Source organism: Kordiimonas lacus (assembly GCF_001550055.1).
GTDB classification, from domain to species: domain Bacteria; phylum Pseudomonadota; class Alphaproteobacteria; order Sphingomonadales; family Kordiimonadaceae; genus Kordiimonas; species Kordiimonas lacus.
Genome location: NZ_LRUA01000007.1, coordinates 7,501 through 406,464, shown reverse-complemented (window position 1 = coordinate 406,464; position 398,964 = coordinate 7,501). Strand labels below are relative to the sequence as shown.

General features: G+C 57.8%; 361 protein-coding genes, 2 tRNA genes, 1 other RNA gene and 1 riboswitch (1 of these 365 only partly in view). Of the genes, 214 read left to right on the top strand and 150 right to left on the bottom strand.

Annotated elements, in window-relative coordinates; translation table 11 throughout:
* Positions 1–85 precede the first annotated feature (85 nt).
* Positions 86–1,254, bottom strand: a protein-coding gene (locus KORLAC_RS14825) for an IS3 family transposase (RefSeq protein ID WP_420913266.1) whose coding sequence is annotated in 2 segments (ribosomal slippage) — positions 86–984 and positions 984–1,254 — 1,170 coding nt in all. Because the reading frame shifts where the segments join, the coding sequence is not laid out codon by codon here.
* Between the two features lie 104 nt (positions 1,255–1,358).
* On the opposite strand from KORLAC_RS14825, the gene KORLAC_RS14815 reads away from it, so the two are divergent.
* The gene (locus tag KORLAC_RS14815) at positions 1,359–2,063 is read left to right on the top strand and encodes a hypothetical protein (protein ID WP_139167628.1); all 705 of its coding nucleotides are present in this window, start codon (positions 1,359–1,361) and stop codon (positions 2,061–2,063) included.
* Positions 2,064–2,265: 202 nt separating this feature from the next.
* On the opposite strand, the gene KORLAC_RS14810 is transcribed toward KORLAC_RS14815, so the two are convergent.
* Positions 2,266–4,320, bottom strand: coding sequence for a DEAD/DEAH box helicase (locus KORLAC_RS14810; RefSeq protein ID WP_074519428.1), 2,055 nt, complete (start codon positions 4,318–4,320; stop codon positions 2,266–2,268).
* Between the two features lie 296 nt (positions 4,321–4,616).
* Positions 4,617–5,090 carry a YybH family protein gene (locus tag KORLAC_RS14805; RefSeq protein ID WP_068307793.1) on the bottom strand — a complete coding sequence of 158 codons (474 nt, stop codon included), beginning with the start codon at positions 5,088–5,090 and terminating at the stop codon, positions 4,617–4,619.
* Positions 5,091–5,369: 279 nt separating this feature from the next.
* Between KORLAC_RS14805 and KORLAC_RS14800 the strand changes: the two genes are divergently transcribed.
* Entirely contained in the window at positions 5,370–6,482 is a 1,113-nt protein-coding gene (locus KORLAC_RS14800; protein WP_068307791.1) for a zinc-binding dehydrogenase, read from the top strand.
* 147 nt (positions 6,483–6,629) lie between these two features.
* On the opposite strand, the gene hrpB is transcribed toward KORLAC_RS14800, so the two are convergent.
* From hrpB to KORLAC_RS14775, 5 genes are all read right to left on the bottom strand, one after another.
* Positions 6,630–9,092: an ATP-dependent helicase HrpB gene (gene hrpB / locus KORLAC_RS14795; protein ID WP_068307789.1), complete on the bottom strand. Its 2,463-nt coding sequence runs from the start codon at positions 9,090–9,092 to the stop codon at positions 6,630–6,632.
* Positions 9,093–9,115: 23 nt separating this feature from the next.
* Entirely contained in the window at positions 9,116–10,078 is a 963-nt protein-coding gene (locus tag KORLAC_RS14790; RefSeq protein ID WP_068307786.1) for a calcium/sodium antiporter, read from the bottom strand.
* Between the two features lie 44 nt (positions 10,079–10,122).
* Positions 10,123–11,436 (bottom strand): M20/M25/M40 family metallo-hydrolase, encoded by a 1,314-nt coding sequence (locus KORLAC_RS14785; protein ID WP_068307784.1) that lies wholly within the window; start codon positions 11,434–11,436, stop codon positions 10,123–10,125.
* Between the two features lie 82 nt (positions 11,437–11,518).
* Complete coding sequence (locus tag KORLAC_RS14780) at positions 11,519–12,949, bottom strand: S41 family peptidase (protein WP_068307780.1); 1,431 nt, start codon at positions 12,947–12,949, stop codon at positions 11,519–11,521.
* A 144-nt stretch (positions 12,950–13,093) separates the two neighbouring features.
* Positions 13,094–13,561 carry an OsmC family protein gene (locus tag KORLAC_RS14775; protein ID WP_068307778.1) on the bottom strand — a complete coding sequence of 156 codons (468 nt, stop codon included), beginning with the start codon at positions 13,559–13,561 and terminating at the stop codon, positions 13,094–13,096.
* Between the two features lie 216 nt (positions 13,562–13,777).
* Between KORLAC_RS14775 and KORLAC_RS14770 the strand changes: the two genes are divergently transcribed.
* The 3 genes from KORLAC_RS14770 (at position 13,778) to KORLAC_RS14760 (ending at position 15,635) form a co-directional block, all read left to right on the top strand.
* Positions 13,778–14,182, top strand: a complete 405-nt coding sequence (locus KORLAC_RS14770; RefSeq protein ID WP_068307775.1) for a hypothetical protein — start codon at positions 13,778–13,780, stop codon at positions 14,180–14,182.
* Positions 14,183–14,400: 218 nt separating this feature from the next.
* Positions 14,401–14,477: transfer RNA gene (locus KORLAC_RS14765), tRNA-Met, on the top strand.
* 147 nt (positions 14,478–14,624) lie between these two features.
* Positions 14,625–15,635 carry a tyrosine-type recombinase/integrase gene (locus tag KORLAC_RS14760; protein ID WP_068307774.1) on the top strand — a complete coding sequence of 337 codons (1,011 nt, stop codon included), beginning with the start codon at positions 14,625–14,627 and terminating at the stop codon, positions 15,633–15,635.
* A 26-nt stretch (positions 15,636–15,661) separates the two neighbouring features.
* Here the strand turns inward: KORLAC_RS14760 and KORLAC_RS14755 are convergent, their stop codons facing one another.
* From KORLAC_RS14755 to KORLAC_RS14705, 9 genes are all read right to left on the bottom strand, one after another.
* A complete protein-coding gene (locus KORLAC_RS14755; protein ID WP_068307772.1) occupies positions 15,662–16,147 on the bottom strand; it encodes a hypothetical protein in 486 nt (161 codons plus the stop codon).
* Positions 16,147–19,218: a type III restriction-modification system endonuclease gene (locus KORLAC_RS14750; RefSeq protein WP_068307769.1), complete on the bottom strand. Its 3,072-nt coding sequence runs from the start codon at positions 19,216–19,218 to the stop codon at positions 16,147–16,149. Before KORLAC_RS14750 ends, KORLAC_RS14755 begins: the two co-directional genes overlap by 1 nt.
* 10 nt (positions 19,219–19,228) lie before the next feature.
* Positions 19,229–21,193, bottom strand: coding sequence for a site-specific DNA-methyltransferase (locus KORLAC_RS14745; protein WP_068307767.1), 1,965 nt, complete (start codon positions 21,191–21,193; stop codon positions 19,229–19,231).
* A gap of 1 nt (position 21,194) precedes the next feature.
* Positions 21,195–23,015 carry a DUF262 domain-containing protein gene (locus KORLAC_RS14740; protein WP_068307765.1) on the bottom strand — a complete coding sequence of 607 codons (1,821 nt, stop codon included), beginning with the start codon at positions 23,013–23,015 and terminating at the stop codon, positions 21,195–21,197.
* A 15-nt stretch (positions 23,016–23,030) separates the two neighbouring features.
* Positions 23,031–23,699, bottom strand: coding sequence for a DUF4391 domain-containing protein (locus tag KORLAC_RS14735; RefSeq protein ID WP_068307763.1), 669 nt, complete (start codon positions 23,697–23,699; stop codon positions 23,031–23,033).
* Entirely contained in the window at positions 23,699–26,965 is a 3,267-nt protein-coding gene (locus tag KORLAC_RS14730; RefSeq protein WP_068307761.1) for a helicase-related protein, read from the bottom strand. Before KORLAC_RS14730 ends, KORLAC_RS14735 begins: the two co-directional genes overlap by 1 nt.
* 254 nt (positions 26,966–27,219) lie before the next feature.
* Positions 27,220–28,359, bottom strand: a complete 1,140-nt coding sequence (mobF, locus tag KORLAC_RS14725; protein ID WP_068307760.1) for a MobF family relaxase — start codon at positions 28,357–28,359, stop codon at positions 27,220–27,222.
* Positions 28,359–30,095, bottom strand: coding sequence for a type IV secretion system DNA-binding domain-containing protein (locus tag KORLAC_RS14720; RefSeq protein WP_068307758.1), 1,737 nt, complete (start codon positions 30,093–30,095; stop codon positions 28,359–28,361). Before KORLAC_RS14720 ends, mobF begins: the two co-directional genes overlap by 1 nt.
* A 626-nt stretch (positions 30,096–30,721) precedes the next feature.
* Positions 30,722–31,120: a hypothetical protein gene (locus KORLAC_RS14705; protein WP_068307752.1), complete on the bottom strand. Its 399-nt coding sequence runs from the start codon at positions 31,118–31,120 to the stop codon at positions 30,722–30,724.
* Between the two features lie 691 nt (positions 31,121–31,811).
* Here KORLAC_RS14705 and KORLAC_RS14700 point away from each other — a divergent pair.
* Positions 31,812–32,543: a sterol desaturase family protein gene (locus tag KORLAC_RS14700; protein WP_068307749.1), complete on the top strand. Its 732-nt coding sequence runs from the start codon at positions 31,812–31,814 to the stop codon at positions 32,541–32,543.
* 53 nt (positions 32,544–32,596) lie between these two features.
* A complete protein-coding gene (locus tag KORLAC_RS14695; RefSeq protein ID WP_068307747.1) occupies positions 32,597–32,953 on the top strand; it encodes a YigZ family protein in 357 nt (118 codons plus the stop codon).
* Between the two features lie 6 nt (positions 32,954–32,959).
* On the opposite strand, the gene KORLAC_RS14690 is transcribed toward KORLAC_RS14695, so the two are convergent.
* Positions 32,960–33,562, bottom strand: coding sequence for a DUF2238 domain-containing protein (locus KORLAC_RS14690; protein WP_068307840.1), 603 nt, complete (start codon positions 33,560–33,562; stop codon positions 32,960–32,962).
* A 339-nt stretch (positions 33,563–33,901) separates the two neighbouring features.
* On the opposite strand from KORLAC_RS14690, the gene katG reads away from it, so the two are divergent.
* The gene (gene katG / locus KORLAC_RS14685; RefSeq protein WP_068307745.1) at positions 33,902–36,139 is read left to right on the top strand and encodes a catalase/peroxidase HPI; all 2,238 of its coding nucleotides are present in this window, start codon (positions 33,902–33,904) and stop codon (positions 36,137–36,139) included.
* An 84-nt stretch (positions 36,140–36,223) separates the two neighbouring features.
* On the opposite strand, the gene KORLAC_RS14680 is transcribed toward katG, so the two are convergent.
* From KORLAC_RS14680 to KORLAC_RS14670, 3 genes are all read right to left on the bottom strand, one after another.
* Complete coding sequence (locus KORLAC_RS14680; RefSeq protein ID WP_139167626.1) at positions 36,224–36,868, bottom strand: hypothetical protein; 645 nt, start codon at positions 36,866–36,868, stop codon at positions 36,224–36,226.
* Positions 36,869–37,036: 168 nt separating this feature from the next.
* A complete protein-coding gene (locus KORLAC_RS14675) occupies positions 37,037–38,431 on the bottom strand; it encodes a beta-1,3-glucanase family protein (protein WP_068307741.1) in 1,395 nt (464 codons plus the stop codon).
* A gap of 191 nt (positions 38,432–38,622) precedes the next feature.
* Positions 38,623–40,758 (bottom strand): molybdopterin-dependent oxidoreductase, encoded by a 2,136-nt coding sequence (locus KORLAC_RS14670; protein ID WP_068307739.1) that lies wholly within the window; start codon positions 40,756–40,758, stop codon positions 38,623–38,625.
* A 161-nt stretch (positions 40,759–40,919) separates the two neighbouring features.
* Between KORLAC_RS14670 and KORLAC_RS14665 the strand changes: the two genes are divergently transcribed.
* The 5 genes from KORLAC_RS14665 to KORLAC_RS14645 all read left to right on the top strand — a co-directional run bounded on the left by KORLAC_RS14665 (position 40,920) and on the right by KORLAC_RS14645 (position 48,258).
* Positions 40,920–42,215, top strand: a complete 1,296-nt coding sequence (locus KORLAC_RS14665) for an MFS transporter (RefSeq protein ID WP_068307736.1) — start codon at positions 40,920–40,922, stop codon at positions 42,213–42,215.
* 105 nt (positions 42,216–42,320) lie between these two features.
* Positions 42,321–43,541 (top strand): saccharopine dehydrogenase family protein, encoded by a 1,221-nt coding sequence (locus tag KORLAC_RS14660; protein WP_068307839.1) that lies wholly within the window; start codon positions 42,321–42,323, stop codon positions 43,539–43,541.
* Between the two features lie 83 nt (positions 43,542–43,624).
* The gene (locus tag KORLAC_RS14655) at positions 43,625–44,143 is read left to right on the top strand and encodes a DUF2867 domain-containing protein (protein WP_068307734.1); all 519 of its coding nucleotides are present in this window, start codon (positions 43,625–43,627) and stop codon (positions 44,141–44,143) included.
* A 69-nt stretch (positions 44,144–44,212) separates the two neighbouring features.
* Positions 44,213–44,959: a substrate-binding periplasmic protein gene (locus KORLAC_RS14650; RefSeq protein ID WP_068307732.1), complete on the top strand. Its 747-nt coding sequence runs from the start codon at positions 44,213–44,215 to the stop codon at positions 44,957–44,959.
* Between the two features lie 113 nt (positions 44,960–45,072).
* A complete protein-coding gene (locus tag KORLAC_RS14645) occupies positions 45,073–48,258 on the top strand; it encodes an amidohydrolase family protein (protein WP_068307730.1) in 3,186 nt (1,061 codons plus the stop codon).
* 68 nt (positions 48,259–48,326) lie between these two features.
* On the opposite strand, the gene KORLAC_RS14640 is transcribed toward KORLAC_RS14645, so the two are convergent.
* Positions 48,327–49,265, bottom strand: a complete 939-nt coding sequence (locus tag KORLAC_RS14640) for a LysR family transcriptional regulator (protein ID WP_068307728.1) — start codon at positions 49,263–49,265, stop codon at positions 48,327–48,329.
* 95 nt (positions 49,266–49,360) lie between these two features.
* On the opposite strand from KORLAC_RS14640, the gene KORLAC_RS14635 reads away from it, so the two are divergent.
* From KORLAC_RS14635 to KORLAC_RS14615, 5 genes are all read left to right on the top strand, one after another.
* Complete coding sequence (locus tag KORLAC_RS14635; protein WP_068307726.1) at positions 49,361–49,831, top strand: tetratricopeptide repeat protein; 471 nt, start codon at positions 49,361–49,363, stop codon at positions 49,829–49,831.
* Between the two features lie 142 nt (positions 49,832–49,973).
* Positions 49,974–51,143 carry an alpha-hydroxy acid oxidase gene (locus KORLAC_RS14630; RefSeq protein ID WP_241493431.1) on the top strand — a complete coding sequence of 390 codons (1,170 nt, stop codon included), beginning with the start codon at positions 49,974–49,976 and terminating at the stop codon, positions 51,141–51,143.
* Positions 51,144–51,188: 45 nt separating this feature from the next.
* Positions 51,189–51,935 carry a substrate-binding periplasmic protein gene (locus KORLAC_RS14625; protein WP_082714716.1) on the top strand — a complete coding sequence of 249 codons (747 nt, stop codon included), beginning with the start codon at positions 51,189–51,191 and terminating at the stop codon, positions 51,933–51,935.
* A gap of 88 nt (positions 51,936–52,023) precedes the next feature.
* On the top strand, positions 52,024–52,686 hold the full coding sequence (gene trhA / locus KORLAC_RS14620; RefSeq protein ID WP_068307720.1) for a PAQR family membrane homeostasis protein TrhA: 663 nt from the start codon (positions 52,024–52,026) through the stop codon (positions 52,684–52,686).
* A 115-nt stretch (positions 52,687–52,801) separates the two neighbouring features.
* Positions 52,802–54,478 (top strand): amidohydrolase, encoded by a 1,677-nt coding sequence (locus KORLAC_RS14615; protein ID WP_068307718.1) that lies wholly within the window; start codon positions 52,802–52,804, stop codon positions 54,476–54,478.
* 71 nt (positions 54,479–54,549) lie between these two features.
* Here the strand turns inward: KORLAC_RS14615 and KORLAC_RS14610 are convergent, their stop codons facing one another.
* Genes KORLAC_RS14610 through KORLAC_RS14600 form a run of 3 tightly spaced genes read right to left on the bottom strand, consistent with a single transcriptional unit; the run spans position 54,550 to position 56,177 of the window.
* Positions 54,550–55,473, bottom strand: a complete 924-nt coding sequence (locus KORLAC_RS14610) for a DNA/RNA non-specific endonuclease (RefSeq protein ID WP_068307717.1) — start codon at positions 55,471–55,473, stop codon at positions 54,550–54,552.
* On the bottom strand, positions 55,470–55,832 hold the full coding sequence (locus KORLAC_RS14605; RefSeq protein ID WP_068307716.1) for a hypothetical protein: 363 nt from the start codon (positions 55,830–55,832) through the stop codon (positions 55,470–55,472). Before KORLAC_RS14605 ends, KORLAC_RS14610 begins: the two co-directional genes overlap by 4 nt.
* Positions 55,833–55,847: 15 nt before the next feature.
* Positions 55,848–56,177 (bottom strand): hypothetical protein, encoded by a 330-nt coding sequence (locus KORLAC_RS14600; protein ID WP_068307714.1) that lies wholly within the window; start codon positions 56,175–56,177, stop codon positions 55,848–55,850.
* 224 nt (positions 56,178–56,401) lie between these two features.
* On the opposite strand from KORLAC_RS14600, the gene KORLAC_RS14595 reads away from it, so the two are divergent.
* Entirely contained in the window at positions 56,402–56,872 is a 471-nt protein-coding gene (locus KORLAC_RS14595; protein ID WP_068307709.1) for an aminoacyl-tRNA deacylase, read from the top strand.
* Between the two features lie 128 nt (positions 56,873–57,000).
* On the opposite strand, the gene KORLAC_RS14590 is transcribed toward KORLAC_RS14595, so the two are convergent.
* Complete coding sequence (locus KORLAC_RS14590) at positions 57,001–57,612, bottom strand: transglutaminase-like cysteine peptidase (RefSeq protein ID WP_068307707.1); 612 nt, start codon at positions 57,610–57,612, stop codon at positions 57,001–57,003.
* A 407-nt stretch (positions 57,613–58,019) separates the two neighbouring features.
* Between KORLAC_RS14590 and trmB the strand changes: the two genes are divergently transcribed.
* Positions 58,020–58,691: a tRNA (guanine(46)-N(7))-methyltransferase TrmB gene (gene trmB, locus KORLAC_RS14585; RefSeq protein WP_068307701.1), complete on the top strand. Its 672-nt coding sequence runs from the start codon at positions 58,020–58,022 to the stop codon at positions 58,689–58,691.
* Here trmB and KORLAC_RS14580 read toward each other — a convergent pair.
* From KORLAC_RS14580 to KORLAC_RS14565, 4 genes are all read right to left on the bottom strand, one after another.
* Entirely contained in the window at positions 58,681–60,072 is a 1,392-nt protein-coding gene (locus KORLAC_RS14580; protein WP_068307700.1) for an amidohydrolase family protein, read from the bottom strand. The genes trmB and KORLAC_RS14580 overlap by 11 nt on opposite strands.
* A gap of 236 nt (positions 60,073–60,308) precedes the next feature.
* Positions 60,309–61,337: an L-threonine 3-dehydrogenase gene (gene tdh / locus KORLAC_RS14575; RefSeq protein WP_068307697.1), complete on the bottom strand. Its 1,029-nt coding sequence runs from the start codon at positions 61,335–61,337 to the stop codon at positions 60,309–60,311.
* 42 nt (positions 61,338–61,379) lie between these two features.
* Positions 61,380–62,576 carry a glycine C-acetyltransferase gene (locus tag KORLAC_RS14570; protein WP_068307694.1) on the bottom strand — a complete coding sequence of 399 codons (1,197 nt, stop codon included), beginning with the start codon at positions 62,574–62,576 and terminating at the stop codon, positions 61,380–61,382.
* Between the two features lie 207 nt (positions 62,577–62,783).
* Positions 62,784–63,356 (bottom strand): helix-turn-helix domain-containing protein, encoded by a 573-nt coding sequence (locus KORLAC_RS14565; RefSeq protein WP_068307692.1) that lies wholly within the window; start codon positions 63,354–63,356, stop codon positions 62,784–62,786.
* Between the two features lie 153 nt (positions 63,357–63,509).
* On the opposite strand from KORLAC_RS14565, the gene KORLAC_RS14560 reads away from it, so the two are divergent.
* A complete protein-coding gene (locus tag KORLAC_RS14560) occupies positions 63,510–65,279 on the top strand; it encodes a pyridoxal phosphate-dependent decarboxylase family protein (protein WP_068307690.1) in 1,770 nt (589 codons plus the stop codon).
* 7 nt (positions 65,280–65,286) lie between these two features.
* Here KORLAC_RS14560 and KORLAC_RS14555 read toward each other — a convergent pair whose 3' ends face one another.
* The 3 genes from KORLAC_RS14555 to KORLAC_RS14545 form a co-directional block, all read right to left on the bottom strand.
* Positions 65,287–66,069, bottom strand: a complete 783-nt coding sequence (locus tag KORLAC_RS14555) for a hypothetical protein (RefSeq protein WP_068307688.1) — start codon at positions 66,067–66,069, stop codon at positions 65,287–65,289.
* 75 nt (positions 66,070–66,144) lie between these two features.
* On the bottom strand, positions 66,145–67,122 hold the full coding sequence (locus KORLAC_RS14550; protein ID WP_068307682.1) for an arginine N-succinyltransferase: 978 nt from the start codon (positions 67,120–67,122) through the stop codon (positions 66,145–66,147).
* 153 nt (positions 67,123–67,275) lie between these two features.
* A complete protein-coding gene (locus tag KORLAC_RS14545) occupies positions 67,276–67,770 on the bottom strand; it encodes an Lrp/AsnC family transcriptional regulator (RefSeq protein WP_068307680.1) in 495 nt (164 codons plus the stop codon).
* 171 nt (positions 67,771–67,941) lie between these two features.
* Here KORLAC_RS14545 and ctlX point away from each other — a divergent pair, with 171 nt between their 5' ends.
* The 4 genes from ctlX (at position 67,942) to KORLAC_RS14525 (ending at position 71,332) form a co-directional block, all read left to right on the top strand.
* The gene (ctlX, locus tag KORLAC_RS14540) at positions 67,942–68,865 is read left to right on the top strand and encodes a citrulline utilization hydrolase CtlX (protein ID WP_068307679.1); all 924 of its coding nucleotides are present in this window, start codon (positions 67,942–67,944) and stop codon (positions 68,863–68,865) included.
* Positions 68,866–68,945: 80 nt separating this feature from the next.
* Positions 68,946–70,001, top strand: a complete 1,056-nt coding sequence (locus KORLAC_RS14535) for an SMP-30/gluconolactonase/LRE family protein (RefSeq protein ID WP_068307675.1) — start codon at positions 68,946–68,948, stop codon at positions 69,999–70,001.
* Positions 70,002–70,009: 8 nt separating this feature from the next.
* Positions 70,010–70,525, top strand: a complete 516-nt coding sequence (locus KORLAC_RS14530) for a hypothetical protein (protein WP_068307674.1) — start codon at positions 70,010–70,012, stop codon at positions 70,523–70,525.
* Positions 70,526–70,666: 141 nt separating this feature from the next.
* Positions 70,667–71,332: an alternative oxidase gene (locus KORLAC_RS14525; RefSeq protein WP_068307670.1), complete on the top strand. Its 666-nt coding sequence runs from the start codon at positions 70,667–70,669 to the stop codon at positions 71,330–71,332.
* 97 nt (positions 71,333–71,429) lie between these two features.
* On the opposite strand, the gene KORLAC_RS14520 is transcribed toward KORLAC_RS14525, so the two are convergent.
* From KORLAC_RS14520 to KORLAC_RS14485, 8 genes are read right to left on the bottom strand one after another with little or no spacing between them, the layout of a single operon-like run.
* Positions 71,430–73,112: an AMP-dependent synthetase/ligase gene (locus KORLAC_RS14520; RefSeq protein WP_068307668.1), complete on the bottom strand. Its 1,683-nt coding sequence runs from the start codon at positions 73,110–73,112 to the stop codon at positions 71,430–71,432.
* A gap of 28 nt (positions 73,113–73,140) precedes the next feature.
* Positions 73,141–74,316, bottom strand: a complete 1,176-nt coding sequence (locus tag KORLAC_RS14515; protein WP_068307666.1) for an acyl-CoA dehydrogenase family protein — start codon at positions 74,314–74,316, stop codon at positions 73,141–73,143.
* Positions 74,313–75,188 (bottom strand): beta-keto acid cleavage family enzyme, encoded by an 876-nt coding sequence (locus KORLAC_RS14510; RefSeq protein ID WP_068307664.1) that lies wholly within the window; start codon positions 75,186–75,188, stop codon positions 74,313–74,315. Before KORLAC_RS14510 ends, KORLAC_RS14515 begins: the two co-directional genes overlap by 4 nt.
* Positions 75,185–77,137 (bottom strand): acetyl/propionyl/methylcrotonyl-CoA carboxylase subunit alpha, encoded by a 1,953-nt coding sequence (locus KORLAC_RS14505; protein WP_068307662.1) that lies wholly within the window; start codon positions 77,135–77,137, stop codon positions 75,185–75,187. The genes KORLAC_RS14510 and KORLAC_RS14505 overlap by 4 nt, the downstream gene beginning before the upstream one ends.
* Positions 77,134–77,919: an enoyl-CoA hydratase/isomerase family protein gene (locus KORLAC_RS14500; protein WP_068307660.1), complete on the bottom strand. Its 786-nt coding sequence runs from the start codon at positions 77,917–77,919 to the stop codon at positions 77,134–77,136. The genes KORLAC_RS14505 and KORLAC_RS14500 overlap by 4 nt, the downstream gene beginning before the upstream one ends.
* Complete coding sequence (locus KORLAC_RS14495) at positions 77,912–79,060, bottom strand: acyl-CoA dehydrogenase family protein (RefSeq protein ID WP_068307658.1); 1,149 nt, start codon at positions 79,058–79,060, stop codon at positions 77,912–77,914. The genes KORLAC_RS14500 and KORLAC_RS14495 overlap by 8 nt, the downstream gene beginning before the upstream one ends.
* Before the next feature lie 12 nt (positions 79,061–79,072).
* Positions 79,073–80,680 carry an acyl-CoA carboxylase subunit beta gene (locus tag KORLAC_RS14490; RefSeq protein ID WP_068307656.1) on the bottom strand — a complete coding sequence of 536 codons (1,608 nt, stop codon included), beginning with the start codon at positions 80,678–80,680 and terminating at the stop codon, positions 79,073–79,075.
* Complete coding sequence (locus KORLAC_RS14485; RefSeq protein ID WP_068307653.1) at positions 80,680–81,561, bottom strand: SDR family oxidoreductase; 882 nt, start codon at positions 81,559–81,561, stop codon at positions 80,680–80,682. The genes KORLAC_RS14490 and KORLAC_RS14485 overlap by 1 nt, the downstream gene beginning before the upstream one ends.
* 93 nt (positions 81,562–81,654) lie before the next feature.
* Here KORLAC_RS14485 and KORLAC_RS14480 point away from each other — a divergent pair, with 93 nt between their 5' ends.
* The gene (locus tag KORLAC_RS14480; protein WP_068307649.1) at positions 81,655–82,257 is read left to right on the top strand and encodes a TetR/AcrR family transcriptional regulator; all 603 of its coding nucleotides are present in this window, start codon (positions 81,655–81,657) and stop codon (positions 82,255–82,257) included.
* A gap of 159 nt (positions 82,258–82,416) precedes the next feature.
* A complete protein-coding gene (locus KORLAC_RS14475; RefSeq protein WP_068307647.1) occupies positions 82,417–84,534 on the top strand; it encodes a M3 family metallopeptidase in 2,118 nt (705 codons plus the stop codon).
* Between the two features lie 105 nt (positions 84,535–84,639).
* Here the strand turns inward: KORLAC_RS14475 and KORLAC_RS14470 are convergent, their stop codons facing one another.
* Positions 84,640–85,782 carry an FG-GAP repeat domain-containing protein gene (locus tag KORLAC_RS14470; protein ID WP_068307645.1) on the bottom strand — a complete coding sequence of 381 codons (1,143 nt, stop codon included), beginning with the start codon at positions 85,780–85,782 and terminating at the stop codon, positions 84,640–84,642.
* Between the two features lie 128 nt (positions 85,783–85,910).
* On the bottom strand, positions 85,911–87,413 hold the full coding sequence (locus tag KORLAC_RS14465) for a LytR/AlgR family response regulator transcription factor (protein WP_068307643.1): 1,503 nt from the start codon (positions 87,411–87,413) through the stop codon (positions 85,911–85,913).
* A gap of 136 nt (positions 87,414–87,549) precedes the next feature.
* Between KORLAC_RS14465 and KORLAC_RS14460 the strand changes: the two genes are divergently transcribed.
* Positions 87,550–88,995: an alpha/beta hydrolase gene (locus tag KORLAC_RS14460; RefSeq protein ID WP_082714713.1), complete on the top strand. Its 1,446-nt coding sequence runs from the start codon at positions 87,550–87,552 to the stop codon at positions 88,993–88,995.
* 46 nt (positions 88,996–89,041) lie between these two features.
* Here KORLAC_RS14460 and KORLAC_RS14455 read toward each other — a convergent pair whose 3' ends face one another.
* Together KORLAC_RS14455 and KORLAC_RS18905 are read right to left on the bottom strand one after the other, a co-directional pair.
* On the bottom strand, positions 89,042–89,884 hold the full coding sequence (locus KORLAC_RS14455) for a flagellin (RefSeq protein ID WP_068307837.1): 843 nt from the start codon (positions 89,882–89,884) through the stop codon (positions 89,042–89,044).
* Between the two features lie 171 nt (positions 89,885–90,055).
* Complete coding sequence (locus KORLAC_RS18905) at positions 90,056–90,226, bottom strand: hypothetical protein (protein ID WP_160328643.1); 171 nt, start codon at positions 90,224–90,226, stop codon at positions 90,056–90,058.
* 23 nt (positions 90,227–90,249) lie between these two features.
* On the opposite strand from KORLAC_RS18905, the gene KORLAC_RS14450 reads away from it, so the two are divergent.
* Entirely contained in the window at positions 90,250–91,326 is a 1,077-nt protein-coding gene (locus KORLAC_RS14450; RefSeq protein WP_068307641.1) for an EAL domain-containing protein, read from the top strand.
* Here the strand turns inward: KORLAC_RS14450 and KORLAC_RS14445 are convergent.
* From KORLAC_RS14445 to KORLAC_RS14435, 3 genes are read right to left on the bottom strand one after another with little or no spacing between them, the layout of a single operon-like run.
* Positions 91,323–92,075: a sulfite exporter TauE/SafE family protein gene (locus tag KORLAC_RS14445; protein WP_068307639.1), complete on the bottom strand. Its 753-nt coding sequence runs from the start codon at positions 92,073–92,075 to the stop codon at positions 91,323–91,325. The two genes, KORLAC_RS14450 and KORLAC_RS14445, sit on opposite strands and share 4 nt — an antisense overlap.
* A 5-nt stretch (positions 92,076–92,080) precedes the next feature.
* On the bottom strand, positions 92,081–93,850 hold the full coding sequence (locus tag KORLAC_RS14440) for an N-acyl-D-amino-acid deacylase family protein (RefSeq protein WP_068307638.1): 1,770 nt from the start codon (positions 93,848–93,850) through the stop codon (positions 92,081–92,083).
* On the bottom strand, positions 93,840–94,790 hold the full coding sequence (locus KORLAC_RS14435) for a bile acid:sodium symporter family protein (RefSeq protein ID WP_068307637.1): 951 nt from the start codon (positions 94,788–94,790) through the stop codon (positions 93,840–93,842). The genes KORLAC_RS14440 and KORLAC_RS14435 overlap by 11 nt, the downstream gene beginning before the upstream one ends.
* 132 nt (positions 94,791–94,922) lie before the next feature.
* Here KORLAC_RS14435 and KORLAC_RS14430 point away from each other — a divergent pair, with 132 nt between their 5' ends.
* From KORLAC_RS14430 to fdhD, 10 genes are all read left to right on the top strand, one after another.
* Positions 94,923–95,912: an AraC family transcriptional regulator gene (locus KORLAC_RS14430; protein ID WP_068307635.1), complete on the top strand. Its 990-nt coding sequence runs from the start codon at positions 94,923–94,925 to the stop codon at positions 95,910–95,912.
* 154 nt (positions 95,913–96,066) lie between these two features.
* Positions 96,067–97,419 carry an amidohydrolase family protein gene (locus tag KORLAC_RS14425; RefSeq protein ID WP_241493429.1) on the top strand — a complete coding sequence of 451 codons (1,353 nt, stop codon included), beginning with the start codon at positions 96,067–96,069 and terminating at the stop codon, positions 97,417–97,419.
* 108 nt (positions 97,420–97,527) lie between these two features.
* Positions 97,528–98,247: a hypothetical protein gene (locus KORLAC_RS14420; RefSeq protein WP_139167622.1), complete on the top strand. Its 720-nt coding sequence runs from the start codon at positions 97,528–97,530 to the stop codon at positions 98,245–98,247.
* Positions 98,244–98,615, top strand: a complete 372-nt coding sequence (locus KORLAC_RS14415) for a hypothetical protein (protein ID WP_068307631.1) — start codon at positions 98,244–98,246, stop codon at positions 98,613–98,615. The genes KORLAC_RS14420 and KORLAC_RS14415 overlap by 4 nt, the downstream gene beginning before the upstream one ends.
* Positions 98,608–98,877: a hypothetical protein gene (locus tag KORLAC_RS18815; RefSeq protein WP_139167620.1), complete on the top strand. Its 270-nt coding sequence runs from the start codon at positions 98,608–98,610 to the stop codon at positions 98,875–98,877. The genes KORLAC_RS14415 and KORLAC_RS18815 overlap by 8 nt, the downstream gene beginning before the upstream one ends.
* 126 nt (positions 98,878–99,003) lie before the next feature.
* Positions 99,004–100,548: an EAL domain-containing protein gene (locus KORLAC_RS14410; protein WP_068307629.1), complete on the top strand. Its 1,545-nt coding sequence runs from the start codon at positions 99,004–99,006 to the stop codon at positions 100,546–100,548.
* 147 nt (positions 100,549–100,695) lie between these two features.
* Complete coding sequence (locus KORLAC_RS14405; RefSeq protein ID WP_241493428.1) at positions 100,696–101,169, top strand: NAD(P)H-dependent oxidoreductase subunit E; 474 nt, start codon at positions 100,696–100,698, stop codon at positions 101,167–101,169.
* Entirely contained in the window at positions 101,166–102,692 is a 1,527-nt protein-coding gene (locus tag KORLAC_RS14400; protein WP_068307623.1) for a formate dehydrogenase beta subunit, read from the top strand. Before KORLAC_RS14405 ends, KORLAC_RS14400 begins: the two co-directional genes overlap by 4 nt.
* Entirely contained in the window at positions 102,689–105,529 is a 2,841-nt protein-coding gene (gene fdhF / locus KORLAC_RS14395) for a formate dehydrogenase subunit alpha (protein WP_068307621.1), read from the top strand. The genes KORLAC_RS14400 and fdhF overlap by 4 nt, the downstream gene beginning before the upstream one ends.
* A 24-nt stretch (positions 105,530–105,553) precedes the next feature.
* Complete coding sequence (fdhD, locus tag KORLAC_RS14390) at positions 105,554–106,327, top strand: formate dehydrogenase accessory sulfurtransferase FdhD (RefSeq protein ID WP_068307619.1); 774 nt, start codon at positions 105,554–105,556, stop codon at positions 106,325–106,327.
* Here fdhD and KORLAC_RS14385 read toward each other — a convergent pair.
* Together KORLAC_RS14385 and KORLAC_RS14380 are read right to left on the bottom strand one after the other, a co-directional pair.
* Entirely contained in the window at positions 106,324–107,055 is a 732-nt protein-coding gene (locus tag KORLAC_RS14385) for a nitroreductase (RefSeq protein ID WP_068307617.1), read from the bottom strand. The genes fdhD and KORLAC_RS14385 overlap by 4 nt on opposite strands.
* Before the next feature lie 94 nt (positions 107,056–107,149).
* Positions 107,150–108,130 carry a LysR family transcriptional regulator gene (locus tag KORLAC_RS14380; protein WP_068307615.1) on the bottom strand — a complete coding sequence of 327 codons (981 nt, stop codon included), beginning with the start codon at positions 108,128–108,130 and terminating at the stop codon, positions 107,150–107,152.
* A gap of 197 nt (positions 108,131–108,327) precedes the next feature.
* On the opposite strand from KORLAC_RS14380, the gene KORLAC_RS14375 reads away from it, so the two are divergent.
* The 3 genes from KORLAC_RS14375 to KORLAC_RS14365 are packed head-to-tail and all read left to right on the top strand — an operon-like array spanning position 108,328 to position 112,723.
* A complete protein-coding gene (locus tag KORLAC_RS14375; protein ID WP_068307614.1) occupies positions 108,328–110,706 on the top strand; it encodes an efflux RND transporter permease subunit in 2,379 nt (792 codons plus the stop codon).
* A complete protein-coding gene (locus KORLAC_RS14370; RefSeq protein ID WP_068307613.1) occupies positions 110,681–111,496 on the top strand; it encodes an outer membrane lipoprotein-sorting protein in 816 nt (271 codons plus the stop codon). Before KORLAC_RS14375 ends, KORLAC_RS14370 begins: the two co-directional genes overlap by 26 nt.
* A 9-nt stretch (positions 111,497–111,505) precedes the next feature.
* Complete coding sequence (locus tag KORLAC_RS14365; RefSeq protein ID WP_068307611.1) at positions 111,506–112,723, top strand: hypothetical protein; 1,218 nt, start codon at positions 111,506–111,508, stop codon at positions 112,721–112,723.
* Positions 112,724–112,800: 77 nt separating this feature from the next.
* On the opposite strand, the gene KORLAC_RS14360 is transcribed toward KORLAC_RS14365, so the two are convergent.
* The gene (locus tag KORLAC_RS14360; protein WP_068307609.1) at positions 112,801–114,396 is read right to left on the bottom strand and encodes a methyl-accepting chemotaxis protein; all 1,596 of its coding nucleotides are present in this window, start codon (positions 114,394–114,396) and stop codon (positions 112,801–112,803) included.
* Between the two features lie 203 nt (positions 114,397–114,599).
* On the opposite strand from KORLAC_RS14360, the gene KORLAC_RS14355 reads away from it, so the two are divergent.
* The 4 genes from KORLAC_RS14355 to KORLAC_RS14340 all read left to right on the top strand — a co-directional run bounded on the left by KORLAC_RS14355 (position 114,600) and on the right by KORLAC_RS14340 (position 122,296).
* Positions 114,600–115,193, top strand: a complete 594-nt coding sequence (locus KORLAC_RS14355) for an RNA polymerase sigma factor (RefSeq protein ID WP_068307608.1) — start codon at positions 114,600–114,602, stop codon at positions 115,191–115,193.
* Positions 115,194–115,210: 17 nt separating this feature from the next.
* A complete protein-coding gene (locus KORLAC_RS14350) occupies positions 115,211–116,353 on the top strand; it encodes a FecR family protein (RefSeq protein ID WP_068307607.1) in 1,143 nt (380 codons plus the stop codon).
* A 111-nt stretch (positions 116,354–116,464) separates the two neighbouring features.
* Positions 116,465–119,338 (top strand): TonB-dependent receptor plug domain-containing protein, encoded by a 2,874-nt coding sequence (locus tag KORLAC_RS14345; RefSeq protein WP_068307602.1) that lies wholly within the window; start codon positions 116,465–116,467, stop codon positions 119,336–119,338.
* Between the two features lie 105 nt (positions 119,339–119,443).
* The gene (locus tag KORLAC_RS14340) at positions 119,444–122,296 is read left to right on the top strand and encodes a TonB-dependent receptor (protein WP_068307600.1); all 2,853 of its coding nucleotides are present in this window, start codon (positions 119,444–119,446) and stop codon (positions 122,294–122,296) included.
* Here KORLAC_RS14340 and KORLAC_RS14335 read toward each other — a convergent pair whose 3' ends face one another.
* From KORLAC_RS14335 to KORLAC_RS14315, 4 genes are all read right to left on the bottom strand, one after another.
* Complete coding sequence (locus tag KORLAC_RS14335; RefSeq protein ID WP_068307599.1) at positions 122,297–124,204, bottom strand: MJ1477/TM1410 family putative glycoside hydrolase; 1,908 nt, start codon at positions 124,202–124,204, stop codon at positions 122,297–122,299.
* Positions 124,205–124,586: 382 nt separating this feature from the next.
* The gene (locus KORLAC_RS14325) at positions 124,587–125,036 is read right to left on the bottom strand and encodes a YiiD C-terminal domain-containing protein (protein WP_068307597.1); all 450 of its coding nucleotides are present in this window, start codon (positions 125,034–125,036) and stop codon (positions 124,587–124,589) included.
* Positions 125,014–126,264, bottom strand: coding sequence for an NHL repeat-containing protein (locus KORLAC_RS14320; RefSeq protein ID WP_068307596.1), 1,251 nt, complete (start codon positions 126,262–126,264; stop codon positions 125,014–125,016). Before KORLAC_RS14320 ends, KORLAC_RS14325 begins: the two co-directional genes overlap by 23 nt.
* Positions 126,255–127,103 carry an NAD-dependent epimerase/dehydratase family protein gene (locus KORLAC_RS14315; protein WP_175445652.1) on the bottom strand — a complete coding sequence of 283 codons (849 nt, stop codon included), beginning with the start codon at positions 127,101–127,103 and terminating at the stop codon, positions 126,255–126,257. The genes KORLAC_RS14320 and KORLAC_RS14315 overlap by 10 nt, the downstream gene beginning before the upstream one ends.
* Positions 127,104–127,195: 92 nt before the next feature.
* On the opposite strand from KORLAC_RS14315, the gene KORLAC_RS14310 reads away from it, so the two are divergent.
* Complete coding sequence (locus KORLAC_RS14310; protein WP_082714708.1) at positions 127,196–128,098, top strand: LysR family transcriptional regulator; 903 nt, start codon at positions 127,196–127,198, stop codon at positions 128,096–128,098.
* Here KORLAC_RS14310 and KORLAC_RS14305 read toward each other — a convergent pair.
* Positions 128,095–130,689 (bottom strand): ATP-binding protein, encoded by a 2,595-nt coding sequence (locus KORLAC_RS14305; RefSeq protein WP_068307590.1) that lies wholly within the window; start codon positions 130,687–130,689, stop codon positions 128,095–128,097. The two genes, KORLAC_RS14310 and KORLAC_RS14305, sit on opposite strands and share 4 nt — an antisense overlap.
* A gap of 118 nt (positions 130,690–130,807) precedes the next feature.
* Between KORLAC_RS14305 and KORLAC_RS14300 the strand changes: the two genes are divergently transcribed.
* Positions 130,808–131,083 (top strand): DUF4212 domain-containing protein, encoded by a 276-nt coding sequence (locus KORLAC_RS14300; RefSeq protein ID WP_068307589.1) that lies wholly within the window; start codon positions 130,808–130,810, stop codon positions 131,081–131,083.
* A 4-nt stretch (positions 131,084–131,087) separates the two neighbouring features.
* Positions 131,088–132,863 (top strand): sodium:solute symporter family protein, encoded by a 1,776-nt coding sequence (locus tag KORLAC_RS14295; RefSeq protein ID WP_068307588.1) that lies wholly within the window; start codon positions 131,088–131,090, stop codon positions 132,861–132,863.
* Between the two features lie 74 nt (positions 132,864–132,937).
* Here the strand turns inward: KORLAC_RS14295 and KORLAC_RS14290 are convergent, their stop codons facing one another.
* Positions 132,938–134,794 carry an alkaline phosphatase D family protein gene (locus tag KORLAC_RS14290; protein WP_068307583.1) on the bottom strand — a complete coding sequence of 619 codons (1,857 nt, stop codon included), beginning with the start codon at positions 134,792–134,794 and terminating at the stop codon, positions 132,938–132,940.
* Positions 134,795–135,089: 295 nt separating this feature from the next.
* Here KORLAC_RS14290 and KORLAC_RS14285 point away from each other — a divergent pair, with 295 nt between their 5' ends.
* Positions 135,090–136,667, top strand: a complete 1,578-nt coding sequence (locus tag KORLAC_RS14285) for an EAL domain-containing protein (RefSeq protein WP_068307581.1) — start codon at positions 135,090–135,092, stop codon at positions 136,665–136,667.
* Between the two features lie 3 nt (positions 136,668–136,670).
* Here KORLAC_RS14285 and KORLAC_RS14280 read toward each other — a convergent pair whose 3' ends face one another.
* Together KORLAC_RS14280 and KORLAC_RS14275 are read right to left on the bottom strand one after the other, a co-directional pair.
* Positions 136,671–137,297, bottom strand: a complete 627-nt coding sequence (locus KORLAC_RS14280) for a TetR/AcrR family transcriptional regulator (RefSeq protein ID WP_160328642.1) — start codon at positions 137,295–137,297, stop codon at positions 136,671–136,673.
* A 121-nt stretch (positions 137,298–137,418) separates the two neighbouring features.
* Complete coding sequence (locus tag KORLAC_RS14275) at positions 137,419–139,197, bottom strand: alkyl sulfatase dimerization domain-containing protein (protein ID WP_068307577.1); 1,779 nt, start codon at positions 139,195–139,197, stop codon at positions 137,419–137,421.
* 131 nt (positions 139,198–139,328) lie between these two features.
* On the opposite strand from KORLAC_RS14275, the gene KORLAC_RS14270 reads away from it, so the two are divergent.
* Positions 139,329–140,240: an alpha/beta hydrolase gene (locus KORLAC_RS14270; RefSeq protein ID WP_068307575.1), complete on the top strand. Its 912-nt coding sequence runs from the start codon at positions 139,329–139,331 to the stop codon at positions 140,238–140,240.
* Positions 140,241–140,242: 2 nt separating this feature from the next.
* Positions 140,243–141,073 (top strand): SDR family NAD(P)-dependent oxidoreductase, encoded by an 831-nt coding sequence (locus KORLAC_RS14265; protein WP_068307573.1) that lies wholly within the window; start codon positions 140,243–140,245, stop codon positions 141,071–141,073.
* A 76-nt stretch (positions 141,074–141,149) separates the two neighbouring features.
* Here the strand turns inward: KORLAC_RS14265 and KORLAC_RS14260 are convergent, their stop codons facing one another.
* Positions 141,150–141,893 (bottom strand): hypothetical protein, encoded by a 744-nt coding sequence (locus KORLAC_RS14260; protein WP_139167616.1) that lies wholly within the window; start codon positions 141,891–141,893, stop codon positions 141,150–141,152.
* Between the two features lie 166 nt (positions 141,894–142,059).
* Here KORLAC_RS14260 and KORLAC_RS14255 point away from each other — a divergent pair, with 166 nt between their 5' ends.
* The 5 genes from KORLAC_RS14255 (at position 142,060) to KORLAC_RS14235 (ending at position 148,315) form a co-directional block, all read left to right on the top strand.
* Positions 142,060–143,487 (top strand): aldehyde dehydrogenase family protein, encoded by a 1,428-nt coding sequence (locus tag KORLAC_RS14255; RefSeq protein ID WP_068307571.1) that lies wholly within the window; start codon positions 142,060–142,062, stop codon positions 143,485–143,487.
* The gene (locus KORLAC_RS14250; protein ID WP_160328641.1) at positions 143,435–144,445 is read left to right on the top strand and encodes a substrate-binding periplasmic protein; all 1,011 of its coding nucleotides are present in this window, start codon (positions 143,435–143,437) and stop codon (positions 144,443–144,445) included. The genes KORLAC_RS14255 and KORLAC_RS14250 overlap by 53 nt, the downstream gene beginning before the upstream one ends.
* 8 nt (positions 144,446–144,453) lie before the next feature.
* Positions 144,454–146,655: a TonB-dependent receptor gene (locus KORLAC_RS14245; protein WP_082714705.1), complete on the top strand. Its 2,202-nt coding sequence runs from the start codon at positions 144,454–144,456 to the stop codon at positions 146,653–146,655.
* A gap of 98 nt (positions 146,656–146,753) precedes the next feature.
* Positions 146,754–147,461 carry a substrate-binding periplasmic protein gene (locus KORLAC_RS14240; RefSeq protein ID WP_068307565.1) on the top strand — a complete coding sequence of 236 codons (708 nt, stop codon included), beginning with the start codon at positions 146,754–146,756 and terminating at the stop codon, positions 147,459–147,461.
* 38 nt (positions 147,462–147,499) lie between these two features.
* Positions 147,500–148,315, top strand: a complete 816-nt coding sequence (locus KORLAC_RS14235) for a substrate-binding periplasmic protein (protein WP_139167612.1) — start codon at positions 147,500–147,502, stop codon at positions 148,313–148,315.
* 78 nt (positions 148,316–148,393) lie between these two features.
* Here KORLAC_RS14235 and KORLAC_RS14230 read toward each other — a convergent pair whose 3' ends face one another.
* Complete coding sequence (locus KORLAC_RS14230; protein WP_082714703.1) at positions 148,394–151,279, bottom strand: TonB-dependent receptor domain-containing protein; 2,886 nt, start codon at positions 151,277–151,279, stop codon at positions 148,394–148,396.
* A gap of 385 nt (positions 151,280–151,664) precedes the next feature.
* The gene (locus KORLAC_RS14225; protein WP_068307556.1) at positions 151,665–152,252 is read right to left on the bottom strand and encodes a thymidine kinase; all 588 of its coding nucleotides are present in this window, start codon (positions 152,250–152,252) and stop codon (positions 151,665–151,667) included.
* A gap of 114 nt (positions 152,253–152,366) precedes the next feature.
* Between KORLAC_RS14225 and KORLAC_RS14220 the strand changes: the two genes are divergently transcribed.
* The 7 genes from KORLAC_RS14220 to KORLAC_RS14190 all read left to right on the top strand — a co-directional run bounded on the left by KORLAC_RS14220 (position 152,367) and on the right by KORLAC_RS14190 (position 161,565).
* Entirely contained in the window at positions 152,367–153,959 is a 1,593-nt protein-coding gene (locus KORLAC_RS14220) for an amidohydrolase family protein (RefSeq protein WP_068307554.1), read from the top strand.
* Between the two features lie 66 nt (positions 153,960–154,025).
* The gene (locus tag KORLAC_RS14215; protein ID WP_068307552.1) at positions 154,026–155,627 is read left to right on the top strand and encodes a SulP family inorganic anion transporter; all 1,602 of its coding nucleotides are present in this window, start codon (positions 154,026–154,028) and stop codon (positions 155,625–155,627) included.
* Positions 155,628–155,699: 72 nt separating this feature from the next.
* Entirely contained in the window at positions 155,700–156,656 is a 957-nt protein-coding gene (gene deoC / locus KORLAC_RS14210) for a deoxyribose-phosphate aldolase (RefSeq protein WP_068307549.1), read from the top strand.
* Positions 156,657–156,668: 12 nt separating this feature from the next.
* Complete coding sequence (locus tag KORLAC_RS14205) at positions 156,669–159,077, top strand: aldehyde dehydrogenase family protein (protein ID WP_068307547.1); 2,409 nt, start codon at positions 156,669–156,671, stop codon at positions 159,075–159,077.
* Between the two features lie 250 nt (positions 159,078–159,327).
* Positions 159,328–160,125 carry a helix-turn-helix transcriptional regulator gene (locus KORLAC_RS14200; RefSeq protein WP_082714701.1) on the top strand — a complete coding sequence of 266 codons (798 nt, stop codon included), beginning with the start codon at positions 159,328–159,330 and terminating at the stop codon, positions 160,123–160,125.
* 98 nt (positions 160,126–160,223) lie between these two features.
* Positions 160,224–161,108, top strand: coding sequence for an acyl-homoserine-lactone synthase (locus KORLAC_RS14195; RefSeq protein ID WP_068307541.1), 885 nt, complete (start codon positions 160,224–160,226; stop codon positions 161,106–161,108).
* 115 nt (positions 161,109–161,223) lie between these two features.
* Positions 161,224–161,565, top strand: coding sequence for a helix-turn-helix domain-containing protein (locus KORLAC_RS14190; protein WP_074519424.1), 342 nt, complete (start codon positions 161,224–161,226; stop codon positions 161,563–161,565).
* A gap of 75 nt (positions 161,566–161,640) precedes the next feature.
* Here KORLAC_RS14190 and KORLAC_RS14185 read toward each other — a convergent pair whose 3' ends face one another.
* The 3 genes from KORLAC_RS14185 to upp are packed head-to-tail and all read right to left on the bottom strand — an operon-like array spanning position 161,641 to position 163,681.
* Positions 161,641–162,459, bottom strand: a complete 819-nt coding sequence (locus KORLAC_RS14185) for a purine-nucleoside phosphorylase (RefSeq protein WP_068307539.1) — start codon at positions 162,457–162,459, stop codon at positions 161,641–161,643.
* Positions 162,460–162,482: 23 nt separating this feature from the next.
* Positions 162,483–163,037, bottom strand: coding sequence for a phosphoribosyltransferase (locus KORLAC_RS14180; protein WP_068307538.1), 555 nt, complete (start codon positions 163,035–163,037; stop codon positions 162,483–162,485).
* Between the two features lie 5 nt (positions 163,038–163,042).
* The gene (gene upp, locus KORLAC_RS14175) at positions 163,043–163,681 is read right to left on the bottom strand and encodes a uracil phosphoribosyltransferase (RefSeq protein ID WP_068307835.1); all 639 of its coding nucleotides are present in this window, start codon (positions 163,679–163,681) and stop codon (positions 163,043–163,045) included.
* Between the two features lie 187 nt (positions 163,682–163,868).
* Between upp and KORLAC_RS14170 the strand changes: the two genes are divergently transcribed.
* The 10 genes from KORLAC_RS14170 to KORLAC_RS14125 all read left to right on the top strand — a co-directional run bounded on the left by KORLAC_RS14170 (position 163,869) and on the right by KORLAC_RS14125 (position 176,642).
* A complete protein-coding gene (locus KORLAC_RS14170; protein WP_068307536.1) occupies positions 163,869–164,870 on the top strand; it encodes a BMP family lipoprotein in 1,002 nt (333 codons plus the stop codon).
* A 39-nt stretch (positions 164,871–164,909) separates the two neighbouring features.
* Positions 164,910–166,442: an ABC transporter ATP-binding protein gene (locus KORLAC_RS14165; RefSeq protein ID WP_068307534.1), complete on the top strand. Its 1,533-nt coding sequence runs from the start codon at positions 164,910–164,912 to the stop codon at positions 166,440–166,442.
* On the top strand, positions 166,439–167,548 hold the full coding sequence (locus tag KORLAC_RS14160) for an ABC transporter permease (protein ID WP_139167633.1): 1,110 nt from the start codon (positions 166,439–166,441) through the stop codon (positions 167,546–167,548). Before KORLAC_RS14165 ends, KORLAC_RS14160 begins: the two co-directional genes overlap by 4 nt.
* Positions 167,548–168,519 carry an ABC transporter permease gene (locus tag KORLAC_RS14155; protein WP_068307530.1) on the top strand — a complete coding sequence of 324 codons (972 nt, stop codon included), beginning with the start codon at positions 167,548–167,550 and terminating at the stop codon, positions 168,517–168,519. The genes KORLAC_RS14160 and KORLAC_RS14155 overlap by 1 nt, the downstream gene beginning before the upstream one ends.
* Position 168,520: 1 nt before the next feature.
* Complete coding sequence (locus KORLAC_RS14150; protein ID WP_068307528.1) at positions 168,521–168,940, top strand: cytidine deaminase; 420 nt, start codon at positions 168,521–168,523, stop codon at positions 168,938–168,940.
* A 6-nt stretch (positions 168,941–168,946) separates the two neighbouring features.
* Entirely contained in the window at positions 168,947–170,284 is a 1,338-nt protein-coding gene (gene deoA / locus KORLAC_RS14145; protein ID WP_068307526.1) for a thymidine phosphorylase, read from the top strand.
* Between the two features lie 4 nt (positions 170,285–170,288).
* Complete coding sequence (locus KORLAC_RS14140; RefSeq protein ID WP_068307524.1) at positions 170,289–171,506, top strand: phosphopentomutase; 1,218 nt, start codon at positions 170,289–170,291, stop codon at positions 171,504–171,506.
* Between the two features lie 26 nt (positions 171,507–171,532).
* Positions 171,533–172,321, top strand: a complete 789-nt coding sequence (locus KORLAC_RS14135) for a S1/P1 nuclease (protein WP_068307523.1) — start codon at positions 171,533–171,535, stop codon at positions 172,319–172,321.
* A 418-nt stretch (positions 172,322–172,739) separates the two neighbouring features.
* A complete protein-coding gene (locus KORLAC_RS14130) occupies positions 172,740–175,883 on the top strand; it encodes a TonB-dependent receptor (RefSeq protein ID WP_074519422.1) in 3,144 nt (1,047 codons plus the stop codon).
* Positions 175,884–176,012: 129 nt separating this feature from the next.
* Positions 176,013–176,642 carry a TetR/AcrR family transcriptional regulator gene (locus tag KORLAC_RS14125; RefSeq protein WP_068307521.1) on the top strand — a complete coding sequence of 210 codons (630 nt, stop codon included), beginning with the start codon at positions 176,013–176,015 and terminating at the stop codon, positions 176,640–176,642.
* 46 nt (positions 176,643–176,688) lie between these two features.
* Here the strand turns inward: KORLAC_RS14125 and KORLAC_RS14120 are convergent, their stop codons facing one another.
* Both KORLAC_RS14120 and KORLAC_RS14115 read right to left on the bottom strand, forming a co-directional pair.
* Entirely contained in the window at positions 176,689–178,248 is a 1,560-nt protein-coding gene (locus KORLAC_RS14120) for a sulfatase-like hydrolase/transferase (protein WP_160328640.1), read from the bottom strand.
* Between the two features lie 177 nt (positions 178,249–178,425).
* Positions 178,426–179,709, bottom strand: a complete 1,284-nt coding sequence (locus KORLAC_RS14115; protein ID WP_068307519.1) for a spinster family MFS transporter — start codon at positions 179,707–179,709, stop codon at positions 178,426–178,428.
* Between the two features lie 134 nt (positions 179,710–179,843).
* Between KORLAC_RS14115 and KORLAC_RS14110 the strand changes: the two genes are divergently transcribed.
* Positions 179,844–180,584 (top strand): hypothetical protein, encoded by a 741-nt coding sequence (locus KORLAC_RS14110; RefSeq protein ID WP_068307516.1) that lies wholly within the window; start codon positions 179,844–179,846, stop codon positions 180,582–180,584.
* 6 nt (positions 180,585–180,590) lie between these two features.
* On the opposite strand, the gene arsH is transcribed toward KORLAC_RS14110, so the two are convergent.
* The 5 genes from arsH to KORLAC_RS14085 all read right to left on the bottom strand — a co-directional run bounded on the left by arsH (position 180,591) and on the right by KORLAC_RS14085 (position 188,322).
* Positions 180,591–181,307 carry an arsenical resistance protein ArsH gene (arsH, locus tag KORLAC_RS14105; RefSeq protein ID WP_068307514.1) on the bottom strand — a complete coding sequence of 239 codons (717 nt, stop codon included), beginning with the start codon at positions 181,305–181,307 and terminating at the stop codon, positions 180,591–180,593.
* 100 nt (positions 181,308–181,407) lie between these two features.
* Entirely contained in the window at positions 181,408–184,719 is a 3,312-nt protein-coding gene (locus tag KORLAC_RS14100; protein WP_068307512.1) for a S41 family peptidase, read from the bottom strand.
* Between the two features lie 152 nt (positions 184,720–184,871).
* Positions 184,872–186,047, bottom strand: a complete 1,176-nt coding sequence (locus tag KORLAC_RS14095; RefSeq protein ID WP_068307511.1) for a dipeptidase — start codon at positions 186,045–186,047, stop codon at positions 184,872–184,874.
* Between the two features lie 137 nt (positions 186,048–186,184).
* Complete coding sequence (feoB, locus tag KORLAC_RS14090) at positions 186,185–188,026, bottom strand: ferrous iron transporter B (protein WP_068307509.1); 1,842 nt, start codon at positions 188,024–188,026, stop codon at positions 186,185–186,187.
* Positions 188,023–188,322, bottom strand: coding sequence for a FeoA family protein (locus KORLAC_RS14085; RefSeq protein WP_074519421.1), 300 nt, complete (start codon positions 188,320–188,322; stop codon positions 188,023–188,025). The genes feoB and KORLAC_RS14085 overlap by 4 nt, the downstream gene beginning before the upstream one ends.
* 148 nt (positions 188,323–188,470) lie before the next feature.
* Here KORLAC_RS14085 and KORLAC_RS14080 point away from each other — a divergent pair, with 148 nt between their 5' ends.
* Positions 188,471–189,763 carry an NAD(P)/FAD-dependent oxidoreductase gene (locus KORLAC_RS14080; protein WP_160328639.1) on the top strand — a complete coding sequence of 431 codons (1,293 nt, stop codon included), beginning with the start codon at positions 188,471–188,473 and terminating at the stop codon, positions 189,761–189,763.
* 3 nt (positions 189,764–189,766) lie between these two features.
* Here the strand turns inward: KORLAC_RS14080 and KORLAC_RS14075 are convergent, their stop codons facing one another.
* From KORLAC_RS14075 to KORLAC_RS14055, 5 genes are all read right to left on the bottom strand, one after another.
* Positions 189,767–190,225 carry a Dps family protein gene (locus KORLAC_RS14075; protein WP_068307505.1) on the bottom strand — a complete coding sequence of 153 codons (459 nt, stop codon included), beginning with the start codon at positions 190,223–190,225 and terminating at the stop codon, positions 189,767–189,769.
* A gap of 92 nt (positions 190,226–190,317) precedes the next feature.
* Positions 190,318–190,977 (bottom strand): SdpI family protein, encoded by a 660-nt coding sequence (locus KORLAC_RS14070; protein WP_068307500.1) that lies wholly within the window; start codon positions 190,975–190,977, stop codon positions 190,318–190,320.
* Entirely contained in the window at positions 190,974–191,252 is a 279-nt protein-coding gene (locus tag KORLAC_RS14065; RefSeq protein ID WP_068307498.1) for an autorepressor SdpR family transcription factor, read from the bottom strand. The genes KORLAC_RS14070 and KORLAC_RS14065 overlap by 4 nt, the downstream gene beginning before the upstream one ends.
* Before the next feature lie 72 nt (positions 191,253–191,324).
* Positions 191,325–192,131, bottom strand: a complete 807-nt coding sequence (locus tag KORLAC_RS14060) for an EamA family transporter (RefSeq protein ID WP_068307496.1) — start codon at positions 192,129–192,131, stop codon at positions 191,325–191,327.
* A gap of 76 nt (positions 192,132–192,207) precedes the next feature.
* Positions 192,208–193,410 carry a pyridoxal phosphate-dependent aminotransferase gene (locus KORLAC_RS14055; protein WP_068307494.1) on the bottom strand — a complete coding sequence of 401 codons (1,203 nt, stop codon included), beginning with the start codon at positions 193,408–193,410 and terminating at the stop codon, positions 192,208–192,210.
* Between the two features lie 209 nt (positions 193,411–193,619).
* Here KORLAC_RS14055 and KORLAC_RS14050 point away from each other — a divergent pair, with 209 nt between their 5' ends.
* Positions 193,620–194,231 (top strand): LysE family translocator, encoded by a 612-nt coding sequence (locus tag KORLAC_RS14050; RefSeq protein WP_068307492.1) that lies wholly within the window; start codon positions 193,620–193,622, stop codon positions 194,229–194,231.
* 89 nt (positions 194,232–194,320) lie between these two features.
* Positions 194,321–195,238: a hypothetical protein gene (locus KORLAC_RS14045; protein WP_139167610.1), complete on the top strand. Its 918-nt coding sequence runs from the start codon at positions 194,321–194,323 to the stop codon at positions 195,236–195,238.
* A gap of 231 nt (positions 195,239–195,469) precedes the next feature.
* On the opposite strand, the gene KORLAC_RS14040 is transcribed toward KORLAC_RS14045, so the two are convergent.
* Complete coding sequence (locus tag KORLAC_RS14040) at positions 195,470–196,180, bottom strand: TorF family putative porin (protein ID WP_068307488.1); 711 nt, start codon at positions 196,178–196,180, stop codon at positions 195,470–195,472.
* A gap of 274 nt (positions 196,181–196,454) precedes the next feature.
* On the opposite strand from KORLAC_RS14040, the gene uvrB reads away from it, so the two are divergent.
* On the top strand, positions 196,455–198,599 hold the full coding sequence (gene uvrB / locus KORLAC_RS14035; protein WP_068307485.1) for an excinuclease ABC subunit UvrB: 2,145 nt from the start codon (positions 196,455–196,457) through the stop codon (positions 198,597–198,599).
* Between the two features lie 10 nt (positions 198,600–198,609).
* A complete protein-coding gene (locus tag KORLAC_RS14030; RefSeq protein ID WP_068307483.1) occupies positions 198,610–198,972 on the top strand; it encodes an MmcQ/YjbR family DNA-binding protein in 363 nt (120 codons plus the stop codon).
* Between the two features lie 16 nt (positions 198,973–198,988).
* Here the strand turns inward: KORLAC_RS14030 and KORLAC_RS14025 are convergent, their stop codons facing one another.
* The 3 genes from KORLAC_RS14025 to KORLAC_RS18900 form a co-directional block, all read right to left on the bottom strand.
* Positions 198,989–199,903 carry a hypothetical protein gene (locus tag KORLAC_RS14025; protein WP_139167608.1) on the bottom strand — a complete coding sequence of 305 codons (915 nt, stop codon included), beginning with the start codon at positions 199,901–199,903 and terminating at the stop codon, positions 198,989–198,991.
* Between the two features lie 82 nt (positions 199,904–199,985).
* Positions 199,986–200,480 carry a GNAT family N-acetyltransferase gene (locus tag KORLAC_RS14020; RefSeq protein ID WP_068307479.1) on the bottom strand — a complete coding sequence of 165 codons (495 nt, stop codon included), beginning with the start codon at positions 200,478–200,480 and terminating at the stop codon, positions 199,986–199,988.
* Between the two features lie 87 nt (positions 200,481–200,567).
* Entirely contained in the window at positions 200,568–200,882 is a 315-nt protein-coding gene (locus tag KORLAC_RS18900) for a hypothetical protein (protein ID WP_160328638.1), read from the bottom strand.
* Between the two features lie 142 nt (positions 200,883–201,024).
* Here KORLAC_RS18900 and KORLAC_RS18895 point away from each other — a divergent pair, with 142 nt between their 5' ends.
* The 3 genes from KORLAC_RS18895 to KORLAC_RS14000 are packed head-to-tail and all read left to right on the top strand — an operon-like array spanning position 201,025 to position 202,515.
* A complete protein-coding gene (locus KORLAC_RS18895) occupies positions 201,025–201,450 on the top strand; it encodes an MAPEG family protein (RefSeq protein WP_160328637.1) in 426 nt (141 codons plus the stop codon).
* Positions 201,450–201,992, top strand: coding sequence for a pyridoxamine 5'-phosphate oxidase family protein (locus KORLAC_RS14005; protein ID WP_068307474.1), 543 nt, complete (start codon positions 201,450–201,452; stop codon positions 201,990–201,992). The genes KORLAC_RS18895 and KORLAC_RS14005 overlap by 1 nt, the downstream gene beginning before the upstream one ends.
* A 4-nt stretch (positions 201,993–201,996) precedes the next feature.
* Positions 201,997–202,515: a hypothetical protein gene (locus KORLAC_RS14000; protein ID WP_068307473.1), complete on the top strand. Its 519-nt coding sequence runs from the start codon at positions 201,997–201,999 to the stop codon at positions 202,513–202,515.
* 3 nt (positions 202,516–202,518) lie between these two features.
* Here KORLAC_RS14000 and KORLAC_RS13995 read toward each other — a convergent pair whose 3' ends face one another.
* From KORLAC_RS13995 to KORLAC_RS13975, 5 genes are all read right to left on the bottom strand, one after another.
* On the bottom strand, positions 202,519–204,714 hold the full coding sequence (locus tag KORLAC_RS13995) for a xanthine dehydrogenase family protein molybdopterin-binding subunit (RefSeq protein WP_068307471.1): 2,196 nt from the start codon (positions 204,712–204,714) through the stop codon (positions 202,519–202,521).
* A gap of 11 nt (positions 204,715–204,725) precedes the next feature.
* A complete protein-coding gene (locus KORLAC_RS13990) occupies positions 204,726–205,193 on the bottom strand; it encodes a (2Fe-2S)-binding protein (RefSeq protein ID WP_068307470.1) in 468 nt (155 codons plus the stop codon).
* 109 nt (positions 205,194–205,302) lie between these two features.
* On the bottom strand, positions 205,303–206,661 hold the full coding sequence (locus KORLAC_RS13985; protein WP_068307468.1) for a glutamate--cysteine ligase: 1,359 nt from the start codon (positions 206,659–206,661) through the stop codon (positions 205,303–205,305).
* Between the two features lie 188 nt (positions 206,662–206,849).
* Positions 206,850–207,407: a cysteine dioxygenase gene (locus tag KORLAC_RS13980; protein WP_068307466.1), complete on the bottom strand. Its 558-nt coding sequence runs from the start codon at positions 207,405–207,407 to the stop codon at positions 206,850–206,852.
* A 134-nt stretch (positions 207,408–207,541) separates the two neighbouring features.
* Positions 207,542–208,285 (bottom strand): 16S rRNA (uracil(1498)-N(3))-methyltransferase, encoded by a 744-nt coding sequence (locus tag KORLAC_RS13975; RefSeq protein WP_068307464.1) that lies wholly within the window; start codon positions 208,283–208,285, stop codon positions 207,542–207,544.
* Between the two features lie 120 nt (positions 208,286–208,405).
* Between KORLAC_RS13975 and KORLAC_RS19285 the strand changes: the two genes are divergently transcribed.
* The 3 genes from KORLAC_RS19285 to KORLAC_RS13960 all read left to right on the top strand — a co-directional run bounded on the left by KORLAC_RS19285 (position 208,406) and on the right by KORLAC_RS13960 (position 209,966).
* Positions 208,406–208,726 carry an ArsR/SmtB family transcription factor gene (locus tag KORLAC_RS19285; protein WP_206594977.1) on the top strand — a complete coding sequence of 107 codons (321 nt, stop codon included), beginning with the start codon at positions 208,406–208,408 and terminating at the stop codon, positions 208,724–208,726.
* Positions 208,727–208,735: 9 nt separating this feature from the next.
* Positions 208,736–209,122, top strand: a complete 387-nt coding sequence (locus KORLAC_RS13965; RefSeq protein ID WP_068307462.1) for a VOC family protein — start codon at positions 208,736–208,738, stop codon at positions 209,120–209,122.
* A gap of 316 nt (positions 209,123–209,438) precedes the next feature.
* Complete coding sequence (locus KORLAC_RS13960) at positions 209,439–209,966, top strand: hypothetical protein (protein WP_068307461.1); 528 nt, start codon at positions 209,439–209,441, stop codon at positions 209,964–209,966.
* Here the strand turns inward: KORLAC_RS13960 and KORLAC_RS13955 are convergent.
* Positions 209,963–210,442 carry a GNAT family N-acetyltransferase gene (locus KORLAC_RS13955; RefSeq protein WP_068307460.1) on the bottom strand — a complete coding sequence of 160 codons (480 nt, stop codon included), beginning with the start codon at positions 210,440–210,442 and terminating at the stop codon, positions 209,963–209,965. The two genes, KORLAC_RS13960 and KORLAC_RS13955, sit on opposite strands and share 4 nt — an antisense overlap.
* A gap of 163 nt (positions 210,443–210,605) precedes the next feature.
* Between KORLAC_RS13955 and KORLAC_RS13950 the strand changes: the two genes are divergently transcribed.
* Positions 210,606–211,502, top strand: a complete 897-nt coding sequence (locus KORLAC_RS13950; RefSeq protein WP_068307458.1) for a hypothetical protein — start codon at positions 210,606–210,608, stop codon at positions 211,500–211,502.
* Positions 211,503–211,590: 88 nt separating this feature from the next.
* On the opposite strand, the gene KORLAC_RS13945 is transcribed toward KORLAC_RS13950, so the two are convergent.
* The gene (locus tag KORLAC_RS13945) at positions 211,591–213,258 is read right to left on the bottom strand and encodes an isovaleryl-CoA dehydrogenase (protein WP_206594975.1); all 1,668 of its coding nucleotides are present in this window, start codon (positions 213,256–213,258) and stop codon (positions 211,591–211,593) included.
* A gap of 118 nt (positions 213,259–213,376) precedes the next feature.
* Here KORLAC_RS13945 and KORLAC_RS13940 point away from each other — a divergent pair, with 118 nt between their 5' ends.
* On the top strand, positions 213,377–214,180 hold the full coding sequence (locus KORLAC_RS13940; RefSeq protein WP_068307455.1) for a hypothetical protein: 804 nt from the start codon (positions 213,377–213,379) through the stop codon (positions 214,178–214,180).
* 10 nt (positions 214,181–214,190) lie between these two features.
* On the opposite strand, the gene KORLAC_RS13935 is transcribed toward KORLAC_RS13940, so the two are convergent.
* Positions 214,191–215,195, bottom strand: coding sequence for an AraC family transcriptional regulator (locus KORLAC_RS13935; RefSeq protein WP_068307454.1), 1,005 nt, complete (start codon positions 215,193–215,195; stop codon positions 214,191–214,193).
* Positions 215,196–215,348: 153 nt separating this feature from the next.
* Between KORLAC_RS13935 and KORLAC_RS13930 the strand changes: the two genes are divergently transcribed.
* From KORLAC_RS13930 to ppa, 4 genes are all read left to right on the top strand, one after another.
* Entirely contained in the window at positions 215,349–216,185 is an 837-nt protein-coding gene (locus KORLAC_RS13930) for a DUF2306 domain-containing protein (protein WP_068307449.1), read from the top strand.
* Between the two features lie 165 nt (positions 216,186–216,350).
* Positions 216,351–216,962 carry a DUF6151 family protein gene (locus KORLAC_RS13925; RefSeq protein WP_068307447.1) on the top strand — a complete coding sequence of 204 codons (612 nt, stop codon included), beginning with the start codon at positions 216,351–216,353 and terminating at the stop codon, positions 216,960–216,962.
* A 42-nt stretch (positions 216,963–217,004) separates the two neighbouring features.
* Complete coding sequence (ubiA, locus tag KORLAC_RS13920) at positions 217,005–217,943, top strand: 4-hydroxybenzoate octaprenyltransferase (protein ID WP_068307446.1); 939 nt, start codon at positions 217,005–217,007, stop codon at positions 217,941–217,943.
* An 86-nt stretch (positions 217,944–218,029) separates the two neighbouring features.
* Positions 218,030–218,563, top strand: a complete 534-nt coding sequence (ppa, locus tag KORLAC_RS13915) for an inorganic diphosphatase (RefSeq protein ID WP_068307444.1) — start codon at positions 218,030–218,032, stop codon at positions 218,561–218,563.
* Between the two features lie 65 nt (positions 218,564–218,628).
* Here ppa and KORLAC_RS13910 read toward each other — a convergent pair whose 3' ends face one another.
* From KORLAC_RS13910 to KORLAC_RS13885, 6 genes are all read right to left on the bottom strand, one after another.
* Positions 218,629–219,849 carry a DUF418 domain-containing protein gene (locus KORLAC_RS13910; RefSeq protein WP_068307442.1) on the bottom strand — a complete coding sequence of 407 codons (1,221 nt, stop codon included), beginning with the start codon at positions 219,847–219,849 and terminating at the stop codon, positions 218,629–218,631.
* Between the two features lie 154 nt (positions 219,850–220,003).
* Positions 220,004–220,738, bottom strand: a complete 735-nt coding sequence (locus KORLAC_RS13905; protein ID WP_068307440.1) for a DUF5666 domain-containing protein — start codon at positions 220,736–220,738, stop codon at positions 220,004–220,006.
* A 297-nt stretch (positions 220,739–221,035) separates the two neighbouring features.
* Positions 221,036–221,401 carry a VOC family protein gene (locus tag KORLAC_RS13900; RefSeq protein WP_068307438.1) on the bottom strand — a complete coding sequence of 122 codons (366 nt, stop codon included), beginning with the start codon at positions 221,399–221,401 and terminating at the stop codon, positions 221,036–221,038.
* Between the two features lie 32 nt (positions 221,402–221,433).
* Complete coding sequence (locus KORLAC_RS13895; protein WP_068307437.1) at positions 221,434–222,039, bottom strand: DNA-3-methyladenine glycosylase I; 606 nt, start codon at positions 222,037–222,039, stop codon at positions 221,434–221,436.
* Positions 222,040–222,049: 10 nt separating this feature from the next.
* On the bottom strand, positions 222,050–222,346 hold the full coding sequence (locus KORLAC_RS13890; RefSeq protein WP_068307436.1) for a YciI family protein: 297 nt from the start codon (positions 222,344–222,346) through the stop codon (positions 222,050–222,052).
* 56 nt (positions 222,347–222,402) lie between these two features.
* On the bottom strand, positions 222,403–223,131 hold the full coding sequence (locus KORLAC_RS13885; RefSeq protein WP_068307434.1) for a glutathione S-transferase family protein: 729 nt from the start codon (positions 223,129–223,131) through the stop codon (positions 222,403–222,405).
* Positions 223,132–223,419: 288 nt separating this feature from the next.
* Here KORLAC_RS13885 and KORLAC_RS13880 point away from each other — a divergent pair, with 288 nt between their 5' ends.
* Positions 223,420–224,313: a CPBP family intramembrane glutamic endopeptidase gene (locus KORLAC_RS13880; protein WP_068307432.1), complete on the top strand. Its 894-nt coding sequence runs from the start codon at positions 223,420–223,422 to the stop codon at positions 224,311–224,313.
* Positions 224,314–224,378: 65 nt separating this feature from the next.
* On the opposite strand, the gene KORLAC_RS13875 is transcribed toward KORLAC_RS13880, so the two are convergent.
* Positions 224,379–224,651, bottom strand: a complete 273-nt coding sequence (locus KORLAC_RS13875; protein ID WP_068307430.1) for a hypothetical protein — start codon at positions 224,649–224,651, stop codon at positions 224,379–224,381.
* 276 nt (positions 224,652–224,927) lie between these two features.
* Here KORLAC_RS13875 and KORLAC_RS13870 point away from each other — a divergent pair, with 276 nt between their 5' ends.
* Together KORLAC_RS13870 and KORLAC_RS13865 are read left to right on the top strand one after the other, a co-directional pair.
* The gene (locus KORLAC_RS13870; RefSeq protein ID WP_068307428.1) at positions 224,928–225,632 is read left to right on the top strand and encodes a CoA transferase subunit A; all 705 of its coding nucleotides are present in this window, start codon (positions 224,928–224,930) and stop codon (positions 225,630–225,632) included.
* Complete coding sequence (locus tag KORLAC_RS13865; RefSeq protein ID WP_068307426.1) at positions 225,632–226,261, top strand: CoA transferase subunit B; 630 nt, start codon at positions 225,632–225,634, stop codon at positions 226,259–226,261. The genes KORLAC_RS13870 and KORLAC_RS13865 overlap by 1 nt, the downstream gene beginning before the upstream one ends.
* Positions 226,262–226,317: 56 nt before the next feature.
* On the opposite strand, the gene KORLAC_RS13860 is transcribed toward KORLAC_RS13865, so the two are convergent.
* Positions 226,318–227,076 carry a transporter substrate-binding domain-containing protein gene (locus KORLAC_RS13860; RefSeq protein ID WP_068307424.1) on the bottom strand — a complete coding sequence of 253 codons (759 nt, stop codon included), beginning with the start codon at positions 227,074–227,076 and terminating at the stop codon, positions 226,318–226,320.
* Between the two features lie 163 nt (positions 227,077–227,239).
* Here KORLAC_RS13860 and KORLAC_RS13855 point away from each other — a divergent pair, with 163 nt between their 5' ends.
* On the top strand, positions 227,240–227,809 hold the full coding sequence (locus tag KORLAC_RS13855; protein ID WP_068307422.1) for a PAS domain-containing protein: 570 nt from the start codon (positions 227,240–227,242) through the stop codon (positions 227,807–227,809).
* A gap of 95 nt (positions 227,810–227,904) precedes the next feature.
* A complete protein-coding gene (locus KORLAC_RS13850) occupies positions 227,905–228,882 on the top strand; it encodes a hypothetical protein (protein WP_068307420.1) in 978 nt (325 codons plus the stop codon).
* Here the strand turns inward: KORLAC_RS13850 and tldD are convergent.
* On the bottom strand, positions 228,879–230,309 hold the full coding sequence (gene tldD / locus KORLAC_RS13845; protein WP_068307419.1) for a metalloprotease TldD: 1,431 nt from the start codon (positions 230,307–230,309) through the stop codon (positions 228,879–228,881). The two genes, KORLAC_RS13850 and tldD, sit on opposite strands and share 4 nt — an antisense overlap.
* A gap of 367 nt (positions 230,310–230,676) precedes the next feature.
* Between tldD and coxB the strand changes: the two genes are divergently transcribed.
* The 12 genes from coxB (at position 230,677) to KORLAC_RS13790 (ending at position 241,402) form a co-directional block, all read left to right on the top strand.
* Positions 230,677–231,582, top strand: a complete 906-nt coding sequence (coxB, locus tag KORLAC_RS13840) for a cytochrome c oxidase subunit II (protein ID WP_068307417.1) — start codon at positions 230,677–230,679, stop codon at positions 231,580–231,582.
* Positions 231,583–231,605: 23 nt separating this feature from the next.
* Complete coding sequence (gene ctaD, locus KORLAC_RS13835) at positions 231,606–233,210, top strand: cytochrome c oxidase subunit I (protein ID WP_068307415.1); 1,605 nt, start codon at positions 231,606–231,608, stop codon at positions 233,208–233,210.
* A gap of 39 nt (positions 233,211–233,249) precedes the next feature.
* Positions 233,250–234,170 (top strand): heme o synthase, encoded by a 921-nt coding sequence (locus tag KORLAC_RS13830; RefSeq protein WP_068307413.1) that lies wholly within the window; start codon positions 233,250–233,252, stop codon positions 234,168–234,170.
* Positions 234,167–234,298: a hypothetical protein gene (locus KORLAC_RS19195; protein WP_277620382.1), complete on the top strand. Its 132-nt coding sequence runs from the start codon at positions 234,167–234,169 to the stop codon at positions 234,296–234,298. The genes KORLAC_RS13830 and KORLAC_RS19195 overlap by 4 nt, the downstream gene beginning before the upstream one ends.
* The gene (locus tag KORLAC_RS13825; RefSeq protein ID WP_241493425.1) at positions 234,295–234,864 is read left to right on the top strand and encodes a cytochrome c oxidase assembly protein; all 570 of its coding nucleotides are present in this window, start codon (positions 234,295–234,297) and stop codon (positions 234,862–234,864) included. The genes KORLAC_RS19195 and KORLAC_RS13825 overlap by 4 nt, the downstream gene beginning before the upstream one ends.
* A gap of 59 nt (positions 234,865–234,923) precedes the next feature.
* Entirely contained in the window at positions 234,924–235,772 is an 849-nt protein-coding gene (locus tag KORLAC_RS13820) for a cytochrome c oxidase subunit 3 (RefSeq protein WP_068307411.1), read from the top strand.
* 3 nt (positions 235,773–235,775) lie between these two features.
* Positions 235,776–236,204, top strand: coding sequence for a DUF983 domain-containing protein (locus KORLAC_RS13815; RefSeq protein ID WP_068307410.1), 429 nt, complete (start codon positions 235,776–235,778; stop codon positions 236,202–236,204).
* Complete coding sequence (locus KORLAC_RS13810) at positions 236,197–236,901, top strand: SURF1 family protein (RefSeq protein WP_068307409.1); 705 nt, start codon at positions 236,197–236,199, stop codon at positions 236,899–236,901. Before KORLAC_RS13815 ends, KORLAC_RS13810 begins: the two co-directional genes overlap by 8 nt.
* 19 nt (positions 236,902–236,920) lie before the next feature.
* Positions 236,921–237,769 (top strand): formylglycine-generating enzyme family protein, encoded by an 849-nt coding sequence (locus tag KORLAC_RS13805; RefSeq protein ID WP_068307408.1) that lies wholly within the window; start codon positions 236,921–236,923, stop codon positions 237,767–237,769.
* 182 nt (positions 237,770–237,951) lie between these two features.
* Entirely contained in the window at positions 237,952–239,343 is a 1,392-nt protein-coding gene (gene thrC / locus KORLAC_RS13800) for a threonine synthase (protein WP_068307827.1), read from the top strand.
* A 1-nt stretch (position 239,344) separates the two neighbouring features.
* Positions 239,345–240,586, top strand: coding sequence for a M16 family metallopeptidase (locus KORLAC_RS13795; RefSeq protein ID WP_068307407.1), 1,242 nt, complete (start codon positions 239,345–239,347; stop codon positions 240,584–240,586).
* A 120-nt stretch (positions 240,587–240,706) separates the two neighbouring features.
* A complete protein-coding gene (locus KORLAC_RS13790; RefSeq protein ID WP_074519420.1) occupies positions 240,707–241,402 on the top strand; it encodes a PAS domain-containing protein in 696 nt (231 codons plus the stop codon).
* Between the two features lie 15 nt (positions 241,403–241,417).
* Here the strand turns inward: KORLAC_RS13790 and KORLAC_RS13785 are convergent, their stop codons facing one another.
* On the bottom strand, positions 241,418–241,981 hold the full coding sequence (locus tag KORLAC_RS13785; RefSeq protein WP_068307403.1) for a YqgE/AlgH family protein: 564 nt from the start codon (positions 241,979–241,981) through the stop codon (positions 241,418–241,420).
* 179 nt (positions 241,982–242,160) lie between these two features.
* Between KORLAC_RS13785 and KORLAC_RS13780 the strand changes: the two genes are divergently transcribed.
* From KORLAC_RS13780 to KORLAC_RS13765, 4 genes are all read left to right on the top strand, one after another.
* A complete protein-coding gene (locus tag KORLAC_RS13780; RefSeq protein ID WP_068307401.1) occupies positions 242,161–242,988 on the top strand; it encodes a protein-disulfide reductase DsbD domain-containing protein in 828 nt (275 codons plus the stop codon).
* Between the two features lie 78 nt (positions 242,989–243,066).
* Entirely contained in the window at positions 243,067–243,546 is a 480-nt protein-coding gene (locus tag KORLAC_RS13775) for a peroxiredoxin (protein WP_068307397.1), read from the top strand.
* 145 nt (positions 243,547–243,691) lie between these two features.
* On the top strand, positions 243,692–244,975 hold the full coding sequence (locus KORLAC_RS13770) for a DsbA family protein (protein WP_068307395.1): 1,284 nt from the start codon (positions 243,692–243,694) through the stop codon (positions 244,973–244,975).
* A gap of 148 nt (positions 244,976–245,123) precedes the next feature.
* A complete protein-coding gene (locus tag KORLAC_RS13765; RefSeq protein ID WP_074519438.1) occupies positions 245,124–246,806 on the top strand; it encodes a M20/M25/M40 family metallo-hydrolase in 1,683 nt (560 codons plus the stop codon).
* A gap of 56 nt (positions 246,807–246,862) precedes the next feature.
* On the opposite strand, the gene rnhA is transcribed toward KORLAC_RS13765, so the two are convergent.
* The 3 genes from rnhA to ispH are packed head-to-tail and all read right to left on the bottom strand — an operon-like array spanning position 246,863 to position 249,211.
* Positions 246,863–247,312: a ribonuclease HI gene (gene rnhA, locus KORLAC_RS13760; RefSeq protein ID WP_068307391.1), complete on the bottom strand. Its 450-nt coding sequence runs from the start codon at positions 247,310–247,312 to the stop codon at positions 246,863–246,865.
* The gene (gene thrB / locus KORLAC_RS13755; protein WP_068307390.1) at positions 247,302–248,261 is read right to left on the bottom strand and encodes a homoserine kinase; all 960 of its coding nucleotides are present in this window, start codon (positions 248,259–248,261) and stop codon (positions 247,302–247,304) included. Before thrB ends, rnhA begins: the two co-directional genes overlap by 11 nt.
* The gene (gene ispH / locus KORLAC_RS13750) at positions 248,261–249,211 is read right to left on the bottom strand and encodes a 4-hydroxy-3-methylbut-2-enyl diphosphate reductase (protein ID WP_068307389.1); all 951 of its coding nucleotides are present in this window, start codon (positions 249,209–249,211) and stop codon (positions 248,261–248,263) included. The genes thrB and ispH overlap by 1 nt, the downstream gene beginning before the upstream one ends.
* A 285-nt stretch (positions 249,212–249,496) precedes the next feature.
* On the opposite strand from ispH, the gene KORLAC_RS13745 reads away from it, so the two are divergent.
* The gene (locus KORLAC_RS13745) at positions 249,497–250,006 is read left to right on the top strand and encodes a hypothetical protein (RefSeq protein WP_068307388.1); all 510 of its coding nucleotides are present in this window, start codon (positions 249,497–249,499) and stop codon (positions 250,004–250,006) included.
* Between the two features lie 78 nt (positions 250,007–250,084).
* On the opposite strand, the gene KORLAC_RS13740 is transcribed toward KORLAC_RS13745, so the two are convergent.
* Both KORLAC_RS13740 and KORLAC_RS13735 read right to left on the bottom strand, forming a co-directional pair.
* Positions 250,085–252,259 carry a TonB-dependent receptor gene (locus KORLAC_RS13740; RefSeq protein ID WP_160328636.1) on the bottom strand — a complete coding sequence of 725 codons (2,175 nt, stop codon included), beginning with the start codon at positions 252,257–252,259 and terminating at the stop codon, positions 250,085–250,087.
* Between the two features lie 95 nt (positions 252,260–252,354).
* Entirely contained in the window at positions 252,355–252,639 is a 285-nt protein-coding gene (locus KORLAC_RS13735) for a hypothetical protein (protein WP_068307384.1), read from the bottom strand.
* Positions 252,640–252,920: 281 nt separating this feature from the next.
* A riboswitch (glycine riboswitch) is annotated at positions 252,921–253,024 on the top strand.
* A 154-nt stretch (positions 253,025–253,178) separates the two neighbouring features.
* Here KORLAC_RS13735 and gcvT point away from each other — a divergent pair.
* The 5 genes from gcvT to KORLAC_RS13710 all read left to right on the top strand — a co-directional run bounded on the left by gcvT (position 253,179) and on the right by KORLAC_RS13710 (position 258,971).
* Positions 253,179–254,312: a glycine cleavage system aminomethyltransferase GcvT gene (gcvT, locus tag KORLAC_RS13730; RefSeq protein WP_068307382.1), complete on the top strand. Its 1,134-nt coding sequence runs from the start codon at positions 253,179–253,181 to the stop codon at positions 254,310–254,312.
* Positions 254,313–254,335: 23 nt separating this feature from the next.
* Positions 254,336–254,707 carry a glycine cleavage system protein GcvH gene (gene gcvH / locus KORLAC_RS13725; protein ID WP_068307380.1) on the top strand — a complete coding sequence of 124 codons (372 nt, stop codon included), beginning with the start codon at positions 254,336–254,338 and terminating at the stop codon, positions 254,705–254,707.
* A gap of 60 nt (positions 254,708–254,767) precedes the next feature.
* Complete coding sequence (gene gcvPA, locus KORLAC_RS13720; RefSeq protein WP_068307378.1) at positions 254,768–256,117, top strand: aminomethyl-transferring glycine dehydrogenase subunit GcvPA; 1,350 nt, start codon at positions 254,768–254,770, stop codon at positions 256,115–256,117.
* Complete coding sequence (gcvPB, locus tag KORLAC_RS13715) at positions 256,117–257,652, top strand: aminomethyl-transferring glycine dehydrogenase subunit GcvPB (RefSeq protein ID WP_068307376.1); 1,536 nt, start codon at positions 256,117–256,119, stop codon at positions 257,650–257,652. The genes gcvPA and gcvPB overlap by 1 nt, the downstream gene beginning before the upstream one ends.
* 122 nt (positions 257,653–257,774) lie before the next feature.
* Positions 257,775–258,971 carry an EAL domain-containing response regulator gene (locus KORLAC_RS13710; RefSeq protein WP_068307373.1) on the top strand — a complete coding sequence of 399 codons (1,197 nt, stop codon included), beginning with the start codon at positions 257,775–257,777 and terminating at the stop codon, positions 258,969–258,971.
* Positions 258,972–258,996: 25 nt separating this feature from the next.
* Here KORLAC_RS13710 and KORLAC_RS13705 read toward each other — a convergent pair whose 3' ends face one another.
* A complete protein-coding gene (locus KORLAC_RS13705; RefSeq protein ID WP_068307825.1) occupies positions 258,997–259,533 on the bottom strand; it encodes an NADPH-dependent FMN reductase in 537 nt (178 codons plus the stop codon).
* 123 nt (positions 259,534–259,656) lie between these two features.
* Between KORLAC_RS13705 and KORLAC_RS13700 the strand changes: the two genes are divergently transcribed.
* The gene (locus tag KORLAC_RS13700) at positions 259,657–260,562 is read left to right on the top strand and encodes a LysR family transcriptional regulator (RefSeq protein WP_068307371.1); all 906 of its coding nucleotides are present in this window, start codon (positions 259,657–259,659) and stop codon (positions 260,560–260,562) included.
* Between the two features lie 50 nt (positions 260,563–260,612).
* Positions 260,613–261,290, top strand: coding sequence for a nitroreductase family protein (locus KORLAC_RS13695; RefSeq protein ID WP_068307370.1), 678 nt, complete (start codon positions 260,613–260,615; stop codon positions 261,288–261,290).
* Between the two features lie 79 nt (positions 261,291–261,369).
* On the opposite strand, the gene KORLAC_RS13690 is transcribed toward KORLAC_RS13695, so the two are convergent.
* Entirely contained in the window at positions 261,370–261,963 is a 594-nt protein-coding gene (locus tag KORLAC_RS13690; protein ID WP_068307369.1) for a MarR family winged helix-turn-helix transcriptional regulator, read from the bottom strand.
* Positions 261,964–262,110: 147 nt separating this feature from the next.
* Between KORLAC_RS13690 and KORLAC_RS13685 the strand changes: the two genes are divergently transcribed.
* Positions 262,111–263,220: a PA0069 family radical SAM protein gene (locus tag KORLAC_RS13685; protein ID WP_074519419.1), complete on the top strand. Its 1,110-nt coding sequence runs from the start codon at positions 262,111–262,113 to the stop codon at positions 263,218–263,220.
* Positions 263,221–263,306: 86 nt separating this feature from the next.
* Here the strand turns inward: KORLAC_RS13685 and putA are convergent, their stop codons facing one another.
* Positions 263,307–266,474 (bottom strand): bifunctional proline dehydrogenase/L-glutamate gamma-semialdehyde dehydrogenase PutA, encoded by a 3,168-nt coding sequence (gene putA, locus KORLAC_RS13680; RefSeq protein ID WP_068307368.1) that lies wholly within the window; start codon positions 266,472–266,474, stop codon positions 263,307–263,309.
* A gap of 296 nt (positions 266,475–266,770) precedes the next feature.
* On the opposite strand from putA, the gene KORLAC_RS13675 reads away from it, so the two are divergent.
* The 3 genes from KORLAC_RS13675 to KORLAC_RS13665 all read left to right on the top strand — a co-directional run bounded on the left by KORLAC_RS13675 (position 266,771) and on the right by KORLAC_RS13665 (position 271,163).
* Positions 266,771–267,949, top strand: a complete 1,179-nt coding sequence (locus KORLAC_RS13675; RefSeq protein WP_068307366.1) for a DUF547 domain-containing protein — start codon at positions 266,771–266,773, stop codon at positions 267,947–267,949.
* 486 nt (positions 267,950–268,435) lie between these two features.
* Positions 268,436–269,662 (top strand): DUF547 domain-containing protein, encoded by a 1,227-nt coding sequence (locus KORLAC_RS13670; RefSeq protein WP_068307364.1) that lies wholly within the window; start codon positions 268,436–268,438, stop codon positions 269,660–269,662.
* 238 nt (positions 269,663–269,900) lie between these two features.
* Positions 269,901–271,163 carry a DUF547 domain-containing protein gene (locus KORLAC_RS13665; protein ID WP_068307362.1) on the top strand — a complete coding sequence of 421 codons (1,263 nt, stop codon included), beginning with the start codon at positions 269,901–269,903 and terminating at the stop codon, positions 271,161–271,163.
* Positions 271,164–271,229: 66 nt separating this feature from the next.
* Here KORLAC_RS13665 and KORLAC_RS13660 read toward each other — a convergent pair whose 3' ends face one another.
* Positions 271,230–272,339, bottom strand: coding sequence for an NADH:flavin oxidoreductase (locus KORLAC_RS13660; RefSeq protein WP_068307360.1), 1,110 nt, complete (start codon positions 272,337–272,339; stop codon positions 271,230–271,232).
* A 195-nt stretch (positions 272,340–272,534) separates the two neighbouring features.
* Between KORLAC_RS13660 and KORLAC_RS13655 the strand changes: the two genes are divergently transcribed.
* Positions 272,535–273,089, top strand: a complete 555-nt coding sequence (locus tag KORLAC_RS13655) for a glutathione peroxidase (RefSeq protein WP_068307359.1) — start codon at positions 272,535–272,537, stop codon at positions 273,087–273,089.
* Positions 273,090–273,128: 39 nt separating this feature from the next.
* Here the strand turns inward: KORLAC_RS13655 and KORLAC_RS13650 are convergent, their stop codons facing one another.
* Positions 273,129–274,352 carry an NAD(P)/FAD-dependent oxidoreductase gene (locus KORLAC_RS13650; protein ID WP_068307358.1) on the bottom strand — a complete coding sequence of 408 codons (1,224 nt, stop codon included), beginning with the start codon at positions 274,350–274,352 and terminating at the stop codon, positions 273,129–273,131.
* Positions 274,349–275,230, bottom strand: a complete 882-nt coding sequence (locus KORLAC_RS13645) for a phytanoyl-CoA dioxygenase family protein (RefSeq protein WP_175445651.1) — start codon at positions 275,228–275,230, stop codon at positions 274,349–274,351. Before KORLAC_RS13645 ends, KORLAC_RS13650 begins: the two co-directional genes overlap by 4 nt.
* Before the next feature lie 199 nt (positions 275,231–275,429).
* On the opposite strand from KORLAC_RS13645, the gene KORLAC_RS13640 reads away from it, so the two are divergent.
* From KORLAC_RS13640 to KORLAC_RS13600, 8 genes are all read left to right on the top strand, one after another.
* Positions 275,430–276,665: a DNA recombination protein RmuC gene (locus KORLAC_RS13640; protein ID WP_068307357.1), complete on the top strand. Its 1,236-nt coding sequence runs from the start codon at positions 275,430–275,432 to the stop codon at positions 276,663–276,665.
* A gap of 83 nt (positions 276,666–276,748) precedes the next feature.
* On the top strand, positions 276,749–276,985 hold the full coding sequence (locus KORLAC_RS13635; protein ID WP_068307355.1) for an HP1242/YdcH family protein: 237 nt from the start codon (positions 276,749–276,751) through the stop codon (positions 276,983–276,985).
* Between the two features lie 98 nt (positions 276,986–277,083).
* Entirely contained in the window at positions 277,084–277,323 is a 240-nt protein-coding gene (locus KORLAC_RS13630) for an HP1242/YdcH family protein (RefSeq protein ID WP_068307353.1), read from the top strand.
* A gap of 107 nt (positions 277,324–277,430) precedes the next feature.
* Positions 277,431–277,667, top strand: a complete 237-nt coding sequence (locus KORLAC_RS13625) for an HP1242/YdcH family protein (protein WP_068307349.1) — start codon at positions 277,431–277,433, stop codon at positions 277,665–277,667.
* 737 nt (positions 277,668–278,404) lie between these two features.
* Positions 278,405–279,058, top strand: coding sequence for a ribonuclease HII (rnhB, locus tag KORLAC_RS13620; protein WP_206594972.1), 654 nt, complete (start codon positions 278,405–278,407; stop codon positions 279,056–279,058).
* A gap of 153 nt (positions 279,059–279,211) precedes the next feature.
* Complete coding sequence (locus KORLAC_RS13615) at positions 279,212–280,327, top strand: site-specific DNA-methyltransferase (protein ID WP_068307348.1); 1,116 nt, start codon at positions 279,212–279,214, stop codon at positions 280,325–280,327.
* A gap of 515 nt (positions 280,328–280,842) precedes the next feature.
* A complete protein-coding gene (locus KORLAC_RS13605) occupies positions 280,843–281,391 on the top strand; it encodes a protein tyrosine phosphatase family protein (RefSeq protein ID WP_082714691.1) in 549 nt (182 codons plus the stop codon).
* A gap of 43 nt (positions 281,392–281,434) precedes the next feature.
* Positions 281,435–281,998 carry a HutD/Ves family protein gene (locus KORLAC_RS13600; protein WP_068307343.1) on the top strand — a complete coding sequence of 188 codons (564 nt, stop codon included), beginning with the start codon at positions 281,435–281,437 and terminating at the stop codon, positions 281,996–281,998.
* Here KORLAC_RS13600 and mutY read toward each other — a convergent pair.
* Positions 281,987–283,027, bottom strand: coding sequence for an A/G-specific adenine glycosylase (gene mutY, locus KORLAC_RS13595; protein ID WP_068307817.1), 1,041 nt, complete (start codon positions 283,025–283,027; stop codon positions 281,987–281,989). The genes KORLAC_RS13600 and mutY overlap by 12 nt on opposite strands.
* A 113-nt stretch (positions 283,028–283,140) precedes the next feature.
* Here mutY and KORLAC_RS13590 point away from each other — a divergent pair, with 113 nt between their 5' ends.
* The 11 genes from KORLAC_RS13590 to KORLAC_RS13540 all read left to right on the top strand — a co-directional run bounded on the left by KORLAC_RS13590 (position 283,141) and on the right by KORLAC_RS13540 (position 292,808).
* On the top strand, positions 283,141–283,677 hold the full coding sequence (locus tag KORLAC_RS13590; RefSeq protein ID WP_068307342.1) for a DUF721 domain-containing protein: 537 nt from the start codon (positions 283,141–283,143) through the stop codon (positions 283,675–283,677).
* Positions 283,678–283,699: 22 nt separating this feature from the next.
* A complete protein-coding gene (locus tag KORLAC_RS13585) occupies positions 283,700–284,299 on the top strand; it encodes a DsbA family protein (protein WP_068307341.1) in 600 nt (199 codons plus the stop codon).
* A gap of 90 nt (positions 284,300–284,389) precedes the next feature.
* Positions 284,390–285,079: a thioredoxin domain-containing protein gene (locus tag KORLAC_RS13580; protein WP_068307339.1), complete on the top strand. Its 690-nt coding sequence runs from the start codon at positions 284,390–284,392 to the stop codon at positions 285,077–285,079.
* Positions 285,080–285,159: 80 nt separating this feature from the next.
* Positions 285,160–288,618: a chromosome segregation protein SMC gene (gene smc, locus KORLAC_RS13575; protein WP_068307337.1), complete on the top strand. Its 3,459-nt coding sequence runs from the start codon at positions 285,160–285,162 to the stop codon at positions 288,616–288,618.
* 80 nt (positions 288,619–288,698) lie between these two features.
* Positions 288,699–289,124 (top strand): AtpZ/AtpI family protein, encoded by a 426-nt coding sequence (locus KORLAC_RS13570; RefSeq protein ID WP_068307335.1) that lies wholly within the window; start codon positions 288,699–288,701, stop codon positions 289,122–289,124.
* Between the two features lie 37 nt (positions 289,125–289,161).
* Positions 289,162–289,917: a F0F1 ATP synthase subunit A gene (locus KORLAC_RS13565; RefSeq protein ID WP_175445650.1), complete on the top strand. Its 756-nt coding sequence runs from the start codon at positions 289,162–289,164 to the stop codon at positions 289,915–289,917.
* A 62-nt stretch (positions 289,918–289,979) separates the two neighbouring features.
* Entirely contained in the window at positions 289,980–290,204 is a 225-nt protein-coding gene (locus tag KORLAC_RS13560) for a F0F1 ATP synthase subunit C (RefSeq protein WP_068307330.1), read from the top strand.
* A gap of 148 nt (positions 290,205–290,352) precedes the next feature.
* A complete protein-coding gene (locus tag KORLAC_RS13555) occupies positions 290,353–290,892 on the top strand; it encodes a F0F1 ATP synthase subunit B family protein (RefSeq protein WP_068307328.1) in 540 nt (179 codons plus the stop codon).
* A 2-nt stretch (positions 290,893–290,894) separates the two neighbouring features.
* Positions 290,895–291,401, top strand: a complete 507-nt coding sequence (locus KORLAC_RS13550) for a F0F1 ATP synthase subunit B family protein (RefSeq protein ID WP_074519418.1) — start codon at positions 290,895–290,897, stop codon at positions 291,399–291,401.
* A gap of 130 nt (positions 291,402–291,531) precedes the next feature.
* The gene (locus tag KORLAC_RS13545; RefSeq protein WP_206594970.1) at positions 291,532–292,449 is read left to right on the top strand and encodes a cation diffusion facilitator family transporter; all 918 of its coding nucleotides are present in this window, start codon (positions 291,532–291,534) and stop codon (positions 292,447–292,449) included.
* Positions 292,450–292,451: 2 nt separating this feature from the next.
* A complete protein-coding gene (locus tag KORLAC_RS13540) occupies positions 292,452–292,808 on the top strand; it encodes an ArsC family reductase (RefSeq protein ID WP_068307326.1) in 357 nt (118 codons plus the stop codon).
* A gap of 30 nt (positions 292,809–292,838) precedes the next feature.
* On the opposite strand, the gene KORLAC_RS13535 is transcribed toward KORLAC_RS13540, so the two are convergent.
* Positions 292,839–293,792 carry a hypothetical protein gene (locus tag KORLAC_RS13535; RefSeq protein ID WP_068307324.1) on the bottom strand — a complete coding sequence of 318 codons (954 nt, stop codon included), beginning with the start codon at positions 293,790–293,792 and terminating at the stop codon, positions 292,839–292,841.
* A gap of 106 nt (positions 293,793–293,898) precedes the next feature.
* On the opposite strand from KORLAC_RS13535, the gene KORLAC_RS13530 reads away from it, so the two are divergent.
* The 11 genes from KORLAC_RS13530 to KORLAC_RS13480 all read left to right on the top strand — a co-directional run bounded on the left by KORLAC_RS13530 (position 293,899) and on the right by KORLAC_RS13480 (position 303,429).
* Positions 293,899–294,708, top strand: a complete 810-nt coding sequence (locus KORLAC_RS13530) for a PhzF family phenazine biosynthesis protein (protein ID WP_068307322.1) — start codon at positions 293,899–293,901, stop codon at positions 294,706–294,708.
* A 64-nt stretch (positions 294,709–294,772) separates the two neighbouring features.
* Entirely contained in the window at positions 294,773–295,303 is a 531-nt protein-coding gene (locus KORLAC_RS13525; RefSeq protein ID WP_068307320.1) for an RNA polymerase sigma factor, read from the top strand.
* Complete coding sequence (locus KORLAC_RS13520; protein ID WP_068307318.1) at positions 295,300–295,671, top strand: DUF6768 family protein; 372 nt, start codon at positions 295,300–295,302, stop codon at positions 295,669–295,671. Before KORLAC_RS13525 ends, KORLAC_RS13520 begins: the two co-directional genes overlap by 4 nt.
* A 71-nt stretch (positions 295,672–295,742) precedes the next feature.
* Positions 295,743–296,294 carry an RNA polymerase sigma factor gene (locus KORLAC_RS13515; protein ID WP_068307316.1) on the top strand — a complete coding sequence of 184 codons (552 nt, stop codon included), beginning with the start codon at positions 295,743–295,745 and terminating at the stop codon, positions 296,292–296,294.
* Positions 296,291–296,662, top strand: coding sequence for a DUF6768 family protein (locus tag KORLAC_RS13510; protein WP_068307314.1), 372 nt, complete (start codon positions 296,291–296,293; stop codon positions 296,660–296,662). The genes KORLAC_RS13515 and KORLAC_RS13510 overlap by 4 nt, the downstream gene beginning before the upstream one ends.
* A 68-nt stretch (positions 296,663–296,730) precedes the next feature.
* Positions 296,731–297,210 carry a glutathione peroxidase gene (locus KORLAC_RS13505; RefSeq protein WP_068307313.1) on the top strand — a complete coding sequence of 160 codons (480 nt, stop codon included), beginning with the start codon at positions 296,731–296,733 and terminating at the stop codon, positions 297,208–297,210.
* Between the two features lie 127 nt (positions 297,211–297,337).
* The gene (locus KORLAC_RS13500; RefSeq protein WP_068307311.1) at positions 297,338–299,245 is read left to right on the top strand and encodes an NAD(P)-binding protein; all 1,908 of its coding nucleotides are present in this window, start codon (positions 297,338–297,340) and stop codon (positions 299,243–299,245) included.
* A gap of 743 nt (positions 299,246–299,988) precedes the next feature.
* A complete protein-coding gene (locus tag KORLAC_RS13495) occupies positions 299,989–300,231 on the top strand; it encodes a hypothetical protein (protein WP_068307309.1) in 243 nt (80 codons plus the stop codon).
* Positions 300,232–300,283: 52 nt separating this feature from the next.
* Positions 300,284–300,814 (top strand): hypothetical protein, encoded by a 531-nt coding sequence (locus tag KORLAC_RS13490; RefSeq protein ID WP_068307307.1) that lies wholly within the window; start codon positions 300,284–300,286, stop codon positions 300,812–300,814.
* Between the two features lie 181 nt (positions 300,815–300,995).
* A complete protein-coding gene (locus KORLAC_RS13485) occupies positions 300,996–302,378 on the top strand; it encodes a sodium-dependent transporter (RefSeq protein ID WP_068307305.1) in 1,383 nt (460 codons plus the stop codon).
* Positions 302,379–302,436: 58 nt separating this feature from the next.
* A complete protein-coding gene (locus KORLAC_RS13480; protein WP_068307302.1) occupies positions 302,437–303,429 on the top strand; it encodes an alpha/beta fold hydrolase in 993 nt (330 codons plus the stop codon).
* A 28-nt stretch (positions 303,430–303,457) separates the two neighbouring features.
* Here the strand turns inward: KORLAC_RS13480 and KORLAC_RS13475 are convergent, their stop codons facing one another.
* The 3 genes from KORLAC_RS13475 to KORLAC_RS13465 all read right to left on the bottom strand — a co-directional run bounded on the left by KORLAC_RS13475 (position 303,458) and on the right by KORLAC_RS13465 (position 306,670).
* The gene (locus tag KORLAC_RS13475) at positions 303,458–304,297 is read right to left on the bottom strand and encodes a hypothetical protein (RefSeq protein ID WP_068307299.1); all 840 of its coding nucleotides are present in this window, start codon (positions 304,295–304,297) and stop codon (positions 303,458–303,460) included.
* A 28-nt stretch (positions 304,298–304,325) separates the two neighbouring features.
* Positions 304,326–305,876: a DEAD/DEAH box helicase gene (locus tag KORLAC_RS13470; RefSeq protein ID WP_068307297.1), complete on the bottom strand. Its 1,551-nt coding sequence runs from the start codon at positions 305,874–305,876 to the stop codon at positions 304,326–304,328.
* A gap of 308 nt (positions 305,877–306,184) precedes the next feature.
* Complete coding sequence (locus KORLAC_RS13465) at positions 306,185–306,670, bottom strand: MarR family winged helix-turn-helix transcriptional regulator (protein WP_068307296.1); 486 nt, start codon at positions 306,668–306,670, stop codon at positions 306,185–306,187.
* Positions 306,671–306,764: 94 nt separating this feature from the next.
* Here KORLAC_RS13465 and KORLAC_RS13460 point away from each other — a divergent pair, with 94 nt between their 5' ends.
* From KORLAC_RS13460 to KORLAC_RS13425, 8 genes are all read left to right on the top strand, one after another.
* Positions 306,765–307,649 (top strand): DMT family transporter, encoded by an 885-nt coding sequence (locus KORLAC_RS13460; protein ID WP_068307293.1) that lies wholly within the window; start codon positions 306,765–306,767, stop codon positions 307,647–307,649.
* Between the two features lie 3 nt (positions 307,650–307,652).
* A complete protein-coding gene (locus KORLAC_RS13455) occupies positions 307,653–308,291 on the top strand; it encodes an NAD(P)-dependent oxidoreductase (RefSeq protein WP_068307291.1) in 639 nt (212 codons plus the stop codon).
* Positions 308,292–308,318: 27 nt separating this feature from the next.
* Positions 308,319–308,963, top strand: a complete 645-nt coding sequence (locus KORLAC_RS13450; protein WP_068307290.1) for a LysE/ArgO family amino acid transporter — start codon at positions 308,319–308,321, stop codon at positions 308,961–308,963.
* A 77-nt stretch (positions 308,964–309,040) separates the two neighbouring features.
* Positions 309,041–309,700, top strand: a complete 660-nt coding sequence (locus KORLAC_RS13445; protein ID WP_068307289.1) for a glutathione S-transferase family protein — start codon at positions 309,041–309,043, stop codon at positions 309,698–309,700.
* Positions 309,697–310,113 carry a GFA family protein gene (locus tag KORLAC_RS13440; protein ID WP_068307286.1) on the top strand — a complete coding sequence of 139 codons (417 nt, stop codon included), beginning with the start codon at positions 309,697–309,699 and terminating at the stop codon, positions 310,111–310,113. Before KORLAC_RS13445 ends, KORLAC_RS13440 begins: the two co-directional genes overlap by 4 nt.
* Positions 310,110–310,451, top strand: coding sequence for a hypothetical protein (locus KORLAC_RS13435; RefSeq protein WP_074519415.1), 342 nt, complete (start codon positions 310,110–310,112; stop codon positions 310,449–310,451). The genes KORLAC_RS13440 and KORLAC_RS13435 overlap by 4 nt, the downstream gene beginning before the upstream one ends.
* A 95-nt stretch (positions 310,452–310,546) precedes the next feature.
* Positions 310,547–312,217, top strand: coding sequence for an energy-dependent translational throttle protein EttA (ettA, locus tag KORLAC_RS13430; protein ID WP_068307285.1), 1,671 nt, complete (start codon positions 310,547–310,549; stop codon positions 312,215–312,217).
* Between the two features lie 108 nt (positions 312,218–312,325).
* Complete coding sequence (locus tag KORLAC_RS13425; protein ID WP_068307283.1) at positions 312,326–313,132, top strand: substrate-binding periplasmic protein; 807 nt, start codon at positions 312,326–312,328, stop codon at positions 313,130–313,132.
* A 52-nt stretch (positions 313,133–313,184) separates the two neighbouring features.
* Here the strand turns inward: KORLAC_RS13425 and KORLAC_RS13420 are convergent, their stop codons facing one another.
* The 3 genes from KORLAC_RS13420 to KORLAC_RS13410 all read right to left on the bottom strand — a co-directional run bounded on the left by KORLAC_RS13420 (position 313,185) and on the right by KORLAC_RS13410 (position 316,631).
* Positions 313,185–314,417: a DUF547 domain-containing protein gene (locus KORLAC_RS13420; protein WP_068307281.1), complete on the bottom strand. Its 1,233-nt coding sequence runs from the start codon at positions 314,415–314,417 to the stop codon at positions 313,185–313,187.
* 15 nt (positions 314,418–314,432) lie between these two features.
* On the bottom strand, positions 314,433–315,671 hold the full coding sequence (locus KORLAC_RS13415) for a DUF547 domain-containing protein (RefSeq protein ID WP_068307280.1): 1,239 nt from the start codon (positions 315,669–315,671) through the stop codon (positions 314,433–314,435).
* 186 nt (positions 315,672–315,857) lie between these two features.
* Positions 315,858–316,631: an MlaA family lipoprotein gene (locus KORLAC_RS13410; protein WP_068307278.1), complete on the bottom strand. Its 774-nt coding sequence runs from the start codon at positions 316,629–316,631 to the stop codon at positions 315,858–315,860.
* Positions 316,632–316,908: 277 nt separating this feature from the next.
* Between KORLAC_RS13410 and KORLAC_RS13405 the strand changes: the two genes are divergently transcribed.
* From KORLAC_RS13405 to KORLAC_RS13385, 5 genes are all read left to right on the top strand, one after another.
* On the top strand, positions 316,909–317,835 hold the full coding sequence (locus tag KORLAC_RS13405; protein ID WP_068307276.1) for an ArsR/SmtB family transcription factor: 927 nt from the start codon (positions 316,909–316,911) through the stop codon (positions 317,833–317,835).
* Positions 317,836–317,979: 144 nt separating this feature from the next.
* The gene (gene metF, locus KORLAC_RS13400) at positions 317,980–318,888 is read left to right on the top strand and encodes a methylenetetrahydrofolate reductase (RefSeq protein WP_068307275.1); all 909 of its coding nucleotides are present in this window, start codon (positions 317,980–317,982) and stop codon (positions 318,886–318,888) included.
* A gap of 4 nt (positions 318,889–318,892) precedes the next feature.
* A complete protein-coding gene (locus KORLAC_RS13395; protein ID WP_068307274.1) occupies positions 318,893–319,960 on the top strand; it encodes a homocysteine S-methyltransferase family protein in 1,068 nt (355 codons plus the stop codon).
* A gap of 5 nt (positions 319,961–319,965) precedes the next feature.
* A complete protein-coding gene (metH, locus tag KORLAC_RS13390; protein WP_074519414.1) occupies positions 319,966–322,596 on the top strand; it encodes a methionine synthase in 2,631 nt (876 codons plus the stop codon).
* A gap of 50 nt (positions 322,597–322,646) precedes the next feature.
* Entirely contained in the window at positions 322,647–322,931 is a 285-nt protein-coding gene (locus KORLAC_RS13385) for a YdeI/OmpD-associated family protein (RefSeq protein WP_068307808.1), read from the top strand.
* An 8-nt stretch (positions 322,932–322,939) separates the two neighbouring features.
* Here the strand turns inward: KORLAC_RS13385 and KORLAC_RS13380 are convergent, their stop codons facing one another.
* Positions 322,940–323,395, bottom strand: a complete 456-nt coding sequence (locus tag KORLAC_RS13380; RefSeq protein WP_068307268.1) for a hypothetical protein — start codon at positions 323,393–323,395, stop codon at positions 322,940–322,942.
* A gap of 99 nt (positions 323,396–323,494) precedes the next feature.
* Between KORLAC_RS13380 and KORLAC_RS13375 the strand changes: the two genes are divergently transcribed.
* Both KORLAC_RS13375 and KORLAC_RS13370 read left to right on the top strand, forming a co-directional pair.
* Complete coding sequence (locus KORLAC_RS13375; protein ID WP_068307266.1) at positions 323,495–323,959, top strand: MarR family winged helix-turn-helix transcriptional regulator; 465 nt, start codon at positions 323,495–323,497, stop codon at positions 323,957–323,959.
* A gap of 152 nt (positions 323,960–324,111) precedes the next feature.
* Entirely contained in the window at positions 324,112–325,170 is a 1,059-nt protein-coding gene (locus tag KORLAC_RS13370; RefSeq protein ID WP_068307264.1) for a glycosyltransferase family protein, read from the top strand.
* Between the two features lie 5 nt (positions 325,171–325,175).
* Here the strand turns inward: KORLAC_RS13370 and KORLAC_RS13365 are convergent, their stop codons facing one another.
* From KORLAC_RS13365 to KORLAC_RS13330, 8 genes are all read right to left on the bottom strand, one after another.
* Positions 325,176–325,946, bottom strand: a complete 771-nt coding sequence (locus tag KORLAC_RS13365; protein WP_068307262.1) for a sulfotransferase — start codon at positions 325,944–325,946, stop codon at positions 325,176–325,178.
* 16 nt (positions 325,947–325,962) lie between these two features.
* Positions 325,963–326,871 (bottom strand): MBL fold metallo-hydrolase, encoded by a 909-nt coding sequence (locus KORLAC_RS13360; protein WP_206594969.1) that lies wholly within the window; start codon positions 326,869–326,871, stop codon positions 325,963–325,965.
* An 82-nt stretch (positions 326,872–326,953) separates the two neighbouring features.
* Positions 326,954–327,502: a PAS domain-containing protein gene (locus KORLAC_RS13355; protein WP_068307260.1), complete on the bottom strand. Its 549-nt coding sequence runs from the start codon at positions 327,500–327,502 to the stop codon at positions 326,954–326,956.
* Between the two features lie 522 nt (positions 327,503–328,024).
* Positions 328,025–328,924 carry a hypothetical protein gene (locus KORLAC_RS13345; RefSeq protein WP_068307255.1) on the bottom strand — a complete coding sequence of 300 codons (900 nt, stop codon included), beginning with the start codon at positions 328,922–328,924 and terminating at the stop codon, positions 328,025–328,027.
* Positions 328,925–328,986: 62 nt separating this feature from the next.
* On the bottom strand, positions 328,987–329,415 hold the full coding sequence (locus KORLAC_RS18965; RefSeq protein WP_068307253.1) for a hypothetical protein: 429 nt from the start codon (positions 329,413–329,415) through the stop codon (positions 328,987–328,989).
* Between the two features lie 62 nt (positions 329,416–329,477).
* Entirely contained in the window at positions 329,478–329,603 is a 126-nt protein-coding gene (locus KORLAC_RS19190; protein WP_277620381.1) for a hypothetical protein, read from the bottom strand.
* Positions 329,604–329,884: 281 nt separating this feature from the next.
* A complete protein-coding gene (locus KORLAC_RS13335) occupies positions 329,885–330,127 on the bottom strand; it encodes a hypothetical protein (protein ID WP_139167606.1) in 243 nt (80 codons plus the stop codon).
* Positions 330,128–330,333: 206 nt separating this feature from the next.
* Positions 330,334–330,409: transfer RNA gene (locus KORLAC_RS13330), tRNA-Thr, on the bottom strand.
* A 201-nt stretch (positions 330,410–330,610) separates the two neighbouring features.
* Here KORLAC_RS13330 and KORLAC_RS13325 point away from each other — a divergent pair.
* A complete protein-coding gene (locus KORLAC_RS13325) occupies positions 330,611–331,330 on the top strand; it encodes a hypothetical protein (RefSeq protein ID WP_068307249.1) in 720 nt (239 codons plus the stop codon).
* Here the strand turns inward: KORLAC_RS13325 and KORLAC_RS13320 are convergent.
* On the bottom strand, positions 331,327–333,261 hold the full coding sequence (locus KORLAC_RS13320) for a hybrid sensor histidine kinase/response regulator (RefSeq protein ID WP_068307248.1): 1,935 nt from the start codon (positions 333,259–333,261) through the stop codon (positions 331,327–331,329). The two genes, KORLAC_RS13325 and KORLAC_RS13320, sit on opposite strands and share 4 nt — an antisense overlap.
* 166 nt (positions 333,262–333,427) lie before the next feature.
* Between KORLAC_RS13320 and KORLAC_RS13315 the strand changes: the two genes are divergently transcribed.
* The 3 genes from KORLAC_RS13315 to KORLAC_RS13305 are packed head-to-tail and all read left to right on the top strand — an operon-like array spanning position 333,428 to position 336,162.
* The gene (locus tag KORLAC_RS13315; RefSeq protein ID WP_068307246.1) at positions 333,428–334,210 is read left to right on the top strand and encodes a periplasmic binding family protein; all 783 of its coding nucleotides are present in this window, start codon (positions 333,428–333,430) and stop codon (positions 334,208–334,210) included.
* A 21-nt stretch (positions 334,211–334,231) separates the two neighbouring features.
* Positions 334,232–335,203, top strand: coding sequence for a mechanosensitive ion channel family protein (locus tag KORLAC_RS13310; protein WP_068307245.1), 972 nt, complete (start codon positions 334,232–334,234; stop codon positions 335,201–335,203).
* Entirely contained in the window at positions 335,200–336,162 is a 963-nt protein-coding gene (locus tag KORLAC_RS13305) for a zinc transporter ZntB (protein ID WP_068307243.1), read from the top strand. The genes KORLAC_RS13310 and KORLAC_RS13305 overlap by 4 nt, the downstream gene beginning before the upstream one ends.
* Positions 336,163–336,225: 63 nt before the next feature.
* Here KORLAC_RS13305 and asnB read toward each other — a convergent pair whose 3' ends face one another.
* The 4 genes from asnB to KORLAC_RS13285 all read right to left on the bottom strand — a co-directional run bounded on the left by asnB (position 336,226) and on the right by KORLAC_RS13285 (position 341,401).
* On the bottom strand, positions 336,226–338,262 hold the full coding sequence (gene asnB, locus KORLAC_RS13300; protein ID WP_068307241.1) for an asparagine synthase (glutamine-hydrolyzing): 2,037 nt from the start codon (positions 338,260–338,262) through the stop codon (positions 336,226–336,228).
* A 57-nt stretch (positions 338,263–338,319) separates the two neighbouring features.
* The gene (locus tag KORLAC_RS13295; protein WP_068307239.1) at positions 338,320–339,411 is read right to left on the bottom strand and encodes an aspartate/ornithine carbamoyltransferase family protein; all 1,092 of its coding nucleotides are present in this window, start codon (positions 339,409–339,411) and stop codon (positions 338,320–338,322) included.
* A gap of 109 nt (positions 339,412–339,520) precedes the next feature.
* Positions 339,521–340,969, bottom strand: coding sequence for a sodium:solute symporter family protein (locus KORLAC_RS13290; protein ID WP_068307238.1), 1,449 nt, complete (start codon positions 340,967–340,969; stop codon positions 339,521–339,523).
* Between the two features lie 15 nt (positions 340,970–340,984).
* Positions 340,985–341,401, bottom strand: coding sequence for a hypothetical protein (locus KORLAC_RS13285; protein ID WP_068307237.1), 417 nt, complete (start codon positions 341,399–341,401; stop codon positions 340,985–340,987).
* A gap of 174 nt (positions 341,402–341,575) precedes the next feature.
* Here KORLAC_RS13285 and KORLAC_RS13280 point away from each other — a divergent pair, with 174 nt between their 5' ends.
* Positions 341,576–342,808 (top strand): Zn-dependent hydrolase, encoded by a 1,233-nt coding sequence (locus KORLAC_RS13280; RefSeq protein ID WP_068307236.1) that lies wholly within the window; start codon positions 341,576–341,578, stop codon positions 342,806–342,808.
* A 76-nt stretch (positions 342,809–342,884) separates the two neighbouring features.
* Positions 342,885–343,385, top strand: coding sequence for a MarR family winged helix-turn-helix transcriptional regulator (locus KORLAC_RS13275; protein ID WP_068307805.1), 501 nt, complete (start codon positions 342,885–342,887; stop codon positions 343,383–343,385).
* Positions 343,386–343,404: 19 nt separating this feature from the next.
* On the opposite strand, the gene KORLAC_RS13270 is transcribed toward KORLAC_RS13275, so the two are convergent.
* A complete protein-coding gene (locus tag KORLAC_RS13270) occupies positions 343,405–344,379 on the bottom strand; it encodes an amidoligase family protein (RefSeq protein ID WP_068307234.1) in 975 nt (324 codons plus the stop codon).
* An 83-nt stretch (positions 344,380–344,462) separates the two neighbouring features.
* On the opposite strand from KORLAC_RS13270, the gene KORLAC_RS13265 reads away from it, so the two are divergent.
* The 3 genes from KORLAC_RS13265 to KORLAC_RS13255 all read left to right on the top strand — a co-directional run bounded on the left by KORLAC_RS13265 (position 344,463) and on the right by KORLAC_RS13255 (position 346,906).
* Complete coding sequence (locus KORLAC_RS13265; protein ID WP_068307231.1) at positions 344,463–345,149, top strand: gamma-glutamyl-gamma-aminobutyrate hydrolase family protein; 687 nt, start codon at positions 344,463–344,465, stop codon at positions 345,147–345,149.
* Between the two features lie 73 nt (positions 345,150–345,222).
* A complete protein-coding gene (locus KORLAC_RS13260; protein WP_068307229.1) occupies positions 345,223–345,537 on the top strand; it encodes an ArsR/SmtB family transcription factor in 315 nt (104 codons plus the stop codon).
* A gap of 1 nt (position 345,538) precedes the next feature.
* Positions 345,539–346,906 carry a pyridoxal phosphate-dependent decarboxylase family protein gene (locus KORLAC_RS13255; protein ID WP_068307227.1) on the top strand — a complete coding sequence of 456 codons (1,368 nt, stop codon included), beginning with the start codon at positions 345,539–345,541 and terminating at the stop codon, positions 346,904–346,906.
* On the opposite strand, the gene KORLAC_RS13250 is transcribed toward KORLAC_RS13255, so the two are convergent.
* Genes KORLAC_RS13250 through KORLAC_RS13240 form a run of 3 tightly spaced genes read right to left on the bottom strand, consistent with a single transcriptional unit; the run spans position 346,903 to position 349,612 of the window.
* Entirely contained in the window at positions 346,903–347,367 is a 465-nt protein-coding gene (locus tag KORLAC_RS13250) for a GNAT family N-acetyltransferase (protein ID WP_068307225.1), read from the bottom strand. The genes KORLAC_RS13255 and KORLAC_RS13250 overlap by 4 nt on opposite strands.
* A 54-nt stretch (positions 347,368–347,421) precedes the next feature.
* Positions 347,422–349,032, bottom strand: a complete 1,611-nt coding sequence (locus KORLAC_RS13245; protein WP_068307223.1) for a fumarate hydratase — start codon at positions 349,030–349,032, stop codon at positions 347,422–347,424.
* 55 nt (positions 349,033–349,087) lie between these two features.
* Positions 349,088–349,612, bottom strand: a complete 525-nt coding sequence (locus KORLAC_RS13240) for an SspB family protein (protein WP_175445649.1) — start codon at positions 349,610–349,612, stop codon at positions 349,088–349,090.
* Between the two features lie 147 nt (positions 349,613–349,759).
* Between KORLAC_RS13240 and KORLAC_RS13235 the strand changes: the two genes are divergently transcribed.
* From KORLAC_RS13235 to KORLAC_RS13215, 5 genes are all read left to right on the top strand, one after another.
* Complete coding sequence (locus KORLAC_RS13235; RefSeq protein WP_068307218.1) at positions 349,760–350,860, top strand: NAD(P)/FAD-dependent oxidoreductase; 1,101 nt, start codon at positions 349,760–349,762, stop codon at positions 350,858–350,860.
* Positions 350,861–351,069: 209 nt separating this feature from the next.
* Positions 351,070–351,804 (top strand): helix-turn-helix transcriptional regulator, encoded by a 735-nt coding sequence (locus tag KORLAC_RS19185; protein WP_068307217.1) that lies wholly within the window; start codon positions 351,070–351,072, stop codon positions 351,802–351,804.
* A gap of 112 nt (positions 351,805–351,916) precedes the next feature.
* The gene (locus KORLAC_RS13225; protein WP_068307212.1) at positions 351,917–352,552 is read left to right on the top strand and encodes an acyl-homoserine-lactone synthase; all 636 of its coding nucleotides are present in this window, start codon (positions 351,917–351,919) and stop codon (positions 352,550–352,552) included.
* Positions 352,549–352,890 carry a hypothetical protein gene (locus tag KORLAC_RS13220; protein ID WP_068307210.1) on the top strand — a complete coding sequence of 114 codons (342 nt, stop codon included), beginning with the start codon at positions 352,549–352,551 and terminating at the stop codon, positions 352,888–352,890. The genes KORLAC_RS13225 and KORLAC_RS13220 overlap by 4 nt, the downstream gene beginning before the upstream one ends.
* A 268-nt stretch (positions 352,891–353,158) precedes the next feature.
* A complete protein-coding gene (locus KORLAC_RS13215) occupies positions 353,159–354,604 on the top strand; it encodes an MBL fold metallo-hydrolase (RefSeq protein ID WP_160328635.1) in 1,446 nt (481 codons plus the stop codon).
* Between the two features lie 106 nt (positions 354,605–354,710).
* On the opposite strand, the gene KORLAC_RS13210 is transcribed toward KORLAC_RS13215, so the two are convergent.
* Both KORLAC_RS13210 and ssrA read right to left on the bottom strand, forming a co-directional pair.
* Positions 354,711–357,731: an endonuclease/exonuclease/phosphatase family protein gene (locus KORLAC_RS13210; protein ID WP_068307206.1), complete on the bottom strand. Its 3,021-nt coding sequence runs from the start codon at positions 357,729–357,731 to the stop codon at positions 354,711–354,713.
* Between the two features lie 229 nt (positions 357,732–357,960).
* Positions 357,961–358,345, bottom strand: a transfer-messenger RNA (tmRNA) gene (ssrA, locus tag KORLAC_RS13205).
* Positions 358,346–358,446: 101 nt separating this feature from the next.
* On the opposite strand from ssrA, the gene KORLAC_RS13200 reads away from it, so the two are divergent.
* The 4 genes from KORLAC_RS13200 (at position 358,447) to KORLAC_RS13185 (ending at position 362,411) form a co-directional block, all read left to right on the top strand.
* Entirely contained in the window at positions 358,447–359,037 is a 591-nt protein-coding gene (locus tag KORLAC_RS13200) for a hypothetical protein (protein ID WP_068307205.1), read from the top strand.
* 149 nt (positions 359,038–359,186) lie between these two features.
* Positions 359,187–359,981, top strand: a complete 795-nt coding sequence (locus KORLAC_RS13195; protein ID WP_068307203.1) for a thymidylate synthase — start codon at positions 359,187–359,189, stop codon at positions 359,979–359,981.
* 27 nt (positions 359,982–360,008) lie between these two features.
* Positions 360,009–361,904 (top strand): ATP-binding protein, encoded by a 1,896-nt coding sequence (locus tag KORLAC_RS13190; RefSeq protein WP_139167604.1) that lies wholly within the window; start codon positions 360,009–360,011, stop codon positions 361,902–361,904.
* A gap of 21 nt (positions 361,905–361,925) precedes the next feature.
* The gene (locus tag KORLAC_RS13185; RefSeq protein WP_068307199.1) at positions 361,926–362,411 is read left to right on the top strand and encodes a dihydrofolate reductase; all 486 of its coding nucleotides are present in this window, start codon (positions 361,926–361,928) and stop codon (positions 362,409–362,411) included.
* Here the strand turns inward: KORLAC_RS13185 and KORLAC_RS13180 are convergent.
* Positions 362,408–363,481 (bottom strand): Mrp/NBP35 family ATP-binding protein, encoded by a 1,074-nt coding sequence (locus KORLAC_RS13180; protein WP_068307196.1) that lies wholly within the window; start codon positions 363,479–363,481, stop codon positions 362,408–362,410. The genes KORLAC_RS13185 and KORLAC_RS13180 overlap by 4 nt on opposite strands.
* 157 nt (positions 363,482–363,638) lie before the next feature.
* Here KORLAC_RS13180 and hflK point away from each other — a divergent pair, with 157 nt between their 5' ends.
* The 4 genes from hflK (at position 363,639) to KORLAC_RS13160 (ending at position 367,386) form a co-directional block, all read left to right on the top strand.
* Positions 363,639–364,721 carry an FtsH protease activity modulator HflK gene (gene hflK, locus KORLAC_RS13175; protein WP_068307195.1) on the top strand — a complete coding sequence of 361 codons (1,083 nt, stop codon included), beginning with the start codon at positions 363,639–363,641 and terminating at the stop codon, positions 364,719–364,721.
* Complete coding sequence (hflC, locus tag KORLAC_RS13170; RefSeq protein ID WP_068307192.1) at positions 364,718–365,578, top strand: protease modulator HflC; 861 nt, start codon at positions 364,718–364,720, stop codon at positions 365,576–365,578. Before hflK ends, hflC begins: the two co-directional genes overlap by 4 nt.
* A 20-nt stretch (positions 365,579–365,598) precedes the next feature.
* Positions 365,599–365,802, top strand: coding sequence for a DUF2065 domain-containing protein (locus tag KORLAC_RS13165; RefSeq protein ID WP_068307191.1), 204 nt, complete (start codon positions 365,599–365,601; stop codon positions 365,800–365,802).
* Between the two features lie 111 nt (positions 365,803–365,913).
* Positions 365,914–367,386 carry a Do family serine endopeptidase gene (locus KORLAC_RS13160; protein WP_068307188.1) on the top strand — a complete coding sequence of 491 codons (1,473 nt, stop codon included), beginning with the start codon at positions 365,914–365,916 and terminating at the stop codon, positions 367,384–367,386.
* Positions 367,387–367,460: 74 nt separating this feature from the next.
* Here KORLAC_RS13160 and KORLAC_RS13155 read toward each other — a convergent pair whose 3' ends face one another.
* On the bottom strand, positions 367,461–367,754 hold the full coding sequence (locus tag KORLAC_RS13155; RefSeq protein ID WP_068307186.1) for a YciI family protein: 294 nt from the start codon (positions 367,752–367,754) through the stop codon (positions 367,461–367,463).
* A 9-nt stretch (positions 367,755–367,763) separates the two neighbouring features.
* Complete coding sequence (serB, locus tag KORLAC_RS13150) at positions 367,764–368,651, bottom strand: phosphoserine phosphatase SerB (RefSeq protein WP_068307184.1); 888 nt, start codon at positions 368,649–368,651, stop codon at positions 367,764–367,766.
* 37 nt (positions 368,652–368,688) lie between these two features.
* On the opposite strand from serB, the gene miaA reads away from it, so the two are divergent.
* From miaA to KORLAC_RS13065, 17 genes are all read left to right on the top strand, one after another.
* Positions 368,689–369,633, top strand: coding sequence for a tRNA (adenosine(37)-N6)-dimethylallyltransferase MiaA (miaA, locus tag KORLAC_RS13145; protein ID WP_241493423.1), 945 nt, complete (start codon positions 368,689–368,691; stop codon positions 369,631–369,633).
* 251 nt (positions 369,634–369,884) lie between these two features.
* Positions 369,885–371,699: a biosynthetic-type acetolactate synthase large subunit gene (gene ilvB, locus KORLAC_RS13140; RefSeq protein WP_068307180.1), complete on the top strand. Its 1,815-nt coding sequence runs from the start codon at positions 369,885–369,887 to the stop codon at positions 371,697–371,699.
* A 54-nt stretch (positions 371,700–371,753) separates the two neighbouring features.
* The gene (gene ilvN, locus KORLAC_RS13135) at positions 371,754–372,266 is read left to right on the top strand and encodes an acetolactate synthase small subunit (protein WP_068307803.1); all 513 of its coding nucleotides are present in this window, start codon (positions 371,754–371,756) and stop codon (positions 372,264–372,266) included.
* Positions 372,267–372,357: 91 nt separating this feature from the next.
* The gene (ilvC, locus tag KORLAC_RS13130) at positions 372,358–373,377 is read left to right on the top strand and encodes a ketol-acid reductoisomerase (protein WP_068307178.1); all 1,020 of its coding nucleotides are present in this window, start codon (positions 372,358–372,360) and stop codon (positions 373,375–373,377) included.
* A 471-nt stretch (positions 373,378–373,848) separates the two neighbouring features.
* Complete coding sequence (locus KORLAC_RS13125) at positions 373,849–374,370, top strand: outer membrane beta-barrel protein (RefSeq protein ID WP_068307176.1); 522 nt, start codon at positions 373,849–373,851, stop codon at positions 374,368–374,370.
* Between the two features lie 17 nt (positions 374,371–374,387).
* Positions 374,388–375,851, top strand: a complete 1,464-nt coding sequence (locus KORLAC_RS13120; protein ID WP_139167602.1) for a hypothetical protein — start codon at positions 374,388–374,390, stop codon at positions 375,849–375,851.
* A 3-nt stretch (positions 375,852–375,854) separates the two neighbouring features.
* Positions 375,855–376,427, top strand: a complete 573-nt coding sequence (locus KORLAC_RS13115; RefSeq protein ID WP_068307173.1) for a GNAT family N-acetyltransferase — start codon at positions 375,855–375,857, stop codon at positions 376,425–376,427.
* A gap of 390 nt (positions 376,428–376,817) precedes the next feature.
* Complete coding sequence (locus KORLAC_RS13110; RefSeq protein ID WP_068307170.1) at positions 376,818–378,383, top strand: 2-isopropylmalate synthase; 1,566 nt, start codon at positions 376,818–376,820, stop codon at positions 378,381–378,383.
* A 148-nt stretch (positions 378,384–378,531) separates the two neighbouring features.
* The gene (locus tag KORLAC_RS13105) at positions 378,532–379,353 is read left to right on the top strand and encodes a CPBP family intramembrane glutamic endopeptidase (RefSeq protein WP_068307168.1); all 822 of its coding nucleotides are present in this window, start codon (positions 378,532–378,534) and stop codon (positions 379,351–379,353) included.
* Positions 379,354–379,592: 239 nt separating this feature from the next.
* Positions 379,593–380,627: a rod shape-determining protein gene (locus KORLAC_RS13100; protein ID WP_068153403.1), complete on the top strand. Its 1,035-nt coding sequence runs from the start codon at positions 379,593–379,595 to the stop codon at positions 380,625–380,627.
* Positions 380,628–380,754: 127 nt separating this feature from the next.
* Entirely contained in the window at positions 380,755–381,552 is a 798-nt protein-coding gene (gene mreC, locus KORLAC_RS13095; protein ID WP_068307167.1) for a rod shape-determining protein MreC, read from the top strand.
* Positions 381,549–382,058, top strand: coding sequence for a hypothetical protein (locus KORLAC_RS13090; RefSeq protein WP_068307166.1), 510 nt, complete (start codon positions 381,549–381,551; stop codon positions 382,056–382,058). Before mreC ends, KORLAC_RS13090 begins: the two co-directional genes overlap by 4 nt.
* A 2-nt stretch (positions 382,059–382,060) precedes the next feature.
* A complete protein-coding gene (gene mrdA, locus KORLAC_RS13085) occupies positions 382,061–383,914 on the top strand; it encodes a penicillin-binding protein 2 (protein ID WP_068307165.1) in 1,854 nt (617 codons plus the stop codon).
* Positions 383,914–385,068, top strand: coding sequence for a rod shape-determining protein RodA (rodA, locus tag KORLAC_RS13080; RefSeq protein ID WP_082714684.1), 1,155 nt, complete (start codon positions 383,914–383,916; stop codon positions 385,066–385,068). The genes mrdA and rodA overlap by 1 nt, the downstream gene beginning before the upstream one ends.
* A 65-nt stretch (positions 385,069–385,133) precedes the next feature.
* Positions 385,134–386,444, top strand: a complete 1,311-nt coding sequence (locus tag KORLAC_RS13075; protein ID WP_068307164.1) for an amidohydrolase — start codon at positions 385,134–385,136, stop codon at positions 386,442–386,444.
* A 95-nt stretch (positions 386,445–386,539) separates the two neighbouring features.
* Entirely contained in the window at positions 386,540–387,013 is a 474-nt protein-coding gene (locus tag KORLAC_RS13070; RefSeq protein ID WP_241493422.1) for a transcriptional repressor, read from the top strand.
* An 82-nt stretch (positions 387,014–387,095) separates the two neighbouring features.
* Entirely contained in the window at positions 387,096–389,279 is a 2,184-nt protein-coding gene (locus KORLAC_RS13065) for a tetratricopeptide repeat protein (RefSeq protein WP_068307163.1), read from the top strand.
* 12 nt (positions 389,280–389,291) lie between these two features.
* On the opposite strand, the gene msrA is transcribed toward KORLAC_RS13065, so the two are convergent.
* Complete coding sequence (gene msrA, locus KORLAC_RS13060; protein ID WP_068307162.1) at positions 389,292–389,762, bottom strand: peptide-methionine (S)-S-oxide reductase MsrA; 471 nt, start codon at positions 389,760–389,762, stop codon at positions 389,292–389,294.
* Positions 389,763–389,888: 126 nt separating this feature from the next.
* On the opposite strand from msrA, the gene KORLAC_RS13055 reads away from it, so the two are divergent.
* Positions 389,889–390,248, top strand: coding sequence for a hypothetical protein (locus tag KORLAC_RS13055; protein ID WP_068307161.1), 360 nt, complete (start codon positions 389,889–389,891; stop codon positions 390,246–390,248).
* A gap of 15 nt (positions 390,249–390,263) precedes the next feature.
* Here KORLAC_RS13055 and KORLAC_RS13050 read toward each other — a convergent pair whose 3' ends face one another.
* The 4 genes from KORLAC_RS13050 to KORLAC_RS13035 are packed head-to-tail and all read right to left on the bottom strand — an operon-like array spanning position 390,264 to position 392,959.
* Positions 390,264–390,656 (bottom strand): acyl-CoA thioesterase, encoded by a 393-nt coding sequence (locus KORLAC_RS13050; RefSeq protein WP_068307160.1) that lies wholly within the window; start codon positions 390,654–390,656, stop codon positions 390,264–390,266.
* Entirely contained in the window at positions 390,653–391,831 is a 1,179-nt protein-coding gene (locus tag KORLAC_RS13045) for a mechanosensitive ion channel family protein (RefSeq protein WP_068307159.1), read from the bottom strand. The genes KORLAC_RS13050 and KORLAC_RS13045 overlap by 4 nt, the downstream gene beginning before the upstream one ends.
* 17 nt (positions 391,832–391,848) lie before the next feature.
* Positions 391,849–392,115, bottom strand: a complete 267-nt coding sequence (locus tag KORLAC_RS13040) for a hypothetical protein (protein WP_068307158.1) — start codon at positions 392,113–392,115, stop codon at positions 391,849–391,851.
* Between the two features lie 43 nt (positions 392,116–392,158).
* Positions 392,159–392,959 (bottom strand): DUF1499 domain-containing protein, encoded by an 801-nt coding sequence (locus KORLAC_RS13035; protein WP_068307157.1) that lies wholly within the window; start codon positions 392,957–392,959, stop codon positions 392,159–392,161.
* Positions 392,960–393,229: 270 nt separating this feature from the next.
* Between KORLAC_RS13035 and KORLAC_RS13030 the strand changes: the two genes are divergently transcribed.
* Together KORLAC_RS13030 and KORLAC_RS13025 are read left to right on the top strand one after the other, a co-directional pair.
* On the top strand, positions 393,230–393,658 hold the full coding sequence (locus KORLAC_RS13030) for a CBS domain-containing protein (RefSeq protein WP_068307156.1): 429 nt from the start codon (positions 393,230–393,232) through the stop codon (positions 393,656–393,658).
* Positions 393,659–393,664: 6 nt separating this feature from the next.
* Positions 393,665–394,171, top strand: a complete 507-nt coding sequence (locus KORLAC_RS13025; protein WP_068307155.1) for a hypothetical protein — start codon at positions 393,665–393,667, stop codon at positions 394,169–394,171.
* A 4-nt stretch (positions 394,172–394,175) separates the two neighbouring features.
* Here the strand turns inward: KORLAC_RS13025 and KORLAC_RS13020 are convergent, their stop codons facing one another.
* Together KORLAC_RS13020 and KORLAC_RS13015 are read right to left on the bottom strand one after the other, a co-directional pair.
* Entirely contained in the window at positions 394,176–395,780 is a 1,605-nt protein-coding gene (locus KORLAC_RS13020) for a glycoside hydrolase family 13 protein (RefSeq protein WP_082714682.1), read from the bottom strand.
* 3 nt (positions 395,781–395,783) lie between these two features.
* Positions 395,784–396,995 (bottom strand): TIGR04063 family PEP-CTERM/XrtA system glycosyltransferase, encoded by a 1,212-nt coding sequence (locus KORLAC_RS13015; protein ID WP_068307796.1) that lies wholly within the window; start codon positions 396,993–396,995, stop codon positions 395,784–395,786.
* 174 nt (positions 396,996–397,169) lie between these two features.
* Here KORLAC_RS13015 and KORLAC_RS13010 point away from each other — a divergent pair, with 174 nt between their 5' ends.
* Positions 397,170–398,198, top strand: coding sequence for a lipid A deacylase LpxR family protein (locus KORLAC_RS13010; RefSeq protein WP_160328634.1), 1,029 nt, complete (start codon positions 397,170–397,172; stop codon positions 398,196–398,198).
* A gap of 19 nt (positions 398,199–398,217) precedes the next feature.
* On the opposite strand, the gene KORLAC_RS13005 is transcribed toward KORLAC_RS13010, so the two are convergent.
* Entirely contained in the window at positions 398,218–398,424 is a 207-nt protein-coding gene (locus KORLAC_RS13005) for a helix-turn-helix domain-containing protein (RefSeq protein WP_068307153.1), read from the bottom strand.
* Between the two features lie 11 nt (positions 398,425–398,435).
* Positions 398,436–398,964 carry the 3' portion of a DUF2975 domain-containing protein gene (locus KORLAC_RS13000; protein ID WP_068307152.1) on the bottom strand. 5 nt of this gene lie beyond the right edge of the window, so only the last 529 of its 534 coding nucleotides appear in the window; its start codon lies beyond the right edge, outside the window; the stop codon is at positions 398,436–398,438.

Here is a 398,964-nt window from a genome sequence, read left to right as displayed (position 1 = left end):
CTGAGCTGGTCCCCAAAGCTTGGACAGTTTCAGGGCTAAATTAAGCTACAGTTTCGGTCTCTGATCATTGTTTTCCATTGTTGGTTCAGGCTGCCTTGTCTGCCGCTTGGAGGACCGGGCCGAGGCCCGGGCCGGAGAGCGGCAGACAGCCGTGATAGATTTCCTTCGGCGTACAGCCCGAATGGGCGCTATGAGGCCTGAGGCGGTTATAGAAGTCAACCCAGGCCCGGATGCCTGCCCGGACCTCCCGGCCACCCTCGAAGGCGTGCAGATAGACGCACTCATACTTGAGGCTGCGCCACAGCCGCTCGATGAAGATATTGTCCATGCACCGGCCCTTGCCATCCATCGAGATGCGAACCCCGGCCCCGCGAAGCCGCTGTGTCCAGGCCCATGAGGTGAACTGGCTGCCCTGGTCGGTGTTGAAGATCTCGGGGCTGCCATACCGATCGAGCGCTTCATCGAGGGCATCGAGGCAGAACTGGACATCCATGGTATTCGACAGCCGCCAGGCCAGCACCTTGCGGCTATGCCAATCCATGACCGCCACCAGATACAGGAAGCCCCGCGCCACAGGAATGTACGTGATATCGGCACACCAGACCTGATTGGGTCGGTCGATCCGCAAGCCCTTCAATAGATAAGGATAGCGCTTGTGCCGGGGATGCGGTGCGCTGGTGTTGGGCTTCTGATAGATCGGCATCAGGCCCATGAGCCGCATCAGCCGACGCACCCGCTTGACATTGATCTGATGGCCCTTGCGTCTCAGATGCCAGGTCATCTGGCGGACACCGTAAAAGGGCGTATCCAGGAACTGCTGGTCGATCTCGCGCATCAGGTCCAGGTTCTCGGGGCTCTCGCCCTTTGGCTGATGATAGAAGCTCGATCGGCTCAGCGACAGCAGTTGACACTGGCGGGTGACGGACAGCTTGGGTCGGCGCTCAATCATGGTCCGCCTCACTTCTCGGTCCATGGCTTGAGCGCGTTCACTAAAAAATCATTCTCGATCGTCAACTGCCCGATCTTGGCGTGAAGGTCTTTGATCTTGCCCGGATCGACCTCCGCTTCCTTCTTGGCGGCCCCACGCTCGAAGATGCCGGCGGCATTCTCCAACAAGGCCTTCTTCCACTGGTGGATCATCGTCGGGTGAACCCCGAACCGGCTCGACAGTTCCGCAACCGTCTGTTCGCCTTTCAGCGCCTCAAGCGCCACCCTGGCCTTGAAGTCGGGCTTATACTGTTTCCTCTTGGACATATTTGGTCTCCGTAACTGAGACCAGAAAACACGTTTCCATAGCTTACGTCACTGTCCGATTTCCGGGGACCAGCTCACACAGGTGTGTAGCTCTGGCTGCTTTCTTGGCGGAACTCGTAACTTCTAAAGAGTACTCTGGAATTGTTTTTGATGACCCGATGTCTTCGCTCGACCACCTTCACCGTAAAACTGTCGCTCGGCGTCTGGTGGAAGAATCCGCACACCGTCAAGTCATAATCTTCACACATGACTTAACATTCTTGTTCGAGCTGAAGCGAGAGGCTGAAGCCCAAAATATTATCCCTCACTACCAGCACGTTCATCGTCGTTCGAACAAACCAGGATATGTTTCTGGTTCAATGCCACTCAAAGCACAACCAGGTCTGGAGCTTGCCAATACATTACGAAGTGAACTGAAAGCTATCAAACATGAGTTTGATGACTATTCCCAAGCAAAACGCGAAATTATTGTTAAAGGCTTTTTGGAAAAGTTTCGAGAAGCATGGGATCAAGGCGTTGCCGACTTCATCATGCCCGTTCTTGGGCGTTTCGATAATACAATTCGTGGCAATAGTTTGTATAAACTTGCAGTTTTGTGCGAGGAAGATGTGAAAACTGTAACGTCTGCTAGAAGTCGTTTGTCCGAAGAGATGCATGTCAATTCAGAGGCACTTAATCCGGCGGAAGTATCGCACGCAGATATGGTAGCTGAAGTAGCAGCTTTGGAGAATTGGCTTCAGGATATTAAGGAACGCCAAAAAAATCCGGGCAAGCGGAAAGCAGTTATACCTCGAATACGAAGCCTTTAGGTCTTCCGATCGAAGGTTAACCTTGAGCAACTTGTAAACGCGGCCCAATCCTAAACAAAGTGGGATGACGTTCGTCCCCTTTCTGGCCCAAAACGGCTCAAGGGAGGCAATGGCTCCCTGTTACCAAAGCGCACAACCGCATTGCCCCGAAATCAGGGGTGCTTTTATGAGAGGCGGCCCAAAGCCGCCCCTTATCTCCGACTTATTTGCGCTTTAACGGCGTGTTTCCACCAGTTTTTTGAGCCTTTTTGGCTTCATCCCGGGCTCGTTTCTGTGCCGCCGTCCATTTTGGCTTTTTCTTGGCCCCTTTGGCTTTCTTGGCCTTCGGCTTGCTATCCGCTTTTTTCACCGCGCCTGTTTTTTCAGCAGCGTCCGGTGCAGCCGCCCGGTTTTTGGCCTCCTCAACAGGGGGCTTGTCCTCTGCTTGAGGAGGCTTGTCCTCGCTGTGGGGGCGTTTGGAACGAACCTTTTCATCTTCAATCGGCTTGCTGCGCTGCGCCTTCCGGTCATCCCGCCTGCCGTCAGGCGCCCCTGCGGGGCCGCGCTTTTCATACGCTCGTTTTTCCCGAACAGGCATTTTGCTGCGGCTGCTTTCGGCTTCAGGTACAGGACCGCGGAGCTTGTCGACCGTGATGGTTTTCTCCAGTTTGCGGCTGGGGCCAAGGGCCGCAAAAAACTGGTCAACGATATCGGGCGCGAGCTCAACATGCGTTTCATTTTCATGAATGCGGATCGAGCCAATTTCTTTTTTGGTGATATGGCCTGCCCGACAAAGGGTTGGCAAAATCCAGCGTGGTTCGGCGTTATGTTTGCGCCCAACCGACAAAGACACCCACGTCCCGTCACTGAAGTCCTGACGGTTCTTTTGGGGGCGCTCTGCCCTGTCTCTGCCTTTAGACCTGTCCCGGCTATTGTCCCTATCCCGACCATAATCCCGTGTCGGGCCGGTGTCCGACAGCTCTTCCGGCACGGGCTGACCTGTCTGCTGCAAACGAACCAGGGCTGCGGCAATCTGTTCGACACTATGATGGTCAAGAAGTTCCTGGACATGAGGGCGTTCCTCATCAGTCACAGCTTCCGTCAGCACGGGATCATTCAGGAAACGCTCGCGGTCGCGGGCGGCGATTTCCTCCATCGTTGGCGGCTTGGCCCAGGTCGCATCAATCTGGGCGTTGCTGAGCAGCCGTTCCGTGCGCCTGCGTGCCGGATAGGGCACCATCAGGACACAGACACCTTTTCGCCCGGCCCGGCCCGTGCGCCCGCTTCGGTGCAGCAGTATTTCCTTGTTCTTCGGAATATCCGCATGGATCACCAGCTCAAGCCCGGGCAGGTCAATCCCGCGGGCAGCAACATCGGTGGCAACACAGACGCGCGCGCGCCCATCCCGCATCGCCTGCAGGGCATGGCTGCGTTCGTTCTGGCTCAGTTCACCCGACAAGGCCACAACCGAAAATCCACGGTTATTGAAGCGGCTGGTCATATGATTCACTTCAGCCCGGGTGCTGCAAAAGATGATGGTGTTCGGCGCTTCAAAATAACGGATCACATTGATGATGCCGTTTTCTTTGTCGTTGGGGGCAAGCATCAGGGCCCGATATTCGATGTCCTGGTGCTGCTTGGTGTCACTTTTGGTTTCAATGCGGATGGCATCGCGCTGATAGCGTTTGGCAAGCCCCATGATGGATTTCGGCACGGTCGCCGAGAACAGGAGCGTCCGGCGGTGATCCGGCGCTGTATCCAGCATATATTCCAGATCATCCCGAAAACCGAGATCAAGCATTTCGTCGGCTTCATCAAGAACAACAGCACGCAGCGCTGTCATATCAAGCGAGCCCCGTTCAATATGGTCGCGCAGCCGGCCAGGTGTGCCAACCACGATGTGCGCGCCCCGGTCCAGATTGCGGCGCTCAGTGCGCATGTCCATCCCGCCGACACAGGTGGCGATATCCGCCCCTGCCAGTTCATAGAGCCATTCCAGCTCGCGCTTCACCTGAAGGGCAAGCTCACGCGTGGGCGCGATCACCAGCGCCAGTGGCGCGTGCGCCTGGGTGAGCCTCTCGGCCCCCTCGAGAATATCGGGCGCAAGCGCAAGGCCAAAAGCAACTGTCTTGCCGGACCCCGTTTGAGCAGAAACGAGAGCGTCAGCGCCAATAAGGCCCGGGGCCAGCATTTCTTTCTGCACGGGCGTGAGAGAAGTATAGCCGCGCTTTGTTAACGCCTGGCCGAGCGCCGGAACGACACCATCAAAATCTGTCATCATATTCTTTCGGAAACGGGGTTTAACCGCAAAACTGCCGGCTAATCGCATTAAGAAGCCTGCACGGATACTGCCAAGTGTGCGTTGAGGCAAGCTCAATCTAGCCTGCCTATTGTAGACAGAGTTCAGGCAGTGTCAAAATAATCCCAGATCCTGGGCCGGGTGGAGCCCCTGAAAAGGGGCGCGCTGTCACCAAGATGTGTCATTTATCATCCTTTTGAGAAAATGACTTTCCTGGTCACCAGAATCCATCTGAGGCGGCGATGATATACTATGCAACAGGGCCCTGTGGCGGCTTAGTGGTCGTGCTTCTTGGGCTTATAGTCGCGGCTTGAAGAATGGGTGTGCACCACTTTCCATGCGTCCCCGACCAGGCGGAACAGGAATGTCTGGCGCCCGGCCTTGTCGAACTCGCGCCCATTTTTCCGTACCTTGCCTTTGACGCGCGTATCGGCGACGGCCCAGGCAAAACCACCCTCGAAATGGATTTCGATGTCTGAAAAGTCCAGATGCAGATATTCAAGGGCGTCTTTTTCTGGTTCCACATGGTTGGTCACCAAATCATCCAGCCCTTCGTTCTGGCCGCCGGATTCCACATAGCGCGCGCCCTCAAAATCGAGGAAATGCTTCCGGAAAGGGGCGCCGTCGCCATTTTCCCAACCATATTCGATGGCAGCGATAATCTCCCTGATCGCTTTTTCATCGTCAGCGGACGCAAACAGGGGCGTTGACCCGATGGCGACAAGCACCGCACACAGCAGATATTTCATTCTATCCCTCCCAGAAAATGATGATCTGACGATAGGCGATATTTGCGGGTCGGCACAAGCCATTCAGTTGCCCGCTAAAGCGCTTGTCGCTGAAGCGGGATGTATGCAGGCCGGGCGACCCGTCGGGATGTCAGTTTGACGTAGCCGGAGTTCGGATAGGCCTCGACGTGCTTGCCTTTATCGCAGCCGACCTAAATGATCATACAGGGACACCGCGCGCGCCGGGCCCATATCCGGCAGCCGCGCCACAAATCGCAACCGCGAAAGGGAGACTTTGGTATGAGCACGACGGGTAAGCAACTTTTCACCACGCTTGAAAGCAACGGTACACTGACCGTCGCGATCGAGGACGTGACTTTCCCTGATCCCACGGGCAATCAGGTGCTGGTTAAAATGGAAGCCGCGCCGATCAATCCGTCGGACCTGGCCATCCTGACCAGTGCTGCCGACCTTGAGAATGCGGACTATTCGCCCGGCAAATATGTTGCCACCATGCCCGAGCCCTTCAACAGCGGCTCGAAGGCACGGCACGGGCTGAAGCTTCCTGCGGGCAACGAAGGCGCGGGTACCGTGGTCGCAGCCGGTGACAGCGATATGGCCAAGGCCCTTGTGGGCCAGCGCGTCGCGTGTGTGCCGGGCAATGCCTACAGCCAATATTGTATCGCTGATGCGGGCATGTGCCTGCCGCTTGGTGATCATTCGGCCGAAGACGGCGCAAGCGCCTTCGTCAATCCGATGACCGCCCTTGGCTTTGCGGAAAACGCGAAAATGGACGGGCAGGAAGCCATCCTGCACACCGTCGGCGCGTCCAACCTGGGTCAGATGCTGACCCGCATCTGTAAGGAAGACGGCCTGGGCCTTGTCAATATCGTGCGCAAGGACAGCCAGGTCGAGCTTCTGGAAAAGCTGGGGTCAACGCATGTGGTCAATTCCGCGGCAGACGGTTTCATGGGTAGCCTTCGGTCCGCAATCGATGACACGGGTGCCTTCTATGGCTTTGACCCGATTGGCGGTGGGCAAGCAGTTGACACCGCCTTCAAGGCGATGGAACAGGTCGCGGTCGGCAGGATGACCGAATATTCGCGTTATGGCTCCAACCAGCCGAAGCGCATGTTCATCTACGGGCGGCTGGATGTTGGGCCGACGATCCTGTCGCCGAGCTATGGTTTTGGCTGGACGCTGTCTGGCTGGCTGTTGTTCCCGTTCCTCCAGTCGGTTGGCATGGAAACGGTTGGCCGGATGCGCAAACGCGTGCTTGAAAACCTGACCACCACCTTTGCCAGCAGCTACAAGAAGCACGTCAATCTGGAAGAAATGCTGACCAAGGAAGCGGTGACGGATTACCGGGCGATGAGAACCGGCGAGAAATATCTGGTGACACCCTGGTCGTGACCCAGGCAGGTGTCCGCAGTCGCCAAGGCGCTGCAAACTTGAATGCATAGTGACAGAGCGACTCTCCGGGGTCGCTCTTCTTTTTTCATAGGGGGCTGGTGCCCTTCAAACGCCTGATTGCTGCCGATCGTGGCTTACTTGCCCGGCCTAAGTGCCGCGTGGTTTGGCGCGGGATGTGGCCTGTGCGCTTGCCGGGTCGTCTGGCCAGAAATGGCGCGGGTACCGGCCCTTCATGTCTTTGGCGACAGCGGCCCACGAGCCGTGCCAGAAGCCCGGCAAATCCCGGGTCATCTGTATCGGGCGATGGGCAGGCGACAGCAGAATGACCAGAAGCGGCACCTTACCGCCCATGATGGATGGGTGCCCCGTCAGCCCAAAAAGCTCCTGTACGCGCACCTCAATCGCGGGGGCTGTCTCATGAGCGTAGTTGATGGGAATGCGCGACCCAGTCGGGGCTTTGAAATGGGACGGCAGCAGGGTGTCGATCTGCGAGCGCAAATCCCACGGCAACAGGGCCGACAGCGCCCCCTCCAGCATATCAGGGGTGATCTTCGAGATAGCCGTTACACCAGACAGATAAGGCAGCAACCAGTCCGGGACGCCCTTCCCAAGGGCCTGGTCGCTCAGGTCCGGCCAGGGCGCGCCAACAGCTTCATGCAGATAGGTCGCCCGCGCGCGCAGCGCCTGCTGCCCTTTGGACCACGGCAGAACATCCAGCCCCAGATCATGGATGGCCGAACACAACAATTCTGCGGCAGCGTCTGTGTCCTCAATCTTGGCGGAAGCGTCTGCGAGGATAACCTGGTCGATCGCCCGCACCCGGCGCGCGCGCACGCTACGGGAGCCGCGGTCAAACTCAAGACGGGTTTCCTCGGCGATATGGGCTGAGAAGGTTTCTTCAATCTCCTCCATATCAATCGGTGCTGCCGCGCGGATGCGGCCGTTTGCGGCCTGGCCGGTGATGTCTGTCACCACCAGGAACTTGTGCCGCGCCAGCGCGTCCGTTTCTGGCAAGCTAGCGGCACGCCCGCCCACAAGGCGGAAACGGCCAGGCTTTCCTGCCGCTTGGGCGAGGCGGTCCGGGTAGGCATAGGCGAGCATCTGGCCGATACTGATCGCCTGTTGCTTTTGCGCTGCGCTGCCCGCCAGTTTTGCCCATCGCCGGGCAAGGGCTTTAGCGTCCTTCGCGCGGGGGCTGCTGTCGGCACGGAACCGGCGCAGTCTTTCGTCAAGATCGATCGCATCGCCACCAAGCCCATGCTCCGACACCAGGGCAGCAACCTCCGCCGCCTCCCCAGCATTGCCACTGATGCCCGCGCGGTGGATCATATGCGCCAGTCGCGGGTGGAGGGGGAAGGCCGCCAGGGCTCGGCCCTCATCGGTGATCTGGCCAGAACCGTCGATGGCATCCAGTTTCCCAAGAAGCGCCGTGGCCTCCGCCCAGGCGGGCGCGGGCGGCTGGTCCACAAACTGCATCTGTGCGGGGTCCGTCACGCCCCATGCCGCGAGGGTGAGCGCAAGCGGGGTCAGGTCAGCCGACAGGATCTCCGGCGTATCGAAGGCCTGGAGGGCTGCATGCTGGCCCTTGTTCCAGAGCCGGTAGCAGACGCCGTCTTCTGTGCGGCCAGCGCGGCCCTGCCGCTGGGTGGCTGCGGCCTTTGAGATGCGTCGGGTCTCGAGCCGCGTGAGTGCCGTTGCAGGCTCATAAACCGGCACGCGCGCCAACCCGCTGTCGACCACCACGCGGATGCCTTCAATCGTCAGGGACGTTTGCGCAATCGTGGTGGCCAGCACAACCTTGCGCCGTCCGGTGGCTGCCGGGGCGATGGCCCGGTCCTGTTCTTTGGGGGTGAGGCGCCCGTAAAGCGGCGCGATGTCTGTGGTGTCTGTAACCTGCCCGCTCAGGCGTTCTGCCACGCGGCGGATTTCCGCCTCGCCGGGCAGGAACACCAGGATGGAGCCGTGCTCTTCCCCAAGTGCCATCATCACCGTGGAGACGACATGGTCCTCAATCCGGATCTCCGGTTTTGGTGGCACAAAGCGGGTTTCCACGGGAAAGGCGCGCCCCTCGCTTTCAATCAGCGGCGCATCCGAGAGCAGGCTGGACATGCGTGTGCTGTCCAGCGTCGCGGACATGATAAGAATGCGCAGGTCTGGCCTCAGGATGGCACTGTCGAGCGCCAGGGCCAGACCGAGGTCGCCATCCAGGCTGCGTTCGTGAAACTCATCGAAAATGACCGCTGCCACGCCCGAAAGTTCGGGGTCGTCCAGGATCATGCGGGTGAAGACACCCTCGGTCACCACTTCAATCTGCGTCCTGGCGCTCACCCGCGTGTCAAGACGCACCCGGTAGCCAACCGTTTCACCGACCTCTTCGCCAAGCGTTCGGGCCATGAAGTGTGCGGCTGCCCGGGCGGCAATGCGCCGGGGTTCCAGCATGATGATGCGTCCCTTGGCCCGCCAGTCCGCCGCCAGGAGCTTGAGCGGCACGCGTGTGGTCTTCCCCGCGCCAGGTGCTGCCACCAGAACGGCAAACGCACTGTCACGCAGCGTGGCGTCAAGCTGCGGCAGCACGGCGTCAATCGGAAGGGGAGAGCCAGCCTTAGTCATGGGTCCTGCCTATTTGAAGCGCTTCACCCACCGTTGGTGATCAGCGTCGAATAGATATAGCCTGCATAGAGCGTGAGGAACAGGATGCCCTCGCGGCGCGAGAGGCGCTTGCCGCTTCGGATCGCGGGCAGCAAAATCGCCGCCACGCCGATACCAACCCAGACGTCAAAATGGGCGATCTTGCCGTCAAGCGGCACGGTGGCCGCCATGGCGGTGGCCCCCAGAACCCCGAGCATGTTGAAAAGGTTGCTGCCCAGCACGTTCCCAAGCACCACGCCCGCATGCCCGCGGTAAGCGGAGACAAGCGCCGTCGCCAGTTCCGGGAGCGACGTGCCGACCGCCACGATGGTCAGGCCGATCACGGCTTCCGACACCCCGAAGGCGAGGGCGATTTCAGTCGCGCCCTGCACCAGCAGATGCGCGCCACCTGCCAGCGCCACAAGCCCCGCGAGCCCCACCAAGAGGGCGCCCGTGAAGCCGAGGCCCGCGGCGGGGATATCTTCCTCCACATCATGCGCGACCTTCTTCGAGGCCCTGAGTTGGGCGCGCCGCTCTGATTTATAGACGAACGTCAGATAGCCGATCAGCGACAGGAGGAGCATGAGGCCGAAGATAAAGGAAATCTGGCCCAGGAAGGTCAACAGCCCCAGAAGCAGGCTGGCGACAAACACGGCGACCGCATCGCGCATGATCTGGCGGTCATCGCAGGCCACGGGGGCGATGGCGGCCGACAGGCCCAGGATCAGCAGGATGTTGGCGATGTTGGAACCCACCACGTTCCCGAGTGCCAGGCTGGGCGCGCCCTGAAGCGCCGCCAGGATGGACACCAGGAATTCTGGCGCTGAGGTTCCGAAGCCCACCACGACCATGGACACCAAGAGGGTTGAAAGGCCGAATCTTTTCGACAGGGCAACACTGCCGCGCAACAGGGCCTCACCGCCCAGGAACAAAAGCACCAATCCGCCAATCAGCTGCAGGTACGCCATAATCTAAACTCTTCTTTCGTTACATCTATGGTGGTCGGGGGTTATCAGTCGCCGGTGCTTTCAAGCGCACCGTTCGCCAGCGCGTGGATCAGAAGCGCGGCTTTCTGGATGTTCTTTTTGAAGCTGGTCATGTCGGCCATTTCGTCCTTGGTGTGGCCGCCCGTGCCCATCAGCCCCATGCCGTCCAGCGCCATATCTACATGGTCTGCCGCGAAGGAGATATCCGCAGCGCCCGCCTTCCGGGGGTTAACGGCTTCGATCTTGCCGTAGCCGAGGCTTTCGCTGATCTCGCTATAGAGCGCCAGCAGCTTGGCGTTGCCTTCCGTCGGCGCCATGGGCGGGTAGCCGGGCGCGAAGGTCAGCGAGGCGCTGGTGTGCAAGAGGCTGTCGGCCACGATGGCCTGCATTTTGGCCTTGGCGTCCGCCAGTTGCTTTGGCGACTGGGCGCGGATGCCGCCTGATACCTTCAGTGCCTGCGCCACCACATTGTTCTTGCCGAAGCCGGAGGTGGTGGCCGTCGCGGCATCTTCCGTCACCCGCGTGCCGCCAACAATGCGCCCGGGGTTGAAGGTCAGGTTTTCCATGCCTTCAAGCTCAAGCCGGAAGCTGTTCAGGATGCGCGCGGCCTCAAGGATCGCGCCGTAGCCAACGTCCGGCGTGAAAATCTGGGAGCTGTGCGCCGGGCGGCCTGTGACTTCGAGCGTCCAGTCTGTGCTGCCGCGCCGGGCAGTTACTGCCGTCTGGATGTTGCCGTCACCGTCCTCGAACCCGAGCGCGATATCGGCCCATACGGCTGCGTCAATGATGGCTTTCTTCGAGAGGCTCAGCGGTTTGCCGCTGGCTTCCTCATCGCCGGTCATGACAATGCGGATGCTGACGTCATCAAGGACGCCCGCGGCCTTCAGCGCGCGCACCACTTCAATGATGATCACGTCGCCGCCCTTCATGTCGGTGATGCCGGGGCCGGCAATCTTATCGTCGTCCTGCGGGGTGAAGGCCTGGAACGTATCGTCCTTGGCGAACACCGTATCCAGGTGGCCGATCATCAGAATTTTGGGGCCCTTGTTCCCAAAGGACGCCACCAGGTGGCCCGCGCGGCCGAACGCTGTGCCGTCCACCCACTCGGTGTCAAACCCGATGGCCTTGAGTTCCGCACCGAACAGCGCGCCCACCTTTTTGACGCCGTCAAAATTCAGCGTGCCGCTGTTGATGGTCACGGCCTGCTCCAGCAAACGCTCCGCCGCCGGCAGTTGGCCTTCAATCGCCTCCAGGATGGCGCGTTCAGTTGCGTCATCGGCCTCCAGGGCAGGGGCAGCGGTGAAAAGGCTGGCAATCAGGGCTAGGCAAAGCGCACGCATGGATGATCCTTCTGGCTGGTTGGGGCGCCCGAATTCGGGTCGCCCCGACCCTGCCAAAAGATGCCATGAAGGGCAATGGCTTTCACTTCTGCTTCGTGCCGATTAGCTTGAGGACAGGGTCTGTCCCGGCTGCATAGTCCGCGAAGGTCAGTGGCACCCGGATGTCGGGATCAAGGGAGGCGATGGGGTTTTCCACGCCTTCATTGCCGTCATAGCACAGCGGGTGGCGGTCCATGCAGCCATTGACCCAGTCGTGGTAGCCGGTTGCGAAGGACACCCGGTAATCGGAATGCGGCAGGTCAAACGGGAAGCCGCCCTCGGCCCAGAACTGGTCGCGGTCCCCCACCCGGGTGCCGATGATATGGGCCTTGTCGCCGCCATGGAATTTGGCGACGGAGGTATTGACAATCGCGGCAGAGAATGTGGCACCATTGGTGGCGATATAGAAGGTGCCGCCATCAGTCAGATGGTCCGGCAGGCGGGCGACCGAGGCTACAGATGTGTTGAAATCGCCGCCCGGATTGTTGCGCAGGTCAAGAATGATGGTGTCATAGCGGCGCCCGGCAATGTGGCTTTCCAGGTTCTGCCAGAAGGTGCCAATGCTGAGGCCGCCCGCGTCCAGCATGAAGGACACATTCACATAAAGCGTGGCGCCGTTCTGCCTTTCTTCAAAGAAATAAGGCGTGTCGGGGTTGGCCAGATAGGTTGGCGGCTCGGTCCACCGGGCGGCCAGGGTGGACCAGGTGCCGTCATCCCCCGGCAGCGGCCTGGCTGTCAGCACCATCCAGGGGAAGAGGCCGCGGAAGGAGACTTCCGGCATCGCGGGCAGGGCGTCAAAGCTTTCTGTCAGGCTTGTGCCGCCTTCAAGGCGGAGGGTCAGGCTTGTGCTGTCAGCGGCGCCGGTGATCCCGGCGGCATGCAGGAGCGCGGGGGATTCGAGGATGGCGGTGGACATATAGCTGCGCCAATTGTCCTGCCCGCCGAAATAGCTGTTTGCGGTGCGGTGGGCCGCGCCGACCGGCGTGTCGCCAAAGGCCAGGACCTCGGCGCCCAGAAGGGCTTCATGGCCCGGGGCGGCGCGCACCACATGCAGGTGGCCGTCGAACCAATAGAAGCGGAAGGGCAGGCGGTTGTTCTTGGTGATCAGGTCGCGTTGGCCGATGTTGGTGTGGCCATTGTCGGCTTGCGCCACGGCGCGGGCGACACCCAGCGCGAACTCGGCGTCCGTCAGGCTGGCGGCGCGGGCTTCAAGGGCGCTGACGTCCCGTTCAAACAGGGCCAGGGTCTCGGGCGTGAAGCTGCGGTCGATGGTGGGCAGCTTGCGGAGGAAATCCAGATCATCCAGCCGCGCCTCAGCGACCGTTTCCGCCTCGCCATAGAATTTGGCGCTCAGCGGCGTGAAAACCGGGTTCCATTTATAGATGTGATAAATATTCGGGCTGAAATAAAGGAGCGCGAGGATGAACAAAATCCCCACGCCCTGAAAAAAGCGCTTGATGATAAGCTTAAGCATATTACGAGTTGCTGAGCGACCCTGTGTCATCTGCCGATGCCCCTTATGTTTCAGGTTTCTTGCAACTCCTCCCGGGGCGCTCACCTTCCGGTATGGGGCCTGTAGCGTCAAGCGGATTTTTGCCCGCGCTCGCGGATAAGCGCGTTACTCCGCCTCGATGGTGGGCTCGTGCTCAACCGGGCAGTTCAGGCTGTTGGCGACAAAGCATTCCTTGTTGGCGACTTCGTGCAGGCTCATCGCTTTTTCCATGTCGCCGCCCGCCTTGATGGTGATGCGCGGCCGGAGGATGATCCGCTCGAACTTCGAAGTTACGCCCTTGCCCTCCACCATCACGCCTTCGGCGTCGTCTTCGTAAGCCGTCACCACGATGTTGTTGACCGCGCACAGATGCAGGTACCACAGCATGTGGCAGGCGCTGGTGGATGCCACCAGCATGTCTTCCGGGTTGTGGCGCGTGGGGTCGCCCCGGAACGCCGGGTCGCTGGACCCCAGGATGTCGGGCTTGCCGTCCACCGCCACCCTATAGTCCCGGGTGTAGCTTTTGTAGGTCTTGGTGCCATCTTCCCCCGCGCCGGTCCAGATGGTGCGGGTGTGATAGTGATGCTCTGCCATGGCGGCCTCCTTTTTCGCTGTCGTCTTTGTTGTTGACGTGTGGCTGAAGGTACGCCCGGCGGGCGGCGGGCGCCAGTGCCAATTCGGCGCACCTATAGGGGGCCAAACAGCTCAATGCTTACCGGGCAGGCAGTTGGCAGCAAGAATTTGATATCCCGGCCCATTCCATTCCCCTAGATCGGAATCACTGAACCTTGGAATTGATGTAGAGAGTAGATGATGAAGAAAGTTAGCATTAAAGCAATTGTGGTGGGGCTGTTGGCCTTGTTGGTGCTGGATAGCGTCGGTGAGCTGCTGTTGGTTTTCACCATGAGCGGTGGCCTTGACGGTGATGCCATTATTGCGGTGAAACAGACGAGTGCATTTCTGGTCTGGCGTTCCCTTGTGACCATAATAACACTGGCTGTTGCGGGCTATTGTACGGCCGCCTTGTCGCGGGGGAATTCCTATGCGAATGCGGGAATAGTTGGCGGCATAGCCATTCTGTTAACGGTTTTGGCGATTGCGAGCGTGGACATGCCGCTGTGGTACAGTGTCATTGCGTTGGTTTCCCAGTTGCCGTTCACTTTGCTGGGCGCGTACCTTTTCCAACAGAAGCAAAACAAGGCCGCTCCTCAGTAGGGAGGTTTCAGTTTACCTGTTTGCCTGTCTTTTTAACTCATGACAGCAAGGTGTTTGCTGGCGCCTCTGTTGCGAGGAAAAAAAGTTCACTGGAATGTGACAAATTCGGCTTGACCTTCGCCCGCGCGCATTTTATACCGGCGCAGCTTTCGGCGGCAGTGTAGCCGTTCCGAGTTGTTCTGAGTAGGATACAGACGCGCCGGGAGCTTGTATATTTTGGCCGAGTAGCTCAGCTGGTTAGAGCAGCGGAATCATAATCCGCGTGTCGGGGGTTCAAGTCCCTCCTCGGCTACCAATTTTAAACCCAGTTAAGTCAATGGCTTAGCTGGGTTTTGCTTTTCTGGCTGCATTCTTTTGTGGACCCCGATTCCGATATTTGGCACGCTGAGGGCACAGTACCTTTGATGATCTTTGGTGATTTAAAGTGAATTGGAGTGAGCCTATGGCGTCGATACGCAAGCGCGTGAATGGTGACGGTTCTCATAGCTGGCATGTCCAGGTACGGAAAAAAGGCTTTCCAAGCCAGACCGCGAGCTTCGACCGAAAGATTGATGCAGATCGCTGGGCTACACAAGTAGAAGCCGACATGGATGCACGCCGTTGGCGCGACACCTCCGGTGCTGAAGCAACTTCGCTCAAGGATGCTTTGACCCGGTATGAGGCCGAATACACCACTAAGAAAAAAGGGGCTCCTGCTGAGGCAAGGAGGATAGCCCGCTGGAAGCAGGAAAAGATAGCAGGCTATAGCCTTTCAAAGCTTAAGGGCTCCGACTTTGCCCGGTATCGCGATGGCCGGTTGTCAGAAGGTAGGAGCCCATCCACGGTCCGTCTAGAACTCGCTATTATTAGCCACCTATTCAACATGGCGCGACGAGAGTGGGGCTATGAGGGGCTTAACAACCCAATCCAAGATATCAAGATGCCGGGCCACTCAAAGGCCCGGGATCGTCGTTTGGGGAAGGGAGAAGAGGCCGTCCTTCTTGAATATTGCCAGAAGCGCGAGAACGCTTGGATATACCCTATTACTGTTTTTGCAATTGAAACCGCTGCTAGGCGAGGGGAAATTCTCGGGCTTCAATGGAGCGATGTGAATTTGGCCGCCAAAACCGCATTGTTGCGCGATACCAAAAATGGTGACGACAGAGAGATTCCGTTGTCCGAGCGGGCAGTGTTATTACTCAAAGGCCTAGAGGCTCAGGGGCGCGGTTCAGTGTTCTGCACCACGGAGAATAGTTTCCGCTTGAGTTGGGCGCGGATGATGCGCCAAATCATCAAGAAGAATCCGGAGTTTAATGGGTTTCGTTTTCATGATTTGCGACATGAAGCGACCAGCAGGTTCTTTGAGAAGGGCTTTGGGATAATGGAGGTTGCAGCAATAACTGGCCACAAAGACCTTAAGATGCTTCAACGATACACACATTTGAAGGCATCAGATTTAGCCCAGAGGCTATAAGGTGACTCTGTTTTGTGTCGTAGTAATCAGCGCTTCTTTCCTAGCCCTGGAGAGCCCCCGCTTACAAAATTTGGCGGCTTATAAAAGCCTGACAAACGATGGATTTTTTCAGTTTCTTCTTGCTTTGCTGCAAGCTGCTTACTTTTTTGTCGGGCAATGATTTTGTCGCGATTGCTAATGGCTTCAATTTGATGTTGCACATCAGATAACTCGCTTGAAATTGCTTCCAATATTTGAGCCTTAGCCTTTCCTGCCTTTTCAGACAATGGGGTGAATTCTTTAAATTTTTGATACCATTTTTTTAGCTTTTTAGCTCTCGCGTTGCACTTGGAAACTGATGTTAAATCCCCCCGCGTCCTTGAGCAGAACATAGCTTCCATTAACTCAAACTCGGTGTCGTTAATCTGTCTTTGTAGTTCGACTAATTCGCAGGTTTGAGCTCCGCTCATCGAGAGCTTTTCTAACTGTTTGCGATATGAACGAAGCCTCTTATGAACCTGGGATTTTGCCATTACCTCACGCCCACAACATCCATTAGCTTCGCGTAATCGGTGACTACGTCATATTTTACATTGTCATCGGCAATACGCTTGTTGATCTCATCAAAATACTTACGAGCGCATTTTATTTTGCTTTTCTCCACCTCGCGGAGCTGCATGGACGACATAGAACCTTTGGTTTCCGCAACGAAGTAAATATGTTTTACGCTACCTTCTTTGAAAGATATTGCCCAGTCAGGGTTATAATCCCCTACAGGGGTCGGTATCAGGAAGCCTTTAGGTAGCTTAGCGTAGACGACGACTTCGTCGCTGGTATCCAACTCCATGACAAACTTGCGCTCTTGCCGAGAATCCGTGATGGCGTAGTCATAAATGTGGCGCTTTAGCTTATCGCCTGCCTTGCTGAAGTCCTGTTTTGACTGGCTTGCCATAAAGATATCAACATCGTAGCTGTCAGCTGTTTCATCATATTGAAGCTGCTCGATCACCATTGAGGCTTTCTGCTCGTTAATCAGGCGTGAGGCTTCGGCAATGAAGTGTTCAGGGTTCTGCTTGAACTGACCAAAGACAGCAGGCTGAATACCTGTCAGGATTTCTGCGATGGTTTGGCGCTTCAGGTGTACCTGTTCAGACAGCTTGCCAAGAAGGTCATATTTCACCTGCGAATGAACAGAAGCGCCTTGTTCAGTCTTGGTATTGGTAACCTTGAAGCTATCACCCGCGCGCAGCTGTTCGTCGGTAATGGAGCCCTTTTGCTCACCCGTGTGAATAGTGTATTGCAGCGGTGTTACCCTCAGCTCGCTTTCGAGCGCACTGATGCACTTGCCAACCAGCTCCTTGGAATCGAAGTCCACACGGTAGACCGCCTTGCGATTAATGCGGTTCCATAGCTCCTGGAATTCCTTCTTCTCAAAATTGCTATTGAGCGGATTGGTCTTTGGCTTGCGGCCATCGTCAATCTTCGGCAGAGCGGCCTCACTATAGACGCTATCGATCAGGTCAATAATTTCTGCTGCAAAGGGCGCGAGATCATCGGGAAGAGCTTCCAGGGTGTCATTCGCTTTGGCGTCTATATAGATTGCGCTAATCTGATCATCATCGTCGATATAATCGTTCTTGAGTAGATAGCGGTAAATTTGACGTGCCAGCCGTTCGTCAATTTTGACCTTGCCAGCCTCAGTATCCATGAACTTGCCAAGGAAGAATTGCTCGTCAGCCTTTTTAGGTCTTGAGGCAACGGCATCACTGATTTCACTTTGCAGGTTCTTCACAAAATCCTGATAGCTTTCGCTGGCCACAACCGTCAGCTCGTTAATCTCATGAACTGTTGCCGGGTGATCCATGCGGTCACCGTTGCAGTCTACAGAAATGCGCAGGCCACGGCCAACTTCCTGACGGCGAGAAATGGTATTGTCGCTGTGTTTGAGCATGCACATGACAAAGACATTTGGGTTGTCCCAGCCTTCACGCAGTGCAGAGTGGGAGAAGATAAAGCGGGTAGGCTCCGCAAAGGAAAGCAGCCGCTCCTTATCCTTCAGGATCAAGTCATAGGCATCAACGTCATCAGAATCCACAGACCGTGCCCCAGTTTTGGGGTTGGTCATGCGGTTGGTTTTCTTGTCGATTGCGAAGTAACCATTGTGAGTCTTGCCTGTGTCTATACCAGCAAGATGTTTCCGGTAGTCTTCATTATCGATTGCCAACTCAGACAGATATTCATCCCGAAGGGCTTCATATTCCTGCTCAAAGACACGGGCATACTCGCCCTTGTCATCCGGTTGGTCATAGTCCCGGTATTTGGCAACTTCATCAATAAAGAAGAGGGACAGAACCTTAATGCCCTGGGCAAAGAGCTGCTTTTCCTTTTCCAGGTGGGCCTTGATGGTTTCACGGATTTGAATGCGGCGAATATGGTCTTCGTTCACATCGCCCGTCGCTTCACCAGCAGTAAGGGTGACGCCATTGGTAAACTCAACAGCATCCTTGTTGTAATCGATCTGGGAAATTGTAAAGCCCCGGTACTGATCCAGTCCGTTTGATTCATCATAGAGGTTGGTGTCTACCGTGAATGATCTCACCTGGCGTTTGATCTCACCGCTTGCCAGCCTCACCTCCATTTCCAGTCGGGCCTTTGGCGCCTGCTTGGATATTTCAATGGATTCCAGATAGAGATATGCATTCGTCCCTGCCAAGCCGCGTATCTGAATGCCGCGCACGGCAATTTTTTTCACCAACTTCTGATTATAGGCATCAAGCGCATCAAGGCGATGAATGCGGTTATGAACCACTTTGTGAGTGGCGGAATAGCGCAGGATGAAAAGCGGGTTAAATTCTGGCAGCGCTTTTTGCGTTGCATTACCCTGCATTTTCTGCGGCTCATCCAAAATCAGAATTGGACGATTGGCTCTGATGACATCAATAGGACGGCGGCTTTGGAAATCATCAAGCTTGTCATAAATACGGCGATTATCAGCACCGCTCGCATTGAAGGCTTGAATATTGATTACCATCACGTTGATACTTGCGTCACTAGAGAAGCTCTCTAGTTCATGCAAACGTTTGGAGTTGTAGATAAAGAAGCGTGCCTTTTTGCCGTAGCCTTCGGTAAAATGCTCGGCAGTCATTTGCAGCGATTTATAGACGCCCTCGCGGATGGCTATACTTGGCACCATGATAATGAACTTTGACCAGCCATAGCGTTTGTTCATCTCAAAAATGGTTTTGATATAGCAGTAGGTTTTACCTGTGCCGGTCTCCATCTCCACGTCAAGATTGACATCGCAGCCTGCAATATAGCCTTTTGGCGTTGCCTTGTTTTTTTCTGCGTCCCAGTAAGTATTTAGCCCTTCAGAGAGGGGTATGTTCTGACGGCGCTGAACCTCGCGAATGTTATCCAGAAGTTGCGCATGCGTCAGTTGCAGGTCAGTGTTTTTAAACCCTTCCTCTAGTGCGAGTTTGCCTTTTTCACTCCCAGGGTCGATCATATAGCTGATATTGTCGTTGAAAAGTTGGCCCGAAAAACAGTCCACAACACTTTCAACAGCGTCTGTCTGGTATGGCTGAACCTTGAACTTAATTTTCATGGCTCATCCCCTAAATGGATTTCACTTCGGTTGACGGGGAAAGCTGGCGGAAAACCTGATCCACGTTTATCTTCACTGCATCTGACACAAACCCATTGTCCTTAAACACAACGCGCAGTGGGGAATGGCTGGCTATTTCTTTGACAAGTTCTTCGGTCACGCCGATTTCAAAACAAGCGACCAGTGCATTCTGGTCAACGAAGTAAACATCCTTACCCTGGATGCTTTTTCGTTCAATGGGCAGGGTCAAATCAACACCCCAGTCCAGCAGTACCTGGAAAAGCAGATCTTCAGCGTTGTCACGTCCTTCCTTGATGTTGCTTACTGAAGCGAGCAGGTCACCTTGTTTGATCTCATCAGGACGATAAAAGACATCCGCCATATTGGACGTATCAACTTTTAATACGCGGAAACCAGTATCGACATGTGATGCTTTAATGGTCTTCCCTGATCTACGTAATCTTTCCTTGGTTATCGAGGAAATATTTGTAGGAAACCCCATTTTTTTGCAAAAGGAATACCCAGCTTTTTGGCTTTTGTTATCAAAATCAAGCTCTTCAGGTAATTGGACGACAATATAACGAGCGCTTTGATTATTGTTTTCGTTAAATTTCATTACTGCATGACCAGTTGTTCCTGATCCTGCAAAAAAGTCCATTACCAAATCATCATTCTTGACCCGACAAATTTCACAAAGGAACTCGATGAGAGAGGAAGGCTTTGCAAAAGAGAATGGAATTTCCAATGAATTTAATTCATGGGAACTTTTTTGGTTAATGTGGTCTTCAACCAAGCTGTTAGGTTTTGCTGAGGATTTGGCGATAACATCATTTAGATATGTTTTCGTGTAAACATTCCACTTTACTGGCTGGCCATTTTCATCCACTAGGTTTGATGAGCGCACCTCTTTAACTACGATTTCATCCCTTTTTGAAACATAAGAGTCTTTGCTCCATCGCCATACCTTGTCATCGTTTGACTCAGGTACAACATGAGCGCCATCTGCTTTGTTTGCGGGAAAAACGTTTCCTGGCGGGATTAGCAATGTGCCATCAGGAGCTTCGATAAAGTATCGCTGATTTGGTCTGGAGTCTAAGCTAGACATATACAGTCGAACCAACTGATACTTTTCTCCCGCCCGTGGACCATCAACGTCTGACTGGTCATACGCCGCCGTGTTAATGCCCCCTAAAAATACCTCGCAATCAGCTTTAGACTTTGCGTATGTTAAAATGTAGTCAAAGTTAGGTGACCAAAAGTCTCCTTTATTATTTGCCTTTTTTGATACACGACATGCACAGCCTAAGAAGTTTCCGGGCCCAAAAATATCGTCACATAATTTTTTGAGGTTTGCTTGTTCGTCGTCACTGATGGAGATGAATATAACCCCATCTTCCCTAAGTAGATTTCTAGCCAACTTTAGCCTGGAATACATCATCGATAGCCAGTCAGAGTGGAAACGCCCATTATTCTCTGTGTTTGCAAGGAGCCTATTGCCATCCTCATCAATTTGATTGGAATCCAACATGTAACCATCAAAATCATCAACGAAATCATCATCATAGATGAAGTCGTTCCCGGTATTATAGGGTGGATCAATATAGATCATTTTGACTTTGCCAAGATAAGTCTCTTGAAGCAGTTTTAGTGCTTCAAGATTGTCTCCTTCGATAAAGAGATTTTTGGTCACATCAAAATTTACACTCTCTTTTTCAATGGGGCGGAGGGTCTTTGCGATAGGGGCATTTGCAGCCATTAAAGCTTGTTTCTTTCCCGGCCAATTAAAAGTAAAGCGCTCTTGTGGTCCTTCAACGATATGGTCTGAAAGCTCTTGCCTCAGTTGGTCAAAATCCACTGCTAACTTGAGATTGCCGTCTTCATCTCTCGCTTCTGTTACCACTGACGGAAACAATTCCTTTATTTTCAGAATATTCTCGTCAGTCAGGTTGGGCGTGTGCATTTTCATCTTTTCCATATTACTCTGCCTGTCCATCAATGCGTTTGCCGTTGATGCGCCATGTCTCAAACGCGAGATCCATCATTATAGCCTGCCGCTTTTCAATGGCGGCCAGCCCCCATGCCTTGAAGCAGTATTCAAACTTTTCCTTAAACGCATTGAATTGGGTGTTTTTACCGATGGAATAGCTATCATTCAACAAAGCTGTAGCCATGACATCTGACTTGCAATACTCAGACTGCTTCTTCTGGAACCAGTCGTTTGAGAGGTCATTGAAATGGTTCACGGCTTGATTGATTGGCCCCTCAAGCAAGGTAACGTTCCCCAGCTTGTAAAGCGCGTTCTCATACTCATCCATATCGGCAAATTCGTCAGGAATAATTCCATTTTTTGGGGTTTGCGGGAGAACATGTTCAATTTGGAGGGTATCGAAAAAACTCAGCCCTTTTTGCGGGAAGCCGGCTATTCGTCTCATTGTATTTTCAATCTGACCCAAGATATATCTTTGCCTGTACTGTGGGTTATAATGCCAATGCGAGATATTGAGGAAAACCTGTTTAAAGGCTCGAACTTTTTCACCAAGATACTGACCAATCGTAGTATCCACGGTATCGGTTAAAGCATCCTGATCGCTGACTTTGCGGAACTTAGACGCCCAACTGGTAAACTCACGCTCATTATTTTTTGCCTGTATTCCAAGCGTGTTATTAAAAAAGAAAAAGCTTTCCAATTGCTCAGCCAGATAGTCAATTTGCGCGGCAGTAGCTGTCAGCGGAAGCGCCAGCAATAAAATAAGGTGCTGTCTGGACATGAGCTTGTTCATCAGGCCAATTCTTGTCACAGCAGGGTAATCTCCACCGTCGGCCTTCAAGGTAGTAGCTTTAACAAGGTCTGAATACCGTTTGGAGATTTTTTCAAACTCAGCCGCTAATTGGAGAGGTTTTTCCTCATAGTTCAAAACCTTCTTGCCCGCAGCAGAGATAACCCACTTATATATCTCATCCTCACGCAAAATACCGTTATGGTAGCGGGCCATCATGAAGTAACGCAGAAAACGCAAAGGACTTTCACCTTCACCACAAGCCTGCAGATTGGATGTGATCGTTTTCCATTTTGTTTTTATTTTCTCAAAATCACTTTCATTGGCCTGGCAGAACAACAGGTTTTTCACCAAGTCCATAGCATTCAAGCCTGCGCCGCGCTGATTGATTGTCTCAAAAATCTTTAGTGCACTGCTGAGATTTTCAGACTTTATGACCACGAGTTCAATCTTAGTCAGAAAGTAGCGAACAAAGGCAGTGAGATTATCCAGGCCGGTTAAAAGGTGGCCCTCAATATGCCGCCTAATTCTCTCAAACGCTTGGCGCATTTTTATGATGGAGGTGGTTTCCTCATCCTCGTAAGTTTTGTCTAAAATCAAGCTCTCCAGAAAGCCTTTGCTATCCTCATATTGCAGCTCCAACCTGAACTGGGCGCTGTCCGTTTCCATATCAAATGCATACAGCCATTCCTGTATGGTCTTGAAATAGTCCTCTTGTTTAGGACCTCGTTCAATTGATCGGAACACATCGCGGAATGCGCATAGGGCAATTACGATGGTTGTCAGCCTTTGTTGACCATCAATGACATCAAATTTCCCGTTATTTTCAACAAGGATGACGGACCCAATGAAATAACTTTGCTGATTGGAGCTGGTTTCATCAAATTCATTGTCAATATCGGTCAGGAATTGCTCTACTTGATCTTCGACTTTCCAGACGTACTCGCGTTGATAGTCTGGAACCAGAAACGAAAATTCCTTCAGTTTCCCAATGCTTCTAACATCTGCCTTGATATCCATTTTATCCCCCAGCCCTCAATTCTCAGATACAATATCAGCTAATTTTTGTTTTGCCTCGCGAAGCTCTCTGTTGATAACGACCTTCTTCTTAAATTGCTTCTCTTTCTGCAATTTGGCCTCAATTCTTTCAACTTCACGGCGTTGTGCCTTAATCTCTTCCAGCCTGTCGATGCGTGCCTGCATTGGAGCTTCAGTAGCGATTTCCATTGGTAGCAATGGCGCCAGCAATTTTTCATACAGCGCTTTCAGGTCAAGGGCGGTTGGCAGGCTTGCGCGTTCGGCAGGAGCTGATTGCCATGGAACCTCCAAGTGATCACTGATTACCCATTTTGTCTTGTCGGCTTCATTCGGGCGCTTGTATGTAGCAACCACCTTCCGCTTGTCACCGTAAACCAGTTCAAAAATCAGAGGGAAGGGTATGGCCTTATCAATTGCCCTCAGGATATCTTGGTGCAGTGTTTGGGACTTGAGCCTGATTTCAAAAATCTGAATTTCCGGAACGGACTTTGTGGCTCTGACATTGATAGTCTCGGGGGCCAGCTTATATGCCCAGGTTATCTTGTCCACTTGCTCAATAAAGAGGTCTTTCAATCGGGTTGAGGCTTTGGAATATTCATAAATCTTGGATTTGGGGACAACACGGCCATACTTGGTGCTGTTAGGGTAGCAAAAAAACGGGGACATTATTCATCCCCCTGTACAACGATAAAGGCAATCAGCTCAAAATCATCAAGGCCAGCAATGGTGTTGATTAGTGCAGTTGTTTTGCCGCCGCTAAACAGGCTGTCAATGTCCCTTTCGTCTTTGACGTCAATCATCGATTGGATGGATTGGGTCAATAGGTCGGAATATTTCTGCATATCGCGCCCATCATCGGTGCGGTCATTGAATACTTTGCAGATTTGTTTGATGGGTTCTGATTTGCCCTTGCAGCTGGTGCGGATCAGGTCAAGCAGCCGTTTAACCTCAGTATGATCAGCAATTACCTGACCTTCCTTGCTGATATAGATCAGATAGTATGGGTGCAGCCTGTTTTGTTGGTTGACGTTAACCTCATGATTAATGTTACGCAGGGCGAAAATCGCGCCTTCTGACAACCCCTTGTCTTCGTTCACAGGAACCACGGCATGCATGCCCTTGGGCATGTCACAGAGGTCGCCATTCTCTTTGACATAATTCAAAAGGTCCATGCGGAAATCATTCAGGCCTAGGTCTGTTATTGATACGCCTGTTTTTACATCTTCGAGCTCGATTACCTCATCCTGGAGACGGCGCAACTGATCCTTTCGGTAGGCAATCTCACTGCTTTTCGCGGTCAATACGTTGTCGTCACCTGTCGCGGTCACATCAGCAATCACCATACGGTTTTCAACCCGTTCCTTCAGGTTGATATAGTCATCCAGGGTAATGTCAGGCCAGTAGTTGACCAGTTGGATCTTATCGTTGGGGGACCCGATACGGTCAATGCGGCCAAATCGCTGAATGATGCGTACGGGGTTCCAGTGAATATCGTAGTTGATCAGATAGTCGCAGTCCTGGAGGTTCTGGCCCTCTGAGATACAGTCGGTGCCGATCAGGATATCCAGCTCATTCCGGTCGCTTGGGAAAAGGATGTGCTTTTCTTTGGACTTGGGAGAGAAAAGTGTCAGCAAAGAAGTAAAATCATAGAACTTGCCAAGGTTCGATGTAGAGCGATTGCCGGTCAAAATAGCCGAGTTGAGGCTATGTTCCGCCAACAGAGTTGGAGCAAGGTTCTTATAGAGATATTCGGCTGTATCAGCGAAGGCTGTAAAAACTATAACCTTCTTGTTGCCTGCATTGATCGGATTACTGATCTTGTCATTAATCAATGCGTGGAGATGCTGCAGCTTTGCGTCGTCCTCAGGTGCAATTTTTTGCATGCTCTGTAGGAGGTCGTCGATGAGCGTCAGGTCTGCGCTTAGATCATGCTCCCATGATTTCACGTCCATGTCTGCAAGGCTGATTTGTACTTTCTTTCCTACTGTGAATTCGCCCAAGCCTGCCAGGTCGTCATCATCTGCTTCAAGGCCGCCAAGGCCAGTAGTATAATCGTCAATATCAATGGTGCTGCCACCCGCATTGAATCTCTCGATCGCTTCGAGGGTGTTCGTGTGATTTTCCTTCAATGCGGTCAGTGTAAGTCTGAAGGCTTCTACCGAGCTTTCCAGGCGTTTAAGTAGGTTGGTGGTCATTAACGCTTGTAGGCTTTTCTCCCGGTCAGCTTGGCGTAGCTTGCCTTTGCCACCTTCGACTTCGGTGTCATAGAGCTCTTCATATTTGGCGAGACGACTGGGTAAGATGTAGCTGATGGGTGCATAGACGCAGAGCTTCAATAGTGACAACTGCCCGACAATATCGTTAAGGCCCATCACATCAGTCCGTGTAGTCAACGGACAGCGATGTGATTTGGGCTTCAAGCGCTCTGGGAATTTCCCGATGTCTTTGGTGTCATAAAAGGTCTCGATGTGCTTGCGAGAGCGGGCAATAGTAACGCTGTCCAATAGTTCGAAGAAGTCAAAGTCTAATGCCTTCAGAATGGTTTCAGCCGTGCGACGCTCAGGGGGTAGATTTGACCATTCATTGAAAGCCGCCTGGGCCCGTTTGAATATATTCTCAATACTGGTTGAGGTTTTTAATTTTTGACTGAGGTCGTCCGGTTGGCCTTCATAGGCTAGGGCTAGCTGATTTCGGAGATCATTGAACCTGTTATTCACGGGTGTCGCTGAGAGCATCAAGACCTTTGTTTTAACGCCAGCCTTGATCACTTGATTCATCAGTTTTTGGTACCGGGTTTCCTTGTCCTTGTAGACATCATTGTTTCTGAAGTTATGGCTCTCATCGATAACTACGAGATCATAATTACCCCAGTTAACAAGGGCTAGATTGGTGCCGAAGGAATCGCCGCTATTGCGTGACAAGTCAGTATGGCAGAGTACGTCATAGTTAAAGCGGTCACCTGAGAATATGTTATTCCTCTGATTGCGGTTATAAGTCAGCCAGTTGTCAGCCAGTTTTTTGGGGCAAAGCAATAGGACAGACTTGTTGCGCAACTCATAATATTTCATGACAGCGAGCGCGGTGAAGGTTTTGCCAAGGCCCACGCTATCCGCGAGGATGCAGCCGTTATAGGTCTCTAGTTTGTTGATAAGGCCTGTGGCTGCATCACGCTGGTAATTGAACAGTTTCTTCCAAATCAGGCTATCCTGGTAACCTGTCAGGTCATTGGGCAGAACGTCCTCGCTAATATCATCAAGGAACTCATTGAAGATATTGTATAGTATTTGGAAGTATATCCGTTCAGGCGAGTTTTCCTGATAGACGCTTTCAATGTGCTCGCAGATGACCTCCGTAACGTCCTCAAGTTTTTCGGGGTCATTCCAGATCTGTTCAAAGGTTTGAAGGTAGGTCGCCGCCTGGGTGGGCTCTTCAATCTTATGAACATAGTTGAATACTGCATTACCCTGTTCATAACCTAGATCTACGGCGGTGAAACCATTGAGTGGCATATATGCAGATTTCTCTGCTTGATCTTCAATGCATGCAAACTGCGGCATGGAGGCCTTGCTGTTGTTAGATTTGAAGGTGGCCTTCCGCTTGATCCATTCTGCGCATTCGCGGGCTATGGCCCGCTGGGTCAGTTTATTTCTGAGTTTGATCTCAAATTCAGAACCATAAAGGCTATTTTCGCGGTCAAACTTTGGGATGAAAAACTCACGTTTCTCCTTACGCATTTTATCTGCGGCTTGGTTGGGGGTGAAGGTGGGTGCTGTGAAGATAAACTCCAGCCTATCAATTTTCTCAAGTTCGGATTTAAGGGCTTCATAGGCGTAAATGGAGAAGCATGAAGCGGCAATTCTAAGTTTTCCGCCATTCTTCAGCGACTGCCTCAGTTCATCGCCTAGTTTATTATTGATATTGTCAATAATCATATGTTGGGGTTTCTCCACTGGACTAGAGGGTATACTAGCCACTTTGCCCATAGCCCTCAAAACGGATAACGCGGTGATGATGTTTCAATTGTGTATAGACAACTATTAGATTTATTTGGCGAGGATTGCAAACTGTGGTCGAGCTGCAGAAGCTATTTCACACCCTATGCACCTTTGGTGCGGACAAAAGTCCGGTGTTTTCTTCTTTCTTCTTTAAATTCAGACGGTTGGATGTGTGCAGCGCTGTATTCGTGCTAGTTTGATCTCAAGCGCCGATTTTTGGCGGCTCGGTCCGTAGGCAGGGTCATTCGGAGAGATCGGCCCTTGATCATTTGAACGAGTGATCTCGCAGCATTGTTGACGAGTTTCTTTGGTTCTGCCCATAGAGCTGATCTGTTCAAAATTCTCTTCGAAACTTTAACCAGGGCGCGAATGGCGGCCTTGTTGAAGGTTAGCGAAGGGCGAGCCTGTTTTTGCTCTTGGCGTTTCAACTGTTCAAAGTGCGACTTGAGTAAATTCCGGCCCAGTCCAATTTTTCCCGCTCTATCAGACCAGGCTCTTAACAAAATTGGCAGGGGAATAGATTGCTTCTTTTGCCTGGACCTCAATGCAGCCTTCTCGAAGCCAGTCGCCGTTCTGGCATAATCATACTGCGTCATGGCATCTAAAATTTGCTGACGTCGAACGGAGAAGGCCACCTCGGCATCGCGTGATATGCCATCGATGTATAGAGTTTCTGAGCTTGAGCGAACGGGTAAGCCCAATGTTGCCAGTTCACGCTGGAGGTGGTTCCTATATGCTGCGCCTATCTCTTTCTGGGCTTGATACAGGGGCTTCGATAGGATCGCACCCCAGCTCGCATCTTTGCGGGGCGCCATGTTGAACGTAAACACATGGCTGTGCAGTTGGGGACATAGACTGCGACTTGTTTTGTGGTCAAAAACGGCAAACAGTAATCCGGCGACACTTTCTCGTTTGCGTCCGCCTTTTCCCCGTCGACAAAGACCATGTTTTGCCTCGATCTCGGCACAGGTGGTTTGTACAGCTTTTCGGTGGGCTTCGTGAATCAATCGCCTTGCATTGTCATCCGGGGCGAGTGCCCATGCCAATGAAACGGCTTTGGGTGCGGATAAACAAATGTCCCAGCCCGGCTGGTGAGTTTTGGAGTTCTTCCCAGAAGGAACCAAGAGTTCGCCATCCAGAGGCCTCCGCCCATTCAGGGCATCTCTAAAGGCCTCACGAGTGACTGCGCCCGTTAAGTCTAAGAACTTTGCAGCCTGACCATGCCAGTATCCGCTCTCATCCGTCGCAGTGTAGTAGTCATCTTGCTTCAGATGCGCATAATATTTTGCGGCGGCGGAAATACTTTTGCGGGCCGATATCGTCGCAACCATCAACAGCGTCCGTCTAGGATCTTTTTGAAGGGATTAGAGGCAGGTGTCTTCTGCCGTTGCGTGCCGTGGTTCTTGGCTCTGTATGGATCTGAAGGTTCTTTGGCAAGGAAGGGCGCTCTGAATGGCTCTAGCGTAGGATAAGGAACATCCAATAGATATGCGTCCATTCCTATTGGCGAATAAATGACGGAGATGCCAGATTTGTTCGGCCCGATTTTTGATCCGAATTCATGTGGCATGACAAGGGGGGAGGTTTTCTCGACCCACGATATGTTCGACGAGCCCCCACCTTTCGATTTTGAAGTAGATACCTGACGCTCCCGAATTACTCGGTCTCCAAGGAATTCAGATGCGTCCTTCGCGTCTTGGCCAGGGGCAAGTTGAGCGAAAACAATGTTGCCCATGATGCTCTTGAAACTCTCGGCTCTCGGGCCATAAATTCCGCGTAGCTGGGAGAATGATTGGGCTCCCAACAGTACGCTCACACCCTTCGATCTGCCAACATCAATGGCCTGCAAGATGCCGTCCATTTTAGGTAGTTGTGCAAATTCATCTAAAATCAGATTGATGCCGGGAGATGTTGCAAATTTGGGGCTAGATACTTTCAGTCCAATCAGATCGACTAACGCCCCAGCCCATGCAGCACACATCTCTGCAGCGCTGGCATCCCATCCAAGGATGATGTTTGGATGCCGGTCCTGAAAGCTAAGCCATTTATTGATGGAAAATTTGTCGGTGCTAGTGAGGCCGTCCCAATATGCGGCAAGGTCCGAAATTGCAGCGAAATCAGTGGCGAAGTTAATTAGGACGCTCGTCGCGGTTTCGTTGTCCTTGCTTTCCAGGATTTTCACGGCAGGTGAATAATATTGGTTCGCCCAATTAAGCAACTGATCAGGTGGTGCGTTGATGCGATCAGAAAGCTCGGCCCAACTCCAATTCCTGCCGCATTCAATCTGTAACGAACGAATTACGGCCAACATCACGTTGCCTGTTGCTTTTGCCCAGAAAGCCTCAGATTGAGATTTAGATAGAAATTTTTTGGTGAACTCTCGTGCCTCTGGCACGCCGGTTAAGTCTGCCCCTATCCACCATTCTAAACTGCGCTTGTCGCACGGATTTAGTAATGCGGGAGCGGTGAGGGTTCCGTCTAAATTAGGAAGCTTTAGGGCCTCAATGAAGTCGCCCTTTACATCCAGTACCAGTGAACGAGCCGTTTTTCCTGAGACTTTTAATGCGTTCAGGTAAGACCAAATAAAGACAGTTTTGCCGGACCCAACCGCACCAAAGAGCAGCCAGTGCCGAAGATGAACACGAGTGGGAATATTGACACCGAAAAGCCGTATGCTTGAGCTCCCACTGATTTTTTTAAATCGATGTTTCAGCTGCCGCCAAGCCTTCCTGCCTTTGAACAGTCTTCTGCCACGAACTTGGTATTCGCTTTGTTGAGATGAATTCCAGAGAAGTAGCGACGCAAGAAAGAGAAGGGCCAAGCTGATGTAGAAAGCCACGGAGCTGAACCAAACCGCACTCGACCAGCCATTTTGAAGTGCAACCTCTCTGCACGCATTGGCATATTCGGTTTGGAAGGGAAGGTGGATGATACATTCCAGCCAATCTCGCCGAAGGGGTGGGAAGACATTCTGTCTGCCAAAAAGACTGTTGCTCAACCAAACTAAAGGCATAGCGGTAATGGTCAGCAGTCCCAGTAGCATTAAGTGCGCCAGCATCCGCCTCATGTCTAATTCTCCTCAGCGAACGACGCGAGACCCTCAATTAAGCTTTTGAGAAGTTCTCTGGTTTCGTGACTGGTGACGGCTATTTGGGCAATTTTCCGACTTAGATCGGAGAATTGGCTTTCTTGTCGGGGAGGGTTGTCTAAGCCTCTATCGATAGCTGATCTTGCTGCGTCGCTTAGGCTTGTTTTCTGTTCGCAGGCCAGTTGGCGCAGCTTGCGATTGGTGGCGGATGATATGCGTACTGAAAGGCAATGCATGGCGTTCCCCAATGTTCAATAGGTCCTTGTTCAGACAATGTGACTTGTCCGGCGAAAAGATTTGTTATGGGAGAAGCTAGCCGCTAGTTTGATGTTGCGTGTATCTGCTGGCGGCTAGCTAGTGGATTAGGGAGGCGGGCAGTTAATTGATTGTCCGCCTCGTCTTTTTCTGCCTTTCGAGCGTCTTTTCTTGCTGCTCGTCGAGGAATGCGTCGACGTTATCACGGTTCCAGAAGAGTCTGCGTCTGCCAATAAGGATCGCAGGGGGGAGTAGCTCGGGTGTTCGGTATCTCAGATTGTAAATACTTTTGGGCTGTAGTCCGAGGTACTGCGCAAGCTCGACCACGTCGAGTAGTTTATTGTTGGGGCTCATGAATAAAACTCCTTTTCGCGATATATCTTCAGGTGCGCGAGCACGCGTGGGAACGCGCGGTAGAGGTTGTAGAGTGCAGTTGCATCGGCAAGAAACTCGAGGTGACCCTCACAGTTCGAATAATAGAATTCGGAGAAACTATTGGCGTTGGCTGCATCGAAGTCCTTTCCTGTTGCCCGAAAAATGCGCATCTTTGCTCGATCGCATGCTGGAATTTGTTCAGCTATATGGTCTACGACTTCGAGCTGTCCAGCCAGAGGCAGATCGATCCAAGGGCGGCGTCCCTCGAGGGGTTCTACAAGTAGGATGTGTACGGCGCCATCTAGCCGTGAATGTGAGTATCCAATTTCACAAGTTCGCCCCGCCGACTCTACTTTGATTACAATGTGGTGCATTTCGATATCCTTTTTAGTGTATCATTGATTGCAATTTTGAGGTTGCGAGGGATAGGAGAGGGGGAGACTTTTCCGTTGTCAAGTTGTTCTATAAATCTATGTAAGTGCATGAAAAGAAAGTGATAAATGTTTTTTGCGAATTCACTCTATAACTCGCAAAAAAAAGCATACCCGCGATTGTGGATGTTCATAAAATACAACTATAAGATTTTTTATGTGATTGGTGATTTTTTGTTGAACTGCCACTGGGGATTGGCCCAATTGAATGAGCGGCAAGTGTAATTTTTTCGAATCAGTACTGCTTCGTCTCGTGGCACAATTGTGGCACACCAAGGTTGATGATAAGTTGGGTTCCCATGAGAAATAATGTGTGCTGAAGAGATATTAAATATCTGTAATTAAATAATTATTTTTCAATTTTTCTTGGTTTCTTGCGGGGTATCTATTGGAATCATAATCCGCGTGTCGGGGGTTCAAGTCCCTCCTCGGCTACCAAATTTCAAGGCTCTGTCCCCAACGGGACAGGGCCTTAAATTTTTTAGCGCAGGATTAGGCTTCGCCCTGGCTGGATCTGCCCCTGCGACAAGTGCTCAACCCCATACCTAACATTTTAATAGGTTCAAGCAGGCCGGTGTAACTCTCATATCTACGAGACCGACCAAGGTGGTTGAAAATATGGGAGGCACCCTGCGTGACGATAACACTGGCAACTATCTTAACAATTATCTCAACCGGGTTTTTCCTGATCTGGGAAAGAGTGCGGCCTGGACGGCGGCTACCACACTCGAAGGGGTGGTATCTGCGATCACTGTCCCTCAACTTCGCGCAACTAGGGATCACGCTTGCAACTGGAAAACTATGGATCGATGTTTTCGGCGGTGGTTCGCTGTTGGACTTGTCGGCGGTGGGTTCTCCGGTCCTGCAGGGTTTTATCGGCTGGTTTGTTGGTACGTTTGTTTTCTACTGGTGGCACCGGTTGCGCCATAAAGGTGGCTGGTGGATCATTTTTCACCAAATTCACCATTCTGCATCGCGTATCGAGATTTTGACCTCTTTCTACAAGCATCCGCTTGAAATCCTTGTCGGGTCTTTCATTACCGCCTTCATCCTGTTTCCGGTTTTGGGGTGTTCGCTCCTTGGCACGTTCTGGTATAATTTTTTCGCTGCGACGGGAGAATATTTCTATCATGCCAACGTGAAAACGCCGAAATGGCTGCGCTATTTCGTGCAAACGCCAGAGCTGCATTCAATCCATCATCAACTTGACCATCACACCCATAATTTCGGCGACATTCCAATCTGGGACCGACTGTTCGGGACCTACAAGGACGCGACAGAGTTTGCAGATAGATGTGGATTCCCGAGGGAGAACGAGCGAAGAATTTGGAAAATGCTGGCCTTTAAAGATGTCTATGATGACTAGGGCTTTGCCTGTCCTGTTTGACCTCTCCGCCACCACACCCTATACCCACGCTCATGCAAATCTTTGACGGCATCATATCGGACCGGGGGTCCAAATATGCGGTGTCGGGCGGGCCGTGTGCCAGCCCGGACGAGGCCAAGGCCTTTATCAAGCAGCTATGCCGCAAGAAGAAATTCGCCAAGGCCACGCACAACACCTGGGCCTTCATGACGCCCGAAGGCCCGATCAAGAATGACGACGGCGAGACGGGCGCGGGCATGCTTATGGCGCAGATGCTGGAGCGCGAAGGCCTGATGTATCATATCGTGGTGGTCACCCGCTGGTATGGTGGCAAGCATCTGGGCGGCGACCGCTTTCGCCACGTGCAGGACAGCGTGCGCTATTATCTGGATCACGCCGACCTGGGCTGACGAGGGCTAGCGCTTGAGCCTTTCCACCAGCAGAGTATCAAGTTGCCGGTCATGCAGTCTTGAAAGAGCAAGGAGGCAACTGATGGCGCCAATCAGGGCCAGAAGCATGTCTGACTGGGTATCCCAGGCATACCCCTGCGTGCCAAGGAAAGCATCTGCGCCTTCGCCGGTTGCTTCGGCAACGCCCCATTCGATCAACTCATAAAAGGCACTGAAGGCCAGGCAGACTGAAAGGATGAAAAGCGTACGCCAGGCTTTACCGTTCACAACATCCTTGCGAATGAATATTTCGCGGGCCAGAAGGGCAGGGACAAACCCTTGAAAGAAATGCCCAACCTTGTCGTAATTGTTGCGCTCGGCACCAAATAGGCCGTCAAAGAAAGGCACCTCGGCATAGGTATAATGGCCACCCACCATCAGTACGATGGCATGTACCAGAATTAGCCAATACAGAAGGGGTGTAAGGCGGAACGACTTGTAAGTCGCCGCAATAAGCAAGAGGCCGATAATCGCAGGGGCTACCTCCAGTAGCCAGGTAAACTGGTCTTTCGGGCCAATGCCCGACCACACCAGCGTGCCGATGAACAGCAGCAGCCACAGCGATTTCATCATATACCCGGCCTTGATCTGTTTGTCTCACCGGCAGCCTAGACTGCGGAGAGCGCCAATGCAAAAGATGCCACGCTATAATTTTATCATTCGATTTCTAGATTTATTAATAATCGATTTTAGCGATTGCTGGAATCTGGACTTCCAATTTCCTTTTGGTCTCAAAATGGGCGTATTCTCCGATCTACCATAAAGGGAGCGCAGGCCTGCGCGAGGAACGTCACCGTCGCCACAATGCAAAGAAGCGAGCGGACGCCACAGGTCCACACTCTCCAACAAGTATTTGTCAGTTTAAGGGGCATCACTTCTCGCCCGGCACCAACTTGAAGGAGGTAGGATATGCTGAAGAGAAAACTACCAATGATTGTTATCCTGGCGATGGGAACCGCCCTCGCCACAGCGCCGCAAGCCGCGGCAGAACACCATGAGCCCATGGAGACACACATGCAAAGCGCCCCAACGAATGACTATTGGTGGCCAAACCGCCTGAACCTGGAGCCGCTTCGGCTGAACCTGCCGGACGCCAACCCATTGGGGGCGGATTTCAATTACGCGGAAGCCTTCAAGGATGTGGACCTGGATGAGCTGCGCGCAGACATGGAAAAGCTGATGACCACGTCGCAGGACTGGTGGCCGGCTGACTATGGCCATTATGGCCCCTTCTTCATCCGCCTGTCCTGGCACTCGGCCGGTACTTACCGGATGATCGACGGTCGCGGCGGTGCCGACGGCGGCATGCACCGCTTTGCGCCGCTCAACAGCTGGCCGGACAACACGAACCTCGACAAGGCCCAGCGCCTTCTGTGGCCGATCAAACAGAAATACGGCAACAAGATCAGCTGGTCTGACCTGATCGTGCTGGCGGGCACTATCGGCATGGAGCATATGGGCTTCAAGACCGCGGGCTTTGCTTTTGGCCGGGAAGACGCCTGGATGCCCGAAGAGGTCAACTGGGGCCCTGAAGGCGAATGGCTGGGCCGCGCCGAAAGCCGCCACAAGGACGGCAAGCTGACGGGCTCTTTGTCCGCCGCGCGCATGGGCCTGATCTATGTGAACCCGGAAGGCCCGAACGGCGTGCCGGACCCGCTTCTGGCGGCGCAGGAAATCCGCGACACCTTCGGCCGGATGGCCATGAATGACGAGGAAACCGTGGCGCTGATCGCCGGTGGTCACACCTTCGGTAAGGCGCACGGTGCCTCGAAGGGCTCGAACCTGGGCGCGGAACCTGAGGGTGCGAGCCTTGAAGAACAGGGCCTCGGCTGGAAGAACAAATACGGCAGCGGCAAGGGCGCCGACACCATCACCAGCGGCCTTGAAGGCGCCTGGACGGTGAGCCCGGCTGAATGGACGCACAATTACCTGCAGAATCTGTTCATGTTCGACTGGGTGCAGACCAAAAGCCCGGCAGGTGCGATCCAGTGGGAGCCGTCAGACGACAGCACAAGCGAGATGGTGCCGGACGCCCACGACCCGGACAAGCGCCACAAGCCGATCATGTTCACAACCGACCTGGCGCTGAAGGAAGACCCGGCCTACCGCAAGGTGTCCGAACGCTTCCTTGAGAACCCGGAAGAGTTCGAGCAAGCCTTCGCCCGCGCCTGGTTCAAACTGACCCACCGGGACATGGGCCCAACCAGCCGCTATCTGGGGGACTGGGCGCCGGATGAGACTTACATCTGGCAGGACCCGGTGCCCGCGGTGGACCACAAGCTGGTGAGCAAAAGCGACGCAGACAAGCTGAAGAAGGTGATCCTGGAGAGCGGCCTGAGCCACGCTGATCTGGTGCGCACGGCCTGGGCGTCGGCCTCCAGCTTCCGCGGCACGGACATGCGCGGTGGTGCCAACGGTGCCCGCGTGCGCCTGGCGCCGCAGAAAGACTGGGCCGCCAACGACCCGGCTGAGCTTGACCGGGTGCTGGGTGTGCTCGCGGGCATCCAGGCAGATTTCAACAAGAAGGCCAGTGGTGGCAAGAAAATCTCGCTCGCTGACCTGATCGTGCTGGGCGGCGCCGCCGCGATTGAAGACGCAGCCGCGAAGGCCGGCCACAAGGTCTCTGTGCCGTTTAAGCCTGGCCGCACGGACGCGACGGCTGAGATGACCGATGCGGACTCCTTCAGCGTGCTTGAGCCAACAGCAGACGGTTTCCGCAACTATTTTGCCGACGGCAATGACCGGTCACCTGCTGAAATGCTGGTGGAAAAAGCCGCGCTTCTGAAGCTTTCCGTGCCTGAAATGACGGTGCTGGTGGGCGGCCTGCGCGCGCTGGATGCCAACACAGGCGGTGCGAAGCACGGTGTGTTCACCAATACCCCTGGGGTGCTGACGAATGATTTCTTCACCGGCCTCCTCGACATGGGAACCGAGTGGAAGAAGGCGGATACCGCCGGCATCTATGAAGGCTTCGACCGCGTGTCAGGCGAGAAGAAATGGTCGGCAACGCCGGTTGACCTGATCTTCGGCTCCAACAGCGAGCTGCGGGCGGTCGCGGAAGTGTACGCAACCGACGGGTCCGAAGCGAAGTTCGTGGAAGACTTTATTGGCGCCTGGACCAAGGTGATGAACCTGGACCGCTTCTAGGCTTCAGGCACCCGTGTAAATCAAAGGAACGGCGGCGCCCAGCGTCGCCGTTTCGCGTTTGGGGGCGGGGACTGTCAGCTTCTGTCAGGCCTTTTCAGGCTGCACGGTGGGCGCTTGGGGGCGCGGCTTGAAGGCCACCAGAAAATAGGAAACACCTCGATGCAGATACAGCAGGAAGGGCCAGACCACCAGATACAGCTCGCCGCCCAGCATGAGGTTGCCTGCCATCACCGCCACCAGAACAATGAGCGGAGACAGGATCAGGATCTCCGCGGTCCTGCTATAGCGGTTGGCGGTTGGGGCCCTGTCGCCCGCCAGCCAGCGCAGGAACAGGGGCAGGGCATAATCGATGGCCACCCACACGATAAACAGGGTGTTGCCAAACAGGATCATGGCCTCGCGCGGGGGCGGCACGGTCAGCCAATCGTTGAAGGCCGCCGTCATGATCACGAAAATAGGCGCGGAAACGCCCACAAGGGCTGCGAGGAAGCGCCAGGCGGCGCGGCCCTTGCGCCAGCCCTCAAGGGCGCCGATCCGTTCGGTGTGAAACGGAAACATCAGGCAGATGCAGAAGGCCTGCAGATACAGGGAAAAGTCCCAGAACCAGCGGGTGCCCAGGAGGTCACGCGGCCCTGCGGTGGGCAGAAAATAGATGCCCATGATGATGGAAAGATGCAGGCCCACAAGAACCACCGCTGTTCCGGCCGCAACCGCCCGCTTGTTTTCCACACTGCGCATGGCACCAGTAAAGCGAAACCGGCCCCGGTGCGCAATCGATTTCGCTCGCCGCGCACCGGCCGCAGATAAAATAAAGCCCCGGGGCGGTGGGCCAGAAGGCACCGCCTCGGGGCAGAACACATGGGGCGCCGCCATCGCCCCATATGCGCTTGAGGATGCTTAGCTGTAGGTCAGCTTGGTTGGCTCCAGCGTCAGCTCAAGCTTGGCCACATTGGCCGGATTGAGGCTTACCAGCACGTGGGCGAACCGGTCGGAATAGGCGAAATTATAGGCGTCCGACAGGGGTGCCAGCGTGGCCGCCCACTGGTTGAAGTAAGGCTTTTTCGTCTGCATGCCTGCGAAGAACAGGCTGCCCGGCAGTTGGAACCATTTCTGGCTTGGCATTGCGCCGACCATCTCGCCGGCCGTGACTGTTTCACTGCCCACGGCGCCGATACTGATGCCCGAGAACACGTCACCGCTGATCCAGCCGTAGACATTGTTGGCGGGGGCCATTGGCGTACTGGCGCCATCGAAATAGTAGGGTGCGTTGCCGCCATAGATGCCGCTGGGGTTCAAGAGGTCATCGCGCTTGAACAGCATGGTGTGGCCGCCTTTGACCGGCTCATATCTGACGGTAGCGCCGCTGACGATCTCCTCTGCCTGGCTCAGCAGGATGTTGAGGCCATCGTCGATGGTGGCCAGATACTGGTAGCTCTGGCGGGACTGGGGGCCGGAGGCCGGCACATTCGGGCCGACGCCCGCGAACTCGCCTTTGATGATGGCGATCACGCCGTCCCCCAGGTTTGGCACCACTGTGCCCGCCTTGGTTTTCGGGCCGAACGTATCCCTGAGATAGACCAGATAGTCTTCCATTAGGTTATAGGGCATCACCGGAATGCCGGTGGTCGGGTAGACGGAAGGGTAGGATGACGGGCCAATGACACGGGCGAAGTTCGTTCCCGGCTTGGGGCCGCTGCCATACTGCTTGAAATCGCCGGGCACCAAAGCGGAGAGCGGTGAACCGTCATCCCCGCCGGGGCCCGACAGGCCTGAGGCTGGCGGTGTCGTCAGGGCCTTGAGCTCCTTGTAGACCTGATCTGATGTCGCGCCGTCCTTGAGGCCGCTGTCCTGCTGCACGACCTTGCCGCCCGACCCATAGCTGGTCAGCGACATGGGGATGGCCCAATAGTCGATTGTGGTCAGGTTCGCGGCGTCGGCTGGGTCCCCATTGAAGGTGATTTCCATCTTGTCGTAGCGCAGGAAGAAGTTGGGGTCTGTCACCGCCTGGCCGGGCTCGTAGCCCTGATATTGCGGGGTCCAGGCCGTGCCGTAGCAGACATAGATGCGGCCGCTGAAATGGCTGATGCTGATGCCGTCCGACAGGTCCTTGAGCGTGTACCAGTTCCCGGCCCAGGATTTGCCCCCTATGCCGGCATAGACGGATGCGACCGCGTCCCCCGTATTGGTGTTGGTGATGTCAAGCGGCGCACCTGCGCCCGGCACGAAGCCGATGTGCACGTCGCTTGCGGGCAGACTGCTGTTGTTGGTGAAAGTGAAAGTCAGAGCGGCCATTGTGTCCTCCTACTAATGATTGCCTGAAAACAATCATTGCGCGAAAAATGCGAGGCGGGGAAGCGCCCTGCGTTTTTATGCTGCTGCAGTTGGTTGTATTGGCCCGACAGGCGCGCCAGCACGATGTCTCAATCGCACTGACGACGCCGTAAGTTTCAATATATGAAGGCTTTTTTCGCTCTATGTGGGGCTTACGCGCACTGGCGTACCGTGACCGGCACGCCGTTCAGGGCGGCGTTGCCGCTGACGGGGTCAAAAAGCTTGTCATCGGTCAGGATGTTGCAGTTAACGCCTTCCTGCTCTGACGCCACGGCAAGCTTCACGCCCTTGGTCTGGTGGCCCCAGCCGTGGGGCAGGCTGACAACGCCGGGCATGACATCCTCGCTGGCGACCACAAGCGTTTCCACTTCACCGACGCGGGACGCGATACCCACCCGCGCGCCATCTTTGATGTCGCGGGCCGCCATGTCGGACGGGTGCATCATCAGGTGCCAGCGTGCCGGGCCTTTGATCAGGCGGGTGCTGTTGTGCATCCAGCTGTTGTTGGACCGCACATGCCGCCGCCCGATCAGCAAAAGCTCGCCGTCCTTCAAGGCCTGGCGGCTGTCCATCAGGCGCTTGAGGTCATCAAGCATCAAATCCAGGTCCAGCTTGGCCGGACCTGATAGGCGCTCCGGCATGCTGGGCTGAAGGGGGCCAAGGTCTATGCCGTGCGGGTGATCCTTGAGCTTTTCAAGCGTCAGTTCCATCGCGGCCCCTGTGGCCTTGCCGTATGGGCCATATTGGATGCCCTGATCCAGAAGCACATGCGGTGCCGGCTGCGGTTTATAGTCCTGCCCCTTGCGTTTCGCGATGGCGGCGGCGAGGCCGATCATGATCTCCCAGTCGTGTTTTGTGCCCGCGGGCGGGTCGAACACCGGCGCGTTGTAGCGCGTGATATTCCGGACAGCCAGCCGGTTGAAGCTGATGTCATAATGGTCATGCTCCAGCGGCGATGTGGGCGGCAGGATCACGTCAGCAAACCGGGTAGTTTCATTGAGGTACAGGTCGATCGACACCATGAAGTCAAGGCCTTCGAACGCCTTGTTCAGCTCGCCTCCATTGGGGGCGGAAAGCGCCGGGTTGGCCGCAATGGTGAACAGCCCCTTGATCTGGCCTTCGCCGGGTGTGTTGATTTCCTCCGCCAGCGCGACGGCCGGGAACTCCCCCGAAAAGATGGGCAGGCCGCTGACTCGGCTTTGCTTGGTGGCGAAATATCCAGCGCCCCGGGTGCCGGGGGTAACGTTCCCGAACGCAGGCGTCGGCACCATGATGCCGCCGGGCACATCCATATTGCCGGTGATGATGTTCAGGACCTGGATCGCCCACTGGCACAGGGTGCCGAAAACCTGGGTGGAAACACCCATGCGGCCATAGGCGGCAGCGCCCTCTGTGGTGGCCATGGTGCGGGCCAGGTCGCGGATCACATCGGCTGAAATGCCGGTCTGCTCGGCGGCCAGTTCGGGCGTGAAGCCCTCAGCGGCGGCGCGCACGGCCTCAAGCCCGTCAATGTGGCCAGCCATCGGGCCAAGGTTCACAAGATCTTCCGCGAACACCGTCTGGATCATGGCCATCAGAAGGAAAGCGTCACTGCCCGGGCGGATGAAATGGTGCTCGTCGGCGATGGCCGCCGTTTCCGTGCGGCGCGGGTCGATCACCACGAATTTGCCGCCGCGGTCCTGGATGCCCTTCAGCCGGTTCTTCACGTCCGGCACGGTCATCATGCTGCCGTTCGATGCCAGCGGATTGCCGCCAATGATCAGCATGAAATTCGTGTGGTCGATATCCGCCACCGGGACAAGATACTGGTGGCCATACATCAGGTGCCCCACCAGCATGTGCGGCAGCTGATCCAGCGACGTGGCGGAAAAATGATTGTCTGTGCCGATGGCGCGGCGAAGCTCGCTGCCGTGGGTCATGGTGCCATAGTTGTGCACACCGGGGTTGCCTGCGAAAAAGCCGATGCTGTTTGGCCCATTTACGTCCTGAATGGCGACCATCTTTTCGGCGACAAGCTCGAAGGCCTCGTCCCAACTGATCTCCTGCCATTCATCGCCGACACGGCGGATGGGCTTGGTCAGCCGGTCCGGGTCTGTATAGAGGTCCTGAATTGCCGTGGCTTTGGGGCAGATGTGGCCGCGGCTGAAGGGGTCGTCCTTGTCGCCCTTGATGGAGACGATCCGGTCGCCTTCAGTCTCAATCGCTATGCCACAGATGGCCTCGCACAGGTGGCAGGACCGATAATGGGTTTTCCTCAATTCGCTCACGATTGTCTCCCCGGATGACATGGTCTTGTCTTAATCTTCATATTTAAGCGTGAGCTATGGTGATTGGCCGGGGTTTCAAGGCCGGGCCACAAGGAGGGCCGCACAGCCATTGCACCCAAGGCGCTTGCCTGTTAGGCCTGTTGGCCACAAAATGAACTCTGGCACGTATTTCAGGAGGACCTGTGACCTTACGCGCGACACTTCTCGGCATTGCCGCCCTGTTGTTGGGGGCGGGCAGTTTGAACCTGGGTATGGGGCTGCAGGCCTCGCTTCTGGGGGTGCGCGCCGGTATCGAGAATTTCCCGACGCTGCTGATCGGTCTTGTCATGTCGGCCTATTATGCGGGCTTCGTTCTGGGCAGCCTTTATGCGCCGGGCGTTGTGGCGCGGGTCGGGCATATCCGCACCTTCTCGGCCTTCGCCTCGCTGGCGTCGGCGGCGGCCATCTGCCACGCGGTGTTTGTGGACCCGCTGAGCTGGATACTTTTTCGTGCGCTCACGGGTTTTTGTTTCGCAGCCCTCTGCCTGGTGGCGGAAAGCTGGCTGAATGCGCGCGCCAGCAACCTGAACCGCGGCACTGTGGTATCAATCTATTTCGTTGTGATGCTGGGTATGACTGCCGCCGGCCAGGCCTTCCTGATGATGGCGCCGCCGGAAGGCTATGACCTGTTCGTGTTCGTCTCTGTTATCATTTCACTGGCGCTGGTGCCCATTGCGCTGACCAGCACACCCAGCCCGGAAATTTCCGCACCTGACCGCATGAGTTTCCGCAGGCTCTATAGCGTGTCGCCTGTCGGTACCGTGGGCACGTTTTCGGCCGGGTTGATCACCGGGGCTTACTGGGGCCTGGGGGCCGTGTTCGCGCAGGCCAAGGGGCTGGTGTCCGATGATATCGCTGTGTTCATGACATTGCTGGTGCTGGGTGGGGTGGTAACCCAGTGGCCGTTCGGGCGCCTGTCGGACCGTATGGACCGCCGGATCGTGATTGGCTTTGTCGCCATTGCCATCGCGGTGGTTGGCATATTGGTGTCCACCGATATCCTGCCGGATGACCCGTGGCTATACGTTATGGGCGCGGTGATGGGTGGCCTTGTGCTGCCGCTTTATGGCCTTGTGCTGGCCCACACAAACGATCACCTGGAAGCCGAAGATTTCGTGCCCGCAGGCGCCGCACTTCTGATGCTCTACGGCATGGGCGCCGTGCTGGGGCCGCTTCTGGGCACCTTGGCGATGCGGCTTGTCGGGGCCGGTGGCCTGTTCCTGTATCTGGCTATCTCCGCTATCGTGCTGGCCACCTTCACCGCCTACCGCATGACCCAGCGTGCGGCTGTGGATGTGGAGGATACCGAAAGCTTCGTGCCTGTCACCAGCACCACGGCCATGGCCTATGAGCTGGACCCACGCAGCGAAGATGAGGGTGACCAGAGCCCGCAGGAGGACCCGGAAGCCCAGGCCATTCAGATCGCAGACCGGCCCTGACGCAAGGCATTCGCCCGCCCGGCGTGCATTACATTTTGACCGGGTAAATCTTTACGCTACATTAAGGATAAGCATGGGGGCATGCTTTTGGGGCTGGGAGCCAATATGACAGAAGAATCGTTCGACATTGTCGTCTTCGGGGCGACAAGCTTCGTTGGCAAAATCCTGTGCAGCTATATGGCGGAACAGTACGGTCTGGGCGGCAGTGTTCGCTGGGCTGTGGCTGGCCGCTCGCGGGTCAAGCTTGAGGCACTTCGTGCCAGTCTCGGCAAGGCCGCCGACAGCCTCGAGCTGATTGTCGCGGACGCCTCGGACGAGGTGGCGCTCAAGGCCATGGTAGCCCGCGCCAAGGTGATCATCTCCACAGTCGGGCCCTATGCGCTTTATGGCGAGCCGCTGGTCAAGGTGTGCGCTGAAACCGGCACCGATTATGTCGACCTCACGGGGGAGACCCAGTGGATCCGCCGCATGGTCCGGCGCTATGAGGATGTGGCGCAGGCCAGTGGCGCGCGCATTGTTCATTGCTGCGGGTTTGACAGCATCCCAAGTGATCTGGGCGTACATTTCCTGGAGCGCGAGGCCAATGCCAAATTTGGTGCCCCCGCGACCCGCGTGAAGATGGGTGTGAAGGCCATCAAGGGCGGTATGTCGGGCGGCACGGTTGCCAGCCTGATGAATGTCATGAAGGAAGTGGCCAAGGAGCCGGAGCTCAAGAAAGAGCTGGCAGACCCCTACAGCATCTGCCCGCGCGAGCACGGCTTCAGCGCCCGCCAGCGTAACATCACGGGGGTGAAATTCGACAAGGACCTGGGCCGCTGGCTGGCGCCTTTCATCATGGCTGCCATCAATACCCGTGTGGTTCACCGGACCAACGCGCTGAACGGAAAGGCCTATGGTGCGCATTTCCGCTATGACGAAGCCATGATGATGAAAAGCCGGATGCAGGCCACGGTCGCGACACTCGGGATGGGCATTTTCATGGTACTGGCCGCCATGGCGCCCACGCGCTATTTGCTTGAACGCTTCGTGGTGCCCAAGCCGGGCGAGGGGCCATCGCCTGACGAACAGCTGAACGGCTTTTATGACCTGCGCTTCTTTGGCAAGACAGAGGCGGGCGATGTGATCCGTGCCCGCGTCACGGGTGACCGTGACCCCGGCTATGGCTCGACGGCGAAGATGCTGGCGCAGGCCGGCATCTGCCTGGCGCAGGACATAGCGAAACCAGACCTCAAGGGCGGTTTCTGGACCCCGGCAACGGCCTTGGGCGACAAGCTGATCGACCGGCTTGAAAAGCATGCGGGCCTTGTGTTTGCGCTGGACGACTGATGACCGCCGCCTGTGCGACATTTCGCCGGTTGGGTGCGCGGGCGCGGGCCTTCACAATGGGCTTCCAAACTTGGGAGAGAACCATGAGTGTATCCGCTGCTGACCTGCCGAAATCAAGCGCCCTGTGGGCCCATTTCAAACAGGGCGATTTTATCGATTGTTACCGCGCCACCGCTGTGCCTGTGGATATGGAGATGGAAGAGGCCGTGCGCACGGCCATCGCCTATATGCCGCCGTGGGTGCAGGCGCTTATGGACCTTCGGAACAGGATTGTCGGCCCTTTGGGGCTGAAGGCCGGGAAGCACAGCCGGAATGAGGCCGAGGCGGAAGCGGGCGCCCTTGAATTGGACGCCGGTGGTGAACGCATCGTCTTTACCGTGCGGGAGCGCCTGAAGGACGAGATTATCCTTGGCGAGGACGATCGCCACCTGGATTTTCGGGTGACAGTCTACCGCACGCCGGTGGCCTGGTACGTTGCCACATGGGTCCATCCCCATGCCTGGTATGGCTGGCTGTATCTTTATACGATTTTGCCGTTTCACAAGGCCATCATGCGACTGTCCGCGAAACGGCTGGAGAAGGCCGCGCATCCTCCGGCCTAGGCTGTTTGCAGCCTGTTAACGTTTGTGCCCATAGAATACCTGGGCGCATGGGGGTGGTTTGGAGTCGAAATGCGTTTGGTTTGGTTGACCCTGCTGTTTCTTCTAGCAACTGTTCCCGCCGGGGCACAGACATTCAAGCTTGTGACTGAAGAACAGCCCCCGATGAATTTCACGGATCCGGAATCCGGCAGGGTTGTGGGCATTACCACCGAGCTTGTGGAAGCCATCATGGCCAAGGCGGGGTACGAGTATGACCTGTCGGTGCTGCCCTGGAACCGCGCCTATCGCTATGCCCTGAGGGACGCCAATACCTGTATCTTCACCACGGTCCGCACGCCGGGGCGCGAGGACAAATTCAAGTGGGTCGGCCCCCTTTATACCAGCGGCTGGGCCTTTTACCGCCGGGCCGGTGCGGATGTGGCCATCGACAGCGTGGCGGATATCAGCGGCCGCATGGTGACGGCGACAACGGGTACCATCAATATTTCTGGCATCAGTGACATTCCAGGCATTCGGCTTCTTGAGGTGCCGACAGACCAACGTGCGTTGGTGCTGCTGAACGAAGGCCGGGCGGACCTGTGGGTGTCAGGCGTGTTTACCGCCTTCATTGGCGGGGACCAGGCGGGTGTGGTGCCGGAACTGGCGTTCCTGTGGCGCCCCATCGAGCTTTCCCTGGCCTGCAACAAGGCCACAGATGATGAGGCAATCGCCCGGCTGAATGCCGCCAATATGTCGCTGGAGCCCCTGCGCCAGGAGTTGAAGGCGCGGCATTATTATTACACTCGCGAACGCACACCAGCCGCCCCGTCGGAATAAGCCTGCCTCCCCTTATGTCTTTCGTTTACGGCTTGCCGCATCACGCATTTGTGGGCTTGCGCCCCCCTTCCCATGACCCTACGGTTGGTCAAAATATTTTGAGGGGATACAATATGCAATTCAGGGACATGGGAAAGGCGGCTGCCGTCGGTGCCGTTCTTGCCTTCAGTGCGTCGGCGACCGCGAGCGAGACACCAGAAAAATGGGATGTGAACAACCCGCCGGTCACCGGCGCGGCCAAGGAAGTCATGGTTGATACGGTTGAGGGCACGTGGATGAGCCTGGATGTCAGCCCGGACGGCAAGATGATTGCCTTTGACCTGTTGGGCGACATTTATGTGATGCCGGCGTCTGGCGGCAAGGCCAAGGTGATCGCGTCCGGTGTGGCGTGGGATATGCAGCCGCGCTTCTCGCCCGACGGCCAGGAAATCGCCTTCACCAGCGACCGCGCGGGCGGCGACAATATCTGGGTGATGAAGGCCGACGGCTCAGAGCCGCGCCAGATCACCAAGGAAAGCTTCCGCCTGATGAACAACCCGACCTGGAGCCCGGACGGCAGCTATATCGCGGCCCGGAAGCATTTCACCACGCGGCGCTCGCTCGGCACTGGGGAAATCTGGCTCTATCACGCGTCGGGCAAGGCGTCCGGCGGCTTGCAGGTGGTGAAGCGCCCGAATGAGGCGTTCCAGAAGGAACTGGGCGAACCCATGTTCAGCCCGGACGGCGAGAGCCTCTATTACACCATGAATGTCACGCCCGGGAATACCTTCCTCTATGCACAGGACAGCAACACGGAAGTGTTCCAGATCAAGAAGATATCGCTTGAAGACGGCACAGTTGAAACGGCAGTGGGCGGCCCCGGTGGGGCCGTGCGGCCCGCGCCGTCGCCCGACGGGTCGAAGCTCGCTTTCGTCAAGCGGGTGCGCGCGAAATCCCGCCTGTTCGTCAAGGATTTGGGCACCGGCGAGCTAACCATGCTGGATGATGACCTGGATCATGACATGCAGGAAGGCTGGGCTGTGCATGGGCTTTACCCAAACATGGACTGGACGCCGGACAGCCGCGAGATCGTCTATTGGTCGCGCGGTAAAATCTGGCGCATGGATGTGGCGTCAGGCGAGAAAGCCGAAATCCCGTTCCATGTGCAGGATACCCGCACGGTTTACGCGCCCCCGCGCTTCAAGGTGGATGTGGCGCCCGATGTGTTCCGCACCCGGATGGTGCGTTTCGCCACCCCGTCGCCCGACGGCAAGTCGGTGGTGTTTGAAAGCCTGGGCAGCCTCTATGTGAAATCCGGTGAGGGTGAACCGCGGAAACTGACCCGCGGTGGCGACTATGGCTTTGAGCTGTCGCCCATCTGGTCGCCGGACGGCAAGACCATCTATTTCATCACCTGGGACGACGAAAAGCTGGGCAGCATCCAGCGCGTCAGCGCGCGCGGCGGCAAGCCGAAGGCAGTGCTGAGTGAGCCTGGCCACTATGCCGATCTGGCCATCAATGACGCGGGCGATACGCTGCTGTACCGAAAGCGCGGGGGTGGGTATCTTCTGGACGACACCCATGATGAAGGGCAGGGCGTCTACCACATGGCCACGAAGGGTGGTATGCCCACGCTGGTCACCAAGGAAGGCGACGCGCCGGCGTTCGGCCCGGACGGCCGCATTCTGGTACAGCGGGGCACTGCGCTCGTCAGCCTGACAGCAGACGGCTATGACGCCCGCACGATCGCCAGCGCCAAATATGCGTCTGACCTGAAGCTGAACAAATCCGGGAGCCACATTATCTGGCGCGAAAACTATCACGTCTATATGGCCCCAGTGCCCGCGACCGGGCAGGAGATTTCCCTGACCCCTTCGGGTGGCAGTGTGCCAGTGGCAAAGCTGACCCGCGACGGCGGCACCTATATTGGCTGGGCGGACGATGATACAGCCTACTGGTCCATCGGGCCGGTGATGAAGCGGGTGGATGTGGCCGATGCCTTCGGGGCGGACTTCAAGGCGCCTGAGGGCGGGCTTGACCTGTCCCAGGAAGTCACGGCGGCGAAACCTGAGGGCCTGACCGCCATTGTGGGCGCCCGCATCGTTACCATGGAAGGGGACGAGGTCGTTGAAGGCGGCACCATCCTGATTGAGGGCAACCGCATCCAGGCCCTGGGCGCTGACGTTGCAGTGCCTGAAGGTGCAACCGTGATCGATGCTTCTGGCAAGACCATCCTGCCGGGCTTCATTGATATCCACGCCCACGGGCCTTATGGCAGCGGTGAGATCGTGCCGCAGCAGAACTGGTCGCAGATGGGGCATCTGGCCTTTGGTGTCACCACCACGCATGACCCGTCAAGCCGTGCAACGCTTGTGTTTGCCGCCAGTGAATATCAGCAGGCGGGCAAGATTGTCGCGCCGCGCACTTTCTCCACGGCAGAGATCGTTTACGGTGCCAAGTCCAGCTACTGGGCGCCGGTGGATGAGATCAACGACGCGCTTGCCCACGCCCGCCGCCTGAAGGCGCAGGGGGCCATCAGCATCAAGAACTATAACCAGCCCCGCCGCGACCAGCGCCAGCAGGTGGTGGAAGCCGGGCGTCAGCTGGGCCTCAATGTGGTGGCCGAAGGTGGATCGCTTTATCACCAGGACATGAACCTGATTGTGGACGGTAACACGGGCGTTGAGCACACGCTGCCGAACCAGCATATCTATGGTGACGTGCTGCAGTTCTGGCCGCAGACCGAGGTGGGCTTCACGCCGACGCTGGTGGTGGCCTTTGGCGGCATCGGCGGCGAAAATTACTGGTACAAGCACCTGGACGTGTGGAAGCATCCGCGCCTCAGCCACTTCGTGCCGCCCACCGTGTTGCAGCCGCGGTCCGTGAGGCGTGAGGTCGCGCCGGAGGAAGACTATGGCGACGGCCTAAATGCAGCCTTCGCCAAGCAGCTGATGGAACGTGGTGTCAGTGTGCACACCGGCGCACACGGGCAGCGTGAGGGCTTCGGCACCCATTGGGAGCTCTGGAGCTTCGTGCGTGGCGGCATGACGCCGATGCAGGCGCTCAAGACCGCGACCATCAACCCGGCGCGCTATATGGGTATGGACGCTGACATCGGCAGCCTGAAGGCCGGCAAGCTGGCGGACCTCTTGATCATCGACGGCGATCCGCTCACCGACATCAAGGACAGCGACAAGCTGACCCATGTGATGCTCAATGGGCGGCTATACCGCGCTGACACGCTGGCAGAGGAAGCGACGGGCGATTTCGCGCCCAAGCCTTTCTACTGGGCGGATAGGCCAGAGAGCGATATCCGTTGAGCGATATCCGCCAAGGGCTTTGGGCTAATTGGGAACAGGGAGGCTTCGGCCTCCCTTTTTCATGGGGGTTACCCCTGCAGGCTGGGGAAGAAGCGGTCCATCACCGCGTGGGTTTTGTCCACCTCGCCTTGAATCCAGCTGGCGAATTCCTTGTATTTGTCCGTCTCGGCGAATTCGTAGGAGCACACAAGCCAGTCTGACGGCTTGACCGCATAGGGCCGCCCGAGCGGTACCAGGAAGCCGTTTTCCACGTCTTGCTCGTAAAGGAGCGCGCGCCCCAGCGCCACGCCAAGCCCGCTCATGGCCGCCTGCAGCGCCAGGTCTGTGCGGTCGAAACGGCTGACGGGGTCAACCGTCTGGGTGAAATCTTTCTCGAACTCGACAAACTCGCGCCAGCCGAACGGGATGGGGTCCACTTCTGTGGCGTGGTCCATCAAGATGTCATGCTCCACCGTCCAGGGATTGGCGGGGTCGATGCCCTTTTCCTTGACATAAGACGGGCTGGCAACCGCCTGCATGATGGACGTGCCCAGCTTGACGCACCTCAGGCCGGGGTAGGGGCCGATGCCATAACGAATGGCCACGTCGGCCTCGCCGCGGGTGAAATCCACCAGCCGCGTCTGCGCCTGCACCGAAAGGCTGAGCCCGGCAGCACGGGCCTGCATCAGGCGTGGCACCATCCATTTCATCGCCAGCGACGGCGGCACCGATACGCGGATGGCGTTGGTGTGGCGCGCCTGCAGGATCCGGTCCAGCGCGTCTTCAAGGTCATGCACGCTCGAGAATGCAGCCCGGCACAGGATTTCCCCGGCATGAGTGAACTTCAGCGACCGGGTCGTGCGTTCAAACAGCTGCATGCCCAGCATGTCCTCAATCGCTCGCACCCGGTGGCTCACCGCGGTCTGGTGCACGCCCAGTAGTTCGGCGGCTTTGGTGAAGTTCAGTTCCTGGTGCAGCGCCGCCAGGAAGGGGCTGGCCTGCACCAATTTTATCAAACGGCTATTCATGAATAAATCTCATAATTTCAAGAGAAAAATATATCTTAAAAAATGGTCGAAAGCCACAGATATAATAATCCGTACGAGGATAAGGAGAAAATACAATGTCTACAAGCCATGAGTATAAGTCGAGGATCCAGGCCTTTGGGTTGTTGGCCTTTCTGGCGGTGCTGTTCCTCCTGAGCGAACCGTCAAACGCCCAGACGCAGGTCTTTTATGTGCATGCGGACCGCAACATTGAAAAGGGCCAGGAAGCCATGAATGAGGGCGACTATGACCGCGCCGTTCGCTACCTGAGGAAAGCTGCCCAGAGGGACCTCGCGAGCGAGCATATGGCGATTGTTCAGAACAGCCTGTGTGCGTCGCTGTTCCTGAAGGGTTCTTATGAAGAAGCCACGTCTGCCTGCTCAAGCGCGATTGCCGAAGATGCCCGTTACTGGAAAGCCTATGTCAACCGCGGGCATGCCCGGAAGGCGCTGGGTGACGCCAGCGGTGCCCTTACTGACTATTGCCAGGCCCATGCCCTGAGCCCGAGCCACGTCACCGGACCATTCCGATCCCAGTGTGAAGGGTAACGATACCTATACCCCTCACGTCTTGCGGGCTGACCGACGAACCCCCGGTCAGCCCGCTTTTTTTATGCCCTGTCAGGCTTGCCGCCCGCAGCCTTCCCTGCGTAGAATGCGACCCAGGATGGCCACGGGGGACAAGCGCTTGGTGCGGCTCGATAAACTTCTGAACACGGATGATTTCCGCAAGGCGGCAAAGCGCAAGCTGCCGGCACCCATGTTCCATTATCTGGACGGCGGGGCAGACGATGAATGGACGCTCGCTGATAACACCGATGCCTTCACCCGCTACCCGCTGTTGCCGGAGTATCTCAAGGACCTGAGTGTGGTGGATACCACCACCCGCTTGCTGGGGGCTGAGCTGAAGGCCCCGCTGATCCTGTCGCCCACCGGCATGAACCGCCTGTTCCATCACGAGCGCGAACCGGCGGTGGCGCGGGCGGCGGCGCGTCACGGGCTGATGTACAGCCTGTCGACCCTTGGGACCACCAGCATGGAAGATGTGGCGGCAGCATCGGGTGGGCCGAAGATGTTCCAGATTTACATCCACAAGGACCGCGGCCTGACCATGGAGTTTGTCGCGCGCGCCAAGGCCGCGGGCTATGACGCCCTGTGCCTGACGGTGGACATGGTGGCGGGCGGCAACCGGGAGCGCGACCTGCGCACCGGCTTCCTGATGCCGCCGAAGCTGACGTTATCCAGCCTTTCAAGCTTTATCACCCACCCGGGCTGGACCTTCAATCTGCTGCGCAACAGTGATTTCCGGCTGGCCAATGTGGCCCACAGGCAGGATGCGCTGGCATCCGGCGCCATGGGGGTGATCAGCTATGTGAACAGCCAATTCGACCATAGCGTGACATGGGATGATGCAGCAAAGGTGATCGAAGCCTGGGGCGGGCCGTTTGCCATCAAGGGTATCCTGTCCCCCGCCGATGCCGTGCGCGCCCGGGACGTTGGCGCAAGTGCGGTGATGATATCAAACCATGGCGGCCGGCAGCTGGATGGGGCCGCCGCTCCCATTGACTGTGTGGCGCCGATGCGTGACGCGGTGGGCGCTGACATGGAGCTGATCGTGGACGGCGGCGTCCGGCGCGGCAATCATGTGGTGAAGGCGCTGGCGCTGGGGGCCAATGCTGTATCGTTTGGGCGGCCCTACCTTTACGCGCTGGCGGCGGCGGGCGAAGCGGGCGTGGACCGCATGCTGGGCCTGATGGTGGATGAAATCCGCCGGTCCCTGGCACTGTCGGGTTGCGCCACTGTTGCCGCCGCCGGCAGGCACCTTTTGGCGCCCGAAAGGCCAGCAGTTTACCAAAAGTGAACTTTACCCGTGCATACTTGAGCGCACGACCGAGCTGAGGTGCAAATGCGATCAAGTCGACTGTGGTGCATTCTGGGATTGACGACGCTGGTGTCAGCCAGCGTGATGGCCGCCGACCTGCGGCTGATCACCGAAGAAAATGCCCCGGTCAATTACCGCGACCCGGAAAGCGGGGAAATTGCAGGCGCGGCGCATCTGCTGGTGGAGGAGATGCTCAGGCGGGCGGATGTCAGCGCCACGTTCGAGCTGCTACCGTGGCAGCGCGGCTTCCGTGACGCCTCAACCACCCCCAATGTCTGCCTGTACGGCATGAACCGCACACCGGAACGGGAAACGATGTTCGAATGGGTCGGCCCGCTGTTTCACAGTGGCTGGGGCTTTTTTGGATATGACCAGACCATTGCCCTTTCAAACCTGGATGACCTGGGCGGGCATACAGTTGTTTCCAAAGTGGGCGACGCCGTGACCATAGCGCTTATGCGCGACAGGCCGGAAACCCGCAATATCACTGTTGAAGATGACGTGGCGGCCATACGCCTGATGCGCCATGGCCGGGGTGACCTGTGGCTGACCGGTATTGTCAACGCCCGCAGTAACGCCGAGCTGGCGGGTCTGCCCATGCCGGACATGAAGCTGATGTGGAAGCGGTCTGTTATCTATTTGGGGTGCGGCAGGGGAACAAAGCCAGAGGTGCTGGCACGGATGCGAGCCATCCTTCCGGGCCTGACGGACTATAGAGACCGCCTGGCCGCAGAACATTGGGGGGACTGGACCCTTGAAGGCAAACCCTGACCGCCTACCTTTGATATGACGCGTTTACTGTACTCCGGTGGGCGTTACCTGTAAGCTAGCCGCAACGCAAACCAGAAAGCCAAGCCGCATGACATCAGTTGCAATGAGCCGGGATTATTCACTGGGTGAGGAAGTTACCCACGCTATCAGCCACGGGGTGGCGGCGGTGGCGGCCATTGTCGGCCTGGTTTTCCTGGTCATGAAGGCGGCTGCAGTGGGTGGTGCGCTGGAGATCACAGCGGTGGCCCTCTATGCGGGCTGCATGATCTTCATGTTCACGGCCTCGACGCTCTATCACAGCCTGTTCCAAACCAAAGCGCGCGACTTTTTCAAGATGCTGGATCATTCGGCCATCTATTTCAAGATCGCCGGCACCTACACGCCTTTCGCCCTGGTGACGCTGCCGATCTCGCTCGGCGCCTGGGTGGCCGCGGGCGCCTGGAGCGCGGCGCTTCTGGGCACGGTGCTGAAGGCGCGGGCCTATGTGAAGAAATCCGCCAAGAAATTCAGCCCGGTCTCATTGGGGCTTTACCTGGCCATGGGCTGGGCGGCTGTGTTGATGATGGGCGAACTGTCTGACCGGCTGCCGGGAGCCGCCATCTGGTGGATCATCGCGGGCGGGCTGGCTTACACGCTGGGCGCCATTTTCTATGCGCTCAAGAAGGTGCCCTATACCCACGCGGTGTGGCACTTGTTTGTGGTGGCGGGCGCGGCCTGCCACTTCATCGCCATTTACCTGTATGTGATTTAAGCGGCGTCGGCCCGCCGGATAAAATCCGGTTCCTGTCCTGAGTTTCCGGGCCAAATTCGGTCGCCTGTCTGGCACGCTGGATGCTATGCCTGAATATCGGCAAGGGGAGGATATCATGAATCCATTGAAATCAATTTTTACAGCTGGCGCGCTTCTTTTGGTTGCTGCCTGCGGGCAAGGGCCGGACGCGACGGAAAGCGCAGACCGCGTGTTCACCCACGGCCAGGTCTGGACAGGCGGGGACGCCGCTGGCGTGGACGCAGAAGCCTTCGCGGTTAAGGACGGCAGAATTTTGGCCGTGGGTGCTTCCACCGATATGGCCGCTTACATCGGTGACGGCACAGAGGTGGTTGACCTTCAGGGCGCCTTCGTGGTGCCCGGCCTGATCGACAATCACGTTCACTTCTTTGAAGGCTCTTTCACGCTCACACAAGTACAGCTCAGGGACGCCGCGACGCCCGAAGAATTCACCCGCCGGATCGCAGAGGCCGCCGCCAAGGCGCCTGCGGGCACCTGGGTGCTGGGCGGCAACTGGGACCATGAGCTGTGGGGCGGGGAGCTGCCCGACCGCGCCTGGATCGACGAAGTGACAGGCGACGTGCCGGTATCGGTGAACCGCCTGGACGGCCATATGGTGCTGGCGAACTCAAAAGCACTGGAGCTTGCGGGTATTGACGCCACTACGCCGGACCCGGAAGGCGGGGTGATTGTGCGCGACGCGGACGGCCGACCCACAGGCGTGCTGAAGGATGCTGCCATGTTCATGATGGACAAGGCGGTGCCCAAGCCGTCTGACGCGCGCATGGAGGAAGTCTTTAAAATGGGCATGGCCTATGCCGCCAAAATGGGCGTCACGCAGGTTCATGACATGGCCTACAACTACCGCTCGCTTGAGACCTACCGCCGCCTGAAGGACAGGGATGAGCTGGCGCTGAGGATCTATGCCTTTACGCCGCTTGAGGAGTGGCAGCGCATGCAGGGCTATGTGGCTGAACACGGCCGGGGCGATGACATGCTGCGTTGGGGCGGCTTGAAGGGCTTTGTGGATGGCGCGCTGGGCTCTACCACGGCCTGGATGTATGAACCCTATGCCGACGCGCCCGAGACCAGCGGCTTTCCGCTTCTGTCGATGAACGAGCTGCAGAACCGGGTGTTCGGCGGCGCGCAGGCGGGCCTCCACGTCACGGTGCACGGCATCGGCTTTCAGGCCAACGACAAATTGTTGGATATTTTCGAGAATGTCGCCGCGCGGGTGGACCGCACGGACCTGCGGTTCCGCATTGAGCATGCCCAGCACCTGAGTGAAAGCGCCATCAAGCGGTTCAGTGAGCTGGATGTGACAGCTTCCATGCACCCGTATCACCTGATTGACGATGGCCGTTGGGCTGTAAAGCGCCTGGGCGAGGACCGGCTGAAAGGTACTTATGCGATTGGCTCGTTGATGCGCGCGGGTGGCCGGGTGACCTTCGGGTCTGACTGGCCGGTGGCGCCCCTGGACCCCATCATGGGCATTTATGCTGCCGTGACCCGCCAAACGCTTGACGGCGCCAACCCGGACGGCTGGATCCCCGATGAGAAGATCAGCGTGCTTGAGGCGCTGCGGGCCTATACGGTCAATAATGCTTATGCTGGCTATCAGGAAGACAAGCTGGGGCTCATTAAGCCCGGCTATCTGGCGGATTTTGTGGTGCTGAGCGACAATCTGTTCGCCATCGACCCGGTGGCCATCAAGGATGTCAGCGTGCTCCGGACCGCCATTGGCGGGGTGGACCGCTACCGGGCGGAAGACTAGCCCCGGAACGAGAAAGAGGCACCCTCAATGGGGTGCCTCTCCCGCCTGAGATCGCTACCGGGTGCTGGCTGTCAGCGCCACAGGTTGGCGACGTTGGTCTCCTGAAGGGTGGCTTCGCGCGCAGACCAGTGCGGGAAGAAATTATAGCCCGTCTGGTCCTGGATCGCCTGAATCGTGGTGAGAGACTCTTTGTAGGCGTTGAAATCCAGCTTCTTGTTCTCAAGCACAAAGGCGATGGAGCGCCGTCTGGTGGTGTCGAACACGATCTTGTAGAAGGCGTCTGGAATCTGCACCTTGGTCTCACCCGATGAGCTGTCCATGAAGCGTTTCTCCGCACCGTCTTTATAGATTGGCCCGGTAATCACGATCAGGCTGGTGCCTGGGCGGGTTGCGGCCCAGTTGCGCACGACGCTCTCCAGCTTGCGCCAGGCTCCGCGGTTGAAGCCGATGCCCACCTGCGGTGCCATGTTGGTCAGGTAAAAGCTTTCCATCATGACCTCGTCGCTGCGCTTCATGTCGCCTGCCGGGGCCTGGTGCCCGCGGTCAAAGCCGCTGCCCTTATAGTCCGGCAGCGTGGCCCGGGTTTCGACATTCATACGCACAAGGTCGGGGTCTGCCTGGAATTTGGCGTCGTCCCGGTCGGCTGTGCCCTTGAGGTTTTCAGGGTTCAGGACTTCCACCACCCAGTCCGGGTTGCGGGTTTGTGGGTTGAAGCGGGCCACATAGGCCTCGCGGCACAGGGTGATCATGCCCGTCAGGTCCCCCATGTCTTCCGGCGCCCAGGCCAAGATGGGGGAGGCGTCGCAGTCCACATGCGAGACAGTGGCTTCGGCGTCTGGCACCGCTGCGGCTGGGGTTTCGACTGGGGTTTCGGTTGGCACCTCGGTCGCCGGTGTGGCTGCGGGCGTCTCTGTGTCCTGTGCCCAGGCGGCACCCCCCATCAGGGCGGCCAGCAGGAGGGAAGCGCCGCCCTTTACGAGCCGCGCCGTTCTCACTTGCCGTCTCCGTCAGGTGCTGGTGGCGGGTTTTGGCCAGACGGCTTGGACATGGACTTGCCCATGGCATAGCCCGCGCCGGAGATGCCAAGAAGCACCAGCACATTGCCTGGAATGTCAACGAACGTACCGGCTTCGATGCTCAGCGCCAGGAAAAGCCCGGCGATAACGAAGGTGAAAATCAGGAACTGGAACCGGGACAGGCTGGCTTTGGTTTTACCCACCAGAAGCTGCGTGATGTCGATCTTGCCGACCCAGATTTTATATAGAACGGTGCCGGCGAAGCCGAGCAGGATGAGGCTGAGAACCCCGAAGGTGACAAGGCTGATAAGTTCCGGCCCTTTGAGTGCGCTATCCATGAAAAGTCTCCCCTATTAGACTAGGCGCCTGTTGGCATAAGTGTGTTTTCCGAAAAGATAGATGCCATTACTGCCGGCAAGTAAGGTGACCACCGTGTCGTCCACGTCAGGCAGGCTGGTGGCGCCTGTCCCCAGCAGCGAAAAGCCCTGGAAGGCGTAGTAGGCAACGGCGGCGATGGAGGCGAGGAACAACTGGGCCCGTTCGGGCGCATAATCGCCCTGATGCTCATGCGACATGGCGTCTGTCAGGGCAATATCACCCTGCAGCATTTTCACGACGATAGTCGCGAGCATAAGCGCAAGCCAGATCTGGAGGCCCCAGTTCAGCCAATCATGAAGTGCCATGATCTTCTCCCCTTGCGCGCAATAGTATCGCAAAAAGTTTATTCGCAAAACTATAAAGAGATTAGGTGGCTGGCGTTTGGTTGCATCGCCGCATCGACCGGGTTTGGCTGTGGCTGGCTTTGGAAACCTTCTGTGCGTGGGCACGATTGTGCTATACTCATCCGCTCCCCCATACCTCCATGCCCATATGGGGACTGATTTGACCCGCATTATGGAGGACCATCATGTCTATCGCCCCCCGTCTCCAGCGCTTTATGGAGAAGAATGGCATTGATTATGAAATCATGCCCCACGACAGGGAAGTCGTTGCATCAAAGATTGCCCAGGCTGCTCATATCTCAGGGAACGCCATGGCGAAAGGTGTGCTGCTCAAATCCGACCACGGCTATATGATGGCGGTGGTGCCCGCGTCTCACCATGTAGACCTGCAGACACTGAGCCACCGGGCGCATGAACGGCTCGGGCTTGCCACCGAAGCCGAAGCCTGCAGCATTTTCGATGACTGCGATGCAGGAGCCGTACCGGCTTGCGGCAGCGCATACGGTATGCCCATGATCATCGACACGAGCCTCGACGACCAGGACGAGCTGTATCTGGAAGCTGGTGACCACCGTAATCTGTTGCATATCGACAGGCAGGCGTTTGCCAAGCTGACGGCGGATTCCGAGCACGCCCGGATTTCCCGCCCGCACTAGCTGAAGGGACAAACCGGGGACCCAGAAGAATATAACGGGTGGTACTTTGCCGCGCACCACCCGTTTGCCTGAGGGTATTCTGTCTGCCGTCCGGTTTCTTACCGGCCAAATCCTTACCGGCCAAATCCTTACCGGCCAGAAGCAGCGGTTGCCGTTTGCGGCAGGTTGCGCACCGGGCCCAGTTCCTGCCAGAAGTCGGCGCCCGCCACTTCCCGCAAGCGCCACTGGTAAGGGAGCGCATCCCACGGCGCGCATTCAGGGAAGCGGATGTCGCACACGATGGTGCCAACTGAGGTCTCGATCGTCAGCACCGCATGATACTGGTTTTCTTCCGTATAGGCGGTGGCGATCAGGAACGACCCGCTATATTCAGGGTAACGGCCACGCAGGATACGGCGCATGGTCAGCGCAAAATCTTCACAGTCGCCAGGGCCAACATCGGTCCGGCTTTGCCAGACATCAGTGCCGTTTTCTTCTTCAGGGATCACCAGCGCTTTGGTTTCGGCCTGCGCTGTGGCGATTTCCGCCAGCATGTCTTCTGTCGCCGGCAGTTTGCATTCCTGTGGGTTGCGCACGCAAAACTCGGCAAAAGCAATCGGGGTAGCGGTTTTCTCGCCAGTGGGCATGGCGGTGTTTGGTGCCAGAGCATTCGTTGAAGCAATTGGGCCAAAGCCTTCGCCGGCGCCCATGCAGGCAGCCAGGGGAAGTGCAAAACAAAGAATAAGCAGCTTTTTGAACACGATACTTCATCCTATCAAACAACAGTTTGTCCATCGCCGGTAAGCCGGCTTAAGTTCTTTTGCCTGATGGAAGTCCGGGGGCACGAATGTGTCCCGGTCTGCGATTTCCTAATGCCTTGGTGGGCAGTGCCTGAAAGAATCGCAAATAATTCGATACAGAAACTCTGCCAAATGCGTGTTCGTCGCAATATTTTGTCCGATTTTAGCGAAAAATAGCGTAAAAAATGGATGATTTTTCAGGGCTTTCATAGTCTTTTCTGCAAATAAACAGAAAATATCGGTAAATTTTTCTGCGCCGTGAAATCCTGAGTGTTTAATGCGGCTTATGCAGCATTTGCTTGTTGGAAACTGCGACTTGTTTTTGCTACTTTGCGCCGGTTCTGAGTGAAAGGCGCATTGGGCAAAGCATGAAATCGGCCTCAAAAAAAATTATCAGCAACCAGTCGGATGTTCATGAAAACCTGGTTTCCGTGGTGAAAAAGCACCTCGAATCAGAATTCAGGAAGCCGGTGGCCGATCATACACGCCGGGCCTTTGATGCGGTCTGCGCCCGGCTGGATGATGCGCCGAAGCGCCCGCTTATCCTGGATGCCTGTTGCGGTGCGGGTGACAGCAGCCGGGCTCTGGCGGCACAGTTTGAAGACCACTGGGTGGTTGGCATCGACAAGTCTGAAAGCAGGATCATGCGTGAACGCCCCACCTTGTTTCGGGACAACCTGGTGCTGATGCGGGCCGATCTGACGGATTTCTACCGCCTGGCGGTGGCGGCTGGCTGGCGCCTGGCGCGGCATTATGTGCTTTACCCGAACCCATACCCGAAATCAGTGCACCTGAAGCGTCGTTGGCACGCCTCGCCCGTGTTCCCCGATATGCTCAAGCTGGGCGGCGTGTTCGAGATGCGCTCGAACTGGCGGCTGTATCTGGAGGAATTTGCCGTGGCGCTCGAGGTGGCGGGCCACACGGGCGAGGTAGCGGCATTTGACGTGCCTGAGCCGCTGACCGCGTTCGAACGCAAATACCGTGACAGCGGCCAGCCCCTTTACCGGCTGACCGCTGATCTCTCGAAGGTCAGTCTTTAAGCGCCATGGGCCCCATGGCAGCCTCATTTACCTGCCCGTCATATTTATAGACAGTGCCGTCTTTCATAACGAAATCAACGCGGGACAGCAGGTTGATGTGCCTGAGCACGTCGCCTTTCACCCCGATGATATCGGCATATTTGCCTGCTGATACAGTGCCCTGTTTATCAGACACCCCCATCATCACGGCGGGCCAATAGGTGGCCGCGCGGATGGTGTCCATGGGCGCAATGTCCATCACATTCACCCACACGTCCATTTCGTTCCAGGTACTCTGGCAGTGGAATTTCATCGGGATGCCGCTGTCGGTGCCCACAAGGAACACGAGGCCCGTTTCCCTGAGTTGGGCAATCTTGCGCTTGAGTGTCGGGCGGCGGAGCGGCGTCAGCTGGGTGTAGCCAAGCTGGCCGGGATTCTGGATGGACCCTTTAATGTCTGCGATGGTGTCGGCTTTCAGGCCGCGATGCCAGCAGTTGCTGTCCAGTTTTTCCGGGTTGTCGACCGTATGCTGGAAGTTCCACAGGCCTTCTACAGTGGGTGTCCAGTATAAGGGCCCACCCGCCACACGCCCGGTTGCGGTGCGCTCTTTCAGCTTTTCCACCACATCCGCCGGATATTCGGGGGCAGTCGTGAGGCCGGTATGTTCGAAATTGTCGACGCCGATCTCAAGCCCGCGGCGGATCTCGTTCGGGCGGTGGGAGTGGGCCACCACCTTCATGCCGTACCGGTGCGCTTCATCGACAATCGTCTGGGCGACGGCGAGCGGCATTTTGTCCTGGTCGATCAGCTTGACGATTTCCATGCCGGCGTCGGCCAGCGTTTTCACCTTCTTCTTTGCCTCAGCATCGGTTTTCACGCCCCAGCGGAAGGCTTCGGTGCCGGGGTAGGGCTCGTCCTGCAGGAACGGGCCGGATGTGAACAGCCGCGGACCGGGCGTCTCGCCAGCATTGATCCGGGCCTTGACGGAAACGGAAGCGTCGAGCGGCGCGCCGAGGTCCCGCGCGGATGTCACACCAGCCAGCAACAGCTGCGCGGCACTCGCGGGCATGATCTCGTCGGCCAGCCGGTTGATATATGCCTTGTCCCAATGCTCATAATCGGCGTGGCCGTTCAGCATCAGGTGGGCGTGGCTTTCCCACAGGCCGGGCAGCAGGTCCATGCCGTCCGTAGACACGACGGTATAGCCGTCCGGCACCGGCAGTGTATCCACGGTGCCCACCCGTTCCACCACGCCGTCGTTGATCAGGATAACGCTGTTGGCGATAGGCCGGTGGCCGAAGCCATCAATCAGGCGTCCGCCCACAAGGGCTGTTTGCTCCGCCTGGGCACCGGCGGCCAGAAGCGCGCCTGCAAGCGCGGCTTTGATGAAATGCTTGAGCATAAGTGTCCCTCCCCTGTTTTTCTAAATTTAAGATGGCACAGATGCCAGCCAAGTCCATGGCCTGACACAGATGTGATGGGGGGCCGCGTCGGGGTGTTCGTGCCGCAACCGGTCGGGCGGCTCACCCCATAGGGCGGCGTTGACATCCAATCAATGCCGCCACGATGGTTTTCTTTCCCTTGCCGGTGGTGCGGTTCGCCGGAAATGAAGCTAAGGGTATGCGGAAGAGGCAGCCCTTAAGCTGCCCAATCCAGGATCACTTTGCCGGACTGGCCCGAACACATCACGTCGAAGCCCTTCTGGAAATCGTCCACGCCAAAGCGGTGGGTCAGGATCGGGCTCATATCGAGGCCGCTTTCCAGCATGGCGATCATCTTGTACCAGGTCTCGAACATCCGACGCCCGTAGATGCCGTGGATTTCAAGGCCCTTGAAGATCACATGGTTCCAGTTGATGCCGGAGCCTTCAGGCAGGATGCCCAGAAGCGCAACCTTGCCGCCGTGGTTGATGGTCTCCAGCATGTTGCCGAACGCCTGCGGCACGCCTGACATTTCAAGCCCCACGTCGAAGCCTTCGGTCATGTGAAGTGCGGCCATGGTGTCTTTGAGGCTGTCCTTGGTGACATTCACGGCCTTGGTGGCGCCCATCTCGCGTGCCAGATCCAGCCGGAAGTCATTGACGTCCGTGATCACGATATTGCGCGCGCCCACCTTGCGGGCAATGGCAACGGCCATGATGCCGATGGGGCCTGCGCCGGTGATCAGCACGTCTTCGCCCACCAGGTCGAACGAAAGCGCGGTGTGGGTTGCGTTGCCAAGCGGATCGAGGATCGCGCCCAGCTCATCCGACACGCCTTCAGGCAGTGGGCAGATGTTCACGGCGGGGACCGAGATATATTCCGCGAACGCACCCGGGCGGTTGACGCCGATGCCTTCGGTGTTGCGGCACAGGTGGCGCTGGCCAGCGCGGCAGTTGCGGCAGTGACCGCACGTGATGTGGCCTTCGGCCGACACGCGCTGGCCGATCTGGAGGCCCTTGACCTCGGACCCCAGCTCAACAATCTCGCCTGCGAATTCGTGGCCCACATGCATGCCTACCGGAATGGTCTGGGATGCCCACTGGTCCCATTTATAGATATGCACGTCGGTGCCGCAGATGGCGGTTTTCTTTACCTTCACCAGAACGTCATTGTGGCCGACTTCCGGCATCGGCACGTCTTCCATCCAGATGCCGGTTTCGGCTTTTGCTTTGACGAGCGCTTTCATGATTTTGTCCCTCACATGTGCCCGAATATTCGGTCTGTTGTCTTAGCTGATAATGCCCAGTTCGCGGCCGATCTTGCCAAAGGCTTCAACGGCGCGGTCGATCTGCTCTGGCGTGTGGCCGGCAGACATCTGGGTGCGGATGCGGGCCTGTCCCTTCGGGACTACCGGGAAGGAGAAGCCGATCACGAAGATGCCTTCACCCAGAAGCTTGTCGGCCATCTCGGCGGCCAGCTTGGCGTCGCCCAGCATCACTGGGATGATCGGGTGGTCGGCGCCCGCGAGCGTGAAGCCCAGTTTTTCCATGCCGTCACGGAAACGCTTGGAGTTTGCGTGCACCCGGTCGCGCAGCTGAGACCCTTCCTCTAGGATTTCAAGAACCTTGATCGAGGTTGCTGCAATCACCGGCGCCAGCGTGTTGGAGAAAAGGTAAGGGCGCGAGCGTTGGCGCAGCCAGTCGACGATCTCAGCGGATGCCGCCGTATAGCCGCCCGACGCCCCGCCGAGCGCCTTGCCCAGCGTACCAGTGATGATATGCACCCGGTCCTGCACGCCGAAATGCTCGGGCGTGCCCGCGCCGGTTTCGCCGATGAAACCAACAGCGTGGCTGTCGTCCACCATCACCATGGCGTCGTATTTTTCGGCCAGGTCACAGATGGCGGGCAGGTTCGCCAGAATGCCGTCCATCGAGAAGACACCGTCAGTGGCGATCAGACGGAAGCGCGCGTCCTGCGCGTCCTTCAGGCACTGCTCCAGCTCGGCCATATCGTTGTTGGCATAGCGGAAGCGCTTGGCCTTGCAAAGCCGCACACCGTCAATGATGGATGCGTGGTTGAGCGCATCGGAAATGATCGCGTCCTCAGGGCCCAGAAGCGTCTCGAAAAGACCTGCGTTGGCGTCGAAACAGCTTGGGTAGAGGATCACATCTTCCATCTTCAGGAATTTGGCGAGCTTGTCCTCAAGCGCCTTGTGCACATCCTGGGTGCCGCAGATAAAGCGCACGCTGGACATGCCGTAGCCGTGCTCGTCCAGCGCCTTCTTGGCGGTATCGACCAGGATATGATCGTTCGACAGCCCGAGGTAATTGTTGGCGCAGAAGTTGATGAAGTCTGTGTCGCCACTGCCTTCAACATGCACGCTAGCCTGCTGCGGCGTGGTGATGACGCGCTCTTTCTTATAAAGGCCCGCTTCTTTCACGTCTGCCAACTGTTCCTGAAGATACGCTGTGTAGCGATCAGTCATGCCCAATTCCCTTCTGAAGTACACTCGTCATGCTGAACTTGTTTCAGCATCCATGTCTCAACTTAATGTCGTCTCTAACGGACTAGCCAATGGACCCTGAAACGAGTTCAGGGTGACGGCTCTTATGTCGCTCGTCAAAATTCGATATACTAGATACACTGTTCAATATATTGGTCAATAGCCAATATATTCCGTGATACTGCGCTTTCAGGGCGCCAATACCAGCATCAGGGCGCGCGCGGGTGTTTGCCCTTTATTTTCAATAAAGTGCGGCACGTCGGCCTGGTAGCGCGCCGTGTCGCCCGCTTCAAAATGCTGCACGCTGGCGCCGATGCGGACGCTCAGCGCACCTTCAAGCACCGTCAGATGCTCTGTGGTGCCGCTGGCGTGCCCTTCTGATTCGAGGCAGCCTTCGGCCTCCAGCCGCATATCATACCATTCTGTCTTGCTGACCAGGTCAATGGGCCCCAGGATGCGCAGTGTACATTTGCCGTCAGCGCTTTGTATCTCTGGCGTCTGGTAGGCTTTTACCACTTCGATTTCGGGGGCGCTGGTTTCTTCTTCCTGCGGCGTATCCAGGAGACTCGCAAGGTCAATTCCCAGCGATTGGGTCAGGCTCCACAGCGTCCCGAGCGTCGGGTTCGTCAGGCCGCGTTCGATCTGCGACAGCATGGATTTGGACACGCCCGAGCGTTTGGCAAGGCCGTCGAGTGTCAGCTTCTCGCGGCTTCTCAGCGCCTTGATTTTCTGGCCCACATCGGGCGGGGAGTTGCGTGTCATGATCTTGTCCTTATCGACCTTTTGTTCACTATATTGAATTTTTTCGCTTGATCCAGCGGGAAATGTGCCGGCGCTTGATCTCTGTCAAACGGCGGTGGTGCATTTGCCGCTAAGGAATGAGAGCGTTCCGAAAACCGATCAGGAAGAATTAGGATGACAGCGGATCACTCGACCGAGGCCTATAAGGCCTATTTCCTTGGCCCCAAGGCTGAGAACGAAACCTGGGTGCGTTCCGAGTTCCAGTCGATACTGGAGCATTGGTTCCAGTGGCGGAAGGACCTGTTCCCCACTGACGTCCCGGTTTCCGAAAAAGCTGAGCGCCGTACGCCAGCTTACCTTGAAGCGCGGGAGCGGATCATCGCGGGGCTTGAGGATCTGACCGACCTTCTGGACGGTGAGGTGCCCAAATTCACGCCGCGCTATATTGGCCATATGGTGTCGGAGCTGACGCTGCCTGCGCTGATGGGCCATTTCGCCATGATCCTGCACAACCCCAACAACACCAGCCGCGACTCGTCGAAGATCGGCTCCAGGATCGAGGTGGAAGTGATTGCCATGCTCGCAGAAATGCTGGGGTTCGACCCCGAGCGCGCCACGGGCCATATCACCGGTGGCGGCACGGTCGCGAATTTCGAGGCCGTCTGGCGCGCGCGTTTCCGGCAGGATCACTGGCTCAGCCTGCTGCTGTATCTGGCGGAAGAACGCGGGGTGACGCTTGACCTGTTCGCGGGTGCCCACATGGGCTGGAAACGCTTTGCCGAGCTTTTGGATGCACATGACGTGGTGCTGGATGACCTGCGCGGCTACAGTGGCGTGGCGACAAATCCGTACGCGTTTGGCGAGCGCATGACGCAAGCATTCGGGCAGCCCTATCGCGGGCCTGTTATGCTGGTGCCCGAGAACAAGCATTTCTCCTGGACCAAGGCGACCAATATTTTCGGCTATGGCGAAGATGCCTTCTGGCCCGTGCCGCTGGACGCGCTGGGCAAAATGGATGTGGCGGCACTTGAGGCGCTGATTGACCGGGCCCACAAGGAAGCCCGCCCGATCAGCATGGTGGTTTCCGTGGCGGGCACCACGGAAACGGGCGAGATTGACCCGGTAGATCAGGTGCAGGGCATCCTGAACGGGGCCAATCGCCGGCATGGCTGGGATATCTGGCACCATGTGGACGCGGCCTATGGTGGCTTCCTCTGTAGTCTCTTGCGCGGCAAGCCTTCAACGGTGCTGAGCGTCTCCAACAGTGCCGCGCTGTCGGCGATCGGAGAGGCGCATTCCGTGACCATCGACCCGCACAAGCTGGGCTATGTGCCCTACAGCTGCGGCGCCATCATCACCCGTGACGAGCAGGCCTATGCGGTTTCGAGCTTCAAGGCGCCGTATCTGGAGCGCCAGCTGGAGGTGCCGGACAAATGGTCGACCACCCTCGAAGGCTCGCGCTCGGCCGCGGGTGCGGCGGCCACCTGGCTGACGGGCAAGACCATGGGCTTCGACACCTCGGGCCTTGGCGGTGTGATCGCTGAGACGATCCTGGCCTGCCGCGCGTTCCGGAAACGCATAGTGGCCGAACTGCCGTTCGTGCGCCCCTTGAGCCCCAGCGAGACCAACATCCTGTGTTATTCGCTGGCGGAAGAGGGCATGAGCCTGAAGGCCGCCAATGCCGCGACCGAAGCCGTATTCGACCGCTTCGTGGCCTGCGCCGATTTTTCAGTCTCGAAAACCACGCTGTCAGGGAAGGCGCACAGCAAGGTGATTGAACGCCACGTGAAAACTTTTGGCGGCAAGATGGATGATGACCGGCTGGTGCTGATCCGCTGTGTGTTCATGAACCCCTTCTGGCGGGAAGAGGCGGTCGCCGACAGGCTGACGACAGATATCATCGCGCATCTCAAGGACTGGTTCCACCCGGCAAGGGCAGCGTGAGCTGACCTCAGGGGCGGTCGCCCGGTATTTGGGGGAAATGCCGGGCCAGTGCGCCGCTTTTGCGGGTGTTGGAAATCCGCTTTTGCACATGGGTGACCAGTGCCTCGGTCTCGGGGCTTTTCCAGCAGGCCAGGTTTTCCTCGAACTCCAGGATGGGGGCTGATGGGTCATAGCGCACGTCTGCTGCAATCTTGAGTTTGTCAAGCGCCAGTGCCGCATCAATACCGTATGCCAGCACCATCTGCACGCGGCCTTGCTCGAGCAGGCGGAAGGCTTCCAGGGTCGACGGTACCTTGGCGTATTTCAGTCGTCTCAGCGCCGGGGCATAAAGCGAGGTGTCGGTGTGGGCGATGGTGTCCACGGCCACCAGTTGGGCGCCGATGGTGCGGGCGTCCGTGGGCGGGATTTCATGAAGTGCAAACATATGTACCGCAATGCGGTTGAAGGGGCCGGCGAGTATCAGGTTGCTGAATTCTTCCTCAGACAGAACGGAATGGGGAATGCGCTTGCCGCCCGGCAGGGTGATGTTGCCGAACAGGCACTGGCTTTCCTGCCGCACCCATTGCATCACGCCACGCTGACCGGGGTAGATGGTGATGGTCAGGTCCGCCGGGGCGCCGTCCAATAACAGTTCCATTAGCTTGTTGTACGGCAGGTCAGCCCCGGCTTTCAGCAGGTCTGGCATTTCCTGTGCCGCAATGGTGATCACAGGCCTTGGCGTGTCGGCAAAGGTCGTCACTGTACACAGCGCACAGGCAATCAGGCTGAGAAACTTCAATAGGATACGCAAAACACTTTCCTTCAGACCACCCGGGTCCCAAGGATAAAGCGCGCGCCTTAACAACCGGTTATTGTGGCATCACCTCTAGAGCGGGCTGAACAGCAGGGGCGTGTCTGTGCTGAGGTCCAGCACTTCGGTGAGCGCGTCGCGACCAACGGGGGCCTGGGTGACGCGGAAATCACCATCCGTGCGGGCGATCAGCGCGCGGGTGCCCAGCTCTGCGTCCGTCAGGTCGCCTACCGTGCAGGCCCGTGCGCCACGGATGAGCGGGATGTTTTCAAGGTCTGCTTCCATGCACGGCCCGGCGTCGAATACATCCACCTGGTTGCGGAAGCGGAAGCCCTGCTTTTCCAGAAGCGCGCGGGCAGGGCGGGTCTTGTCGTGGGTCAGGCCAATCACCTTCTGCGCTTCATCGGGCAGCAATTCGGTATAGATGGGCACCTTGGGCATCAGGTCCGCGATAAAGCGGTTGGAGACGCCCGAGCGCGCGTCGGCTTCGGCGAAATCCAGCTTGAAGAACTTGCGCCCCACGGCTTCCCAGAAAGGCGAGCGGCCTTCCGCGTCTGTCCAGCCGCGCATTTCCGCCATCACCTGCGGACCGAAGCGTTCGCGCTGGGCCGCCATCAGCATAAAGCGGCTGTAGGAGAGGAGCGTGCCGCGCCCGCCGCCCCGGATGGCCGGGTCCAGGAACAGGGTGCCGATTTCGGCATAACCATGAAAATCATTCACCAGCGACAGCACACTGGCCTCACAGCGCACGCCGATCTCAGGCGCGCGTGCCGCATGCTTCGACAGCCGGTAGCTATAGAAAGGCTGGCCGTGCCCCAGATTGGTATAGATGGCGCTGACGCCAGAGAGTGTGCCGTCCGCTTCTTCCATCACCAGAAGGTAGGTTTCCGCCGTCAGGTCATCCAGAGGCCGCGCGAAGGAGGTGAGCGATGCATCGATACGCTCGTGCCAGGCGGCTTCGTCCTTGGGCAGCGTGGTCATGCCCTGGCCAGCCTTGGCGGCGAGCGTCATCAGCTTGTCTATGTCTGTTTTTCGGGCGGGGCGAATAATCATGTGTTTCATGTCCTGATGGCTGTGTTGCGCTATTCATTCACTATGGCCTGTTCACTATGGTCTGGGCGCGGCCGAATTTGGTGGCGAAGATGCCGGTTCGGCTTTCGAATTCTCCTGAATCCTTGAGCTTGGCCGAATTTTGTTCGGTGGCCGTCAGGCGCCGTCCAGAAGTTCTTCCAGCGGATAGCCGCCAAAGGGTTTCGGGTTCTCGATAATCGGCACGGTGGTGAACTTGGCGATGCCGATCCCGGCACCCAGAAGCCGGTCCGTAAGGCGGCTCAGCGCCGCCATGTCCCTGACCGCGATACGGATCAGATAATCATACCGCCCGCTAACCTTATGGCACTGGACAATGGCCTTCTCCGCCTTCACCGCTGCGTGGAACTGCTTGAAGTCCTCAGGTCGGTGGTTCGACAGCGTCACCTCGGCATAGCTCTCCAGAAGCGGTGCGATTTTCGTGACGGCAATTTCGCCCAGATAGCGGGTGATGAAGCCCTGCTGTTCCAGCTTCTTGACGCGCTCAAGGCAGGCACTGGGGGACAGATGCACCGCGTCCGCCAGCGCGATATTGGAAATGCGCGCGTCCAGCTGCAGCACCTCAAGGATGCGGCGGTTGATCTTGTCTATCTTGAAGGCTTCTGTTGTCATCCCACGTCCCTTCCCCATGCTTTATATGTAGCACGCGCGGGCCCAATTTTTTGTCGGAACTTGCCCCCTTTCGCCGCACAAGATGCGGTCACCGAATAATATTCCGCCATTCTTTCGGCGTTTTTTATGCTCAAATAGGCTCACGAACATAAGCCCGAGGGACAAGGGATCATGAAGCAGACAAGCAGGCAGGCACCCCACGCAGTGGTGATGGTGCAGCCCCACCACTTTTACCCCAATGAGGAAACCGCGGCGGACAATGCCTTCCAGGAAGAAGGTGGCAACCGCGAACGCACCGAGAAACGCGCGTTCGACGAGGTGCAGGCCGCGGTGGAGGCCCTGAGGGGCGCGGGGGTGACCGTTCACCTGTTTGAGGACGAGGGGACCGAGACCCCCGACAGCGTGTTCCCCAACAACTGGTTTTCCACCCACCCGGACGGGCGCGTGGTGCTCTACCCCATGTATGCGCCGTCTCGCCGGGCGGAGCGCCGCGATGACATCATCGATTTCCTGCGCGAGACTTATGACGTTTCGGGCGTGATTGACTATTCGTCGTTCGAATATGCCGAAAAATATCTTGAGGGCACGGGCGCCATGGTGCTCGACCACGCGAACATGACGGCCTATGTATCCCTTTCGCACCGGGCGGACGAGACGCTGGTGACGCGCTTCTGCGGCGATTTCGGCTATGACCCGGTGATGTTTGAAACCCGCGGACCGGACGGTAACGCCATCTACCACACCAATGTGATGATGAATGTCGGCACCAGGCTGGCGCTGGTGGGCCTGTCGACCATCGTGGGGGCGGACAAGCGGCAGGAAATCGAAGACCGCTTGAAGGCGTCGGGCCGCACGTTGATTGACCTGAGCGCAGACCAGATCGCGCAGTTTGCCGGCAACGCGCTTGAGGTGCGCACGGACAAGGGCCTCCTGCTCGTGCTGTCTGACACTGCGCACGCCAGCCTGACGGCGGAGCAGATCGCCCTCATTGAGGCCGAGATGCCGCTTCTGCCGCTCCATGTGCCGACGATCGAGAAGGCTGGCGGCAGCGCGCGCTGCATGCTAGCTGGCATTCACCTGAAGCCGAAGGGCTAAGCGGGGCGGAATTTCCCTTTGCAATCAGCGCTGAAATCGGTTGTGCTACCCACCGGAACGGATGGGGAGAATGACTGGTGATGAAGAAAACCCTGATTGGTAGCGGATTGGTTGCGGCCGCAGTGGTCGGCTTTGTGATGGACACGCTGATGGACGCGGGCACCTTCCGCGAGATCAAGCCGCACTATCACGGAACCTGCGATGCGGTCCCCGGCGTTGTGGGCGTCGAGGACATCACCATCGATCCGGATTCCGGCTTTGCCTACCTCTCCTCCCACGACCGGCGGGCCTGGGCCGCAACCGGCGCGGCGGACGGCGAGATTTATCTTTACCGCCCCGGCAGCCTCGCGACCCCGCTGCCGATGCCGCACGATTTCGAAGGCCAGTTCCACCCGCACGGTATCGCCCTGTGGCTGGACGCGACGGGCCCCGACCGGCTGATGGTGATCAACCACCCCAACAGCCCGGACGCGGGCGGTATGCCCTTGAGCCAGGTCGAGATTTTCGAAATCGGCCCCGCGCGCCTCAATCATATCCGTACAGTCAAAACAGATGGCCCCTACAGCCTCAATGACGTGGTGGCCACGGGGCCTGATACCTTCTATGCCTCCATCGACAAGGGCAGCGAAACAAAGCTGGGGCGCAGCCTGGAAAGCTACCTTCGACTGTCGCGCGGCGGTATTGCATACGGTGACGCAAACGGCATGCGCAGGGTCGAGGGCGGCCTGGTGTATCCGAACGGCATCCAGTGGGACGGCGTGCACCTGTATGTGGCGGAAACCACGGGCAGGCGCCTCCTCAAATTCAAACCGGGCACGACGCCGATGGACCTTGACCAGATGGCGGAAGACAATCTGGGCACCGCGCTTGATAACCTGGAGTGGGACACGGACGGCAACCTGTGGGTTGGCGCGCACCCCCAGACGCTCAAGTTCGTCTCCCACGCCAAGGACGCCAGTAACCGCTCGCCCAGCCAGGTTTTGCGTGTAACGCTCGCGGACGGCGGCTTTGATGTTCAGGAAGTGTACCTGAGTGACGGTAACCCTCTGTCCGGCTCCTCTGTCGCCGCCCCCTATGAACGCCGCATGCTGATCGGCAGCGTGTTCGAACCCTTCATCCTCGATTGCAGCCTTTAGGAGGGGCAATGGATAGGAACCTGATTGTGGCCTATGACCTTGTGGAAACCGGGGTGCAGGGCTGGGAGTATGCATTTGTGGGGGTGGCTGTTTTCATCCTCGGCTATGTGGTTAGGCGGTATCCTCAGGTTTGGCGTTTCACTACGTGGGGCGCGCCGGATCGGGCCGGTTTACGGGGTTTCCTTTCGATGTGTTGGATGATTGGTGGGCTTTTGGGCTCAGGTGTCGCGTTGATGGTGGCTTTCGGTCAATACAGCAAGCTCGAGGCTTGGTATCTGTCTAAAGACTATACTGTAACCGAAGGCCAGATTGTGGAAATGCACACGACAATGGTTAAGGGCCGACCAAAGGACGTGTTTTCCATCGGCACCCTCTCTTTTATCTATCCCGTAGATTCATCATTTTATGGAATCCGTCAAAGACACGAAGAGGGTGGACCAATCCGTGAAGGAGCCCACGCGAGGATTTATCACCACGGAAACGATATCCTGAGATTGGAAATTGAACCTCGCGCGACAGAATAATGGCCGCTTGGTCCTGCCAAACTGTCGCAGGGGCGGCTTGTCGCAGGGTAATGCGGTCTGATCTCTCTTATATTTCATCTCACGGGCACGACGCTTGGAACACGCCGCCGCCCGGTGACCGTAGAGTATGGGAGAGATGAGATGCAAACCACGACGAAGCCATATCATGGCTATCAGAACCCCCACCATGTGCCCAAGGGCGCGTCGGACCGTATCGCGTTCGGCTTTGTGAAGCTGTTGCGCTTCTTTGCCGATACCTTCTTTGCCAAACGCTATGGCCACCGGGCGGTGGTGCTTGAGACCGTCGCGGCCGTGCCCGGTATGGTCGGTGGGCTGTTGCAGCACCTGAAGGCGCTCCGGCAGATCCGTGACGACGCGGGCTGGGTGAAGGAACTGCTGGAAGAAGCAGACAATGAGCGCATGCACCTGATGACCTTCATCCATGTGGCGCAGCCCACCTTCTTCGAACGCGCGGTGATCATGATCACGCAGGCGATTTTCTATAACCTCTATTTCTTCCTTTACCTGTTGGCGCCCAAGACCGCGCACCGGGTTGTGGGTTATTTCGAGGAAGAAGCGGTGACCAGCTACACAGCTTACCTGAATGAGATTGATGCCGGGCGGCACGAGAATGTGCCCGCGCCGCAGATCGCCATCGATTATTGGGGCCTGGGTGCCGGTGCCACGCTCCGCGACTTGGTGATTGCCGTGCGCAATGACGAGGCCGGTCACCGGGACCGGAACCATTTGTTCGCCGACCAGTTGGCAGCGGGCGAGACGCCCAAGGGTTCCAGCCTGAAGGCTTGATGGCGGTGTTCATGGACCCTGAACCAAGTTCAGGGTGACGGTTGGAGTTTGGTTATATCGTCATGCTGAACTTGTTTCAGCATCCAGAAATTCCCTACTACAGAAATTCGACTGTCAGGACCGCGCCGTTCCCCATGGACTGTGCGGCTTTGTCGATCTCCGGCCCGAAGCGTTCCAGCACGCGGTCACGCCGCACTTTCATGGTGTGGGTCAGGATGCCGTTCTCGATGGTCCAGGGTTCTGGCGCCATCAGCACGGCGCCCACCTGCGCGTGGCGCTCAAGGGTCGCGTTGATCTCTGCCACCCGCTCACGCACATGGGCTTCAATCTCCGGCGCGGGCACATGTGTGGCCGTTTCCGCCACCACCAGCAGGATCACCGTTTGCGGCAGGCCGTGGCCCACCAGGCAGGCCTGGTCCAGATAGTCGCTCTCAAGGAACTTGGCCTCGATGGGCATGGGCGCGACATATTTACCCTTGGCCGTCTTGAAGGTTTCCTTCACCCGGCCTTTGAGGATCACGAAGCCGTCTTCATCCAGCTCCGCCCGGTCGCCGGTATGGACCCAGCCGTCGCGGAAGGTCTCCGCCGTCTTTTCCGGCATTTTATAGTAGCCCAGGCTGCAGCCGGGGCCGCGGGCGATCAGCTCGCCTTCTTCCGTGATGCGCACCTCAACGCCTGGCGCGGGCTTGCCCACGGTGTGGGGCTTGTTGCTGCCCGCCGGCGTGGTGGCCAGCGGCAGGATTTCCGTTTGGCCGTAGCCGTCCATCAGCGGCAGGCCAAACAGGTCAAACCATTCCTTGATGTGTGGCGGCACGGGGGCGGTGGTGGATACCAGCTTCTCCACGCTCGCGAGTCCCAGCTTGTCGCGCACTGCAGCGGCGGCCATGCTGGCGTGCGGGCCGGTGAGCGCGGCCTTGAGGGCGTCCGCACCGCCATCGGTGCCTGCGATCACGGCGGATGAGAGCTTGTCCCAGATGCGCGGCACGCCGAAGAAATAGTTGGGCCTGGCGATGCGCAGGTCCAGCCCGAATGTCTCAAGGCTTTCGTTGAAAAAGATCGTGCCGCCAACACTTAGGGCATGCAGCTCAATGATCAGCCGTTCGGCCAGATGCGCCAGCGGCAGGTAGGAAATGAAGTGCCAGCCGGGGCCGGATTCCGTCTGTTCCACCAGTGTTTTGGTGGCGCGGCCAATGCTGCCCAGCGAATGCATTACGCCCTTGGGCTTGCCGGTGGTGCCACTGGTGAAAATCAGCGTCGCGATATCCTCAACGGCGTGGCCCGTGGGCGCCGGCTGACCGTCGCCCTGCTTGAGGAAATCGTCCCAGGTGATATCGCCTTCTGTGGCATCAATGCCGGGCAGGGTGACGATGGTGATGCCTTCCGGCACATGGGCTTTCACCTCGGCCCAGTTGGCACTTTCGCCCAGGAACAACAGCTCCACATCGGCGAAATCCAGCACATAGTGGAAGGTCTCTGGCCGCATGGTGGTGAACACCGGCACGGCTACGCTGCCGGACTTCAGGATCGCCAGATCCGCCAATATCCAGTGCGCGCGGTTCTTTGACAGGATCGCCGCCTTATGATCGCGCTCGCCGAAATGGGCGTGGATGGCACGCGCGGCGCGGTCAACTGTTTGTGCGGTTTCGCGCCATGTGAACGGTGTCTCACGGCCGTCTTTCAGGTCCACCAGGAAAGGCGTGTCCGGCTTTTTACCGGCCCAGAAGGCCAGGTCTTCCATGACCGTTTTACGCTTCGTCTCCACACTGTTGCCTTCCCACATGGCTGTATCCCCCGATTGCCTGTTGTTGTTACTTCAGCAGTTCCTGCGCGATGATGGTCTGCCGGATCTGGTTGGTGCCCGCGCCGATCTCGATCACCTTGCCTGACCGGTAGAGCCGGTTCACTTCCGTCTCGCGCATGAAGCCCATGCCGCCGTGGATCTGCACCGCATTATCGAGCACCCGCATCATGGCGCGTCCCGTATGCAGCGCCGCCATGGCTGTGCGCATATGCACCGGCCCGCGTCCGCCGCCGCCGCGTTCAAGGTCGTTGACTTCCTTCAGCAGCTGATAGCTTGTCGCCCGCATTGTCTCCACATCGGTATACATGTCGGCCAATATGCCCTGCACCAGTTGGAACTGGGCGATGGGGCGTCCAAACTGGGCGCGTTCTTTGGCGTAATCGACGGCCAGATCAAGCGCCCGCTGCGCCACGCCGATGGAGGACGCGCACAGGAAGGCGCGTTCGATATTCAGGCCGCTCATCACCACGGCGACGCCCTGGTTTTCCCCGCCCACCAGATTTTCGGCGGGCACGCGGCAGTCGTTGAACACTAGTTCGCCTGTGGGGCTGCCGCGCCAGCCCATTTTATCGAGCTTCTGGGCAACCTCAAACCCCGGGAACTCCTTCTCGACAATGAAGGCCGAGATGCCGTGCGGGCCTGCCTCCGGATTGGTCTTGGCGTATACCAGCAGGATATCTGCCACCGGCCCGTTGGTGATGAACATCTTGCGACCATTCAGCACATAATGGTCGCCGTCCTTGCGCGCCGTCGTGGCCATGGACCCAAGCGCGTCAGACCCCGCGCCGGGCTCTGTCAGGCCCAGCGCGCCGATGGCGCCTTTGGTAAAGCGCGGTAGATATTTGGCCTTCTGGGCGTCGTTCGCGTTCCGGACGATATTGTTGATGCACAGGTTTTCGCTCGCGCCCCAACTGGCCGAAAGGCAATGGTTCCAATAGCTGAAAGCTTCCGCCAGCAACGCCTGGCTGATGAAATCCAGCTCCGCGCCGCCATAGCTTTCCGGCACCGTGGTGCCCAGGAAGCCGGTGTCCGCCATGGCCTTGTAGGCGTCGGCCGGGAACCAGTCCTCGTCGTCCATTTTCGGCAAGAGCGGCCACAGTTCCTTTTCGCCATACTTGTAGGCGGTGTCAAAAAGCGCCTGTTGGTCAGCGCTGAAACCAAAGCTTTGCAGGTTCGGGATCATGCTTGCCTCCAGCCTTGCGTGGCAAGGTGCGCGCGGGTTTCCTCCGGGCTTGTGATCTCACGTCCGGCGTTTCTCGCGCAGGCGGCTAGTGCCTCGATCATCTCACCGTTCGAGCGCGCCTTGTCGCCATTTGGCAGATAGAAACAGTCCTCAAGCCCGGTGCGCAAATTGCCGCCCAGGTCCGCCACGCGCTGGTGAACGGGCCAGACGTTGGCGCGGCCGATGAGTGTCGCTTGCCAAGGGCTGCCCTCGGGCCGGTATTTCACGAGTAAGGGCAGCAGGTCGGCGTCGCACGGCATGCCGGACGCCACGCCCATGACGAAATTCACGTCCGCATGGTCGACCATGCCGTTTTCGATATAGAGGCCGACGGAGCGTAGGATGCCGATGTCGAAACACTCGAATTCGGGCACAATGTCGTGGGTGCGCATGCAATCGAGCATCTCGGCTACCTTGTCCACCGGGTTCTGGAAGGTCATTGGGGGCCAGGCCCAGCTACCGTCCCGGCGCGTCTTGAGGTAATTCAGCGTGCCCGCGTTCATCGCGGCCATCTCTGGCTTGCAAGTAGCCAGATACTCAAGCACCTCCGTCTGGTCGCGGCCGACAACGCCGGTGGTCATGTTGATCACCACGCCAGGGCAGGCGGCGCGGATGGCGTCATTGATCTCAAGCGCCAGCGCACCGTCCCAGCTTGGGAGGTGGCCTTTGCCTTCCTCCTGCTGGCGGTAGTGGCAGTGCATGATGGTGGCGCCTTGGTCATAGGCGGCTTTGGCCTCCGCCGCCATCTGTTCGGGCGTCACGGGCACATTATGCTGTGTCGGGTCTGTCAGCACGCCCGTCAGCGCGCAGGTCAGGATGGCTTTGTCGGTCATGCGGTTTCCCCCGATGTGATGGTGGCAAGAGGCGCGCGGCTTTTCACCTGGGCGCCGATGCTTGCGGAAAGGTCTTCGATTGTGCCGTCCATGTCGGCCCTAATGTGGTGTTCCATTTTCATGGCTTCGATCACGCAGATCAGGTCGCCGGCTTTTACGAGCGCGCCTTTTTCAACGGGCACCGCAACGATCTGGCCATCCATGGGCGCGGTCAGGCGCCCGGTGCCGCCCGCCATGCTTTTCTCGGCTGGTGCGTGGGTCACATCACGGGCCTTGAAATGCCAGCGGCCAAGATCTGCTGCGTGCTCATCGCCCATCTGTGTGTGGGAGACGCGCAGTTTTTCGCCCTGATAGCGGAAGCTTTCGCCGTCAAAATGCGTGGTGCGGCTCTTGTGGCCCACCGTGGCCGTGATGTCCCAACCCGTTGGTGTGGGTGTCTCGGATACTTCGACTGGCACGCGCGTGCCGTCCACGTCGAATATCCGCCTCGTATAGCCGCCCGTGTGTGTCCGCCAGCCGGCAAGCGCGGGCATGGGTGCGTTCTTGAGCGCGCCCGCCTGAAGCACCAGCGCGAGCGCCAGCGCCTGATTTTCGGCAGACAGTGGGATGAAGGGCGTGGCGTGATCCAGCGTATGGGTGCGCATGGTCGTCAACCGGAAGGGCTCGTCCTTGAGGAGATACGCCAGCCACGCCTTGTTGGTGGCCATGCCCGCTATGCGGCTGCCGTCCAGCATGGTGGCAAGCCGGGCGCGTGCTTCTTCCCGGGTTTTGCCGTAAGCGATCAGCTTGGCCAGCATGGGGTCATAGTAGGGGCTGACCATGTCGCCCGCCACCACGCCGCTATCCAGCCTGCAACCTTCCCCAACGGGGATGTCAAACACGCCGAGCGTACCGGTTTGCGGCATGAAGCTCTGGGCCGGGTCTTCGGCATAGAGCCGCGCCTCAATGGCGTGGCCGGTGAGGGTGATATCGTCCTGCGCCACACTGAGCGGCGCGCCTGATGCCACGCGTAGTTGCTCGGCCACCAGATCAATGCCGGTCACCAGCTCGGTCACAGGGTGCTCCACCTGCAAGCGGGTATTCATTTCAAGGAAATAGAAAGCGCCGTCCGCGTCCACCAAAAACTCGACGGTGCCTGCACCCGTGTAGCTCACGGCTTTGGCGAGACCTACCGCCGCGTCCGTGAGACCCGCGCGGGTCGCGTCTGAGATCGTGGCGCAAGGGGCTTCCTCAAGCACCTTCTGGTGGCGGCGCTGGGATGAGCAGTCGCGCTCAAACAGGTGCACGACATTGCCATGCGTGTCGCCCAGTAGCTGCACTTCCACGTGCCGGGCGTCCGTGATCATGCGTTCCAAGAGGATGCCGCTGTCGCCGAAGGCTGAGCCCGCTTCGCGTCGGGCACTTTCGAGCGCTTCGGTGAAGCCTTTGAGGTCATCCACGCGCCTGAGACCACGCCCGCCGCCGCCGGCGGTGGCCTTGATCATCAGCGGGGTGCCGATGCGTTTGGCCTCTGCTGCAAGCGCGGCTGTGTCTGTATCATCACCGTCATAGCCTGGCACCACAGGTACACCGGCCTTTTCCGCGATGCCGCGTGCGGTGCGCTTGTCGCCCATCTGGGCGATCACGTCCGCGGATGGCCCCACAAAGATGATGCCGGCGTCTGTGACCGCTTTGGCGAACTCTGCGTTTTCAGACAGGAACCCATAACCGGGGTGGATGGCGTCCGCCTCGGCCTCTTTGGCAGCGGCGACGATGACGCCCACGTTCAGGTAACTATCCTTGGCGGGTGCCGGGCCGATAGGGACGGCACGGTCCGCCAGCTTCACATGCTGGGCCTGCGCGTCGGCGTCTGAATAGACGGCGACGGTCTCAACGCCCATGGCTTTGGCCGCGCGGATGATCCGGCAGGCGATCTCACCCCGGTTGGCAATCAGAAGGCGCTTGATCATGCGTCACCCTCCACCCAGGAAGGTGGACGCTTTTCAACGAACGCGCGGGTGCCTTCAGCCCCTTCATGCCGGAGTGAAATGGCAAACTGTTTGGCGGCGTCATCCAGCGTGTCTGGCGTAACGGTTTCGCCCATGTCCATCAGCAATTTCTTGGTGGCCGCCACCGCGCCCGGCGCGGCCTTGCGGGCCTGTTCCAGCAGCTTCAGAAGCCGGTGGTCCATGGCCTCAACCGTTGGCTCGCTATGGTGCACAAGCCCAAGCTTCTTCGCTTTCTTGCCAGTGATGATCTCGCCAGTAAGCGCCAGCTTGCGGGTCTCAGTCAGGCCAATGCGGGCACGCACAAAGGGCGCGATCTGGGCCGGGATCAGCCCCAGCGTCACTTCAGGCATGCCGAAGCGGCAGCTGTCTTCCGCAATCGCGATGTCAGACACGCACACCAGCCCGAAGCCGCCACCCATGGCCGCGCCGCGCACGAAAGTGACAAGCAGTTTCGGGAAGCGCTGGGCACGTTCCATGAGCGTGCCGAACCGGCGGTTGCCGATGGCGATGTCGTCTGCGTTCTTGCCGCCCGCGCTGAAATCCTTCAGGTCGCCGCCCGCGCAGAAAACGCCGTTCGCGCCGCGCATGACCATCACGCGCACACTGTCGTCCGTCTCTGCCGCCTCAAACGCTGCCATCAGCGCGTCGACCATGGCAAAGTTCATGGCATTCTTGACCTCGGGCCGGTTCAGCGTGACATACATCACGCCGCCCGCCTGTGTGATCAGGACCGGATCAACCATTACTCATGCCCATCAGTTTGGTGAGGATGCGCAGCATGGTTTCGTCCGACCCGCCGCCAATGGACGAGAGGCGGCTGTCGCGGTAGCTGCGGGACACCGGATTGTCCCACATGAAGCCCATGCCGCCCCAATATTGGAGGCAGGCGTCCGACACTTCGCGGGCCAGTCGCCCGGCCTTCAGTTTTGCCATGCTGGCCAGCATGGTCACGTCCGTGCCGTTGATATACTGTTCGGTTGCGTGCCACACCAAGGCGCGCAGGGCCTCGACTTCCGTCTGCAGTTCCGCCAGCCGGTACTGCACCACCTGGTTATCCAGCACGCTACCGCCAAAAATCTGGCGTTCGCGGGTATAGTCAATCGTGCGGCGGATGGTGTCGGACATGCCTTTGGGCCCGAGCATGGCGGCGCACAGGCGCTCTTCCTGGAACTGCATCATCTGCATCCGGAAACCGTCGCCTTCGCGGCCGATCAGGTTTCGCTGTGGCACCCGCACATCATCAAGGAAAATCTGCGCAGTGTCGGATGACCGCATCCCCAGCTTATTGAGCTTTTCCGAAAAGCTGATGCCGGGGGTATTGGTGGGCACCACAATCAGCGACTTGTTCTTGTGCGACGGCGCGTCACCGGTGTTCGCGAGCAGACACAGGAAATCTGCCTGGGTCGAATTGGTGATCCACATTTTGGTGCCGTTGATGACATAGTCATCGCCGTCCTTCACCGCGTTGGTCTTGATCGCCGCCACGTCAGACCCCGCGTGGGGTTCGGAGACCGCGATCGAACAGACCATGTCACCTGCGATGGCCGGGGCGAGGAACTCTTCGCGCAGCTCATCAGACCCGAAGCGGGCGAGGGCAGGGGTGGCCATGTTGGTCTGCACGCTGATGCCCATGGGCACGCCGCCGCAGTCAATGCCGCCCAGCTCTTCGGCGAGAACCATCTCGTAGCTGTAATCGAGGCCAAGCCCGCCATATTCTTCGGGTTTGGAGATGCCCAGAAGGCCAAGATCGCCCATTTTCTTGAACAGCTCATGGGCCGGGAAAATGCCTGCCGCTTCCCATTCGTCGACATGGGGGTTGATTTCCTCCGCCACGAAGCGGGCGACGGTGCGGCGCAGTTCATTATGTTGATCGGTAAAAAGCATGTCTTGTTTCCCCTAAAAGCGTGCAACGCCGAATGTGTTCTGTCGCGTTTCGCGGCTGTCCGCGTCCCGGCAGATATCCAGCAGGTAAATAAGCAGGTTGCGCGTATCGCGCGGGTCTATGATGCCGTCGTCCCACAGCCGTGCGGTGCCGTATAGCGCAGTGGAACAGGCATCCATCTGGTCGGCGGTGGCCTTTTCCATGGCGGCCAGCATATCTTCATCCGGTGTTTCGCCCATGCGCTTGGCTTTCTCTGTGCCCACGATCCTCAGCACCATGCCTGCCTGCGCGCCGCCCATCACAGCGGTTCGGGCATTGGGCCAGGAAAAGACAAAGCGGGGGTCGACGCCGCGGCCGCACATGGCATAGTTACCAGCGCCGTAGCTGCCGCCGATATGGACCGAGATGCGCGGCACGCGGGCGTTGGTGACCGCCTGAATAAGCTTGGAGCCATGTTTGACCACGCCGCCCGCTTCTGCGTCCTTGCCCACCATGAAGCCAGTGGTGTTATGGAGAAACAGGATCGGGATACCCGCCTGATCACACAGCTGGACGAACTGGGCCGCCTTGGTGGCGCCGATGGGCGTGATGGGGCCGTTGTTGCCGATGATGCCGATGGTCTGGCCCGCGACAGACGCGTGGCCGCAGACCGTCTGGCTGTCATACTCATTCTTGAAATCAAGAAAGTCCGAGCCGTCGGCGAGGCGCGCAATCACCTCGCGCACGTCATAGGGCGTCTTGGCGTCCGCGGGCACCACACCGATCAGGTCATCCGCTGGATAGAGCGGCGCTGGATAGTCATCCTGCCGCGTGTCCGGTTCTTTCCAGGGCAGGCGCTGCATTATTTCGCGGGCGTAACGAATACCGTCGGCGTCATCTTCCGCCAGATATTCTGCCGTGCCCATGACCTGCGCGTGCAGTTCCGCGCCGCCCAGTTCTTCGTCTACCGCGATCTCACCAGTGGCAGCCTTTAGGAGCGGCGGCCCGGCGAGGAACACCTTCGAGCGTCCGCGCACCATCACGACATAGTCGGACAAGCCAGGCTGGTAGGCGCCGCCCGCCGTGCTGCTGCCGTGGACCACGGTGATCTGCGGGATACCGGCCGCGGACAAGCGCGCTTGGTTCGCGAAGCTGCGGGCGCCTTCAACAAACATGTCGGATACGTGTTGGAGGTTCGCGCCGCCGCCTTCCATCAAGCCCACAATTGGCAGCTTGTTTTCCATGGCGATATTCTGAAGGCGCAGGGATTTGTTTAGCCCGGCGGGCGTGACCGTACCGCCCTTGACCGCGCTGTTCGAGACAATCACCATGCAGCGCTTGCCTGAGACATAGCCGATCCCGGCGATGGACCCGCCCGCGCCGGAGCCGTCCCGGTCGTCATACATCTTGTAGCCCGCGAGCGCAGAGAGTTCGAGGAACGGGGCGCCTGGGTCAAGGAGCAGCGCAAGCCGTTCCTTTGGCAACAGCTTGCCGCGCTTCTCGAACAGCGCGCGCGCCTTTTCCTGCGCGGCGGCTTTCAGGCCTTCAATTGCTGTAATCTCATCCAGCGCCGACTGCATGGCGCTTGCGTTCGCCTTGAAGCTATCGGATGCCGGGTCGATCTGGCTTGTCAGAGCGGGCATCAGTCGTCCCCCCGCAGCGCTGATGGCGGCACATAGCGGTGGAAGCCCTGGTAGCTTTCGCTGTATTTGGCCCCCTGTGGCGGGAACAGCGGGCTGAAGAGACTGGCGGCGCCGTCCACCCGGAGCGTGGCGCCGGAGATGAAGGCCGCGCCGTCCGACAGGAGGAACACGATTGCCGAGGCGATCTCGGCTTCTGTAGCGATGCGCCCCAAGGGCACGAGATTTTTGAGTTGAGGCAGCATGGCCTTGACGCCTGGATCGTCATAACTGTCGAACCCGGAGGACGCCACCCAGCCTGGGGCCACGGAGTTGACCCGCACCCCGAACCGGCCCCATTCGACCGCTGCGGTTTTGGTGAAATTGTCGCACGCCGCGCGTGCCGCGCCCGAGTGCCCCATGGTGGGCATGCCGTTATGGAAGTCGGCGGTGATGTTCACAACTGCGCCGCCGGTTTTGTTCATGGACTGCGTCACCAGTTCGCGCGTCATGTTGAAGGCGCCGACCACGTTGGTGCGTAATACGGTTTCAAATCCTTTGGTGGAGATGGCCTCGAGGGGGGAGGGATATTGCCCGCCCGCATTATTGACCAGACCATGCACCGGGCCGTCCTTCAGGATGCCTGCGATGGCGGCCTTGACCGCCTCTTCCTCGCGGATATCGAAGGCGCTTGTGGTGCATGTGCCGCCGTCCTCGGTGATTTCAGCCTGCACGCCATCAAGCCGCGCCTGCGTCCGGCCGGTGATGATCACCTCGGCGCCCAACGCCGCCAGCTCATGCGCGGTGCAGCGCCCGATGCCGCTGCCGCCACCGGTGACGATGATGCGCCTGCCTTTAAACAGTCCGTCCTTGAAAACGGAATTGTAACCTGCCTCCCCAGTCATGGACGCCCTTCCACTTGATTTAATTTCTTTCATTAATTAAAAACAAGCAAGCGCTTGGTTGTCAAGTGAAGTTGGATGGAGTAGCGTCAGATCATGACGAACACGGTGAAAATGGATGCGCCTGATGTGCTTGAGATCAGCCCTGCGAAGGAGCGAATCTTGAAGGAAGCCATTGATCTGTTTTATGAAAAAGGCTTCGAGCGCACAACCGTCAGGGACATTGCGGCGCGCGCGGGCATCCTGTCTGGCAGCCTGTTCCACCATTTCAAATCGAAGCAGGAAATCCTTTATACCGCCATGGCGCTGACGACTCGCACCATGGGTGAAAGTGCGGAAAAGGCGGTTGAAGGCATTACCGACCCTGCCCGACAGCTGCGCGCCCTGATCCTGAATGAGCTCAACAGCATTCACCGGGAAACCGGCCACGCGGCTTACGTGCTGGTGGACGAATGGCGCAGCCTGGATGATACCTACAAGGAAGCTGTGCTGGCGATCCGCGACAACAGCTATGAAGCCTGCTGGGACGCCGCCCTTGAGGGTTGCGCGGCCAAGGGCCTTCTGAAGGGCGACCTGCGGGTGACGCGGCAGTTGATCCGAGGGTCGCTGGCCTGGACAAGGAACTGGTACCAGACCGACGGCAAGATGACACTGAAGGCGCTGGCCGACGAAGTGCTGGCCACTTTCCTGTCCCGGTAAACCTTTCTTCTAATCCACCCGTCGCAATCCCACCGCAATTCGCCGCATTCCTTGTGCGTTTGCGAATTCGCCGTCTATAACTGTGCGCCTAGAAAAAGAAGATGGCCCGACAAGGGGAGGGCCGGACAATAAACCACAGAGAAGACCTAAGGGGTTACCATGAAAAAATTCAAGAAAGCCGCGCTTGCAGCGGCGCTGATGGGGATGGCTTTGCCGCTTGGCACGCTGTCCGCGACGGCTGAGGAAGCCACCAACCCATTCTTCAAGGAATGGACCACGCCGCACGGCCTGGCACCCTTCAGCGAAATCGAGAACGCGCACTATATGCCTGCGTTCGAACGTGCCTTCGCTGAAAGCCGCGCCGACATTGACGCGATCGCGAACAACCCGGACGCGCCAACGTTCGAGAATACCATCGCCGCGCTCGACAAGGCGGGCAAGCTTTTGAACAAAGTTGCTGGCGTGTTCTATAACCTGACCGGGTCGCACACCAATCCGGAGATGCAGGAAATCCAGGCCACGGTTTCCGGCATGTTCAGCCGCCACACAAACGAGACGCTTTTCAACAAGAAGCTGTTTGAGCGTGTGGACGCGCTCTACCAGAAGCGCGACAGCCTGGGCCTGAACGCGGAGCAGGCGCGCATGCTGTGGCGCACGCACCTGGATTTCACCGGCGCAGGCGCAAACCTGGATGAAGCTGCGAAAGCCGAACTGGCCAAGCTGAATGAGGAAATCTCGGGCCTGACCACCAAGTTCGGCCGCAACGTTCTGGGTGCCACCAACGCCTTCGAGATGGTCGTTGAAGACGAAGCCGACCTCGCCGGCCTGCCTGACTTCGTGATCGCGGCTGCTGCGTCCACAGCGGAAGACCGCGGCCAGCCAGGCAAGTGGATGTTCACCGCCACGCGCTCAAGCTTCACGCCTTTCATGACGTTTTCCACCCGCCGGGACCTCCGGGAGAAGCTGCATAAGGGCTATATGGCGCGCGGCGAAAAGGGTAGCGAATTCGACAATACTGAGATTGTGAAACAGATCCTGCAGGCGCGCGAAAAGCGGGCCAAACTGCTGGGTTACAAGAACCACGCCGAATATCAGATGGCGGACCGCATGATGGGCCATCCTGATCGGGCGTTCGAGCTTTTGAACCGCATCTGGGAACCGGCGCTTGAACGCGCCAAGGAAGAGCGCGCGGCGCTGCAGGAAATGGTTGACGCGGAAGGCGGCGATTTCGAACTGGCGGCGTGGGACTGGTGGCACTATGCAGAGAAGGTCCGCAAAGCCCGCTATGATCTGGATGAGCAGACACTGAAGCCCTATTTCGTGCTGGATAATGTGCTCCAGGGCGCCTTCCACACGGCAAACAAGCTGTGGGGGCTGACCTTCAAGGAACGCACCGACATCGACACCTATCACCCGGACGTGCGCACGTTCGAAGTGTATGAGAAAGACGGCACCTATCTGGGCCTCTACCTGACCGACCATCACGCCCGCGCGTCCAAGCGCGGCGGCGCCTGGAACAACAGCTTCCGCTCGCAGAAGAAGGTGGACGGTGTGGAAACCCCAATCGTCGTCAATGTGATGAGCTTCCCGAAAGGCTCTGGCGATGTGCCGGCGCTCCTGAGTGCAGATAATGTGGGCACGCTGTTCCACGAGTTCGGCCACGCCATGCACACGCTGATGTCTGATGTGACCTACGACCGCATGAACAGCATGGCCTGGGACTTTGTCGAGTTCCCTTCCCAGATTTTCGAAGGCTGGGCGTGGGAGCCGGATGTGCTGCGGATTTACGCCAAACACTATAAAACCGGTGAGGTGATTCCGGAGAGCATGATCAAGCGCCTGCAGGCGGCATCCAAGTTCAACCAGGGCTTTGCGACGGTTGAGTATGTATCGGCCGCACTCATGGACATGGCGTGGCACACCCGTAGCATCGGTGACGATGTGGATGTGGCCGCGTTCGAGAAAGAGCTTCTGGACGAAATCGGCCTCTTGGACGAGATCGTGGTGCGCTACCGCACGACCTATTTCAACCATGCCTTTGGCGGCGCGGCATACGCGGCGGGTTATTATACCTATCTGTGGTCCGAAGTGCTGTCCGCGGATGCCTATGCCACCTTCGCGGAAGAAGGCATCTTCAACCAGGAAGTGGCAGCACGGCTGCGCCATTCGATCCTGGAGCCACGGGGCGCGCGCGACCCGATGGAGATGTTCGAGGAGTTCAAGGGCCGCCCCTATGAGCTGGACGCCATCCTTGAGGCGCGTGGCCTGACCGACTAGGCTTCAAGTGCAATCAGAAATACGAAAGCCCCGGTATCCGCCGGGGCTTTTCTTTTGAGAGATATTTACGAACTGTTGGCGTGCTTGAGGGTTGGTGGGCTTTGATTAGTCTCGCGGCAAATCGACCGAATAGATATGCACGCGGCCGCTGGACGCATCGCCAACAATCACCTCGTCGCGGCCATCACCGTTGAAATCCGCCATGGCGGCACCCCAGGGGTTCATGATGCCGCCGGTTGGCAATTGGACCGGATAGGGCTGAGCCGCGTGACCCATCAAAAGGGTGATGCTTGCGTTCCAGCCGGTGATGACGGCATCCCCCAGGCCATCGTTATTGACGTCGCCCGTCGCAATTATTCTTGCGCCTGCTGCCATGGGCACAGATGTCATGCGCCTGAAATTGCCGGTTCCGTCGCCTTCAAAGACAACAATGCCAGGTGTCTCGCGCAGGCTTGCAGCCACAAGGTCAATATTATTGTCGCCGTTCATGTCTGCCGCATGTACCGCGAATGGCGATGGCATCGGGATCGTGCCCGTTTGCGCGAAGGCAATGTCCGCGCCCGAGCGGTTCAGCAGGAGGCCAAGGTCATTCTGGTTTGGGGTAATGATGTCCGGCTTGCCGTCATTATTGATGTCTCCAACCACAAAGCCGTGATAGGGGCCGCCGCCTGCGTCAACCGCTATTCCCGGTGTCTCAAAGCCACCCTGTGCGTTGCCCCGTAATACATAGACCCCAGCCTGGTCTCTGCTGTCGAGGATAAGGTCAGGCAGGCCGTCAGCGTTCAAATCTGCAGCCGCGATCATATGGGAGTGGGGGCTGGTTTCTATAGGAAGCTGTATAGGCCCGCCGCGGTCAAAAAACGTGTCGCTGTCGCCCCGCAGCAAGCTCACTATTGTTGCTTCATGGTTTGCGATTGCCAAGTCGGTAGCGCCGTCGCTGTCGAAGTCGAGCGGGGCTAGCCATGAGGGGTGCTTGCCCGCCTGATACTCTGCCGTGCGCGTTAATGCCCCCGTGCCGTCGTTTGTGTAGAGAATGACGCGGCCATGTTGTTCCTCCGCGATGATGAGATCGATATTGCCGTCATTGTTGAAGTCACCCGGCAGGAAGGCTTTGTCTCCGTCGCCTGCGTCTATCTCCTGGATGGAAACCTGCGAAGGCGCGGGATATGCAGGTTCTTCCGCGCTTCCGGCTGTGCCGAAGGATGGTGCCGCCAAAAGTGCGACCAGAATAATGTGACGTTTTCTCACGGGTTCAGATCCATCATTGTTGAAGTCAGGGTTGCATGGAGTACAGCCTATTGCTGTGGTCGGCATATTGAAAGCATGAACCTGAGGGCATGCCTATAATTGAGGCCCCGTCCGTTCCCGAAAGCGGGCTACCCCAGCGCTTTCCTGACAGTAGGCATGATGCGGCGGCTGACAGGAACATGGTCTCCGGTTGTCAGGTGCAGCATGCCGGTGCCGGATGGCTCTCGTTCCAGCCGGTCAATATAGGCCGTGTTGACGATATAGGACCGGTGCACCCGCAGGAAGGTGGCGGGCAGTTCGCCTTCAAGGTCCGTGAGGCTGGCACTATGCAGCTTCTGGCCCAGGCCGTCTGTGATCAGCTCTACATAGTCCCGCGCGCCCTTGCAGTAAACCAGCTTGTCGTGCGGAATTTTTTCCACAACGCCTGCGCTGGTGACAGAAAGGCTGCCGGGCGCCTGTTTTTGCTGTGCTTCTTCAAGTGCCAGCGCCAGGCGGTCGGCCCGGGCCTGTTCCTGTTGTTGCCTTTTCCTGGCTTCAGTTAGCGCCTGGATTTCGCCGACAAACAGGAACAGCAGAAGCGCCGCTACCACATAGTAAAGATAGGTATCCATCACCCAGAAAGGCGCAACATAGAGCACAAGGCAGAAAAGCCACAGTGCGATAGCGTAGCCCAGAGCATTGGGTTCTTTCCTGAAGGCCGCGGGCACGGCCAGGATGAAGCCGATAATGGCGGGTGTGAGGATGGCCGCCGCCGACATGCCATCAAACCCCGGGATGGACGATGCGATCAGCCCGGTCAGTAGGAATGAACCGATTGCCACCGTGATGCGGCGCTCGCCGACAAAACGGTCGATCACATGCAAGAGCAGGCAGGCACCACTGGCGGCAGCGAAACCCAGCACCAGCATCAGGCGGATGTCCTGAAATGGGTAGCTATAAGCAAACACCCCGCGGGATACCTCCGCCATCAGTTGTCCGGCGGCGAACAGGGCGACAAGTGGCACCAGATAACTTTGCCAACGGGCTTTCTGGCGGATTGCGGCTAGCCCGAAATAGACCGCGCCGACAAGCAGTATACCCAGCGGCAGCAGGGCAGGCAGATAGCGGTCCATGAATCGGTCGCGCGGGTCGGCGTAGGGGCCGACGGCAATCATGTGCATCGGGTGCACCAGGTCAATAATCGCATGATGGCCGGACATTTTGAAAATCAGGGAATTGGGCCCCTTGAGCACCATCTGGTCGGGCAGGTGCATCACCGCATCCATCCGGCCCGGTGTTTCTGTGCTTTTGCTGTCGCCCGGTATACCGTTCCGGCCCAGAAGCAGTCCGTTGAAATAGACCTCGCTGGCGGCCTTGCCGGAAATATAGAGCCCAAGCGGCGCGCCGGACAGCAGCAGCTCATCCGGTACCGTGACAGTTGCTTTCACCCACAAAAGGCGTCCCTGCGGGTCTATTGCGCCAGCGGAAATCGGGCGGCAGTCTGCAAGCCCGGCCTCAACGCCGGGCCCCGGCGGCACGGCTTCGCATGCTTCGAAGCTGGTGAAGTCTGCCGTTACCATGGGCTGGGCCCCCGCGCTTTCAGGCAGGGTGACGGCGATCAGCCACAACAGTATTTGCAAGGCACGTTTCATGACAGCACTTTATCACCCCGTCCCGAATGCGCCACCGTTTGCAGATGCGAAGCGACCGCTCGCAGATAAGAGACTGAAATATAGGCATAAAAGCCATAGATAAATATCAGTATCAACGAACTGCGAGGAATAAAAAATGAAGTCGAGATTGTTTGCCAGTGTCATGCTGGCTGGGCTGTTCTCATCGGCAGCCATGGCCCAGATCAAAGGCGAGAAGGCCATTCAGTTCGAAGCGCGGGGTGCGGACCCTGTGGCGGCGTTTGAAGGCGAACTGATGGTGCCTGAGAACCGGTCGAATGCGGACAGCCGTATGATCCCCATCCGCTATGTGCGTTTCCCGGCCACGGGTGAAAAGAAGGGCCCGCCGATCATTTATCTGGCGGGTGGCCCGGGTGGGTCCGGCATCGCCACGGCCAAATACCGCCGCTTTGCCATGTTCATGGCGCTCAGGGCTTACGGCGATGTGATTGCGCTCGATCAGCGCGGCACGGGTGCGTCCAACATTCTGCCTGGCTGTAATTCGGACCAGCATGTACCAACGGATCATGCGGTCAGTGACGCGGCCTATGTGGCAATGCACCGCGCGGCGCTTGAGGAATGCGTGGCCTTCTGGAAAGCCGAAGGGGTGGACATTAAGGGCTATAACACGCTTGAGAACGTCCACGATGTGGATGCCCTGCGCGCCCATCTGGGCGCCGATAAAATGGTGCTGTGGGGCACGTCCTACGGCAGCCATATGGCGCTGGCGGCGCTGAAGGAATTTGAAGGCCGCATCGACCGGGTTGTGCTTTCAAGCGCGGAGGGGCTCAATCAGACCATCAAGCTGCCCGCGCGCACAGACGCCTATTTTGACCGCCTGCAGGCCGCCGTGGACAGCCAGCCCACGGCCAAGGCGGCATATGGTGACATCAAGGCGCTGATCCGCCGGGTGCATGACAAGCTGGAGAATGCACCGGTGCCGCTGAAGGTCAAGATGCGCGACGGGGCCGTGGCGGACATGATGTTCACGCGGCGCGATATGCAGATGGTGGCGTCAGGCATGGTGTCTGACCCGTCCTGGGGTGCCAGTCGCTTGCTGATGCTGTATCTGGCGCTGGACAACGGGATAACAGCCCCCCTTGAAGAAGGACTTGGCCGCTTTATCGACCCGCGCGAGCCCATCAGCATGTCCCCCATGAGCGTGCTGATGGACATTGCGTCCGGCATGACGGGTGGGAAGAAAGCGCTGGTGGCCGAACAGGCGAAAACGGCGTTTCTGAAGGACTATCTGAACTTCAGCTACCATTATGACGGGATGTTTCCCGAACTGGACCTGGGCGATGATTTCCGCGCCAAACCGGTGAGCGACGTGCCCGTGCTTTTGTTCAGCGGCACGCTGGATGGCCGCACCTATCTGGAAGGGCAGGCCGAAGCCGTGGCGGGGCTGTCGAACCTGACGCACATCACGGTGGTGAATGCCGGGCATAACCTCTATATGTCCACGCCCGATGTGCAGGCCGCGATCAACCGCTTCATGGAGGGCGAGCCGCCCGCGAGCGACACGATCACCACCGACCTGCCGGACTTCACGCCGAAGATGTAACATGGGAAGCCCCGGTGTTTGCCGGGGCATCTCTATGGGTAGCTGTCTAACGGAACAGCGAAAGTGTTGCGCTAGGTGCCTGATTTGCAATCGATAGAGCCTGCAGCCCAAGCTGCTGTTTCACTTGCAATGATTGCAGTTCCGCACTGGTTTTGGCCATGTCGGCATCCACCAAATTACCAATGCCCACTTCAATGCTATCGGCCAATTTCGTCGTGAATTGCTTCTGCAGTTCCAGCCGTTTAACACCGGCACCGAATTCCGAGAGTACGGTGTTCAAATTCGTGATGGAATTGTCAATTTCCGTTACCGCTGTGGTGGCGTTCCCGACGATGGAGATGGTCGCATCTGAAGACAGTTCAATGTTTGGGCCGGCCCCTGGCGGTACTCCGAAAGCCAAGCTCTGAGCCGTTATGGTGATGGTGCTGTCTCCGGTCGAGTCTGTGATGGCGACGATGTCATCACCGCCATCTTTAACGGCGTTTGTGCCGTTAAATTCTGCGTTTTCGACAATGGATTTTGCTTGTTCGCGTAACTGAACAAAATCGTCGTTGAGCACAGTCCTGTCTGCATCGGAAACCCCGGGGTCCTTAGCTGCAACAGCCTTTTCCTTCATCTCAATGAGAAGGTCTGAAACCGCTTCCGCCGCAGCGATCGATACATCCAGAGTAGAGATCGCCCGGTCGATTGACGACTGGACGGCGCTGAAGCCAGCCAGGTCTCCGCGTAACTTCTGGGCAATAGCGTATACAGCCGCATTGTCTTTGGCAGATGAAACCTTCAGGCCTGTATTGATCTGGCCTTGCACGGAATCCAAGCGCGAACTGGTTTTATTCAGGTTTTGCAGTGCCACAAACGCCCCAGCGTTTGTGTTGACTGAAAAAGACATACTTCCTCCTTCTGAGAAATGATCGTCTTTGTTGATGACAAGGATGATTTTTTCATCCGCTTGCTGCCGAACAAGCAATATCCAGGCCATTTTTAATAAAATTTTAATCATAGGGAATCTGTGGATATGTTGATTATTTGGCCTGTCATTGATGTAGGGCAGGCAGGGCAATTATTGCCGACTGGGCAATAATGTCTGGCCGAATGGGCAATTATTGCCGATCAGCATAGCCGGGTAACAGACAGCGAACAGCGTCAGTTCCTTGAGCCCGATGATGCCCTCCACCGTATAGCTGGTGGCGTCGCAGCTGATCCAAGCGCTGCATGCGTCCGTAAGCCTCATGACCCGAAAATCAGGAGGCTGTTTTGGACTGTAAAGAATGCGAAACCATCAAAGGTCATATTTTTCCGGAGACTTTTTTCTGGATTTACCTGCCGACCACAGAGGCCACGGCCAGATTGAAAAAGATGGTCGAATGCCTTGGTTATACCGGCGAACCACTTGATCAGACTATGGTCCGGGTCGTGGTGCCGGCAACTGGTGTCGGCGCTTTCCTGACGGTCCTCTTTGGGGAATTCAATGGTCAGGAGCTGGCCAATACCAAAATTGTCACCACCCGGGATGATCATTTGGGACCAGCGGACATGGGGCGCGTGTTTCAGGCGGATGTTTTCATCAACCGGTTCCAGAGCCAGTGGATCATCGAAGCGCTTGAGGCCAAGCGGTTTGAAACCTGGTTCCAGCCGATCTTCCATGCGGCAAGGCCGGACAAGGCCTTCGCCCAGGAAGGGCTGTTCAGGCTTCGGGACGCCAGCGGCACGATCATTCCGCCTACGCATGTCTTTGATGTTGCAGGCAAATCTGACCTGCTGTTCACCGCCGACCTGCTGGCTCGCAAGTGCGCGGTTGAGACGGCCGCTGCCGCCGGGCTGAAGGGCAAGATTTTCATCAACTTCAACCCGTCCAGCATTTATGACCCGGCCTATTGCCTGCGGGCGACCGCCGCGGCGATTGAATCTGTAGGGCTGAAGCCTGAGGATATCGTGTTCGAGCTGACAGAAACCCATGAGGCGCGGGACAAGGCCCACCTGAAGGGCATTTTGGCCTTCTACCGGGGCGCGGGCTTCGGCGTGGCGCTGGACGATATCGGTTCTGGCTGGTCGGGCCTTAACATGCTGCATGAGATGCGGCCGGATTATGTCAAACTGGACATGGATCTGGTGCGGGATGTCCACAAGGACAGCTTCAAGCAGACCATCGTCAAGCGCCTGCTGCAGATCGCATCTGACAACCGGATCAGGACGATTGCCGAAGGCATTGAATGCGCAGAAGAGGCCCGTTATCTGACAGACATGGGCGCGGATTACCTGCAGGGCTATTATTTCGCCAAACCCGCCCCTGTGTTGCCAGCGGAAGAAAGCCCGCTGGCAAAAGCTGGCTAAAAGATCGCCGCCGCCGCGACGCTGAGGCCGATGCCGAACAGGGCCCAGATGGCGATGGGGCGGTGGGATGCGTCGCCATGTTTCTCGAACAGCCAGTCGCCCGTGCGGTTGCCGATCAGCATGGCCGGATAGCAGACGGCGAAGAGCGTCAGTTCCTTGAGGCCGATGATGCCCTCCACGGTATAGCTGGTGGCGGCGAAAGCGGCGGAAAACAGGAAGAAGCCCATCAGGAAGGCGCGCGCCACCCGTGCCCGGTCATAGACTGCCATGGAATAGATGATCACCGGCGGCCCGGGGATCGCCAGAGCGCCATTGAGAAGCCCTGATACCAGCCCCGACCCAAGCCCGAACATGCCGCCCGCCCGGTGCGGTGCGGGCTTGTATTTTGCCAGAAGGAAGCAGGCCAGCATCACGGTGCCGCCGATCAAAAGCCGGAACATATCCGGGCTGAAAATGAGCAGGAGATAGGTGCCAAACAGGGTGCCGATGGCGGAGGTGACAATCATCCCCGCCATATCCTTTATGGGGACGTCCTTCCAGTAGCTGCGGATGGTCTGCAGCGACACCGTCAGCGTCAGCAGCACGATCACACTAGCGGCTGTGGTGGGCGCCAGCACAAGGCTGAGGATCGGCAGTGCGGCGAGCGCAAAACCGAAGCCCGTGAAGGCCCGCAAAATGGCGGCCAGCAAAATCGTCGCGGCCAGCCCCACCATGGTGAGCAGGCCGATTTCCGAAAGGATGTCTGCCACCTGGGTTACGCCGCCTTCTGGCCAAGCCGCACCAGGCGGCCGGGCCTGAGGCCTGTAAGCTTGTCATTCTCAACCACCACCTTGCCGTCAACAACGGTGGCAATATAGCCGGTGGCTTCCTGCAGCAGACGCTGGCCGCCCGCCGGCAGGTCCTTGACCATATGGGGTGCGTGTAGGCGGAGATTCTTGTGGTCGATCACATTGATATTGGCTTTCTTGCCAACCTCTAACCGCCCGCGGTCAGTGAAGCCGACATAATCGGCGATCTCGGACGTCAGCATCTGTACGGCGCGCGCAAGCGGGATTTGCGGGCCCTGCTTGCGGTCCCGTGCCCAGTGGCACAGAAGGTAAGTTGGGAAGCTGGCGTCACACACGGTGCCCACATGGGCCCCGCCGTCCGACAGGCCCATGATGGCTTGCGGGTGGGTCATCATCTCATGCACCGCGCTATAATTCAGGTCGGTATAATTATAGATTGGGAAATAGAGGAACTCCTGCCCGTCTTTTTCAAGCAGTATGTCATAGATTTTCGAAAGCGGCGTCAAGCCGTCCGCCTGCGCCATCTTGTATACGCTGGCCTCCACGCTTTGCTCATAATCGGGGTTTTCGCCCAGCTTGAACATCTTGCAGCTGATGAAATCAATCTGCTGCAACAGGATATCCGCCAGCGGCGGGATGGCCGTGCCGTCGCCCGCCACCTTTTCTGATTTCTCGCTCAGCAGCTGTTCCTTGAAGTCCGGATCACGCATGGCGTCCACGCGCTCCTCCAGCGGCAGGTGGCTGATGCGCTTGTAGCTTGGGAAGCCGATGAAGGGATGGAAAGTGCACTGCAGCCCCAGGATCACCCCAATGCCGCGCGGCGCGGTTTGCAGCCGCATGTTGATGCCTTTGTCCTTCGCAGCTTCCGCGCGGGCCAGAATGTTGCGCCACTGTTTGGGGGCAAAGTCCCGCTGCATCAGCGACAGCGAAAATGGCCGTCCGTCCGCCGCGCCTGCGAAGGCCTCCAGAAGGTCAAACTCGCGGTCGAAAGCTGTCGGGTCGCCGCGCTCCAGGTCGAAATCATTCACCGCCTGCAGCACGCCGTGGTCTAATCCCTTGAAGGCTTCTGCGATGCCGACCAGTTCTTCCCTGGTGGCTTCGGATGCCGGGGTCCAGTCACCGTCCGCCGTGCGGTGCACGTCAGACCGGCCGGTGGAAAAGCCAACTGCCCCGGCCTCAAGCGCCGCCCGTGTCAGCTCCCGCATTTTGGCGATGTCCTCAACTGTGGCGGGCTCGTCAGAGACCGCGCGGTCGCCCATCACATAGACGCGCAGCGGGTCATGCACGATCTGGGCGGCATAATCGATGGTGTGGGGGAAATCGATGGCGTCCATATAGTCCGCGAAACTTTCCCAGTTCCAGGTCAGGCCTTCCGCCAGCGCGGTGCCGGGGATGTCCTCCACCCCTTCCATCAGGCGCACAAGCCGGTCATGGTCCTTCGGTAGCACAGGGGCGAAGCCTACGCCGCAGCTGCCCATCACCGCCGTGGTTACGCCGTGGTTGACACTGGGCTGCAGGTCAGCGTCCCAGGACACCTGACCGTCATAATGGGTGTGCAGGTCCAGGAAACCGGGGGTGACGATGGCGCCTGCGGCGTCAATCACGCGGTCGGCCTCGCCAAGGTTGGTGCCGATGGCAGCGATCTTGCCGTCCATCACGGCTACATCGCCAGTGATGGGCTCAGTGCCATTGCCGTCATAAATGGTGCCGCCCTTGATGATCAAATCATAAGCCATGGGTGTCCTCCTGAAGTGTCGGGGGTGAATAAGACGTCAGCCGGTCCACCAGCCGGAACGCGCCGGTCACAGCGAAGCCGCCAATGAAATGCCAGATGCCCCAGGTGGCGAGAACCATCGCCCCGGAGCCAAGCCCGCCAAACTGACTGAGCATGATAAGAAGGCCGAGGCCTGAATTCTGGATGCCGATTTCGAACACAAGCGCGCGCCGGGCGGCGCCTGTTCTGAGGCCCAGCATGCCCACAAGGCCGCCAAGGATGAAGGCTGCCGTGTTGTGAAGCGCCACATAGGGCAGGATCTGGTCACCGAAATGTTTGAGCAGATCCATGTTGGTCGCGAGCCCCACGGCCACGATCACCACAATCACGCCCACGGCAATCGGCAGGCATACGCGCTGCAGTTTGTGGGCAAAAGTTGGGCGAACGTGCGACAGGACAATGCCTATCAGCAGCGGCACCAGCAGGGTGAAACTGGTGTTCAGCACAAACGACAGGCGGTCCAGATGGATGGCCTCAACAAGGTCCCGCGTGGGGGCGTAAAGGCTGGTCCAGAACAGGATCGCCAGCGGCAGGAAGGCCGCGGAAAACAGGCTGGAGCAGGTGGTGAGCGAGACCGAATAGGCCACATCACCCCGGCTGAGGCGCGTGAACAGGTTGGATACATTGCCGCCGGGGCAACAGGCCACGATGATCATGCCGAGCGCGATGCCGGCCATGGGCTGGAACAGGGTCAGCAACGCAAGGGTGATCAGCGGCAGTCCGATGATCTGCGCCATCAGGCCATAGAGCACGCTGCGCTTGTGGGTTCTAAGGAACGAGAAATCATCTGTCTTGAGCCCCAGCGCCACGGAAAACATGGTGAAGGCGAGCGAGATGGCGAGCGCGAGCTGCGTGCCCGGCTCCAGCGTGATCACGGCGTCATTGATGGCGCTTGCGTCCATGCTTCCCATCCCTCCCAATGTGTCCCCTTCCCAAAGGACAGGCCAAATCTACTTGACGCATGGGCGCTTGTGAATGACAGTCGGCGTCTAAAAATTGATATTTTACGCCAAAGGCCATTCCCAAGTAACACCATGACAGAAACCGTCCTGACCCGCTACCTGACCACGCTTGTAGACGCGATGGAAGCCGATTACGGCGTTGCGTCGAGCGCGCTTTACCGTGCGGCCGGGATCGCGCCGCTCGCGGACGGGCGGATCGAGGAAGCCGACGCGGAGGCACTGTGGGTGGCGGCGGAGAAGCTGTCTGGTGACGGGCTTCTGGGCCTGCGCGTAGGTGGGCGCGTGCGCTACAGCAGCTATTCGACGCTTGGCCACCTGCTGGTGACCGCCAAAACGGTGGGCGACTCGCTCCGTGCGGCGTGCGAGCTTGCCTTCTATGTGGGGGCCGCCGGCCAGCTTGAGATGGAAGACCGGGCGGGGGAGTGCGCTATCGTCTATAAGCCGCTCAGGCCCAATTGGCGCGCGCCCCATGTACGCTCGGAAGCGGTGCTTCTACCGATGGTGCGCTTTGCGCGCTGGGCGTCGCCTGGCGTGGTGCCCAAACAGGTGTGCCTGACCCGGCCCATTCCGCGCAACCCGCAAGCTTATGCGGATGCGTTTGGGGCACCGGTCACCTTCGGGGCGGCCTGCCATGAGGTGATCTGGGACGCGGAGGCGCTCAATCAGCCGATGAACGACGCCAACCCGGCCCTGAACGAGATGCTGCGGGCGCATGTGGAAGCGGAAATGCCCAAAAGGGACAGCCTGCATGCAGATGTTCGGGCGCACTTGTTGGCGGCATTGGCGGGCGGCGGAGACACCAGCATCACAGCCATTGCACGCCTTATGGGCATGTCGGAACGCAGCCTGCAGCGAGCACTGTCGGCGGAAGGTGCGGCGTTCCGCGACATGCTCAGCGACGTACGGCGGGAGGAGGCCGGCAGGCTGCTGCGTGAAACCAAACTGCCGGTGGCCGATGTTGCAGCCCGGCTGGGATATTCCGAGCCCGCCGCCTTTGTGCGGGCCTTCCGGCGCTGGTTTGACGCGTCGCCCAACCAGTGGCGGAAAAAGCCAAACGGCTGATTGGCGGCCGCCCAAACTTGGGCTAGGGTTAACAAATATGACACAGGTATCAGGGTAGAATAGAGCGCAGATGATGTTGAAAAAAATAGCAAAAGCGGCCGGGCTGACGATCAGTTTTGTGGCCGCGTTAATGACAGTTGAGGGAAGTGTTTCTATGAGTACAGCCGAGGATAAAACCCCCGTCGATATGATCGTGCATGGCCGCTATGTGGTAACCATGGATGACGCCAAGGGTGTGATCGAAGGTGGGGCCGTTGCGGTCAAGGACGGCGCTATCGTGGCCGTGGGCACGAATGCTGAGATCGCGAGCGCCTACAGCACTGACAATGAAATCGCGGGTGACGACCGGGTGCTGATGCCGGGCCTTGTGAACGGCCACACCCACACGGCCATGACCCTGTTTCGCGGCATGGCCGATGACCTGGAACTGATGACCTGGCTGACCACCTATATCTTCCCCATGGAAGGCCGTTATGTGGACCCGGAGTTTATCCGCATCGGGTCTGAGTTGGCCTGTTGGGAAATGATCCAGAGCGGCACGACCAGCTTCGTCGATATGTATTTCTACCCCGAAGAAATTGCGGGCGTGGTGGACAAGTGCGGCCTCCGCGCCGTGATCACCGCGCCGATGATCGACTACCCCAGCCCGGGCTTCAAGGGTTGGGATGACAGTTTTGCGGCTGGCGTGAAATTTGTTCAGGACTGGCAGGGCAAGAATGCCCGCATCACGCCGGGCCTTGCGCCGCACGCGCCCTACACGGTGTCGAAAGAGCATCTCGCGGATGTGGCCAAAGTGGCCAGGGAGCTGGGCGCCCCCATCTCCATCCATGTTGCCGAAGATAAATCCGAGCTCGACACCATTGAAGGCAAATACCAGCAAACTTCCATTGAAGAACTCGCTGACGTCGGCATGCTGGACGCGCAGGTGATTGCCGCCCATGTGGTGTGGCCGTCAGACAGCGACATGGAACTGGTCGCGGGCAAAAGCTTTGCCGCCATCCATAACCCTACGTCGAACATGAAAACCGGTGCTGGCTTTTCGCCCGTGCCCAAGCTGCTGGAAGCGGGCGTGACTGTGGGGCTGGCGACAGACGGTGCGGCATCGAACAACAACCTGAATATGTGGGATGAAATCCACCTTGCGGCGCTCATTCACAAGGGTGTGGCGACAGACCCGACGGTCCTGCCAGCCGCGACCGCGCTTGACCTGGCGACCCGCATGGGTGCCAAGGCTGCGGGGCTTGAAGGCGTGACGGGCGCTTTGAAGCCGGGGCTCCGGGCGGACATGATCCAGGTGTCTGTGGACAGCCTTCGCATGCAGCCCCTCTATGACGTGGTGTCGCAGCTTGTGTATGTCGCGGATCAGCAGGATGTGGTGACCACCATTGTCGACGGCAAACTCTTGATGGCGGACGGCAAGGTGCTGACCATTGATGAAGCGGACCTGCGCGCCCGTGTGCTGGAGATATCAGCGCGAATTCGAGCGGATGTGGACTTGTTGAAATGATAGCCTCTTGAAACCAAGAGAGGATTATGACAACTATTAAGTGTCATCTGCGCTTTGGCTAAGCAACTAAACCAATTTTATTTTGGCTATCTTTTGCGAAGGTTGAATATGAAATCTAAGCTCTTTTCCAAAAAGTCGTGGCTTGAAATGGATTCATTCAAGGACGACATCGTGAAGTTGCTTGAGCTAAGTCAAGATGTCTTAGTTCAGTACCCACAAGTGGTTGTGAAAATTCACCTAACTAGGACTTCAGATGAAGCAGATGTTCTTTATGCAAATGCTTCAGACTTGCTAAAGGTTGAAGAGGCTAAGCTAAGAAGTTGTTTTAAAGTTTGTGGGTCATTTATCTTGGTTCTAGCCCCTGATGGCGACGGTGCTAGCGATAACATTGATGATGTTGTTGACGATATTTCTTCAGCATTAGCGCTTTCTGATGACGATAGACAAAAACTCTCAGCTTTCTTGGCTGTTGTTCGCAAGGTTTCTCAGGAGGACTTTCACGAGGCCCAACGTCGGAAAGAATACGAAGTAACCGGCTTGCCTACGTTACGAGGAGTTAGCGGAAATGTAAATCTTCGAGCGATTTTTGACACACATTACAAAAGTAGTATTTCGATCGATAATTACTCGCCCAAATGCGAAGGTTTAACTGCGGTTGCTGTTCTGAAGATGAGGCTAGATGAGGAAAGCCCCCTTGAGCATGTGTTTATGCAGATGACACAGAAAGACATCCGCTTTTTGATTGATCATCTTGAAGCTATGGAAAAGCAAATGGATGCTCTGATTTCATATGTTGACCTCGAAAAAAGAGCCGAGCGTCAAAAATGAAAAATGTCCGATATATAGAAGACTATATTCAGGGGCCGCAAAACAAGGATGCTTTTGAAGATACCAAGGAAGATGTATCTTTACCGAGTGATAAACTGCAAGACTTCCAATTCGACCTTGAGACGGTGAATGACAAGCTAGATATTCTAGTTTCAAAGAGAAAGCGAAAGGTCGATATGAAAAGATCCGTGGCCCTTCTGCTATCGTCTCTATTCTGCGGTTCGAGTATCTCGTTTTTAGTGATGTCGCTGTTCGGAGAAATTTTTATTCCGTGGGAATTTTTTGGAGCGATGTCATTTGCTTCCGGTGGATTGGCTATCGCGTCTTTTCAAATACTCGTGGGAGTTGATGGTAAGCGATATGAGTGAAGAAACCCCAGATAAGAGCGATAAAGAAGGCTTGAGTGGCGGTCCATTGTCTGTGATCGCTCGACATTTGGATTATCGAAAGTTAACGTCCGCTCAGATATCAAATCATATATCTGACATAATAGCTGCAGTGCTTACTGCATCATTTTTTCTCAATAGTGAAAATGAAATCCTCGAATTTATTCTGGTAATCGTAGTTCTGGGGTGGAGTGTTGCTTGCTACTTTGTGTCAAAGCCCTCGTCGGATGGACTCGATGAATGACAGGCCTTTGTCTGAGCTCACTTGTATCAAATTTGAGGCATTATTTTACAGGACCTTAAAAACCGTGTGTTATGACAGAAAGACAGTACATCAGGCACATCCAGTATTCATGTAGGCGAGGGCGTTGTGAGCGAGCCAGAATTCAGCTTATTCCTTGTCAAAAAGAGCTTCATCGACAAAGCGGATGATCGGTTCAAGACGATCATGCGGTGGAAGGATGTCGACCTTTTCAGACAACCGCTGAGTTTCCTGTTCCCCGCTGACGCTCACGACAGGGTCGAACGCCTGCTGGACCGCGATGACGTGTCCATTTTCCAGAATGTTGTGTTCCCGCGCGTGCCGCTCCGCCTCAAGACCGGTGGCTATATCAACTTCGATATGAAGCTGGTGACCAAGGGCCCGGACGAGCGCCAGCTGGACTTCTACAAGCCCGGTCGCGCGGACGAAGCAAACACCGCGCAATCGACCGAAGCCGCCGCACCTGCCGCCGACATGTACAGCTTCTTCAATTTCGTTGAGGATCTGCTGGCGTCCCCGTTCGAGGATGACCTGGACCTGACCATGGTCAGCATGGATGCGCTGAGGGACGGCAGCGATGCTGGCCTGACGGACGAAGAGAAAGACAGCGCCCGGACAGAATTTGAAGCCAACCTGCAAAAACATGCGGTTGGCGGCAAGGTTGGCAAGCTGGATGAGGCCTCCTACGGCCTTCTGACCGGCACCGGCTTTGACGAGGAAGCCTTTGATCTTGAGATGCAGAATGTGGCAGCGCGGCTGAATATCGCGCCCGAAAAGCTCGCGCTCAAGAAAGCCAATATGGCCATCGATGATCGCGATGTTGCACCCGAGAAACTGCACCAGGCGCTCCACCAGGCGCGCGGCGTGTTCGTGGGCGAAATTGAAGACGAGCATGGCATCGAGAAGCTCACCGGCGTCCTTGACGGCATTGAGCACAACAGGAAGCTCATTCAGGACGCGATCAAGAAATACAAATACCGCACCAGCCCGCGGTCGGTCTCGGATAATGTGGCGTCGGTTTCCATCGCCCTGTTGCAGCAGGGCAAGGTGAACCTTGAAGGCCAGATCAGGCGTCCCGATGAGATCATCGTGCTGGCCGACCATCCGGATATCTCGATCGAACATGACCTGGCGCAGCTCGAGGACCTTATTCGCATGCGGGTCAGGAAGCCTGCGGACGAACGCGAAAAGCCCGATTATTACGAACTGTGCCGTTCCACCATGATCCAGGAACGCTTCATTGAGGAACTGGAGGCCATGCTGACCCGCCACGGCGAAGAGGCGTCGCGCGTGGGCTTCCGCATCAAGGGCATGCCGCCCGTGCGCCGCGGTGGTTTGCATTGGGACGCACTCAACCGCCTGGCGGCCAAGGGCCACCCCATCTGGATCGACCGCTTCGGTGATGCGGTGGTGGCACCCGAAGCGCTCAAATGCCTGATGGGGGGGATGATCGAAATGCCGCCGCCACTGATGAAAAAGCTGGCCGGGCACTTTGACGGCAAGGAAATGATGAGCCAACTGGTTGCCACCTGGCAGGCCATGAATGTCCGCGTTGTGTCCGCAGACCTGCCGGACTATGACATGAAGACGCTGGCGCAGGAGCTGGGCATCACCATCGCGGTTGAGGATGCGCCCGAAGCATTGGCCAGCTAATCTGCCGCAGGACTTCCCGAACAATTGATAATGGCTTCACCTCTGTATGGCATCTGGGTGATTTTTTGATTGATTTGCCGTTCGTCAAATCGCACCTTCAAAAAAAGATATGCTAGTATGCATCAAGAAGAATAAGAGGGGGCAATTGTGGCGGAAAACACCAGTCAGCCACGTCGCATGAACGACGACCTGATCACAGCCCATGTGGGCGAAACCGGCGGCCTGATGCGCGCACTGAATGCGCTGCAGCAGCATGACGGCTATATTGATGCCGCCCTGGTTCCAAAGCTTGCCAAGGCCTTCAATATCACCAAGGCCGAAGTGAAGGGCGTGATCAGCTTCTATGATGATTTTACGAAGGCGCCCAAAGGCAAGCATGTCATCCGCATCTGTCAGGCGGAGGCCTGCCAGGCGGTGGGTAGCCGCGGGCTGACAGCAGCAGCGATTGAAAAACTGGGTATTGGCCTTGGGGAAACGACACCCGATGGCCGCGTGACGGTCGAGGCCGTCTATTGCCTGGGCCTGTGTGCGTCCGGCCCCGCCGCCATGGTGGACGGTCAGCTGAAGGGCCGGGTGAGTGCCCACCTCTTTGATGCTTATGCCGAGGAGGGTGAGGCATGACCAAAATCTATGTCCCGCTTGATAGTTCAGCCGTGGCCATGGGCGCCGATGAGGTGGCAGCCAAAATCGAGGCCATCACCGGCATCGCGCCTGTCCGGAACGGCAGCCGCGGCATGGCGTGGCTGGAGCCGCTGGTGGAAGTGGAAACCCCAAAAGGCCGCGTGGCCTATGGCCCCGTAACGCTGGATGACGTTGCAGGCCTGATCAGGGACGGTATGATGGAAGGGCGGGCGCACGCGCTGTGCCACGGCCTGACGGAAGAACTGCCGTTCCTTGCGAGGCAGGAACGCCTGACCTTCGCGCGCTGCGGCATCACCAACCCGCTGTCGATGGATGAGTACGCCAGCCACGGCGGGCTTGACGGCATCCAGAAAGCCATCGGGATGAGCGCCGAGGCGATCTGTGACGAGGTCATGACCTCCGGCCTCAGGGGCCGGGGCGGCGCGGCCTTCCCTGCGGGCATCAAATGGAACACCGTGCGCGGTGCTGACGCGGACCAGAAATATATCGTCTGCAACGCGGACGAGGGCGACAGTGGCACTTTCGCCGACCGGATGATCATGGAGGGCGATCCGCTCCTCCTGATCGAGGGCATGGCGATCGCGGGTCTGGGGACCGGCGCGACCAAAGGGTACATTTATCTGCGCTCGGAATACCCGGTTGCGAAGCGGGTCCTGACGGCCGCGATCGACCGTGCCTATTGGAAAGGCTTGCTCGGTAACGATGTGCTTGGCTCGGGCAAGGCTTTCCACCTGGAAGTTTTCATGGGGGCGGGTGCCTATATCTGCGGCGAGGAAACCTCGCTTCTGGAAAGCCTGGAGGGCAAGCGTGGTCAGGTGCGTGCCAAGCCGCCGCTGCCGGCGCTTGAAGGCCTCATGGCCAAGCCGACGCTGGTGCATAATGTGATCAGCCTGTGTGCTGTGCCGACCATTCTGGCCAAGGGTGGAGAGTTCTACCGTGACCATGGGATGGGGCGCTCCACCGGCACCATGCCGTTCCAGATTGCCGGCAATGTGGCGTGTGGGGGGCTCGTGGAAAAAGCCTTCGGTGTGACGCTTGGTGAACTGGTGAACGGTTTCGGCGGCGGCACGCGTTCTGGCCGCCCCATTAAGGCCGCGCAGGTGGGTGGTCCGCTGGGCGCCTATATCCCTTTGGACAAGTTCGACATGCCGATGGACTATGAAACCTTCGCCAAAATTGGCGCAGGGGTGGGCCATGGTGGTATAGTGGTGTTTGACGACACGGCGGACATGGCCGAGCAGGCGAAATATGCCTTCGATTTCTGTGCCCACGAAAGCTGCGGCAAATGCACCCCGTGCCGGATTGGCGCGGTGCGTGGCTCGGAAGAGATGGCGAAGCTGATTGCAGGCGGTGACGCCACAACACACCTGACGCTTGTTGAAGACCTGTGCGAGGTAATGGAAGACGGATCGCTGTGCGCGATGGGCGGTATGACACCGGTGCCGGTGAAAAGCGCCCTTGACTATTTTCCGGAAGATTTCCTGAAGGGAGACAAAGGATGACCCTTCTTAAAGAAAAAGATTTTGGTACCCCGGCTGTAAAGTCGGAGGAGACCGTGACACTGGAAGTGGACGGCCAGGCCGTCAGCGTGCCCAAGGGCACCAGCGTGATGCGCGCGGCGGCAGAAGCCGGGATTTCCATTCCCAAACTGTGTGCGACCGATATGGTCAAGCAGTTCGGCAGTTGCCGTCTGTGCCTTGTGGAAATTGATGGCCGCAAGGGCACGCCGTCATCGTGCACGACACATGCCGAAGACGGCATGGTGGTGAAAACCCAGACCGACCGGCTGGCGCGTCTGCGCCGTGGGGTGATGGAGCTTTATATTTCCGACCACCCGCTGGACTGCCTGACGTGCCCGACGAACGGCGACTGTGAGCTGCAGGACATGGCTGGTGCCGTGGGGCTTCGGAATGTGCGCTACGGCTATGAGGGCGAGAACCATCTGGATCTCGAAAAGGATGAAAGTACACCATACTTCACCTATGACCCGTCCAAATGCATTGTCTGCTCGCGCTGCGTTCGGGCGTGCGACGAGGTGCAGGGCACGCTTGCGCTGACCATTGAGGGCCGCGGGTTCGAGAGCCGCGTCGCAACGGGCGCGGAAGACTTCTTCAGTTCGGAATGCGTTTCCTGCGGCGCCTGCGTGCAGGCCTGCCCAACCGCGACGCTGGCGGAAAATGACCTGATCGAACACGGCGTGCCCGACCGCACAGTGATCACCACCTGCGCTTACTGCGGCGTCGGTTGCAGCTTCAAGGCGGAGATCAAGGGCGACCGCGTGGTGCGTATGATCCCTGAAAAAGCAGGCAAGGCCAACCATGGCCATTCTTGTGTCAAAGGCCGCTTCGCCTGGGGCTACGCCACCCACAAGGACCGCATCACCACCCCGATGATCCGGGAAGCCATCACTGACGAATGGCAGGAAGTGTCGTGGGACGAGGCCATCGCCTTCGCCGCCAAGCGCCTCAAGGGCGTGCAGGAAAAATATGGCCGTAAGGCTATCGGCGGTATTACCTCAAGCCGCTGCACCAACGAGGAAGTCTGGCTGGTGCAGAAGATCATCCGGGCGGCCTTTGGCAACAATAATGTGGATACCTGTGCGCGCGTGTGCCATTCGCCCACTGGCTACGGCCTGAAGCAAACCTTCGGCACCAGTGCGGGTACACAGAATTTCGATTCTGTCGAAAAGGCCGACGTGATCATGGTGATTGGCTCCAACCCGACAGACGCCCACCCTGTGTTCGGCAGCCAGATGAAGCGCCGCCTCAGGGAAGGCGCCAAGCTAATTGTGCTGGACCCACGCAAGATTGACCTGGTGGAAACCCCGCATGTGAAGGCGGACTATCACCTGCCGCTGCAGCCGGGCACCAATGTGGCGGTGATCAACGCACTGGCGCATGTGATCGTCGCGGAAGGCCTGCATGACGAAGCCTTCGTGCGCGAGCGCTGTGAAATGGATGCGTTCGAGGAATGGAAAGCCTTCATCCTCGACCCCGTCAACTCGCCAGAGGAAGTGGCCAAGGTAGCGGGCGTGAGCGCTGATGATATCCGCGCCGCGGCGCGCCTCTATGCCACCGGCGGCAACGGGGCCATCTATTACGGCCTTGGGGTCACGGAACACAGCCAAGGGTCCACGATGGTGATGGGCATGGCCAACCTGGCGATGGCCACCGGCAACATCGGCCGTGAAGGCGTGGGCGTGAACCCGATGCGCGGGCAGAACAACGTGCAAGGCTCGTGCGATATGGGTTCCTTCCCGCATGAGCTGGCGGGCTACCGGCCTGTGAGCGACGATGCGGTCCGGAAAACGTTTGAGGACCATTGGGGCGTCAGCCTGGATGGCGAGCCGGGTCTTCGTATCCCCGGCATGTTCGATGAAGCCTGCGCCGGGAATTATAAGGGCATGTATATCCAAGGCGAGGATGTCGCCCAATCTGACCCCAACATCCTCCATGTCGAAGCGGCACTCCGGAATATGGAATGCGTGGTGGTGCAGGACCTGTTCCTGAATGAAACCGCCCGCTTTGCCCATGTGTTCCTGCCCGGCACCAGCTTCCTGGAGAAAGACGGCACCTTCATCAACGCCGAGCGCCGCATCGGCCGTGTGCGCAAGGTGATGAAGCCGCAGACCGGCATTGAGGAATGGAAAGTCACGGCCATGCTGTCGGAAGCCATGGGCTATCCGATGCCGTACGATAGCGCGGCTGAAATCATGGATGAGATAGCGGCGCTGACACCGACGTTTGCGGGCGTGTCGTTTGACAGGCTTGACCGCGACGGCAGCCTGCAGTGGCCTGTGAATGATGATGCCCCTGACGGTACGCCGATCATGCATGTGGACGGCTTCGTGCGCGGCAAGGGCCTGTTTGTGGTGACGGAATATGTGCCGACGGAAGAAAAGACCAACCGCAAATTCCCGTTGATCCTGACAACCGGCCGTATCCTCAGCCAGTATAATGTGGGCGCGCAAACCCGCCGCACGGACAATAACAAATGGATGCAGGAAGACGTGCTGGAGATCCATGCGTCCGACGCCGAAATGCGCGGCATCCAGACCGGCGACTGGGTGTCTGTGAAGTCAAGGAAGGGCGAGACGACACTGCGGGCTGAAATTTCCGACCGCATGGCGCCGGGCGTGGTTTATACCACCTTCCACCACCCGGAAAGCGGCACCAATGTGGTGACCACTGAGCTTTCCGACTGGGCCACCAATTGCCCCGAATATAAGGTGACAGCAGTGGATGTTGGGCTGGCGAACCACAAGTCCAGCTGGCAGGAACAATATGCGGCGGAGACGCCTACCATGCGGCGGGTCAAGGCCCCCGCGGCGGCGGAGTAAACTGTGGCGCCGAAGGATGTCAGAATGCCCAAGTGGGACGCAGATGTAACTGTGACCGGCAAGCGCGCAGGCGCGTCGGTCAGTTGGCACGTGCCCGAGGAAGCGCCGGTGGCGCTTGTCTATAACGGGCTTAATCATGCTGTGATGCTGGCGTCCCCGGCTGACCTTGGGGATTTTGCGCTGGGGTTCAGTGTGACCGAGGGCATTGTGAAGCGCCCGGATGACATCCGGACTATTGAGGTGTTTGAGAAGGACCAGGGCATTGACCTGATGATCACGCTTGCTGACGCACCTTTCGAGCGTTTCAAACTGAAGCATAGCCGGCGGGCGATGACGGGGCGCACGGGGTGCGGCCTGTGCGGGATCGACAGCATGGAAGAACTGTTCCAGACCGTGCGGCCCGTTGCAGAGATGCCGGCGGCGCTTGATGAAGCCGTTGTACGCAAGGCCGTTTGTGCCTTCGATGGCTTGCAACCGCTCAAAAAGCTGAACAGGTCCGTGCATGGTGCTGCATGGGTGACGTTGGCTGGGGATATCACGCTCGTGCGCGAGGATGTCGGTCGGCATAATGCGCTCGACAAGCTTTTAGGCGCCCTGATGCGGGACGGCACAGACATGACAGCCGGCTTTGTCCTGGTGTCCAGCCGCGCGTCCTATGAGATGGCGCAGAAATGCGTGGCGGTGGGCGCGCCGGCGCTTGTGTGCCTGTCGGCGCCCACGGCCTTTGCGATCCGGCTGGCGCAAGAGGCCAGGCTCACGCTCGCCAACTGGTCCACTGATGGCCTTGTCAGCTTCTAGCCTTTCGGTTTCAGCAGCAGCTCGTCAAGCGGGCGCCGCTTGGGCGCGAAACTGTTGACCTTATGGTCCGCCTTGTAGCCAACCGAGACGCCGCAGATCAGCTTGTAGTTTTCCGGGATATCGAAGCGGGCTTTCACAGGCCCGGCCCAGGTGGCGAGCGCCGCCTGCATGCAGGTGCCAAGGCCACGTTCTTCGGCCGCCAGCGCCAGCGACTGCAGAAATATACCTGTATCCAGGGCCGAGTAGGCCCCAAGGCTGCTTTCACAGAAAACAAACAGAGCCGTGGGCGCGTCGAAAAAGCTGAAGTTGCGGGCCATCTGGGCGTGGCGCGCTGCCTTGTCGCCGCGTTCGATCCCCAGTGTGCCATACAGGCCGTGGCCCGTATCGCGGTAGCGCGCGCCCAGCTCGGGCGGGTATTTCATGATGGTGTTAAAGTCGCCGTCCGGTTTGACGCCGCCTTTCATCAAGGCGCCGAATTTGGCGAACAGGCCGGCGCGCTGGACCTTGGCGGCGGTGTTGAAACGGGCGGTCAGTTCAGCCCCGATTTCTTTCGCCACTTCGCCAGAGGCCACGGCAACCCGGTAAGGCTGCACATTGCCCCAGGAAGGGGCGAGAAGGGCGGTTTCAAGAACATCGGTCAGGAGGTCTTCCGGTACCGGGTCCGGCTTGAATGCGCGAATGCTGCGCCTGTTCGCTAGTGCCTCTGTGACGGCCCCGGTTTGAGTCATTGCTGCGTCCTCCCATTATTTCTGCGCGCATATCACCATATTGGCTGTGCGTAACACACGACAAGGATTGTGGCCCTACGAATATGAATTTCTGCTATTCGGCGGACTTCAACCCCGGCATACCGTGGATTTTGATCTCTGGCGTTTTCATGCCGTAGAGGTCAAGGTCCCGGCCCGCGCGCATCATTTGGTCGCGGAACCAGCTGTGGGCCGGGTGGTTCGTCAGCCGTTTGTGCCACACCAAAACACCACCGATCATGTGGCCCGGGGGCGCGATAGGGCTTGGCACAACATGCAGATCAAAAAACTGGTTACATTTGGTGGCGATCCGGCTGGGGACGGTGACGATCATGTCGGTTGTAGCCACCAGCATGGGGGCAGGGCCGAAATTGTTGATCATCATGACGATCCGGCGCTTGAGGCCCATTTCTTCAAGCTGGTCGTCGACAAAGCCGTGCGCGTCCCCGCGCGGGGACACCAGCACGTGGCGGGCAGCCGCATATTCTTCAACCGGGATGGCGTCTTTGTAGCGCGCCAGCGGGTGGTTCTTGCTCATCATGCAGACAAAATGGTCGCTGGATACATTCAGGCGTGCGAACCGGTCGGGCACATCGCCAAGGGGCATCAGGCCATAGTCCGCGTCCTGATGGTCAAGCCGTTCGAACAGGCGGCCCTCAATCGGGATGGTGTGGACATTGATACCCGGTGCTTCGTTGGTGATGTATTCGGCGACATAGGGCAGCAGCATCATGGCCACATAATCTGTTGTGGCGATGGTGAAGGTGCGCTCCGCCTTCGCCGGGTCAAACGCCACCGGGTTCAGGGCTTCTTCAATTTCACCAAGCGCCCGCCTGACCGGCAGTTCCAGTTCCAGCGCGCGCGCTGTCGGGCGCATGCCGTCTGTGCCGCGTACGAACAGGTCATCCCGCATCACATGCCGAAGCCGGTTGAGCGCGTTCGACACTGCTGGCTGCGACATGCCGATCTTCTGCCCCGCCTTGGTTGCGTTTCGTGTGCTCATCACCGCGTCAAACACGAGGAGCAGATTCAGGTCGATTCCAGCCAAATTCACCATATGAATATCCAAATTTCGAAATATCAATTTCCATAATATATGGGACCTTCCCATATAGGCGCAAGGGTCGAACGTGGAGGGCAACATCCCGGGCATCGATTGCTGACAGAATTTGTCAGGGATGCGCGGGTAAGTTGCCCCCGAACCAAACGGGGGTCCCAACCGTTTGATCCATAAGGAAGGCGAGGAGACGCAAAATGCCTAAGACCATGACAGCAATGGACGAGTTTGCCGTCCGGCTGGCCAAATTTGTGATTGGCCACCGGTGGCTCGTTATTTTTGCGACACTTTTGACAACTGCGGCCGTGACCTACGGTGCGCAGTTCTTACAAATGTCGAACAACTATCGTGACTTTTTCTCTGAATCGAACCCTGAGTTGCAGGCGTTTGAGGAGTTCCAGGGAACCTACACCAAAAACGATAATTTCTTTTTCACCATCGTTCCCGAAGAAGGGGATGTGTTTACAGCTGAAACACTGGCGCTGGTGGAGGAGCTGACCACCGAGGCCTGGCAGATCCCCTTCAGCCTGCGTGTCGACAGTGTGACCAACTTCCAGCACACCTGGGCCGATGAAGACGACCTGATCGTTGAAGACCTGGTGAAGGGCGCGGAAAGCCTGACGGCTGAAGAACTGGCGGAAAAGAGCCAGGTGGCCATCACTGAACCGCTTCTGAGGGACCAGCTTGTGGCCCGCGATGGCCGTGCGATCGCTGTCAATGTGGTGCTGCAGTATCCACAGGTTGACCCGTTCGAGGTGCCGCAGGCGGTTGAATATGCCCGCACCCTCCGCGCGGACCTGCTGCAGAAATACCCAGGCCATAAAATCTACATGACTGGTGTTTCCATGCTGAATATGGCGTTCCAGGAAGCCGGCATGAAAGATGTCATGACCATGATTCCGCTGATGTATGGGCTGCTGCTTCTGCTGATGGCGGTCACGGTTCGGTCGATCGCGGGCACGCTTGTGACACTTCTGATGATCGCTTTTGCCTCCATGATTGGTATGGGCGCGGCCGGTTTCTACGGCGTGGCCCTGACGCCCATTGCGCTGTCGGCGCCGACGATCATTCTGACGCTGGCGATTGCCGATGCGGTCCATATCCTGATTACCATGCGCAACAGCATGAAGGCGGGCATGACCAAGCGGGACGCGCTGATTGAAGCGGTTCGGGTGAATTTCCTGGCGGTGATGATCACGTCGCTGACGACAGCCATCGGCTTCCTGGCGCTGAACTTCGGTGACGCCCCGCCGTTCTGGCACCTGGGCAATATCTCGGCCGTCGGTATTGTGGCAGCATGGGCCATGTCCGTAACCTTCCTGCCGGCCATGATGAGCCTCCTGCCGGTGCGGGCACCGAAGCTGGCGGCGGCAAATGAAAACAACTTCTTTGCCCGCCTGGCGGATTTCGTGGTGGCCCACAACAAGAAGCTGTTCTACGGCATTGGCGCGTTTGCCATTGTGCTGATTTCGGCGGTGCCGCAGATTGAATTCAACGACCAGTGGACCGAATATTTCGACGAGAGCATCGAATTCCGCCGCGACAGCGATGCGTCAACCGAATATTTCGGCTTCTACCCGATCGAGTTTTCGGTTCTGGCAAAGGGTGAGGGCGGCGTATCCGAGCCGGAGTTCCTGCAGAAACTGGACGAGTTCACCCAGTTCCTGCGCCAGCAGCCGAACGTGACCCACGTTTATTCGTTGACGGACATCATGAAGCGGCTGAACCGCAACATGCACGCCGATGAGGCCAGCTGGTACAAGCTGCCCGATGACCGTGAGCTGTCGGCCCAGTATCTGCTTCTGTATGAACTGTCGCTGCCTTACGGCCTTGACCTGAATGACCGGGTGAATATCGACAAGTCCGCAACCCGGGTAACGGCAACGCTGACCAACACCTCAACCCTTGAAACCAAGGTGTTCCTGGATGCGGCCCGTGGCTGGATCACGGAGAATGCGCCGGAATACATGCAGGCCACAGTACCGACCAGCGCGCAGGTGATGTTCACCTATGTGGCGGAACGCAATGTGGAAAGCATGATTGCGGGCAACATCATTGCCATCGTTGCCATCGGCATCGTGATGATGTTCGCGCTGAAATCCGCCCGCCTTGGGGCGCTTTCCATGGTGCCGAACGGCCTGCCGATTGTGGTGGCATTCGGGGCCTGGGCGCTGATGGTTGGAACCGTGGGCTTCTCGGTTGCGGCGGTGGCGAGCGTGTCGCTCGGCATCGTGGTGGACGACACGGTCCACTTCCTGGCCAAATATGTCCGGGGTATCCGCGAGAAGGGCTATGACCGCGCGGGTGCCATCAAATATGCCTTCGAGACCGTGGGCATGGCGCTGGTGGTCAATACTGTGATCCTGGTGATCGGGTTCGCGTACCTTGCCACCTCCCACTTCAAAATGAATGCAGACATGGGCCTGTTGACGGCGCTGGCGATCACATTCGCCTTGCTGTTCGACTTCCTGTTCCTGCCAGCACTGATGCTGCGCGGGTCAGGCAAGCTCATTTCTGGACAAAAAGATGATAGCGAAGGAGTACAACAAAATGTTCAAACGCAACCTGCAGAATAAACTGGCCGCCGCGCTGGCGGTGGTCACGCTGGGCTTTTCCCTCATCGCACCCGTGAAGGCGGACGAGGCGGCCGACAAGGGCTATGAGATCGCGGCCCGGTCTGACCGGTCTGACCTGGGCTTCACCAGTTCAGAAGTGACCGCGGTGATGACACTGACCAACTCGGCCGGCAATACATCAACCCGCGAGATGTATTTCAAGACGCTGGAGAAGGAAAATGAAGAGGTGGGCGACAAGTCGCTCACCGTTTTCGAGACCCCGCGTGACGTGCAGGGTACGGCGCTCCTCAGCCACGCCAAGATCCTGGAAGCGGATGACCAGTGGCTCTATCTGCCGGCGCTGAAGCGCGTGAAGCGCATCAGCTCAACGAACAAGTCTGGCCCGTTCGTGGGGTCCGAGTTTGCGTTCGAGGATTTCACCTCAACCGAGCTCAACAAATATGACTATAAATTCATCGGCGAAGATGAGTTCGACGGCATGAAAGTGGATGTGGTTGAGCGCTTCCCGCGCTATGAGAACTCCGGCTATGTGCGCCAGATCGCCTTGGTTGACCAGGAGGTGTTCCAGGTGCGCAAGATCGATTTCTATGACCGCAAGAACAGCCTGCTCAAGACCCTGACACTGAAGGACTACCGCGAGTATGAAGGCGGTGTGTGGCGCGCGCATGAGCTTGAAATGGTCAATCACCAGACCGGCAAATCCACCACGCTGAGCTACGGCGACTACAGCTTCAAAACCGGCCTTCAAGACAATGACTTTGTCAAAGGCGTGCTGAAGCGCATTCGCTAGGGGCCGGTGATGACGAATTCTGTCCTGAGTAAAACCCCGATTGTGGCGGCGCTTCTGGCCCTAAGCTCCCCAGCTGCCACAGCCGGGGAATGGGATGTGTCCGGCTCCGTTGGCACTGAGTTACGTACATTTTTCGAAAAGGGTACGCAGCCGGGCCAGTTGGACACCTTCCAGCCTTCCCTCCTGCTCGAGGGAGACGTGCGCTGGCAGTCTGATAACCGCCAGTGGGATGTGGTTCTGGTGCCATATGCCCGACTGGACGGGAAAGACGGCCAGCGCACGCATGCAGATATGCGCGAAGCCTACGTACGTTGGACCGGTGATGAATGGACCGTGCGCGCGGGCCTCGCCAAGATTTTCTGGGGCGTCACGGAAAGCCGCCATCTGGTGGATATCATCAACCAGTCTGACAGCGTTGAGGACATCGACGACGAAGACAAGCTGGGCCAGCCGATGGTGGAAGTATCCACCATTCGCGATTGGGGGCAGCTCACAGCCTATGTGATGCCGCGTTTCCGCAAGCGCACGTTCGCGGGCGCGGACGGCAGGCTGCGGGCCCCTTTCCTCGTCGAGAATGACCTGACCCGGTTTGACGAAGGCCGGGACGATGACGAGGATGTGGATTTCGCCCTTCGCTACAGCCACTATTTCGGTGACTGGGATGTGGGCCTCTCCTTCTTCCGTGGGGCTGACCGCGAACCACGGCTGGTGTTCGACGGCACGCGCGGCCTTCTCGCGCCCTACTATGACGACATCACCCAGGTGGGCGTGGACCTGCAGTACACCAAGGAAGCGTGGCTCTGGAAGTTTGAAGGCATCGTGCGCGACACGCCGTTCCAGACCTTCGCGGCGGCTGTGGGCGGGGTGGAATATACCTTCTACGGCGTCACTGACGCGGGCGCAGACCTCGGCGTGCTGGTGGAATTCCAGTATGATGGCCGGTCATCAGACCCGCTTCTGGCGCCCCAGACCATCGCAGACAATGATATCTTCATTGGCACGCGCCTCGCGCTCAATGACGCGGAGGACACTGATTTCCTTGGCGGTATTGTTGTGGATGTGGAAGACGGCTCCATGTCGGGGCTGGTGGAAAGTTCCCGCCGGTTTGGCGCCAACTGGGTTGGCGAAATTGAGGGCCGCTTTTTCATGAACACAGACGCCGACAACCTGCTGTACGGCTTCCGGCGTGACAGCCATGTGATGCTCAGGCTCACACGGTATTTTTAGGGAACTATCAGGGTAATTTCTCGCTTACCCAGTGACTGGAGCGGACGGGGCAGCAGCCCCGCCGCTTCTTTTTTTGTCTATTTGAGCAGGTTCGAGACTTCATGTTGGAGCCCGTTGGCCACTTCGGTCAGCCTGTCAGCGGATTGCTGGACGGCGTGGGCCACGTCGGCGGCCTTCTGGGAAGCCTGCTGCACCTCATCCATGCTGTCAGACACTTCCTTGGTGCGCTGGGCGGCCTGATCGACACTGCGGGAAATTTCCTGTGTTGCAGCACCCTGCTGGTTGGTCGAACCGTCGATTTCCGTCGCAATGGCTGTCACTTCGCGGATGATTTCAGAAATCTCGGTGATGGATTCCACCATGCGACGGGACTGTTCCTGGATGGATTCAACCTGATGCGAGATATCCTCGGTTGCTTTGGCCGTCTGGGTTGCAAGGCTTTTAACCTCGCTGGCCACAACGGCAAAGCCTTTGCCCGCTTCGCCGGCCCGCGCGGCCTCAATGGTGGCATTGAGCGCCAGAAGGTTGGTCTGGTCGGCAATGTCGTTGATCAGCTTTACCACGTCTGAAATTTTGCCGGATGCTTCTGAAAGCTCCTGACCCACGGTATTCGCCTGATCGGCCTTCTCGCTGGCATTGCCGGAAATGCGGCTGGCGTGGGCAACCTGGTCGGCGATCTGGGAAATTGAATTTGCCAGTTCCTCGGTTGCGGCGGCCACGGCCTGCACATTATCTGTCGCCTGGCCAGACGCGTCCGCCACCTTGGATGAAATGCCTATATTCTGTTCGGCAATAGAGGCCATCATGCTGGCCTGATCGGCAAGCGATGCTGTCTCAGCTGCAACTTCACCTGATGACTGGCTCACCATCGCTTCAACTTGCGCCTGGGCCGTGACGATAGCCCATGTGGCCATAGGGCCGATGTAGCCGCCGTGGTCGTCGGTGATAGCATGAATGCTGAGCCCGATTGTTTCCGGGCCAAGTTCGAATTTCGTCTTGAAGGGCAGCTTCTTCGGGTCAACCAAAAGGCCTGGTTGTTGCTGCAGTTCCTGGCAGAAAACGCTTAAATTCTGCCCGACCATGGCGTCTGCCGACACTGAAAGATGTTGTGCGAGGCCGGCCAGTGCTGCCTTGCTGCTGTCATTCATATAGACAATAGCGCCGGTTTGAGGGTCGCACATCATGGCGTTGATCGGCATCTTGTCGACCATCTGGGTCAGCCTGCCGGCTTCCGCCTTGAAGGTTTCGCGCTCTGTTACCCGGGTCCAGGACAGGATCGTGCGCTCATGGCTGCCGTTCTTGTCGCGCAGGATGTTGAAGCGCAGTTCAAGAAACTCGCTGCCAAGTGGCAGTACCCGGTTGAAGGGCAGGGCGGCCGGATCGCCCACCATGGCCTCAAAGTCTTCGCCCCCATCGGAGAAGATATTGATCGATGCCCCCTCAAGTGCGTCCGGGGTGACGGGAAAACTTTCTCCCATCAGCTCCACCGTGTGGCGGCTTGTTGCGTTGGCATAGGTGATCTGGCCGGTCGACGGCTTGCAAAGAATGATATTGTTCGGCAGCGATTCAAGGACATCCGCTTCCGTGAGCGTGGTCGCATTCTCAGCTGCGGCGGATGCGGTCTCCGTCCTTGTTGGCTGTTTTTCCTGTTCCTTCTGGAAAAAACTTAACATGAAAATCCCTCATTTCCCCAATGGTCCCGGCGTGTCGCCGCAACCCGTATCCCATTCTGGTACAGCAGTGCCTCTACTTTGCGCAGGATACCTTAAAGCTTGGTTAAGTGTAATGCCAAGCACAGCTGAACCGGCCTTAGAAAAGAGTCAAAAAAAATTCCCAACTTCTGTAAGCTAAGCGTCCTTCATGTAAGGAGACATGTATGGCGTCGCCAGAGAAGCGGAAGAACGAACAGCTGAAGGCTGAAGGGCAGGCCCCTTCGGACGATGCTCGTGCGCTCTCGCAGGACGACATCAAAGCGCTTTTCAAAAACCATAATGAAGAGCTGGTACGCTACCTGACAAGCCGGCTGAAGTCGCACGAAGAAGCGGTGGAAGTGGCACAGGAGGCATATGTTCGCCTGCTTCGGTTGGACGATACCAGCACCATTGGTTTCCTGCGGGCTTTCCTGTTCCGTACGGCAACCAATATCGCGATTGACCGGATCCGCCGCAAGGGGCTGGCCCAGTCGTATGTGGATCAGGAAGCGCCGCAACAGGTGAACGAGATGTTCGGGTTCACGCCGGAACGCTCCATCGCCGCCAAACAGGCCCTGAGCCGGGTTCTGGAATGTGTGTCCACGCTGCCGCCCAAATGTCGGCACGCGTTTGTGGAGTATAAGTTCAAGAACCGCAGCTACGATGACATTGCCCAGGAAATGGGCCTGACGTCGAGCATGATTAGAAAATATGTGTTACGCGCCCTCGTGCATTGCTCAGACAAAATGAGCGACGAGCTGGATGCGTGGAGTCTTTGAGTTGAGGATGTTGGTAGATGCCTAAGAGCCGCCAAATTGAAAAGAAGGTACTGGACCGGGCCGCAGAATATTATCTGGACCTGCAGGACGGCACCATGGACGCCGACGAGCTGAAAGCCTGGCAGGGCTGGATGGCGGCAAGCGGCGACCACCGGCGCGCCTTTGCCCGGATGGAAACCCTGTGGGGCGTCCTGGGCGAAGCCGAGGCGGATGAGTGGCAGGCTTTTGCCGATCAAACCCATGCTGACATGGCCAAGGCGGACGCAGAGCCGACTGTGGCGGTGCATCCATCAGCTGGCGGGTCGATCCTGTCGATGGTGGCGCCTGCGAATGAGCAACCGACAGTCCGCAAGAAGCCGTCCTACGCCTGGGTTGGGGCCATCGCCGCTTCTTTTGCAGCTGTGCTGGTAACCACCTTCCTGCTGATGGGCACGCCGGACGGCAGCCAGGCTGTTCGCACCGTGCAGTACCAAACCGCTGCCGGGCAGCAGCGTGTGGTGAACCTGGCGGACGGGTCTATCGTTGAACTGGGCGCAGGCAGCGCTGTTTCCGTAACCTATTCGGAAGAGAACCGGTCGCTGGTACTGGACCAGGGCGAAGCCATCTTTACCGTTGCCAAGAATCCGAAGCGGCCGTTTATCGTGCGCGCGGGCCAGGGCAGCGTGACGGCCATTGGTACTGTGTTCAATGTGCGCAAGTCTGCTGCCAATGTGGAAGTGCGGGTGCTGGAGGGCACAGTTGCCGTGCGTCCGATTGACGACACGGAAGAGCGTACGCGTGGCCGGGGCCGTGATAGTGCCACAGCTGTGGCCCAGCCCGTTGCGCTGGTAACAGCTGGCCGACGCACGGCTTATTCGCCTGCAGGCCTGTTGGCACCCATCGTGGAAGCTGACGTTCAGGAAGGCCTGTCCTGGCGTGTGGGCGTGCTGACCATGGTTGACTGGCCAATTGCAGATGTGATCCAGGAACTGAACCGGTATCTGACCGACGAGATCACCATCGGTGACGAAGCCGTGGGCACCATGCGCTTCACCGGCACGGTTTATCCGGACCAGGTTGATGCCTGGCTTGAAGGCCTGCAACAGGGCTACCCGATCGAAGTGGTGCGCTTGGGCGGAAGCACCATTTTGATGTTCGACGAAGAACAAAGCGGGACTTAAGCTTGCTGCAATAATCCTGTAGGCAGCTGGCAACTTTCAGGATAACAAGGGGGGACGTCCGAAGATACGGGCGAGGTTGCTTTGGCACTGCCAAGGTAGCGGGAGGATCGCATGAAGTTGAGGGGGCGCACCGCCTGGCCGGATACGGCGTGGCAGCGTAAAGTCCTGACCACCAGTGCTGCTGCGGCGATAGGCGTGGCGGCTTTTGGTGTTTTCTCGCCTGCCCATGCGCTTCGCCATCATGACAGCCACGCCCAGGCCTTCCGGATTGTTGACTTCAATATCCGCAGCCAGCGTCTTCAGGATGCGCTTCTGGCCTATTCCGAACAGGCCGGGGTGCAGATCATCCTGCCTGGCGATATGGCCAAAGACAGCCAGCGTCGCAGCCTGAGGGGTGCGCACGATGTGGTCGAAGCACTGGTCACGCTGGTGAGCGGTACGGGCTACAGCTTCAGTTTTACCGGGGAAAATACCGTGGTGGTTCGCCGTCAGGTGCAGATGGGCCAGGGTGTTGCTCCTGTCCCTGCGCGGGCGGAAGTCACGGCAACGCGCGAAGAAGTGCGGTCGTTGTCCCAGCGGCGCGAGGCCGAAGAGCCCTACCTTGAAGAACTGGTCACGGTCGGCACCCGGAACCGGACGCGCACGGTTACCGAAACCGCTGTGCCGGTGGATGTGATTGGCTCCAGCGCGCTCCATAGAAATGGCTATACCCAGACAGGGCGTCTGTTGCAGGCGCTGGCGCCCAGCTTCAATTTCACCGAAACCACCATATCCGACGGCACGGACATAGTGCGCCCCGCAACCTTGCGTGGCCTGGGCCCCGATCAGGTGCTGGTGCTGGTAAACGGCAAGCGCCGCCACAGCCAGTCTTGGGTGAATGTGCAAAATACGGTGGGCAAGGGTGCCGTGGGCACCGATATGAACACCATCCCCGTGGGCGCCATCAAGCGGGTGGAAATCCTGCGCGACGGCGCGGCTGCCCAATATGGCTCTGACGCCATCGCGGGCGTCGTCAATATCGTGCTGAAGGATTATGACGAGGGGTTTTCCGGTGCTGCCAGCTGGGGGCAGACTTATGAAGGCGACGGCGACACCTTCTTCGCGTCCTCTACTCTCGGGCTACCCCTGGGGGATGGCGGGTTTTTCAATGTTACCGCAGAATATCAGAACCGGCAGGCCACCAACCGGGCCGACCCGTCCTCGATTACCGGCGATGTGGTGATGCGGATTGGTGAAACCGACGTGGAAGCCATGGCGGTGATGTGGAATATGGCGCTGCCCGGCAAGGGTGGGGGTGAGCTGTATGCCTTTGGAGGCTATATGAACCGGCAGGGGCTTTCGGGCGGCTTTTACCGCCACGCACATCAGGCTGCCCGGTCTGTGCCGCAACTGTACCCCGAGGGCTTCCTGCCGCTTCAAACTACCGACGTCAGTGACTTCAGCCAGGCTGTCGGCTTCAGGCTGGATGCCGATGACGGCTGGCAATATGACCTAAGCGCCACTTATGGCCGCACGCGGTTCGCCTTTGGTGCTGAAAACACGGTGAATGTGTCTGTGGCCTCCGCCGCTTTCTATAACGGCCTTGACCCGCTGGACTATAGCTTCACGGAAGGCTTCTCGGGCGCGCTTGAATTTGAACAGCTGACAGCCAATTTCGATGCTGTCGGCAGTAGTCAGGTCGGCTCCGTGCCGTTCAACCTGGCCTACGGCTTTGAATATCGAAACGAACTGTATGGAATAGAGCAGGGCGACGAGGCCTCCTATAGCTGCGGCATGGTGGATGGTGATTTCGCGCCCTCGATTTTGGATGCGGACGTGTCAGCCGTGTGCGGCTTCCAGGGCTTCCCGGGCTACAGCCCCGATGTTGCCGGTGAACTGGGCCGCTCGAGCTATGCCTTCTATGTGGATACGGAGTTCGAGCCGGCTGAAAACTGGTTCTTCACTGCCGCTGCGCGGTACGAGAATTTCGGTCGCACGGGCAGCAAGATTACCGGCAAACTCTCGGCCCGTTATCAGGCTTCCGAAACCTTGGCAATTCGGGGGGCGGTGTCAACGGGGTTCCGGGCCCCGGCGCTGGCGCAAAGGGCGTTCACGTCCGTCATCACCAACACAAGTGCCGAAGGCCTGACCCAGACCCTTGTGGCGCCTGAGGGCCATATCATTCCGCGCACCTACGGCGTGGACAAGCTGGAACATGAAACCAATACCAACGTTTCTGTCGGGCTGGTCTGGAAGCCAAATGAGAAGCTGAATGTCACGCTGGATGCCTACCGTATCGATATTCGTGACCGCATTGTGCTGGGGCCGACGCTGCCGATCCCCGAGGGACTGAGCCTTGGGCCAATCGAGGCGGGGTCTTTCTTCTCGAACGGTATTGATACAAGCACGCTGGGCGCTGACCTGGTCGCCTGCTACGAGATGGCCCTGAAAGGCGGCGCGTCGCTTGACCTTATTGGATCTGTCAGCTGGAACCAGACCACCATTGAGGATATCAACGCGCCCGCAGGCGTGTCCGACGATGAATTTTTCCCGTTCGCGGAACAGGTGAATGTGGAGCGCGGTCAACCCCGCTTCCGCCTGGCGGGCACCGTAGATTACCGCAAGAACCGGTTTGGGGCGCTTCTGCGGGTCAACTATTATGGCAACACGGAATCCGCCTTCTATACGGCTCAGGGCAACAATATACCGCGGGATATAGCAGTGAATGTGCTGGGGCTGGATTACAGCGCCACCACCAAGGCAGGCACCGCCGCGATTGTGGACCTGGAGCTGTCCTATGACATTGGTGAAAACCTGACCTTTGCCATCGGGGCCAATAATCTGTTCAATACATATCCGGACAAGCTGGCCAACAACGATATGTCGCGCTGGATTTCCGAAGGCCGACAGATCGGGGCATTCGGCAACTTCCGCTATCCGTGGGTGACCATGCCTTGGGGCATAAGGGGCGGCTATTATTATGCCCGGATGGCGTTTGAATTCTGACGGGCAAAGGGGGCTGGGCGCGTGAAAACATTCTCAAATCCCGTAATCTGTTCGTCTCGTCTGATGGTAGATACATACAACTATTTGAAGAATAGGAGGGCATGTATGATACGAAAACCAGCTGCGGCTGGCGGCCTTGTGCGGCTGCTGCGGCTGATGGTAACGCTGATACTTGGGCTAAGTATCTCAGTGGCTGCCGCGGCGGACGATCCGCCGGAAATCCGTTTCGATATTGCGCCGCAGCCGCTCAGGCAGGCGCTCCTCGAGTTTTCCGAACAGGCACGCATTCAGCTGATCCTGGCGGTGGATACCGAGGATATCCCAATCAGCCAGGGCGTGGTTGGGGTGATGACGGCGGAAGACGCGCTTATGCGGCTGATGGAAGGCACCGGGCTCGAATATCATTTCTCAAGCGGGAACACCGTTACCGTCAGAAAAAATAAATCAAACCCGAAGCCTCCCATGAGGCCAGAAAACACACCGGGGCAACTGGATGTCGATCAGATATCCGTTGCCCCGGCGTCGTTTGAGGAGATCATCAGCATCGGCACACGTGTGAAGGGGCGCACGGTTGCGGCCACGTCCGTGCCGGTTGATGTCCTCTCAAGCACAGCCCTCGCCTTCACCGGCCAGACGGAGACCGGCCGCATGCTGCAGATGCTGGTGCCCAGCTTCAATTTTTCCAGTTCCAGCGTGTCGGACGGCACAGATGCCCTGAGGCCTGCGACACTTCGGGGCATGAGCCCCGATCAGACGCTGGTGCTGCTGAACGGCAGGCGGCGGCACGCCAGTGCGCTGGTTCATGTGAACACCAGTGTGGGGCGGGGGTCCGCGGGTACTGACATGAACGCTGTGCCCGCTATCGCGCTTGGGCGGATCGAGGTGCTCAGGGACGGCGCGGCGGCCCAATATGGCTCAGACGCCATCGCGGGCGTGATCAACCTGGCGCTCAGGCGCGACCGCGAAGGCGGCATGGTCCAGGTCAGCCGCGGCGGCACCTATGCAGGCGACGGTGACACAACAACCGCCAGCGGGTTCATGGCCTATCCCATAAGCAGCCGGGGCTTTGTGAACCTGAGCCTTGAGTACCGTGACCGGGCGCCTACCAACCGCGCGGGCTTGAGTGCGAACCAGCAGTATTTTGGCGTGAACGGTGAAAGAGACTGTGCTGCCACGGCCGAACCTGCGGGCTGTTATGACCCCCGTGAATACACGTTCGACCGGCGGAATTTCCGCATTGGCGACGCGGCAAGCGAACAGTTTGCCGCCGTCCTCAACGCAGAAATCCCGTTTGCTGACGTGGGCCATTGGTACGGCTTTACCACCTATTCCGACCGCGATAACCTGTCCGCGGGATTTTACCGCCGGGTGACCCAAGCAGAACGCACGGTGGTGGACCTGTATCCAGACGGCTTCCTGCCCTACATCAATACTGAAATCACCGATATTTCAGCGGCAAGCGGTTTGGTATTGAATGATCTGGCCGGCTGGCGCGCGGACATTGGGTTTTCCTATGGCCGCAACGAATTCGCCTACCGCATCAAAAACAGTTTGAATGCGTCGCTGGGGGCAGACAGCCCGCGTGAAGCAGATGCCGGCAGCCTGTTTTTCTCCCAGTCGGTTCTGTCGTTTGACGCAGTGCGCGAAGGCACGGTGGGCACGCACGCCGTAACGTTCGCGATGGGGGCCGAGCACCGGCGGGACCGCTATGAAATCCGCGCGGGCGAGCCTGTGTCCTACAGCGATGGCGGTGCCCTGAATACTGACTGCCCGGGCTGCGACACCAGCCCTGTGCGCTACCAGCAGGGCTTCCAGGTGTTCAGGGGGTTCTCAAGGGACAATGTGGTGGACCGGCACCGGGACAGTTTCGCGCTCTATAGCGATCTGGATGTTGAGCTGACAGACGACTGGCGCATCGCCGGGGCCGCGCGGTTCGAACATTATGACGATTTCGGCAGTCGGTTGACCGGCAAACTTACCAGCCGGGTGCGGCTGACGGGCGCACTGGCGCTTCGGGGTGCCATCTCCACCGGGTTTCGGGCGCCGTCCGTGCAGCAGAAATTTTTCAACAGTGTCTCTACCCAGTTTGTTGATGCGGGCGGCATGACGGTTGCGCAGGAGCGCGGCACCTTCCGGAACGACAGCGCCTTGGCCCTGGCCATTGGCGTGCCGGAGCTGAAGGAAGAAACCGCCACCAACCTGAGCGCTGGTCTGGTACTGACACTGCCAAACTTCACGCTGACAGCGGATTATTATCATATCAGTATCGACGACCGCATTGCCATTTCCGGCAGTGTGGATATCGCCCGTCTGTTCCCGGATGTCAGTGACCGCATGGGCATCACGAACGGTCAGTTCTTCTTCAATGCCGCCGACACAGTCACCAAGGGGGCCGATATTGTCGCGGTGTATGATTGGCCGCTTTCGTCTGACGACAGCCTTGAATTCTCTCTCGCTGCCAATTGGAACAGCACGCGTGTGCGCGACGGCAGCATCCGCACCACCATCGGCGATACGCTCGCGGTGCCTTTGTTCACGCCGCAGGATATTTCCATCCTGCAGGATTGGCAGCCGGACAGCCGGGTGATGCTGGCCGCGACCTACCAAACCGGGCCGCTGAGCTTTCTGGTGCGCGCCAACCGCTTTGGTGGGTACCGGATATGTGAAGGATCGTGCGACCAGGTCTCAGGCGAAGGGCTGAATGTGCAGGATTTCGGCGCCGAATGGGTGCTGGACGCGCAACTGAGCTATGAGCTGGAGGCGCTTGGCCTGACGGCCACCATCGGCGCCAACAATATTCTTGGCCAGTATCCGGACCGTAACCTGATCGGGCAGGCGGGCGCGGGCACGCTGCCGGGTATCCTGTCGTCGGACGGGGTCTTTACCTATAGTCGCCGGGCCGCACCCTTCGGCTTCAATGGCGGCTATTGGTATGCCCGCCTGAGTGCCCGTTTTTGATCAGAGAAGCACTGTGATGGTATCAAGGTCATCAAGCACAAGCCCGATCAGGAACACGCTGCCGCTGGCGCCCAGGTCAATCAGCAAGCCTTCCTGACCGCTTTGGATCACTTCTGAAGCCGCTGCCTCCAGGGCTGTGATGTCGGCGAAAGGGCTGGTGATGGCCGTGAGGTCCAGCGTGTCGTCGCTCAGGTCAAAGTCTGTGACTGTGTCGGCACCGCTTGTGGCGGCAAAGGCAAAAACGTCGGCGCCCAGGCCGCCCGTGAGCAGGTCATCGCCCGCGCCGGCCCACAGTATGTCGGTGCCATCGTCGCCGTTGACCGTGTCGTCGCCAGCGCCGCCGAACAGCTCATCGCCGCCAAGGCCGCCCTGCAGCAGGTCGCCGCCCGCGCCGCCGAACAAGGTGTCGTCGCCGGCCTCACCCCAAAGGGTATCGGCATAGTCGCCAGCGCCGCCAAACAGCATGTCTGCGCCTGCGCCGCCGAACAGTTGGTCCACGCCCAGCGCGCTATAGATCATGTCGGCGCCGTCATGCCCATGGATCGTGTCATCACCCGTGCCGCCACCCAGCTCATCCGCGCCCGCTGCGCCAATCAGCAGGTCGTTGCCGGGGCCGGCCCAAATCTGGTTCGCGGCAAGGCCTGTGATGATGGCCTCGCCTTCATCATAGACGCCATTGTCTGCGATCAGGCCGTCGTCCCAGCCGCCGCCCAGAAGAATGTCATTGCCCTTGCCGCCGAACAGGATGTCGGCGCCGTCATCAAGCGCATTGCCGTTTTCGGGCAGCCAGTCCAGCACATTGCCATCGTCTGCGCCGCCACCGACCAGGAAGTCATCCCCCGTGCCGCCGCCGATCATGTCTGCGCCCGCACCGCCAATAAAGAGGTCATCTCCCGCGTCCCCTGGGCCTGCCCATATCTGGTCATTCCCCCCATGCGCATCAATCACGTCCCTGCCGAAGCCACCGCGCAATATGTCGCCGGCCGCCGTGCCCTGCAGGCTTTCGATAATCTGGGTGATATCCGGCTGCGGGAACACATCATCCAGCGCGCGGTTTTCCGCCACATACAGCGGGATGCCCAGATCGTCCATCTGCTCTGACAGCGCTTCCAGCACGGTCGAGAAGACATCCTGGCGGGTGCCGCTTAGGTATTCGACCAGAAAGACTTCCTTGCCCGCGTTTTCCGCCAGTGTCAGCAGCGCCAGACTGTAGGCCACGCTGTCGGCGTCCTGCACGCTGAAGTCGCTCTGGTTTGTGTTCTCATAATAGAACTGCAGGTCTTCCTTGCCGACGCCGTCGATGGCATTCAGGTAGGTGCTGTTCTCCAGCAGCTCTTCGCCGTTCTGGCCGATAACCACAAAGGTGCGGTCTGGGTCCACGTCTGCCAGATAGGCCTCGGCGTGGGCGCGGATGGCGGCGACGAAATCGGCCATTTCCTGGCGGTAGTCGACATCTGCGTTAGGCTCCTGCTCTTCCCAATATTCATAGCCGTCGATGATATCCAGATAGACGCCTTCAAAGCCGCCATCGATGATGCGTTCGACATAGTCGAAAATCACCTGCTGCCATTCGTCCATCCAGTAGCGGACCTTGAAATTGCCCACCCATTCGGGGTTTTCATTGTCAATGATGCTGTCGCGAATGGCGATAAAGTCGGCGTCGTCCCAATAGAAGCGGTAATCTTCCGCCTCACCGATGCTGAGGTAAGAGACGATCAGCTTGGCGTCGTCGCCGCGCATGACCTCAAGGTCTGCTTCGGTATAGGGCGTTTCCTCATCGGCATAGTTGGCAAATTCGATCACCACCATGTCAGCGCAGCTGTCGCCGATCTCAACAAGCCGGGCGGCGTCTGTATCACCCAGGTGATAGAGCCAGCTATCAACGTCGGAAAGTGGGTTGTCGCCCATGAAACCAGTCCCCCAGATCTGTTGTCAGTCAACAGTTGTAGGCCGCACAGCTAGCCTCGTCGAGAGCATGGCGCGAAAAAATGACAAAAATGCGAAAATGGTTATTGACCAAATGGTCAGGAATGCATATCGTGCTGGCGTTGCGTTGAGAATGCTGGCCTCAATTGAGGGCAGTGTGCTCAGAGCCATGAAAGTGAAGGGCTCGTTTGGTCGCCATTCAGTGGTGGGCGCCTCCTTTGGCGATAGAGCGAGCAGGACATGTCTTTCGGCCCGGGGCTTACGGCCGACCTTCCAACCCATCTTTCATGTGCTTATGAATGGCGGCAGCCGGTCTAACCCGGCTGCCGCCTTCACTCTTTTCGGGGCCTGTGTAAGAAGCTGATCAACCAGTCTTCAGTGCCGCGAACGTGCCTGTGTAATCAATCGCTACATAATCATCCTGCATCACATGGGCTGTCAGCTGGATACGGGCACGCCCGTGCCTGTCAAAGGTTTTGAGAAATTGCTGCCAGCGTGCGCTATCGGGCAAAGTGGCTGTGGCTGTGAAATCCGCAGTGACGGGTCGGATATAGTCGATATTGCTGTTTGTGATGACAATCTCAGACGGGTCAGCGTCTTCGCGCAGGTTAACGTGCAAGAGCGTCCAGCAGGCCAGCGTGGCAACGGCCTGCAGGCTGCCGCCAAAAGCCGTGCGCTTGTGGTTGATGTTGGCCTGAAGCGGCGCGGTCAGCGAAATGCTGTCGGTGCTGGCGCGGGCAACGCGCACGCCCATGGCTTCTGAAATGGGGATGTTCCGGTAAAGATAGTCTTCAAGGGCTTCTGGGCTTTTCATATCCTGTGGCTCTCTGTTTGTTATCGAGCCGCAGTTTCAGGATAACGACGGGTGATAGCAAGCTTTCAGTTTCCTCAGGGGCGTCATGAAAGCGGTCAATCATGTCCATCTGGCTGTTGGCGATCACATGGGCCGTGCCGTTCATAAGGGCGACAGTGGTGGGAATGTCGTACGCGGGATTGCCGCTGTCGAGCAGCGTGACAGAGGCCGGGGATACACTGACATCAATGGCAATCAGGCGCGGCAGGCCAATGCCGTTCTGGACCGCGATGATACTGTCGCCATCCAGCGCAAGCCCGTCCAGGCCACCGAGTGTTTGGCCCTCAGGGGCTTCCAGGCGGACACTCGCGCCCGCTTCCGCATCAATCCGCATCAGGCCCAGCGCATCGGCAACATAAAGGCTGTCGCCCCGGTGGCAGACAATACCGTTGGGGTAATAGAGCCGCCGGTTGATCTGCAGAGGTGTGAGGGACCCGCGATTGCGGTCAAGTACCAGAACGCGCTTGCCGCGGCTGTCGGTGACATAGGCATGCGTGGTTGTCAGGCATAAGTCGTTCAGCTCTGTGGGTGTCCCGGCGGGCATGGGCCAGGACCTGACCAGCGCGCCGGTTTGCCCGTCCAGCAACAGGATTTCGGCGGCTGGGGCATCATCCTGCACGTCGTTGACGTCCGTGCGGTTACGCAACACCCACAGTTGGTTTGCGTCAGCGTCATATTTGATGCCGTAGATCGCCCGCAGCTTGTCGTGCGCGGGCAGCGGCCAGAAGGTGGCTGGCCCGGTTTCGGGAATGACGGCGACGCGGTTCTCGGTGAGGCTGCCAAGAAACAGGCGGCCTGAGGCGCCATCAGCGGCGATGCCTTCTGGGAAGAAGGATGGCGCTTGAAGCCTACGGCCCGGGGTTGCCCGAGGGGCAGGGACGACACGCGCATTCAGGCGCTTTGTAACAGCCAGTGCCTCTGTGCCCTCTGGTACTTCCGCGTCCAGGCCCAGTTGCCAGCCGCGCGCTTCAAGGGCCCGAAGCCAAGGTAAGGCGGCGTCTGGCTGCTCCCGTCGCAGCAGAAAACCGGCGGTGTGATAGATGGCGCTGCTCTCACACCCATCTGCCAGCAGGTCCTGCAGGGGAGGTGGCAGCGTATCTGTGTCTGCCCCCGGAACGCAGGCGTGTGAGACTGACGTCGCCAGCAGGGCGGTGAAGACCGTTATGGTCAGGCTTGTTTTCAGGCGCATTCCTTTTCCCTGTGCTGTCGGTAGGCGGTAAAGGCTTCCTCTGCAGATGCCAGGAAGTCGGGGTGGCCCGGTTGCCAGTCCAGTGACCGTGCAGCCGTGTTGGTGGCCACAATATCCTTTTCCAGATGATCGGCAAAGCCCCCAAGGCGTGCGCGGGCTGCCTCCAAGCTGACGCGTGTTAACGTGCCGCCCTGCAGCAGGCAAATCGCATTCAGAAGCCTTTCATGGGTAACGGGTGTGTCATCAACCGCATGGAAGATACCTGTGGCGCGTTCTTCTATGGCTCTGAGGAAAAGGCTGGCGACATCGTCCACATGCACCATAGGCCAGCGGCCATTCGGTTCCCCACACCACAGGACTGTCCCGGACGCGTCCGGCGCGAAGCCAGGCCATAGATAGCCGCCACTGCCGCCATAGACAAACCCCAGCCGAATGACCGCTGCCTGTCCGGCTTCCAGCAGCATGTTTTCATGATCGTTCCACCAGTGGTGACCGTCAGGAATAGGCTGTTCCGCAAGCGCTTCGCCTGGCCGGTGGCTGGTATAAAGGTTGCCCGTGTAGGCCACATATTTGCCGGACCGAATGAAGGCTTCAACCGCGACACGGTCGATCATGCCCTGGTCTGCGCCGTCCTGATATTCCATTGCCTGGTGAACGATGGCGTCCACGCCCGAAAGGGCTTCTTCATAGCTTGCGGGGTGTTCAAGGCTGCCCTGATGCCACACAAGATGTGGGTGGCTGAAGGCCTGTGGCCTGCGGGTCAGGGCGGTCACCTGGTGGCCTGCTGCCAGAAAAGCCTGAAGGCAGTGGTTTCCAACATAGCCCGATGCGCCCGTCATGAAAATCTTCATTCTATCCTCGCTTCTGTGTTGCTGTGAGGAAGATAGGGCCTGCGCTTTCATTTTTAAAATTAATATATTATGTTTCAATCATGCATAATTTTAATACAATGGACCTGAACCTGCTAAGGCACTTTGCCTGTCTGTATGAAAGGCGCAGTGTGACGGCGGCAGCGCACCAGGTGGGGCTGACACAGTCCGCCATGAGCCATGTACTCAAGCGGCTTCGGGATGCCTTCGGAGACCCGCTTTTTGTGCGCGACGGCAAGGCACTGGTGCCAACAAAGCGCGCGGATCAGCTCTATGCCCCCGTGATGGAAGCTTTGGACGGCCTGATGGAGGCCGTTCAGGATGCTGCCGGTTTTGACCCGCAAAGCACAGACCGGCAATTCACGCTGGCGATGGCCGATTATGTCGAGCTCTTGTGTCTGCCGCAGCTGATGCAGCGGCTGCCTGTGGATGCCCCCAAGGCGGCCTTGCGCGCGTTTGATCCCGGTAACCAGGATTTGCCCACCACACTTCAGAGGGCCGATCTTGCCATCGCCCGGCATACCAACGCCCCGCCCAACTATCACCGCCAAACCCTGTGGCAGGAAGAGTTTGTCACTGTCTGCAGCCGGTCTCACCCGCGGTTGCAGCGGGCAGACCTGACACTTGAAGCCTTTCTGGCGGAAGGCCATGTGATGGTCTCGACCGACGGGCAGGGGCTTGGCATGGTGGACCAGCATTTGGCGGCAATCGGGCATCGCCGCACCATGGTGCTCAAGACCGGCTTCTTCTATTCACCGCTTCGGGTTGCGGCGGCAGGTGACCTGTTGGCCACTGTGCCGAAAAGGCTGGCCGAAGCATTGCAGCATGAACTTGACCTGAGGCTGTTTGAGCCGCCCCTAGATCTGCCGGGATTTGACGTTTCCATGGTGTGGGCGCCTCACCAGCATCGTGACCCCGGCCATGCCTGGTTCCGGCGCTGGCTGAAAAAGGCCGTGGCTTTCTAAAGCACGCTTTCGCTGAGGCAGCGGCGGATTTCCGCGAGGAATGCCTGCCTGTCGATAGGCTTGCCTACATAGCCCTGCATGCCGCCTGCTTTCAGGTCGTCCACCACCCCAACAACAGCGTGGGCCGTGAAGGCAATGGCTGGGATACCCTTGGCCCACCCGCCTAGGGCGCGGATGTCGCGCAGGGTTTCCATGCCGTCCTTGCCGGGCATGTTGATGTCCATCAGGAAAACATCGGGGGGCGAGTCCCCTTCCTTCTGCAGCGCAGCGATATGGGCGATCATGTCTTCGCCGCTTGGCAGGACGGTAGCGTCAAAGCCTTCGCTTTCGCATAGTTTTTTCAACACAGCGCGATTGACCGGATTGTCATCCACCGCCACAAGCTTCACCCCTTTCAGGTCGCGGTCCGGGCCAGTCTGCTTGTCTGCGGTTGCCCCTTTCGGCACGTCGGCGGCATGCAGCCTGAGGGTGACGATGAAGGTCGCGCCCTGACCAGGGGTGCTTTCAACGGCAATCCAGCCATTCATCAGCTGTACCAGTTCGCGGGTGATGGCGAGCCCGAGGCCCGTGGATTTGCCTGTTGTGCGGTTTTCCTTCACGGTTTCGAACCGATCGAACAGGCGGGCCTGGGCCTCGCGCGGGATGCCCTTGCCGGTATCGCGGATATGAAGCGTGACAGAATGCTGCCCGCCCTCCACCGGTCGACTACTGGCAGTCACGGTGACCGAGCCATCATCTGTAAACTTGATCGCGTTGCCAATGAGGTTGATCAGGATTTGCCTGAGCGCCTTCTGGTCAATCTGAACCCACAGATCCTCCGGCGTATTGTCTTCAAGCGTCAGATCCAGGTCTTTCTGGGCCGCCAGCGGCGCGAGGCTGAGGATAGTGCGGTTGAGAAGGGAGCCGAGGCTTGTGGGCTCAGGTTTCAGCACGGTCTTGCCGGCTTCGATGCGCGACAGATCAAGGATATCGTTCACCAGCTCCAGCATCATGTCGGCGGATTGGCGCGCCATGGTGACATAGGGCTTCGAGGAATCGGGCAGGTCTTCGCCGGACAGGATGTCCAGCATGCCGACAATCCCGGTCAGTGGGGTACGGATTTCGTGGCTCATGTTGGCCAGGAAATCAGACTTGGCGGCATTGGCCTTCTCGGCCTGCGTTTTGGCGGCTTCCAGATCGTGGGTGCGCTCTTCAACGCGTTGTTCCAGCGTTGTAAAGGCTTCCGACAGGCGCCGCGCCATGCTGGCCGAAGACCGCGCCAGTTGGTCCAGTTCATTCAGTCCGGCTTTGTTTTTCCCGATTTCGGGCGGCATGGACGTAAACTTGCCACGTGCCAGACTCTGGTTGTGGCGTACCAGCGCCCGAAGTGGTTTGACGATGTCGGACCGGATGGCGAACAGAAGGCTTGCGAGGGCAAGCAAGAGCCCGGCGAACCCCACATACAGCAGGACCCCAGCGCTGTCGCGGGCATCGGCCAGGATCAGGTCCTGCGGGTGGACAGTAACAAAATACCAGTCAGGCCCTTTGATGCGGCCGACCGCGACATAACAGTCTGTTGGCTTGATAGTGGTAACGAATACGTCGGCCTCTGCATGGCCCTGAATGGCGTCATAGATTTCCTTGAGGTCGGGATTATCCGATGTGGTGATATCAAGCAGCCTGTCGTTTGTCTGGCCCTGTTTGGTCAGCGTCGGGTGTGCGATCAGCTTACCGTCTGCTGTGATGATCATGTTGGTGGCGCCTTCGGGCACATCCGCGATGGCATTCTCCAGCAGGTTATCCAGCAGGATGCTGCTGCCCCAGGCGCCAATATGCTTGCCGTTCGCATAGACAGGGGTGTGGCACCCTGTGGTCCAGGTGGCGCCTGTCTGGTCATAGATGATGGGCCGCAGGCTGGTGCAGCGCATCTCGCCGTCCGGATTGTTCGCGGGCAAGGTGATCTGCACCAGCTCCTGACTCGAGAAATCAAAAGAGGCTGGGGCTTCCTTGCGGTAGAACATTAGCCTGTCGGGGCGTGTGGGCGCGTGGATCAGCAGGCTGTTGTCGGGGGTGAAGAAATAAAGGCTCGGCAGGTCCTGGAACTGGGCCTGCCCCACCCGGTAGGCGGTCAGGAACGCAGACAGGAGCATGCGCTTATCTTTAGCGGTTAGGGCCTCGCCAGCTTTGATAAAGGCGCCCATGCCGCTGATCCGCCCGGCAACACCAAGCGGTGCACCGTCAAAAAGGGCGTCAACTGATCGCCGGGTGCCATCGTCTTGCAGTGGGAAATAGCGGTCGAACGCGGTGCTGACTGCGGCGTCATCCTGGCCATCGGCTGGGTCTGCGTTGAGCGCTTGCAGCAAAGCTGTTGTCGCCTGGGTATGGGCCTTGCTGATGGTCTCGAAAATCTGGCTTTCCCGCGCGGCACGTTCCTTGATGAACACCTCAAGTTCATTCAGCTTGTTGCGCTCAAGCGCCTTGTTGATGATCAGGAAACCGCTGATGGTGACAAAGCCGATGATCACAGCGATGCGCCAGCCCAGCCCCAGAAGGGCCGAATATGCGAGTGATCTTTTAAACCGTTTGAATCTGTTCACGGCACCGAACTGCATTGTCGCCCCCCTCAGCGCCCCCTGAGTTTGCAGCTTATGGGTTAACAAACCAACAAAAAATTGACCTCACGCGCGTGATCTTTCAAGCTGCGGGCCTATTGCAGGGGAGGGATTGCATATGGCTGAAAACACGCCCATTGGCGAAAGGGAGAACCGGCAGGCCTACTGGCGCGCCAATTTAAGGCTGCTGGCGGTTCTGCTGACCATCTGGTTCGTTGTGTCCTTCGGGTTCGGCATTTTGCTGGAAGATTGGCTCAACCAGCTTCACCTGTTCGGCTTCAAGCTAGGCTTCTGGTTTGCCCAGCAGGGATCCATTTTCACCTTTGTTGTCCTGATTTTCGTCTATGCCTTCCGCATGCGGACGCTGGACCGCCAGTTCGGCGTGGGGGACTAGGGCCATGGACGCACAAAACCTGACTTACCTGTTCGTTGGCGTCTCATTCGCGCTTTATATCGGCATCGCCATCTGGTCGCGGGTAGCCAACACCAGCGAATTTTATGTCGCCGGCACGGGTGTGCACCCTGTGCTGAACGGCATGGCCACAGCCGCCGACTGGATGAGCGCAGCCTCGTTCATTTCCATGGCCGGGCTGATTGCCTTCCTCGGCTATGACGGCAGCGTCTACCTGATGGGCTGGACCGGCGGCTATGTGCTGCTGGCGCTTCTGCTGGCGCCGTACCTTCGGAAATACGGCAAGTTCACCGTGCCCGAATTTATCGGTGACCGCTATTATTCCGACGCCGCGCGGCTGGTGGCGGTGCTGTGCCTGATTTTCATCAGCTTCACCTATGTGGCGGGCCAGATGCGCGGCGTGGGCATTGTGTTCTCGCGCTTCCTCGAGGTGGAAGTTGACCTGGGCGTGATCATCGGCATGGCCATCGTGTTCATGTATGCGGTGCTGGGCGGCATGAAAGGCATCACCTATACGCAGGTGGCGCAATATTGCGTGATGATTTTTGCCTACACGGTACCGGCTATCTTCATTTCCCTGCTGATCACCGGCAACCCGGTGCCGCAGTTGGGGCTGGGGGCAGAGGTGGCTGACGGCTCTGGCCTGACGGTCCTCGAGAAGCTGGATAGCGCGCTCATCGAGCTTGGCTTTACCGCCTATACCGACGGCACCAAATCCACCATTGATGTGTTCGCCATCACGGCGGCGCTGATGGTGGGTACAGCGGGCCTGCCGCACGTGCTGGTGCGCTTCTTCACCGTGCCGAAGGCATCTGACGCCCGCATTTCCGCCGGGTGGGCGCTGGTATTTATCGCCATTCTCTATACCACGGCGCCAGCGGTGGGCGCATTTGCGCGGCTGAACTTCATTTCAGAAGTCAACGAGACGGAATACACAGAGACGCCGCAGTGGTTCAAAAACTGGGAAGACCTGGGGCTGATTGCCTGGCAGGACAAGAACGGTGACGGTGCAGTGCAGTACCGCCCCGGGGCCCCGTTTGACGGCAAACCCGCGTTCGATGGTGACAAGCGTGGCGAGCACGGCGAACGCCTGCTGGTGAACCCTACCACCGACACCGCCAATGAGGTGTATGTGGACCGGGATATCATGGTCTTGGCCAACCCTGAAATTGCCAAGCTGCCGGGCTGGGTGATCGCGCTGGTGGCCGCGGGTGGCCTTGCGGCCGCGCTTTCGACCGCAGCCGGGCTCTTGCTCGTCATCTCCACAGCCGTCAGTCATGACCTTCTGAAGAAAACCCTGATGAAGCATATTTCCGACCAGCAGGAACTTCGGGCGGCACGCATTGCTGCGGCGGTGGCCATCGGTGTCGCTGGGCTCTTGGGAATTTACCCCGTGGCCTTTGTGGCGCAAGTAGTGGCCTTTGCCTTTGGCCTTGCCGCGGCCAGCCTGTTCCCGGCCATCCTGATGGGAATTTTCTCCAAGAAAATGAACAAGGAAGGCGCGATGGCAGGGATGCTGACAGGCCTTGTCTTTACCTTCGGCTATATCGTCTATTTCAAGTTCATTTCGCCAGAGTTGAACACGGCAGAGCATTGGCTGTTTGGTATATCGCCAGAGGGCATTGGCATGGTGGGCATGATGCTCAATTTCGCCGTCGCCTTTACGGTGGACCGGTTCACACCGGCACCGCCTGAAGATATCCAGCATCTGGTGGAAGATATCCGCGTGCCCATAGGGGCTGCGGGCGCCCAGGACCATTAGCAGGTCGTGCAGAAACGAGAAAAGGCGGGGATGTCCCCGCCTTTTTTTGTGCTTTCCTGCAGGTGTCTTGTCCCTCAGGCCGCCATGGTTACCGTGTGGCTGCCGGCCCGGGTAACCAGCGTCGGGCCCTTGGTCACGCTATAGTCGTGGCTCAATACCGTTGACACATAATGCCAGGTTGAAGACATACTCTCGGGTGTGATGTCCAGCTCGAGCCAGCCGCGGTCCTTGCTGTTGAAGTAGGTCAGCTCGGGGCTGGCCTTCATGGTTTCCTCGCGCACGCGCTCTGGGTCTGCCGGGATATAGGCTTCCATGCCAGGGGAACTGACGCTTGGCGTCGCGAACTCGACCGCGATATTGTCGCCGTCTTTATCCGTTAACTCGAAGCACCAGGCATTGTGGGTGTCGCCAGAGAGAAACACAGCATTGTTGGCATTGTCCCTGATGGATGCATAAACCCGGTCGCGGCAGGCGGGATAACCGTCCCAGAAATCCAGATTGAGCGGCATGCCCATGGACCCTAACATGCGGATGGCATCAAAGCGTTCGCGGCTGATGAATTTCGAATTCTCGAAATCAATATCCTCATCCGTCAGCATCGGGATACCGACACGGCCGATCAACAGTTGCTGGCCCAAAATCTGCCACGGCACGCCTGCGGCGCTGGAACGCTGGAATTCTTCCACCAGCCAGGTTTCCTGCTCCGTGCCCAGGATGGTGCGGTCTTCCGCACCCAGAATATCATGGCGGAATTTTTCCACGTCAGGCAGGTAACTGAACCCCTTGGGCAGGTTTTTCGGGTCTACTGCTTTTACTTCAGCATAGTCGGTCATGGGCACCGGCTTCTCGCCGCGCATGTCGAACGGCACCGGGATGTGTTTAACTGCAGCTTCCGGCAGCGCCTTCAGGGCTTGTGCGTCCAATACTGCCTTGGGGTTGTCCTCATCAGAAAAATCGAATGGGATGGTAGTCATCGGCAGGTCCGTGGCATAATCCAGCTGCTTGTCGCGACCGCACAGGCGGGTATCCAACATGATCAGGCTCGCGAGCCCGCCAATGTCGAACGTGCGGTTGATCTTGTCCAGCCCATGGCCGTTTTCGCGGATCGGCAGCCATTCATGATACGCCTGCACGGCGGCTGCCTTGCGGTCCTCGAACGAGCCTTCGCCTTCATTATGGTTTTCCGCGCCGCCTTTCCAGGTGTTGTTGGCGATCTCATGGTCGTCCCACACGCAGATGAAAGGATGGGCGGCGTGGGCCGTCTGCAGGTCGGGGTCAGCGCGGTAGAGCGCATACCGTGTGCGGTAATCGTCAATGGCGACAAGCTCGTGCTTGGGCCTTACCGTCCGCCCGTGTGCAACCGCCGCGTCGTTGGAATAAACGCCATCGGCATATTCATAGATATAGTCGCCCAGGTGCAGGATCATATCCACGTCGCGCCCGGCCAGCTCCTTGTAGACATTGAAGAAACCCTGCGGGTAATTAGAGCAGGAGATCACGGCCATGCGGGCGTGCTGCGCGCCGTGGCCGGGCAGGGTGCGCGTGCGGCCAGTGGGGCTGGTGTTTCCTTCTGCCAGGAAGCGGTAAAAATAGCGCGTATCGGCTTTCAGGCCCTGGGCATCAACCTTGACCGTGAAGTCTTTCTTCGGGCCGGTGCGGGTCTGTCCCTGGCTGACGATATTGGTGAAGCCGGCGTCTGTAGCGACCTGATAATCCACAGCAATATTGCTGGCGATGCCCGCCTTGGGTACTACCCGCGTCCACAGGATTACCCGGTCTTCAAGCGGGTCGCCGCTGGCAACGCCATGCGTGAAACCCATTTCGGCTTGCGCGCTGGCCACGGTTCCCCGTGCTGCCGCCAGGCCGATCCCTGCGCCAATGCCGCCCAGAATATGGCGTCTGTTGACCGCTGCTTTTTTAAGAAATGTCATAAATAATCTCCCCTCCCCACTGAAATTGGGGCTTTCATCCTGAGAAATACAACCGCCTCCCGCGGTATCAAGTTCCCGGATCGTTGTTTTAGCAATACATTTGTGGTGCTATTTTGACAATATTGTTAATGACGCCCAAATGCCTGAAATAAGAGAAAAATACTCATGCTTCATGAGGGTTTTTAATTGTCGCATTCCAGCTGATTTTATTTTACGGTTTCCTAACGTATCTGTGCGATATAGGGGGCGGATAAGGAATTCCATGGCTTAGGTCACGGAAATTAAAGACTTTTTTATGAGCAAAGTACCGGGAAGATTTCTGGGATATGCCTTTTGTGTGGGCGATGTGTTGCTTGAGCTGGATCTTGAGTTCAACATCCAAAACGCCGATGGGGCCATCAAGAACACGCTGGGCGCTGCGGTGGGCGGCGGCAAGACCAATTTCCTCAACCTGCTGACAGACAAGGGCCGCGGCATTATCGAAAGTGCGGCCAAGATGCTGACGGGTGCCAACCGGTTAGGGCCCTTCACAGTTTCCATCGGCAAGGAAGACGGCAAGAAGGAAGACTTCGCCGTTTTCATCGCCAAGCTACCAACTGCAAATGACAGAATTTATGCTGTTCTTTCAAAGCCCTATAGGGTTGGTGTCAGCAAAAGCAAGCAAGCGCCGGTTAAGGTAGAAGACAAGAAGCAGCAGTTTTTTGAGCGCCTCGAAGGGCTGTTTGAAGGCAACCCGGACGCTGCGGAAAACATGCTGGTGACAGTACTGGAAGCCAGCAGCGGGCAGGGCATCGACCCGGACAAACAGAAAGTGATCGAGGAGTACCTGAAGTCATTCTCTGTTGGCGGATCACACGCCACCATGCTGGCGGATGATAAGTTCGCTGTCGTCCACGACAAAACCAACGAGAAAGCCCAGAAGGTTGATTTCGCGGCGCAGCTGAAGAAGGTCACCGGGGTTGAGCTGACATCGGCCACCATTGATGCTGCAGAATCGAACCTGAGCGAGGAAGACAACCTGAAAGCACTTGTGTTCAGCCTGCAAAGTTTCGCGCGCGACACCAGCGGCGGCGCGGTGGCAGACATCAAAAAGAATTGCTCGACGCTGATCGGGGAGACCACTGAGCGGGTGAAGGCCTTCCGCAAGGTGCTTGAAGACGGGGCTTTCTCGCTGGTGTTCCAGCCGATCGTGCATTTGAAGAAAAACACGGTCCATCATTTCGAGGCACTGACACGCTTTGAGTTGCCGCCGATGATCAAGAGCCAGTGGGAGATGATCCGTTTCGCTGAAGACGTCGGGCTGATTGACGAATTTGATTATGCTGTGGTGACGCGCGCCATCCGCAAAATCAGGGAGCTTCTGAAAAAAGGCGGCGCACCCGGCATTGCCGTGAACCTGTCTGGCCGGTCGCTTTCCAGTTCCGAATTCATGCTGGAGCTGGTTTCGCTTCTGCGTGGCAACAAGGACCTGAAGCAATATCTGTCGCTCGAGATTACCGAGTCCGCCAAAATCCACGACCTGGACGCGCTTGGTGCTTGCGTTCGGGAAATGCGGGATATTGGTTTCAAGGTCTATCTGGACGATTTTGGGGCGGGTGCGGCCGGCTTCCAGTATCTGAAGAAGCTCAGGGTTGATGCGCTGAAGATCGACGGAGACTATATCCGCGATGCCATCCATAACAAGGAAGACCGGGCCTATCTGCGGTCCATGGTCATGCTGTGTCGCGACCTGGGGATTGTAACGGTGGGCGAATGGGTGGAAACAGAGGAACACGCCAAGCTGTTGCGAGAGATGGGCGTGGATTATGGCCAGGGCTATTTCTTCGGAAAACCCAGCCCCAACTTTCTGACCGAACCCATGAAGGCGGGCTAGCCCTTACCGTTTGGGAGGCTCCAGGATCGCTTTGTTCGCGTGGATCACCAGCTTGGTGATTTGCCTTGGGGTCAGTTCCATTTCCCGGATGCACCAGCGCTTGAGGGTCAGGATCGCCACATCATAGGCAATTTCCTGCCTGACAACACGCGCTTCTTCCGGCAGGTCTGCCAGCAGTTCATCATAGTATTCGTAAGCCCGGCCGAGGCCGATCAGCTCGAAATCCTTGATCGCCTGCCTCAGGTCCCAATCAGGCTGGGTAATGGCCTGGCACAGGAACAGGATATAGTGTTTGCCGCCGATTTCCTCTTCTGCCAGTTCCGCCAAAGGCAGGATCAGAACTTCCAGTACCTCATCAAGCGTCGGGTTGCCGGTCCAGTCCTTCATCAGGTTCAGACGCTTTTCGTCGATCTGGCGCGTGCGCTCGCTGATGGTGGCGCGCATCAGGCCTTCCTTGGAGCCAAAATGATACTGAAGCGCAGACTGGTTGCGTTGTCCGGCTTCTTGCAGTATCTCTCTTGTCGAAACGGACGCGAGGCCCTTTTCGGCGATCAGCCGCTCAGCCGCGCTGATGAGCGCAGCCCTCGTGGCATCGGCACGTTTTGCTTTACCGTCTTGTTGCCGGTTCACCCTGGTCTCCCGCAATTGCTTGTTCCCCATCATTTTGATTAATGAAAACCATTAATGCGTGCAAGCGAATTATTTGAACGCTTGTTGGAAAAATATGCCACTTGATTGGTGCGCACGATCCTCAGCGGACCACCAGCGGGATGGCTTTCGTGTCCAGGTCGAAAGACCCGAAGAAGGCCAGAACATCAAGCTTGCTGCCGTCCAACTGGATATCGCCGTCCATCAGGCCGCCCGCGAAGCCCACTTCGCCCCGGATCATCCGGTCATAGGTGGTGCGGTCCAGCGTCAGCGTGGCGTTGGGTTCGCCCTTCAGGCCTTCATGCACGACCAGAATCTGGCTTCTCAGCTCCAGCGTGAAGGCTTCATCCCGGTCCGGGAACACAAAGCTGACGGTCAGCGCCTTGCCTGCGGCTTCTTCGGGCACCAACTTGTAGCGCATCAGGCTCAGCAGCCGATCGCTTGGGATGGCGGAGGCATTGAAGCGTTTCCTGAGGTTCTCCTGGATCGCCACACTATCGATGTCACCATCCAATTCCTTCGCGCCGGTCAGATAGAAGCCGCGCCAATTGGTGTTCAGGGTTTTGTAGCCGATCTGTCGGAAGGCACGGGCCTTCAGCGCCCTTGCCGCCGTGTCGTCGTGATCAATGCGCACCAGATGGGTCAGCAACTCAGACGCCCACTGCGGGTCGCCCTCCGCCATAGCTTTTTCGGCTTCCGCATAGACCCGGTCGCGCCCGCCCATCAGGGCCACGGTGCGGCGCGCGCGCTCTGTTCGCGGCGTCGGGTCAAGGGTTGCGGCGTCACCATCAAACCAGCTGATATAGCCGGTGAAATAGTTCCTGACACTGTGTTTGACGGTGCCGTAGACCTCCCGTGTCCAGGGGGTGATGGTCAGATGCTCGGGCAGGCGGGGCAGGGCTTCGGCCAGTTCCTCCTGGGTATAGCCCTGGTTGATCAGCCGAACAGCCTGGTCGTGGGTCCACTGGATGGCGTCCCGGTAGGTGCGGAAGATATGCTCAACCTCGTCGCGGCCCTCAACAATCGGACCGTGGCTTGGCACCATCACCTTGGGATTGTAGGCACGCATATGGTCGATGGCATCGATCCAGGCGTTGGCATCGCGTGGTTTGGTGCCGCGAAGGCTGTGCAGGTTCGGGAAGGTCGGGCCCTGGATTTCGTCGCCAGATAGGATCATCTCATAGTCCGGCAGATAGATGCCGATGTGGCTGGCGGCTTCACCGCCCGTCTGGAACAGTTCCATGCGGATGCCGTCGATGGTCATCTCCTGCGTGCCGTCCACAAAAGTGTTGGGTTCCACATAGCCCATCGTGCCGGGCTTGATGCGCCCTCCCAGGCCGACGTGATAGTTCCGGCCGTCGGTATCGTCATCCAGAAGCGTGCCGTACATATAAAGCGCGCGCATGCCCATGATCTGGATGGTGACGGCATTTTCGTCCTGCATTTCACGCACGAAGTTCGCCGCCGCAATCACCGGCACCGTGCCCGCGCGTGCATCCGCCGGATCAACGAAGGCGGCGGCCCCGCCCACATGGTCATTATGGTGGTGGGTGTAGATCACGGCCTTGACCGGCTTCCTGGTGCGCTCGCGGATCATCTCAAGCGTCTTTTGGCCGTCTTCAAGCTTCAGTGTGGTGTCGACGATGATCAGCCCGGTATCACCCTCGATCACCACGGTGTTGGGGATGCCGCCGTTCACGTTTGTATAAAGCCACACAGGCGCATCTGATGCCTTCTGGACGCCTTCCTGGAACATCTTGCCAAACTCGATCAGATAGTCGGGCGCGCTATAGTCGTCAGTATAGACGGGTTTGGTGTCTGTCTCGTCGCAGCCTGTCAGCATGGCGGCAGACAGGATCAGTCCAGTCAGCTGTTTTTTCATTTCAAGCGCCCCTCCCAAAGCAAGACTCGAAGTGTTTGACTATATAATGAAGATCATTAATATTCTTGGCAAGCGGCTTGTTCTAAATGCTGTAGGGAGCAGCAGGCAACGCCAGTAAAGGGGAGCAATTTATGTCAATCAGGGCCTGGCTTGTACGCCGGAAAATCAGGGCTGTATTCCGGCCGAAAGAGTTGGAGGCCGCGCCGCAGCAAGCGCGTCTCAAGCATTTTGAAGTGGCGCTGAAGGCCATGGAAAGCAAAATGCCGGATGCGCCATCGGATGCGACAGTGGAAGCCGTGGATACAGGCACTGTGCGCGGCGAGTGGATCAGCGTGCCGGGTGCACGGGGCGACCGTATCCTGATGTTCAGCCACGGTGGCGGCTATGTCTGGGGTGGGCCAAAGCACTATCGTGACCTGGGCGCACGGCTGTCCAGGGCCATGAAGGCACGGGTGTTCCTGCTGGATTATCGCCTGGCGCCGGCGCATCGCTGCCCGTCAGCTATTGAGGATGCGCTTGCAGCCTATGACTATATCCAGGCCGAAAACCCGGGTGTGCCCATTACCATGGCGGGCGACAGCGCTGGTGGCGGACTGACGCTGGCGACCGCACATGCCATCCGGGATAGCGAACGCACCATGCCTGTGGCGCTGGCGCTGATTTCCCCCTGGCTGGATGTGACCGGATCTGGCGAGAGTGTGCGCACCAACCGGGACAAGGAAGTCATGCTGGACGCGGACGGCATTCAGATCGCGGGTCAGGTCTATAGCGGGGAACTTTCGCCCGATGACCCGCGGCCGTCGCCGCTGTTTGGGGACCAGGCTGGTTTGCCGCCCACGCTGGTGCAGGTGGGCTCAGAGGAAATCCTGCTCTCTGACAGCACAAGGTTTCATAAGAAGGCCCAGGATGCTGGCTGTAGTGTGCATCTGGACGTCTGGCCTAAGATGCATCATGTTTGGCACATGCAGGCAGGGCTGGTGCCGGAGGGCAAGCGCGCCATCGCCGAGATGGCGGCCTTCTTCGAGCATCATTGGGGGAACTGATCATGGCAAAACTTGAAACCGTCTTCATCACCGGCGCTGCGTCTGGTATCGGGCTTGCCCTTGCTCAGGCACTTGCTGCGCGCGGGGCCACGCTTTATCTGACGGATGTGAATGGGCCGGGGCTTGAGGATGCGGTGGCTGAGCTGACAGCCAGGCAAGTAAATGTCCATTCATGTGTGCTTGACGTGTCCGACCGGGCCGCGTTTGAAGCGGCTGTTGCCGACGCCGAGGCCAAGATGGGTGGTATCGACATCCTCTTCAATAATGCAGGCGTGTCGCTTTCCGACACGGTCGATAAAATGACCTACACAGACCTTGAGTGGGTGATGAACATCAATTTCTACGGTGTGGTTTATGGCACCAAGGCGGCTCTTAAAGGCATGCTGGCGCGCGGGCACGGCCATATCGTCAATATTTCCAGCCTGTTTGGAATTATTGGCATACCCAGCCAGTCGGCCTATTGTGCCGCAAAGCACGCCGTGAAGGGCTTCAATGAAAGCCTGTTCTATGAGCTGCAGGGCACCGGTGTGCAAATTCATTCCGTGCATCCGGGCGGGGTGGATACCAACATTGTTCGGTCCGGAAAGCACCTCCACAATATTCAAGGCGATGTGGACCCGGAAGAAGTGCAGAAGAATTTTCAAGATATGGCCGTGACAACCCCAGAAGCGGCGGCACAAACCATTCTGGCGGGTGTAGACAAAGGCACCTACCGGATTTTGGTGGGCCCGGACGCCAAGTCCGCGGACCGGTTGCAGCGTTGGATGCCGAACATCTGGCGCAAACTGTTCCAGAAGAAGCTGGAAGCCTGGAACCGAGACGGGATATTCTGATTTGATGGTTGGCGGCGCAGCGGATGCGGGCAAAGTGTTTGCAGCAGCGTGTACCGCGTTCGAAACCTTCCGGCTTCTAGAACGCCAAAAGCTGAATGATGGCCCGTCCCGTGGGCAGCCATAGCTCCGAACCCGCGACGAAAACCCTGGCATAAAGCAGCAGCATAAGCACGATGCCTGCACCATAAACCATGTGGTGCTTGCTGCTTTTGATGGTGTCCAGAAGCATCATCAACAGGATTGGTGACAGCCAGAATGCCAGAAAGAGGCCGGGTATTTGAAAGGGTGACATCAACCTGACGCTGGCCGCAAACGTGAGGGCAGTGGCGGCCATCAGCATGAACCGCTTGTGCAGTGCCGGGCGGTTCCGCGTTTTGGCCGCGGCGAAAAACAACAATCCGAACAAGACCATGTCGCCGACCGTGAACAGCAGGAATTCCGCTGCTTGATCGAGGGTCCTGTCCCCGGCCTGGTACCGCATCACAGGAACCGAGAAGGCGACAACAAGCCCAAGCGCAAGCATGGCGAAACCATACCGGATGCCCAGTGCGCCCAAGCGCAGATGGCCCCTATAGTCCCGCACGTACATTCGCCTGGCCTGCTCGAACAGCAAAAGCAGCCAGCCGACAAAACAAGCCGCGTGGATATGGATAAGCCAATGCGCTTCCGGGGCCTTGAAGGACGCAAGAGAGAGGAAATAGGGGCTGAAGCCTGCGACCACGATACCGGACAGATAAAGGATGACGATCAGGAAGCGGGTGCGGTGGAGCGCTTGCATTCCTTTCAGGCTACCTAATCCAGTGACAACCGTTTGTGCCATCCCGTGGCCTTCCTGCCCCCGTGCAGGCCATAACTCTAGTCGAAACCACAGATTTATGTAAGCCAGTGTTTTTTTCACTGCCTTCCATGGCGCGGGGTTGTTTGACTTCGCCGCGTGCCCATCTATCCTTCAGATCAAATCAAAGCATTGATGAGGGAGATGCAACATGCGGCAGCTTTACAAACATTATATTGGTGGTGAGTGGGTCGACCCCGCTGAATTTGCGACACGGGACCTCATCAATCCGGCAACAGCCAAGAAGTCAGGCGAAATGGTGTTGGGCACCGCAGCCGACGTAGACAAGGCCGTGGCTGCGGCGCGTGAGGCGTTTGAGAGTTTCGCATTCACCAGCCGGGAGGAACGGCTGGAACTTCTGAACGCCATCATTGCGGAATACAAGAAACGCATGGCCGAAATGGCTGAGGTGATCACGCTGGAGATGGGCGCGCCCAAGACGCTGGCGGAACGCGCGCACGCGCCCTCAGGCCTTGGGCATCTGATGACCGCCGCCAAGGTGCTGGAAAATTACGAATTTCATGAAGACCGGGGCCCAACCCGCATCGCCAAGGAGCCGATTGGGGTTGTGGGCATGATCACGCCGTGGAACTGGCCGATCAACCAGATTACCTGCAAGGTGGCGCCAGCCATCGCAACGGGCTGCACCATGGTGCTGAAACCCAGCGAAGTGGCCCCCTATAGCGCCCAGCTGTTCACGGAAATCATGGAAGCCGCAGGCGTGCCCAAGGGTGTCTATAACCTTGTGTACGGCGAAGGCCCAAGCGTGGGTGAGGCCATGTCTGCCCATCCGGGCATCGACATGATGTCCGTGACCGGCTCTACCCGTATGGGGTCAGCCGTGCAGGCAGCCTCAGCACCCACCATCAAGCGCGTGACGCAGGAGCTGGGCGGCAAATCGGCCAACATCATTCTGGACGATGCCAACCTGGAAGAGGTGGTGGCCCGCGAAACGCTGGCGGCCATGCGCAACACGGGCCAGACCTGTACGCTCCTGAGCCGCATGCTGGTGCCGGCGGACCGTATGGACGAAGCGGCGTCGATTGCCCATCAGGCGGCCTCAAGCGTGGTCACCGGTGATCCGACCAAGGAGGAGACCACCATGGGCCCCATCGCCCACGGCCAGCAGTTCGAAAAAGTCGGCGCCATGATGCAGGAAGCCGTTGACGAAGGCGCACGCCTTGTCGTGGGTGGCCCGGGCCGTCCGGACGGTTGCCCCGAAGGCTTCTTCGTCAAGCCAACCGTGTTTGCGGATGTCAAACCGGAGATGACCATCGCGCGCGAGGAAGTGTTCGGCCCTGTACTGGCGATCATGGGCTATGAAACAGAAGATGACGCGGTGCGCATTGCCAACGACAGCATCTACGGCCTGTCGGGCGCGGTGCAGTCCGCCGACCCGGAACGCGCCCGCCGCGTGGCTGCGAAAATGCGCACGGGCATGGTCTATATCAACGGTGCGCCGGGGGATATCTCTGCCCCCTTTGGTGGCTACAAGCAGTCAGGCAATGGCCGCGAGTGGGGTGATCATGCCTTCGCCGATTTCCTGGAGACCAAATCCATCCTGGGCTACAACGCGTAATAGAAACCAGCAGCCAGAGGGTGATGAAGGGGTGCATCTGTGCCCCTTTTTGGTGTCTAACGGTTGCCATGGCGCGATAATCAGGCCAAGTTTAGGGGTAGACGGTCATGCGGCAAGGGAAGCGCGTGGCGGTATGTGGCGGGGGCCTGCTACAACAAAGGCGGTCATGAGACATTTTGTCAGTCATTTTCTGTTCCGGCATTTATTGTTCCGGGGCCTGCTACTCACCTTTATGGTGGCAGTTGCAGCGCGCGGTGACGGGGACCAGCAGAAAGCGCCCATCATGCTGATTGGCGCCCATCTTGAAGGGCGGTTGGATGTTGACCCTCAAAGTGGCTACAACCGGTTGATCAGGCGGATCATGCCGATCGACCAATCCCTGGCGGTTTACCAGCGTTATCCGTTGGTGCGGGCGCTCAGGAAGTTCGAACAGACGCAGCGGTCCTGTCTTTTTCCAGCGTCGATCAGCGCCTCGGTCGCGCTGACGTCCCTAAAACCAGATGAGCTGTTTGAAAGCGCAATGGTGGATTTCGTCAGTTCTCATATTCTGACGAGAAAAGGACAGCCCATGATCAACAGCAAAGAGGATGTTTTCGGGCGGACGATCGCTGTCCAGCGTGGTGTGGGGTATACGGCACTGATGGCAGACAGCGACCGCTTCAATATCATCCGGACCCCGGATGACAAAACTGCCCTGCGCATGCTGGAAGCCGGGCGGGTGGACGGCATGTATGGTTGGTTTCCGGATACGTTCATCATTGCTGAGAATAATGGAATCCAGTTACCGGATTTTAACCCTGATTATATATTGTTCGAGACGACAACCCATGTGGTGTGCAAAACCGGGACCGGCGCCGAACCTTTTGTCGACCACGTCAACATGCGTATCCGGGCGCTGCGCGAGAGCGGGGAACTGCAAAGGATTTTGGGGCCGTTTGCCCGTCTAGAAAACAAATAGGGGTAATCATGAAACGAATAAACAGCCTGGCCTTGGGGGTCGCTGTTTCGAGTTCTGCTCTAGTTTCTCTATCCAATCCGGTGGCTGCCGAGACAGCCGTGAATGCGCCAGAAGAAATCACCATCACCGCCCGAAAGCGCAGCGAAAGCCTGAGCGACGTCCCCGCTGCTGTGACCGCGCTGGACCGCCAAGCGCTTGACGAACTTGGTGTGGCAGACCTTTCCGACATTAGTGCTTTTGCGCCCAACCTGACCATCGTGGCCGGCAGTGCCCAGTCCAATGCGGCGTCCATCTTCATCCGGGGAATTGGCCAACGTGACAGCCTGCAGACTTTCGAGCAGGGCGTGGGCATGTATGTCGACGGCGTCTATCTTTCCCGCATGCAGGGGTCGATGATGCGCCTGTTTGACGTGGAGCGTATCGAGGTGCTGCGCGGGCCGCAAGGGGCGCTTTACGGCAAGAATACCATCGGTGGTGCGATCAATATTATCACCCGCGATCCTTTTGACGGCGGCGGCAATGCCGAAATTGAATATGGCGCTTATGACCAGAAGACAGCGGCGCTTTATGCTGCTTTTCCAATCGCAGGCGACACGGCGGCGCTGAGCCTGGCTGCACGCTATTCGAACCGGGACGGCTTTTATAAAGATGCCTTCACCGGCACGGACTATTATGACGATAATGTCTTCTCAGGCAGGCTGAAACTGGCGCTAAAGCCCAGCGACGACGTGCGTCTGACCCTGGCGGCGGACCTCATGGACATTGATGTGGGTCAGTATCTGGGCCGCGCCGAAGACCACCTGTATGTGATTGATCTGGCGCTTGGCCCGACGGTGGTGCGCGAGGCGCCCGGACCGTTTGACGGCGAAACACTGGCGAGCTCCATTGATGCAGAAAATGGCCAGACCAACACGCACTGGGGCCTGTCGCTGACCGCCGAATGGAATCTGTCTGACGCCTATAGCCTGAAGTCCATCACATCCTATCGGCATATGAACCCGGTTCAGTGGCTGGATGCCGACGGCAGCGAGTTTGAGATTGGCGATGTGTGGGCAACCTGGGTGCATGAGCAGGTGAGCCAGGAAGTGCAGCTGAGCATTACCCGGGAAAAATGGGACGCCATATTGGGCGCTTTTTACATGACGGAGAAAAGTGTGGCCGTACAGGAGACATTCCTGAACGGATATATTCTTGTCGGTGGCGCCCAGATCGGCTTTTCCCAGCCGGGCCATGACACACAGCATGTCGACAACATGGCCCTGTTCGGGCATGCAAATATTGAACTGAGTGACGCTTGGACGGTTTCCCTGGGCGCGCGTTGGTCGCGCGACGAAAAGGATTTTGAGCGGGTCAGCGAAACCATGACGGGCGGCGTGATCACGGGCGTCTTCGAATTTGAAGGTAGTGGCGCCTGGGACGCCTTCACCCCAAGCGTGACAGTGGATTATCGGTTGACAGAAGATAGCCACCTGTACGCGCGTATTGCCCGCGGTTTCCGGTCCGGTGGCTTTAACGGGCGGATGTTTTCTGCGGCAGACTCTGAGCCCTTCAAGCCCGAATATGTATGGTCCTATGAAGTGGGCTTTAAGGGGCGCACCATGGACGGGGTGCTGTCCTATGGGCTGACTGGCTTCTATAATGACTACACGGATTATCAGGCGCGGGTGGCGGTCGCGATTGACAGCAGCGATCAGAGCGCCGGGTTCAATTTCCCGACCATCAATGCCGCCAAGCTGGAGATGTATGGCGCGGAGGCGGAACTGCGGGCCAATCTGGACGCCTGGACCTTGTGGGGCAATATCGGGCTATTAGGCGCCAGCTATAAGGAATTTCGCGACGACCAGCGCGACCGAACCGGCCAGGAGCCGATCCGCACGCCCGATGTGACCTTGAGCGCGGGGGCTGTGTACCATCTGACGCTTGGAACCCGGGGTAGCGTGGATATCGGCGCTGACGTCAGATATGTCTCAGACTATTACACCAGTGTGGACAATTCGGATCTTCTCTATGAGGACGGCTATTGGCTTGTGGGGGCCAATGCCCGCTGGGTTGATGCGGCGGATAAATGGTCGGTGCGGGCTGGCGTGAAAAACCTGTTCGATACCATCTATCAGGTGGATGCGTTTGAATTCAGAACCCTTGGCAATGTCCAGACAGGCTTCTATGGTGAACCGAGAACCTGGTATGTCGCCCTTGGGCGTGCTTTTTGAATGGAGCTGAATTGAACCGGTTGTCATGTGTTTCTGGGTTTTTGGCCTGCTGTATTCTTGCCGTCTGTATGGCCTTGCCGGCGCGCGGGGACCAGATAATGATCGCCGGTTTCCCGAAAGAGGGGCGGCTGGAGCAGGACGGTACCGGCCACTATGCCGACGTTGTGCACGCTGTTCTGGCTGAAACCGACACAGAGGCAAAGTTCGTGATCATGCCGGTTCTAAGGGCTGTCCGCACTTTTGCCGATGGTGGCTCTATCTGTTTGTTGCCCGCCGCTTTTGAACGTTGGAAGCACAAGTTTCCCTACCTCACGCGGGAAGACATTATCGAAAGTGAACCCATTGACTATGTCACCGCTCATATTGTGACGCGACCGGGCGATCCTGCCATCGTGAAATTGGACGAGCTTGAGGGCAAGCGGATTTCCGTTTGGGTGGGCTTGACGATTGATGCTTTTCTGTCTGATATCGATGTCGAAATCATTAGGGCGGAATCTGAAGAAAGCAGTATCAAGCTGTTGATGTCGGGCCGGGTGGACGCCATCTGGAACTGGGTGCCGGATGCTTATATTCTCTATGAACGCTTGGGATATGGAACACCGAACCTTGTTGAGAGCGAGCCGATTTTTGGTGCAGCAGCCCACTTTTTGTGCCGCCGAACACCTGCGACGGAAGCTTTGATGAGCGACATCGATCCGGCGATCAGGATGATGCGGAAAGATGGTCGATTGAAAGATATTATGGGCCAACATACCCGTGTGGTGGGCGTGGATGTACCGCTGAATATGGCAGAGACCAACCGTTAGGCGCAATCGATGACAGATGCAGATGTAAGGCAGTCCTGTTGAATAGAAAACCCCAGCAGACATGGCGTTCCTGGGCAGCTGCGGGTTTGTTGGCTGTGGGGATGGGGGGTGGCCCGGCTTCTGCTGATGACCAGGTGTCCGAAACGCCTGCCCTTGTTGTCGCGGGCTTTCTGAAGGAAGGGCGGTTTGAAAAGGACGGTACAGGGCACTATGTCGACCTGGTGCGGGCGTTGCTCGCGGAAACGCAGGTGTCGACACAGCTGGTCACGATGCCGGTGAAGCGTATGTTGAAGCAGTATGAAGATGGCGAGGTGCACTGTATGGTGCCGGTCTCGTTCGCTGCGGTGAAAATGAATTTCCCCAGCACGGAACGCGCGGCTATCGTGGAAAGTGTGCCCGTCGATTATATCACAGCCCATATCGTGACAAAGCCAGGCACGCCGCCGGTAACCGATGTTGCGGCTCTGAAGGGCAAGAGGCTGGCCGCCTGGGTCGGTGTACCGCTTGAGCTGTTCCTGCCAAACCTTGATGCCAAAGTTTTGCGGGTGGAATCAGAAGAAAGCGGTATTCGCCTTCTGATGTCCGGCCGGGTGGATGCCATCTGGAGCTGGGTGCCCGATGCTTTCATCCTGTTCGACAGAATGGGATACGGCACCCCAAGCCTTGCAATCGACAAACCGCTTTTCAGTTCGACCGCCCATGTGTTGTGCCACAGGTCAGCCCAATCTGAGGCCCTGATTAAGGACATAGATGCAGGCATTCTCGCTATGCGTGCTGACGGACGCCTGAAGGAAATCTTTGGGCCGTATGTGCGCATTGTCGGGGTGGATGTGCCGGTGGATATCGGCCAATAACCGAGGTTTCAGTGGCTAGAAAAAGAAAGGCGCCACCCCGAAGGGTGACGCCTTTTTGTTTGGCTTGTTTCCAGTGACTTAGAACTGGAACGCTACGCGGCCGTAGAAGAAGCGGCCTGGCAGTGCGTGCACTGTACCGTCGAAGTTGTTCAGGTCACATGTCGTACACAGTGGTGGATCCTGATCCAGTAGGTTCTGAACACCCAGAGTGATTGATGTCTGTGCATCGAACCATTCTGGACGGTAAGTAACCTGCAGGTCTGTGTAGAAGGTGCTGCCCAGCGTGTTGCCGTCGGCGCCGTTCGTGCAGTACTGCGTGAAGCCGAAGCCACCAACAACACCGCCACAGCCTTCATCTACGCTGCCGAGGTAACGGAAGGTCGTACCAACGGTCCACTGGTCTTTCGTCCAGTCGATGAACAGTGAAGACTTGAACTTGATGTAAGCACGTTCAGGCGAACCAAGCTCGGTACCCGCGCGGTCAACAACGTCGATGCCGCCGGAGGCATTTGGCACAGATTCTTCAAATTTGAACAGGTGGCTGTTCATCAACTTGAAGCGAAGCTGGCCCCAATCGGCTGGCTCGGTTTCAGCAGTGATCGACCAGTCGAAACCGTCAGTGTCGATTGCTGCAATGTTGGTCAGGATACCGTCGATCCGTGTCACGATACCGGTGGATGTGCGCTGAACATTGTCACAGAACACGTCAGCCAGCGTTTCAACACAGCCTTGAAGAACGTCAGATGCGTTTGGCGCCTGAATCACATTCTCCATGGAGATGTTGTAGTAGTTGGCTTCGAATGTGATGCCAGCAAGACCCATGCTGTCAGCAAGGGCAGTTGGGCTGTATGTGATGCCCGCAGTCCATGTTTCAGCTGTTTCTGGCGTCAGGTTCGGGTTGCCGCCTGTAGTTACACTGATTTGCGCGTTAGGCTGCTGGTGATCCGCTGGAACGCCAAGGGCCGAACAGTTCGGGTGCTGCGTGCCACCGTTTGCAACAACGTCACAAGGGTCGGTGATCGAGCTGTCGAAGCGCGAGCCAGTGTTGAACAGTTCACCAATGTTTGGTGCACGGAAGCCTTCAGACCAGTTGGCGCGAACCGTCAAGTCATCATTCACCTGCCAGGCAGTACCCACCTTGAATACGGTGTTGCTGCCAGACGTGCTGTAATCGCTTGTGCGGAATGCAGCGCTGAGGCTCAGGTGCTTGGCCATCGCCACGTCAGAAAGCAACGGCACGTTTACCTCGCCGTAGAATTCTTTCACGTGGATTTGGCCGTCGGTTGGGCTGGCCGGTACACCTGCGGTTTCACCGCTGGAAACCACGCTGTCAGGAATGAACCGGCCTTCTTCTTCACGGTATTCCCAACCAAATGCCATACCCAGCGGGCCTGCAGGCAGGTCGATAACGTCACCACCAATGTTGGCGGAGTAGTTGATCAGCTTTTGGCGGCTCTCGTCCTTCTGGATGAAGGTCACATAATCAAGCATGGCTTGCGTGATTGTGCCGCTACCGTCGCCCTGGCCGCCAAAGATGTTGAATGGCACGCAGCCTGGAATAGCCGCACAGGCGTCTGGATCACCGAGAGCGTCCTGCAGTTTACGAGCGTTGAATGCGCCAGTTTTCTGCTGGTTTGCCTGGCTTTGCGACCAGGTTGCGTTGATGTCCCAGAACCAAACCCGATCACCTACATTCAGGTCACCGTCGAGGGTAGAGGAGACATACCAAGTATCAACGTTCTGACGGAAGATACGTGGGCCAGCCTCAATCGGACGGCGGCCACCGAAGACGAAGTTAGTTTCGTCAATGTCTACGCCGAATGGGTTGTATGGGTTGTCGGCAGAGATGACCATATTGTCCATCCAGAAACCGGCACCAGCGCCCGGACCAAAGAACAGTGGCTCGGGTGCTGCCTGGCTAATTGACTGACGGTTATTGTATGCCGCAGTCGTGCGCAGGGTGATGGTGTCTGTGATGTCATATTCTGCCTTGGCAAAGATGTTTACGCGCTCGTTCGGCGTGGAAACTTTGTTGTAAGGCGAATAGTTGAAACGGTCTTGCAGGGTGAAAGCGTGATAGTCAGACCCTGCACCTGTTGGATCGTCTGGATTGAAGTTTGGAACGCCGGTTACGCCGTCGTTCAGCGTGATGTCGCCCCACTCGTTAGAAAATACCAAGCGGGCTTGCGGTGTACCAGAAGACGCGCCAAGATTTTCAAACGGAATTGCATACGCTGTGAGCTCACGGTCTGCTGCTTCAACGCCACCTTGCTTGGTGTAGCTTACGTCGACCAATACGCGGCCGCGGTCGTTTTCTGCACCCCAGGAAACATCATATTCCTGCGTTTTGCCGTCGCCTTCGTCATAAAGGCCATAATAGGCTGAGCCTTTGATGCCTTCATAATCGTCGCGTGTTTTGATGTTCACAACGCCTGCGATGGCATCGGAACCATAAATGGTAGACGCGCCGTCCTGCAGGACTTCGATCGACTTGATGATGCCGGCTGGGATGGTGTTCAGGTCAACTGCACCGGATACGCCCGACGCGGATGAGCCACGGACCCAGCGCTTGCCGTCAACAAGCACAAGAACGCGCTTGGAGGTCAGATAGCGCAGGTCAATCTGACTGGCGCCGGCGCCGATACCCGAACCGTCTGGCGGGAAGCCAAGGTTACCGGACGAGTTGTTGGTGCGGTTGATGGCCGAACCCGCGATTGGCAGGCGCTGCAGGAAGTCTGCAACAGAAACCTGGCCGGATGCGTCCATGTCTTCAGCCGACAGAATCTGTACTGGGTTTTGGGCCTCCAGTGGGTTCTGGCGGATGCGCGAACCGGTGACGACCACTTCTTCGAATTCCTCCAGTGCCGTGTCCTGGGCGAGCGTTGGTGTACCAAATGTTACGGCGACAGCAGCACAGCCGGCAAGCAGCTGGAGCTTTCGCATAGTGGCAAGTGAGTGTGTCATTGCCTCATCTCCCTTATTTGTTCCTCTCTTAGAACCGGGGACGGCAACGTAAGCAGGCCTGACGCAGGCCTGACGATCTATGTTTCCTCCCCGGGCATGAGGCCGATATTTTTATGTGATTTCGACCTCATGAAATCAGTAAAACCGATGGTGGTGCCGGGAGGGTAATGAAAAGTCAAAAATATAGGTATCTGGTGAAACTATATTACCATTGTGTGACTAAAAAGACGCAGCAATCCTGACCTATTAGGCAGCAATTGCAACATCTTGGCTCACATGTAGGCTGGCGGGACTTTTATTTTGGTTTTGGTGGAACCAAAGTTTAACTGCATTTGCAATTGTTTGAGGTAGCAATGCTGCCTTGGTGCTGCAACTATGGGTTAGGCTAAAGCTGCGGACCGCGCAGTTTCTCATGGAAATGCTTGCGGCACAGGGCGATGTAACGGTCGTTACCGCCGATCTCGATGGAGGCACCTTCCCGTACGGCATCGCCTTTTTCATCCACCCGCATATTCATCGTGGCTTTGGCGCCACATTTGCAGATGGTCTTCAGCTCGTGAAGCTCGTCCGCGATGGCCAGAAGCCACTGGCTGCCTTCAAACAGGTTGGCCTGGAAATCGGTGCGCAGGCCATAGCACAGCACCGGGATGCCCAGCCTGTCGGCCACGCTTGCCAGCTGGAAGACCTGCCCTTTGCTCAGAAACTGGGCTTCGTCCACAAGCACGCAGTGCAGAGGCGTTTCATTCAGTTGGTTAGTAATCTTGACAAATAGGTCAAGATTCGTGTCGAATATGTGCGCGTCTTCTTTCAGGCCGAGCCGCGAGGCGATGACGCTTTCGCCGAAACGGTCGTCAATGGCCGCGGTGAACAGCATGGTGTTCATGCCGCGTTCCCGGTAGTTGAAGCTGCTTTGCAGAAGGGTTGTGGATTTGCCCGCGTTCATCGCGGAATAATAAAAATACAGCTTGGCCATGGCCTGACTACCTTAACGCTGGGGTGCCCTATGTTCTTTGGTCCCGGATTGGGATAAAGTTTTGGCGAGCCTATTAAGTAGTTCATGTTTGGGCAAGCTTTTGGGGAGGAAAAAATGCGGGACGGTAAAATATCGCTGATTAGGCAAGCGGTTCGCGCCATGTTGGGCGGCCTTGTGGCATCCTTGCTGGTGGTTGCGGCGACGCCCGCAGGCGCACAGGACGATGACCAGCGCGCGGTCAAGGCGCGTATGGCCGGGTCAGCCCTTTCCTGGGCGGCGGAAAACGGGCGCCTCAGACAATTCATGGAAGCTTTCCCCAAGGGCGGCGATATTCACAGCCACCTGCGCGGCGCCATCTATGCCGAAAGCTGGCTTGAGTGGGCAGCGGCAGACGGCCTGTGCGCGGACATGAGCGTGCCGGCGCTTCGGTTCAAGGTGAAAGACAGTTGTGCGGCCTCCGGCTGGTTGACGGCGGGAGAAGCGCAAGCGAATGAGGATCACCGCCGGGAGCTTATCAATTCGCTGTCGAACCGGTCCTATGTGCCGACGCTCAACTGGTCTGGTCACAATGACTTTTTCGCCACCTTTGCCCGAATCAGTGCGTCTCCCAAACGGCTGGGGGACCAACTGGCGAACGTAGCAGCGCGGGCAGGGCGGCAAAATATCCTGTATCTGGAGCTGATGGAGACCATCATCCTGCCGGAACTGTTCCCGCTGCTATCGGGTGTCCAGCTTTCAAGCGATCTGGCGGCGGATTACCAGACGCTGATGTCCGGCCCGTTCGGCCAGGCCATGCCTACACTGGTGGCGTCCGCCCGCACCCAGATCGCGGCGGCGCGGGCGCGCAAGGATCAGTTGCTTCGATGTGGCACCGCGAATGCGGATGCTGGCTGCGGCGTGAAAATCCGGTTCCTGCATCAGGTGATCCGCGAGTTTGAGCCCGCCATGGTTTACGGCCAGATGATTCTGGGCTGGGCCCTGATGAAGGACGAACCCATGATGCTGGGCATGAACCTGGTGGCGCCCGAAGATGGCCGTGTGGCGCTCAGGGACTATAAGCTGCACATGCGCATGATTGACCATCTTTATACCAACCTGGGGCCCAGGAATGTGGCGCTGCATGCGGGTGAATTGACGATGGGCCTGGTGCGCCCCAAGCAGTTGACCTTCCACATCCGCGACGCGATTGAAGTTGGCCACGCCAAGCGCATTGGCCACGGCATCGCCGTGGGGTACGAGCGGGATTCCGAGGGCCTTCTGAAGAAAATGGCCCAGGAGGGCATCATGGTTGAGATCAACCTGACCTCGAACGACACGATTTTGGGCGTCAAGGGCAAGGACCATCCGCTGGTGCTGTACCGTGACATGCTGGTGCCCTATGCGCTGTCGACTGACGACGAAGGCGTTTCACGCATTGATCTGACGCATGAATATATGCGGCTTTATACTGAGCACCGCGTGCCCTATTTCGAGCTTCGGCACAGCGCTCGAAACTCGCTGACCTACAGTTTCCTGCCGGGCGATAGCCTTTGGGAATCCGAGGCCTGCAAAAAAGATGTGGAAACGGGTGCACAAGCCGGGGCAGAATGCGCGGCGTTTTTGGAGACAAGTGAAAAAGCGAAGCTGCAGTGGGAACTGGAGGAACGGCTTCGCGTTTTCGAAGATGAGCGGCGCATCCCTGAGCGGAAGCGGACCTCATTCAAATAAGCCCCCATGAAGGGGAAAGGCCCATCCGGGCAGTAATGTGTATTTTAGAAGGGAAGTGTGGGGGCTATGGCTGAAACCAACAAGATGCTGGCGGGTGTTGCGGCACCGGCGTCGCAGCTGGCGGCTGATACGAACGCCGGTGTAGCGTTTTTCCTTGATGTTGTCGTGAATATGTTCGTGCTGGCGAGCGTGCTGATGGGCGCGTTTGGCTATCCGGCGGAATATATGTTCGGCAAGATCATCCCGGGTGCCATCACCGGTATTATGCTGGGCAACCTGGCCTTTTTCTGGCTGACGAAAAAGACCCGCGAAGCCACGGGCAATGACGCGCTCACCAGCATTCCGCTTGGGCTCGATTTGCCGTCCGTGTTCGGCATGTGTTTCTTCATCATCGGCCCGACATACGCGGCCAATGTGGACACGCTTGGGGTGGACGGCGCGGCTGACAAGGCCTGGGTGCTGGGCATGGCCTGTACCTTCTGGATGGCTGTGATCAAATTCTGCCTGTCTTTCTTTGGCCGCACAGTGCAGGAACAGCTGCCGCAGATGGCCCTTGTGGGGGCCATGGCTGGTATCGCCACCGTCTGGCTGGGCGCCGAAGCCCTGTTCGGCGTGTTTGCGCTGCCGGAAGTGGGCATCGTGTCGCTGGTGATCATGGGCTTTGCGTTGATCGCAGGCCACCGCCTGCCATTCAATATGCCCGGTGCGATCATTGCCATCGTGGCAGGCACCATACTCTATTATATCCTCGCGTTCGGCGGTGCCGGTGACGGCTATATTGTTCGGGAAATGCCTGAACTTGTGCCGGCCCTTCCTGTGCCCACGTTTGGCGGCGCGCTTGCGATGTTCGGTGATGTCACCAACTATCTGGGCATCATCTTCCCGTTCGCGCTGCTGATCGCCGCAAGTGCTGTGAATGTGACAGCGGGCGCCCGCATCGCGGGCGACGAGTTCGACGCGGGCAAGGTGGTGCGCCTTGATGCCGCTGCCACGGCCGTCAGTGCGCTTTTCGGCGGCGTGGTGCAAACCACACCATATTTTGGCCATGCCACATACAAGCGCATGGGCGCACGCACGGGCTACGCTTTGGGGGCCGCGGGTGTGATCACCGTTGGCGGCTTCCTGGGCGTGATTGCCCTGGCGTCGCAGATGATCCCTGAGGCGGTGTTGAAGCCGATCCTTGTGGTGGTGGCGTGTGATATCCTGCGTCTGGCATTCTCTGGCGGCGACGTGCGGCATGCGCCTGCGCTTCTGTTTGCGACTGTGCCGGCGATCCTGAATTATGCCCACACAAAGGTATCGGACCTGTATGGCAGGGTGGCGACGACGGCGGGTGATGCCATCAGCGCAGACTGGATGCAGGGCTATCTGCTGCTGGGTGCCATGTCGCGCGGCTATATCCTCACGAGCCTCTTGTGGGGCGCGCTGATTGTCTGGATCATTGACCGCAAGATGCTGCGGGCTGCAGGGGCGGCGCTGGCGGCCGCCATCTTCACGGAATTTGGCGTGATCCATTCGGTGATGCCGACATCAGAAATGTATCTGCCGTGGGCGATCCCTGAAATGGGCGGCCTGGAAGTGTTGCCGCACCGGTTGGCTGTCGGTTACGTGATCGCCGCAATCATGCTATATCTGGCGGGCTTCATTAAAAATAAGCCGACCTCATGAAAAAGAAATCTTGACCCTAGGGTCAAGATTCGGCTTAAAGAGCACAGAATATTTTAAAATTCGGAATGAGCAATGACACCTGAGCCTCTTGTTAATCAGGGCACGAGCTTCCACGCCGACTGGCTGGACGGTATTCGTGTCAACAAAAGTGCGGTGGAGCGCCGTACCGCCTCTCTGGGCGGACGCCGGGCTGTAAAAAAAGACAGCCAAATCGCTTTCATGCTTAAAGCCGTAAGCTGCATCGACCTGACGACGCTGGCGGGCGACGACACGCCTGGACGTGTGCGTCGTCTGTGCCTGAAGGCACGGAACCCGGTGCGGCGTGACATATTGGCCAAATTCGGCATGGAGGACATGGGCCTGACCACTGGCGCCGTGTGCGTGTACCACTCCATGGTGCCCGAAGCCAATGAGACCCTGAAGGGCAGCGTGCCCATCGCGGCGGTTTCAACCGGCTTCCCGGCGGGCCTCGCGCCCATGGAAACCCGGCTGGAGGAAATCCGCCGGTCTGTGGAAGCGGGCGCAAACGAGATCGACATCGTCGTCACCCGCGCCCATGTGCTGACGGGCAACTGGCAGGCGCTTTATGACGAAGTGAAAGCCTTCAAGGCCGCGTGTGGTCCGGCGCTGATGAAAACCATCCTGGCCACCGGCGAACACGGCAACCTCACGCAGGTTGGCAAGGCCTCCATGACCGCCATGATGGCGGGGTCAGATTTCATCAAAACCTCCACCGGCATGGAAGGCGTGAACGCAACCCTTCCGGTCAGCCTGGTGATGATCCGCCAGATCCGCGATTTTTTCCAAAAGACCGGCATCAAGGTTGGCTACAAGCCAGCGGGCGGCATCAAGACCGCCAAGGATGCCGTGGCCTACCTGACGCTGATCAAGGAAGAGCTGGGCACCGATTGGCTGTCGCCCGACCTGTTCCGCTTCGGGGCATCAAGCCTTCTTGGTGATCTTGAGCGTCAGCTCGAGTATCATGCAACGGGCGGCTATTCGGCGTCTTACCGCCACGCGATGGGCTAAGGGGAGTGTGACATGACTGTAAAAGAAAAGTTTGAAAGCATGGATTATAGCCCAGCACTCGAAAGCCGCGCCAACGCCGATAAGTGGCTGGATGCGAATGGCCGGTCCTTTGGCCTGTTCATCGATGGTGAGTGGGTGAAGCCAAAGGGCGCGAAACAGTTTGCGACCTATGCGCCGTCCACTGGCGAGAAGCTGGCGGATATCACGGCAGCAGGCCAGGATGATGTGGATGCCGCTGTCGCTGCCGCCCGCAAGGCGCAAGGCCGCTGGGCGCTGATCGGCGGCCATGGCCGGGCCAAATATATGTATGCGCTGGCGCGTCTGGTGCAAAAGCACAGCCGGGTCCTGGCGGTACTTGAAAGCCTGGATAACGGCAAGCCGATCCGCGAAAGCCGGGACATCGACATCCCGCTGGTGGCGCGGCATTTCTATCACCATGCCGGCTGGGCCGAGCTGATGGACGAGGAATTCCCCGACCATGAAGCGCTGGGGGTTGCGGGGCAGGTGATCCCGTGGAACTTCCCGCTGCTGATGCTGGCCTGGAAAGTGGCACCTGCCCTTGCGGCCGGTAACACTGTGGTGCTGAAGCCGGCGGAATTCACGTCGCTCACCGCGCTCAAGTTCGCGGAACTGTGTGTGGAAGCCGGCCTGCCGAAGGGCGTCGTGAATATTGTCACCGGCGAAGGCGACACCGGCGCGATGGTGGTGAATTCAGATGTCGACAAGGTGGCCTTCACGGGCTCGACCGAAGTTGGCAAGATCATCCGCCGGGCGATTGCTGGCTCAGGCAAGAAACTGACGCTGGAGCTAGGCGGCAAGTCCCCATACATCGTGTTCGAGGACGCAGACATCGACGGCGCCATCGAAGGCCTTGTGGACGCCATCTGGTTCAATCAGGGTCAGGTCTGCTGTGCGGGCTCGCGTCTCCTGGTGCAGGAAGGCATAGCTGACCGCTTCCTTGAAAAGCTGAAGGCGCGCATGTCCACCCTGCGGGTGGGCACCAGTCTTGATAAATGCATCGACATCGGTGCCGTGGTCGACAAGACACAGAAAGACACCATCGAACGCCTGCTGGCGGACGGCGAAAGCCAGGGGGCTGTTGTCTGGAAAGCACCGTGCGAGATGCCGGAAGAGGGCGTCTTTTTCCCGCCAACGCTGGTGACCGGTGTGGGCACGGACAACACGCTTTACCGCGAGGAAATCTTTGGCCCTGTACTGACGGCCATCACTTTCCGCACGCAATCCGAAGCCGTGGCGCTCGCGAACAACACACGCTACGGCCTTGCGGCCACAGTATGGTCTGAAAGCCTGAGCCGTGCGCTTGAAGTGGCGCCGGCATTGGTCGCCGGCGTCGTGTGGATTAACGGCACCAACATGTTTGATGCCGCCGCCGGGTTTGGTGGCCGCCGCGAAAGCGGCTTTGGCCGCGAAGGTGGCCGTGAAGGCATGCTGGCCTACATGCGGCCGCGCTATGAGACTGCGCTGAAGGACTGGGCACCTGTCCCGGCCCCAGAAAGCGTGGCCATGCCGAAGGCAGGCAGTGGGCTCGACCATATCGACCGCACCGCCAAAATGTATATTGGCGGCAAGCAGGCGCGGCCTGATGGCGGTGACAGCGTAGCCATTGCTGATAAAAAAGGCGCGTTCGCGGGTCTGGTGGGCGACGGCAATTACAAGGATATCCGGAACGCGGTTGAGGCGGCCACGAAGGCCGCAGGCTGGGGCAAATCCACGCCGCACCTCAGGGCCCAGATCCTGTATTATGTGGCCGAAAACCTCAGTGCCCGCGCGGATGAGTTCACAGACCGGCTGAAAACCCTGACCGGGGCAACCCAGAAGGCGGCGGAAGCCGAGGTTGAGCTCTCCGTGAAGCGCCTCTTCAGTGCTGCAGCCATGGCCGACAAGCATGACGGCAGCGTGCACACGCCGCCAATCCGCGGTGTGGCATTGGCGATGAATGAGCCCGTGGGCGTTCTGGGGATCGTGTGCCCTGACGAACATCCGCTTCTAGCCTTTGTGACGCTGATGGCCTATGCGGTCGCGGCCGGCAATACGGCAGTGATGATCCCATCCGAGCGTTATCCGCTATTGGCGACGGATTTCTATCAGGTGCTGGAAACCAGTGACATGCCGGCGGGTGTGGTGAATATCGTGACAGGCCGCCGCGATGCGATGGCGGTACCGATGGCCAAGCACTATGGCGTTGACGGCATCTGGTATTTTGGCAGCCGCGAAGGCAGTGCCGAGATCGAGAAGGCAGCGGCCGACAACATGAAACGCACCTGGCTGAATTACGGCAAGGCCTATGACTTCACCAGCCGCGAGCAGATGAGCGCACGCGGCCTGATGGAGCGGGCGTCGGAAGTCAAAAACATCTGGGTGCCCTACGGCGACGCCAACGAAGGCGGCAAGTCCTACTGACGGCGGGGCTATATCGCCGCAACTGTTCAAAAGAATTGGGACCCGTACCATCTGGTGCGGGTCCTTTTTTTTGTCCCAGGGGTGAAAGGCGGCATTTACAACCTGTTTTACCATTTAGATTTGATGGGCTGGCTATTCGCTAAAGGCTTGTGATCTATATTGTTATTTAAAGGGCAATTGTAGATAAAGGGTTGTAGAGTGCTACTGCAGAGCTATCTTTGGGCAGTCAGCAGTGTGATTGGGGTCAGCTATGTCGTTTTCGCCAGAAGCTTATAGAGCTATTGCGGCTTTTATGGGCGAGGTAGATAAGATTACAACTATCGATGTTCTCAGCGACAGTTTGAAAAAGCCGCTGAGCCTGCTGGGCGTCAAACATCTACTGTGTATTTCTGCCTATGGTATGCCGGCTCTGCAAGACCGCAAGTTGATGTTCGGTTTCCTGCACAATGACTGGATCACGCATTATGCGAAAAATCACTATTATGTCGATGACGCCCTGCCCAACCATGCCTTGAAGCTAAAGGACTGGGGAGAACCCTTCTGGTGGTCCGAGTTCCTAGCGACGCAAGATCTGACCAAGACCCAACGCAAGATATTTGAGGAGGCATTTCGTTATGGCCTCAAGGAAGGCGTGGTGATCCCGTTGCCGGTGCGGGTCAACGACGAGACAGATGAAGTGCTGGAATATGCCTATGTCAGCGCAGGGGGAGAATTGCGCCGATCGGATGAGTTGGAAAACGTAATCCGGTTGCTGTCTGTTGCCGCGCACAGGACTGCGCGACGTATTTATCTCAAGGATGCGAAAGGTGGGTTTGCACCAGATATTGTCGACGTCGGCCCGAACATGGATTTCTCCACATTGACAGCAAGAGAAAGAGAAATTCTTGCGTGGATTGTGGAAGGAAAGCAGCCCAGCGAGGTTGCCGATATTCTTGATATCAAACGCACGACCGTGGTTACCCACTTAAGAAACATCAAGCGGCGCTATAATTTCAGCAGCACCACTGAAATGATTACAGCATTGCACCGCCATAAGGTGTTTATATAAACCCATGATTGCACTACTCATTCTTTGAGAGGAAAGACCGTTCCTCTCTTTCAGGGATATTCTTCTTGCACGGACAATGTGAACAAGAGGAGCTCCCCATGATCCACATCATCAACAAATATAATCGACAGTACTACAGCGATGTATTGCGTAATATGTTTCAACTGCGGCACAAAATCTTCGTGGAGCAGAAAGGCTGGAACCTGCTAGCTCAGGAAGATGGCCTGGAAATAGACCAGTTTGACACAGACGAGACCATCTATTTCCTGAAGCTGGATGAAAACAGTAACATCCTGGGCGGTATGCGACTTGTTCCCACAGTTGTTGACACTCAACTCGGTACCATCTTCAAGGACTGGTGTGATTTCAAACCAGCGCCTGTGGGCAAAAACACCTACGAGTGGTCACGCTATTTCATTGCGGACAAGAAATATCGCAGTCCCGCCGGATATCCTGTCCATTATGAACTGTTCTTCTCCATTCTGGAATTTGCAGTCTACCGTGGAATCCGGAATCTGACCGGCTTTCTTGAAGCGGTTACTTTGCCACGCCTGAATGCGTTGCCGTGGGATATTGAATATCTGGGCAATATGGTGACATACGGTGGTGTAGGCGACGAGCCCAAAGGAAGGGGCGCCGCTGTAATGGTTGGTGTCAACGAGAGAATGCTGCGGATTACCAAACGAATGAAAGGGATCAAGAAGCCCTATTTAGCGTTGCCAATTGGCGATATGGGGCCTGCGCGGCAGATTGCCTGTACACCTGAAGTCTGTTTCCGGTATCTCACTTTCCTTGAGGAACACCCAGAACATGCAAATATGCTGGCTGCCATGTCGAGCATGATAATCGACTCGCCAAAAGATAGGCGGGCCGCAATTATCGAGGTGTTCGATGGTATTGCACAGGACGAGGCGATGGCTGGATTCGATGCTAGTTTTGCCAAGGTGGTGGCGCCGACGAGCTATTCCCTTAGCGTGCAGTAACGGGCATCTTTCTCCCACTTACAACCTTGATGACGTCGCGTCAGCAAGTGAGTAATTGCGATATCGCAACTTTTACGCTATCTCTGTTCAAGTGATAGTTTGTGGGGAGGAGACTATGCCTCATCCGATTGACGTGAATGTCGGGGCAAGTGTCAGAACTTACCGCCGCCAACGCGGGATGACTCAGACTGAACTTGGTGAAGCGCTTGGACTGACGTTTCAGCAGATCCAGAAGTATGAACGCGGTACAAACCGAATTTCGGCCAGCAAACTTGTGATGCTGGCGGATGCACTGCGGGTCCCGGTTGGAGCTTTCTTCGAAGGCTGCGACGGTGCGACCGAAAACGAAGGACCTGATGAAATTAAGGCGTTGGTGAAGCATTTCGACGATATGCCAGAAGATATCCGTGTGGATTTCCTACGGATGATCCGGTCGATTGCCACTGCCAGCTACTAGCGCAAACCAAACCGTAAAATAAAAAAGGCACCGTAATTTACGGTGCCTTTTTTGCTTAAGGGGCTTGGTCTGTGCCTAGGACGCCTTGGCCAGGAACGCCCGCAACAGTTTTTCAAGGTTTACCGCTGCGATGGCGCCATATTCCATGGTTTCATGGTGCGTCAGCTCGCCCTGCATGCCTGCCGCCAGATTGGTGATGGAGCTTACGCCCACAACCTTTATGCCGCAGTGGCGGGCCACCAGGCACTCAGGCACAGTGGACATGCCAACGGCGTCTGCGCCCCAGGTGCGGAACGCCCGGATTTCCGCCGGCGTCTCGAAGTTGGGGCCTTTGGCCATCAGATAGACACCGCTGTGCAGGGTGATGCCCAGCTCTTCGGCGCATGCCTGCAGTTTCTTCGTCAGCTTGCGGTCCCAGGCTTCGGACACATCCGGGAAGCGCGGGCCGAAACGATCGTCGTTGATGCCAACGAGCGGGTTGATGCCCGAGAAGTTGATGTGATCCGTGATGGCCATCAGGGAGCCCGGGCCGGCTTCTTCGCGCAGGCTGCCCGCCGCGTTGGTGAGCACCAATACTTCAACGCCCAGCGCCCACAGAACGCGCGTGGAGAAAGCCAGCGTTTCAGCCGGGTGGCCTTCATAAGCGTGCGCGCGGCCCTGCATGCAGATCACCGGCTTGCCGCCCAGCGCGCCAATCAGCATCCGGCCGGCATGGCCTTCAACGGTTGGCTTCGGGAAGCCCTCAAGGTCGGCATAGGAAAGCACAGTTGCGTCTTCCATTGCGTCGGCCAGGCTGTTGAGGCCGCTGCCAAGAACCATGGCGACTTTCGGCATTTCACCGGCATGTTGACTGCGGATGAACTCCGCGCATTTCTGGACTTCTTCAAAGCTCATGACAGCCTCTTCTCATTACTCGGTTAAACGTCGATCTCGGGCAGGGTCAGGCCCTTGAATTCCTTGATCTCTTCCTTGGTCATGTCCGACAGCTCGTGCGGGAAGACCAGCCAGTCATCGGTTTCATGGCAGTAGAAATCAGGCGTCAGCTTGGTGACATTGCGCTCAGGCTTGTAGAAGACCGTTGCGATCTTGATCACTTCTGGCGTGTTGCGGCGGCATTTTTCCTTGATGGTGTCGATGATGGCATCAATCGAACGGCCGCTGTCGAATACGTCGTCAACAATCAGCAGGCTGTCTTCGGCGTTGATGTTGGCCACGATATATTCAAGGCCGTGCACCTTCACTTCTTTCTGCTGCTGCATGCCGATGTAGGAAGAGGTGCGGATTGCGATGTGGTCGGTGTGGACACCGTAATAATCCATGATTTCCTGAACTGCGATGCCGGTCGGGGTGCCGCCCCGCCACACGCCTACGATGAATTTCGGGCGGAAATCGCTTTTGAGAATTTTAAGCCCCAGGTCGAACGAATCGTCGAGAAGTTCCTGGGCAGTTACATATTTCTTGGTAACACTCATCGTGTTCAGGCCCCTTTGGTTCCAAATAATCTGTCGCCGGCATCGCCAAGCCCAGGAACGATATAGGCTTTTTCGTTAAGCCGCTCATCGATCGAGGCTGTCACAACCGGCACGTCCGGGTGGGCATCCGTGAAGGTTTTGATGCCTTCAGGTGCCGCCAGCAGGCAAACAAACCTGAGGTCTTTCGCGCCAATGTCCTTGATTTCCTGCACGGCGCGGACGGCTGAATGCCCCGTCGCCAGCATCGGGTCAAGAACCACGTTCAACCGGTCTGCCGTATCGACAGGTACTTTAAAGAAATATTTTGTCGGTTGAAGCGTTTCTTCGTCGCGCGCCAGACCAATCTGGCCAACCCGGGCAGACGGCACCAGGTCAAGCATAGGCCCAAGAAGGCCATCGCCCGCGCGCAGCACGGAAATGAAGGTCAGTTTCTTGCCTGCCAGAACCGGTGCCTCCATGGGGCACACCGGCGTTTCGATGTCGATCTTGCCAAGGGGCAGGTCGCGCAGAGCCTCATAGCCCAGGAACAAACCGATCTCCCTGAGGAGCTTCCTGAATTCGGCCGTGCTGGCCTCACGCCGCCGCATCAGGGTCAGCTTGTGCTGCACCAGCGGATGGTCGACAACGGTTACATTTTGGGCCATCTTTGACTCCATAAATCTGCTGAAACTGACCATTTCATAGGCAACCTGAAGGCAAATGTCGAACGAATCTTGACCAAAACGTCAAAAATGGTTGACCACGCCCTTCTGCTCTGGTTCCCTTGCGCCGTTCAGCATAAACAAGGCATATAAGAATTGAACATTTATGTTGCCGGGGAGCAAAACGGGCATGACTGGATTTCTGAGGAAAATTGGCGCGACGATCGCGCTGGGTGTTGCATTCACAACGGGCGCCATGGCGGCTGACTTCACACCTGTGCTTCTTTACGATATCGGCGGCAAGTTCGATAAGTCCTTCAACGAAGCGGCCCACACGGGCGGTGAACGCTTCAAGGAAGAGACCGGCCTTGATTACAAGGACTTCGAACCCAACAGCGAAACTCAGTATGAGCAGGCACTTAAGCGCTTTGCGCGCCGCAAGGCTGACCTGATCATTGCGGTGGGTGTGGGCTATTCGGTGGCCGTGCGTAATGTGGCGTCCAAATACCCGGACGTGAAGTTCACGGTTATCGACGCCATCATCGACCTACCGAACGTGCAGTCGATCACCTTCAAGGAAAATGAAGGTTCGTTCCTGGTGGGCATGATTGCGGCGATGAAGACCGAATCAAACACCATCGGCTTCCTGGGCGGCATGGACATCCCGCTGATTCGCCGGTTCGAGCGCGGCTACCGCCAGGGTGCCGAATATGTGAAGGGTGACCTGACCTTCATTGAAAATTACGTGGGCACCACGCCTTCCGCGTGGAATGACCCGATCAAGGCGGCTGAAATGGCGCGTTCGCAGTATGCGCGCGGCGCCGACATCATCTTTTCTGCTGCCGGCCCCTCCGGGCTTGGTTCTATCCAGGCGGCGAAGGATACGGGCAATCTGGCCATCGGCGTGGACAGTAACCAGAACCACGTTGCGCCAGGCTATGTGCTTACCAGCATGCTGAAGCGCGTGGACCTCGCGGTTTACCACGCCATGAAAGCGGCGGAAGCGGGTGAGTGGAAGCCGGGCCATACGGTGTTGGGCCTTGCCGAAGGTGGCGTTGATTTCGCACTGGATGAATATAACGCCGACCTGATCACCGCTGAGATGAAAGCCAAGCTTGATGAAGCGCGCGCCAAGATCGTCAGTGGTGAGATCGTCGTAAGCGACGTTGAAGGCAGCAACAGCGGCCATTAGGCCAGTCAACCAGTAGGGACGCCCTCTGGGGCGAGGCATATGACCAACGCATTTGCGATCGAGGCCAGGGGGCTGTCGAAAAGTTTTGGCGATGTCAAAGCCAACGATCAGATTGCGCTGAAGGTGCCGGGCGGCACGGTGCATGGCATCGTGGGCGAAAACGGTGCCGGCAAATCCACGCTGCTGAAGATGCTGTTCGGCCTGTACCGCGCCGACAGCGGCGACATTCTTGTATGCGGCCAGACCCAGCATTTCACTGATCCGTCCGACGCCATGGCGGCAGGGATTGGCATGGTGCACCAGCACTTCATGCTGGTGGAGCCTTTCACGGTTCTTGAGAACATCATCCTGGGGGCTGAAGGCAGCGCCAATCTGGATGCCGCCAAGGAGGCCGCGCGGGCGAAACTGTTGATGCTGGAAGACCAGTTCGGCTTCAACCTGCCGCTGGATACCCCGGTTGAGAAGCTTTCTGTCGGTGTGCGCCAGCGGGCGGAAATCCTGAAGGCGCTCTACCGCGGTGCGGAAATCCTGATATTGGACGAGCCCACAGCGGTGCTGACGCCGCAGGAGTGTGAGCAATTGTTCGCGCTGGTGCGCCAGCTGAAGGACCAGGGCAAGACCATCCTGTTCGTGACCCACAAGCTGCACGAGATTATGGCCGTCACCGACGATGTTACCGTGATCCGTGCCGGCAAGACGGTGGCGGAGTGCAAAACAGCGGACACCAACCCCGAGGAGCTCGCGGAACTGATGGTGGGTGCGAAGGTGGTGCGTAAAACTGCCCGCAAGCAGCATGAGACGGAAATCGCGCGTCTGCGGCTGACTGACGTGCATGCTGACGGTGACCACGGGCTGGAGCTCAAGGATATCAACCTTGAAGTCTTTGACGGCGAAGTGCTTGGCATCGCGGGCGTGGCCGGCAATGGCCAGACAGAACTGCTGGAGATCATCACCGGCCTTAGGGCCGTGCGCGAGGGTGTGATCCATATGGGCGGCGAGATTATTGCCAATGACCGGCTGGTGACCAACCCCATCGCCCTTCGCCGCATGGGCATGGCGCACGTGGCCGAGGACCGGCTCAAGACCGGCGTGGTGGAAAGCATGTCGGCGCGCGATAACGCCATCCTTGGCTACCAGCGTGAAAAGGAATTTTCCTCCGGCGGCATCCTGAAGCTGAAGGCGATTGCCCAGAAGGCGGCAGCCTATTTCGAAACGCAGGATGTAAGGCCCCGAAATCCTGACCTGCCGATTGCGTCCTTCTCCGGCGGTAACCAGCAGAAACTGGTGATCGCGCGCGAGATCGCCCGCGATCCGCAATTGATGGTGATCGGCCAGCCCACACGCGGTGTGGACATTGGCGCTGTCACCAAAATTCATGACCAGATCACCGAACTCAGGAACGCCGGCAAGGCAATCCTGGTTGTATCGGCAGACCTTGATGAACTGCTGTCGATCTCTGACCGCATCGCCGTGATGTGCGAAGGGGAAATCGTCGGCACCATGAATGTCGAGGACGCGACAGAGACCAAACTGGGCCTGATGATGGCCGGCGACAAGCGGGAGGCAAGCTGATGGCTGCGCAAAAGAAGCTGCCGTTCTGGGCAGATGCCATCCTGTTGCCGACGCTGAACCTGTTGGCGGCCTTCCTGGTGTCCGGCCTTGTGATCTGGGGCCTGGGCGAAGACCCGCTTGAGGCCCTCAGCCTGATGGTTGATGGTGCTTTCGGGTTCCAGGAAGGGGTTGGTTACACCTTCTATTATGCCACCAACTTTGTGTTTACGGGGCTTGCGGTCTCAGTTGCCTATCACGCCGGGCTTTTCAATATCGGCGGCGAAGGGCAGGCCATGCTGGGCGGGCTTGGCCTGACGCTGGCGGTGTTCCTGGTGGGCGACGTGTCGCCTGTGCTGGCTGTTTTGCTGGCGATTGTTGGTGCCGCCGCCTTCGGTGGTGCCTGGGCCTTCATCCCGGCCTACCTGCAGGCCAAGCGCGGCAGCCATGTGGTGATCACCACCATCATGTTCAACTTTATCGCGTCAGCACTGCTCGCCTACCTTCTTGTGGGGCCACTGCAGCGTCCCGGTGGCCAGATGCCGGAAAGCGCGGATTTCCCTGACGGCGTGTCGCTGATGCATCTGCAGGACCTGTTCGCCATGATGGGGTTCACCTATGAAAGCGGGCCGCTGAACCTGTCTGCACTTATCGCCGTCCTGTGTGCGGTTGGGGTGTGGTTCATGCTGTGGCGCACGCGCTTTGGCTATGAACTCAGGGTTGTGGGCCAGAACCAGAATGCCGCGCGCTATGCCGGTATTTCCGTCACCCGTATGACTGTAATCGCCATGATGATCTCTGGTGGCCTTGCGGGCATGATGGGCCTGAATGAACTGCTGGGCGAACAACTCAGGCTTCTTGGCAATTTCACGCTCGGCTACGGTTTCGTGGGTATTGCGGTGGCCTTCATGGGCCGCAATCACCCAGTGGGCATCGTGCTGGCCGCCATGCTGTTTGGTGCCCTCTATCAGGGCGGGGCTGAACTGGCGTTCGAAATGCCCAACATTCAGCGGGATTATATTGTCCTGATCCAGGGTCTGGTGATCCTGTTCGCGGGCGCAATGGAGCATCTGTTCCGTGATCCGGTTGAACGCGTCTTCCGACACTTCAGTGAAAGGAGGGCCGCCTGATGGAATTCTTCACTGACATGATCCTGCTCATGGACAGCACGCTCAGGACCGCGACACCGCTGGTGCTCGCTGCCCTTGCGGGGCTGGTGGCAGAACGCTCGGGCATTGTGGATATCGGCCTTGAAGGCAAGATGCTGGCGGCGGCCTTCGCGGCTGCTGCTGCCGCCGCCGTGACAGGTTCGCCCTGGATGGGCATGCTGGCGGGCGTTGGCGCGTCTGTCTTCCTGGCGCTTCTTCACGGCTGGGTGTCGATCGCGCAGCGCGGCAACCAGATTGTTTCCGGCATGGCCATCAATATCGCGGTGGCGGGGCTTGCGCCCACACTGGCGAACTTCTGGTTCCAGAAGGGCGGACAGACTCCGCTGTTGGGCGACGAAGCCCGCTTCAGCACCATCACGCTGCCGTTTGCTGATGCGCTTGCGGACGTGCCGGTGATTGGCGCGCTCTATTCAGAGCTGATCTCCGGCCATAACCTGATCACATACCTTGCGGCAGCGCTGATCCCTTTGGTGGCCTGGATGCTTTATAAAACCCGCTTTGGCCTTCGCCTGCGGGCAGTGGGCGAAAACCCGGAAGCGGTGGATACCGCCGGTATTTCTGTCACACTGCTGAGGTATCAGGCGATGGTGATTGCGGGCGTGCTGTGCGGCCTGTCAGGCAGCGTGCTGTCGACCGGGCTTGGTGGCGGCTTCATTCGCGACATGTCGGCGGGCAAGGGCTATTTGGCGCTGGCGGCGATGATATTCGGCCGCTGGAAGCCGGTGCCAACGCTGCTGGCGTGCCTGCTGTTCGGTTTTGTCGATGCGCTGCAAGGCCGCCTGCAGGGTGTTGCCTTGCCGCTTATCGGCGAAATTCCGGTGCAGTTTACCATGATGCTGCCTTACGTGCTGACGGTGGTGATCCTGGCGGGCTTTGCGGGCCGCATGGATGCACCCAAGGCCAGCGGCACCCCTTATGAGAAGGATCACTAGAATGGCGACAGACATGAAAGCGCTGATTGACGCAGCGATCAAGGCACGCGATGCGGCCTATGCGCCATATTCCAACCACCCCGTTGGCGCGGCGGTGCTGACCACAGATGGCAGCGTGTTTGCCGGCGCCAATGTCGAGAACGCAGCCTACCCCTTGGGGACCTGCGCCGAGGCAGGTGCCATTTCAGCCATGGTGCTGGCGGGTGAGCGCGAGATTGCCCATGTGGTGGTCGTTGGCCCAGGCGAGGCTACCTGCACGCCCTGCGGCGGCTGCCGCCAGAAGATACGAGAATTCGCCGGACCAGCCGGCAAGCCCATCACGATTTGCGACAAGGACGGCAACATCCTTCTTGAGACCACAAGCGCCGAGCTATTGCCCCACGCGTTCGGACCCGAAAATATTGACGAGGCCAAAGGGTAAATAGTCATGAGCGTATTCATTCCCCAGGAAGTCATCCGCATCAAGCGCGATGGCGGCACCATTGCAAGCACGGACATTGAAAAGTTCGTCGCCGGCATCACCGACGGCAGCGTGACCGACGCGCAGGTTTCCGCACTGGCCATGGCCATCTTCTTTAACGGCATGAGCCCGGAAGAGGGCGCGGCGCTGACGCTGGCGATGCGCGACAGCGGCGATGTGATGGACTGGCAGGGTTTCGGCTTTGATGCCGATGCGCCGATTGTGGACAAGCATTCCACCGGCGGCGTGGGCGACAAGGTCAGCCTGATGCTGGCGCCGATTGTGGCGGCCTGTGGCGGCTTTGTGCCGATGATCTCGGGCCGGGGGCTTGGGCACACCGGCGGTACGCTCGATAAGCTTGAGAGCATCCCGGGCTATGACCCTTACCCTGACAATGAGATGTTCGCGGGCATCGTGCGCGATGTCGGCTGCTCGATCATTGGCCAGACCGGCAACCTGGCGCCAGCTGACAAGCGCTTCTACGGCATCCGCGACGTGACCGCGACGGTGGAAAGCGTGCCGTTGATCACGGCCTCCATCCTGTCAAAGAAACTCTCGGCGGGCCTGGGCGCACTGGTGATGGACGTCAAGTGCGGCAACGGTGCCTTTATGGACTCGATGGAAAAGGCCGAAGAACTGGCCGGCAGCATTGTGCGCGTGGCCACGGCAGCGGGCACGCCGACAACTGCGCTTCTGACCGACATGAACCAGGTGCTGGGTACCACAGCAGGTAACGCCGTCGAGATTTTTGAGACAATCGAGTTTCTTACGAATCCCGGGCAGGCAGATGCACGCCTCAAGGAAATTACGCTGGCGCTGGCGGCCCATATGCTGGCGCTGTCGAAAGCCCAACCAGACCTGAAGACCGCACGCAAGAAGGCCGAAGAAGCCCTCAATAGTGGCCAGGCAGCAGATATTTTCGCCCAGATGGTGGTTGCCCAGGGCGGGCCAAAGGACCTGTATGAGCGTGCTACCAAGCATATGCCGCTCGCACCCGTTGTGAAGCCTGTGACGCTCGGTGAAGCCGGCTATATTTCCGGTATGGACACCCGTGCCATCGGCATGGCTGTTGTGGCGCTTGGGGGTGGGCGCACCAACCCCGCGCATGACGTGGACCACAGCGTGGGCCTCACGGGGATTTGTCAGCTGGGTGACCGGCTGGAGGCAGACCAACCGGCTGCAATGGTGTATGCTAAGACGGAAGACGCGGCTGACGCCGCGATCCAGGCGGTGCGGGCGTCCGTATCACTGAGCGATACGTCCCCTGACGTGTCGCCGATTGTAGCGAAGATTATCGGAGGGTAAGACCATGGCTCGAGCCTTCATTTTGGTTCTGGACAGTTTTGGAATTGGTGCGGCACCAGACGCTGACCGTTGGGGCGAGGCTGACGCCGACACGCTCGGCCATATCGCGGACTGGTGCGCGGCCGGGAACGTGGCGGAAGACCGCCCGACCGCGGGGCCGATCAACTTGCCAACCATGACCAAGCTGGGCCTCGGCAAGGCTGCCGAACTGGCCACTGGCCGCGAACCCAAAGGCATGGAATATGCGGGTGAGATTACCGGCATGTACGCCGCCTGCGCCGAAGAAAGCTTCGGCAAGGACACACCTTCGGGCCACTGGGAAATGGCGGGCGTGCCGGTCAAGTTCGACTGGGGGTATTTCCAGCAGGAATTCCCGAGCTTCCCGGATGAGCTGATTGCCAAGCTGGTCGAGCGCTGTGGTTTGCCCGGCGTGCTGGGCAACAAGGCGGCCTCGGGCACGGTGATACTGGATGAACTGGGCGATGAGCATTTGGCGACCGGCAAGCCGATTGTTTACACCTCGGCGGACAGCGTGTTCCAGATTGCGGCGCATGAGGAAACCTTCGGGCTGGAGCGCCTCTATGAAGTGTGCGCGGTGGCCCGCGAGCTGGTGGATGACTATAATATCGGCCGGGTGATCGCCCGCCCGTTTGTGGGCAAGGACGGCAAGTTCGAGCGCACGGGAAACCGGAAGGACCTGGCCACGCCGCCACCCAAGCCAACGCTTCTTGAAAAGCTTGAGGAAGCCGGACGCGAAGTGATCTCAGTTGGCAAGATTGCCGACATTTTCGCCCACAAGGGCCTGACGCAGAAGGTCAAGGCCAATGGTCTTGAAGCGCTGTTCAACACAACGCTTGAGAAGCTTGAAAACGCGCCGGAGGGCTCGCTCACCTTCGTGAATTTTGTCGATTTCGACCAGAGTTTCGGACACCGCCGCAATGTGGCGGGATATGCCGATGCGCTGGAATATTTCGATACTCGCTTGCCAGAGTTCCTGTCCGGTATGCGGGCGGACGATATTGTGATCCTGACTGCCGACCATGGCTGTGATCCGACCTGGCCGGGCAGCGATCACACGCGCGAGCATGTGCCTTTTGTGGCCTATGGCCCGAACCTCAAACCCGGCAGCGCCGGCGTTCGTAAAAGTTTCGCAGACATCGGCCAGACTGTGGCCACGCATTTGGATATCGCGCCCCTTGACGAGGGCACCAGCGCGATCTGACAACAATGATCTCAAGGGGGAGTATCATGGTACGAATTTTGGGGGCGCTTGTTGCGCTTGTTATGATGGCGGCAGGGTCGGCAGCCCACGCTTATGGCCCGACCGGTCACCGTGTAGTGGCCGAGCTGGCATCCAGGCACCTGAGCCCGGAAGCCGCCGCTGCGGTCAAGGAACTGCTGGGTGACGAGTTTATGGCTGAAGCCGCCAACTGGCCGGATGAGATGCGCTCGAACCCGGATGAGTTCTGGCGCCGTACCGCATCACCTTACCACTATATCAACCTGCCTGACGGCCAGACATACGAAGAGAGCATGAAGAACCCGGCGGGGGATGCCATCACGGCGCTCGCGGCCTTCACGGCTACAGTCAAGGACAAGACGGCCTCCCTAGAGGAGCGCCGCAAGGCCCTGTGCTTCATTATTCATATCGTAGGGGACCTGCACCAGCCGCTGCATGCGGGCCGCGCCGAAGACTGGGGTGGGAACCGCATCGATGTGGTGTGGTTTGAGGAAATGAGCAACCTGCACAAGGTGTGGGATGAGGACCTGATCAATTACAAGCTTCTGTCGTTCACAGAATGGGTGCGTTTCCTGGAGCCCAAGATCAAGCCTGATGACATCACTGAGTGGCAGGACAGTGAACCGCTGGACTGGGTGCGCGAGCTGATCGCCCTCAGGGGCGACATCTATGATGTCGGCAGCGGTATCCTGAGCTACGACTATGTTTACAAATATACTCCGCTGGTGAAATCGCAGCTTTCGAAGGGTGGCATCCGCCTTGCGGGCTATCTGAACAAGGTGTTCGCTGCCGAATAAAGGTCGCGGAAATGACTAAACGAATCGGATAGATGGACCGATAGGAAAGGAGGCAGAAATGCCTCCTTTTTTTCGTTTGGCGTTTGGCGCTGCATTTAATGCGAATGCCTTAAATGGCGGTTTTTCGTCATACCTGTGCCTTTTGGACCACGGTCTGTCAGATAAAAAAGTTAATGACTAATTAAGGTTTCGGCGAATCTTGACACTTTCGTCAAAAAACTGAAATGAACGACATATAGAAGGTCCCGTGACGCACGGTTTGCGCGCCTTTGGGACTGGTCTTGACCTTTTGGTCAGGATTCGGTTTACTGGCGCGCAGTTATGTGTGGGAACTTTTAAACAGCGAAATAGTTGTTCAAGCATTCGCCTCAAAGGGGCCTCTCGGCAGGGAGTGCGGATGCCTAATGGAGCTTAGGGAATGAAACGCCAAATGAGAGCTGCTCTCTGCAGCAGCGTTGCACTTGCCGCGATGGCAGCAAGTGTACCTGTAATTGCACAGGAAATTACATCGTCGATCCGTGGTTCGGTGGTTGATGCATCCGGTAACGCCCAGGTGGGTGTGCAGGTTGTTGTCGTGCACGTACCATCCGGTTCGCGCAGCACTTTCACTTCAAACAACTCCGGTGCGTTCGTTGCACGCGGCCTGCGTCCAGGCGGCCCGTACACCGTGACAACCGTAGTCGACGGCAACGAGACTGTTCAGTATGAAGGTCTGGTGCTGAACGTGAGCGAGCCACTGCCGCTGACGCTTTATGTTGCAGCAGCTGGTTCCAGCTTCGAGGAAATCGAAGTAACAGCTGCCCGCATCCAGGCGATCCGTGCCGGTGGCGCGTCGTCTTATGGTTCTGGCCGCATTTCCGAGCTGCCATCCATTGGCCGCGACATCAAAGACACTATCCGCCAGAACCCGTTTGTTGATGTTGGTACCGGTTCCGGTGCAGCGATCTCCATCGGCGGCGGCAACAACCGTTTCAACAGCCTGACTGTTGACGGTGTGCGCCAGGATGATGACTTCGGCCTGAACGGCAACGGTTACCCAACCCAGCGTTCGCCGATCTCCCTCGATACCGTTGAGCAGGTTGGTGTTTCACCAGCACCGTTCAGCGTAGAATTCGGTAAATTCACCGGTGGCCAGATCAACGTTGTGACCAAATCCGGTACCAACGAGTTCCACGGCACTGCCTTCTACCAGTACCGCAACGACAGCACGGCTGGCGACAAGTCTGTAACCCTTGACGGTGAAGACTTTGATGTGGATCTGGGTGATTTCTCCAACAAGTTCTACGGTGCGACCCTTGGCGGCCCGATCATCAAGGACAAGCTGTTCTTCTTCGCAGCTTACGAGAAATTCGAAGGCTCCACGCCGAACACGATCGGTGCTGAAGGTTCTGGCTTTGCCTCTGAAGTTCAGGGTGTAACCCAGGCTGACGTTGAGCGTATCGACCAGATCGCCAGCAGCGTTTACGGCATCGACAACCAGTTCAGCGATACTGGCGGTATTCCGGAAACCGACGAGAAGATCTTCCTCAAGCTCGACTGGAACATCAATGATCGTCACCGTGCATTCGCTTCCTACCAGAAGACTGACGGCAATAGCCTGAGCCAGACCGACCACGGCGGCAACCGCTTCTCCTACAAGTCTCACTGGTATAACCGCTCCGAGAAGCTTGAAGCCTATAACTTCCAGCTGTTCTCCGACTGGTCCGATAACTTCACGACCGAAGTCAAGGTCAGCCGCAAGAAGAACGAAACCGGCCAGGTTGGCCTTGCACTTGATCAAGGCATCGGTGAGATCCAGATCAACACCGATGGCGGTGGCCGTGTGTACCTGGGTATCGATGACAGCCGTCATTCGAACGCCCTCAATAACACCACTTGGCAGGCTAAGTTCAAAGCTGAACTCCTCGCCGGTGACCATACCATGACCTTCGGTTACGAGCTGGACAGCGTTGACGTGTTCAACCTGTTTATTCAGGAAACGCGCGGTGAGTGGCGCTTTGGTTCGATCGACGAGTTCGAGGCCGGCACGCCTGACTTCCTGATCTACCAGAACGCAATCACTAACAACCCGGATGACGGTGCGGCAGAATTCAACCTGACGACGCACACGCTGTATCTGCAGGACCGTTGGGACGTAAATGACAAGCTGACGCTGACCTATGGCCTGCGTGCAGACATCTACTCCCAGCAGAAAGCACCGAACGAGAACCCGAACTTCATCGCACGTCACGGTTTCTCCAACTCGACCTCGCTGAACCACAAGTCCATTATCCAGCCTCGCCTGAGCTTCACGTATGACATCGACGACAAGACGCTTGTTCGCGGTGGCGTAGGCAAGTTCGGTGGTGGTGACCCACTTGTTTGGGTTTCCAACTCCTACTCGCTGGACGGTGTTACGATCGACTCTGAGTTCACGACCGATCCTGCCATCATCAATGGTCTGGACTTCCGTTCCATTCCACAGGTCATCCAGGACGCTCTTGAGCCAGGCAACGGCAATACGTCCGTTATTGATCCTGACTACAAGGTCCCATCGATCTGGAAGATGAACCTGGCGGTTGAGCGCTACTTTGACCTCGGTTCTCTGGGCGAAGACTGGCACTTCACGGCTGAGGCCATCTGGTCCCGCAACAAGAACCCTGTAGACTGGAAAGAACTGCGTCGTTCCGTAATTGGTACTGCCATTGACGGTTCGCCAATCTACGACCAGCCAGGTGGGTTCGACCTGATGCTGACCAACAACACCGGTGGTGGTTCGAACGTGTATGCCTTCTCCTTCGATAAGTCCTGGGATAACGGTTTCAGCGTATTTGGCTCCTATACTTACACTGACGCGTTCATCGCGAACGAGGGCACGAGCTCCACGGCTCAGTCCAACTTCAACTTCGCGGCGCACCTTGACCGGAACAACCGTGCTGTTGGTACGTCGGTATTTGAACGTCCTCACCAGATCAAGCTTGGCGCAACCATGCGTAAAGACTTCTGGGAAGACAACTTCACAACCGTAAGCCTGTTCTACACTGGTCGCTCGGGTCGTCCGTACAGCATCACACTGGATGAATTCATGCAGTTTGGTGGTGACCGTTCCATCGATAGCGGCGACGGCCACCTGCTTTACGTTCCTCTGGAAGGCGAAGCAGCAATCGCTGGTTCGGCCGGTGCTGACAGCGCGAAGGTTGTCTTCGCTGACGCTGATGTTCAGGCAGACTTCAACGCACTCGTTCAGAACTTCGGTCTGAAGCGTGGCCAGTCTGTTGATCTTCAGGGTGAGCGTGCGCCATGGACCAACGACCTTGACCTGCGTGTTTCCCAGGAAGTTCCTGTCGGCAAGTACGGCAAGATCGAACTGTGGCTCGACATGCAGAACGTGCTGAACTTCGTGAACAGCGGTTGGGGTGAAGTATACGAGTCCAACTTTGCCCAGCAGGCAATGGTTGATGCGAACGTTGACGCTGCAAGCGGCCAGTTCACATACACCAACGTTGAAGCTGCACCGTTCCTGACCTTCCGCGATGTGGACAGCGTCTGGACCGTTCAGTTCGGTGTGAAGTACAAGTTCTAAGGGCCATTTGCCCCCAGTTTTACGCCCGGGGGGCCTCTCCCCGGGCGTTTGTTTTTTAAACCTTTTTATCCATAGACCTTTTTTCATCGCTGTGGTTTAAACGAGTGCGTCGGGAGGGACCCTGTTGAGATGACGAAAAAAGAAGAAAGCGGCCACAAATCCGGTATCCGCCGCGAGAATGTTGCCAAAATTCTGGCAGCTGCAGAGACGGTGTTTGCGGAGAAGGGCTTCAAGGGCGCGAGCGTTGGGCTGATCGCGGAACGTGCGGGCGTGCCCAAGCCTAACGTCTATTATTATTTTGGTGCCAAGGAAGACCTCTACAAGCGGGTGATCGAAGGCGTCTGTTCGATCTGGCTGCATGCGGCCGATACATTCGATGAGACGGAAGACCCCGCAGAGGCTATCCGTACCTACGTATCCTCCAAGATGGACCTGGCCCGCAACCGGCCGCACGGTTCACGTCTGTGGGCGATTGAAATGGCCTCTGGCGCGCCTTTCCTGCAGGAATATCTGACAGGTACAGTGAAGCCGTGGCTTGAAAGCCGGGAAGCGGTGCTCGAACGCTGGATGTCAGAAGGCAAGCTGTCGCCGGTCAAGGCCCGGTATCTTTTCTATATGATCTGGGCGACAACGCAGAATTACGCTGACTTTGAAGCGCAGATCAATGTGATGAACGACGGCAAGCCGCTGGACGATGAACAGTTCGAGGAAGCCAAGGAAACAGTGATTGCCCTGATCCTGACAAGCGTCGGTCTATAACCGTCCCATCTCCAGAAAGCATCAGAAAGGCGGCCCTTTGGTCGCCTTATTCTTTTTGGTTGAGCAGTTGGATCAATTTGAAGCTGGCGCGCCTGACCTGTGCTTCTGTTGGGGTTGTGCCGTTTGGTGACGGTGCAAGGGCCAATAGACCGTCCTGAAGGCGAAAGTCCACACGACCATCGGTCTCTGTGATGGCAAAGCTCTGCGGGAATTCATAGTCACAGCCTGTTTGTACTTCGGTCGCGCGCGGCAAGGCGCGCAGGGGGCCAGCGCCCATTTCAGCCCGAACCAATGGCAGGATGTCCCGGTGGCTCCTGATCCAGTCGGTGGGCACTGAGGCCCCCAGAATAACCAGCGGCACCTTGGTTTGGGCGTCATTGAGGGTGTTGCCATGGCCCAGGGTTCCATTATCGAGAATGTCTTCGCCGTGGTCTGATGTGATGATTACAAGCGTGTTCGTCAGAAGGCCTGATGCCGCCAGTTCGCGCAGCATCTGGCCGATCCGGCGGTCCGTTGCCTGAATGGCGTCCCTGTATGTGTTGACGTTGGCATTTTCCTGGTCGTCATAAGGGAAATGGGGGCCGTTGAAGTAGGCCAGGTGGGCCCAGGGCTCATTGCCTATTTGTTTCAGCCTGCGTACCGTCTGGACCGCCACATAGTCATCCTTGGCACTGCTGCTGCCTGCGGGAGCGAGGTCCCGCACCGCGCCGGGCAGGTAGGTGGTTGCCAGGTCGTACCAGTCCAGCGACTGTGCCTCAGTGGTGCTAACCATATGGCCCGCCTCTGCAAGGGCTGCGAACAGGCCGTGTGCCCGTTTGCTGTGGCGGGCCGGACCGAAGGTGGTGGCCAGTTCGCCAGACAACAGCGTATGCATGCCAAAATGGGTGCAGTTGGCTACGCTACTGTGGTTAAGCGACAGGAAGCCACGCTTGCCCAGCCCCAGAAGGTTGGGGGCCAGCGACGGGTCATCCTTGATGTCCCCGGAACGGGTGCTGTCGGCAACAACCAGAAGCAGGTTGCGCTTTCGTGTGACCGTCCATGTGTCACCACCGGTGCGCGGGCTGGCGGTGCCGTTATAGGATTGTGCGTATGGGTTGGATGGCCGCGACCCGAATAAAGGGGTGAACAGCCTTTCGGCATGATAGTGGTGCAGGCCGGTGAAAAAGACCAGGTCACGCTGGCTGTTCAAAAGCCCAGTATCCCGCTGATACAAGAGGAAACCATACAGCGCCTGTGCAGCCACAAGGCTGAGAACAGTCGCTATTATCAGCCTGCGTAGGGGCAGGTGGAACCGCCAGCGGATAAAGCGGGCCGCAAGATACGCCAGTCCGGCAATCAGCGCGAGCAGATACAGAAGCGTGCTCGACAGCCCGATCTGGTCCTGCGCCTGGGGCTGGAACGCAAGTGACAGGACAAAACGGTTCAGGTGCAGGCTGGTATAGTGGTGAATGGCGATTTCAATCGCCAGTATCGAGACACAAAGCGCGAAGAAGATGTGCGCCGCAACGGGACGGACCATCGCCAGTCCATGCCGGACCAGCACGAAGGCGCAAAATAGAAAAAGGCCATGCAGCAGCGGTACCAACACCGCAAACTTAGGCGTCATTGATGGCCACAGCGCTACTGCCAGCAAAAATAGAATCGTAAATGCTTCAAAGCGATTTGCCGAAGCCTGTACTTGTTTCAACTCGTTCCCCACCCAACGACTGATATATGCAAATATCTCCATTCGATCCTTAGATGGTGTACAGCCTTCACTAAGGTGTGGCAAGCACCTTTTGGTCTAGTCCCTGGCAAGATCCTCCGGCAGTTTGCGACCACCGGTCCAGAACAGGTATCCTTTCACGATGGCGATGCATGTGCCAATCGTCAAGGCGGTTCTGAGGCCGTCTGCACCTGTGCGCGCGGCTTCGAAGTCACTGATGGCGCCAACAAGGACAGGTCCAAGGCCCATGCCGATCAGGTTCAGCACCAGGAACAGCACCGCGGAGGAAAGCGCCCGCATGCTTGGCGGCACCAATCGGTGGGTCACGGCGATTGAAGGCGCGAGATATAGCGTGGACAGGATCACCACGAGGAAATAAGTGCCAAGCATCACCTCTTTGCTGCTGGTGTGGTAGGTAACCAGCGCAAGAGGGATGGCTGTAACAGCCGTCAGGCCCGGCAGCCAGAGATACCAGCGCGCATCTTTTGCGCCGAACCTGTCGGTCAGCGCACCGCCGAGGAACGTGCCGATCATACCGCCAATACCAGTCACCAGGCCCAGTGTCAGGCCAATCTCGCTTGGGGAAATGCCGTGATAGCGGATCATGAAGCTGGGCATGAAATTGCTGGTGCCATAGCTGACAAACGCCGACATGGCACAGCCGAAGGCGATAAAGGGGAAAGATTTCAGCTTGAACAGTATCTGGAAAGTTTCAACCAGGGAATAGCGCTTGTCACTGCCGGGCTTGTCATAAAGTCCGCGGGGCGGTTCCTGAACCGTCATGCGCAGGATAATGGCCAGCAGGACACCCGGGATGCCCACAATCATGAAGGTGGTACGCCAGTCGTAGGCTTCCTGCAAATAGCCGCCCGATGTGTAGCCAAGAAAAATGCCCAGATAGAGCCCTGCTGAATAGACGGCAAGCGCCGTTGACCGCTTGCCGGCCGTGAACATGTCGGAGATCATGGAGTGTGCCGGGGGGCTGCCGCCCGCTTCACCCACGCCTACGCCCATGCGGGCCAGCAACAACTGTGTGAAATTCTGCGCCATGCCGGACAGGGCGGTCATGCCGCTCCAGATCGCCAGCGCAATGGAGATAATATTGCGGCGGTTCATGCGGTCTGCCAGCCGGGCAATCGGCAGGCCAAGGACGGTATAGAAAATGGCGAATGAGAAACCCGACAACAGCCCTAGCTGCGTGTCGGACAGGCCAAGGTCATTCTTGATCGCTTCCTGCAGGATGACCAGGATCTGCCGGTCGATAAAGTTGAACGCATAAACAATTGTCAGAACCACAAGCGCATACGTGCGGGCTCGGTTCGACAGGCTGCCGACCGGCGGCGTCTCCACAGTGTCTTTCATATAACTCCCCTCGCTGCCTTGTTAACAGTCTGACAGCTTGCGCCTTCCCAAACGCGTACAGAACAAGCTAGGCTGCTTTTGCCGTCCGGCAAGGGCGAAACGTTACGGAAACCTTGGGGGAGGCTGCGTGCCTTATGAAAACTGTCATCCTTCAGTCGCATACAGAAAATGCCCTGACGCCTTGGTTGCGTGGGTGCCTGTCATCGGTTGAGGCCTGGGCCGCGCGGGTGGGCGCCGATTACTGTTTTCTGGGGGACGAATTATTCAGCCATATCCCCCGGTGGGTGCAGGAGAAAGTCTCGCCGCAAACGGTGATCGCCACAGACCTGGCGCGCCTGCGCCTGATGCAGCATGCCTTACGCGACGGCTATGACCGGGTAGTATGGCTGGACGCCGATATGCTGATATTCGCGCCTGAACGGTTTCAGCTGCCAGATGGCACTCACGCCGTGGGGCGCGAGGCGTGGGTGCAGCAAACACATGGCAGCCTGAAGGCCTACAAGAAGGTGCATAACGCCTTTCTGATGACGACAACGGACGATACCTTCCTGCCGTTTTATGCGGACGCGGCTGAACGCATGCTGACGCGCGCCCAACCCCCATTGGTGCCCCAGTTTATTGGCCCGAAGCTTCTGACGGCGCTTCATAACATGACGGAACTTTGTGTGGAGGAACGGGCGGGCATGCTCAGCCCTCTGGCGCTTCGGGCCGTGCTGAACGGTGGCGGGAAGGCCTATGAGATGACGCTTGAGGGCCACAAGGTGCCGCCCGCGGCCTTCAACCTGTCTGCCAGTTATTGCGGCCGGGCAAGCGACGGTGTGTGCAATACAGATGCAGACTATGCAGCTGTTATCGAAAAGCTGATGGCGTCCTAGGGGCGGTTACTCCGCGCGCTGGTCTATGCGTTTGCGGAATTCGTCTGCGCTTTCTTTCCGTTCGGAGTAGCGGTCGACCATATAGTCCTTATTGCCGCGGGTCAGCAGCGTGAATTTCACCAGCTCCTCCATCACATCCACAATGCGGTTATAGAAGGAAGAGGGCTTCATGCGGTCTTCATCGTCAAACTCGAGCCAGGCTTTCGGGACAGACGACTGGTTGGGAATGGTGATCATGCGCATCCAGCGGCCAATGACCCGCATCTGATTGACAGCATTGAAAGACTGGGACCCGCCACATACCTGCATCAGGGCCAATGTCTTGCCCTGGGTGGGCCGCACCCCCTGAAGCGCGAGAGGGATCCAGTCTATCTGAGCCTTCATGATACCAGTCATGGAGCCATGGCGTTCCGGGCTGCACCACACCATGCCTTCAGCCCAGGTCGCCAACTCGCGCAGTTCCAGCACCTTCGGGTGTGTGTCCTCCGCCGCATCCGGCAAGGGCAGGCCTGATGGGTCGAATATTTTTGTTTCACATCCGAAATGGTTAAGAATTCTGGCAGCTTCCATCACCGCGAGCCGACTGAAAGATCGTGACCGCAAAGATCCGTACAGCAGGAGGATGCGGGGTTTCTTGTTCTTATCTTCGAAGTGGAACAGCTGTTCGTCGTCAATCGGCTGCCAGCAATCCTGGTCGATATTCGGGGTGGTGTTGCCTGTCATGGGGGTACTTCCTTACTCGGCGGGTCTGTTTGGCCTTGCGGACAAGGAAAATGGCGCCAGCGGAGCGCCATTTTCAAACTCTATCATTGGCGAGGGCAGCCTAGTCTTCCTTGGCCTCAAGCATCACCTCAACAGCTTTTTCCAGCTGTTTGTCGACGCCTTTGGCAACGTCCTCAGGCAGGTTTTTCACTTTATGGTCAGGCTCGAGCTGCTGGTTCTCCAGATAATTGCCTTCCATGTCACGCTGGCCCACCTGTGGGATGCCGAACACGATATCGCCAGAATGCAGCACTTCCCACCAGACGGCGGTCATGGTGCCAGGCACCGGCATGCCGACAGTGTCGCCGATCTCCAGTGCCTTGTAGGTGTAAGGGAAGGCGTGGGCATCTGAATAGTTGCCTTCGCCCATCACCACGATGGATGGCTTGTACCACTGGTCAAGCGGGTCGCCTTCAAACTCTCGGCCCCGCACTTCCATCTTCAGGTACTGTTCGCCCGATAGCAGCTTGGCCAGGTCGTTATGCAGCCAGCCGCCACCGTTCCAGCGGGTGTCCACCACCACGCTATCCTTGTCGAAGTTGCGGCCCATCAGGTCTGAATAAACCTCGCGGTAGCTGGCGTCATTCATGCCGCGCACATGCACATAGCCAACCTTGCCATCCGACAGGCTTTCTACAAGCGCCCGGCTCTTTTTCACCCAGCGCTCATACATCAGCTGACTTTCCGCGCCGCCGCTGATCGGCTTGATTACTTCGTCAAAGCGGGTGCCGTCTGCCTTCTCGAAGGTTACACGCGTGCGGTCGCCGGCCTTGTGGTTGAGTAGGGCATAGAGGTTTACACCGTCCCCAAGTTCCGTGCCGTCAACGGCCACCAGCTTCATGCCGGCTTCCACGTCGCTTTTCGCCTTGTCGAACGGGCCTTTTTCAAGCACCTCTTCAACCAGAAGCGGGCCTTCTGGGGCTGAAAGGTCAAACAGCAGACCCAGGGACGCGGTATCATCGCCGCCATTACCGCCGATATAGTAGGCGCCGGTGTGGGACGCGTTCAGCTCACCCAGCATTTCTTCCATCATCCGGGCGAAATCGCGGTTGTTGCCAATGTTTTCAAGCTTGGCGCTATATTCCAGCTTCATGTCGGCCCAGTCCACACCGTGCAGGTCTGCGGTATAGAATTTGTCCTTCACCTGGCGCCAGATATGCTCGAAGAAATAGTCGCGCTCGGCTTTGCCGTCCAGCTCCATGCTGGCGGAAAGGCTGACGCCTTTCTTGGCCGCACCACCGCCGTTCAGCTCGAACTTCATGATCTGGCCGCCTGCCAGGACGAACAGGGTTTTCTCGTCCTTGGACAGTTCGATGGTCGCATTGTCGGCGTTCAGCTTGGACAGAAGCTTGGTCTCATGCTCGCGCAGGTCCTGCATCCACAGATCATAGCCGCCTTCGAACTGGGACAGGTAATAAAGCTTGTCCGCGTCCTTGGTCAGCACCGCGTCAGCAAGGTTGGAGGAATGCACGGTCAGGCGCACAGTGCGGTCCTGCATGCCGCCCCATTCAATTTCAACCGGCTTGGTGTCGTCCTTCTTTTCTTCTTTTTTGTCGGCGTCTTTATCGCTGGCCTTTTCACCTTCAGCCTTGTCACCTTCGGCCGCTTCGGCCTCTTTGGCCTTTTTCTCTTCTTCCTCTTTCTTCTTCTTGGCGTCTTCCTCCAGCTCTTTCATCAACTGGTATTCTTCCTTCGACAGGCGGAAGCGGTCATAGGCGTCCTGGTTGAGGAAGCTTGCCATCACGTCAAACTCGCGGCCCCAGCTGCCGTGGTCGCGCTGGCCGTAGCGGCTTGAGAACCACAGAACCGCTTCGCCGCCGGCGTGCCATTTGGGCCCGCCGTCCTGATAGCCCGACAGGCTGATATCCACAGGGGCTTTAGTGCCGTCCGCCGGCACGATCGCCACATTGGTGATGAAGATGCGCTTGCGGGCGATAAAGTCGATCGTCAGCCACTTGCTGTCCGGCGACCAGTCAAAGGTGATATCACCGTCGGCGTAGGAATAGTTATGCTCCGGCCCGAGAACCTGAACAGCTTCACCAGATTCGATATCCAGTACCTTCAGGATATCGCGGCCAGACAGGAAGGCCACTCTCTTGCCGTCCGGCGAATATTTCGGCTGGAAGGCTTCATTATCGGCATCGAACAGGACTTTTTCGTCGATCAGGGTGCTGGCGAAGAAATATTTCTCGTCTTCATTGCGGATTTTGGCTTCCACCAGTTTCCATTTGCCGTCGCGTTCAGCAGCATACACCAGGCGGTCACCATCCGGGTGGAAATCGACGCTGCGTTCCTGGGTTGGGGTGCTGGTGATGCGTTTGGTTGTCTTGAATTCGGTGGAGGTGACGAATACCTCGCCGCGCGCGACGAAGGCAATCTCCTTGCCGTTCGGCGAAACAGTGAATTCACTGCCAGCGCGGGAGACGGACATGGTCTCTGTGTCTACGCCGTGGCCGTCCACATTGATGTTGATGTCCAGCGCCTTGGGCTTGCCCCTTTCGCCGCTGGTATACACCGTGCCGTGGTGCAGGAAGGCCAGTGTGCCATCCTTGGCGCGGGTCAGCTCCCGCACCGGGTGTTTGGTGAATTTGGTAATCTGGTTCTGCTCGCCGCTCTTGAGGTCGCGCTTCCACACGTTGAAGGTGCTGTCGGCTTCTTCACTTGTGTAAAAGATCGCGTCGCCCTTGCCCCATAGAGGGTTATGGTCGCCGCCCACAAAGCTGGTCAGCTGTGTGTGCGTGCCTGCCTCACTGTCATACATCCAGATATCGCGGGCGAAGGCGCTGACGTCATGCTTTCTCAGGTCGCTTTCAAGCGCCTTCTCCTCACGGTACAGCAGCTTGCTGCCGTCCTTGTTCCACTGGGCTTCAAAGGCGGGTGTTGTCAGCTCCATCTTTGGTGTGCCGCCAGAGGTGGGCACGCTATAGAGTTCCGACAGGGCGCGGCGCGGGAAGCCGCTGCTGGCTGCACTGTCAGTGCGGGTGGAGCTGAAGGTTACGGCCTTGCCGTCTGGCGTGAAATCATGCGGGATGTCGTTGGCGCTGTGGAAGGTCAGGCGTTTGGCTTCGCCGCCTTCTGCCGGCATGACATAAATATCAAGGTTGCCGTTCCGGTCGCTGGCGAAGGCGATCTGCTTGCCGTCGCGGGACCATACTGGGTGGCCGTCCCAGGCTGCGTTAACGGTCAATGGTACAGCCGTGCCGCCCTTCGAGGACACGCTGTAGATATCGCCCTTATAGGCCACCAGAACCGTGTCTCCATCTGGTGAGATGGCGGCATCCGTGAACCAGTCGCTGTTGGGTGCCGCGGTGGCGGAAAGGCTGGTGCCGGCAAGAAGGCCCAGCACAAGTGCTGTCGTGTGTTTTTTGAACATGTGTTTCCCCCTTATGAAACGCGTTTGTTTTTATGGGGAGAAACTGTAGCGAAAAATGCCTGCGCGTCTAGTCTCAGCTGAAACTATTGGCCTAGAAAAGGCATAAAAAAGCCGCCCAAAGTTGAGCGGCTTTTCAGTATTATATCTTTGGTTTAATTGGCCGCAGCGTAGGCTTCCACCTGGGACCACACACGCATCAGGTTGCCGCCCAGGATCTTCTGGATGTCAGCTTCGGAATAGCCGCGCTTCAGAAGTCCTTCAATCAGGTTCGGGTAGGAGGCAACGTCCTTGAGGCCGGTCGGCAGGCTATCGCCCACGCCGTCATAATCCGATCCGATGCCCACAGCGTCCACACCCGCCAGCTTGACCACGTGATCGATATGATTCAGCACATCTTCAAGGCTTGCGTAGGGGTAGGCGTTTTCGGCCCGGTACTGTTCGGTGAACTGGTCCTTGAGGTCCGTCGAATCTTCAAGTTCTTCGTCGGCCAGATATTCTAGATAGGCCTCGTCGCGCCCGGCGTTATAGACGTTGGCTTCTGCCGTCAGGAAGGCGGAGCCATAGTTGATCATGATCACGCCGCCTTTGGCTGCAAGCGCCTTGATCATCTCGTCCGACATGTTGCGTTCAAACCCAGGCGTGAAATGCCGTGCCGAGCTGTGGCTGGCAATAGGCGGGACGGCTGCGATTTCCATCACGTCACGGAAGGCGTCATCCGACACGTGGCTGATGTCCACCATGATGCCCAGCTCATTCATGCGCTTTACAGCCTGCTTGCCGAAGTCCGACAGGCCGTTCCATTTGCGCTCTGTGTCGTAGGACGAATCCGAGATATGGTTGGCCTTGGAATGCGCCAGCGTGATGTAGCGGATGCCGCGCTCGTAGAAATAATCCAGGTTGGCCAGGTCGCCCGAGATAGGTGAGCCGTTTTCCATACCCAGCGGCAGCGCGATGACGCCGTCTTTCATGGCCTGCTCCACGTCCGCAACCGTCTTGGCGATACGGAATTTGGTTGGGGCGGTTGCCACCATGCGCTCAACAAGGCCGATCATCTCCTCGGCATGTTCCTTGGCGCGTGGGGTGCCGTCATAGCTGGCCGGCGTGTAGATGGACATGAAGGGTGCGTTGAGGCCCCCTTTGACCGCGCGGAGATAATCGAAATCACCGCCCTCAGTGGCCTTGGAGACATCTTCCCAGCCAGCGTCAAGGCGGTAGGGCACATCAATATGCGTATCGACAATCAGGGATTGCTGGGCGATGCGGTTGGCATCTGCGCTATAATCTTTCTGGTCTTCGACATTTTCGGAACAGGCGGCAATGGCCAGCATGGATGCGGCTGCGAATAAGGCTCTCACGTGTTAGCTCCCGACTTTTTATCTTTTTGTAAAATGAATTGCTTACGTGGCTAGCGCAGATTCATGGCGGCGGCAAGGCCGCCATGCGAAAATGATGTGGTATCGGGGTTTTAGCCGATGATCGCGCTTGCCACCTGATAGGTGATGAAGGACGCGATATAAGCCAGGGCAAACAAGTACCCAAGCATGAAGAGCGGCCATTTCCAGCCTGCGGTTTCGCGGCGCGTGACGGCAATGGTGGACAGGCACTGTGGTGCAAAGATGAACCAGGCCATGAAGGAAAAGGCTGTTGGCAGACTCCAGTTGGCGGCAATCGCCGCGCGGACGCCCGCTTCGACCATTTCTTCGCTGCCGCCGATGGAATAAACGGTGCCAAGCGCTGAAATCGCAACCTCGCGCGCGGCCATGCCGGGCACGAGCGCGGCTGAGATTTCCCAGTTGAAGCCGATGGGCGCAAAAATTACCTCAAGCCAGCCGCCAATGATGCCGACAAGGCTGTAGCTGACGGGTGAGGCCGCACCTTCTGGTGCCGCAGGAAAGCTCGCCAGGAACCACAGCAAAATGGTGACGCTGAGGATGATCGTACCAGCCCGGCGCAGGAAGAGACGCGCACGCTCATAAAGGCCGGTCAGGACGTAAGCAAGGCGAGGTGTCTGGTATTTGGGCAGCTCCAGCATGAAGGTGTGGGCTTTGCCCTTGGCGACAGTCCGTTTCAGCACCGCTGCAACAATCAGGGCCGCAATGATGCCAGCCAGGTAGAGTGTGAACATGACCACGCCCTGCAGGCCAACCCAATTACCGAACAATGTTGTATTCGGGATAACGGCGCCGATCAGCACAGTATATACCGGAATACGCGCCGAACATGTCATCAGGGGCGCGATCAGGATGGTGGTCAGCCGGTCTTTTGGGTCGGCAATGGTGCGCGCCGCCATGATGCCTGGAATGGCACAGGCGAAGGATGACAAGAGCGGGATGAAGGCCCGGCCGTTCAGGCCCACCGCCGCCATCAGCCGGTCCATCAGGAAGGCGGCACGCGCCATATAGCCCGTGCTTTCCAGCACCAGGATAAAGGCGAATAGAATCAGGATCTGCGGCAGGAACACGATAACCGCCCCCACACCTGCAAGGATGCCGTCCGACAGGAAACTGAGCAGCCAGCCTTCCGGCAGAAGGTCATTCACGCCCGTCTGCAGGTAGGCGATGCCATCTTCAATCCAGGTCATCGGCGCTTCGGCCCATGAGAAAACGGCCTGGAACATCAGGAATAATATGGCCAGCAGAATGACGGGGCCTGCAACAGGGTGCAGCAGCACATTGTCCAGCACCCGGGTGGTCTTGTGGCCGATGCCTTCGCTCAGGGTCACATCCTTGGCAATCTTCCGGGCTGCACGCTGATAGTCGCGTACACTGGCGCCGAAATAAAGCGTGCTGGGCGCACCCATCTGAAGCGCTTCGATGGTTTTTTCCTTGAGGTCCTGCAGGCCTTTCTTGCGTACGGCCACAGTTTCAACCACAGGCACACCCAGCTTGTGGGCCAGGGCGCTTGCGTCAATGTTGATCCGTTCCCGCGCGGCAAGGTCTGTCATATTGAGTGCGATCACCATCGGCACGCCAAGCGCCCGAAGTTCGATCACGAACCGAAGGTGCTGCGCCAGATTGGTGGCGTCGACCACGCACAGGATGGCGTCCGGGCGGCGCTCGGCCTTGAAAGTGCCCTTCAGAACATCAGTGGTAACAGCTTCATCCGGGCTGCGGGGCGTCATGGAATAGGTGCCGGGCAGGTCGACAAGTTCGATATGATCGTTGCCAAGCAAGGGTCCCGTGCGGCGTTCGACAGTCGCGCCGGGATAGTTGGCCACTTTCTGCCTCAGTCCCGTTAGGGCATTGAACAGGGCAGATTTGCCGCAATTGGGGTTGCCGACAACTGCGACAAGCGATGGGCTACTCATACAAGCTGGACCTTGACAATATTGGCTTCACGGCGGCGCAGGGCCACGGTCATGCGACCGATCCGGACAGCAATGGGGTCACGGCCGATCAGGCTTTGATGCAGGACCTCCACCTCGAGATCTTCCGCAAAACCCATCTCGCGCAGGCGGTCTGCTGTGTCGGGGTCAATGTCAGGAATATCGGTGGTGTCGAAGGCGATGACATGGCCGAACATGCCGGGCTTCATTGTCCCAAGCGCCACGAGCGCGTCTGCCGCACCGGTCGCTTCGCCTTCAATTTTCTGTTCCTGATTCATGGGCCACGCGCACCTTGAAATTGTTAAAAATGAGAATGGTTCTTAATATTGGTTGGCTCTTAGCATGGAAGTCAAGCACGAACAAGCAGGAACGAAACTCTTGGGGCTGGCAATTTGCCGCAGTATGATGAGCGGAAAGGGAGATTTTATGCAGGCAGGCTATCCTTCAAGCTGGTACGCCCAATCCGTGGGCGCCCACGACGACTATTCAGCGCTTTCCGGCAGCCAACAGGCGGACGTGTGTATCATTGGCGGTGGCTTCACCGGCCTGTCGGCGGCCTGTACCCTCATGGAGGCCGGCAAGAGTGTGATCCTTCTTGAGGCGCATCAGGTGGGCTGGGGCGCTTCAGGGCGCAATGGCGGGCAGATGATCCGCGGGTTTGTAGGCCAGGAAAAGCTGGCCAGGCGGTTTGGCGAAGAAGGCGCCAAGGCCGTGGATGCCATGATGTGGGCGGGGCATGACCTGATCCGTCGCCGCATCGATGATTATGGCATCAACTGTGATCTGACACCGGGCTGGCTTGAGGTGGCGTCCACGCCCCGGCAGTTGGCCTCGCTCTATCATCACTATAATGAGATGGAGACCAAATTCCCGGACCGGGGCTGGCATTTCATGGGGGTTGATGAACTCAGGGCTACCATGGGGGGTGACCAGTTCCTGGGTGGGCTCTTGAGTATGTCGGACGGGCATTTGCACCCTCTGAAGCTGTGTGTCGGGCTGGCGCGCGGCGCGGCCTCAAAAGGCGCCAGCATTCATGAACACAGCCCGGTTACGGGGATTGAGCCGGGGCCCCGTGTGCGCGTCATGACAGCAGACGGTGACGTAACGGCCGATCACCTGCTGTTGGCCGCCAATGTGCATCACCAGTTGCCGATCCGGGAGCTGACGGGCACCTCGAGCGCTGCCGCAAGCTATATGATGGCCACTGAACCGCTGGATAGCGCCCTTCTGGATGAGCTGAACCCCAAGCGCTATGCCATCTGCGACACCAAGAAGGTTTGCGACTATTTCCGTATGTCGTCAGATGGGCGTGTGCTTTTTGGCGGGCGGGTGAATTATTCGGGGCGCAAGCCGAAATCCGTGCAGGCCAAATTGCTGCCGCGTCTCCTTAAAATCTGGCCACAGCTTGAGGGCGTTAAGATCACCCACGAATGGGGCGGAAGATTGGGCGTGCCTTACGGGCAGGTGCCGCTGATTGGCCGGGTGGGCGACAATATCTGGTTTGGGGCAGGCTATACTGGCCACGGCGTGAATATGGGGAATCTGGCGGGGGATATGCTGGGGCAGGCGATCGCGGGAACCAGCACCCAGCATTTTGATCTGTTCGCGAAAATGCCCAAACGGCGGGTGCCGTTCGGGCATTTGTCCTGTGCCCGCTGGCTGGGCCAGCAGGCGGTCTCGTTGGCCGTCTTCTATTATTGGCTGAAAGACAGGCTCTAGGTATCAGCCCAGCATGGCGCGGAGCATCCAGCCCGCTTTCTCATGGACCGTCAGGCGGTCTGTCAGCAGGCCTGCAGTTACTTCATCACCCGCGTCGGCGGCTTTGCCGATAAGGGGACGGATGCGGTCAGCCACAATCTGGTTGGCGTCAACAAGGGCGCGCACCATATCTTCGGCCTGTGCATTTTCATCGCCTTCGCTGATGGTGCCAAGTTCCATATAGGCAGACATGCGGCCGGGTGCTTTCTCGCCCAGTGTCCGGATGCGTTCTGCGATCTCGTCAATCGCGGCGGCCAGTTCCGTATACTGGGTTTCGGTCAGCGTATGCACCGCCTGGAACAGAGGGCCGGTCACGTTCCAGTGGACGTTCTGTGTCAGCACATAAAGTTGCACCGTTTCAGCCAAAACCGGCTTCAGGGCTACGGCCATCTTCTGTTGGTCAGTCTGTGCAAAGCTAGTCATAAAATCCTCCGTTGCTTTGATGGATTATATATAGCGCAGCAGTGCTACAGTGTGAAATTGATTAAATGTGACATTTTAATCGATTTTATCGATTATTTTGGTCCTGCTTTTTCATGTTGCCACAGGCGCCAGCTGTAGAAGATGACATAAAAGGTTATGGGTAGGATTGTGCCCAGTAACAGGGCTGCCAGATAAGGCCCGGGGACAAAGAAGGATCCCAGGAAAATCAAGCCTCCTGCCACTATGAAAAGTTTGGCTGCGCGCCGGTGCGTTTTCCGCCATACTGTGTCGCTTGATAGCGTCCAAGGATTGCGTACGCCAATGAAGAAATTCGACTTCAGCTTGCTCATATAGTTTCCCATGACTGCGATCAGTACACCGACGGCCGCAATAACGCTATTGGGGCCAATGGGGTCGTACCCGAAAGCACCTGCAACGATGGCCGACTGGGCGACTGTCATCACGCCCACGGTGCCTAATATTATGGCATGGATGGCTTTCCGGGACTTGGTGATATTGTCCTTCCGTGGCTCCAGCAGGGGCAAGGCAGCGAAAATCAGCATGATAAGAACCTGGATGCCAGGCAACAGGAAGAAGGCAAAGGCGGGCTCTGCCCAATTGTCGACTTCGCCGTATATGTTCCAGTGCACGGGCACCTGGGTTTCGGGCTCTGTTAAAAGAAAGGCGATCACGCCGGAGGACAGGGTCAAGGCAACCAGCGCCCATGCGAATTTGAATTTCACCAACGTCATTTGATGCTCCCTTTTTTGTCTTTTCCGAAAACCTCGGCCACCAGCGCCAGCATCTCCTCCACCACACTCGTATTCAGGCTGTATGTGATGGTGGTTCCGCTACGCTCGGTCGTTACGAGATCCGCCGCCTTGAGAACATTGAAATGCCCCGAAAGTGTCGACTTTCCGACCTCAAGCTGGTCAGAAATCTCGCCCGCTGTCATGTCTCGGGCTTTCAGCATTGTCAGGATTTGTCGCCTGACTGGCGACGACAATGCGTGAAATACATCTGCCATGCTAGGTCCTTATTTCTGTATTTCGCTAAATACCGAAATAAGGACTGACAAAGAAAAAGTCAAGTGTCTGCCTTAGACCAATTTCAGTAGGATCGCGCCAAAGGCAATCAGCGGCACAGCAAGCCAGCGGCGTCGGCTGATAGGCTCCTTCAGCCACCAGGCACCGATCAACAGTGCGAACAGGATGCTGGTTTCGCGGATTGCTGCGACTTCACCAAGTGAGCCAATACTGTAGGCATAAAGTGCAATCGCGTAACCGCCCTGCGCGATGATGCCGGCAGTCATACTGGTGCGCCAGCCCTTTCCGGCTGCCTTCAAAATCTGAGGCCCATGGTGGAGGACAGAATATGTCAGGAATATGGGTGCGAAGGCGAGTGATGACCAGATGATGTAAGTCAGCGGCTCGGGTGCGACACGCACGGCCAGGCCGTCTACAATAGTGTAGCTGGCGATCATCGCGCCAGTCAGTAGGGCGAAAAAGAAGCCGTTTTCACGGGCAGTGCCGCCTGTGGTCGCCTTGCCCGTTGAGGTGCTGATGAAAATGCCAATGGCAAGGATTATCACCGCGCCCACCTCAATGAGTGACATTTCCCCTTCCAGGAACAGATAGCTGAAGATGGCCACCAGCGTTGGTCCCATGCCGCGGGCAATGGGGTAAATGAAGGTCAACGCGCCCATCTCCAGCGCCTTTGTGAGCGCCAGTTGGTATATCAGGTGAATGCTGAAGGAAGCCAAAAGCCAGGGCCACAGGTCAGGTGGCGGCAACGGCGCCAGTGGTACAAGGGGCAGGAACAGAAGCCCAGTGAACCCAGAGATGCCCACCATCGCAGCCTTCTTGTCTTCAGCGCGCTTCAGGACTGCGTTCCAGACCGCATGCATACAGGCCGATACCAGGATAAGGATCGTGGCCAGTGTGTTGTCTGTGAGTGTGCTGTCCGGAAGAGTAATAGTGCGATTACCTCAGTTTGCTACAGGCATCCTGGATGCGGCTGCAGGCTTCCTTGAGGGCTTCGTTTGACGTGGCGTAGGATACGCGAAAATGGGGGCTGAGGCCGAAGGCCGCACCGTGCACCGCTGCGATGCCGTAGTCCTCAAGGATATAGGTGACGAAGTCTTCGTCTGTCTCCAGTCGTTTGCCGGATGGTGTGGTCTTGCCTATGCAGCCCGCGACACTTGGGTAGACATAAAAGGCGCCTTCGGGCGTCGGGCAACTGATGCCTTCTGCCGCGTTCAGCATGCTCACCACAAAGTCGCGCCGTTCCTGGAACTTGGCGGCACGGATTGGCAGCAGGCCCTGATCGCCCGTGAGTGCTGCCACAGTGGCCGCCTGGCTGATGGAACAGGGGTTTGATGTGCTCTGGCTTTGTACCTTGGCCATGGCCTTGATCAGCTTCGCGTCGCCGCCTGCAAAACCGATGCGCCAGCCGGTCATGGCATAGGCCTTGGCCACGCCGTTCATGGTCAGCGTGCGGTGGGCGATCGCGGGCACTGCCTGCGCCATGGTTTTGAAGTTGAAACCGTCATAGACGATGTGCTCATAGATATCGTCCGCGAACACCCAGACATGCTCATGGCGTTCGAGGACTGCCCCGAGCGCCTTAATCTCAGCTTCCGTATAGGCTGCACCGGATGGGTTCGATGGCGAATTGAAAATCAGCCATTTCGTTTTTGGTGTGATGGCGGCCTCAAGTATTTCGGGCGTCATCTTGAAATTGGTGTCGATCGAGGTGTGTGCAAACACGGGCGTGCCGCCCGCAAGCTGCACGATATCAGGATAGCTGACCCAATAAGGCGTGGGTATGACCACCTCATCGCCCGGATTCAGCGTTGCCATCATGGCGTTATAGACCGTGTGCTTGCCGCCTGCGTTCACCGTGATCTGGTCCGGCGTGAACTGAAGGCCGTTCTCGCGCTTGAATTTCTCGATCACCGCAGCCTTGCATTCAGGCGTGCCGTCGACCGCCGTATATTTGGTCTGGCCGTCCCAGATGGCCTTGATCGCCGCTTCCTTGATATGGTCCGGCGTGTCGAAATCCGGCTCACCTGCACCCAGGCCAATCACGTCCTTGCCGGCGGCCTTCAACTCGCGAGCCTTGGTGGACACGGCGATGGTGGGGCTTGGGTTGATGCGGTCGAGCGTCTTGGACAGGAAGGTCATGGATATTCTCTGTGTGGCGGCTGCGTGACAGCAGCGGGAACGGTTCCTGCACACATTATGGTGAAGGGGTAGGGCCCGCAACGGTTAGTTGGTCTGGCAAACGAATTGTCGTCCGGTGCTCAAGAAATTGTTGGCGCAAGAGGGCTGGACGATACGTTTGAAAAGGCGCACCGTTCGTTGTCATCAAGTTATCCGCAGGAGCTGGTTCCGTGTCCATCTATGCCTACCTTTCCTTCGCAGGTGCGATGTTCTTCCTGGCGCTGTCGCCGGGCCCGGGGTTGGCCGCGATTGTGTCGCGTACGCTCAGCGCAGGGCAGGCGGCCGGTTTCCGTATGGTTGTTGGCGTGGTGCTGGTGGACTTCCTGTTTCTTGCGCTAGCAATGGCTGGCCTGTCAGCGGTTGCGACCTTGATGGGGCCTTTCTTCATGTTGGTGAAATATGCTGCGGCTGGATATCTGGTGTGGCTTGGCATCAAAGCCTGGCGTACCGCGGGCGCACTTGTCATGGCGGTGAAAGACGAGGCGGCATCGGGCCACAGGGATGTAATGCTGGGCGCGTTGGTCACCCTGGGTAACCCGAAGGCGATCATTTTCTATAGCGCGCTGTTGCCTACCTTCTTTGATGTCGCGCATATGGACCTGACGGCCTTTGTGATTTGCTGCCTGATCATTGCGCCTGTGATGTTTGCCGTATGCGGCGGCTATATTCTGGCGGCCAATCGGTCGCGCCTCTTGTTCCAGGACAGGGCGCGAAAGCGTCTGCTGGATCGTGGCATCGGGTCCGTGTTGATGGGCTCCGGCATTCTGGTGGCAACCCGCTAGAGGATTCTAGGCTGGTTAAAGCTTCCCTAAAGGTTTTGACAGATAATCCCTTTAGGGATATCACGCGGGCCAAGTCGGGATTAATGGTTATGCGAAAGAAGACATTGCGCCCTGTCAGGTCGGCGATCTTGGGGCTTGTATGCTGCCTTCTTATGGGCCTTGCGTCATCCAACATGGCTGGCGCGCAGCCAGACCGCGATGGGCTCGTTGTCGTCCGGCCGCTGATCGTGCCGGGCGATTCCAGATTTTCTTATTATGAGGACCTATTGCGTGCGGCAATGGACGCAACCGTGCCGAGCTATGGCGCATATGGTTGGGAGCCTTGGGCAGATGACGAATTCACCAAGCGCCTGGCAGAGATGTTAGAGCGCGCTACTTATGTGAATGTTGTCTATTCTGCCTGGGATCCCGTCCTTGGCAAGGTGGCCGAACCGGTTGTCCCCCATATTCGCAAGGGCGTGAACGGTTATCGGCTGCTCCTGATCCGCAAGGCTGACCGTGAGCGGTTCGCTGGTTTGCAGACGCGTGAGGATCTGGCAAAATTCATGGCCGGGCAGGGGCGGGGCTGGCCTGATGTAGAAATATACCGCGCAAGTGATATGCCTGTCCTTGCGATTGGCAAATTCAGCCAGCTTCTGCCGATGCTGCAGTCGGGCCGATTTGACTATTATCCCTTGGGGGTTACAGAGGCACCGAAGTTTCTGCGCGAATGCGGTGTGGCCTGTGATGACCTGATGATCGAGCCGACGCTTCTGATCCGCTATCCGTTCCCGATCCATTTCCATGTCTCTAAAGCTGAACCGCGGCTTCATGCGCGGCTCACGGCGGGAGTTGGGCTGCTTCTTAAGTCGGGAGAATTCGATGTGATCTGGAACAGGCATCACAAGCCTGAGCTTGAAGGCGTGACGCTGGCGGGACGGAAAGTGATTGCGCTTGAAAATCCAAATCTGCCGCCTGACACGCTTCTTGGCCGGTCGGAATTGTGGATTGACCTGGAAACCAACTGACTCTTGGTGAGTGGAGAGGCGGATAGCGCACCAGGCCTGGGATAAGGCCGGCCCAAGGCTGGCGCGCTATTGTCCTCAGAACGGGCAAACCATAGCGACATGATCTGGCCCAGCCGACCCGGACAAGGGTTTGGGGAGAGGAGATCGTCCGGGGCGAAGGTGGAAGGCGGCCAGGTGGTTTGGTAGGTCCCAGCCGCCCTCCGAGGGACAAGGTATGATCCTTGAAATTCCTTAGAAGCTTGCGCTGATGCCAGCAACAACACCCGCGCTGCCGATGCCGGATACGTTGGTGTCAACGTAGGACACGCTCAGCTCAAACTGCTCAAATGCATAAGATACGCCTAGGTTCCAGTCCCACTTGTCGTTGCCGAAGGCGCCGTCTTCATAAGCGACATGGCCGGCGAGGGAGAAGGGCGTTTCCCCAAGCGGCATGCTGCCGTCGAGGTAAAGATAGATGTTGTCGGTGCCGCCTACATTGTCCTGGTCCCAGACATAGGCTGCGCCCGCTGTCCAGCTGACAGTTTCCTGGATGGTGCCGCCAACGGAGCCATAAAGCTCGACATAATAGGTGTCGGATGAACCTGGGTAGGTATAGGCAAGCACACCAATGTCTGTGGAAAGGTCACCGATCTGGCTGGCGTAACCTGCGTAGATATCAAGCTCAAGCTCGGAGCCGGCATAACTCTCGATCGAGCTGCCCCAGGTGCCGATGTAGAAGCCGCTTTCGTGGCTCACGTCGAAGCCGCCCTGGAATGCCATATCTTTGTCAGACAACGACAGGCCACGGAAACGGTAGTCGGTCACGAGCGCCGCATTGGCGGAAAGCGAGAAGGCGGACGCGCTGTCTTGTGCGGAAGCGGCTGGGGCTACAGCCGCGCCAGCGAGCAGGGTGGCGCCAAGAAAAAGTGATTTTTTCACAGTCAAAAATGATTTAGTGGGCATGGTTTCCTCCGATAATAAATCTGTGTTTTTTGATCCATTCGAAGGCCTAAACAGCAAACTGTGTGCCAATTTGTAATATTCTTATAAAACAGCGGGAATCTGGGATATTTTCTGTTTCACCTGTAACGGAATGCGACATCAAATGATGAAAATATGTCCAATGATTAAAAAATAGACAGTTTGTGGTCACGAAATTGTGCAGCTCCGGGCTTGAAAACAAACCGTGAACAAGGCAGTCTGCCTCAAGTCGAGTCTTTGATATGCGGAGCCCACCATGATTCCTGACGGCGCCAATGTGCCTTTCGTTCCCCACAGGCCGGAACGCCCGGAGAAATCCGAGGCGGGCATTGCCTTCGAACTGGTGAGCGAATTTACGCCGTCAGGCGACCAGCCCACGGCTATCAAGGAGCTGGTTAGCGGTATCGCCGACAAGGAGCGCGACCAGGTGCTTCTGGGGGTTACGGGCTCTGGCAAGACCTACACCATGGCTAAAATCATTGAACAGACCCAGCGCCCGGCGCTGATTTTGGCGCCCAACAAGACGCTGGCGGCCCAGCTCTATGGCGAGTTCAAAAGCTTCTTCCCCAATAACGCGGTGGAATATTTCGTTTCCTACTATGATTATTACCAGCCGGAAGCCTATGTGCCGCGCACCGACACGTTCGTGGAGAAGGAAGCCACGATCAACGAACAGATCGACCGCATGCGCCACTCGGCCACGCGTGCTATTTTGGAGCGCGATGATGTGATCATCGTGGCGTCCGTCAGCTGCATATACGGTATTGGGTCTGTTGAGACCTACACGGCCATGACCTTCGCGCTGAAGGCGGGCACGGAAGTGGATCAGCGCGAATTGCTGCGCCGCCTTGTGGCCATGCAATATACCCGCAATGACGCCGCCTTCCAGCGCGGCACCTTCCGGGTACGCGGCGACGTGATCGACATCTTCCCAAGCCACTATGAAGACCGGGCCTGGCGCTTGATGATGTTCGGCGACGAGATCGAGGAAATCGTGGAGTTCGATCCGCTGACGGGTGAGAAGGTGCGCACGCTCGACATGGTGAAGGTCTATGCCAACAGCCACTATGTGACGCCGCGGCCAACGCTTGATCAGGCGATCAAGCATATCAAGGCGGAGTTGACGGAGCGGCTCAAGTGGTATGAAGACCGGGGCCGGATTCTTGAGAGCCAGCGGCTGGAGCAGCGCACCCGTTTTGACCTTGAGATGATGGAAGCCACCGGCGCCTGCGCGGGCATTGAAAACTATAGCCGGTATCTGACGGGCCGCCGCCCGGGCGATCCGCCTCCAACCCTGTTTGAATATATCCCCGAAAACGCGCTGTTGTTCGTGGACGAAAGCCACGTCAGCGTCAGCCAGATTGGCGGCATGAGCCGGGGCGACGCCAAGCGTAAATCCACGCTGGCGGACTATGGCTTCCGGCTGCCGTCCTGCATGGACAACCGCCCGCTGAAGTTCGAGGAATGGGACGCCATGCGCCCGCAGACGGTTTATGTGTCCGCCACCCCGGGCGACTGGGAGATGGAGCGCACGGGCGGCGTGTTCACCGAACAGGTCATTCGCCCCACGGGCCTGATCGACCCCGAGATTGACATCCGCCCGGTTGAAACCCAGGTGGATGACCTGATGCACGAGGCGCGCAGGCAGGCCGAAAAGGGTATGCGCGTGCTGGTCACCACGCTGACGAAGCGCATGGCCGAGGACCTGACGGAATATCTGCACGAGAATGGCGTGAAGGTGCGCTACATGCATTCGGACATCGACACACTGGAGCGGATCGAGATCATCCGCGATCTCAGGCTTGGCGCCTTTGACGTGCTGGTGGGAATTAACCTGCTGCGCGAGGGCCTGGATATCCCCGAATGTGGGCTTGTGGCCATATTGGATGCGGACAAGGAAGGTTTCCTCCGGTCAGAGCGATCGCTGGTGCAGACCATTGGGCGGGCGGCACGGAACGTGGAGGGCCGCGTGATCCTGTACGCTGACAAGATCACCCGTTCGATGAAGGCTGCGATTGACGAGACCGACCGCAGGCGCGCCAAACAGCTGGCCTATAACGAGGCACATGGCATCACCCCGCAGACGGTGAAGAAGAACATCGGTGATTCGATGGCTGACGTGTCGGCGGGCGATTATGTCACTGTGGATATCGGCGGCGACGCCCAGCATCTGGTGGGCTCGAACCTCAAGAAGCATCTGGAGGACCTCACAGCCAAAATGCGCACGGCTGCAGAGAATCTGGAGTTCGAGGAAGCTGCCAGATTGCGCGACGAAATCCGCAAGCTGGAGGCGGGCGAGCTGGGGATTTCAGATCCGCGCGTCAAGCCCAGGGGGCGCGCCACCGGCGGCCGCCCCGGCACGCGCACCAAAAAGGCCAAGTCCACACCGAAGCTTTACTAGGGGGCGCACGATGACACGCGATGAATTCGATGCTTACTGTAAGTCTCTAACAGCTACCACGAACGTGGTGCAGTGGGGTGGTTCAAGCGTCTGGAAGGTGGGAGGGAAAATCTTCACCATCTGCTCGCACTGGGGACCGGTGGACCGGGACTGCATCAGCTTCAAATGCACCGACCACAGCTATCAGGTACTGTGTGAACTGCCGGGCGTGGTGCCGGCGCCGTACCTCGCGCGCGCCAAATGGGTGCAGGTGCAATCGAATGAGACGCTCACAGACGATGATATCAAAAGCTATATTGAGGAAGCACACGCCATTATCGCCGCCAAGCTGACCAAAAAGCAGCAGCGGGATCTGGGGCTGCTGCCCGCCTGATTGGCAAATTTTGCTATTAGCGGCCCGGTGGATTTGTGTCGAGTGTGGCCTTGAGTGCAGTCACGCGGGGCCCTGCCCAGTCCTTCAAATACGCCAGACGCATATCCGCTTCAGACAGGCGCATCAGATACCCCAGCAGATAGTCATAAGGCACGGCCACAGTGAAGGCGCCTGCCCCGCGGGATGCCGAGCGCACATCCACCCGGAGGGTCGAGCCGGCTTTGACAGCTGCCGTGATATCTTCGAACGCCAGCCGGATGACATATTCCTCGAAGAAGGAGGGATAGTAGGGTGCATTGTTGCTGTAGCGGTCCACCAACGTCAAATTTCGGCCCGCGCCACCAAGGGTGGCCCAGCGGTAGTTTTTCCACCAGCCGCGGCGATTGGCGTAGGCTTCTGCCGTAGCGTTCCGCGCATCCAGTTGGTCCTGGTCCACCGTGTCGGAAAATTTCACGGTCAGGTATATCTGCGGGCTGAGCGTGCCGGACGCGGGGTCATAATAGGTGCGGATGAAATAGCCTACATGGCCGCCATTGCTGCTGAGCGCCAGGATGGCCTCTGACGTGCTGATGCTGGCATCCGCGCCGCGAATACGAAGCCGGCTGTTGCCCGGATCGCGGAAGATGCCGGTCTTTTTATAGACAGCCTGAATGTAGGACAGCTGCTTCGATGCTTCCTTCCGCGCCTTCTTCAGGCGCTTGGCCTCGGCCTTGGCGCGCTTCTTTTCTTCACGCAGGCGGGCCTTTTCGGCCTTCTTTTTCGCCTTCAGGACAGACTTGAAGTGCTTTTTCTCATCGCGGGAAAGCGGCTTGGTGTCGACAGCCTGCAGTTCCGTAATCGTCATTTCCTCATAGGGTTTGGCGGGTGTGTCGGCCAACGCCGGGCCGGACAAAAACGCAAAGACAAGTGCAAGTGCAAACAGCTGTTTCATGATCATCCCCCATCTTGTGTGGTGGGAGGATAGCAAGAACAAAAAGAGAACACAAATAAATTGTGTTTCTGCAAGTTTGAGTTTAATCGATCCCGTTCACGGTGCTGCGGCGCTCAAGCTGCATATTGTCTTTCCAGACGCCGTGCAGCTTGCCGATGCGCTCCCTCACGCCGAACACGCGGAAGCCACAGGCCTCATGAATCGCCCGCGATGCTGCGTTCTCGGGGAAAATACCAGCCTGCAGCGTCCAGAGGCCAAGCTCTTCTGCGCGAGCAACCAAGGCCTTGAGAAGCAATTTGCCCACACCCTTACCGCGCGCGTCCTCCCCCACATAAACGCTGACTTCCGCCACACCGCCATAAACGCAGCGGTCGGACACCGGCCACAGGATAGCCCAGCCCAGGATCTCGTCGCCTTCCACGGCCACAAGGGCGCTATTTTTCACGCTTTTTCCTTCAAAATCGGCTTGTGCCTTGGGCGTGGTCTCGAAAGTCGCGAGGCCGGTTCTGATGCCCTCCTGGTAGATGCGGTCCACATCGGGCCAGTCAGCAGGGCAATAGTCGCGGGTTGATATCATTTCTGGGAACTCCTTGATCCCCAAAAATCTAGCGCTGAAACCATGAGCCGGGCAAGGCGTAAGTTTCCATAAATCGATGATGTATGTTCATGAGTTCGGGTCGCCATTGCGGGCGTCAGTGCGCTGTAAGGCCCGACGGATAAAACCGGGCAGGCGCGGGGTGATGCGCCTGATTTTCCCGTTGGTTACGGGGAAGCGGGCGCGTGTGCGCCTGATCCAGCGCTTTAGTCTGGGGTTGAAGGCGGCCACAGCCAATCCAAGGGCGATCAGGACGATGCCGGTTGGAATGGGGAGCGGCAGCGTGATGGCGCCAAGGGTTGCCAGAAGAATAGCCAGGGGCAGAGCGGCCCATTTCAAAAGACGCAGGCGAGCGCGGGTCCATCTCAGGGAAGGTGGTTTCATATTTGTTGCCGGGTCCATACGCAGATTGGCACTGTTCATGCCTGGGAAATGTCTCATAATTATGACTGCAGGCCGGGGGTTGTGGCATTTTCCCGCAACTTGTGGCCTAAAGGGTACAGAGATCAAAGAATTAGGGGAGAACATGATGGAAAATGCACTTTTGGGCCCAGTTCTGGGGCAGGTAGCGGTGACAATTTTGGCTTTCATTATGCTGTTTGTTCGGCGGATACCTGCATTGACTTCGATGAAGGCAACGAACGCGCAACTGCAGGACAAAGCCAATCTGGCGCTGCTGCCGGACAAGGCCAAATTTGCGGGCGAGAACTATAACCACCAGTTCGAGATGCCGGTGCTTTTCTACGTTTTATGTTTAGGGGCCATGGCTACCGGGCTGGGTGACGCGCTGACGGTCCAGCTGGCATGGGCATATGTGGGCCTTAGGCTGGTTCACCATGTAATTCACGTGACTTACAATAAAGTGATGCACCGCTTCGCGGTATTTATGCTCAGCGGGCTTGTGATTGTTGCAATGTTCGGTCAGATTGCCTTCAAATACTGGAGCATCTGATGGCGGATTTTTTCGATCATATCACGGATAAGCACAAAGCTTTCGTTGAAGACCAACCCATGTTTTTCACGGCTACGGCGTGCGCAGAGGGGCGCATCAACCTGAGCCCCAAGGGCATGGACTGTTTCCGGGTGCTGGGACCCAAGCTGTGCGGCTATCTGGATATGACCGGAAGCGGGAATGAAACATCCGCCCACATCAGGAACGACGGGCGCATTACGCTGATGTTCAACAGCTTCACGCGGAATGCGCTGATTTACCGGGTTTACGGTCGGGGCAGGGTGGTGCGGCCGCACCATCCTGAATTTGCTGAGCTGAAGCCGCACTTCCCGGACCTGCCGGGCGCCCGCCAGATTATCCTGGTGGACGTGGAAAGCACGCAAACCAGTTGCGGCTATGCCGTGCCTGAGATGGAGCTGGTGGCTGAGCGCCAGACCCTGAAGAAATTCGCTGAGGGCCGGGGGGAAGACGGTATCCGCGACTACCAGCAACAGAAAAACCTCGTTTCAATCGATGGGTTCGAAACGGGCCTGAACGACTGATGCCATGACCGAAGTATTCGAGGACCATAATCGCCTGATCCCCGTTCGCACGGGACTGTCCGCGTCTGACGCTCAGTTGCTGAAGTCGGTGCTGAACGCCAATGGTGTGGATGTGTTTTTGACCAACGAGAATATGGGCTCCATGAACATCGGCCTGCGAACAGATGTTATGGTGCGGGCGATCGACAAGGTGCGGGTGGATGCCGTTCTCAACAAGGTGGCGACCATGCCGCGCTGCCAGCTGCCAACGCGGCTGGACGAAGACGGTGAAGAAATTGCCTGCCGCCACTGCGGGTCCGAGCGGGTGCATCCGTTTGAGGGGGCGGTGCCAACCATCATCCCAGGCATCAAGCTGAAGGCCACAAAGGGAGAGCGCTGGTACCACTGTTTGCAGTGCGACAGTTATTTCAAGAACGGCGTGTCACGTACAGCCAGCTTCCCGCTCGCCCTGATGTGGGGCGCCACCTTGGCGGCGCTCACCCTTGGCATCATCTGGCTGATCGAGTTCCTGCGCTGGCTATAGGCTCTAAAGGTTCTCCGAAATAGGCAGGGTGCGTACACGCTTGCCACTTGCCGCAAAGATCGCATTCGTCAGGGCCGGAATAAGCGGCGGTAACGCCACTTCGCCGGTGCCGCGAGGGTCTTCGTCGCCAAAGTCCATGATCCGGACATTGATTTCCGGGGGAGCCTCGCCGATCCTCATCATCTGATAGCTGTCGAAGTTGTTGGTGACGGGCACGCCGTCCTCGAAGCGGAAATTACCGTATTTGGCAGCCGAAAGCCCATCGTTTATGCCGCCCTCCACTTGCGCCCGCACGCCTAGGGGGTTAACTGCCAGGCCACAATCGATGGCGCTGGTTACCTTGTGGACCCGATAGTCGGTGTCACCGATCATCTCAATTTCAACGACATGGGCGCAGGTGCCTGAGAATGTGTGATAGATGGCAATACCCTGGCCCCAGCCGTCCGGCATGCGGCGGCCGTATCTGGCATCTTTTGCAACGGCCTTAAGAATTTTGCGGAAGCGCTCGTATTCCAACAAAGGAAAGGGCCATGTATCCAGTTTCTGAAAATCCTTGCGGCTGTATAGGTCCAGCAGGAAGTCCAGCGGGTCCTTGCCTGCCGCTATGGCCACTTCATTCAGGAATCCCTGAATAACCCAGGCCGCAGTATTATGCTGGGGCCCGCGCCAGGGCCCGCGCCGGACGTTATTTTCAATGTAACCCCATTCGCCTCTATAGTTGTCCACGAGGCCCATCGGCGGTTCCATGGCCGCGTTCCTGATCCAGCCGTCAGCTGCCGTTCTGACGTGCCAACCGGTCAAGCGGCCTTTTGCGTCGACTGCAGCGCGCATCCGGTACATGGCTGATGGGTTTACGTGGTCCTGCTCCATCTCATCTTCGCGGGTCCAGGTGACTTTCACCGGCGCACCGATCGCTTTCGAGAGAATGCAGGCTTCCATGACAAAGTCTGGCGCATACTTGCGGCCAAGGCCGGTGCCGCACCGCATCACATTGCTGGTGATCTTGCTTATGGGCAGGTCCGTTGCCGCGGCCGCCGCATTGATGGATTCGGTAATCGACTGGTGGCTGGTCCAGATTTCAGCGCTGTCTGCCTTGACGTCTGCAATGCAGTTGTGGGGCTCCATACAGGCATGCGCCCAGTGGGGGTGATAATAGGTTGCTTCGATGACTTTATCGGCTTCAGCCATCGCTTTGGCCAGATCGCCGCCTTCTTTGCTGTCAGCCACCTCGCCGGTTTCCAGATGCTCGGCCATTCTGGCTTTCAAAGCAGCGCTGCTTTCGCCGGCAGCCCTGCTGCCGTCCCACTCGATTTCTGCCATGTCGGCTGCTTTTTTGGCCTGCCAGAAGCTGTCGGCGATAATGGCAAGGCCAGCTGGCAGGATACGGGGCCTGGAAAGGTCATCCGGCCTGCGGGCAATCTCAATCACATGCTTGACCCCAGGCAAGGCAAGAAGCGCGTCGCGGTCATAAGAAACCAATGATCCGTTCAGGTGTGGGCACCGCCGGATAACAGCGTGTTTCATATCCGGAATGTCGGAATCTATGCCGAATATGGGCTGGCCGGTGGCAATGGCTAAGGCGTGGACATTGCGCTGATCCCTGCCAATCAGTGTCCGGTCCTTGGCGGCTTTTGGGGTCGTATTCCCCCTTAGAACGGTGTAATCCGCCCGCCGAGTGTCCGAGACAAGATACTTATAGGGAAGGCTTACCTTTGTGTTCTTGTTGTAAACGGCGCCGTTCCTTGTTTCTAGGTGGTTAAGGGGAACGCTCCAGCGGATTGCGGCCGCATGCAGGAACAGGTCACGGGCGTATGCGGCTGTGTGCCTTAGTGGTCCCCAGACCATCATGGTGGATAGGCTGCCGCCCGCACCTTGTGGCATCGGGCCTTCACTGGCGCGGCCCTCTGCATCGGCATGACCCTGAAAGGCCATCATTTCAATGCTGGTCTGATTGGGGTCGAGATCCAACTCTTCCGCGATGATCTGTGCCGCTGTTGTGATCATGCCCTGACCCATATCCGGGATTGGGACACAAACAAAAATCTGGCCGTCCTCGGTGAAGCGCAGGCAGGGCGTCACGTTGCCACTATTGTCGGTGTCGGTTGCTAGGACGGATGGAGTAGACGAAATGCTGAGTACCAGGGCTGTTGTGCCAGCGGCGGATTTCAGGAAGGATCGGCGGGATACATGGTTTGTCATCGTGCGTCTCCTTATGCGCCAGCAAGGTTCTGTGCGGCCAGTTTGATGGCCTTGCGGATGCGGTAATAGCTGCCACACCGGCACAGGTTATCGATGCCGCTGTCTATGTCGTCGTCTGTGGGATTGGGATTATCCTTCAGGAAGGCGGCCGCTGCCATGATCTGTCCGGCCTGGCAGTAACCGCATTGGGCCACATCTTCCTTGATCCAGGCCTCTTGGACCGCGTGCAGGCGCTCGCCGTCGGCAAGGCCTTCAATGGTGGTGATGGACGTGCCGTCAAGGGCCGCCATGGGGACAGAGCAGCTACGGGCCGCTTCGCCGTTAATATGCACGGTACAGGCACCGCATTGGCCGATGCCGCAGCCGAATTTTGTGCCCTTCAGGCCCGCGTCTTCGCGCAAGTGCCACAGAAGTGGCATGTCGCCGTCGCCGCTGAAGCTTGCGGCCTTACCATTAATCTTGAAGGTGACAGTTGTCATGATGCTCTCCCCGCTGATGAACACTCACCGGGGAGGAGTTTACGTTACGAGGTAACGATTGTCGCGGCGCTTGGTCGCATTGCCGCGTCGGCTTGCCGCAAACCTTATATCAATAGCTTAGCTGATCGAAGATCGGGTCTACGCCGCCCCATGTGCCGTGATACTTGTGCAGGATCTGGTCTGCTGGCGTCATACCGGTCTCGATGCTTTCCCAAAGCGAATTGAGGAAGCCTTGTTCGGTATCACCACTTGAAGACAAGCGTGCGCGCTTCCTGAGGCCCAAGTCTGCAATCTTGAGTACTTCTTCCCCGAGGTCGCGGAAGCAGCCGCCTTTCGGGTCCTGGGTCTCCAGGCCGCGGCGGGGGACATCATCGCGCATCTTGGCGACGTCGTCCGCGCTCCAGCGCTTCACCAGGTCGGCGGCGGCGTCCTGTGCTTCGGTGTCATACAGCAGGCCAACCCATAGGGCGGGCAGGGCACACAGGCGGTTCCACGGGCCGCCATCGGCGCCACGCATCTCAAGGAAGGTCTTGAGGCGCACTTCAGGGAACAGGGTGGTCATATGGTCTTCCCAGTCCGCCATCGTGGGCAGTTCGCCCGGCAGGGCCGGCAGTTCGCCCTTCATGAAGGCGCGGAAGCTTTGGCCGGATGCGTCGATATATTTGCCGTCCCGGCGCACGAAATACATGGGCACGTCCAGCACATGGTCTACCCAGCGCTCAAAGCCCATACCACTTTCAAACACAAAAGGGAGGGTGCCGCAGCGGTCGGGGTCAGTGTCTGTCCAGATATGGCTGCGGTAGCTTTTGAACCCGTTGGGTCTGCCTTCCGTCAGCGGTGAATTGGCGAACAGTGCGGTCGCCAGTGGCTGCAGGGCCAGGCTGATGCGGAATTTTTCCACCATGTCGGCCTCATCCGCGAAATCCAGGTTTACCTGCACGGTGCAGGTGCGCAGCATCATGTCCAACCCCAGGCTGCCCTTCTTGGGCATATAGCTGCGCATGATGTCATAGCGCGCTTTGGGCATCACTGGCACATCTTCGCGCTTCAATGTCGGGTGGAAACCAAGTCCCAGAAAGCCGATATTCAGGCGTTCGCCAATCTCGCGGGTACAGCGAAGGTGGCTGGAAGTTTCGTCACAGGTTTGGTGGATATTCTCAAGCGGTGCGCCGGACAGTTCAAATTGCCCGCCGGGCTCCAGCGTCACGGACGCGCCATTCTTTTTGGCTGCGATCAGCTTTCCGCCTTCTTCTACAGCTTCCCAACCATTGTCGACAAAAGCCTGCAATACATCCTTGATGCCGGGCAGGCCGTTTTGACCTTCCCACTCAAGGGGTGCCTTGGTGTCGCGGTGGAAAACGAATTTCTCGTGTTCGGACCCGATGCGCCAGCTGGACCGGTCGGGCTTCGAGCCCTGTTCCATATAGGTCACCAGCTGTGCTTTGGACTCGATGATGGCGCTTGACATAAACAGGGGTCCCCTCGACCGAACAATCGTGCTTAGAAAAAGTAGGGTCTAGATAAGCAGCAATCAAGAAAAGTAAACCCCGGTCACGCGTTAGTGAGGGTCCGGCGAGCCGCAGGTGAGCGCCAACCTGATCAAAAAGTCAGGGTTTATCTGGCTTTTGGCTGGGCAGGAAATTCAGGTGAAAAAATCTAATTTCTGTGTGCAGAAGACCCGTAAGTCACATTGACGGCACAAGGGTTGGCTGACAGGTCCATGCCGTAAATGTGCAACGTGGTGGCTACTTTGTCGGTTGGATTGAACAGGCGGTGGATGCCCTCTGGGTTCGGGTTTACCGTTGCGACAGCACCAGCGCCGGCCGTGATTTTGCCGTTCGAGCGCACGCCGCCTTCAGACGCATCGCAGCGGTCATAGGTTTCGCAGCCGATCTCGCCAGAGATCACGCCCACACAGCCCCAGGCATTATGGCCATGGACCGGTGTTTCAGCGCCCGGCTGCCATTCAAGCTGCAGCACGGAGAAGAAACCCGAAGGGTGGGCATACAGCACCTTGCGCCGGTAGCCGCGCGTGTTCACCGGCGTATCCGCGAAGTCTTCCAGCTGGATGCGGGGCAGTACGTGTTCCATCAGGTGGGCAATCTCATCCTTGTGGCAATCGGGTGCCGCACAGGCAACAGCCGTGCAGGCCTCCTGCACAAGGCTGGCGATATTGATGGTAGACTGGAAGGATGGAATTCCTTCTTTTGGCATGGCAATGTTCCCGCTAACCTAAAAATATTACGTAACGGGGTACAATATACCAATATTCTGTCAGTAATTGTTTGCTATTTTCTGGCTTAAACAGCAAGTCCGTGAAAAATTTTTCCCTAAACAGCGTTTAAGTGTCACCAATCACCCAAAGCGGATTGCCACAGGCTGATGGCGGACATGGCGGCTGTATCTGCGCGCAAGACACGCGGCCCCAGGGCTACGACCACCGTATTGGGGTGAGACCGAATGAGCGCACGCTCATGGTCGTCAAAGCCACCTTCCGGGCCGATCAGGATGCCCCAGGGGCGGGGATTTGATTTATTGTCTGCTGCTTGAAGCGCCACGTGGGCCGGTGTGCCTGTCAGGTCCTCGTCACAGAACATGATCTTTCGGTCCATCGGCCAATCGGCGATCAGTTTTTCCAACTTCACGGGTTCGCCGATTGTCGGCACATTGAGGCGCTCGCACTGTTCTGCGGCCTCAACGGCATTCGCAAACAGGCGGTCGGTCTTCACCCGGTCCACGATGGTGCGGCGTGTCAGCATGGGCACCATATGGCTGACGCCCAGCTCGGTGGCTTTTTGTGCCATGAAGTCCAGCCGGGCTTTTTTGATGGGTGCAAAGGCAAGCCACAGGTCGGGCTCTGTGCGCTGCTCCCTGATCCTGGACTCCAGCCGGAGCGTCACAGCTTTTTTCTGGACTGCTGCGATCTCGGATGCCCACTCGCCGTCCCGGCCATTGAAAAGCGCCACCTGATCGCCCGTGCGGGCGCGCATCACGTTGGCCAGATAATGTGACTGGTCCGGCCCCAGCGTCAGGCTGCCGTCACCGGGCAGGGCTGCGTCCACATACAGGCGGTGCTGGATTTTCTTGCTCATGCGTCTTGGTCCGGCTCTGGGAATGTCTTTTCTCCCTGATGCCGCGAAGAGGGCGTCATCGCAAGGGAAATCTGGAACAGCTCCATGTGGTTGGAGAAAACTAATTGACATGCAACAAAAATGTTGCATGTTCGTGTTATGGGAATTTCAATTGATCCGGGATTGAGTGCCGTATTCAAGGCACTTTCGGACGACACGAGATTGTTGGTACTTGAGGAGCTTCGAAAGCGGGACAACCAGTCCCTTTTCGAGATATGTGTCCGTGTTATTGAGCAGCATGACCTGTCTTTGAGCCGACAGGCACTTTCCCGCCATTTGAACGTTCTCGAAGCTGCGGGCCTGATTACGACCGAATGGTCGGGGCGTACAAAGGTTCATACTCTCAACCGAACGCCTATCGGGGACCATATTCAACCTTGGATGAAGCCGTTCCTTGAGTAGGAGACAGTCATGAAAATGTTTATCAAAAGCGTTTTTGTTCCGGATCAGGCCAAAGCGCTGAAATTCTACACAAATGTTCTGGGGTTCGAGGTAAAGCAAGATATCCCTTTGGGTGAATATCGTTGGTTGACGGTCGTCTCACCGGAAGAACCAGATGGCGTCCAACTATTGCTGGAGCCCAACCAACATCAAGCGGCTAAAGCCTATCAGGAAGCGCTGTTTGCAGATGGTATTCCGTGTACTTCATTCAGCGTCGAGGATGTTGACGCTGAATATGAGCGACTTGTAAAGGCGGGCGTGGGTTTCACTGTAGCACCCATGGTGGCAGGAAACGCCAAGATGGCTGTATTTGACGACACATGTGGCAACCTGATTCAGATTGTCGAGCTATTGTAAAATCCTTTTGGGTTTATAGCACGAAACCTTCAATCCAGTGCTTGGCCATATAACGCACCAGTTTGCCGCTCTTTAGGACACCGGCGCCGACTTCAACAAACTCCATCCAGGTGTGGAAGGCGTCCGATCCCGGGTTGGGCTGTGTCCACTACAGGCGGTGCTGGATTGTCTTGCTCATGCGCGGCGGTCCTGCTGCTGTTTACATGCTGTTGCCCGCGAGGCCTTGATGCGGCGCTACCGCAAGGAAATTTTCTTGCCGCGCGTGTGTGCTACGCTACCTCATGGAGGGGCGAACGGCCAACAGAAGGGAAACATCATGATCAGGAAACTCGGTGCACTTGCGCTCGTGGGCCTTATGGCAGGCACAGCCGTATCTGCGGAGCCGGTTGAAATCACCAACGACAGTTTCAAATGTCTCGCCGACATGCAGAAGGTGCGGCATTTCTTTGTCGATAATCTGTTGGGTGACCTTGAGGCCACGCTGGCGGTTGCCAACAACAAGAAGGGCGGCGTGTATCCACCCGGTTCCGTTGTGCAACTGGTGCCGACAGAGGTGATGGTGAAGCGCGAAGAGGGCTGGAGCCCGCGCACAAAAGACTGGGAGTTCTTTGAGCTTGATGTGTCTGCCGAAGGCAGTGAGATCAAGGTGCGCGGGACAGACCAGGCGGTGAACAAGTTTGGCGGCAATTGCCTTGAGTGTCACGAGCGTGCCCGTCCGCAGTGGGATATGATTTGTGAGCAAGGCCACGGCTGTCTGCCGATCCCGATCACCAGAAAGCAGATCGCCCAGATCCAGGCAGCTGACCCGCGCTGCGAACCTGCGGACGCAAAAACTGAGGACTAGTCCAGCGTCTTGACCATATAGCGCACCAGCTTGCCATTTTTCAGCACACCGGTGCCCACCTCCGCGAAGCCCATGCGGGCATGGAAAGCGTCTGAGCCCGGATTGGGCGGGTCGATATTCACCTCGCACGCAACGGCGGGTTTGCCAGCAGTGCGTGCGCGGGCGAACAGGTCTTCATAAAGCGCGCGCGCAAGCCCCTGGCCGCGCGCGCTTTCAGCGGTGATGACCCGGTCGATATAGGCGAAGCTCGGGTATCGGGTTTGAAACCACAGGAAGTTGGGGCTGGTGTAATCGGCCGTTTCATCGAACGCGATCAGGAAGGCGTGCGCCGGCGCAACCCCACAGGCATAAAAAGCACCCGCGACCATGGCCCGATAATCCTCAGGCTCGAGGTGCGAGGTTTCGCGCACATGGGCTTCATTCAGCGCCAGGATGCCGGCTTCTGCCAAGTTGCTAAGGGGTTGAATATCAACCATAAACACTCCTCTGATCACCTTGTCAGGATAGCCTGCTACTGAGCCTTGGTGCTAGCAATAATTCAAATTTTATGCGTTCCGTGACAGCGTATGCGGGTTGCCGTACACTCAAACCGAGCACTGAGGGCTCCCAAAAGGGGAGCGACATTTGGTTGGAAGAGCTATGATACAGAATGTAGCGGGCGCAAATGCGCTTCAGCCGCGGTTGGCGGCAGCAAATGGATTGGACCCGGACCGCGACGCGCTGCGCTTCAACGGCGCCCAGGAACGCGGCTTTGCTTTTGGCAAGCGCAAGCCGGTTGTCGACCAGGTCCAGACATCCGAAACACAATCCCAGACACAATCCCAGACACAGTCCCAGACAGTGGAAACCTATTCGATGGGCATACAGCCCCCTGCCACTGGTGTTGACGGCGCGGATACAAATGCCGTGGCGGTCACCAGGGGCGGCAGCTTCAATATCGATGTGACCATCTCAGGCGAAGACGGTGCAGGCGGTAAAGGGGTGGTCCATTTTCACGAAGGCGGCAGCTACAGCTTCAGCCTTTCGGATCACCCCGGCGCCAAATACCGCCTGGTGGGCCTTGAAGGCGGGAACGGGGTTACGAATCCGAATAACATCAAGGGCACGATTTTTCTGAACGGGGCCGAGATCAAGCTGGGGGACCTCAAGGACAAGGCTAGCGAGTTTCTGAAGAAGCGCGATGAGATCGCCGCCAAGGCAGAGGAGGCACCGGGCCAGGAGAAGAAGCGTGCGGGCGATATCACGCTGGATGACCTGAAGGCCGTGGGTCTTCTGTCCACGCCGGACGTGGGCGTACTGAACATCCATGATGACCGGTTTGACCGCTCGAAGTTCACTGACAAGCAGGTGCTTTCCCTGAAGGTGGCGGCAAAGCTGGCGACGCAGGAAACGCTCAATCCGATCCGTGAAGACGAAGACGAGCGCATAGGCCGTGGCCTGAAGCTCGGGCACGCCAAAGAAGGCATCGGGTCCTATGGACGTGGGCTCAAGCTGGGGCACGAAAAGGCCCCGGGTATTCTGGCCTTTTACGCCTGACCACAAGCGTCATTCGCCGACGTGATCGGCGAATCCACTGTGCCCTTAGACTCGCCGGTCGTGCCGGCGAGTGACGAATTTTCCATAGCTAAAAAGCCACGACCGCTTCAATGATCGCGCGGGCGTCAAGGCCGTCGGGCAGGCTGCCGTAGGCCCCATGGCGCCCGAAGGGGTCAAGCCGGGTGCTGATGTATCCCTCTGCCACCGTGCCGGGCGCGCGTTCCATCAACAGCTTGGCGGATGCCAGCGTGGCCAGCCGTTCCGTCAGCCAACGGCCGCGGGCTTCATTCAGGCCGCCTGCGATGTTGTCTGTCAGGTCCGCCAGCGCGTCATCATACTGGCTGGACGCGCCCTTGACTTCACTGAGCCAGCCGATGCCGGCTTCAAGGCTTTCACGCTCGCGCATTGCCACCCGCATCAGGTCCAGGCACATGACGCTGCCTGAGCCCTCCCAGATCGAATTCACTGGCAGTTCGCGGTAAATGCGCGCCAGAACGCCGTCTTCCACATAGCCGTTGCCGCCCAGGCATTCCATGGCTTCATACCCCAGCGAGGGCCCGCGTTTGGTGACCCAATATTTGGTCACCGGCGTCATCAGGCGGGCGTAGGCGGCGTTCATGGGGTCATCCATGCGCTCATAGGCGCCGGCGAGGCGGATGCTCAGGTGCGTGGCTGCGGCCACCTCAAGCGACATGTCTGCGAGGAGCGCCGTCATCATCGGCTGGTCGATCAGCTTTTTCTGGAACACCGTACGGTAGCGCGCGTGATGCACGGCGCGGGAAAGCGCCTGCCGCATCAGCCCGGCGGACCCCAGCGCGCAATCAAGCCGGGTGTAGTTGGCCATGGTCATGATGTTGGCGATGCCGCGGCCCTCGCTGCCGATCAGCACGCCTTCAGCTTTGTGGAATTCCACTTCACTGGACGCGTTCGATTTGTTGCCCAGCTTGTTCTTCAGCCGCTGGAAGCGGAGGCCGTTAACGCTGCCGTCAGCCCGGAAGCGCGGCACGAAAAAGACCGAAAGCGCGTTGCCGGTTTGGGCCAGAACCAGGAAGGCGTCGCACATGGGGGCGGACATGAACCATTTATGCCCGGTGATCAGGTAAGGCTGGCCCGCCCCGCCGTTCTCGACCGGCTCAGCGACGGTGGTGTTGGCGCGCACGTCCGTGCCGCCCTGCTTTTCGGTCATGCCCATGCCGATGGTGATGCCGGATTTATCCGAAATCGGGCGGAAGGTTGGGTCATAGGTGTGGCTGATCAGCTTTGGCAGCAGGCGTGCGAATAGGTCCGGCTGGTTCTGCAGCGCCGGGATGGCCGCGTGGGTCATGGTGATGGGGCAGATATGGCCAGCCTCAACCTGGCTCATCATATAATGCTTGGCTGCGCGCGCCGCGCCCACGCCCAGGCCCTTTTCGCGCCCGTCGGTGGCGAGGCCGTCGAACGCGCCGCAGTGGATGCCCGCGCGCTTCGACATGTCCATGAAATGGTGGTAGGCGGGGTGGAATTCGACTGTATCCTGGCGGTGGCCCTGTGTGTCGAACGTGTTCAGTTCCGGCAGGCGAGTGTTGGCCAGATGCGCCTGGTGGAAGGCCTCAGCGGTCCCGAGCTGCGCGCCGAAACGGTTCAGGTCCATCGCAGCCCAGCCCGCGCCCTCCGCCGCCAGCGCGGCCTTTAAGGGTGCGTCCGTTTCATAGAGGTTCACATGGTCATAGACCGGCGGCTGGTTGAACACTTCATGCGTGTCGAACTGGTTTTCCATCACAAGTCCCCCTTACTTTTCACCTTACACCCAATTTAGGGCCAAGGGGAGAGGAGGGAAGAGCTTTAAATGTCGTCAAAATGCGTTACTGTCGCTTGGGATACTGAGCGAGGTTCATATGACACTACTTGATCGGATGAAGAGTATCTCTCCTACCTGTATTTTGTGTGGTGGACAAAATCCAACTGAAACGACAGATCATATTCCACCAAAATCCATCTTCTTCTTAAAGCAAAGGCCTAGAGGGCTGGAGTTCCCTGCATGCAGGGCGTGCAATCAGGGAAGCAAGCTGGACGATCAAGTTGTCGGTTGGTTCTCCAGAATTTATCCTGACCCCGAGGCTGATGCTGAGACAAAAGAGCTAAATAAACTTACAAAGTCGGTGCAAAGGAATGTTCCTGGATTGCTTGCTGAGCTTCAGGCCACAGATAGTCAGTTGGTGACCTTCCGAAAGGGCGTGCCTGCGCAGTATGCTGACAAGCATGTGCTTAGCGCTGACGGTCCTATCTTAAATGAGATTGTAGGATGCTTTGGGGCGAAAATGGGTATTGCGTTGCATTTTGAGAAAACGGGACGAGTTGTTCCTGTCGAAGGCCGTGCAGCGGTAAAATGGTACACTAATTACCAAGCGATAACTGGTGATATTCCGACCGATGCTTTGTCACTACTGGGTGCGCCAGAGACGCTGCAGATGGGCAAGTGGGAGGTTTCCGATCAGTTTCAATACAGTAGTGCGTGGCTTGAAGATGGTCGATTGAGCTTGCATTATGCGACTTTCAGAAGATCGTTTGCGATTTTGGTGGCAGTGTTTGCGAGCAACGCTGATCTTATTGAGGGGCTTGTGGAAAATTCTGCGGGGGTCTTTCAACCAGGATGGCTTATTGACCGTCAGCCGAAATTTAAACGGCTTAAAATGTGGTAACGAATTGCCTCTAACCCCGCCACTCACTCGGGGCTTTGCCGGTCCAGCGTTTGAAGGCGCGGGAGAAACTGGAAGCTTCGGAAAAGCCCACCAGATAGGCCACTTCATTCACGCTGGCCTTGCCGCCCTCGAGATAGCTGATCGCCATGGTGCGGCGCAGGTCATCCAGCAGGGTCTCGAAATTCAGGCCCTCGGCCTTAAGGCGCCTGTAAAGCGTCGGGCGGCTGATGCCCATCATTTCCGCCACCTTCTCCATCGAAACCTCGCCTTTGTGCAGCATCGGCAGCACGGCTTTTTCCACCTGTCCGCGCAGGGTTTCTGAGGCCTCCAGCTCGCGCATCAGGGCGTCCGCGTGGTCAGACAGCACGCCGAAGGCATAGCGGTTCTTGGGGCCGGTTGTCAGCTCAAGCCAGCTTTTGTGCGCCTTCAGCGCGTTCCATTTTGCGCCGAAGGTCACGGGCACGCCGAACATGTCTTCATAGGTTTTCCAGTGCACGGGCTTGTCGTGCGTCACGTGGAAGGCGCGGTAGGGCAGCTCATCGCCGAAGAAGCGGCTGAAATCCCCCACAAAGCGGGCAAATACGGTTTCGGTCAGCTCCGGCGTCATGTTGGGGTTGGGGCGCTGGTCGATCACCCAGACGCAGTCGCCGTCTTCCTCCAGCCGGAAGCGCTGCTTGCCTTCGCCCACGCCGGTGTCCAGCACCAGCTTGGCGTAGCGGTTCATCTGCTGGAAGCCTTCGCCCACGCTGTTGGAGGCAAAAGAAATCAACCCGACGATGGAAAAGTCATCAAACCGGCTGGCCTTGCCGTATTGGAGCGCCAGGTCCGGCCGGTTCAGCTGTTTGACCGCTGCGCGAATGAGGCCCACAAAGGCGGTGGCGGGCAGGCGGGCGTCCTGGTCATCGAGCGGCGTGTTCTCAAGCCCCACGGCCTTCAGAAGGGCCTCGCGGTCCCCGCCTTCCCCGACGGCAAAATTCAAAAGGTCCCGGATCAGCCCGGCGGCAACTGTTGGCATGATGTATCCCCTCGCGTGCCCTGCTGCCACCTTGCGTGATCTTCTGGGCTAAGTGTTTGATCGCTGCGGTCATTGTGATGCTGCCGCCAGCTTCTTATCTATAGGACATAAATAAGAAAGTCGGCAACGACCGGCAAGACGCGAGGAAATATAATGTCTGATATCATGATGGACGCCGGCACCCCGGCGCGCCCAAAGCGGGCCCGTAACTGGCTCGATCTTTCCGCAAAAACCTGGTTTGTCGTCACGGCCATCGGCCAGTGGCTGTTTGTGGCCTATATCGCCGGTTACTATGGCAAGCGCTTTGCCGCTGGCGGCGTGGGCGGCTTCGCGGACACCCATCTGGCCAACGGCTTCATGGCGGGCGACAGCATGGGCAATGTGGCGCTGGCGATCCATATTCTGGTGGCGGGGCTGATCATTGCCGCCGGGCAGATCCAGCTGGTGCCCGGGATACGCAACAAGATACCCCGCCTGCACCGCTACAGCGGCTGGTTCTATATGACCGCGTCGGTGGTTGTCTCGATCGCCGGGACGTATCTTGTTTGGACACGCCCCCGGGTGATTGGCTCGCTTATTCAGGATATTGGCGTGACCGGCAGCGGCGTGCTGGTGATGGCCTTTGTGCCGCTGGCGCTCTACTGTGCCATCAAGCGGGATTTCGCGGCCCACCGGCGTTGGGCGCTGAGGCTTTTCATGGTGGTGAGTGCGGTGTGGTTCCTGCGGTTAATGACTTTCGGCTGGTTCCTGACAACCGGCGGCATCGGTATTGACGGCAAGACCTTCTCAGGCCCGTTCCTCTATGTGGTCAGCTTTGCGCAGTATCTGCTGCCGCTTGCGGTGCTCGAGCTGTATTTCTGGGCCCAGAAGGGCAAGAACAAGGCGCATCGCGGCAAGGTTGCCGGTGTGGTGTTCCTGATGACAGCCTTCATGGCTGTGGGCGTTGTGGGCATCAGCAGTTTCTCCTGGATTCCCAAGATATTTGGCTGATCGGGGCCTGTAATCAAGGATACTGGCTGCGTTGGCGTGGGCGCGCAGCAGCCAGTACGCGGCATGGAGCTTTGGTTCCGTGCCGCTAAGCCATTCTTGGCCTTGCCAAATTTCCCCGATATGCAAGGATGCCTGCAAGCATGGTTAATGATTGGGGAGCCACAGATGGCACAGGACGTGAAGGTAAGCTGCACATGCGGCAAGGTGAAGGGCGTCATCAGGGGGCTGGCGCGCGCGAACAGCAACCATGTGCAGTGCCCCTGCAAGGGCTGCCAGAGTTACGCCCACTATCTTGACCGTGCGGGCGACATGATGGACGGGGTCGGCTATTCGAATATCTTCCAGATTGACCCGGCAAGCTATGAAATACATGAAGGGCATGACCATCTGGCCTGTGTGCGCATGACGCCCAAGGGGCCACTCCGCTGGTTCACAGACTGCTGCAAAACGCCGCTGGGCAACACTTTGCCGAAAGGCGGTATTCCTTTCATTGGCGTGCTGCCCATCTGCACAGGCCACAAGGGGACAGACCCGGCGGTGGTTGATATGGTTGGCCCAGTGCGGGCGGTGGCCAATGAAAAACGCCCCCAGAGTTTTGGCGAGAAGTTCAAGACCTGGGGTATGCTGGCGCACCTGATGCGTCTGACGATCTGGTGGCGCATCCGCGGCGGCAAAAGCTGGAAGCCTTTCTTTGACAAGGACACCCTGCGGCCGATCCGGAAACCGATCACGATTTCAGACGCTGAGCGCGAGGCACTTGAAGCCAAGGTGATCTGATCTGGCTTGACTTATCGCGTGCCCGCGCGTACGCCGCTAGGCATGTTTGGGCGCACACAAAAAGACGTGGTGAAAACGGCGGATGCCGTTGAGGGCAGTTTTGTCTATCGGCATGCGCCGAAGGCCGTGCGGCCCTACCTGAAGCTCGCGCGGATGGACCGGCCCGTTGGCACGTGGCTCTTGCTGTGGCCCTGCCTGTGGTCGACAGCGCTGGCGGCAGACGGCGCGCTGACGCTGCATCATGCTTACCTTATGCTTCTGTTCGCCATCGGCGCGCTGGTGATGCGCGGCGCAGGCTGTACCTATAACGACATTATCGACCGGGACTTCGACGGTGCGGTCGAGCGCACCAAAAGCCGCCCCATTCCGGCTGGTGAGGTAAGCCTGAAGGGCGCCTGGGCCTTCCTGGTGCTGCAGTGCCTCATCGGCTTCCTTGTGCTGATCCAGCTGAATGTGTTCGCCATCATGGTGGGGCTGGGCTCGCTTGTGCTAGTTGCAGCATATCCCTTTATGAAGCGCATCACCTACTGGCCGCAGGCGTGGCTGGGGCTGACGTTCAACTGGGGAGCGCTTGTGGGCTGGGCCGCCGTGCGCGGCAGTCTGGACTGGCCGGCGATCATTTTGTACGCAGGTGGCCTGTTCTGGACGCTGGGTTATGACACGGTTTATGCCCATCAGGACAAGGAAGATGATGCGCTTATCGGCGTCAAGTCGACGGCCCTTGCGCTGGGGGCGAAAACCCGGCCTGCGATCAGCTTATTCTACGGCTTATTTATTTTTGCCCTTTTGGGCGCAGGAATCCTTGCAAATCTGGGCATAATCTATTATCCCGTGCTCGCGTTTGCGGGGCTTCACCTCGCCGCACAGATCAGGCGCGTCAATATCGATGATGCTGCCGTCTGTTTGGAAGTTTTCCGCTCGAACATCGCGTTTGGCTGGATCGTGTTTGCGGCCCTCATTCTGGGGCAAGCCGTCCAGTAGCCTCCCCGGCGTCCACTCTGGTGTTTGTGCGATTTTTTGAGTAGCCCCATGCTAGGTTTTCGGGGCAAATTAAAGGACGCATATCCATGGATATCAAGAAGATCTCCGTTGGCGAAAACGCCCCTTGGGACGTGAACGTTATCATCGAAGTGCCAGCTGGCACCGAACCCGTGAAATACGAGCTGGACAAAGAATCAGGCGCATTGTTCGTGGACCGCATCATGCACACCAGCATGCGCTACCCATGTAACTATGGTTTCATCCCGCACACACTGGCGGATGACGGCGACCCGGTAGACGTGCTGCTGGCGAACCGCACCCCGATCATGCCGGGTGCTGTTGTGCGCTGCCGTCCGCTTGGTGTTCTGATCATGGAAGATGAAGCCGGCATGGACGAGAAGCTCTTGATGGTGCCTGTCGACAAGCTGCACCCCTTCTATAAGGACGTTCAGAGCTACGACGAGCTGCCGAAGATTTTCCTCGACCAGATCGCGCATTTCTTCCAGCACTATAAAGACCTCGAGAGCGGCAAATGGGTGAAAATCAAGGGCTGGGAAGGCCCTGAAAAAGCTGCCCAACTGATCGAAGAAGGCATCAAGGCCGAAGCAGCTGCCAAATAAGCGCTGTTCTTTGCAAAGATATAAGAAAGCCCGGCACAGAGCATTCTGGCCGGGCTTTTTGTTTGCTACCTTGTTTGGGCTGAGCAGTCGGGAAGCCAGCGGCTGTAGGTTAGCCGATGCCACAGGGCTTCCACGGGGCCCTTTTCGAACCGTTTGAACCACAGGTGGCTCAGCACAAGCTGTGTGGCCCAGACGCCCAGCACGACAAAGGCAGTCTGCCAGCGCGGCAATTCACCAAACAGGCTGAGCCCAAATCCATAGAAGATAGTGGTGCAGGCCAGAGTCTGGAACAGATAGTTCGACAACGCGGCCTTGCCCACCTTGCTGACGGCATTGAAACCCAATCGGAAACGCGTGCCGTTGAGCAGGAAGCCCACAAGGGCGATATAGCCGGTGCCCACCATCACTGAGCCCGCGTAATTCCAGAGACTGCCAGCGAACATGGAAAAGGGGAACGACCAGGCCGCGGCTTCGTTTGCCATCAGGCCGTTCCAGGCCAGCGCAAAACCAATGGGCAAGAGGGTGAGGGCTATCAGGCCATAGGTGCGCGCCTTCAGTTTGCCGCCCAGGAAGCCGCACCGGTAGAGGGCAAGGCCAATCAGCATCAAACCACTGATACGCCAGGCCCCCCAGTGTATGTAGATCTCTGTCTCGAATTCCAGTGCTTGTGCCGCGCGAACCGGGAAATGGTCTGCCCAACTGCCCTGGTAGGCGGCAATTTCAGCAGCGAGGACTTCTGCCGGTGGGAGCCACATTTCCCGGCTGGTTTCAGCGATAACATGGTCGGGCAGAGGGGAGATGGCCCAGTATCCCATAAAACTCCAGGCCATGCCGAAGGCGAGCAGGCTGACGCCGACGGCCAGCGTGATCCTCCAGCGTACATTCCGGAACAGGAAAGGGACCAGGCTGGTCATCGCGTAGGGGACAAGGATATCGCCGCTCCACAGCAGGTAGGCGTGCATGAGGCCGATCAGGAACAGGCCGAATATTCGTTTGGTATAGGTGATCAGAACCGGATCACCCCGGCGCACCAAACCATCACAGATAATGGCAGTGCTGGCCCCAAAGAGCATAGAAAAGATGGCCATGAACTTCTGGTCTGCCATCACATACTGGAACTGCCACCAAAGTCGGTCCAGCCCGGTGTGGTCGTTGCCGACAAGGGGATTGAAATAGGCGGCATGCGGCTCCGAGAACAAGCGGATGTTCATCAGCAAAATGCCAAGGACGGCAATCCCGCGCACAATGTCCAGAAGTGCGATCCGGTTAACCGATACAGTTGTCATGATTTCCCCCAATGGCCGTGTCTGGCTATGGGATATATTGCGTCCTTCGAACGAAGTGTTGCAAGCGCAACTTTAGTTGCTGGGGCCTGGCCCGTAGAGGGGCATAAAAAAGCCCGGCAAGTGCCGGGCTTTTCTTGTTCTGGGTGAGTTGGTATTAGCCCTGAGGCAGCAGGGTTACGCGGGCGGCGACAATCTGCTTGTCCTTACCGTCCATCACGCCAGTTACCTTGACCTTTTGGCCAGGCTGGAGCGTGTCGAGTTTGCCCATGGACTGTACCTTGATCGTTTCACCGTCCTTGTCTTCCACTTCCAGCGTCTTGGTGGTCGCGTCAATATTGACGGCCTTGCCCACGATGGTTGCTTCACCTACGACCGGCAGGTCTTTCACGCTTTCAACCGGTGCGGGGGCTCTACTGGTAAGCGTTACCTCTTCGGCAGCGCCCGTGTCCTGGGCAGGGCTAGTATCCTGGAAGCTCATGCGCATGATCTTGGGTTGGGGTTGGTCATCTTCTTGCGCGTCTTCCTTGGATTGTGGCGCGTCCGCTGTGACGTCCTTCATGGCTGGTGCCAGAACAGTCACACTGCTTGCATCGATTTCCTTGCCTAGGCCCAGCACCTTGCTGTCGATCATGCCGATCACCTGTACCCGATCACCTTTCTGGACATCAAGCGGTGCCGCAGCCGAGATGTCGATGGTGTTGCCGTCGGCATCACGCAGGGTGAATTCCGTTTTACCGTCCAGTTCTGCAACAAAGCCGGTCAGGGCTACCTGGCCCTCAGTGGGAAGGTCGGCAATTGCGATGGCCTTTTTTTCGGTTGCGTGCGCCAGTGACGCTGCCCCCAACATCAAGCCCGCAGTAATCAGTGCTGTCGTCGATTTATAGAGCATGATTAGTCTCCTTTTCGGTCTGACTGCTGTGGAAGCCCACAAAGCAGGGTTGGTACATGCTGTGACACCAGTGAAGCCGGTTTGATGTTAAGCCGCGATATGCAGAGTTCGCTTGGGACATAAAGAGTTGATAAAATTGGACCGGACTTGGGCGCCGCCGGGGCAATTGTGGCAAGATATTGATTTCAATGTGGAAACTATGAAGCTGCGGTAAGGCGGAAGACAAAAAAATGGCCTGGGAAGACCAGGCCATCAGGTGGAGAGTGGGGCGCTGGGGCGCCCCTGGGGTAATGCGGTTTAATAGTGGAAGAAATTCAGCTTGTTGCCGTCTGGGTCACGGAAATAGCCGGCGTAAAATCCCTGGTCGCCCCGTGGGCCCGGCGCACCTTCGTCTGATGCGCCCAGTTCAAGCGCTTTGGCGTGCATGCGGTCCACCATTTCCGGGCTGTCAGCCTGAAGCGCAACCATGACGCCGTTGCCGACGGTGGCAGCTTCCTTGTTGAAGGGCAGGGTGACGCTGAATTCTGTGCCTTTGCCAATGGACCAGACTTTGAAAACGTCAAAATCCATGGTGCGCTTGGCGCCCATTTCCCCCAGCAGGGCATCATAAAAGGCCGATGCTTTGCCTATGTCGTTGGTGCCGACGGTAATATATCCGATCATTGGTTATCTCCTCTACTGATCGTGTCGTGATGTTATGGTTTGGTGAATTGTGCGCGGGCGCGCTTCACTTCAAGGCGGCTTTTGCACCCTTCGGCGTGATCATTTACCAGCCCCATGGCCTGCATGAAGGCATAGACGGTGGTGGGGCCGACAAATTTCCAGCCCCTTTTTTTGAGTTCCTTCGACAGCGCAATGGATTGCGCGGTGGTTGAGGCAAGCTCATGTTTGATTTCCTGGGCGTCCGGTGCCTCATAGCGCCAGAAAAAGGCAGCCAGAGATCCTTCCGCCTCAACCATTTCCCGGGCGCGGGAAGCGTTGTTGATAACGGCTTCAATTTTACCCCTATGGCGCACAATGCCTGCGTCGCCAAGGAGGCGCTCCACGTCGGCCTCATCAAAACCAGCGACCTTGTGGAAGTCGAATCCTTCGAAGGCGGCGCGAAAATTCTCCCGCTTGTTCAGGATGGTCAGCCAGCTTAGGCCAGACTGGAACCCTTCGAGGCAGATCTTCTCAAACAGCCGGGTGTCGTTATCCACGGGGAAGCCCCACTCATGGTCGTGATAATGGATATAGTTTGGCGTGGCGGCACACCAGTTGCAGCGGGGCTGACCGTCTGGGCCATCAAATGTCTTGCGCATTGCTCTTGCCTTACCTTTCAGTGGGTACAAGGAAATCCAGCCGGGTGTCCGTGCGGCCCGGTGTGACCCCAACGACCTCGGGCGTCACGATACCCTCCGCAACGAAAGGGTCCTCGGCGATGAAAGATTCAAGGTCGGCGTGCGTGATATTGTGGGCCAGGATGGCGCCCCCGGCACCTGATTGCAGGCTGCCAACCATCAGGAAGTAGCCATTGGCGAACCCATCCCTGATCCAGGCATTATGGCCCGCCATGAAGTCGGGGGCGCGGCTCTTGTCGCCTGTGAACTTCAAAAAAACGATAAACATGGTCTTTCCCCTTGAGCCGCCCCGGTTGGTCAGGGCGGCGAATTCTTGTGTTGCTGTTATTCGGCAGCCTGGCCCTTGAGCATCTGCGAGCCTTCAGGATACCAGCGCTGCATGCCGCGTTCAAAATAGGCCACCAGGTTGGGCTGGGCCGCGACCAACGGTATGGACCATGTCTTGATCGGAGAGGCATAGAAGTTGGCGACAAAGCTGAACACCGTCGCATCCAGATAGGTCGGCTGATTCGCAAGGAACCATTCCTGGTCGCCGAGCAGGGTGGCCAGGCAATCAATGTCCGATTTGATCAGTTGGCGCTGTTCGTCTGTAGAATGCCGAGCAAATCCTGAGAATGTATAGCCTTCACGCATTTCACGGCGCATGGGGTCCCCGATCCCGTCTGGATCGCCCTGAAGGAAAATCTCCTTTGCTTGTACCCAGCCTTCATCTTCCACCCAGCGGGACCAGGCCAAACCATGGACCGTGCGGTCATCCAGCATGCGGCAAACAGCATGACCCACGGCCTTGGCATCGTCCGACAAGCCTCCATCAAGCGTGGCGCCATATTTTTCAATTAGGTAAAGGCGGATGAATTCGCTGTCCTCAATGATCTCATCGCCATCCTTGAGTACAGGCAGTTTGCCCTTTGAGAAACCTCTGGGGTCCTCGGGCATGACGGTTTCAAAGTCGAGTCCGGCAAGCTTCAACAGGATCTCGACCTTGTTACAGAAAGGGCTGGGGTTAAAAAAGCCGGGCGCTGTGGGGAACGCGTACAGGGTTAGTGATGTCATCTTATTGCTCCTCGCTATCGTGACTTGGGTCGTTGAAGAGCTTATACGCCGCCCTAGTGACAGTTTTTGTCAGGAGTGTTTGGCGAGTTATCATTCGTGGAAAAAACCGGGAATGGGGCCTGGTTAGAATTTGATGCCACGCATTAAAAATATTTATGGATTTTCATGCTCTTTCAGGCTTTTATGCCGATGTCGCTGCGGGACAGTGGTGACCTTGGGCCGAGGGCTTGCTCCGTTGGGCCGGATATACAACAAGCAGCAAAAGCTGCGACGATAGCGAGAGAAAAAATGTTCAAATCAACTGTACTCTTTGGTTCCGAAGAACCGAAGGGCTGGGCGCCATGGGCGCTCCTTGTCCCTGTCATTGCCATTCTTTTTACCGTTATTTCGCTGGTTGGCGGTACGGTGATCCTGCGTTCTACGGGGCTGATTCCCGCGCGCGGTGCGCCGGTTTTGCCTGCTGAGCTGGCGGCCTCTCTGATTGTGCCCTTCGGCCTTATGCTGGGGCTTCTGTTCCTGTGGCTTCGGTTTGTCGAAAAGCGTTCTCTGGCTTCCATTGGCCTGCAGGGCGAGGGCACAGGTAAGCGCTTCTCGTGGGGGTTTGCCATCGGTGCGATCATGATAGGTGTCACCGTCATGGGAATCTGGGGTACGGGCGGTTACAGGGTCGGTGGGTTTGCCCCCGCCTTTGCAACGCCGTCGTCGTTGGCCGCGATGCTGCTGCTGGCTGTGGGGTTTACCGTACAGGCAGGTGTTGAAGAGATGGTCATGCGGGGATGGCTTCTGTCTGCGATGTCGCGCAAAGTTGGCGTGATCGTAGCCTCTTGTACGAGTGCGCTTCTGTTCACGCTTCTGCATTTTGACCCAGACAACCCCAACTTGCTGGTTGATGCAGTAACTTCCATTCTGTTCAGCCTGTTCGCCTGCTACTGGGCTATCAAGTCGGGTAGTATTTGGGGGATCATTGGTTGGCATGCCGGCTGGAACTGGTTCCAGGGGGTTGGTTTTACCATTCCGGTAACCGGCCAGCAGGCTACTGTGCCTGCTTTGATCGCCGAGATGGCGGCTGTGGGGCCGATTTGGCTGACAGGCGGGGAAGTCGGGCCGGAGGCAAGCGTTGTGTGTGCCGGGGTGCTGGTCGTGGCAGGGGCAATGATGATGGTCCGCTTAAAACGGGCTTAGAGGCCTGGTCCACAAGAAAGTATGATGGAAGCCCGGTTGGCAGTAATGCCTGCCGGGCTTTTGATTTACGACCAGTCGAAATTGCCGATCTCGGTACGCCGCAGCACACGGCGGTATGGCGCAGGTGCCCGACGGGTCACCGCATCCATTGCGCGGTCAAAAGTAGCAAACTTCTCACGCGTGCGCCGCACAAGGCGGGTCACCCACGGCGTGGTGGGAATCAGGAACAGCAGGCCGATCATGAAGAAGATCAGGCCAAAGGGAATGGGCGTCAGCATACCAAAGATGCCGAATATACAGAAAACACTACCGATCAATTGGCACAGAATGCGTACCACAGGTTTTCTCCGTTCGCTGTCATTTGGGCGGACAGTTGCCGCGCCATAAGTTTTATCTATTTATAGGATCAATATAATGTGGCTTAACAATGGCTTCAAGGTGACCCATACAAGGAATTGTGATCTTTGGTGCAAGGAAAACTGCGGATTGGTGCCGCAAGAATTTGTTGCAAATGAAACTAATCGGCGGTATCTGGTGGCCACTGGTCGATCTGGCCCATCTGGTCTTTGATCCCGGTGTTCTGTTGTCCCATTCTTTTCAAGCGGGAGTCAGCGATGAAAAAAGTTTATGCGAGTTCCGAGGCGGCGCTTGATGGCTTGCTGTTTGACGGCATGACCATGATGGCCGGCGGCTTTGGGCTGTGCGGTATTCCGGAAAATCTGATTGCGGCGGTCCATAAGGCCGGTGTGAGGGATTTGACGGTCATTTCCAACAACTGCGGTGTGGACGGCTTCGGCCTTGGCATCCTTCTGGACGCCAAGCAGATCAGGAAGATGATCTCGTCCTACGTGGGCGAGAACAAGGAGTTCGAGCGCCAGTACCTGGACGGCGAGCTTGAGCTGGAGTTCAACCCGCAGGGAACACTGGCGGAACGCATCCGCGCCGGTGGCGCCGGTATCCCGGGCTTTTATACCAAGACAGGTGTGGGCACGCTGATCGCCGAAGGCAAGGAACACAAGGACTTCGACGGCCAGACATACATCATGGAAACCGGCCTTGTGGCTGATGTCTCCATCGTCAAGGCCTGGAAGGCGGACACCGAAGGCAACCTGGTGTTCCGCAAGACCGCCCGCAATTTCAACCCGATGATGGCCACTGCAGGCAAAGTAACCGTGGTGGAAGTCGAGGAACTGGTCGAGCCGGGCGAGCTTGACCCGGATCACATCCACACGCCGGGCATCTTTGTGCAGCGTATCGTCAAGGGCACGTTCGAGAAACGCATCGAACAACGCACAGTTCGTCAAAGGGAGGCTGGCTAATGGCTTGGGATAGAAACCAGATGGCGGCCCGCGCGGCGCGCGAACTTGAAGACGGCTTTTATGTGAACCTCGGGATCGGCATTCCAACGCTCGTGGCCAACTATATCCCCGAAGGCATGCATGTAACGCTGCAGAGCGAGAACGGCATGCTGGGCATGGGCCCGTTCCCCTATGAGGACGAGGTGGACGCGGACCTCATCAACGCTGGCAAGCAGACGATCACGGAGCTGCCGACCTCGAGCTATTTCTCCTCCGCTGACAGCTTCGGCATGATCAGGGGCGGTCATATCAACCTCTCCATCCTTGGGGCCATGGAAGTGGCCGAGAACGGCGATCTCGCGAACTGGATGATCCCGGGCAAGATGGTCAAGGGCATGGGCGGCGCGATGGATCTTGTGGCCGGCGTGCAGCGCGTGGTGGTGATCATGGATCACACCAACAAGGCGGGCGACCCAAAACTGCTTAAAAGCTGCACCCTGCCGCTCACGGGCACGCAGGTTGTTGACCGCATCGTCACCGGCCTTGGCGTGTTTGACGTTGTGGACGGCGGCCTCAAGGTCGTCGAGCTGGCGCCAGACGTGACCATGGACGAGGTGAAGGCCAAAACAGAGGCCACGCTTGTTGAATAGCAGGTGACGGTGATTGCCAAAACAAAAGGCGCCCCTGTGGCGCCTTTTTTATTGGGCTAATGGTCTGCTAGCGTGCCGGGAGGGAAGCCATGCTGGGCCATGGCGTCGGCTAGGGCTCTCAGCGTTTCTTTGGGTACGCCCTTGCTGCAAGCGATATAGATCGGATAGTCCGGGTGGGCACCATAGTTCTCCAGGGCAACGAGCGTACTTGTGCCCGGTATTACGCGCTTGGCTTCTTCCCACTGGTCTTTTGGAACAATCGTATAGTGCGCACGGCCAGCAAGCACCATGCTCATCAACTGAAAATCCGTCTTGCCGGTCCGCAAGATCCAGCTCGGGTTCGAGCGGATAATGGTGTCGACTTTCTCGCCATAAATACCACTTTCAAGCAGTGTCCCAATCATGGTGCTGTCTTTGGCCAAAGACACGATGTTGCCGTGTGCCCGCAACCTGTCCAGGTAGCGCGGCAAGGTCAGAACAATATCGCCCGGGACCACATCGAACAGGTAGGGCAGGAAAGCCCATTTTTCAGCCCGCTCGGGCGTAGGCATGCGGCCTGTTGAGCAGATGGCCCGGCGGCCTTCATTCAGCATGTCGGCTTCTTCATCAATCGTGGAGGCCATCCAGCGCACATCATAGCCTGCGGTATCAGCAACCGCGTTCAGCTGGTCGATATATCGACCGGTAGGCTTGCCGTCTACAACCCTGATGTCAGGCGGATAATGATAAAAGGTGAAAGTAATGGTCGGCCGTGTGCTGGCCGCCACCGTAGTGGCGAAAAAAGCAATAAGACTATATAGAATAAGCGGTTTCAAAATTCTGTGCGAACCTCCGTCATGGCGTTCAGTATAGGTTTTCCCCCTTAACAAATCGTTCAGAAGAGGCGATCTGTGGCTGCAGCGTGATAATGCTGTGGTTTGGGGTCAATGACAGGCTATGATAGATAATGATGATATTTTCGCGCGATCGGGGACCGTCATGACCATTCCAACTTTCAGTCCCGAGTTGCCAGATTTTGCGGAAAACCCGGGCGTGAGAGGTTTCCTGGCGGCTTGGGACCGCTGGCGCGGCGATTCCCTGCTGCCGAAACGCGATGACATCCGGCTGATGGATGTGCCGGAACTCATGCGCGGGGCCATGCTCCTTGATGCCGTCTCAATGGGCGAATTTGTCTTCCGCTATGCCGGGACGCTGTATGAGGATATGTATGGTTTTGATTTTACTGGCAAAAATTATCTGGACCTGACAGACGAGGGCTTGAAGCCGATCCGCTCGAAACGCCTTTGGGGCATTGTATCCCAGCCAGCAGCGGCGGTCTGGACCACACCGAGCGTGGAAAGTGTTGATTTCACTGGTGTCAGTGTGCCGATCCTGCCCAACGACCCATCCCATCCGCGCAAAATCATGCAGATCGTGATGCTGACGCGTGAGATTTCGGAAGTCAGTTACAAAGTACGGGCACAGCGCCGGGAGAAAATCTATTTCTCCGACCATTTCCGCTATATCGATATCGGCGCAGGGTTGCCGGACACCAGCGTGGAAAGCTGATCCTTTCCGCTCTACCAAATCTTGAGTATGTTATTGTTGCTTTAACACGGTAGGGGGCGCTACAGCTTTGTGGTGGCTTTTTTGGGGGAGGCTTTATGACAATCACCAAGGACAGGCTGTTTGTCGCTTTTGCGATTTATTCGGGGGCATGGCTCTGTGTGTCGCTGGCACAATGGGGACTGTTGTCCTTGCAGGCGATCGTCCGGTCTTCCATCGCGGGGACGCCGCCGTTTGACCTCTACAGCTACGGGGTGGCTTGTGGCCTGATCGTAGCGATGCTGTGTGCGCCTGTTGTGTCGCGAGCGCCTCTTCTCTTGGCGCTTCTTTTCTCTGCTTTCGGCTTGCTCTTCCGGTTTGCCAATTATGTGTTTGAAGTCATCTATCGGCTCACGACCGAACCTGCCTATCAGGACCAATATTATGTATCGGTTGAATTGCCGTGGCGGGATATCGGCAGTGAAGCGCTTGGTTATGTCTTGGGCGCAGCTTTGCTTGCAGTCGCATCCCTTGCGCAACGCAAGTTGGCGCCTGAAGCAGGGTCTCCGTATCAGGCCTTTCTCAATTGGCTTCAGATTGACAGCGGGGTGATACGTGATCGTTTACCTGGGTTCAATAAGCTTGGCTCACATCTGGGTAAGATCACTGTTGCCTTGTGTTGCCTTGCTGCGGCCCAGTCGTTGGCAGACGTGACCAGCCTCCTTTTAACGGCCCCCTTCATGCAACAGATGATGAGCAGTGGATATGCGCCAGTTGAGCCGCTGAGGCAGTTTGTCATTGGCTATGCGCCGACGATTGTCTTGCTGACTGGTTTTGGCCATGTTGCAGGGCGTCTGGCGCGGCAAATGCAGCTTGAGATGTCGGTCATGGCCATTTGTGTTGCCACAATTCTATGCTTTGCACACGACATTGAAACCATCGTGTCGCTGACGTCGTCGCTTTTTGTGAGTAGCGACAACGTCGGGGAGTATGGGGCCTGGATTGCCGGCCTTCTGGCGACAATCCTTGCGGGCGCCAGCAGCCTATACCGCGGGTATAGCCGTCAGAAACCGTTGATTTTGGCGGCCGATTTTTAAGCCGTACCGCCGACCGTCAGGCCGTCGACCCGCAGCGTTGGCTGGCCCACGCCCGCGGGCACGCTCTGGCCGCCCTTGCCGCAGGTGCCGACGCCATTATCCAGCTTCAGGTCGTTGCCGATCATCGACACGCGGGTCAGTACGTCAGGGCCGTTGCCGATGAGCGTCGCGCCCTTGACGGGTTCCATGATCTTGCCGCCGCGCACGCGGTAGGCTTCGGTGCAGCTGAACACAAACTTGCCGGAGGTGATATCCACCTGGCCGCCGCCGAAGTTGACGGCATAGAGGCCGTCGTCGACGCTCGCCAGAATTTCAGCGGGGTCCTTGTCGCCCGCCAGCATGAAGGTGTTGGTCATGCGCGGCATCGGGGAATGGGCGAAGCTCTGGCGCCGTCCGTTGCCAGTGGCCTGCATGCCCATGAGGCGGGCATTCAGTCGGTCCTGCATGTAGCCTTTCAGGATGCCGTCCTCGATCAGCACGGTGCGTTCAGTTGGGGTGCCTTCGTCATCCACGGTCAGGCTGCCGCGCAGGTCGCTCATTGTACCGTCATCTACCACCGTAACACCCGGTGCGGCCACACGCTCGCCGAGGAGGCCGGCGAAAGCAGAGGTTTTCTTGCGGTTGAAATCGCCTTCAAGGCCGTGGCCGATGGCTTCATGCAAAAGCACGCCGGGCCAGCCGGGGCCAAGCACCACGGTCATTTCGCCAGCAGGAGCGTCCACGCTTTCCATATTCACGGCTGCCTGACGAATCGCTTCGTCGGCCTGTGCCTGCCAGTGGGCTTCATCGAACAGGAAGTCATAGGCCTGGCGCCCGCCTGACCCCTCATAACCCAGCTCTTGGCGGTCGCCGTCGCGCATCACCACCTGCACATTCAGGCGTACAAGCGGGCGGATGTCACGCACACGGTGGCCGTCGGCGCGGATGATCTCCACAGCCTGCCAACTGCCCAGCAGGCTGGCGCTAACCTGCGCCACGCGAGGATCCCTTGCCCGGGTATAAGCGTCAATTTCCTCGAGCAGCTTGATTTTGCGACCGAATTCAATGCCGCCAAGCGGGTTGTCGCTGGTATACAGCTGCTTGTTGGTGCGCACAGGGGCAGGGGCCATGATGCCTGCGTTGCCGGTTTTTACGGCACGTACCGTTTCACCTGCGCGCCGGATGGCGTCCTCCGACAGCTCATTTGAGTGTGCGAATCCTGTGCTTTCGCCCATCACAGCCCTGAGGCCAAAGCCCTGGCTGCTGTCATAGCTCGCGCCCTTCAGGCGGCCATCATCAAAGTTGAAAGACTCGGAACTTGTGGCTTCCAGATACAGTTCGCCGTCTTCCATATCCGAAAGCGTGTCTGATACCAGCGCTTCCGTACGTTTTTCGTCAAGGTCCGACTCTTGGAAGAAAAAATTCAGCGACGCAGCTGCATCGGTCATGGAAAGTCCCTTTCTGTCGCAAAGTGCGAGTGATTCTATGATTTATGGGCCCGAAGGACAGATTACACCAAAAGTGCGGCACAATGTCGCATTTTTGAGGCAATCGCTGGCGCTACCATGGTATGGAGATGTGGGAATGACAAGCCATCTTCGATAAAATCTGGTGGCTTTGGGCAAAAAATGGCAAAAAAACAGCTTGAAGGGCTCACTCGGACTTGAGCCTTTAGGATCGTCTGGTATAAACGGCCCCGCATTCATATCGGCTGCGAGGTTCAGATGGTATATCCTCGAGGCTGATTGCTGGACGCCACGGACAAGAATGGCGCCGGTCCCCCGCAAGGGGTAGGAACAAAAGGAAAGCAGAACTATGAACGTCAAAAGGCTTACCGCCGGAGTTATGGCTGCATGGACAGCCCTGTTCGGTTTCACGGTTAGCGCGCTGGCTGAAGGGGTTATTGGTACCCCGGATGAGAAGGGCGTATGGCTTCAGGAACCAGTCAACGAGCAGGCTGCCCGGGTTGTTGACTTTAACGAACTTCTTCTCTGGATTATCACTGTCATCACGATATTCGTTTTCGCCCTCATGTTTTACGTGATGGTTCGCTATCGTGCCAAGGCTAACCCAGAGCCATCCAAGACCAGCCATAATACGCTGATCGAAATCATCTGGACGGTCGTGCCAATCGGCGTGCTTGTTGTGATTGGTTTCTGGTCTATCCCGCTTCTTTATTTCCAAGATGTCGTGCCGAAGACCGAGTTCGCGATCCGCGTGACAGGCAACCAGTGGAACTGGACCTACAGCTATCCTGACCATGGCGATATCGAGTTTACCTCGACCCTGGTTCCAAACGAAGCGTACAAGTCCTCGCCTTCATTTGATCCAGCCGTTAAGGCGGAGTATGAAGCTGGTCTGACGCAGTTCCTGGGGAAGCCAGCCCAATTGAACGCGCGCCTCCTGGACACCAACAACCGTCTGGTCGTGCCGGTAGACACCAAAATCAAGGTGATGCTGACAGCTACCGACGTTATCCATGCCTGGACCATCCAGAAAGTGGGTATCAAGCTTGATGCCGTTCCCGGCCGCCTCAATGAGACTTGGTTCGAGATCAACAAGGAAGGCACTTACTACGGTCAGTGTTCTGAATTGTGCGGTAAGGACCACGCTTTCATGCCGATCACGGTTGAAGCGGTGTCCAAGGAAGAATTTGCCAAGTGGGTGGAACGTGCGAAAGCTGCTTATGCTGACGCCGGTACCACGGCCCTTGGTCGCTAAGACAAGTTAGGGAGAGAAGAGCAATGGCTCACGATAACCCAACTGGTTGGAGACGCTGGGTCTATTCCACCAACCACAAAGACATCGGTGTGATGTATCTTTGGTTCGCGTTCTTTGCTGGCCTTATCGGTTTTGCAATGTCCGGCCTGATGCGGATGGAGCTGGAACATCCTGGTGTTCAGTTCCTGCCAGAATTCCTCGGTATCACCGAAGATCACGCCCGTCATATGTTTAACGTACTGACCACCGGCCACGGCCTGATCATGGTATTCTTCATGGTTATGCCTGCGCTGATCGGTGGCTTCGGTAACTATTTCGTGCCGCTCATGATCGGTGCGCCAGACATGGCGTTCCCACGCATGAACAACGTCAGCTTCTGGCTGATGCCTCCGGCCTTCATCCTGCTCTTGCTCTCCACTGTTGTGGAAGGTGCGCCTGGCATGAACGGTTTCGGTGGCGGCTGGACGGCCTATGCACCTCTTTCCACCAGCGGTCACCCTGGTCCTTCGATGGACCTGGCGATCTTCTCGCTGCACGTGGCTGGTGCATCGTCCATCATGGGTGCGATCAACTATATCACGACCATCTTCAACATGCGTGCACCGGGCATGACGCTCCATAAAATGCCGCTGTTCTCTTGGTCTATCCTGATCACAGCCTTCCTGCTTGTGCTGTCGCTGCCAGTTCTGGCCGGCGCCATCACCATGCTGCTGACGGACCGTAACTTCGGCACGACCTTCTTCGATCCAGCCGGTGGCGGGGACCCAATCCTGTTCCAGCACCTGTTCTGGTTCTTTGGCCACCCTGAAGTTTACATCATGATCCTGCCGGCTTTCGGTATTGTCAGCCACATTGTGTCGACCTTCTCACGCAAGCCGGTCTTCGGCTATCTGGGGATGGCATACGCAATGGCAGCGATCGGCTTCATCGGCTTCGTTGTGTGGGCGCACCACATGTACACTGTTGGCCTGGATGTGGACACGAAGGCCTACTTCGTAGCCGCCACCATGGTGATCGCTGTACCGACGGGTGTGAAGATCTTCTCCTGGATTGCCACCATGTGGGGTGGTTCCATCCGCTTTGAAGTGCCAATGATGTATGCGATTGCCTTCATCCTGCTGTTCACCGTTGGTGGTGTGACAGGTGTGGTTCTGTCGAACGCTGGTGCTGATATCGTGCTGCACGACACCTACTATGTGGTTGCACACTTCCACTATGTACTCTCGCTGGGTGCGGTGTTCGCGATCTTTGCAGGTCTCTATTACTGGGTTGGCAAGATGTCGGGTAAGCAATATCCGAACCTTCTGGCGCACATTCAGTTCTGGATCACCTTCATTGGCGTGAACCTGATCTTCTTCCCGCAGCACTTCCTGGGTCTGCAGGGCATGCCGCGCCGGTATGTTGACTATACTGACGCGCACGCCTACTGGAACTGGGTATCCACACTTGGGTACAAGGTGACAGCTGTTGGTGTACTTCTCTTCATCGTTGTGATGGCTATGACGCTCTTCAAGAAGAAGAAAGACTGTGCCGACAACCCATGGGGTGAAGGTGCTACAACGCTTGAGTGGACGCTCTCGTCTCCTCCTCCGTTCCACCAGTTCAACGAACTGCCAAAGATCAAGTAAGCCTTCGGGCTTACCCCTTTGGGAAAAAGGACAGACGTTTTGGCCGATAGCCTGACATCATATGAACAAACCCTTCAGCCTTCCGTATCGCGGGAGGCTGAAGCGCGTGACTTCGTGGCCCTGTTGAAGCCACGGGTTATGTCGCTTGTTATCTTCACGGGCTTTGTGGGCCTGGTGGCTGCACCGGGCACGATGAACCCAGTGCTGGCTTTCGCCGCAATCCTTCTGATTGCCGTGGGGGCAGGGGCGTCTGGCGCCCTGAATATGTGGTATGACGCCGATATTGACGCGATCATGGAACGGACGGCCAAGCGACCGATCCCCGCAGGCAAGGTAACCCCAGGTGACGCGCTCGGCTTTGGCCTGACGCTGTCTATTGCCTCGGTGGTGCTTCTTGGCCTGATCGTCAATGTAACGGCAGCGGCGCTTCTGGCGCTGACGATTTTCTTCTATGTTGTCATTTACTCCATGTGGCTCAAGCGCCGCACGCCCCATAACATTGTTATTGGTGGCGCAGCGGGCGCTTTCCCGCCGATGATCGGCTGGGCCGCGGTAACTGATAGCGTAACGATTGAGAGCATGGTGCTGTTCGGCATCATCTTCCTGTGGACTCCGCCCCATTTCTGGGCGCTCAGCCTTTTCATCTCGAAGGACTATGAAAAAGTGGGCGTGCCCATGCTGCCTGTGGTGGCTGGCGAGCGTGAGACCCGGAAGCAGATCCTCTTGTACAGCCTTCTGGTGGTGCCATGCGGCGTTGCCCCTTATTTCCTGGATTTCGCAGGCCCGGTATATGGGGTGGTTTCAAGCCTCTTCGGTGCCTGGTTCCTTGGCCTTGCCGCCATGGTTTGGCAGGGTCGGGAGAAGGCTGAGCGCAAGCTGTTCGCCTTTTCGATCCTGTATCTTTTTGTGCTTTTTGCAACGCTCGCGTTCGAGCGCCTGATCACGGAGTGGCTGGTATGAGTGAAGACCTGAGCGAAATGCACAAACGCATGAAGAAGCGCAACCGGGTGCTCGGCCTGTCGCTGGCGGCCTTTGTTATCCTTGTTGCTGTATTCAGCTATTTCAAGATTAAGGGGCTGACCCCTTGACAGCAGCGGCTGCAAATAAGAACACGCGCGTCGCGATGATGGTATGCCTGCTGGTTGTGGGCATGGTTGGCCTGTCGTACGCCGCTGTGCCGCTTTATAACCTGTTCTGCAAGGTAACGGGTTATGGCGGCACCACGCAGGTTGCGGAAGTGGCTTCGGGCGCTGTGATTGACCGCGAGATGGACGTGCGCTTCAACGCCAGCGTTCACCGCGACATGCCGTGGGACTTCAAGCCGGTGCAGGTGCACCAGACGCTGAAGATCGGCGAGCAAGGTATTGCCCACTATGAAGCCTACAACCCCACGGGCCAAACCATCGTGGGCACGGCCACCTATAATGTGACGCCGCACAAGGCGGGCGAATATTTTGCAAAAATTGACTGCTTCTGCTTTACCGAGCAGGAGCTGAAACCAGGCGAACGGGTAGATATGCCTGTCGTCTATTTCATTGATCCTCTGATTGCTGAGGATCCAAATCTGGATGACGTTAGCGAAGTGACGCTTTCATACACCTTCTTCGTCATGGAAGACGAGACGGCACGTGTGCGAGCGGAGCAGGGTCGCTAAAGCTAGGGTAACAAAAGGGAACGTCGGCAACTGTGCCGGTGCTTGTTAGGAGAGATTTTATGGCAGGCGATGTGAAACACGATTATCACCTGGTGAATCCAAGCCCTTGGCCGGCTGTGGGTTCGTTCGCAGTTCTGCTGATGATGGTGGGCGCGGTTTTCGCAATGAAGCCGGACGCGACGCTGTTCGGCATGAGCGGCTTTGGTAACTGGCTTTTCGGTGCGGGCCTCCTTGGCCTGCTGTACACCATGTACGCTTGGTGGTCAGACGTAATCCACGAAGCTGAAACTGGCGATCACAAGCCTGTTGTTCGCATTGGCCTCAAATACGGCATGATCCTGTTCATCGCCTCTGAGGTTATGTTCTTCGTGGCTTGGTTCTGGGCTTTCTTCAATGCGGCGCTTTACCCGAAGATTCCACTGCCTGAAATCGGCGCATTCTGGGAAACGCTGAACAATGAAGCCATGTGGCCGCCTGAAGGTATCGAGACATTCGACCCTTGGCACCTGCCATTCATGAACACGCTGATCCTGCTGCTGTCGGGCACCACGGTAACCTGGGCGCACCATGCAGTTCTGGAAGGCGACCGCGACAGCCTCAAGAAAGGCCTGTGGCTGACAGTAATCCTGGGTGCGATCTTCACCTGCGTTCAGGTTTACGAGTATCAGCACGCGGCGTTTGAATTCTCCGGCAGCATCTATGGCGCCACCTTCTTCATGGCAACCGGCTTCCACGGTTTCCACGTTCTGGTGGGTACCATCTTCCTGGCGGTTTGCTTGGGCCGGGCCTACAAGGGCCATTTCACGCCAGACCATCACTTCGGTTTCGAAGCGGCAGCTTGGTACTGGCACTTCGTGGACGTTGTGTGGATCTTCCTGTTCTTCTGCGTCTACATCTGGGGCGGCTAAGGCATGCCTGCAGACATGCAGAACAAAGAAACCGAAGCCGGCCGGGAGCAATCCCGGTCGGTTTCGCCTTATAAGGCCGGCTTTTTGGGCCGGTGCCCGTCCTGCGGCGAGGGCGCCTTCTTCAAGCCCATGAGCCTCGATATCCGCGACACCTGCGAGACGTGCGGGTTTGATCTTTCGAAGGCTGACCCGGGTGACGGCGCTCAGGTTTTCGTGATCCTGATCATGGGGGCTATCGCGGCCCTTGTCGGCTTTATCCTGATTGGCGGCATGCACATGCCCCCGTGGGCGGCCATGACCATCATCTTCGCGCTGATCCTGTTCGGCAGCATCTGGATGCTGCGGGTGTTCAAGGCAACGCTTGTGGCGCTGCAGTTCCACCATGACGCTTCAGAAGGCAAGCTGACGGACGAGGGGGGCGATGATGCCTAAAGGCTTCAGGCCCGGACTGCCGCTGACCATCTGTGCCCAATTGGGCATGATTGTTCTTGTTGGACTGGGTACCTGGCAGGCCCGCAAGGTCGGCCCCAAAACAGACTTGCTCGCCAGCATTGAAGCTGGGCTTGCGGCTGCCCCAATCCAGCTGCCTGTCCACCTGGATGATCCAACCACGCTGAACTATCACCGCGTAGCCTTCGCGGGCACTGTGCTGGACCGTGCGCCGGTTAAAGTATTCGCCACAAGCCTTTCCGGCAAATCGGGCTATCATATCTATGCGCCGGTGCGGAAACACCACGGTATGGTGGTGGCGGTGAACTTTGGCTGGGTGCCGTTTCACCAGAAGGAAATGCCGGCCCTGCCGTCAGGCGATATCACCGTCACAGGCGTGCTGCGCACCAGCGCCACGCCGGGCTCCATGACGCCCCCCAACGACGCGGCGGGCGGCAACTGGTTCACGGCTGACGTTCATGAGATGGCGGCACACTGGGGCCTCAGAACCAAGGAATATTATCATTTCCGCGTGTTCAGCGACCATGTCGGCGCAGCGGACGCGCTGCCGCAGGGCGGGCAGGTGCGCGTAGACATCCCCAATGATCACCTTCAGTATGCCATCACCTGGTATGGCCTCGCGCTCACGCTTCTCGGCGTCTATATCGCCTTCGGCTTCAAGCGTGGCCGGGAAGGCTGATCCAAGAATGGGATGTACTATGCATACACTTAGGCCACTTTTCCTGCTTTTGGTTCTCTGCGCGTTTGGCATGCACGATGGCAAAACTGAAAAACTGAAGCCAGGTGACATATTCAGAGATTGTGAAGTATGTCCGGAAATGGCGGTGATACCTGCAGGAAGATTTGAAATGGGCGCGCGTGACTATGACAGTCGCGCAGTGAAGAAGCGCGAACTTCCTAGGGTTTCTATTCAGATAGACGCCTTTGCGATTGGGCGGTTTGAAGTGACGCGGGAGCAGTATCAAGCTTGCGTTGACGATGGCGGTTGCGAGTATTCGCCAGGGGCGATGTTTTGGGAGAAGTTGCCCCGTACGCATGGCGAATACCCGATAGTTCATATTGCGTGGGAAGATGCTCAACAATATGTCGCTTGGTTGAGTGAACATACCGGCTTCAAGTATAGCCTACCATCTGAAGCTGAATGGGAATATGCGGCCCGGGGCGGTACATCTACTATCTATTGGTGGGGAGATGATTTGGGAGTTAACAATGCCCACTGCGTTGAATGCGGTGGAGGGCATCCATTTTTGGGCGACCATAAGAGCCCACTGCCGGTTGGAAGTCTTTCGCCAAATCCATTTGGCCTTTATGATGTGATCGGCAACGTCCGCGAGCATGTCCAAGATTGCTTCGGTCCGTTAAAAAAACTCCCTCCCGATGGTACCGCTTACGAGAAAAGCGATTGCACCATCCATTCATTGAGAGGATCTGCCTTTGACGAGGTCGCATCGTCACGCGCAGCACGGCTTAGTTCGCGAAGCGGGGCTCAGCTTGTCGCCAGAGAGCGAAGCTATGGCTTTCGCGTAAAACGCCGGCTTGATCAGTAGGGCACAGCATATATCTACAAACTGATCTTTTAGAAACCCGTACTGTTGGGATATCTGCACAAGCCGTGCTTCACAGAAGCTAAAGCAATTATGCCGCAATCCGGCGCGCTTCTCCTTGCATCATGCCCCATCAACCCGTAGAACTGGGCTTCGCAAGATTCGTAAAGTTGAGTGCACTGATCGTGAAATATATATCTACGCGCGGCGAAGCCGAAAAACTGGATTTCGAAGGGGTAACCCTGACGGGGCTGGCCCGGGATGGTGGCCTGTATGTGCCCGAGGAACTGCCGCAGTTCAGCGCTTCAACCATCCGCAGCTTCCGCGGCAAGCCCTATGCCGATGTGGCGTTCGAGGTGATCCAGCCATTTGTGGCCGGGAGCCTCAGTGATGCTGACCTCAAAGCCATGTTGGATGCCACCTACGGCAAGGCCTTCCGCCACCCGGCTGTGGCGCCGCTGGTGCAGCTGGGCGCGAACGATTGGCTGCTGGAGCTGTTCCACGGCCCGACGCTGGCGTTCAAGGATTTTGCGCTTCAGCTCCTGGGCCGTTTCTTCGACCATTTCACCGCCAAGCGCGGCCAGAAGCTGACGATCCTTGGGGCGACGTCGGGCGATACCGGCTCTGCCGCCATCGAAGGCTGCCGCGGGCGCGATAATGTCACCATCTATATGCTGCACCCGAAGGACCGCGTGTCGGAGGTTCAGCGCCGCCAGATGACGACGGTGCTTGAAGACAATGTGGTCAACATCGCGGTTGAGGGCAATTTCGATGATTGCCAGGCGCTGGTGAAGGCTTGTTTCAATGACCTTGATTTCCGCGACCGCGTGGGCCTGACGGCTGTTAACAGCATCAACTGGGCGCGGGTGATGGCGCAGATCGTTTATTATTTCACGTCTGCTGCGGCGCTCGGCGCGCCCGACCGCGAAATTTCCTACACGGTGCCCACGGGCAATTTCGGGGATATTTTCGCGGGCTATATCGCTAAGGGCATGGGCCTGCCTATCCGCCAGTTGGTGATCGCCACCAACAAGAATGACATTCTGGCCCGCACGCTGCAGTCAGGGTCCTACCGCGCTGACGGCGTGGAAGCGACGCTTTCGCCCAGCATGGATATCCAGGTGTCCAGCAACTTCGAACGCCTGATGTTTGATCTGGCGGGCCGTGACGCCGCTGAAATTCGGGCCTATATGGATACACTGACGGCTGAGAAGGGCTTTGACCTGAAGCAGGGACACCTTGAAGCTCTGCGTGCATCCTTCGCCGCAAGCCAGGCTGACGACGCCCTGACCGCGAAGGTGATGGCGGACCTTTATAAGGCCAGCGGCTATGTGGCCGACCCACATACAGCCGTGGGGCTGGCGTCCGCCGCTGTGTGCAACACTGATCCAAGCGTGCCCATGGTGACTTTGTCGACCGCCCATCCGGCCAAGTTCGGCGCGGCGGTTACGGACGCTACCGGTGTTAACCCGACGTTACCTGCCCATATGGCAGACTTGCTTTCGCGCGAAGAAAGGCTTATCACGCTCGCCAACGACGTGACGGCGCTTCAAGCGCGAATTATGCAAGGAATGTAGATTGAGTGTAGAGGTTACCCGCCTGCCATCAGGCCTCCGTATTGTCAGTGAAAGCCGGCCCCAGCTTCAGACTGTGGCCGTGGGCATGTGGGTGGACATCGGCGCGCGCCACGAACCTCTGAAGCTCAATGGCATCACGCACTGCCTGGAACATATGCTGTTCAAGGGCACGAAGCGCAGGAGCGCGCGTGACATCGCATCCGAGATCGAGTCTGTCGGCGGCCAGATGAATGCCTACACCAGCCGCGACAACACCACTTACTATGCCCGGGTGATGAAGGATGACCTGCCGCTGGCGTTTGACGTGCTGGCAGACATCATCCTCAATAGCCAGTGTGATGACAGCGAGCTGGTACGCGAGAAGGAAGTGATTCTGCAGGAAATCGGCCAGGCACTGGATACGCCCGACGATATCGTGTTCGACCACCTTCAGGATGCGGCCTTCCGCGATCAGGCCATTGGCCGGTCGATTCTGGGGACTGCGGAAAGCGTGCGCAGCTTCTCAAGTGCTGACCTCAGAAGCTATCTGACCACCAATTATACCGCATCCAACATCGTCGTGTCTGCTGTGGGCAACCTGGAACACAAAGACCTTGTTGCCCTGGCGGAAGAAAAACTGGCGGGTCTCAAGAACGGGGAACCCAGCAAGGCCTCAGGCGCACGTTTCACTGGCGGTGACATCCGCGAGAAGCGCGAGCTCGAGCAAGTGCACGTGACGGCCGCTTGGCCCGGCGTTTCCTTCCAGGACGACAATTATTACGCCATGCAGGTCTATTCCACCATTCTGGGCGGCGGCATGTCATCGCGCCTGTTCCAGGAAGTGCGCGAAAACCGCGGCCTGGCTTATTCCGTCTACAGCTTCACGAGCAGCCATCAGGATGTTGGCATGCTGGGCATCTATGCCGGCACAGGCCCCGAGATGGCAGAGGGCATGATGCCGGTGATCATGGGCGAAATGGAAGCCTTGACCAAGGGGCCAACCGAAGAAGAATTCAAAATCGCCGTGGCACAACTTAAGTCCGGCCTTGTGATGGCGCTTGAAGCCACGACTTCTCGCATGGAACAGATGGGCCGCCAGATGTTGGTGTTTGACCGCCTGATCCCGATCGAAGAGATGATCAGCAACGTCGAGGCGGTAACGCCTGATGACGTCGCCCGTACGGCCAGTCAAGTATTGGCTGAATCCGATATTGCAATGGCAATAGTCGGTGGTGGTGATCTGGACCGTATTACTTTTTCCTGACCAGGGAATTAGTTCAAATTATAACTAAATTTTAGGCTTAATTCATACACTCCTAAGTATTGCTGGTCGGCCACGTTGGTGGTACCATGTCGGCCATAATATAATCAGGGGGGACTCTTGTTGAGCCCGGAGTTGTGTCAATTGCTGGCCTACTGGAATGAGCTGGGTGGTGCCAACGCGCTGCCTGAGCGGTCACAACTTGATCTCCGGCAGCTTACCCCAATCCTGCCCTGGATGTTCATTCTGGAAATGAGCCCAGATGGCTCGCTTCGGTACCGGCTGGCAGGTTCAAGCCTTGAAGAAGGTGTTGGCTGTGGCATGGCCGGAAAAACCTACGCCGATATCTTCCATGACCATGAGCAGGCTTCCGTGATGGAAGAACTGTATGCCACGTCTCTGGTGCAGGGTAGTGGCCTTGTGCGCACGGGTGCCTTTTCTCTGGATCAGACCGAGACCTTTGAACTTGAGGTACTGGCGCTGCCGTTTGCCGACACCCGTGCCATGGCTGGCACCGTGCTCGTCGGCGTCGTGCGGCCCTTTGACGTGCTCAACCAGGGCTTTCTGGACCGCTGGGGGCGTTTTCAGCATGACCTGACAACCCTGATGGTGGTGCCGTCACCACGGATTGTGACATCCGGGCAACTGTCCGACCGGGTGAATGCAACGCTTGAACTTATTGGTGTGGAACTCAGGGCGCTGGATGTGCCCAAAGTGCTTGACCTCTACCGTCAGGGCGTGGGCAAGCTTCCTGGGCAAGAAATCCCATCGTTCGAACTGGAGGCCCTGTCGGGCAGCCAGGAAAATTCCCTGAATTAGTTCGGTGTGCCGCCTCTAGGCGTGGCCGGCGTCAGATGACAGCATCGAGATATTGATGCCAAGCTTGGCCATGGCCCTAGGCCACTTTTGTTCCAGCTCAGTATTGAAGATGATCTCGTCATCAGCCTCTGCTGTCAGCCATGAATTGGCCTGGATTTCATGCTCAAGCTGCCCAGCGCCCCAGCCCGCATATCCCAGCGCCAGCAGGTGATGGATTGGCCCGCGTCCGCGCGCAAGCGCGGTCAGGATATCGACTGTGGCTGTAAGCGCCAATGTCTCGCTGACCACCAATGTTGATTCCTGCACGAAATCGGCCGAATGCAGCACGAAACCGCGCCCGGGTTCGACCGGGCCGCCCGTGTGAATCGGCAAGGGGGGAACCGGGCCATCGGTTTCGATGTCCAACTGCTCCAGCAGATCTTCGAATGTCAGGCTGGGGAACGGTTGGTTGATCACCAATCCCATGGCCCCGGACTCATCGTGCGAACAAACATAGACAACGCTCCGGTCAAACCGGGGATCAGTCATGTTGGGCATGGCCAGCAGGAGCTTGCTGTCCAGATAAACGGATGATGTCATAGGGCCTCTCTTTTTTGGCACCTCAAGCTTAGCGCGTATCAAAGGATTGTGCAATCGGCCAGCAGTTGTAAGGCATTGGGCATAGGGTCGCAGGCTGGACTGACAGCAATGTGATCATTCGCGACTGGCAATTCCGGCACGTGGTTGCTACTCATGACCAAATTCAGCTGGAGACCGGCATGCGTTCGATTTTGATAGTTTTGAGTGGCCTACTGGGCTTTGCAGCACCTGCACAGGCAGGTGAGACACCATGGCAAGCGCATCTTGATATGCTGCAGACTCGTGTTGTCACAACGTCTGCCGACATGACAGATGCTGATGGTATGCCGCTTCTGGCGTGGGAGGCCAAGCTGGCACCGGGCTGGAAGACCTACTGGCGGTCCCCAGGTGAAGCAGGGTTGCCTGTGCGCCTCAGCCAGAACGGTACGGACATCGATATTCTGTTTCCGGTACCTGAACGGTTTGAGCTTTTCGGCCTTGAAACATACGGGTACAGCCATGCTGTGCTGCTGCCTTTCAGACCGCTGAGTGTCAGCGACGGTGGTGTCAGCGTGAGTGCGAGCTTCATGGTGTGCAAGGACATCTGCGTTCCGTTTGATGCGACATATGATGTGCCGGCTTCTGCGCTTGGCGCCGATTTTTCCCCGCATGACATCCGGGTTGCCACCTGGATGGAAAAGGTGCCAGCGCGGGCAGGCGACGGCGGTGCGGGCCTTGCGATCGATTCTGTGCGTGTCACCGGGCCGGTTGGTCGCCAGCACGTGGTGGTTGACGCCCATGCTGATGCCATGCTGACGGCGCCCGACATGCTGGCCGAGGTGAACGATATGGTTCATTTTGGTGCGCCTAAGGTCAAGATCACCGGAGATGGCCGCTCAGCACGTTTTGTACTTGCCGCCATGACGGGCAAGAAGCCATTGGATTTGCGCGGCGAACAGATCAGACTGACCTTCATCGACGGGCAGGGCCATGCCATCGAGCGCATTCTGGACCTGCCGGAAAAATAGCCGCTTGAAGCCCATACCATAACGGGTAAAGTACCCCCGAAATCAATCGCCCATTCGGGCAGACCATAGGAGCATACAATGACCATTCAGGTTGGTGACAAAATTCCCGCCGCGACGCTGACAACCATGACAGCAGATGGCCCGGGCCCCGTGTCCACAGACGAGTTTTTCAAAGGCCGCAAGGTTGTGCTCTTCTCCGTACCAGGCGCATTCACGCCGACCTGTTCGGCCAAGCACCTGCCAGGCTTTGTTGACCATGCTGATGAGATTTTGGCGAAAGCCGATGCGATCGCCTGCATGTCCGTAAACGACGTGTTCGTCATGAACGCTTGGGGCAAAAGCGCCGGCGTTGAAGACAAGGTTGTGATGCTGGCTGATGGCAATGCCGAATTTGCCAAGGCCCTGGGCCTTGAAATGGATGCATCCGGCTTTGGCATGGGCCTGCGTTCCAAGCGTTTTTCCATGATTGTGGAAGACGGCACTGTAACGCAGCTGAATATTGAAGAACCTGGCGCATTCCAGGTGTCGTCAGCAGAGCACGCGCTGACCCAGCTTTAAGCTGGCACGACTTAAAACCGGGAAAGGGCGGCTGTTTGGCGGCCCTTTTTTTATACCCCGAAGGGGCACGCAAAGGTAAGGGCTGTTGAAGCCAGATCAATAGTGCTAGAAGCGATCTAGAGTGTAACAAAAAGACTGTTGCTGGATGAGTTTTGAAACAGGTTTGAAGTCGGGTATCGCGGCCTGGCTGACAAGCGAGACCAGATTAAATCTGGCTCGCGCGGGGGAGGAAGTGTCGCGGCGTGTGGGACGTCGGGGGCGCGAGCTTTTGTATTTCCACCGCACGGACGATCCTTATTGCCAATTGATGGTCCAGGCTTTGCCTGACCTTGCCAGCCGCTTTGATGTCAAGATCAAGCCGCTGGTGATCGAACGCCTGCCAGCCAACATGTACCCGGACCCACAGCGCTTTGAGGCCTACAGCATCCTGGATGCCACGCGCCTCGCGCGGCTTTATGGGCTTGGTTTCCCGTCAAACGCAATGGTCCCGGACCGGTTGAATGTTGGCATGGCGAACCGGTATCTCGTTAGCCTGCAGGACGACCCGAGCTTCTTTACGGCGGCCGAAGAAGTAGGCGAAGCGCTTTGGCGCAACGACCACAAGCTGGTGCGCAGCCAGTGTGTGGCCGCCGATATTGACGAACATGCGCTCGACAAGAACGAAAAGCTGCTGAAGGAGCTTGGCCATTATGCCAGCGCCACGGTCTATTATGGGGGTGAGTTCTATCTGGGGCTTGACCGGCTGGATCATCTGGAGCACCGGCTGAACCGGGCAGGTGTGGGCGACGGTGAAGTCCATTTCGAGCTGACGCGCCTGTGGCGGTACGGCTTGCAGAATATGGAAAAGTCTGTCTCAGGCCGCAGTGTGAAAGTCTACTTCTCTGTACGCAGCCCTTATAGTTACCTGGGCCTGCATCTGGCGGCGGAACTGGCCGAAAAATCAGGTGTGCGGCTGAAGCTGAAACCCGTGCTGCCCATGATGATGCGCGGCATGAAGGTACCCAAGGCCAAGGGGCGCTATATCCTGATGGATACAGCGCGGGAGGCGCGGGCCGAAAACATTCCGTTTGGGCGTATTGTTGACCCGCTGGGGTTGGCGACCAAGCGTGCCATGGGGCTTGGCTTTGCCTTGGCGGAAAGCGATCAGGACCTGGCCTTCTTCAAAGCCTTTACCAAAGGCGTGTGGGCCGAGGGCATCGACGGCACGACCGATGCGGGCCTCAGGAAAATTCTGGACCGTGCGGGGATCGGCGGTGCGAAACTGTCTTCTGCCTTGCCGGAAGACGTTTGGGGCCCAATTGCGGAACGGAACCGCCAAGCCCTTCTTATGGCGGGCGCCTGGGGCGTGCCGACCTTCCGCGTAGGCAATGAAACCCTGTGGGGGCAGGACCGTCTCTGGGCCGTTGTCGACGCTTTAAAGCAGCAGTGAAACGCTTCATCGCAGCAATCTTTCGCTTAGATTGACTGGCGGTAAAAGCTGCTTATTGTTTTTGATTGGCCGCCAGTGGGCAAGGGCGGCGTGTTTTCGGGTGTGGGGCCCGGTGTGAGGTTAACCAAGGGGACGAGTTACAGTGAAGATGAATGATAAGATACGCGTTGGCTTTTCCGCGCTGTCGCTTTTGGCAGTGGCGGCCTGTGCAGACACGGGAAATGTGGAAAAGTCGGCGGCTGACCGCGCGGAACGCTTCAGTGCCAACCGCATTGAAGCAGATGTGCGGTTTCTGGCGGATGATACGCTCAAGGGCCGGGACACCGGCAGTGAAGGGTACCGGATTGCAGCAAACTATGTGGCAGCCGAATATGCCCAGCTTGGGTTGACGCCTGCGGGCGAGAACGGCAGCTATTTCCAGGAAGTGCCTTTCAAGACAGCCAAGCTGGATTTGGATACGGCAGCCGTGACCGTCACTGTGAACGGTGAAGAAAAAGCGCTGGCAGCTGGCGATGATTTCTACATGAGCGGGGACGTGAATGTGCCCTCCGGCGACGTTTCCGGCGATATCGTTTTTGTGGGCTACGGCATCCACGCGCCTGACCTGGGTCATGACGACCTTGAGGGTGTCGACCTTGACGGCAAGATCGCACTGGTGATCGGCGGCGCACCGACCAGTTTCAACAGCGAAATTCGGGCGCACCACGGTTCAAGCACTACAAAGAAGAAAGAGCTGGCCAGCCGCGGCGTTGTTGGCACGCTGATCGTCAGCACCCTGTCTGGCGAAAAGCGTCGTCCGTTTGAACGGCTGAAGAAATATCTTGGTACCGAAAACTTTGATTGGGTAGCGCCGGAAGGCTCCGGCGATAACGCCCCACGCATTACCGCGTCGGCGGCCATCAGCCACGATGTGGCGCGCACGCTGTTTGAAGGCGCTGGCGTATCGTTCGATGATGTGATGGCGCAGGCGGAAGAGGGCGCGCCAGAAGCTGTCGCTCTCAAGACATCGGCGTCCATCAAGCGCGACAGCATCCTGTCCGACACCTTCTATAGCCCCAATGTTTTGGGTGTGCTTGAGGGTTCAGACCCCGTGCTCAAAAACCAATATGTCGTGATGTCCGCGCACTTGGACCATATCGGTGTGTCCGAGCATGCAAAGGGTGATGACAAGATCAACAATGGTGCGCTCGATAATGCTTCCGGCGTTGCCGTGATGATGGAAGTAGCGCGGGCCTATGTGCGCTCTGGCGAGCGTCCCCGCCGGTCAATCCTGTTCGCGGCTGTGGCGGCAGAAGAAAAGGGCCTGCTGGGCGCTGAGTATTTCGCTAAATTCCCAACTGTGGCCAAGGGGCAGATGGTTGCCAACGTCAATGTGGATATGCCGATCCTTCTGTATGATTTTGCAGACGTGATTGCCTTCGGCGCGGACCGTTCCAGCCTTGGCCCTGTTACCGCTGAGGCAGCTGGCAGCATCGGTGTATCGCTGACGCCGGACCCCATGCCGGAAGAGGGCATCTTTACCCGGTCTGACCACTACCGGTTCGTGCAGCAGGGTATCCCTTCTGTATTCCTGGTAACCGGCTGGGGTCCTTCGGTGGACGGCAAGGATGGCGGTGCCATCTTCCGCGAGTTCCTGGGTAAAACCTATCACCGTCCGCATGATTCGCTGGATCAGGCCATTGATTTTCAGGCTGGTGCCAAGTTCGCTTATGTGAACTGGTTGATCCTGAATGAAGTGGCCAACGCAGACGAGCGTCCGCGCTGGAACGCCGGCGACTTCTTTGGTCGCACGTTCGGTGGCCTGGGCGCTGATGCGTCAGAAGCGCGTTAACCGCCTGACATCATTTGCTGAAAACAGAAAGCGCGGGGTCGTCCCGCGCTTTTTCTTTAGGGTTTATAGGGCGCCATGCCCTGGTTCGCCAAGGCGTCGGCGCGCTCGTTCCCCGGATCGCCCGCGTGGCCCTTTACCCAGATCCAATCGATCTCATGGGGCTTGATGGCCTCGTCCAGCGCCTGCCAGAGGTCAGCGTTCTTTACCGGCTTCTTGGCGGCATTTTTCCAGCCTTTGTTCTTCCAGGCATGAATCCATTTGGTGATGCCGTCACGGACATAGGTGCTGTCCGTGTGCAGATGCACCACGCAGGGGCGTTTCAGAAGGCGCAGGGCTTCGATTGCAGCCGTCAACTCCATCCGGTTGTTGGTGGTCTCCATCTCGCCGCCGGTGATTTCCTTTTCGTGCTCACCATAGAGGAGGAGGGCGCCCCAGCCACCAGGGCCAGGGTTGCCGGAACAGGCACCGTCAGTATAAATCTCAACAACGTTTTTCTTAGACGACATATTGGGCCGCATCCCCGATCTGCTGGTGGAACTTCAGTCGCTTCAGGTAATCAAGCGGGTTCTTTGGATTGACCACTGCGCCTTCAACAGGGTTCAGCCAGTCATAGAGGCGTGTCAGCAGAAAACGGAGTGCCGCACCCCGACACAACAGTGGCAAGGCCTGGATTTCGCCGGGCGTCAGCGACCGGTGCGCATCATACATTTCGATCAACCGCTTGGCGTGGCCGGGCAGGAACTGGTGGTCCTCGTCAAAGCACCAGCTGTTGATGCAGACCGCGATGTCATAAGCCAGCATGTCGGTGCAGCCAAAATAGAAGTCGATCACGCCAGTGATGGTGTCGCCCGTGAACAGCACATTGTCCGGGAACAGGTCAGCGTGGATGGTGCCGCTGGGCAGGCCAGTCGGCCAGGCAGCTTCCAGGGCCGCGAGCTCTGCCCTGATTTCAGCGGCCAGGCCTTGCTTGACTTCGTCTGCGCGGGCGTCGGTCTTGGTTGCCAGTTCCTTCCAACCCTCAAGTGACAGGTCATTGGGACGGCTCTCATCAAAGCTTTGCCCGACCTTGTGCATGTCAGCCAGCATGGCGCCCAACGCGGCGCACTGGTTCTCCGACGGGTGGTGGACACTCACGCCAGACAGGAAGCTGATCAGGCAGGCCGGGCGGCCCGCCAGTGTCTGCAGCGCTTTGCCTGACTTGTCATGGATCGGCAGCGGGGACGGAATGCCGCCGCCGGCCAGATGTTCCATCATGTTCAGGAAATAGGGCAGGTCTTCAGGATTCGCGCGTTTCTCATATAGCGTCAGGATAAAGCGGCTTTTCGTGGTCTCCAGCAGATAGTTGGAGTTTTCCACGCCCTCCGCGATGCCCTTGAAGCTGGTTGCTTCACCCACATCATAGGTGGCTAGGAACGCATTCAGGGTCTGGTCGTTTACCTTGGTGTAAACCGCCATCAGGCCACGTCCTTCAGGATAGGCGGTACCTTGAAGACCACGTTTTCTTCTGCGGTGGTCACAAGCTCCAGCTTGGCGTCATAGTGGGCTTTCAGGGCTTCTATGACTTCCTCAACCAGCACTTCAGGCGCGCTGGCGCCAGCGGAAATGCCTACGGCGGTTGCGCCATCCAGCCAGTCCCAGTCCAGTTCAACCGCGCGGCGCACCAGCTTGGCTGGGCAGCCTGCTTTTTCGCTGACTTCCACAAGCCGCATGCTGTTGGAGCTATTGTAAGCACCAATCACGATCATGCGGTCTGCCTGTTTGGCCACTTCTTTCACCGCAATCTGGCGGTTGGTGGTGGCGTAGCAGATATCTTCCTTGTTGGGCTGGTCCAGTTCCGGGAAGCGCGCCAGAAGGGCGGCCACAATGTCGGATGTATCGTCAACCGACAGGGTCGTCTGTGTCACGAATGCCAGCTTTTCGGGATTTTGTGGCTCAAACTTTGCCACATCCTCGACGGTTTCAATCAATGTCACCGTGCCGTCCGGCACCTGGCCCATGGTGCCGATCACTTCCGGGTGGCCGGCGTGACCGATCATCAGGATTTCCCGGCCGTGCATCATGTGGCGCTCCACTTGCCGGTGCACTTTCGACACCAGGGGACAGGTGGCGTCCACATACACCATGTTGCGGCGCTCGGCTTCGGCGGGCACGGCTTTCGGTACACCGTGGGCGGAAAAGACCACCGGCATGTCTGTCGGCACCTCATCCAGCTCGTCCACAAAGACAGCACCTTTGGCCTCAAGCCCTTCAACCACATAGCGGTTATGCACGATTTCGTGCCGTACATAGACGGGCGCGCCGAACTTCTTGATCGCCAGTTCGACAATCTTGATTGCGCGGTCGACCCCGGCGCAGAAACCGCGCGGGTTGGCCAGAAGAATTCGCAGGCTGTTATCTGCCGCCATTCGGCTGCCTCCATGGGAAAGAAATTGCAGCCCTTAGCTACCGCTCAACGCCCCCAAGCGTCAAGCAAGACGTGCTTCGTTCGGTCATAAGCTATGGTGCATGCGCTACGCCACAGTTTGGACAAGCTTGGCTGATAGCCGAAGCCAGAGGTTATTTATGCAGGCAGGGCCATAAGGTGGGTTGCTCTTTAGCAGTCTTCTTTTTATGATCGCGGCCAATTTCCGGCTTTCCACAGTAGCTCAATAGTGCGCGCGGGGCCGATACCTGATTTTGAAAGGCGATTTATGTCCGTTCGTAGTGTGATTTTGTTCGGTCTTGTGTTCCTGCTTGCTGCCTGCGGCAACCGCAACCCGCTTGAGGTGACGGTCTCCCGCTGCCCGGCCGTGGCCGTTGTGGGCGATGCTGGCACCCTGACCCGCTTTGAAGGGCAGAGCCGCAATGTGGAGGATGTCGCCTTCACCGCCTCCATCATGGACGTAAAGCTGACGTGCGAAGAAGCTGAAGACGTTACCTCGCAAGTAACCTTCAGTGTGGCAGCCAACAAGGGCGAAGCCTTCAAGGGCGGCAGCGTGACAATCCCTTACTTTGTGGTGGTGATGAAAGACAACAGCCAGATTATCACCAAGAAAATCTATGATGTGACCCTGAATTTTGACCGCGATGGCCGTGCGGTGTCGCGAGAGGTTCTGGAGCAGCACATCCCGACGATCGCGCAGGCGCGGCGCTATAACTATGAAGTGCTGCTGGGCTTCCAGCTGACGGCCCAGGATGCGGTGTTCAATATGGAGCGCTAAGCGCGGTCCAAAAATCTTCCAAAGAAAACGGCGGCCCATATCGAGCCGCCGTTTTTGATTCTGGGATGACGCCAGGGCCTAGAAGGTTGCCCGGAAGGCCACGCCGATATTGCGGCCCGGCAGCGGCACATTATCCTTCAGGAAGCTTGTATGCTGGCGCGCCTCGACATTGCCGATGTTGGTGGCTTTGAGCGCTAGCGACAGGTTCTTGTTGTCGAACGGCCGCACGGTCAGGTAGGCGTTCCACAGCAGGTAGTTTTCTGTCGGCAGCTCAAACTCGGTCACCCGGTTCTGGCTGGCGGCATATTCAAGTTCCGTCCGCACATCCACAGAAAACGAGGAGGCCTCAATGCCGACGAGCGCCGACAGGGGCGGGATGCGTGGCAGGTTATTGCTGCCATCCACGCCCGTCAGCTTGGCCCGGACATAATCCAGTTGGCCGTCCAGATGCACGTCAAATTCGCCGAGCGGGCCGCTGTTGAAGCTGCCGGCGTGGAATTCAGCCTTGGCTTCAAAGCCGTAGAAACGGGCGTCGTTTGCGGTGAAGGCGAATACGGGCAGGCCGTCTTCCTCTTCGCCCGTTGCGGCCTCGAAGATGAAGTCGTCATAATTTGTCAGGAAGCCGTTCACCGCCAGGGTGAAAGGGCCTTCGGAGTAGCTGAACGTGGCCTCGATACCAAGCGCAGTTTCAAGCCCCAGATTCTGGTCCCCCAGCTCAAAAGCGCCGGTGGCCAGGTGTGGGCCGTTTGAGAACAGTTCTTCGGCTGATGGCGCGCGTTCAGTGCGGAAGACGGACAAGCCCACAAAGGCGGCGTCGGAAAGGTCATAACCAAGGCCTGCGGATAGGCTGAGGCCGTCAAAGTTCTCGCTCGCGCCAAGCGCGTCGGCAGAATATTTCGTGTGTTCATACCGGCCACCTACTTCCAGCGTGTAGTGGCCCATGTCGAATTCCTTGACGCTATAGAGGCCAAACTGGTTCGTGATGGTTGGTGGCACAAAGGCTTCGTCGCCGATGGCGGAGAAATCGCGGCGCCTGAGTTGGATACCGGTAGCGCCACTCCAGGCATCGCCGCCTTTTTCAATCAGGTCCAGGCGGCCTTCCCAGCCTTTGTTGGCAAAGACGGTGCCGATTTCCTCACCTTCAAGTTCCGTGTGCTTATAGTCAGCATAGCCAAAGCGCAGCTTGGCTTTCTTGAACCAGGCAAAGTCGCGTTCCAGTTCACCATTGATATCATAGCGAATCTGGTTCAGGTCGATGGTCACGGCTTCCGCGCCATGCTCTTCGCCCTCGTGATCTTCCTCGTCATGCTCGTCTTCATCGTGGTCTTCTTCGCCGTGCTCATGCCCGCCCGGCACGCCGTACTGGCTATCTACCTTCTTGATGTTCACGCCGATAAAGCCGTCCCGGAACAGAAGCGACAGGCCGCCGGAACCGCCAGATGTCTCAGTGGCGGAGTTTTCGGCGATACCAAATGCTTCGCCCTCACGCTCCTCATCATGCTCATCCTCATGATCTTCATCGTCATGGCCTTCCTCGGCTTCCTCTGCGTCATGCAGGGCTTCGGATTCGGCAAAGCCCGGGATTTTATAGTCGTCCGTGTTTCTGAACATGAAGTCGCCGTGGGCTACCAGTGTACTGTCGCCAAGCTTGCCAACAGTGGCGTTGAAGGCAGCTGTGACCTCGTCCCCGTCATTCACGGTGCTGTGGCCGTAGCGTACGGCCCCTTTGAAGCCGCCTGCGGGCAGTTCGCTGGGGATACGTCCGTCGAATACGTTGATCACGCCGCCTGCGGCGCTGTTGCCGTACATCAGCATGGCAGTGCCGCGCAGAATTTCAATCCGTTCCGCAAGCGCCGGTTCAACAGACACGGCGTGATCGGGGCTGGTGGATGACGCGTCGATGGAGCCCAGGCTGGAATCCAGGACCCTGATGCGGTCACCGCCCAGGCCGCGGATGATCGGGCGGCTGGCGCCCGGGCCAAAGAAGGTGCTGGAAATGCCTGGCTGACGCTTCAGGGTTTCACCGAGGGAGCCGTCCAGCTGGCGCAGGATTTCTTCCTGCCGGAGTACGGTGGCGCCGACGATGGTTTCGCCCAGTTTGCGGCCTTCATAGGCGCCGGAGACAACAATTTCCTCTAGCTGTTCATCAAGTGGGGGAGCCTTTGTGGCTGCCACGGGCATGGCCCAGCCGCCGACAAGGGCACTGGTGGTAAGGAGAATAGTAAATCGTTTTTGCTTCATAACTTCAGACACGTCGATCATCCCTGTATCAATCAGTTTATGCGCGGCAAATGAGCCAACGCGTATTTTATTGGATTGTATTGGAGTTGCGGTGCAGGGCCGCAGGATCAGGCGTGTGCAGGGGGCGCGCGGATGGTGCCAAAACGGGCGGCGCGACTTTGCGGGGCAGCCGGCAGGGCGGTCGGTTCAAGCCATTCAGCACGGTCATTGAGAACAACGGCAGGCGCTGCCGCCACATCCATATCGGATGATTTCTTGACGATGGAGGCGACAATACAGGGGTGGCCGTCGTGTACGTGGTCTGCGTCCCCATAGGCGGCGCTGTGGGCGGCCGCGAAGAACTGGGCAGAGACAAAGACAAGCGCAAGCAGCGCCACAAGGCGTGCTTTCATGCTTCTTCCTGCCGTTTTTGCCTTCGCAAATTCCACTGGAATCGTTTCCCTGACCGTCAACTCTGTCAGAAGCTTATCTATGCTATACTATAGCGTTCTTCAAGCACCTTTGCGATGAACGGCAAACTGTAGCCGATGAAGCGAAGCGGGGATGCCGGGGAAGCGCACAGAAAAGCACTCGCTTGCACAATTGCGTGATTGACTCTTTCGCTGCTGTCCGGCATACCGTCGCCAACACGTTACGCTGTATGCCCCAATCCGATTTGAACTGGGTATATCGCAGCAACCGTGCGGGAGAGACCAGTTTCCTCTGATGGGTTTGAGGACTGGCGCCGAAGGAGCAACCGCCCCGGAAACTCTCAGGCAAAAGGACCGCACGGGCCATGTGACGCTCTGGAAAGTAGCGATTGCGCAAGCATTGCTCACCGACGGGGTAAGCCGGCCAGTATTTCGCCGGTCAAATCTCTCAGGTTCCGTGACAGAGGGGGCGCAATTGCCGGATTTTTCCGGTACCATGCGCACGCGGAGGCCAGAGACTTATGACTGACGAGACCCTTCTAAAGACCCCCCTTTATGACATGCATGTGGCCGCTGGCGGCAAGATGGTTCCGTTCGCGGGTTATGCCATGCCTGTTCAGTATCCGCTCGGCATCATGAAAGAGCATGAGTTCTGCCGCGCGAAGGCGGGTCTGTTTGACGTCTCGCACATGGGCCAGTGTTACATTCATTCCAAAGACGGCAGCGACCCAGCCGCCGCGATCGAGAAGATCATGCCTGGCGCGCTTCAGGTGCTGAAGCCGGGCAAGATGCGTTACACGCTGCTACTGAACGATGAAGGCGGTATCGAGGATGACCTGATGGTCACCCGTACGCATGAACCAGAGGGCACGCTGTATGTGGTTGTGAATGCGGCGTGCAAAGACAAAGACTATGACATCCTGGAAGAAAAGCTCGGTGACCTGATCACGGTTGAACCCCTTGAGGACCGCGCGCTGATCGCGCTGCAGGGCCCGAAGGCGGAAGAAGTTCTGGCTGCCCTGGCGCCAGAGGCTGCTGAACTCGGCTTCATGGAAGCAACAGCGATCACGCTTGAAGGCGTTGTGTGCTGGGTATCCCGTTCTGGCTACACCGGCGAGGATGGTTACGAGATTTCAGTACCCGAAAGTGAAGCCGAGGCACTGTGCAAGCGTCTGCTGGCCAGCGACGACGTTGAATGGATCGGCCTTGGCGCGCGCGACAGCCTGCGCCTTGAGGTTGGCCTGTGCCTCTCGGGCCATGACTTTGATGCCAGCGTGACGCCGGTAGCTGCGAACGTGACCTTCGCCATCGGCAAGAAACGCCGCGAGGCGGGCGACTTCGTAGGCGCTGACCGTATCCTCAAGGAATTGGCGGACGGCGCCTCAAGCTCCCGCGTGGGCATTCTGCCTGCGGGCCGCGCACCGGCACGCGAAGGCACCATCATCGCCGACATGGACGGCAATGAGATTGGCAAAATCACCTCTGGCGGCTTCGGCCCCACCTTTGGTGGCCCTGTTGCCATGGGCTATGTCCCGAAAGCATATACGGAAGTGGGCACAGATGTGCAGCTTCTGATCCGCGGCAAGGCCCATCCGGCCAAGGTCGCTAGCACCCCATTTGTTGAGCAGCGCTACAAGCGCAAGCAAGTATCTTAAGCCTGGATTTGGAGGATAGGCGCATGTTGAAATTTACTGAAGAGCATGAGTGGCTGGAAGTTGAAGGCGAAATCGCAACCGTTGGTATTACCGACTATGCGCAGAACGCCCTTGGCGATGTTGTGTTTGTAGAGCTGCCAGAAGTTGGTGCAGCTTACGAAAAAGGCGACGAAGTTGCGGTTGTTGAATCCGTGAAGGCGGCGTCTGAAGTATATGCACCGCTGGCAGGTGAAATTGTTGAAGTCAACGAAGCCCTCGAAGGCGAGCCTGGCCTGGTGAACAGCGCAGCGCTCGACGCTGGCTGGTTCTTCAAGATCAAGATCGCCGACGCTGGTGAACTTGACGACATGATGGACGAAACGGCTTACGCCGAGTTCATCGAAGGCCTCGACTAAGATTATCTGAGCGCTGGCCGTTGGCCGGCGCTTTTTGTTTGTGAAATGGGAGTTCGGCGCATGCGCTACTTGCCGCTAACCGCCACCGACCGGCAGGCAATGCTGGATAAAATCGGTGTTCGGCATATTGATGAACTGTTCAAGGATATCCCGAATGATGTCCTGAACCCGGAAATTGATCTGCCTCGCCACAAAAGCGAGATGGAAGTGGAGCGCTACCTGTCGCGCATGGCCGCCCAAAACACGGCTGCGGGCAGCGTGCCGTTCTTCGTTGGCGCAGGCGCCTACAAGCACCATGTGCCAGCAACTGTCGATCACATGATCCAGCGCGGCGAATTCCTGACGGCTTACACGCCGTACCAGCCGGAAATCGCGCAGGGCACGCTTCAGTATATCTTCGAATTCCAGACGCAAGTCGCCCAGCTGACTGGCATGGACGTGGCGAACGCCTCCATGTATGACGGCTCTACCGGTTGTTCGGAAGCCGTGATGATGGCGCGCCGCGTGACGCGGAAGAAGAAAGCCATTCTGGCCGGTAGCCTGCATGCGCACTATGCAAGCGTGGTTGAAACCACGACCCAGTTCACCGATGACGTGATTGAGCGCCTGGCGCCCAACCCGGCCAACCCTGAGGCCGAGCTTCAGGCTGCGATTGACGCCATTGATGCTGACACCAGCTGTGTGGTGTTCCAGAATCCTGGCGTGTTCGGCAGCGTGCTGGACCTGCGCCCCCTTGCTGAAAAAGCGCATGAAAACAAAGCGCTGTTGATTGTTGTGCTAACCGAAGTGATGTCCCTTGGCCTGATTGAGAGCCCGGGCGAAATGGGTGCGGATATCGTGGTTGGCGAAGGCCAATCCATCGGTAACGGCCTCAACTTCGGCGGCCCTTACCTTGGCCTCTTTGCCACCAACCAGAAGTTTGTGCGTCAGATGCCGGGCCGCCTGTGCGGCGAAACGGTTGACGCTGACGGCAAGCGCGGCTTCGTGCTGACGCTTTCGACGCGCGAACAACATATCCGCCGCGAGAAAGCCACGTCGAACATCTGTACGAACTCCGGCCTGTGTGCGCTGGCCTTCACGGTCCATATGACGCTTCTGGGCGAAAAGGGCCTGCGCGGTGTGTCGCTGGCGAACCACAAGGCTGCTGTTGACCTGCGCGATGCCCTGAAGGGTGTTGACGGGGTAGAAGTTCTGAACACCACCTTCTTCAACGAATTCTCTGTGAAGCTATCGAAAGACGCTGCCGGCGTTGTTGATGCGCTGGCTGACAAGGGCATCCTCGCGGGCGTGCCGGCCTCGCGTCTCTATCCGGGAGCTGGCCTTGATGATGTGCTCATCCTTGCGGCCACGGAAACCGTAAGCGCAGATGATATTGATGCCCTCGTGGCTGGTCTGAAGGAGGTCCTCTAATGTCCATGAATAATCAAGGGCGGCCGACCTCCGCAGGTGCCGCGACTGAAAACACAGATTTCGAAAGCTTCTCCGGTCACAAGGGCTTGCGCCTTGCCGAGCCGCTGATTTTCGAGCTGGGTTCCACGGAAACCACTGGCGTTGACGTGCCGGAAGTGGGCGAGTTCGAGATGGCCATTGGCGGTCTTGAGCGCACGAGTGAGATCGGCTGCCCGGGCCTGCCTGAGCCCGATGCTGTACGTCACTACACGCGCCTGTCGCGCCGCAACTACGGCATCGACATGGGTGTATTCCCGCTTGGATCCTGCACCATGAAGCATAACCCGCGCCTGAATGAAAAGATGGCGCGCCTGCCGGGCTTTGGCGACATCCACCCGCTGCAGCCAAAATCCACCGTCAAAGGTGCGATGCAGTTGATGGACGAACTGAGCCATTGGCTGTGTACACTCACAGGCATGCCTGCGGTGGCGCTGAGCCCCAAAGCCGGTGCCCACGGTGAACTGTGTGGCGTGATGGCCATCCGGTCTGCGCTGGAAGCCCGCGGTGATGCCCGTGAGGTGATCCTGTGTCCTGAAAGCGCGCACGGCACCAACCCGGCAACCGCCGCTTTCTGTGGTTACAAGGTGAAGGCGATCCCGGCCAAGGATAACGGCCGGGTTGATCTTGAAGCCCTCAAGGAAGCGCTGGATGACACCGTCGCGGCCGTGATGCTGACCAACCCGAACACCTGCGGACTGTTCGAGAATGAAATCCGCGATATTGCGGACGCCATTCACGCAGCCGGTGCCTTCTTCTACTGTGACGGCGCCAACTTCAACGCCATCATGGGCAAGGCCCGTCCGGGTGATCTGGGCGTGGATGCCATGCACTTCAACCTGCACAAGACCTTCTCCACGCCGCACGGCGGTGGCGGCCCGGGTTCCGGTCCGGTTGTCTTCTCTGACGCGCTGAAGGCTCACGTGCCTGTGCCGTTCGTTGTGAAGACCGATGATGGCTTCGATCTGGTTGAGGATGCGGACGACAAGTCCATGGGCCGTCTGGTTGCTTACCACGGTCAGATGGGCATGTATGTGCGGGCGCTTTCCTACATGCTCAGCCACGGTTCTGACGGTATCCGTCAGGCGGCTGAGGATGCGGTTCTGAACGCCAACTATGTGCTGGCGTCGCTGGGTGACGTGATGACCGCGTCGTTCGATGGCCCTTGCATGCACGAAGCGCTGTTCGATGACCGCTTCCTGAAGGACACGGGCGTGACCACGCTTGATTTTGCCAAGGCCATGATCGACGAGGGTTACCACCCGATGACCATGTACTTCCCGCTGGTGGTGCATGGCGCCATGCTGATCGAGCCGACCGAGAGCGAGAGCAAATACAACATGGACCAGTTCATTACGTCCATGCGTGGGCTCGCAGGCGAAGCCAAAGGCGGCAACGTGGACCGCTTCAGTGGCGCGCCTTACCATGCACCCTGGGGCCGGCTGGATGAAACGCAGGCGGCGCGCAAGCCAGTGCTGCGTTACAGCCCTGAAGAATAAGCTTAATTTCAGCTTTTAAAGGCAATACTGCCCGCCGGGGATTGATCCCTCCGGCGGGCAGTTTTCTTTGACGTTTGGTCGAATGGTGATAACTTCGACGGCAGTCGGGGACAGGAGGTTCTGTGAGTAAACGCATTCTGGTTATTGATGATACGGCTACGACCCAGCAGACGTTGGCGCAGCATTTGCCGGCCAGTGACTATATGATTTCAGGGGTATCGGGCGGCGACCAGGCTGTTGAGCTCCTGAAGACAGAGCGTTTCGATATTATCGTTACTGTCATCGACGTCCCGGGCATCAAGGACTATGGCATCCTGCGGATTATCTCAGACCTTGATTGGGACCCGGGCGTGATCCTGTTGAACAATCTGGATGCGCGTGCCAACCAGGAAGCGCGCGAACAGGCCATGGCCTACAGTGTCAATGTGCTGGGCACGCTCTCAAAACCCATCAATGCCGGTCTTCTGACCGCGGCTCTTGAAGACATTGCCAACACCCGCGCAGGCGTGGCCATGGGCACGGAAACCGTGCTTGAAGAAGCCGAGTTCACCCGTGGTTTGATGACGGATGGCCTCGCACCCGCCTTCCAGCCCAAGCTGGACCTCAAGGCCAAGGCCGTGATGGGCGCAGAAGTCTTCGCGCGGTGGAAAACCCCGACAGGCAGTTTCCTGGGGGCAGGGGCCGTTGTGAAGGCGGCGATCGAGTATGGCCACATGGACGTGCTAACCTACCGCATGCTTGAGCTTGCGATGCAGCAGCAGGGCCGTTGGCGCAAACAGGGCCAGGAAGTGACCCTATCGATCAACGTCACGTCAGAGAACCTGCGCAAGCCGGATTTTGCCGAGGTGGTCGCGGGGCTTGCTGACCAGTTCGATATTCGCCCTGATATGGTGCGGCTTGAGGTAACAGAGTCTGATCTGGATATTGACGCGAAGGTCCCGCTGCAGGTGCTGGCACAGCTGCACAAGGATGGGTTTGGCCTGGCACTGGATGATTTCGGTGCCGGTTTTGCGCCGCTTCTGAAGCTAAAGGAAATCCCATTCGACGAGTTGGTGATCGACCGGCAGTTCCTGAGCCGCGCTGTCGAGGACGACAAGGCGCGCATCATTCTTGAGAGCGCGATTGATCTAGCTCACAAGCTGGAGCTCAAATGTACCTGTGAAGGCGTGGAAACCGAGGAACATCTCAAGATCGTTACCGACCTGGGCGCGGAGTACGCCCAGGGATATTTGTTCGGCAAGCCTATGTCGGCCGGTGAATTCCTGATCTGGATCGAGGACTTCAAGGACGGCGTGATGAAAGTCCCTGGCATCAGCTAAGGGTTCGACCCCATTGTATGCGGCGCTATAGCAGGGCAGATACAGCGGCTTTCAAGTCTTTTGCCAGCCCTTCATGGGTGAGGCGCTGGCTGTCCCCATCGAAATTATCGAAGAAGCTGGGAACTGAAAGCGATGCCTTGACGTCTGCAGCAAAGTAGGGGGCGGAGCCCACGGCAGCATTCAGGACGGACCCGGCACCGCCAGGGCCAGGCGAGGTGGCGAGATACACAGCCGGCTTGCCCTGATATACTTTCTGTTCAATGCGGGAGGCCCAGTCAAAAGCGTTCTTGTAGGCCGCAGTGAAGGACCCGTTATGCTCTGCAAAGGATATGAGCAGGGCATCCGCACCTGTGATTTTGTCATAGAACGCCTGGGCCACTGCCGGGATACCCAGTTCGGTTTCCCTGTCGATGCTGAAGAGCGGGGCTTCATAGTCGTTCAGGTCAATGACCTCGACTTGGATATCAGGAGAAAGGCTGCGCAGCACATCTGCGGCATGCGTGACCAATTGCTTGTTGATTGACTGTCGGCTGTTCGAGGCTGCAAAAGCGAGGAGTTTCATGGTGATCTCTTTCTTGTCCAAATATGTTTCGTTGGACAAGAGATAGTTTGTTGCTTCCTTGTTGATTAGTGGGAATTTTCGATACATATTGTTCCATAATTGGAACAATATGGCGGCCTCATAATGAATTTGAATGACATGTTGTTGTTTGCAAAAGTCGCGGAAGTGGGTGGCATCTCTGCTGCAGCGACAGCTCTGGGGCTGCCGAAATCCAGCGTCAGCCGCCGGATCGCTGCACTGGAAGATGCCCTCGGTGCAGCGCTGCTGGAGCGAACCACAAGGGTTGTTAAGCTGACGGAGTTTGGCAGAATTTTCCTGCAGCACTGTATCCGTATCTCGGAAGAAGCCGAGAGCGCACAGGCTGCAGCTCATGAAATCATGTCGACACCACGGGGCGTCTTGCGGGTCAGCGCATCCACTGCAATCGGCCAATATCTTGTCGCCCCACACATTGGGGATTTCATGGCCAGTTACCCCGAAATCGATGTGCAGCTTGTGTTGAATAACCGTCGTGTAGACCTTATCGCGGAAGGGTATGACCTTGCCATCAGGGTAGGGCGCCTCGAGGACAGCAGCCTGATCAGCCGGCGTCTGGGCGGTGCACGGGCAATTATCTGCGCGGCACCATCCTATATCGAAAAGCGCGGACAGCCGAAAAGGCCGGAGGATCTTTCCTCGCATACAACGCTTGCGATGAGCGATAGCAACAATGTCACGAAATGGCTGCTCGAAAATACTGCGGGAGACGGTCGCGCCGTCGATCTTGCCCCGCGGCACTGTGTCAATGATTTTACAGTGCTGCGGACAATGGCTGAAGGGGGGAGCGGTATCATTATCGCGCCGGAATATGTTGTCAGGCAGGCGATTGCGGCCAACAAGCTGCGTCAGGTCCTGCCAGATTGGCGAAGCACCCTGATTGACTATTACCTCATTTACCCCAGCCGTCGGGGGCTTACGCGCAAAGCGGAAGCCTGGATCGACTTCTTCGCCGACCGCTTCAGGAAGACATTGGTCAAAGACAAACAATAATATTGCATATGCAATAAATATAATGTAAATGCACCTCTGGGAGAAGAGAGATGCAGCCACACGACAATTTACCGCTGAGCGACTATATCGAGTATCCGGAAGCGGAGATGCGCACCCGTGCGCAGGACTTCTATAACGAGATCAAGCGCCGCCATACGGTGCGGGAATTCTCTGACCGGCCCGTGCCGCGTGAGATCATCGATACCTGCCTGCGCGCAGCGGGGACCGCCCCTTCCGGGGCTAACCACCAGCCTTGGCATTTTGCCGTGATCGGCAGCCCTGAGATGAAGGCACAGGTGCGCGAGAAAGCTGAGCAGGAAGAGCGCGCTTTCTATAATGAAGGCCGCGCGAGCGACGAATGGCTTGATGCCCTGTCGGTGCTGGGAACAGATGCCCATAAGCCGTATCTGGAAAGCGCACCCTGGCTGATTGCTATTTTCGCGCAGCGCCGGGGCGGTGTGGAAGCGGGCATGAGCCGGAAGAATTATTATGTGCCGGAATCGGTGGGTATCGCCACGGGGTTCCTGATTGGCGCCCTGCATCATGCGGGTTTGGCGACACTGACGCACACACCGAAACCGATGAATTTTCTGAACGAGATTTGCGACCGTCCGGCGGACGAGCGCCCCTATATTTTGCTGGTGACGGGTTATCCGGCAGAGGGTGCGACCATCCCCGTGCACGCAACCATCAAAAAGCCGCTTGAGGATATCGTCTCATATCTCTGAGTTGTTTGGCGTCCGTACCTTCACCCTAAGGAAGGTGTGGTGACCAGAGTGAGCGGCTTTAACCTGGCAGGGCAGGGCGTCAGTCCTCCCTGCCTTTTTTATACCAGCGGATCAGTTCGCGTTGGTCGGCTGGCAGATCATTTCCAGCTTCAAGCTGCTTGATGGCCTGGGCAGCCAATAGCTGCTCTGTCTGGTTTTCAATGCGGGCGAGCATGTCAAAAAGCGCTTCTTTTTCAGAGGTGCTGATGGCTGCATCAATGGCGCGGGCCCGCATGTCGATAGCATTCGCGATGGCCTTATAGACCTCAATGCCTTTTTCCGTCAGGACGAAATTCTTGGTGCGCTTGTTGGTAGCGTCGGGTTCGACGTCAATAAGGCCGCGGCTTCTGAGTACCTTTGAGGCCCGGCTGACAGTGTAGCTGTCCATCCGGCTTTGGTAAGCGATGTCTGCGCCGTTAATGGGCATGTAGGAGCCGATGTTGATCAGCACCCGCATCTCACGCGCTTCCAGGTCGGAAATTTCACGAATGTGCATGTCGCGGGTCAAGGCCAGCAGGTTGCTGACTGTCGCGATGCGGAAGGGCATATGTCCCAGGAGGTCGAGCGGCAGATCGATCCTGTCGGTCAACCGGAAGACTCGCCTTCTTGCAGCAGAAACATTCTTGTTCTTCATGCGCGCCTTTCCCGTTGCCTGATGGGTGCATTCTGCAGTGTCAATACTAAGTATTTGATTTGGCTTGTCAAACCAAAGCGGTGTACGGCTGATTTCCTAATGTTTTTCACTATTGTTCTTGTTTTGTTCTCATGATAATATTCCTCTATGAACAAAACGCAACATACAAGCATGGCATCGAATTCTCCGTGGCTTTCGCGCGGGCGTGGGGCTGTGTCTAATGTGTCAGGCCGGTTCGAGGCGCTGAAGCGGGAACCCGCGCAGGACGGTTGGCTGGGGGAAGAGCCCACCACGCCCCTCCGCACCAGCGTGACGGAAGAGAATGCCAAGCATATCCTGACCAAGAACAAGTCGCCGGACATTCCGTTCGATCGCTCGATCAACGCCTACAGGGGCTGTGAACACGGCTGTGTTTATTGTTTCGCACGGCCAACTCATGCATTTCTTGGCCTGTCGCCGGGGCTCGATTTTGAAAGCAAGCTGTTCGCCAAACCGAATGCGGCCGAGCTTCTGAGGCAAGAGATTTCAAAGAAAGGGTATGTGGCAAAGCCGATTGCCATGGGCACCAATACAGACCCCTATCAGCCAATTGAGAAAGAACGTCGCATCACGCGAGAGCTGTTGAAAGTGTTGATGGAGCATGACCACCCGGTGACAATTGTAACCAAATCCCGCCTTGTGGTGCGCGATATGGACCTTCTGGTGCCAATGGCGGAAAAGGGACTGGTGAAGGTGGCACTGTCGGTAACCACGCTTGACCGTAAGCTGGCGCGCACCATGGAGCCGCGTGCGAGCACACCTCAGCGGCGGCTGGACGCCATCAGGCTGCTCTCTGATGCTGGTGTGCCCACGGGCGTGATGTTCGCGCCTGTTATCCCCGCGCTCAATGACCATGAAATGGAGGCGGTGCTGTCTGCTGCAGCCCATGCTGGCGCCAAGGAGGCTGCCTATATCCTTCTCCGCCTGCCGCTTGAGCTGACAGAGCTGTTTGAAGAGTGGCTGGATGAGCATTACCCCGACCGTAAAAGCAGGGTGCTCAATCGGCTGAAGGAACTCAGGGGCGGTAAGCTGAACGATCCGCGCTTCAAGCACCGTATGATGGGCAAGGGCTTTGAGGCGGACCTGATGCGCCAGCGCTTTTCCAATCTGTGTCGTCGCCTGCGGCTGAACACCGAAAAGCTGGAACTGGCGACCGACCAGTTCAGAAAGCCAGTGCTCGAGGGCGGGCAATATAACCTGCTGGACGCCTTGCGCTGACCCGAGGCTATATTTGAAAGTGAAAAGCCCGGCTTCATGGCCGGGCTTTCGCGTTTCTGAGTGCAATGCTACGCGTCGAGGAAGGCTTAAGCCTCTTCCTCTTCCAGCGAGAACAATTCGGCGTTGCCCCCCACGGCCGCTGTGTTGATGGTCAGCGTGTGCTCAGCGGCAAATCGAAGCAGATAGTGCGGGCCGCCTGCCTTGGGGCCTGTGCCAGACAGGCCTTCGCCGCCAAATGGCTGCACACCGACAACGGCGCCAACCATATTGCGGTTGATGTATGTGTTGCCAATGTTCGTCTTTTCAAACAGGTCCTTCCAGCGGCCTTCGAGGCGGGAGTGCACACCGAATGTGAGGCCATACCCCGTGTCGCCAATCTGCCTCAGGACCTCATCCATCTCTGCCGCTTTGAAGCGGATCACGTGCAAGATCGGGCCGAAGTTTTCGTGCTCAAGCTGATGCAGGCCGTCCAGTTCAAAAATATGCGGTGCCAGGAAAGTGCCGTTTTCTGCCTCTGGTTCCATGTCGGCCTTGGCGACAAGTTTCGCTTCCTTTTCCATCTTGGCGCAGTGGTCCTGAAGGCCCTTGAGGGCTTCGGCATCGATGATCGGGCCGATGTCTGTTGTCAACTTGGCAGGGTCGCCGATCACGCGTTCCTTCAGCGCGCCCTTGAGCATGTTGATCACCTTGTCTGCGACGCTGTCCTGCACGAACAGGACACGCAGCGCTGAGCAGCGCTGGCCGGCAGAACCGAAGGCGGACTGGATCACGTCATCGCTGACCTGTTCCGGCAGGGCCGTGCTGTCGACAATCATGGCGTTCTGGCCACCGGTCTCGGCAATCAGGGGCGCGATAGCGCCGTCTCGGTCCGCAAGCGTACGGTTGATGATCTTCGCGGTCTCGGTGGAGCCTGTGAAGGCCACGCCGGATACGCGCTCGTCAGCTACCAGCGGTGCCGCAACCTTGACGCCGTCACCCAGCACCAGATGCAGTACATCGGCAGGAACACCAGCCTTGTGGAACAGCTTCACGGCATGCCAGGCGACAAGCGGCGTTTGTTCAGCAGGCTTTGCGATCACTGCGTTACCGGCTGCAAGGGCGGCTGCAACCTGGCCCACAAAGATGGCCAGCGGGAAGTTCCACGGTGCAATACACAGGAAGGTGCCGCGACCCGACAGGTGCAGCTGGTTTTTCTCGCCCGTTGGCCCAGGCAGGTCGATTGGCGCGCCGAATTGTTCTTCGGCACGCGCTGCATAGTAGCGGCAAAAGTCAACGGCTTCGCGCACTTCCGCGATAACATCCGACAGCGTCTTGCCGGCTTCGCGAACCAGAAGGTCGGCGAATGTGTCCCGTTCGGCCTCAATGGCATCGCCCATGGCGCGCAGGATTTTGGCGCGTTCGGTGCCGCCCAGGCGGTCCCAGTCCTTCTGGGCTGCTTTCGCGCGAACCGCTGCTGCTTCCAGGTCTTCCTCGCGCGCCTCGCGTGCTGTGCCCACCACTTCAGCTGTGTTGGCTGGGTTGGTCACGTCCACAGGTTCGCCACCCACTTCCATGCCTGCAACAATACTGGCTGCTGCATATTTGTGGGAATTGCGTTCTTCAAGGGCGGCCATCAGAGGCTCATATTGGGTGCGGTCCATAAGATTGCGTCCTTTGGAATTCTTGCGTTCTTCGCCATACATATCATCGGGCGTCGGGATCAGCGTGTGGCGAAGGGCCGGTGCGGCCTTGATCGCCTCGATCGGATCGCCGGCGACCTCCTCGACGGGCACTTTCGCGTCCATGAAACGGTTTACAAAACTTGAGTTGGCGCCATTTTCAAGCAGGCGCCGCACAAGGTAGGGCAGTAGGTCTTCATGCAGCCCAACGGGCGCATACGTGCGCGTGCGAATGGTATGGCCTATCACCCGGCTGGCTGCTTTATACAGAAGCGCGCCCATGCCGTGCAGTTTCTGGAATTCATAGCGCTTGCCTTCCGCCATTTTAGCGATGCAGGCAATAGTGTGTGCGTTGTGGGTTGCGAACTGCGGATAGATGGCGTCCTGCGCCTCAAGCATGCGGGCAGCAGTATAGATATAGCAGATATCGGTCGACGGCTTGCGCGTGTATACAGGATAGTCATCAAGACCCAGTTCCTGGGCGTGCTTGATTTCCGTGTCCCAGTAGGCGCCTTTGACCAGACGGACAGCGAATTTGCGCTTGTGTTCGCGCGCCAGAAGGATCAGCCAGTCGATCACATGTGGCGCGCGCTTCTGGTAAGCCTGAACGGCAAGGCCAAGGCCTTCCCAGCCAGCGAGATCCGGGTCTGACGCCAGTTTCTCAAGGATGCGCAGGCTAATGTCCAGCCTGTCGGCCTCCTCGGCATCGATGGTCATCTGAATATCGTACGACTTGGCTCGCAGCGCCAGTTCCTTCACACGCGGGACCATCTCACTCATCACGCGGTTGTCGCTGGTCTCCTCATAGCGAGGGTGCAGGGCTGACAGCTTGATTGACACGCTGGAGCGATCGTGCGGGTCTGCGCCGTCTGCTTTTGTCGCAGTGCCGACGGCGTCGATTGAGTCCATATAGAGTTTGAAGTAGCGATCAGCGGCATCCATTGTGCGCGCGCCTTCACCAAGCATGTCGAAGCTCATCATCTTGTGCTCGGGCGGCTGCTTCGCTTGCCGGGACAAGCCTTCCTTGATATTCCGCCCAAAAACGAACTGCCGGCCCATGATTTTCATGGCCTGATTTACCGCAGTACGGATCACAGGTTCGCCTGTGCGCGACACCAAGCCCCGAAACCATTTTCCTGGGTTTTTGGTGATGGTCTTGTCCAGCTTGATCACGCCGCCGGTTAGCATCAATGCCCAGGTGGAGGCATTGACAAACAGACTGTCGGATCGGCCTTTGTGCGATGCCCAGTCACCCAACGTGATTTTTTCTGCGATCAGTTTGTCCTGGGTTTCCACATCTGGAACGCGCAAGAGGGCCTCGGCCATGCACATCAGGGCCACCCCTTCCTGGTTCGAGAGGCCAAACTCGGCCAGGAATGCGTCCAGGCTGCCTTGTTCTTCCTTCATGGCACGTGATTGGGCCACAATGGCGGCAGCTGTGGCAGTTGCGTCATGGCGCATCTGGTCATCCAGCGGGAAGTTTTCGATCAGTCCGCTGACGACCTCGGTTTCGTCGCGCAGGTAGGCTGCACGCAAAGACTGCATTGCGCTGTTCCGGTCTTGTGCCGGTGGGGGCGAAATTCGAAGCTTGGCCATACTTGGGTCCCTCTACCACACTTCGTTACATATAATATTTTGTATCCAATTTATTTGTTGGATTTGTCTCCCCCTTAACGCCAAAAAAACGCGCTGGGAAGCAGATTCGTCATCCTTTGGCACAAAGGCTTCAGAAAAGGGGGCTCCGAGCAGTTTTTGGCGCTCTTCGCAGCCTAATTACATCTCACGGTAGTTATTTTTAAGTTATGCGAGATATTGACGTTCGGCAATGATATGTAATACTGTAGCATTGTGTTGAGAGAATTAGGGACTCGAGCAAAGGGGGGAGAGTGACAATGTTCAAAAGTTATAAGGTGGTAGTTTTCGCGCTGTTTAGCATGTGTGTGTCGGCTAGTGCTGCCGGTGATACAAAGGTGCCTGAGCCTTTTCGTGGTGAGGCACCAGAATCCGATCTGACAATCAATTATGATGATCTCACTGGCATATTTGAAACGACGGTGATGCGGGCTGGCCAGTCCGATCGCCGGGAGGCACCGAAAGCGCGTCCGGCGGCAGGCAGCCGTATTCAGCGCGGCAATACCAAGCCAACGAGGCTCGAAGGCAACCGCGTCGACTTTCATGTTTTCCTGGGCGACAATCTTGAAATGATGCGCCGACTGAGGGATGATATCGCGTCAGTCCCTAGTGTTCTGCCACTGAAGGATCTTAGCAGAAATGAACAGCTGGCCTATTGGTTGAATCTCTATAATGTTACGCTGATTACTCAGATCGGGAAGATCTTTCCCGAAACCAACCTGAGGAAATTTTATCCGGAACTGTGGGACGAGAAGGTCATCACGGTGACGGGCATCCCGCTGTCGCTCAATGACATCCAACATAAGATAGTGATCCCGAAATTCAGGAATCCGCTGGTGATGTACGGCATGTTCCAGGGTATCGTTGGCAGCCCCAATATTCGGCGCAGAGCCTATGAAGGGCGCAATGTCTGGGAGATGCTTGAGCGCAACGCTCGGGAGTTTGTCAATTCGAACCGGGGCGCCCGCTACAAATGGGGGAAGCTAAGGGTTTCGGAGCTATATCAGGTTAATGCAGCGCTGTTTCCTGACTTCGAACGGGACCTTAAACGGCACCTCTACCAATACGCCTATGCAAGCTTTCGTGACAGGATTCGCGATGCAAAGGAAATCCGCCCGGACATCGATGACTGGTATGTTGCCGACCTGTATGGAGGCAATCGTGCACTCTCGAGCGCCAATACAAATGGCGCCGCGATGCTGATGTCTATCAAGTCTGGTGGCGGCGGAGCCGGCGGTTCAGGGGGAGCTGATGGCGGCAGCATCGAAGCGGCCTGGTTTATGAAAATGGACACCCTGAATATGAATCGCACCCGGTTCCCCATTCATGTGGTCGAGTATCTTCATAAAAAGGAAAAACGTGACCGTAAAACAAGAGTGGGGAACGTAGACGTGGAAGAATATAAAGCGCCGGTGGAGACCGGCACGGACGATAACTGACACCGCTTTCTTGCTGGACCATTCCTGGCGTCCGCCAGCACGCGAAGCCCGACCCAAGGCTTCGCGTCGGCGGACGTCTTTCGTTTAGTTGAGGCAAACCAATGGTTTTATGACGCTTACCGGTGGTGTCCTAAAAATAATCAAAAAGATTATGAGGAATTGTCTTTGTGGCTATGTCTTGGGTTCATAAGGGTGCTCTGTCGAGCACGCTGTTTTTATGCCCGGGGACACAGTCGTTTCTTGGGCACAGATTGTTCCGAGTAAGCCTGCTGCGTTTGGGGGCGTGTGCAGGCCATCTGCTTTTTTGGTGCGCCGGCTTCTGCTATAGTGTGGCGAGTGGCGCGATGCGGCAGTTCCCAGTTTCATGCGATCGTCTGATCGGCAGAGATCGCGCAAGCCGCAAGGAGAGAATAGGGGGATTAGCCTGCCATTGAATGCATCTGGTGGGTGTCCTCAAGCATTGATTAAAAACATGAGGAACCAAGTATGCGTTGCATGACATTTGCCAAGAAGACAGGCCTGGTAGCCTTGCTGGCAATCATGGTGGGGGGCACCACAAGTTTCGCCGCTGATGAGAGCGGTGTAATCGGCCAATTCCGCGGGGATGACCCGAAATCTGAGCTATCGATCAACTATAATGACCTGTCTGCACTTCTCGAGCAGACAGTGCTGGATACGGGCATGTCTGACCGTACGGAAGCTGGCAAAGCCCGCCCTACAGCGGGGTCACGCATTATTCGCGGCAGCACAGACACCACACGCCTTGAAGGTAACAGAATCGATTTCCATTCATTTCTGGGGGGCAATCTGGATGTGGTGAAGGGCCTGCGAGATGACCTTGCCAAAGTGCCGAGCGTTTTGCCGCTTAATCAGCTGACCCGCAATGAGCAGCTGGCTTATTGGCTGAACCTATACAACATCACGCTTATTTCCCAGATTTCGGAGATTTTCCCGGAGACCAACCTGAAGAAGTTCTATCCCAGCCTTTGGGAAGAAAAGGTACTGACGGTTGCAGGCACACCTTTGTCGCTAAACGACATCCATCATAAAATCCTGATTCCGAAGTATAAGAACCCCTTGATCATGTATGGCCTGTTCCAGGGCGTGATCGGCGGACCGAATATTCGACCGGAAGCTTATACGGGCCGGGCCATATGGGACCAGTTGAAAGACAATGCCTTCGAGTTTATCAACTCAAACCGTGGGGCATTTGTGCGCGAACGTATTCTGCGTGCGTCCTATTTCTATGAGGTCAACGAAGCGCTTTTTCCGGATTTTGACCGTGATGTTCGTCGTCATCTGCTGAAGCATGCCAAGCCCCATTTTGCCGACAAAATCATGAGTGGATCGACCGTTGTAGGTACGGGCCAGAGCAATTGGTATATCGCTGACCTTTATGGCGGCAATCGGTCAAAAGGCAGTGCCAACACCAACGGCGGTGCCCTTCTTCTTGCTTTCCGTACCGGCTCAGGTGCCGGTGCAGCAGGTGACGCAGGCGGCGGCGCAGGTGGTGCGGTGGAATCTGCCTGGATCGGCAGCTTGAGCAGCAAGAATATGTATCAAGGCCGCTTCCCGATCCATGTGATTGAATATCTAAACAAACAGGAAATCCGCAACAAGAAGACCCGTTCTGGCGATGTGACCATCGAAGAATATGACGGGGCAGACCGCATCCAGGGGGCTGATAAGGAAACGGATTCCGACGGCCAATAGGGCCATAATGGAAGGCAGCTGGCTGCAAGGCGGCCAGCTGCAGATTAACGGGTAACATCCCGGCCCCAACGCACCAAGCAGCGAGGGGTGCCGTCATCGGCAAAACAAGGCAAGTCCGCCAAGAAACGAGCGGCAGTCAACAAAGACATGAGAGTTATCACGAATAGGCACACCTGCCTTGGATGCAAATCCAAGACGGTGATGTTTCCGCGGATGCGGGATAGGAGGATTACAGATCATGACGTTTAAGCAGATTACACATGCCTTGAAGTTGGGCGCTGCTGCGCTTGCTTCAGTGGTTTCAGTCTCCGTTGCATGGGCGGGCGAGTCCGGCGTTCCTGCGCCGTTCAGGGGCGACAGCCCAGACTCTGACTTTTCCATCAAATATGAAGATTGGGATGCCATGCTTGGCCAGACAGTCCTGGATACCGGCATGTCAGACCGTACTGAAGCGTCCAAGGTGCGGCCACGTGCCGGTTCCCGCATCATTCGGGGCGGTGGGGGCACCACGCGCCTTGAAGGGAACCGGGTAGACTTTCATGCCTTCCTGGGCGACAATCTTCTTGTTCTGCGTAAGTTGCGTGATGATCTGGCAAAGGTGCCCGAACTGGCGCCCTTGAACATGTTCAACCGCGATGAGCAACTGGCTTACTGGCTGAATCTTTATAATGTCACGCTGGTCACCCAGATCGCGGAGATCTTCCCGGAAACGAATCTGAAGAAATTCTACCCTGAGATTTGGGATGACAAGGTGTTGACCGTTTCGGGAGTGCCACTGTCGCTCAACGACATTCACCATAAAATCCTGGTCCCCAAATACCGCGATCCCCGGATCATGTACGGCCTGTTCCAGGGTGTAGTTGGTGGGCCGAACTTGCGGGACGAAGCCTTTGAAGGTTTTCGGGTTTGGCGGCAGCTTGAAGCGAATGCCAACGAGTTCGTCAATTCGAACCGGGGCGCCTTTGTACGCGAGCGCATTTTGCGGACATCATACTTCTATGAAGTGAACTCGGCGCTGTTTCCTGATTTTGACCGCGACCTGCGCCGTCATATCCTCAAGTACGCACGTCCGACCTTTGCGGACAAAATTCAAGACGGATCAACCGTTGTGGGTACGGGGCAAAGCAACTGGTATATCGCTGACATGTTTGGTGGAAACCGTGCGAAAGGCAGTGCCAACACCAATGCTGGTGCGCTTTTGCTGGCTTTCCGCACGGGTGGGGGCGTTGGCTCTGAAGGCAGTTCGGTTCAGATGGCCAATGGTCCTGGTGATCCCTCTGGCGCGGGGGATTCAGGTGGCTATGCTGGTGGTACCAAGCAAACAAGTTGGACCAATAGTATTGAACAGAAGATGATCAGCGTAAGGTTCCCTTCTCACATGATGGAATACCTGCGCGACATTCAAATGCGGAAGATGCGCCGAGTACGTGAAGGGAAAGTCGAGCTGGAAGAATATGATCCCCCGGCAGATGACGAAACTGCAGAACCAGCAGATAATTAATAGTGCCTTGGGCTGAGGCAAAAGGGCGCCATTTGGCGCCCTTTTTTGTGCTCAGGTAATCGTTTGTTAGGCCAGTTCCTTCAGCATTTCCTTGCTGTAAGGCGCGAGAGAAGCGTCGTCCGCAGCTTTGACCTTGTTGGCCCAGTCCGGGTTCGCAATCAACGCACGGCCAACGGCTACCAGGTCAAATTCGCCGTGCTCCATGCGGTCCATCAGGTTCGATAGGCTGGCGGGCTTGGCGTCCATGAAGTCCTTTTGGCCTTCTTCCGCGAAGGCCGTATCCAGGCCCACGCTGCCCACGGTGATGGTTGGCTTGCCGGTCAGTTTCTTGGTCCAGCCTGCCAGATTCAGGTTGCTGCCTTCAAATTCAGGCTCCCAGAAACGGCGGGTTGAGCAGTGGAAGATGTCCACGCCGGCATCTGTAAGCGGCTCGAGGAACTGTTCCATCTCAAGTGGGCTGGTAGCCAGCTTCACAGAATAGTCCTGCTGCTTCCACTGCGACCACCTGAGGATCACAGGGAAATCAGCGCCGACTTCTGCCCGGATGGCCTTTACGATTTCTGCTGCGAAGCGGGTGCGCCCCACATGGTCGCCGCCCCATTTGTCTGTTCGCTCATTCAGGCCACCCCAGAAGAATTGGTCCAGCAGATAGCCATGCGCACCGTGGATTTCAACGCCGTCGAAACCGATGGCTTTGGAATCTGCTGCCGCTTTGGCGAAGGCCGCGATCACATCGGCGATATCACTTTCTGTCATCTCATGGCAGCGCTTCTTGCCGGGCATCACAAGGCCAGATGGACCATAGCCGGGCACCTCAGGGTCTGGCTCAATGCCCGGGCGACGAACCGAGCCCACATGCCACAGCTGGGGCATGATCTTGCCGCCCTCTTTGTGCACGGCATCCACCACTTTTTTCCAGCCTGCGAGCGCCTCATCCCCATAAATGAAGGGCACATTGGGGTATCCGTTTGCGGCTTTGTGGCCCACGCAGGTGCCTTCGGTGATAATAAGGCCAACACCGCCCGCTGCGCGCCTGCGGTAATATTCCACATTCAGGTCATTGGGTACGTTCTCAGGCGAAAAAGTCCGGGTCATCGGGGCCATGACGACACGGTTGTCGAGGCTCAGGTTCTTTGATTTGAACGGCTCGAACAGGGCTGTGGTGTTTTCACTCATACTTTGTCCTTCACATGGTGTGGGCTGATCTGGCTATTTGCCAGCCCCGTAACAGGTTCTGAACTGAGGTAGCGTGGCGTGACTTTATTTCAAGAATGTCGGCTTCATGCCTGTCATCACACTTCCGTTAGCCTGCTTTCGCAAAGGGCGTGGCTGGAGTATAGACGGGAGTGAAGCAAAACCGGGGAACTGATTATGAATCTGAAGTCTATCTTTGTCGCTTGCGCCGCTGTCGTTCTGGGAGCATTGCCCGCGTCGGCCGACGGCGAAAAAAGCCTTTACGACTTTACGGTAACGTCAATCGATTACACCGAGATGCCGCTTGATCAGTTCAAAGGCAAGGCAGTCTTGCTGGTCAATACAGCATCCTATTGTGGCTATACGCCTCAATACGAAGGCCTTCAGGCGTTGTGGGACGACTACCGCGACAAGGGCCTGGTTGTGGTTGGTGTGCCAGCGAATGACTTTGGCGACCAGGAACCGGGGTCAGAAAAGAACATCAAGAATTTCTGCAAGGTGAATTTCCAGGTGGATTTCCCCATGACCAAGAAAATGGTCGTGGATGGCAAGGAAGGCACGGCAGAGGTATACGAATGGCTCGCGGGTGTGCTTGGCGAGGACAGTCGGCCTGAGTGGAATTTCCACAAATATCTGATCGACCCGGAAGGCCATCCGGTAGCCTATTTCCGCAGCAAAGTGACCCCGCAGTCACCGGAACTGCGGGCCGCGATCGATAAGGTGTTGCAGTAACGCCCAACCGAGAAAAAGGGGCCGAATGGCCCCTTTCGCTTATCCTAGCAAGTCTGCGGCGATTTCCTTGAAGGGCCGTTCGTCCAGCAGTTGGGCTTCGGTGACTGGCACTTCGCTTGCAATCAGCTTCTTGGCATTCATGAATTCCGCAATGCGACCAATACAGTCAGCGGCGATCATCTTGCTGTCCTTCAGGTAAAAGAAAGCAACAGATCGTTCTGCCGGATTGCCGCGTGTGACCAGCGTGTCATAGCCTTGGCTCAGGCCCGCGATCTGAAGCTTCAGGCCATATTGATCAGACCAGAACCAGGGCAGGGCATCATAGGAAACGTCGTTCCCGAGCATATGCTCCACAGCTACTTTTGCCTGATCGACGGCGTTCTGGACCGATTCAATACGCATCTCTCGGCCATAGAAAGAATGTCTGAACCAGGCCACGTCGCCCACGGCATAAATGTCAGGGTCGCTGGTCTGGCAGTGGGCGTTGACCTGAATGCCCTGGGGCAGCACATCAAGGTGCGCGCTAGCGGCGAGGTCCGTGTTCGGCACGAGGCCAATACCCACCACGACCATGTCGGCTTCATAGCGGTCGCCGTCTGCGGAGCGCACCGCACTGGCCCTATCTGTGCCCTCAATGGAGGTTACGAGCTTGTCTGTATGGATCTCCACACCTTCTTCTGCGTGCAACTGGGTATAGAAATCCGACACTTCCGGTGCCACCACGCGGCCCAGGATACGGTCTGTGGCCTCAAGCACCGTCACAGCCTTGCCGGCCTTGCGCGCGACCGCCGCGATCTCGAGCCCGATATAGCCGCCGCCGATGATGACGATCCGCTTGGCGTGATCAAATTCACCGCGCATGGCATCCGTGTCTGCCATGGTGCGCACATAATGGATGCCAGCGAGGTCCGCCCCTTTGCAGGTCAACCGGCGCGCATGACCGCCGGTGGCGAGTATCAGCTTGTCGTATGGCAGGGTGCTGCCGCAGGCCAGCGAAACGGTTTTTGTATCCCGGTCAATGCTGTTGGCGTGCACGCCCAGCTTTAGGCTGATATTGGCGCCTTCGTAGGCCTGTTCTCTCAGAATCGGTAGCCGCTCTGCCCCGATGTCACCCGACAGGTACATTTTCGACAGCGGCGGTCGCTGGTAGGGCACCACAGGTTCATCGGTGACCAGCGTGGCGTCACCGTCGAACTTATGTTGCCTCAATGATGTGGCGACCTGGGCGGCCGCATGGCCGCCCCCGATAATCACAAGCTTCATGGGTTAAATCCTCTGAGGGGCAGGCTTTCAGGGCGCCTGAGCCAGTTATCTGCCGGATAGTCAGCCTCACCATCGATCACATGCAGCGTGTAGGCGTGGCGGGACTTGCCAGACCGGTTTGCTGACGACATGTGGGGAAACAGGCCGCCGAACACGAGTGCTGTGCCTTTGGGCGCAGGCAAGGCTACTTTCTTGTCTTCTTCAAACGGTGTGTCATTAATGGTTTCGACATAGGTGCCGTCGCCGTCCGGCTTGCGGCGGAACGCGGACCTGAGCCCGCCCGTTTTGTGGCCGCCGGGAATGCCCCACAGGCAGCCGTTTTCTTCAGTCGCGTCCTCAAGCGCCACCCAGATGCCAAGGCAAGTTTCGGGCGTCGTGCGCAAATAGGTGGCGTCCTGGTGGCATACCACTTCGCCGCCGATATGAGGCTGCTTGAAAATATACATGGACTGCAGCGGCAGCGGCTTTTCCTGCCCGAGGCCTTCACAGATGGCCTTGAAGGCGTCCTGGCGGGCGAAAGCACCAAATGTGGGATCAAGATCATGCATGGCATGCCCAACCTTGTTGAGCGCCAGCGGCAGCTCACAGGTCAGGTTGCCGTCTGCATCAAAAGCCTCTTCTTCGAAAAAGAAACGGGTTTCGTGTCCTGATTCAAGGAAATAGGCATCCTGGTCGTGTTGACAGCCTTTGGTCGAAAAAATGCTCCGGTGCTCTTCCACATCGAAGCCGGCAACCATCTCAGCCATCCGGGCCCGCAGCTTGTCGCACATGGCCGCGTCCACAAGACCGTCCAACACAAGGACGCCGTCGCGATCAAAAGCGGTTTTCATTTCGGGGGTGATAGTTTCAAAATTGCGTGCATCAAAACGAGGCAGCATATTCATACTCCATCAAAGCCCGGCCCGCCGATTGGCACATGCCCTACGGAAGTTAATTTAGACCAGGCTTTCGCCCAAAGAAGCATAGGCTGGCAGGGCCGTCAAGATGGTGGGGTGGGGTATCTGTTCTTGCGCGCGGGCGGGCGGTGGGCTAGGGGTGATAGACGCGTTCGGTCGCTTATCAATGTCGGGGAATATCGTGGATCCAGTCAGTCTGATCATACTTGCGCTTTTGGGCTTTGTCATCGTTGGCATTCTTATGACGTGGCGGCGGCTTTCGGCTGTTTCGGCCAAGCTTGACGGCGGTGATGCGGTCACCCAACTGATGCAGATTGAAGCCGGGCTTCGTTATATGAACGAGCAGGCAGGAGAGCGTGAAAAGGGCATCCGTGAGGAATTCCGCGGCAACCGTGAAGAGTTGTCGAAAGCCATCACGGCGCTGGGCGAGACCGTTCGCAAGCTGGGTGCTGACCAGTCGACGCAGCAGCAGCAGTTCCGTGACAAGCTCGATGAGAAAATGAAAGAGCTGCGCACCGAGAACAGCCAGAAGCTGGACGAGATGCGCAAGACGGTGGATGAGAAGCTACAGACCACCCTTGAAAAGCGCTTGAGCGAGAGCTTCAAGACCGTGTCCGAGCGGCTGGAGCAGGTGCACAAGGGCTTGGGCGAGATGCAGTCGCTGGCCACCGGTGTGGGTGACCTGAAGCGGGTACTCACGAACGTCAAGTCGCGTGGTACCTTCGGCGAAGTGCAGCTTGAGCTGCTGATTGAAGATGTGCTGACGCCGAACCAATATGTCGCCAACTATGACTGCGGTCGGAAAGGCACCCATGTCGAATTCGGTATTCGGATGCCAGGTACGGACGCAGAAGTATTCCTGCCGGTCGATGCCAAGTTCCCGACAGAGGATTATGAGCGCTTGCTGACAGCCGTGGAGGCGGGCGACACGGACGGCATCGCCGCCAGCCAGAAGATGCTGGCAAACCGGGTTAAGGGCTTTGCTAAGGATATCGCCACCAAATATATCAACCCGCCCTACACGACACCGTCTGCTATCCTGTTCCTGCCAACCGAGGGCCTGTATGCCGAAATGCTGCGCATACCGGGCTATGTGGAAGGCCTGCAGCGCGAATTTAATGTGACGGTTACGGGCCCCACAAACTTCCAGGTACTGCTGACAACCTTCCGCATGGGCTTTCAGCAGATGGCCATGCAGGCACAGGCGCAGGAGGTCTGGCAGGTGCTGGGTGCCGTGAAGAACGAATTCGAGCGCTATGGTGACCAGATCACGGCCATGGGCAAGAATGTGGAAGCCATGGAAAAGCATATCGAGAAGCTGGGCACTCGTCGCAACCAGATGCTTCGGGCGCTCAAGAGCGTGGAGCAGGTGGAAGACGGCACAGCGCAGGCTTTGCTGGGCGACGATAGCGAATAATTGTCCGCTCTTGACGACGATCAATTCCCATATGGCGGGTGTACTCTAATCCTTGGTCATGAACAATTGACCGGAGGATCATGATGAGCCACGTACCCCACGAGTTGAGAGACGATTTCCCTGAGTTCGAAGACCGCATCCACGCGCTCAAGGAGGACGATGCCCATTTCCGCAATCTTTCCGAAAAGTATCATACGCTGAACCGAGAAATTCACCGTATTGAGGTAGGGGAAGAACATGTTTCCCAGTTCCAGGAAGAGGACCTGAGGAAACAGCGCATGCGGTTGAAAGACGAAATCTACGGCATGCTTAAAGCCTAGGCGTTTCAATGCCAGCCAATGGGGTCCCGGCTTTAAACCGGGGCCAAAATGCGCTATAGTATGTGTCGCCTTTTTGTACTGACAAAAGGAGACACATAATGGGCCACATGCCGCATGCGCTGCGGGAGGAATTCCCCGAATTTGCCGAGAAGCTACCTCGAATTGAAGAAAGCGATGGCCACTTCCGCCGGTTGGCGGAGGAATATCGGAGCGTCAACCGGGCCATTCTTGAACTGGAAGCCGGCGACGAGACCAATCCGCATTTTGATGAAGAGGGCCTCAGGAAGAAGCGTCTGTTTCTGAAGGACGAAATCTATGCCCTGCTTAAAGAGCACTAACGCCCATCATAACTGAATTTGAAAAACGCTCGTAACGATTGATATTGATCAATTTGCGCGATTTCCCGTGCATTACAGTTCCTGCATTGATTTATGGGAGCTTTGTTATGCGCTACATACCGTTCGATCTTCTTTCAGAAATCCCAGGCAAGGAGGACCGCTTCTGGAGCCTGATCAGTTCAGACGACCATTTCTACAAACTCACGAAAGCCTATAACACCCTCAACCAGAACCTTTGTGAGGCCGAGCGCCGGCGAGAGTGCGAGCTGACTTTCCAGATCGAGGACCTGAGGAAAGAACGCCTGTGGATTAAGGACGAAATATTCTACTATCTGAGCCACTGAAAGCCGCGGGTGCCAGGCGATGGGGCCAATTGTGTTTCAATTGCGGCGTGAATTGCGATGAAGCGTTCATTAAATGCGCCCAGTGCTATTGAAGGATTCCGTCGCCACACCTACATTAGACCTGTAGCCACGAGCAAAGACTCAAAAACAAAAGGCTGCAGAAAACGACAGTGATAACAACAGCCGCCTCCCCAAAACGACAAAGCGGCATAGATGCGCAAGCAGCGAGGATAAAATGTTTACGACCCTTATTTCAGAGACCACAGGTCTCAATAACGCCAGGCACCAGGTCTCCCAGGTCGCAGGCGTTTCCCTGACAAGCCAGCCCCTAAGCAGAACGTGGCGCCGCCAGCGCCGTGTCGCCCGGTTGGCACGCGTGCCGCTCGCAGCATAAGCGGCCAAGACAAGAACCGGTTATCGCACTCCAGCTCTAAGTCTCTGTGCGTCATAGCGTTTGAGCGATAACAGGTTCCGGTCGGGCCGGGTGAGGACATACCCCTGACCCTAGCCCCAAGAGCCCATCCGGCCCGGCCACACTTTCCCTGTAATGAGTACACAGTTGTCGAACCCCCTTGGGGGTTCTGCGTTTCTTTCCTAAACCTACCCAACACTCGGCGCTCCCACTTGGGGGCGCCGCTTTTCTTTGCAACGTATCAGACCGTCATCGCATGTGGCATCCGGATGCTTGACCGACGCGTCCTGTTGCGCCACATCTGGGCAGGGAAGGGGAGATCCGAATGTCAGACCTGTTTGATGCTGCCGGCATGGATATGAAGCCAAGACCCGACTGGTCAGCCGAAGCTCATATGATTGCGGCTGAAGGCGGTCATGTCTGCGGCGTGGACGAGGTTGGCCGGGGCCCCCTTGCGGGCCCAGTGGTTGCAGCCGCCGTGGTTCTTGATCCTGATGATATCCCCGAAGGCCTGAACGACAGCAAGAAGCTGTCGGAAAAAAAGCGCCAGGCCCTCTATGGCCTGATCCAGGAAAAAGCATTGGCGGTCTCCATTGCCGAAGCAAGCGTAGCCGAAATCGACGAAATCAATATCCTGCAGGCTTCCATGCTGGCCATGCGCCGGGCTGTTGAAGGCCTTGAGCTGAAGCCTTCATCTGCGCTTGTTGACGGCAACCGCGATCCCGGCCTTGAAATGCCGACGCGGACCCTGATCAAGGGTGATGGCAGGTCATTATCCATCGCAGCAGCATCGATTGTCGCAAAAGTTTTTCGTGATGATCTCATGAAAAAACTGGATTCCGAGTTCCCTGACTATGGTTGGGCGCAAAACGCAGGATATGGTGTTGCCAAGCATCTCGCCGCACTAAGACTTGTGGGTGCGACTCCACATCACCGTCGTTCTTTTGCTCCGATTCGCCAAGTTTTGAGTGAAGAATAGCTTATAAATCACTGATTCATCTATAAGAATCACTTGACACCGATTCGTCGGCGACTCATGATTGGGTCAACAGATCGCTGAGAAAAACCAAAAAATTAAGCCCAAAAAGGGCGTTTCCAGCGGTCGGCTATGAAGCCGGGACGGAGAAAATTGATGGCTGATGCAAAGAACGCGACCCGCAAAGGGTCTGCGACCCTTTCCTTGCCGCTGAACAAAATTGTTCAGGGTGACTGTATTGATGTGATGAACTCGCTGCCCGAGAAATCGGTCGATGTGATCTTCGCGGATCCCCCCTACAATATGCAGCTCAAGGAAACGCTGTCGCGCCCTGACAACAGTAAGGTTGACGGTGTGCATGACGCCTGGGACAAATTCTCAAGCTTCAACGCCTATGACGAGTTTACCTATCGCTGGCTGGATGCCGCACGCCGGGTTCTCAAAGACACCGGCACCATCTGGGTGATCGGGTCCTACCACAATATTTTCCGCGTCGGCACGGCGCTGCAGAATCTGGAATACTGGGTGCTGAACGACGTGATCTGGCGCAAGTCGAATCCGATGCCGAACTTCCGCGGCACGCGCTTCACCAACGCACATGAGACGCTCATCTGGGCAGCCAAGTCTGCAGACAAGGGCGGATACACGTTCAACTATGACGCCATGAAAGCGATGAACGACGACACGCAGATGCGCTCTGATTGGACGCTGCCAATCTGTTCGGGGGGGGAGCGCCTCAAGAATGGTGACAAGAAAGCCCATGCGACGCAGAAGCCGGAAAGCCTGCTTTACCGTGTGCTGATGTCTTCCACCAAGCCAGGTGACGTGGTGCTGGACCCATTCTTTGGTACGGGCACGACTGGCGCTGTGGCAAAGAAACTCGGTCGCGACTTCATCGGTATTGAGCGCGAGGACGAGTATATCAAGGTGGCGATGGAACGGATTTCAAACGTCAAGCGCCTTGATGATGAAACGCTTGGCTTCACGCAAAGTAAGCGGGCGCAACCACGGGTGCCGTTTGGCTCGATCGTTGAGCGCGGCATGATCGAACCTGGCACCACGCTTTATGACTGCAAGCGCAAATATACCGCTCGTGTTCGTACCGACGGTACCCTGATCACGGATATGGAAAAGGGCTCCATCCATAAAGTTGGTGCCAGTGTCCAGGGTGCACCGGCCTGTAACGGTTGGACTTTCTGGCACGTGGAGCAGAAGGGCGAATTGCTGCCAATCGACTTCTTCCGCCAGCAAGTGCGTGCGGAAATGAACTAGCAGAAGCACAAGATACCTCCGGAAGCACGGATGCCCGTCTGTGCTTCCACCCAAGGCGCTGTCCTGCCCGGACAGCGCCTGTTTTTATGCCTACGCTGGCCTACTCGGTGAATGCACAATCTTTTCTTAAGTCACTCAAACATCACTTGAATTCCAGCATGGACATGCGAGATTCAGTGTGTCGCAGGTGGTATGGAAAACCGGGCGGTTTTCCCCGGCGAACAGCGGCCTAAAGCCGCGCGTGGCGTTTGTTCGGAGACCCAAATGAGCAAAGAACGCAGCACAAAGAAAGAACTGAAGAAAAAGCCCCTTCAGGACAAGAAGGCGAAGAAGATGAGCAAGGCAACCAAAAAGGTGCCTGCCTATCTCGCTAGCTAGAGGCTTCAGCCTGCTTTAGGCTTCAGGATCAAGGCAGGGTCGCCAAGTGCGGCCCTTGCTTTTTATCCACTTCCCTGATCGTAGCTTTGCCATTTATGGTACCGTCGGATTCTGTTTGAGACACCGGGAGAAATGCGATGACACGTCTATTAGCTATTTTGCTTGCCTTGTTTTATTTGGGTAATACGGCTCAGGCGGATAACCATACTGATCTTGATCTTGCGAATGCGCGGGTAGTCTCTGACAAGCTGACCACAGGCGGCCAGCCTACGAAGGCCGATCTGGGCCGTCTCAAGGAGGCTGGTTTTACCACGGTGGTCAACCTCAGGCGGGACGGCGAAACCACGAAACGCGACGACCCGGAAGTTGCCAAGCTCTTCAACTTTGATGAAGCTGAAGCGGCAAGTTCCATCGGGCTAAGCTATTTCCATCTACCTATTTCATCTAAGGATGGCCTGACGGCAGAGAACGCCAAGTTGCTGGATGATGCCCTGAAGGCGGCGCCTGGCCCCGTGCTGCTGCACTGCGGCAGCGGTAATCGCGCCGGCGCTCTTTTGGCCCTCAGGGCTTATCATGTTGAAGGCAAGCAGCCTGATGAAGCGCTTGCCATTGGCAAGGCTGCCGGGCTCAAGAGCCTGGAACCCAAGGTGCGGACACAGCTTGGCCTGCCGCCCCTCGAAGAATAGGACAGCGCTTGCCCAATATGCCGTATCACGCAAGGTATCGCCTATGAAGGTTCTTGGTGTTGACGACTATCAGGTCCAGCCTTGGAAAAATGGCTTGGGCTCAACCACCGAATTGGCTGTTGGTCCGAAGGCGGCTGGCGGGGCTGGTTTCATTTGGCGGCTGAGCATTGCGGAAGTTACGACCGACGGTGCCTTCTCGCTTTTTCCCGACATTGACCGGGTGATCACGGTGATTGATGGTGCAGGCATGACGCTGGACGCTGGGCCGTACGGCAACCATCCCTTGAAGCCCTTCACGCCGTTGCAATTCTCCGGGGATTGGCACATTGAAGGCCGACTGAAAGCGGGCCCTGTACGGAACTTCAACCTGATGGTTGATCGCAGGTATGCCAAAGGCACGATGGCATTTCACGACTTTGCGACTGGCGCGGTGGTACTTTCGAACAAGAACGCACTTCGTTTTTTCCACTTGTTGGAAGGCGAAGTGCGCTGCGGCGAGGCCATGCTGACACCAGGTCAGACACTGTTGCGGGAAGCTGGTGAAAGTGCACCCGGCCTCAACGGCGTAGGGGCTGCGCTGCATGGTGAAATCACCCTAAGGCCTTAGCACAGCAATCTTTTTGAAGACGGTGGGCAGGCCTACAGCATCCAGGTCGGCAACTGGGTGCCAGAAGCCATTTTCAATATTCAGCTTGCTGTCGGCCTTGGCAGCCAGAAGCTTCGTTTCCAGATGGAAGTGCGTAAAGGTGTGCTTGGCCATGCCCTCGACGGGCTTCCAATAGTCCTCGGACGGACGATGAGTGAGCCATTCCTCCTTTGCAGGAAAGGCAGGGCGTTCTTCCCAGGGGGTTGAAAACAGCCCAGGCATGCCACCTAAAAGGCCTTTTTGCGGGCGACGTTCAAGAAGCACGTGGCCGTCATGCTCCAGCCAGAAAGAGATTGCGCGTCTGGTCGGCTTGGCCTTCTTTGGCGCCTTGACCGGGAACCGTTCCATGTCACCCGCCTCATGGGCGGCGCAAGCACCACGGATAGGGCACAGCAGGCACTTTGGGGTTTTCGGCGTGCAGACCCCTGACCCCAGGTCCATCATAGCCTGGGCGAAATCCCCGGGCCGTTTGGTGGGGGTAATTTCCGCAGTGTGGGCTTTGATGACCTTCTTGGCGCCAGGCAGGGCGTCGGTCACACGAAACAGTCGGCTGACCACTCGCTCCACATTGCCGTCGACAACTGCGGCGGGTTCCCCGAAGGCGATGGCGGCGATAGCAGCGCCCGTATAGTCGCCAATACCCGGCAGCGCCTTCAGGCCTTCTTCGGTTTGCGGGAAGCTACCTTGGTGCACCTCCACCACTACCTGAGCACATTTGTGCAGATTTCGCGCGCGGGCGTAGTAGCCCAGCCCCGCCCATTCCTGCAACACGTCCTCTTGTGGAGCCGCGGCCAGGGCGTCCACCGAAGGCCAACGGGTGAGGAATTTTTCAAAATAGCCTTTAACGGTCGCGACCGTTGTTTGCTGCAGCATGATTTCCGAAAGCCAAACATGATACGGGTCAGCGCTTTCACCGTGAGCCGCCCGCCAAGGCAGGTCCCTGCGGTTTCTGTCGTACCAGTCAAGCAGCTGTTTGGCGGTTTTGGTCATACACTTTGTGAATTCTGATTTATTGTCTTGATTCATGTTAGCCTTGGCGGCATGCCATGGACGTGCCGCAATTATGCAGGACCATAGCCCGACCGACGGAGAGAGCAAGCCAAATGGCGAAACAGCCAGATAAAACCGAAGCAAAAAAACCGTTCAGGCGGCGCTCAACCCAGCGTGCCTCAAGGGTTGCCTCGTCACTAGTGACGCCGGCATTGCGGGCGAAAGGTTTTGCGCAGGCTGAAGTTGTTACCCGCTGGGCCTACATTGTTGGGCCAGAATTGGCGGAAAGCACATTGCCTGTATCGCTTCGTTTCCCGCGGGGCGACCGCATGGGCGCCACCCTCACGGTGCGCTGTGAATCAGCCTTCGCGCCGCTTTTGAGCCATAAGGCCGGACGGGTGATCGAGATGGTGAACAGCTTTTTCGGCTATCAGGCGGTGGCGAAACTTGAGGTGAAACAGGGGCCATTGCCGCGGCAGCCACGCAAGATGCCATATGAAAAAAAGGCGCTTGGCGAAAAAGAGACGAAACAACTGCGGTCACTTGTCGGTGATGGAGAGTTGAGCCCGCTTCAAGAAGCGGTTAAAAGCCTTGGCGAGTATGTGCTTTCGGAAGCACGGGAGGCCGGTCGCGGACCGGACAAGAAATAAGAATTTATAAGTAGGGGGCGTTATGTCTTTCAAGAAGGGTTTTCTGGCTGCTGCAGCCATGGTTTTCACGACTGCAGTGGCAGCACAGGATGGCCCAAGCCAGCCTTTTGTATCCGGTGATCTTGTATATGGTTCGCCTGAAGCGCCGGTGGAAGTTATCGAATATGGCTCGATGACCTGTCCGCATTGTGGCCATTTCGCCCGTGATACTTTCCCTCAGGTCAAGCGGGATCTGATCGACACAGGCAAGGTGCGCTTTGTGTTCCGCAACTTTGTGCGGGACCGCTATGATATGGCGGTTGCTGTTATCAGCCGTTGCACGACCGACAGGGATGTAACCAAACAGCTGGTGGATACGTATTTTATCCGCCAAGACGAATGGATGCGCGCGCAGAACCCTTATGAGGTGATTGCGGGCATCGCGACGGAAGCTGGAATCACTCAGCCTGAGATGTCACGCTGTATCTCGGATCAGGAAGCCCAGAAGCACCTGGCTGAAATGACCCAGAACGGCATCCAGACGTACAAGATCAACAGCATTCCCTACATCATGGTGAATGGAAAGCACCTTGAGGCCCATTCGTTTGAGGCGGTCAAGGAAGCGGTTGAGGCCGCAAAATAATCCACAGGAAATTTCATGCGGGTTTCAGAAAAGACTCGTCAGCATGTTTCATGCGATGTAAACACAATATCTAGTAGTGGGGATAAATTAATGCACAAGGACTACGTATCGAAGTTCAAATTCGCAGCTGCCTTTGGCGCGGCACTTTTGCTTGCGGCCTGTGGTGATAGTGGCGACAAGCCAGCGGCTGACGATGCCCAGCAGGCCTCTGCTGAAGCCGATGCACCAGTTGTTGATATCGATTCCAAGACAGAGGGAACCTGGGGCCCGATCGTGTATGGCGATCCGAATGCCCCGGTCGAGATCCACGAATTCGCGTCCCTGACGTGCCCGCACTGTGCCACCTTCGCGAATAATTATTTCCCGAAGCTCAAGGAACAGCTGCTGGACACCGGCAAGGCGAAGCTGGTGTATCACAATTATATCATGAACCGGATTGATATCGTGGCGTCCGCTGCGGCTCGCTGTGGTGACGCAGCAACGACCCAGAAGCTGATGAAGGTTTATTTCGCACGTCAGGGCGATTGGGCCCGGTCCAAGGCGCCTGTGGATGAGCTGGCCTCTATTGCCCGCCGCGCGGGTATCAGCCGTACAGAATTTGATCGCTGTGTGTCCGATGACGACATGCTCAAGCACCTGATGAGCATGACGCAGGACGCCGTGAAGAAACACAATATCACCCTGACGCCAAGCTTTATGGTTGATGGTGAACTGATGGAGTTCTCTTCCTTTGATGAGGCTCTGGAGAAGATAGCTGAAGCGGTGGATGACGCCAGCTAACAGCTTGATATAGGGCGACCTTGTTGGGGAACGGGGTCGCCTGTTTGATGTTTTGACAACAGGGGGAGTAGGGCGCAGCCATGCGTTTTTCGCGTCTGCGATTATCGGGGTTTAAATCCTTCGTCGATCCGACCGAGCTTCATATTGAGCGCGGTCTGACAGGCGTTGTGGGCCCGAACGGCTGCGGTAAATCCAACCTTCTTGAAGCCATCCGCTGGGTGATGGGGGAAAACCGCGCCAAGTCATTGCGCGGTTCGGGCATGGACGATGTGATCTTTGCCGGCACAGACAAGCGCCCCGCCCGCAACATGGCTGAAGTGACGCTGGTGATCGACAACCAGGACCGTTCAGCCCCAGCCGAATATAACGATGAAGATTTCATTGAGGTAACGCGCCGAATTGAGCGCGAATCAGGTTCGGCCTACCGTATCAACGGCAAGGACGTCCGCCAGAAAGATGTGCAGCTGCTGTTCGCAGATGCCGCCACAGGCGCCCACTCGCCGGCACTTGTCAGCCAGGGCCGTATCGGCACGCTGATCAACGCCAAGCCGCAGGACAGACGCGCCATTCTGGAAGAAGCAGCGGGCATTTCAGGTCTACACACCCGCCGCAAAGAAGCCGAAAGCCGCCTGCGCGGCGCCGAAGGCAACCTGACGCGCCTGCAGGACGTGATCCAGGCCATGGAAACCCAGAGCCAGAGCCTCAAGCGTCAGGCGAAGCAAGCTGTGCGCTACCGCTCGATCTCGGGCGATATTCGGCAGGCTGAAGCCAGCCTGCTTTACATGCGCTGGGCTGATGCGGCTGAAGAAGTAATCAAGCTTGAACGCGCGCTTCGGGAATCCGAGAAGGGCGCGGCTGAAATTGAAGAGAAAGTCGCCGGACTGGCCAGGGCGCAGGCAGAATTTTCTGCCATGCTGCCCCCCCTTCGGGAAGCGGATGCAGCGGCGGCTGCCAAACTACAGCGCCTATCTATCGAACGCGAAAATCTGGAGCAGGAGAGCGAGCGGCGCAAGCAGGCAGCACTCTCGCTCCGGCAGACACTCGAACAGATTGGCGCGGACCGTGAACGCGAAGCCGAGATTGCGGCTGATGCCAAAGCGGCGCTTGACCGGTTAACGACAGAGAAAAAGCGTCTTGAAGCTGCCCGCGATGCGGAAAAAGACAATGAGCTGCAGGCGCGCGAGAAGCTTGATGCCTCCACCAAGGCGGCGTCCGCTGCGGAAGCAGACTATGACGGTATCAGCGAGCGCGCTGCCCAGGCGCGGGCACGTCGGTCCAGTCTGGAAAGTGATAAGCTGGCGATTGTGCGCCGGGGCGATCAACTGCGGTCCGAGCAGACACGCCTGAACGGCGAACTGGATGCCATGACAGCCGAGGATGAGATCCTCTCCGCCCTGAAGACAGCCGAGCAGACCGTTGAGAAAGAAGAAGAGCGTCTCAGTAAAGTTGCTGACAGCCTTCAGGCTGCAGAAGCCGCAACTCTCGAGGCCCGCAACCGCCGCAATGAAGCGGACACAGCGAAGGCCGAATGTGAGGGCGCGCACAAGTCTGTACTTGCGGAAGTCACGAACCTTGAGCGCATGCTGGAGCAGGCAGCCGCTGACGAAGACCAGCCGGTTTCGGCGTCCCTCAAGGCCAAGCCTGGGTTCGAGATCGCGGTTGGTGCGGTGCTTGGCGAAGAGGCAGAAGCGGGCCTGAGCGAATCGGCTAAGCGATTTTGGGCTGCGCAAGATCCACTTGATGCCGCGGATTGGCCCGCAGGTGTGACACCTCTGAAGGACGTCCTTACGGCCCCGTCTGTGCTTGACCGCCGGGTAGCGTTTGCCGCAGTGCTGGAGGACGGCGCGGATGGCGATATCCTTCAGAAAAAGCTGTTTCCCGGCCAGCGATTGGTGGACCGGGAAGGCAAGCTGTGGCGTTGGGACGGTTATGTGCAGAAAGCCGGAGCGCCAAGCGAGGCTGCAATCAGGCTCGAGCGCCAGAACCGGCTAGTGAAGCTGAAGGCTGAGGAAGAAAAGGCAGCGAAGAAGGCCACTGAAGCGGGCGAGGCCGCACAGCACGCGTTCGATGCCCACCAGAAAGCACGTGAGGCAGAACAGGCCCAGCGGCAAGTGCGTCAGGACGCCGAAAAGGCATTGGCAGAAGCACGCCGTGCCCTTGTGGCCGCAGAACAGGAAGCCAGCAAGCGCGCCAGCAAAGTGAATATGCTGAAGGACAGCCTCGCGCGATTGGCGCAGGAAGAAGCCGAAACCAATGAGCGGCAGGCCAGTATTGATGCAAAGCTTGCTGAGCTGCCGGAAAATACCAAGCTTGAGGCCGAGCTTCAGGAAGCGCGAGCCAAAGTGGAAGCGCTGCGGTCTGAGCTTTCAAGCGCCCGTGCGGCCTATGACAGCCTGCGCCGGGAGGCCGAAAGCCGCAACGACCGTCTCAGTGCTATCCAGACCGAATCGGGCGCATGGCAGCTGCGTGTTGATAGTGCTGCGAAACAGCTCAGGGCGCTGGATGAACGCCAGGCTGACACTGAGCGCCAGTTGAAGGATGCTGAAGCCAGCCCTGAAGACCTGGAAAATCGCCGACAGGCGCTGTTGTCCGAGCTCGCTAAGGCGGAAAAAGAACGCCATGAAAGCAGTGATAAGCTGCTGGCGGCGGAAGCACAGCTGGCGGAGAAAGACAAAGCGCTCAAGGCGATCCATGAGGCACAGTCTGAGGCCCGCGAGCGTCAGATCCGGGCGGACGCCGCCGTTGAAAACGCTGTTTCCCGCCGGAAAGACATTGCGTCCCAGATTGGCGAACGGTTCGAGTGCGCGCCTACCCAGCTTCTGGAGAAGGTCGGTCTGGAAGCCAGCGACAGCCTACCTGATGCCATGGTGCTGGAAAGCAAGCTTGAAAAGCTGAAGCGTGAACGCGACAGGTTGGGTGCCGTTAACCTGCGGGCGGATGAAGAGCTTACTGAGATAGACGAGCAACTGACCCACCTGACGGGCGAACGGGCGGACCTTGAGAATGCCATAGCACGGCTCAGGCAGGCCATTGGCAGCCTTAACAGGGAAGGGCGCGAGCGCCTGTTGAAGGCCTTCGATGTGGTGAACAATCACTTCGGGGAACTGTTCAAGACCCTGTTTGGTGGGGGTGAGGCCCATCTGGAACTGACGGAATCCGATGATCCGCTGGATGCGGGGCTCGAGATATTCGCAAGCCCGCCGGGCAAACGGCTGCAGGCCCTATCGCTCCTGTCTGGCGGCGAGCAGGCCTTGACGGCACTTTCCCTGATCTTTGCCGTCTTTATCACCAATCCGGCCCCCATCTGTGTCCTTGATGAGGTGGATGCGCCGCTTGACGATGCGAACGTCGAGCGATTCTGTAATCTGCTGGACGAAATGATCGGCCGGACGGACACCCGCTTCCTGATTGTGACCCACAATGCGGTTTCCATGGCACGGATGAAGCGGCTCTTCGGTGTGACCATGGCAGAACGCGGAATCTCGACCCTCGTTTCCGTCGACCTTGAACGTGCAGAGGAATTGCGTGAGGCCGGTTAACGGTATTTTCCATAAATTCCTTTTAAATCAATCAGTTAACTTATTTTCGATAGACCTTGACACGGGGTGGGGCCTTCACTATGTTGCAGGCGCCTTTTACGGGCTTCTTTTTTTATGGAAGTGGCCCGGCAAAAAGGTTGGTCAAACGCGGGGTTTTAGGGGCCAAAGCGATGGGTGACACGGAAGATGACCCAAAGCTCAAGGCGCTTGAAGAGCGATTGAGCCAAGCTCGACAGAGGGCTCAGGGAGAAAATGCCGACGATCGGCCGTCTCCAATGGGTAGAGCCTTCCGGATGGGCATCGATCTAGTGGCGGGTGTCGGCGTAGGCCTGATCATCGGCATAAACCTAGATGGTTGGCTTGATACGTCTCCCGGTTTCTTGATCTCCTTTTTGTTCCTTGGCTTTGCTGCGGGCATCCGGAATGTGATCCGGGAAGCCAACAAGATGCAGCGGGAAGCTGAGGATGGTCTGCAAGGGCAGGCTGACGAGGCGGATAAAGATTGACCGCGATCCGCATAAAGCGGGTTGCACAACTAAAGAGATGGTAGCCGTGGCAGGACCTCTTGAGCAGTTTGAGATCAAGCCCCTTGCAGAGATGCAAGTCGCAGGGATTGATGTTTCCTTTACCAACAGTTCCCTTTGGATGGTGATCGTTGTGACCGCCCTGACCTTTTTCCTGGTTGGTGGCACGCGCAAGAATGCGCTGGTTCCTGGTCGCTGGCAGGCCATGGTTGAAATGGCCTATGAATTTATAGCCAATATGGTGAAAGAAAATGTAGGGCGTGAAGGGAAACAGTATTTCCCATTCATTTTCACGCTTTTCATGTTCATTCTTGGTAGCAACCTTGCGGGCATGATCCCGTACAGCTTCACGACGACGAGCCACATCATTGTGACGTTCGCGCTGGCTGCGGTTGTTTTCCTTGGCGTGACGCTGATCGGCTTCGCCAAGCACGGCCTGGGCTTCTTGAAGCTCTTTGCGCCGTCTGGTGTGCCCGCGCCGCTTTACATTCTGATCGTTCCAATCGAAGTGATGTCCTACTTCACGCGTCCGATCAGCCTTTCGGTTCGTCTGTTTGCCAACATGCTGGCGGGCCACATCATGATGAAAGTATTTGCTGGTTTCATCATCAGCCTTGGCGCGATCGGCATTGCCGGCCAAGCTGCTGCTGTGCTGCCATTTGCTTTCAACATTTTCCTGACGGGGCTGGAAATCCTGGTGGCTTTCCTACAGGCCTACGTTTTCGCCATCCTGTCCTGCATCTACCTGCATGATGCCATGCATCCTGCACACTAAGACGCCGGACAAAATACTACAGTTTAGAAATCAAGCTTCATTCAATAGAGAAGGAATTTAACATGGAACTCGCAGCCGCAAAGATGATTGGTGCTGGTATCGCCACTCTCGCACTCGCTGGTGTTGGTATTGGTCTTGGTAACATCTTCGGTAGCTTCCTGTCGGGTGCTCTGCGCAACCCATCTGCTGCTCCGAAAGTATTCGGTAACCTGCTCCTGGGCTTCGCCCTGACAGAGGCTGTTGCCCTGTTCGCACTGGTTATCGCGTTCCTGATCCTCTTCACCTAAGACGATCAGTTTGCGAATGAAGCACATGGGCGCGGTCAGTAACTGATCGCGCCAGGTGCTTATCTGGACCGCAAGAGGGCATTGCCCGAAATGCGGATCGAGCCTTAAGGGGCTCAACAATTGAAACATCTAGCCACAGAGGCATGTGATGGCAGAAGCTCATACAGAAGTCGCACACAAGGAAGCAGGCCTTCCTCAGCTGAATATTGCGACCTTTGAAGAGCAGGTCGTATGGCTGTTCCTGACCTTCATCGTTCTCTTCGTGATTGTGTCCCGTCTGGTTCTGCCACGTGTGACCAAAGTCCTCGAAGAGCGTGAAGAGCGGATCGCAAACGATCTGGATACAGCCGAACGGCTGCGCAAGGACGCTGAAGACATACGCAACGCGTATGAAGAAGCGAGCGCGAAGGCACGAAAGCAGGCCCAGGAGACCATCCTGAAGGCCAAAGAGAAAATTCAGTCTGATATCGCGAAAGCCCAGGCCGAGCTCGAGGAAACGCTGGCAGCGAAAGCTGCGGAAGCTGAAGCTCGTATCGCCAAGGCGCGTGATGAAGCACTGGCTAGTGTCGGCGATGTGGCTGGTGAAGTCGCTAGCGATCTCGTTGCCAAGCTGGCCGGTATCGAAGGCGATGACGCCGCGGTGTCTGGTGCTGTCAAGGCAGCGCTCGCAGACGTGAAGGGAGCATAACCATGGCTGATGCACACGGTTCCGTATTCACCGATCCAACCTTCTGGGTTGCATGCTCCTTCGTGGTCTTCGTTGGCGGTGTTGTGTATGCGAAAGCTCACAAGAAAATTGCTGGCATGCTGGACGATCGCACGGCTACGATCCGTAACCAGCTGGACGAAGCGAAAGCAATCCGGGAAGAAGCTGAAAAGCTCCTGAACGATTACCAGCGCAAGCAACGCGACGCTGAAAAAGAGGCCGCCGACATGGTTGCCCAGGCAAAGGAAGACGCGAAAATCATGGCGAAAGAGGCGAAAGCTGACATCAAAGCCATGGCTGAGCGCCGCACCCGCGCCGCAGAAGCCAAGATTGCCCAGGCTGAAGCCAATGCAATCAAGGAAGTTCGCGCTGTTGCTGTTGATGTTGCCATCAAGGCTGCCGGCACAGTGTTTGCCGACAAGCTGAAGGGCAAGGAAGGCGGCGCGTTGGTCGACAAGGCCATCACGGACGTCGAAAGCAAGCTTCACTAAGAATTCAGGCTCTGGCAATTGTCAGTTCTGATCGAACGCTCCGCCTCTCCGGCGGGGCGTTTTTTCTTGTGATTGTGCAGCCATCTTATATACCCCTAAAGCAACATCGCTTGAGATAGGGACCAACAGAGTGACGCGAGACAAAAGTGACAACCTGATGCGCTGGGCGACGCGGGCTTCCGTGAGCGTTGCAGCCGTGCTCGTGGCCGCAAAGGCGGTTGCCTGGTGGTTGTCGGACTCTGTGGCCATGCTTGGCAGCATGACGGACTCGGGCCTCGACCTGATGGCGTCGCTTGTGACGCTTTTTGCCGTGCGCACCGCTCTGCTGCCGCCGGATGAAGACCATAGGTTTGGCCACGGTAAGGCCGAAGCCCTGGCAGGGCTGTTCCAGGCGGCAATCATGTCGGGCTCCGCCGTGTTCCTGCTGCTGGAATCGATCAATCATGTTGCGACCCCGCACCCGGTCGCCCAATCGGGCTTGGTGATGGGCGTGTCAGCGCTTGCCATTGCCCTGTCGCTGGTGCTGGTGGCCTTCCAGGCCTATGTGGTGCGCCATACAGGCTCCCTCGCCGTTGCAGGCGATCATCTGCACTATAAGGGTGACCTGCTGTTGAACCTGTCAGTCATCCTGGCTGCCTGGGCATCTGCGTCGGGGTTTGTATATGCTGACGGCGCCTTTGGTATCCTGATTGCGCTCTACATTCTTTACGGAGCACAGGAAGTGGCGTTGCCTGCTGTCGATATGCTGATGGACAAGGAGCTGGGGGATGACGACCGTGAAAAGATTTTCAATCTGGCGATGGGAAACCCGGCGGTACGCGGCCTGCATGAGCTGAAAACCCGCATGTCCGGTCGTGATCTGTTTATCCAGATGCATATCGAGGTTGATGGCGAAATGACCGTTCAGGACGCACATTTTATAGCCGACGAGGTTGAAGCGATGATCGGAGAGGCATACCCGGACAGCGAGGTCCTGATCCATGTGGACCCACCAAGCACCCTCTCGGATGAGCTGACTGTTAAAGAACTTGGAAAAATTGGGGAATAAGTATGCTGACCATCTATGGCATCAAAAACTGCGACACTGTCAAAAAGGCCCGCAAGTGGCTGGAAGCAGAAGGCGTGGACCACAGATTCCATGATTTTCGGGCCGACGGCCTGGATGATGCCCTGATGGCGCGTTTTGTTGACGCACTTGGTTGGGAGGCGCTGCTGAACACCCGGGGCACCACCTGGCGCAAACTGCCGGATGTCGACCGCACGGGCGTTGATGCCCAAAAGGCTGCCGCCCTGATGGTGGCCAACGAGGCGCTGGTTAAACGCCCCGTATGGGAGAAGGGCGGAGACTTCCGGCTTGGGTTCGCGCCCAAGGAACAGGAGGCCATCAAGGCCTGGGCCAGGGCATAGCGATTGGTTTGAGCGCGGCGCGAGTGTCTCTCAGCCAGGAACATCCAACTGCAGCAGCATGCCTTTTTTGTCGGCGTCAGGCACTTCCGCAATGAAGCCATAGCGTCCGGGTTCCAGGTCCACCGTGAAATAGCCATGTGACCCGGCGGGCATCACGTCATTGATACCGCCGACAAAGGTAACAGGGGCGGGCACAGACAGCCCTGCTTCGGTCTGCCAGTCCATGAAGGTAACGGCGTTTGCAACACTGCCTTCCCTATCGATCTTGAAGACATGCACATCCTGGCCGACTGCTGAGGGGTATCGGATCTGCGTATCGAAATTAACGCGGATGATATTGGTGCCAGCTTTCAGATCACCGTCTTTGAGGGACAGGCCATTCCCGTTCAGAGTGAAGATAACGTCAGCTTCAGGTTCCGGCATTTCACCGTTCTCAGGCAGAACGGTCAATGGCAGAACCATTGCCAGCACACCCTGTTGATAGCTGGCTGAATGGAAGACACCGCCTGACTTGATATAGCATTCAATCACATAGTTGCCGGGCGGTAGGAATGTGGTTGCCTGGGATATGGCGTTGCCTTCAATCAATCCTGGTCCGCCATGGTAGGTCAGGCCAGTTGCCCAGCTTGGCATGTCTCCGAAAATTTCGCCGGCTAGCTCATGGTCTCCGGCCATCATGGCGTCATAGCCGCGCTGGAATACGCTGCCCAGTTCGTCGGAATATTGCACAGCCGATATACCGTCCGGAAGCCTGGCGGCCAAGGCAAAATGGATCATATCGTCTTTGTTGTTAAGGCGGATGGTCGTCCAGCCGGACTTGATGGTTTCCGGGCCTTCGAACCGCATGCCGGAGGCTGTGAGTTCCAATAGGTTGGTCGGTTGGAAAGCTACGTCTGCATCAGTCGAGGAAGGCGCAGGGTCGCAGGCTGCCAGTGTCAAAAGGATGGGTAAAACGGCGAAACTGTTCCAGTTGCGTCTTTTCATAAGTCGCTCCCAAAGTCTGTCGACCCCACCAAAGTGTAAGGGGTGGTTTTGAATCTTGTCAAATCGCGTCCGTGAAGGTCTATTGGGCGGGTAGCAGGAGAGCAGCATGCGCGAACTACCAGTCTATCAAGTTGATGCATTTACCAACCAACCTTTTGGGGGTAACCCGGCGGCTGTGTGTCCGCTACCGGCTTTCCTTGATGACGGGCTGCTGCAGAATATTGCGCTGGAGAACAACCTGGCGGAGACGGCTTTCATCGTACCGTCTGCATCTGATGACGTGGACTATGAGCTGCGCTGGTTTACGCCTTCCATTGAAGTCCAACTGTGTGGTCATGCGACGCTCGCGTCTGCCCATGTGGTTTTCAGGCACCTTCACCCTGACTGGGAGATGGTCCGTTTCAATACTGCCTCAGGTTTGATGACGGTTGTTCATGCCGGTGACTTCCTGGAGATGGATTTCCCGAATCTTCACCCCAAGCCTATGTCTGGCCCAGAGGGGCTGGCTGAGGCCATGGGCGCCGCGCCAAGTGAGGTTCTGGACGCCAACACCGGCGACGATGATCTACTTCTGGTCTATGACAATGCCCAAACCATCCGGACCTTGGCGCCCGATCCTCTGAAAATGGCGGCCTTGTCGCCGTATGGGTTCATTGTCACGGCACCAGGCGATGACGGGATCGATTTCGTTTCGCGCTGTTTTTTCCCGAACAAGGGGATACCGGAAGACCCCGTGACAGGGTCGGCGCACTGTGCGGCGGCTCCCTATTGGGCCCAGCGACTTGGCAAACAGGAATTGCGGGCGAAGCAAGTCTCGGCGCGGGGCGGTGATTTGTGGCTGAAGGTGGTGGGTGACCGTGTCAAGATTTCTGGCCAGGCTGTTGAAGTGATGCGCGGTACGCTTTTGTTGCCCTGATAAAATATTTTGAACCTCCCTTTCCTGTTCTGCGTCCTAAAGGGAAACAAGGGGACAGACAGATATGGACCGCGCGCGCGAGGACTTGTTGGTACTGGCCGCCCAGGGTGGAGACAGCCAGGCATTCGATCAGCTGTTTCGCGCCAATGATGCGCCGCTTCGGCGCTTTGCCTACCGCTTGTGTGGCGATCAGCATATTGCGGTTGATGCGGTTCAGGAAAGCTGGGTCACCCTTTCAAGAACACTCAGGAAGCTTCAGGATCCAAGAGGCTTTCGCTTGTGGGCCTACAAGACCACTCGTTGGCGTACGATGGACCTGTTGCGCCGCCGTCCCATGAAGCAGGAAACGCTCGACGGCGAAGAGGCAACACTCGCCGTGGAAACCGAAGAACCCCTGGCGACCAGTGACCAGCTTTCGCGCCACCTTGCGGCGCTACCCCAAAAGGAAAAGGTGGCCCTGACGCTGTTTTACCTTGAGGAACTATCCGTGATGGAAATCGCGGCAGTGGAAGACGTGCCCGTGGGCACCGTGAAATCACGGCTGAGCAGGGCCCGGGATCGGCTCAGGCGCCGTATGACAGGAGACGAGACATGAGCAAGTTTGATGACATGATTAAGGATGAGTTGGCCAAGGAAGCCAAGGGCATCGACGAGCTTCTGACGTCAGAGGGTGGTTTGCCTGACATGGTGGCGGCAGCCTTCAAGGGCAGTATGCGCCGCTGGGTGTGGCTCATTGGGGGGGTCACACTTCTGGTAACAGCGGTGATGCTCTGGTGTGGCTATAATTTCTTTACAGCCGATGCCGCGAACCAGACATTCTGGGGCTTTTGTACCCTTATCAGCGTTGCGGCGCAGGTGGCGCTTAAGCAGTGGAGCTGGATGGAAATGAACCGGGCCAGCATGATGCGGGAAATCAAGCGGCTTGAACTTGCTGTCGCTGCTCTGGCCCGGAAAGTGGGTTGATAATAAACGTCTGTCTCCCTTGAACCTTTTGGCCTTTTGGCCGTTTATAGGGAAAAGGGAGGCAGGCACGCGTGCAGGCACGGACACAGGAAGAGGCGCTGGTCTTGAAGGCGCAGGCAGGGGACGAGCGGGCTTTCGCCGTGCTTTACCGCGCCTACCAGCCGTCGCTTGTGAAGTTCGCCTTCCGCATGCTCAGGAATGAGGCCGCCGCCTTTGACGCAGTTCAGGAAGCCTGGCTGATGGTGGCGCGGACGCTAGGGAAGCTGCACCATCCTGGCATGTTTCGGGCGCGTATCTTCAAGGCCGTCAGGTGGCGGGCGCTCGACCAGTTGCGCAAGCGCCCGAATGAGCCCCTGTCGTTTGAGGAAGACGGCGTGGTTGAACCTGCCGCAAGCGTAGGAGCCATGGATGGCCGCGTCACGCGCCACCAGCTTCGGGCGCTCATTGGTCGCCTGCCGGATGTCGAGCAGCAGGCGATCTACCTGTTTTATCTTGAAGACATGAAGCTTGAGGAGATTAGCGCGGTTTTGGATGTGCCTGTGGGCACGGTCAAATCGCGGCTTAACCGGGCACGCGGGCGCTTGCAGGCGCAGGTGCGTGCAGAAGAAGGAGAACTGGCATGACCAGCATTGATGAACGGATCAAGGCGGAGCTGGAGCGCGAAGGCGCTGAACTCGATGCCATGATCACAGATGACAGCATGCCCGCCATGATCGCCATGGCTTACAAGGGCAGCATGCGCCGCTGGATGTGGCTTGTGTCCACGGTGACCATACTGCTTGGCGTTGTCTCGGTGTGGCTGCTGATCGAGTTTTCAGGCGCCTCAGGCGTCGAAGACAAGCTCATCTGGGGGGTGTGGGCCATCCTTGCGGTGATCGTGATGCTGGCCTTCGAGATGTGGGCCTGGATGCAGGTGGGCCGGGTGGCCATGAAGCGCGATATCCAGCAGCTGCAGCTTGATATGCGCGAGATGATGACCAAGCGCGACTGACGGCACTTTGCCTTGCCTTCTCCCCCCACTGCGTTACCTTGGGGCAACGGGAACAAGGGAGAGAGCCAATGACATCCGTACATGATTTCACCTGCGACCGCCTGAACGGCAAGCCGCAGGACCTGGCGGACTATAAGGGCAAGGTGCTTCTGGTGGTCAATACGGCCTCCAAATGCGGCTTCACCCCCCAGTTCGAAGGGCTTGAGAAACTGTTCCAGGACCTCAAGGACAAGGGGCTTGTGATCCTCGGCTTCCCCTGCAACCAGTTCGGCAAGCAGGACCCGGGCTCGAACGACGAGATCGGCGAGTTTTGCCAGATCAATTACGGCGTCAGCTTCCCGATGTTCGCGAAAGTCGACGTGAATGGCGACGGTGCCAGCCCGCTCTATAAGCACCTGAAGGCCGTCAAGCCAGGCGTACTGGGCACCGAGCGCATCAAGTGGAACTTCACCAAATTCCTGGTGGACCGCGACGGCAATGTGGTCAAACGCTTTGCGCCAAAGACCAAGCCGGAGGATATCCGCACCGCCATCGAAGCGCTGCTGTAAGCCTAAAAGATTAGATATATCAGTATATTAATAATGTGATCACATTTTTCTTTGCGCCCATTCGAACCTGGTTTATGGTTTCCGGGAAATGCTCGGGGTGGAGCATGATTTGTGGGAGTGAGTATCCATGTCCAGGCTGAAGGGCATCAACAGGCGAGATTTCCTGAACGGCGTGGCCCTGACCGGGCTGACGGGGGCCGGCTTGGCGCTTGGCATGAGCCCGGCGAAGGCAATGGCGGAAGGGCTGATCTCCAGCAAAGGCGCCTGGACCTATCCACCCGCAAAAACCGGCCTGCGCGGCAGCCATGTGGGCAGCTTCGAAGTGGCCCACGCCATATCCTGGGAAGGCCAGACCTATGACCGCCCCAGGAAGGCCAAGGACAGCCTTTATGACCTTGTGGTCGTGGGCGGCGGCATCTCGGGCCTCGCGGCAGCCGTGCTGGCGCAGGAAAAGCTGGGGCAGGGCGCGCGTATCCTGATCCTGGATAACCATGACGATTTTGGCGGCCACGCCAAACGCAATGAATTCAACGTGGACGGCGAACTGCTGGTGGGCTACGGCGGCAGCCAGTCGCTTGAAAGCCCGGCCGACTATAGCACGGGGTCAAAGGCGTTTCTTGAGACCCTCGGCATCGACACGGAAAAATTCTACCGCTTCTATGACCAAAGCTTCTATGAGCGCCAGGGCCTGGCTGCAGGCATCCACCCGGGCGCCGACACGTTCGGCGACAGTAGGCTTCTCAAGCGCAGCCGTGCAGGCGGCAGCCACAGCGTGCTGGCGGCCTATACGGACGCCGAGAAGGCTGACCTGGCGGCGCTGATCAAAGGCTTACCCCTTGAAGACGCTGACAAAAAAGCCCTGCACACCTGGCTGATCGACCAGCCAGACTGGCTCGCACACCTGAACCAAGATGAGAAGATCGACTATCTCATGCAGACCTCCTTCGAGGACTGCATGACCAAACACGGCGGCCTGAGCGAAAGCGTGTGCGACCTGCTGCGCGACGAGGTCGTCGGCACCTGGGGGCTGGGCTGGGACGCGATCTCCGGCCTTGAAGCGGTGCGCTTCGGCATTGGCGGCACGCTGGGGTTGGGGATTGACCCTTACGCCGTCCCGCACCCCTACGACAGCGACGAACCCTATATTTTCCACTTCCCGGACGGCAACGCCGGCGTAGCGCGGCTCGCGGTCGCCAAGCTGATCCCGAGTGCGGTGGAAGCCACCACAATGGAAGAAGAGGCGCTGGCCCGCGTGCATTATGACAGGCTTGACCTGGCGGAAAACAACGTCCGCATCCGCCTGTCCGCCACCGCTGTGGAGGCGCGCAATACCGCTGAAGGCGTTGATATCACTTACGTTCGCGACGGCCGGGTTGAGCGGGTGGAAGCCCGCTTTGGCATCATGGCCTGCTATAACCATGTCCTGCCTTTCATCATGCCGGAGCTTCCCGAAGAACAAATCGAGGCGCTGCAGTGGCCGGAAAAAGTGCCGCTGGCATACGTGAATGTGGCGCTCAGAAACTGGCGGGCCTTCAGGGAAGCCGGGGTGAATTATGTCTACACGCCGGGTGGGTTTTACAGCAATTTCTCGCTCGATTTCCCGGTATCCATGGGCGGCTACGCTTTCTCGCACGACCCCGAGAAACCGATCCTCGTGCATATGGTGCATGTGCCGAAGGCACCGGGGCTGATGAGCCGCGAGCAGCACAAGGCCGGGCGCTACCAGATGTATGGCACCTCGTTCGAGGAGTTCGAACAGGCCGCCATCGACCAGCTGACGGGCGCGCTGGGGCCATACGGGTTTGACGCCGAACGCGACATCGCCGCCATCACGGTGAACCGCTGGCCGCACGGCTATGCCTATGAATATAATGAGCTTTTTGAACCTGAGTGGTCACCCGAAAAAGGCCCGCACATCACCGCCCGCCAGCCCGTGGGCAAGCTCGCCATCGCAAATTCTGACAGCGCGGCCTACGCCTACGTCAACGGCGCCGTCGACGCCGCCATCCGCGCGGTGGATGAATTGTTCGGCTAACCCCGTCCTCCCCGGCCACGTGCCGGGGACATTCCTTGCACCCTAATCATGAGCTTGCCTCATGTCGCATGATTTTGGCGGTTCCCCAAAAAAAGGGCACACATCACGTCCCCATAGGGCCCAAATTCACAAAAAGGGCACACCTATAGGGCCCAAAGAGTGCCCAATTTCACGAGCGCCAGACGCCCAAGGTGAGTGCTTCCAGAAAGTGCTTAGTAACTCGCCATAATCGAACATTTTGAGGTCAAAATGGGCATGCGATCACGCTTGGATTCGCTAAGGCAGGGTGACCCAATTTTTTATCTAACGGATCATTCAAACATCAAGACGAATGTCGCCTTCCGGCCAGAAGCGGACATCAAGGCAAGTGACCAAGGCTCGCGTATGAGCAGACCAACACACGGCGCGAATAGGGCGCTGCAGCTCTCAGTGTGCACTAGTGGTTGTGTCGACCTTTTCCTGTACACCATTATATGGTATTATTGTCTCATATAGTTTTAAAAAAGGGTTTCGTATATGAGTACTGAGTACGCCAAAAGTATCGAGTTTGAAGTCTTCGCCCGGGCTGTTCTGTCGCTCCCAAATTTAAACCAATTGCCGAAAGCCCGTGTGGCTTTAAACAACTATGACCGGCATGCTATCCAGCAGAACTGGCCACGAGATTGCCACGTACTTGCGAAAGAACTCCGAAAATATTGGCAGGAACGTACTGCCAACCAAGGCCACTAGCAAAGGAGGCCATATTGAAAGGTCCTCTATTTAAGGTGAAAGGCACCATTGGAAAAATGGACATCGACAATTCTGTGTTTGATGGTGTCGGTGAGATAGTCTCAGTTGAAGCCGGTGGCGAGGTTACTGAATTTAACTTCAAAGAAAATTTGGTGAAGTTAAATAAGGAACAACAGGCCAAGGTCTCTCAGATGCTGCAAAGCGGCGTAGCCATTGGAACTGTTATACAATGGCTAAAGGCAGCGTTGGAGGCATGATTGCCGGAACAGCCGCCCTTGAGTGCTGAGGATAGCATTGGGGAGATGAATAATGCGGGAATGGTTCAGTTACGTTCAATGGCACACGTTTATAGGAGCGTTCTTCCTCGGAACAATGTTCGTTGCTCTATGCATGTTCATTATCGATGATAATTGGGTAGAACGCTTTCAGGGCCTTATTAGTGCCGCCGCAGCGATAACCGCTGCAATGTATACTGTCTCTGTAACCATATTACACAGGGAACAAGATCGATTTGATAGGGACAGGCAAGCCATTGACGATCTCCTTGGCTTAATCCACGGCGGCAATGCTTTCGATGACGTCATTACTTTCAGAGACGCAGCCACGAAACTGAAATACATTCCCAGAGAAGTGTCGGAGTTTCTGTACGGTACCGCTATTGCTAAGCAACAAAGCAACGCTACAGACATGGCCTTTGCGGTCGAAGTAGGATTTTGTGAGGGTGCAGCGATGGACTGGCTTTATACCTGCAAGCGCAATGGCCGATACGTTCCATTCAGGACCAATTATAACCCAGACCAGGTTTTCCTCCAAATATTAGGCCGCAGAGATCAGCAATAACTGCTAAGTCCGCTTTGGGTCGAAAGCTGTGCTTCAGGGCCTGGCATATTATCTGTCAACAGAACAGCTATCACCGCCAAACCTGTGGCGATAAAATGTAGCTGTCCGAATTCCCTTGCCCCAATCGTGCACATGCAACATCCTGTCCGCCGGTTCACAAACACACCTCGGGGGAGGGCTTATGGCTGGCGCTGGTACGGGCGAAAATTCCGCCTATCCATCATTCTCATCACGCATCGCGTTCATCATTGTCACCGCCGGGTCGGCCGTGGGACTGGGGAATGTGTGGGGCTTTCCCTATGTGGCGGGGCAGAATGGCGGTGGCGGCTTTGTGCTGATTTACCTGCTGGCGCTTGCGCTGGTGGCCGCGCCCGCCTTCATGGCCGAGCTGATGCTGGGGCGCATGGGCAAGGCCTCGCCGCCCACCGCACTCGGCCGCCTGCAGGCGAAAGTGGGCAGCAAACTCCACTGGCCGCTTGTGGGCTGGACCGGGCTTGTGGGCACCATTCTGGTGCTTTCCTTCTATGCGGTGATCGCGGGGCAGGCGATGGACTATATGCTGGAGGCCGCGGGCGGCGGCTTTGCCGGCTGGTCAGACGCCGACGTCCAGGCGCTGGATGCCAATTTCAAATCCAGCATGCCGATGATGGCGCTGTGGTCGGCCATCTTCATGGGGCTGACGGCGCTGATCGTCTCGTTCGACATCAACACGGGGCTTGAGCAAGCCGGCAAGGTGATGATGCCGCTTCTCTTGCTGATCCTCCTTGGCATGGTCATCTATTCCGGCAACATGGGCGACTTCGGCAAGGCGGTGGATTTCCTGTTCGGCTTCCACGAAATGGAATTCACGCCGCGCCTGTTCCTGGAGGCCATGGGGCAGGCCTTCTTCACGCTCGGCGTGGGGGTGGGCGGCATCATGACCTACGGCAGCTATATGGGGCGGGACGTCAACCTGCCGCGCGCCACCTTCTGGATCGTGGCGATGGACGTCTTTGTGGCGCTCGCCGCAGGCCTCGCCATCTTCCCGCTGGTTTTCTCAAGCGGGGTGGACGCGGCCGCGGGGCCGGGCCTCGTGTTCCTGACGCTGCCCTTGATTTTTGCAGACATTCCGGGCGGGGCCGTGGTGGCCTTCGCCTTCTTCCTGCTGCTGACCTTCGCGGCGGTCACCTCATCCATCTCGCTGCTGTCGCCCACCGTGGCGCGGCTGGAGGAAGCCGGATGGTCCCGCAGGAGGGGCGCGACTGTCATGGCCGCGCTGGTGGTGGGTATCAGCCTCCTGACCTCCTACAGTTTCGCGGGTGGCAAGGATGTGTTTCCGCTCGCCGCACTCGGCCTCGGCGGCATGACCTTCTTTGACCTGATCCGCGAAGGCGTCAGCAATTTCATCCTGCCGCTTTCGGGGCTGGCCTATGCGCTGATGGTGGGTTGGGCGCTAAGCCGTGAGGACGTGCGGCAGGCGCTGCCGATGGCAGACGGCCCGCTGTTCCGGGCGTGGCATATGGTGATCCGCTATGTCGCCCCCATCTGCATCACCGCGCTGTTTGTCGGCGCCGTGGCGGGGTAAGGCTTGTCCTCGGGCGGAGGCACGCTAAGTCATGTCCTCAAGGATGCAGGAGGGATGCATGAGCAGCATGGGCGAACCGGAAATCATCAAGGCAGGCGGGTTTGACCTGGCGGTCTACCGCGCCGGGCCGGATGTGACGCAGGCGTCGCCGCCGCCGGTGGTGCTGATGCACGGTTTCCCGGAAGTGGCCTACAGCTGGCGCGCACAGATGCAGGCGCTGGCGGACGCGGGATACCCGGTGTTCGCGCCGGACATGCCGGGCTTTGGCGCCTCAAGCGCGCCTTTGGGCCAAGCCAACTACACTATGGATAAGCTGACACATGCGATGGCCGGGATGCTGGATCATTACGGCATAGACAAGGCTGTGTTCATTGCCCACGACTGGGGCGCGCTGGTGATGTGGCAACTGCCGTTTTACGCAGGCGACCGGGTGCTGGGGCTTGCGGGCCTCAATGTGCCCTTGTTGCCGCCATACCCGGTAGACCCGATGGACATGTTCCGCGCGCGCTTCGGCGACAAGATGTATATCGTGCGGTTCCAGACTGAGGGCGCGTGCGAACCGGTCCTGGAGGCCGACATGGCCGCCACCTTCCGCTATTTCCTGAGAAAGCCGGACGCGAACACCCCGCGCCCAACCGATATCCCGTTCGCGGAAAAGAGCCTCGATCTGATCGGGCATCTTGAGAAGGGCGAAGGCGCGTGGGGCGGCAGCCCGCTGATGTCGGACGCGGACATTCAGGTCTATGTGGACGCTTATTCGAAGAACGGCTTCACAGCCCCCCTGCATTATTACCGCAACATGAGCGCCAACTGGCTGGACCAGAAGCGGTTCCTGGACGATGAGGGGAATTTGCCGAAGGTTAAGCAGCCGTGCCTGATGATCACCGCCGAGCTGGACCGCGCCTGCCCACCCGAAATCGCCGTGGCGATGCCGGATATGGTTGATACCTATGAGCAGATTGACCTGAAGGGCTGCGGGCACTGGAGCCAGCAGGAACGCCCTGATGAGGTGAACGCTGCGCTCCTGGATTGGCTTGGCCGTCACTTCTGAGGCGACGGCCAGACCTGAATTTTATCCCTTAGTTCGAACGCGGCAGTTCACATTGGTCCTGGCGCTTGCGGTAGGGGTTATCGCATTCCCAGTCATTGCCGGAATAATCGATATGAGCATTTTCGGGTAGGACCAGTGTCCGGCAGCTGTTGCCGAATTGCATAAAGCCACGCTTGCAGCGCCAGCTATTGCCATCTTCAACCAGATAGCCATTCTCCGGCACGTCCACTTTCTGGCATGTCTCGTTGAACTCGGTGTAGCCACGATTACAGCGCCAGCCACTGCCGTAGCTTTGGTCAACGAAATAGCCGTTTGCCGGCACGATGATCTCGGTGCAGCTGTTGTTGGTGGCGCGGAAGCCGCGCTCGCAAGCCCAGCCGTTGCCGTATTTGCCGTCGGTCAGGAAGGCGTTTTCAGGCAGCTCGATCTTGGTGCACTGGCCGCCGTCGGTGCGGTAGCCGCGCTCACATTCCCAATTGTTGCCGGACGCGTTCAGGTAGGCGTTATCAGGCAGGTTGATGGGCACGCAAGCCTTGTTGTTTTCTTCGAAACCGCGCTTGCACGCCCAGCCCGAGCCATAGCCGCGGCCGGTGGCATAGGCATTTTCCGGGATTGTCAGCTTGATGCACTGGCTGTTCTTGCGCTGGAAGCCGTCGTCGCAGCTCCAGCCAGAGCCGTAGCGGTCCTGCGATGCATTTTCCGGCGGTTGATTATTGTCATCCTGGGCAAAGGCAATGCCGGTCACCAGCAAGAGGCTGAATGCGGCATAAAAGGCCAGGGGAAGGGACTTGAACATGGTGGAATCTTTCCGGTTGCGGAAGCCGCCGGAATTGGCGCCTGTCCATGGCTCGGGCGGGGCGAACCCCACCCGATTATTCTGACAGGCTGGGCCCGTGTCAGGCGCTTTGGCGCCGACCGCTGGCCCGTTGGGAGCGTTCGATATTGCCAAGCATGCGGCTGAGGCCGGCGTTTTCGCCGCCCTGATTGCCGCGACCGCCTTTGCTGCCCTGGCTGTTTTGGTTGCGCTTGCCGGACTGGCCGTTCTCGCCGTTAAGGGCATTTTGAGCACCCTGGCCATTGCGGCCTTTGCTTTTCTGTGGCCGGCGGCGCTTGCGGTTTTCGCCCGTGGGCGATGCATCCGCGCGGGCCGGTGCCTTGCGGGGCTCCTGCGTGCGCTGGTCGCCCGCTTTGGCGCCTTCAGGCTTGGCCCGACCGTTTCGCGCGCGACCGCGGCCAGATGTGCCCGCAGGTTTGCTGCGACCACGGCCAGCAGAGCGTTTGCCACCGGGTTTCTCCGGGGCTTGCTCAGGCACGAGGTCCGTCGCGCTCAGCTCGTCCAGCTCGATCTTGAAGCCGATCAGCTTCTGGATATCGCGCAGGAATTCGCGTTCGCTTTCATCGCAGATGGAAATCGCGATGCCGGTTGCGCCGGCGCGTGCCGTCCGACCAATCCGGTGAACGAACACCTCAGGCACGTTCGGCAGGTCGAAGTTGAACACGTGCGAGACGCCGTCCACATCGATGCCGCGCGCGGCAATGTCAGTGGCCACAAGGATCGGCACCTTGCCGGCCTTGAAGGCGTCCAGCGTGCGAACGCGCTGGCTTTGGCTCTTGTTACCGTGAATGGCGTCCGCCTGGATGCCGTTCTGCACGAGTACCTGTGCAAGCTTGTTGGCGCCGTGTTTGGTGCGGGAGAAAACAACCGCGCGGTCGATATCCTCGCGGCGCATCACATCCACCAGAATCTGGCGTTTGTTGGCTTTTTCCACATGGATAACCGATTGTGTGATGCGCTCAATCGGTTTCGATTGCGGCGCAACAGACACTTCAACGGGCTTGTAGAGGAAATCTTCGGCAAGGCCGCGGATCTGCTTCGGCATAGTGGCCGACAGAAGCGCAGTCTGGCGCTTCTTTGGCAGGGCCTGCATGATTCGGCGAATGGCCGGCATGAAGCCCAGGTCCAGCATCTGGTCTGCTTCGTCCAGGATCACCGTGTTGGTCTGGTCCAGCATCACGGCGCCTGTGCTCATCAGGTCCTCAAGCCGGCCGGGCGTGGCGACAAGAATGTCGACGCCGCGCGACATGGCACGAATCTGTGGGCCAGCCTTGGCGCCGCCAACGATGACCGCGCTTGAGCTTTTCAGGTACTTCCCGTAGGTGCGGATGGCATCCTCGATCTGGGCCGCGAGTTCACGCGTTGGCGCCAGAATGAGGGCCTTGCAGCTTTTCGGATACGGCATTTTGCGAATTTCATGAACGCGCTGCAGCAGCGGCAGAACGAAGGCGGCGGTTTTACCGGTGCCTGTCTGTGCGATGCCGACAATGTCCTTGCCGTCGAGCATGGCTGGGATAACACCCGCCTGGATTGGAGTAGGCGTGGTGTAGCCTTCGGCCGTCAGGGCGCGAAGGATGGGCTCGGCGAGACCGAGCGTATTAAATTCTTTCAAGTGTAAGCTTTCACATACCACGGTATCGCGCCAAACCCGGCGGGCGCACCGTCAAAAATGTTCAGGGAAGCTTGCAAAGATCAGCTGCCGGGTCGTGTTGGGCCTGCGGGATTTCCCGGGCCGATTAGCAAGGCAACGATCTTGTGAGGAAAATTGCTCAAGTCAGGGACCGCCAGCGACTGTTCTTATGATTTCGCTATCTTCGCGCGGTGTGATGTGTGCCTTAGAACACGAAACAATAAGAAAAGCAAGGAAATGCGCGCGACGGCCTGTGCGGGGCCGAGTGCTGGGCCGGGTGCAGGCAGTGTCTATTCCTCAAAGGTCGCCAGGTATTTTTTAACCAGCGCAGACAGCGTTTCACGGTCTGCATCCGACAGGCGGCTTGTGAGATCCTTCTGGGTTTCCACATGGGCGGTGACCGCCTCATCCACCAGTTTGAAGCCTTTGTCGGTAAGCGCGATCAGAAAGCCGCGGCCGTCATCCGGGTTTTTGATCCGTTCCACCAGCCCGGCTTTCACCAACTGGTCAATGCGGTTGGTCATGGTGCCGGAGGTGACCATGGTCATATCCATCAGCGCGCCGGGCGACAGGCGGTAAGGCGGGCCGGAACGCCTGAGCGTGGCCAGCACATCAAAGGCGGCGGCATTCAGGCCAAATTGGCTGAAGGTTTCGCCCGTGGCCTTTGATGTATGCTGCTGCAGTTTCAGAAGCCGCCCCAGCAGGGCCATGGGCGCGGTGTCCAGGTCTGGCCGCTCCTTCGCCCATTGCTCAATGATTTCATCAACATGATCCATGCCTGACACTTTTTCACGGAAGTATCTTGACTTCAAGAGAAATATTATTATCTTGATATCAAGATAAATGACAAAGGCAGTGTGATGAGGTGTGATGAGTAAGCGTGCGGACATTCTGACAACAGCGATCGCCCCCATGATCTGGGGCTCCAGCTATATTATGGTGACCGAGTTCCTGCCGGGCGAAGACCCGTTCATGGTGTCCATGCTGCGGGCACTGCCTGCGGGGCTGTTGCTGCTCGCGCTGGTGCGGCGCCTGCCGCAAGGCATCTGGTGGGGCCGCATGTTCCTGTTGGGCGCGCTGAATTTCACCATCTTCTGGGGGCTGCTGTTTGTGGCGGCTTACCGCTTGCCGGGCGGGGTTGCCGCCACGCTGGGGGCAGTGCAGCCCTTGATGGTGTTGTTTATTTCCCGCTATGTGCTGGGCACCGGAATTTTGCCCATCGCGGTTGGTGCCGCCTTTATCGGCATTCTTGGTGTGGCCATGCTGGTACTGTCGCCGGGGGCGGAGTGGGATATGATCGGCATCGCTGCAGCAGCGGGCAGTGCGGTTTCCATGGCGTTCGGCACGGTGCTCAGCCGCCGCTGGCAGCCTGATGTGTCACCCCTGACGGTCACGGCATGGCAGCTTACGGCCGGGGGCCTGCTGTTGATCCCCGTCGCTTTCACTGTTGGCAGCGGTACGGTCACACTGAACAGCGACACGCTGTTTGGCCTGGGCTATCTGTCGCTGATCGGGGCTGCGGCCACCTATCTGTTGTGGTTCCGGGGGGTATCCCGCTTGCTGCCCTCTGAAATTTCACCGCTTGGGTTCCTCAGCCCGGTAACAGCGGTGGTGCTGGGGTGGGCGCTCCTTGGGGAAACCCTTTCCACACAGGCCCTTCTGGGCATTCTGCTGACGCTGGGCAGCGTATGGCTGAGCCAGAATGCAGCGACCTTCACTTTCTTCTTCAAAAAGACTGTCTCTCAGGGAGCGTGAATTATGAATATCATCGTTTTTGGTGCAGCGGGCGCTGTTGGGTACCGGGCTTTGAAGGAGGCGCTTGCGCGCGGCCACAGGGTTGCCGCGGTGGTGCGCCGACAGGAACAGGCGGTGGATTTTCCTGATAGCGTTGCCGTGCATGTAGCCGATGTGTTGGGGGCAGATGATCTGCAGCCCCTTCTGGCAGGGCAGGACCTTGCGATCAGTGCGCTGAGGCCACCTGAAGGGTGGGAGAAACTGCTTGTACCCATGACCGAGAAGCTCCTGCGGGAGGCCGGGAAAGCCGGTGTTCGTATTCTGGTCGTGGGCGGCGCAGCCAGCCTGAAGCTCAAGGGCAAGGACACCACTGTGTTCACGGAACCGGGTTTTCTGCCTGAACACCTGGTCCCCATCGCGACGGCATGCCAGGCGCAATATGAGCTTTGCCTGAAGAATACAAAAGCTGACTGGTCATATCAGACACCACCGGCCATATTGACGCCAGGCGACCGCACGGGCCGGTACCGGCTGGGCGGTGACGTGATGCTGACAGACGAGGACGGGCAGGCGCGCATTTCCATGGAGGATTTTGCCGTCGCCCTCTTGGATGAAGGTGAACAAAGGCGCCACCGGCGGCAACGCTATACGGTGGCCTATTGACAGGGTGCAACTGACAGGAAGATTTTTATGCCCCACTGGACCGCTTTAATTGAAGGCTTTCTGGTATCAATCGGCCTGTTGCTGGCCATCGGGCCGCAGAACTTCTATGTGCTCAGGCAGGGCCTGAGGCACCGGCACGTGTTTGCCGTCACCACCACCACATTCGTCTCTGATGTGCTCATGATCTCACTTGGCGTGATGGGTGTGGGGCGCCTGTTTGCCGATAACCCGACCGTCGCTTACTGGCTCGGTTGGGGCGGCGTGGCGTTCCTTGTGTGGTTTGCGCTCAAGAGCCTGAAGGGCGCGATCTGGCCAGACGTGATGACCGACGACCGGATCGAGGCGTCGGCTGGCTCCGCCGCCGGGCAGGGCGTGCGTATTGCCATCCTGCACGCGCTGGCGTTCGCCTGGCTCAATCCCTGGGCCTATGTGGACACCATGGTGCTCATCGGCGGGGTCAGCGTGAAATACGCTACGGACGCTGCGCGGCTTGCGTTCCTCATCGGCGCAGTGGTGGCTTCCGCCCTCTGGTTCTACAGCATCGGGTACGGTGCCAAAAAGGCCGCGCCCTTGTTCAAGAAGCCTGTCACATGGCGGGTGCTGGACGGCGTCATTACCGCCGTGATGCTGGGTGTGGCAGCGGTGCTTGCGCGCCACCAGCTCAGCCTCTAAAGGACGGTTGCAAACACCGGAAAACTGGTTCAAGCTTGGCCCCTGATGACGACTGAAAACAGTACGAGGGGGATAAAGTGCAGCTTTGTGGACATAGTGTTTCACCCTATTTCGAGCGGGTGGTGATCGCCCTGGATATGAAGGGTGCGCTCGATCAGATTGAGCTGGCGGGCGTGCCGGGTGGGTTCAAGTCTGAAACCCACTTCAGCCACCACCCCATGGGCAAAATTCCGTTCCTGATCAAGGATGACGGCACCAGCCTGACCGAAGGCCAGGTGATCGCCGAATATCTGGACCGGGTGCTGGACGGCCCTGACCTCACGCCCCATGATTTCGAAGACGCGACCCGTGCGCGCCTGATCGCCCGCATCCTCGATCTTTACTATGCCGAAGCCGTGAAGCCTTATGGCCGCATGGCCTTTGGCGGTGAAGCCACGGACGCAGAAGTCGAAAAGGCCAAATCCCAGGATATCCCAGCGGCTTTCACCTACCTTGAGAAATATCTGGGCGAGGGCAGCCGCTCCGTGGGAGACGACTGGACGCTCGCGGACGCCGCGCTGATTTCCCATCTCTATTGGTATGGCGCCCTGAAGGTGCGCTTCGGCCTTGAAGGCTATGACGCCTGGCCCAAGCTGAACGCCTACTGGGAGACCGTGAAAGACACGGACATCGTTTTGCGCTCCTTCGACCGGGTGAAAAAATCCTATGATGAATTTTTCGGCGGGGACGACAGTTGAGCGAACAAACAGGCTATACAGCGCGCTGCCTGTGCGGCGCAGTGAAGGCAGAGATTGTGGCCAAGCCGCTGTGGGTCAGCCACTGTCATTGCCCTTCTTGCCAAAAGGCCACGAGTGCTGCCTTCGCCACCTATGTGGGGTTTGATGCCGCGGCGGTGCGCTTCACCGAGGATGAGCCCAAATTTTATAAATCCAGCCCCGGCGTCAAGCGGCGCTTCTGCGGCGCCTGCGGCAGCCCGGTGAGTTTTGAAGGTGAGGCCTGGCCGGGGGAAATTCACTTGCACGCCGGCTTCATCAATGAAACCGATGACCTGCACCCCGAAAGCCATGTGTATGTCAGAAGCCGCAAGCCCTGGGCCAAGACAGACGACGGCCTGCCCACCTACCGCATGTTCCCAAAGGATGAGGGATGACGATGGCGATTATTCGCGATCATCTTTATGAAAATTCTGAAGATTTCTTTGCTCTGGATGGAAGCGCAGTCATGTTTCTGTCTTCGGAAGCTGCGATTGAAGTTTGTTTGCAGTGTGCGAGCAAGGGGCAGGTGGTCCTTGGAATCGAGGGAGGCAATTGGAAGGCCCAACGGTTTCAGATAGCTCTTGACTGTATATTCGATGGTGTTGAGCCTCCGGTGACAGCGAATGCGGCCCACGAAAACAACGTGCGGATATCGGAAGTGATTAAAAAGGAAAGCAAAAAGAGGGATGTGTTTATCGTTACCAGTATGAAGATGGATGGTAGCGAAGACTGAATGATCTTGAAGAGCACACATCGCTTGTCCCGCACGCGATTCTGCGTTAATTGAGGCGCAAAGTTTTTTCCAGAATAAGTAAGGAACCAAGCCCGATGGCTGCCTATCAATATGTCTATCAGATGCACAAGCTCACCAAACAGTATCCTGGTGGCAAGCAGGTTCTGAATGGTATTTCCCTGAACTTCCTGCCCGACGCGAAAATCGCGATCATCGGTCAGAACGGCGCCGGTAAATCGACGCTGATGAAAATCATGGCCGGCTATGACACCGAATTCGGTGGCGAGGCCTGGGCCGCTGACGGCATCCGCGTGGGTTACCTGCCGCAGGAACCGCAGCTGAATGCAGACAAAGACGTGCTCGGTAACGTCATGGAAGGTCTGGCGTCTACGCAGGCGCTGGTGGACGAGTTCAACCAGGTGGCCGGCGACTACGGCATGGACCCTGAGAATATGGACCTCCTCAACCGTATGGGTGAGCTGCAGGAAAAGATCGACGCGGCCGACGCGTGGGACCTGCAAAGCCAGGCCGAAGTGGCGATGGACGCGCTCTGCTGCCCGCCAAACGACTGGTCTGTCGACAAGCTGTCGGGCGGTGAGAAACGCCGCGTGGCGCTGTGTAAGCTGCTCCTCGAGAAGCCTGAAATTCTGCTGCTGGATGAGCCGACCAACCACCTTGACGCTGAAACGGTCGCCTGGCTTGAGAAGTTCCTGCAGAACTACAAGGGCTGTGTGATCCTCGTGACCCACGACCGCTACTTCCTCGATAACGTGGTGGGCTGGGTGCTTGAGCTTGACCGCGGCCAGGGCATCCCGTTTGAAGGCAACTATTCGGCCTGGCTTGAAATGAAAACCAAGCGGATGGCGCAGGAAGAACGCGCTGACAAAGCCCGCCAGAAAGCCATGACCGACGAGCTGGAGTGGATCAGGCAGTCGCCCAAAGCGCGGCAGGCAAAATCCAAGGCGCGGATCAAGGCTTATGACGAAATGCTGGAGCAGCAGCAGGAACGCGTGGCCGGCCCGGCGCAGATCAAGATCCAGCCACCAGCCCGTCTGGGCGGCAAGGTGATCGAAGCCAAGGGCCTGACCAAGGCGTTCGGCGACAAGCTTCTGTTTGACGGCCTCGACTTCAGCCTGCCACCAGGCGGCATCGTGGGCGTGATTGGCCCAAACGGCGCGGGTAAAACTACGCTCTTCAAGCTGATCACCGGCCAGGAAAAGCCGGACGCGGGCACGATTGAAGTGGGTGATACCGTGCAGCTAGGATACGTGGACCAGTCGCGTGACGCGCTGGACGCGAACAAGAACGTCTGGGAGGAAATCTCCGGCGGGCATGACATGTTCTATTTCGGCAAGCATGAGGTCTCGACCCGCGCTTACGTTGGCGCCTTCAACTTCAAGGGCGGCGACCAGCAGAAGAAGGTTGGCCTGCTGTCGGGTGGTGAACGGAACCGTGTGCACCTCGCGAAGATGCTCAAAGAGGGCGGCAACGTGCTGCTGCTCGATGAGCCGACCAACGACCTTGATACCGAAACGCTGTCTGCGCTTGAAGAAGCGCTTGAGAACTTCGCCGGTTGCGCCGTGGTTATCAGCCACGACCGCTTCTTCCTTGACCGCATCGCCACCCACATCCTGGCGTTTGAGGGCGACAGCCACGTTGAGTGGTTCGAAGGCAACTTCGAAATGTATGAAGAAGACAAGAAGCGCCGCCTGGGGGCAGACGCCACCCAGCCGCACCGCATCAAATACCGCAAGTTCACGCGCTAAGCGTCGCGGTGATACAGATGTAGAAAAGGGGCCTTTCGGCCCCTTTTTTGTTTGCGCTGTCGCTGCAGTGCTGCACAATGACAGCATCCATCTGGGGCGGAGACTGCGATGCATGTTTTTCTATGGGTGATGATCGCTATGGGCGTCGCATCGATCGGTGGCGCGGCCTCGGCTTCCAACCCGGAAGCAAATATCCCACAGGTTGCAGTGATCGATTGGTTCCCGTTCGGCTGGCAGGAAGACGGCCGGGACAAAGGCATGTTTATTGATTTGGTCGCCCTTTATTCCCGTGAACTTGATACTAGGATTGATGCGGTGGTCGCGCCTGTACCCCGCGTGATAAGAGGCATGGAAGACGGTGAATTTGATTTCACCCTCACATACCGGGATACGGATATGATGGGGCAGGTGACGTATATTGCCGATATCGGTTGCCTGACCAGCTATATCATTTCCTACAGGGACAACCCGGTTACCAGCCTTGAAGGGCTGAATGGTTTGACGGTCGCGTACCCTGGTCGAGGGTATTTTGCCAAACGATACCTTCCGCACCTGAAGCTGGACGGCGTACAGGTCACGCAAACCTTTGTGATGTTTCGGATGGCCCTCAGGCGACGGCTCGATGCCTTCGTCATCAATGACGCGGTCTGGGAGGGCTACCGGAATAATCTGTACCCAGGGTTCAAGGTGCCGCAGGACCGCTGGGCCGATTTTGCTGAGCCCCTGCCAATTGATACAATGCCTTTGTCGGTCTCTATCGCACCTGGATCGAAGCATTCGGCGATGGGCCAACAGATATCCGCCCTCGCGCAATCCGATGCTTTCATGGCAAAGGTGCGGGCGCTTTATGCGGCTTACAAGTTACCAAACGCCACAGGGTGCCTTTCTTCACCGGCAGTCCCCACCAGCGAATAGGGCCCTGTTGAAAGCGATCATGATAAAGAAAAGGGGCCTTTCGGCCCCTTTTTTATTGCTCAGGATCGCCTTCGGTGCCGGCCCCTGTTGTATCGGCATCGACTGGCACTTCGTCATATTCCTCGATCTGCACATCGCCCTCGCGCAGCTTCTTGTTCTTGAACTGCACCTTGCGTACGCTTTCAACCACATGGATCGGGAAGCGCGTCAGGGACATGTTTTTCTCAATAGCCATATTGCCCCAGGCCATGGCGTCACCCGCCTGGCCGGAATACCCTTCACTGCCACTGCCGCCGCCTGTGAAGGCGTTCAAAAGGGCAGCAGGGTTCACGCTGGCTGCCGCGATTGACCGGTTGCCGCCATAGAGATCGGCGATGAACCAGTTGCTCTGGCCCGTGCCGATCTTGCTGGACGCATCGCTGATGCGGTCCGCAAAGTGCGGTTTGGCGTGTTTATAGAGGTGGGCTTTCAGGTCTCGATCGAAATCCGGGAACAGGGCCTCGTTCACTTCATAAAAATACGAAGTGCGGATGATCCGGTCCCTGATGCGGGCGCCCCGGTTTGAATTAACAAACTCGCGCGCATTGGCCTTCAGTTGGTCCCACACGCGCTGGCCGGTATAAGCCTCATCGCGGATGTTGGGACCGCCGATCACGCCCTGGAACAGGCCATACATGATCAGTGGGTTGCGGTATTTCGGGATCAGGATTTTATGGTGAATGTCATTGAGTGACAGCTGTACGCCCCCGACAGTCAACACCTTCTCGTCCCACAGGCCTTTATCGTTCCCATCGGAGAAATAGTGCCGCTTCAGCTGTTCTTCGGGAAAGATGCCGGCAATTTGCGTCAATACCGTCAGGTTATAGAGGTTCAGCCAGTAGGCCAGTTGCTCATTCCTGCTGAAGCGACGGAGCGGAATGTTTTCCGGTATTCTCTCCAGGTCTTGTCTCAAGGCAACCATGACGCTGTAATTGTCGCCAAGGAAAGAATGGAAATCGACGCGATTGCCTTCGTTCCGCGTATTTTTACGGCTGCCGCGTACAATACGCGACCCAGGTCGAGCGCTTACCCGGCCAGGGTTGGCGCGATCGGAGTGTCCTGTTTCCCAAACCGTCTGATTCAGGATTTTCGACAGATCACCATAGTCGACGGAAAAGCCGGAATCCGGCGTGTCCCCCTGAAAAGCCGTAATGGCTGTATCGGTTGCCTGGGCGGAGCAGGGGATGGCGATCGCCACAACGGTCACGACGGCTGCAGCGAACGATTTGAAAGACATATGTATCATAGCAATTCCCCCCTTCTAGTGCTCTGGACCGTCAGTGCTGGAAGCGTCATCAGCCTTGGTTTCCGGCACATCGTCATATTCCTCGACTTCCACGCTGCCTTCGCGGTTCCGCTGGTTCTTCATTTGAATCTTGCGGGCCATATCCACCAAGTGGATCGGGAAACGGGTCAGGGACTGGTTATGGGTGATCGCAGTGTTGCCCCAGGCCGAGGCAACGCCCGCTTCACCTGCGAATTCGCCACCAGTGTAGCTATAGCCTTCGCCGCTGTTGGTAAAGGCGTTGAGGAAGGCCGCGGGGTTGCTGCTGGCGGACGAGCGCGAGCGGTTGCCGCCATACAGATCAGCCACATACCAGTTGCGCTGGTCTGTACCCACGCGGCTTGAAGCGGCCTGAAGCTTGTCCGCAAACACAGGTTTGGCGTAGCGCAACAGGTGGGCCTTCATGTCGGCCTCAAAGTCCGGGAACAGGGCCTTGTTCACCTCATAGAAGGTGGAGGTGCGGATGATGCGCTCGCGCACAAAAGCGCCGCGGTTTGAATTGACGAACTCGCGGGCGTTGGCCTTCAGCTGGTGCCACACGCTGACGCCAGTATAGGCTTCGTCGCGGATGTTCGGGCCGCCAATCACTCCCTGGAACAAGCCGTACATGATCAGCGGATCACGGTATTTCGGGATCAGGATCTTGTGGTGGATGTCATTGAGCGACAGCGGGACTCCTGCAACATTCAGCACTTTTTCGTCCCATAGTGCGGGATAATGTTTTTTCAGGCTGGTTTCAGGGAAGATGCCAGCGATCTGGCTGATGACTGTCAGGTTATAAAGGTTCAGCCAGTAGGCCAGCTGTTCGTTACGATTGAACTGGTTCAAGGGAACCGCCGCAGGCACTTTTTCCAAATCACGCCTAAGGGCAACGATCACATCATAGTTGTCCCCCAGGAATGCGTGGAAATCGACACGGTTGCCTTCCGTGCGGGTATTGCCGCGCGAGCCGGTAACAATGCGCGATCCCGTCCGGGGCACTGTTTTGCCGGCGGTGGAGCGGTCCGAATGGCCCGTTTCCCAGACTGTCTGGCTCAGGATCGCGGACAGGTCCTTATAGTCGATGGACATGGGCGAGTCCGGCGTGTCGCCCTGGAAAGCTTTGATCGCTGTGTCCGGTTTGGTTTCTGCCGTGGCCTGCAGGGCGGTCAGAGCGGTCAGGCTGAAAAGGCTGATCAGCAGGGCGCAAAGGCGCGGCATAATTGGGTTGTGCATGGTCTTCCCCCGAGTTTGTCGTTTTCCCCTGGATACTAGAAACGTTTGGGTTACACGAACATAGACAACCAAAGATTATATATACCTCATCCAAAGTTTCATTTCATGGGACTTTAGTCGAAAAAAAAGCCCGCAAGCTGATGCTGCGGGCTTTTGTTTTGGGTCATGTGAGGGGTGCCGGCAGGCTTACTGGGGCTCGTCTGTGTCCAGCTCATCCTCAAGATCGTCGAAGAAGTCCACCTCGTCTTCATCGGGCGGTGGGTCGCCGTCATGAATTTCATAGCGTCGCGTCTGGTGGTACAGCGACCGCGCGACCACGTAAGGGTCGTCTTCCTTATAAAGCTCATCTATGGCTTCATGGTACCGCACCCGGGCATCAAAGGCGTCGATGCCGGTGCGCAACAGCGCCAGGTCGAACAGCTCACCCTTCTTGTTAAGGGCCGTGGTCGTGGGGTCATAGAAGAAATAGGCTGTGGTGCCCACCGTGTCGCGCAGGTTGGATGGCCCCAGGAACGGCAGCACGATATAGGGGCCGTCGCCTACCCCCCAGGTTGCCAGCGTCTGGCCGAAGTCTTCGCTGTGATATTCGACGCCCATGCGGTCAGACACCTTGAACAGCCCGCCGATGCCGATGGTGCTGTTTACCACAAAACGACCAAGCGTTTTACCGGCCCGACCGAACTTGAGCTGCAGGATATCATTCACGAACACCCAGGGTTCGCGCAGGTTGCGCATAACGTTCGAGACACCCTTGCGGGGTTCTTCGGGCACGACGGCGATATAGGCCGACGAAAGTGGCTTCAGCACCGCGCGGTCGGTAGCCTTGTTGAAAGCAAACACGGCACGGTTCATTGGCTCCAGCGGGTCATTCGCGCTGGCCGATGGGCCGTTCTGGGAAGTGGAGGCACAGGCAGCGGTCAGAAGCAGCAGGCCGAGGGTAAAAAACTTGCGAGCTGTCATACAGGTTTCCGTTCGGACGTTTCCATCAGGGCCGTTCTGGCGCGGCCTATTGTTGTCAATTCTAGCGCACGAGTGTGTGCAATATCGCCGCAATGTGGCGACATGCGGGCTGTGCTTCAAGTCTATAGCCCAAAAAATCCCCTCGCATACAGTCACAAAATGCGGAGCGCGGTTAGAAAATCACGCGCGAAGCGTAAGAATTTCACGCCTTTACAAATATAAAGATTTCTTTATATTGCTTGGAGCGCCACACGAAGGTCCAATGGGGAAGCATGGCATGGATGAACTTTTGACAGCACTCAGAGCCGTCGGGGAAGCAACCCGGCTTCGCATTCTGGCCCTTTTGGGCCGGGGCGAACTGACGGTTGGTGAGCTGGTGCATATTCTAGAGCAAAGCCAGCCACGTGTCTCGCGCCATCTGAAGCTGATGGGCGAGGCCGGCATCCTGGACCGTTTCCAGGAAGGCACGCAGGTATTCTACCGCCTGGCGGATGTGGGCGTGGGCGCCAAGCTCAATGACGCGCTGCTGACGCTGGTAGCGGACGGTGACAAGGCGCTGTATGCCGACATGAAGGCGCTGGACGCCATTCGGGCCGAGCGGTTCGAGCGCGCGCAGGCCTATTTCCGCTCCCACGCGGAAGAATGGGACCAGATCCGATCGCTTTATGTGGCGGAAGCGGAAGTGGAACAGGCACTGCAGGACGTGCAGGGCGGCAAACAGGTCAAGCGACTTCTGGACGTGGGCACGGGCACCGGGCGCATTCTGGATGTGTTTGCGCCGCTTGCAGACCAGGCCTTGGGGATCGACGTTTCGCGCGACATGCTGGCCGTGGCACGCGGCAATCTTGCCCACAAGGGTCTGGAGAATTGCCAGGTGCGGCTGGGGGATATGTATGACCTGGGGCTGGCGGACGGCAGCCAGGACCTGATCATCTTCCATCAGGTGCTGCATTTTGCTGATGATCCGGCCAAAGCCATCAGGGAAGCAGCCCGCGCCCTGGCCTCTGGCGGCTGCATCCTGATCGCGGATTTCGCGCCGCACACCGAAGAATATCTGCGTGACGAGCAGGCACACCGGCGCCTTGGCTTCGCGGATGAGGAAATCACGGCCATGGGCGAAAGCGCAGGCCTGAAGCGCACTGACCTTCGCCATCTGGACGGCGGCAAGCTCAGGGTCACCATCTGGCGATTTGATAAGGTTTGATGAAAAGTCCCTCGCTAACGCTTGGGATTGGAAAATAGTGTCATGCTGAACTTGGTTCAGCATGACGGTCTAAAATGAATGAGGAAAAGTACACTGAGGCGAAGCCGAAGGACTTTTTCTCAAGGTTAGTTGAGGAGTAGGGCAATGGCCCAGCGTTATAATCCACATGGTCTGAACTCGCTTTTCGAAGAAGCGGTGAGCGACGTGAATGTTTCCTTCGAATTCTTCCCGCCCAAGACGCCGAAGATGGAAGAAACCCTGTGGAATTCTATCAAGACGCTTGAGGAGCTGAACCCGAAGTTCGTTTCCGTGACCTACGGCGCGGGCGGCAGCACGCGGGAGCGTACCCACAATACCGTCAAGCGGATTGTCGAAGAAACCAGCCTCGCCCCCGCCGCGCACCTGACATGCGTGGGTGCAACGCGCGACGAGATTGACGAGGTGGTGCGCGAATACTACCAAGCTGGCGTGCGTTCCATCGTAGCGCTTCGGGGCGACCCGCCGGAAGGTGCGAACCGCTATGAAGCGCACCCGGGTGGCTATGCCAACGCGGCTGAGCTTGTGGAAGGCATTCGCAAGATTGGCGATTTTGACATTTCCGTGGCCGCCTATCCGGAAAAACACCCCGACAGCGCCACGCTGGCGGCTGACCTTGATAACCTGAAGCGCAAGGTGGACGCGGGCGCGAACCGGGCCATCACCCAGTTCTTTTTCGAGCCCGACCAGTATTTCCGCTTTCTGGATCACTGCGATTCCTACGGCATCAATGTACCGATCGTGCCGGGCATCCTGCCGGTGACCAACTATGCTACACTGAAAAACTTCGCCGCTACCGCAGGCGCCAGTGTACCAAAGTGGCTGGGTGACCTGTTCGACGGCCTGGATGACAAGCCGCAGACCCGTAGCCTTGTGGCCGCCACGGTCGCGGGCGAGATGGTGCGGCGCTTGTACGCAGGCGGGGTACGCGACTTTCATTTCTATACGCTCAACCGGGCGGAACTGACCTATGCGATCTGCCATATGCTTGGCATTCGCGCGGGTAAGGAGGGCTAAGGCCATGACCGATAAGACAGCTGAGCTTATAGCACTGGCGAACAAGCGAATCCTGGTGATGGACGGCGCCATGGGCACCATGATCCAGAAGCACAAGCTTCAGGAAGCGGACTATCGCGGCGAACGCTTCAAGGACTGGCCATCAGACCTCAAGGGCAACAACGACCTTCTGGTGTTGACAAACCCGGATGTGATTGCGGGCATCCACAGCGCGTTCCTGGAGGCCGGGGCGGACATCATTGAAACCAACACCTTCAACGGCACCACCATTTCCATGGCGGACTATGACATGCAGGAATTCGCCTATGAGATCAATGTCGAGGGTGCCAAGCTTGCCCGCCGCGTGGCGGATGAATGGACGGCCCGCACGCCCGACAAGCCGCGCTATGTTGCAGGCTCCGTCGGCCCCACCAACAAGACGCTTTCCGTGTCGCCGGACGTGAATAACCCGGGCTTCCGCGAAGTGAACTTTGATGACGTGGTCACGGCCTACCGCACTCAGGTTGAAGGCCTGATGGACGGCGGGGTGGATATCATCCTGATTGAGACGGTGTTCGACACCCTCAATGCCAAGGCGGCGATTTTCGCAACCCAGGATGTGTTCGAGGACCGCGGTGTAGCGCTGCCGATCATGCTGTCCTGCACCGTCACCGATATGTCGGGCCGGAACCTTTCGGGCCAGACCATCGAGGCCTTCTGGTATTCGGTGAAGCATGCCAAGCCGTTTACCATCGGCCTCAATTGCGCGTTCGGGGCAGAGCACCTGCGCCCGCACGCCGTGACCCTGTCGGCCATTGCCGACACTCGGGTGGCCATTTACCCGAATGCGGGCCTGCCGAACGAGATGGGCGAATATGATGAAAGCCCCGAGGTCACCGGCGCGCACCTGCACAACTGGGCCAAAGAGGGCCTCCTCAACATCGTGGGGGGCTGCTGCGGCACCACGCCTGACCACATCAAGGCCATCGCCGACGGTGTCGCGGGCATCGCCCCACGCAAGGTTCCGACCATTGCGCCGGCCATGCGCCTGTCGGGCATCGATCCCATTTCAATCATCAACGCGGCTGAGTAAGTATCATGAGTAAACCAACCGCCCAGTTCATCAATGTTGGCGAGCGCACAAATGTTGCGGGCTCCGCCAAGTTCAAGAAGCTGATCTTCGAAGGTAACTATGAAGAAGCAGTGAGCGTTGCCCGCCATCAGGTGGAAGGCGGCGCGCAGATCATCGATATCAACTTCGATGACGCCATGCTGGACGCCGAAGAGGCCATGGAGACCTTCCTCAAGCTGATCGCAGCTGAGCCTGATATCGCCCGCGTGCCGGTGATGATCGACAGCTCCAAATGGAGCGTGATCGAGACCGGTCTCAAGTGCGTGCAGGGTAAGGCGGTGGTCAACTCCATCAGCATGAAGGAAGGCCGCGAGCCGTTCGTTGAGCAGGCGAAACGGATTATGCGCTACGGCGCCGCCGTTGTCGTGATGGCCTTTGACGAAAAGGGCCAGGCCGACAGCATCGAGCGCAAGTTCAATATCTGCAAAAAATCCTACGACATCCTGGTGAATGAAGTGGGTTTCCCACCCGAAGACATCATCTTCGACCCCAACATCTTCGCGGTCGCGACCGGGATCGAGGAGCACGATAATTACGGCGTGGACTTCATTGAAGCCACGCGCCTGATCAAAAAGCACCTGCCGCACGCCAAAGTCTCCGGCGGCGTGTCGAACGTGTCTTTCTCCTTCCGGGGCAACAACCCGGTGCGCGAGGCCATGCACAGCGTGTTCCTCTATCACGCCATCCGCGCAGGCATGGACATGGGCATCGTGAACGCGGGCCAGTTGACGGTTTATTCCGATATCCCGGATGACCTTCGGGAACGGGTTGAAGATGTGATCCTGAACCGCCGGTCTGACGCCACAGAACGCTTGCTCGAAATCGCAGACGATTTCAAGGGCCATGGCGCCAAGGCGCGGGTCGAGGACCTTTCCTGGCGCGAGCAGCCAGTTGAAAAGCGGCTTGAGCATGCGCTGGTGAAGGGCATCGCCGACTATATCCAGGAAGACACGGAAGAAGCCCGCCAGAAGTACGCCCGGCCGATCCAGGTGATCGAAGGCCCGCTGATGGACGGCATGAATGTGGTGGGTGACCTCTTTGGCGCGGGCGAGATGTTCCTGCCGCAGGTGGTCAAGTCCGCCCGCGTGATGAAACAGTCTGTCGCCTACCTGCAGCCTTATATCGAGGCCGAGAAGGAAGAGGGCGCCAAGGCCAAGGGCAAGATCGTGATGGCGACCGTGAAGGGCGACGTGCACGATATTGGCAAGAACATCGTGGGCGTGGTGCTGCAATGTAACAATTTCGAGGTGATCGACCTGGGCGTGATGGTGCCCTGGTCCGATATTCTGAAGGCAGCCAACGACCATGACGCCGACATGATCGGCCTGTCGGGCCTGATTACGCCAAGCCTTGACGAGATGGTCACCGTGGCGTCAGAGATGAAGCGCGCCGAGTTTGACATGCCGCTGTTGATCGGCGGTGCCACCACCAGCCGCGTGCACACAGCCGTCAAGATCGCGCCCGAATATGACGGCCCCGTGACCCACGTGCTGGACGCTTCCCGCGCGGTGGGTGTGGCCAGCCAACTGGTCAGCGTGGACGGCAAGTCGGCATTTGTTCAGAAGACCCGTGAAGAATATGCCGATATCCTCAGGAAGCGGCTGGCGAAGCCCAAGTCGGACCGGCTGGTGGCGCTGGCGGATGCGCGCAAGAACAAGGCAACGCCTGATTTTGACGCCTTCACACCGGTGCGGCCAAGCTTTACCGGTACGCGGGTGTATGAGGACTTCCCACTGGAGGACCTGATCGAACGTATCGACTGGACACCTTTCTTCCGCACCTGGGAGCTGGCGGGTAACTATCCTGCGATCCTCAAAGATGACGTGGTGGGCGAAAGCGCGCGCAGCCTGTTTGCAGACGCGCAGGAGATGCTGAAGAAGATTGTTGATGAGAAATGGCTGACGGCCAAGGGCGTGGTGGGCTTCTGGCCCGCGAACGCCGACGGGGACGATGTGGTGCTCTATACCGGCGATAACCGGAACGAGGAGCTCAGCCGCGTGCATTTCCTCAGGCAGCAAGTGCAGAAGCGCGAAGGTCGCGCCAACGACTGTCTGGCCGATTTCATCGCACCCCAAGGCACCAAACCTGACTGGATGGGTGGTTTCGTGGTTACCGCCGGACACGGTATCACGCCGCATCTGGAACGCTTCCAGGCCGCACACGATGACTATAGCGATATCCTGCTGAAGGCGCTGGCAGACCGGCTGGCGGAAGCTTTTGCGGAGAAGATGCATGAGCTTGTCAGGACCGAACTGTGGGGCTTCGCCAAAGATGAAGACCTGACCAATGAGGAAATCATCAAGGAACGCTACAAGTCGATCCGCCCGGCGCCCGGCTATCCTGCGTGCCCGGACCACAGCGAAAAGCCTGAGCTGTTCCGCCTTCTGGACGCTGAAAATGCCGTTGGCGTGCAACTGACAGACAGTTTCGCCATGGTGCCGACGGCGGCCGTGTCCGGCTATTATTTCGCGCACCCTGAGGCGCACTATTTCGGCGTGGGCAAGATTGGTGAAGACCAGTTGGCGGAATATGCCGAACGCCGCGGCGTGGACCTTGAGCTGGCCAAGCGCTGGCTCAGGCCCAATCTGGCGGATTAGGGCTGAAGGGACGGTTGACCGACGAGCCTTCTGGCGCAATGGTAGGGGCCATGACCAAGGTAGCGACAAAAGAAAACATCCCAGGCGGCGTGGTGCATGACCTGCCGCCTGACCTGGAAGCCGAACTGACGGCAGACCCTGCTGTTCTGGCTGCCTGGTTGGATATCACGCCCCTTGCCCGCAATGAATGGATCTGCTGGGTTGAGGATGCCAAGAAGGCCGAGACCCGCGCCAAGCGGATTGGCCGCGCAGGCGAAAACCTTGCAGACGGCAAGCGCCGGCCCTGTTGCTGGCCCGGGTGCACGCACCGGGTGCGCGACGGCGGGCGCACCTGATCCTGCTGTCAGGCTGCAAAGATAACGGCAGCAACCACCAGATTGAGCAGTGTCATCACCGCATCGACGACAAAGATGAAAAGCATCGGTCCGGACGTGACTGGCCAGTAGCTGTCACCCTGCCGCCCGCCAGCCTTCAGCACCGGCAGGTTGAAGGCAAACTGCGAAAAGTGGGCCGCTGCAAAGATTGCCAGCAGGACGACCCGCTCAGGCCAGGCGGCGAACAGGTCACTGCCCCGCAATTTGAACACAAGCAGCAGCAGCGCAAAAAGGGCGAGCGCACCATTCATGCCGCCCAGGAACCGGGTGCCAGCCGCCACGGTCGGGAACAGCGGGGAGGTGCGTTCACTTTTGGGAACCAGCACCTTGGCCGCAGCAAAATGCTGGAAACCGAAATAGCGGAAGGCCATACCCAGCCAAATCAGGTTGGCTGCCATTGCTGTAATATAGGCGGCATCTTTCATCGTATTCTTCCTTTGTCAGCGCTTGCTTTTTGACAGTTGGCCGGTCATGGTGACGGCGTATTTAGTTCATGGTTGAAATAATTAGTTCAAGGTTGAACTATGTCAAATGATGATCGCCTCTTTGTTTTTCATCTGTTGCAGCAAGCCAGCGGCACGCTGTTCCGTGCGGCCGACCGGGTGATGCGCGACCGGGAAGGCATAACAACAGCCCACCAGGTGGTGTTGTTCAGCCTGTACCGGCGGGATGATGTGCCGGCGTCAGTGCTGGCAGCGCAGCTGAATATGGGCAAGTCGCGGCTGACGGGGTTGGTTGATACGCTGGTGGACAAGGGCATGGTTCGCCGTGCCAGAAGCAAAGAGGATGGCCGCAGCCAACTTCTGTCTGCCACGGATCACGGCCGCGCGGTTATTGACCGGACAAAAGCAGGCGTGAACGAGATGAACGAAGACCTGCTGGCGCCCTTCTCAGAGGAAGAACGACGGGTGATCTCAGCGTTTCTCAAGCATGTGCGGGACCAGGGGGACGAGATCGTCACCCGACGATCGGCTCCCCCTAAGGCGTGAAAAACTTGGGGCTTTCGCCGCCTGTCACGCAGACCGGGCGGGGGTGAGGAACCGGAAAATTCGTGAAGTTTTCAAATACATGGGCTAAATGAAGCGAAGCAGATGGGGAGGAGGTCCTGCTCCTCTGATTATGTGGTGGGAGAGATAGTCCGGTGCTTGCGTATAACGATTGGCCGAACAAGCCGCTGAACCTAATGTACTGCGCCTATGCACCTGATTTTATGGATGTGCGTATCCAGCAGCCGATCCAAGCCATGCAGATGCATGGCGCAAATGTGCGGCTTGTGGAGAAACAGATCAGCTTTATGAATGATATCATTCCTGGAGCCCCGAAAATCATGGTGATCCAACGGTGCATGGGCGATCCGGTAGAATGGCCTGCAGCCTTGCGGCGGATTATTGCCGAGGGATGGCTGGTGGTGGTGGAACGGGATGATTATCCCCTGTCGCCGGTGAAGTCCAGCAAGCCTCGTTGGGAGAAATCCATGAAATGGGAGGCCTTCTCGGCGTGTCATGCAGTGCAAACATCGACAGAAAGGCTGCGGGATCTGTTTTCGCGCTATAACCCGGAAGTGAACGTAATTGCCAACCAGTTGGGACAGGTGCCCACAAACATGACCCGGAATAGCAAGCGTGTCCGGGTATTCTTCGGGGCGCTCAATCGGCGTGAAGCTTGGCTGCCGCTGATGGACACCTTCAACAAGGTGCTGGCTAGACACAAAAATATCCAGCCGATCGTGCTGTTCGACAAGGCGTTTTTCGAGGCTCTGGACCATCCGGCGAAGGCCTACCGCCCAAGACTGGCTTACAGCGATTATATGCGCTGTCTTCAAAGCTGCGATATTGCGCTTCTTCCCCTGAACGACAGTGAATTTACCCGCCATAAAAGTGACGTGAAATTTGTCGAATGCGGTGGGGCGCGCACGGCAGTGATTGCCAGCCCTGTTGTCTATAGCGACACAGTCGACCATGGCCGAACGGGCTTGATTGCTGATACGCCTGCGGAATGGGAGGCAGCATTGGACCGCCTGATTTCCGACAGTGCTTATCGACAAAGTCTTGCCATGGGGGCCTTTGAATATGTGCTGAAAAATCGTATGCAGGCGGACCATATTACGGCGCAGATCAACTGGTATTATGATTTGTGGTCCCGGCGGGAAGCGCTTACCGAAGCGCTGTATGAGCGCTATCCTTCCTGTCGTCCGGCGTAACGGGATCAGCCAATATCCGGGAAATACGAGCCGATAAGGTCGGACGTGTCTGGCGCACCGACGGGCATCGCTGCAGCTTCCAGTACCTGCTCCCGTGAGGGGGACAGGCTCAAATGATGGCTCAAACGCCGGAGTTCGAAAAGAGGGTCGCGCATGAGGCTTTCATAGCTGAGCTGAAGGGCGTCTTTCAAATATCCGGCTTTTTGCAGCCTATTCACAAAATCGAACTGTTCCAGCGCGAAGTCCAAGCTGCCGCCGAAAGTAGCACAGCGCTGGGTGAACCGAATGTTGGCTTTTGCGAAATCCCCTTCCTTGGGGAAAATGCCGCGATCTATAAGGTTGGTGTGTCGCCGTGTCAGAGACCGGGCAATATCATTGGGGCTCCGGGTGATGTAGATAATTTGGGCTTCCGGGAACAGATCCAACCAGAAGGGCAAGGTGATTACCGTACGTGGGTCCTTGAAGCCCCACAGCCCTTCCATGGGGCCATAACTATCTCGGATGCTGTCGATATTTTTGCGGAAAACGGGGGCTAGCAGGTTAGTTTTCGCTACAGCTTGCATCGGATAGACCGGCGCATCCCAGCTGCTGCCGGTTTTCTCAAAATACTTGTTGTTGATCTGGATGAAGATACGGCTTTCATGATCTCCCTGCAGGTCCTTGCCAACGAAAAGGCCAATCTTCTCCAGCATCCGGGTCAGCAGGCTTGTACCGCTCCTATGGATGCCAAGAATGATGACGGGTGGTTCGATGCCTTGGTTTTGGGTTAGTGCCATGTCTCTCTCACGTCTGTCAGGGCTTGAAAATGTCCAGGTCTTTGGCGGAGACCAGGGCGCCCTTGTAGCCAGCAGCCCGAATTTCCTTTACCAGATCCTCGTCTGACGTACCCCAGTAAAGCTGGTGGGTCAGCACCAGGAGCTTGGGTTTGGCCTTGTTTGCCAGTTCCGCCAGCTCGGTCGCCGATGTGTGGAAGCTTTTGTGATATTTCTGCCAGACCGGCTCGCGCCTGAGCCACCCGGCGTCGGAATAAACCTCATGCACCAGGATGTCGGCGTGGCGCGCGGCTTCCAGCAGCCGGCCGCTCGGGCGCGCGTCGCCGGAGACCACAATGGTCTTGCCGCCGGCTTCAAATTTGAAGCCATACGCTTCCTCCCAGCTGCCGTGCAGCACCGGAATGGCGCTGATGCGGATGTCCGGTGTGTCGATCAGGACCTTGTTCTGGCCGATCTCCTGCACCGTCACCTTATATCCGTCCGGGTTGGCGGGTTCGAGCCCGCCAAGGCGCATGGCCACGTCAACCGCATAGGCTTTTGAAAGATGGTCGACCATATCGGCGCTGCCGGTGGGTCCATAGAGCGTGAGTGGATGGTCGCGCTCCAGCACCCAGGGGGTGAAGATCAGGTCGGCAAGGCCCAGCGTATGGTCGGAATGGAGGTGGGTGATGAACACATGGTCGAGATTCGGTTGCGCGAGCTCCATCGCGCCCTTCTGCTCAGCCGCCGCCGCGCGGCGCACCACACCGGGGCCCGCATCCACCAGATAGGCCTTTCCGCCAAAGGTAACGGCCAGGGCAGGGCCAGACCGGGCCGGGTCAGCATTCGGGGTGCCGGTGCCGAGCATCACAAGCTTCATGCCGTCATCGGCTATGGCGCTGGCTGTGAACAGGCTGGTGATTAGACAGAAAATGATCAGGCCGCGCATGGACTTCCCCCGGTGAATAGTGTTTCCGGGACTATGGCATGGAAGCCCGGATCGGGGGAGGGCTAAATTCGCTTGGGGCGGATCAGGACGTGTAAGGGTGGAACATGACACCATAAAGGATCATGTCCACTTGCTCGCCGTCTTTTGAAAGCGGCAGGGCCAGCACAGAATAATGGTGGAAATTCTTGGGTGCCCATTTGGCCTGGATGTTGGTGGCATAATAGGGCTGCAGGTTTTCTGTCAGCTTGATGGCGCGCTTGATCACTTGCTCGGAATTCGGGAAGTGGCTCCAGGTCTTGCCTGTCAGGTCCACGCCGCTGTCTTCGGCAATCTGGGTGCCGCACAGGCGGAAAGTGAACTCAGGCGTGCCGGACGCATGGTCGACATCTACCAGGGCAATATGGGGCAGGAGGCGCGTGAGCTCGAGCGGGCTGAAGTCGGCGCGGCAGGGAATTTTGCCCAGGCTGGATTTCTTGTCGACCCAGAACTGGTAGAGCGCCGCGAGTTCCGCTTGGCGGATCATGGCCTCGCCGCCGTCCTCGGACAGCACACCTTTCGGGTGGGCGCCTGTGGATGATCCACCGGAACCACTGGACACAAGGTCCTTCAAAATTGAAATGCCAGCCGACATTGGGGCAGTCCTTAAAAACTCGAAACTGGCGGCTGTCTACCTGATATGACGATTTGGTTAAAGTAAATTTAACTATTTTCTTCAGAAAAAATGCGCCTTGCCGGCAAATTGTGGGGAACAAAGCACGAATGGGAAAGATTGTTTCCCAGAGTGTGTCAAAGCCGCAATTTCTTGTTCTGGATTCTCGGTGCGGCCTTGACGGCTTGGTGCAGGCTTTGTGAAGCGTATTCGGGAGGGGCAGGCTGATAGGGGCGCCCGCTGACCTAGCGGTCGGCGGTGCCAGGAGTGCTGCGGCGCATGGCATTTCTGCGGCCGGAGTTGACAGCGACGCCATTTTTCCAGACCCCGGTGTTTTTGCAGCGCCCACAGATGCGCTCGCCGATCCAGGCGCTTTCGAAGGGGGTCTTGCATTTCAGGCAAACCCTTGTTTTCGCCTGCTGCGCGGGGCTATCTTCCTGCAGCGGGGCGTTATGGCCAGGCCCGGTCATGAGGGCCGGCCAAGTTGGCGCCGGGCGGCAGGCCTTAGCGCTGGTTCCGGGCAATCTGCAATACACATTGGTTATGTTCCTCTATAAAGGGGGCGTTGCAATCCCAGCCGTCACCGGCATAGTCCAGGTGCGCATTGGCGGGAACTCGAACGGCGAGGCAACGGTCCAATTCCCTGCGATAACCGCGTTCGCATGCCCAGCCGGTTCGGTAGGACGACACTTCGAGATAGGCGTGCGCTGGCACTTTGATGGCCGCGCACTTCTCATTGATCGCTTCATAGCCACGGTCGCAATCCCAGCCTTTGCCGTAAGGGCTGCTGGTCAGGAAGCCGTTGCGGGGCACAGGGATGGGGGCGCAGGTGGTGCCTTTAGGGCGGAAGCCGTAGGCGCAATCCCAGCCTTTGCCAGACCGGGAGTCGGAAAGGTAGCCGTTTTCAGGCACTTGTATGGGGACGCAAGAATTGCCGTGCCGCTGGAATTCTCGGTCACAGGCCCAAGTGTCGTCTTGAAGATAGCCATTTTCCGGGATTGTCACCTCAACGCAGGTGTCTCTGCGCTCACGGAAGCCGCGGTCACACTGCCAGCCGCTGCCATAGGCGGAATCGGTAAGATGGGCGTTTGTTGGCGGCGTGACGGGCACGCAGGTTGATGACCGGGATTCCTGGCGGTAGCCGAAACTGCATTCCCAGCCCTTGCCATAGCTTTTACCAGTCAGGTATCCGTTTTCAGGGGCAGTGACAGTGTCGCATGACCCGCGGGATTCCATAAAGCCCGGGTCGCATTCCCAGCCGCCGCCATAGTTTCGCTCGCTGGCGTTTTCCGGAATGTTGGCTGCCGTGTCCTCGGCCATCGCGATCAGTGAGCCGTAAAACAGCATCACTGTGCATGTCAGGACATAAAAGGCGCAGGTTCTGATACGGACTGCTGTTGGCAAGGGGGGTGTCCTTTCGGGGTCAAGGGGGTGGCTTCTTCCGCCGGGCGTTCGCACGAGCTTCATCAATTGTCCTTGCCGTCGAGAAACTTTTTGTCGCCGGGGTAAGGCGACTGAGGATCGGTCCCGTCGTCTCTGACCCACAGCATGCCTTCGTTTTCGCCGCGGTCTATGGCGGACTGCGACAAGGAAGGGGCAAAAAGCCGTGCGCGTGGCTGGCTATGGTCGATAGCCGTGTCGCGCCGTCGGTCCCAGACCATCGCGGCGTCAATTTCGTGAGGAGCAAGCGTGAGCATTTCGCTGACGCCGGGGCGTTTCGGGTTCTGGTTCAAGTGAAGGGTGACTTCCTTCCGCTTGAAGGCCGTGAAGGAGAGGCCTTCGATGCGCTCCTCTTCGACGTCCAGGCGGTATGTGCCTGCGGGCAGGGTTTCTTTATACCCGGCGATCGCAAACGGGTGGATGAATACAATGTGTGTTTTGTAGTTTCTGTTCATGTCCTATCGCCTGGACAGGAGAAGAGGGGGAGAGAATGTCCCGCCCCCTTTGGCACGCTGAATCAGGACTTCGGCGCTGTGGTTACTTTTTTTGCTTCAGTCGCTGGGGCGGCTTTTGGCGCATCAGCAGCTTGGGCTTCTGGTGATGTCGCTTCTTTTTTTGGCTTGAACAAATCTTTGTAAGTCATTTTGGTTCTTTCTATGTGGGAAGAAGATGATCTCCGCCCTTTATTTATGTGGTGTTTATTTAAGAATATTCAATATCAATAAAATAAAATGATATTTAATTATTTAAATTGATGTAGATAAATTGTTTTTTATTTTTAATTTTATTTCAATAGTACTGGGTTTTTATTGTTTTAAATACTTTGGCAGGCGCACGTAAAGGCGTCCATCCAGGGTAGCCTGGATGGAGGGTCACGTGATTGATAGAGAAGCGCGGAGGCCAGGGTTTTGGCTGGCGGAAGGTCTAGACTTCCGACAGGGTGCCGCAGCCTCTTTTGGCCTGGGCAATGGCGTCGGCCAGGTTGGTGTAGCGGAAATCACCGAAATGGAAGTAATCCACCGGTATGCATTTGATGCCGTATTTGGCCATTTCATCAAGGTCGGAGGGTGTGACGGTTGGGTCGAACAGGTCAGGGGATGCGGCCAGGCCGCCTTTATCTGTGTTTGCGGGGGTTCTTGGGGTTGGCTTGCCGGATTTTTTGGACATGATATGTCCTTTCAAAAGTGCAGCATGAATTTGCTGCGATCCTGTATATGGCGATGCCACCCCCGAATTACCACCCGGCAGCCCGCCAGCCTGACAGATTGGCAAGCCAGGCAGCAGCATGCGCAGACGCCAGCAGCGAACGTCGCGGTCCCGCTGGTGCAAGGGCACAGTCATGATCAAATGGCTTGGGGAAATCGGAGGGAAAGTGGTGCCGGCACCAAGATTCGAACTCGGGACCTGATGATTACAAATCAACTGCTCTACCAACTGAGCTATACCGGCACTTTTCCAACTGGCGCGCGGTGGCGCCGTGTCCGTGGGCGCATCTTCTAGCACAAAAAAAAATCAGTGCAAGCCCCTTTTGTACGATTTTTTCACAAGGCTTATTGCGCCGGGTTCTGGCGCCTATGGCGGTGCTTGCAAGCGCCCGCGCGGGCCGGTACGGTGCCGGGCATCAAACCGGAATAAAGCTGGGGGCAGGGCTTGCAGTATCTTTTTGACGAACAAGGTGTTTTGGCGCGGGCCAGGCTGAACCTTCATGCGGTTTTCGCGCTTGAGGCTTTGCCTGCCGACGTGCACGACGCCCTCGTGGGTACGGACGCGGGGACATCCCGATTTCGCCAGTTGATTCTGCTGGGCCATGGCGGCAAGGCACTGTGGCGGGCTGTGACGGCGGGTGGCCTCAGTACCGACGACCCGATTGACAGCCACAGCCGGGACGCCGCAAGCGCCTATCTGGACACCAGCCCCGCGTGTGCTGACTATGAGTTTCTCTATCCGCCGTCTGACAACCCGGTTCCGCTGATCCGTATCGGCGAACTGGCAGGTTGGCACCACGCATCCAAGTTCCGGGTGGGCATCAACCGCGACTGGGGCAGCTGGTTTGCTTACCGGGCGTTGGTGCTGGCTGATAGCCGCTTCACGCCTGTCTCCCGCCCACGAGACACGTCCCCGTGCGATGCGTGCGAAGACAAACCCTGCATCAAGGCCTGCCCGGCCGCAGCGGTCACGGACGGTGAGTTCCTGTCCGGGCGCTGTTTTGATCACCGCCTGTCGGATGGGTCCAGCTGCGCTGAGGCCTGCCAGGCCCGTCTGGCATGTCCCGTCGCCGCCGAACACCGCTACTGCGATGATCAGGTCCGCTATCACTATGGCCGGTCGCTTGAAAGCCTGCGGTCCTACCGCAAGCGTGGGCTGGTCTAGGCGCCGTCGCCCGCTGGCTTCAATAGCCGGACAATTTCAAAGCGCAACCGGTCGATCTCAATGGGCTTGCTGACAAAACCGTCCATGCCGGCTTCCCTGAAGGCCTGGCGCTGTTCGGCCATGGCATCGGCCGTCAGGGCGATGATGGGAATGGCGGCGATATCCTTGTTCATCTTGCGGATGCGCCGCACGGTTTCGATCCCGTCCATGCCGGGCATTTGGTTGTCCATCAGGATCAGGTCGAAGGCTTCCGCGCCGAATGACTGGAGCTTTTCGATGGCTTCGAAACCATCGCTGGCCATGACGCATTTGTGCCCAAGCTGGGTCAGCATCTTCTGAATCAGAATCTGGTTCAGCTTGACGTCTTCAGCCACCAAAATCGAGGCGGAAGAAACCCGAATTTCTTTTGTTGCACCGGGTTGCTCTGGTGCAATCTCGCGGCTGACAGGCACCCAGAAATGGAATTCGCTGCCTTCGCCCAGGGTGCTTTTGACACCGATCTCGCCGCCCATCAGTTTTACCAGCTGTTCACTGATGGCAAGTCCCAGGCCCGTGCCGCCCACCTTGCGGGCGTTTTCCAATTGGCTGAAGCGCTGGAACAGCCGCGTTACATCACCTTCCGAAATACCAACGCCGGTATCGATGATGGAAATTTTCAACTTGCCTGGCCCCGTGTCCGCTAGGTCAAGAGACAGCCGGATTGTCACGGTACCCCTTTTGGTAAACTTCAGCGCATTGCCCACCAGATTGTTGATCACCTGCCTCAGGCGCACTTCGTCGGCTGAAATCCAGATGTCGGTATCGCTGTCGGCATCGATGATCAGTTTGTTTTCTCTTTCCTGGGCGATTGGGCGCATCAACAGTTCCGTGTCGCGCAGGGTGCGCGCCAGCAGGAAGGGCGCGGCCTTGATGTCGATCTTGCCGGCTTCAAGCTTGGAAAAATCCAGGATGTCATTGATGATATGAAGAAGGGCAAGTGCCGAACTGTGGGCAGCTTCGGCCAGTTCGCCGCGCTCGTTATCGCTTCTTGAGGACAGCATCAGCTGCAGGCTGCCGATCACCCCGTTCATCGGTGTGCGAATTTCGTGGCTCATGTTCGACAAAAACTCGGACTTGGCCTGGTTGGCGGCTTCCGCCTGGGCAATCGCCGCCTCTAGTTCATCGCGCTGAATACCGAGAAGGGAGTGGGTGCGCCGCAGTTCATCGGCGATCTGGCCCAACTCGTCCTTTCCTTCGACGGCCAGATCAAGCGTATCATGGTCCCCAGATAGTTGCCGGGACGCGCGCACAAGCGAGCTGACGCGGGTATCCACCTTGCGCCACAAAAGCACAGTGATGAGCGCCGCCAGGACCAGAAGCGTTACCCCGAGAAGCGTGATGGGCCACACGAGAACGTCGCTGATGCGGGCCTGCAAGGTGGCCGTGCTGCGCACCATCACAAGTACATCGCGGTGCATCTGGCCGCCCTCGATATAGCCAAGCCCGATATAGCCGATGAGCCATCGTCTCTGGTGGTCCTGTTCTGTGATCAGTTGGCCGGTCAGGGTCGCGCGCTTCAGCATGGCGGGTTTGATCCCCAGGGGCAGGTCGGTTGCCAGGCGGCCTTTGTGGGATACATTGTCCGCGAAGCGCACTTTCTGGTCGTCGCCAACGACCAAAAGGGCGACATGGTCCGATTTGCTGGCGGCGCTGAAGATGCCCAGATTGACGGCTGTGCGGTTGCCCTGGGCCAGCAGGGCTGTCAGGCGCACGTGCATGTCTCTCATGTCGGAATCGAAATCTTCTTCAGCAAGTTCAAAAGCTTGCTGTTCTGCGCGTGGCAGGGCGACGGTAAAATTGATGAGCGCTGTTACCAGTCCAGCCAGCAGAAAACCGCCGGTGATGAAATAACGGATTGGCACATTCTCAATTGCAGCACGCAGTGGTCCCAAGGTGTAGCCTTCGTTTGCCTTGATCTCGGAGCAAGGCAGTTTCCCCAACCTGCAATTCACGTTACCATAGTTATGGACTGCATCGGGATAAAGGGAAATATCGCCTATTCAAGTGAAAGCGAACCCTTTATTGTGTCAGTGAGAATGCGGAAAAGTGAGGTGGTTCATGGGTTTGACCCGTATGGTTCTGACGTTCGCAGGTATATCGCTCCTGGTCGCTTCGGTGGCGCGCGCGGATATGAAAATTGCGGTTCCCATCCTATCGGGCCACTTCAATCAGCAGGCTGACGGCCGCAGTGCAGGGGCGCTGAAGGCCATTTTTGATGCCTGCGATACGTCTTTCACGCTGGTGTCGAGCCGGTGGGGGCAGCATTGGCAGGATTTTGAAACCGACAAGTCCTTCGACGCCGTGGCCATCGTGTGGGACAGTGCGGGGGTCAGCGGTTTCCCTGGCGATGACTTTATCCATTCGCGCAATGGGGTGGCTTTCCTGGCGTCAAAGGGTCTCAAGATCGAGACCCTGGCGGACCTCAAGGGGCTTCGGGTCCTGGGCTTTGGCGGAGCAATCGAATTGTTTCCGAATCTTGCAGAAGCTTTGCCCGCTTTTGACAGCTACTGGGAAGCCCCAGCCGGTTTTGCCTCGCGTCTCGCGCTCGTCAATGACGATGTGGATGTGTTTATTACTGACGGGCTGATTTTCGCCATCGATTATATGGATCAGGTGGCCCTGAACGGCGCCGAATATGGCGACGCCAATTGGCCCAGGATGAAGTTTGTTGCGTTATTTCAGGAGCTTGGCGATAAACTGCATTTTCGCCGCAAAGCTGACCGGGACCGGTTCAATGGCTGCCTGAAGCAGGCGCGGGAAACCGGCGCTATCGCCGAAGCAACAAAGCCCTACGTTGAGCCATACAAGGAAATCGTGGGTGACAGTGTTCCCGACTATTAATGGGACCAGAAGGGGGACTATATGACAGTTCTGAAAAGTATTTTCAGGCCGCGAACGGTAACCGCCAAGGGCTTTGTGCTCATTGCTCTCAGCAGCTTGATCGCAGCTTCCTATCTGGGGTACCTGGCGCCTGTCGAGCAATTGCTGGACAGTGAAAAACTGACCTTCCGCTTTATCGATTTCACCGTTTCGCCCTACAAGATTCTGAAGGCGATGACGGTTATCATTGTGTTCATGTGGCTGGCATCCGTTAGTGTGGACCAGTTTGAAAAACGCGTGGGCAAGATTACCAGCGTGCGGGCCAGCAATCGTGAGCTGATCACCAAGGCAGCGACGCTGATCGTCTATTTCCTTGCCACGGTTCTGGCGCTTGATGTCATGGGCATTGATCTGACGGCGCTGACCGTCATCGGCGGTGCCATCGGTATTGGTATCGGTTTCGGGTTGCAGAAAATCACATCGAATTTCATCAGCGGCGTCATTCTGCTGGCCGAAAAATCGGTGGAGCTTGATGACCTTGTGGAGCTGACGGACGGCACCCAGGGTTTCGTGCGTCACTCCGGCGCCCGCTATACACTGGTTGAAACCTTCGACGGCAAGGAAGTGATGGTTCCCAATGAGGATTTCATCACCAACAAGGTGATCAACTGGACGCTCACCAACACCAAGGGCCGAGTGGAAATCACGGTTGGGGTGGCGTACGGCTCTGACCTCGATAAGGTCAAGGAGCTGCTGCTTGAGGCCGCGTCCGAACACCCGCGCTGCAGCGCCGACCCGAAGCCCCAGTGTTTCCTTGATGCATTCGGCGACAGTTCCATCAACTTCAGCGTCTATTTCTGGGTTGATGACGTCACTGAAGGCCGGCGCGAGCCGAAAAGCGATGTACAGTTTGCCATTTGGCGCAAGTTCCAGGCGGCGGGCGTGGAAATTCCGTTCCCGCAGAGGGATTTGCACATCAAATCTGGCGCATTGCCGGCGGAGGCCAAGGCATGAGCAACAGTTTCATCATTGATGCCCGGTATCTGGACCCCGACCATGAAGCCAAATCCCCGCAAGACGTGCAGGGTGAGATTGACGAGCCCATCTGGCTGCATGTGAATGTGGCGGACGACGGTGCGGCCGAGCAACTGGCCAAGGCGGCGCCCTATATGGACAGCGCCATGATCGAAGCCCTGTGTGCCGCAGATACCCGCCCGCATGTGGAAGATTTCGGCAAGGAATATCTGATCATCCTGCGCGGCATGAACATGAACCCCGAGGCCGAGCCCGATGACATGGTGTCGCTCAGGATATGGAGCGACGGCAAGCATGTGATCAGCGCTGAACGGCGGCCTGTGATGGCGGTGCGGAAGCTGATCGACAAGTTGAAAGCCTCTGACAAACCGGTGACCGCGTCAGAGGTGGTCGTGAGCCTCGCGGTGGAGATCATTGGCAACATGGCTGGCCCCATTGGCAAGCTTCTGGACGATATTGACGAGCTGGAGATCGCGGCCCTCGAAGGCAAGCCGGGGGACCTGCGCTCGCACCTGAACAGCCTCAGGGAAACTGTGCTGTTTATCCGGCGGTATCTGGTGCCGATGAAACAGGCAATCAGCCAGCTGCAGGGACTGGCGCAGGACTGGCTGGGCGACAAGGCAACCCGGCGGCTGAGGCACGCGGGCGATCATCTGGCCCGCCATATCGAGGACCTGGACGCCGCGCGTGAACAGCTACAGTTCCAGCATGAGGAAATGCTGGCTGCCATTTCAGACAAGCTGAACCGCAACATGTATACGCTGTCGATCGTGGCGGCGATTTTCCTGCCGCTTGGCTTCCTCACGGGCCTTCTGGGCATCAATGTGGGCGGTATGCCGGGGGCGGATGACGCCACGGCTTTCTGGTGGGTGGCCGGGGGCTGTGCCGCCATTGCCATATGCCAGCTTCTGTATTTCCGCCGCGGCGGCTGGTTCTGAACGTAAAAAGGCGCCAGTCGGTGGACTGACGCCTCGTTATCACGCTAGCTACTGGCTTCAAGCCTAACCGGCGGCCTTGATGTTGGCGTCAGCCGTCCAGCCCAGTTCCTTGGCTTTGGCTTCCGCAAGTGCCGGCACATCTGTCGATACGAAATGCTTATAGAGCATCTGTACGCCCAGCATGTGGTTGATCACAGCGTCCAGCTGCACCTTGCGGGCCCGCGGCGTGGCGTCACTCTCAGCCTCAGCGATCAGGCCCTGGACGGAGGCGGCATCCAGAAGGCCGCTTTCCGCGACGGCGCTTTCACTCAGGTGCTCGTCCGCCAGCGCCCTCATGGCGTTCCACTTGTCCTTGTTGATGGTCGCCGGTGGCGCCATGAAGGCAAATTTTTCACGCTCATACAGCGTTTTCGGCAACAGCCCCTTCATGGCTTCCTTCAGCACATATTTTTCCTTGCGGTCCTTGATGCGGTGCAGCGGCGGAATCTTGGTCGCCATTTCCGCCAGATGATGATCCAGGAACGCCGGTCGCGCTTCCATGGAATTGGCCATATCCACCCGGTCGCCGCCCCAGGTGAGGATCTGGCCTTCCAGCATGGTTTTTGACCAGACATACTGCGCCCGGTCCAGCGGATGGCGGCCATCCAGCTTGGTGCGGTCCAGTTTTTCGGCGATGGCGAAGCCGGGCTTATAGTCAGCCAGCAAAGCGGCCCGGTCCTGGTTCAGGACGCCGCGCGCCGTGTCCTCACAGGAAAGCCACGGCTGCAGGCAGCTTGGCGTGAAGCCCACGCGGTCTGTCAGATACATGTCCTCGTGCGCTTCTTCGGCCAGCATGGCGCCCTTGAACAGCGCATTGCTCTCGCCCAGCATGGATTGCCAGCGCTCGCGCTCGGACGCCTCCAGGTCATCCAGGCCGTGCAGGAACAGGTCGCGCCGGAAGCTGGGGTAGCCCGCGAACAGCTCGTCAGAGCCTTCGCCGGTGACCACCACCTTGTAGCCGGCTTCGTGAACATGTTTGCTCATCAGATATTTGGCGACGGCCAGCGTGTTATAGATGGTGCGTTCCGCGTGCCAGACGGTTTTCTCAAAGTGGCCATACAGCTGATTGGCGTCCAGCCGCAGGATATCCTGGTCGGCGCCGGTGGCGGCTGCCATTTCCTGCGCGATCGGGGTTTCGTCATAGGCCTTGTCGGTGAATCCGATGGTGAAAGCCTTCACTGGGTTCTGCCGCATGGCGGCCGACAGGCCAAGGATGGAACAGCTGTCCACCCCGCCGGAGAGGTAACAGCCCACGGGCACGTCGGCTTCAAGGCGCAGGCGCACAGCCTCCGTGAGGCCTTCGCGCACGGCTTCGATGCTCTCGTCTTCGTCCTTCGGGCCTTTGTGGAAATCGGCTTCCGGGAATTCGAAATCCCAGTAAGGGCGGTCCTGTACCTGATATCCAAGACCCTGGCGTTTGAAGGTAACAATATGCCCCGGCTTGACCTGGTGGATGCCTTCATAAGGCGTGGTGCCCGGCACCATGACTTGCATCAGCTGGTGCAGGAGGCCTTCATTGTTGAAGCGGCGCGGCACATCCGGGTGCGCCATCACCACCTTGATTTCAGACCCGAACACAACGCCTGTGTCGCTCATATGATAGTAAAGCGGTTTGATGCCGAAGCGGTCGCGCACCAGATGGAGGGCGTCTTCCTTTTCGTCATAAAGCGCGAAGGCGAACTCGCCCCTAAGGCGCCTCAGTGTCTCTTCGAGGCCGAAGCGCGGGTAGAGATGCAGGATGATCTCACTGTCGCTTTTGGTACTAAAGCGCGCGCCGCGGCTCGTGAGGTCCGTGCGGATGCGCTGATAGTCATAAAATTCGCCATTGTGAGCCAGCAACAGGCTGTCGTCCGCGCTGCGGAAGGGCTGGCGCGCCCGGTTTTCATTGAGGTCGATGATCGACAGGCGGGCGTGCGAAAACCCGACGCCCTGGCCGTCCATCACTTCCACACCGAAGCCGTCGGGCCCACGGTGGTGTTGGATTGCGGCCATATTGGCCAACAATTGCGCGTTAACGGGACGGTTCTTCTCTCGGTAAAAAATACCAGCAATGCCACACATGGGGTCTGCCTCTTTTCTCTAAACTTGGATCGGGGTTCGGGCGCGTATTCCGGTTTGTCAGACCACGTCCATCACCATTTCGGTTCGCTGTACAATGCAGGTCAGAAGGGCCATGCGCATGAACACAGCGCCGCGGGCCTGGGCGAAATACCAATTGTGCGCGGTGTCATCGAGCGAGGTGCATAGCTCGTCACCGCGCGCCAGCGGGTGCAGGATGATGGAGTCTTTCTTGAGCGGCGAGTCCTTGTCCAGCTTCAGGTTTTTGCCCATCACCTCAAAGCCGTCCGCTACCCAGGCGATTGCGTTGATATAAACGACGTCCAGCTCAGGAAGTTCCTTGTCCAGGTCATCGCTCTCGCGAATGTTCAGGCCTTCACGCAGCAGGTTTTCTTTCTGCTCTGGCGCCCAAACGTCACCATTCTTGTCGTCATGGATCACAACGACCTCTTCGAAAGAATTGGAAAAACGGGACAGGAGCGTCAGCAGGCTGCGGACCGTCCGCATGCGGTTGGGCACGCCTACGATGCCGATCCTGATTTTGTTCTCCGGCTCTTCGGCCAGCAGGTCGGGCCGCCATTTCATGATGGCGTACAGGTCGGCCAGCGCTTGTGTCGGGTGCTCGTCCATGCCGTTGCCGGCATTGATGATCGGGATACGCAAGGCGCCCATCATTTCCATCACAGACGATTCCGCATTGTCACGCAGCACGACACAGTCGCCGTAGTTGTTGAACATCTCTGCCACGTCGGACAGGCTTTCGCCCTTGGCGATGCCAGTGGTGGAGCGGTCGGTGATCGACATGATGTCCCCGCCCAGCCGGTGCCAGGCGCTTTCGAACGACAGCCGGGTGCGGGTGGACGGCTCATAGAAAGCGCTGATCAGCAGTTTGCCGGACAGTGGCTTCATCGGCGTCGCGAACCGGTCCGGGTTGGCCTCATATTTGGCTGCCAGACGGAACAGTTGGGTCAGCAGCGGGCGCTCGAACTGTGCGGCCGAAGCCACATGGTTTTTCGACAGGGTCAGCAGATACTCATGCTCTTCCTGCACAGCGCGTAGCAGGCCCTTGGGGTGGGCGCTGCCGTATACATCCGGGCGCTCGGGCTCGAACGAGGCCGCACCTTCGAAGATTGCTTTTTCTGCACCTACCATAGCGACTTCTCCTTCACGTCACGCCAGACAAGATAAATAAGAACAATGGGTGTCACGGTGGCCAGCGCAAGCGCGGGCACCACCAGGGCAGACAACCCTGCGGCGGAAATCATGATGTCTCTCCGTTGGATTGAGGGGAGGATGAGCCCTTCAGGAGGGCCCAGTCGAATGTGGGTTCACTGCGGAACGCCAGCAACATCACCAGCATGGATACGGCAGCGGAAACAAGCGCTGCCACATAGAAGCCGATGGTAAAATAGGCATAGAGGCCGCTTGCGGTCCCGAGCACCATGGCGGCGGAGGCCAGTGTGCCATTGCCGCGCCGGTTCAGGATCCCGATCGCAATCGGCCAGATGGTGCTGGCAACGAAAGCGCCGGTGAAATGCAAGAGCGACCCGAGCGTGGCCATTTTCGGCACACTGAGAATCCAGGTGAGGGCACCGAGGCCCAGCACAATCCAAACCGCGGCTTTCCGAAGTTCCGCATCTGTGGCCTGTTTGCGGATATGACCTTTATAGATGTCCTTGACGACCAAGTCCGAGGTGGCGGCCAGCACGCTATCCAGGCTGGAGGCCAGGGCGGCGAACACCACCACAAACACCAGAATGGCGCCTGCGAGGCCGAAAAGCTTTCCGGCCACAAGCGGTGCGACCATGTCGGGCGAGGGCACATTGATGCCAAGGGCAGGGGCTGCCAGCGCAATAAAGCCCGCCACAATCGGGATCGGCAGCCAGAACAGCCCCGCGAGCCCGTAGGCCTTGAAGCCCACGCCTTCGGCAAAGGCAAAGGCGCGCGACCACCAGACGTTTGAATGGAAAATCTCGCCGACGCCGAAGAACAGGTTGTTAAACAGGAACATGATAGAGGCGGGCAGCAGCAGGTTCAGAAGCTCCGGCCGTTCAGCTTCAAGCTGCGCATGGATGGCGTCAAAGCCCACTTCATTGATCACCAGCACGGCCAGGATCACCACACCCACAAGGATCAGGATGGTCTGAACAAAGTCTGTCCCGATCACGGCCTTGAGGCCGCCAAAGACAGTGTAGAGCGTGCAGACAACCACAATCACGGTCATGCCGTACGCATAGGGTATGCCCGCAAGCGCGTTGATCAAAAGGCCCCCGGCCATGCCCAGGCTGATCAGCCAGCCAAGGCTGTAGAAGAAGCTGATCACCAGGAAAATGCGCCAGGTCGTGTTGCCGTAACGCAGGCGAATGAAGTCACCGCTGGTGAAGCCGCCGGGCATCATGGTGCGGATACGGCGCGCCAGCGGCGCGAACAGCATCAGGCCCACAGCGCCCAGACTGTAGCCCACCATGCCCCAGATACCCAGCTGGTAGGCCAGCTGCGGCGCGGTCATGGTGGTGTTTGACGTAACCCAGGTGGCCATCGCGGTGGCGACGGCAAAGCCCATCCCCACCTTGCGGCCGGCCAACATATAGTCGTCCAGCGTGTCGTTCTTGCGGCCAAGCCACCAGCCCAGCCAGACCCACAAGAGGGAGAAGGCTGCAATGATAAGCCAGGCAACGGATGCGGGCATTACGGTATCAGTATTGAGCATGGAATATTCCCGGAATCAGGCCGCGGTCTGATCGGAATCGACTGCGCGGCCGCCAAGGACAAGAAAGGCGGTGAGGGCAATAAACATGAAAGCGCCAACGGCGAAAAAGCCCCAGGCCCGGCTTAAGGGATGGTGACTGACGGTCACGGTAACGGGTGTGCCCACCCGGGCGCCATCGGCGGTCAGCTGGAACTCATAGCTGCCATCCGGTAGGCCACTCAATGTCGTGGCGCGGTCGCCACCCGTATAAAGCGTGTGCCAACCCGAAGCTGTTTTTTGTTTGAGTTCGAAGCTATTTCCCCGAGTGTCGGGCCAAGCCAGAGTGATGTATCCGGCGCTTGTGCCATCATCAGCCACAGTGAGGCCGGTGGCAAAAGCAGGTGCATTCGGGACCAGCAGTGCGGCCAGAATTATTACAGCACGTAAAACCATAACGAGATGTTTTCTAAAGCCCTTCTTTAAAAACCTAGTGTTAATATCAGTTTTTTTGTGTTTCAGTGCGACGACTCTAGATCATTAATATTTTGAATTCAAATCAAATATATTTAAGATCGGCTCGCAAGAGAAACGATCGCTGATTTTCACATGCGACAGAAGGGACCGTATATGCCAGATATTTCAGTTCAAAGAATTGAACGCGACCTACTCGCCTTGTCCAAGTTCGGCTACAACGAGGCCGACAAGGGCATCTACCGGCAGGGCTTTTCCGACGTTGACATGGAAGCCCGGCGCTGGGTGATGAACCTGATGGAAGAGCTGGGCATGGAGACCCGCATGGACGGCGCGGGTAATGTGATTGGGCGCTATGGCCCCAAAGACAAGCCTGCTGTCATGGTGGGCTCACATCTGGATACTGTTCCCGCCGGGGGCCTGTTTGATGGCGCGCTTGGCGTAATGGCGGGCATCGAATGCGTTCGTGCCATCAAGGAAAACGACATTGAGCTGGACTATCCGATCGAGATTGTCGGGACAGCGGAAGAAGAAGGCCGTTTTGGCGGCATGCTGGGCGCCCAGGCGCTTGCGGGGTGCCTGACCATGGACTGGTTGGAAGGAGCCAAGGACGCCAATGGCGTTCTGCTGAAGGAGGCGATGGCGGCCCACGGTATGAACCATCTGGACGCCCTGCATGCCTACCGCAACCGCGAAAACCTGCGTGCCTTTATCGAGCTGCATGTGGAGCAGGGCCCAGTGCTTGAGGCCAAGGAAAAAACCATTGGCGTGGTGGACGGCATTTCCGGCGTGTTCAAATGGATGGTGCGGCTGATCGGGAAGGCCGATCACGCGGGCACCGCCCCCATGGATATGCGCTCTGACGCCTTTCTGGGGCTGGCCGATTTCGCCCATGAGATCCAGCGCATCATTGATGAAGAGGGCACTGACCGGTCGCGCATCACCATCGGTCACGTGGCGCTCAAGCCCGGCTTCCCGCACACGGTGCCGGGCGAGGTGGATTTCACCATCGTGGGCCGTGACCTGGACGGTGAGGTGATGAAGGGGCTGGCCAACGCCTGCAGGCGTGTTCTGTCTTCCATCGCACGCAAGCATCGGCTGATGTTCGAATATGAGCAAATGAGCTGGCTGGAGCCGCAATATTGTAGCGGCAAGGTGACAGACCTGATTGAAGCCAACACGAAAAAGCGCGGCTACAGCTATATGCGCATGCCGTCCGGTGCGGGCCATGATGTGCAGTTTCTGGCGCGAGTGACGGACGCCGGGCTGATCTTCGTACCCAGTGTGAAAGGGGTGAGCCACGCGCCGGATGAATGGACCCACTGGGTGGATGTAGAACGCGGCGCCAACGTGTTGCTGGACTGCGTTATCGACCTGGCGAAGGAGTAGGAGGACTTCAATGGATTGCACTGACGACAAAATCCCGCTACATCCACTGACTGTACGCAGTCTAAGTGAGCAAGCCATGAATGATTACGACGACATCCTGATTTCCATCCGCCGGATCACCCGGGCGATTGATCTGCAGTCGAAGCAGCTGGTGAAACAGTCGGGTCTTACGGCCCCGCAGCTGGTGGTGATGATGGCGATCCGGAAGGAAGGTCGCGCGTCTCCAAGCACTGTGGCGCGTGAAGTGGCGCTCAGTCAGGCGACAATCACATCGATCCTGGACCGTCTGGAAAAAGCGGGCCTGGTGCGGCGTGAGCGCAGTGAAAGCGACAAGCGGATTGTGTATGCCTGCCTGACGGCCGACGGCCAGAAGCGGCTTGAAGAAGCGCCGGAGCTGCTGCAGGCCGGGTTCCTGCGCCGGTACAGGACGCTTGAGGACTGGGAGCGCACCATGCTGGTGTCTTCACTTCAGCGCGTTGCCTCCATGATGGATGCGGAAGACCTGGATGCGTCGCCGATCCTCGATATTGGTGATATCCTGCCTGCAGGCAAGGACGCGCCGCCTTCGGATAAATAAGGCTGCCCTTGCCGCCCAATCAATTCTTGCGGCGCCAGTCTTCCATGAAGGTGCAGCAAACCTCCTTCCAGTTCCAGCGCAGCGTGTCGTGGTACAGCTCTGCCAGCTCTGCCAGCTTTTCTGTGTCATCAGCCAGCGCCTCAATGAGGCACCAGCGGCCCCATTCCTGCTGGATTGTCCATTTGGGGTCCGACAGGCGCGCTTCCGGCAGCCTGTAATGGTACGTGGGGCGCGGTTTGATGCGCGGGTCATCCACCACATCCTGAACACGGCTTTCGTCCAGATGCGCGAACAGGGGCAGCATGTCCAGCTCCCGGTTGCGGGTGGCATTGTCAGCCAGATAATCGTCGATCAGTTGGTCTTGGTCAGGCGCATAATCCGGGTCTGTGATATGGAGGACGTAGCTGCGCGGGAATGGATCGATATAAGGCAACGCCTTGCGGGCCAGATCGATGCCGATCTCTTCCCTCAGCCAGACTGACGCCAGCACATAGGCCTGCAGGGTTGGCAGGATATCCGCAACTTTTTCGCCGCGCACGTCAGGGTTCAGGTGCAGTCCGAATGCATATAGCGGGTTGCCTGAGCTGTCTTTCGCCCCCGCTTGCCTAAGCGCGGTGACAAGGTCGTCCAGCATATTCAGGTCACCCGCAGGCATCGGCGGACCAACGATTTCGGTGGGCACGATGTTTTCGCTCATGCTGCCGATCAGGCGGCGCAGGTCTTCGCCCAGTTCTTCGCTGGTCTCTTCAAGGGCGCGCTGGGCTGCATTATTGGATTTTTTGACATAGCGGGTGTCCAGCTCCACCGTGAAATCCCCAAGGTCTGTGCCTTCCACCTGCCAGCAATAGAGGTCGGTCTGATCGGTGCTGCCCTTGAGGCAGTCTGCGACCACTTTGGCAGCCATGTCTGGCAGGAGGTCTGCGAATTCGATCTCAACGCCGACTTTCCGGTCATTCTGGTCTGACTGTGAAGAACTGGTTCCTGGTGGGGTCATCGCCTTAAGTGATACGTCCTTTGAGGGTTATTTGATGCATTGGGTGAACCTGTGTATCCTAACGGGAATGATCGGGAGACGCCATGACGAACCCTGAAAAACCGTTAATCGGGGTGACCTGCTCCAACAGGGGCAGTTTCATAAGCTGGACCTTCAACCGCTTCGCCATCTGGCGTGGCGGCGGCAAGGCGGTCAAAAGCCAGCCCAGGGCCCCGGCGGATATTGACGCGCTGGATGGGCTGGTGATCGGCGGCGGCGATGATATCGGCGCGGAGCTTTATAACGGCGAGATGTCGCTGACCATCCGGCCCGACCCAAAGCGAGACGCGCTGGAGCGCGAGATGCTTGAAAAGGCACTGGACCGCGGCCTGCCGGTGCTGGGCATTTGCCGTGGGGCGCAGCTTATCAATGTCTGGTTCGGCGGCACGCTGTTTCAGGATATCAGGACTGTATTCGAAGGAGCGCCCCAGCGCCGTATCCTGTTGCCGCTGCGGACGGTCAAGATGAAGGCCGGCAGCCGGCTGGAGCGCATCATGGGCAGCGCATCGGTGAAGGTAAACAGCCTGCACCGACAGGCGGTGGACAGCCTGGGGCGCGGGCTTGACGCGGTGGCCTATGACCGGAACGGCATGATCATGGGGGTGGAGCACGCTGAACGGCCGTTTTTGCTGGGCGTCCAGTGGCACCCGGAGCTGTTGCCTTTCTCAAGGCGGCAGGTCAGCCTGTTTCGCCTTTTGTGTGAGCACGCAGCCCGCAACAGGGAAGCCTGACCCCAGCAAAAGTTTCGCGGGCTGTTAGAAAAGTTCATTTGAAATTCATATATCAATATAGTATATTTGCTATATGGCTAAATCAATCGATATAGAGAAGGCGCTCAAGGCGCTGGCAAATGACAAGCGGCTGCTGGTGATGGCGCTGCTCAAGGACCCGCTGGGCAATTTCCTGCCCCAGGTGGATGGTGACCTCGTGGAAGACGGCGTCTGCTCCAACTGGTTGACGGAAAAGATGGGGGTGGCCCAACCTACAGCGTCACGGCACCTGCAGGTGCTTGCAGACGCCGGGCTTATCATACCGACGCGCAAGAAGGGGTGGGTGTTCTACCGCCGCGATGAAGCCTTCATCTGCGCGCTCAAGAAAAAAATCAGTGAGGATATGTAACATGTCAGACGAATTTACCCGGCCCCTGCAGGCCGCCCAGGCCTATGCGATCGAGTATCTGGAACAGGTGGCGGACCAGCCTGTTTATCCGGGTGAAGAGGCGCTTGCCGGGCTTGAAGCCTTTGAAGAACCCCTGCCGCCGCACGGGTCCGCCGACCATGAAATCCTGGGCATGCTGCACAGAAATGGCAGCCCGGCAACGGTGGCCACTATGGGCAGCCGCTATTTCGGCTTTGTGGTGGGCGGATCGCTGCCCGTTACCGTGGCGGCCAACTGGATCGCAACCGCGTGGGACCAAAGCCCATCATCCTTCATGAATTCGCCCACCGGGGTGAAGCTTGAGGAAGTCGCGGGCCGCTGGCTGCGGGAAATCCTCCAGTTGCCGGACCATACCGGTATCGGCATGACCACAGGCGCCACCATGGCCAATTTCACCGGCCTTGCCGCCGCGCGGCATGCGCTCCTGGAACGCGCGGGCTGGAATGTGGAGGAACAGGGCCTTTATGGTGCCCCCGAAGTGAAGGTGGTGGTGTCGGAAGAAGTGCATGTGACGGTTGAAAAAGCGCTGTCGATGCTGGGCTTCGGCAAGAAGCGTGTGACGCGCGTGCCGACGGATGCCAACGGCGCCATGCTGGCGGAAGAATTACCTGAACTGGACGCGCTGACGCTTGTCTGCACGCAGGCGGGGAATGTGAACTCGGGCGCGATCGATCCCATTGGGGCCATCTGCGACAAGGCCCAGGCCGCGGGCGCTTGGGTGCATGTGGACGGCGCCTTCGGCCTGTGGGGGCGCCTGCTGGCGCGTCGGGCTGACGATTTCATCGGCATTGAGAAGGCTGACAGCCTGGCCACTGACGCCCACAAATGGCTGAATACGCCCTATGACTGCGGCATCGTGATGACCCGTCACCCCCATGACCTGCATATGGCCATGGCCACTGTCGCGCCTTACTTCAAAGCAGAAGAAAGCGTGGCGCCCAAGGATATGGTGCCGGAGTTTTCGCGCCGGGCACGGGGTGTTGAAGTGTGGGCGGCGCTCAGAAGCCTGGGACATGCGGGCGTGAAAAGCATGATCGGGCGCTGTTGCGACCATGCGCAGACTTTTGCAGAAGGCCTGCGTGCCATCGGGTTCGAGGTGCTGAATGACGTGGTGCTGAACCAGGTGGTGGCGACCATCGGCACGCCAGATGAACTGGCGGATATTCGTGCACTGGTGGAAGCTTCCGGTGAATGCTGGTTCGGGCCCACCGTGTGGAAGGGCCGCCCGGCTATACGCATCAGTGTGTCCAGCTGGCGCACGTCAGACGAGGATGTGGAACGGTCGCTTTCCGCCATCGCGGCCGCCAAGAATGCGATTATGGGAGACTAGCCGGGGATGTTTTCGGGCGTCCACCAGCAGACGCCCTTGATCCACACTTTGGCGCCAATGTGCTCATAGAGCCTGATGGCGCCTTCGTTGTCTTCATTCACCATCCAGCGGACGGGTACATTTTCTGCCTTGCCCAGCGCGCCGACGGCATACAAGAGCTTTGTGCCGATGCCAAAGCCGCGCGCGGCCTCCACCACATAGAGGTCGTCAAGTTCCACCAGATGTGTGCCGTTCCATATATGAAGGCGCCGAAAGCCGGTAGCTACCCCGACAATGTCTCCATCCAGTTTGGCCGTGAAGGCGAATATCTCAGGGCTGTCGCCCATGGCCTTTTTGACAAAGGCTTCCTCGGTGATCTTCAGATATTCAAGGCTGCCTTCATGCTCTGCCAGCGCGTGGACCAAGCCATAAGCGTCGCGCAGGTCTTCAGGGGCGGTTGCCTGTTTGATTTCGACTGTCATCTCTGGACGTCCCCCTGCAAAAAGATCGGGCGACCCCTGGCCGCCCGATGTGTCTTAGATGTCTTTGAAGAAGTCGTTGCCTTTGTCGTCCACGACGATGAAGGCAGGGAAGTCTTCGACTTCAATTTTCCACACGGCTTCCATGCCCAGGTCCTCGAAATCGAGCACCTCGACCTTGCGGATATTATCCTGCGCGAGCGCCGCAGCCGGGCCCCCGATGGAGCCCAGATAGAAGCCGCCGTGCTCATGGCAGGCCTTGGTGACATCGCGCGAGCGGTTGCCTTTGGCGAGGCTGATCATGCTGCCACCCAGCTTCTGGAATGGGCCGACATAGCTGTCCATCCGACCGGCAGTGGTTGGGCCAAACGAGCCAGAGGCATAACCTTCCGGCGTTTTGGCGGGGCCGGCGTAATAGATGATGTGATCCTTGAAATAGGCTGGCATTTCGCCGCCGTCCTCTAACATCTGCTGCACACGGGCGTGCGCGAGGTCCCGCGCCACGACGATGGTGCCCGTGAGGCTGAGGCGGGTCTTGATAGGATACTGGGTCAGTTCCGCCAGGATCTCTGCCATGGGGCGGTTCAGGTCCACCTTCACCACGTCTTCCGACAGATGCTCGTCAGTTACCTCGGGCTGGTACTTGGCCGGGTCAGTCTCAAGCTGCTCCAGAAAGATGCCGTCCTTGGTGATCTTGCCCTTGGCCTGACGGTCAGCTGAGCAGGACACGCCGATGCCGACAGGCAGGCTGGCGCCGTGGCGCGGCAGGCGGATCACCCGCACGTCATGGCAGAAATACTTGCCGCCGAACTGCGCGCCAATACCCAGGTTCTGGGTCATTTTGTGGATCTGTTTTTCCATCTCGACGTCGCGGAAGGCGCGACCAGTGGCGTCACCTTCTGTCGGCAGATTGTCATAGTAGCGGGCGCTGGCTTTCTTCACCGTCGCCAGGTTCTGTTCCGCCGACAGGCCACCAATCACGATCGCCAGGTGGTAGGGCGGGCAGGCCGCGGTGCCGAGGGTTTTGATCTTCTCTTCGAGGAAGGCCAGCATCTTGTCCTCACGAAGGCTCGCGGGCGTCTGCTGATACAGGAAGGTCTTGTTGGCGCTGCCGCCCCCCTTGGCCATGAAAAGGAACTTATATTCATTGCCCTCCGACGCGTAGATATCGATCTGCGCCGGGGTGTTATTCTTGGTGTTGACCTCTTTGTACATGGAAAGAGGCGCCATCTGGCTGTAGCGCAGGTTGGTTTCCGTGTAGGTGCGCATCACGCCCTTCGTCAGCGGCGCGCCGTCGTCGCCCGATGTCCAGACATGCTGGCCCTTGGTGCCCACGATGATGGCGGTGCCTGTGTCCTGGCAGCTTGGCAGCACCCGACCCGCGGCGATATTGGCATTCTTGAGGAGTTCCTTGGCGACAAAGCGGTCATTTTCCGATGCTTCCTCGTCCTTCAGGATATCTGCCAGTTGCTGCAGGTGACCGGGGCGCAGCAGGTGCGCGATATCGGCCATGGCTTCCTTGGCTAGCAGTTCCAGGCCTTCGTCTTCCACTTTCAGGATGGTGCGGCCATCCACCTCAAGGGTGGAAACAAAGTCGGATGTGATTTTCCGGTAAGGGGTATCGTCGCTGCCCTGTTGGAACAGCTTGGAGAAAGTCCAGTCGCTCATGGCTTTTTACCTTCTCCGACCCGTGGAGAGCCGGAGCTTCAATGGGGGTTAGGGATTATTTTTTTCTGAAGGCGTCCAGCGTGACGACATTGTCGCCGCCCGTGTCGCCTGCGGCTTCGGCGCCCACGGCGCTTGCCACTTGTTCTTCGTCCGAATTATCGGCTTCTTCATGGGAAGCCTCATCAAATTCGGCTTCCAGGTCCTGTTCTTCGAGGCCTTCTTCGCCTTCGTCGTGGAACTGAAGCGCAAACTGCACGCTTGGGTCCACAAAGCCGACGATGGCCGCGAACGGGATTTTCAGCATTTCAGGAGTCTGGTTGAACGAAAGGCCGACTTCGAAAAAGTCCTCTTCCACATTCAGGCCCCAGAATTTGTGCTGCAGCACAATGGTCATTTCCTCAGGGAAACGGCTTTTCAGATGGGCGGGGATATCCACGCCTTCAGCCTGGGTCTTGAATGCGATGTAGAAATGATGATCGCCCTTAAGGCCATCTGCGGCCGTTTCGCGAAGAATGGTCCGTACCACGCCGCGAAGCGCGTCCTGAACCTTGGCGTCATAATCGATATAAGTTTCTGACATGCTGGAACTCAAGCTCTTTCCCTGACAACAAAGATTGCCCCCTTATAATGCTTCCCTTGCAAAGGGTGAAGGGGGAATTCAATTGTTTTTTGTGCCTGGTTGCCGTGATAGGCAGGGTGCAGGTTAAAAGCGAGGCAGAAGAAGGCTTTGGAAAAGGTAGGCGCCATCATTGTTGGAGCGGGTGTGATCGGCCTGTCGTTGGCGGTCAAGCTTGCGTCCGCTGGCATTGAGGTCGTGGTGCTTGAGCAGGCAGCGCGGGCAGGGACAGGTATAAGTGCGCGCAATTCAGGCGTGATCCACGCTGGCATTTATTATCCTGAGGGCAGCCTGAAATCCCGACTTTGTGCCAAGGGGAATGCGCTTCTCTATGCTTTTTGCCGTGAATATGCCGTCCCGTTCAGGCGTATCGGCAAGTGGGTGGTGGCGACGCGATCTGAAGAAACGCCGGCTTTGCGGGCCATTGAAGCCCATGCCAAAAAAGCCGGGGTGACAAGCTTGAGTTTTCATGATGGCGCGGCTGTGCGTGCGGCGGAGCCGGCGGTGCAGGCCGTGGCAGGCTTATGGTCGCCAACCACGGGCATTCTTGATGTTGCGGCATACATATCTGCGCTTGAAGCCCGCTTCTCTGACCTCGGCGGTGTCCTTGTTTCCCATACTGCGGTCACCGCAGTGGGGCAGGCTGGAGCGGGCGACCTGTGGGTGGAGGCTGGCGGGATGCGCCTGGGCGCAACAATCGTGGTCAATGCTGCGGGCCTGGGGGCTCAGGCCGTGGCGCGCGCGACCGAAGGGCTGGCCAGCCGATTTATCCCTGAGCTACACCTGTCGAAAGGGAGCTATTTCAGCTATCGCGGCAGAAGTCCCTTCCGGCATTTGATCTATCCGGTGCCCGAACCTGGCGGGTTGGGCGTGCATGCAACGATCGACCTGGCTGGTGATCTCAGGTTTGGTCCTGATGTTGAAGCCGTATCCGAGCCGGACTATCGTGTTGATCAAAGTAAATCGGAAATATTCGCCGAGCAAATACTTAGATACTATCCAGGTCTTGATCGTCAAAGACTGTCGCCGGATTTCGCAGGTGTTCGGCCACGACTTGCGCCCTCAAACGACCTTAGCGACTTTGCAGTTTCAGGGCCAACAGCGCATGGTGTTGACGGGCTATACAACCTGTTCGGTTGCGACAGTCCCGGGCTTACGTCGTCTCTGGCGTTGGCTGAGTGGCTCGCTAGCGCTATGATTTTGCCTAAATAGAAGCTGCGGGATGATTACTTCAAAAAAGAAAGTAGTCGTGTGGATGGTTAAATGAATTTTAACTTCAATTGCGACAAACTGATGATGGCATCATTGGGCGTTTTTTCGCCTGTTGGTTGTCGACGCGGTATGGAAAGCACGAATAGGGGTCCGGTCTTGACGATTGCGCAATCGATGGTTTCTTGCAATGCCAGGGCTGGCAAGGACATATGAATCTAGAATATTTTCAGATGGCGCTTGATTTCATCGAATCTTCCAAGAAGTTTCGAACGCTGGATGAACTTGGCGTTGCCTTCCATCAAGCCACCCAAACCCTTGGGTTTGACCATTATGCCTGTGTATCCTGTGTTGAATTTGGTGCGCTTCCCGATGGCGCCGTATTTCTGGCGGACTATCCGGACGACTGGACCAAATATTATCTGGAAAATGAATATGACCGCACCGACCGCATCCTGCAGGTGTCGCTGAAGGAGCATATGCCCTTCAACTGGGACAATAACATCATCCATAACGGCATGACGCCGGAACAGTCGGAAATGATGTGTGAGGCCGAGGACGCGGGCCTGCTATACGGCGTTACTGTGCCCATCCATATCGTGGGGGCGTTCCCGGGCGCCGTGAATGTGGTGGGCGAACACCGGGACATCGACCCGGCCGCAGAGCATGCGGTGCATCTGATGAGTGTTTATCTGCACGACGCGGCGCTCAGAATTTCGAAAGAGGGCAAGGCGGCGCTGAAGCCGGTTGCCAAACTGACTCCGCGCGAAAAGGAATGCCTGCAGTGGGTGGCTGCCGGAAAAACCGACTGGGAGATATCTGGCATTCTGTCGATTGCAGAAAGAACGGTGCATACACACGTGGAAAGTGCAAAGACCAAACTGGGTGTCAACACCAGGGTTCAGGCCGTTGTGAAGGCCTTTCTGACCAACCTGATTCACCACTAAGGGTTGCTTTTAACAATCAACGCCGAAAACCTAGTCTGTTCGGCTGATATTCTTGCTTCTAATAATAAGTCATCATTGCCTCACTACCCAATGTCAATGAAGGAGGTGAGTGATGATCCATGTTGTGAGTTCCTTAAACAGGACCGAGTACAGCGGCTACCTTCGTCAGCTTTGGCAGCAGCGTTATGATGTCTTTGTAGAGAAGATGGGATGGAGCCTGGATTGCGCACGGGGGATCGAGCGCGACCAGTTTGACCGTCCTGATACTGTTTATCTTCTGTGCATAGATGATGGCGGTAACCTCAAGGGAGCTATGCGTCTGCTGCCAACTGTGCAGCCACATCTGATGAGCGAAACCTTCCCGCAGCTGTGCGCCAGCGGTGTGCCCCGGTCCAAAACCACGTGGGAAGTTTCCCGCTTCTATAGCCTGACCGGACGCCACATGATGCTGGAGCGTGACCGCACGGTCAGCGAACTGGTGTGCGGTCTGTTCGAATATGGCTTGCTGGCAGGGATCGACAGCGTGACCTGCGTTGCCAGCATGGTGCTGTTCCCAACCATTCTGAAAGCCGGCTGGAACGTGACGCCGCTTGGCCTGCCGTCGGTGTCCGACGGTGAAGTTATTCTGGCATTCAAGATTGACCTGTGTGCTGCGGATTATGTGGCCGTTTGTGAAACCCGCAATATCGAAGGCAGCGTGCTGAACACCGCACCCAGCCGCGAACTCGAGCTGGAGATGGCTGTATGACACTGCATGATAGCCCTCAGTTCAGCAACCGTACGTCCCCGCTCGATTCCAGCATAGCCCGACTGATGTTCATGTTCGGGCAGCTGGAAGCCTGGCAGGTTGAAAGCATCATCAGCCGGGTTCACCGGGCCTTGCCGGTTCCGGTAGCCCGCCCAGAGGAAGAGAGCACAGACGCAGAGGCGCTGAGCAAAGCCGATGTCGCCCAGCGCGGTGTGGTGCAGCTTCTTTACCTGATCGCGGCCCAGACCTACGCCGACATCCTGTTTGCGCTGACCTATGCGGAGACGCTGGCGATGATGAGCGGCGCAGATTTTGAAACACAGGGGACAGCCCACTAGGCTGTGCCCGGAACCAGATCTCTGGTGACCTCCTCCAGCACTCAGGACCGCTGGTTGGGGCATTCAACCGCCGGGCGTGTGTGGTGACGCGCCCGGCGGTTCTACTTTTAGAGGTGCTGTTTCAGGTCGTCCGGCCCCGGCATCCGCCCATCGCATTTTCATTGCTACCTGAGGGGTGGTCTTTAGCCTGCTGCCTTGGGGGAGGGCGCACGGCCAGTGCCGTGCATCCTCTATCGTGTTGTGCAAGACAGAGGAGGGGATCATGCACATGTTAGGAAAATTTGCGGCCGCGGCCACAGCGTCATTGATGATGGCGGCAACGGGGAATGCTGGCGAAAAGGAAGATGCCCTGGTCGACAGGGTTGTGGGGGCTTATGGCGGCAAGGCGTTGACCGAAGCCAGCGCCATGAGGATTTCAGACCGGTACAAGATTTTGGCGGTGGGCCAAAGCGTAGACCCAAAGGTCATGGATATCGGCCACAATTATGTTGATCTGATTATCGATTTTGAGAACCAGCGCAAAAGCGTGATGGCCTGGAACAAGAACCGGGCTGGCAATGGCCTGAACCAGACCATTCATGACGGCCAGACCGGCTATAATGTGGATCACCTGAACCAGAACCAGTTTGAAAACGCCAACCTGCAATATGCGGTTTTGGGCGGTGGTATCATGCGCACGACTGACGCCGCGCTGGTGCGACTGCTCGCCGATGGCCGGGAAACGGCAGTTCACGGCGGTGAGGCCCTATACCAGGGGCAGGCGCACGAGAAACTGACCTTCAAAATGGAAGGCAGCCCTGACCTGACCCTGTTCATCAACAAGGAAACGGGCCTTGTCAGCAAAATGGAGCGCTATAACCCGGTGTTCGGGACACTCAGCTATCTGTTCGATGATCACCGGACAGTGGACGGTGTGACATACGCCAGCGATATGAATTTCCTGATTGATGGCCAACCCAACATCATTTCGATCAGCCGGTCTGTTGACATGACGCCGGACCTCACGGGCGCCTTTGACGTGCCGACAGACTATGAAGCCCGCGGCCAAACCGTGGATACATCTGAGATGTCGGTGCTGGACCTTGGCGACGGTGTTTATTTTGCGGGCCAGAATATCGGCTATTCCATCTTTGTGGACGCGGGCGACCATTATATTGCGTCAGGTGGCTATGCGGGCCTGAAGGACCGGCTTGCAGCTGTGCAGGCGCAGGCGGGCAACGAGAAGCCGCTCGGCAAGCTGGTGGTGACGCACCACCATAGTGACCACCTGGGCGGTATGAATGAGGCCGTGGAACTGGGCGCAACCCTGGTAACGGTGGCCGAACATGTCCAGCCCATTCAGGAAAGCCTCAACCAGCCGCTGGCGGATGATAGGTTTGAGCTGGTGGAAGGCCAAACGACTCTCCTGGGCGGCAAGATTGCACTCCATGATATTTCAACCGCGCACGCGGCCAACTATTTGTTGTTCTATATGCCTGCGCGGAAGCTGGTATTCAGCGCCGACCATTTCGGGACACCGCTGGTAAGCGGCCTGCCGGTTGCCAACCTGAATATGGTGACCTTCCGCCAGGCACTGGAGCGACTGGGGATCGATACGCAGATATTCTACAGCGCCCATGGTGGCCGGGCCTTGACGCTTGCGGAACTGCGCGCCGCGACTGACGCCTATGAGCCTAAGGGCTGCCCGGCAGGTTTTGAGATCTGCGCGGACTGAAGCCGCAATATGCATCTGAAATAATGAAGGGCCCCACCGTGGTGGGGCCCTTTTGCCGTGGTTCCTATCGTACGGGAAAGTAGTAGGGAACCGTTCGGAAGGGTCTCTAGATCAGGCCAAAGCCGTTATCGTCCACAAGCAGCGTACCGTCTGCCAGCTGGATTGCGTCGATGCCGCCGAAATCGTCCTGGTGATTATCAAGCGTGATGGTCGAACCGTCTGATGACCCGTCATCGATGGTCAGAAGCCAGCCGCCGCTGCCGTCTGCTACCAGCGTGAGGTCGGCTGCTGTGATGCCGTCGCCGAACATCAGCGTGTCGGTGCCGTCGCCTTCCTTGCCCTTGTCGGTGATCAGGTCGTCGCCGTCACCCAGGCGGTAATAGTAGGTATCGCCACCATGGCCGCCCATCAGTTCATCCTCGCCGCGACCCCCGAACAGGAAGTCAGACCCGTTCGCGCCCTTCAGCACTTCGGTGTAGCTGTCGCGGTTGTTGGTGCCGAACAGAAGGTCACTGCCATTGGTGCCGGTGGTTTGTGTCACCTGCGCGTGGCCGTTCCAGGCGTCGCTGTAGGTCAGGTCCATATAGCTGTAGCCGTCTGCGCCCAGCACGCCAACCGTGGCGTCGGACACCGGCAGGCCGGCATCATCAAGCGAGCCCAACAGCTCGATCAGGTTGGCTGTGGCGTCTGTGCCCATGCTGCCGACATTATCGAAGGCGAATGCTGCCCAACCATCAGACGTTTCCACCTGCAGAAGGAAGTCGTCGTCACCGTTCTGCAAGAGCACGATCTGGTCGATGGACACACCGCTTGGGTCGAAATAATCAGCCAGATGGCCGGCATTCTCAAGCGAAACAGCCGTTGCCGCCGCTTCATCTGCGGTAGCCGCGAAGCTGGTGGCTGTGAAGTCCTCAACCGCCTCGGTGCGTACCAGAATGCGGGTGATCACCGGGTCGTGGTCAGACGCCGGTTGGCCAAAGTCTGCGTTCACATGCACATAATCGATCTGTGCGCTGGCCTGCAGGCTGTCCGACAGCATGATATGGTCGATCACATCACCGTAGCGGGTGGTGGTGTCGTCGCCTGGTGCGGATTCGCCCACAATATTCCAGACTTCATCGTCCTGCAGCTCCACCATTGGCTCGGTGCGTTTAATGTCGTTGAAATCACCCAGCACAAGGATGTTGGCGTCAGCGTTGGCGTCCAGCAGTTCGTCCAACAGCGTATTCAGCTGGTCTGCCTGCACCAGCCGGTCTGCTGCGTCGTCATTGGTGTCAGGGTCGGTGCCCTTGCTGCCTGACTTCAGGTGCACATCGATGATGGTGAAGACCTCGCCGTTGAAGGTGAAATCGGCCTTCAGTGGGAAGCGCGGGAAGCTGGAACCATAATCCACTTCCGTCAGCAGATCAGCCGACCCTTCCACATAATCCACCCGGTCGACCCGGTAGAGAATGGCGCTGGCGATCGCTGTCACGCCGCCCGACCCAGCCTGGGTCACCTCCTCATAAACATAGCCATATTCCGGGCCGCCGGCTGCGGCGATGGCGTCGACGATGGCGTCAAGCTGCTCCACCGTGTGGGCGTTCGAAACTTCCTGAAGGCCGATGATGTCGGGTGCCAGCATGTTGGTGACAATATGGCCCGCGACTTCAGCGGCATTGTTCGCCAGTTCGCCCGTGCCAAAGTTCGCGACACCCGCGATATTATAGGACGCAGCCGTCAGGTGCTCAGCGTCGCCCGCCAGCAGGGTTACTTCCGGCTCAGGCCCTGGGTCACCGCCGCCGCCATTGGTGTTGTCCACGTCAAAGCCGTAGGCCGGTTTGCCGTCTGTCACCACGATATTGTTGAAGGCGAAGGCCTCGCTGCCGCCGTTGGTGGAGGCGGTGACGGTCAGCACCAGTTCATTCCCGGCGTCCCCAAGGGCCTTGAAGAAGGTCTGGAAGTCGTTCGTCAGCGCCACGCCTGTGCCGTCCACCAGGGCAGGGTCATTCAGGGTGACGATCGCGCCGCCTTCCATGGTGTAGGTCAGGCTGCCGTCTTCGTCGATCGCCAGCTCAAGCACCGTGATCGGATCGCCGCCGTCGATGGAGGCTGTGACGATGAGCGTATCGTCGCTTTCGAAATCACCCATGGCTGCCAGGTCCATTGATACATAGGGCGTGCTGGCGCCGGTAATATCAAACGTCCAGGTGGCGGTCATCGGACCGCTGTTCTGGCTGTTCACCGTATCGGTAATGCCGAAGAAAGGGTTGGTGTCGCCCGCGTCAACAATGCCCAGTGTGTCCGGCTCGTAGGTGCCCGCGCTATCGTCGGCGAGCGAGAAGGGGATGTTTGATGTCACGCCGCGCTGCATTTCGCTGAAGGCGTCACCCAGCGACCAGCCGTCTGTGCTGTCCTGTGTGAAGTCCAGCAGGTTCAGGTCACCGTCTGCTGAAAGGGCCGTGGCGATCACATCGGGGGTGAGAACCACATCGCTTTCAAACTTGATGTTATCGACGAAAATATTCTCGGAGCCGGAGTTTGTATCCGCGCTGACCATCAGTTGGATCTGGCTGGCGTCCATGCCGTTGTCGGCAATGATCTGGTCAAGTGCCGTGATAAAGCCGTTCCAGTTAGCGCTGCCGTCATCGGCGGACGCCTGGCCTTCAAGGCCGGGTTCGCCAAGGCTCAGAAGCGATACAGTGGTGGTGCCGTCGGTGATCGCGACGGAGAAATTATCGTTGGATTCATAGCCCGTTGAGGTGATCCAATAGTCCAGCGACAGGGCAACATCGCTATGGCCTGTCAGGTCCACGGGGTCAAAAATCAGCATCAGCTGGCCATCGCCGTCGTTGAATTCGAAATTCTTCTCGTCGGCGCCTACCACTGTCCCGTCGGCACCCACATTCGGCGCGTTGGTCCCCGCGTATGAGTTCACACCGATAAAGTCGCTGCTTTCGTTCGTGACCGGCCCTGTCTCGTTCGACCGTGTGGCGAACCAGCGTGTCTCGAAACCGAGATCTAACGGGTCGGCCGAGTCGTGGCTGGCGCCCGCGTTTGTCAGCGCCTCGCCGTCAGCGACGCTGTCGGTGGTGTAGGTGCTATTTCCGTCTAAGTCATTGAAATCCTGTGAAGCAATGATGCTCATTGGTAAAGTCCCCTGATCAAATTTCCCCTCAGCGATACAGATTTTCCCCTTCTGTAGCGCCTATTCCTGACCATTTGGTCAGGAACAAGCATGCAACTATGACGGCTGTTTGTTAAGCTTTTTTTAACCATGAGAAATGAGGGCGCAAAATGTGCCGGGCACAATAATACTGGGAATCCAGTGCTGCCAGCGCGGGACCTGTTGAGGATCAGGGATGGAAAAAAGTGAAAGTGGGCCGTTCTGTTGCTAGGTGGCCCAACCCCCACCTGATGGCGTCAACCATCAGGAATTTATAAATGTAGTAGCTATGACTGCTTACGCAGCAACAGCATACTCGACGTTGTTGTCGTTAGCATTTATTTAAGGTGGCCCATCACGGCGGTGCCATCCCGGGCGAAGAGCAACATCTTTCGATACACGTCGATCCTGGTTCGCCCCCATCAGCAACGGTCTGGTGACCGTAGGCCTTGATTATCCAGGTAATCAGGCCGTTCCTGGTGGAGGCGCCGGGTACTGCCCCCGGGTCCGCAATAGCTACTCAATGCACCGTTTATCGCCATAGCTGCCGAAGCAGCACCCTTGATATAAGCAATTCCTGGGGCGATTTAAAGGCCAATAAATTTTTGTCTGACGATTTTAGTACAGATTCGGGATTTTCCCGAAATTGTGGCATAATAGCGCCCTTGAGGGTCAACCCAATAGAGGAGAATGATCCATGGCTGACCAACAGCATTGGGAATGGGCGGCCCAGACTGGCCCCCGCGGCAACCTGCGCGAAGCGGTTGCGCTTTTCAGTACAGAAGACGAATTGCAGGCCGCAGTGGATGACCTTGAATGCCATGGGTTTTCCAATGCTGCCGTATCAAGGCCAAAGTCGATTCCGGAGATCGAAGCGGCAGTCCAGCATCCAGTCACATCGGTGCAGGACCTGGAGGATGACGCCAGCGTGCCGCGCGAGGCCTATATCGACAAGGACAGCCGTTCAAGCGGCATGATGGTGATGATTGTGGTGCCGGTTTACATTCTGCTGCTGGCTGGTGCTGGCATTGCAGCCGGGCACGGGCTTGAGACATGGGAGGCCGTTGTGCTGACTGTCGGGCTTGGCCTTATCGGCATGCTGGGCGGTGGCTATTATGCCATGCGCTATTCGCGCCGCGCCAGCGAACGGGTGCGCGAAGAGCAGGCACGCGGCGGGCTGCTTTTGTGGGTACGCACCGGCAGCCGCGAACAGGAAGACCGGGCGCTTGAAATCCTCAGGCGGCATGCGGGCCGGGATGTCCACCTGCACGGCCCGGCCATTCACTAGGCTTCGCAGGCTCGCAAATTGCATGATTGGGCGCTGTTATGGCGCCCATTTTTTACACAATTAATCACCCGTATTAGAGGTCGGCCTATTGCCTCGGGCCACGTCACGCCCTATAGCTTTTTATCAAGTTTAATCGGGTGGTAGGACGTATGCAGCAATATCTAGATCTTCTGGCGCGTATCCGGCGCGAAGGAACCTTTAAGGGTGACCGCACGGGCACGGGAACCTACAGTGTGTTCGGGCACCAGATGCGTTTCAACCTGGCGGATGGCTTCCCGATGGTGACCACCAAGAAACTGCATCTCAGGTCCATCATCCATGAACTTCTGTGGTTTATCGCCGGTGACACCAACATCAAATACCTGAAAGATAATGGCGTTTCCATTTGGGATGAGTGGGCGGACGAGCACGGCGACCTGGGGCCGGTTTATGGCCACCAGTGGCGCAGCTGGCCCGCGCCGGACGGCACCACCATTGACCAGATCACGAACCTCATAGACCAGATCAAGACCAACCCGAACAGCCGCCGACTGATCGTGTCGGCCTGGAATGTTGCAGACGTGGACAGTATGGCATTGCCGCCATGCCACTGCCTGTTCCAGTTTTATGTGGCTGACGGAAAACTTTCCTGCCAGCTGTACCAGCGCAGCGCGGACGTGTTCCTGGGTGTGCCGTTCAATATCGCGTCCTACGCGCTTTTGACCCACATGATGGCGCAGGTATGTGACCTGGAAGTCGGGGACTTTGTCCACACATTCGGGGATGCACATCTCTACAGTAATCATATCGAACAGACAGACCTCCAACTGAGCCGTGAGCCTAAACCGCTGCCGAAACTGACACTGAACCCGGATGTGAAAGACCTGTTCGCCTTTACGTTCGATGATATCCAGATCGATGGGTACGAGGCCCATCCTCACATCAAGGCCCCTGTGGCGGTTTAGACCTGAAAGCAGGGGCAAGGAGGGGGTGTGGCTCGCGATAGTGATATAGATTTCAGGCAATGGGTGCTGCTGCTGTTCGTTGTGCTGTTGGGTGGGGGGCTTACCTGGTCGGCAACCAGTGAAAGCGTTCGCTCGGCCCAGGCGGAAGCGCGCGCCAGCTTCAACGCAGCGGCTGATCTGTATGCTGATCGGGTCAAGGGTGCGTTGTCGCATGGCCTGGACGCGGCCAGTGATCTCTATAGCTACTATGAAGCCACGGAAGAGATCGACCATGTTACTTTTCAACGACTGATCTCAAGCTATTCCAGCCTCAATGAGCACCGCAAGATGGTGGGGGTTGCAGTTGCGGCGACGCCAGATACCGTTGGAGCATTGGAAGCCTACGCAAAAGAACATTACCCAGGTGAATTCTCTTTGCGGGGTGCAGGGGATGTTGTTGGTTCGAGCGAAAGCGGTCGGCCGGGCAGTGGCGCCCAGCGCGCCTTCTATATGCTCTATGTATGGGCCCTGAACGAAGACCGGGCAGAGCGCTGGCGCGGCGTCGATATCGGCGCCTACACACCGCTCAATGCCTTTCTTGAGGAAACCCTTGAAAAGGGTCAGCCCGCGGCCATTCCCATGCCGCCCCTTGAAACAGAAGACCGGTCCTGCGTGCTTCTGGCCACACCATTCGTCAGCCAGGTCGGCGTGGACGGTGTGATCATCCAGATTCTTGATATGCCGAAACTGCTGGACGAGGTTGCCTCAAGTCAACGCTTCTCGCGGTTGAATGCGCGCTTTTCCAGCAGTTGGCGGGGGGGCGCCATGGTGCAGGACATGATGATCATTGACGGTACCTTCAGCCCGGAAACTTTCCCGCCACCAGCGGCAAAGCCTTGGATTGCTTCCTACGAGGTCGCCATTGGCGGCCAGATGTGGCAGGTCCAGCCCTGGGCGCCGTATGAGGCTTACAGGATTGACTATGGCGCTGCGGTGATTACCGCCAGCGTTTGCCTGATCATGACAGGGCTTGTGGTTTTCATCGTCTGGTCCCAGTCACAGCGGGCCAAGCGGGTGGTTGACATTGTCAACCGGCGCACGCGGGCGCTCAAGGAAGCGCACGACGAACTTGAGGACCATTACCGCATGCTGCAGAACCTCAACAAGGACGTAGAGGAAGCGCGCAAATCAGCCGAGACGGCCAACAGGGCCAAGTCTGAATTCCTGGCCACCATGAGCCATGAGCTTCGGACGCCGCTGAATGCCATTCTTGGGTTTTCGCAGATCCTGCAAGAACAGGCGCTGGGGCCCCTTGGGGACAAGCGCTATGCGGAGTACGCCAAGGATATCAACGCCAGCGGCAGCCACCTCCTTGCCATCATCAACGACATTCTTGACCTGGCGAAGCTTGAGGCCGGCAAGATCCAGATCGAGCAGAAGCGCTTATCGTCGCGCCTTCTGGTGGACCGGGTGATCGCGCTTCTGGTGCAGCAGGCCTCCAACAAGGGGATCGAGCTGAAGGCCGAATTCGCCATGAATATGCCAGACCATATTCTGGGCGACGAACTTCGGCTCAGGCAGATTTTGATCAATCTGGGGTCAAACGCCATCAAGTTTACCAATCAGGGAACGGTGGTGTTCCGCCTGCATCCGCGGCCGTTCGCGACCGGGCAGGCCGGTTGGATTCTGGAAGTTGAAGACACGGGCATCGGTATTCCGGAAGAAAAGCAGGCAACCTTGTTCGACCGCTTCACGCAGGTGGATGCGGCCCTGTCGCGCCGGCACGGCGGCGTGGGGCTTGGCCTTGCCATCTGCCGGGAGCTGGTTGACCATATGGAAGGCGCTATCAGCGTGCGCAGTATCCCGAACGTGGGCACAACCATCCGGGTTCATCTGCCGCTGATGGAAGCAGACCCGGAAACTGACGACGACGGCATGATTTGATGCGGATGTTAGGAGTTTAGAATGACACTTTCAGTGATAGTCGCCATGGCGGAAGACCGGGCCATCGGGCGCGGCAATGACCTGCCGTGGCATCTGCCGGCGGACCTGAAATATTTCAAAGCCACGACAATGGGCAAACCCATCGTTATGGGGCGCAAAACCTTTGAAAGTATTGGTCGTCCGCTGCCCGGACGCCGCAATATTGTGGTGACGCGCAATGCTGACTGGTCAGCCGACGGGGTCGATGTCGTCCCATCGCTACAGGCCGCAAAGGAAACCGTCGCCGACGTGGAGGAAGCCATGATCATTGGCGGCGCGCAGATCTATGGCCAGTGCCTTGATGTGGCTGACAGGCTTTATATCACCGAAGTACGCATCACTGTGCCGGACGCTGATGCCTGGTTCCCTGACTTCATCCTGGATGATTGGCGGGAAGTCAGCCGGGAAGAACACCCGGCTGAGGACGGCAAACCCGCCTATGCCTTCGTGGTGTATGACCGCGCCTAGGCGCTGACCCCAAGCTTTTCTGAAACCTGCGCGGCGATGGCCCGGTAGGCCTTGCTGACCGGGCTGTCGGGCTCTGCCGCCACAATCGGGTCACCACTGTCGGCGTGTTCACGTACGCTCATGTGAAGCGGAATGCCACCCAGGAAATCACAGCCAAGCTCGCCTGCCGTATCGGCAGCACCGCCATGGCCGAAGATGTGCGATTCTTCACCGCAGTGCGGGCAGTGGAAGGTGCTCATATTCTCAATGATGCCCATGATGGGCACATCGACCTTGCGGAACATGGCCAGGCCCTTGCGCGCATCAATCAGCGCCAGGTCCTGAGGGGTGGAGACAATCACGGCGCCCGTGAGCGGCGCCTGCTGCACCATGGTCAGCTGCACATCGCCTGTGCCGGGCGGCATATCCACGATCAGCACATCCAAGGGGCCCCAGGCCACGTCCTTGAGAAGCTGCTGGGTCGCGCCCATCACGCGCGGGCCGCGCCACACCACGGGCTGGTCAACATCAATCAGGAAGCCGATTGACATCACCTTCAGGCCGTGCGCCACAATGGGCTGGATAATCTTGTTCTTGATATCGGGCTTGTCATCGACGCCCAGCAGCATCGGCAGGCTGGGGCCAAAGATGTCTGCGTCCAGAACGCCAACCTTGAGGCCCTGATCCCGAAGCGCAACCGCCAGATTGATGGAGGTCGTGGATTTGCCCACGCCGCCCTTACCGCTGGCGACCGCCACAATGTGCTTTACGCCAGGAATTTCAGTTGGTGTTGGGGGTGCCTTGCCGCCAACCGGTTGGCCCTTGGGCGCTGCCTGGGCCTGCCGGGCGGCGGTCATGATCACATTGGCTTCTTCAACACCTTCAACCGCGCGGGCCGCGGATTCGATGGCGGTCCGGAGGGCCTCTGCGCCGGCCTGGTCACGGCCTGAAAGCTCCAGAATGATGCCAACTTTGCCGCTATCCACCACAATTGCGCTAACGAGTCCCGCCTCCATGACAGACTGATCGGCTCCGGGAACCTTGATTTCATTTAGCGCCGCTTCAACGGACTTTTTCAGCGTATCAGACATAAAAAACCTGCGTTTCGGGTAAAAAGCTTGCGAATTTGGCCGAGTATCATTGCAGCCGCTTGGCACGTACCATATATAGGCAGACAAGACACGGTCTTTCTATAGGTGAAAGTGCCGCAGTTTCGATTGGTGCATTCGCACCGAAGGGGAGAAAAATATGCCTTGGCAAAATAACGGTGATGGTGACCGCCCAAACCCATGGGGTAACGGCCCGCGCCGCGGCGGCGGTGGTGGCGAGCCACCAAATTTCGATGAGTATATCCGTAAGGGACAGGACCAGTTGAGGAAAGCGCTACCTGGCGGCAAGGGTGGCCCGATGCTGATCCTGCTGATTGTGGTTCTGGGGTGGTTGGCCAGCGGCCTCTACCGCGTTGAGCCGAACGAACAGGCCGTCGTGCTGCGCTTTGGCGAGTGGACCGAATCCGCAACGCCAGGCCTGCATTGGCACCTGCCTTACCCGATTGAAACGGTGGAAGTGCGCGGTGTTACCGATGAGAATCAAGTCTCCATCGGCAGCCGGGTTACGGAAAGCCGCCGGTCGGGCCGCCAGAGTTTTGCCCGTCCTGACGAAAGCCTGATGCTGACACAGGATGAGAATATCGTGGATGTCCGTTTCAACGTGGTGTGGCGCATCAAGGACCTGGGGAACTATCTGTTCCGCCTTCAGGACCCGGACGGCACGATCAAGTCTGTTGCGGAAAGCGCCATGCGCGAAATGATCGGCCAGAACAAGATCACGCCAATCATCACCACCGCACGGGGGCAGATTGAGCAAAGCACCAAGGAACTGATTCAGCTGACGCTCGACGAATATCAGGCCGGCGTTGACATCCTGCGGGTTCAGATCATCGAATCTGAAGCACCGGCAGAGGTCAAGGACGCCTTCCTTGATGTGCAGCGTGCTGAAGCCGATCAGCAGCGTTTCCAGAACGAAGCGACCAAATATCGGAATGAAGTGATCCCGAAAGCAGAGGGTGAAGCCGAGCAAATGGTTCAGCAGGCTGAAGCTTACCGGGCGCAGGTCGTTGCCCGTGCCCAGGGTGAGGCCGCGCGTTTCAGCTCTGTCTACAATGAATATGTCCTGGCCAAAGATGTGACCCGCAAGCGGATCTATCTGGAAACCATGGAGCAGATTCTGGCTGGCATGGACAAGATTGTCATCGACGGCAAAGCCGGCAACGGCGTGGTGCCATACCTGCCGCTGAATGAGCTGAAGAAAAGCGAAGGAGAAAAGCCATGAATGCTAAGACAATTGCAGGCCTGGTCGTTCTGGGCGCTCTTCTTCTTGTTGGTCTCAGTGGCTTTTACGTCATTGACGAACGCCAGCAGGCCATTGTTGTAAAATTCGGTAACCCGCAGCGGACAGTGACCGCCCCGGGGCTGCACTTCAAGCTGCCGTTCCTGGAGCAGGTGATCTTCCTTGAGAAGCGTATCCTGAGCCTGGACGTGCCGCCACAGGAAGTGCTGGCATCCGATCAGCGCCGTATTCTGGTGGACAGCTTCGCCCGTTACCGCATCGCTGATCCGCTGAAGCGGTACCAGGCAGCGCGGACAGAAGTGGGCGCAGCGCGTCTTCTTGAAGATGCGATGGAATCGACAGTGCGTCAGGTGCTGGCAAAAGAGCCGATGAATGAGATCGTTTCCGGCCAGCGCGCTGAACTGATGAAAAAGATCAGCGATCTGACCAACCAGCGTGCCCTGACATTCGGCCTAGAGGTGGTGGATGTGCGCCTGAAGCGTGTTGACCTGCCACAGGAAAACAGCAAGGCCATCTTCATGCGTATGGAAACCGAGCGCCAGCGCGAAGCCGCTGAGAAACGCGCGTCGGGCCGGCGTGACGCTGTGAAGATCAGGGCTGCGGCGGACCGCCAGGTGGCGGAAATCATCGCCCAGGCTGAGCGTAAATCGCAGACCATTCGCGGTGAAGCAGATGGTGAAGCCGTGAAGATTTTCGCTGATGCATACGGCAAAGACGAAGATTTCTTCGAATTCTACCGGACCATGCAGGCTTACAGGAAATCCTTGGGCAAGGACGATACACGCCTTGTCCTGTCCCCGGACAGCGAGTTCTTCAAGCTGTTCATGGATAGAAAATAGTCCAGGGCGCCTGATACGCCATGGACTGGAAACTGCTACTTATCGGGCTGGGCCTCGCTTTCTTCATTGAAGGCGCGGCCTATGCCTTGATGCCAGAAGGCTTCAGAAAGCTGCTGGTCGCAGCATCCAAACAGCCCACCGCAAAGCTAAGGGTTATGGGCTTGACCCTCGCGGCGATCGGTGTTGCTGTAGTCTGGCTGGTTCAAGCGACTTTTGACGCTTGAGGGTAAGGCCAACGCGAGTGATGAAAAAAAATTGAAGGAGTAAGTGCCTTGAGCACCACCTTAGTAAAAGCAATTAACACGCGGACGACAGCCGACATGTCGGGCAAAGCAATGAAAATTTTGCTCACTTCCATTATGATTTTGGCGGCAGCCATGACCTCCATGGGGCCGGTTGCTGCTCGCGGCGCTCCAGACAGCTTCGCCGACCTGGTTGAGAAGCTTTCGCCTGCAGTCGTGAATATTTCCACTGTGCAAACGATCCGTGGCCGTGGCGGCCGCCGGGCGCCAGACCTGCCGGAAGGCGTACCGTTTGGTGACCTTTGGGACCAGTTCCGTGACCGCATGGAAGAAGACCAGGAGCCCCGCGAGGCGCGTTCGCTCGGGTCAGGCTTCATCATTTCCGCTGAAGGCATCGTGATCACCAACAACCATGTGGTTGAGGATGCCGACGAAATCACGGTCACCACCGCAGACGGTGACGACTTCCCGGCCACGGTCCTTGGCCGCGACGCGTTGTCTGATATCGCTGTTCTCAAGATTGAACATGAAAATGGCGACAACTTCCCGTTTGTGACATGGGGTGACAGCGACGATGAGCGTATCGGTGACTGGGTAATCGCCATCGGTAACCCGTTCGGCCAGGCCGGCACGGTAACCGCAGGCATCATTTCCGCCCGCAACCGGTCGATCAACAATTCGAATGATGTTGAATTCCTGCAAACGGATGCCTCCATCAACCGCGGTAACTCCGGTGGTCCGCTCTTCAACATGAAGGGTGAGGTCATCGGCGTGAACACGGCGATCTTCTCGCCAACTGGCGGCAATGTGGGCATTGGTTTTGCGATCCCGTCCAACGACGCATCCCGCGTGACTGCTGAACTGCAGGAGCACGGCAAGGTTCGTCGCGGCTGGCTGGGTGTTGGCATTCAGCCGATGACCGAAGAGTTCGCTGAATCCCTGGGCATCGAGCAGGAAGAAGGCGCAATTGTAACCCGCGTGGAGCCAAACAGCCCGGCAGATGCTGCTGGCGTTCGTGAAGGCGACATCATCACCAAATGGGACGGCAAGACGGTTGAAGACAGTAACCGCCTGTCCATCCTGGTGAAACGCACCGAGATCGGCAAGCCTGTGAAGGTTGAAGTGATCCGTCAGGGCAAGCGGGAAACCCTTGAAGTCACGACCGGCGAGCTGCCTGCAGCCATGGTGCCGGGTAATGACGACGACCAGGGTGGTGAGGGCGACCGTCCGGACCGCAGCGAGCGTGAGCTTGTTGAAGGTATGGAACTGGCGCCGCTCAACGAAACCCTGCGCCGCCGCTATGAAATCGCTGACGATGTGGAAGGCGTGGCTGTGCTGCGTGTTGCACGCCGGGCACCAGCTGCCCGTCAGGGCATCCGTCCGGGTACTGTGATCCTGCGGGTCAACCAGCAGTCGGTTGATAACCCGGCCCAGATCGTCGATATCATCGAAGAAGCGCGCGCCGATGGTCGCGAGCGGGTTCTGTTCCTTGTGAACTACCGCGGCACCACGGCCCACGTTTCCCTGCGCCTGATGCAGGACCGCGATGAGGGCGAAGAAGAATAGTCAGCGATAGAGTGCTGAAACAGGAAAAGGGCCGGTTTTCACCGGCCCTTTTTCATTGTTCCAAGCTTGGAAGACTAGAGAAGCCCTTCGACTGAACGGGACGGGCTGACTTCCGTGATGCTGTAATGACAGCACTCATTGATATGGAAGGCATCTTCCCGGACGATGGCTTCAAGGGCCTCCCGGCTCTCGGCCTTGGCGATAATCACGCCGCCTATTAGGGGCACCTTGGGCCCTGACGCCAGGAAGGTGCCCGCATCGAAATATTTCTGCACGAAGGCCAGATGGTCTTCCATGAAGGGTAGGGCATCCTCGCGCGACGTGCGATACTCAAGGTCGATGATGAACAGATTCTGTTTTTCGGGCATAGCGGGGCTCTAGCTCACAAAATCGGCGTCTGCATAGCCCTGGAAATACAGGAGCGTCGTCAGGTCACCATAGGTTACGGCCGCAGCGGCGGCTTCCCGGGTTTTCGGCTTGGCGTGATAGGCCACGCCCAGGCCCGCGGCTTCGATCATCGGGATATCGTTGGCGCCGTCACCTACCGCCAGAATCTCAGCTGCCGTCAGGCCATGCTTGGCGGCCTGTTCGTTCAGGGTCTCAAGTTTGGTGGCTGCGCCGCAAATGGGCTCCTCCACGAGGCCTGTAAGCGCGTTGCCTTCAATGCCGAGGATGTTGGCGCGGTTCATGTCGAACCCGATGGCAGCGGCGACCTTTTCAGTGAAGAAGGTGAAGCCGCCGGATACCAGCACGGCATAGGCGCCGTTCGCCTTCATGGTTTGCACCAGCGCCCGCGCGCCTGCCATCAGCTCGATCCGCTCGTCGTAGCATTGTTGCAGCGCGTCGGTGGAAAGCCCGGCCAGCAGCGCCACCCGTTCCTTGAGCGCAGCCTCAAAATCCAGCTCGCCGCGCATGGCGGCTTCTGTGATGGCGGCCACCTTGCCTTTGACGCCGATGAAGTCTGCCAGCTCGTCGATACATTCGACTGTGATCATGGTCGAATCCATATCCGCGAGAATCATTTTCTTCTTGCGGCCCTCGGCCGGTTGCAGGCACCAGTCCAGTCCGTCGATATCATTGAGCGCGTCTTCAATCTGATTGCGGATATTCAGGTCGCCTTCAAAGATCAGATCCACGGCCTTTCCCTCGCTTAGGATATGGCGCTTTGGTGTGCCTGTTGCCTTGATGGCTTCGATCCCGTCTTCGATCTTTTCGAGGCTTAAGGAACAGTCAGGGTTGACGACAAGGGTAAAAGCGATATCCATGGAGGAACGTCCTTACATTACTGGCTTTGAGGTTGCCTTGAAACGAGCCCTTTTTATTGCAGGTCCAACCGCCAGCGGCAAGTCGGCTTTATCGCTCCGTCTCGCAGAAGATCTTAATGGTGTCATCATTAATTCTGACAGCATGCAGGTATACCGCGATCTGCGGGTGATCACCGCGCGCCCGAGTGAGGAAGAGGAGGCGCGGGCGCCACATAAGCTATATGGCTATCTGGACGCTACTGAAGTCTCAAGCGCCGCCAGTTGGGCCGAAGACGCCATGGTTGAGATTGAAGCGGCCTGGGCGAACGGCCAGACCCCGATCGTGATCGGCGGCACCGGCCTTTATTTCAAGACGCTTCTGACCGGCATGGCGGTGATTCCGGAAATCCCCGACGACATCCGCGCGGCCGTTCGGGCCCGGTGTGACCGGGAGGGCAGTGAGCTGCTGCACAAGGAGCTTGCTGAAGTAGACCCAGTAACAGCAGAGCGCCTGTTCCCGGGCGACAGCCAGCGAATTTGTCGCGCGCTTGAGGTCTACCGCGCCACAGGCAAACCCATCAGCGCCTGGCAGGCTGATACCCCGCCTGGCCCCATGCAGGCGGTGGATGACGCAGGGCTTCTCACCAAGATTGTGCTCGATCCGCCGCGGGATGTTCTTTACGACCGCTGCAACCGGCGCTTCGACCTGATGCTGGAAAGCGGTGCATGGGAAGAACTGGACGCGCTGATCGCGCGTGAACTGGACCCCAGCCTGCCTTTGATGCGTGCGTTGGGCGTGCCCAGCCTGATTGCCCATCGCCGGGGTGGCCTATCGCTTGAGGAAGCGGTTGAGGACGCCAAGATGCAAACCAGACGCTTCGCCAAACGCCAATTAACATGGTTCAGAAACCAGTTTGGCCATTGGGATCGCTTTCCTGCGCAATTTTCGGAAAGCGACTACCGGGATTTTTTGAACAAAAAGATCACAAAAGCGGTTGACTGAGTAATTTTCGTACAATAAAACGACCCTATCGGCACCACGCCAGCCCAGGTGCCGATACCTGGAGCCTTTTGCCCAAGACGGCTCCTACTGTGACGAGACCCACCCCGGGGGCGCTCCCAGAGCGCCCCCAACTCTTACTGGGGGCCTGCAACTGGCCCCGTGTTTGCAAGGTGGTTTTCCGTTACGGAACCAAGGACTGGGTAGCCTGTGAGGGCAGGCAAGGTTGGATAAATTGCAAACGGAAACGAACGATGGCATCGACTAAGACGATACAGGACCCGGCAGCGACCGGGGCACCAGGCGACGAGGCAGCAAACGCACCCATGAGTGGCGCGCAAATGATCCTTAAGGCGCTGGTGGACCTAGGCGTCGACACCATTTTCGGTTATCCGGGCGGCGCTGTGCTGCCCATCTATGACGAGATTTTCAAGCAGGACAAGATCCAGCATATCCTGGTGCGCCACGAGCAGGCGGCGGTTCACGCGGCCGAAGGCTATGCGCGCACGACCGGCAAGCCGGGCGTTGTTCTGGTGACCTCAGGCCCGGGGGCAACGAATGCCGTGACCGGCCTGACGGACGCCATGCTGGACAGTATCCCGATCATCTGCATCACCGGGCAGGTTGCCCGCCACCTGATTGGTAATGACGCCTTCCAGGAAGCCGACACCGTTGGTATCACGCGTCCCTGCACCAAGCATAACTATCTGGTGAAAGACACGGCGCTGGTGCCTGACGTGATCTATGAGGCCTTCTATGTGGCCACGAACGGTCGTCCGGGCCCTGTTGTGATCGACATGCCCAAGGACGTTCAGATCGAAAAGGCGCCATACGCGCGCAGCGGTCACCGTGAACACCGCACATACCGCCCGCAGGTTGATGGCGACGAGGCTGCGCTCAGGAAAGCGGCGTACGCGCTGGCGAACGGCGCGCGGCCGATCATCTATTCGGGCGGCGGCATCATCAACGCGGGGCCAGAGGCGTCGGAACTGTTGACAGAGTTCGCCAGAATGACCGGCATGCCGGTAACCAGTACCCTGATGGGGCTGGGGGCTTTCCCGGCATCGGACCATCAGTTCCTGGGCATGCTCGGGATGCACGGCACGTGGGAGGCAAACCACGCGATGCATGACTGCGATGTGATGCTGGCGATTGGCGCACGCTTCGATGACCGGGTAACCGGCCAGATCGATGGCTTCTCGCCGGGCTCGACCAAAATCCAGGTGGATATTGACCTGTCCAGCATCAACAAGAATGTTGCTGTGGATATTCCGGTCATTGCCGATGCCGCGAGCGCGCTTCGCCGCCTGATCGCCATCTGGAAAGAAGAAAAGCTGGGCGACAAACAGCCGCCGCTGGTGGCTTGGTGGGACCAGATCGAGCGTTGGCGCATGAAAGACTGTCTGGCCTATGCCGACAGTGATGAGATGATCATGCCGCAGAAAGCGCTGGAGCGGCTGCAGCATTATATCGACGGCAAGGAAGCCATTATCGCCACCGAAGTGGGCCAGCACCAGATGTGGGCGGCCCAGTTCCTGAAGTTCGACAAGCCGAACCATTGGCTGACGTCTGGTGGTTTGGGCACCATGGGATATGGCCTGCCGGCCACCATTGGCGCACAGATCGCCTTCCCGGACCGCTTGTGCATTGACGTGTCGGGCGACGCCAGCTTCCAGATGAACCTGCAGGAACTGGGCACCATTTCCCAGTATCAGCTGCCGGTGAAGATTTTCATCATGAACAATGAATATATGGGCATGGTGCGCCAGTGGCAGGACCTTTCCTATGACGGTCGTCGTTCGCACAGCTACTCCGATAGCCTGCCTGACTTCGAGAAGCTGGCGGAAGCGTACGGCATCAAGGGCATGTCCGTTGAGGACCCGGCCAAGCTGGATGACGCCATTCAGGAGATGATCAACCACGATGGTCCGGTCCTGCTGGATTGCCGCGTGGCCAAGATTGAAAACTGTTTCCCGATGGTGCCTGCGGGCGCGGCGCACAATGAGATGCTGCTGGCGGGTGACGTGATTGCGAAACCAAAAGACGACGAAGCACTGGCAGTTGTGTGATTTGGTGTCTAATCTGAAAGTGGAAGAGTAATCAGCAAGATGGACGGCGCAAATATGAAAGAAACTGGCCCAATCGCAGTACATACCATCAGTGTTATCGTGGATAACGAGGCGGGTGTGCTGGCGCGTGTGATCGGTCTGTTCTCAGGCCGCGGCTACAATATTGAAAGCCTGACTGTGTCAACGGTGGACACGAGCCACGAGACGTCCCGGATCACGATTGTGACATCCGGCACGCGCATGGTGATCGAACAGATCAAGGCCCAATTGGACCGCCTGGTGCCTGTGCACAAGGTGGCGGACCTGACAATCGAAGGCGATTTTGTCAGCCGGGACCTGGCTTTGGTGAAAGTGGCGGGTGTCGGCGAAAAGCGGGTTGAGGCCCTTCGCCTGGCGGAAGCCTTCCGCGCGCAGGTGGTGGATGCCAGCCGCGATAGTTTTGTATTTGAGCTTACGGGTGCCGCGAACAAGCTGGACGCGTTCGTGGACCTGATGAGCGAACTTGGACTTGTGGAGGTTGCCCGGACGGGTGCCGTGGCGCTGTCGCGCGGGCAATCCGGCCTTTAGGCGGTTTTACTGAATTTGGCATCCCGGCCTGCCGGGGCGCCGTGAATTGAATTGTTTTGACGGGCGCACGCCCACCAAAAGGATAGTTGAGATGCGAGTTTATTTTGATAGTGATGCCGATGTTAATCTGGTGAAAGACAAGACGGTTGCCATCGTTGGTTACGGCAGCCAGGGCCATGCCCACGCAGGCAACCTGCGCGACAGTGGCGTCTCCCGCGTGATCGTGGCACTGCGCGAAGGCTCGTCCACGCGCAAGAAGGCGGAAGCCGCCGGCTTTGAATGCATGACCGCCACTGAGGCCGCCAAAGAGGCCGACATGGTGATGGTTCTGGCGCCGGACGAGCATCAGGCTGCCATCTACCGCGATGAACTGCACGCCAACATGAAGCAGGGCGCGGCGCTGATGTTTGCCCACGGCCTCAATATCCACTTCAGCCTGATTGAGCCACGCGAAGACCTGGACGTGATCATGGTTGCACCAAAGGGCCCGGGCCACACGGTTCGCAGCCAGTATGCCGCGGGCAAGGGCGTGCCGTGCCTGATCGCCGTTCACCAGGACGCGTCCGGTAAAGCCCATGACCTGTGCCTCTCGTACGCTTCCGCCATCGGCGGCGGCCGCTCGGGCATCATTGAAACCAACTTCCGCGAAGAGTGCGAAACCGACCTCTTCGGCGAGCAGGCCGTTCTGTGTGGCGGCGTCAGCGAGCTGATCAAGGCTGGCTTCGAGACGCTGACCGAAGCAGGCTACGCGCCAGAGATGGCATACTTCGAGTGCCTGCACGAAGTGAAGCTGATCGTGGACCTGATCTATGAAGGTGGTATCGCCAACATGCGCTACTCCATCTCGAACACCGCCGAGTATGGTGACTATAAAACCGGCCCACGGATCATCACCGAAGAAACCAAGGCCGAAATGAAGCGCGTTCTGGAAGACATCCAGCAAGGCCGCTTCGTGAAGGATTTCATGCTGGATAACGCCGCCGGCAACCCTGAGCTGAAGGCCCACCGTGGCCTCGCACAGCGCCACCCGATCGAGGAAGTGGGCACCAAGCTCCGTGGCATGATGCCATGGATGAAAGAGGGCCAACTGGTCGACAAGGCGAAAAACTAAGACGTCGGCTCAAGGTCACGCAGCGCTCCGCTCGCGTGTCCTCCGGGAACCCTCGCCTTGCGGCTCGGTGTACTTTGACCCGCTTCTAAATTGCCAAATCCGTCTTTGAGGCGGCTCTAAAGACGGATTTGCAGGATTTCGGGATATGAGGGACGAAATCCTGCTTAGAATTACTGGTTAAACAGGCGCGGAAGCGCTTCAAGCCTGTTTAACGCCATAGTTTTCCTGAAGGAAAGTACACTGAGCGGAGCGAAGGTTTACTTGTACACGGAAGCAAAGCGAACGTGACCTTTCTTCAAGTAGGATGAACTAACCCCCTTAGACTGCTCTAGCTATTAGAGATCATGGGCGGCCCACTCCTGGGGTCGCCCTTTTTTTGCCTTGAAGCGGGCGTATCAGCGAAAGATCGATTTACTGGGGCAGGCGGAGCTGCTAGAGCTCCCCCGGTTTCGAGGACAACAGGAGCATCCCATGACGAAATTTGCACTCGCAGGTCTATCCCTGTCGGCAGCGCTGGCATTTGCACCATCGGCCGTCGCCGGTGACTTCAGCGGCCTATATGGCGGCATTGAAAGTTCGCTCGATGTCAGCGACCAGTCTGTGCTGGTGGGCGGCGTGATCGGTTACCGCATGGAACCCGTGCCTTATGTGGTCGTGGGCGTTGAAGGGGCTTATGGCAGCCATATCGACGGCACCCGTGACGTGGGCGGCGCCATTACCGATTTCGGTGGTGAATGGGACATTACTGGCATCGCCGGCATTATCTTTGGTGATGACGACCAGAATATGGTTTACGGCTCCATCGGTTATATGAGCGTCAACTATGACACCATCGACACAGTGGGATCGACCCACTCTGACGACGTGCGCTTTGGCGTGGGCATTGAGCACCAGTTCAGCGACCTGCTGTCCTTCCGGGTGGGCGCCGACTATGCCAAACCGGTTGGCGAAGCCACCTACCGCATCAAGGCAGGCCTTCTCGTGAGCTTCTAGAAATCACGAAATACGGTATGGAAAGGCGGCTCTATGTGGGCCGCTTTTTTTATGGCTACTCCAACGTTGCAATAGAGCGCGATGGCGGTTACCCCTTTTTGATCGAAGCATTGAATGCAATGGTCCAATTCAATGGGGGGGAGTTGATGCGGATAATGTTAATTGTTTGGGGTGCTATTCTGGGCTTTTCGTCGGTTCATGCGCTTGAGCATGATACAGGCAGCCCGAAAGATCTAGCAGTACAGATTACAGTGTTGCCGCTGGACCAGCACATAGAGGTGGCTTACCAGCTTAGCCATCCGGTGAAGGCGCTTTCCCTGCAAACACCGGATTTTCCTTTTCGGGGCAAAACCTGGCAAATAATTGCATCTCCGGACCTGATCCTGACAAAAGGGACCGTGCGCTCCATCAGCAAAAAGGGTTTCAGCGCGTTCAAGATTAAAATCTTGCCTGACCAGCAGGTTGACTTTTCCGGAGCGGTCAGCGTTGCAAAAGTCGACCCCGATGGCTTCGTTTTCTCTTACCCGGAGCTGTTACCCTCCGATCCCGATGTAACGGCACGTCTCTGTGTCTTGGATGAACCCGATGTCTGTGACTTTGAAACGGACGAAACGCCAATCTTTCAGGTCAAAGCATCTGGAATGGTTGACGAATTCGCTCTGCGCAGCACCAGTGGCATCCTGTATGTCGGGCCGAAGAACATTTCGTACTTGGACGATGTGCAGCGCCTTGTCGATGATCGGTTGCCCGGCTGGCTTGTGACCCGCCAAACGGACTACCTTGATCGGCTTATTGGCTACTTCGGTGACGAACTGTATTTTGAACTTAGCGACCCTATGGTTCAGGTAATCAGCTGGAATCCTGAGGTTGAAGAAGCAGGCTGGTCGTTGGGCGCATACAGGAATAAAGCCAGTGTATTGAAGTTTCTGGGCGAGCTGCCTTCAGAGGCAGATACCAAGAACTGGAAGGCCATTGACTATAGGCTTGCTGAGCAGGTGGCGGTTCATTTCCTAAATGACTATCTGGTTGAGGCAGCAGGCAAAGATATGAAGTGGTTCTACCTCGAGGTTGTACCCGTTTTGGCGGACGAAGCATGGCAAACTGTAAGTGGCTCAGAAAGACCAAGAAAGGGTTGGCTGCGCCGTATCACCAAGGTTTGTATCAAGCGGTTGCCAAAGTCTGATAGCGACAGGCCTCGTTCTTGCGGCACCATGTTGCATCTGCTGGCAGACGTTCTTGTCCAAAAGGAGACAGGCGGTAAGGAAAGCTACATAGATTTGATGCGACTGGCCTTAGATATCCGCATGTCAGAGGGCATTTCCTTCAAGGAGGCGTACCTTGCCGCGATAGGCCAATATGACAAGGACGGACATATTGCCGATCTGGTCGCCGCCATCAATGTGAATGACGCGGCATTCCCAGCCCATGTTGCGAGGACTTTTGCATATTTGAAGGCTGAAGCGGCAGGCAATGGAGACTAGCAGATGACAAGAATCCTGCCCATATCATCCGACCGGTTGATCATCCGTGCGTTTCGCGAAGACGACGCTACGGCCTTCCATGGTTGGCGCAATGACCCCGCCGTGGCGCGTTATACGCTGTGGGACTGCCCGTATCCCGTGGAAGAAGCCGAGCGATTCTGCCACGAGCAGGCGTCGCTTGAGCCTTTCCCCGAAGGCGCCTATTACCAGCTGATGATCGTGGAAAAGGCGACGGGCGGACCTGTTGGTGACATCGGCGTTGGCAACGGTGTGACGCCGGAAGGGTTGGGCAATGTGCGCATTGGCTATACGCTCAGCCCGAAGGGTCAGGGCAAGGGCTATATGACCGAGGCGCTGAGGGCACTCTTGCCCGCCTTGGTGACGCCCCTGAAGGTCTCGAAATTCTCTGCTGACATTGATGTGCGCAATCCGGCGTCGGGCCGTGTGCTGGAGCGTGTGGGCTTCAAAGCGAAAGGGCTGGTGCAGCTGAAGCGCACGTTTGTCAAAGGTGAATGGTGCGACGAACAGGAGTATGAGCTGGAAGTGCAGGCCCTGGCTTTCAGCAATAAAGAATAGTTTCGCTTGTTACTGTTTGAAATAAAATTTCCAAATTTTGCCTCTTGCGATTATAAAATAATATGATACTCCTACTTTTCTTGGGCGAAAACGCCTGAAACTTTGGGATTTGCAAGGGGTCTAAGACGGATGAACGGTCGGACACCACAAAAGAGACAGGCAAAAGCCATCGCCGTATCAAAACAGGCGTCGGCGGATTTCACGCGTGTCGTTCTTGCTTCCGGCCTCCTCCTTACCCTCCTACTCGCTGGTCTATCGCTCCTCGGTGCGGGCCGACTTATCGGCCCTTGAGCATCGCAGGCTGAGGCACATTTGTGCTCGGGTGCTTAAGGGTAATGCCAGCTGAAGTTATTCATTCAGATCGTTACTAGAAATATCGGGAATAATGCCATGTCACACAGTGAAGCAAACCGTGTGCGAATATTTGACACCACCTTGCGCGACGGCGAGCAATCGCCCGGCGCCTCCATGACCCTGGAAGAAAAATTGCAGATCGCCCGCGTGCTCGAGGCCATGCGCGTGGATGTGATTGAAGCCGGGTTCGCCATTGCCTCCAACGGTGATTTCGAATGCGTCAACAGGATCGCAACCGAGATCAAGGACAGCACTGTCTGTTCGCTCGCCCGCGCCGCCCTTGGCGACATTGACCGCGCCGGCGAAGCCATCAAGCCAGCCAATAGTGGCCGCATCCACACCTTCATCGCCACCAGCCCGCTTCATATGAAAGTGAAGCTGCAGATGGAGCCGGAAGCAGTGATCGAAGCGATCCACGGCTCTGTCAGCCGGGCCTGCACCTTCACGGATGATGTGGAATGGTCCGCTGAGGACGCCACCCGCACGGAAATCGATTTCCTGTGCCGCGCGGTTGAGACCGCGATCAAGGCGGGGGCCACCACCATCAACCTGCCGGATACCGTGGGCTATGCCACACCGCAGGAATATATGGATATGTTCAAGGCGGTGATCGAACGCGTGCCGAATTCGGACAAGGCGATCTTCTCCACCCACTGCCATAATGACCTGGGCCTCGCGGTTGCCAACTCGCTTGCCGGGGTGGCGGGCGGTGCGCGTCAGGTGGAATGCACCATCAACGGCATTGGCGAACGCGCCGGTAACGCCGCGATGGAAGAGATTGTGATGGCGTTGAAGACCCGCGGCGATGTGATGCCGTATCACACGCGGATCAAGTCGGAAGAAATCATGCGGGCCTCGAAGCTCGTCTCTACCGTTACTGGCTTCACGGTCCAGAACAACAAGGCCATTGTGGGCGCCAACGCCTTCGCGCATGAAAGCGGCATCCATCAGGATGGTGTGCTGAAGGCGGCCGAGACCTATGAGATCATGACGCCGGAATCCGTGGGCGTGACCAAATCTGTCCTGACCATGGGCAAGCACTCGGGCCGCCACGCCTTCGCCGACAAGCTGAAGGACCTGGGCTATGAGCTCGGGGACAACGCGTTCCAGGAATGTTTCCGCCGCTTCAAGGAGCTGGGTGACCGCAAGAAGAACATCTATGACGAGGATATCGTCGCGCTTGTGGATGACGAGGTGGCAACCTGGGCCAACCGCATGCAGGTGATCAGCCTCAATACCTACAGTTCATCGAACGGTGAAGCAGTTGCGAACCTCACCATGGCGATCGACGGCGACAAGGCCAAAACGGTCACCTATGGCTCCGGCCCGGTGGACGCGGCCTTCAACGCCATCAAGGATTTGATTGGTATGGAACCGCACCTGCAGCTTTTCCAGGTGCATGCGGTGACGCAGGGCACAGACGCCCAGGCTGAATGTACAGTGCGTCTTGAAGAGGGCGGCCGCACAGTGAACGGGCAGGGTGCGCACGAAGACACGGTCACGGCTGCCGCACGGGCTTATGTGTCGGCGGTCAACAAGCTTCTGGTCAAGCGCGAGAAGAAAGCGCCGGACGAAGCTGCCAAGGTTGTTGCCGCGAAGTAGCCACAGGGTCATGAACGAACCAAGCAAGGGCGCCAGTGCGGCGCCCTTTTTCATGCCCTTATGGGTTGAAAATATTCGTGTTGTCACAAAAAACCGAAGTGCTTAATGTGTCGCATCATTTCTGACGGGGACGAGTAGGGGACAGGTAATGCAGGTCGAGAGTGTTGCGCAGGCAACGCCAAGTGACATGCGGGTCACGCAAGGGGAAGAGCGGAGGCGCCGGGGCGCCAGCGGCGACATGCCCTATCAGCTGACCGTCCGGCGCGGATTTGGCGCCTTTGCTGTCTTGTTTGTCAGCCAGTTTGTTTTCGCCATTGTGCTCAGTGTTATGGCCCAGTTCATTGGCGCTGCTTTCGGCGTACCAGGGCTGGCAGAGCAGAACAGGCCACTTGTGTTAGCGCTGGCGCTTGGGCTCAGCAGCCTTGTCACCTATCTGTGGGTGCGGGCAGACATCACCCGCTTTGGGCCCGCATTTCCGGCCCAGATAGGCCTCAGGCCCAGCCGCATGACTTTGGAACAGACAGCCCTTCTGATCGTTGGGGTCTTTTTCCTGACCCGTGTCCTTGGCGGTCTTTATGCCGGTGCGCTTGAGGAGCTCATTCCCGGCAGTTTGCCCCGTGGCGGCGCAGAACAGGTCTTTGACCAGGCAGCTGCGACCGGGGCGTCGGTAGCGACCGTGCTGATGTTCCTGCTGGCTGCTTTTGTGGCACCTGTGGTGGAAGAAGTGGTCTTTCGCGGTTATCTGCAGTCTGCGCTCAGGCGCCAGCTGCCCGCGTGGGGGGCGATTTCAGTCGCGGCGCTTGTGTTCGCCGCCATCCACGGCAGCCTGATGTTGCTGCCTGTATATTTCATTATCGGCGCGGGACTCGGTTACGTTTATGACCGCACTTCAAGCGTCTATGCGGCGATTGCCCTGCACATGCTCAATAATGTCATTTTCAGCATCCTTGTGGCTGCGGGCTGGGCCTGACGCGGTACCACCTGTGGTGTGTCGATGCCCTAAAAAGTCTACAATTTTACAGACTTAGGCCACATTTTGCGGATCTGGCGCGGCTGGCTCCAAAAAAAAGCAAAATATGGGACTATCTTGCGTCAAGCCTCTTGTGATTTCACCATATCTGGCCCATAACCGCAGATGGACCTGTGTGTCGGCCCGCGCCGGCCCGCAGGATGAAAATTTCAGTCAAGCTTTCAGGATAAGAGGGTTAAATGCTATCAAAGCTGCTCGGCATGTTTTCGTCAGATATGGCGATTGATCTTGGTACAGCCAACACACTTGTTTACGTGAAGGGCCGGGGGATCGTGCTGAACGAACCTTCGGTTGTTGCGATCAAGAGTGAACATGGCCGAGACCGCGTGCTGGCGGTGGGTGATGAAGCCAAGCTGATGCTGGGCCGTACGCCTTCAGGCATTCAGGCCATCCGTCCGCTGCGTGACGGCGTGATCGCCGACTTCCATGTCGCCGAGCAGATGATCAAGCACTTTATCCAGAAGGTTCATAACCGGTCGTTTGCAAGCCCACAGGTTGTTGTGTGTGTGCCGTCCGGCTCTACAGCCGTTGAGCGCAAGGCCATTCAGGAATCTGCTGAACAGGCGGGCGCCCGTAAGGTGTATCTGATTGACGAGCCCATGGCCGCCGCGATTGGTGCTGGCCTGCCGGTAACCGAACCACAGGGGTCCATGGTTGTGGATATCGGCGGCGGTACGACCGAGGTGGCTGTTCTGTCGCTTTCGGGCATCGTGTTTGCCACCAGCGTGCGCGTGGGCGGCGACAAGATGGACGAAGCCCTGATTGCCTACATCCGCCGTAACCACAACCTGTTGATCGGTGAAGCCACGGCTGAACGCATCAAGAAGGAAATCGGTACCGCGCTGGTTCCGGAAGACGGCGTGGGCATGACCATGACCATCAAGGGCCGCGATTTGATGAACGGTGTGCCGAAAGAACTTGAAGTGAACCAGCTTCAGGTTGCCGAAGCGCTTTCCGAGCCCGTGAGCCAGATTGTCGAAGGCGTGAAGGTTGCGCTGGAGCAGACAGCACCAGAGCTGGCGGCTGACATCGTCGACCGCGGCGTTGTGCTGACAGGTGGCGGCGGGATGCTCAAGGACCTGGACACTGTTATCCGTAAGGCAACTGGCCTGCCGGTAACTATTGCAGAAGAGCCGCTTACCTGTGTGGCCCTCGGTACTGGCCGCGCGCTTGAGGATCCAACCCTGCGCCTGGTCCTGACGGAAAGCTATTAACCGGTTCAGGCCACACTCCAAACCCTCGGGAGGTTGAACGCTGAGTCCGACACTGCACTCTGCTAACCTGTCTTCATCCCCTCGCTTTCGCCGTAGCGGCAAGGCGAAGGGTGGGTTTTGGCCGTATATGCTGGTCGCCATCGCGCTTCTTGCCTTTGAATGGATCGGGTCTGGTGTGCCGCACCAGATCCGCGCTTACGCCAACGATTTTGTCGCGCCCGTTCTGAGGGTGCTCGAGCAGCCGATCCGCGCCGTTCAGGCCGGGCTTGAGCGTATCGCCGGTGTGTCCGACATCTATCTTGAAAACGAAACGCTCAGGGACGAAAACGACCGCCTTCGCCAGTGGCGCGAAGCAGCCATGCAGCTGAGCCGCGAAAACGAACGCCTGCGTGGCATGCTCAAGGTACCGGGCCGTGAGGTACCACCCGCAGCCACCACCCGTGTGATCGGTGTTGGTGGCGGTGCGTTTGAGCGCAGCGTGCTCATTGGGGCAGGCTCGTCCGATGACGTGAAGCGCGGCAGCCCTGTGGTGGATGAAACCGGCGTTGTGGGCCGTGTGATCCAGGTGGGGCGCTGGACCAGCCGTGTCCTGTTGCTGACGGATATCAACAGCCGGGTGCCTGTGCGGCTTGAACGCACGGGTGATCTTGCAATCGCCGAAGGCCAGAACGAGAGCCTCCTACGCCTGCGCTTCCTGCCGCAGGGTGTGCAGGTGAAAGTAGGGGACCGCCTGCTGACATCCGGCCATGGCGGGGCATTCCCACCGGATCTGCCCGTGGCCCGTGTGGTTGATGTGGTTGACGACTTTATCCTGTTGGAGCCGCTCGGTCTTCTGGGCAAGCTCGATTATGTACGGGTGATGGCCTACCAGCCCGTTCCGGAAGAAGTCATCCAGCCGGAAGCGCCAGCGGGGGGTGAAGAATGAACGCAGCACGCCGCCCAGCAATGGCATCCTTTGGCTTCGCCGGTTTTGTTCCGCTGATTGCCTGCTTTGTCATGGTTATCTTCATGATGCTGCCACTGGGCACAGGGGCGGCCAATATCGCCATGCCGAACCTGGCGCTGATCTCGGTTTTCTATTGGCTGTCATCACGGCCGATCTTGATGCCTTACGGTGCCTGTGCGGTGCTTGGCTTCCTGCTGGACCTATGGCTTGATGTGCCCATGGGGCTGAATATGATCCTCTTGTTGCTGACGCGGCTGTTCGTCCTCAATCAGCTCAAACACTATAAGGGCCGCAGTAGGTTGGTGCACTGGGTGATCTTCGCGGTCCTGTCGCTCGGCCTCTATCTTTTGTCCTGGCTGCTTATCTCGCTTGTTTATGGCACAATGCTGCCGCCCGAACCGCTGGCGCTACAGTGGGTCATCACTGTCTTTTCCTACGCGCCGGTTGGGTTCGTGCTTGGGCGTCTTAGACGGGCAGCGATGTAAGGATGGCAAGAGAAGGTCTTCGATACCAGGTTTTCAGCAGGCGGGCGCTCTTGCTTGCCGGGGCGCAGGGGCTGGTGCTGACGGCGCTTGGCGGCAGGCTGTATTATCTGTCTGTCGTACAGGGCGAGAAATACAAGTTGCGGGCGGAGAAAAACCGCGTGGCGCTGCGCCTGATCGCACCGGAGCGGGGCGAGATTTTTGACCGCAATCGCCGCAAGCTGGCGACCAATCGCCCGGATTTCCGCGTTTTCATGATCCCGGAACAAGCCGATGAGATCGCCGGTACGCTTGAGAAAATCGGCCGTGTTGTTCGGCTTGACGAGCGCCGCATCGCGCGGCTTGAGCGCCAGATCAAACGCCAACGCAAGTTTGTGCCAATTACGGTGGCTCAAGGGCTGGACTGGCGCACCTTTGCCCGCGTCAATGTGGCGGTGCCGGACCTGCCGGGCGTGGTGACCGATGCGGGCCTGTCCCGCTTTTACCCAAGCGGCAATGAGATCGCGCATCTTATTGGCTATCTGGCAAGCCCCGGCGAGGAAGAAGTGGCCGCGAACCCGCTGTATCAGCTGCCGGGCTTTAAGGTTGGCCGACAAGGGCTTGAGCGCCGCTATGAGAACCGCCTCAGGGGCTCTGCGGGCACCCGGCGGGTTGAAGTGAACGCGGTGGGCCGCGAAATTCGTGAACTGCCACCCCGGCAAGAATCGCAGGCGGGCAACGACCTGCAGCTGACGCTGGATATCGACCTGCAGAAGTTCGTGATGGAACAACTGGGTGAAGAGGCGGCCGGCGCCGTGGTGATGAATGCCAAGACCGGGGAAATCCTGTCGCTCGCCTCCACGCCGTCGTTTGACCCGAATGAGTTCACCCGCGGCATCAGCAATGAGAACTGGCAGGCCCTGCTGAAGGACCCCAGGAAGCCGCTGATCAACAAGGCGGCCTCGGGCCTCTATCCACCTGGATCAACCGTGAAGCCCATTATCGCACTGGCCGCGCTCGAGCAGGGCGTGGTGACAGAAGAGACAGAGCATTACTGCAATGGCAGGCACCGGTTCGGCAACCGCACCTTCCGCTGCTGGAAGCGCGGCGGCCACGGCAAGCTGGACCTGAAGGGCGCCATTTCCAACAGCTGTGATGTCTATTTCTACAAGATTGCAGAAGACCTGAGCATCGAGGCCATGGCCGATATGCTGCGCCGCTTCGGCCTGGGGCAGCGTTTTGACCTGGGGATCGACGGCGAGAAGGAAGGCCTTGTGCCGGACCCCGCCTGGAAACGCGCGGCCCGGAATGAGCCCTGGCACGGCGGCGAGACCCTCAATGTGGCCATTGGGCAGGGTGCCTTGCTGGCCACACCGCTGCAGCTGGCGGTGATGACCGCGCGGCTGGCCTCCGGCTACAAGCTTGAACCGTCGCTGGTGAGCAAGGATCTGGAGACGGACGCCCCAGACACATCCTTTGCCGCCATGGACGCCAACCCGCTTCATATGCGTATTGCCCGGCGGGGCATGGAAATGGTGATGGAGGTGGGCGGCACCGCGCACGACTATCGCAGGCCCAAGAATGCCCCAAAACAGGCAGGCAAAACCGGCACAGCGCAGGTCCGGCGTATCAGCGAAAGCGAGCACCTTGAGGGCGTGCGCGACAATGATGAACTGCCCTGGGCCATGCGCGACCATGCGCTGTTTATCGGCTATTCACCGGTGGAAGACCCACAGGTGGCCATCGGTATGCTGGTGCAGCATGGCGGCGGAGGCTCATCTGTTGCGGCACCGATTGCGCGCGCCATCATGGACAAGACACTGGACCTGATGAAGCCGAAACCGGAAGAACCGGCCCAGCCGACAGAGGGAGAAGCCTGATGGGTACCGCACGCATGTTCGGCCCGCGCCGGGTGGACAAGAACCCACTGCAGCGGCTTCTCAGCCTCAACTGGAGCATGGTGCTGATCAACTGCCTGATCGCCTGTATCGGGTTCGCCATGCTTTATTCCGTGGCGGGCGGTGACTGGGACCCCTGGGCATCGCGCCAGGCTGCCCGGTTTGCTGGCGCGCTGGTGTTGATGTTGGTGATTGCGGTAATCGATATTCGCTATTGGATGGCCTTTGCCTATCCCGCCTGGGCGATTGGCATAGGGCTTCTTCTGGCGGTGGAAGTGGTTGGGTCAACCGGTATGGGTGGCCAGCGCTGGCTGGACATTGGCTTTATGCGGCTGCAGCCATCGGAACTGATGAAAATAGCAGTGGTGATGGCGCTGGCGCGCTATTTTCATGGCCGCAACTATGATCAAAGCCGCAGCCTCAGGTCCCTGTTTGTGCCTGTGATGCTGATGCTGGTTCCTGTGGCGCTGGTGTACCGCCAGCCGGACCTAGGGACCGCCCTGATGATCGTGATGGGCGGTATGGCCATCCTGTTCCTGGCGGGCCTGCCAGCGTGGCTTTTCATCGCGGCAGGCGTTGCCGTTTCAGCTGCCGTGCCGATTGTATGGCAGTTCCTGCGCGACTATCAGAAAGACCGGGTGCTGACCTTCCTGAATCCTGAAGCTGACCCCCTTGGGGCGGGGTACCAGATTACCCAATCCAAGATCGCGCTCGGGTCCGGCGGTATGACCGGAAAAGGGTTTCTTGGGGGCACACAGAGCCAGCTGAACTTCCTGCCGGAAATGAAAACCGATTTCATCTTCACTGTATTGGCCGAGGAATTTGGCCTGATCGGCGCCGTTATCACACTGCTGCTGTACGGAATTGTGCTGGGCTATGGCCTTCTGATGGGGCTTGGGTGCCGCAGCCAGTTCGGTCGTCTGATGGCTGGAGGCATGTCCATCACATTGTTCCTTTATGTGATGATTAATGTCGCCATGGTGATGGGCCTGATGCCTGTGGTGGGCGTGCCGCTGCCGATGATTTCCTACGGCGGTTCGGCTATGCTGACCTGGATGATCGCTTACGGCTTGATCCTGTCTGTCGCGATTCACCGGCACGTGACGCTGGCCCCCAAAGGCAGCGGCCTTGCTTGATCGAAATCCGGCCTTGCCTGACTTTGAATTCATTGTATCTTCCTAGCCATCTGGGAGGATATATAATGAAAAAACTGATTATCGGCACCGCACTAGCGGCTTGCCTGAACACCCCTGTTTTTGCGGGCGACCTGACAGACGCTGTCAGCGCGGACTATGAATACCTTCAGGCGCTCTATACCCACCTTCACCTGAACCCTGAAATTTCGCTGCAGGAAGAAAAGACCGCTGCGCGCATTGCTGAGGAACTCCGCACGGTGGGCTTTGACGTGACCGAGAATTTCGGCGGCCACGGCCTGGTGGGCGTGATGAAGAACGGCGATGGCCCGACGCTTTTGATCCGGACGGATCTGGATGCGCTGCCGGTGCAGGAACAAACGGGCCTGCCGTATGCCAGCACCGCAACAACCGTGGATGACAAGGGCAAGACTGTGCCGGTGATGCACGCTTGCGGCCATGACATCCATATGACCAGCTTTATTGGCACCGCGCGCCGCCTGGCCGCGATGAAAGACCAATGGACCGGGACACTGGTGATGATTGGCCAACCGGCGGAAGAACGCGTGCTGGGTGCTGAAGCCATGATCAAGGAAGGCCTGTTCACCAAGTTTCCGAAGCCGGACCATAATATCGCGCTTCATGTCAGCGCCAGCATGAAGGCGGGCGACGTCGGCATGGCCAAGGGCTATGCGCTGGCGAATGTGGATACCGTGGATGTGGCGATCAAGGGCATCGGCGGCCATGGTGCTTACCCGCACACCACAAAAGACCCGGTGGTGCTGGCGTCCCAGATTGTGGTGGCGCTGCAGACGCTGGTGTCGCGCGAAACCTCGCCGCTGGACGCTGCGGTGGTGACCGTGGGGTCGGTCCACGCGGGCACCAAGCACAATATCATCTCCAATGGCGCGCACCTTCAGTTGACGGTGCGGTCCTATAAGGACGACGTGCGCAAGCGGCTTTTGGACGGTATCCAGCGCATCGCCAACGCCCAGGCTATGTCTATCGGCCTGCCGGAGGATATGTGGCCCACCATGACCGTAAGCGAAAGCACGCCCGCGACCTATAATGACCCGGACCTGACAGGCGAAGTCTTTGACACGCTTGCAGCCGCACTGGGTAACGACCGGGTGCATGTATTGACGCCGGTGATGGGCGCGGAAGATTTCGCGCTTTATGGCCGTACGGACGAGAAAATTCCGAGCCTGATTTTCTGGCTGGGCGGTGTGCCGGAAGATGACTATGAAGCTGCGCAGAAGGGCGAAATGAAGCTGCCAAGCCTGCATTCCGCCTCCTTCGCACCACAGCCTGAACCCACGATCAAGGGCGGGGTCGAGGCCATGACCACAGCGGCCCTTTCGCTTCTGGGCAAGAAATAGCACAGGCTTGTGAACCTATAACATCATGTCCGGGCTGGAATCCCGGCCCGGATATGGTTAAGATGGCAACAAGATCAAACTTTCAGGGGAAGACAGTGGCCCATTCACATGATCATAGCATTTGCATCGACGATGCCCTCGCGGAAGCCGAGCGCGTCTGCGCTGAGCATGGCTCACGTTTTACAGACCTGCGTCGCCGCATTCTGAAAATGATCTGGCAGGGCCACAAGGCTGTTAAGGCCTATGACCTTCTTGACCAACTGGCCACCGAGGGCGGTTCCGCGAAGCCGCCAACCGTTTACCGGGCGCTCGACTTCCTCATGGAAGAAGGCTTGGTGCACAAGATCGAATCGCTGAACGCATACATCGGTTGCCCGCATCCGGGTGATGACCATGTCAGCCAGTTCCTGATTTGCGATAAATGCGAGAATGTCCGCGAGGTTACATCCGATGCCCTTGGCGCAGCTGTTATGGGCGCCGCGACGGACGCAGGCTTCAAGATTCGCAGGCAAACGCTTGAACTGCACGGTGTTTGCGCGGACTGCCAGAAGGACGCGCGCGCGGCCTAAACCCTTATCAGGATTTCCAATCTGGCCAGACGGCAGATTTCGCTAGAGTTTTTGGCGGTCTGCCGCTAAAGCCCATTGTCTTATGGCAGAACTTCTAGACATCAATACCACCGCGAAAGAGTTTTTGGCGCTCGCGGCGCATCAACTGGCGACAGGTGACTTCGCGCAGGCGGAAACCACTGCGCGCGCGGTGCTCAAGATCACGCCAAAGTCCGCCGCTGGCTGGCATATGCTGGGTGATGTGCTGTCGGTTCTGCCAGGCCGCCGGGGCGAGGCGTCGGACGCCTATGACAAGGCCCAGAATCTGGACCCCAAGGATACAGACGCAGCCGATGCCCAGACAAGCCTGGGTGAGCGTGCCACCGTGGCGCCAAACAAGACCCGGCGTGAACGGAACCTGTCGCTGCCGCACATGGCGCCAGCAGACGGCAAGGAACGACTGATCAGCGAAGCGCGGGCTGCCGAAGCGCGGGAAGACTGGCCTGTGGCAAAGCAGGCCTGGGAAACCATGCTGCAGATTGACCCGTCTGACACCTGGGCGTGGTCCCAGTATGGCCACCTGCTGAGCGTGAATCTGCATCAATATGCGGAAGCAGAGGTCGCCTTCCGCCGCGCTATTGAGGAAGATCCGACAGACGATTGGGCCTGGGGCAAGCTGGGCATCATGCTGGCGGATTTCATGGGCCGGGTGAAGGAAGGCCAGAGCATGCTCCGCCGCGCCATCGCGCTGGACCCTGGCGAGTGCTATTACCGCGGCTGGCTTGGCTGGTCCCTGTACCGTCAGAGCGAAGACCTCGCTGGCGCTGAAACTGAACTGACCGCCGCCGTAAAGCTGTGGCCGGATTATCAGTGGGCCTATTTCCACCTGGGCTTCGTGCGCATGGAAATGGGTGATCGGCCCAAAAAGGCCGAAGAAGCGCTGTTGCGTGCCGAAGCGTTGGAGCCGCAGGACGTGCCGACGCTTTATGCCCTGGCGACGCTCTATGAAGAACATATGAACCGGCCACGCAAGGCCCTGCGCGCCTACCAGAAACTGGTGGAGCTGGTGCCCGATGACCCGGTTGTATACCGCCAGCTCGGGATGCTGTATCAGGCCGCGCTCGGGGACCCGAAGCGCGCTGTGGAAGCCTACAAGCGGGCGCTTGAGATCGACAGCCATGACTTTGATGTGCTGGCCCGCCTTGGTTGGCTGCACTGGGAAGTTCTCGATGACGTCGAGGAAGGCATCGCCTATCTCGCAAAAGCGGCGGAGATCGCCCACGACAGCCCGTGGGTCGCAACCCATATGGGGCAGGCGCTTTATCACGGGGCTGGCCAGATGGACGAGGCGGAGGCCTGGTTCAAGAAGGCTGTCGAGCTGGATCCGGACTATGACTGGGCCCACGCCATGCTGGGCGCTTTGAATTTTGAACATAAGGAAGATGTCGAGGCCGCAGAATATCATTTCCGTCAGGCCATCCGCATCAGCCCTGATTACGGCTTTGCCTGGGCACGGCTTGGGCGCCTGTTGCTGATGAGCGAATCTGATGTTGGTGAGACCTGGCAGGTGCTGATGCACGCGCTTGAACTGTCTCCCGGCAGCATTGATGTGCTCACCGATATCGTCTGGATGGGAGTTTTCCGCCTGTACCGGCCGGACCTGGTTGCCGACCACGCCAAGCAGCTGGTGCAGCGCGACCCGGATAGCGCCTATTGCCGGGTGCTTTATGGTCAGGTGCTCAGATATACGTCCGCTGACCCATCTGCGGCCCTTTCGGAACTGCAAAAGGCTGTCGAACTGGCCCCCGACGACCATTATGCCTGGCACACCTATGGCGAAATGTTGCTGTATGACCTGGGTGACCTGGAGGCGGCAGAGGAAGCACTTCTTGAGGCCGCAACCAAGCAAAGTGATTGCACAACGACCGACTGCGATATCGGATTGGTGCGTTATGCCATCGGGCGTGAAGATGCGGCTGTCGAGCATTATGAACGCGCGCTAGAGCTGGACAGTGAAGACAGCCACGCGTGGCGGGCCTATGGCTGTTTCCTATTCTATAGCGCGGGCGATGTGACGTTGGCCGAGGAAGCTTTTGATCGGGCGATCGAGCTTGAACCCGGCAATTTCGAGCCCTGGGCGATGATGGCCGAGTTCCTGGACCGTCAGGGCGACCGCGCGGATGAAGCAGAAGCTGCGCACCAAAAGGCCGCCGAGCTCGCGCCAGACGGCCTGGATGTTGCTGAATGGGCTACTCGTTTCCTGGAGCCCAAGGTTCTGAGGCTTTAACGCCAGTTCGCATCAGATATGGCAGCTGGATAGGCCGCGCTTGGCCAGATACTGCTGGTGATATTCTTCGGCTTCCCAGAAGGTATCGGCTTTTTCAAGCGTGGTCACCACGGGGCGTTTGAAACGGCCAGAGGCGATCAGTGCTGCTTTCTTTTCTTCGCCCACCTTTTTCTGTTCATCATCATGATAGAAGATGGCGGACCGGTACTGAGTGCCCACGTCGGGGCCCTGACGATTCAGTTCGGTTGGGTTGTGGTTATCGAAAAACACGTCCACAAGCGCGCCAAAATCAACCTTGGCTGGGTCGAACTCAACCTGCACCACCTCGGCGTGGCCGGTTTTGTCGGTGCAGACTTCCTCATAGGACGGTTGCTCCTTGGCGCCGCCCATATAGCCGACGCGGGTGCCGGTTACGCCGTCCATCGTGCGGAAGATTTCTTCCACGCCCCAGAAACATCCACCACCAAAAGTCGCTTTTGCCATTTTATTGTCTCTTTTAATCAGTTCTAATACGCACAGGATTGTGCGAAGTGCTACAAGCGCAATATGTGATTGCCGGGCCGCCGTGTCGAGGGGCTTTCAGGTAAAAAGAATGTGTAGGAGACGATCTTGAAACGCAACCTCAGGCTGGTGTCAGCGGCGATGACCCTTTTCATGACCGGCGCAGTGCAGGCGCAGTCCACCGAAATCCCGCAGGAATTGCTGGACCTGGACCGTCAGCGCTGCCTGACGGAATGCGTGCCTGGCTTTGGCGAGGAAACCTGCAAACCGCTGTGTGACTGTACGGTTTCAGAATTCAAGAAGCGGCTGGATTTCTCACGCTACCTGGAGCTTTCAGCACAGCTGTCGCGCAATGAACTGAATCCGGAGAACCGCACTTTCCTGGACGTCGTGGCGCAATATTGCACGGCAGAGCTTGATAAATCTGGCGTGCAGATCGGCACTGGCGACGAAACAACGGGCCAGTAGCGGCTTTGCCCCCGGTCAGGCGTTCCTGAGCGGGGTAGGGCGACCTTCCCCGTCAATGGCCACAAAGATGTAGCGGCCTTCCGTTACCTGATGCAGGGTGCGCTCAACGCCGCGTTCGGCATATACATCCAGCTTCACCGTGACGGACGTGCGTCCGGTCCTTTCAATATCCGCATAAATGCTGATCACATCGCCCAGTTCAATCGGGCGGTGGAATTTCATGCCTTCAATCGCCACGGTTGCTACCGGGCCGCCGGCAAGGCGGCTGGCAGCATCGGCGCCCGCAAGGTCCATCTGAGAAAGCACCCAGCCACCGAAAATGTTGCCATTCACATTCAGGTCTGATGGCTGCGGGATGGTGCGGATGGCCGCGCGGCGGCGTTCTTCATCAAGTGGTTTCACGGTCATGCTTTTGTTCCTGTGGGCTGGGCCGGAGCCGTCTGCGTGTCAACTGGCGCTGCCTCAAACTCTCCGGGCATGGCCTCGATATATAGCGAGCGGCTCGGGAAGGCAAAGCCGGTACCGGCATCCTCCACGATTCGTTTGATCTCCAGGAGCAGCTTTTCCTTGATCGCCATCCACTCCAGCCAGTTTGTGGTGCGGGTAAAGGCATACAGCAGGATATCAATGGAACTGCCGGAGAACTGGTCAATGCGCACAAAGGTTGCCGTTTCGTCCGGCTGGACGAAATCAGGGCTTTCAAGGATATAGCGCTCAATATTATCGCGTACCTGGCTCAGCTGTGTTGACGTGCTGCCATATTCAAGCCCGATCACCCATTTGATGCGGCGGAAGGTCATGCGTGAGAAGTTTGTTACGGCATGGTCGGAAAGCTTGGTGTTGGGCACATAGACGGGCGCCTTGTCGAAGCGCCGGATGGTGGTGGTGCGAAAGCCGATATGCTCAACTGTGCCTTCAACGATGCCTTTCACCAGGACCCAGTCACCGGGATGGAAACGCTTTTCTCCAATCACGAATAGTCCGGCGATCAGATTCTTGAACAAGTCCTGTGCGCCAAGGGCTACAGCCACACCAAACAGACCGAGGCCGGCAATCAGCGGCCCAACCTGGATGCCCCAGATTTCAAGGATGGTGGCGCCGCCCAGCAGCGCGAAGGCAATGCGGATGGCCTTCGCGAGCCACTGGATCATTGACGACGTCAGGTATTTGTCGGCGCGCTGCAACAGGTCACCCACGGGACCGGCTGCGCGGTAAAGCGACCAGAAAATCACAAAGGCAATGAGCGACTTGTTCAGGTTCGACGCCACAGCTGAGGAATCCGGATCCAGTTCCAGGTAGGCGGTGGCGAAAAAGAGGCCAAGGACCACAGGGATGAAGCGAATTGGTGCCTTGATGGCATCAATCAGGCTGTCATCCAGCGTATTTTCGGTTTTGGAGGCCCAACTGGATACGCGGTTGAGAACAAACCGGGTGAACAGGTTCCGGAACATGAGAAAGACAAGGAAAATGCCCACAGCAGTGATGATCTGCCCAACATCGACGCCATACAGCCCGTTGGCCCAGACATCTTTTACAAGAGCCCAGAAATCACCCCAGTTTGCTTCAAAGTCCTTTTCGGTCACCGTTTCGTCCTGCCTGTTTATGATTTGTCATCATCGTCGTTTGACGTTGGATTAGACGTATACAGGTTATGGACGGCTTCGTCATGCCCATGCTTGTTTGAGAAGAAAATTAGCGCCATCAAGCCGAAGCCAATGAGAATAGTAAACAGAAGGCCGATGATCATGGCTACGACGCCATGGCCCGAAAGCTCAACACCTTCAATACGGCCCATAACATAAAGGGCCCAATAAGCAACGCCGCCTAGTGCAACGACCGAGGCAGCAATCAAGAGGAATCTTTTCATTTGGTCTGCTTCCCGAAAGGGCAGCGCGCAATGTCCCTGCGGGTTATCCTACCCGCGTGCGCAGTGCCGATGTAAAGGCATCAATCAGGTCTGCATTGATGCCAAAGTCGGTATGACCCATCTCAGATACGGCGCGAATGTCAAGAAAAGCCACTGCGTCTTTTTCGCGCACGTTGATGACGATAAAGCTACGGAAACCGAACCAGGGGCTGCTGTAGATGGCTTCAACATGGCCTGCGCCCGGGTCCTGTGCCACGACACTCCAACCAAGCTTTTTGGCGGTTTCCGCTGCGGCCTGGGTGGCGTCTGTGACGCTGCCGGCAAGGGGTGTGCTGCCAAGTCCTGGGTAAGCAGCGTGCAGCTTCTTGAGATAGCCTGGTTCCAGGCGGCTGCCCAGGATGTCGCTTGGTCTATTCACTTCATAGCTTCTTCCTGGAAGCGTGCGGAATGTCAGTTGGTCTGCGGGTGCGGTAGAAATATCATGCAGCACTGGTGCATTTTCGGCGCGGTAAAAAAGGCTGCCAAGTGGCCAGGCGCTGATGGCAACCAACAGTGCCGCGGTGATGCCGCGCCAACTGGTGCGGGCGCGGCTTGCGAATCGTCCGTGCAGCAGGCCAATAAAGGTGAAACTCGCCGCCACCAGCATCAGGCGGAACGCGACGGTGATAATTTTGAATTGAAGGTCAAAGAGGGTGGGGTCGGAGGACGGGTCGCCAAACAGGCCGGCCCGGTATATCGGCCCTGCAATCACAAGGGCCAGCAGTGTGAGGCATGCCGTGATCAGCCCGAGGGTGGCAAAGACAGACGGTTTCTGTCCTCCCTTTTTGAAAAAGATGCGCGACATCACTCTCCCCCGTTGCGGTAACACACACCGCATACGCTGTTCATTTCCGCTGCCCTCAATTTCATATGCCCCAAATCAGTTGTACCGTAACCGTTGCGTGCAGAAAAGGATAGCCTGACTTTTAAGCCAACTTTTAGCAAGGCGCCGCGGCTATAATCCCTTTTGCTTCAAACCCATAAAAGAGGCATAATGAAGACCTGTTTACCCGAGTATCTTGATTTTTTACGGCCCAAGCCAATCCCGGCGGGCCCATGACGAGGGAGACGCTATATGAATGTTGGCCAGATTCTTTCCCACAAGGGTGATGATATCATTGCGATGGAGCGTGGCTGTACCGTGATGGAAGTTGCCAAACTTCTGGGAGAGCGGCGCATCGGGGCCATTCCAATTGTCGACGGCGGCACCATCTGCGGCATCATGTCGGAACGTGATGTGGTGCGCGGCATTGCCATTCGGGGCGGTGGTGTGTTGGCCGATGACGTGTCGACGCTGATGACCAAATCGGTTTTCACCTGCGGCAAAGACGATACTGTCTATGAACTGATGAAAATGATGACTGAGCGGCGCATCCGTCACGTCCCCGTCGTGGACGGCGACAAGCTGATCGGCATGATTTCGATCGGTGACGTGGTCAAGCACCGCATGCAGCAGGCCGCGGCTGAAAACGAAGCGCTCAAGGACTATATCGCCCAGGGGTAGGGGGAGATGGATTTGCGTTGGGTTTTTGTCGTTGCGTTGGCAGCTCTGTCGATGCCGTCGTTGGCGATCGATCAGCTGCACCTTAGCCTGACTGTTGATGCATCAGAAGCCAGCTTGGTTGTGGAAAATCGGTCAGACTCAGTGGTGAAAATCGGGAAGAACCAATTTGATGGAGTTCCGTCGGTTTTCAGTATCCGCATGAAGGGACCAGCAGGAGAACTGATCTCCCAAAATGGGCAATCACCAGACGGGTGGTTCAATCCTGCAGTGGTGGTTTCTCAGTTCGAAAGGTTTCCTCTTTCCAGCCTGACGTTGGAAGCGGGAGAAACGCTGACCTACAGTTCTAAAGTGGCAAGCCTCTTGCTGCCAGCAAGAAGCCAGCCGGGAGGTGGCGGTACCTGCATTTTCCAAATCCGTGCAGTGGTTGTCTTTCCTGAGCAGGCCATGGAACCTGAAACTATCAAGTCTGACTGGGTAGAGGCGGACTGCGCAGCACTTTTCCCTGCAAGATAGCCCCCTACTGCACCCGCTCGTAGGGCGACCATTCATTGTCGAAGTCTGCGGGCTTCAGCACCAACACGCTATGGGCATCCACTGTGATGTCCATCAAGCTTGACCGAATCTCAGCCACCCGCTTGCCCGTCAGGGCATCCACCACGGGTGTGCCGTTCATCATTTTCCAGTTTCTGATCATCAGCGTTTCCGTGACCGGTGCGGGACTCGGGTTCGCTATCACGAAAACGGTTTCCAGCGCCTTTTCGGTGTAGCGTTCGAATGCCAGCAAGCTGGTGGCCTCAATCGTGCGGAAGTTGCCGACCCGGAGCGCGCGTTCGCCTTTGTGCAGCGCGATCAGTTCCTGCGTGCGCCGGAGGGCCGGGTTGTCGCCCGTGGCCATATCCCAACGCATGGGTGCGCGATTTTCCGGGTCCTCCCCGCCGTGCATGCCCAGTTCTGTGCCGTAATAGAGGTTCGGTGACCCGGGCAGGGTGAATTGCAGCACCTGCGCCATGTCTCGTTGCCAGGCCTGGGGCATCATATCCACAAGCCGCTTGGTGTCGTGATTGTCCAGCAGCAGCCAGGACTTGAGCATGCCGTCCATGCCCGTGTCTTCGACCATCGCGCCCAGCATGCGCCCCGCGGTGGTACCATCCAGCTTGCCGTCCACCAGGCTTTCGATGATTTTACGTACCGGGAAATTCAAAATACCGTCGAGCGACTGGGTCCAGCCGTCAGGGTAGCTCCAGACCTCACCGACAATCAGTGCTCCTGCCTTCTCGACATGGGCGCTTGTGCGCAGGTCCTGGAGCGCCGTGGGGCCAACATCAAAGGCTACATCAAGTCGCCAGCCATCGATGCCGTCCCGCAGGTAGGACCGGACAACCGACGTGGGGCTCTTGTATATATAATTCTGTACCTCAGGGTTCTCGAGCCGCAGTTCCGGCAGCGCAGGCGAGTCGATCCAGCCGCGATAGCCGTTCTTGTAAGCGGGCCCGATGAAGAACCAGTCCCGGTAGGGGCTGTTGGCGTCCGTGAGCGCGTCGCGGAAAATCGGTGCCTTGCTACCCATATGGTTGAACACGCCGTCCAGCACCAGTTTCATGCCGCGGCTGTGCAGCGCCCTCGCGAGGGACTTCACGTCATCCCGTGTGCCATACTCCGGCGAGATACGGGTGTAGTCGAGCGCGTCATATTTATGGTTGGTGATGGCCAGGTGAATCGGGTTCAGATAGAGAACATCCACCCCCAGGCCTTGAATATAGTCCAACCGCCCGGTGAGGCTTTCAAGGTCACCACCCCAGAAGGCCAGCTCGTGGCTCCAATTATCCGCGCCCTCGACCGGATGGCCGGGCTTTGGCACTTCATTCCAAGCGTGCAGGCGGCGGGGCGGCTGGTAAAGGTGCCGTTTGGCCTCAAGGTTCAGGGAAGGTGCGAACCTGTCCACGATTACCTGATAGACGATCGCCCCATTACGCCAGTCGGCCTCGCGGGCGGCCATCACGGCAGACAGCGTTTTGTCCTCAGCTGTCTGGTAACGGGTTTTATCGAAATGAACGGCATCATCGGCCTGCACCTGAAAGGTTATCAGGGCACTGAGCGTGGCTGCCTTAAAGGAAATCCGCATCGGTCAGCCTCTCCGGCCTTGGGCAAGGCAGCGGCGATAGACGGCTTCATATCCCGCCACACTGTTCTGCCAGGTTCGGATGTTCTGTGCATAGTCGCGCCCGGCCATCAGCATGTCAGCCCAGCAGTCGCGATTTCGGATCAGGTCGGCGCACACCTTTACAAAGTCTGCCGCGTCATCGGCGCGGAACAGGCGGCCGGTGCGGCCGTCCTCAATCAGTTCCTTGTGGCCGCCCACGTCGCTTGCCAGCACCAGGCGTGTCATGGCCATGGCTTCAAGTGGTTTCAGCGGCGTCACGGTTTCTGTCAGGCGAATGCCGTGGCGCGGGTAGGTCATAATATCTGCCACACTATAGTAGCGGCGCACGCTGTCGTGCGGCACGCGCCCTGTGAAAATGACAGTGTCTTCAAGGCCAAGCTCTGCCACGGCGGCTTTGAGCCGCACCTCTGTTGGCCCGCCACCCACCAACAGCAGCGCCACGTCGGGCACCTCGGCCTTCAGGGCAGGCAGGGCGCGAATCAAAAACTCAAGCCCCTCATACGCATAGAAAGACCCGGCGAACCCCAGCACGGTTCGGCCATCAAGGCCAAGTTCCCTGGTCAGCGCCGCGTCCTTTTCCCCAATGGGTGGGAAGGCCTCGGCGTTCACAGCGTTCGGTATCACAGTCACCTTGTCGGGCCGGATCCCACGGGCAAGAATGTCGGCGCGCAGGCCTTCACAGATGGTGGTTACCTCGGTGGCCTGCCGGATGGCACGGGTCTCGAGTGCCCGGCTGACCTTGTACCGGAGGCTGCCTTCCCGTGTGGTGCCATGGTCCACAGCCGCATCTTCCCAGAAGGCGCGAATCTCATACACTACGGGGCGACCACCTGCGGCATCGAACGCCGGGAAGAAATCCAGCACCGGTGAATGGGCATGCAGGATGTCGGGGTTCAACTCGTCGACAAGCGCCCGAAGGCGGTATTTCGTCAGTCGCATTTCGCGCATTTCCCGAAGCCCAACCGGCAACCATTTGGGGATACCGCCATTCGGCGTCCGGTAGATGCGCCAGCCATCTATGTCTTCAAAGGGGGCGTCGCCCGTGCCGTGCCGTGGAGTGGTGACCAGCACTGGGTCCCAGCCCATGGCTTTTTGCTGTGCCATGATGGACATGGTGCGAAAGACATAGCCGCTGTGTTTGGGAAGGCTGTGGTCCAGAATATGTAGGATGCGCATATGCTTATTGATCAATCTTTGCCTGAAAAATTGGACCAAGCTTGCCTCAAGCGCAGGGACTTGTACAGTTTGTGTAACCAAGCCAGTGGTGCGCTGCGTCACAAAAGTGACCGAATCTTGTATTTAGCTGCGCTCCAAAACGGCAACACCAATAATCAGCGAGGTCAGGGATTCGTGAAACAGTCAGTGATAAAGGCAGGACAAGCGGCGGCGGCCATGCTGTGTGTGCTGGTGACAGGCAGCGCCCATGCCGATTCTGAAGGCTATGCCCGGAGCGACGGCAACGAAGTGCTGACCCTGCAGGTGGAAAACGACCTCCTCTTTGGCACAGACGAGAATTATACCAATGGTATCCGCCTTAGTTATGTGCACCGGCCCGGCAATACACCAATTGGCGACAGCATCAGCGGGTTCCTCAGGCGCTTTTCCCCGATGGCACGGAACGCCCTGAAGTCTGACCTCTATTATAGCGTGGCGCTGGGGCAGAATATGTATACCCCACAGGATATCGAATCCGTTGATCTGATCGAGGATGACCGCCCCTATGCGGGCTGGACCTATCTGGAGTTTGGCGTCACGGTTGAGGACAAGACCGGCTATGAAGCCATCAAGCTTGATCTTGGCATGGTGGGGCCGGCGTCGCTCGCCAGCAAGACCCAGCGCTGGTGGCACAGTGTGATCGGCAGTCAGCGCCCGAACGGCTGGCCGCACCAATTGCCGAACGAGCCTGGCATCAACCTTTATTACACGCGCGGCCACCGGTTTGACCCGATCAAGCTGTCGGATGACCTGTCGTTCGATTTTACGCCGCACTGGGGTGTCGCGCTTGGCAATGTCTATACCTATGGGGCAGGGGGACTGACGCTCCGCCTGGGGACCAATCTGGACCGCGATATGGGCGCTCCGCCCCGAATCCAACCCAGCCTGCCGGGCAGCGATCATTTTTCAGGTGACGGCTTTGATATTTACCTGTTCGCGGGCAGCGAGGTTCGCGCCATCGCCCGCAATATCTTCCTGGACGGTACCTGGAAAGATCACGAACATGACGTGAACAAGAAAGAGCTGCTAGCTGAAATCCAGGTGGGGGTGGTGGCGTTTGTCGGGCCGGTGCGTATGGCGCTTACGAATGCCTTCCGGACGTCAGAGTTCGCGGGCAGTGGCAATCACCGCTATAGCGCTTTCACGCTGTCGACCCGATTCTAGCCGCGTCCACGGCGGGCCGTCAGTCTTCCTCATAGCGCAGCAGGTCGCCGGGCTGGCAGTCCAGATATTTGCAGATGGCCTCGAGGGTGGCAAAGCGCACCCCCTTTACCTTGCCTGACTTCAGCAGGCTTAGGTTGGCTTCGGTGATTCCCACATGGGCGGCGAGGTCCTTTGATTTGACCTTGCGTTCCGCAAGCATGACATCAAGGCGAACGGTAATCGGCACAAGTCGCCTCCCTATACAATCTGGTTCAGTTCGTCGCGCTGTTCGCGCGCCAGGCGCACCATGCGGGCGATCACCAGTGCCATCAGCGCGGGCACGAGCCCCAGGACGGTATCGGACGACAGGCTGATCGCCAGCGCCCGTTCGCCCGGTGGGTTGGTGGCGGTGGCAATCAGGACAAGCAGCGTGTCATTGAGGAAGCTCGCGAGCAGATACCACAGCATCAGGTGGCCGACACGCGCGAGAGCGCGCTCAGACGCTTCGGCAAACCAGTTGCCGGCCTCCAGCTGCCTGATGAGCCCAATCAGGGAAGCAAGCGCCGCAATCAGGAGGCCGGCCGGGAGGGCGTCCACCACGAATCCTGCGATCCGCTGCCACAGAACCATGCCCGAAATGCCGCCATAATTATCGATTAGCCTCTTTTCCGCGCCAAGGTGACTGAGCGCTGACGGGTCAACCCAGATCCACACATTGAAAGTGATGATTAGCGTGATGGAAAACCAGATGATCCATTTAAGGAGGGTCAGGCTCAGGAGCTTGTTA

Excerpts from the sequence above, each read along its gene's own strand:
- KORLAC_RS14810 (WP_074519428.1), bottom strand. The coding sequence starts at position 4,320 with ATGACAGATTTTGATGGTGTCGTTCCGGCGCTCGGCCAGGCGTTAACA.
- KORLAC_RS14805 (WP_068307793.1), bottom strand. The coding sequence starts at position 5,090 with ATGAAATATCTGCTGTGTGCGGTGCTTGTCGCCATCGGGTCAACGCCC.
- KORLAC_RS14800 (WP_068307791.1), top strand. The coding sequence starts at position 5,370 with ATGAGCACGACGGGTAAGCAACTTTTCACCACGCTTGAAAGCAACGGT.
- hrpB (WP_068307789.1), bottom strand. The coding sequence starts at position 9,092 with ATGACTAAGGCTGGCTCTCCCCTTCCGATTGACGCCGTGCTGCCGCAG.
- KORLAC_RS14790 (WP_068307786.1), bottom strand. The coding sequence starts at position 10,078 with ATGGCGTACCTGCAGCTGATTGGCGGATTGGTGCTTTTGTTCCTGGGC.
- KORLAC_RS14785 (WP_068307784.1), bottom strand. The coding sequence starts at position 11,436 with ATGCGTGCGCTTTGCCTAGCCCTGATTGCCAGCCTTTTCACCGCTGCC.
- KORLAC_RS14780 (WP_068307780.1), bottom strand. The coding sequence starts at position 12,949 with ATGCTTAAGCTTATCATCAAGCGCTTTTTTCAGGGCGTGGGGATTTTG.
- KORLAC_RS14775 (WP_068307778.1), bottom strand. The coding sequence starts at position 13,561 with ATGGCAGAGCATCACTATCACACCCGCACCATCTGGACCGGCGCGGGG.
- KORLAC_RS14770 (WP_068307775.1), top strand. The coding sequence starts at position 13,778 with ATGATGAAGAAAGTTAGCATTAAAGCAATTGTGGTGGGGCTGTTGGCC.
- KORLAC_RS14760 (WP_068307774.1), top strand. The coding sequence starts at position 14,625 with ATGGCGTCGATACGCAAGCGCGTGAATGGTGACGGTTCTCATAGCTGG.
- KORLAC_RS14755 (WP_068307772.1), bottom strand. The coding sequence starts at position 16,147 with ATGGCAAAATCCCAGGTTCATAAGAGGCTTCGTTCATATCGCAAACAG.
- KORLAC_RS14750 (WP_068307769.1), bottom strand. The coding sequence starts at position 19,218 with ATGAAAATTAAGTTCAAGGTTCAGCCATACCAGACAGACGCTGTTGAA.
- KORLAC_RS14745 (WP_068307767.1), bottom strand. The coding sequence starts at position 21,193 with ATGGAAAAGATGAAAATGCACACGCCCAACCTGACTGACGAGAATATT.
- KORLAC_RS14740 (WP_068307765.1), bottom strand. The coding sequence starts at position 23,015 with ATGGATATCAAGGCAGATGTTAGAAGCATTGGGAAACTGAAGGAATTT.
- KORLAC_RS14735 (WP_068307763.1), bottom strand. The coding sequence starts at position 23,699 with ATGTCCCCGTTTTTTTGCTACCCTAACAGCACCAAGTATGGCCGTGTT.
- KORLAC_RS14730 (WP_068307761.1), bottom strand. The coding sequence starts at position 26,965 with ATGATTATTGACAATATCAATAATAAACTAGGCGATGAACTGAGGCAG.
- mobF (WP_068307760.1), bottom strand. The coding sequence starts at position 28,359 with ATGGTTGCGACGATATCGGCCCGCAAAAGTATTTCCGCCGCCGCAAAA.
- KORLAC_RS14720 (WP_068307758.1), bottom strand. The coding sequence starts at position 30,095 with ATGAGGCGGATGCTGGCGCACTTAATGCTACTGGGACTGCTGACCATT.
- KORLAC_RS14705 (WP_068307752.1), bottom strand. The coding sequence starts at position 31,120 with ATGCACCACATTGTAATCAAAGTAGAGTCGGCGGGGCGAACTTGTGAA.
- KORLAC_RS14695 (WP_068307747.1), top strand. The coding sequence starts at position 32,597 with ATGCAAATCTTTGACGGCATCATATCGGACCGGGGGTCCAAATATGCG.
- KORLAC_RS14690 (WP_068307840.1), bottom strand. The coding sequence starts at position 33,562 with ATGAAATCGCTGTGGCTGCTGCTGTTCATCGGCACGCTGGTGTGGTCG.
- katG (WP_068307745.1), top strand. The coding sequence starts at position 33,902 with ATGCTGAAGAGAAAACTACCAATGATTGTTATCCTGGCGATGGGAACC.
- KORLAC_RS14675 (WP_068307741.1), bottom strand. The coding sequence starts at position 38,431 with ATGGCCGCTCTGACTTTCACTTTCACCAACAACAGCAGTCTGCCCGCA.
- KORLAC_RS14670 (WP_068307739.1), bottom strand. The coding sequence starts at position 40,758 with ATGTCATCCGGGGAGACAATCGTGAGCGAATTGAGGAAAACCCATTAT.
- KORLAC_RS14660 (WP_068307839.1), top strand. The coding sequence starts at position 42,321 with ATGACAGAAGAATCGTTCGACATTGTCGTCTTCGGGGCGACAAGCTTC.
- KORLAC_RS14655 (WP_068307734.1), top strand. The coding sequence starts at position 43,625 with ATGAGTGTATCCGCTGCTGACCTGCCGAAATCAAGCGCCCTGTGGGCC.
- KORLAC_RS14650 (WP_068307732.1), top strand. The coding sequence starts at position 44,213 with ATGCGTTTGGTTTGGTTGACCCTGCTGTTTCTTCTAGCAACTGTTCCC.
- KORLAC_RS14645 (WP_068307730.1), top strand. The coding sequence starts at position 45,073 with ATGCAATTCAGGGACATGGGAAAGGCGGCTGCCGTCGGTGCCGTTCTT.
- KORLAC_RS14640 (WP_068307728.1), bottom strand. The coding sequence starts at position 49,265 with ATGAATAGCCGTTTGATAAAATTGGTGCAGGCCAGCCCCTTCCTGGCG.
- KORLAC_RS14635 (WP_068307726.1), top strand. The coding sequence starts at position 49,361 with ATGTCTACAAGCCATGAGTATAAGTCGAGGATCCAGGCCTTTGGGTTG.
- KORLAC_RS14625 (WP_082714716.1), top strand. The coding sequence starts at position 51,189 with ATGCGATCAAGTCGACTGTGGTGCATTCTGGGATTGACGACGCTGGTG.
- trhA (WP_068307720.1), top strand. The coding sequence starts at position 52,024 with ATGACATCAGTTGCAATGAGCCGGGATTATTCACTGGGTGAGGAAGTT.
- KORLAC_RS14615 (WP_068307718.1), top strand. The coding sequence starts at position 52,802 with ATGAATCCATTGAAATCAATTTTTACAGCTGGCGCGCTTCTTTTGGTT.
- KORLAC_RS14605 (WP_068307716.1), bottom strand. The coding sequence starts at position 55,832 with ATGGATAGCGCACTCAAAGGGCCGGAACTTATCAGCCTTGTCACCTTC.
- KORLAC_RS14600 (WP_068307714.1), bottom strand. The coding sequence starts at position 56,177 with ATGGCACTTCATGATTGGCTGAACTGGGGCCTCCAGATCTGGCTTGCG.
- KORLAC_RS14595 (WP_068307709.1), top strand. The coding sequence starts at position 56,402 with ATGTCTATCGCCCCCCGTCTCCAGCGCTTTATGGAGAAGAATGGCATT.
- trmB (WP_068307701.1), top strand. The coding sequence starts at position 58,020 with ATGAAATCGGCCTCAAAAAAAATTATCAGCAACCAGTCGGATGTTCAT.
- KORLAC_RS14580 (WP_068307700.1), bottom strand. The coding sequence starts at position 60,072 with ATGCTCAAGCATTTCATCAAAGCCGCGCTTGCAGGCGCGCTTCTGGCC.
- tdh (WP_068307697.1), bottom strand. The coding sequence starts at position 61,337 with ATGAAAGCGCTCGTCAAAGCAAAAGCCGAAACCGGCATCTGGATGGAA.
- KORLAC_RS14570 (WP_068307694.1), bottom strand. The coding sequence starts at position 62,576 with ATGACTGATCGCTACACAGCGTATCTTCAGGAACAGTTGGCAGACGTG.
- KORLAC_RS14565 (WP_068307692.1), bottom strand. The coding sequence starts at position 63,356 with ATGACACGCAACTCCCCGCCCGATGTGGGCCAGAAAATCAAGGCGCTG.
- KORLAC_RS14560 (WP_068307690.1), top strand. The coding sequence starts at position 63,510 with ATGACAGCGGATCACTCGACCGAGGCCTATAAGGCCTATTTCCTTGGC.
- KORLAC_RS14550 (WP_068307682.1), bottom strand. The coding sequence starts at position 67,122 with ATGATTATTCGCCCCGCCCGAAAAACAGACATAGACAAGCTGATGACG.
- KORLAC_RS14545 (WP_068307680.1), bottom strand. The coding sequence starts at position 67,770 with ATGACAACAGAAGCCTTCAAGATAGACAAGATCAACCGCCGCATCCTT.
- ctlX (WP_068307679.1), top strand. The coding sequence starts at position 67,942 with ATGAAGCAGACAAGCAGGCAGGCACCCCACGCAGTGGTGATGGTGCAG.
- KORLAC_RS14535 (WP_068307675.1), top strand. The coding sequence starts at position 68,946 with ATGAAGAAAACCCTGATTGGTAGCGGATTGGTTGCGGCCGCAGTGGTC.
- KORLAC_RS14530 (WP_068307674.1), top strand. The coding sequence starts at position 70,010 with ATGGATAGGAACCTGATTGTGGCCTATGACCTTGTGGAAACCGGGGTG.
- KORLAC_RS14525 (WP_068307670.1), top strand. The coding sequence starts at position 70,667 with ATGCAAACCACGACGAAGCCATATCATGGCTATCAGAACCCCCACCAT.
- KORLAC_RS14520 (WP_068307668.1), bottom strand. The coding sequence starts at position 73,112 with ATGTGGGAAGGCAACAGTGTGGAGACGAAGCGTAAAACGGTCATGGAA.
- KORLAC_RS14515 (WP_068307666.1), bottom strand. The coding sequence starts at position 74,316 with ATGATCCCGAACCTGCAAAGCTTTGGTTTCAGCGCTGACCAACAGGCG.
- KORLAC_RS14510 (WP_068307664.1), bottom strand. The coding sequence starts at position 75,188 with ATGACCGACAAAGCCATCCTGACCTGCGCGCTGACGGGCGTGCTGACA.
- KORLAC_RS14505 (WP_068307662.1), bottom strand. The coding sequence starts at position 77,137 with ATGATCAAGCGCCTTCTGATTGCCAACCGGGGTGAGATCGCCTGCCGG.
- KORLAC_RS14500 (WP_068307660.1), bottom strand. The coding sequence starts at position 77,919 with ATGGTTGATCCGGTCCTGATCACACAGGCGGGCGGCGTGATGTATGTC.
- KORLAC_RS14495 (WP_068307658.1), bottom strand. The coding sequence starts at position 79,060 with ATGCTTTTTACCGATCAACATAATGAACTGCGCCGCACCGTCGCCCGC.
- KORLAC_RS14490 (WP_068307656.1), bottom strand. The coding sequence starts at position 80,680 with ATGCCCGCTCTGACAAGCCAGATCGACCCGGCATCCGATAGCTTCAAG.
- KORLAC_RS14485 (WP_068307653.1), bottom strand. The coding sequence starts at position 81,561 with ATGACTGGGGAGGCAGGTTACAATTCCGTTTTCAAGGACGGACTGTTT.
- KORLAC_RS14480 (WP_068307649.1), top strand. The coding sequence starts at position 81,655 with ATGACGAACACGGTGAAAATGGATGCGCCTGATGTGCTTGAGATCAGC.
- KORLAC_RS14475 (WP_068307647.1), top strand. The coding sequence starts at position 82,417 with ATGAAAAAATTCAAGAAAGCCGCGCTTGCAGCGGCGCTGATGGGGATG.
- KORLAC_RS14465 (WP_068307643.1), bottom strand. The coding sequence starts at position 87,413 with ATGAAACGTGCCTTGCAAATACTGTTGTGGCTGATCGCCGTCACCCTG.
- KORLAC_RS14460 (WP_082714713.1), top strand. The coding sequence starts at position 87,550 with ATGAAGTCGAGATTGTTTGCCAGTGTCATGCTGGCTGGGCTGTTCTCA.
- KORLAC_RS14455 (WP_068307837.1), bottom strand. The coding sequence starts at position 89,884 with ATGTCTTTTTCAGTCAACACAAACGCTGGGGCGTTTGTGGCACTGCAA.
- KORLAC_RS18905 (WP_160328643.1), bottom strand. The coding sequence starts at position 90,226 with ATGAGGCTTACGGACGCATGCAGCGCTTGGATCAGCTGCGACGCCACC.
- KORLAC_RS14440 (WP_068307638.1), bottom strand. The coding sequence starts at position 93,850 with ATGGCTTATGATTTGATCATCAAGGGCGGCACCATTTATGACGGCAAT.
- KORLAC_RS14435 (WP_068307637.1), bottom strand. The coding sequence starts at position 94,790 with ATGGACGCAAGCGCCATCAATGACGCCGTGATCACGCTGGAGCCGGGC.
- KORLAC_RS14430 (WP_068307635.1), top strand. The coding sequence starts at position 94,923 with ATGACAGAAACCGTCCTGACCCGCTACCTGACCACGCTTGTAGACGCG.
- KORLAC_RS14425 (WP_241493429.1), top strand. The coding sequence starts at position 96,067 with ATGAGTACAGCCGAGGATAAAACCCCCGTCGATATGATCGTGCATGGC.
- KORLAC_RS14420 (WP_139167622.1), top strand. The coding sequence starts at position 97,528 with ATGAAATCTAAGCTCTTTTCCAAAAAGTCGTGGCTTGAAATGGATTCA.
- KORLAC_RS14415 (WP_068307631.1), top strand. The coding sequence starts at position 98,244 with ATGAAAAATGTCCGATATATAGAAGACTATATTCAGGGGCCGCAAAAC.
- KORLAC_RS18815 (WP_139167620.1), top strand. The coding sequence starts at position 98,608 with ATGAGTGAAGAAACCCCAGATAAGAGCGATAAAGAAGGCTTGAGTGGC.
- KORLAC_RS14400 (WP_068307623.1), top strand. The coding sequence starts at position 101,166 with ATGACCAAAATCTATGTCCCGCTTGATAGTTCAGCCGTGGCCATGGGC.
- fdhF (WP_068307621.1), top strand. The coding sequence starts at position 102,689 with ATGACCCTTCTTAAAGAAAAAGATTTTGGTACCCCGGCTGTAAAGTCG.
- fdhD (WP_068307619.1), top strand. The coding sequence starts at position 105,554 with ATGCCCAAGTGGGACGCAGATGTAACTGTGACCGGCAAGCGCGCAGGC.
- KORLAC_RS14385 (WP_068307617.1), bottom strand. The coding sequence starts at position 107,055 with ATGACTCAAACCGGGGCCGTCACAGAGGCACTAGCGAACAGGCGCAGC.
- KORLAC_RS14380 (WP_068307615.1), bottom strand. The coding sequence starts at position 108,130 with ATGGTGAATTTGGCTGGAATCGACCTGAATCTGCTCCTCGTGTTTGAC.
- KORLAC_RS14375 (WP_068307614.1), top strand. The coding sequence starts at position 108,328 with ATGCCTAAGACCATGACAGCAATGGACGAGTTTGCCGTCCGGCTGGCC.
- KORLAC_RS14370 (WP_068307613.1), top strand. The coding sequence starts at position 110,681 with ATGTTCAAACGCAACCTGCAGAATAAACTGGCCGCCGCGCTGGCGGTG.
- KORLAC_RS14365 (WP_068307611.1), top strand. The coding sequence starts at position 111,506 with ATGACGAATTCTGTCCTGAGTAAAACCCCGATTGTGGCGGCGCTTCTG.
- KORLAC_RS14360 (WP_068307609.1), bottom strand. The coding sequence starts at position 114,396 with ATGTTAAGTTTTTTCCAGAAGGAACAGGAAAAACAGCCAACAAGGACG.
- KORLAC_RS14355 (WP_068307608.1), top strand. The coding sequence starts at position 114,600 with ATGGCGTCGCCAGAGAAGCGGAAGAACGAACAGCTGAAGGCTGAAGGG.
- KORLAC_RS14350 (WP_068307607.1), top strand. The coding sequence starts at position 115,211 with ATGCCTAAGAGCCGCCAAATTGAAAAGAAGGTACTGGACCGGGCCGCA.
- KORLAC_RS14345 (WP_068307602.1), top strand. The coding sequence starts at position 116,465 with ATGAAGTTGAGGGGGCGCACCGCCTGGCCGGATACGGCGTGGCAGCGT.
- KORLAC_RS14340 (WP_068307600.1), top strand. The coding sequence starts at position 119,444 with ATGATACGAAAACCAGCTGCGGCTGGCGGCCTTGTGCGGCTGCTGCGG.
- KORLAC_RS14335 (WP_068307599.1), bottom strand. The coding sequence starts at position 124,204 with ATGGGCGACAACCCACTTTCCGACGTTGATAGCTGGCTCTATCACCTG.
- KORLAC_RS14325 (WP_068307597.1), bottom strand. The coding sequence starts at position 125,036 with ATGAAAAGCCCAGAAGCCCTTGAAGACTATCTTTACCGGAACATCCCC.
- KORLAC_RS14320 (WP_068307596.1), bottom strand. The coding sequence starts at position 126,264 with ATGCGCCTGAAAACAAGCCTGACCATAACGGTCTTCACCGCCCTGCTG.
- KORLAC_RS14315 (WP_175445652.1), bottom strand. The coding sequence starts at position 127,103 with ATGACGGGCGCATCGGGCTATGTTGGAAACCACTGCCTTCAGGCTTTT.
- KORLAC_RS14310 (WP_082714708.1), top strand. The coding sequence starts at position 127,196 with ATGCATAATTTTAATACAATGGACCTGAACCTGCTAAGGCACTTTGCC.
- KORLAC_RS14305 (WP_068307590.1), bottom strand. The coding sequence starts at position 130,689 with ATGCAGTTCGGTGCCGTGAACAGATTCAAACGGTTTAAAAGATCACTC.
- KORLAC_RS14300 (WP_068307589.1), top strand. The coding sequence starts at position 130,808 with ATGGCTGAAAACACGCCCATTGGCGAAAGGGAGAACCGGCAGGCCTAC.
- KORLAC_RS14295 (WP_068307588.1), top strand. The coding sequence starts at position 131,088 with ATGGACGCACAAAACCTGACTTACCTGTTCGTTGGCGTCTCATTCGCG.
- KORLAC_RS14290 (WP_068307583.1), bottom strand. The coding sequence starts at position 134,794 with ATGACATTTCTTAAAAAAGCAGCGGTCAACAGACGCCATATTCTGGGC.
- KORLAC_RS14285 (WP_068307581.1), top strand. The coding sequence starts at position 135,090 with ATGAGCAAAGTACCGGGAAGATTTCTGGGATATGCCTTTTGTGTGGGC.
- KORLAC_RS14275 (WP_068307577.1), bottom strand. The coding sequence starts at position 139,197 with ATGAAAAAACAGCTGACTGGACTGATCCTGTCTGCCGCCATGCTGACA.
- KORLAC_RS14270 (WP_068307575.1), top strand. The coding sequence starts at position 139,329 with ATGTCAATCAGGGCCTGGCTTGTACGCCGGAAAATCAGGGCTGTATTC.
- KORLAC_RS14265 (WP_068307573.1), top strand. The coding sequence starts at position 140,243 with ATGGCAAAACTTGAAACCGTCTTCATCACCGGCGCTGCGTCTGGTATC.
- KORLAC_RS14260 (WP_139167616.1), bottom strand. The coding sequence starts at position 141,893 with ATGGCACAAACGGTTGTCACTGGATTAGGTAGCCTGAAAGGAATGCAA.
- KORLAC_RS14255 (WP_068307571.1), top strand. The coding sequence starts at position 142,060 with ATGCGGCAGCTTTACAAACATTATATTGGTGGTGAGTGGGTCGACCCC.
- KORLAC_RS14250 (WP_160328641.1), top strand. The coding sequence starts at position 143,435 with ATGCCTTCGCCGATTTCCTGGAGACCAAATCCATCCTGGGCTACAACG.
- KORLAC_RS14245 (WP_082714705.1), top strand. The coding sequence starts at position 144,454 with ATGAAACGAATAAACAGCCTGGCCTTGGGGGTCGCTGTTTCGAGTTCT.
- KORLAC_RS14240 (WP_068307565.1), top strand. The coding sequence starts at position 146,754 with ATGATCGCCGGTTTCCCGAAAGAGGGGCGGCTGGAGCAGGACGGTACC.
- KORLAC_RS14230 (WP_082714703.1), bottom strand. The coding sequence starts at position 151,279 with ATGACACACTCACTTGCCACTATGCGAAAGCTCCAGCTGCTTGCCGGC.
- KORLAC_RS14225 (WP_068307556.1), bottom strand. The coding sequence starts at position 152,252 with ATGGCCAAGCTGTATTTTTATTATTCCGCGATGAACGCGGGCAAATCC.
- KORLAC_RS14220 (WP_068307554.1), top strand. The coding sequence starts at position 152,367 with ATGCGGGACGGTAAAATATCGCTGATTAGGCAAGCGGTTCGCGCCATG.
- KORLAC_RS14215 (WP_068307552.1), top strand. The coding sequence starts at position 154,026 with ATGGCTGAAACCAACAAGATGCTGGCGGGTGTTGCGGCACCGGCGTCG.
- deoC (WP_068307549.1), top strand. The coding sequence starts at position 155,700 with ATGACACCTGAGCCTCTTGTTAATCAGGGCACGAGCTTCCACGCCGAC.
- KORLAC_RS14205 (WP_068307547.1), top strand. The coding sequence starts at position 156,669 with ATGACTGTAAAAGAAAAGTTTGAAAGCATGGATTATAGCCCAGCACTC.
- KORLAC_RS14200 (WP_082714701.1), top strand. The coding sequence starts at position 159,328 with ATGTCGTTTTCGCCAGAAGCTTATAGAGCTATTGCGGCTTTTATGGGC.
- KORLAC_RS14195 (WP_068307541.1), top strand. The coding sequence starts at position 160,224 with ATGATCCACATCATCAACAAATATAATCGACAGTACTACAGCGATGTA.
- KORLAC_RS14190 (WP_074519424.1), top strand. The coding sequence starts at position 161,224 with ATGCCTCATCCGATTGACGTGAATGTCGGGGCAAGTGTCAGAACTTAC.
- KORLAC_RS14185 (WP_068307539.1), bottom strand. The coding sequence starts at position 162,459 with ATGAGCTTTGAAGAAGTCCAGAAATGCGCGGAGTTCATCCGCAGTCAA.
- KORLAC_RS14180 (WP_068307538.1), bottom strand. The coding sequence starts at position 163,037 with ATGAGTGTTACCAAGAAATATGTAACTGCCCAGGAACTTCTCGACGAT.
- upp (WP_068307835.1), bottom strand. The coding sequence starts at position 163,681 with ATGGCCCAAAATGTAACCGTTGTCGACCATCCGCTGGTGCAGCACAAG.
- KORLAC_RS14170 (WP_068307536.1), top strand. The coding sequence starts at position 163,869 with ATGACTGGATTTCTGAGGAAAATTGGCGCGACGATCGCGCTGGGTGTT.
- KORLAC_RS14165 (WP_068307534.1), top strand. The coding sequence starts at position 164,910 with ATGACCAACGCATTTGCGATCGAGGCCAGGGGGCTGTCGAAAAGTTTT.
- KORLAC_RS14155 (WP_068307530.1), top strand. The coding sequence starts at position 167,548 with ATGGAATTCTTCACTGACATGATCCTGCTCATGGACAGCACGCTCAGG.
- KORLAC_RS14150 (WP_068307528.1), top strand. The coding sequence starts at position 168,521 with ATGGCGACAGACATGAAAGCGCTGATTGACGCAGCGATCAAGGCACGC.
- deoA (WP_068307526.1), top strand. The coding sequence starts at position 168,947 with ATGAGCGTATTCATTCCCCAGGAAGTCATCCGCATCAAGCGCGATGGC.
- KORLAC_RS14140 (WP_068307524.1), top strand. The coding sequence starts at position 170,289 with ATGGCTCGAGCCTTCATTTTGGTTCTGGACAGTTTTGGAATTGGTGCG.
- KORLAC_RS14135 (WP_068307523.1), top strand. The coding sequence starts at position 171,533 with ATGGTACGAATTTTGGGGGCGCTTGTTGCGCTTGTTATGATGGCGGCA.
- KORLAC_RS14130 (WP_074519422.1), top strand. The coding sequence starts at position 172,740 with ATGAAACGCCAAATGAGAGCTGCTCTCTGCAGCAGCGTTGCACTTGCC.
- KORLAC_RS14125 (WP_068307521.1), top strand. The coding sequence starts at position 176,013 with ATGACGAAAAAAGAAGAAAGCGGCCACAAATCCGGTATCCGCCGCGAG.
- KORLAC_RS14120 (WP_160328640.1), bottom strand. The coding sequence starts at position 178,248 with ATGACGCCTAAGTTTGCGGTGTTGGTACCGCTGCTGCATGGCCTTTTT.
- KORLAC_RS14115 (WP_068307519.1), bottom strand. The coding sequence starts at position 179,709 with ATGAAAGACACTGTGGAGACGCCGCCGGTCGGCAGCCTGTCGAACCGA.
- KORLAC_RS14110 (WP_068307516.1), top strand. The coding sequence starts at position 179,844 with ATGAAAACTGTCATCCTTCAGTCGCATACAGAAAATGCCCTGACGCCT.
- arsH (WP_068307514.1), bottom strand. The coding sequence starts at position 181,307 with ATGACAGGCAACACCACCCCGAATATCGACCAGGATTGCTGGCAGCCG.
- KORLAC_RS14100 (WP_068307512.1), bottom strand. The coding sequence starts at position 184,719 with ATGTTCAAAAAACACACGACAGCACTTGTGCTGGGCCTTCTTGCCGGC.
- KORLAC_RS14095 (WP_068307511.1), bottom strand. The coding sequence starts at position 186,047 with ATGCTGGCCATTGCCGCCTGTTCCGAAAATGTCGAAGACCAGAAAGAT.
- feoB (WP_068307509.1), bottom strand. The coding sequence starts at position 188,026 with ATGAGTAGCCCATCGCTTGTCGCAGTTGTCGGCAACCCCAATTGCGGC.
- KORLAC_RS14085 (WP_074519421.1), bottom strand. The coding sequence starts at position 188,322 with ATGAATCAGGAACAGAAAATTGAAGGCGAAGCGACCGGTGCGGCAGAC.
- KORLAC_RS14080 (WP_160328639.1), top strand. The coding sequence starts at position 188,471 with ATGCAGGCAGGCTATCCTTCAAGCTGGTACGCCCAATCCGTGGGCGCC.
- KORLAC_RS14075 (WP_068307505.1), bottom strand. The coding sequence starts at position 190,225 with ATGACTAGCTTTGCACAGACTGACCAACAGAAGATGGCCGTAGCCCTG.
- KORLAC_RS14070 (WP_068307500.1), bottom strand. The coding sequence starts at position 190,977 with ATGACGTTGGTGAAATTCAAATTCGCATGGGCGCTGGTTGCCTTGACC.
- KORLAC_RS14065 (WP_068307498.1), bottom strand. The coding sequence starts at position 191,252 with ATGGCAGATGTATTTCACGCATTGTCGTCGCCAGTCAGGCGACAAATC.
- KORLAC_RS14060 (WP_068307496.1), bottom strand. The coding sequence starts at position 192,131 with ATGCATGCGGTCTGGAACGCAGTCCTGAAGCGCGCTGAAGACAAGAAG.
- KORLAC_RS14055 (WP_068307494.1), bottom strand. The coding sequence starts at position 193,410 with ATGACCTTCCTGTCCAAGACGCTCGACCGCATCAACCCAAGCCCCACC.
- KORLAC_RS14045 (WP_139167610.1), top strand. The coding sequence starts at position 194,321 with ATGCGAAAGAAGACATTGCGCCCTGTCAGGTCGGCGATCTTGGGGCTT.
- KORLAC_RS14040 (WP_068307488.1), bottom strand. The coding sequence starts at position 196,180 with ATGCCCACTAAATCATTTTTGACTGTGAAAAAATCACTTTTTCTTGGC.
- uvrB (WP_068307485.1), top strand. The coding sequence starts at position 196,455 with ATGATTCCTGACGGCGCCAATGTGCCTTTCGTTCCCCACAGGCCGGAA.
- KORLAC_RS14030 (WP_068307483.1), top strand. The coding sequence starts at position 198,610 with ATGACACGCGATGAATTCGATGCTTACTGTAAGTCTCTAACAGCTACC.
- KORLAC_RS14025 (WP_139167608.1), bottom strand. The coding sequence starts at position 199,903 with ATGAAACAGCTGTTTGCACTTGCACTTGTCTTTGCGTTTTTGTCCGGC.
- KORLAC_RS14020 (WP_068307479.1), bottom strand. The coding sequence starts at position 200,480 with ATGATATCAACCCGCGACTATTGCCCTGCTGACTGGCCCGATGTGGAC.
- KORLAC_RS18900 (WP_160328638.1), bottom strand. The coding sequence starts at position 200,882 with ATGAAACCACCTTCCCTGAGATGGACCCGCGCTCGCCTGCGTCTTTTG.
- KORLAC_RS18895 (WP_160328637.1), top strand. The coding sequence starts at position 201,025 with ATGATGGAAAATGCACTTTTGGGCCCAGTTCTGGGGCAGGTAGCGGTG.
- KORLAC_RS14005 (WP_068307474.1), top strand. The coding sequence starts at position 201,450 with ATGGCGGATTTTTTCGATCATATCACGGATAAGCACAAAGCTTTCGTT.
- KORLAC_RS14000 (WP_068307473.1), top strand. The coding sequence starts at position 201,997 with ATGACCGAAGTATTCGAGGACCATAATCGCCTGATCCCCGTTCGCACG.
- KORLAC_RS13995 (WP_068307471.1), bottom strand. The coding sequence starts at position 204,714 with ATGACAAACCATGTATCCCGCCGATCCTTCCTGAAATCCGCCGCTGGC.
- KORLAC_RS13990 (WP_068307470.1), bottom strand. The coding sequence starts at position 205,193 with ATGACAACTGTCACCTTCAAGATTAATGGTAAGGCCGCAAGCTTCAGC.
- KORLAC_RS13985 (WP_068307468.1), bottom strand. The coding sequence starts at position 206,661 with ATGTCAAGCGCCATCATCGAGTCCAAAGCACAGCTGGTGACCTATATG.
- KORLAC_RS13980 (WP_068307466.1), bottom strand. The coding sequence starts at position 207,407 with ATGCCAAAAGAAGGAATTCCATCCTTCCAGTCTACCATCAATATCGCC.
- KORLAC_RS13975 (WP_068307464.1), bottom strand. The coding sequence starts at position 208,285 with ATGAGCAAGAAAATCCAGCACCGCCTGTATGTGGACGCAGCCCTGCCC.
- KORLAC_RS19285 (WP_206594977.1), top strand. The coding sequence starts at position 208,406 with ATGTTGCATGTTCGTGTTATGGGAATTTCAATTGATCCGGGATTGAGT.
- KORLAC_RS13965 (WP_068307462.1), top strand. The coding sequence starts at position 208,736 with ATGAAAATGTTTATCAAAAGCGTTTTTGTTCCGGATCAGGCCAAAGCG.
- KORLAC_RS13960 (WP_068307461.1), top strand. The coding sequence starts at position 209,439 with ATGATCAGGAAACTCGGTGCACTTGCGCTCGTGGGCCTTATGGCAGGC.
- KORLAC_RS13955 (WP_068307460.1), bottom strand. The coding sequence starts at position 210,442 with ATGGTTGATATTCAACCCCTTAGCAACTTGGCAGAAGCCGGCATCCTG.
- KORLAC_RS13950 (WP_068307458.1), top strand. The coding sequence starts at position 210,606 with ATGATACAGAATGTAGCGGGCGCAAATGCGCTTCAGCCGCGGTTGGCG.
- KORLAC_RS13945 (WP_206594975.1), bottom strand. The coding sequence starts at position 213,258 with ATGGAAAACCAGTTCGACACGCATGAAGTGTTCAACCAGCCGCCGGTC.
- KORLAC_RS13940 (WP_068307455.1), top strand. The coding sequence starts at position 213,377 with ATGACACTACTTGATCGGATGAAGAGTATCTCTCCTACCTGTATTTTG.
- KORLAC_RS13935 (WP_068307454.1), bottom strand. The coding sequence starts at position 215,195 with ATGCCAACAGTTGCCGCCGGGCTGATCCGGGACCTTTTGAATTTTGCC.
- KORLAC_RS13930 (WP_068307449.1), top strand. The coding sequence starts at position 215,349 with ATGTCTGATATCATGATGGACGCCGGCACCCCGGCGCGCCCAAAGCGG.
- KORLAC_RS13925 (WP_068307447.1), top strand. The coding sequence starts at position 216,351 with ATGGCACAGGACGTGAAGGTAAGCTGCACATGCGGCAAGGTGAAGGGC.
- ubiA (WP_068307446.1), top strand. The coding sequence starts at position 217,005 with ATGTTTGGGCGCACACAAAAAGACGTGGTGAAAACGGCGGATGCCGTT.
- ppa (WP_068307444.1), top strand. The coding sequence starts at position 218,030 with ATGGATATCAAGAAGATCTCCGTTGGCGAAAACGCCCCTTGGGACGTG.
- KORLAC_RS13910 (WP_068307442.1), bottom strand. The coding sequence starts at position 219,849 with ATGACAACTGTATCGGTTAACCGGATCGCACTTCTGGACATTGTGCGC.
- KORLAC_RS13905 (WP_068307440.1), bottom strand. The coding sequence starts at position 220,738 with ATGCTCTATAAATCGACGACAGCACTGATTACTGCGGGCTTGATGTTG.
- KORLAC_RS13900 (WP_068307438.1), bottom strand. The coding sequence starts at position 221,401 with ATGATCGGATATATTACCGTCGGCACCAACGACATAGGCAAAGCATCG.
- KORLAC_RS13895 (WP_068307437.1), bottom strand. The coding sequence starts at position 222,039 with ATGCGCAAGACATTTGATGGCCCAGACGGTCAGCCCCGCTGCAACTGG.
- KORLAC_RS13890 (WP_068307436.1), bottom strand. The coding sequence starts at position 222,346 with ATGTTTATCGTTTTTTTGAAGTTCACAGGCGACAAGAGCCGCGCCCCC.
- KORLAC_RS13885 (WP_068307434.1), bottom strand. The coding sequence starts at position 223,131 with ATGACATCACTAACCCTGTACGCGTTCCCCACAGCGCCCGGCTTTTTT.
- KORLAC_RS13880 (WP_068307432.1), top strand. The coding sequence starts at position 223,420 with ATGTTCAAATCAACTGTACTCTTTGGTTCCGAAGAACCGAAGGGCTGG.
- KORLAC_RS13870 (WP_068307428.1), top strand. The coding sequence starts at position 224,928 with ATGAAAAAAGTTTATGCGAGTTCCGAGGCGGCGCTTGATGGCTTGCTG.
- KORLAC_RS13865 (WP_068307426.1), top strand. The coding sequence starts at position 225,632 with ATGGCTTGGGATAGAAACCAGATGGCGGCCCGCGCGGCGCGCGAACTT.
- KORLAC_RS13855 (WP_068307422.1), top strand. The coding sequence starts at position 227,240 with ATGACCATTCCAACTTTCAGTCCCGAGTTGCCAGATTTTGCGGAAAAC.
- KORLAC_RS13850 (WP_068307420.1), top strand. The coding sequence starts at position 227,905 with ATGACAATCACCAAGGACAGGCTGTTTGTCGCTTTTGCGATTTATTCG.
- tldD (WP_068307419.1), bottom strand. The coding sequence starts at position 230,309 with ATGACCGATGCAGCTGCGTCGCTGAATTTTTTCTTCCAAGAGTCGGAC.
- coxB (WP_068307417.1), top strand. The coding sequence starts at position 230,677 with ATGAACGTCAAAAGGCTTACCGCCGGAGTTATGGCTGCATGGACAGCC.
- ctaD (WP_068307415.1), top strand. The coding sequence starts at position 231,606 with ATGGCTCACGATAACCCAACTGGTTGGAGACGCTGGGTCTATTCCACC.
- KORLAC_RS19195 (WP_277620382.1), top strand. The coding sequence starts at position 234,167 with ATGAGTGAAGACCTGAGCGAAATGCACAAACGCATGAAGAAGCGCAAC.
- KORLAC_RS13820 (WP_068307411.1), top strand. The coding sequence starts at position 234,924 with ATGGCAGGCGATGTGAAACACGATTATCACCTGGTGAATCCAAGCCCT.
- KORLAC_RS13815 (WP_068307410.1), top strand. The coding sequence starts at position 235,776 with ATGCCTGCAGACATGCAGAACAAAGAAACCGAAGCCGGCCGGGAGCAA.
- KORLAC_RS13810 (WP_068307409.1), top strand. The coding sequence starts at position 236,197 with ATGCCTAAAGGCTTCAGGCCCGGACTGCCGCTGACCATCTGTGCCCAA.
- KORLAC_RS13805 (WP_068307408.1), top strand. The coding sequence starts at position 236,921 with ATGCATACACTTAGGCCACTTTTCCTGCTTTTGGTTCTCTGCGCGTTT.
- KORLAC_RS13785 (WP_068307403.1), bottom strand. The coding sequence starts at position 241,981 with ATGACATCATCCGTTTATCTGGACAGCAAGCTCCTGCTGGCCATGCCC.
- KORLAC_RS13780 (WP_068307401.1), top strand. The coding sequence starts at position 242,161 with ATGCGTTCGATTTTGATAGTTTTGAGTGGCCTACTGGGCTTTGCAGCA.
- KORLAC_RS13775 (WP_068307397.1), top strand. The coding sequence starts at position 243,067 with ATGACCATTCAGGTTGGTGACAAAATTCCCGCCGCGACGCTGACAACC.
- KORLAC_RS13770 (WP_068307395.1), top strand. The coding sequence starts at position 243,692 with ATGAGTTTTGAAACAGGTTTGAAGTCGGGTATCGCGGCCTGGCTGACA.
- KORLAC_RS13765 (WP_074519438.1), top strand. The coding sequence starts at position 245,124 with ATGAATGATAAGATACGCGTTGGCTTTTCCGCGCTGTCGCTTTTGGCA.
- rnhA (WP_068307391.1), bottom strand. The coding sequence starts at position 247,312 with ATGTCGTCTAAGAAAAACGTTGTTGAGATTTATACTGACGGTGCCTGT.
- thrB (WP_068307390.1), bottom strand. The coding sequence starts at position 248,261 with ATGGCGGTTTACACCAAGGTAAACGACCAGACCCTGAATGCGTTCCTA.
- ispH (WP_068307389.1), bottom strand. The coding sequence starts at position 249,211 with ATGGCGGCAGATAACAGCCTGCGAATTCTTCTGGCCAACCCGCGCGGT.
- KORLAC_RS13745 (WP_068307388.1), top strand. The coding sequence starts at position 249,497 with ATGTCCGTTCGTAGTGTGATTTTGTTCGGTCTTGTGTTCCTGCTTGCT.
- KORLAC_RS13735 (WP_068307384.1), bottom strand. The coding sequence starts at position 252,639 with ATGAAAGCACGCCTTGTGGCGCTGCTTGCGCTTGTCTTTGTCTCTGCC.
- gcvT (WP_068307382.1), top strand. The coding sequence starts at position 253,179 with ATGACTGACGAGACCCTTCTAAAGACCCCCCTTTATGACATGCATGTG.
- gcvH (WP_068307380.1), top strand. The coding sequence starts at position 254,336 with ATGTTGAAATTTACTGAAGAGCATGAGTGGCTGGAAGTTGAAGGCGAA.
- gcvPA (WP_068307378.1), top strand. The coding sequence starts at position 254,768 with ATGCGCTACTTGCCGCTAACCGCCACCGACCGGCAGGCAATGCTGGAT.
- gcvPB (WP_068307376.1), top strand. The coding sequence starts at position 256,117 with ATGTCCATGAATAATCAAGGGCGGCCGACCTCCGCAGGTGCCGCGACT.
- KORLAC_RS13705 (WP_068307825.1), bottom strand. The coding sequence starts at position 259,533 with ATGAAACTCCTCGCTTTTGCAGCCTCGAACAGCCGACAGTCAATCAAC.
- KORLAC_RS13700 (WP_068307371.1), top strand. The coding sequence starts at position 259,657 with ATGAATTTGAATGACATGTTGTTGTTTGCAAAAGTCGCGGAAGTGGGT.
- KORLAC_RS13695 (WP_068307370.1), top strand. The coding sequence starts at position 260,613 with ATGCAGCCACACGACAATTTACCGCTGAGCGACTATATCGAGTATCCG.
- KORLAC_RS13690 (WP_068307369.1), bottom strand. The coding sequence starts at position 261,963 with ATGAAGAACAAGAATGTTTCTGCTGCAAGAAGGCGAGTCTTCCGGTTG.
- KORLAC_RS13685 (WP_074519419.1), top strand. The coding sequence starts at position 262,111 with ATGAACAAAACGCAACATACAAGCATGGCATCGAATTCTCCGTGGCTT.
- putA (WP_068307368.1), bottom strand. The coding sequence starts at position 266,474 with ATGGCCAAGCTTCGAATTTCGCCCCCACCGGCACAAGACCGGAACAGC.
- KORLAC_RS13675 (WP_068307366.1), top strand. The coding sequence starts at position 266,771 with ATGTTCAAAAGTTATAAGGTGGTAGTTTTCGCGCTGTTTAGCATGTGT.
- KORLAC_RS13670 (WP_068307364.1), top strand. The coding sequence starts at position 268,436 with ATGCGTTGCATGACATTTGCCAAGAAGACAGGCCTGGTAGCCTTGCTG.
- KORLAC_RS13665 (WP_068307362.1), top strand. The coding sequence starts at position 269,901 with ATGACGTTTAAGCAGATTACACATGCCTTGAAGTTGGGCGCTGCTGCG.
- KORLAC_RS13660 (WP_068307360.1), bottom strand. The coding sequence starts at position 272,339 with ATGAGTGAAAACACCACAGCCCTGTTCGAGCCGTTCAAATCAAAGAAC.
- KORLAC_RS13655 (WP_068307359.1), top strand. The coding sequence starts at position 272,535 with ATGAATCTGAAGTCTATCTTTGTCGCTTGCGCCGCTGTCGTTCTGGGA.
- KORLAC_RS13650 (WP_068307358.1), bottom strand. The coding sequence starts at position 274,352 with ATGAAGCTTGTGATTATCGGGGGCGGCCATGCGGCCGCCCAGGTCGCC.
- KORLAC_RS13645 (WP_175445651.1), bottom strand. The coding sequence starts at position 275,230 with ATGCTGCCTCGTTTTGATGCACGCAATTTTGAAACTATCACCCCCGAA.
- KORLAC_RS13635 (WP_068307355.1), top strand. The coding sequence starts at position 276,749 with ATGAGCCACGTACCCCACGAGTTGAGAGACGATTTCCCTGAGTTCGAA.
- KORLAC_RS13630 (WP_068307353.1), top strand. The coding sequence starts at position 277,084 with ATGGGCCACATGCCGCATGCGCTGCGGGAGGAATTCCCCGAATTTGCC.
- KORLAC_RS13625 (WP_068307349.1), top strand. The coding sequence starts at position 277,431 with ATGCGCTACATACCGTTCGATCTTCTTTCAGAAATCCCAGGCAAGGAG.
- rnhB (WP_206594972.1), top strand. The coding sequence starts at position 278,405 with ATGTCAGACCTGTTTGATGCTGCCGGCATGGATATGAAGCCAAGACCC.
- KORLAC_RS13615 (WP_068307348.1), top strand. The coding sequence starts at position 279,212 with ATGGCTGATGCAAAGAACGCGACCCGCAAAGGGTCTGCGACCCTTTCC.
- KORLAC_RS13605 (WP_082714691.1), top strand. The coding sequence starts at position 280,843 with ATGACACGTCTATTAGCTATTTTGCTTGCCTTGTTTTATTTGGGTAAT.
- KORLAC_RS13600 (WP_068307343.1), top strand. The coding sequence starts at position 281,435 with ATGAAGGTTCTTGGTGTTGACGACTATCAGGTCCAGCCTTGGAAAAAT.
- mutY (WP_068307817.1), bottom strand. The coding sequence starts at position 283,027 with ATGACCAAAACCGCCAAACAGCTGCTTGACTGGTACGACAGAAACCGC.
- KORLAC_RS13590 (WP_068307342.1), top strand. The coding sequence starts at position 283,141 with ATGGCGAAACAGCCAGATAAAACCGAAGCAAAAAAACCGTTCAGGCGG.
- KORLAC_RS13585 (WP_068307341.1), top strand. The coding sequence starts at position 283,700 with ATGTCTTTCAAGAAGGGTTTTCTGGCTGCTGCAGCCATGGTTTTCACG.
- KORLAC_RS13580 (WP_068307339.1), top strand. The coding sequence starts at position 284,390 with ATGCACAAGGACTACGTATCGAAGTTCAAATTCGCAGCTGCCTTTGGC.
- smc (WP_068307337.1), top strand. The coding sequence starts at position 285,160 with ATGCGTTTTTCGCGTCTGCGATTATCGGGGTTTAAATCCTTCGTCGAT.
- KORLAC_RS13570 (WP_068307335.1), top strand. The coding sequence starts at position 288,699 with ATGTTGCAGGCGCCTTTTACGGGCTTCTTTTTTTATGGAAGTGGCCCG.
- KORLAC_RS13565 (WP_175445650.1), top strand. The coding sequence starts at position 289,162 with ATGGTAGCCGTGGCAGGACCTCTTGAGCAGTTTGAGATCAAGCCCCTT.
- KORLAC_RS13560 (WP_068307330.1), top strand. The coding sequence starts at position 289,980 with ATGGAACTCGCAGCCGCAAAGATGATTGGTGCTGGTATCGCCACTCTC.
- KORLAC_RS13555 (WP_068307328.1), top strand. The coding sequence starts at position 290,353 with ATGGCAGAAGCTCATACAGAAGTCGCACACAAGGAAGCAGGCCTTCCT.
- KORLAC_RS13550 (WP_074519418.1), top strand. The coding sequence starts at position 290,895 with ATGGCTGATGCACACGGTTCCGTATTCACCGATCCAACCTTCTGGGTT.
- KORLAC_RS13540 (WP_068307326.1), top strand. The coding sequence starts at position 292,452 with ATGCTGACCATCTATGGCATCAAAAACTGCGACACTGTCAAAAAGGCC.
- KORLAC_RS13535 (WP_068307324.1), bottom strand. The coding sequence starts at position 293,792 with ATGAAAAGACGCAACTGGAACAGTTTCGCCGTTTTACCCATCCTTTTG.
- KORLAC_RS13530 (WP_068307322.1), top strand. The coding sequence starts at position 293,899 with ATGCGCGAACTACCAGTCTATCAAGTTGATGCATTTACCAACCAACCT.
- KORLAC_RS13525 (WP_068307320.1), top strand. The coding sequence starts at position 294,773 with ATGGACCGCGCGCGCGAGGACTTGTTGGTACTGGCCGCCCAGGGTGGA.
- KORLAC_RS13520 (WP_068307318.1), top strand. The coding sequence starts at position 295,300 with ATGAGCAAGTTTGATGACATGATTAAGGATGAGTTGGCCAAGGAAGCC.
- KORLAC_RS13510 (WP_068307314.1), top strand. The coding sequence starts at position 296,291 with ATGACCAGCATTGATGAACGGATCAAGGCGGAGCTGGAGCGCGAAGGC.
- KORLAC_RS13505 (WP_068307313.1), top strand. The coding sequence starts at position 296,731 with ATGACATCCGTACATGATTTCACCTGCGACCGCCTGAACGGCAAGCCG.
- KORLAC_RS13500 (WP_068307311.1), top strand. The coding sequence starts at position 297,338 with ATGTCCAGGCTGAAGGGCATCAACAGGCGAGATTTCCTGAACGGCGTG.
- KORLAC_RS13490 (WP_068307307.1), top strand. The coding sequence starts at position 300,284 with ATGCGGGAATGGTTCAGTTACGTTCAATGGCACACGTTTATAGGAGCG.
- KORLAC_RS13485 (WP_068307305.1), top strand. The coding sequence starts at position 300,996 with ATGGCTGGCGCTGGTACGGGCGAAAATTCCGCCTATCCATCATTCTCA.
- KORLAC_RS13480 (WP_068307302.1), top strand. The coding sequence starts at position 302,437 with ATGAGCAGCATGGGCGAACCGGAAATCATCAAGGCAGGCGGGTTTGAC.
- KORLAC_RS13465 (WP_068307296.1), bottom strand. The coding sequence starts at position 306,670 with ATGGATCATGTTGATGAAATCATTGAGCAATGGGCGAAGGAGCGGCCA.
- KORLAC_RS13460 (WP_068307293.1), top strand. The coding sequence starts at position 306,765 with ATGAGTAAGCGTGCGGACATTCTGACAACAGCGATCGCCCCCATGATC.
- KORLAC_RS13455 (WP_068307291.1), top strand. The coding sequence starts at position 307,653 with ATGAATATCATCGTTTTTGGTGCAGCGGGCGCTGTTGGGTACCGGGCT.
- KORLAC_RS13450 (WP_068307290.1), top strand. The coding sequence starts at position 308,319 with ATGCCCCACTGGACCGCTTTAATTGAAGGCTTTCTGGTATCAATCGGC.
- KORLAC_RS13435 (WP_074519415.1), top strand. The coding sequence starts at position 310,110 with ATGACGATGGCGATTATTCGCGATCATCTTTATGAAAATTCTGAAGAT.
- ettA (WP_068307285.1), top strand. The coding sequence starts at position 310,547 with ATGGCTGCCTATCAATATGTCTATCAGATGCACAAGCTCACCAAACAG.
- KORLAC_RS13425 (WP_068307283.1), top strand. The coding sequence starts at position 312,326 with ATGCATGTTTTTCTATGGGTGATGATCGCTATGGGCGTCGCATCGATC.
- KORLAC_RS13420 (WP_068307281.1), bottom strand. The coding sequence starts at position 314,417 with ATGATACATATGTCTTTCAAATCGTTCGCTGCAGCCGTCGTGACCGTT.
- KORLAC_RS13415 (WP_068307280.1), bottom strand. The coding sequence starts at position 315,671 with ATGCACAACCCAATTATGCCGCGCCTTTGCGCCCTGCTGATCAGCCTT.
- KORLAC_RS13410 (WP_068307278.1), bottom strand. The coding sequence starts at position 316,631 with ATGACAGCTCGCAAGTTTTTTACCCTCGGCCTGCTGCTTCTGACCGCT.
- KORLAC_RS13405 (WP_068307276.1), top strand. The coding sequence starts at position 316,909 with ATGGATGAACTTTTGACAGCACTCAGAGCCGTCGGGGAAGCAACCCGG.
- metF (WP_068307275.1), top strand. The coding sequence starts at position 317,980 with ATGGCCCAGCGTTATAATCCACATGGTCTGAACTCGCTTTTCGAAGAA.
- KORLAC_RS13395 (WP_068307274.1), top strand. The coding sequence starts at position 318,893 with ATGACCGATAAGACAGCTGAGCTTATAGCACTGGCGAACAAGCGAATC.
- metH (WP_074519414.1), top strand. The coding sequence starts at position 319,966 with ATGAGTAAACCAACCGCCCAGTTCATCAATGTTGGCGAGCGCACAAAT.
- KORLAC_RS13385 (WP_068307808.1), top strand. The coding sequence starts at position 322,647 with ATGACCAAGGTAGCGACAAAAGAAAACATCCCAGGCGGCGTGGTGCAT.
- KORLAC_RS13380 (WP_068307268.1), bottom strand. The coding sequence starts at position 323,395 with ATGAAAGATGCCGCCTATATTACAGCAATGGCAGCCAACCTGATTTGG.
- KORLAC_RS13375 (WP_068307266.1), top strand. The coding sequence starts at position 323,495 with ATGTCAAATGATGATCGCCTCTTTGTTTTTCATCTGTTGCAGCAAGCC.
- KORLAC_RS13365 (WP_068307262.1), bottom strand. The coding sequence starts at position 325,946 with ATGGCACTAACCCAAAACCAAGGCATCGAACCACCCGTCATCATTCTT.
- KORLAC_RS13360 (WP_206594969.1), bottom strand. The coding sequence starts at position 326,871 with ATGCGCGGCCTGATCATTTTCTGTCTAATCACCAGCCTGTTCACAGCC.
- KORLAC_RS13355 (WP_068307260.1), bottom strand. The coding sequence starts at position 327,502 with ATGTCGGCTGGCATTTCAATTTTGAAGGACCTTGTGTCCAGTGGTTCC.
- KORLAC_RS18965 (WP_068307253.1), bottom strand. The coding sequence starts at position 329,415 with ATGAACAGAAACTACAAAACACACATTGTATTCATCCACCCGTTTGCG.
- KORLAC_RS19190 (WP_277620381.1), bottom strand. The coding sequence starts at position 329,603 with ATGACTTACAAAGATTTGTTCAAGCCAAAAAAAGAAGCGACATCACCA.
- KORLAC_RS13335 (WP_139167606.1), bottom strand. The coding sequence starts at position 330,127 with ATGTCCAAAAAATCCGGCAAGCCAACCCCAAGAACCCCCGCAAACACA.
- KORLAC_RS13315 (WP_068307246.1), top strand. The coding sequence starts at position 333,428 with ATGGGTTTGACCCGTATGGTTCTGACGTTCGCAGGTATATCGCTCCTG.
- KORLAC_RS13310 (WP_068307245.1), top strand. The coding sequence starts at position 334,232 with ATGACAGTTCTGAAAAGTATTTTCAGGCCGCGAACGGTAACCGCCAAG.
- KORLAC_RS13305 (WP_068307243.1), top strand. The coding sequence starts at position 335,200 with ATGAGCAACAGTTTCATCATTGATGCCCGGTATCTGGACCCCGACCAT.
- asnB (WP_068307241.1), bottom strand. The coding sequence starts at position 338,262 with ATGTGTGGCATTGCTGGTATTTTTTACCGAGAGAAGAACCGTCCCGTT.
- KORLAC_RS13295 (WP_068307239.1), bottom strand. The coding sequence starts at position 339,411 with ATGGTAGGTGCAGAAAAAGCAATCTTCGAAGGTGCGGCCTCGTTCGAG.
- KORLAC_RS13290 (WP_068307238.1), bottom strand. The coding sequence starts at position 340,969 with ATGCTCAATACTGATACCGTAATGCCCGCATCCGTTGCCTGGCTTATC.
- KORLAC_RS13285 (WP_068307237.1), bottom strand. The coding sequence starts at position 341,401 with ATGGTTTTACGTGCTGTAATAATTCTGGCCGCACTGCTGGTCCCGAAT.
- KORLAC_RS13280 (WP_068307236.1), top strand. The coding sequence starts at position 341,576 with ATGCCAGATATTTCAGTTCAAAGAATTGAACGCGACCTACTCGCCTTG.
- KORLAC_RS13275 (WP_068307805.1), top strand. The coding sequence starts at position 342,885 with ATGAATGATTACGACGACATCCTGATTTCCATCCGCCGGATCACCCGG.
- KORLAC_RS13270 (WP_068307234.1), bottom strand. The coding sequence starts at position 344,379 with ATGACCCCACCAGGAACCAGTTCTTCACAGTCAGACCAGAATGACCGG.
- KORLAC_RS13265 (WP_068307231.1), top strand. The coding sequence starts at position 344,463 with ATGACGAACCCTGAAAAACCGTTAATCGGGGTGACCTGCTCCAACAGG.
- KORLAC_RS13260 (WP_068307229.1), top strand. The coding sequence starts at position 345,223 with ATGGCTAAATCAATCGATATAGAGAAGGCGCTCAAGGCGCTGGCAAAT.
- KORLAC_RS13255 (WP_068307227.1), top strand. The coding sequence starts at position 345,539 with ATGTCAGACGAATTTACCCGGCCCCTGCAGGCCGCCCAGGCCTATGCG.
- KORLAC_RS13250 (WP_068307225.1), bottom strand. The coding sequence starts at position 347,367 with ATGACAGTCGAAATCAAACAGGCAACCGCCCCTGAAGACCTGCGCGAC.
- KORLAC_RS13245 (WP_068307223.1), bottom strand. The coding sequence starts at position 349,032 with ATGAGCGACTGGACTTTCTCCAAGCTGTTCCAACAGGGCAGCGACGAT.
- KORLAC_RS13240 (WP_175445649.1), bottom strand. The coding sequence starts at position 349,612 with ATGTCAGAAACTTATATCGATTATGACGCCAAGGTTCAGGACGCGCTT.
- KORLAC_RS19185 (WP_068307217.1), top strand. The coding sequence starts at position 351,070 with ATGAATCTAGAATATTTTCAGATGGCGCTTGATTTCATCGAATCTTCC.
- KORLAC_RS13225 (WP_068307212.1), top strand. The coding sequence starts at position 351,917 with ATGATCCATGTTGTGAGTTCCTTAAACAGGACCGAGTACAGCGGCTAC.
- KORLAC_RS13220 (WP_068307210.1), top strand. The coding sequence starts at position 352,549 with ATGACACTGCATGATAGCCCTCAGTTCAGCAACCGTACGTCCCCGCTC.
- KORLAC_RS13215 (WP_160328635.1), top strand. The coding sequence starts at position 353,159 with ATGTTAGGAAAATTTGCGGCCGCGGCCACAGCGTCATTGATGATGGCG.
- KORLAC_RS13210 (WP_068307206.1), bottom strand. The coding sequence starts at position 357,731 with ATGAGCATCATTGCTTCACAGGATTTCAATGACTTAGACGGAAATAGC.
- KORLAC_RS13200 (WP_068307205.1), top strand. The coding sequence starts at position 358,447 with ATGGCTGACCAACAGCATTGGGAATGGGCGGCCCAGACTGGCCCCCGC.
- KORLAC_RS13195 (WP_068307203.1), top strand. The coding sequence starts at position 359,187 with ATGCAGCAATATCTAGATCTTCTGGCGCGTATCCGGCGCGAAGGAACC.
- KORLAC_RS13185 (WP_068307199.1), top strand. The coding sequence starts at position 361,926 with ATGACACTTTCAGTGATAGTCGCCATGGCGGAAGACCGGGCCATCGGG.
- KORLAC_RS13180 (WP_068307196.1), bottom strand. The coding sequence starts at position 363,481 with ATGTCTGATACGCTGAAAAAGTCCGTTGAAGCGGCGCTAAATGAAATC.
- hflK (WP_068307195.1), top strand. The coding sequence starts at position 363,639 with ATGCCTTGGCAAAATAACGGTGATGGTGACCGCCCAAACCCATGGGGT.
- hflC (WP_068307192.1), top strand. The coding sequence starts at position 364,718 with ATGAATGCTAAGACAATTGCAGGCCTGGTCGTTCTGGGCGCTCTTCTT.
- KORLAC_RS13165 (WP_068307191.1), top strand. The coding sequence starts at position 365,599 with ATGGACTGGAAACTGCTACTTATCGGGCTGGGCCTCGCTTTCTTCATT.
- KORLAC_RS13160 (WP_068307188.1), top strand. The coding sequence starts at position 365,914 with ATGAAAATTTTGCTCACTTCCATTATGATTTTGGCGGCAGCCATGACC.
- KORLAC_RS13155 (WP_068307186.1), bottom strand. The coding sequence starts at position 367,754 with ATGCCCGAAAAACAGAATCTGTTCATCATCGACCTTGAGTATCGCACG.
- serB (WP_068307184.1), bottom strand. The coding sequence starts at position 368,651 with ATGGATATCGCTTTTACCCTTGTCGTCAACCCTGACTGTTCCTTAAGC.
- ilvB (WP_068307180.1), top strand. The coding sequence starts at position 369,885 with ATGGCATCGACTAAGACGATACAGGACCCGGCAGCGACCGGGGCACCA.
- ilvN (WP_068307803.1), top strand. The coding sequence starts at position 371,754 with ATGAAAGAAACTGGCCCAATCGCAGTACATACCATCAGTGTTATCGTG.
- ilvC (WP_068307178.1), top strand. The coding sequence starts at position 372,358 with ATGCGAGTTTATTTTGATAGTGATGCCGATGTTAATCTGGTGAAAGAC.
- KORLAC_RS13125 (WP_068307176.1), top strand. The coding sequence starts at position 373,849 with ATGACGAAATTTGCACTCGCAGGTCTATCCCTGTCGGCAGCGCTGGCA.
- KORLAC_RS13120 (WP_139167602.1), top strand. The coding sequence starts at position 374,388 with ATGGAAAGGCGGCTCTATGTGGGCCGCTTTTTTTATGGCTACTCCAAC.
- KORLAC_RS13115 (WP_068307173.1), top strand. The coding sequence starts at position 375,855 with ATGACAAGAATCCTGCCCATATCATCCGACCGGTTGATCATCCGTGCG.
- KORLAC_RS13110 (WP_068307170.1), top strand. The coding sequence starts at position 376,818 with ATGTCACACAGTGAAGCAAACCGTGTGCGAATATTTGACACCACCTTG.
- KORLAC_RS13105 (WP_068307168.1), top strand. The coding sequence starts at position 378,532 with ATGCAGGTCGAGAGTGTTGCGCAGGCAACGCCAAGTGACATGCGGGTC.
- KORLAC_RS13100 (WP_068153403.1), top strand. The coding sequence starts at position 379,593 with ATGCTATCAAAGCTGCTCGGCATGTTTTCGTCAGATATGGCGATTGAT.
- mreC (WP_068307167.1), top strand. The coding sequence starts at position 380,755 with ATGCTGGTCGCCATCGCGCTTCTTGCCTTTGAATGGATCGGGTCTGGT.
- KORLAC_RS13090 (WP_068307166.1), top strand. The coding sequence starts at position 381,549 with ATGAACGCAGCACGCCGCCCAGCAATGGCATCCTTTGGCTTCGCCGGT.
- mrdA (WP_068307165.1), top strand. The coding sequence starts at position 382,061 with ATGGCAAGAGAAGGTCTTCGATACCAGGTTTTCAGCAGGCGGGCGCTC.
- rodA (WP_082714684.1), top strand. The coding sequence starts at position 383,914 with ATGGGTACCGCACGCATGTTCGGCCCGCGCCGGGTGGACAAGAACCCA.
- KORLAC_RS13075 (WP_068307164.1), top strand. The coding sequence starts at position 385,134 with ATGAAAAAACTGATTATCGGCACCGCACTAGCGGCTTGCCTGAACACC.
- KORLAC_RS13065 (WP_068307163.1), top strand. The coding sequence starts at position 387,096 with ATGGCAGAACTTCTAGACATCAATACCACCGCGAAAGAGTTTTTGGCG.
- msrA (WP_068307162.1), bottom strand. The coding sequence starts at position 389,762 with ATGGCAAAAGCGACTTTTGGTGGTGGATGTTTCTGGGGCGTGGAAGAA.
- KORLAC_RS13050 (WP_068307160.1), bottom strand. The coding sequence starts at position 390,656 with ATGACCGTGAAACCACTTGATGAAGAACGCCGCCGCGCGGCCATCCGC.
- KORLAC_RS13040 (WP_068307158.1), bottom strand. The coding sequence starts at position 392,115 with ATGAAAAGATTCCTCTTGATTGCTGCCTCGGTCGTTGCACTAGGCGGC.
- KORLAC_RS13035 (WP_068307157.1), bottom strand. The coding sequence starts at position 392,959 with ATGTCGCGCATCTTTTTCAAAAAGGGAGGACAGAAACCGTCTGTCTTT.
- KORLAC_RS13030 (WP_068307156.1), top strand. The coding sequence starts at position 393,230 with ATGAATGTTGGCCAGATTCTTTCCCACAAGGGTGATGATATCATTGCG.
- KORLAC_RS13025 (WP_068307155.1), top strand. The coding sequence starts at position 393,665 with ATGGATTTGCGTTGGGTTTTTGTCGTTGCGTTGGCAGCTCTGTCGATG.
- KORLAC_RS13020 (WP_082714682.1), bottom strand. The coding sequence starts at position 395,780 with ATGCGGATTTCCTTTAAGGCAGCCACGCTCAGTGCCCTGATAACCTTT.
- KORLAC_RS13015 (WP_068307796.1), bottom strand. The coding sequence starts at position 396,995 with ATGCGCATCCTACATATTCTGGACCACAGCCTTCCCAAACACAGCGGC.